At 67.0% G+C, this 461,373-nt stretch carries 368 protein-coding genes, 2 tRNA genes and 3 pseudogenes (2 of these 373 running past the window's edge); 218 read left to right on the top strand and 155 right to left on the bottom strand.

Annotated elements, in window-relative coordinates; genetic code table 11:
* Positions 1 to 801, bottom strand: partial view of a hypothetical protein gene (locus KME82_RS14935; RefSeq protein WP_215494755.1) — the 5' portion only. The gene continues 90 nt to the left of window position 1, outside the view; the window shows 801 of its 891 coding nt (coding positions 1-801); the start codon lies at positions 799 to 801; its stop codon lies beyond the left edge, outside the window.
* On the bottom strand, positions 798 to 2,582 hold the full coding sequence (locus KME82_RS14930; RefSeq protein ID WP_215494754.1) for a caspase family protein: 1,785 nt from the start codon (positions 2,580 to 2,582) through the stop codon (positions 798 to 800). The genes KME82_RS14935 and KME82_RS14930 overlap by 4 nt, the downstream gene beginning before the upstream one ends.
* A 134-nt stretch (positions 2,583 to 2,716) precedes the next feature.
* On the opposite strand from KME82_RS14930, the gene KME82_RS14925 reads away from it, so the two are divergent.
* Positions 2,717 to 3,637, top strand: a complete 921-nt coding sequence (locus tag KME82_RS14925; RefSeq protein WP_215494753.1) for a M14 family metallopeptidase — start codon at positions 2,717 to 2,719, stop codon at positions 3,635 to 3,637.
* 38 nt (positions 3,638 to 3,675) lie between these two features.
* Here the strand turns inward: KME82_RS14925 and KME82_RS14920 are convergent, their stop codons facing one another.
* Positions 3,676 to 4,455 (bottom strand): DUF4019 domain-containing protein, encoded by a 780-nt coding sequence (locus KME82_RS14920; protein WP_215494752.1) that lies wholly within the window; start codon positions 4,453 to 4,455, stop codon positions 3,676 to 3,678.
* A gap of 152 nt (positions 4,456 to 4,607) precedes the next feature.
* Positions 4,608 to 5,444, bottom strand: a complete 837-nt coding sequence (locus KME82_RS14915; protein WP_215494751.1) for an amidohydrolase family protein — start codon at positions 5,442 to 5,444, stop codon at positions 4,608 to 4,610.
* Positions 5,445 to 5,650: 206 nt separating this feature from the next.
* Between KME82_RS14915 and KME82_RS14910 the strand changes: the two genes are divergently transcribed.
* Positions 5,651 to 6,349: a hypothetical protein gene (locus tag KME82_RS14910; protein ID WP_215494750.1), complete on the top strand. Its 699-nt coding sequence runs from the start codon at positions 5,651 to 5,653 to the stop codon at positions 6,347 to 6,349.
* An 84-nt stretch (positions 6,350 to 6,433) separates the two neighbouring features.
* Here KME82_RS14910 and KME82_RS14905 read toward each other — a convergent pair whose 3' ends face one another.
* A complete protein-coding gene (locus KME82_RS14905; RefSeq protein WP_215494749.1) occupies positions 6,434 to 6,814 on the bottom strand; it encodes a hypothetical protein in 381 nt (126 codons plus the stop codon).
* A 5-nt stretch (positions 6,815 to 6,819) separates the two neighbouring features.
* The gene (locus KME82_RS14900; RefSeq protein WP_215494748.1) at positions 6,820 to 8,472 is read right to left on the bottom strand and encodes a tyrosinase family protein; all 1,653 of its coding nucleotides are present in this window, start codon (positions 8,470 to 8,472) and stop codon (positions 6,820 to 6,822) included.
* 383 nt (positions 8,473 to 8,855) lie between these two features.
* On the opposite strand from KME82_RS14900, the gene KME82_RS14895 reads away from it, so the two are divergent.
* Positions 8,856 to 11,447 (top strand): MAC/perforin domain-containing protein, encoded by a 2,592-nt coding sequence (locus KME82_RS14895; RefSeq protein WP_215494747.1) that lies wholly within the window; start codon positions 8,856 to 8,858, stop codon positions 11,445 to 11,447.
* Positions 11,448 to 11,809: 362 nt separating this feature from the next.
* On the top strand, positions 11,810 to 13,267 hold the full coding sequence (locus KME82_RS14890) for a hypothetical protein (protein ID WP_215494746.1): 1,458 nt from the start codon (positions 11,810 to 11,812) through the stop codon (positions 13,265 to 13,267).
* Positions 13,268 to 13,328: 61 nt separating this feature from the next.
* Here KME82_RS14890 and phaZ7 read toward each other — a convergent pair whose 3' ends face one another.
* The 3 genes from phaZ7 to KME82_RS14875 all read right to left on the bottom strand — a co-directional run bounded on the left by phaZ7 (position 13,329) and on the right by KME82_RS14875 (position 15,773).
* The gene (gene phaZ7, locus KME82_RS14885; RefSeq protein ID WP_215494745.1) at positions 13,329 to 14,516 is read right to left on the bottom strand and encodes an extracellular native short-chain-length polyhydroxyalkanoate depolymerase PhaZ7; all 1,188 of its coding nucleotides are present in this window, start codon (positions 14,514 to 14,516) and stop codon (positions 13,329 to 13,331) included.
* A gap of 129 nt (positions 14,517 to 14,645) precedes the next feature.
* Positions 14,646 to 15,050 carry a hypothetical protein gene (locus KME82_RS14880; RefSeq protein WP_215494744.1) on the bottom strand — a complete coding sequence of 135 codons (405 nt, stop codon included), beginning with the start codon at positions 15,048 to 15,050 and terminating at the stop codon, positions 14,646 to 14,648.
* A gap of 546 nt (positions 15,051 to 15,596) precedes the next feature.
* On the bottom strand, positions 15,597 to 15,773 hold the full coding sequence (locus KME82_RS14875; RefSeq protein WP_215494743.1) for a hypothetical protein: 177 nt from the start codon (positions 15,771 to 15,773) through the stop codon (positions 15,597 to 15,599).
* A gap of 49 nt (positions 15,774 to 15,822) precedes the next feature.
* On the opposite strand from KME82_RS14875, the gene KME82_RS14870 reads away from it, so the two are divergent.
* Together KME82_RS14870 and KME82_RS14865 are read left to right on the top strand one after the other, a co-directional pair.
* Positions 15,823 to 16,356, top strand: a complete 534-nt coding sequence (locus tag KME82_RS14870) for a hypothetical protein (RefSeq protein ID WP_215494742.1) — start codon at positions 15,823 to 15,825, stop codon at positions 16,354 to 16,356.
* 333 nt (positions 16,357 to 16,689) lie between these two features.
* Positions 16,690 to 17,208, top strand: a complete 519-nt coding sequence (locus tag KME82_RS14865) for a hypothetical protein (RefSeq protein ID WP_215494741.1) — start codon at positions 16,690 to 16,692, stop codon at positions 17,206 to 17,208.
* Positions 17,209 to 17,365: 157 nt separating this feature from the next.
* On the opposite strand, the gene KME82_RS14860 is transcribed toward KME82_RS14865, so the two are convergent.
* The 5 genes from KME82_RS14860 to KME82_RS14840 form a co-directional block, all read right to left on the bottom strand.
* Positions 17,366 to 17,845, bottom strand: coding sequence for a hypothetical protein (locus KME82_RS14860; protein ID WP_215494740.1), 480 nt, complete (start codon positions 17,843 to 17,845; stop codon positions 17,366 to 17,368).
* A 99-nt stretch (positions 17,846 to 17,944) separates the two neighbouring features.
* On the bottom strand, positions 17,945 to 18,550 hold the full coding sequence (locus tag KME82_RS14855) for a hypothetical protein (RefSeq protein WP_215494739.1): 606 nt from the start codon (positions 18,548 to 18,550) through the stop codon (positions 17,945 to 17,947).
* 77 nt (positions 18,551 to 18,627) lie between these two features.
* Positions 18,628 to 18,915 carry a response regulator transcription factor gene (locus KME82_RS14850; protein WP_215494738.1) on the bottom strand — a complete coding sequence of 96 codons (288 nt, stop codon included), beginning with the start codon at positions 18,913 to 18,915 and terminating at the stop codon, positions 18,628 to 18,630.
* A 317-nt stretch (positions 18,916 to 19,232) separates the two neighbouring features.
* On the bottom strand, positions 19,233 to 20,351 hold the full coding sequence (locus tag KME82_RS14845; RefSeq protein ID WP_252255336.1) for an alpha/beta fold hydrolase: 1,119 nt from the start codon (positions 20,349 to 20,351) through the stop codon (positions 19,233 to 19,235).
* 383 nt (positions 20,352 to 20,734) lie between these two features.
* Positions 20,735 to 21,241, bottom strand: coding sequence for a hypothetical protein (locus KME82_RS14840; RefSeq protein ID WP_215494737.1), 507 nt, complete (start codon positions 21,239 to 21,241; stop codon positions 20,735 to 20,737).
* Between the two features lie 441 nt (positions 21,242 to 21,682).
* On the opposite strand from KME82_RS14840, the gene KME82_RS14835 reads away from it, so the two are divergent.
* The 8 genes from KME82_RS14835 (at position 21,683) to KME82_RS14800 (ending at position 29,275) form a co-directional block, all read left to right on the top strand.
* On the top strand, positions 21,683 to 23,824 hold the full coding sequence (locus KME82_RS14835) for a right-handed parallel beta-helix repeat-containing protein (RefSeq protein ID WP_215494736.1): 2,142 nt from the start codon (positions 21,683 to 21,685) through the stop codon (positions 23,822 to 23,824).
* Between the two features lie 199 nt (positions 23,825 to 24,023).
* Complete coding sequence (locus tag KME82_RS14830; protein WP_215494735.1) at positions 24,024 to 24,965, top strand: hypothetical protein; 942 nt, start codon at positions 24,024 to 24,026, stop codon at positions 24,963 to 24,965.
* A 14-nt stretch (positions 24,966 to 24,979) separates the two neighbouring features.
* Positions 24,980 to 25,492 carry a hypothetical protein gene (locus KME82_RS14825; protein ID WP_215494734.1) on the top strand — a complete coding sequence of 171 codons (513 nt, stop codon included), beginning with the start codon at positions 24,980 to 24,982 and terminating at the stop codon, positions 25,490 to 25,492.
* 285 nt (positions 25,493 to 25,777) lie between these two features.
* Entirely contained in the window at positions 25,778 to 26,722 is a 945-nt protein-coding gene (locus tag KME82_RS14820) for a lipase family protein (RefSeq protein ID WP_215494733.1), read from the top strand.
* A gap of 240 nt (positions 26,723 to 26,962) precedes the next feature.
* Positions 26,963 to 27,424 (top strand): Rrf2 family transcriptional regulator, encoded by a 462-nt coding sequence (locus tag KME82_RS14815; protein WP_215494732.1) that lies wholly within the window; start codon positions 26,963 to 26,965, stop codon positions 27,422 to 27,424.
* Complete coding sequence (locus KME82_RS14810; RefSeq protein ID WP_215494731.1) at positions 27,414 to 28,313, top strand: NAD(P)/FAD-dependent oxidoreductase; 900 nt, start codon at positions 27,414 to 27,416, stop codon at positions 28,311 to 28,313. The genes KME82_RS14815 and KME82_RS14810 overlap by 11 nt, the downstream gene beginning before the upstream one ends.
* A 165-nt stretch (positions 28,314 to 28,478) precedes the next feature.
* Positions 28,479 to 28,811 (top strand): putative hemolysin, encoded by a 333-nt coding sequence (locus KME82_RS14805; protein ID WP_215494730.1) that lies wholly within the window; start codon positions 28,479 to 28,481, stop codon positions 28,809 to 28,811.
* Positions 28,812 to 28,906: 95 nt separating this feature from the next.
* Positions 28,907 to 29,275, top strand: a complete 369-nt coding sequence (locus KME82_RS14800; RefSeq protein ID WP_215494729.1) for a hypothetical protein — start codon at positions 28,907 to 28,909, stop codon at positions 29,273 to 29,275.
* 45 nt (positions 29,276 to 29,320) lie between these two features.
* Here KME82_RS14800 and KME82_RS14795 read toward each other — a convergent pair whose 3' ends face one another.
* On the bottom strand, positions 29,321 to 30,148 hold the full coding sequence (locus KME82_RS14795; RefSeq protein WP_215494728.1) for a plasmid replication/partition related protein: 828 nt from the start codon (positions 30,146 to 30,148) through the stop codon (positions 29,321 to 29,323).
* 163 nt (positions 30,149 to 30,311) lie between these two features.
* Entirely contained in the window at positions 30,312 to 30,941 is a 630-nt protein-coding gene (locus KME82_RS14790; RefSeq protein ID WP_252255333.1) for a hypothetical protein, read from the bottom strand.
* Positions 30,942 to 31,125: 184 nt separating this feature from the next.
* Between KME82_RS14790 and KME82_RS14785 the strand changes: the two genes are divergently transcribed.
* Together KME82_RS14785 and KME82_RS14780 are read left to right on the top strand one after the other, a co-directional pair.
* Entirely contained in the window at positions 31,126 to 32,082 is a 957-nt protein-coding gene (locus tag KME82_RS14785) for a DUF1570 domain-containing protein (RefSeq protein WP_215494727.1), read from the top strand.
* A 206-nt stretch (positions 32,083 to 32,288) separates the two neighbouring features.
* Positions 32,289 to 33,158 carry a LysR family transcriptional regulator gene (locus tag KME82_RS14780; RefSeq protein WP_215494726.1) on the top strand — a complete coding sequence of 290 codons (870 nt, stop codon included), beginning with the start codon at positions 32,289 to 32,291 and terminating at the stop codon, positions 33,156 to 33,158.
* Between the two features lie 56 nt (positions 33,159 to 33,214).
* On the opposite strand, the gene KME82_RS14775 is transcribed toward KME82_RS14780, so the two are convergent.
* On the bottom strand, positions 33,215 to 33,586 hold the full coding sequence (locus tag KME82_RS14775; protein ID WP_215494725.1) for a VOC family protein: 372 nt from the start codon (positions 33,584 to 33,586) through the stop codon (positions 33,215 to 33,217).
* Positions 33,587 to 33,770: 184 nt separating this feature from the next.
* Positions 33,771 to 34,382 (bottom strand): TetR/AcrR family transcriptional regulator, encoded by a 612-nt coding sequence (locus KME82_RS26835; protein ID WP_215494724.1) that lies wholly within the window; start codon positions 34,380 to 34,382, stop codon positions 33,771 to 33,773.
* Positions 34,383 to 34,450: 68 nt separating this feature from the next.
* Here KME82_RS26835 and KME82_RS14765 point away from each other — a divergent pair, with 68 nt between their 5' ends.
* Complete coding sequence (locus KME82_RS14765) at positions 34,451 to 34,876, top strand: VOC family protein (RefSeq protein ID WP_215494723.1); 426 nt, start codon at positions 34,451 to 34,453, stop codon at positions 34,874 to 34,876.
* A 331-nt stretch (positions 34,877 to 35,207) separates the two neighbouring features.
* Here KME82_RS14765 and KME82_RS14760 read toward each other — a convergent pair whose 3' ends face one another.
* Together KME82_RS14760 and KME82_RS14755 are read right to left on the bottom strand one after the other, a co-directional pair.
* Positions 35,208 to 36,071 (bottom strand): DUF1684 domain-containing protein, encoded by an 864-nt coding sequence (locus KME82_RS14760; RefSeq protein ID WP_215494722.1) that lies wholly within the window; start codon positions 36,069 to 36,071, stop codon positions 35,208 to 35,210.
* 217 nt (positions 36,072 to 36,288) lie between these two features.
* Entirely contained in the window at positions 36,289 to 36,600 is a 312-nt protein-coding gene (locus tag KME82_RS14755; RefSeq protein WP_215494721.1) for a cyclic-phosphate processing receiver domain-containing protein, read from the bottom strand.
* 182 nt (positions 36,601 to 36,782) lie between these two features.
* Here KME82_RS14755 and KME82_RS14750 point away from each other — a divergent pair, with 182 nt between their 5' ends.
* The 5 genes from KME82_RS14750 (at position 36,783) to KME82_RS14735 (ending at position 40,035) form a co-directional block, all read left to right on the top strand.
* The gene (locus KME82_RS14750) at positions 36,783 to 38,063 is read left to right on the top strand and encodes a serine hydrolase domain-containing protein (RefSeq protein ID WP_215494720.1); all 1,281 of its coding nucleotides are present in this window, start codon (positions 36,783 to 36,785) and stop codon (positions 38,061 to 38,063) included.
* A 177-nt stretch (positions 38,064 to 38,240) separates the two neighbouring features.
* Entirely contained in the window at positions 38,241 to 38,849 is a 609-nt protein-coding gene (locus KME82_RS14745; RefSeq protein ID WP_215494719.1) for a hypothetical protein, read from the top strand.
* A 177-nt stretch (positions 38,850 to 39,026) separates the two neighbouring features.
* Positions 39,027 to 39,344, top strand: a complete 318-nt coding sequence (locus tag KME82_RS14740; protein ID WP_215494718.1) for a PAAR domain-containing protein — start codon at positions 39,027 to 39,029, stop codon at positions 39,342 to 39,344.
* A 95-nt stretch (positions 39,345 to 39,439) separates the two neighbouring features.
* Positions 39,440 to 39,565, top strand: a complete 126-nt coding sequence (locus KME82_RS26830) for a hypothetical protein (protein ID WP_286673228.1) — start codon at positions 39,440 to 39,442, stop codon at positions 39,563 to 39,565.
* Positions 39,535 to 40,035 carry an HAD-IB family phosphatase gene (locus tag KME82_RS14735; protein WP_252255817.1) on the top strand — a complete coding sequence of 167 codons (501 nt, stop codon included), beginning with the start codon at positions 39,535 to 39,537 and terminating at the stop codon, positions 40,033 to 40,035. The genes KME82_RS26830 and KME82_RS14735 overlap by 31 nt, the downstream gene beginning before the upstream one ends.
* Before the next feature lie 534 nt (positions 40,036 to 40,569).
* Here the strand turns inward: KME82_RS14735 and KME82_RS14730 are convergent.
* On the bottom strand, positions 40,570 to 41,946 hold the full coding sequence (locus KME82_RS14730; protein ID WP_215494717.1) for a S41 family peptidase: 1,377 nt from the start codon (positions 41,944 to 41,946) through the stop codon (positions 40,570 to 40,572).
* A 177-nt stretch (positions 41,947 to 42,123) separates the two neighbouring features.
* A complete protein-coding gene (locus tag KME82_RS14725) occupies positions 42,124 to 43,284 on the bottom strand; it encodes a linear amide C-N hydrolase (protein WP_215494716.1) in 1,161 nt (386 codons plus the stop codon).
* Positions 43,285 to 43,592: 308 nt separating this feature from the next.
* Here KME82_RS14725 and KME82_RS14720 point away from each other — a divergent pair, with 308 nt between their 5' ends.
* Positions 43,593 to 44,207: a hypothetical protein gene (locus tag KME82_RS14720; RefSeq protein ID WP_215494715.1), complete on the top strand. Its 615-nt coding sequence runs from the start codon at positions 43,593 to 43,595 to the stop codon at positions 44,205 to 44,207.
* 483 nt (positions 44,208 to 44,690) lie between these two features.
* On the opposite strand, the gene KME82_RS14715 is transcribed toward KME82_RS14720, so the two are convergent.
* Positions 44,691 to 45,656, bottom strand: a complete 966-nt coding sequence (locus KME82_RS14715; RefSeq protein ID WP_215494714.1) for a chitinase — start codon at positions 45,654 to 45,656, stop codon at positions 44,691 to 44,693.
* A gap of 467 nt (positions 45,657 to 46,123) precedes the next feature.
* Between KME82_RS14715 and KME82_RS14710 the strand changes: the two genes are divergently transcribed.
* A complete protein-coding gene (locus tag KME82_RS14710; RefSeq protein ID WP_215494713.1) occupies positions 46,124 to 46,810 on the top strand; it encodes a hypothetical protein in 687 nt (228 codons plus the stop codon).
* Positions 46,811 to 46,956: 146 nt separating this feature from the next.
* Positions 46,957 to 47,301, top strand: a complete 345-nt coding sequence (locus tag KME82_RS14705; protein ID WP_215494712.1) for a RidA family protein — start codon at positions 46,957 to 46,959, stop codon at positions 47,299 to 47,301.
* A gap of 1,016 nt (positions 47,302 to 48,317) precedes the next feature.
* On the opposite strand, the gene KME82_RS14700 is transcribed toward KME82_RS14705, so the two are convergent.
* The gene (locus KME82_RS14700; RefSeq protein ID WP_215494711.1) at positions 48,318 to 49,244 is read right to left on the bottom strand and encodes a DUF4189 domain-containing protein; all 927 of its coding nucleotides are present in this window, start codon (positions 49,242 to 49,244) and stop codon (positions 48,318 to 48,320) included.
* Positions 49,245 to 49,442: 198 nt separating this feature from the next.
* Here KME82_RS14700 and KME82_RS14695 point away from each other — a divergent pair, with 198 nt between their 5' ends.
* Positions 49,443 to 51,530: a S8 family serine peptidase gene (locus KME82_RS14695; RefSeq protein WP_215494710.1), complete on the top strand. Its 2,088-nt coding sequence runs from the start codon at positions 49,443 to 49,445 to the stop codon at positions 51,528 to 51,530.
* 208 nt (positions 51,531 to 51,738) lie between these two features.
* Here KME82_RS14695 and KME82_RS14690 read toward each other — a convergent pair whose 3' ends face one another.
* The 3 genes from KME82_RS14690 to KME82_RS14680 form a co-directional block, all read right to left on the bottom strand.
* Positions 51,739 to 52,539, bottom strand: coding sequence for a gamma-glutamyl-gamma-aminobutyrate hydrolase family protein (locus KME82_RS14690; RefSeq protein WP_215494709.1), 801 nt, complete (start codon positions 52,537 to 52,539; stop codon positions 51,739 to 51,741).
* A 140-nt stretch (positions 52,540 to 52,679) separates the two neighbouring features.
* Entirely contained in the window at positions 52,680 to 53,810 is a 1,131-nt protein-coding gene (locus KME82_RS14685) for a carboxylate-amine ligase (RefSeq protein ID WP_215494708.1), read from the bottom strand.
* A gap of 169 nt (positions 53,811 to 53,979) precedes the next feature.
* Entirely contained in the window at positions 53,980 to 55,056 is a 1,077-nt protein-coding gene (locus tag KME82_RS14680) for an oxidoreductase (protein ID WP_215494707.1), read from the bottom strand.
* 151 nt (positions 55,057 to 55,207) lie between these two features.
* Between KME82_RS14680 and KME82_RS14675 the strand changes: the two genes are divergently transcribed.
* On the top strand, positions 55,208 to 56,491 hold the full coding sequence (locus KME82_RS14675; protein ID WP_215494706.1) for an MFS transporter: 1,284 nt from the start codon (positions 55,208 to 55,210) through the stop codon (positions 56,489 to 56,491).
* 188 nt (positions 56,492 to 56,679) lie between these two features.
* Here KME82_RS14675 and KME82_RS14670 read toward each other — a convergent pair whose 3' ends face one another.
* The 3 genes from KME82_RS14670 to KME82_RS14660 form a co-directional block, all read right to left on the bottom strand.
* Positions 56,680 to 57,297 carry a hypothetical protein gene (locus KME82_RS14670; RefSeq protein WP_215494705.1) on the bottom strand — a complete coding sequence of 206 codons (618 nt, stop codon included), beginning with the start codon at positions 57,295 to 57,297 and terminating at the stop codon, positions 56,680 to 56,682.
* Positions 57,294 to 57,833 (bottom strand): YgjP-like metallopeptidase domain-containing protein, encoded by a 540-nt coding sequence (locus tag KME82_RS14665; protein WP_345777945.1) that lies wholly within the window; start codon positions 57,831 to 57,833, stop codon positions 57,294 to 57,296. The genes KME82_RS14670 and KME82_RS14665 overlap by 4 nt, the downstream gene beginning before the upstream one ends.
* 133 nt (positions 57,834 to 57,966) lie before the next feature.
* Positions 57,967 to 59,775 (bottom strand): extracellular catalytic domain type 1 short-chain-length polyhydroxyalkanoate depolymerase, encoded by a 1,809-nt coding sequence (locus tag KME82_RS14660; protein WP_215494704.1) that lies wholly within the window; start codon positions 59,773 to 59,775, stop codon positions 57,967 to 57,969.
* Between the two features lie 188 nt (positions 59,776 to 59,963).
* Here KME82_RS14660 and KME82_RS14655 point away from each other — a divergent pair, with 188 nt between their 5' ends.
* Positions 59,964 to 60,638, top strand: coding sequence for a hypothetical protein (locus KME82_RS14655; protein ID WP_215494703.1), 675 nt, complete (start codon positions 59,964 to 59,966; stop codon positions 60,636 to 60,638).
* The gene (locus KME82_RS14650) at positions 60,635 to 60,943 is read left to right on the top strand and encodes a hypothetical protein (protein WP_215494702.1); all 309 of its coding nucleotides are present in this window, start codon (positions 60,635 to 60,637) and stop codon (positions 60,941 to 60,943) included. Before KME82_RS14655 ends, KME82_RS14650 begins: the two co-directional genes overlap by 4 nt.
* On the opposite strand, the gene KME82_RS14645 is transcribed toward KME82_RS14650, so the two are convergent.
* The gene (locus KME82_RS14645; RefSeq protein ID WP_215494701.1) at positions 60,940 to 62,430 is read right to left on the bottom strand and encodes a phospholipase D-like domain-containing protein; all 1,491 of its coding nucleotides are present in this window, start codon (positions 62,428 to 62,430) and stop codon (positions 60,940 to 60,942) included. The two genes, KME82_RS14650 and KME82_RS14645, sit on opposite strands and share 4 nt — an antisense overlap.
* Before the next feature lie 136 nt (positions 62,431 to 62,566).
* Here KME82_RS14645 and KME82_RS14640 point away from each other — a divergent pair, with 136 nt between their 5' ends.
* Positions 62,567 to 63,784, top strand: coding sequence for a glycosyltransferase (locus tag KME82_RS14640; protein ID WP_215494700.1), 1,218 nt, complete (start codon positions 62,567 to 62,569; stop codon positions 63,782 to 63,784).
* A gap of 930 nt (positions 63,785 to 64,714) precedes the next feature.
* On the opposite strand, the pseudogene KME82_RS14635 reads toward KME82_RS14640, so the two are convergent.
* Both KME82_RS14635 and KME82_RS14630 read right to left on the bottom strand, forming a co-directional pair.
* A pseudogene (locus tag KME82_RS14635) lies at positions 64,715 to 65,963 on the bottom strand (MFS transporter).
* A 540-nt stretch (positions 65,964 to 66,503) separates the two neighbouring features.
* Positions 66,504 to 67,550 carry an NADP-dependent oxidoreductase gene (locus KME82_RS14630; protein ID WP_215494699.1) on the bottom strand — a complete coding sequence of 349 codons (1,047 nt, stop codon included), beginning with the start codon at positions 67,548 to 67,550 and terminating at the stop codon, positions 66,504 to 66,506.
* 78 nt (positions 67,551 to 67,628) lie between these two features.
* Here KME82_RS14630 and soxR point away from each other — a divergent pair, with 78 nt between their 5' ends.
* Both soxR and KME82_RS14620 read left to right on the top strand, forming a co-directional pair.
* Positions 67,629 to 68,108, top strand: coding sequence for a redox-sensitive transcriptional activator SoxR (gene soxR / locus KME82_RS14625; protein WP_215494698.1), 480 nt, complete (start codon positions 67,629 to 67,631; stop codon positions 68,106 to 68,108).
* Between the two features lie 144 nt (positions 68,109 to 68,252).
* Positions 68,253 to 68,762 (top strand): DUF1993 domain-containing protein, encoded by a 510-nt coding sequence (locus KME82_RS14620; protein ID WP_215494697.1) that lies wholly within the window; start codon positions 68,253 to 68,255, stop codon positions 68,760 to 68,762.
* A gap of 103 nt (positions 68,763 to 68,865) precedes the next feature.
* On the opposite strand, the gene KME82_RS14615 is transcribed toward KME82_RS14620, so the two are convergent.
* Entirely contained in the window at positions 68,866 to 69,141 is a 276-nt protein-coding gene (locus tag KME82_RS14615) for a hypothetical protein (RefSeq protein ID WP_215494696.1), read from the bottom strand.
* Positions 69,142 to 69,734: 593 nt separating this feature from the next.
* Between KME82_RS14615 and KME82_RS14610 the strand changes: the two genes are divergently transcribed.
* Complete coding sequence (locus KME82_RS14610; RefSeq protein ID WP_215494695.1) at positions 69,735 to 70,286, top strand: Ig-like domain-containing protein; 552 nt, start codon at positions 69,735 to 69,737, stop codon at positions 70,284 to 70,286.
* Positions 70,287 to 70,987: 701 nt separating this feature from the next.
* Positions 70,988 to 71,281: a DUF6916 family protein gene (locus KME82_RS14605; RefSeq protein WP_215494694.1), complete on the top strand. Its 294-nt coding sequence runs from the start codon at positions 70,988 to 70,990 to the stop codon at positions 71,279 to 71,281.
* Positions 71,282 to 71,682: 401 nt separating this feature from the next.
* On the opposite strand, the gene KME82_RS14600 is transcribed toward KME82_RS14605, so the two are convergent.
* The 4 genes from KME82_RS14600 to KME82_RS14585 form a co-directional block, all read right to left on the bottom strand.
* Positions 71,683 to 72,243: a GNAT family N-acetyltransferase gene (locus KME82_RS14600; RefSeq protein ID WP_252255331.1), complete on the bottom strand. Its 561-nt coding sequence runs from the start codon at positions 72,241 to 72,243 to the stop codon at positions 71,683 to 71,685.
* A gap of 3 nt (positions 72,244 to 72,246) precedes the next feature.
* Positions 72,247 to 72,786: a phage tail protein gene (locus tag KME82_RS14595; protein WP_215494693.1), complete on the bottom strand. Its 540-nt coding sequence runs from the start codon at positions 72,784 to 72,786 to the stop codon at positions 72,247 to 72,249.
* A gap of 64 nt (positions 72,787 to 72,850) precedes the next feature.
* Positions 72,851 to 73,381 carry a phage tail protein gene (locus KME82_RS14590; protein ID WP_215494692.1) on the bottom strand — a complete coding sequence of 177 codons (531 nt, stop codon included), beginning with the start codon at positions 73,379 to 73,381 and terminating at the stop codon, positions 72,851 to 72,853.
* A 73-nt stretch (positions 73,382 to 73,454) separates the two neighbouring features.
* Positions 73,455 to 73,985, bottom strand: a complete 531-nt coding sequence (locus KME82_RS14585; protein WP_215494691.1) for a phage tail protein — start codon at positions 73,983 to 73,985, stop codon at positions 73,455 to 73,457.
* A gap of 317 nt (positions 73,986 to 74,302) precedes the next feature.
* Here KME82_RS14585 and KME82_RS14580 point away from each other — a divergent pair.
* Positions 74,303 to 80,962, top strand: a pseudogene (locus KME82_RS14580) (putative Ig domain-containing protein); the annotation flags it as partial.
* Between the two features lie 1,259 nt (positions 80,963 to 82,221).
* A complete protein-coding gene (locus KME82_RS14575; protein ID WP_215494689.1) occupies positions 82,222 to 82,878 on the top strand; it encodes an HD domain-containing protein in 657 nt (218 codons plus the stop codon).
* 571 nt (positions 82,879 to 83,449) lie between these two features.
* Here the strand turns inward: KME82_RS14575 and KME82_RS14570 are convergent.
* Complete coding sequence (locus tag KME82_RS14570) at positions 83,450 to 83,761, bottom strand: HPF/RaiA family ribosome-associated protein (protein WP_036108656.1); 312 nt, start codon at positions 83,759 to 83,761, stop codon at positions 83,450 to 83,452.
* 259 nt (positions 83,762 to 84,020) lie between these two features.
* On the opposite strand from KME82_RS14570, the gene KME82_RS14565 reads away from it, so the two are divergent.
* Complete coding sequence (locus KME82_RS14565; protein WP_215494688.1) at positions 84,021 to 84,761, top strand: sulfurtransferase; 741 nt, start codon at positions 84,021 to 84,023, stop codon at positions 84,759 to 84,761.
* Between the two features lie 200 nt (positions 84,762 to 84,961).
* A complete protein-coding gene (locus KME82_RS14560; protein WP_215494687.1) occupies positions 84,962 to 85,591 on the top strand; it encodes a hypothetical protein in 630 nt (209 codons plus the stop codon).
* Between the two features lie 660 nt (positions 85,592 to 86,251).
* On the opposite strand, the gene KME82_RS14555 is transcribed toward KME82_RS14560, so the two are convergent.
* On the bottom strand, positions 86,252 to 87,544 hold the full coding sequence (locus tag KME82_RS14555) for a TIGR03862 family flavoprotein (protein ID WP_215494686.1): 1,293 nt from the start codon (positions 87,542 to 87,544) through the stop codon (positions 86,252 to 86,254).
* Between the two features lie 127 nt (positions 87,545 to 87,671).
* Between KME82_RS14555 and KME82_RS14550 the strand changes: the two genes are divergently transcribed.
* A complete protein-coding gene (locus tag KME82_RS14550; protein WP_215494685.1) occupies positions 87,672 to 89,330 on the top strand; it encodes a serine hydrolase in 1,659 nt (552 codons plus the stop codon).
* Between the two features lie 477 nt (positions 89,331 to 89,807).
* Here the strand turns inward: KME82_RS14550 and KME82_RS14545 are convergent, their stop codons facing one another.
* Positions 89,808 to 90,719, bottom strand: a complete 912-nt coding sequence (locus KME82_RS14545; protein WP_215494684.1) for a LysR substrate-binding domain-containing protein — start codon at positions 90,717 to 90,719, stop codon at positions 89,808 to 89,810.
* Positions 90,720 to 90,822: 103 nt separating this feature from the next.
* On the opposite strand from KME82_RS14545, the gene KME82_RS26825 reads away from it, so the two are divergent.
* Positions 90,823 to 91,422 carry a cold shock domain-containing protein gene (locus tag KME82_RS26825; RefSeq protein ID WP_215494683.1) on the top strand — a complete coding sequence of 200 codons (600 nt, stop codon included), beginning with the start codon at positions 90,823 to 90,825 and terminating at the stop codon, positions 91,420 to 91,422.
* Positions 91,423 to 91,670: 248 nt separating this feature from the next.
* On the top strand, positions 91,671 to 92,987 hold the full coding sequence (locus tag KME82_RS14535) for a PQQ-dependent sugar dehydrogenase (protein ID WP_215494682.1): 1,317 nt from the start codon (positions 91,671 to 91,673) through the stop codon (positions 92,985 to 92,987).
* A gap of 36 nt (positions 92,988 to 93,023) precedes the next feature.
* Here the strand turns inward: KME82_RS14535 and KME82_RS14530 are convergent, their stop codons facing one another.
* The 3 genes from KME82_RS14530 to KME82_RS14520 form a co-directional block, all read right to left on the bottom strand.
* Positions 93,024 to 93,716 carry a hypothetical protein gene (locus KME82_RS14530; RefSeq protein ID WP_215494681.1) on the bottom strand — a complete coding sequence of 231 codons (693 nt, stop codon included), beginning with the start codon at positions 93,714 to 93,716 and terminating at the stop codon, positions 93,024 to 93,026.
* Between the two features lie 105 nt (positions 93,717 to 93,821).
* On the bottom strand, positions 93,822 to 96,200 hold the full coding sequence (gene pbpC, locus KME82_RS14525; protein WP_215494680.1) for a penicillin-binding protein 1C: 2,379 nt from the start codon (positions 96,198 to 96,200) through the stop codon (positions 93,822 to 93,824).
* A complete protein-coding gene (locus tag KME82_RS14520) occupies positions 96,197 to 102,127 on the bottom strand; it encodes an alpha-2-macroglobulin family protein (protein WP_215494679.1) in 5,931 nt (1,976 codons plus the stop codon). Before KME82_RS14520 ends, pbpC (KME82_RS14525) begins: the two co-directional genes overlap by 4 nt.
* Positions 102,128 to 102,603: 476 nt before the next feature.
* Here KME82_RS14520 and KME82_RS14515 point away from each other — a divergent pair, with 476 nt between their 5' ends.
* The 3 genes from KME82_RS14515 (at position 102,604) to KME82_RS14505 (ending at position 104,520) form a co-directional block, all read left to right on the top strand.
* Positions 102,604 to 102,756, top strand: coding sequence for a DUF4175 domain-containing protein (locus KME82_RS14515; RefSeq protein ID WP_148650397.1), 153 nt, complete (start codon positions 102,604 to 102,606; stop codon positions 102,754 to 102,756).
* A 67-nt stretch (positions 102,757 to 102,823) separates the two neighbouring features.
* Entirely contained in the window at positions 102,824 to 103,294 is a 471-nt protein-coding gene (locus KME82_RS14510) for a hypothetical protein (RefSeq protein WP_215494678.1), read from the top strand.
* Between the two features lie 236 nt (positions 103,295 to 103,530).
* Entirely contained in the window at positions 103,531 to 104,520 is a 990-nt protein-coding gene (locus tag KME82_RS14505; protein WP_215494677.1) for an LLM class flavin-dependent oxidoreductase, read from the top strand.
* A gap of 73 nt (positions 104,521 to 104,593) precedes the next feature.
* Here KME82_RS14505 and KME82_RS14500 read toward each other — a convergent pair whose 3' ends face one another.
* The 7 genes from KME82_RS14500 to KME82_RS14470 form a co-directional block, all read right to left on the bottom strand.
* Positions 104,594 to 105,121 (bottom strand): GTP-binding protein, encoded by a 528-nt coding sequence (locus tag KME82_RS14500; RefSeq protein ID WP_215499082.1) that lies wholly within the window; start codon positions 105,119 to 105,121, stop codon positions 104,594 to 104,596.
* A 28-nt stretch (positions 105,122 to 105,149) separates the two neighbouring features.
* Positions 105,150 to 106,112, bottom strand: a complete 963-nt coding sequence (locus tag KME82_RS14495; RefSeq protein WP_215494676.1) for a hypothetical protein — start codon at positions 106,110 to 106,112, stop codon at positions 105,150 to 105,152.
* A 52-nt stretch (positions 106,113 to 106,164) separates the two neighbouring features.
* On the bottom strand, positions 106,165 to 106,524 hold the full coding sequence (locus KME82_RS14490) for a roadblock/LC7 domain-containing protein (protein ID WP_056112451.1): 360 nt from the start codon (positions 106,522 to 106,524) through the stop codon (positions 106,165 to 106,167).
* A 116-nt stretch (positions 106,525 to 106,640) separates the two neighbouring features.
* A complete protein-coding gene (locus KME82_RS14485; protein WP_215494675.1) occupies positions 106,641 to 107,081 on the bottom strand; it encodes a roadblock/LC7 domain-containing protein in 441 nt (146 codons plus the stop codon).
* 974 nt (positions 107,082 to 108,055) lie between these two features.
* Positions 108,056 to 108,520: an FKBP-type peptidyl-prolyl cis-trans isomerase gene (locus tag KME82_RS14480; RefSeq protein ID WP_430538840.1), complete on the bottom strand. Its 465-nt coding sequence runs from the start codon at positions 108,518 to 108,520 to the stop codon at positions 108,056 to 108,058.
* A gap of 374 nt (positions 108,521 to 108,894) precedes the next feature.
* Positions 108,895 to 109,359, bottom strand: a complete 465-nt coding sequence (locus KME82_RS14475; RefSeq protein ID WP_215494674.1) for an SUKH-3 domain-containing protein — start codon at positions 109,357 to 109,359, stop codon at positions 108,895 to 108,897.
* A gap of 8 nt (positions 109,360 to 109,367) precedes the next feature.
* A complete protein-coding gene (locus tag KME82_RS14470) occupies positions 109,368 to 110,204 on the bottom strand; it encodes a helix-turn-helix domain-containing protein (RefSeq protein WP_215494673.1) in 837 nt (278 codons plus the stop codon).
* A gap of 132 nt (positions 110,205 to 110,336) precedes the next feature.
* Here KME82_RS14470 and KME82_RS14465 point away from each other — a divergent pair, with 132 nt between their 5' ends.
* A complete protein-coding gene (locus KME82_RS14465; protein ID WP_215494672.1) occupies positions 110,337 to 110,744 on the top strand; it encodes a hypothetical protein in 408 nt (135 codons plus the stop codon).
* Positions 110,745 to 111,151: 407 nt separating this feature from the next.
* Positions 111,152 to 112,372 (top strand): cytochrome P450, encoded by a 1,221-nt coding sequence (locus KME82_RS14460; protein ID WP_215494671.1) that lies wholly within the window; start codon positions 111,152 to 111,154, stop codon positions 112,370 to 112,372.
* Between the two features lie 39 nt (positions 112,373 to 112,411).
* Here the strand turns inward: KME82_RS14460 and greB are convergent, their stop codons facing one another.
* The 3 genes from greB to KME82_RS14445 all read right to left on the bottom strand — a co-directional run bounded on the left by greB (position 112,412) and on the right by KME82_RS14445 (position 115,056).
* A complete protein-coding gene (gene greB, locus KME82_RS14455) occupies positions 112,412 to 112,936 on the bottom strand; it encodes a transcription elongation factor GreB (RefSeq protein ID WP_036108586.1) in 525 nt (174 codons plus the stop codon).
* Between the two features lie 7 nt (positions 112,937 to 112,943).
* Positions 112,944 to 113,444: a copper resistance protein NlpE gene (locus KME82_RS14450; RefSeq protein ID WP_215494670.1), complete on the bottom strand. Its 501-nt coding sequence runs from the start codon at positions 113,442 to 113,444 to the stop codon at positions 112,944 to 112,946.
* A gap of 76 nt (positions 113,445 to 113,520) precedes the next feature.
* Positions 113,521 to 115,056, bottom strand: coding sequence for a helicase HerA-like domain-containing protein (locus KME82_RS14445; RefSeq protein ID WP_215494669.1), 1,536 nt, complete (start codon positions 115,054 to 115,056; stop codon positions 113,521 to 113,523).
* Between the two features lie 209 nt (positions 115,057 to 115,265).
* Here KME82_RS14445 and KME82_RS14440 point away from each other — a divergent pair, with 209 nt between their 5' ends.
* The 3 genes from KME82_RS14440 to KME82_RS14430 are packed head-to-tail and all read left to right on the top strand — an operon-like array spanning position 115,266 to position 118,864.
* Positions 115,266 to 116,858, top strand: a complete 1,593-nt coding sequence (locus tag KME82_RS14440; RefSeq protein WP_215494668.1) for a transglycosylase SLT domain-containing protein — start codon at positions 115,266 to 115,268, stop codon at positions 116,856 to 116,858.
* A 33-nt stretch (positions 116,859 to 116,891) separates the two neighbouring features.
* The gene (locus tag KME82_RS14435) at positions 116,892 to 118,172 is read left to right on the top strand and encodes a site-2 protease family protein (RefSeq protein WP_215494667.1); all 1,281 of its coding nucleotides are present in this window, start codon (positions 116,892 to 116,894) and stop codon (positions 118,170 to 118,172) included.
* Positions 118,169 to 118,864, top strand: coding sequence for a lysoplasmalogenase (locus KME82_RS14430; RefSeq protein WP_252255327.1), 696 nt, complete (start codon positions 118,169 to 118,171; stop codon positions 118,862 to 118,864). Before KME82_RS14435 ends, KME82_RS14430 begins: the two co-directional genes overlap by 4 nt.
* Before the next feature lie 107 nt (positions 118,865 to 118,971).
* On the opposite strand, the gene KME82_RS14425 is transcribed toward KME82_RS14430, so the two are convergent.
* The 3 genes from KME82_RS14425 to KME82_RS14415 are packed head-to-tail and all read right to left on the bottom strand — an operon-like array spanning position 118,972 to position 121,545.
* Entirely contained in the window at positions 118,972 to 120,024 is a 1,053-nt protein-coding gene (locus KME82_RS14425) for a hypothetical protein (RefSeq protein ID WP_215494666.1), read from the bottom strand.
* Positions 120,025 to 120,055: 31 nt separating this feature from the next.
* Entirely contained in the window at positions 120,056 to 120,904 is an 849-nt protein-coding gene (asd, locus tag KME82_RS14420) for an archaetidylserine decarboxylase (protein WP_215494665.1), read from the bottom strand.
* Positions 120,901 to 121,545, bottom strand: coding sequence for an SCO family protein (locus KME82_RS14415; protein WP_215494664.1), 645 nt, complete (start codon positions 121,543 to 121,545; stop codon positions 120,901 to 120,903). Before KME82_RS14415 ends, asd begins: the two co-directional genes overlap by 4 nt.
* A 395-nt stretch (positions 121,546 to 121,940) precedes the next feature.
* On the opposite strand from KME82_RS14415, the gene prmB reads away from it, so the two are divergent.
* From prmB to glmM, 11 genes are all read left to right on the top strand, one after another.
* Positions 121,941 to 122,870, top strand: coding sequence for a 50S ribosomal protein L3 N(5)-glutamine methyltransferase (prmB, locus tag KME82_RS14410; protein WP_215494663.1), 930 nt, complete (start codon positions 121,941 to 121,943; stop codon positions 122,868 to 122,870).
* Between the two features lie 685 nt (positions 122,871 to 123,555).
* Entirely contained in the window at positions 123,556 to 124,686 is a 1,131-nt protein-coding gene (aroC, locus tag KME82_RS14405; RefSeq protein WP_215494662.1) for a chorismate synthase, read from the top strand.
* Complete coding sequence (locus KME82_RS14400) at positions 124,679 to 125,671, top strand: 2-hydroxyacid dehydrogenase (RefSeq protein WP_215494661.1); 993 nt, start codon at positions 124,679 to 124,681, stop codon at positions 125,669 to 125,671. Before aroC ends, KME82_RS14400 begins: the two co-directional genes overlap by 8 nt.
* A 136-nt stretch (positions 125,672 to 125,807) precedes the next feature.
* Positions 125,808 to 126,830, top strand: a complete 1,023-nt coding sequence (locus tag KME82_RS14395; RefSeq protein WP_215494660.1) for an aspartate-semialdehyde dehydrogenase — start codon at positions 125,808 to 125,810, stop codon at positions 126,828 to 126,830.
* Positions 126,831 to 127,331: 501 nt separating this feature from the next.
* Positions 127,332 to 129,389: a FimV/HubP family polar landmark protein gene (locus KME82_RS14390; protein WP_215494659.1), complete on the top strand. Its 2,058-nt coding sequence runs from the start codon at positions 127,332 to 127,334 to the stop codon at positions 129,387 to 129,389.
* A gap of 37 nt (positions 129,390 to 129,426) precedes the next feature.
* The gene (gene truA, locus KME82_RS14385) at positions 129,427 to 130,269 is read left to right on the top strand and encodes a tRNA pseudouridine(38-40) synthase TruA (protein WP_215494658.1); all 843 of its coding nucleotides are present in this window, start codon (positions 129,427 to 129,429) and stop codon (positions 130,267 to 130,269) included.
* Entirely contained in the window at positions 130,266 to 130,928 is a 663-nt protein-coding gene (locus tag KME82_RS14380; RefSeq protein ID WP_056112517.1) for a phosphoribosylanthranilate isomerase, read from the top strand. The genes truA and KME82_RS14380 overlap by 4 nt, the downstream gene beginning before the upstream one ends.
* A gap of 401 nt (positions 130,929 to 131,329) precedes the next feature.
* On the top strand, positions 131,330 to 132,556 hold the full coding sequence (gene trpB, locus KME82_RS14375) for a tryptophan synthase subunit beta (RefSeq protein ID WP_215494657.1): 1,227 nt from the start codon (positions 131,330 to 131,332) through the stop codon (positions 132,554 to 132,556).
* A 195-nt stretch (positions 132,557 to 132,751) separates the two neighbouring features.
* The gene (trpA, locus tag KME82_RS14370) at positions 132,752 to 133,564 is read left to right on the top strand and encodes a tryptophan synthase subunit alpha (RefSeq protein ID WP_215494656.1); all 813 of its coding nucleotides are present in this window, start codon (positions 132,752 to 132,754) and stop codon (positions 133,562 to 133,564) included.
* A gap of 133 nt (positions 133,565 to 133,697) precedes the next feature.
* Positions 133,698 to 134,585: an acetyl-CoA carboxylase, carboxyltransferase subunit beta gene (gene accD, locus KME82_RS14365; protein WP_215494655.1), complete on the top strand. Its 888-nt coding sequence runs from the start codon at positions 133,698 to 133,700 to the stop codon at positions 134,583 to 134,585.
* Between the two features lie 288 nt (positions 134,586 to 134,873).
* Positions 134,874 to 136,214, top strand: coding sequence for a phosphoglucosamine mutase (gene glmM, locus KME82_RS14360; RefSeq protein WP_215494654.1), 1,341 nt, complete (start codon positions 134,874 to 134,876; stop codon positions 136,212 to 136,214).
* 620 nt (positions 136,215 to 136,834) lie between these two features.
* Here glmM and KME82_RS14355 read toward each other — a convergent pair.
* Positions 136,835 to 138,694, bottom strand: coding sequence for a DUF3413 domain-containing protein (locus KME82_RS14355; protein WP_215494653.1), 1,860 nt, complete (start codon positions 138,692 to 138,694; stop codon positions 136,835 to 136,837).
* A 278-nt stretch (positions 138,695 to 138,972) separates the two neighbouring features.
* Between KME82_RS14355 and KME82_RS14350 the strand changes: the two genes are divergently transcribed.
* The gene (locus tag KME82_RS14350) at positions 138,973 to 139,908 is read left to right on the top strand and encodes an isopenicillin N synthase family dioxygenase (protein ID WP_215494652.1); all 936 of its coding nucleotides are present in this window, start codon (positions 138,973 to 138,975) and stop codon (positions 139,906 to 139,908) included.
* 99 nt (positions 139,909 to 140,007) lie between these two features.
* Here the strand turns inward: KME82_RS14350 and KME82_RS14345 are convergent, their stop codons facing one another.
* Positions 140,008 to 140,685 carry a DUF6445 family protein gene (locus KME82_RS14345; protein WP_215494651.1) on the bottom strand — a complete coding sequence of 226 codons (678 nt, stop codon included), beginning with the start codon at positions 140,683 to 140,685 and terminating at the stop codon, positions 140,008 to 140,010.
* A gap of 412 nt (positions 140,686 to 141,097) precedes the next feature.
* Positions 141,098 to 142,261 carry a trypsin-like serine peptidase gene (locus KME82_RS14340; RefSeq protein ID WP_215494650.1) on the bottom strand — a complete coding sequence of 388 codons (1,164 nt, stop codon included), beginning with the start codon at positions 142,259 to 142,261 and terminating at the stop codon, positions 141,098 to 141,100.
* A 549-nt stretch (positions 142,262 to 142,810) separates the two neighbouring features.
* Here KME82_RS14340 and KME82_RS27125 point away from each other — a divergent pair.
* Positions 142,811 to 142,981, top strand: a pseudogene (locus tag KME82_RS27125) (DUF6053 domain-containing protein); the annotation flags it as partial.
* An 88-nt stretch (positions 142,982 to 143,069) separates the two neighbouring features.
* Here the strand turns inward: KME82_RS27125 and KME82_RS14335 are convergent.
* A complete protein-coding gene (locus KME82_RS14335; protein WP_215494649.1) occupies positions 143,070 to 143,612 on the bottom strand; it encodes a DNA-deoxyinosine glycosylase in 543 nt (180 codons plus the stop codon).
* 182 nt (positions 143,613 to 143,794) lie between these two features.
* On the opposite strand from KME82_RS14335, the gene tpiA reads away from it, so the two are divergent.
* The 28 genes from tpiA to KME82_RS14195 all read left to right on the top strand — a co-directional run bounded on the left by tpiA (position 143,795) and on the right by KME82_RS14195 (position 175,422).
* Positions 143,795 to 144,547, top strand: coding sequence for a triose-phosphate isomerase (gene tpiA / locus KME82_RS14330; RefSeq protein WP_036108560.1), 753 nt, complete (start codon positions 143,795 to 143,797; stop codon positions 144,545 to 144,547).
* Between the two features lie 73 nt (positions 144,548 to 144,620).
* Positions 144,621 to 145,121 (top strand): preprotein translocase subunit SecG, encoded by a 501-nt coding sequence (secG, locus tag KME82_RS14325; protein ID WP_215494648.1) that lies wholly within the window; start codon positions 144,621 to 144,623, stop codon positions 145,119 to 145,121.
* 123 nt (positions 145,122 to 145,244) lie between these two features.
* A tRNA-Leu gene (locus KME82_RS14320) sits at positions 145,245 to 145,329 on the top strand.
* 168 nt (positions 145,330 to 145,497) lie between these two features.
* Positions 145,498 to 145,854 (top strand): NADH-quinone oxidoreductase subunit A, encoded by a 357-nt coding sequence (locus KME82_RS14315; RefSeq protein ID WP_036108557.1) that lies wholly within the window; start codon positions 145,498 to 145,500, stop codon positions 145,852 to 145,854.
* Positions 145,845 to 146,432 (top strand): NuoB/complex I 20 kDa subunit family protein, encoded by a 588-nt coding sequence (locus KME82_RS14310; protein ID WP_036108556.1) that lies wholly within the window; start codon positions 145,845 to 145,847, stop codon positions 146,430 to 146,432. Before KME82_RS14315 ends, KME82_RS14310 begins: the two co-directional genes overlap by 10 nt.
* Positions 146,429 to 147,163: an NADH-quinone oxidoreductase subunit C gene (locus tag KME82_RS14305; RefSeq protein WP_215494647.1), complete on the top strand. Its 735-nt coding sequence runs from the start codon at positions 146,429 to 146,431 to the stop codon at positions 147,161 to 147,163. The genes KME82_RS14310 and KME82_RS14305 overlap by 4 nt, the downstream gene beginning before the upstream one ends.
* 20 nt (positions 147,164 to 147,183) lie before the next feature.
* Entirely contained in the window at positions 147,184 to 148,473 is a 1,290-nt protein-coding gene (locus KME82_RS14300; protein ID WP_215499079.1) for an NADH-quinone oxidoreductase subunit D, read from the top strand.
* A 151-nt stretch (positions 148,474 to 148,624) separates the two neighbouring features.
* Entirely contained in the window at positions 148,625 to 149,152 is a 528-nt protein-coding gene (gene nuoE, locus KME82_RS14295) for an NADH-quinone oxidoreductase subunit NuoE (protein WP_046656793.1), read from the top strand.
* Between the two features lie 11 nt (positions 149,153 to 149,163).
* A complete protein-coding gene (gene nuoF, locus KME82_RS14290; protein WP_215494646.1) occupies positions 149,164 to 150,534 on the top strand; it encodes an NADH-quinone oxidoreductase subunit NuoF in 1,371 nt (456 codons plus the stop codon).
* Positions 150,531 to 152,780 carry an NADH-quinone oxidoreductase subunit NuoG gene (nuoG, locus tag KME82_RS14285; RefSeq protein ID WP_215494645.1) on the top strand — a complete coding sequence of 750 codons (2,250 nt, stop codon included), beginning with the start codon at positions 150,531 to 150,533 and terminating at the stop codon, positions 152,778 to 152,780. The genes nuoF and nuoG overlap by 4 nt, the downstream gene beginning before the upstream one ends.
* Before the next feature lie 15 nt (positions 152,781 to 152,795).
* The gene (gene nuoH, locus KME82_RS14280) at positions 152,796 to 153,860 is read left to right on the top strand and encodes an NADH-quinone oxidoreductase subunit NuoH (RefSeq protein ID WP_215499078.1); all 1,065 of its coding nucleotides are present in this window, start codon (positions 152,796 to 152,798) and stop codon (positions 153,858 to 153,860) included.
* Positions 153,861 to 153,877: 17 nt separating this feature from the next.
* Positions 153,878 to 154,366, top strand: a complete 489-nt coding sequence (gene nuoI / locus KME82_RS14275; protein ID WP_036108548.1) for an NADH-quinone oxidoreductase subunit NuoI — start codon at positions 153,878 to 153,880, stop codon at positions 154,364 to 154,366.
* Positions 154,367 to 154,374: 8 nt separating this feature from the next.
* Positions 154,375 to 155,022, top strand: a complete 648-nt coding sequence (locus KME82_RS14270) for an NADH-quinone oxidoreductase subunit J (RefSeq protein WP_215494644.1) — start codon at positions 154,375 to 154,377, stop codon at positions 155,020 to 155,022.
* Positions 155,019 to 155,345 carry an NADH-quinone oxidoreductase subunit NuoK gene (gene nuoK, locus KME82_RS14265; RefSeq protein WP_036108545.1) on the top strand — a complete coding sequence of 109 codons (327 nt, stop codon included), beginning with the start codon at positions 155,019 to 155,021 and terminating at the stop codon, positions 155,343 to 155,345. Before KME82_RS14270 ends, nuoK begins: the two co-directional genes overlap by 4 nt.
* Positions 155,346 to 155,351: 6 nt before the next feature.
* Entirely contained in the window at positions 155,352 to 157,538 is a 2,187-nt protein-coding gene (nuoL, locus tag KME82_RS14260; RefSeq protein WP_215494643.1) for an NADH-quinone oxidoreductase subunit L, read from the top strand.
* Positions 157,539 to 157,557: 19 nt separating this feature from the next.
* Positions 157,558 to 159,075 (top strand): NADH-quinone oxidoreductase subunit M, encoded by a 1,518-nt coding sequence (locus KME82_RS14255; RefSeq protein WP_215494642.1) that lies wholly within the window; start codon positions 157,558 to 157,560, stop codon positions 159,073 to 159,075.
* A 147-nt stretch (positions 159,076 to 159,222) separates the two neighbouring features.
* The gene (gene nuoN / locus KME82_RS14250; protein WP_056112565.1) at positions 159,223 to 160,668 is read left to right on the top strand and encodes an NADH-quinone oxidoreductase subunit NuoN; all 1,446 of its coding nucleotides are present in this window, start codon (positions 159,223 to 159,225) and stop codon (positions 160,666 to 160,668) included.
* A 595-nt stretch (positions 160,669 to 161,263) separates the two neighbouring features.
* Positions 161,264 to 161,340, top strand: a tRNA-Met gene (locus KME82_RS14245).
* A 300-nt stretch (positions 161,341 to 161,640) separates the two neighbouring features.
* Positions 161,641 to 162,261 carry a ribosome maturation factor RimP gene (gene rimP / locus KME82_RS14240; RefSeq protein WP_215494641.1) on the top strand — a complete coding sequence of 207 codons (621 nt, stop codon included), beginning with the start codon at positions 161,641 to 161,643 and terminating at the stop codon, positions 162,259 to 162,261.
* A gap of 98 nt (positions 162,262 to 162,359) precedes the next feature.
* Positions 162,360 to 163,847: a transcription termination factor NusA gene (gene nusA, locus KME82_RS14235; protein ID WP_215494640.1), complete on the top strand. Its 1,488-nt coding sequence runs from the start codon at positions 162,360 to 162,362 to the stop codon at positions 163,845 to 163,847.
* A 212-nt stretch (positions 163,848 to 164,059) separates the two neighbouring features.
* Positions 164,060 to 166,702 (top strand): translation initiation factor IF-2, encoded by a 2,643-nt coding sequence (infB, locus tag KME82_RS14230; protein WP_215494639.1) that lies wholly within the window; start codon positions 164,060 to 164,062, stop codon positions 166,700 to 166,702.
* A gap of 134 nt (positions 166,703 to 166,836) precedes the next feature.
* On the top strand, positions 166,837 to 167,250 hold the full coding sequence (gene rbfA, locus KME82_RS14225; protein ID WP_215494638.1) for a 30S ribosome-binding factor RbfA: 414 nt from the start codon (positions 166,837 to 166,839) through the stop codon (positions 167,248 to 167,250).
* A gap of 414 nt (positions 167,251 to 167,664) precedes the next feature.
* Positions 167,665 to 168,099 carry a GlcG/HbpS family heme-binding protein gene (locus KME82_RS14220; protein WP_286673188.1) on the top strand — a complete coding sequence of 145 codons (435 nt, stop codon included), beginning with the start codon at positions 167,665 to 167,667 and terminating at the stop codon, positions 168,097 to 168,099.
* On the top strand, positions 168,083 to 169,015 hold the full coding sequence (gene truB, locus KME82_RS14215; RefSeq protein ID WP_215494636.1) for a tRNA pseudouridine(55) synthase TruB: 933 nt from the start codon (positions 168,083 to 168,085) through the stop codon (positions 169,013 to 169,015). Before KME82_RS14220 ends, truB begins: the two co-directional genes overlap by 17 nt.
* A 127-nt stretch (positions 169,016 to 169,142) precedes the next feature.
* Positions 169,143 to 169,886, top strand: a complete 744-nt coding sequence (locus KME82_RS14210; RefSeq protein ID WP_215494635.1) for a hypothetical protein — start codon at positions 169,143 to 169,145, stop codon at positions 169,884 to 169,886.
* Positions 169,887 to 170,146: 260 nt separating this feature from the next.
* A complete protein-coding gene (rpsO, locus tag KME82_RS14205) occupies positions 170,147 to 170,407 on the top strand; it encodes a 30S ribosomal protein S15 (RefSeq protein ID WP_036108532.1) in 261 nt (86 codons plus the stop codon).
* Between the two features lie 260 nt (positions 170,408 to 170,667).
* Positions 170,668 to 172,776: a polyribonucleotide nucleotidyltransferase gene (pnp, locus tag KME82_RS14200; RefSeq protein WP_215494634.1), complete on the top strand. Its 2,109-nt coding sequence runs from the start codon at positions 170,668 to 170,670 to the stop codon at positions 172,774 to 172,776.
* 420 nt (positions 172,777 to 173,196) lie between these two features.
* The gene (locus KME82_RS14195; protein WP_215494633.1) at positions 173,197 to 175,422 is read left to right on the top strand and encodes a prealbumin-like fold domain-containing protein; all 2,226 of its coding nucleotides are present in this window, start codon (positions 173,197 to 173,199) and stop codon (positions 175,420 to 175,422) included.
* Here the strand turns inward: KME82_RS14195 and KME82_RS14190 are convergent.
* Positions 175,383 to 175,799 (bottom strand): hypothetical protein, encoded by a 417-nt coding sequence (locus KME82_RS14190; protein WP_215494632.1) that lies wholly within the window; start codon positions 175,797 to 175,799, stop codon positions 175,383 to 175,385. The two genes, KME82_RS14195 and KME82_RS14190, sit on opposite strands and share 40 nt — an antisense overlap.
* A gap of 190 nt (positions 175,800 to 175,989) precedes the next feature.
* Here KME82_RS14190 and KME82_RS14185 point away from each other — a divergent pair, with 190 nt between their 5' ends.
* Both KME82_RS14185 and KME82_RS14180 read left to right on the top strand, forming a co-directional pair.
* Positions 175,990 to 176,577: a hypothetical protein gene (locus KME82_RS14185; RefSeq protein WP_215494631.1), complete on the top strand. Its 588-nt coding sequence runs from the start codon at positions 175,990 to 175,992 to the stop codon at positions 176,575 to 176,577.
* A gap of 100 nt (positions 176,578 to 176,677) precedes the next feature.
* On the top strand, positions 176,678 to 176,971 hold the full coding sequence (locus KME82_RS14180; RefSeq protein ID WP_215494630.1) for a hypothetical protein: 294 nt from the start codon (positions 176,678 to 176,680) through the stop codon (positions 176,969 to 176,971).
* Positions 176,972 to 177,064: 93 nt separating this feature from the next.
* Here the strand turns inward: KME82_RS14180 and KME82_RS14175 are convergent, their stop codons facing one another.
* Together KME82_RS14175 and KME82_RS14170 are read right to left on the bottom strand one after the other, a co-directional pair.
* On the bottom strand, positions 177,065 to 178,180 hold the full coding sequence (locus tag KME82_RS14175; RefSeq protein ID WP_215494629.1) for a DUF6973 domain-containing protein: 1,116 nt from the start codon (positions 178,178 to 178,180) through the stop codon (positions 177,065 to 177,067).
* Positions 178,181 to 178,236: 56 nt separating this feature from the next.
* Positions 178,237 to 178,758, bottom strand: a complete 522-nt coding sequence (locus tag KME82_RS14170; protein ID WP_215494628.1) for an outer membrane protein assembly factor BamE — start codon at positions 178,756 to 178,758, stop codon at positions 178,237 to 178,239.
* A 162-nt stretch (positions 178,759 to 178,920) separates the two neighbouring features.
* On the opposite strand from KME82_RS14170, the gene KME82_RS14165 reads away from it, so the two are divergent.
* The 3 genes from KME82_RS14165 to KME82_RS14155 all read left to right on the top strand — a co-directional run bounded on the left by KME82_RS14165 (position 178,921) and on the right by KME82_RS14155 (position 180,625).
* Positions 178,921 to 179,268, top strand: a complete 348-nt coding sequence (locus KME82_RS14165; RefSeq protein ID WP_215494627.1) for a hypothetical protein — start codon at positions 178,921 to 178,923, stop codon at positions 179,266 to 179,268.
* 269 nt (positions 179,269 to 179,537) lie between these two features.
* The gene (locus KME82_RS14160) at positions 179,538 to 180,188 is read left to right on the top strand and encodes a DUF5671 domain-containing protein (protein WP_215494626.1); all 651 of its coding nucleotides are present in this window, start codon (positions 179,538 to 179,540) and stop codon (positions 180,186 to 180,188) included.
* The gene (locus tag KME82_RS14155) at positions 180,185 to 180,625 is read left to right on the top strand and encodes a hypothetical protein (RefSeq protein ID WP_215494625.1); all 441 of its coding nucleotides are present in this window, start codon (positions 180,185 to 180,187) and stop codon (positions 180,623 to 180,625) included. The genes KME82_RS14160 and KME82_RS14155 overlap by 4 nt, the downstream gene beginning before the upstream one ends.
* A gap of 506 nt (positions 180,626 to 181,131) precedes the next feature.
* On the opposite strand, the gene KME82_RS14150 is transcribed toward KME82_RS14155, so the two are convergent.
* From KME82_RS14150 to KME82_RS14140, 3 genes are all read right to left on the bottom strand, one after another.
* Positions 181,132 to 182,301 carry a hypothetical protein gene (locus KME82_RS14150; protein ID WP_215494624.1) on the bottom strand — a complete coding sequence of 390 codons (1,170 nt, stop codon included), beginning with the start codon at positions 182,299 to 182,301 and terminating at the stop codon, positions 181,132 to 181,134.
* A gap of 832 nt (positions 182,302 to 183,133) precedes the next feature.
* Positions 183,134 to 184,066, bottom strand: coding sequence for an SDR family NAD(P)-dependent oxidoreductase (locus tag KME82_RS14145; protein WP_215494623.1), 933 nt, complete (start codon positions 184,064 to 184,066; stop codon positions 183,134 to 183,136).
* Positions 184,067 to 184,296: 230 nt separating this feature from the next.
* On the bottom strand, positions 184,297 to 185,058 hold the full coding sequence (locus KME82_RS14140) for an SDR family oxidoreductase (protein ID WP_215494622.1): 762 nt from the start codon (positions 185,056 to 185,058) through the stop codon (positions 184,297 to 184,299).
* A gap of 159 nt (positions 185,059 to 185,217) precedes the next feature.
* Between KME82_RS14140 and KME82_RS14135 the strand changes: the two genes are divergently transcribed.
* Positions 185,218 to 186,135 (top strand): LysR family transcriptional regulator, encoded by a 918-nt coding sequence (locus KME82_RS14135; protein ID WP_215494621.1) that lies wholly within the window; start codon positions 185,218 to 185,220, stop codon positions 186,133 to 186,135.
* 757 nt (positions 186,136 to 186,892) lie between these two features.
* Here the strand turns inward: KME82_RS14135 and KME82_RS14130 are convergent.
* Together KME82_RS14130 and KME82_RS14125 are read right to left on the bottom strand one after the other, a co-directional pair.
* On the bottom strand, positions 186,893 to 188,338 hold the full coding sequence (locus KME82_RS14130; protein ID WP_215494620.1) for a DUF1501 domain-containing protein: 1,446 nt from the start codon (positions 188,336 to 188,338) through the stop codon (positions 186,893 to 186,895).
* A gap of 24 nt (positions 188,339 to 188,362) precedes the next feature.
* A complete protein-coding gene (locus KME82_RS14125) occupies positions 188,363 to 190,132 on the bottom strand; it encodes a DUF1800 domain-containing protein (RefSeq protein WP_215494619.1) in 1,770 nt (589 codons plus the stop codon).
* 478 nt (positions 190,133 to 190,610) lie between these two features.
* On the opposite strand from KME82_RS14125, the gene KME82_RS14120 reads away from it, so the two are divergent.
* Positions 190,611 to 193,385 (top strand): TonB-dependent receptor plug domain-containing protein, encoded by a 2,775-nt coding sequence (locus tag KME82_RS14120; protein WP_215494618.1) that lies wholly within the window; start codon positions 190,611 to 190,613, stop codon positions 193,383 to 193,385.
* Between the two features lie 230 nt (positions 193,386 to 193,615).
* On the opposite strand, the gene KME82_RS14115 is transcribed toward KME82_RS14120, so the two are convergent.
* Both KME82_RS14115 and KME82_RS14110 read right to left on the bottom strand, forming a co-directional pair.
* Positions 193,616 to 194,020 (bottom strand): hypothetical protein, encoded by a 405-nt coding sequence (locus KME82_RS14115; protein ID WP_215494617.1) that lies wholly within the window; start codon positions 194,018 to 194,020, stop codon positions 193,616 to 193,618.
* A gap of 408 nt (positions 194,021 to 194,428) precedes the next feature.
* The gene (locus KME82_RS14110) at positions 194,429 to 194,866 is read right to left on the bottom strand and encodes a hypothetical protein (RefSeq protein ID WP_215494616.1); all 438 of its coding nucleotides are present in this window, start codon (positions 194,864 to 194,866) and stop codon (positions 194,429 to 194,431) included.
* 169 nt (positions 194,867 to 195,035) lie between these two features.
* Between KME82_RS14110 and KME82_RS14105 the strand changes: the two genes are divergently transcribed.
* The 14 genes from KME82_RS14105 (at position 195,036) to KME82_RS14040 (ending at position 210,147) form a co-directional block, all read left to right on the top strand.
* Complete coding sequence (locus KME82_RS14105) at positions 195,036 to 196,244, top strand: ATP-binding protein (protein ID WP_215494615.1); 1,209 nt, start codon at positions 195,036 to 195,038, stop codon at positions 196,242 to 196,244.
* Complete coding sequence (locus tag KME82_RS14100; RefSeq protein WP_215494614.1) at positions 196,241 to 196,786, top strand: response regulator transcription factor; 546 nt, start codon at positions 196,241 to 196,243, stop codon at positions 196,784 to 196,786. The genes KME82_RS14105 and KME82_RS14100 overlap by 4 nt, the downstream gene beginning before the upstream one ends.
* 361 nt (positions 196,787 to 197,147) lie before the next feature.
* Entirely contained in the window at positions 197,148 to 197,897 is a 750-nt protein-coding gene (locus KME82_RS14095; RefSeq protein ID WP_215494613.1) for a hypothetical protein, read from the top strand.
* A 78-nt stretch (positions 197,898 to 197,975) separates the two neighbouring features.
* On the top strand, positions 197,976 to 199,274 hold the full coding sequence (locus tag KME82_RS14090) for a peptidoglycan-binding domain-containing protein (protein ID WP_252255325.1): 1,299 nt from the start codon (positions 197,976 to 197,978) through the stop codon (positions 199,272 to 199,274).
* 286 nt (positions 199,275 to 199,560) lie between these two features.
* Positions 199,561 to 200,340 (top strand): hypothetical protein, encoded by a 780-nt coding sequence (locus tag KME82_RS14085; protein ID WP_215494612.1) that lies wholly within the window; start codon positions 199,561 to 199,563, stop codon positions 200,338 to 200,340.
* Positions 200,341 to 200,416: 76 nt separating this feature from the next.
* Positions 200,417 to 202,393: a peptidoglycan-binding protein gene (locus KME82_RS14080; protein WP_215494611.1), complete on the top strand. Its 1,977-nt coding sequence runs from the start codon at positions 200,417 to 200,419 to the stop codon at positions 202,391 to 202,393.
* Between the two features lie 194 nt (positions 202,394 to 202,587).
* Positions 202,588 to 203,262, top strand: coding sequence for a hypothetical protein (locus KME82_RS14075; RefSeq protein ID WP_215494610.1), 675 nt, complete (start codon positions 202,588 to 202,590; stop codon positions 203,260 to 203,262).
* A gap of 36 nt (positions 203,263 to 203,298) precedes the next feature.
* Entirely contained in the window at positions 203,299 to 203,802 is a 504-nt protein-coding gene (locus KME82_RS14070) for a hypothetical protein (RefSeq protein WP_215494609.1), read from the top strand.
* Between the two features lie 17 nt (positions 203,803 to 203,819).
* The gene (locus tag KME82_RS14065) at positions 203,820 to 204,950 is read left to right on the top strand and encodes an XVIPCD domain-containing protein (RefSeq protein WP_215494608.1); all 1,131 of its coding nucleotides are present in this window, start codon (positions 203,820 to 203,822) and stop codon (positions 204,948 to 204,950) included.
* A 1,014-nt stretch (positions 204,951 to 205,964) separates the two neighbouring features.
* On the top strand, positions 205,965 to 206,498 hold the full coding sequence (locus tag KME82_RS14060) for an XVIPCD domain-containing protein (RefSeq protein ID WP_215494607.1): 534 nt from the start codon (positions 205,965 to 205,967) through the stop codon (positions 206,496 to 206,498).
* A 46-nt stretch (positions 206,499 to 206,544) separates the two neighbouring features.
* On the top strand, positions 206,545 to 206,826 hold the full coding sequence (locus KME82_RS14055; RefSeq protein WP_215494606.1) for a hypothetical protein: 282 nt from the start codon (positions 206,545 to 206,547) through the stop codon (positions 206,824 to 206,826).
* Positions 206,827 to 206,863: 37 nt separating this feature from the next.
* Positions 206,864 to 208,540: a type IV secretory system conjugative DNA transfer family protein gene (locus KME82_RS14050; RefSeq protein ID WP_252255322.1), complete on the top strand. Its 1,677-nt coding sequence runs from the start codon at positions 206,864 to 206,866 to the stop codon at positions 208,538 to 208,540.
* Positions 208,541 to 208,668: 128 nt separating this feature from the next.
* Positions 208,669 to 209,250, top strand: a complete 582-nt coding sequence (locus KME82_RS14045; protein ID WP_215494605.1) for a hypothetical protein — start codon at positions 208,669 to 208,671, stop codon at positions 209,248 to 209,250.
* A gap of 99 nt (positions 209,251 to 209,349) precedes the next feature.
* Positions 209,350 to 210,147 carry an amidohydrolase gene (locus KME82_RS14040; protein WP_215494604.1) on the top strand — a complete coding sequence of 266 codons (798 nt, stop codon included), beginning with the start codon at positions 209,350 to 209,352 and terminating at the stop codon, positions 210,145 to 210,147.
* 247 nt (positions 210,148 to 210,394) lie between these two features.
* Here KME82_RS14040 and KME82_RS14035 read toward each other — a convergent pair whose 3' ends face one another.
* Positions 210,395 to 210,949 carry a hypothetical protein gene (locus KME82_RS14035; RefSeq protein WP_215494603.1) on the bottom strand — a complete coding sequence of 185 codons (555 nt, stop codon included), beginning with the start codon at positions 210,947 to 210,949 and terminating at the stop codon, positions 210,395 to 210,397.
* 202 nt (positions 210,950 to 211,151) lie between these two features.
* The gene (locus KME82_RS14030) at positions 211,152 to 212,300 is read right to left on the bottom strand and encodes an NAD(P)/FAD-dependent oxidoreductase (protein WP_215494602.1); all 1,149 of its coding nucleotides are present in this window, start codon (positions 212,298 to 212,300) and stop codon (positions 211,152 to 211,154) included.
* 196 nt (positions 212,301 to 212,496) lie between these two features.
* On the opposite strand from KME82_RS14030, the gene KME82_RS14025 reads away from it, so the two are divergent.
* Positions 212,497 to 213,024, top strand: coding sequence for a hypothetical protein (locus tag KME82_RS14025; protein ID WP_215494601.1), 528 nt, complete (start codon positions 212,497 to 212,499; stop codon positions 213,022 to 213,024).
* A gap of 160 nt (positions 213,025 to 213,184) precedes the next feature.
* On the opposite strand, the gene KME82_RS14020 is transcribed toward KME82_RS14025, so the two are convergent.
* Entirely contained in the window at positions 213,185 to 213,778 is a 594-nt protein-coding gene (locus tag KME82_RS14020) for a TetR/AcrR family transcriptional regulator (protein ID WP_215494600.1), read from the bottom strand.
* A gap of 109 nt (positions 213,779 to 213,887) precedes the next feature.
* Between KME82_RS14020 and KME82_RS14015 the strand changes: the two genes are divergently transcribed.
* Positions 213,888 to 214,355: a DUF1348 family protein gene (locus tag KME82_RS14015; protein WP_215494599.1), complete on the top strand. Its 468-nt coding sequence runs from the start codon at positions 213,888 to 213,890 to the stop codon at positions 214,353 to 214,355.
* Positions 214,356 to 214,664: 309 nt separating this feature from the next.
* Here KME82_RS14015 and KME82_RS14010 read toward each other — a convergent pair whose 3' ends face one another.
* The 4 genes from KME82_RS14010 to KME82_RS13995 form a co-directional block, all read right to left on the bottom strand.
* Positions 214,665 to 215,879: a serine hydrolase domain-containing protein gene (locus KME82_RS14010; protein WP_215494598.1), complete on the bottom strand. Its 1,215-nt coding sequence runs from the start codon at positions 215,877 to 215,879 to the stop codon at positions 214,665 to 214,667.
* A 509-nt stretch (positions 215,880 to 216,388) separates the two neighbouring features.
* Positions 216,389 to 218,086, bottom strand: a complete 1,698-nt coding sequence (locus KME82_RS14005) for a pseudouridine synthase (protein WP_215494597.1) — start codon at positions 218,084 to 218,086, stop codon at positions 216,389 to 216,391.
* Positions 218,083 to 219,186, bottom strand: coding sequence for an SMC-Scp complex subunit ScpB (scpB, locus tag KME82_RS14000; RefSeq protein ID WP_215494596.1), 1,104 nt, complete (start codon positions 219,184 to 219,186; stop codon positions 218,083 to 218,085). Before scpB ends, KME82_RS14005 begins: the two co-directional genes overlap by 4 nt.
* 177 nt (positions 219,187 to 219,363) lie before the next feature.
* Positions 219,364 to 220,332 (bottom strand): segregation and condensation protein A, encoded by a 969-nt coding sequence (locus KME82_RS13995; RefSeq protein ID WP_215494595.1) that lies wholly within the window; start codon positions 220,330 to 220,332, stop codon positions 219,364 to 219,366.
* A gap of 781 nt (positions 220,333 to 221,113) precedes the next feature.
* Here KME82_RS13995 and KME82_RS13990 point away from each other — a divergent pair.
* From KME82_RS13990 to KME82_RS13945, 10 genes are all read left to right on the top strand, one after another.
* Complete coding sequence (locus KME82_RS13990; protein ID WP_215494594.1) at positions 221,114 to 221,515, top strand: hypothetical protein; 402 nt, start codon at positions 221,114 to 221,116, stop codon at positions 221,513 to 221,515.
* 135 nt (positions 221,516 to 221,650) lie between these two features.
* The gene (locus tag KME82_RS13985) at positions 221,651 to 223,006 is read left to right on the top strand and encodes a peptidoglycan-binding domain-containing protein (protein WP_215494593.1); all 1,356 of its coding nucleotides are present in this window, start codon (positions 221,651 to 221,653) and stop codon (positions 223,004 to 223,006) included.
* A 285-nt stretch (positions 223,007 to 223,291) separates the two neighbouring features.
* Positions 223,292 to 223,591 carry a YciI family protein gene (locus KME82_RS13980; protein ID WP_056113735.1) on the top strand — a complete coding sequence of 100 codons (300 nt, stop codon included), beginning with the start codon at positions 223,292 to 223,294 and terminating at the stop codon, positions 223,589 to 223,591.
* A 2-nt stretch (positions 223,592 to 223,593) separates the two neighbouring features.
* Entirely contained in the window at positions 223,594 to 223,878 is a 285-nt protein-coding gene (locus KME82_RS13975; RefSeq protein WP_215499075.1) for a BolA family protein, read from the top strand.
* A gap of 309 nt (positions 223,879 to 224,187) precedes the next feature.
* The gene (locus KME82_RS13970; RefSeq protein ID WP_252255321.1) at positions 224,188 to 225,228 is read left to right on the top strand and encodes a LacI family DNA-binding transcriptional regulator; all 1,041 of its coding nucleotides are present in this window, start codon (positions 224,188 to 224,190) and stop codon (positions 225,226 to 225,228) included.
* 102 nt (positions 225,229 to 225,330) lie between these two features.
* Entirely contained in the window at positions 225,331 to 228,387 is a 3,057-nt protein-coding gene (locus tag KME82_RS13965) for a TonB-dependent receptor (RefSeq protein WP_215494591.1), read from the top strand.
* 123 nt (positions 228,388 to 228,510) lie between these two features.
* Entirely contained in the window at positions 228,511 to 230,181 is a 1,671-nt protein-coding gene (locus KME82_RS13960) for a glucoamylase family protein (RefSeq protein ID WP_215494590.1), read from the top strand.
* Between the two features lie 214 nt (positions 230,182 to 230,395).
* Positions 230,396 to 231,670, top strand: a complete 1,275-nt coding sequence (locus KME82_RS13955; protein WP_215494589.1) for a sugar ABC transporter substrate-binding protein — start codon at positions 230,396 to 230,398, stop codon at positions 231,668 to 231,670.
* Complete coding sequence (locus KME82_RS13950; RefSeq protein WP_215494588.1) at positions 231,667 to 232,545, top strand: carbohydrate ABC transporter permease; 879 nt, start codon at positions 231,667 to 231,669, stop codon at positions 232,543 to 232,545. Before KME82_RS13955 ends, KME82_RS13950 begins: the two co-directional genes overlap by 4 nt.
* A complete protein-coding gene (locus tag KME82_RS13945) occupies positions 232,542 to 233,378 on the top strand; it encodes a carbohydrate ABC transporter permease (protein WP_215494587.1) in 837 nt (278 codons plus the stop codon). The genes KME82_RS13950 and KME82_RS13945 overlap by 4 nt, the downstream gene beginning before the upstream one ends.
* On the opposite strand, the gene KME82_RS27120 is transcribed toward KME82_RS13945, so the two are convergent.
* Positions 233,368 to 233,628, bottom strand: a complete 261-nt coding sequence (locus KME82_RS27120; RefSeq protein WP_430538725.1) for a hypothetical protein — start codon at positions 233,626 to 233,628, stop codon at positions 233,368 to 233,370. The genes KME82_RS13945 and KME82_RS27120 overlap by 11 nt on opposite strands.
* A gap of 56 nt (positions 233,629 to 233,684) precedes the next feature.
* Between KME82_RS27120 and KME82_RS13940 the strand changes: the two genes are divergently transcribed.
* Positions 233,685 to 236,849: a discoidin domain-containing protein gene (locus tag KME82_RS13940; RefSeq protein WP_215499074.1), complete on the top strand. Its 3,165-nt coding sequence runs from the start codon at positions 233,685 to 233,687 to the stop codon at positions 236,847 to 236,849.
* A 179-nt stretch (positions 236,850 to 237,028) separates the two neighbouring features.
* Here the strand turns inward: KME82_RS13940 and pgl are convergent, their stop codons facing one another.
* The 4 genes from pgl to KME82_RS13920 all read right to left on the bottom strand — a co-directional run bounded on the left by pgl (position 237,029) and on the right by KME82_RS13920 (position 242,628).
* A complete protein-coding gene (gene pgl, locus KME82_RS13935) occupies positions 237,029 to 237,775 on the bottom strand; it encodes a 6-phosphogluconolactonase (RefSeq protein WP_215494586.1) in 747 nt (248 codons plus the stop codon).
* Positions 237,776 to 238,272: 497 nt separating this feature from the next.
* Positions 238,273 to 239,283 carry a glucokinase gene (gene glk / locus KME82_RS13930; RefSeq protein ID WP_215494585.1) on the bottom strand — a complete coding sequence of 337 codons (1,011 nt, stop codon included), beginning with the start codon at positions 239,281 to 239,283 and terminating at the stop codon, positions 238,273 to 238,275.
* Positions 239,280 to 240,707: a glucose-6-phosphate dehydrogenase gene (gene zwf / locus KME82_RS13925; RefSeq protein ID WP_215494584.1), complete on the bottom strand. Its 1,428-nt coding sequence runs from the start codon at positions 240,705 to 240,707 to the stop codon at positions 239,280 to 239,282. Before zwf ends, glk begins: the two co-directional genes overlap by 4 nt.
* A gap of 532 nt (positions 240,708 to 241,239) precedes the next feature.
* The gene (locus tag KME82_RS13920; RefSeq protein WP_215494583.1) at positions 241,240 to 242,628 is read right to left on the bottom strand and encodes a GH1 family beta-glucosidase; all 1,389 of its coding nucleotides are present in this window, start codon (positions 242,626 to 242,628) and stop codon (positions 241,240 to 241,242) included.
* A gap of 119 nt (positions 242,629 to 242,747) precedes the next feature.
* On the opposite strand from KME82_RS13920, the gene KME82_RS13915 reads away from it, so the two are divergent.
* From KME82_RS13915 to KME82_RS13895, 5 genes are all read left to right on the top strand, one after another.
* A complete protein-coding gene (locus KME82_RS13915) occupies positions 242,748 to 243,842 on the top strand; it encodes an ABC transporter ATP-binding protein (protein WP_215494582.1) in 1,095 nt (364 codons plus the stop codon).
* Positions 243,843 to 244,512: 670 nt separating this feature from the next.
* Entirely contained in the window at positions 244,513 to 245,052 is a 540-nt protein-coding gene (locus KME82_RS13910) for a hypothetical protein (protein WP_215494581.1), read from the top strand.
* A gap of 62 nt (positions 245,053 to 245,114) precedes the next feature.
* Positions 245,115 to 246,584, top strand: a complete 1,470-nt coding sequence (locus KME82_RS13905) for a T6SS phospholipase effector Tle1-like catalytic domain-containing protein (RefSeq protein ID WP_215494580.1) — start codon at positions 245,115 to 245,117, stop codon at positions 246,582 to 246,584.
* Positions 246,585 to 246,601: 17 nt separating this feature from the next.
* Positions 246,602 to 247,159, top strand: a complete 558-nt coding sequence (locus tag KME82_RS13900) for a hypothetical protein (RefSeq protein WP_215494579.1) — start codon at positions 246,602 to 246,604, stop codon at positions 247,157 to 247,159.
* A 179-nt stretch (positions 247,160 to 247,338) separates the two neighbouring features.
* Positions 247,339 to 248,361: an SDR family oxidoreductase gene (locus tag KME82_RS13895; RefSeq protein WP_215494578.1), complete on the top strand. Its 1,023-nt coding sequence runs from the start codon at positions 247,339 to 247,341 to the stop codon at positions 248,359 to 248,361.
* 244 nt (positions 248,362 to 248,605) lie between these two features.
* Here the strand turns inward: KME82_RS13895 and KME82_RS13890 are convergent, their stop codons facing one another.
* The 8 genes from KME82_RS13890 to KME82_RS13855 all read right to left on the bottom strand — a co-directional run bounded on the left by KME82_RS13890 (position 248,606) and on the right by KME82_RS13855 (position 263,971).
* Entirely contained in the window at positions 248,606 to 250,669 is a 2,064-nt protein-coding gene (locus KME82_RS13890) for a TerD family protein (protein ID WP_215494577.1), read from the bottom strand.
* A gap of 173 nt (positions 250,670 to 250,842) precedes the next feature.
* Positions 250,843 to 252,105 (bottom strand): MFS transporter, encoded by a 1,263-nt coding sequence (locus tag KME82_RS13885; protein ID WP_252255320.1) that lies wholly within the window; start codon positions 252,103 to 252,105, stop codon positions 250,843 to 250,845.
* A 291-nt stretch (positions 252,106 to 252,396) separates the two neighbouring features.
* The gene (locus tag KME82_RS13880; RefSeq protein ID WP_215499072.1) at positions 252,397 to 254,781 is read right to left on the bottom strand and encodes a TonB-dependent receptor; all 2,385 of its coding nucleotides are present in this window, start codon (positions 254,779 to 254,781) and stop codon (positions 252,397 to 252,399) included.
* A 108-nt stretch (positions 254,782 to 254,889) separates the two neighbouring features.
* Positions 254,890 to 257,955 carry a beta-phosphoglucomutase gene (pgmB, locus tag KME82_RS13875; protein WP_215494576.1) on the bottom strand — a complete coding sequence of 1,022 codons (3,066 nt, stop codon included), beginning with the start codon at positions 257,953 to 257,955 and terminating at the stop codon, positions 254,890 to 254,892.
* Between the two features lie 1,183 nt (positions 257,956 to 259,138).
* Complete coding sequence (locus KME82_RS13870) at positions 259,139 to 260,152, bottom strand: LacI family DNA-binding transcriptional regulator (RefSeq protein ID WP_252255317.1); 1,014 nt, start codon at positions 260,150 to 260,152, stop codon at positions 259,139 to 259,141.
* Positions 260,153 to 260,324: 172 nt separating this feature from the next.
* Positions 260,325 to 261,887 (bottom strand): serine hydrolase, encoded by a 1,563-nt coding sequence (locus KME82_RS13865; RefSeq protein ID WP_215494575.1) that lies wholly within the window; start codon positions 261,885 to 261,887, stop codon positions 260,325 to 260,327.
* A 144-nt stretch (positions 261,888 to 262,031) separates the two neighbouring features.
* Positions 262,032 to 263,579 carry a M56 family metallopeptidase gene (locus KME82_RS13860; protein ID WP_215494574.1) on the bottom strand — a complete coding sequence of 516 codons (1,548 nt, stop codon included), beginning with the start codon at positions 263,577 to 263,579 and terminating at the stop codon, positions 262,032 to 262,034.
* Positions 263,579 to 263,971, bottom strand: a complete 393-nt coding sequence (locus KME82_RS13855; protein WP_215494573.1) for a BlaI/MecI/CopY family transcriptional regulator — start codon at positions 263,969 to 263,971, stop codon at positions 263,579 to 263,581. Before KME82_RS13855 ends, KME82_RS13860 begins: the two co-directional genes overlap by 1 nt.
* A 327-nt stretch (positions 263,972 to 264,298) precedes the next feature.
* On the opposite strand from KME82_RS13855, the gene smc reads away from it, so the two are divergent.
* From smc to KME82_RS13800, 11 genes are all read left to right on the top strand, one after another.
* Positions 264,299 to 267,802: a chromosome segregation protein SMC gene (gene smc / locus KME82_RS13850; protein ID WP_215494572.1), complete on the top strand. Its 3,504-nt coding sequence runs from the start codon at positions 264,299 to 264,301 to the stop codon at positions 267,800 to 267,802.
* Between the two features lie 183 nt (positions 267,803 to 267,985).
* The gene (zipA, locus tag KME82_RS13845; RefSeq protein WP_215494571.1) at positions 267,986 to 268,756 is read left to right on the top strand and encodes a cell division protein ZipA; all 771 of its coding nucleotides are present in this window, start codon (positions 267,986 to 267,988) and stop codon (positions 268,754 to 268,756) included.
* A gap of 449 nt (positions 268,757 to 269,205) precedes the next feature.
* Entirely contained in the window at positions 269,206 to 271,569 is a 2,364-nt protein-coding gene (gene ligA / locus KME82_RS13840; protein WP_215494570.1) for an NAD-dependent DNA ligase LigA, read from the top strand.
* Positions 271,566 to 272,564 (top strand): EF-P lysine aminoacylase EpmA, encoded by a 999-nt coding sequence (gene epmA / locus KME82_RS13835; RefSeq protein WP_215494569.1) that lies wholly within the window; start codon positions 271,566 to 271,568, stop codon positions 272,562 to 272,564. The genes ligA and epmA overlap by 4 nt, the downstream gene beginning before the upstream one ends.
* Before the next feature lie 104 nt (positions 272,565 to 272,668).
* Complete coding sequence (locus tag KME82_RS13830) at positions 272,669 to 273,400, top strand: DUF3011 domain-containing protein (RefSeq protein ID WP_215494568.1); 732 nt, start codon at positions 272,669 to 272,671, stop codon at positions 273,398 to 273,400.
* 200 nt (positions 273,401 to 273,600) lie between these two features.
* Entirely contained in the window at positions 273,601 to 274,365 is a 765-nt protein-coding gene (locus KME82_RS13825) for a DUF3011 domain-containing protein (protein WP_215494567.1), read from the top strand.
* Between the two features lie 176 nt (positions 274,366 to 274,541).
* Positions 274,542 to 275,600 (top strand): S-methyl-5-thioribose-1-phosphate isomerase, encoded by a 1,059-nt coding sequence (mtnA, locus tag KME82_RS13820; protein WP_215494566.1) that lies wholly within the window; start codon positions 274,542 to 274,544, stop codon positions 275,598 to 275,600.
* Positions 275,601 to 276,364: 764 nt separating this feature from the next.
* Positions 276,365 to 279,127 carry a DNA gyrase subunit A gene (gene gyrA, locus KME82_RS13815; protein ID WP_215494565.1) on the top strand — a complete coding sequence of 921 codons (2,763 nt, stop codon included), beginning with the start codon at positions 276,365 to 276,367 and terminating at the stop codon, positions 279,125 to 279,127.
* Positions 279,128 to 279,937: 810 nt separating this feature from the next.
* Complete coding sequence (locus KME82_RS13810; RefSeq protein ID WP_215494564.1) at positions 279,938 to 280,519, top strand: YceI family protein; 582 nt, start codon at positions 279,938 to 279,940, stop codon at positions 280,517 to 280,519.
* 395 nt (positions 280,520 to 280,914) lie between these two features.
* Positions 280,915 to 282,378, top strand: a complete 1,464-nt coding sequence (locus tag KME82_RS13805; protein WP_215494563.1) for a DHA2 family efflux MFS transporter permease subunit — start codon at positions 280,915 to 280,917, stop codon at positions 282,376 to 282,378.
* Positions 282,379 to 282,445: 67 nt separating this feature from the next.
* Complete coding sequence (locus KME82_RS13800; RefSeq protein WP_215494562.1) at positions 282,446 to 282,799, top strand: DUF1428 domain-containing protein; 354 nt, start codon at positions 282,446 to 282,448, stop codon at positions 282,797 to 282,799.
* Between the two features lie 133 nt (positions 282,800 to 282,932).
* On the opposite strand, the gene KME82_RS13795 is transcribed toward KME82_RS13800, so the two are convergent.
* The 3 genes from KME82_RS13795 to KME82_RS13785 form a co-directional block, all read right to left on the bottom strand.
* The gene (locus KME82_RS13795) at positions 282,933 to 284,849 is read right to left on the bottom strand and encodes a M4 family metallopeptidase (protein ID WP_215494561.1); all 1,917 of its coding nucleotides are present in this window, start codon (positions 284,847 to 284,849) and stop codon (positions 282,933 to 282,935) included.
* A 766-nt stretch (positions 284,850 to 285,615) separates the two neighbouring features.
* The gene (locus tag KME82_RS13790; RefSeq protein WP_215494560.1) at positions 285,616 to 287,166 is read right to left on the bottom strand and encodes a M4 family metallopeptidase; all 1,551 of its coding nucleotides are present in this window, start codon (positions 287,164 to 287,166) and stop codon (positions 285,616 to 285,618) included.
* Positions 287,167 to 287,925: 759 nt separating this feature from the next.
* Entirely contained in the window at positions 287,926 to 289,848 is a 1,923-nt protein-coding gene (locus KME82_RS13785; RefSeq protein ID WP_215494559.1) for a M4 family metallopeptidase, read from the bottom strand.
* An 85-nt stretch (positions 289,849 to 289,933) separates the two neighbouring features.
* Between KME82_RS13785 and KME82_RS13780 the strand changes: the two genes are divergently transcribed.
* The 5 genes from KME82_RS13780 to pbpC (KME82_RS13760) all read left to right on the top strand — a co-directional run bounded on the left by KME82_RS13780 (position 289,934) and on the right by pbpC (KME82_RS13760) (position 300,599).
* Entirely contained in the window at positions 289,934 to 290,368 is a 435-nt protein-coding gene (locus KME82_RS13780) for a hypothetical protein (protein WP_215494558.1), read from the top strand.
* Between the two features lie 567 nt (positions 290,369 to 290,935).
* Complete coding sequence (locus KME82_RS13775) at positions 290,936 to 295,825, top strand: alpha-2-macroglobulin family protein (protein WP_215494557.1); 4,890 nt, start codon at positions 290,936 to 290,938, stop codon at positions 295,823 to 295,825.
* A 26-nt stretch (positions 295,826 to 295,851) separates the two neighbouring features.
* Positions 295,852 to 296,916, top strand: coding sequence for a hypothetical protein (locus KME82_RS13770; RefSeq protein WP_215494556.1), 1,065 nt, complete (start codon positions 295,852 to 295,854; stop codon positions 296,914 to 296,916).
* 109 nt (positions 296,917 to 297,025) lie between these two features.
* Positions 297,026 to 298,030, top strand: coding sequence for a hypothetical protein (locus tag KME82_RS13765; protein WP_215494555.1), 1,005 nt, complete (start codon positions 297,026 to 297,028; stop codon positions 298,028 to 298,030).
* Positions 298,031 to 298,175: 145 nt separating this feature from the next.
* Entirely contained in the window at positions 298,176 to 300,599 is a 2,424-nt protein-coding gene (gene pbpC / locus KME82_RS13760; RefSeq protein ID WP_215494554.1) for a penicillin-binding protein 1C, read from the top strand.
* A gap of 40 nt (positions 300,600 to 300,639) precedes the next feature.
* Here pbpC (KME82_RS13760) and KME82_RS13755 read toward each other — a convergent pair whose 3' ends face one another.
* Complete coding sequence (locus KME82_RS13755) at positions 300,640 to 301,308, bottom strand: site-2 protease family protein (protein WP_215494553.1); 669 nt, start codon at positions 301,306 to 301,308, stop codon at positions 300,640 to 300,642.
* 264 nt (positions 301,309 to 301,572) lie between these two features.
* Between KME82_RS13755 and KME82_RS13750 the strand changes: the two genes are divergently transcribed.
* Positions 301,573 to 302,625, top strand: a complete 1,053-nt coding sequence (locus KME82_RS13750) for an adenosine deaminase (RefSeq protein WP_252255315.1) — start codon at positions 301,573 to 301,575, stop codon at positions 302,623 to 302,625.
* A gap of 112 nt (positions 302,626 to 302,737) precedes the next feature.
* Here KME82_RS13750 and KME82_RS13745 read toward each other — a convergent pair whose 3' ends face one another.
* Entirely contained in the window at positions 302,738 to 303,214 is a 477-nt protein-coding gene (locus KME82_RS13745; RefSeq protein WP_215494551.1) for a peroxiredoxin, read from the bottom strand.
* A 161-nt stretch (positions 303,215 to 303,375) separates the two neighbouring features.
* On the opposite strand from KME82_RS13745, the gene KME82_RS13740 reads away from it, so the two are divergent.
* On the top strand, positions 303,376 to 304,284 hold the full coding sequence (locus KME82_RS13740; protein ID WP_215494550.1) for a DnaJ C-terminal domain-containing protein: 909 nt from the start codon (positions 303,376 to 303,378) through the stop codon (positions 304,282 to 304,284).
* A gap of 845 nt (positions 304,285 to 305,129) precedes the next feature.
* Here the strand turns inward: KME82_RS13740 and KME82_RS13735 are convergent.
* From KME82_RS13735 to KME82_RS13695, 9 genes are all read right to left on the bottom strand, one after another.
* The gene (locus KME82_RS13735; protein ID WP_036104242.1) at positions 305,130 to 305,501 is read right to left on the bottom strand and encodes a response regulator; all 372 of its coding nucleotides are present in this window, start codon (positions 305,499 to 305,501) and stop codon (positions 305,130 to 305,132) included.
* Between the two features lie 60 nt (positions 305,502 to 305,561).
* Positions 305,562 to 306,554 (bottom strand): YhdH/YhfP family quinone oxidoreductase, encoded by a 993-nt coding sequence (locus KME82_RS13730; RefSeq protein ID WP_215494549.1) that lies wholly within the window; start codon positions 306,552 to 306,554, stop codon positions 305,562 to 305,564.
* Between the two features lie 151 nt (positions 306,555 to 306,705).
* Positions 306,706 to 307,692, bottom strand: coding sequence for a hypothetical protein (locus KME82_RS13725; protein ID WP_215494548.1), 987 nt, complete (start codon positions 307,690 to 307,692; stop codon positions 306,706 to 306,708).
* A 155-nt stretch (positions 307,693 to 307,847) separates the two neighbouring features.
* Positions 307,848 to 308,441 carry a TIGR00730 family Rossman fold protein gene (locus KME82_RS13720; protein WP_215494547.1) on the bottom strand — a complete coding sequence of 198 codons (594 nt, stop codon included), beginning with the start codon at positions 308,439 to 308,441 and terminating at the stop codon, positions 307,848 to 307,850.
* Between the two features lie 165 nt (positions 308,442 to 308,606).
* Positions 308,607 to 310,037, bottom strand: a complete 1,431-nt coding sequence (lpdA, locus tag KME82_RS13715) for a dihydrolipoyl dehydrogenase (protein WP_215494546.1) — start codon at positions 310,035 to 310,037, stop codon at positions 308,607 to 308,609.
* 95 nt (positions 310,038 to 310,132) lie between these two features.
* On the bottom strand, positions 310,133 to 311,350 hold the full coding sequence (sucB, locus tag KME82_RS13710; protein ID WP_215494545.1) for a dihydrolipoyllysine-residue succinyltransferase: 1,218 nt from the start codon (positions 311,348 to 311,350) through the stop codon (positions 310,133 to 310,135).
* A gap of 66 nt (positions 311,351 to 311,416) precedes the next feature.
* Positions 311,417 to 314,251 carry a 2-oxoglutarate dehydrogenase E1 component gene (locus KME82_RS13705; protein ID WP_215494544.1) on the bottom strand — a complete coding sequence of 945 codons (2,835 nt, stop codon included), beginning with the start codon at positions 314,249 to 314,251 and terminating at the stop codon, positions 311,417 to 311,419.
* A gap of 488 nt (positions 314,252 to 314,739) precedes the next feature.
* Positions 314,740 to 315,642 (bottom strand): GNAT family N-acetyltransferase, encoded by a 903-nt coding sequence (locus KME82_RS13700; protein ID WP_252255313.1) that lies wholly within the window; start codon positions 315,640 to 315,642, stop codon positions 314,740 to 314,742.
* Positions 315,639 to 316,901: a cupin domain-containing protein gene (locus KME82_RS13695; protein ID WP_215494543.1), complete on the bottom strand. Its 1,263-nt coding sequence runs from the start codon at positions 316,899 to 316,901 to the stop codon at positions 315,639 to 315,641. The genes KME82_RS13700 and KME82_RS13695 overlap by 4 nt, the downstream gene beginning before the upstream one ends.
* A 296-nt stretch (positions 316,902 to 317,197) precedes the next feature.
* Here KME82_RS13695 and KME82_RS13690 point away from each other — a divergent pair, with 296 nt between their 5' ends.
* On the top strand, positions 317,198 to 317,878 hold the full coding sequence (locus KME82_RS13690; RefSeq protein WP_215494542.1) for a YoaK family protein: 681 nt from the start codon (positions 317,198 to 317,200) through the stop codon (positions 317,876 to 317,878).
* Between the two features lie 13 nt (positions 317,879 to 317,891).
* Here KME82_RS13690 and KME82_RS13685 read toward each other — a convergent pair whose 3' ends face one another.
* The 3 genes from KME82_RS13685 to purB all read right to left on the bottom strand — a co-directional run bounded on the left by KME82_RS13685 (position 317,892) and on the right by purB (position 321,195).
* The gene (locus tag KME82_RS13685) at positions 317,892 to 318,290 is read right to left on the bottom strand and encodes a VOC family protein (RefSeq protein WP_215494541.1); all 399 of its coding nucleotides are present in this window, start codon (positions 318,288 to 318,290) and stop codon (positions 317,892 to 317,894) included.
* A 68-nt stretch (positions 318,291 to 318,358) separates the two neighbouring features.
* A complete protein-coding gene (gene bla / locus KME82_RS13680) occupies positions 318,359 to 319,309 on the bottom strand; it encodes a subclass B3 metallo-beta-lactamase (RefSeq protein ID WP_215494540.1) in 951 nt (316 codons plus the stop codon).
* 509 nt (positions 319,310 to 319,818) lie between these two features.
* Entirely contained in the window at positions 319,819 to 321,195 is a 1,377-nt protein-coding gene (purB, locus tag KME82_RS13675) for an adenylosuccinate lyase (RefSeq protein ID WP_215494539.1), read from the bottom strand.
* 374 nt (positions 321,196 to 321,569) lie between these two features.
* Here purB and KME82_RS13670 point away from each other — a divergent pair, with 374 nt between their 5' ends.
* From KME82_RS13670 to KME82_RS13615, 12 genes are all read left to right on the top strand, one after another.
* On the top strand, positions 321,570 to 323,099 hold the full coding sequence (locus tag KME82_RS13670; RefSeq protein ID WP_215494538.1) for a class II fumarate hydratase: 1,530 nt from the start codon (positions 321,570 to 321,572) through the stop codon (positions 323,097 to 323,099).
* Positions 323,100 to 323,663: 564 nt separating this feature from the next.
* Entirely contained in the window at positions 323,664 to 323,843 is a 180-nt protein-coding gene (locus tag KME82_RS13665) for a hypothetical protein (protein ID WP_056113905.1), read from the top strand.
* Between the two features lie 1,011 nt (positions 323,844 to 324,854).
* A complete protein-coding gene (locus KME82_RS13660; protein ID WP_215494537.1) occupies positions 324,855 to 327,593 on the top strand; it encodes a TonB-dependent receptor in 2,739 nt (912 codons plus the stop codon).
* The gene (locus KME82_RS13655; protein ID WP_252255310.1) at positions 327,593 to 330,808 is read left to right on the top strand and encodes a glycoside hydrolase family 2 TIM barrel-domain containing protein; all 3,216 of its coding nucleotides are present in this window, start codon (positions 327,593 to 327,595) and stop codon (positions 330,806 to 330,808) included. The genes KME82_RS13660 and KME82_RS13655 overlap by 1 nt, the downstream gene beginning before the upstream one ends.
* Positions 330,805 to 331,593 (top strand): SDR family oxidoreductase, encoded by a 789-nt coding sequence (locus KME82_RS13650; RefSeq protein WP_215494536.1) that lies wholly within the window; start codon positions 330,805 to 330,807, stop codon positions 331,591 to 331,593. The genes KME82_RS13655 and KME82_RS13650 overlap by 4 nt, the downstream gene beginning before the upstream one ends.
* 11 nt (positions 331,594 to 331,604) lie before the next feature.
* The gene (locus KME82_RS13645) at positions 331,605 to 332,237 is read left to right on the top strand and encodes a 2-dehydro-3-deoxy-6-phosphogalactonate aldolase (RefSeq protein WP_215494535.1); all 633 of its coding nucleotides are present in this window, start codon (positions 331,605 to 331,607) and stop codon (positions 332,235 to 332,237) included.
* A complete protein-coding gene (gene dgoD / locus KME82_RS13640; RefSeq protein ID WP_215494534.1) occupies positions 332,234 to 333,382 on the top strand; it encodes a galactonate dehydratase in 1,149 nt (382 codons plus the stop codon). Before KME82_RS13645 ends, dgoD begins: the two co-directional genes overlap by 4 nt.
* Before the next feature lie 29 nt (positions 333,383 to 333,411).
* A complete protein-coding gene (locus KME82_RS13635) occupies positions 333,412 to 334,329 on the top strand; it encodes an SMP-30/gluconolactonase/LRE family protein (protein ID WP_215494533.1) in 918 nt (305 codons plus the stop codon).
* Positions 334,326 to 335,210 (top strand): 2-dehydro-3-deoxygalactonokinase, encoded by an 885-nt coding sequence (locus tag KME82_RS13630; protein ID WP_215494532.1) that lies wholly within the window; start codon positions 334,326 to 334,328, stop codon positions 335,208 to 335,210. Before KME82_RS13635 ends, KME82_RS13630 begins: the two co-directional genes overlap by 4 nt.
* Before the next feature lie 112 nt (positions 335,211 to 335,322).
* Positions 335,323 to 336,885, top strand: coding sequence for a sodium:solute symporter family transporter (locus KME82_RS13625; RefSeq protein WP_215494531.1), 1,563 nt, complete (start codon positions 335,323 to 335,325; stop codon positions 336,883 to 336,885).
* Positions 336,886 to 336,914: 29 nt separating this feature from the next.
* Positions 336,915 to 338,117, top strand: coding sequence for a glycoside hydrolase family 27 protein (locus KME82_RS13620; protein WP_215494530.1), 1,203 nt, complete (start codon positions 336,915 to 336,917; stop codon positions 338,115 to 338,117).
* Positions 338,118 to 338,137: 20 nt separating this feature from the next.
* Positions 338,138 to 339,037, top strand: a complete 900-nt coding sequence (locus tag KME82_RS13615; RefSeq protein ID WP_215494529.1) for an aldose 1-epimerase — start codon at positions 338,138 to 338,140, stop codon at positions 339,035 to 339,037.
* A 248-nt stretch (positions 339,038 to 339,285) separates the two neighbouring features.
* On the opposite strand, the gene KME82_RS13610 is transcribed toward KME82_RS13615, so the two are convergent.
* Complete coding sequence (locus tag KME82_RS13610; protein ID WP_215494528.1) at positions 339,286 to 341,502, bottom strand: alpha-galactosidase; 2,217 nt, start codon at positions 341,500 to 341,502, stop codon at positions 339,286 to 339,288.
* A 325-nt stretch (positions 341,503 to 341,827) separates the two neighbouring features.
* Between KME82_RS13610 and KME82_RS13605 the strand changes: the two genes are divergently transcribed.
* Positions 341,828 to 342,568, top strand: a complete 741-nt coding sequence (locus KME82_RS13605) for a FadR/GntR family transcriptional regulator (protein ID WP_252255308.1) — start codon at positions 341,828 to 341,830, stop codon at positions 342,566 to 342,568.
* 338 nt (positions 342,569 to 342,906) lie between these two features.
* Positions 342,907 to 343,317: an inner membrane protein YiaA gene (gene yiaA / locus KME82_RS13600; protein WP_215494526.1), complete on the top strand. Its 411-nt coding sequence runs from the start codon at positions 342,907 to 342,909 to the stop codon at positions 343,315 to 343,317.
* A gap of 98 nt (positions 343,318 to 343,415) precedes the next feature.
* Here the strand turns inward: yiaA and KME82_RS13595 are convergent, their stop codons facing one another.
* The 7 genes from KME82_RS13595 to KME82_RS13565 all read right to left on the bottom strand — a co-directional run bounded on the left by KME82_RS13595 (position 343,416) and on the right by KME82_RS13565 (position 348,737).
* On the bottom strand, positions 343,416 to 344,324 hold the full coding sequence (locus KME82_RS13595; RefSeq protein WP_215494525.1) for a DUF6708 domain-containing protein: 909 nt from the start codon (positions 344,322 to 344,324) through the stop codon (positions 343,416 to 343,418).
* A 91-nt stretch (positions 344,325 to 344,415) separates the two neighbouring features.
* On the bottom strand, positions 344,416 to 344,967 hold the full coding sequence (locus KME82_RS13590) for a YggN family protein (RefSeq protein WP_215494524.1): 552 nt from the start codon (positions 344,965 to 344,967) through the stop codon (positions 344,416 to 344,418).
* Between the two features lie 75 nt (positions 344,968 to 345,042).
* On the bottom strand, positions 345,043 to 345,816 hold the full coding sequence (locus KME82_RS13585) for a DUF4097 family beta strand repeat-containing protein (RefSeq protein ID WP_215494523.1): 774 nt from the start codon (positions 345,814 to 345,816) through the stop codon (positions 345,043 to 345,045).
* A gap of 105 nt (positions 345,817 to 345,921) precedes the next feature.
* Positions 345,922 to 346,968: an ABC transporter permease gene (locus tag KME82_RS13580; RefSeq protein WP_252255306.1), complete on the bottom strand. Its 1,047-nt coding sequence runs from the start codon at positions 346,966 to 346,968 to the stop codon at positions 345,922 to 345,924.
* Positions 346,965 to 347,849, bottom strand: a complete 885-nt coding sequence (locus KME82_RS13575) for an ABC transporter ATP-binding protein (RefSeq protein WP_036104174.1) — start codon at positions 347,847 to 347,849, stop codon at positions 346,965 to 346,967. Before KME82_RS13575 ends, KME82_RS13580 begins: the two co-directional genes overlap by 4 nt.
* Positions 347,846 to 348,238 carry a GntR family transcriptional regulator gene (locus KME82_RS13570; protein WP_215494522.1) on the bottom strand — a complete coding sequence of 131 codons (393 nt, stop codon included), beginning with the start codon at positions 348,236 to 348,238 and terminating at the stop codon, positions 347,846 to 347,848. Before KME82_RS13570 ends, KME82_RS13575 begins: the two co-directional genes overlap by 4 nt.
* A 4-nt stretch (positions 348,239 to 348,242) precedes the next feature.
* Positions 348,243 to 348,737 carry a hypothetical protein gene (locus KME82_RS13565; RefSeq protein ID WP_215494521.1) on the bottom strand — a complete coding sequence of 165 codons (495 nt, stop codon included), beginning with the start codon at positions 348,735 to 348,737 and terminating at the stop codon, positions 348,243 to 348,245.
* Between the two features lie 135 nt (positions 348,738 to 348,872).
* Between KME82_RS13565 and KME82_RS13560 the strand changes: the two genes are divergently transcribed.
* The 6 genes from KME82_RS13560 to KME82_RS13535 all read left to right on the top strand — a co-directional run bounded on the left by KME82_RS13560 (position 348,873) and on the right by KME82_RS13535 (position 354,287).
* The gene (locus KME82_RS13560; protein WP_215494520.1) at positions 348,873 to 349,514 is read left to right on the top strand and encodes a glutathione peroxidase; all 642 of its coding nucleotides are present in this window, start codon (positions 348,873 to 348,875) and stop codon (positions 349,512 to 349,514) included.
* Between the two features lie 259 nt (positions 349,515 to 349,773).
* Positions 349,774 to 350,718: an FKBP-type peptidyl-prolyl cis-trans isomerase gene (locus KME82_RS13555; RefSeq protein ID WP_215494519.1), complete on the top strand. Its 945-nt coding sequence runs from the start codon at positions 349,774 to 349,776 to the stop codon at positions 350,716 to 350,718.
* A 151-nt stretch (positions 350,719 to 350,869) separates the two neighbouring features.
* Entirely contained in the window at positions 350,870 to 351,718 is an 849-nt protein-coding gene (locus tag KME82_RS13550) for an FKBP-type peptidyl-prolyl cis-trans isomerase (protein WP_215494518.1), read from the top strand.
* 152 nt (positions 351,719 to 351,870) lie between these two features.
* Complete coding sequence (locus KME82_RS13545) at positions 351,871 to 353,217, top strand: UDP-glucose dehydrogenase family protein (protein WP_215494517.1); 1,347 nt, start codon at positions 351,871 to 351,873, stop codon at positions 353,215 to 353,217.
* A gap of 25 nt (positions 353,218 to 353,242) precedes the next feature.
* Complete coding sequence (locus tag KME82_RS13540; protein WP_215494516.1) at positions 353,243 to 353,479, top strand: SlyX family protein; 237 nt, start codon at positions 353,243 to 353,245, stop codon at positions 353,477 to 353,479.
* A 10-nt stretch (positions 353,480 to 353,489) separates the two neighbouring features.
* Positions 353,490 to 354,287: a DUF2058 family protein gene (locus KME82_RS13535; RefSeq protein WP_215494515.1), complete on the top strand. Its 798-nt coding sequence runs from the start codon at positions 353,490 to 353,492 to the stop codon at positions 354,285 to 354,287.
* 431 nt (positions 354,288 to 354,718) lie between these two features.
* Here KME82_RS13535 and KME82_RS13530 read toward each other — a convergent pair whose 3' ends face one another.
* Positions 354,719 to 355,597 carry an alpha/beta fold hydrolase gene (locus KME82_RS13530; protein ID WP_215494514.1) on the bottom strand — a complete coding sequence of 293 codons (879 nt, stop codon included), beginning with the start codon at positions 355,595 to 355,597 and terminating at the stop codon, positions 354,719 to 354,721.
* A 553-nt stretch (positions 355,598 to 356,150) separates the two neighbouring features.
* Positions 356,151 to 356,942 carry an SDR family NAD(P)-dependent oxidoreductase gene (locus KME82_RS13525; protein WP_252255304.1) on the bottom strand — a complete coding sequence of 264 codons (792 nt, stop codon included), beginning with the start codon at positions 356,940 to 356,942 and terminating at the stop codon, positions 356,151 to 356,153.
* A gap of 145 nt (positions 356,943 to 357,087) precedes the next feature.
* On the opposite strand from KME82_RS13525, the gene KME82_RS13520 reads away from it, so the two are divergent.
* The 3 genes from KME82_RS13520 (at position 357,088) to KME82_RS13510 (ending at position 359,765) form a co-directional block, all read left to right on the top strand.
* On the top strand, positions 357,088 to 357,645 hold the full coding sequence (locus KME82_RS13520) for a TetR/AcrR family transcriptional regulator (protein WP_215494513.1): 558 nt from the start codon (positions 357,088 to 357,090) through the stop codon (positions 357,643 to 357,645).
* Positions 357,646 to 357,863: 218 nt separating this feature from the next.
* Entirely contained in the window at positions 357,864 to 358,676 is an 813-nt protein-coding gene (locus KME82_RS13515; RefSeq protein ID WP_215494512.1) for a right-handed parallel beta-helix repeat-containing protein, read from the top strand.
* A gap of 252 nt (positions 358,677 to 358,928) precedes the next feature.
* Entirely contained in the window at positions 358,929 to 359,765 is an 837-nt protein-coding gene (locus KME82_RS13510; RefSeq protein WP_215494511.1) for a right-handed parallel beta-helix repeat-containing protein, read from the top strand.
* A 174-nt stretch (positions 359,766 to 359,939) separates the two neighbouring features.
* On the opposite strand, the gene KME82_RS13505 is transcribed toward KME82_RS13510, so the two are convergent.
* The 4 genes from KME82_RS13505 to KME82_RS13490 form a co-directional block, all read right to left on the bottom strand.
* Entirely contained in the window at positions 359,940 to 360,674 is a 735-nt protein-coding gene (locus KME82_RS13505) for a hypothetical protein (RefSeq protein WP_215494510.1), read from the bottom strand.
* A gap of 70 nt (positions 360,675 to 360,744) precedes the next feature.
* Positions 360,745 to 363,531, bottom strand: a complete 2,787-nt coding sequence (gene metH / locus KME82_RS13500; protein ID WP_215494509.1) for a methionine synthase — start codon at positions 363,529 to 363,531, stop codon at positions 360,745 to 360,747.
* A 142-nt stretch (positions 363,532 to 363,673) separates the two neighbouring features.
* Positions 363,674 to 364,798: a homocysteine S-methyltransferase family protein gene (locus KME82_RS13495; RefSeq protein ID WP_215494508.1), complete on the bottom strand. Its 1,125-nt coding sequence runs from the start codon at positions 364,796 to 364,798 to the stop codon at positions 363,674 to 363,676.
* Positions 364,799 to 364,808: 10 nt separating this feature from the next.
* Entirely contained in the window at positions 364,809 to 365,771 is a 963-nt protein-coding gene (locus tag KME82_RS13490) for an ArsR/SmtB family transcription factor (protein WP_215494507.1), read from the bottom strand.
* Positions 365,772 to 366,206: 435 nt separating this feature from the next.
* On the opposite strand from KME82_RS13490, the gene KME82_RS13485 reads away from it, so the two are divergent.
* From KME82_RS13485 to KME82_RS13455, 7 genes are all read left to right on the top strand, one after another.
* Positions 366,207 to 367,367, top strand: coding sequence for an acyl-CoA dehydrogenase family protein (locus KME82_RS13485; protein WP_215494506.1), 1,161 nt, complete (start codon positions 366,207 to 366,209; stop codon positions 367,365 to 367,367).
* Between the two features lie 521 nt (positions 367,368 to 367,888).
* A complete protein-coding gene (locus KME82_RS13480) occupies positions 367,889 to 372,763 on the top strand; it encodes an NAD-glutamate dehydrogenase (RefSeq protein WP_345777993.1) in 4,875 nt (1,624 codons plus the stop codon).
* A gap of 83 nt (positions 372,764 to 372,846) precedes the next feature.
* The gene (locus tag KME82_RS13475) at positions 372,847 to 373,443 is read left to right on the top strand and encodes a hypothetical protein (protein ID WP_215494504.1); all 597 of its coding nucleotides are present in this window, start codon (positions 372,847 to 372,849) and stop codon (positions 373,441 to 373,443) included.
* A 197-nt stretch (positions 373,444 to 373,640) separates the two neighbouring features.
* A complete protein-coding gene (locus tag KME82_RS13470; RefSeq protein WP_215494503.1) occupies positions 373,641 to 374,420 on the top strand; it encodes an NAD kinase in 780 nt (259 codons plus the stop codon).
* A 25-nt stretch (positions 374,421 to 374,445) separates the two neighbouring features.
* Positions 374,446 to 375,045, top strand: coding sequence for a hypothetical protein (locus KME82_RS13465; protein ID WP_215494502.1), 600 nt, complete (start codon positions 374,446 to 374,448; stop codon positions 375,043 to 375,045).
* The gene (locus tag KME82_RS13460) at positions 375,042 to 375,197 is read left to right on the top strand and encodes a hypothetical protein (RefSeq protein ID WP_215494501.1); all 156 of its coding nucleotides are present in this window, start codon (positions 375,042 to 375,044) and stop codon (positions 375,195 to 375,197) included. The genes KME82_RS13465 and KME82_RS13460 overlap by 4 nt, the downstream gene beginning before the upstream one ends.
* Positions 375,194 to 375,544, top strand: a complete 351-nt coding sequence (locus KME82_RS13455; protein ID WP_215494500.1) for a hypothetical protein — start codon at positions 375,194 to 375,196, stop codon at positions 375,542 to 375,544. Before KME82_RS13460 ends, KME82_RS13455 begins: the two co-directional genes overlap by 4 nt.
* Before the next feature lie 165 nt (positions 375,545 to 375,709).
* Here the strand turns inward: KME82_RS13455 and KME82_RS13450 are convergent, their stop codons facing one another.
* Positions 375,710 to 377,086: an amino acid permease gene (locus tag KME82_RS13450; protein WP_215494499.1), complete on the bottom strand. Its 1,377-nt coding sequence runs from the start codon at positions 377,084 to 377,086 to the stop codon at positions 375,710 to 375,712.
* A gap of 227 nt (positions 377,087 to 377,313) precedes the next feature.
* On the opposite strand from KME82_RS13450, the gene KME82_RS13445 reads away from it, so the two are divergent.
* Positions 377,314 to 378,234, top strand: a complete 921-nt coding sequence (locus KME82_RS13445) for a 5'-nucleotidase (RefSeq protein ID WP_215494498.1) — start codon at positions 377,314 to 377,316, stop codon at positions 378,232 to 378,234.
* A gap of 460 nt (positions 378,235 to 378,694) precedes the next feature.
* Here KME82_RS13445 and KME82_RS13440 read toward each other — a convergent pair whose 3' ends face one another.
* The 16 genes from KME82_RS13440 to KME82_RS13365 all read right to left on the bottom strand — a co-directional run bounded on the left by KME82_RS13440 (position 378,695) and on the right by KME82_RS13365 (position 394,351).
* A complete protein-coding gene (locus KME82_RS13440; protein ID WP_036104107.1) occupies positions 378,695 to 379,084 on the bottom strand; it encodes a lysozyme inhibitor LprI family protein in 390 nt (129 codons plus the stop codon).
* 200 nt (positions 379,085 to 379,284) lie between these two features.
* On the bottom strand, positions 379,285 to 379,836 hold the full coding sequence (locus KME82_RS13435) for a DUF2939 domain-containing protein (RefSeq protein WP_036104104.1): 552 nt from the start codon (positions 379,834 to 379,836) through the stop codon (positions 379,285 to 379,287).
* A gap of 265 nt (positions 379,837 to 380,101) precedes the next feature.
* The gene (locus KME82_RS13430) at positions 380,102 to 381,277 is read right to left on the bottom strand and encodes a DUF4785 domain-containing protein (protein WP_215494497.1); all 1,176 of its coding nucleotides are present in this window, start codon (positions 381,275 to 381,277) and stop codon (positions 380,102 to 380,104) included.
* A gap of 11 nt (positions 381,278 to 381,288) precedes the next feature.
* Positions 381,289 to 382,140 carry a hypothetical protein gene (locus tag KME82_RS13425; RefSeq protein ID WP_215499066.1) on the bottom strand — a complete coding sequence of 284 codons (852 nt, stop codon included), beginning with the start codon at positions 382,138 to 382,140 and terminating at the stop codon, positions 381,289 to 381,291.
* Positions 382,141 to 382,575: 435 nt separating this feature from the next.
* Positions 382,576 to 383,733, bottom strand: a complete 1,158-nt coding sequence (locus KME82_RS13420; RefSeq protein ID WP_215494496.1) for an MFS transporter — start codon at positions 383,731 to 383,733, stop codon at positions 382,576 to 382,578.
* Positions 383,734 to 384,207: 474 nt separating this feature from the next.
* Entirely contained in the window at positions 384,208 to 384,894 is a 687-nt protein-coding gene (locus KME82_RS13415) for a DUF2461 domain-containing protein (protein WP_215494495.1), read from the bottom strand.
* Between the two features lie 190 nt (positions 384,895 to 385,084).
* Positions 385,085 to 386,536 (bottom strand): exodeoxyribonuclease I, encoded by a 1,452-nt coding sequence (gene sbcB, locus KME82_RS13410; RefSeq protein ID WP_215494494.1) that lies wholly within the window; start codon positions 386,534 to 386,536, stop codon positions 385,085 to 385,087.
* Between the two features lie 13 nt (positions 386,537 to 386,549).
* Positions 386,550 to 387,920, bottom strand: coding sequence for an FAD-dependent oxidoreductase (locus KME82_RS13405; protein WP_215494493.1), 1,371 nt, complete (start codon positions 387,918 to 387,920; stop codon positions 386,550 to 386,552).
* Positions 387,921 to 388,029: 109 nt separating this feature from the next.
* Complete coding sequence (locus KME82_RS13400) at positions 388,030 to 388,329, bottom strand: GIY-YIG nuclease family protein (RefSeq protein ID WP_215494492.1); 300 nt, start codon at positions 388,327 to 388,329, stop codon at positions 388,030 to 388,032.
* 99 nt (positions 388,330 to 388,428) lie between these two features.
* Positions 388,429 to 389,715, bottom strand: a complete 1,287-nt coding sequence (gene kynU / locus KME82_RS13395) for a kynureninase (RefSeq protein ID WP_215494491.1) — start codon at positions 389,713 to 389,715, stop codon at positions 388,429 to 388,431.
* Between the two features lie 82 nt (positions 389,716 to 389,797).
* A complete protein-coding gene (locus KME82_RS13390; RefSeq protein ID WP_215494490.1) occupies positions 389,798 to 390,202 on the bottom strand; it encodes a hypothetical protein in 405 nt (134 codons plus the stop codon).
* A 25-nt stretch (positions 390,203 to 390,227) separates the two neighbouring features.
* Positions 390,228 to 391,238: an amidohydrolase family protein gene (locus KME82_RS13385; protein WP_215494489.1), complete on the bottom strand. Its 1,011-nt coding sequence runs from the start codon at positions 391,236 to 391,238 to the stop codon at positions 390,228 to 390,230.
* A 7-nt stretch (positions 391,239 to 391,245) separates the two neighbouring features.
* A complete protein-coding gene (locus tag KME82_RS13380) occupies positions 391,246 to 391,776 on the bottom strand; it encodes a 3-hydroxyanthranilate 3,4-dioxygenase (RefSeq protein WP_036104072.1) in 531 nt (176 codons plus the stop codon).
* A 4-nt stretch (positions 391,777 to 391,780) separates the two neighbouring features.
* Positions 391,781 to 392,233: a RidA family protein gene (locus KME82_RS13375; protein WP_215494488.1), complete on the bottom strand. Its 453-nt coding sequence runs from the start codon at positions 392,231 to 392,233 to the stop codon at positions 391,781 to 391,783.
* Complete coding sequence (gene can / locus KME82_RS13370; protein ID WP_215494487.1) at positions 392,230 to 392,916, bottom strand: carbonate dehydratase; 687 nt, start codon at positions 392,914 to 392,916, stop codon at positions 392,230 to 392,232. Before can ends, KME82_RS13375 begins: the two co-directional genes overlap by 4 nt.
* Positions 392,917 to 392,923: 7 nt before the next feature.
* The gene (locus tag KME82_RS13365; RefSeq protein ID WP_215494486.1) at positions 392,924 to 394,351 is read right to left on the bottom strand and encodes an aldehyde dehydrogenase; all 1,428 of its coding nucleotides are present in this window, start codon (positions 394,349 to 394,351) and stop codon (positions 392,924 to 392,926) included.
* Between the two features lie 635 nt (positions 394,352 to 394,986).
* Here KME82_RS13365 and KME82_RS13360 point away from each other — a divergent pair.
* The 10 genes from KME82_RS13360 (at position 394,987) to KME82_RS27115 (ending at position 408,346) form a co-directional block, all read left to right on the top strand.
* Positions 394,987 to 396,615 carry a TldD/PmbA family protein gene (locus KME82_RS13360; protein WP_215494485.1) on the top strand — a complete coding sequence of 543 codons (1,629 nt, stop codon included), beginning with the start codon at positions 394,987 to 394,989 and terminating at the stop codon, positions 396,613 to 396,615.
* Positions 396,616 to 396,635: 20 nt separating this feature from the next.
* Positions 396,636 to 397,970 carry a TldD/PmbA family protein gene (locus KME82_RS13355; RefSeq protein ID WP_215494484.1) on the top strand — a complete coding sequence of 445 codons (1,335 nt, stop codon included), beginning with the start codon at positions 396,636 to 396,638 and terminating at the stop codon, positions 397,968 to 397,970.
* Between the two features lie 107 nt (positions 397,971 to 398,077).
* A complete protein-coding gene (locus tag KME82_RS13350; protein WP_215494483.1) occupies positions 398,078 to 399,703 on the top strand; it encodes a TldD/PmbA family protein in 1,626 nt (541 codons plus the stop codon).
* Between the two features lie 89 nt (positions 399,704 to 399,792).
* A complete protein-coding gene (locus KME82_RS13345) occupies positions 399,793 to 400,467 on the top strand; it encodes a DUF4159 domain-containing protein (RefSeq protein ID WP_215499065.1) in 675 nt (224 codons plus the stop codon).
* A 321-nt stretch (positions 400,468 to 400,788) separates the two neighbouring features.
* Complete coding sequence (locus tag KME82_RS13340) at positions 400,789 to 401,799, top strand: AAA family ATPase (RefSeq protein WP_215494482.1); 1,011 nt, start codon at positions 400,789 to 400,791, stop codon at positions 401,797 to 401,799.
* 19 nt (positions 401,800 to 401,818) lie between these two features.
* The gene (locus KME82_RS13335) at positions 401,819 to 402,712 is read left to right on the top strand and encodes a DUF58 domain-containing protein (RefSeq protein WP_215494481.1); all 894 of its coding nucleotides are present in this window, start codon (positions 401,819 to 401,821) and stop codon (positions 402,710 to 402,712) included.
* On the top strand, positions 402,709 to 403,911 hold the full coding sequence (locus KME82_RS13330) for a BatA domain-containing protein (protein WP_215494480.1): 1,203 nt from the start codon (positions 402,709 to 402,711) through the stop codon (positions 403,909 to 403,911). Before KME82_RS13335 ends, KME82_RS13330 begins: the two co-directional genes overlap by 4 nt.
* Entirely contained in the window at positions 403,908 to 406,103 is a 2,196-nt protein-coding gene (locus tag KME82_RS13325; RefSeq protein ID WP_252255299.1) for a DUF4175 domain-containing protein, read from the top strand. Before KME82_RS13330 ends, KME82_RS13325 begins: the two co-directional genes overlap by 4 nt.
* 8 nt (positions 406,104 to 406,111) lie before the next feature.
* A complete protein-coding gene (locus KME82_RS13320; RefSeq protein WP_215494478.1) occupies positions 406,112 to 408,007 on the top strand; it encodes a carboxypeptidase regulatory-like domain-containing protein in 1,896 nt (631 codons plus the stop codon).
* 30 nt (positions 408,008 to 408,037) lie between these two features.
* Complete coding sequence (locus KME82_RS27115; RefSeq protein WP_430538724.1) at positions 408,038 to 408,346, top strand: DUF6053 domain-containing protein; 309 nt, start codon at positions 408,038 to 408,040, stop codon at positions 408,344 to 408,346.
* A 55-nt stretch (positions 408,347 to 408,401) separates the two neighbouring features.
* Here the strand turns inward: KME82_RS27115 and KME82_RS13315 are convergent, their stop codons facing one another.
* The 5 genes from KME82_RS13315 to asnS form a co-directional block, all read right to left on the bottom strand.
* The gene (locus KME82_RS13315; protein WP_215494477.1) at positions 408,402 to 409,187 is read right to left on the bottom strand and encodes an SDR family oxidoreductase; all 786 of its coding nucleotides are present in this window, start codon (positions 409,185 to 409,187) and stop codon (positions 408,402 to 408,404) included.
* A 55-nt stretch (positions 409,188 to 409,242) separates the two neighbouring features.
* Positions 409,243 to 409,878, bottom strand: a complete 636-nt coding sequence (locus KME82_RS13310) for an FMN-binding negative transcriptional regulator (RefSeq protein ID WP_215494476.1) — start codon at positions 409,876 to 409,878, stop codon at positions 409,243 to 409,245.
* A gap of 8 nt (positions 409,879 to 409,886) precedes the next feature.
* Positions 409,887 to 410,195, bottom strand: a complete 309-nt coding sequence (locus KME82_RS13305; protein WP_215494475.1) for a hypothetical protein — start codon at positions 410,193 to 410,195, stop codon at positions 409,887 to 409,889.
* Positions 410,195 to 410,500, bottom strand: coding sequence for a hypothetical protein (locus KME82_RS13300; protein ID WP_215494474.1), 306 nt, complete (start codon positions 410,498 to 410,500; stop codon positions 410,195 to 410,197). The genes KME82_RS13305 and KME82_RS13300 overlap by 1 nt, the downstream gene beginning before the upstream one ends.
* A 229-nt stretch (positions 410,501 to 410,729) precedes the next feature.
* Positions 410,730 to 412,130 carry an asparagine--tRNA ligase gene (asnS, locus tag KME82_RS13295; protein ID WP_036104022.1) on the bottom strand — a complete coding sequence of 467 codons (1,401 nt, stop codon included), beginning with the start codon at positions 412,128 to 412,130 and terminating at the stop codon, positions 410,730 to 410,732.
* A 196-nt stretch (positions 412,131 to 412,326) separates the two neighbouring features.
* On the opposite strand from asnS, the gene KME82_RS13290 reads away from it, so the two are divergent.
* The 7 genes from KME82_RS13290 (at position 412,327) to KME82_RS13260 (ending at position 419,875) form a co-directional block, all read left to right on the top strand.
* The gene (locus KME82_RS13290) at positions 412,327 to 413,469 is read left to right on the top strand and encodes a DUF2891 domain-containing protein (protein ID WP_215494473.1); all 1,143 of its coding nucleotides are present in this window, start codon (positions 412,327 to 412,329) and stop codon (positions 413,467 to 413,469) included.
* Positions 413,470 to 413,793: 324 nt separating this feature from the next.
* Positions 413,794 to 414,132: a HesB/IscA family protein gene (locus KME82_RS13285; RefSeq protein WP_215494472.1), complete on the top strand. Its 339-nt coding sequence runs from the start codon at positions 413,794 to 413,796 to the stop codon at positions 414,130 to 414,132.
* 423 nt (positions 414,133 to 414,555) lie between these two features.
* On the top strand, positions 414,556 to 416,361 hold the full coding sequence (locus tag KME82_RS13280; protein WP_215494471.1) for a DUF885 domain-containing protein: 1,806 nt from the start codon (positions 414,556 to 414,558) through the stop codon (positions 416,359 to 416,361).
* Positions 416,362 to 416,741: 380 nt separating this feature from the next.
* Positions 416,742 to 417,170, top strand: a complete 429-nt coding sequence (gene rpsF / locus KME82_RS13275; protein WP_215494470.1) for a 30S ribosomal protein S6 — start codon at positions 416,742 to 416,744, stop codon at positions 417,168 to 417,170.
* A gap of 11 nt (positions 417,171 to 417,181) precedes the next feature.
* Positions 417,182 to 417,412, top strand: a complete 231-nt coding sequence (gene rpsR / locus KME82_RS13270; RefSeq protein WP_031372470.1) for a 30S ribosomal protein S18 — start codon at positions 417,182 to 417,184, stop codon at positions 417,410 to 417,412.
* Between the two features lie 202 nt (positions 417,413 to 417,614).
* Positions 417,615 to 418,067, top strand: coding sequence for a 50S ribosomal protein L9 (gene rplI / locus KME82_RS13265; protein ID WP_215494469.1), 453 nt, complete (start codon positions 417,615 to 417,617; stop codon positions 418,065 to 418,067).
* A gap of 392 nt (positions 418,068 to 418,459) precedes the next feature.
* Complete coding sequence (locus KME82_RS13260; protein WP_036104007.1) at positions 418,460 to 419,875, top strand: replicative DNA helicase; 1,416 nt, start codon at positions 418,460 to 418,462, stop codon at positions 419,873 to 419,875.
* Between the two features lie 66 nt (positions 419,876 to 419,941).
* Here KME82_RS13260 and KME82_RS13255 read toward each other — a convergent pair whose 3' ends face one another.
* Complete coding sequence (locus KME82_RS13255; protein WP_215494468.1) at positions 419,942 to 420,805, bottom strand: rhodanese-like domain-containing protein; 864 nt, start codon at positions 420,803 to 420,805, stop codon at positions 419,942 to 419,944.
* A 150-nt stretch (positions 420,806 to 420,955) separates the two neighbouring features.
* Here KME82_RS13255 and KME82_RS13250 point away from each other — a divergent pair, with 150 nt between their 5' ends.
* The 6 genes from KME82_RS13250 to KME82_RS13225 all read left to right on the top strand — a co-directional run bounded on the left by KME82_RS13250 (position 420,956) and on the right by KME82_RS13225 (position 426,234).
* A complete protein-coding gene (locus KME82_RS13250) occupies positions 420,956 to 421,714 on the top strand; it encodes a hypothetical protein (protein WP_215494467.1) in 759 nt (252 codons plus the stop codon).
* A 417-nt stretch (positions 421,715 to 422,131) separates the two neighbouring features.
* The gene (locus KME82_RS13245; protein ID WP_215494466.1) at positions 422,132 to 423,652 is read left to right on the top strand and encodes a PqqD family protein; all 1,521 of its coding nucleotides are present in this window, start codon (positions 422,132 to 422,134) and stop codon (positions 423,650 to 423,652) included.
* Positions 423,649 to 424,812, top strand: coding sequence for an aKG-HExxH-type peptide beta-hydroxylase (locus tag KME82_RS13240; protein ID WP_215494465.1), 1,164 nt, complete (start codon positions 423,649 to 423,651; stop codon positions 424,810 to 424,812). Before KME82_RS13245 ends, KME82_RS13240 begins: the two co-directional genes overlap by 4 nt.
* Complete coding sequence (locus KME82_RS13235; RefSeq protein ID WP_215494464.1) at positions 424,797 to 425,084, top strand: hypothetical protein; 288 nt, start codon at positions 424,797 to 424,799, stop codon at positions 425,082 to 425,084. The genes KME82_RS13240 and KME82_RS13235 overlap by 16 nt, the downstream gene beginning before the upstream one ends.
* 93 nt (positions 425,085 to 425,177) lie before the next feature.
* A complete protein-coding gene (locus KME82_RS13230; protein WP_215494463.1) occupies positions 425,178 to 425,330 on the top strand; it encodes a hypothetical protein in 153 nt (50 codons plus the stop codon).
* Between the two features lie 67 nt (positions 425,331 to 425,397).
* On the top strand, positions 425,398 to 426,234 hold the full coding sequence (locus KME82_RS13225; RefSeq protein WP_215494462.1) for a class I SAM-dependent methyltransferase: 837 nt from the start codon (positions 425,398 to 425,400) through the stop codon (positions 426,232 to 426,234).
* Positions 426,235 to 426,244: 10 nt separating this feature from the next.
* Here KME82_RS13225 and KME82_RS13220 read toward each other — a convergent pair whose 3' ends face one another.
* Positions 426,245 to 427,699, bottom strand: a complete 1,455-nt coding sequence (locus KME82_RS13220) for an NAD(P)/FAD-dependent oxidoreductase (RefSeq protein WP_215494461.1) — start codon at positions 427,697 to 427,699, stop codon at positions 426,245 to 426,247.
* 868 nt (positions 427,700 to 428,567) lie between these two features.
* Here KME82_RS13220 and KME82_RS13215 point away from each other — a divergent pair.
* The 8 genes from KME82_RS13215 (at position 428,568) to KME82_RS13180 (ending at position 441,850) form a co-directional block, all read left to right on the top strand.
* On the top strand, positions 428,568 to 428,906 hold the full coding sequence (locus KME82_RS13215) for a glycine zipper 2TM domain-containing protein (RefSeq protein WP_215494460.1): 339 nt from the start codon (positions 428,568 to 428,570) through the stop codon (positions 428,904 to 428,906).
* Positions 428,907 to 429,089: 183 nt separating this feature from the next.
* Complete coding sequence (alr, locus tag KME82_RS13210; RefSeq protein WP_215494459.1) at positions 429,090 to 430,181, top strand: alanine racemase; 1,092 nt, start codon at positions 429,090 to 429,092, stop codon at positions 430,179 to 430,181.
* A 249-nt stretch (positions 430,182 to 430,430) separates the two neighbouring features.
* Positions 430,431 to 432,074, top strand: coding sequence for a S8 family serine peptidase (locus KME82_RS13205; protein ID WP_215494458.1), 1,644 nt, complete (start codon positions 430,431 to 430,433; stop codon positions 432,072 to 432,074).
* Between the two features lie 183 nt (positions 432,075 to 432,257).
* Positions 432,258 to 433,688, top strand: coding sequence for a cryptochrome/photolyase family protein (locus KME82_RS13200; RefSeq protein WP_215494457.1), 1,431 nt, complete (start codon positions 432,258 to 432,260; stop codon positions 433,686 to 433,688).
* 159 nt (positions 433,689 to 433,847) lie between these two features.
* Entirely contained in the window at positions 433,848 to 435,317 is a 1,470-nt protein-coding gene (locus KME82_RS13195; protein ID WP_215494456.1) for a WS/DGAT/MGAT family O-acyltransferase, read from the top strand.
* 292 nt (positions 435,318 to 435,609) lie between these two features.
* Positions 435,610 to 436,344 (top strand): OmpA family protein, encoded by a 735-nt coding sequence (locus KME82_RS13190; protein WP_215494455.1) that lies wholly within the window; start codon positions 435,610 to 435,612, stop codon positions 436,342 to 436,344.
* Positions 436,345 to 437,144: 800 nt separating this feature from the next.
* Positions 437,145 to 437,789, top strand: coding sequence for a response regulator (locus tag KME82_RS13185; protein WP_215494454.1), 645 nt, complete (start codon positions 437,145 to 437,147; stop codon positions 437,787 to 437,789).
* A gap of 8 nt (positions 437,790 to 437,797) precedes the next feature.
* Positions 437,798 to 441,850 carry an ATP-binding protein gene (locus KME82_RS13180; RefSeq protein WP_215494453.1) on the top strand — a complete coding sequence of 1,351 codons (4,053 nt, stop codon included), beginning with the start codon at positions 437,798 to 437,800 and terminating at the stop codon, positions 441,848 to 441,850.
* A gap of 51 nt (positions 441,851 to 441,901) precedes the next feature.
* On the opposite strand, the gene KME82_RS13175 is transcribed toward KME82_RS13180, so the two are convergent.
* From KME82_RS13175 to KME82_RS13150, 6 genes are all read right to left on the bottom strand, one after another.
* A complete protein-coding gene (locus KME82_RS13175) occupies positions 441,902 to 443,116 on the bottom strand; it encodes an NAD(P)/FAD-dependent oxidoreductase (RefSeq protein ID WP_215494452.1) in 1,215 nt (404 codons plus the stop codon).
* Between the two features lie 132 nt (positions 443,117 to 443,248).
* On the bottom strand, positions 443,249 to 443,677 hold the full coding sequence (locus KME82_RS13170; RefSeq protein WP_215494451.1) for a hypothetical protein: 429 nt from the start codon (positions 443,675 to 443,677) through the stop codon (positions 443,249 to 443,251).
* A 275-nt stretch (positions 443,678 to 443,952) separates the two neighbouring features.
* Entirely contained in the window at positions 443,953 to 444,981 is a 1,029-nt protein-coding gene (locus KME82_RS13165) for a copper resistance protein B (protein ID WP_215494450.1), read from the bottom strand.
* Between the two features lie 5 nt (positions 444,982 to 444,986).
* Positions 444,987 to 446,801, bottom strand: coding sequence for a copper resistance system multicopper oxidase (locus KME82_RS13160; protein WP_215494449.1), 1,815 nt, complete (start codon positions 446,799 to 446,801; stop codon positions 444,987 to 444,989).
* A 186-nt stretch (positions 446,802 to 446,987) separates the two neighbouring features.
* Entirely contained in the window at positions 446,988 to 447,464 is a 477-nt protein-coding gene (locus tag KME82_RS13155) for a CopL family metal-binding regulatory protein (RefSeq protein WP_215494448.1), read from the bottom strand.
* 177 nt (positions 447,465 to 447,641) lie between these two features.
* On the bottom strand, positions 447,642 to 449,135 hold the full coding sequence (locus tag KME82_RS13150) for an MBL fold metallo-hydrolase (RefSeq protein ID WP_215494447.1): 1,494 nt from the start codon (positions 449,133 to 449,135) through the stop codon (positions 447,642 to 447,644).
* Between the two features lie 302 nt (positions 449,136 to 449,437).
* Here KME82_RS13150 and KME82_RS13145 point away from each other — a divergent pair, with 302 nt between their 5' ends.
* The 7 genes from KME82_RS13145 (at position 449,438) to KME82_RS13115 (ending at position 458,016) form a co-directional block, all read left to right on the top strand.
* Positions 449,438 to 450,790, top strand: a complete 1,353-nt coding sequence (locus tag KME82_RS13145) for a glycoside hydrolase family 16 protein (RefSeq protein WP_215494446.1) — start codon at positions 449,438 to 449,440, stop codon at positions 450,788 to 450,790.
* A 415-nt stretch (positions 450,791 to 451,205) separates the two neighbouring features.
* A complete protein-coding gene (locus tag KME82_RS13140) occupies positions 451,206 to 452,471 on the top strand; it encodes an isochorismate synthase (protein WP_215494445.1) in 1,266 nt (421 codons plus the stop codon).
* Positions 452,468 to 454,177 (top strand): (2,3-dihydroxybenzoyl)adenylate synthase, encoded by a 1,710-nt coding sequence (locus tag KME82_RS13135; protein ID WP_215494444.1) that lies wholly within the window; start codon positions 452,468 to 452,470, stop codon positions 454,175 to 454,177. The genes KME82_RS13140 and KME82_RS13135 overlap by 4 nt, the downstream gene beginning before the upstream one ends.
* The gene (locus KME82_RS13130) at positions 454,174 to 455,052 is read left to right on the top strand and encodes an isochorismatase family protein (RefSeq protein WP_215494443.1); all 879 of its coding nucleotides are present in this window, start codon (positions 454,174 to 454,176) and stop codon (positions 455,050 to 455,052) included. The genes KME82_RS13135 and KME82_RS13130 overlap by 4 nt, the downstream gene beginning before the upstream one ends.
* Positions 455,052 to 456,389, top strand: a complete 1,338-nt coding sequence (locus KME82_RS13125) for a condensation domain-containing protein (RefSeq protein ID WP_215494442.1) — start codon at positions 455,052 to 455,054, stop codon at positions 456,387 to 456,389. The genes KME82_RS13130 and KME82_RS13125 overlap by 1 nt, the downstream gene beginning before the upstream one ends.
* On the top strand, positions 456,386 to 457,213 hold the full coding sequence (locus tag KME82_RS13120) for a siderophore-interacting protein (RefSeq protein WP_215494441.1): 828 nt from the start codon (positions 456,386 to 456,388) through the stop codon (positions 457,211 to 457,213). Before KME82_RS13125 ends, KME82_RS13120 begins: the two co-directional genes overlap by 4 nt.
* Positions 457,210 to 458,016: a 2,3-dihydro-2,3-dihydroxybenzoate dehydrogenase gene (locus tag KME82_RS13115; protein ID WP_215494440.1), complete on the top strand. Its 807-nt coding sequence runs from the start codon at positions 457,210 to 457,212 to the stop codon at positions 458,014 to 458,016. Before KME82_RS13120 ends, KME82_RS13115 begins: the two co-directional genes overlap by 4 nt.
* A 170-nt stretch (positions 458,017 to 458,186) precedes the next feature.
* Here the strand turns inward: KME82_RS13115 and KME82_RS13110 are convergent, their stop codons facing one another.
* The 3 genes from KME82_RS13110 to KME82_RS13100 all read right to left on the bottom strand — a co-directional run bounded on the left by KME82_RS13110 (position 458,187) and on the right by KME82_RS13100 (position 460,487).
* Positions 458,187 to 458,417 carry a hypothetical protein gene (locus KME82_RS13110; protein ID WP_215494439.1) on the bottom strand — a complete coding sequence of 77 codons (231 nt, stop codon included), beginning with the start codon at positions 458,415 to 458,417 and terminating at the stop codon, positions 458,187 to 458,189.
* 228 nt (positions 458,418 to 458,645) lie between these two features.
* Positions 458,646 to 458,903, bottom strand: a complete 258-nt coding sequence (locus tag KME82_RS13105; RefSeq protein ID WP_215494438.1) for a DUF3653 domain-containing protein — start codon at positions 458,901 to 458,903, stop codon at positions 458,646 to 458,648.
* A 183-nt stretch (positions 458,904 to 459,086) separates the two neighbouring features.
* Complete coding sequence (locus KME82_RS13100) at positions 459,087 to 460,487, bottom strand: trypsin-like serine peptidase (RefSeq protein WP_215498908.1); 1,401 nt, start codon at positions 460,485 to 460,487, stop codon at positions 459,087 to 459,089.
* Between the two features lie 675 nt (positions 460,488 to 461,162).
* Here KME82_RS13100 and KME82_RS13095 point away from each other — a divergent pair.
* Positions 461,163 to 461,373, top strand: the start of a protein-coding gene (locus KME82_RS13095; protein WP_215498907.1) for a polymorphic toxin type 46 domain-containing protein. Its footprint extends 4,034 nt past the window's final position; 211 of the gene's 4,245 nt are visible here — the first part of the coding sequence; it begins with the start codon at positions 461,163 to 461,165; its stop codon lies off the right edge, out of view.

Below are 461,373 nucleotides of genomic sequence, written 5' to 3'. Positions count from 1 at the left end.
GTCGCCCTTGCTCTCGATCGCCGGGGTGATCGCGAAGTTGTCCTTGTCGAGCGGATTGAGCGAGACCACGTCGTTGGGATCGTAGGCGTTGAACCACGTTGTCACGCAAGCCGGGTGGCCGATCGGGCGCAGCTTGGTGCGCAGGGCGCGGATGCCCAGCGGCGAGCCGACCGTGACCAGCAGCGGCACGCGCCAGGCCTGGCCTTCTTTCTCCAGCCGGCGCAGCAGGGTGTAGCCGACGACGGTGCCCAGCGAATGGGCGACGACGATGTTTTCCTGCGCCAGGTCCATGGCCTGCAGCACGCCGTCCTCGATATGTGCGCGCAGGTTCGCCTTGGTCAGGTATTGATGCACGTCGTTGGTCAGCAGGGCGATCATCGCGCTGCCGCCGTCGGTGCGCTTGTCGATCGCGCGCAGCACCGCCTGCACCCAGCGCCAGTTCTGCGGGCCGCGTTCGATCACCGCGGCTTCTGCGGGGTCGAGTTCCTGCTCGATCTGTTCGTCGCTGATCTTCGCCGCATCGATGTACTCCTGCAGCATCGCCGACAGGAAGGCCTGCGCGGCCGCGTCGTCCTGCGCGCCCTTGACGATGATCTTGGCCGCGTCTTCGGCGCTGGCGCCGTCGACCATCTGCTGCAGGGTGTCGCCGTAATACGGAAAGCGGATGCGCTCTTCCGGGATCGGCAACTCCAGGCCGCTCTTGGCCAGACCCTTCTTCCACGCATCGATCCAGGTCGCTTTCAGCGTGGCCGCGTCCTTGCCGGCTTGCGATCGTCCGTGAATGAACACCAGCTGTTTCATGACATGGCTCCGAGAGTGAGGTGAGAGGATTTTTCCGCGCTGTTGCGCATCCAGGCGCGGATGGACTGGACGCCTTCGGGCGTGTAGAGCGACCACAGCGACGGCCGCAGTTGCTGGCGCAGGCCGTCGAGTTCGGTGGGAATGCGTCCGCTCAATGCGCCGGTCAAGGCCCAGCCTTGCGACAGCATCGGCAGCGCGGGAACGACGTCGTGGGCGAGGCCGGCGTCCTTGAGCAGCTCACGCGAGAGCAGGGCGAGGTCGTACAGGCGCACGTCCATCCGGTAGCGAAGATAATTCTGCATATCCGCGATGCGGCGGAACTGGCCGATGTCGTGGTAAGCGTAGGCGGCATACACCGCCAGGGCCGGGTCCTGGAACTTCAGGTTCTGCATGCGCACGGCGAGCGCGTCGGCGTCGTCGGATTCGAGCGCGAAGACGCCGAGCGAGGAGGCCTTGATGATCGCCTGGCGCAGGTAGTCGAGTTCCTCGCGGCTCATCGATGCGTCGAATTCGTCGGCCGGTTCGTACCAGACTTCGTCCAGGCCGCGCTCGTGCAGGCGCAGCACGCCGACGAAACCGGCGATCACCGGCAGCAGCACGCCGTTGCCGTCGTCGAATTCGATCAGCGCCTGGCTCTGGCGTTCGTCGGTGTCCACGCTGACGGTGACGGCATCGCCTTGCTGGCCCAGAAGGGTGTCGCCGTCGGCGCAGGTCACCCGGGTCACGCCGCGGCCGTGGATCTGGAAGCCGGGTTTTTCCGGCAACGGTTGCGGACGTCGATCGTCCGGGCCACGGGCCATGCTCTTGAGCATCAAGGTGGCGTTCTTGGACACGCCGCGGCCGGTGAGGGTCTTGACCTCGACCGGCGTGGTCGCGGCGCGGCCGTAGCTGTCGTTGCGCAAGGCTTCTTCCATGACCAGTTGCGCGACTTCGCGGGTCGACAACGGCGCGGCCGCATCCGGCGGGGTCATGCCGATCACATCGATGTCCGGCGGCGTCGCGGTGGCGGGGACGGGCGGCGGCAGGCTGGCCAGCCAGGCTTCGTCTTCGGAGGTGATGCGCGCATCGGGCGTCTGCGAGGTCGACAGCGACAAGCCGCTGGCCTTCAACTTGTCCCAGACTTTTTTCGGCAGCGCCTTCTTGAGCGGGCGCGGCCGCACCCGGCCGTCGCGGATGGCTTCGGGCACCTTGCCGTTCAAGGCGTCGAGCAGGGCCTCGGTGAAGATCGCCTGGTACTTCTGGCCCTGTTCGGACTGCTGCACCTCCAGCGCGGGCGCGCCGAGCGAGGTGGCGAAAAAGATGTCGACCGATCGTTCCAGGTCGGCGTCTTCGATATTGGGGAAGATGTCGCTGCCGATGATGCGGCCGTACTGCACGCCCTGGGTCGGGGTCCTGCACGCGTCGGACAGGAACACCACGTGTTCGAACGCGCCGGCGCGCGCCAGCGACACGTTGCCCTCGATATTGACCGCCGCCGCCGCATTGACCGGCGCGTCCGACAGCAGCCAGTACTCCTGGCGGTTGTTGACCACGCCGTGGCCGGAGAAATACACGATCAACTGCTCGATCGTGTCGCGGTCGGCCAGGCTCTTGATGTCCTTGAACAGGTCGGCGACGGTCACCGCGACGCCGCCGGCGTCGGTGCGTCGGATCACCTGGTCGTCGGGAATGCCCTGGCTCTTGGCCCAGGCCGCCATCTTGTCGATCGACGACTCGACCGCCTTGAGCTTGCCCAAGCCGCCGGCCTGGCTTACGCCGATCAAAAGCAGTGCTCTGTTCATTGTCGCCCGTCCCTGCGAATGCGCGTCCGGCCTCAATCATGACGTAAGCCGGCCCGCATTTCGGCCAGGGTGCGGGCGGCCGTGGCGGCGATGGTAAAATCTCGGCCTTCCCGCCATCCAGCCAGAGCGACGCGATGACCGCCCAAGCCTTCTACCCGATCGGTACGCCCGGCCAGCCCTGGACCGCGGCCGAGGTCGCCCAGTGGCGTTCGACGCAAGTCCGCCAGCGCAGCTACGAGGCCGACGTGCTCAGCGTGATCGACACGCTGCGCCCGCATTTCGAGGTGGTGCAGTACGGTCGCCTGGACTACGCACCCGATAGCTACCCGCTGTTCGCGCTCAAGAGCCGCGACTGGCGCGACGACCTGCCGACCCTGCTGGTGACCGGCGGCGTGCATGGCTACGAAACCAGCGGTGTCCACGGCGCGCTGCTGTTCGCGCAGCGCCATGCCGCCGACTACGCCGGCCGCGCCAACGTGTTGATCGCGCCGTGCGTCAGTCCCTGGGCCTACGAGCGGATTCACCGCTGGAACGTCGACGCGATCGATCCGAACCGCTCGTTCCGCGACGACAGCCCGGCGCAGGAATCGGCCGCGCTGATGCAACTGATCGCGCCGCTGCGCGCCGGCGTGCGGGTGCATATCGACCTGCACGAGACCACCGACAGCGACGAGTCCGAATTCCGGCCGGCGCTGGCCGCGCGCGACGGCAAGCCGTACGAGCCGGGCGAGATCCCGGACGGGTTCTACCTGGTCGGCGACAGCGAGGACCCGCAGCCCGAGTTCCAGCAGGCGGTGGTCGCGGCGGTGGCGCTGGTCACCCATATCGCGCCGGCCGACGCCAACGGCGAGATCATCGGCGCCGCCGTGGTCGCGCCGGGCGTGATCAATTACCCGGTGCGCTCGCTGGGCCTGTGCGCCGGCATCACCGACGCGCGTTACCGCACCACCACCGAGGTCTACCCCGACAGCCCGCGCGCGACGCCGGAGCAGTGCAACGCGGCGCAGGCGGCGGCGGTGTGCGCGGCGATTGATTTTGCGTTGGCCAAGGACTGAGCGGAACGCATTCGATCCGATGAGGCGCGTGGCGCGCCTCAATCGCGGCAACCGACCTGTTTGCGCAACGCGGGCAGGTCGGCCGCCGCAATCTTGCCGGCGGTTTCGTTGGACACCTGACCCTCTTCCTCGCGCACCAGGCGGTAGCTGCCGTCGGCTTCCCGGTACCACATTGCGTAGCCGCAATAGAAGCCGGAGTGTCGGTAATCGCCGCGGTAGTCGGCTGCGACATAGCGGCCTTTGCGCGGCGCGCCCTGTGGATTGTCGTACCAGGTCAGGCGGACGACTTGGCGCGCGATCGGCAAGCCGGCTTGCTTGTTGAAGGCCGCACGGGGCTCGCTCCAGTCCGAGCGCATGTAAGGTTCGGCTTCTTCGGTCTGCATCGAACGGGCCTTGGCGAAATCGCCGGTGTCCTTGGCCAGGAGGTAAGCCAGCGTGGTTTCCTTCACTCGACGTTCGTCGTCCGCCGTGGCCGGGGCGTCGGGCGCCGCAACGGCCGTCAGGTCCGGCGTGGCGATTGCGCCGCAATCCACCTGTTGAGTAAAGGTCTGTTCGCCGGCCTGCGGTTCTCCGGGACCCAGTCGCGCTGTCGATTCGAATCGATGCGGGCCCCACTGCCATGCCCGGCCTTCGCAGACCTGGTCTGCGGCGGGGCGGAGCATCGATTGCACGCGAATGGCGTCAATGCCGGACGGCAACCGCACGATGAGATCGTATCGGTCTTGCGAGATTTGATGTGTCTCAACCCGCAGGTTGACGGCGGCGATGGCGGTCGGCGCCAGCACCGCGATCAGCAGTGCGCCTGGAATCGTTCGCATGATGATGTCCCCTTTTCGCTAGGGTACGAGAAAAGCGTGAGGTTGGTGCGGGTGATCGCGGCGGTTCATCAATGTCGCAACGGCCGTAATACGCGACATCGCGAACCGCTGCGCCCCCTGGCGCGGGGGCGCGGCGCGGTCGTTTACCAGCATCAGCGCTTGTCGCCGAACAGCCGGTTGGCGTTGTCCCAGCGGATCTTGCGTTTCTCCTCCGCGGTCAGATCGAGTTTCTCCAGCGCATCGACCGCCTGCTTGAGCGACAGCTGCGGATAGTCCGAGCCCAGCATCACGTTGTCGATGCCGACGTTGCGGATGGTCCAGACGAATTCGGCCTCCAGCGGCGAATCGGCCACCAGCACGGCGGTGGCCGAGATGTCGAAATGGATGTTGTCGAAGAAGAAATCCTTCGCCGTCCTGGCCATGAACAGCGAGTTCCAGAAACGGAAGTCCAGGCCGCCCATGTGGGCGAAGATGAAGTGGGTCTTGGGCAGTTGCACCGCCAGGTTGAACAGGTTCTGGCTGTCGCCCGGGACGATGTTGAAGTTGTCGAACAAGACCGCGACGCCCAGTTCGCCGGCCAGTTTGCACAGCGCGCGCACCCTGGGATCGGTGATGTCGAATTTCTGGGTGTGCGGGTGCAGCTTGATCGCTTTCACGCCCAGGCCGGCGAGCCGCTTCAATTCATCGGTCGCGGCCTGGTCGTCGAGCGGATGCACCGAGGCGATCGGCATAAGCTTCGGGTAGCGCTTGGACAGGGCGATCAGTTCGTCGTTCTTCGCCCGGGTCTGCGCCAGTTCGCCCTTGACCGCCATGTGGATGCCGCTGTGGCGGGTGACCGGTTGGTGGGTCGTGTCCAACTGGTCGTAGTACTCGCGCAGCGACTTTTCACCCTGCCAGACGTGGACGTGGACGTCGAAGACTTCCTCCTGGGCCAGTGCGAGTTGGGGTAGGCAGAGCAGCAGCAAGGCCAACGTGCGGTGCTTGAGCATGGCGGCGGGTCTCTGGGCGGGGCGGACAGATCGTCGGCCGGAAAGGCGAGGGCCATCTGCCGTATCGCACGTCTTTTCGCCCAAGGCAACATTTCTGCCGGCGATGAAAGGCAATTCGGCGCTCACGGATGTGTCGGCCGCCGCCTTTGATTAGTATTTGCACTCGGGATGCCGCTTACGGCGGCGACAGGGGTTGTGGGGACGCGATGTATACGAAGGAAGAATTCAAGCAGCGCTTTCGTGGCATGGACACGGAGGAGCTGATCCTCAACGCATCGCGCCCGTTGATCGATGAAGCGATGGCGGCGACGTCCGAGATACTGGCCGAGCGCGGATTGACTGGGGAGGCTGCGAGAGAAAAGGCCGATGATGTGATGCGCGCGCATCTGCAGGGGTCGGGAGCGACGCGGCAATGCGATTATTGCGGCGGGACAACCGCACTCGGGGCGGTCGTCACGGATAGCCAGAAATTTTGCAGTGAACGCTGTCGGAACCATTCGCAGCTGGCAGTGCTTGCGGTGGGCTTGGAGCCCAATGAGATTGCCGAGCACGCCAAGGTGATCCGGCGAGGCCCTTGCCCGAAGTGCAAGCGCCAAGGCGAGGTCATTGAAGTCAGACCGGTGCAGCGTATGGTGTCGGCGCTGGTGATCTGTCTGCACGAACGTTACGAATTTTTCGGTTGTCGGCGGTGCTATGAAAAGGAACTGCGATCTTCGCTTTTGATCAGCGGCCTTATGGGGTGGTGGTCGTTGAAGGGGCTGTTCCGCAACCCGGGTGTGCTTTGGCGCAATGTCGACGCAATGGGAAGTCGGGATCCCATCGAGCCGTCGCCTGCATTGTTGAAGTGCGCGAGCCTTGATCTGGCGCGACGATCACTGGCACCGGGGCAAGCGGTCGCGGTTTAGGGATGCGTTGGCCGGGCGGCATGCAGCGCGAACATAGGGCGCGATGGTTTGAATCCGTCGAAACACGGTGGCTCGGGTCTTCGCTTACTTGTTCACGATCAAACGCACCTCCCGTACCTCATCCGAATTCGCATCGCGCGCCGCTCCGCCGGCCGGCGTGGTGATCAAGCGAATACGCACGCGGCCGTCGCGAATCGCGTCGGCGGGCACGGGCACGGTGTAAGTCCCCGCGTCGCGACCGGGACGGATGCCGTGCGGCGAGATCGCGCCGAGATGGCGGCCGCTGTCGGTGCTCAGTTCGATCTCCTGGCCGCCGGCCAGCGCGCCCAGCCGCACTTGCAGATAAACGTTGTCGGCGGCGTCGAGCGCATGCGGGAGCGTAAGCGTTCGCAAGGGGCCGCCCGCCACGCACCCGCCCTGCGCGATGAGCAGGGCGAGTGCGAAGGCGACAGTGCCGCGTTGCATGAGGATCAACCCGCCGGCTTGATCGACACGCCGCGCACCGGCGCCGGATCGGCGGGTTGCTTGCCCGATGGCGCCAGGCGGATGTTGAACTGCGCGTTCGCGCCGAGCAGTTTGGCGTTGGAGAACGCGCGCAGGGTCTTGGGCAGGGGAACGGCGAAGGTCGCCGAATGCGACATCGCCATGTTCGGCATGGTCGGGCCGAAGAAGGCGAGGGTGCCGGCGTAGTACGGGCTGTTCGCATCCACTCGCTCGACATCGGCCGGCGCGTTGACCAACACGTCGAACTCGCGCGTGACCGCCAGGCCTTCCGGACGGTCGAGCGTGACTTCGGCGATCAACGAGGCCGGCTGCGCGCTGGCCAGATGCTGTTCGACCAGCGCGTTGGGCAGCAGCACCGAGGCCGCGCCGGCGTCGATGCCGCCCTTGATCACGCCGTATTTCGTCGCGCCCGATTTGCGCTTGGGCACGACCGGCAGGTCGCTGCCGAAGCCCGGGCCGTAGTCGTAGTCGAACACGCGGGTGCTGACGTAGTCGCCGGCCTTGGCGGGACCGACGAAGCCGCCGTCGCCGTCGACGTAGAACAGGAACGGCTCGGCCAGGAAGGTCGCCAGGTCGTCGCCGGTCGGCAGGATCGGCAGGCCGGCGGCGAGTTGTTTCCTGGTCCACAGGTCCCACAACCGATCCATGTTGGAGTGGTGCAGGTAGAAAATCGGATCGACCGGCGACAGGAAGTTGGTCATGTTGCCGTACGGGCCCGGGTCGATCGCGCCGACGCCGCCGATGTAGTTATGCACCTTGTTGTGCGGGAAGCCTTCGAGGATCGAGAAATTGGTCGAGCCGTCGGGCTGCACCAGGTGGGTGGCGGTCTTGGAACTGGCGAAGCTGTTGCTGATGCTCGGGTCGTAGAACAAGGTCGGAGTCAGCCCGGAGCTGACGATGGCGGGCGACACGTCGTACGCGGTCTTGTCGTCGAGCTTGGGATTGGAGCGCGACAGGTAGCGCGCGCCGCAGGTGATGGCGTAGCTCTGGTTGCCCGACAAGCCGGCTTTCTGCGCGAGGCTGTAGCCGGTGACGTCGTTCCAGGCGTCGTCGAAGGTCGGGTAGCCGCGCGAATTGAGTTGCGCGCGTTGCTCGCCGCTGAGGCTGTTCCAGTACTTGAGCAGCGAGGGTTTGACGAACTCGGTGAACTTGAGCAGGTTGCCGGTGAACGGCGAATACGCGCCGTCGGTGGGCGTGAGCACGCCGTCGAACATGGCGGCCGGGATTTCCGGGTGTCGGGTCCAGTCCCAGAACGGCATGGCGAAACTGGCGTCGCCGCTGAGCTTGCGGATGCTGCGTTCGAAATAGCCCACGTAACCGCGATGCCACACGTAGAACCACCAGTTGCCGTGCGGGCAATCCAGGAAGTGGGTGAAGGCGTTGCGGAACCAGTTGTGCGGATGCTCGGCCGGCAGCTTGAGCATGGCTTCGACGCCGCGCGCGTAGCTGATCAGCATGCGCTGGCCTTCGGGCGTGGCGACGTCGTGACGGCGATAGCGCGCGGTCGGGTCCGAGCCCTGCGTGCCGGGGCCGGCGGCTAGCAGCGAGCCGAGCGGCAGCATGCTGCCGGCCACGGCGGTGGCGGCGGTGGTCATGAAGTCGCGGCGTGTGTAGCGCATCGGTTTGTACTCCCCTGTGTGATGGCGATCGGCGATCCATCGCGCCGGCGCATCGCCGCTGTCGACGGTTGGCCGCACCGATCCGGATCGAGCGTTCTTTGTTCGAACGGTGCGGCGGCGGGGTAACGGACACCGATCGTGCGCACGCTTTCGATTTGCAATTGAAGTCACAAAAGCGAGCGGACGGCGCGGTGCCGGAGCGATCGCGAGTCGGGCCTGGGCGCCGCTGCGATGGCCCTCATGCCGCGCTTGCCGGCTCGGCGTTGCGATGCGCCGCTTCGCATCGATGGCTTCATATCGACGGCTTCACATGGACAAGTGATCGCCGTTATCAAGACGCAGCCTCCACGTCGTGTGGAGGCGCATTCACGGGGGGAAGAGGTATGCCGGTCGCAATCGCAGAAGAATCGCAAGTCATTCCGCTGGAGAATTTCCTGCGCGAGCTGGGCTTGCGCACCCCACAGATCAAGTTGGTGCGCGATGCTGGCATCGGTTCGCTGATGTCGTTGCAGCGCGCCTGCCACACGCCCGAGCGCAAGCTCGCGTTGCTCAAGAAGATCCGCGGCGACAAGCCCGATCTGGCTCACGAGCAGACCGCCGAGGCGATCGAGGACCTGGATGCGGCCACGGTGCAGGCGCGCATCGATCGCGCCAACGGCCGCAGCGCGGCGCAGGACAGCAAGGCCTTCGACGAAAAGAAGGCGCAGCTGACCAAGGCCATCGACGAGGTGGACGCGTTGCGCCAGGCCTGCCTGGCCGCGACCGGCGCCGAGCGCGATGCGATGGTCAAGCTCAGCCGCACGGAACTCGAGCGCATCCTCGCCCAATGCAAGGCCAAGGACTTGCTGGCGTCGGTCGATCTGTCGTTCGCCAGCCTGGACAAGCTCAGCGCCACCCTGGAGCAGATCGAACTCGGCCTGCACAACAAGATCGCCAAGAAGCTCGAGGAGTTTCTCGACAAGCGGCCGCGCAGCATCGCCGAGTTGCTGGACGAGAAGCAGATCCTGCGCGGCTTCTGCGTGACCGCCGCCAGCCTGGAGCAGGCCACCGGTTCGGACGTGCTCAACATGGGCGGCCGTCTGCTGCGCGCCTCGGCGCTGACCAATGTGCAACTGGACTATTCCAGCGAACAGGCCAGCAAGCAGGCGGCGCAGCGCTTCGAGACTTCGGCCTCCGCGTTCGCCGCCTCGGCCACGGCCAAGGGCGCGGCGTTCGTAGGGTCCGGCATCGGCGCCTTCAGCCTGATGGCGAACTACGCCGCGGCCCAGCAGAGCCAGCGCGACGAGAGCTCGACCACCGCGCGCCAGATCGCCACCCGCATCAAGACCCACTACCGCAAATCGCAACAGGCGGCGATGGACCTGCCGAGCGATCAATTGGCGTTCAGCGACGCGGCGCTGGCCGGGTTGCGCGCGATCGACGCGATTCCCGCCGCGCAGACGGCGCAACGCCGCGCCGCGGCCGAGTTCTTCCTGCGTTCCTTCGGCAGCCACGTGTTCTGCCGGGTGTTGCTCGGCGGCTGGTACAAGTACGAGGCCAAGGCCAGCAGCACATCGAGCGAAAATCAGCGCACCCTGGACGAAGCGGTCAGCCGCGCCACCGATTGGGCGATCTCGGCATCGGCCTCGTACCACGGTATGGGCGGCGGCGGTTCGGCGGCCGGGGCCGGGCGCGGCAGCGACAGTCAGGCGAGCGCCGGTTCCTCGGTCACGCATTACAAGTTCAACGAGCAGAGCGTCGCCCTGTCGGTGTCGGTGCTGGGCGGCATGGCCGAATTGCCCAGCGAGTTGTGGCTGGCGAGCCTCAAGCCCGATGCGCATTGGCAGGTGATCGATCGGTCCTACGACAAGGCGGTGTGGGACATCCTGCGCCTGCCGCAGACCGTGGCGCAGGTGAAGGAGGAGGCGAAGGGAAATGCGCCGATCGCCATCGCGGCGCTGGCCGAGTTGCTCGAGGACGTGTGGGTCAACGATGTCTTCATTCCGACGGTCGAACTGCCGGGCCTGCGCCAGCACCTGATCAACCGGGCGCTCAAGACCGCCGCCGCGCTGGCGCGCGAGATCCGCAGCATGACCCAGATGCCGAACATGCAACTGACCTTGTTCGAGAAATACTTCCGCCAGCCGAGCGAGCGGCTGGACACGAGCGTGCAGTTGCCGGCGGGCTACAAGATCCTCGGTGGCGGTGCGTCGGCGGTGAGGCAGAAGGCCGGCAATTTCCTGATCGCCAGCCATCCGTCGGTGGCCGGCACCGGCAACGGCCAGCGCTGGAGCTGGCATGTGCTGATGAAGAGCATCGACGACAGCTCCGCGGTCGAGCACGTCGTCCGGGTGATCGCCTTGTACGATCCGAACGACGAATGGGACGTGCGGATCTTCAGTCAGTCCAGCGATGCGCTCAAGGAGGATCATTACTTCAAGCTCGCGCCGAACGACGGCTATCTTTTCACCGGAGGCGGCGGCAGGGTGCATGAGACGGCCCTGGCCGATACCGCGGTGCTGGGCGGAATGAGCTATTGTCCCGTCGGCGCGAAGCCCGGTCCGCCGCAGGAGCGCTGCCACTACGCGGTCTACAGTCATCACGTGGTCAAAAAATGCCCACACAACCTGACCGCGTATGCGATCGGATTGCGTCCGCGCGGCAGCGCGAAGCTTGCCTGGGAATACCGCGTGCATGAATTCCGCGAAAGCGCCCATCACGATCACGTCATCCAGCATCTTGCCTCGGGCGATGGCGTCCTTCACTCGGTGATGATCGGTGGCGGCGTGATGATGTCCCCCAGGCCGACGCCCAACGGGCTGACCGGTTCGTGCCCGCTGCCGTATCCCGAATCGGGGCATCGCGCGCAGCCGCTGTACGCCTGGCACGGCACCAGCAAGGATCACCATACAAGCGCGCCGGCCATCATGAACTCGTTCACGCTGGCCTTGACCAACGTGGATATCGATTGGATCGAACCGGCCGCTCTTGGCTGATCGTACACATGCTCAGGTCCTGGCGAGCCCCCGCGACCGCGCAGCGATGCTGCGCGGTCCGTGGCGATGCCGCGACGCCGCGACGTTGAACGCGGGCGATGAACACGCCGCGCCGCCGTCGCGGCGAATGCCGTGTTTCAAGTCCGATGGCCGTAACCGGGCGGGTTTGCCGTGCTTATCGAGGTCTTGCGCGGCGACGCTGGCGCGTTGCGGCGAGATTGCGCCGGACAGGATCAAGCGGATGGGTGACGGCTTCGTCATGTTGGCTCGCCGGCGGTCGCCGCCGCGATGCCGCGATCCACGACGGCCACCCGCATGTTCATGCCCGGCCGTTCAATTCCCGACGCAACCAGGGGCACCTCATGAATACGACAGAACACGATCCGAGAGCGGCTGCGGACAACGATCACGCGCAGGCCCCGCAAGCCGATGCGTCGAGTTACCAATCCGAATGCGTGCGCCTGGTCAACGCGATCCTTCCGCTGTGGTCGAGCGCGCGCAACGTATGGCGCACCGCCTGGGCGATGGACACCCTCGTCGACTTCTTCGCGATCTCCGGCTTCGACAGTTCGGGTTGCGAAGTCGCCGCGATGGAGGGGCTCAATCCGATGAACAACGGCGGTTGGTGGGACGACTTCGGCTGGATCGGCATCGCCGCCTTGCGCGCTGCCGACCAGGGGTTCGTCCCTGGCCGTCGCGACGATTTCGTCCGCATCGCCATCAATTCCTGGGCTTATATGCATGGGCCGGGCTGGTCGCTCACGCCGACCAAGGCGGTCTACCCGTTCGCCACCTTGCCCGGTTGGGACAAGTTCGCCGCGGCGAACCCGAACAACACCGGTACGTCCAACGCGTGGAAGGTGATCGATCAGACCCGGCCCGATCCGCAGCCGCCGGCGCCGCCCAATGCCTGGATCGCGCCGCGCTTCAGCGGCGGCGCGTGGAATTCGCCGATCACCACCGACCAATACCCGTATCCGGTCAAATTCGTGCTGGACACTTGGTCGCCGCCGTATCTCAATCCGGCGCAGAACACGGTGACCAACGGCGGCTACACGCTGCTGAGCCTGCGGCTGCACCAGGCCTCGCTCAATCCGGCGTACGCGCAGATATTCCGCGACAGCGGCGTGGATGTGGCCGCCTGCCGGGCGGCCTGGATCAAACAGGTCGGGTGGTTCGACCAGTGGATGGCCGACACGATTCCGGCCGAGTCGTTGCTGTCGAAGCTGCAAAGCGGCGCGCTGATGCGCGAACGCGTTTCCACGTTCGCGCCGGTGGCGTCGAACCAGGGCCAATCGTACTGGGATGCGATGTTCCGCCAGGATTTGTTCTGGACCGGCGATCAAGGCTTGCTGCTCGGAGCGCTGCGCGAGTCGAAGGCGGCATGGACCGGCGCACCGCCCGCATCGTTGACGCTGTATCCGAAGATCGTCCAGGGCGTATTCGACAACGTGTACCAGCCGCGCAGCTACAGCGCGACGCCAGGCCGTTATCCGTTGCCGTGGCTGGACATCGGCGTCAGTGATCCTTACACCGCATCGCCGCCCGGAGACGATTACGCCAATTACGCGACCGGCGTGGCGGTGTTCATGCGCTATGCGCTGCAGGCGTACGACGCCGATCCGGCGCTGCTGGCGCCGTATCGCGCTCTGGTCGTCGGCACCGCGAACGGTGTGGTGCAAAGCGGCTTCGGCGCGAACGCCTATCCGGCCGGGGCCTGCGACGCCTTTGCCGCGGCCGGCGGTTCGCCGGAGGATCAGATGACCCCGTACGTCAACAGCCTGTCGATATTGCTGCTGGCCATCCGGATGACTCGCTGAGCGGCGATCGCGGCGCCGGCACGAACGAGCGTGCCGGCGCCGCGACGCGAGCGCGCAGATATCAGCGATTCACCGCCGGGCCGTTGACGCCGACGTAGCCGTTCGCGCAACCGGTGGTGCAGGTGGTGGCGAGCATGTTGTAGACGATGCGGCCGGCGTTGGTCTTGGAGCGGAAATGGCCGACGCCGTTGCTGGTGTCGCCGCCGCCGGCGTTGTACGGGCTGCCGTCGCTCCAGTTCCAGTCGTAGGCGTAGGCGCTGCTGCCCACGCCGATGTCGACCTGCGCCTTGACGTTGCTCGCCGCGTTGAACAGCGCGCCGCTGCTGCAGCCGGCCGAATAACTGGTGGTGAAGCACTGCACCTGATCGTAGAGGCCGGCGGTGATGGTGTAGAACGAGATCGAGCTGTACATCGTCGGCATCGCGCGCAGGCTGTTGCTGCCGCTGCCGGTCCAGCGGTTGTAGCCGTAATAGGCCACGCCGCTGCTCGGGTACAGGCCGAAGGTGTAGTAGTCGTACGGGAACACATAGGCTTCGGCGTTGCAGGTCGGCGCATACGGCGACTGGTAGCCGGTGCTCAGGCAGGTCTGCAGGCCGCGCAGGCCGCCGCCGATGTTGACGAAGCGGCGCACGCTGGCCTGGTAGCCGTGGTATTTCAGCATCGCCAGGGTCATCGACGAACCCAGCGAGTGGGTGACGATATCGACCTGGCTGCGGCCGGTGTAGGTCTTCACCTTGTCGATGAAGGTCTTGAGGGTCTGGTACTTGGCCGGCTGGTGGTAGTTGTTCTGCGGCGCGCCGCGTTCGTCGGCGTCGAGGTAGGTGATGCCGAACAGTTCGCAATCGTTGTAGCCGCGCGCCTTGAGTTCGTCGTAGACCGAATTGGCCGGCGTTGCGTAGCCGCTGACCGCGGCGGGCGGCATGTCGAAGCTGATCGCGCTGTCGCCGTTGCCGGCCACGAACACCACCGGCGTGCGGGTGGCGATGCAGTCGCCGCCGCCGAAGCCGCCGCTGCCCACGCCGGGGCTGAAGCCGCCGGCGTACTGGCTGGCCGTGCCCAGGCAGGTGTAGCCATTGTTGCTGCCGCAATCCAGGGCCTGCGCGCTGGTGGGCATCAACAGCGCGCCGCCACCCGCCATCGGCAGCAGCGCGGCGAGCGCGAGGCCGCAGACGGATGCGGACCGGCGACGAACATCGGCCAGACCGGACGATACGAGCGTGAGCGTGTCGGTAAGGGTGTTGCGGAACATGAGCGCCTCCCCAGAGACTGTTCGACGACAACGGAATGGATCGCGCCGATGGTGGGCCCGGGGAGGCGGGTTGGGTATTGCACCTATGGGCGAGGGCCAGTGCTTCGGGCCGTCGTTGTCGCCGACTCGTTACTTGCCGGCGTGCTTGAGCGAAGAGCAGCCGCACGCGGATTGCGCCGTCGCCGGAAACAGGTCGAGCAGGGCGCGGTGGATCTCGACGATGCATTGGAACGCGATCTGCGACGGCGGCGCCGCGCCGTCGGCATAGCAGTAGTCGATGTCGTCTTCGGTGCCGCATTCGGCCAGGTCGGCCATGCCGGTGTCGTACAGATGGTACGAGTCGCTGCCGCCCGAGCGCGTGCCGATCAACTCGGTCGCGCAGGTGAAGGGCGCCGGAAACGCCGGGATCGTGGCTTCGCAGTGTTCGCTCAGGCCGAGCACGACGGTCGCGCTGACCACCGTCTTCTGGTCGATCGTATCGACGGTGCAGACCGCGCCCACGGCGGTCGACGCAAGCGACGCGGCGAGCCACACGCCGGCGACGATGCATCGTCGCGGCGACCGACGGGCGGATGAAGTGTCGCGGATAAACGCAGGGTTGTGGGCCGTTGGACTTCGGCGGATCGGTTTCATCGCACGCTCCCGTTGGCGCTCGTACGAGCGCAGGACAATAGGTTGGGGCGGCGCGGGGGCTGTCGTGAAAGGCGGCTGTAATCCACGCCGGCCTGTTGTTGCAGTCAGCCTAGTCCTGGATGGTCCGGCGGACTGTGACGCGCGATCGCGCGATCGATCGCGCGCGCCATTCACTGACGAGCAGGCGACGGACGGCTGGAAACACCGGCGGATCGTGAGCAACGGTTAGCCACGGCCAGCCATTCGAAACCATCGCGTCGCCAGCGCGAACAGGCGGCGTGGCGCGGCCCTTGGGCCGATGCGGTGCTGCGGCATGGTGCGCTGGAGCTCATTGGTTACGGCGTGTGCATGACCGGATCGACCGTGTCGACCGCCGCCGCCGTGGATCGCCGCATTTGCCGAGTCGGCCGTGTCCGCGCCCGGATTTGGTCGCCGAACAGCCGCGGGTTACCATGCCTGGGCGATTTCATCGCCCTTGCGTTCGTTCCCGCGAATCCGCGCTTGCGGCTCGCGCACCGTTCCGCCGACATCGACGCCGCCGCGACTCACGGCGGCGCGAGGTTGCGCGCGATCGGTCGGGACGACCGCGTTCGTCATCGGCTTCGATACTCGCGGATCGCGCATGGGCGCGGTCCGGCATCGGAAGCATTCACCCCACTGAAAGGACATCGTCTTGAAGAAGTTTCGTTCCCTCGTATTGATCGGCCTGCTGTCGCTGTTCGTCGCCGCCTGCTCCAGCGGCGGCCGCAGCACCATGACCCCCGACGAGTACCTGCTGCACAACGTCTCGGCCTGGAACGGCGCGACCGAATACATCAACCGCTGGATGGCCGGCGAACAGGGCGAGGCGTTCACCCGCTCGCTGCAGGAACGCAAGGGCATGAAGCAGTACGCCAGCCCGCTGGGCCATGCGCGCGCCGAACTGGCGCAGGTGCTGGTGCAGGTGCAGACCTTCCCGCCGCCGGAGGATGCGGTCGCGCTGCGCGACAAGACCGTGGCCTACCTCAAGACCGCCGACAGCATCTACGAGACGATGCAGAAGGTCGCCGCGTTGCCGGACGGCTTCGGCGACGAGCAGTTCGCGCCGCTGGGCGCGCAGCTCGAGCGCCTGGGCAAGGAACTCGACAGCCAGATGAGCGGCTTGAACGACGCGCAGATGGCCTACGCCACGAAGCACAAGATCCAGCTGCAGCAGTCCAGCGGCTGAGCCTGGCGCGCGGGACGATCGAGGCCGGCCGCCGCGAGGCGCCGGCCTTTTTTATGCGGCGCGGCGTGCGCGCCGGCAATGCGGCGGACGCGGATCGTCCGCGTCGTCGTCTACGCCGGCAATCGCGATGCCGCCAAGACAACAGGCGCGTGGCGGGCCAAGAACGCGGCGCAGTCTGTAGAATGACGGCCCGATCCGGTTGATATTTTCGCGGCGGTAAGCGCGATGCCATCTTCCGGCTCACCGAAGCGGTGGCGCGGCCGCGCTCGCCGCACCGACACACCGTCCGGCGCCTGCGTGCCTGGACGCGATCTTCCAAGGCAGGAACCTCGCATGCAATCCAAAATCAAGGCAATCACCTGCGCCGCCCTGGCGCTGCTCGTCGTCACCGCGCCCCTCGCCAGCGCGCAGGACGCGAAGTCGATGGAAAGCGGATTGATCGACGCCTTGCGCTTCGACGCCAAGCGGCACGAGCGCGTGGCTCCGTCCGGCCCGGCGTTGCAGGCCTACATCCGCGCGGGCTATCTGGACGCCAGGCCGGGCGCACGCGCCGACTACACCGATTACCGGTTGATGAAGAAGCCGGCGACCCTGATGGGTCACACGCTGGTGGTGATCGAAGAGGAATACATGACTGCCTACGTCGGCTGCTGCGTCAGCGAAGGCGTCGGCGTGACGGTGAGGCTGAACGGCGCCGCCGACACGCTCAAGGCGTTCGCGAAGGACAACGCCTGCACCTACAGCGAACTCGACGACCCCGGCGCGGAGTTGAAGGGCTTCGACATCGCCAACGACCTGCCCAAGGGCAAGTACGCCAGCCTGAGCTGCCGCGAGCGCGACAGCCAGCGTTGAGGCAGATCGCGCGTGCCGGCTCGGCGGCGTGTTCGCGCGCGGCATCTTCCGCACTCATCGCAACGGACACCGGCTTGGCCTGATCGGCTAGCCGGCGTCCGCGGGTTTGCATCACAGCCAAGGCCGCGTGGCACTGCGCGCCGCCGGGCCACGAGGCTTACGAGTCGACCGAGAACGCGCCGAAAATCACTGCGTTGCCGTTGCCTGGAAGCGTACATACCATCGAGGTGAAGCTCCAGAAGCTGACGGTGGGCAGCGAGACCGGGTAGTCGTAGGTAGCGGCGCTGGTGCTGAAGCTGGACGAGCTGAGGAGCGCGCCGGTATAGCTGTAGGCATACACCGTGCAGGTGGTGGTTACGCCGCCGGAGTTGGAGCCGTCTACGTAGAAGCTGCGAGTCGGCCCGGTCACCGGATGGGTCGTGATGGGACAGATGACCGACCGCGCATCGGCGCTGATGTTGCGCACCCCGCGGTAGAAGTAGTCGATATCGAGCGCTTCGGCTGCGTTGTAGTTCCTGCATGCGGAGCCGTGGGTGCTGAGGTTCTGGGATGTGGCGGCGCGGGCGTCGATCGATGCGGCGCTGGTCAGCACTCCCGCCGCGAGCGCCGCGGCGGTGATCCATGCGTTGATTTTCATGCGATACCTCCTAGGGTTAGTGGACGAGTTCCATGTCGCGGATTCCCCCTTCCTGGAAACCACCCAGGCATTGCGCACATCGGTCGCGATGGTTCGGTATCAGCTTTTGGGTGCCGGCGATGAGGCCGGGTCCGGCCCCATCAGGTACAGCACCGTTTGGGTCTGCCCGTTCTGATTGACGACGGTTTGACCGACCATGCGCGGCAATACATCGACGAGTTGCTGCGACCACAGCGGCAGGCTCTTGTTGACCCGGCCCGAGCCGTCGTCGGCGAGTTCCATCCGGCAGGTGCTGGCGCGGCATTCGACATTGCGCGCCGCGCCGCGCATCGCATCGGCCTGGTTGATCGCATCCCACAGCCGCGAAGTCGTCTTGGTCGACCAGCGCGGATCGACTTTTTCCAGTTGGAACGAAGCCTGCAGGCCGGCGACATAGGCGGCGTGGCGTTGTTCGTCGGCGGCGATCTGGCGGCGCATGTCGGCCATCGAGGCGACGCCGCGTTGGGATGCGGGATCGCCGCGGCGTTCGATCGCGTTGATCTGCGATTGCAGCGACGCGACCTGCGCCTGCATGCGTTGCAGGTCGGCGTCGCTGTCGCCGCTGCGTTCGGCGGTGGGTTCGCCGATCGTCACCGCTTCGCGCGGCGCGGTGGTCGATTGCGGTGCGAAGACGTAGACCAGTGCCAGGCCGCTGAGGACGAGCACGGCTCCACCGATCCATGGCAGGTAAGGGGTTTTCATGGACGATGGTGTAACAGAATGCCGGGTGAAACTCATGTCGCTTAAAAAACGACACCGCCCAGGCTGCGCACGGTCTCGGTCCAGACCGCGGCGATCAGTTTGCGTCGCGAGGTCACGCCGGTCTTGTGGTATATGCGCTGCCACATCGTGCGCACGGTCGATATCGAGCAGCCCAGCAAGGCGGCGATCTGCTTGTCCTCGGCGCCGCGCACCGCCGCCAACAGCACTTGCTGTTCCATCGGACTGAGCTGCGCGTAACGGCCCGCGGCGACCGCGCGAAGCAGATCGTCCTGAGGGCTCGAGTCGTTGCGCACGGAAGCCGTAGACATCCGATGTCGGAAAAGCGCTGCGGGGACAACTATCCAACGCAGGCATCCGGTCGCGCAGGCCAGTGTGTTGTGATGCCGATCGACGTTTAATAAAACTGAATATCGTGTTTGCTTCGCGGCGGTTCGCGATCGGGCCGTATCGCGACGCGCATCACGCCGCGTCGCGGCGAGGCGTATTTCAGCTGCGGAAACTTATTCGCGCGCATCTCGGGTTGGTGAACATCCCGGGCGATACAAGAAACCGATGCGGGTGTTGTCGCTTTGCGCGCTGCGGCCGGCTTCGGGACAGGCACGAAACCGCGCCTGTCCCGCAACGTTCAACGCTTGCCCGCGTTCGCCTTCGCTTCGTCGGTCAGCGGCCGCACGTACTGCAGCAGGCTCACCAGGGTCTTGCCCGGCTCTTCCCACATGATCATGTGCGAGGCGTTTTCGAACCACACGCCCTGCTTGTACGGCGCCTTGGTCCGCGCCAGCCAGTCGGCGGTCGGCTGCGAAGGGGTCGTGTAGTCGTGGCGGCCCATGAACATCACCACCGGGATCGGAAATTCCTTGACCTTGGTGAAATCGACGTCGAGGAATTCGGGCAGGATCCGGCCCAGGCTGAATTCGTTGCCCTGGTCGATGCCGGCGCGGTCGCAATCGTTGTAGTCCGGCGACAGCAGCGGCGCGCGGAAGTAGTACGGCGATTCGTTGCGGTAGGCGGTCATGCCGCCGTAGTACTGCGCCCACTTGCGCGCGGTGATGATGCGTTCGCGGGTGATCGGCTGGTTGCCGGGGTAGGGCGCGATCGTCTCCATTTCCTTGACCGCTTCGGTGTTGCCGAGCGCCTTGGCCTGCTGCAGGCCGAATTCGAAGCTGATGCGCTCGTTCTCGCGCACGTTGATGACCTGGCCGATGCCGACGTAGGCGTAGAACAGGTCCGGCCGCTTCAGCGCCGCGGTCATCGCCACCACCGTGCCCCAGCTGTGGCCCATCAGGATGAGCTTGCGCTTGCCGTAGCGCTTGCGCACGTACTCGGCGATTTCGATCGCATCGTCGGCGTAGCGATCGATCTTCAGGGTGTCGGCATAGGCGGCGGGATCGTGCGAGGCGAAGGTCTTGCCGGCGCCGCGCTGGTCCCAGTTGACCACGGTGAAGTATTCCTCGAGCGGGCGCTGGTACTGCCACATTGCCGGGATCAACGGCGCCGCCGGGCCGCCGTGGGCGAACAGCACGATCGGGTTGGCCTTGTCCTGGCCGCGCACGTTGATCCATTGCTCGACGCCGCCGATGCGGGTGGCGTAGGCCTCCTGGATGCCGTTCGGCGCGACGATGCGGTTCAAGTCCTCGACGATCGCGCGGGCCTTGGCGTAGCTGGAGGTGTCCTTGCATTCGGCGGCCGGGGCCGCGGGCGCGAAGCACAGCAGCAGGGCGATCAGCAGATGCATCGTCTTCATGGGAGGTACTCCGGGTGCGGTTCAAGTGTGGCGGCGGGGCGGGTGGATCATCGCGACGATGGCGGCGATCGGGTTGTTCGCTTGCGTCGATGAAAGTGATGCGTCCAGGCCGGCAGAGGTTGCATGGCAGGAGCCGTTACTTTCGACATTGGCGCAGCGTGTCGTGTGTGATCGACGGCGATCGTTATGCGATGCACAAAGGAAAAAAGCGGCCGAAGCCGCCTTGCCACACACGGTATCCGAAAATCCGGGCGAGGCCATCTGATACCTGTCATGTGCGAAAGGCGGCCGAGGCCGCCGGATCCATGTCGGATAAGAAAAGGCGGCCGAGGCCGCCTTTTCGTCTATCCCTGCATCGACACTTGTGCGGTGTGCGGCCTGGTTCAGGGCAGTTTGGTGCCTTGATCGGCGATCGCCAGCCAACGCAGGCCGTTGTGGCTGTAGGTCACCCCGGTCAGCGCCTTCTGCTTGTAGCCGATGCGCGGAATCTCGTAAGTGGTTTCGTACAGGATGTAGGCCGAGCTGCAACCGTCGACGACGCGGTAGCGCTCGGTCCAGCTCCACTTGGCTTCGCGACCGGAGAAATGGCTGGCCAGCGTGGTCATGATCGCGTCGATGCCGATGCGGACCGCGCCGCTGTCGAATACGGTGATGGCGCGGTCGTCGTGGACGGCGCGGAAGGTTTCGGCGTCGTAGTCGCGGAACGATTCCATGTCGGTGCGCTGGGCGATTTCGAACTGGCGCGCGCAGATCCGGGTGAGGATGTTGTCGCCGCCCAGGCTCTGCGGCGCGGCGTTGCCCGGGCCGGCGGCGAACGCGCTGCCGCTCATGCACACGGTCAGTGCGGACAGGGCGAACGGAACCAGGGAGCGATTGATGCGATGGGTCATGGCCATTCCTTTGTGTGCTGCGGAGGGTGGGCGCACGTTAGCGAAGGCGCTCGGCGGGCGATGTGCCGACATCGCGAAGCCGCCTGCTCGGCGACGACAATTGACCCTGCTCGCGATCGCGGGCGATTGGAAACGCAATCGCGGCCAATCGCGAACGCATCGATGCGACCCGCTGGTCGATGCCAGGCCACTGCGAGCGACCCGGGCGAGGGAGTTGAGGCGACCGGGTTCGCCGAGATCGCGATGGAGTGCGATTTCGGTCACAGCATCGCCGCTATCACCCGCCAGACATGACAGCGACCACTATCGGCTGCGCGCATGCCGTGGGATATCGCGCTGGTCGGGCCCGCGCGGGCGGGCGCGTCGCCATCGAGGCGTCCACGCGCCATCGCGCCGCGGCCTTCCATCTTCGCAACGCTCGCCATCATGGGGATTCACGCAGTGGCCACCGAACGACCCGATCGCTTCTTTCATACCCGCCTTGCCTGGCTGAGCCTGCCGGCGTTGCTGCTGGGCTCGCTGATCGCCATGCCCGCCGCCGCGCAGGCGCGCGTGGGCGGCGAGGGCCAGGCGCACCTGGGCGCGCTGTGGCCGGCCGATCCGCCGGCGCAGATCTGCGGCAACACCGCGTTGCTGAGCAATCCCGATCCGATGCCCGCCAACGCGGTGCGGGTGCCGGCCGGCGACAACAGCGGCATCGACTTCCGCCGCGCCAACACCACGTTCTGGTTCGAACCCGGCGTCCATACCTTCAGCGACGACATTTACGGCCAGATCATCGCCCAGGACAACAACGTCTACCTCGGCGCGCCCGGCGCGATCCTCGACGGCCAGAACAAGAACCTGTACGCCTTCACCCGCGCCGCCAGCAACGTCACCATCCGGTACCTGACCATTCGCAATTTCGGCCGCGGCCGCGACAATTTCGACCAGGCGGTGGTCAACCACGACGCCGGCGACCACTGGACCATCGAATACAACACCATCATCGGCAACGACGGCGCCGGCGTGTTCCTCGGCAGCCACAACACGGTCCGCTTCAACTGCCTCAAGGACAACGGCCAGTACGGTTTCAGCATGTACAAGCCGCCGGTGCCCAGCACCGCGCCGCAGCCGGGCGAGCAAGTGCCGGGCCGGTCGGCGATCGTCGACATCGAGCTGAGCCATAACGAGATCACCGGCAACAACACCGACGACTGGGAAACCTCGACCCACTGCGGCTGCACCGGCGGCGGCAAGTTCTGGGACGTGGGCGGGGCCAAGGTCGTGGGCAACTACGTCCACGGCAATCACGGGACCGGCCTGTGGGCCGACACCAACAACATCGATTTCCTGTTCGAAGGCAATTACATCAAGGACAACGACGGCGTGGGGCTGTGGTACGAAATCAGCTACAACGCCACCATCCGCAGCAATACCTTCATCAACAACGCCTGGGCCTCGGGCAACCGCGACACCGGTTCGCCGGCGCCGGCGATCTACCTGTCCGAATCCGGCGGCGACAGCCGGCTGGCGAGCGCGGTGTCGGGTTCGACCCAACTGCGCGTGCAGGACAATTATTTCGAAAACAACTTCTCCGGCATCACCATCTACGAGAACGCCAACCGTTTCTGCAATTCCAACGGCAATACCAGTTCGACGTACTGCACGCCGTTCGTGCATCCCTCGGTGATCACCCGTCCCGATCCGGCGCATCCCAGCGTCTATCCCGACCCGGTCAGCAACCTGCACCCGTGCTACACGCAGATCGGCAGCGACGCCACCTTGAAGGCCAATTGCCGCTGGCGCGCGCAGAACATCGAGGTCAGCAACAACGAGTTCTACTTCGATCCCGCGGTGGTGCCGTGCGGAAGCTCGGGTTATTGCGGCGCGCAGGCGCTGTACGCGACCGGCACCGACAACATCGCCTGGTCGCCGTACACGGTGCAGCAGGTGCAGCAGGACGTGATGTTCAACAACAACAACCGCTTCGCCAACAACCACTACTACGGCCCGTGGCGCTTCGCCAAGCGCTACGGCGAGGCGATCAGCTTTCCGGTGTGGCAGGCCGCGCCGTATCTGCAGGATGCCGGCAGCACCACCGACGGCGCGTTGTTCAACGTGATCGATACCCCGACCGCGACCCTGGAAGCGTCGGCGGGCCTGTGGTCCCAGTGGTACGGCGCACAGATCGCCCGCGTCGGCGTCGCCCATGGCGGCGCTTACGGCTTGCAGGTGACCGCCGACGACAGCTACTGGGGCGTGCAGGTCGCCAATCATCCCGGCTATCGGTCCGACGGCGGCAGCAAGCGCCTGAGCTTCTGGGTCAAGCACGCCGCCGGCACGCCGCTGCCGACCGCCAACGCGCGGGTGCAGTTGCGCTGGGCGAAGGAAGACGGCAGCGCGGCGACCGGCGACCCGGATACCTCGGTCAGCAACGTCTATCTGCCGGCCTTGAGTGGCGACTGGCAGCAGGTCGTCGCCGACGTGGTACCGCCGCCGCTGACCGCCAGCGTGTGGATCGTGGTGGTGGGGTCGGGCTCGGCCGGGATCGGCGCTTCGTTCTATCTGGACGACGTGGTGCTGCAGGACACGCCGCTTTGAGGCCGGAATTCGGGCCTGGGGTTTAGGGGTTCGGGACCGGGAATCGCAGGCTGGCCTGCGACTCCCGATCCTCGGACTTTTGATAAGAATCTCAATTGCGGTATGACCGTGGTCATGAAATGATTTTCCCGCCGCCGCAAGGGCGGCCGCTCGGCCCCGACGACGGGCAGGGATGCTGACGCACTACTCAGGGGAAAACATGATCAAGCGTGTACTCGTGCTGGCCGCCTTCGCGTGCCTGCCGTTCCAAAGCCTAGCCGCCAAGATCGAGACGCTGCCGATGCCGATCGCGCCGGAATTGCCGGTCGAGATCGTGCTGCACCAGCAAGAAATCGGGGTCACCGTGCCGCCCAACGCCGGCGTGGCCTTCGGCCTGATCGGCGCGCTGGTCGGTTCGGCCATCAACAACGCCCAGGTCGCCAACGGCGAGAAGCGCGTGGCCGAAATCCGCAACCTGCTGGTCGACTACCGGTTCAACGAGCAGATGGAAAAGGCGCTGCGCGCCAAGCTCGTCAATGCCGGCATCTCGCCGCAGCCGGTGATCACCGTGCGCGAATCGCCGTGGGAGGCCGTGGCCGCGACCCAGGCGGCGACCACCGCCGCCGACGTGTTCGTGATCACGCCCAGCTATACCTTGTCCAACAATTTCGAAGCCATGTCGGTCAGCTTGAACGCGCAGATGGTGCATCGCGAGATCAAGGCCAACGGCAAGCCCAAGGTGCGTGCGCGCTTCGGCCGCAACTACGTGTTCAATATCCCGATGCAGAAGATCGACGGCAGCAACGCCGACGAGGACGCCAAGCGCTGGATCGCGCTGGGCAAGCCGGGATTGCAGACGCTGGTCGACCGCGGCATCGAGCAGGTCACCGACATGCTGGTCTACGATTTCTCCAGCGAAGGCCGCGCCGAATCGGCCAAGAAGGTCAGCGGCGGCGAAAAGTCCAGCCTCAACGGCCGCAGCTTTGCCGGGCGCCAGTTGCGCGCGGACAGCGAGTCGGTGTGGACCCGCGTGGGCAACAACTGGATGCAGTCGATCACCGCGTACAACCCGATCAGCGGCCAGCCGGTCGCGGCGATGCCGTCCGCGCCCGCCGTGGCTGCGCCTGCGCCCGCGGCGGCGGCCGGTCAGGGCTCGCCGTGAATCCGCGCCGCTGCGTGGCTGCCGTCGCGATCGCCGCGACGGCAGCGCTGACGGCCTGCAATACCAAGGTGCATCAGGTGCGGGTCGATCCGAGCCGGCTCGACAACACGCGCTCGATGCCGGCGTTGCGTTGCGGCTATCGCCTGGTCGAGGTCGCCGACGCGCGTCCCGGCGGCGGCGTGGGCGGCCTGGGCCGTCACCAGCTGATCCTCGACGACGCACCGGCGATGGTCGATGCCCAGTTGCGCAAGGCCGGGCTGAAGCCGGCCGACAGCGCCGGCTTGCCCGGCGTGAGCGTGCAGCTCAAGCAGTTGTACCTGACCCAGAACCAGACCACGAAGGTGCCGGTCGCGGTGTACCAGGCCAGCATCGACGGGCAGCCGCCGTTCCTGGTGCGCGCGTCGAAGTCCTCGATCAACTGGAACGGCACCGAGAACGAGGCTTACAGCGCGCTCGCCACGGCATTGCTCGATGCCAACGTGCAGCTGTTCACGGCCTTGAACACGCGCTGCCCCGCGGCAGGTTGAGCGCGCCGCGCCGGCGCGCGTCGGTGCCATGCCGGGCAAGCCCGGGCCGGACCAGGGCAGGCATGGCGGCATACACCGCCATGCCTTTTTTGCACGCCGCGCAGTGGCCTGAGGCCGAATTGTTTCGCGTTGTAAGGAAAGCTGCGCGCCGCGGCCCGACGGCATGTTCGCTGTCGCGACGCGGCGATGCGGCGATGCGACCGCAGCGCGCATGCCGTCGCGCGTAGCGCCGATGCGGCGCGCGCATGGTCGTGCATTGGTCTTCCCTTCGACGAGGAAAACTTCATGAGCCCCAATCCGATCGGCAACGCCCAGCCCGCACTCGATCCGGCCCTGACCATCGCCCTGGCGATCGCCTCCAAGGCCGCCTACGACTACTACCAGGGCCAGCCGTTCACCTCGCCCGACGGTTACCAGCAAGTCGGCGCGTGGACCGGTTGGGATTCGATCCTGTTCAGCGGTTCGGAAGAGCAGTACGGCCTGGTGTTCCAGGCGATCAACGATCCGGGCACGTACATCTTCGCGTTCCGCGGCACCGACTCGGACATGGACGCTTACGAGGACGTGCATTTCATTCCCACCGATTTCGTTCCGACCCACGGCAGCATCAGCCCCACGCCGCGGGTGTCGTCGGGCTTCTACGGCATCTACGACAGCGTCGGCGACGGCATGAGCCAGTCGATGCGGCAGCAGTTGTTCGCCTTGCTCGACCAGTACGCGCCCAATCAGGTGTACGTCACCGGCCACAGCCTCGGCGCGGCCCTGAGCCAGTTGTTCTCGCTCGATCTCGCGATCAGCCAGCCGCTGTCCTCGCTCAATCTCAATTTTTCCAGCCCGATGGTCGGCACGCAGGATTGGCAGACCGCCTACGCGCAGACCATCGCCGACAGCGCCAGCCTGCGCGTCTACAACTACTGGGACTACGTGCCGTCGCTGCCGCCGTCGCAGTTCGACTACCGCGCGGTCGGCACCGGGTTCCGCACCGCGTTCTATGTCGCCGGCGAGTGGTTCCCGCATCTGCTGTCGCGTCATTCCCTGGTCAACCTGACCACCGTGCTGACCCATGCCTTGCCGAACGACCCGCAACAGTGGGCCGGGCAGTTTCCCGATTACGTCGACGCCTCGCTGACCATGATCAGCACCTTCCCGCCGGCCTCGGCGGACGTGCAGTGGGCCGATCGCATGCAGCAGCACATGGCGCTGGAGACGTCGCTGAAGGCCGCGTCTTAAGCGGGCAGCGCGACCGTTTTGTCGAGCTTGCCAATACGCCGCGCGGCGCGAGCCGTGCGGCGTTGCCTTGTGTGGGGATGAGCGGGCTTCGTCCGCTTCATCGACATCGGTCCCGATCGCCAATCGCGTTCGTTCTTGGCTCGCTTGCGCGCGCTCATCGTTGCGGCGGGGCAGGCCCGCATGACGACGCCATGAGCGGCGCAGTTGACGCAGGTGTTTTCACGTAATACCGTAAGTTACATGAAAACACCCGAACGCCTGTCCGTCGCCCTGCACGTGCTGTTGCACATGGCCGAGCGGCCCGAGCAGCCGATGACCTCGGAAGAAATGGCCGCGTGCGTCGGCACCAACCCGGTGGTGATCCGCCGCAGCTTCGCCGGTCTGCGCGAGGCCGGCGTGGTCAGTTCGGTGAAAGGGCACGGCGGCGGCTGGCGGCTGGCGCGGGCGCCCGATCAGGTCAGCCTGGCGCAGATCCAGCAGGCGCTCGGCGAGCGCATGGTGCCGCTCGCGGCCAAGCACGATGCGCCGCAGTGCCTGATCGTGCGCGCCGTGGTCGACGTGCTCGACGAGGCGATGCGCGAAGCCGAGCAAGTGCTCGATCGTCGCCTCGCCACGCTTACCTTGGCCGATCTGGCCGCTCATGCCCAACGCCTGCACGGCAGGCGTCATATGAAAATCGGAGGTGGTGGTCATGCGTCATGACGTAGCCGTTGTCGGCGGCAGTTTCGCCGGCCTGAGCGCGGCCTTGCAGCTCGCGCGCGCGCGTCGGCGGGTGCTGGTGATCGATGCCGGCTTGCCGCGCAATCGCTATTCGGCGGCGGCGCACGGCATGCTCGGTCACGACGGCAAATCGCCCGCGCAGATTCTCGACGAAGGGCGGACGCAATTGCTCGCCTATCCGAGCGTCGAGTTCGTCAACGCCACCGCGACCGCCGCGCACCCGCACGAGGGCGGCTTTGCCGTCACCCTGGACGATGGCAGCGAGCGCAGCGCATCGCGCCTGATCCTGGCCACCGGCATCCGCGACGAATTGCCGGCGATCGCGGGGCTGCGCGAACGCTGGGGCGTGTCGGTGCTGCACTGTCCGTTCTGCCACGGCTTCGAATACGCCGACCGCGCCCTGGGCGTGCTGGCGAATCATCCCTTGTCGGCGCATCAGGCCGGGATGATTCCCGACTGGGGCCCGACCACGTATTTCACCCAGAACCGGTTTGAGCCCGATGACGCCGAAGCGGCGCATCTGGCCCATCGCGGGGTGGTGATCGAACGCGTGCCGGTGGTCGAACTGCTGGGCTCGGCGCCGCATCTGGACGGGGTGCGGCTCGCCGACGGCCGGGTGATCGAACTGGCCGCCTTGTTCACCGCGCCCACCAGCCGCATGGCCAGCCCGTTGGCCGAGCAACTGGGCTGCGAGTTCGAAGACGGGCCGCTGGGCCGCTACCTGCGCGTCGATCCGATGAAGGCGACCAGCGTCGGCGGCGTGTTCGCCGCCGGCGATGCGGCCGCGGCCATGCAGAGCGCGACCCTGGCGCTGGCGGCCGGGGCGATGGCGGGGTTCGGTGCGTATCAGTCGTTGTTGAAGGCCGCTTGATGCGGTGAAGGGTCGATCTTCGGCAGGAGCGAGGCAGTGGCAGGAGCGAGGTTTGATCGGCGCGCGCGAATTTGGCGATCGCGCCGACTGGCGGCGGATCGTGCGTCACCGCGCCATGACGCGGCTGGTATTTATAGTGATCGCCACTTCAACGGTGCCCGTGCCATGAATCGCCATCGCCTGACCAATCGCTGTGGTCTTCCGCTCCTGCTGATCGGCCTGACGCTGGGCCTGGCCGCATGCAATACCTCGAAAAAGGCGCAGGCGAGCGCGCCGTCGCCGACTCAGGCATCGCCCGCCGCCGAGGCCAAGCCGACCGAACCGCGCGTCGGCATGGCCAACCCGGCCTCGGTGCATTGCACATCGCTCGGCGGCAAGCTCGAAATCCGCACCGGCAAGGACGGCGGCCAGTACGGCCTGTGCAACCTGCCCGATGGACGCGTGTGCGAGGAATGGGCGCTGTTTCGCGATGGGAAGTGCGAAAAGCCGGCGGAGTAAGCTTCGCGACAAACCTGTTTCGATCGGGGCCGCCGTTGGCCGCCTCGATCGAATGCCGATAAGCTGCGGACGATCGATTCGATGGGCCGTCCTCCATGTTCCATCCCTTCCGCTTGATCCGCAGCTATGTCCATCAGGGCCGCATCGGCGTGCTGGTGGAGTTCGGCCTGGAAACGGATTTCGCTGCGAGAACCGCGTTGTTCGATGGGTTCGGCAACGACATGCTTTTGCATATCGCCGCGTCGGCGCCGCGTGACATCGAGGGATTGCTGGCGCAGCCGTTCGTGAAAAGGCCCGAAACACCGGTGGCCGACGTGCTGGCGGAGGTCGCCGCGCAGTTGCGCGAGCGCATCGGCATCGTCCGTTTCGTGCGATGGGACGTCGAAGAACCGCTCGAACGTAGACCGAATCCCTCGCCCGATCCGCCCGAGGCCCCGGCCGTTGCGCTGCGCATCGTCGGCTGAAGCGCTGCGCGTGCGGTCAATCCTGATGCGGACGCGCAGTCCGACTCAGGCCAGCGCCGCCTGCAACTGAGCGATCTCCTCGCGCAGGGCCTGATTCTCCGCGGTCAATTCGGCGACGCGCTCGCGCAGCGCGTGCAGTTCGTTATCGCCGACATCGTCGTGCGGCTGCGAGATCGCTTCTTTGGGCTCTTTGGGTTCGCGCGGCCTGCGCTTGGATTCGCGCGCGCGCTTGGCCGCTTCCTTGAGCTCGCTGCCGCCGGCCATCGCCGCGGCGCGCTGTTCTTCGGCCGGCAAGGTGGCGACCGCGGCGGCGGCATTGATCGAGATCGTGCCGGACTTGACCGCCGCCACGACTTCCGGCGTGGCCTGTTTCTGGATCTTCTCGATCAGGCCGACCTGGTTGCTGCTCAGGCGCGCGGCCTTGGCCAGGGCTTCGCGGCTGTCGAATGCGCTCGCATCGGTCGACCACGGCGGGCTGTCGTCGTGATCGTCGACGGCCGCCGGCGTTTCGCTTTCTTGTGCGGGTTGCGCCTCGGCCTCGGCGCGGCGCCGTTCGGCGAGGATCTCGCGCTTGCGCAGCGCCAAGATGCCGCGCTGGAAATCCGAGACGCTGCGCCGGCCCAGGTGCTGGTCGATCATCCACAGATGCACGTCTTCGATCGAACGAAAGCGGGTGTTCTGCACGGTCTGGAACGGCAGGCCGTGCTTGCGGCAGATGCCGTAGCGGTTGTGGCCGTCGACCAGCATCTCGCCCCACAGCACCAGCGCATCGCGACAGCCTTCGGCGAGGATGCTCTGCTCCAGCGATTGGTACTCGTCGGCGGTCAACGGGTCGATGTAAGCCTTGAGCGATTCGTTGATGACGATGTCCATGAAACCGGCCGCGTTGCTGCAATGGGGGCGGCATTGTAGGCAGATGCGCGCGCCGCGTCAGGCGTTGACAAGCGCGGTTTTCGGGCGCGGATCACCGAGCGGGCGCGGTGAGCGGTGCCTGGGGCGGGCTTTGCCGAATCGGTCGTCGTGCCGGCGATGCGGCTCAGCGCGACGAGCCATCGATCGGGCCGATCAACGTGTCGGTCGCCAGCCAGTTCAATTCCCAGGTCTTGCCCGCGTCGGCGGAAAACGCCTGCTCGAACCGGCACGACGCGCGGCGCTCGCATGCGATCACGAAGCGGACCTTGATCGGACGGCCGTCTAGGGTGTCGTCGCCGTAGAACTCGCCGCGGCCGTGCCTGAAGTCGCCGACGATCGGCGCGGTCAGCGCGCCGGCGGCGACATTGGCGTAGTGGATCGACCATTGCCGGCTCTGCGGGTCGTACAGGCGCAGCGACACGCCCTGGATGCGGCCCGAGGGGCCGGCGATATCCAGCTCGGCGATGTTGGCCTGACCGCCGACCAGCGCGCGCACCACCGTGGTTCCGCTCAGTTCGACCCAGTCGTGCGAACCGCTCAGCGGGCGCTTGAGGCGTTTGACCACGCTGTTCCAGCGGCCGATTTCGAAGTCGAAGCCGCGCGGGCCGTCGGGCAAGGTCAGTTGGCGTTCGTCGGCACCGGCCGATCCGGGCGCGGGTTGCGCGGCTGCGGGGAGGACGGACAAGGCGACGATCACGCCGCACAGTGCGGTTGCGACGCGAAGCGGTCCGGCGATGCGGGCGGTCATGGTCATGGCGGACCTCGATGGCTCGACTGAGCGGTATCGCGGCAATCTGCGCGGTGCGGCGTGCGCGGGCCAGGGCCAGTCTGGGCGCGCGGGGTAGGCCACTTGCGATTGAAGCTGGCCGCTTGCCGAGCCTCGGGGTTTCGAGCCAGCCCGCGGTGATGCAAGCTGGGTCATGGGACGGGGGAACGCGATGCGATGGAATCGTCTGACGGCGGCGTGTCTGGTGGTGGCGGCCTGTGTCGCCTGCGGCAAGGACCCTGAGCGCAAGAATGTGTCGGCGACACCCGCGCACAGACCCGCCGCGCGGCCGATCATTCCGCCCCACGCCAAGCCGTTCGAAACCGAGCACTACACGGTTTCCAGCACCGCGTCCGAGCCGGGCACGCAGGCGGTCGCCGCGGCGGCGGAAAGCCTGTACCGGGCGTATCACGGCTTCTTCCAATTGCCCGCCGACGCCGGGCGCGAGCACAAGCTCAAGCTGATCCTGTACCGCGACCGCCAGGAATTTTCCGCCTACAACACCAGCATGCCCTGGGCCGAGGCGTACTACCGCACGCCGTACTGCCATGCCTACTATAGCCACGGCGTCGCGAATCCGTACCACTGGATGCTGCACGAGGCGACCCATCAGTTGAACGCGGAAGTCGCCGGGATCGCCAAGGCCAAGTGGATGAACGAAGGCCTGGCGAGTTATTTCGGCGCCAGCCGCCTGCGTGACGGCGTGCTTGCGCCCGGCAGCATCGATGCGGACGCTTACCCGATCTGGTGGGTCGCCGACATGCCGCTCAGCGGCGTATTGCAGCGCGATCTCGATCGCGGCGCGCTGATTGCGCTGCGCGATCTGATCGCCAACACCGGCCCGCCGATTTCCGGCCGCTACTTGAACGTGCACTACATCGAGTACTGGAGCCTGTCGCACTTCCTGTTCCACTACGAGCGCGGCAAGTACGCGCGCGGCTATCGGCAGCTGCTGCGCGGCGATGGATCGGTGGCCGCCTTCGAAGCGGCGATCGGGCCGCTGGATCGGGTGCAGGCCGAGTGGTACGGGTATCTGCTGGAGAAAAAGGCCGAACTCGGCGGCGAGCCGGAGGTCGGATGGCGGGTGCCGGTGGCCGAGGGTGCGAACGCGGCGGGCCGCCGCGACTGAGGTGTCGTCGCCTGCGTCGATCGCGGCGATAATGCGGGCTCGCATTCGATACGCGAGACGATGCGCGACGCGGTGCGCCGCAGCGGACACCGCGTTGTCGCAGTGATTGCGCGTCGTCGACGCAGTCCGCCGCGGCGCCTTGCATCCCACCGCGATGGCGCGGCCGTCCGGCTGCATTCACCTTTTTGTTCGGCACTGGAGCGGCGATGGCGCACACACGGATCAACCTCGGAGCACTCAAGGCGTTCGAGGCCGCGGCGCGGGCCTTGAGCCTCACCCGCGCGGCCGACGAACTCAACGTGACCCAGGCCGCGGTCAGCCATCAGGTGCGCCTGCTCGAAAATCAGCTCGGGGTCGAACTGTTCCGGCGTCTGCCGCGCGGTCTGGCCCTGACCGACGAAGGCCTGAGCCTGCTGCCGGCGATCCAGGAAGCGTTCGGGCGCATCGATACCGCGCTGGATCGGGTCGGCGACGGCCTCGCGCGCGAAGTCGTGCACGTCGGCGCGGTCGGCACCTTCGCCAGCGGCTGGCTGTTGCCGCGGCTGGCCGAGTTCGCGCGCCTGCATCCGCAGGTCGACGTGCGTTTGAGCACGCACAACAATCGCGTCGATCCGGCCGCCGAAGGCCTGGATTTCGCGATCCGTTACGGTCGCGGCACCTGGCCCGGGATGCAGGCCGATTTCCTGATGCCCGCACCGATCTCGCCGCTGTGTACGCCGAAGCTGGCCGCGCAGTTGCGCGATGCCGCCGACCTGCCGCGTTTCCCGCTGCTGCGTTCGTACTTCGTCGACGACTGGCGGTTGTGGTTCGAAGCCGCCGACGCGGTGCCGGACGGGCCGATCAACGGCCCGATCTTCGATTCCTCGTTGACCATGGTGCAATGCGCGCTGCAGGGCCTGGGCATCGCGCTCGCGCCGCCGGCGATGTTCGAACGCGAGCTCGCCGAAGGACGGCTGGTGCAGCCGTTCGCGGTAGAGCTCGATGCGGGCGGTTATTGGCTGACGCGATTGGCGTTGAAGCCGGTCGGCGACGGCGCGACTGCGTTCGCCGCCTGGATCGCGCGCGCGGCGGGTTGAGCTTCGACGCGCGGCGCAGCGTCGGCGGCCGCGCATGGCGCGAGCCGACGGGCGCTTTACTCCGGCGCGCGCGAATACACGCGCAGACGATGGCCATCGGGATCGAGCGCGACGAAGCTGCGGCCGAAATCCAGATCGGTCGGCGCCTGCGCGATCGGCAGCCCGCGCGCGGACCAGTCGGCGTGAATCGCGTCGACCCGCGCGTAGTCGTCGACCTGGAACGCGAGTTCGGCGCCGCCGAACGCCGGCGGCGCGGCCGGTTCGACCGTGTGCCTGGACCACAGGCCGAGCTTCATGCCCGACGCGAGCACGAACAAGGCGAACGTGGGCGAGTTCTCGACCGGGGTTTTTTCGAGCAGGCCGGCGTAGAACTCGGCGCTGGCCTCGGGGCGGTCGACGTACAGCAGGACGAAGTTGGAATCGATCATGGCGAAGCTCCGGCGTGATGGAAGTGCGGGCAGGGGAGGTGCCCGGTTCCGGATCAGGCTAGGCGGCGGCGCTGACAGGGTTTGTCAGTAGAGATGCGACGGTGCGACGAGAGAACGCGAAGATGCTTGAGTATTGATGCTTGAGTAACTGCGCAACCGCACACGCGCAGTCGCTTCAGCTCGATCAATCGACGGCTTCGTCGTCGTCGCCCAACACCCGCCGCAACAGCCAAAGCATCGATTCGCTTATCGCCTGCGGCTCCGCGCCGGCGTCGATCTCCAGTGCGGCGCGGTCGAACGCGGCCGACAGCAGCTTGGCCAGGGCGTCGATTTCGGCGGGTGCGCGATCCAGCGCGGCGGCCAGGCCTTCGCGCAGGGTGTCGGCGGCGTTGTCGTCGTCGATCGCGGTGGCGTCGCCCAGGCCGAGCACGGCCGGGCCGTCGATCAGCATCAGCCGGGTGCGGCCGGGCACGGTCATCGCCTGCAGGTAGGCCTGCGCGCCGTCGATGAGCGCCTGGCGCGGGCTCGGGTCGTCGGCGCTGGCGGCGAGGATTTCGGCCTTGACCGCCTGCGCCTCGCGCAGCAGCAGGTGCCGGAACAGGTCGCGCTTGTCGACGAAGTGGTGATACAGCGCGCCGCGGGTGGTGCCGGCGGCGGCTGAGACTTCGGGCGTGGAGGTGTCGGCGTAGCCCTTGTCGACGAATAGGACGCGGGCCGCCTCGAGCAAGGCGTGGCGGGTGGCCTGGGTGCGTTCGAGGTTGCTGCGGGGCGGGTTGGGGCGATCCGGGCTTGGCATACATTCAGCCTGTATGTTAATTTCAATCTACATACAGACTGTATGTCACTCAACCGAGGCCCACAACCATGCAAGTGACCAGTTATTACCCGGTGATCATGACCTGCGACGTCGCCGGCACCGCCGCGTTCTACCAGGCCCATTTCGGCTTCGTCGCGCTGTTCACCGCCGACTGGTACGTGCATCTGCAATCGGCCGCCGATCCTTCGATCAATCTCGCCGTGCTCGACGGCGCGCATCACACCATCCCCGAGGCGGCGCGCGGCCGGGTCGGCGGCTTGCTGTTGAACTTCGAAGTGCAGGACGTGGACGCGGTGCATGCGCAGCTTCAGTCCGCCGGCCTGCCGATCCTGTTGAGCCTGCGCGACGAGGCTTTCGGCCAGCGCCACTTCATCACCGCCGATCCCAACGGTGTGTTGATCGACATCATCACGCCGATTGCGCCGAGCGGGGAGTTCGTCGAACAGTACGAGGCGAGTGCGTTGCCGGTTTGATGAAGCAGGCGAGGGAGGGCTCATGCTAACGCAGGGCGCAGTTGTCGCTTATCCCTTGGGCGGCCCGATCTGTTGGGTGTTGTCCGGTCGATCAACGTCGTGTCACGACTCACCGATCGCATCGTGTCCGAGTCTCGTATTCCGACGAATCCGCACTGGCCCGGGCTGTTCCCTCTTTGAAAAAGGGGGGCAGGGGGGATTTGCTTTTGCACTTGCTCTGCGCTGTCGTTGTTCAAAGGCAAGAGCCAAAGCAAATCCCCCTGCCCCCCCTTTTTTAAAGGGGCGGGAACCCATCGGCGACTTCGTCCTCGCGACTACTTCGACCCCAAGCCTACTTCCCCGACGGCGGATACTTCTCGCCGTACTTCAACTCCACCGGCACGAAGGTGGTCAGGTTGATCGGGCAGTTGTAGTACGGCGAATGCGCGCACAGGAAGCTGTACAGCGTGTTCAAGTTGAACGTCATCGACGACGGCGCGGCGCCGGCCGGGAAGTGGGTTTCGAGCGAACGGCCGCCGCCGTAGCTGGTTTTCTTCGAGGTCTTGTCGGTGAAGAACAGCAGCACGTGGTCGATCTGCTTCCAGTCCTTTTGCTTGTTGAACGCGCGCAGGGTGTAGGTCTTGCCCTGGATCGGCAGGGCGACGTCGCCGATCCAGTACATCACCCCGGTGTGGTTGCGCGAATCCAGGTGGCTCACTGCGACCGGCACGTCCTTGCGGGTGAAGCGGCCGGTGACCACGCCCTTGGGGTCGTAGGGGAAGAACGACAGGCCCTTGAAGCGCTGCGCGGTCAGCGCTGGGTTGTACAGCCAGGCCTTGAGCGAATCTTCGTATTGAGTGACCCGCACTGTCAGCCCGTTCGGCAATGCCTGCTGGCGATCCTCGGCCTTGAGCAGGTCGGTCGCGGCGAGGCCTTTGCCTTCGAGCATCGCCTTGCCGTCGCGATAACGGAGCACGATCGCGCGGTCATCGCCGCGCTGCGGGGTCCAGCGCAGATCGGCCGGACGCGCCGCGGCGGGCAGATACGCGGCCTGGTTCGGTGCGATCACCGCGACGTCCTGGATCGCGTACATGCCGGTCGGTCCGGCCGCCTGTTCGGTCAGGGCGGCGCGGAAACCGTCCCAGTCCTTGCGCGGATCGGCATGCAGCGCGACCCAGGGCAGGCACAGCAGCAGGCTACACAGCAGTCGACGCATGGCGAGGTCCGTTGAACGAAGTGCGCTGGCGCTTACTGTGGCAGCGGGCGTTGCGCCATGCAGCGGCCGGAAGTCCCGTTTTGCGCCGGTCGCGGCAACAGGTGGCATCTGTCATGGATGGCGGGTGACTGGATTGGAGACGCGATTTGTCGGTGGCGATCTTGGCGGCGGACAGGCGGAATCGACCACCTCGTGGCCGCGACCTTCGCGCCGGATTTCAACCGGCCCGATTGACCCGATCCGCCCAGGCCCGCGCGATCGCCTCGATCCCGGCCTGCATGCGCAGCCGCGCGGCCGGATTGGCCGAATGCACGGCGATCTGCGGCGGCCGGAAGCCATGTGCGATCACCGCTTCCTCGATCCACACGATCACGTCGTACCCGGTGCCGCGGGCGTCGTCGCCGAGGTCGTGGTCCAGGCTGATCCGGGTGACCTCGCCGGCCTGCAACAAGGCGATGGCCTGGTCGGGCCAGTAGACCCGCACCCAGCCCTCGGGCGTGGCGCGTTCGTCGTCGAGATAGACCTGCATGGGCGATGCCTCGGCTGCGTTGCAGGCCGCATCGTCGCATGCGCCGCTGGACTTGCGCGCGCCGCGCGATCGCGCCTGCAACCGGCCGCGCGCCGGTCGTATCCCTGCTTCGCAACGGGACTGCGCCGATGCCATTCGCTGGCGCAGCGTCCCGCGTGGCGAACTCCAGGGGAGACACAGGCATGCGGTGTTTACGGATCAAGACGATCACGGCCGCCGCCCTGGCGGCGATGCTCGCGAGCAGCACCGCGTTTGCGCAGGGTGCGGCCGCGCCGCGCGATCGCGCGCAGGCGGCCTGGAAACAAGCGGCTTCGAAGCAAGCCGCTTCGAAGCAAGCCGCCGCGAAGCAGTCGACGCCGGCACCGGCCGATCCAGCGCCGCTGACCGCCTTCGTCGACGACTACGCGCATCAGCACGATTTCAGCGGCTCGGTGCTGATCGTAGAACACGGCAAGCCCCTGCTTGCCCGCCAATACGGCCTGGCCAATCGCGCGTTCGCGATACGCAACGACGCGTCGACCAAGTACAAGATCGCCTCGATCACCAAGGCCTTCACCGCGGTGCTGATCCTGCAACTGCACGAACAGGGCCGGCTGGACCTGGACGCGCCGATGCGCCGCTATCTGCCCGACTACCGCGGCAGCGGCGGCGACTGGGTCACCCTGCGGCAATTGCTCAACCACACCTCGGGGCTGGTCAACTTCGATCAGGTCACCGACGCCGCGCAGGCGATCCGCAGCGGCCTGCCGAATTACCAGCTGCCGCATACCGCGCGGCAATTGGCCGACGATTACTGCAGCGGCGACCTGGTGCACGAGCCCGGCGCCAAGTTCGACTACAACAACTGCGACTACATCGCGCTGGGCCTGATCATCGAGCGCGCCTACGGCCAGCCCTACGAACAGGTGTTGCAGCAGCGCATTATCGATCCGCTGGGGTTGAAGGACACTGGCGTGCTGCATCAGCGCGACATCGTCGCCGGCCTGGCCGACACCTATTTCCGTCGCGACGACGGCAAGGCGCTGACGCCGGACCTGCCGGCGTATCCGGAAAACTGGTACGCGGCCGGCGCGATGTATTCCACGCCTCGCGATCTGGCGACCTTCGCCGACGGGTGGTTCGGCGGCCGTTTGGTCGGCGACAAGGCGCTCGCGGCGATGATCGCGCCGGGCCTGGACGATTACGGCTTCGGCGTGTGGTCCTACCCGGTGCGCATCGACGGCCGCCGCTACCACGCGGTCAAGCGGCCCGGCCGGATCATGGGCGCGCAGGCGCAGCTGTATCGCATCGTCGAAGCGGGGCTGACGGTGGTCGTGCTGGCCAATACCGACGCCACCGATCTGGACGAATTCGTGGCCCGGATCGGCAAGCACGCGCTCGGCAAGCAAGCGGCCGGCGAACACGCCGGCGACCAGCACGCCAGCGACAAGCCGGCGATCGACCGAGCACCGCCGCACGACTGATGCCGTCGCGCGGCCGGCGCCTCGCATCCGGCCACGCGGAGTGAGCGCTGGCGCACGGTTCGCAACATTGGTCGCCCCGGCCGTGTCCTCCCGTCGCTGCCTGCGTGCGTTGACCGAATGCGACGCCGTCCCGGCGTCGCGCCCGGCCCACGCCGTCCCCACGCAGCGAGTGTGTCCATGCCCTTGTTGTCTCCCGCCGAACTGGCCTGGTACGTCACCGGCCGCTTCTACCGCCGGCCCGATCAGTCCCTGGCCGATTACGGCTATTTCCTGCACCTGTCGGGCATCGACGCCCACCTGTTCGCCGGTGCGATCGGCGAAACCACCGCGCATTTCACCTTCGCCGCGCGGCCGTTCGTCGCCCGGGGCGTCAGCAACGGCGCGTTGAAACTGGGCCTGGACCCGGCCGGCGAATTCTCGGTGTACCTGCAACGCGAACCGGCCGGCGATTTCGACCGACCCGAATCGTTCGCCCAAGGCGAGTGCATCGCGACCTTTCGGCGCACCGGCCTGGTGGTCGGCACCACGCTGAGCGCGCAGGTCGGCAGCAGCACGGTGCCGGTGCTCGCCGACAACGTGTTCAGTGCCTTGTTGATCGACAGCCGGCCGTTCGAATTCGGCGGCCGTCGTTACGATCTGGCGCAACTGCTCGGCCGCGGCGTCACCCAGTTCGGCACCGCTTCCACGGTGCCCGTCGCATTTCGCGCGATTGCCCCGCATCCACCCACCTACGACCTCGTATTGCCCTTTACCGGGTCGGCGATCGCGCTCGGCGCCGGCCTATGACGCCGGGCACACAAAGCGTGAGGTTGCGTGAGGTGCAACTATTAATTGCTCTTGATCGCAACCGGAAAGACCGTTAGACATGATCCCGGTCGAACAACGCGGAAAGCTCGGTCACGCGCGCGGCGCGCCGACGTTTTCCCGCACGGGATCTGACGAAGCCGGTACTGGAGGTGGGTCATGATGCGGCAAAGGATCACGGTCGGCGATACGACCAGCGGCGGCGGCACGGTGTTGGGCGGGCCGCGCCCGGAGGCGGCGCCCGACGCCGGCGTCGATGCGCGATGCGCGCGCCTGGGCGATGCGGTGCAGTGCGGCGTGCATGGCCCGACCACGATCGTGACCGGCGATTCGGCGCATCTGCTCGACGGCAAGGCGGCGGCGCGGCACGGCGATTTCTGCGCCTGCGGCTGCATCCTGATTTCGTTGAGCCAGATTCGCGGCATCGTCGAGCACGGTCGCGGCTACGAGCCGGCGCGGGTCGCGGTGCGCAAGTGAGTCGCGCGGCGGTTGCGCGGCGGTGGCTGCGCCGGATCAGCGCGGCGGGCTAGACTCCGCGCGGGCCGCCGTGGCCCGCGATGGTTTCGTCGTGCATGGATCTGGCCCTGTTCGATTTCGACGGCACCATCACCGAGCGCGAAACTTTTCCCGGGTTCGTGCGCGCCAGCGTCGATCGCCGCCGCTTGCGCTGGGGCGGTGTGCTGCTGGCGCCGTACTGATCGGTTACAAGCTCGGCTGGGTGTCGGGCGAAGCGGTGCGCCGTCGCATCGTCGCGTTCGGTTATCGAGGCCGCCGTGAAAGCGAAGTGCGCGCGGCGGCCGAAAAGTATCTGCGCGATGTGGTCGCGCGGCAGGTTCGTCCCGAAGCGCTGGAGCGCATCGCCTGGCATCGCGAACGCGGCGATCGGGTGGTCGTGGTCACCGCGAATCTGGAGCTGTTCGTGTCGGCCTGGTGCGAACAAAACGGGCTGGAATGCATCTGCTCGCACCTGGAGGCGCGCGACGGCGTGCTGACCGGGCGTTACCTCGGCCGCGATTGCTGCGGCCCGGAGAAATCGCGGCGGGTGCGCGAGCGGATCGCCTTGCAGGATTACGCGAGCGTGCATGCCTACGGCGACACGGTCGAGGACCGCGAGTTGCTGGCGCTGGCGGATCGGCGGTTTTATCGCTGGCATGAAGTGGTGTCGTAGCCGTGATGGCGCGGTCGCGGCTTGCGCCGCTCCTACAGGGGGCTGTCGACGCAGCGAAGGGTTTGAATTTCAGTGGCGCCGGTTCGGCGCGGCACGCAGGCATGTATCCGACCGCTCGAGCGGCGCGAGCCGCGACCGCCGATTCCTGACTGCGTCGAAAGCTTGGTTGCTGCTGGGGTGTCGCAGTCGCGGCTTGCGCCGCTCCTACCCCAAGCTGTCGGCGCTGCGGCGAACGCGTCGATGCAATCGTGGCGACGAGGCGCGGGAGCGGCGCGATCGGGCTGGCTCCCGCGCGTGGGGTCCTGCTGCGCAACGGGATGAAGCAGAGCGTCGACGGCCATGACAACTGCGGTCGGACAGGGGGCAGACCACGGCCGCGACGCCCTGCACTCAGCAGAACGTCGAGACGGTGACGCTGTGAACCGCAGGCTCGACGCTACGATCCCGACGGCGACAGCCGCGATCGCGACGACCCCGACAGCGACCATCCCAGCAGCAACAACTTCGACAGAACCAACGTCAACGCTCATGACATCAAGGCGCGTTCTGCACCCGATAGCGATTGGACGAACCGTCCGAACGCAATACTTCCAGCGCCGCGACGCGGCCGTCGGAGGCGCGTTCGAACTTGATGCGCACGCTGGGATCGGCCGCGACAAAGAACACATCGCGTTGCAGCGCCGCCAGCGGCTGCGGCGGGCGTTGGCCGTTGCGCAGGATCACCCGGCCGCCGTCCTGGCCGATCTGGATGCGTTCGTACTGGCCCAGGTAGTCGCCCGCGTTCACCTCGACGGCCGGCGCTTGCAACGCGTCCAGCGCCCAGCGCGTGTCGACCGCGGCGGCGCCGCCCAGTCCTCGCTTGAGCACCGCTTCCAGCGCCAATCGCTGCGCGGTCGACAAGGCATCGGCCGGCGCCACCGCCACATCGGGGATGACGCCGGTGCCTTCCCAGTTGCCATGGGTGATTGGACTGACCGGCGAGCCGGTGGAGACGAACACGCTGAAACCGGCGGCGAGCGGAATCTCGCCGCCGGGATTGGCCGCGCCGACGCTGGCCTGTCCGACCACCACCGCGCGGCCGGCGTTCTTGAGCGTGTACGCCAGCGCTTCGGCGGCCGAACCGGTGCGCGCGCTGGTCAGCACGTACAGCGGCACTTGCAGGCGCGGGGTCGGATACCAGTCCGTAGGCGCTTCGGATTCCGACAGCATCTTGTCGCCGCGGCGCAGGCGGAAGCGGTTGTAGATGTCGGCGTTCTTGGGCGTGAAGGCGCTGGTCAGATAGCCGACCGCGGCCGGCGAGCCGCCGCCGTTGTCGCGCAGGTCGATGATCAGCGCGTCGGTCGCGACCACCAGTTGCAGCGCCGCTTCCAGCGCGCGCCGCGCCGGCGCGTTCGGCTCGCCGAATTCGAAGTGCGGCAATTCGCGCAGGTCGATGTAGCCCACATTGCCCGGCAGCACTTCGACCCGGCGCAAACCGTAATTGCGCCGGGGGCTGAAATCGACCGGCGCGGCGCCGCCCGGAGCGGGCGGCAACGCGCCGGGACCGGGACGCGGGCCGGGGCGAGGCGCCTGGCCGGCGGGGTCGGGTACGCGCCAGTTGACCCGGAAATGGCCGTCCAGCGGACGGATGCGTTCGCTCAACGCGGTGGCGAGGTCGCGTGGATCGACGTAGCGGTCGTAACGGCCCTGGGCGGCTTCGCCGCGCAAGTCCGCGGCGATCTGCTTGGCGCGGTCGATGTCGTAGTAATAGGTCTGGATCGCATCGGCGACCTCGCTCACCGTCGCGCGCGGCGACGGCGTGGCCGCCTGCGCCGCGGCGAACAGCAACGACATGCCCAGCAGCGCCGAGCACTTCAATACATCGCGCAGGGACTTACGCGGGAACAGGGAATACAGCCGGATGACGCGCATGAAACCTCCTCGGAAGAACCCGTCGCACCCAGGCGCGGGCACGACGGACGGTGCAAGCCCGTTCGTGCCCGGGCTTGCCGTTTGCGGTCCCGCGCATGCGGGTGCGTTGATTCCGAAGATGCGGTGAGGCGTCGTTGCGTTGCAGCCGGGCGCGCAATGGCGGTCGGCGTTGCGTGTTCAAGCGAAGCCGGCGCTCGCGTCGTTGTACCAGGCGCTGCCGGCCGGCATCACCTGGATCGACTTCAGCGCGCTGGCCGCGACGCTGCCGCCGCTGAAATCCACGGTGGTGAGGTCGACTTTCTGCACGATGCTGTTGAACGCGGTGCTGTAGTAGTAGACGAAGTTGGTGTGGTCGCGGGCGACCTGCCACATGGTCCAGTCGCCGACGCTCGGCGCGCGTGCCTTGAGGTGCGGGTGCGACGACGACGGCGAGGCGGTGGTCGGTTTCAGCAGCGCGGTGCCGTACGGCGTGGCCTGGATCATCTGCACCATCTGCAGGGCGACGTTGACGATGGTCTGGGTGCTGTCGGTGGCGCCGGCGGTCGCGGGCGTCGGCAACCAGCCCTCGCCGTCGCCGGGCAACAGGCCGAAGCCCTGGCGGAAGGTCGCGGCCTTGACGAAGCGCGAGGCGGACATGATGTCGCCGGGCAGGCCCAGCAGGCCGCTGCCGACCGGCGGGCCGGAATCGTTCGAGGTGCTGGTGCCGGCGCCTTCCACGCTCAAGTGCACGTAGCTGCTCAGGTTGGTGCGTTGCCAGTCGTAGGTCGGCGCGTTGGTGAGCACGCCGTCGCCGGTGGCGCCGTCGGCGTAGTCGGGCGGATAGACGTTCATCGCGCCGCCGACGAATTCGATCACCACGCTGGCGCCGGTCGCGTCGGTGGCGATGAAATGCAGCGGCAGATAACTCTGCGAACCGACCGCCGGGCCGATCACGTTGACGCCGGCCAGCGCGGCGACCACGTCGGGAACCGTGGCGAACTGGCTCATCGCCCACGCGGCGATGTCGCAGAACTCCAGCGCATTGCTGCTCGCGCTGCTCGGGTATTGGGTGCCGGGCAACCACAGCGCCGCGCAGGACAGCCCGACTTCGTTGATGCCGTCGACGAAACACGGGGTCTGCCCCATCGACTGCGGATCGCCGAGGCCGACGAAACCGTAGCTGCCGATCCAGCCTTGCGACTGGTTGGCGACGATGGGGAAGGTCTGCTGGGCGGGCACGAGGTACAGATTGGTCGCCAGTGCGCCGGTGAGTTCCATGCAGCGCGCGGAGATGAACTGGGTCGGATTGCCCTGGACGGCGGGAATGGTGGGCACTGCGAGCAAGAAGTTGGTGCACATGACGGGCTCCTTTGCTTGGGCGATGCGGGGCGTCGGAGTGACGGGCCGTCGCGGCCCGCCGCAGACGAAAGCGACGCGCTGGCGCGCCCTCGTGTGCTTGCTTGTACGCCCGGGCCGGTGAGTCGGTTGCGAGGGTCGATGCGGAAGTGTGGCGCGATGCTCGCTTTGCTCCGGTATCGGTTTGCGGGTCGGATCGCGCTGGGCTTGGCCCGGCCGAACCGCGCTGCGCCGGGCGCTGCACGCGGTAGCGACGCTGCGATGTATCGGCTTCGGTAGTAGGCTGGCGATCGGGCATCCGGGAGGCGGGCATGAACCATTCGATCGCGCGTTGGGCGCTGTGGCCGTTGGCGTTGGCGTTGGCGCTGTCGGCCTGCGGCGGGTCGGGCGATGAAGGCAAGGTCGCGGAGCGCGCAGTGGCGCGGACGACGTCCGACGCGACGGCGAATCCATCGGCGACGAGCGCATCTGCGGCAGCCGGTGGTTTCGACTTCGCGACCTGGGTCGCCGCCAATGCCGCGTGCAAGGGCGAGTATTTCGCCGATGTGCAGGACCCCGCGTTCGCGCACACCCTGAGCGCGGCCGGCATCGAGGTCAGCGCCGACAGCACCATCGGCGAGGTCGGACCCGGCGGCGGCAGCCTGACCCCGCGCGCACCGACCCGACTGCACGGCTTGCCGATCGTGCGCGTCGACTACGACTTCGGCAGCGGTTCGACCTTCGCCGTGGTGGTGCATGCCTCGGCCGAGCAGGCGCGCGCCGCGATCGGCGCGCAACCGCTGGCGGAGATCTATCGCGAGTATTACCGGCTCGGCGTGCCGACCGCGGCGCCGAGCGAGGACACGCCGATGCCGGATATCCAGTTCGTGCGCGATGGCGACAAGCCGGGTACGCAGGAGATCGGTTGCGCGGCGTTCGATATGTGAGTGTCGTTGCGCAGCAGTTTTGGGATTGCCCCGCAGGCCTCGCGATCCGACTGCAGGAGCGGCGTAAGCCGCGACCGCAGAATTCCGGATGACGACGACGGCCCCGTCGCAGCCGCGACCGTCAGTTGCGTAGAAACAGGAAGGTCTCGCCGTATCCGCGATGGCGCGGTCGCGACTCGCGTCGCTCCTACAGGGAGCCGTTGTCGCGACGATGCGATTGGGGCGGATCGCGAACGATCGGTGCAGCCGAGCCATGCCAATAAACCGCGCAATCCGACTGTAGGAGCGGCGTAAGCCGCGGCCGTGAATTCCGGATGACGACGACGGCGCCGTCGCAGCCGCGACCGTTAGTTGCGTAGGAACAGGAAGGTTTCGTCGCCGCCGCGATGGCGCGGTCGCGACTTACGTCGCTCCTACACAGGGCTGTCGTCGCTGCGCGAATGCCTCGCCCGGCCGCGTATCGCAGCCGGGCGCGCAGTGGGATCAACAGGTCTGGTTGTTGCCCGGCGCGACGCCGAGGATCGCGGCGAAGTTGCGGTAGTACGCGCCGCGGTTGAGCATCTGCTGATGGCCGATGCCGGTGGCGTTGCACTCGATGCCGCCGTTGATCGCGCGGATGGTTTCGCCGAACGCGCGCAGGTTGACCATCGCCTGATGCGGCGTGTTGCTGGCGCCGCCGCGCTGGGTCATCCAGTACCACAACGCCGTTTGCCAGGAGATCGCCGAATTGGTCGCGACCAGGTCGGGGTTGTTGAGCAGGTCCAGGCCCAGCGCGCTGCCGGCCGAGGCGTAGTTGTAGTTCCAGCTCAACTGGATCGGGCCGCGCCCGTAGTACTGCTTGCCGCCGCAGCTGCCGGCCGGTTGGCAGTAGTGGTCCCAGTTGGCCTGATTCAATTCGCGGATATGCACGAGCCCGCCGGTTTCCTGGTTGACGTTGGCCAGGAAGGCCGCCGCTTCCTGGCGCGCGATGGTGTCGCCGCCTTCCTTGGCGAAATTCGGGTACGAGCGGATCGCCGCGACCAGGCCGGCGTAGGTGTAGAACGAATTACGGTTCGGGAACATCTGGTTGAACTGCGCTTCGGTGACCACGAAACCGCCGGCCGGCGGGGTGGTGGTGTCGCAGTTGGTCGGCTGCCAGTACCAGGTGCTGATGGTCGGGTCGGTGCCGTCGCTGCCGTTGGTGCCGACGTTGACCAGCTTGTAGTACTGGTTGTTGGGCGGGTATTTGACGATCGTGCCGAGGGTGTAGTTGACCCCGCGCGTCCAGGTGACGAAGTTGCAGGTCGCCGCGGGCGCGACCACGGCGGTGGTGGCGTAACCGCTCGACGCCAGATCGGTCGGGGCTTGCGGCGCGGCGTAGGCAGCCGGAATGCAGAGCAGGCCGAACCAGCCGAGCAGGCCGTGTCCGGCCCAGGCGCGCGGGCCACGCATGTTGAAGCGTGCGTTCATTTCGTATCCTCAGGGTGTGGGCGCGAGTCCCCCCGGGCGACGCACGCCATGCAGCGATGACGGATGCGTGTGTTGCGATGGGTGTTTCTTGTGCTTATGAGTGCGACGGTGGCGATGGCGGCCCGTCGCCGCGACCGGGGCGATATCCGGGCGGTTCCGCGCCCGTTGCCGGCCGTTGCGGGCCATTGACGGACGATCGGCGGTGGCGACGGTCGCGAGCGACCTGCCGGCGACTGTAGCGGCGCGATTGCGGCTGAATCCGGGCGGCGGTCGCGAAAAGCGCGATGGCGGTGCGGTGGCGTAGGGCGGCGATGCGCAGTCGCGACCCCGGTCGCATTCGCGTTGCGATGCGGCAACCCTTTCGCGCTGCGTCGCGGTATAAAACCCGGGCGATGCAGGGCGCGACGCGCACGCCGGGTTTCGCCGGCGGGCTGTCCCGGGGCACGACCAAATCACGAGGTGTAGCGATGAACCACGCAAGCGCAATCGCAGCCGCCGCGCTGCTGGCTTCGACCCTGGCGCTGAGCGCCTGCGAGCGCGCGAGCGCGCCGCAGGCCGCCGCGCCACCCAAGCCCGAACGCGCCGGCGAACCGCTGGACGCGGCCAAGACCGCCGAACGCCTGGTCAAGATGCGCGCCCAGGCCTTCGCCGGCGATCAGCAGGGCCTGCAGAAGAATCTGGAAGGGCTCAATCACGATGTCAGCCGTTCGATCCGCCTGGCCGACCAGGCGCGCAAGGTCGATCGCGAGAACGCGCGCGTCGCCGCCAAGAGCGTGAAGGGCGTCAACTCGGTGGTGTGGATCGACGGCGAGAACCTGCTCGCGCTGGTCAACCAGAACACTCAGCGCAGTTACGACACCATCGATGCGATCTGCACCCGGCTCGAACCGCTCGGCGATACCCTCGGCGTGGTGGTCAATCTGCAAAGCCGCGCGGCGCGCACCGGCGACGAACTGGAAATCCTCAGCCGCAACTGCCAGCTGCCGCCGGGCGAACGCGCGATGATGCAGCGCAATCGCCAGATCGACGTGCTGCCGCCGGAAGTGCGCGCCCAGCACCGCGCCAATGCCGACGCGGCCTTGGCCGGCCCGGACCGCAGCGCCGAACGCGCCGAGAACGAACGGATCATCCGCTCCAGTACGCCGGAGTTGTAGCGGCGGGGATGGCGTGGAAAGCGGCGGGCCCGGTCGCGCATGGCGCACGCAGCCCAGGCGGCTTGCGTGATCGCATCGCTCGCATGCGAGGTGTGCGCGGCGCCGATCTGACCCACAATGGGCGCCCCACACGCATGAGGTGAAGCATGATCCAGCGATTCGACGTCGGCGCGCGCCTGTCGGAAATGGCGATCCACAACGGCACCGTGTACCTGGCCGGGCAAGTGCCCGACAGCGAGGACCTGGACATCGGCGGTCAGACCCGCGAGACCCTGGCGTCGATCGACGCCTTGCTCGAACGCGCCGGCACCGACAAGAGCCGCATCTTGATGGCGCAGATCTTCCTGGCGGACATGGCGGATTTCGCCGGCATGAACGCGGTGTGGGAAGCCTGGGTCGTCGCCGGCCACACGCCGCCGCGTGCGACCGTGCAGGCGTTGCTGGCCAATCCGAAGTTTCGGGTCGAGATCGTGGTGACGGCGGCGGTTTGATCTGACTGGGGTCGATCGCGACGGTGATGTGTCGCGGTCGGTGGGTGGTGGCGTGATTCGGTTTTCGGTTGATGTGACGTCGGTCGGTCGGCAGTCGTGCATGTCGTGATTCTTGTTGTTATGCGCGTTCCGGCACCTGCGGTCGTAAACCACGCAATCCGACTGTAGGAGCGGCGCGAGCCGCGACCGTGCCACCGCGGTAACCTCGCAACCATCGTCGCAATTGCGTTCCCGCGGTCGCGGCTTGCGCCGCTCCTACAGGTAGGCCATGTGGCTTTCGCCTGAAGTCTTGCAGTTCATCCAGCGCTGCGAGGCAAAGAACTCGCGTTAGCAACAGCACACCTGGAGGGCGGCGTGCAGGATGCACGCCGTGCGCCACCGGGACATGGATGTCCCGTGTGGCGCATGCCTGCGTTGGCACCGATCGTGCGGCTTTTGATTCGAAACAGGAACGCCTTTTTCTTTGGTGACTTTCTTTTGTGGCTCTGGACAAAAGAAAGTGACCCGCCGCTTTAGTGGCGGAAGCTTTTGATCCTGCTTGCAGCTCCTAAAGCTTTAGAGCTTTGAAGCGGCAGAGCCTTTGAAGCCAAAGGCAAGATCAACGGCTTTCGTCCGCAAGCGGCCGAGTTACTTTCTTTTGTCAAAAGCGACAAAAGAAAGGTAACCAAAGAAAAACGCTTTTCTTTGAATCAAGGGCCCGCAAGTGCGGAGTCTGCGCGGGCACGCGCCACACGGGACATCCATGTCCCGGTGGCGCGCGACGCGCATCCATGCGCGTCGCCCTCCGGGTGTGCTGTTGTTCTCGCGAGTTAGTCGCTTCGCAGCGCTGGATGAACTGCGCGGATTGGGGCAAAAGCCACATGGCCTACCTGTAGGAGCGGCGCGAGCCGCGACCGCGCCATGACGACAACGACGAAACGCTCGTCGTAGCCGCATTCCCGCGGTCGCGGCCCGCGCCGCTCCTACAGTCGGATTACGTGGGTTACGACCGCGGGGAAGCGCCGCTCGGCGAGCGGTCACTCGGCACGAGCCGGATAGCTGCATCCCGAATACGCCACCTGGCAGTCGTCTGCGGTCGCCGCGGATTTTTCGCAACGCTGCAAGCTCAGGCGCTCGGCGTCCTCGACGGTCGCCGCGCTCGCCGACGCCGTGCTCGCGTCGTCGCGCGCCACCGCGCCGCATTGGTTGGAATAACTCTGCGCGATCGCGCAGTCGCCGTCGGTCGCGCCGCGGCATTGCGCCAGCGCGGTCGTTTCGGCTTCGTGTTTGCTCAGCTTTTCGAAAGCGACGCCGAACGCGTTGCCGCGGCCGGTCGCGATCGCACCCCAGCGGTCGGACCATTCGATGCGCGCCTGCATGGCCCGCGCCTGCTCGGTCCGTTTGCGTTCGCGCGGTCGCGAAGGCGTGGCGCAGGCGGTTTTCGCGGCGTTCGCGCCGCGCGGCGTGGCGCGCTGGTCCGGCGGGCAACTGGCCGCGATCGCGGAGCCGCCGATCGCAAGCCACAGGCCGAGCGTGCATAGAGATCGATGGTTCATCGTGCTGATCCCCTGGTTCGGTGCGCGCATTCGTATGTCATGCAGCGACGCAACGCTGAGCGAATGTAAGGACACAAACGCGGCCGGATCAACCACCAAAATTTCAGATGCACGGTCGTTGTCGAGTATTCGCAGAAAAAAGATGCGGCATTTGATCCATTGGCGTGCCGTAAGCGTGCTGTCGGATCGCGGCCGACGATTCGGCGCGCAGTGCGAAGCGAATCGCGCGAATGTGATGCAGGCCCGCGATTGCGCCGCGATGCGTCGCCGCAACCGAAAATCGGCAAAAAACGCGATGTTCTCCGCAGGTCTCATGCCGGCGCGGTACGCATGCGCGATCGCGCGCCTTGCGCATGAATACGGCGCGAGCATCGCGCTGTGACGGCGCGTTCGGGATTCTGTGATCACTCTCTATGATCATTTCGAAGCGCCGTTCGGAATCGCATGGACGCCGCCTGCGCGCGGGCGCAGTGTCGATGGGCGTTCGACGACGCCAGCGGCACGCTCGCAGCTCGAACGCCGCGGTCCGGTGTTTTTCCCAGATCGCAGTTCACGCGTCGTCGCCCGTTCGGGCGGCGTTCCTTCGGCTTATCTCAGAGAACTCCCATGACCCGTCGTCGCCATCTGCACACCGCCGTCGCCCTGGCCATCGGCCTGGCGCCGCTGCTTTGCGCCGCGCAAGCCGCGCCGTCCGCCGCCGGCGGTTTCGAACTCGATCTGGGCGGATTGCGTTTCGATCCGCTCACCAGCAAACCAGTGCAGGCCGCCAGCGCCTGGGGCCGCACCCGCGCCGACGGCGACGACTGGCGCCTGGTCCAGTTCACCGGTCCGGTGCAGCAGGCGTGGCTGGATGAGCTGCGCCGCGCCGGATTGGAACCGGTGCAGTACGTGCATCCCTACACCTACATCGCCTGGGGCAAGCGCGACGCGCTCGCGCGCCTGGCCGGGCAGCGCGAAGTGCGCTGGAGCGGCGATTTCCTGCCGGGGTACCGGGTTCAGCCCGAACTGCGCGAAGCCGCGTTGAGCAAGGCCGCGACCGGACCGGTGCAGGTCAGCGTCATCAGCCATCGCGGCAGCGCGCTCGGCGCGAACCTCGCCAAGATCGGCGTCGCCGATACCGGTCTGGGCGCGAAGATCGTCGACCGTCATCTGCAAACCCAGACCGTGCAACTGCCCGCGAATCAACTCGCCGCGCTCGCGCAGACGCCGGGCGTGTACAGCGTGCAGAGCGTGCCTACCGACGGCGGCCTGCGCGGCGAGATGAGCAGCCAGATCAACGCCGGCAACGTCAATGCGAGCAATCTCGCGGTGCCGGGTTATCTGAGTTATCTCAGCACTGCCGGCGTCAACGGCACCGGCGTGATCATCGCCAACGTCGACGGCGGCATCTACCACACCCATCCGGATCTGGTCGCGCGCATGGCCGCCTGCACCGGCACCACCTGCGGCGGCAGCGCGAGCAGCGCGCACGGCACCCACACCGCCGCGATCATGGCCGGCGACGGCGCCTCGAACGTGCGCGCCACCGCGTCCACCGGCAGCTTTCTGCGCGGCCTGGGCGTCGCGCCCGGCGCCAAGCTGGTCGAACAGCGGTATTCGCCGTTCTACACCCGGGCCGGCGGCATGCTGTTGCTGATGACCCAGTCGGTGCGCAACCGCGCGGTGATTTCCGGCAACAGTTGGGGCCCGGCCGGTTCGCCGCGCGGCTACGACGGCGATACGCGCCAGGTCGATGTCGGCGTGCGCGATGCCGATCCCGATGCGCCCGGCGATCAGCCGCTGGCCTACGTGCTGTCGTTCATGAACGGCAACGGCGGCACCCAGAGCCAGGGCTCGCCCGACGAAGCCAAGAACACCTTCACCATCGGCTCGACCAAGGGCCAGACCTCGGCGACGGTGCAACTGGCGGCGATCAACGATCTGTCCAGCAACACCGCGCACGGCCCGGCGCTGGACGGCCGGCGTATTCCGGCGATGGTCGCGCCGGGCTGTTCGATCGATTCGGCCAACAGCGCGACCGGCCATGGCCTGATGTGCGGCACCAGCATGGCCTCGCCGCAGGTGGCCGGCGCCAGCGCCTTGTTCGTGCAGTACTACCGCAATCGTTTCAGCGTCGATCCCAGCCCGGCGTTGACCAAGGCCGCGTTCACCGCGGTCGCGCAGAACCTGGTCGGCAAACTCGACGCCGACGGCGGCACCCTGGCGACCGCGCCCGACAGCAAGCAGGGTTGGGGTCGGATGTTGATCGATCCGGTGCTGCGTCCGGCGCAGGCGGTGCAGTACGTCGACCAGACCCACGTGTTCGACAACACCGGCGAGAGCTGGACGCGCACCTTCACCGCCGCCGATCCGACCAAGCCGGTGCGGGTCATGCTGGTGTGGACCGACGCGCCCGGTCACGGCCTGGGCGGCACCACGCCGGCCTGGAACAACAACCTGGACCTGCGCGTGACCGCGGGCGGCAGCACCTATCTGGGCAATGTGTTCAATAGCGCCGGCTGGTCGGCCACCGGCGGTACCGCGGACGCGCGCAACAACGGCGAAGGCGTGTTCCTGCAGGCCGCTCAGCACGCCGGCAGCGTCAACGTCGTGGTGCGCGCGACCGACATCAATTCGAATGGATTGCCCAATGCCGGCGACGATACCGATCAGGATTTCGCGTTGGTCTGCTACAACTGCGCGGCGAGTTTGTAAGCCGGCGTATTGGTTGGGTGGTTGATGCGGTTGGCGACCCGGGTGGCTCAGGCTGCCCGGGTCGTTTCGATATTGCATTCACTTCGCAGGCTGCGTATCCGACTGTAGGAGCGGCGCGAGCCGCGACCGCGACATCACAGATGCGACGCGAGCGCGGTGTCGCGGTCGCGGCTTGCGCCGCTCCTACAGGGGCTATCGGGACGACCAATCAGGCCGCTAACGCCTGCTCACGTTTGCGCGCAGCTTCCATGAACGACATCAACAACGGCCGGCCGGGCAGCAATTCCGGAAAGCGATGGTCGTGGAACTCCGGATGCCATTGCACGCCGACCACGAAACTCTCGCCGCGGCCGCGGATGCATTCGGCAATGCCGTCTTCCGACCACGCCTCCACCTCCAGACCTTCGCCGAGGTGCTTGACGCCCTGGTGATGGATCGAATTCACCCGCGGGTCGGCGGCCTGCGGATACAGCGACGCCAGCCAGCCGTCCTCGCGCATGCGCAGTGAATGCGCGTGTTCGTCGTACTGCGCCGGGATGTAGTGCTGGGCGCGGGTCGCGCCGCCGCCGACCAGATCCTGGTACAGGCTGCCGCCGTGGGCGACGTTGATCAGCTGCATGCCGCGGCAGATGCCGAGCACCGGCTTGCCGGCGTCGACGAAGGCGCGCAGCAGGTTCAACTCGAAGCGGTCGCGGTCCGGGTCGGTGGTCATCAGCATTTCGCTGGGCCGCTCGCCGTAGGCTTGCGGATCGATGTCGGCGCCGCCTTGCAGGATCAGCCCGTCGAGCGAGCGCGCGTAGTCGCGCACGGCCAGATCGGTGGCCTGGACCGCGCCGGTGGCGTCGACGGTGGGAATCATCACCACCAGCGCGCCGCTGGCCATGACCCAGTGGGCCATGGATTGCTCCAGGTATTGCAGGGTCTTGTTGCGGAAGCCGTACTCGGGCGGCAGGTTGCGCATCAGGCGCGGCGACAGGCCGATCAGCAGTTTGCGGGCGGGGGCGGGCATGGCGGGGTCATCCGGAGCGAGGTCGGGTGGAGCGTGGGGATCGGAACGTGTCGGTCGAAGCGTGGTGCTGGGAGCAGGGGCGATTCGGAGTCAGATGATTCGCAAGCTGATCGGAGCAGGGCATGAACGAGGTGGCGACGTCATGCGCCGGGCACGGTGGTTTCCAGCAACCAGTCGACCACCCGCTTGAGCGCGTTGGTGCGGCTGAGGCCTTGCTGGCGTTGTTCGCGATAGACCTGCAACTGGGTGTGTGCGCTGCTGCCGCGTTCGACGATCGCGTCCAGAGTCTTGAGCGCGTCGAGGCAATCCAGGGCTTGCGCATCTTCGTGGCATAGCGCGCGCAGGCGCCGCAATTGGTCGATCGCCGGCTCGGTATTGCCTTGCGCATCGAGGAAGGTCGCCTGCAGGCCGAAGCGCTTGGCGCGCCAGCGGTTCTCGTCGATGATCCGGCGCGTGCTCGCATTGCACGGCGGCGCGTCGGCCGGACGCATCGAGATATGCCGCATCAGGCAACGGTACAACGCGGCGATCGCCACGCTGTCTTCGACCCGGGTGCAGGCGTCGGCGATGCGCAGTTCGACGGTGGGGAAATTCGGCGAAGGGCGGATCGCCCACCACAACGAACTGGCATCGTTGATCGCGCCGGCGCGCATGAGCACCGCGGCGAACGCGTCGTAGTCGGCCTGGTCCTCGAAGAAATCCGGGATGCCGGTGCGCGGCCATTCGTCGTACATGGCCTGGCGGTAGCTCATCAGCCCGGTGTCGAAGCGGTCCCAGAACGGCGAGGAGGTCGAAAGCGCCAGCAGCAGCGGCAGCCACGGCATCGCCCGGTTCATCGCCTGCACGCGGTCGACCTCGTCGGGCAATTGCACATGCACGTGCAGCCCGCACACCTGGCTGCGGCGGGCGACGATCTGGAAATCCTCGACCAAGCGGCGATAGCGCGGCTTGTCGGTATGGGTCTGTTCGCGCCATTGCCCCAGCGGATGCGTGCCCGCCGCCAGCAAGGCCAGCCCATGATCGTGCGCCAGCGACGACAAGCCGCGCCGCAGTTCGCTGAGCTGCCGCTGCGCCTGGGCGATGTCGCATTGCACCGGCGTGGCGATCTCGATCTGCGCCTGCAGCAGTTCGCTTTCGATCGACTCGCCCAGCTCGGCGCGCGCGCGCTTGAGCAGGCGGCTGGGCACCTGGGTCGCGAGCAGGCGCGAATGCGGGCGGACCAGGAAGAATTCTTCCTCGATGCCGAAGCTGTACTCGCATTGCGCGCTCATCGCCGCGCGCTCATGAAGGCGCGCTCGTCGGGAGCCGCGCCTGAAACTGCCGTCGGTTCATTGGATTCATGTACGCAAGGTAGCGTCATGAATGTAAGAACCAGTTGAAGGCGGCCCGGCCCGCTGCCGACGGCGGCGTTTCGCTCGACTACGCGAACGTTGCCGCGATTCAATCGCCGCCGTAGCCGAACGCCGCGCGTTCGTCCGCATCGAGCGCCGGCGCGGTCGCGCGGCCCGTGGCCGCCGATTCCACCGCAGCTTCCAGTATCGCCATCACCGCCAGCGCCTGGGTCGGCGTCACCGGGTTGTCGCCGCGCTCGCGGATCGCATCGAAGATCGCCATGTAGTAGCGGCGCTGATCGCCCGAGGGCGTGGTCAGGCGGCGCGAGCCTTCGCCGTCGTGGAAGATCAGGTCGTCGCCGTCCGCGCCCCAGCCCGGCGAACCGGGCACCACGCCGGCCAGCAACTGCGCTTCCTGCTGATCGGCGCGCGGTTTGACCAGGCTGCCGCGCTCGCCATGCACGGTGAAGCGCGCGCTGCCGCCGGCCGCCAGCATGCTCGCGTGCAGGATCACCCGGCGTTGCCCGTAATCGAGCAGGACATGCGCCCAGTCGCTGACCTGGCCGTCGCGGCGTTGCGTGGCCAGGCTGGCGAGGACGCGTTCGGGCAGGCCGAACAACTGCAGCGCCTGGTCGACCAGATGCGGCCCGAGGTCCCACCACACGCCGGTGCCGGGCCCGGCCTGTTCGCGCCATCGCTCGCGCACCTGCGGGCGGTAGCGGTCGATATGCGATTCGAAATGCACGACCGCGCCGAGCACGCCTTCCCCGATCGCCTGCTTGACCCCGAGGTAGTCACTGTCCCAGCGGCGATTGTGGAACACCGACAGCACGCGCCGATGCTGCCGCGCCAACGCGATCAACTCGCGCGCTTCGCCCATGTCGAGGGTGAACGGCTTGTCGACCACCACGTGCTTGCCGGCCGCGAGCGCGGCGCGCGCGAGCGGGGCATGGCTGTCGTTCGGCGTGGCGATCACCACCAGCTCCACGCGCGGATCGGTGGCGGCGGCGAACGGATCGTCGACCACGCTCATGTACTGGTAATCGGCGTGGACCTTGGCCGGGTCGCGCGAGCCGATCAGGCCGAGCGACAGGCCGGGCGTGGCCGCGATCAACGGTGCATGGAAGGTCTTGCCGGCGAAACCGTAGCCGATCAGGGCCACGCGGACGGGAGCGGGCGCGCTCATGCTGCGAACTCATGCGGGGGATGGCACACCTTGCCGGATCGCGGCGCGCGCGGCCAGCGCCGCATGCGGCCGTCACCGTTCATAAGGCCGCTTTGCCGAACCGGGTGCGGATCGGGTAACAATTCACCGATTCCCCCATTCGGACGTCTCGATGAGCGCAGCCGCACCGGCCTCGGCCCCGGCCCCGAGCAATTCCCCGGCCCGCGTGCTGTTCGCGAGCCTGATCGGCACCACCATCGAGTTCTTCGATTTCTACATCTACGCCACCGCCGCGGTGCTGGTGTTTCCGAAACTGTTCTTCACCAGCGCCGACCCGGGCACCGCGGTGTTGCAGTCGCTGGCGACCTTCGCCCTGGCCTTCATCGCCCGCCCGGTCGGCGCGGCGATCTTCGGCCATTACGGCGACCGCATCGGCCGCAAGGCGACCCTGGTCGCGGCCTTGCTGACCATGGGCCTGTCGACGGTCGCGATCGGCCTGCTGCCGACCTACGACAGCATCGGCATCCTCGCGCCGGCGCTGCTCGCGCTGTGCCGGTTCGGCCAGGGCCTGGGGCTGGGCGGCGAGTGGGGCGGCGCGGTGCTGCTGGCGACCGAGAACGCGCCGCCCGGCAAGCGCGCGTGGTACGGCATGTTTCCGCAGCTCGGCGCGCCGATCGGGTTCTTCCTGTCGACCGGCATCTTCCTGCTGCTGACCGACACCCTCGGCGACGAGGCGTTCTTCGCCTGGGGCTGGCGGATTCCGTTCGTGGCCAGCGCGGCGCTGGTGTTCGTCGGCCTGTGGGTGCGGCTGCGGATCAACGAGACCCCGGCGTTTCAGCGCGCGATCGATCAGCACGAGCGGGTCAGGCTGCCGATGCTGCAGGTGCTGAGCAATCACCCCGGCGCCCTGGTCGCCGGCACCTTCGGCGCCTTGGCCACCTTCGTATTGTTTTATCTGATGACGGTGTTCGCGTTGAGCTGGGGCACCTCGAAGCTCGGCTATACGCGCGAACAGTTCCTGCTGCTGCAGCTGGGCAGCGTGGTGTTCTTCGCCATCACCATTCCGTTGTCGGCGCTGTTCGCCGATCGCCGCGGCCGGCGTCTGGCGATGATCCTGTCGACGGTGGCGGTGATCGGCTTCGGCATCTTCTTCGCGCCGCTGTTTTCGACCGGCAGCGCCTGGGGCACTTTGCTGTTCCTCGGCCTGGGCCTGGGCATCATGGGCCTGACCTATGGCCCGCTCGGCACGATCCTGGCCGAGATGTTCCCGACCGCGGTGCGCTACACCGGCGCCTCGCTGGCGTTCAATCTCGCCGGCATCCTCGGCGCTTCGTTCGCGCCGTGGATCGCCACTCAGTTGGCGAATCGGTATGGGTTGGCTTATGTCGGCTACTACCTGGCCGCGGCGGGGGCGTTGACCTTGATTGCCTTGTTGATGGTGCGCGAGGAGGAATAACGCGCCCGCTCTCGTTCTCGCCGCGCAACGCCCTTGCTTTTCCCTCCTTTGCAAAAGGGGGAGCAGGGGGATTCGCTTTGGCCCTTGCCTTCAGCGCACAAGCCGAAGGGCGCTCATCATGACGCATGCGCATCCGGGCTTTGCGACCGTCGACGCCCTGCCGGGCGAGGAGAACGTCGCAGCGGTCGCTACGGACCCGCGCCGCGGGCGGCCTGGAGCTTGCGCAGCAAGTCCGGCCTGTCGGCCGCTTGCTCGGCATCGAGCGCGTGGTCGAGCGCTTGTCGGCCTTCGGATTCGAAATAACCGCGGCGATACATCGGCCTGTCGCCGCCGTCGACATAACCATTCTGGATGAGCGCGTAGTACAGCCGTTCGTCCGGATCGCGGGCCAGGCTCAAGTCGTAGAGCCGGAGCCGTTCGGTCTGGCCGGGGTAGATCAGCCAGATCTTTTCCGGCGTGTCGCAGTAGGCCCGGGTCACCGCTTGCTGCTGCGCATGAGTCATCACGATGCGGCCGTCCTCGTCGGTTTCTCCCCTCGCCAGTTCGATGCCGCCGTCCCTCTCGAATCCATACAGGGCAACCGGCGCCTGCGGGCTCAGCGCGAACACCCAGGGCGTGAAGGCCAGGGCGTGGCCCGCCGGCGTGGGCGTGTCGGCCAGGCGATAGGCGATCGCGGCGGGGCAGGCGTAGGGCGGCCGGGAACCCAGCGGCGCATGCGCGCAACCGGTGGCGAGCAGGATCGTCAGCAGCGCGCCGGTTCGCGTGCATAGGCGCGAAAAAACCCCGCCATGTACGCGTGCGATCACGGTGCGTCCTTGGCTTGTTTCGCCTGAAGTTCGATATGGGTCAAATACAGGCGCAGATCGAATTCGAGTTGATGATAGGCCGGGCTCATGTGGGCGCACAGCTGATAGAAGCTCTTGTCGTGATCGCGGTGCTTGAGATGGGCCAGTTCGTGGACCGCGATCATCTCCAGGAATTCGGCCGGCGCGTCGCGGAACAAAGTCGCGATGCGGATCTCGCGCGCGGCCTTGAGCTTTCCGCCGTGGTTGCGCGAAATCGCCGTATGCGTGCCCAGCGCATGCTTCACCACGTGCAGCTTGTTGTCGTAGATGACCTTGTTGAGCGGCTCGGCCTTGCGCATGTAGCGCTCCTTGATCGCGACCACGTACTCGAACAAGGCCTTGTCGTCGCGCACTTCGTGACCGGCGCTGTAGCGATCGCGCAGCACCTGCGCCAGCCGCCCGCTGTCGATCAGCGCGCGGACCTGATCCATCACGCGCTCGCCGTAGCCGCGCAGGTAGCGAAATTCGTCCATGCGCGAACGATACGGCATCGGCATAGCCAGGCGCGAGACTGGCTGTCGAGCCCCGACGAATATCTCGCCTCGCACCAAGTTTTCCGTGCTTTTTGGCTCCCTCTCCCGCTAGCGGGAGAGGGCTGGGGTGAGGGACCCCGCGCTCAGACGCGCAACCTCAAGGCAAATACTCCACCCGCAACTTCGCGCTCGCACCACGATCGATCCAAAGATAGTTCGCAGCCCCCGGCAACTGCTCGAACCGCAGCCGCAACTGAGTGCGCCCGCCGCGATTGATCGCCCCCAGGCCCGCCGCACTGAACACGCCGCTGCTCCGCGTCCCGCCGGTAAAGCGCGCCAGTTCGGCGACCGCCGACGCGTCCACCGCGGCCGCATAGTCGCCGGCCTCGATCGCGCAGCCGCCGAGGCACCCGTTACGCACGTCGATCAGCAGGCGATTGCCCGCCGGCTGGCTCCACGGATCGCCATACGCGCTGCGATACGCGACGCTGAGCGAGGCCGACACGATCGTCGCGCCGTCGGGCAGGGCCGAGGTATCGAACGACAGCACGCTGCGGTTGTACTTGCCGTCGGTGCCGCGCCCCAGGGCCAGGCCGAGGCTGGCTTCGAGAGTGCCGACCGCCGGCGCGCCGCCGTCGGCGTTGGCCTTGACGTAGCCGTCGTTGACGTCTTCGTTGTCGAAGGTCGCGACCAGCGGCGGGCCGCTGGTGCCGCCGCTGACGGTGACGCGGACCGCCGCCGAGGTCGCGGTGTTGCCGGCGATGTCCTTGGCGCGCGCCTGCAAGACGTGTGCGCCGTTGCTCGCGCTCGCGCTGTTCCAAGTGGCTGTGTACGGCGCTTGCGCATCGCTGGCGATCAACGCGCCGTCGAGCAGGAAGTCGACCCGTTCCACGCCCGCGTCGTCGGTCGCGTTCGCGCTGAGCGCGACCACGCCGCTGACCGCCGCGCCGTCGGCCGGCGCGGTCAGCGCGACCTGCGGCAGGCTCGAATCGAGATCGTCCAGGCCCCAGAAGCGGCCGATGTAGTAGCTCGAACAGATGTTGACGTCGAGCAGGTAGGCGCCGGCGGTGCCGCATTGGCTTTCGCCGCTACCCGGATCGACCGGAGTGCCGTGGCCCATGCCGGTGATGGTGTAGGTCTCGACCCGCGCGCGGCCCTGCGCGTCGCGATAGACCTTGTGCGGATAACCGGCGACGCTGTCCTCGACATCGGCGACCTGGTCGATGCCATGCACGTTGGTCCATTGCTGCAGGCTTTCGGCCGCGTTGGCCGGACGCACGAGATAATCGGCGTCGCCGTGCCAGATCGATACGATCGGCCACGGCCCGGTGTGACTGCTCGCGGCGCGGACCTTGTCGCCCCATTGCGCCGGGGTGAGGTCGCTGCCCGGCGACATGCAACTGAACGCCGCGTTCGAACTTGTCGCGCAGCGATACGGAATGCCGGCCACGATCGCGCCGCCGGCGAATACTTCCGGATAGGTCGCCAGCATCACCGCGGTCATCGCGCCGCCGGAGGACAGGCCGGTGACGTAGACGCGATCGGCGGCGCTGCCGTGATCGGCGCGCATCGTGTCGATCATCTGCTTGATCGACAGCGCCTCGCCCTGGCCGCGGGTGGTATCGCCGGTTTCGAACCAGTTGAAGCAGGCGCTGGAGTTGTTGGCGCTTTGCTGCTGCGGCAGGACCACGGCGAAATGCCAGCGCTGCGCCAGCAGTTCCCAACCGCTTTCGGCGTCGTAGCTCGCCGCGCTCTGCGAACAGCCGTGCATCGCGACCACCAGCGGCGCATTCGCCGGCAGGTCGGGCGGCACGTACTTGAACATGCGCAGATTGCCGGGGTTGCTGCCGAAGCCGGTGACTTCGGTCGAAGCCTGCGCCGCGCCGACACCGCACAGCGCGAACGTCAGTGCGATCAGCGATGGATACAGCGATACGGTACGAACCGTGCTCAGGCGAACGGACATGCGATCGACTCCCCAAGCCGGCAGCGATTCCGGCCTGGCCGCAGTGAGCCACCGCGCGACCCGGCGCGCCATCGTCCGATGGGGCACATTGCGCTGCAGCAAGCCGATGCGCGAATCGGTTGAATCTTGAATCCAGGATCGGCGGGCCCTAGTCTGGGGCGGCCTTCGATCGCAACGGACCTTGATGCATGCATTATCTGGCGCAGGACGCGTTATGGACGGTCCGTGGATTGCCTTATCACGAGTTGGGCACCGCCCAGTTTCTGGCTTCGATGGTGCGCAAGGGGCGCGAGCACGCCGAGCGGCTGGGCGAGTATCCGCAAGCGCAGTACGACGAGCTGGAAATCTACTACGTGAGTCTGCGCGGCATCGCCGTACTCGATGTCTGGCTGCTGCACGATCTGTTGTTCGAGCACGGCTACCGCGAGCGCGCCCACGCGGCATGGCTCGCGGCGCTGGCTCCGCATCCCCTGTATCGACCGCTTTTGTCGGATGCTGGCGCGCTGACCGAGCACCGCCGGTCGGCGATCGAGCTGGCCCTGGCGGTCGCCGATCTGGGCGATGGCGAGACCGGGAACACCGAATCGCTGATCGCGCTGGCGCAAATTCGATCCGCGCTGGAGCCCTTGCCCCGGTCACCATCGCAACTCCGGCTCGCTCCTTCGCCGGAGCAAGTACAGCGGATGGAAGAGGAGCGGCAACGTATCGGCGAACTGTATCGTCGCGGCGGCGCGCAGGCCGCGCGCGACAGCTTGCCGGGCACGATGACGGCTTACTTCCAGATGAGTTATCCCGACTGGCATCGGCAGGGCCGGCCGAGTCTGGAAACCTACTTGGCTTCGAGCCAGACGGGGCAGGCATGACGACTGACGGAACTGCCGACGATTATTCGGCGCTGCGCGACATGGTTCTGCAGTTTCTGGCCGGCAATACCAGTCGAGATCTGCGTTATCCGCTTGAGGGCGAACTTCTGCGTTTGTTCGGCGAGGACGACGACACCCCGGCTTCGCGCATGTTGGACCGTCTGGCGCAATACACGCCGGGCAATCTGGCTTACCTGTATTCCGATGAAGAAATGGTGGGGCACTTTCAGAGGTTTCTGTGCTGGCTGGATCGCCACATCGCCGAGCAGGCAGCAGTGATCGACCCTGCGCGCGCCGAGGACTAGAAACTCGACAGCCCGCTGGCCTCGCTGAACCGATACCACAGCTTGCGCCACTGCGATTCGTCGGCGTAGCGCGGGTAGTCGGCGCTGATGCCGCGGCCGTTACCGTTGCTCCAGCTTTGTTCGAAGTAGGCCGCGGCCTGGCGCGCCACGGGTGCGTCGTCGCGGGCGACCACGCGCGCGCTGCTTTCCAGGTTGTAGTCGTCGAGGTTGCGGCGGGTGTAGTTGGCCGAGCCGGCGATCAACTCGATGCCGCCGTCGCGATCGCTGCGCAGCAGCAGCTTGGCGTGGCATTGCTCGCCGTGAGTGTCGCACCAGCGCAGCGGCACGCCGGCCGCGTGCAGTTCGGAGGCGACCTGGCGATTGGGCACGCCGTTCTTCTTGCGCCCGAACGCGTCCTCGTTCGGATCGAGCAGCACGCGCACGCCGACCCCGCGCTTGTGCGCGGCGATCACCGCATCGATCAGGCGGCGATGGGAGAAATAGAACACCGCGATATCGATGCGGTCGCCGCCGTGGGCGCCGTCGATCGCCGCTTGCAGACCGTCGCGGATTTTGGCTTCGGTCAGCACCTGCACACGCGGCGCCGAGGTGGTGTCGACGATGCTGTCGGGCGGCACCGAGGTCGGCAGGCCCCGCGGCCACGACGCGCCGGACAGCGCGACCACCGCGCGTTCGCTGGCGAGCAGATCGAGCGCGGCCGCGCCGCTGAAGCGCAATGCGACATTGCCGTGCAGGCTGCTGGCGTCGTGCGGATTGGCCGAGGCGACCAACGCAGTCCAGGTGTCGCCCTGGTCGACCACCAGGGTCTTGCGATGATTGGCGTTGAGATTGAGCAAGCTCAGCCAGCTGCGCAGGGTGACCTTGCCCGGCCCCAGCGGATTGGCGACCCAGCCGTCGCGATCGTTGTTGCCGGCCCAACTGCAGCACAGGCGCCACAGCCCGGACCAGGCGGGATTGGGCGTGCGCAGGCGGCGCAGGTCGGTGATCACCACCTCGACCCCGGCCGCGCGCAAGGCGTCGAGCCGCGGCGACGGCAGGCCGCCGTAGACGGTGTTGATCGGATCGGTGATCAGCACCGCGTGCAACTGCGGCACCGCGCGTTTGCGCGCGATCAGCGCGTCGGTGAGTTGCTGGCTCAGCTTGCGGTACTCGACCTCGCTGCCCTGGCTGCCGAAGTCGTTGAACAGGAACTGGTCGGCGACGATCACCCGCTGGGCCTGGCCGATCAGGCGCAGGGTTTCGTCGAATACGTGCTGGTCGCTGTGGCGTTGCTGGCCCGCGTCGACCCAGGTGATGTCGGTCAGCAGGGCCACGTCGGTGGCGCTGCGTAGCGGGCCGGCCTGGCTGACCCCGGGCGGCAGCGGCTTGTAGACCTGGTAGGCGCCCATCGCGATCCAGGCCACCAGCAGCAGCGCAGTCGCGCGCTTGAGCCAGCGGCGCAGGCGGCGCGGCGGCGGGGAGTCGATGGCGGCAACGTCTGCTGACATGGGGCGATACGGCGACGGATGGGGTAGCGGCATTGTCGCAGCCGCGCGCCGTGCGCGCCTGTCCGGACTGAACCGCAACGGCGTTCGCCGCGATAACCGCCACAAATCGGTCATCTCGCCCGCCTAGGCTGGCCGGATGGACATCCTGATGCTGTCTGACGTGTATTTCCCGCGGGTCAACGGGGTGTCGACCTCGATCCGCACCTTCGCCCAATCGCTGGCGCGCATGGGTCACTCGGTGACTCTGGTGGCGCCCGACTACGGGCCGGGCAGCGGCCAGGAGCAGCACGACAGCGACGAGTTCGAGATCATCCGGCTGGGCTCGCGGGTGATCTTCTTCGATCCCGAGGACCGGCTGATCCGCGCGCCGGAGCTGCGCCGCATCCAGCCGCAACTCGCGCGGCGGCACTGGGACGTGATCCACATCCACACCCCGTTCCGCGCGCACGGCCTGGGCGTGCGCCTGGCCGCGCAGACCGGGCGGCCGACGGTGGAGACGTATCACACCTATTTCGAGGAATACATCGGCCACTACCTGCCGTGGGCGCCGGCGCCGCTGCTGCGGCTGGTCGCGCGCAAACTCTCGCGGGTGCTGTGCCACGGCGTCGATCACCTGATCGTGCCGACCGCGCAGATGGTCGAGGTGCTCGATCGCTACGGCATCCGCACGCCGTCGACGGTGTTGCCGACCGGGATCGACCTGAGCGAGTTCGCGCGCGGCGACGGCGCGCGCTTTCGCGCCGAGCACGGCATCGCCGCCGATCGGCCGACCGTGGTGACGGTCAGCCGGCTCGCGGTCGAGAAGAACATCGCGTTCCTGTTGCAGGTGGCCAAGCGGCTGGTCGGCGAGTTTCCCGAGCTGATGTTCATCATCGCCGGCGAGGGGCCGGATGCGGAACGGCTCAAGCGTCTGTCGAAGGAGCACGGCCTGGAACGCAACGTGCGGTTCTTCGGCAACCTCGACCGCCGCACCAGTCTGCTCGACGCCTACCGCGCCGGCGATGCGTTCGTGTTCGCCTCGCCGACCGAAACCCAGGGGCTGGTGCTGATCGAAGCGATGGCGCTGGGCGTGCCGATCGTGTCGACCGCGGTGATGGGCACCGCGACCGTGCTGCGCGGCGCGCGCAGCGCGGTGGTCAGCGAGGAAAACGTCGAGGCCTTCGCCGGCCACCTCGCCACGGTGCTGCGTTCGCCGCAGCTGCGCGCGCAGTTGTCCGCGGCCGGGCCGGTGGATGCGCGGGCGTGGAGCACCGAGGGTTTGATGGAGCAGGTGGTGGTGTTGTATCAGCGGTTGGCGCAGGCGAAGTCGTTGCCGCGGCCGGTGTCGGCGGACGAACCCGAGATTGCGGGCTGACTGAGCGGGCGAGGCGAGGGCGAAAAGTCCCGCATATCGAGGGCGCAGCGGCCGTTGGCGGGATCGCCTTTGGCCGAGTCGTTTGTGCGCGGGGCGGGCGTGGCCGCTTCGAACGTGGCGGGGAACGCCTTTCCGACACGACGAGCGCGCAGCCGCCCACACCTGCGCGGAGCAGCAGGCAGCAAATTACTTTCTATGGCTCTTAGCTTTTGGCATGAGCTTCAGCTCGAGCCAGAAGTCTCGCAGTTCATCCAGCGCTGCGAAGCATCGAACTTGCGTTAGTAACAGCACACCCGAAGGGCGGCGCACATGGATGTGCGCCGTGCGCCACCGGGACAGGATGTCCCGTGTGGCGCATGCCTGCGTCGGCACCGCACGCGCGGGCCTTTGATTCAAAGAAAAGCGTTTTTCTTTGGTTACCTTTCTTTTGTCGCTTTTGACAAAAGAAAGTAACTCGGCCGCTTGCGGACGAAAGCTGTTGATCTTGCCTTTGGCTTCAAGGCTCTAGAGCTGCAAAGCTTTGAAGCCTTTAAAGCTGCAAGCAGGATCAAAGGCTTCCGCCGCTGAAGCGGCGGGTCACTTTCTTTTGTCAAAAGCGACAAAAGTCCGTCTGGATTCCCTTCGGTCAAAAGGTAACCAAAGAAAAACGCTTTTTTGTGGATCAAGTGCCCGCAAGATCGATGCAGACGCGGGCACGCGCCACACGGGACATCCATGTCCCGATGGCGCGCGACGCGCATCCATGCGCGTCGCCCTCCGGGTGTGCTTTTGCTAACGCGAGCTACAAGCCTCGCAGCGCTTGTGGTGATGACTGAAATGAAGTCAAAGCGACATGACCTCACTGTAAGAGCGGCGTCCCACTGAATTTCCTCCGGTCAAGCCGCGCCCCCGGGAATACAGCCTCATCAACCTGGAGGCCCGCGGCAGACCTCAAGCCGCCGCGACCCGCACCCGCGCCGCCAGCACCAACCCAAGCAGCGCCAGCGCAAACGCGATCGCGAAGCCGCACAGATAAGCCAGCGTGTGCGATCGGCCCAGCAACGCGGCGAACAGCGAACCGCCGACCGCCAACGCGGTCGCGGTGTAGATCGCATCGCCCAGGTGCAGCGCCGAGGAGTTCACGCCCTGTTGCTCGGGCGGCGACAGTTCCAGCATCAGCACCGACAAGGTCGGATAGATCAGGCCCATGCCGAGCCCGGACAGCACCCAGCCGGCCACGCCGAGCGCGATCGGGGTGTGCGGCCAGATCAAGGCGGCGATCGCGATCACGCCGAGCGCGAGCATCGCCATGCCGGCCTGCAGGAAACGCTGCGGCGCGCGCGGATCGGTGCTGCGGCCGCGGTACCACGAGCCGGTCGACCAGCCGACCGCGCCGAGGGTGAGCACCAGCCCGGCCCAGGTCGGCGACAGGCCGCGTTCCTGCGACAGCAACAATGGAATGTAGGCTTCGCTGAGAAAAAAACCGCCCGCGGCGATGCCGCGCAGCGAGACCACCGCCGGCAGGCCGCGAGCGGCGCGCAGCGCGCCGGCCGGGAGCAGGCGCGACGCGGCCCAGCCGAGCAGCACGATCGCCGGCGCCAGCCACGCGAGCGCGAGCCAGCCGCGTTGCTGACCGCCGTAGTGCAGGGCGAGCAGGCTGGCGGTGGTCAGCAGCGCCCACAGCAAGCGGGTGCGTTGCTGGCCGGCGCTGTGCGTCGCCTGTGCCGCCGACGGGCCCAGCCCGCGCAGCGACGGCAGCACCATCCACGCCGCGACCACCGCCACCACCGGCACCGACAGGAATACCCAGCGCCAGCCGAAGTGTTCGACGATCGCGCCGCTGATCGCCGGGCCGACCACCGCCGGCACCGCCCAGGCCGCGGCGAACGCGACGAACACCTTGACCCGCAGCGCGACCGGATAGACCCGGCCGACCACCACGTACAGCGCGACCGAAATCAATCCGCCGCCGAAGCCCTGGACCACCCGGCCGGCGATCAGCGCGAGCATCGACGGCGCGAGTCCGGCGAGGATCAGGCCCAGCGCGAACCAGGCGATGCCGTGGCGCAACGGCGCGGCCGGGCCGCGCGCATCGGCCCAGCGCCCGGCGGCGACCATGCCGACCACGCTGGCGGCGAGGGTGCCGCCGAACGCGAGCGCGTACAGCGGCAGGCCGTCGAGCGCGCGCGACGGTCGGCATCGCGGTGGTCACGGCGAGCGCTTCGAACGCGACCAGCGCGACCAGGGCGACGGCGCCGAGGCTCAGGCCGCGGTAGCGCGGCGCGAACAGGCTGCCGGCGCCGTCGGGCGTGCCGGCGGCGGTGTTCGGGATTTCGCGGTCGTTTGCGTTTTCGGCGGAGTGTTTGATGGAGCGGGTTTCCTGCAAGGATGGATTGGCGGTCGCGGAATCCTGCACGCAGGAATCCTGCGCGAAATCCTGGATGGGCGACGGGTCAGCGCTGATGCGCCTGGATTCGGACGCGCGCGCGTCCGCATCGCCAGCTAGTGTCGGACGGTCCGCCATCATGGCCCGGGTGCTTCCCATGCCGGCGGCCTCAACCGTTACCGCCCGATCGGGCAAACGATGCTGTCGTCCGCATGCGCTCGACTGCGCAAGACGCTCCAGACCCGATGCGACCGCTCCGCCTAGCCAGCAGTTGTTCGTCGGACATCGGGACTGGAGCGCCTTGCGCAGGCGAGCGCGGCGGCGACGGGAGCAACGCGACAGCGGCCAGCGTCTTCATGCGCAGAACCTCAGCGCCAACGGCGCGTACACCATCAGCACGACCTTGCCGCGTCCCGGCCCGCGCTCGACCGCGCGATGCGCCTCGGCGGCGCGGGTCAACGGAAACATCTCGCGCACATGCACCAGCAAGCCATGGCGTTCGTGCATCGCGACCAGTTCGGCCAGGCGCGCGCGGCTGCGCTGGCTGCGCACGATCTGCAGGCCGAGCCGGCGCGCGCGCGGCGAATCGCACAGGGTCGCGATGCGGCCCGGGTCGCGGCACAGCGCGAGCCGATCGTCCAGGCGTTCATCGCCGCTCGGCGCGAGCCAGCCGTCGAAGCGATCGACGCCGAGCGCATCGAACACCGCGTCCACGCCGTCGGGCGCCAACGCGCGCGCCTGCGCGTTGCCGCGGTGATCGTCGTCGATCGGTAGCGCGCCGAGCGCGCGCAGGTAGTCGTGATCGGCCGCGGCCGCGCTGCCGATGACCGACAGGCCCCAGGCGCGCGCCAGTTGCACCGCGACGCTGCCGATGCCGCTGGCCGCGCCATGGATCAGCACGCGCTCGCCGCGTCGCAGGCGCAGATTGCGCAGCGCGGCGAGCGCGGTCTGCCCGGTCGAGGGCAGGGCGCCGGCCACCGCCCAGCTCATCGTGACCGGTTTGTGGACCACCTGTTCGGCGGGCACGGTCAACACTTCGGCGTAACTCATTGCCACCGCCCAGCCCATCACCTCGTCGCCGGGCGCGAACGCATCGACCCCGGCGCCGACTTGATCGACGATGCCGGCGAACTCATTGCCGAGCCGGCGCGGGAACGCCAGGGGATCGATATCGCACGATTCGCCGTCGCGGTTCAAGCCACTGCGCGCGGCGATGTCGCTGGGCCGCACCCCGGCCGCGCGCACCCGCACCCGGATCTCGCCGGGGCCGGCCTGCGGCATCGGCAATTCGATCGCGTGCAGCACCTCGGGCGCGCCGTAGCGATCGAATACCACCGCCTTGACCGGGGCGGTATGCGCGGAACTGTCGGCTGGACGTGGGTCGGCGTGCTGGGCGGCCATGGCTTGACGTCGAAAGAGGACCAGGCGCACGATAAAACCTCAACATTGGTTAAGGTCAAGCCCCGGGGGCGTATCCGGATGAACATGGAACTCACCGTCGGCCAGGTGGCCGAACGCTCCGGCGTGGCGGTATCGGCCTTGCATTTCTACGAGGCCAAGGGCCTGATCCACAGCCTGCGCACGGCCGGCAACCAGCGTCGCTACAGCCGCGACACCTTGCGCCGGATCGCGGTCATCCGCGTCGCCCAGCGCGTGGGCATGCCGCTGGCGACGATCCGCGAAGCGCTCGACACCCTGCCCGGATCGCGCGCGCCCACGCGCGCGGACTGGGTACGCCTGTCGGCGGCGTGGAAGGACGAACTCGAACAGCGCATCGCCAACCTGAGCCTGATGCGCGACACCCTGGACCAGTGCATCGGCTGCGGTTGCCTGTCGATCGACCGTTGCCGCCTGGCCAATCCCGACGACACCTGGGGCGAGCAGGGCTCCGGCGCGCAGCGTTGGGCGGCGGCATTGCAGCAGGCCAAGCCGCGGCGTGGGAGCAAGCGCGCGGAGTAGATGCCCTGCGCGTCGTGGTGACTGTGATCGCTTGCGCGATGCAGGGCCGGTTTGCCGCGCGCCTGGATGCCGGCGTCGCTGTCGTCGTTACGGCCAAGTCGCGTGGCGTACCATGGGCGCTTCCCTCCGCACGACGAAATCGCCATGACCCTTTCGATGTACTCCGCCAGCGTACCGGTGCTCAAGCAGTTGCTCGGCAGCCTCGGCGAGATCCTCGCCAAGACCGAAGCCCACGCCGCCGAACACAAGATCGACCCCGACGCCTACCTGCAGGCGCGCCTGTTCCCCGACATGTTTCCGCTGCTGCGCCAGGTCCAGATCGCCTGCGACTTCGCCAAGGGCATCAGCGCGCGCCTGGCCGATGTCGAAGTGCCGGTGTACGACGACAAAGAGCGCAGTTTCGCCGAACTGCAGGCGCTGATCGCCAAGACCATCGACTTCGTCGGCAGCCTGGAACCGGCGCTGTTCGAAGGCGCGCAGGACCGCGAGATCGTGCTGCGCCCGGGCACCCCGAAGGAACGCCGTTTCGGCGGCGCCGACTACCTGGTCCACTACGGCCTGCCGCAGTTCTTCTTCCACGTCACCACCACCTACGCGATCCTGCGCGGCAACGGCGTCAACATCGGCAAGCGCGATTTCATGGGCAAGTACTGAGTCGACAGGTACTGAGTCGAAGCAGTCGCGGCGCCGTTCCGGCGCCGCGGTTGCGATTGCTCGCCGGCGCCTCGACGCAGCTGCCTGCACGGGAGCCGCCTTCTTAGTTGCAACACGTTTCCTGCGGCTGCGGCTGCGATTCGCAAGCGAAGCCTTTGCGAATCTTCGCGATCCGGCCGGCGAAGCGCATCGCGCTGCTGCAGTGTGCGGCGATGCATCGCTGAAACGGCGGGGCGGCATCGTGCGGACCGCAGCCAGAACCAACAGCGCCAAAGGTCTTGCCCGAGTCCGACGGCCCGGTCGTCGCGACAAACACACCCGGCCGCACATGCCGATAGCGCGCGTGGCGCGCGGTCTGCGCGCAGTGAGTGCGATCCACCGCGACGATCGTTCGCAGCTTCGGCCTTGCGTCGTCCTTGAATCAAATCCCGTCGCTGCGCTGCGCCGCGGCCCGGACGCAGTTCAGATTCCTTGAACGGATCGGCGGCCGCACAATTTCAAAGCCGCATCCAGCGCTCGATGCGCGCATGCGGCGCGGCGCGCCGATGCTTGCCTGGCGCCGTCGCGGATGCCGTCGTCGCTCGGCGTAGCCCGCTCGCGCCCGTGCAAAAACGCATCGTGCCGCACGAGCCTTGCGAAACGGCGCTTGCTTCGTCAGCGCCGCTCCGCGGCGTTTGCAATGTCGATCCGCAGCCGCGTTTCGGCGTATGTCAATCGCGCCGACGACGACGCTGTGACGCGCATCGAAAACCGGTTTTCGAATGCGATTTTTCGGCTTGCCAAGCCGCCCAGTCTCGGCCTGTGCGACACCCGAATGGGATCATGTTTTCCCGGTGGCGACAGGACGTCGCAACGGGTCCGGAACCAGCCTGCAGCTCGCAATCAAGAGCTCGCTCGCATCGCGAAAACGATGCGGCGCAAGGACGCGCGGTCCGGAACATCCCCCATCGTTGCAACCCAGAAGGAGTTGGCATGCCGTACAAGAGTATCCAGGGGCCCCTCGTACTGAGTCTGGCGCTGATCGCGTCCGGCGTCGGTGCGTCCGGTGCCCCGAACGTGAGCCAGACTCGCACTGCGGCTTCGCAGCCGCTGCGATCTTCGATCCAGGTGGTTTCCCCGCACGACGAGGCGCGGCTGCGTTTCGAGCAGGCGGTCGCACCCGACCGCGAGCGCCAGGCGTTGGCGCGGTCGATCCAGGACGACATCCAGGGCCTGCGCCGTTACGAGCCGCTCGCCGCGGCCGATCTGGTCACCCACAGCCTGGACGGCGCCGCGTCGACGGTCGCCTTGCGCGGCTCGATCGGCAACGGCGCGGCCATGCACTACAGCCTGGCGCAGGCACCGCGGCACGGCGAAGTGCGGATCCGGGACGGTCGTGCGACCTACATCCCCGATCCGGGTTTCGAAGGCGTGGACACCTACACCTACCGCGTGCAGTCCGGCCAGGACAGCGCCGAAGCGGTGGTGGCGGTGACCGCGATCCGCGACCGCGCGCTGCCGGCGACCGCGGCCGCGGTTTTGTAACCCGCGCAACGCGGCCCCGCGCCGCAGGTTTCACCGTCGCCGCATGGATCGCGGCGACGCTACCGGTACCCCTCGAAAAGGGGTAGGGGACGGCCGCGCACAGGCGCGCGCCGATACGCAGTACCCGGATCGGACCGCGCGCATGGCGCGGCCGGTCCGCCGGCCATCTCGTCGTGGTGATGGCCTGGCCGATCGGACCGGCGCGACGTGCGCCGTTCGCGACGGGATTGCGCGATCCCCGGTGTCGACCGGTTCGCGGCGTTCGCCGGCTCACGCCAGGCGGACGCCGCGGCCGGCACGGACCGCCATGCGGGTCAGGTGACGCCTCATGGCGCCACCCAAGGTTTGGACGCCTTTCATCTCCGTCAGTGATGAAAGCCGAAGCGGGCAGGGAGGCCCGCGCTGTTGGCGGCTCCGGCCGTTGTCCCGCCGCAACTGGGCTTGCGGCGGGGCGGCCGGAGCCGGCGATGGTGTGTTGTATGGATGGGGCCGGTTTGCGCGGCGCCCGCGGTGTACGCCGCAGCGCTTGCGTCGGCGCGGTCCCGGATCGGTCGAACCGATCGGCTCGCTTCAATCCATCATCCCGTTCGAAGCCGGCGGATCGCCCATCTCCCATGCCTCCGGGCAAAAAGCCTCGTCTGGGGCTTGCATCGAAGGCCGCGCGCGACGACGATGCGTCCTCGGCTTGGGGAGGCCCCGCGATGGAACTGTTGACACTCGATCACTTCAGCTCGCACGTAAACGAGACCTACTCGGCCGTGCTCAACGACGGCGAAGTGCCGTTCGTGCTGGTCGAGGCGCGCGCGCTGAGCACGCGGCCGCAGCAGCAGGCGGCGCGGGCGCCGTTCTCGCTGTTGTTCCGCAATGCGTCGTCGTTCCTGTTCCCGCAGCAGATCTATCTGATGCGTCACGCCTCGATCGGCGAAGTCGGCATCTTCCTGGTTCCGGTCGCGCGCGAGCGCGAAGGGTTTTTGTATCAGGCGATCTTCAACTGATCGATCTGGGTTGCGCTGCGCGGACGATGCACTTTTCTTTGCTTGTAATTCCCGCGGCGGCGGGCTGTGTTTTACTTCGGCGGAATCGAGTGTCCAGGGCTTCGCCCAGGCATGGCGCTGAAGTCTCTGGATTCCCGCCTTCGCGGGAATGACGAGCAAAAAAAAGCGACGGCGGCGCGAGCGTGACTGCTCGCCCTCCGAAACGCGATCACGGCTGACGGCGCGACGCTCGTGCCAGATCAGGCCCGCCCCGATCAAGTTTGATCCAGTCAAACCCGATTCAATCGAGCCCGATTCAACCAAGTCCGATTCAACCAAGCCCGATTCAGCCAAGTCAGTCCGAATCAAGCCGGCTCAATCAAACCAACTCAATCAAACCAACTCAATCGAGCCGACTCGAATCAACCGAACTCCGGCCGCCAGCGCATCAGCGCGTGAGTCGGCATCGCTTCGACCACGCCGAAGCCCAGCCGGCGATACAGCCGCAGCGCATCCTGATTGCCGTGCTCGACATGCAGACGCATGCCGCAGCGCGCCGCCTGCGCCTGCTGCTGCGCCCATCCGATCAGCGCGGTGCCGATGCCCTGGCCGCGCGCGCCGTCGCCCAGGCTGATGTCGACCAGCAGATGGTCGGGCGGATTGGTCTGCAGATAGAAGCGTCCGATCGCTTCGCCGTTGCGTTCGATGATGAGGAAGTCGACGCCCTGGTAATGGCGCGTGTAGTGGATGTGTTGCAGCGCGAACTGTTGGTCGAGGAACGCATGCAGCGCCGGCTCGGGCCAGCCCATCGGCGCGAATTCGACGCCGCGCAGTTGCCGGTACAGCAGGCGCAGCCAGGCGATGTCCTGGCTGTGCGCCGCGCGCAGGCCGATCCCGCGTCGCCATAGCGACGCGGGAAGGTCGAACGTGACGCTGCGTTCCTCAGGGAACGACAGCGGCGCGGTGGTCGGCAAGACTTCCAATGCTTATCCGAACGACGGGAACACGCCTTCCAGGGCGATGCAGAAGTTCATCGCGAGATAGGGCTGGCGGTTTTCGTGCGGCTGGTTGCTGCCGGTGGGCAGGACCAGGGTCGGCGCGAATTGCGCGTTGGACTCGGTGGCGGTCACGAACGCATTCGCGTTGGGTGAGCCCAGTGCGTTGCCGGCGCTGGGGGAGGCGGCTCTATTGGCCGGGAGCTGCTGGTTGGAGATGTTCACCGCATGGGTGTGGGTCGGCATTTCCAGCAGGCTCAGGGTGACCGAGTTGCTGCCGAAGTTCTCGCCGATGGAACGCCGGGTCAGGCCGGGAGGGCTGGAAATCGGCGAGGCGTTGTTGGCCGTGCGATTGGTGAAGTTGGGCAACTGGAACGTGGTCTGGCCATTGCCGCCGTACTGGGTGCCGAGCAGCGAGAACAACGCGGTGTTCTGCTGGATCGGCAGGGTCGCGCCGCTGCAGCTGGCCCAGCCGCGTGGGGCGAAGTTGAAGCCGAAAATCTGGATCTGGCCGATGAAGGGTTCGGTCATGACGGTGTCCTCTTGAATCTGCCGTGCGCTCGCGCGACGCGAGGCAGGGCGTGGGCGAATGGGATCAGCTCTGCGAGGGGAATACACCGGCCCAGGCAATACAGAACTGCACCGTCAATGTCGGCATGAGGTTGTCGTGCGGCTGGTTGCCGCCGCTGGGCTTCAACGAGGCCTGATTCATCGGGATCATGTCCGAGCCGCTGGTATCGGTGATGTACATGGCATCGCCGTTGAGCGCGCCCAGTTCCACGCCGACGCCGATCTGGGTCGCGGCGGCGAGCTCGGTGGTCGCCAGCAGGGTATGGCCGTGGGCCGGCATCTGCTGCTGGATGAGGGTGACGCTCTCCGTGCCGGACGTCTGGCCCAGCACGTAGGTGCTCAGGCCGGCCCCAGTGCCCTGGTGGATCGGTAACCGGCTGCGCAGATCGGGTACGGCGAAGGTGCTCACGCCGTCGCCGCCGTAGGTCGTGCCGATCAGCATGAACAGGACTTCGTATTGAGCGATGGACTGCAACGAGCCATCGCAGGCAAACCACCCATTGGGGACGCGGCCGAAGCCGAACAGTCGGATTTCACCGACAAAGGGCTGACTCATGGTAATTACTCCGGAACCTTGAATTCTGAAAGGTGTGGCCGCCTCGCGCGACCTTCTGGTAACCGCCCGCCGCTCAGTTGCGCGACGGGTAGATGCCCTGAGTCGCGATGACGAAATTGAGCACGCAGTAGGGCTGCAGGTTCGGATGCGGCGAGGTGCTTCCAGTCTGACCGATGGTCGCCGGCGACAGCGCCACTTGCGTCTTCCCGGTGGCCGCGTAGATCGCGGGCGAGGTGGTTCCGTAGAAATTATTGGTCGGGTTGCGTCCGGCGGCGGCGGCGGTGACGCCGCACAGTTGGTGGTTGTGGGACGGCAACTGCGGCGTCAGCAGGGTGACGTTCTCGACGCCACCGGTTTCGCCGTACTGGTACGGCGTCGGGTTCCAGCCTCCATCGACCGACTGGCCGGCCCCTACCGGCGTGCGGCTTTGCATGTTCGGCAATGCGAAGTTCGTCGTGCCGTTGCCACCGTACATGGTGCCCAGCAACGAAAACAGCGCCTGATTTTGCGCGATGGGCAGTAACTGACCGTTACACAGGGCAAAGCCCTTGGGCGCGAAATTGAACCCGACGGTCATGATCTGTCCCAGGAATACTTCTGTCATCTCTTCCCCCAGAGGATTTTTCCGGGCGCCGTGCGCGCTTCCGGATGAATTACCGTGCCTCCGCCGCACGCCCCGTCCGCGCACGGCGGGAACGGGCCGGTCCGACCGGGCCAGGCATGGCGCGTGAGCGCCATGATCTTGCTTAACGCAGATCGGCGGCAAAGGCGGCCGGTTTTCCTGCCGAACTGCGTATCAGGTCATGGAAAGGGGCATGCCAGGGGCACACGGCATGCAGACCAGGGCCAGATCGATCATTGGGTACACGGTGGCGGGGCCGGGCACGACGCCCGGGACCGCGCCGTCAGGGGATGACCAACATGCAACAGCAGTCAGCGCGCCATGCGGGCGGTTCTTTCGTCTCGCGTCTGCACACCGTACTTCGCTCCGGCCTGTTCGTGCTATGCGGACTGGTGGCCCTATGGGCCGGATCGGCCGCGGCGGCGCCCTCGGCTTTCTGCCCGACGAAGACCATGGCGGTCGCCAACGGGGGAACCCAGACGATCGACGTGAGCACCTGTGACGGGCCGGCGAACTTCGGTCTGCCGCTGGTGACGATCCCGACCCCGCACGGCACCGCCTTCACCCAGACGGTCGCCCAGAACGTGCAGACGCTGACCTACACCCATAACGGCGACAGCGCGCTCACCGACACCTTCATCGTGCCCGACGGCAACGGCGGCGACATCACGGTCACCGTGACCATCGCGCCGGGCGTCAGCCCGCTGACGGTCAACCCGGGCAGCATCGCCCCCGCCCTGGGCGTCCCCTACAACCAGACGATGACGACCACCGGCGGCGTCGGGCCGTATACCTATGTCCAGACCAGCGGCACCCGGCCGACCGGTCTGAACTTCAGCAACGGCGTCTTCAGCGGCACGGTCAAGCAGCGCGGCAACTTCGCCATCGCGATCACCGTGACCGATTCGACCACGCCGACCCCGATCAGCGTGGTCAAGTCGTACCCGATCACCATCGCCAACGCCCAGGCGGTGATCGGCCCGGACCCGTTGCCGGCGATGACCCGCAACTACGCGTACTCGGCCGCCCTGACCAGCACCGGCGGTTTTGCCCCGTACACCTACAGCGTGATCTCCGGCGCCTTGCCGCCCGGGCTGACCCTCAACGCGGGAACCATCAGCGGCACCCCGACCACGGTCGGCAACTACAGTTTCACCATCCGCTCCGACGACAGCAGCGATCCGGGCCCGGGCGCGACCCCGGTCGCCTTCGGGGTCAAGCTCTATAACGTCACCGTCGCCCTCGAACCCACCATCGTGGTGAATCCGGCGACGATCCCCGGCGCCACCGTCGGCGTCGCCTACAACCAGACCTTCACCGGCGGCGGCGGCACCGCGCCGTACACCTTCGCCATCACCGCCGGCACGCTGCCGGCCGGCGTGACCCTCAACACCACCACCGGCGCCCTGACCGGCACCCCGACCGCGGCCGGCACCTTCAACTTCACCGTCCGCGCCACCGACGCCAACAGCTTCTTCGGCACCCGCGCCTACTCCTTGGTGGTAGCGCCGCCGGTCACGCTGATCGCCCCGGCCACCTTGCCCAACGGCACGGTCGCGACCGCCTACAGCCAGGCCATCACCGCCAGCGGCGGCATCGCGCCGTACACCTACGCGATCACCGCCGGTGCCTTGCCGGCCGGTCTGACCCTGAGCAGCGCGGGCGCCCTGAGCGGCACGCCGACCGCGGGCGGCACCTTCAACTTCACCGTGACCGCGACCGGCAGCAGCACCGGCGTCGGCGCACCGCACACCGGTGCGCGCGCCTATGCGCTGGTGATCGCGCCGCCGACCGTGGCCCTGCCGGCGACCACGCTGGCCAACGGCACTGTCGCCGTTGCCTACAGCGCCACGCTCAACCCGGCCAGCGGCGGCACCGCGCCGTACACTTATGCGGTCACCGCCGGCGCCTTGCCGGCCGGCATCACCCTGAGCAGCGCGGGCGCGCTGTCGGGTACGCCGACCGGCGCGGGCACCTTCAACTTCGCGGTCACCGCGACCGACAGCAGCACCGGCAGCGGGCCGTACAGTTCGGCGCCGCGCGGCTACACGCTGCAAATCGTCAACATCCCGCCGGTCGCCAATCCGGTCTCGGCCACCGTCGCCTACAACAGCACGGCCAATCCGATCACGCTGAACATCACTGGTGGCGTTCCGGCCTCGGTGGCGATCGCCACGGCGGCCGCGCACGGCACCGCGACGGCCACCGGCACCACGATCACCTATACCCCGACCGCCGGTTATGCCGGTCCCGACACCTTCACCTACACCGCGACCAATGCCGCCGGCACCTCGGCGCCGGCCACGGTCACGATCACGGTCGGTACGCCGACGATCACGGTGTCCGCGTCCGGCCCGCTGACCGCGCAGATCGGCACCGCCTACACCCAGACCTTCACCTGGACCGGCGGCACCTCGCCGTTCAGCGGCTTCGCGGTCACCGGCCTGCCGGCCGGGCTGTCGATCACCGGCACCACCGCCAACAGCGTGACCGTCAGCGGCACGCCTAGCGCGGCCGGCAGCTTCAGCCTCAACGCCAGCGCCACCGACAGCAGCACCGGCACCGGTCCGTTCACCACCGCGCAGCCGTTCACCCTGACGGTCAGCGCGCCGATCCTGACCTTGACGCCCGCGGCCGGCACGCTCAACGCCACCTACGGCGCCGCGTACAGCCAGACCTTCGTCGCCGGCGGCGGCACCGCGCCGTACAACTACACCGTGTCGGCGGGCGTATTGCCGGCCGGCCTGGCTCTGGATGCGAACACCGGCGTGCTGTCGGGCACCCCGTCGGTGACCGGCCTGTTCACCTTCTCGGTGCGGGCGCGCGACAGTTCCACCGGCACCGGCGCTCCGTTCGCACGCACCCAGAACTACGTCATGCAGGTGGCGGGGCCGACCATCGTGATCACGCCGGCGACCGTGCCGGCCGCGCAGGTCGCGACCGCCTACAGCCAGGCCTTGAGCGCCAGCGGCGGCATCGGTACGTACACCTTCGCGATCACCGCCGGCGCCTTGCCGCCGGGTGTGTCCCTGAGCCCGGCCGGCACCATCGCCGGCACGCCGACCGCGGGCGGCACCTTCAACTTCACCGTCACCGCGACCGACGGCAATACGCCCAATCAGCAGAGCGGTTCGCGCGCCTATTCGATCACCGTCGGCGCGCCGACCATCGTCGTCGCACCGACGACGTTGCCGGGCGGCGGCGTGGCCCAGGCCTACAGCCAGACCGTGACCGCGTCGGGCGGTACCGCGAGCTACACCTTCGCGCTCACCGCCGGCGCCTTGCCGACCGGCCTCACCCTGGCCAGCAACGGCACCGTCAGCGGCACGCCGACGGCGGGCGGCACCTTCAACTTCACCATCACCGCGACCGACAGCAGCACCGGCAGCGGCCCGTTCACCGGTTCGCGCGCCTACAGCGTGACCATCGCGGCCTCGACGGTGATCCTGCCGCCGACCACCCTGGCCGCGGCGACGGTGACCAACCCGTACAACGCCACCGTCAACGCCGCCACCGGCGGCACCGCGCCGTACACCTACGCGGTCAGTGCCGGCAGCTTGCCGCCGGGCATCAGCGTCAGCAGCGCCGGTGTGATCTCGGGCACGCCGACCGCGCCGGGCAGCTACAGCTTCAGCCTGCGCGCGACCGACAGCAGCACCGGCACCGGCCCGTACACCTCGGCGCCGCAGACCTATTCGTTGCAGGTCAACGACATCGTCCCGGTCGCCAACCCGGTCTCGGCCACGGTCGCCTTCAACAGCACCGCCAACCCGATCACCTTGAACATCACCGGCGGCATTCCGGCCTCGGTGGCGGTCGCCGCGGCGCCCGCGCATGGCACCGCGACGGCCAGCGGCACCACGATCAGCTACACCCCGACCGCCGGTTACGCCGGTCCGGACACCTTCACCTACACCGCGACCAACGTGGCCGGCACCTCGGCCCCGGCGACGGTCACGATCACGGTCGGCAACCCGACCATCACCGTGACCGCATCGGGTCCGCTGACCGCGCAGGTCGGCGCCGCGTACACCCAGACCTTCACCTGGGCCGGCGGCACCTCGCCGTACACCGGCTTCAACGTGGCCGGTCTGCCGACGGGCTTGAGCATCACCGGCACCACCGCCAACAGCGTCACCGTCAGCGGCACGCCGACCGCGGCCGGCAGCTTCAGCCTCAACGCCAGCGCGGCCGACAGCAGCACCGGCAACGGTCCGTTCACCCAGGGCCAGATCTTCACCCTGACGGTGAGCGCGCCGACCCTGGCGATGACCCCGGCGCCGGGCAACCTGCCGATGAACTACGGCGTCGCCTCGACCATCAACTTCGCCGCCAGCGGCGGCTCGGCGCCGTACAGCTTCAGCCTGGTCAGCGGCTCGTTGCCGGTGGGCGTGAGCTTCACCTCCGCCGGCGTGCTCAGCGGTACACCGACGGTGCCGGGCAACTACAACATCGCGGTGCGCGTGCTCGATTCGAGCACCGGCGCCGGCGCGCCGTTCGCCCTGCAGCAGAACTACACCATCGTGGTCGCCACCCCGGCCATCGCGATCGATCCGCCGACCCTGCCCAACGGCGCGGCCGCGGTCGCCTACAACGCCAGCCTCAGCAGCACCGGCGGCGTCGCGCCGTACAGCTACTCGCTGCTCAGCGGCGCGTTGCCGATCGGCATGAGCTTCAACTCGGCCGGCGTGTTCTCCGGCATCCCGCGCTCGGACGGCAACTTCAGCATCACCGTGCGCTCCACCGACAGCAACGGCCAGACCGGGTCGAAGGTCTACACCTTCACCATCGACCCGGCGACCGTGACCATCGCTCCGGCGACGTTGCCGGGCGGCACCGTCGGCACGGCCTACAACCAGAGCCTGAGCAGCAGCGGCGGCATCGCCCCGTACAGCTACGCGATCGTCTCGGGCAACCTGCCGATCGGTCTGAGCTTCAGCTCGGCCGGCGTGCTCAGCGGCACCCCGACCACCGCCGGCAGCTACACCGCCAACATCCGCTCGACCGACGACGCCGGCTACAACACCACCGTGCCGTACACGATCGTCATCGCCGACGCGGTGCCGGTCGCGGTCGACGACAGCGCGAGCACCTTGTCGAATGCGCCGGTGACGATCGATGTCACCGCCAACGACACCGGCATCATCACCTCGATCGCGCTGGGCACCGCGCCGAGCCACGGCACCGCCACGGTCAGCGGCACCGACGTGATCTACACGCCGGCCGCGAACTACTTCGGCAGCGACAGCTTCACCTACACCGCCAGCGGCCCCGGCGGCACCTCGGTGCCGGCCACGGTCACGATCACGGTCAACGCCTTGCCGGTTCCGCAGGGCCAGCCGCAGACCGCGACCACGCTGTCGACCCAGCCGGTCACCATCGACGCCGCCACCGGCGCCACCGGCTCGCCGTTCACCGGCGTGACCTTGCTCAATCCGCCGAGCTCGGGCACCGCGGTGGTGCAGGGCACCCAGATCGTCTACACGCCCGCGGCCACCACCGTCGGCGCGATCGCTCTGACCTACACCTTGAACAACGCCTTCGGCCCGTCCGCGCCGATCACCTCGACCATCACCGTCAACGCGGTGCCGGTCGCGCAGTCGCGGCGGGTGCGCACGGTCGCCGGCGCGACCATCACCGTCGACCTGGTCGCCGGCGCCACCGGCGGTCCGTTCACCGGCGCGAACCTGGTCTCGCTGACTCCGGCCTCGTCGGGCAGCGCGGCGGTCAGCGGCTCGGGCGGCAGTTATAAGCTGACCTACACCCCGGTGATCGGCTACTCCGGCATCGCGGTCGCCAGCTTCACCCTCAACAACGCCTTCGCCACCTCGGCGGTGGCGACGATCGAAGTCGAAGTCATGCCGCGCAGCGATCCGTCCAAGGACGCCGAAGTGCTCGGCGTGCTGTCGGCGCAGACCTCGGCCACGCGTCGCTTCGCCACCACCCAGATCGGCAACTTCCAGCAGCGTCTGGAAGGGCTGCATGGCGGCGGCGAAGAAGGCGCGCGCTTCGACAACGGCCTGAGCTTCTCGATCGACCCGCGTTGCCGCGACGATGCGCCGCGCACCCCGGGCAGCGACTGCCGTCAGCCGATGCTCGGCGACGAACGCGCCGCGTTCGACGCCAAGCCGCCGGTGCAGGGCACGGGCTCGCGTTACGGCCTGTGGACCGGCGGTACCTTGAACAGCGGCAACCGCGACGGCCGCAGCGGCGGTGCGAGCGGGATCGACTTCGAGACCACCGGCATCAGCGCCGGCGCCGACTACCGTCTGCGCGACGACTTCGCCCTGGGCGGCGGCGTCGGCTACGGCCGCGACGACACCGAAGTCGGCCAGCACGGCAGCCGCAGCAAGGCCAACGGCTACAGTGCGGTGTTGTACGCCAGCTACCACCCGGGCAAGGCGTTCTACCTCGACGGTCTGCTGGGTTACCAGTGGCTGTCGTTCGACTCGCGCCGCTTCGTCACCGACACCGGCGGCACCGTCACCGGTTCGCGCGACGGCACCCAGTGGTTCGCCTCGGTCTCGGCCGGCGCCGACTACCAGCGCGACCGCCTGCGGGTGTCCCCGTATGCCCGCCTGGACGTCGCCCGCGCGCGCCTGGACGGCTACACCGAACGCGGCGACGCGCAGTACGTGCTGAACTATCGCGACCAGGACATCGACACCACCACCACCAGCCTGGGTCTGCGCATGGACTACAGCTACCCGGTCAGTTGGGGCACGTTCGCGCCGCAGCTGCGCCTGGAATACCAGCACGACTTCCAGGACGACAGCTTCGCCACGATGAGCTATGCCGACATGGTCGGCGGCCCGTTCTACCGCGCCCGCATCGACGGCCTGGACCGCAACCGCTTCGTGTTCGGCCTCGGCGCGATCCTGCAGACCGAGCGCGACTGGGTGTTGCGCTTCGAATACCGCGGCCTGTTCGGCAGCGGCAACGACGACGACAACAGCTTCATGATCAATCTCGAGAAGAAGTACTGATCGGGGTGCCGGGCGCGGCCTTTGGGCCGCGCCCGGGAATCGGGAATCGGGAATCGGGAATCGGGAATCGGGAATCGGGAGTCGGGAATCGGGAGTCGGGAGTCGGGAGTCGGGAGTCGGGAGTCGGGAGTCGGGAATTGGGAATTGGGAATTGGGAATTGGGAATTGGGAATTGGGAATTGGGAGTCGGGAATTGGGAGTCGGGAATTGGGAGTAGGGAGTAGGGAGTAGGGAGTAGGGAGAGCGAAAGCGAGCGGAGCGGGAGTCGGCAAGGGCATCGACTCCATTACCATTCGCGCCCTCCAAGACCGTCACTCCCGCGAACGCGGGAATCCAAGGCTTCATCGCGACACAGCCGTAACCGTTCGTTTCGCCACAACGGCAACGACGCATCCATTGCCCATCCGCGCCCCTCCAAGACCGTCATTCCCGCGAAGGCGGGAATCCAGGGCTTCATCGCGACACAGCCGCAACCGTTCGTTTGGCCACAACGACAACGACGCATCCATTGTCCATCCGCGACCCTCCAAGACCGTCATCCTCGCGAAGGCGGGGATCCAGGGCTTCATCGCGACACAGTCGCAACCGTTCGTTTGGCCACAACGGCAACGACGCATCCCTTGCCCATCCGCGACCTTCCAAGACCGTCATTCCCGCGAACGCGGGAATCCAAGGCTTCATCGCGACACAGCCGTAACCGTTCGTTTCGCCACAACGGCAACGACGCATCCATTGCCCATCCGCGCCCCTCCAAGACCGTCATTCCCGCGAACGCGGGAATCCAGCGACTTTGCGCGCCGCCGCCAGTTCGTTGCGACCTCACCAGCCAGGTGCGCAACGCAGCCCAAAAGCGAATGCCGGCCGATGACTGCTGGCCCGTTCGGTGGCTTACACGTCTTCATTGAAACCCACATGGCCGTCATCCCCGCGAAGGCGGGGATCCAGGGCTTCATCCAGGCATGACTCTGAAGTCTCTGGATCCCCGCCTTCGCGGGGATGACGACTGCGAGTTTCGTCGCGATCTAGCGAACCCGCGATACCTACGACTTCAAGTCAACGGCATCAGCGAACTGGCGGAACCAACGTCAACGACAAAGCAGCACCAGCCGCCAAACCCAAACCTAAACCCAAACCTAAACCCAAACCTAAACCCAAACCGCAAGCCCCCAACCCAAAACCGCAAACCCCAAAAATGCCAAGATGCCCGCAACGTCCCACGCGTGCATGCCGCAATGTCCGACCCCGCCAGCGAACCCCAAGGCCGCCTGCCCGAGACTGCGCTGGCCGCGTTGCCGCTACCGCTGCCGGCGCAACAGCGCGCCGCGCTCGAAGCCGCCTACGCCACCCCGTCGCGCGCTTACCACAACATCGGCCACGTCGCCGAAGTGCTGCGCCACTATGCCGACGTCGCCGCCGGCCCGGGCTGGCGCCAGCCGCGCGAAGTCGCGCTGGCGGTGCTCTACCACGATGCGATCTACGACGCCGGCCGGCGCGACAACGAAGCCCGCTCGGCGGTGCTCGCGCGCGAACACATCGCGCGCTGGATGGCGGACGAGGGCATCGACGCCGACCGTGTCGCCGAGTTGATCGAGCTGACCGCGCGCCACGGCGCGATCGCGCGCGACGACGTCGACGAAGAAACGCGTTTGTTCCTCGACGGCGACATGGCCATCCTCGGCGCCGAACCGTCCGCGTTCGACGCCTACGACCGCGGCATCGCCGCCGAGTACCGCGGCCACGTGCCCGGCCCCTTGTTCCGGCTCAACCGCCGCCGTTTCCTGAAAGCACTGCTCAAGCGCGAACGGATCTTCCTCAGCGACCATTACCACCAACGCTTCGACGCCGCCGCGCGCAACAACCTGCGCCGGTCGATCACCACCAAGCGCTGAATCATGCGCTTGGACGACGATCTCAACGCCGGCCGCATGGCCCGCCTGTAGGAGCGGCGTAAGCCGCGACCGCCATCCATTCGATCCGGCGCGGCTACGGTAGCCCAGCACCCTCCATGCGCCGCGGCTTTCGCTGACGTATGCGTAGCGCGGTCGCGGCTTGCGCCGCTCCTACAGGGGGCGGCCGGTGCATCCGCGATGCAGTGTGGTTCTGCCAGAGAAGCCGAACTGAGCTTTGAACCGCGTACTCGCCTGATCTCAACGCCGCCCGCATCGCCTACCTGTAGGAGCGGCGCAAGCCGCGACCGCCATCCATCCGATCCGGCGTAACTCTGGTTGCCGAGCACTACTGACACGCCACGGCTTTCGAAGGCGTATGCCGTAGTGCGGTCGCGGCTCGCGCCGCTCCTACAGGAGGCGGTCGATGCATTCGCCAGGCGAAGCGGTGCAATGAAAACGGCCGTCGCTGAAGTGCGACGACCGTGGGGAGGAGCGGCATCGTGTCGAAAGCGACGCCGCCGCGTTGCGATGATGCGGCCAATCAAACCGAACGCATCCGATCAAACCTCACTCAGCTCGACAACCGACCCAGCGAACTGTCCAGCACCCGCTGCAGCTTGCGCGCCGCGCCGCTGATCGCCGCGCGCATGGTGTCGGCGTCCTGGGTCGCAGCCACCGGCGGGCGGCCTTCCAGCCGCGCCTCGATGGTGCAGTGCTTGTCGCCGCCGCCGGCCTTGGCGCCGTTGACGTCGCGCAGGTGCACTTCGACCCGGGTGACCTGGTCGCGGAAGCGCGCCAGGGAATGATCGACCACGCCCGCGACGTGCTGACTGAGCGACGCGTCGCCGCGCAGATGGTGATCGGTGTTGAGCTGTACCTTCATGCAAACGCCTCCTTTTGGCGTGAGATCAGGACGATGCCCGCAGATTCAGGCGTTTCGCCCTCGCTGCGGCACCTTGCGCGGCTCGCGTCTTCGCTGGCGGCCACGCAGAAATTGGGACAGCCGGGCCGTCGGAAGGTTCGCGGCACGGTTCAGGTCCGGCCCAGCCGGCTCGTGGCAGGCTCGCAAAGGCGCCGCCGGTCCGGCCCCAGGCCCGAGACCGCAAACCAGGCCGCGACCGCGCTGGCTTAGAATGGCGGCCATGATCGTCAACATCGCCGCCTACCACTTCACCGTCATCGACGATCCGCCGCAGCTCGCCGCGCACCTGCGCGAACAGACCCAAGCCCTGGAATTGCGCGGCACCGCGCTGGTCGCGGGCGAGGGCATCAACCTGTTCCTGGCCGGCGCCGCCGCCGCGATCGAGACCTTGCTCGACGGCCTGCGCGCGCAGCCGCGCTTCGCCGGGTTGAGCGTCAAGTACAGCCACAGCCGGACCCAGCCGTTCGCGCGGCTCAAGGTCAAGCTCAAGCAAGAGATCATCGCGTTCCGGCGCGAACACGCCTCGCCGCTGCGCGAACGCGCGCCAAGCGTGACGCCGAGCACACTCGAACGCTGGCTCGATCGCGGCAGCGACGACAACGGCCGGCCGGTGGTGCTGCTCGATACCCGCAACCGCGAGGAGGTCGGCTACGGCAGTTTCGACAACGCCCTGACCCTGCCGATCGACAACTTCACCGACCTGCCCGAAGCGCTGGCCCCGCACCGCGAGGCCTTGCGCGAGGCCACCGTGGTCAGTTTCTGCACCGGCGGAATTCGCTGCGAAAAAGCCGCGTTATGGCTGCGCGCGGACGGCATGGACAATGTGCTGCAGCTCGACGGCGGCATCCTGGGCTACTTCGAACAGGTCGGCGGCAAGCACTACCAGGGCCGCTGTTTCGTGTTCGACGAACGCACCGCGCTCGATCCGCAATTGCAGCCCTTGCACGACCGAGGCGCCTGAGCGGGCGGCGCGTTTTGGCATTTATTACAAACTATTAACCCGTCCAAACGGGTCCAGCGGTTAGGCTGCGCGTTCGCACCGCGCCGGCGCCCCCGCGTCGATCCCCCGCGCGCAGCGAATGCAGCCAGGCCTCGCGTTCCGGCGGCCACCGTCGTGGTGCCGTCGGCGCAGGCCCAGTCGATCAGCAACGAGGACCCCGAATGAACCGACGCCTGTTTCCCGCCCCGACCGTGCTCGCGCTCGCCGTATTGGCGCTCGCCGCATGCAGCCAGGGCGCGCCGGTCAACACTGCCGCCCCGCAGGAAACCACCGCCGCTCCGCCGCCGCCGCAACAGTCGGTGCCCGATCCGGACGCCGATCCGGTCGCGCGCGCGTCGCCGCCGACCCTGACGCCGGTCGCGCTGGGCATCTTCGAACCGGGCAATCCGGTCGCCCAGGCCACCACCGGCAAGCTGACCATCGACGATCTGGAGCTCAAGGGCGAAAACGGCTCGTTGTACAAGACCGAGCGCGTCGCGATCGTGCGCGGCGGCGATCAGTATTCGGCCGGCCAGACCTATGGCGCGACCATGCAGGTCGAAGCCAGCCAGACCGTCGAACTGCGCCGGGTGATCGAACAGGTCCCGCCGAAGGAAACCCCGGCCAACGCGTTCTGCGGCACCGTGCCGACCGGATTCATCGCCCTGGCCAAGGTCACCGAACCGACTGGTGATGTGGTCAAGCTGATCGCGTTGCAGGGCAGCGACTTGCCCGCGGCGACCGCGCAGGGCGTGGGCTTGTGCGCGTCGATGTTCTATATGGGCAAGGCGAGCGAGAAGGCGCCGGCTTGAGGCGACGGGGTGCGGTGGGGTAGCGCCGTTGTGGTTGTACGCACCGATTGAAGTGGTTCGCGAGTTGATGGACTCGCGAAACCGGCTGGGTGAGTTGTATCAGTCGTGCGGATCGCAATGATCCAAGCCCCACGTCGATGCGGCTCGCGTGAATGCGTCGCTTCCAAATCGCAACAACCCAAGCGCAGGTCAGGACGCCAGTTCTAAACCGCAACGACCCAAGCGCACGTCAATGTGCCCACTTTGAAAAAGAGGGCTGGCGCCTGCGCATCTATTTGATGTCGCTGGTGCGCGTGCGCCGGGGGATTTGCTTTTGCTTTCGAGCGCGCGTGCAAAGCAAAAGCAAATCCCCCCTCGCCCCCCTTTTTCAAAGGGGGGAATCGGTCTTGGGGATTCGTGGGGACTTGGATTTGCCCCGGGCTCGCAAACCGACAGCGTAAGTTGCCTCAAGCCCGCCAATCGGGACGATCCAAGCGCACGGCAGTACCACCACTTCAAAATCGCAACGACTCAAGCGCACGTCAATTAGCCCACTTTGAAAAAGGGGGCTGGCGCCCGGCGTACCTGTTTGATGTCGCTAGTGTGAGTGCGCCGGGGGATTTGCTTGTGCTTTCGAGTGCGCGAGTAAGGCAAAAGCAAATCCCCCCTGGCCCCCCTTTTTCAAAGGGCGGAATCGGCCTCGGGAAATCCAGGGCCAGCCAACACATGCCGCGCCGCCGCCTCGCCGGCGATCAATCCGCTGGCGAAACACGCGGTCAGCAGATAGCCACCGGTCGGCGCTTCCCAATCCAGCATCTCGCCGGCGCAGAACACCCCGCGCGGCGACGAGCGCAGTTCCAGGTCGGCGGTCATCGCTTCCAGGCGCACGCCGCCGGCGCTGCTGATCGCTTCGGCGATCGGGCGCGCGCGCAGCAGGCGCAGCGGCAGGCGCTTGATCGTCCGCGCGACCACGGCCGGATCGTTGAGGCCGTCCTTGCCGAGCACCTCGAACACCAACGCGGTCTTGACCGCGTCGAGCCCGGTCTGCCGGCGCAGATGTTCGCCGACGCTGCGGCCGCGGCGCGGCTGGGCGAAGTCGCGTTGCAGCCGGTCCAGCTCACGGCCCGGGGCCAGATCCAGTTGCAAGTCGGCGTGGCCCTGCGTCGCGATCGCCTCGCGCAATGTCGCCGACAAGGCATAAATCAAACTGCCCTCGATCCCATCCGCGCTGACCACGCATTCGCCCTGCAGCGCCTGCGCCTGGCCGCGTTCGTCGCGCCAATGCGCGATCACCGCCTTGAGCGGCGCGCCGGCATGGCGAGCGACGAAATGCGCGCTCCAGCCGATGTCGAAACCGCAGTTGGACGGCTGCAACGGCGCGATGTCGATGCCGCGTTCGCCCAGCCAATCGGTCCAGGCGCCGTCGGAGCCCAGTTCCGGCCAGCTGCCGCCGCCGAGCGCGAGCACGCAGGCGCGCGCACGAATCCGGGTTTCGCCGTGCGCGGTGTCGAACCGCAGCGCGCCGTCCTCGCTCCAGCCCAGGCAGCGGTGTTGCACGTGGAAACGCACGCCGTCCTCGCGCAAGCGCCGCACCCAGCCGCGCAGCAGCGGCGCGGCCTTGCGGTCCATCGGGAACACCCGGCCGGAACTGCCGACATAGGTGTCCACGCCGAAACTTTGCGCCCATTCGCGCAGCGCGTCGGCGTCGAAGCGGTCCAGCCACTGACCAACGGCATCGCTGCGCGCACCATAGCGTCGGTCGAACGCCGGCCGCGGTTCGCCATGGGTGAGGTTGAGCCCGCCCTTGCCGGCGATCAGGAACTTGCGCCCCACCGAGCCCTTGGCCTCGAACAGATCGACCTGCACGCCCAGCGCGCGCGCGACCTGCGCGGCCATCAGGCCGGCGGGGCCGCCGCCGATCACGGCCAGGCCGGGCAGGGCCATGTCGGTCAGGTGAGGCGTGGGAACGGACATGCTGGGACAGGCGGTCGTGCGGAACGGTCGGACATTATGCGGCCTGGACGCGCGGCGGGCCTCTGGCATCCGCCGCCGCGATCGCCGACAGTGATGCCTTGACGGTTTGACCAGGGATACAGACACGATGCGAGCCACCGACTGGAAGGCGCACGGCGCCGGCCTGCTGATCTGCATGAGCGCCGCCGGCGCGGCCGCGCAAGCGCCGGCCACGACCCAAGCGTCCGCCGCGCCGGAGCAGGCGTTGCCCGAACAATTGCAGGACTTCGACGCCTACGTCGACGCGGTGCGCAAGCAATTCGAGGTGCCCGGCATCGCGGTGGCGATCGTCAAGGACGGCCGCATCGTGCTCGAACGCGGCTACGGCCTGCGCGAACTCGGCAAGCCCGAGGCGGTCGATGCCCACACCTTGTTCGCGATCGCGTCCAACACCAAGGCCTTCACCTCGGCCTCGCTGTCGATGCTCGCCGACGAAGGCAAGCTGAGCCTGGACGACCGGGTGATCGATCAACTGCCGTGGTTCCGCATGTCCGATCCCTACGTCACCCGCGAAATGCGCGTGCGCGATCTGCTCGCGCATCGCAGCGGCCTGGGCCTGGGCGCGGGCGATCTGCTGTACTGGCCGGGCACCGATTACAGCAACGAGGAAGTCGCGCGGCGTCTGGCCGAAGTACCGCTCAGCGGCGGGTTTCGCGGCCAATACGCCTACGACAATATTCTCTACGGTGTCGCGCAACTGGTGATCGAAAAGGCCAGCGGCCAGAGCTATCGCGAGTTCCTGACCCAGCGCATCTTCAAGCCGCTGGGCATGGACGAAACCCGCTACAACTCCGATGCCTTGCGCGCCGGCGACAACGTCGCCAGCGGTCACGCCAAGGCCGATTTCAAGGACCTGCAGGCGGCGCCGCGGATGACCTGGTCGAACGTGGCCGGCGCGGGCGGGCTGTATTCCAGCGTCCACGACATGAGCAAGTGGATGCGGGTGCAACTCGACGGCGGTGTCTACGCGCGCGAGGGTGACAAGGAACAACGCTTGTTCAGCGCCAAGCGCCAGAAGGAGATGTGGTCGGTGGTCACGCCGATGCCGATCGCCGAACCGTCCGTGCCGGAACTCGCGCCGGTCAAGCCGAATTTCTCCGGTTACGGCGAAGGCTGGCAGCTCACCGACTATCGCGGCAGGAAGTTGGTCTGGCACACCGGCGGCTGGCCGGGCATGGTCTCGCGGGTGACCTTGGTGCCCGAGCACAAACTCGGCGTGGTGGTGCTGACCAACGCCGAACTCGGCGGCGCGTTCCAGGCGGTGACGATGCGCGCGCTCGACGCGTACCTGGGCGCGCCCAAGACCGACTGGAACGCCGCGTACGGCGCGGCGCTGGCCAAGAGCCGCGGCAAGGCCGACGAGGACTGGAACCAGCACCTCAAGGCGCGCGATGCGACGTCGAAACCCTCGCTGCCGTCGTCGGGCTACGCCGGCACTTATCGCGACCCGTGGTACGGCGAGGTCTACATCGAAGCGGCCGCGGGCGGCAAACTGCGCCTGCGTTTCGGCCGCACCAAGGACCTGGTCGGCGAACTCACCCCGTGGCAGCACGACACCTTCGTCGTGCGCTGGGACCAGCGCTGGCTCAACGCCGACGCCTTCGTCAATTTCTCCCTGACCCCGGACGGCAAGGTGCGCGAGGTGCGCATGGAGGCGATCTCGCCGCTGACCGATTTCAGTTTCGACTTCCAGGACCTGCGTCTGACGCCGGTGGTCGCGTCGGATGCGGGCAAGAAGGCGGGTTGAGGGGACTCGGGTTCGAGTGCGTGCAGTTGCGTAGTGTTTTTGTGCGAGCTTCGCTAACCGCTGTGATTGCGTGTCGGGGCTCAAGCCCCTCCCACAATAAACTTCGACGCTGCACGGTGTGTCGTGGGAGAAGTTTGAGCCTCGAGGTTGGAACTCGCCGGGCTTCGTCGTGTCCTAGGCAGGTGTTCGCGATACGACCTGCATTCGATTTCAGATCCGTAGGACCATTGGCTTGACCGATCCCGAGATCGTGGTCGGCGATGGGGTAGGGAGATGCCCGGCCCGCGTCGTTGTTGTCTAGGACGGGACTTCGGTCCGGTCCGTCCGCCGGCGTGGCTCCAGCACGTCGGCGGCCGCTTGTGGCCGAGCGGGACCGTGCCCGCTCGCCACTTCCGGCCCCGCACCGCGGCGCTACGCGGTGCGGGGCTTTCTCGTTGCGGGCCGGTCCTGGCGGACCGCGACCGAGCGAGCCCGCGCTCATTCCCAGGCCGCTTCGCCACCGCTCGGCGCCAGCCGCAGGGCGACGAAATCTAGGAAGCAGGCGATCCGCGAGGCCAGTTGGGTGTTGCGGTAATACACCGCGTTGATCGGCTGGCGCACGTCCAGAGTCTCGCGCGCGAACAACTGCACCAGCGCGCCGTCGTGACGGTCGCGGCGGGTCATGAAGTCCGAAAGACACACGATGCCTTCGCCGGCCAGCGCGAGCTGACGCAGGGTTTCGCCGCTGGAGGCGTGCAGGTTCGGGGCGATGTCGAGCTCGTTGCCATGCGCGTCGCGCAGCGGCCAGCGGTTGAGGGTCGCGGTCGGGGCGAAGCCGAGCAAGGTGTGCGCGCTCAGCTCGGCCACGTCGCGCGGCTTGCCGTGGGCTTTGAGATAGTCCGGACTGGCGAGCACGCGCAGGCGGCTGCTCGGCAGCGGCCGCGCGTGCAGGGTCGAATCGGCGAGCGCGCCGATCCGGATCGCGATGTCGGTGCGTTGTTCGAGCAGGTCGATGATCTGGTCGTTGGTGTTGAGCTCGAGTTCGATCTGCGGGTATTTGATCCGGAAGTCGCCGATCAGCGGCACGATCACGTGCAGCATGAACGGCGACGCCGCATTCACCCGCAGGCGTCCGGCCGGCTGCTGCTGGCGCAGCGCCATGTGTTCCTCGGCGTCCTCGACCGACGCCAGGATCGCGCGTGCGCGCGCCAGCATGCTCTGGCCTTCCTCGGTCAGCTCCAGCCGGCGCGTGGTCCGCCGCAGCAAGGTGGTGCCGAGCTTCTCCTCCAGCCGGCTCAGGGCGCGGCTGACCCCGGACACGGTCTGATCCAGCGATTCGGCCGCGGCCGTGATCGAACCGGTATCGACCACGGTGGCGAAGGCCAGCAATTCGTCCAGGGTGATTTTCATGCCTGCATTCTAGGCAGACCGCTAGCGCCGCGCTGCGGCGTGGAGCTTGTCTGGCGGTACGCCCAGGCGAATACTGGGGCGACCTCTCTGGCCTTGGCCGCATATGAGAACCCACGGAACCCTGGTCAAATGGAATGACGAGCGCGGCTTCGGTTTCATCGCCCCGGCGCAGGGCAGCGACGAGTTGTTCGTGCATGTGTCGGCGTTCCGGCGCGGTGGTGCCCGGCCGCAGGTGAACGAGCTGGTGTCGTTCGAGATACGCATCAAACCCGACGGCAAGAGAGAAGCGATCAACGTGATGCGCGCCGGCGAAGGCTCACGGCCGCCGGGGCATCGTCGATCGGCGCGCGATGCGGCCGCGCCGCGTTCGGGGCTGCTCGGCAGCGCGCTGAGCATCGCCGCCGTCGCTGCGATCGGCTGGGTGGGCTACGACCGTTATTTCGCCGGTCGCGGTGTCATGCCCGCGCCGATGGCTGAATCCGTTGGTGCCGATGGCGTATCCGACAGCCGTCGGGCATCGCCCGCGTCGTCCGCCGAATTTTCGCCTGCCGACTCGCGTAGTGGACCGACATTCGTCTGCGACGGTCGCATTCATTGTTCGCAAATGAACTCCTGCGAAGAAGCGCGGTTCTTTGTGCGCCATTGTCCCAATACCAAGATGGATGGCGACGGAGATGGTCAGCCTTGCGAGAGCGAGTGCTGAAAAGTCGGGTTGTCGTTGCACGCATTCGATTGGCATGCGGATCGGACGACCGCCGTCCAGCGTAAACCCGCAGGTCCTTTGTGAGAGGGGCTGAAGCCCCTCTCACAAAAAAACCTCGCGGCGCGCAGGCGGTCGTGCAAACCCGGCCGGTTTCACACTACGCGTGTCGATCCGCCGCGTTTCTCGCCGGCTTTACTTCGCGCACCGCATTCTCGCGGCAGGCATCGCCTGCCTCCAGGAGTCCGACCATGATCCGTTCGCCGCGCGTGACTGCGCTATCGATCACCGCCGCTCTGGCGCTCGCCGCCTGCGGCGAAAGCGCGACCCTGCAAGTGTCCGACGGCACCGGCGCGTCGCCAACGCTGCCGTCGCCGAATCCGACCACGCTGCCGACGGTCAACATCGCGCCCGCGATCGGTTGGCCGCAGGGCGCCAAGCCGACGCCGGCGGCGGGCCTGGCGGTCACTGCGTTCGCGGTCGGGCTGGATCATCCGCGCTGGCTGCAGGTGCTGCCCAACGGCGATGTGCTGGTCGCCGAAAGCAATGCGCCGTCCGACGGCGAGAAACCATCAGGCTTCAAGGCCTGGATGGCGGGCCGGGTGATGAAGAAGGCCGGCGCGACCGTGCCCAGCGCCGATCGCATCACGCTGTTGCGCGATGCCGACAACGACGGTGTCGCCGAACTGCGCACGGTCCTGCTCAAGGGCCTGCATTCGCCGTTCGGCATGGCCTTGGTCGGCAACGAGTTGTACGTCGCCAACGCCGATGCGGTGTGGCGTTTTGCGTACCGCGACGGAGACACCACGATCGTCGACAAGGGCAGCAAGGTCACCGACCTGCCGGCCGGGCTCAACCATCACTGGACCAAGAACCTGATCGCCAGCCGCGACGGCAGCAAGCTCTACATCACCGTCGGTTCCAACAGCAATGTCGGCGAGAACGGGCTGGACAAGGAAGAAGGCCGCGCGGCGATCTGGGAACTCGATCGCGCCAGCGGCGAAAAACGCCTGTTCGCGACCGGCCTGCGCAATCCCAACGGGCTGGCCTGGGAGCCGAGTACCGGCGCGCTGTGGACCGCGGTCAACGAACGCGACGAGATCGGCAGCGATCTGGTGCCCGACTACATCACTTCGGTCAAGGACGGCGGGTTTTACGGCTGGCCTTACAGTTACTACGGCCAGCACGTGGATGCACGGGTGAAACCGCAGAATCCGGAACTGGTCGCCAAAGCCCTGGTGCCCGATTACGCGCTCGGGCCGCATACCGCCTCGCTCGGCATCGCGTTCTCGCAGGGCACGAGTTTGCCGGCGGCGTTCGCGAACGGCTTGTTCGTGGGCCAGCACGGCTCGTGGAACCGCAAACCCAAGAGCGGCTACAAGGTGATCTACGTACCGTTCAAGAACGGCAAGCCCCACGGCGCGCCGGTCGATGTGCTGACCGGGTTCCTCAATGCCGAGGAAGACGCGCAAGGGCGGCCGGTGGACGTGCGCCTGGACAAGCACGGCGCCTTGTTGGTCAGCGACGATGTCGGCAATACGGTGTGGCGGGTAACGGCGGCGAAGTGAGCGAACCCAGTCGCGACGATCGAGGCGGACGCGCGATCAATCGCAGCCGTCGCGGCCACCGTCGAACAACACCGCTTGCTGCGCCTTCGCGTTTTGCGGCCGCAGACCCGCGGCGCTGACGCTGAGCTTGAGGTGTTCGGCCGAAACCTCGACCCGCAGGCGCTTGCCGCCGCCGCGTTCGAGGTACTCGATCACCCGCGTTCCCGCTGCGGCATTCTTGGCCGGGGCCACCGCCGTGGTCGAACGGACGTATTCGATTTGCGCGGTGGGATTGGCGATCAAGCTCGGCATCAGATCGGCGTTGGGCTTGCGTGCCTTCGCCGAGCGCAAGGTCTTGACCGGCGAGTCGGTGTGGCCGGTGGTTGGCGCCGACACGATCGGCGCGGTCGCCATCGCCGCGTGCTGGCCGTCGCGCGAGAACATCAGGCGCAGGCGTTTGTCCGGATCGTCGCCGTCGGCGCGCTGCAACTGGCCGGTGAGCCACTCGGAACGTTCGCGATCGGGCAGCAGGCGCAGCAGCACGGTGGCGCGGCCGTTGGGTTCGACTTTCTGGATCCAGCAGCCGCGCACCGCGTCGATATCGGCCGCTGTGTTGACAGCTGCGGCGGGCGGCGTGGGGGGCGTGGGCGGCGGCGTTCCCGCCGCGGCCGCGGCATCGAAGGCGGCGAACGCGAACAGCAGCGGCGCGGCGAAACGCAGCGAGCGGCGGACAGCGGATGAGCGGGCCATGCGGAAGTCTCGCGAAGGTGACCGGTCTCGATCTTAAGCGCCCGGGTCGCCGATCCCCGGCTTTCGGCGCCTCGCCGTGGCCGGCGGTTCAGCGACCGGCGCGCGTCACTGCACCACCGCCACCTCGATCTCGCGTTCGTCGCTGCGGCCATGGTCGTCGACCACCGACAGACGGAACTGGCCGGTGCGGTCCGGCGTCCACGCCAGCGCCTTGCCCGCATCGGCGCTGCCGATGAAGGTGGTGCCGACGAACCAGAACACCTTCGACACGTCGGCGTCGACGGTCGCGGCCAGGCTCAGGTTGACCTGGTCGGGATGCGACAGCCGCATCGTGTAACGGGTGGCGCGGTAGGGCGAGGTGATGCTCGGCGCCGAGCCCAGCCAGTCCTGCGCGCCGCCGCAGTCGTGGCCGGCCGGCGGCCGTCGTCGCGGGATGCCGGCCTGCACGAACACCTGGGCCAGATCCGACGGCCAGAATTCGAACACCTCGGTGCGCATCGTGCTCGGATCGAAGCGTCCGCAGGCCACGCGGCCGGTGGCGCGGTCGAGCGCGATCGCGCGATGCACGGTGCTGATGCGGATCGGCGACTTGCCTGGGATGAACCAGGTCATGCCGCGCTGCGGGCACCAGGCGTTGGGCAGGTCGCCGCTGGCGCGGCACACCTCGACCCGCTTGATGTTGAGCGGCCATTGCCGCACCGGTTCGCTCACGTCCACGCGCGCGGCCTGCAGGCCGTCGACGATGTCGAAGAACAGCGGCGCGGCGGCTTCCACCCCGATCAGCGCCGGATTGCTGGAGCCGTCGAAATTGCCCAGCCACACGACCAGCACGTAGGGCCCGACGATGCCGGCGCTCCAGGCATCGCGGAACGCCCACGAGGTGCCGGTCTTCCACGCCACCGGCAGGGGCCGCGAGGCCGGTTGCGAACCCGCGTCGGGGCGCGGATTCTGCCGCAGCATGTCGCGGGTGATGTAGGACGCCTCGGCGCTGAGCAGGCGCGCGCCTTCCTCCTGCGGATCGTCCTCGCGCCAGCGCAGCGGGCGCAGGCGGCCGTCGTTGCCGAGCATCGCGTACATGCGCGCGAGTTCCTCCATCGTCACTTCGCCGCCGCCGAGCACCAGCGCCAGGCCGTAGTGATCCTTGCTGGCCATGCGGCTGACCCCGGCCTGACGCAGGAAATCGTAGAACGTGGGCTGCTTGAGTTGCGCGGCGACGCTGACCGCGGGGATGTTGCGGCTGCGCACCAGCGCTTCGGTCGCGGTCACCGGGCCCATGAAGCGGCCGTCGAAATTCTCCGGCGTGTACGGCCCGAACGCGCTGGGCACGTCGCGCAGCACGGTCTGCGGATGCAGCACGCCCTGATCGAGGGCGAGGGCATAGATGAAGGGCTTGAGGGTGGAACCGGGCGAACGCTTGGCGTCGCTGCCGTTGACCTGGCCCTGGATCGAAGCGTCGAAGTAATCGGCCGAACCGACCAGCGCGCGCACGCCCATGTCGCGGGTGTCGATCAGGATCGCGCTGGCGTTGCGCAGGCCGCGGCTGCGTTCGCGTTGCAGATGATTGCGCACGCGTTCTTCGAGCAAGCGTTGCAGGCGCGCGTCGAGGGTGGTCTTGAGTTCCGGCCCGGCCTGCGGATGCCAGGCGCGTTCGGCCAGGACCCGGTCGACCAGATGCGGCGCGCGGAACGGCAGTTCGCGCGCGCTGTGCAGGCGCAGCGGCAGATTGAGCAGTGCGTCCTCGGCGAGGTCTTCGGGGTGGCGCTCGCGCCAGCGCGCATACAGGCGGGCGCGCGCGGCTTCCAGGCCGGTGCCGATGTAGAAGGCATCGTCGTCGCGCGCGGCGAGTTTGCCGCGGCGCGAGGGCGCTTGCGGCAACACCGCCAAGGCAAGCGATTCGGGAAGGGTCAGGCGATCGGGTGGTTTGCGGTAATAGATCAGGCTGGCCGCGCCGACGCCTTCGATGTTGCCGCCGTAGGGAGCGAAGTTGAGATAAGCCTCGAGGATCTCGTCTTTCGAATAGAACAGCTCCAGTTGCAGCGCGCGCGCGATCTGCACCAGCTTGCCGCGCACGTCGCGGGTCTGCAGGCGCCAGCGCAGACGCGCGAGCTGCATGGTCAGGGTCGAGCCCCCGATCCGCGCCTCGCCGCTGCCGTAGGTCGACCACGCGCCGCGCACCAGGCTGATCGGGTTGAAGCCCGGATGCCAACGGAACCAGGCGTCTTCCTGCAGCATCACCGCTTCGACCAGTTGCGGCGAGATGTCCTTGAGCGGCACCCACAGGCGGTAACGCTGGTCGCTGGCGAGGGTCAGCCGCAGCAGCCGGCCCTCGCGATCGCGCACGACGGTGGACAGCGGGATCGATTCGGACAACGACGGGTGGGGCCACCACCGCACGCCGATCAGCACCGCGGCGAGGACGGTGAGGCTCAGCAGCCACCACCGCCATCGCCGCAGGCCGCGGCGCAGGATTGCGCGCACGGTCATGGCGTCGGCACGGCCACCTGCAACTCACCGGCCGGGCCGCCCTGCGCGTACACCGAGCGCTCGTACATCGATTCGGCGTACACCGGCGGCACCACGAACTTGCCGCTGTTGTTGGCGCGCACCTTGTACTTGAACTCGGTGACCGCGCTGCCGACATCGCCGTACAGGACGATGCGGTCTTCGCGCTGCTCGACGTGCTCGGGCGTGAAGGTCGAACCGGGCAGGGCGAGGGTCTGCTGCGGCGCGGCGTTCGGGTCCGCGCCGTCGCGTGAGGGCTGGCCGTCTTCATCGCCGCCTTCGCTGTCGCCGCAGTCTTCCTCGCAGCCTTCCTGTTCCGAATCGCTGCTGCCGGCATCGCTGGCGGTCGGCGCGGCGGCGTACTGCATAACCGGTTCGAAACCGCCCGGCAGCAGGTCGACGACCGCGATGTTGCCGCGCGCCTGCGCGCCCAACGCACGCACCCGCAAACGCACGGTGACTTCCTGGCCCTGCTTGAGCGCGGCGATCGGCTTGCCGGCGTCGTCGAGGTAATCGCGGATCACTTCCAGACCCTTGTCCTGCACGGCCTTGGGCAGGGCGCGATCGAAGCCGCTCTGATTGACCAGGTACCAGGCCGGCGCCGGGCCGCCCGGTGCGACCCACAGGCGCAGATCGCCGCCGGCGAAACCGCCGCGCGCGATCGAACCCTGGGCGGCCCCGATGCGCCGCGACTTGCCGTCCTTGCCGGCCGCTTCCAGCACCGGCAGCGGTTGCTGCGGCTGCGCGCCGGCATAGGCATCCATCGCCAGCACGGTCAGCGCCGAGGACAAGGTGTTGTAGCTGTTGTTGCGCAGCGGATCGAGCAGGCGTTCCAGCGCCGCCGGCTTGAGCTGGTCCTTGGCCAGCGCGGCGAAGTGGCGATTGAGCAGGTACACCGTCCAGGCCTGGTCGATGCCGTTGTCGTAGTAATCCGCGTACGCACTGGCCGCGGCCGGCGCGTTGCGGTTGGCGCGGATCAACGCCTTGTTGGCGAGCGGCCGCGCGGCCTTGTCCTGCTGCAACAACTGGTAGCTCGACGCGATCAGCAGACCGGCCACGTCGTTTTCCCAGGTCGTGGGCTGGTCGCGCTTGATCTGCTCATGCACGCCGCTGAGCAGGTTGCTCGCGGTGCGGCCCTGGCGGACCAGCAGGTACACGGCCAGGGCGCGGCTGCGCAGCGAGGCCAGATCGTTGCCGGAACGGTCGGCGGCCATCTGTTCCAGATAGCTGTTGAGCGAACGCAGCAGGTCGTCGGGCACCGCCTGGCCGCGGTCGCGCGCTTCGAGCAGGTACAGCGCCGCGTAACCGGTGACGAAATCGTCGGCGTCCGGCGTCGCCGTCCACAGGCCGATGCCGCCTTCGCTGTTCTGGCGCGAGCGCAGCACGTCGATGATGCCGAGCTTGGGATTGCCCGCGCCCGGGCCGATCACCTTGCCCAACTCGGGATGCGATTGCAGCACCAGCGCCGGGAACGCGCCGCTGAGCAACTGCTCGCTGCACTGGTGCGGGTAATCGCCCAGGTAAGCGGTCAGCCCGTCCAGCGCCACCAGCGGCGACACCGAGGCCGAGACCTGGCGCGTGGCGTGCTGGTCGTACATCGAACGCAGCGGCTGGATGACCGTGCGCTTGTCGGCGCGGCCGGCGATCAGGTCCTGGCGTGCGACCAGCGCCGGTCGCAACGACAGTTCGATCCGTCGCTGCGCCTTGTACGCGCTGCCCGACGCGGCCTGGATGCCGATCGGCAGCGCGCCCAGCGCATTGCCGGCGCGCACCCGGAACCGCACCGTGGTTTCGCTGCGCGGCGCGATCGAGACCGCGGCCGGCGCCGCGCCGACCAGGGTCAGCGACGGCGGCAGTTGCAGGCTCACCGCGACTTGCGCCGCGCTCTTGGCGCCTTCGATGGTGTTGGCCACGCCGACCGGCAGGTCGAACTCGTCGCCGGGCGCGACATGGGTCGGCACGGTCGGCGTCAGCACGAAATCGCCGCGCACGATCGCATCGCGCTGGATCACGCCGATGCGTTCGGGCGTGACCGCCACCGCGACCACGCGGACCTTGCCGTTGAAGTGATCGGGCAGGGTGAACTTGAACTGGTGCGCGCCGTCGACATCGACGATGCCCGACCACCACACCGCCGGTTTTTCCGACTTGCGCTTGAACGGATTGAGGTGCTTGGACATGCCGCCTTCGCCGTCGCCGCCGGGCGCGGCCGAGGCGGCGATGCGGCTGAACTCGGGCAGCAGCAGGTCGAGGATCTGCGCGGTGTCGACCTGCAGTGCCTTCTTGCGGAAGAAATGATCCAGCGGTTCGCCGACGCGGTAACGCGCGACCTGCAGGATGCCTTCGTCGACCGCGAACAGGACCACGCGCGCCTTGCCGTCGGTGGTGACATCGGCGGTCATCGGCGTGCCGGGTTTGGTCACCTTGGGCAAATCCAGTGTCAGCGGCTGGGTGCGCGCGCTGCGATCGACCGCGAACGGCGCCACGCCGTACGACAGCGGGCTCATGTAGATCTCGTCGGAGTTCGGATCGCGCAGGAACTGCACGTTGATGTAGCCGTTGCCTTCGAAATCCGCCGGCACCGTGATCTTCTGCACGCTGGCGCTGCTGTCGGCGCGGAACCAGGCGTGGGCGTAGACCTTGTCGCGTTCCAGGGTGATCAAACCGCTGCCGGCATACGGCGCGCGGATGCTGATCTCGATGGTCTCGCCGGGCTTGTAGCTCGGCTTGGACAGGGTGAGGCTGAGTTCGGCGTTGCGTTCCAGCGAACGGCTCAGGTTGGCCGCGCCGGCGATGCGGTAGCCGATCTGGTTGAGCACCTTGCCGTCGCTGCCGCGCACTTCGAGCAGGAAGTCGCCGGGCTGGTCGGTCGGCAGCGTGACGGTCTGGCGGCCGCCGGCCATCGCGACCGGCTGATCGCGCAGGTCGTAGCGGCGTTCGTGCGAGACGTAGCGGTACAGGCCCGAATCCTGCTTGGTCAGCACCGAGACATAACGCTTTTCGACCACCACCGCATGCAGGCCGTCGATCGCCTTGGGCTTGCCGTCCTGGCCGATGCTGAGCAACTGCAGGGCGCGCTTGGCGCCGCGCTTGACGTAGTTGAGATCGTCGATGGGCTTGATGCCGACCAGGAAGTCGTTGTTCGACACCAGCGCGGTGGTCTGCGCGGCGACGCTGCGGCCGCTGCCGGGTTCGAACGCGCGCGCCAGGAAGCTCAGCTGGTAGGTCGCGCGCTCGTACTTGGTCAGGTCGAGCTTGAACTCGGCCTTGCCGTCGGCGTTGGTGGTCTGGTCGCTGAGCGCTTCGTCGTAACCTTCCTTGGCCCGCTGCGGATCGAAGAACTGATACCCCGGGTGCTGGGCGAAGCTCGGGAAGTACGGACGCAGCACCATCGTGCCTTCGACCCGGCGCTGCTGCGCCGGCGTGCCGAACAGGTTCTCGGCGTCGACCGTCGCCGACAACTGCTCGGGCTTGATCCAGCCGTTGGGGTTGTCCGACGACAGCTTCGCGCTGACCTTCATCGTGTCGGGCGCGAACTCGCGGACCTGCACGGAGGTCGAGCCGATCGTGGTGCGCTGGTCGTCGCGGCCGAGCAGGAACAACTGGATCTGCCAGGTGCCGCTGGGCGCGCTGTCGCTGGGCGCGAAGCTCGCGCTTTCGAAGCCTTGTTCGCTGAGCTTGAGCTTCTCGCGCTTGGCCACGTTGCCGCGCGGATCGGTGAACTCCCATTCCAGCGGCAGGCCGGTCAGCGGACGCTTCCAGTCGGCGGCGCGCACGATCATGCCGATGTTGATGGTGTCGCCCGGCCGGTACAGGCCGCGATCGGAGAACAGGAAGGCGTTGAGCGCGCCGGCTTCCAGATCGTTGGGTTCGCCGCCGATGTCGAAGCGCGAGTAGTCGAGCTTGCGCTGTTGGTCGTCGATCGGCAGGAACGAATAGTCCTCGCCCTGGCTGACGGTCAGCATCGCCGGTTGTTTTTCGCGCTTGAAACCGGTCAGCGAGGGCAGCTGCGCGCGGCCGCTGGCGTCGGTGTCGGTTTCGATCAGGGTCTCGCCGTTGCGGGCCACCGCGCGCACACGCGCGCCGGCCACGGGTGTGCCGTTCGCGAGCGACTGCACGAACACGTCGCGGCGTCCGTCCATCGCCTGCTTGACCACGATGCCCAGGTCGGTCAGCACGATCAGGCGGGTGTCTTCCTCGCTGCCGGCGTCGTCGGCCAGGGTTTCGGTGGCGCTGCGCTTGCGATCTTCATCGCTCATCGTGCGCAGGCTCAGCAGGAACACGCCGCGGCGGCTGGGCTTGAGGTACTGGCCCAGGTCGACGCCTTCGTAATGGGCCTTGGCCGGATTCTCGGCCGGCAGCACCAGGCGTTTTTCCTCGCGTTCGACCAGACTGTCGGCGCTGAGGTTGTAGAAGGTCGGCTTGTCGTAGCTGCCGTTGTTGTTGAACACCAGGTGCTGGATCTGATCCGGCAGGACGCGCGCAATCTCCAGGCGCGCGGCCGGCACGTTGCGCGAGACCACGCTGATCCGGCGTTCGCCGCGCAGCGACAGCAGCGCGCCGTCGCCGACAAAACGCAGCAGCTTGGGGTACTCGGGCACGGTCTGCACGGTGGCGTAGTTGGCGCCGAGCATGAAACCGCCGAAGGCCTTGAGGCCCTTGTTGACGCGCAGGTAGATGCGCCGGCCCGGCGGGGCCTGGAACTTGAAGCTGTGGCTTTCGATGTATTCGCGTTCGGTCGGCATCGCGCTCAGCGGCAGCACGGTGGCGGCCTTGAGCACGGCTTCGTCGACATCGCTCTGCGACCAGCTGTAGTTGCCGCTTTGCTGCGCGGCCGGACGGCGCGGGTCCTTGGTCGGCAGCAGCCAGGCATGCACGGCGCCGGCCACGTCGGTGTCGCGCATGGCGTTGTTGAAGGTCAGCGCCAGCACTTGCTCGGGTTCGAAGCGCTCGTTCTCGACCAGGGTCGCGGTCACGTCGCTGACGTTGACGCTGTACAGCGAGGGCAGGCGCACGCTGGCGCTGAGCTTGTCCGCGCTGCCGGTGCCGCCGCGCTTGGCGGGCACGCCGGCGGCGAGGTCGAGCACGACGGTGCCGCCGTTCTCGGGCAGGGTCAGCGGTTCGGAATGCACCCAGGCCTTGAGCCGGCGTTCGTCGTAGGTGACGGTGTACTTGGGCGCGGCCAGCGCGGTCGACGCGCCGTCGGCCAGCTTCAGCGCGATGCGCCGCTGCAGTTCGGTTTCATCGACCGGGTGCGAGAACTTGAGTTCGAACACGGCTTTCTTGAGCGCCGGGTCCTGCGGGTCCTGATAGAACTCGCTGTTGGCGATCTCGGCCTTGAACGGCGCGGTCTCGAATTCGAACGCATGCTCCTGCAGCACCACCTTGGGCGCGACGGTCTGCTTGGGATCGAGTTCGACCGAATACTGGGTCTTGACCGGCCAGTCTTCCGACGGGGTGAACACCAGGGTCTTGTCGTCTTCCCAGGTCCACGCGCCCTTGAGTTCCGGGCTCAGCGCGACGCCGACCGGCGCGGAACCGACCTGCTTGATCGGCGCAGCCGAGTCGGAAAAGCTCAGCCGCAGGCTGTCGACCTTGGGCGGGGTGCGGTCGTAGTCGGTGAGCTCGGGGCTGTGCAGTTCGACCGCGAGCGCGCCGGGGATGACCGGTTTGGGCCGGGTGATCAGCCAGTAGCTCAACGAGCCGACCACGATCAGCCCGAGCAGGCTGCCGAGGTAGAGGCCGGGTTTTTGCCGGATACGCGCGAGCAGCGCGGCGAGCCAGGACGGCGGCGACCAGGCGATGTCGCCGAGCACGGCGCGGCGCGCGCGCGTCCACGGTTTCGGACGGCCGGCGTCGCCGGCCTCCGCGGCGGGAGCCGGTTGCGGGGGCGGGGCAGAGGTTTGCATTGCGGAGATTCCGATCCGTGGTGCGGTGGCTAGTGCCGGGCCGGGCGATCCTGCCCGGCCGGTCCCCAAGAGTTTCGACTACGTTTCGATCGCGCGGGGTGTGCTTTGCGGCACATACGCGTATCGATCGATGCGGTAGACCCAAATGTTAGGAAATTGTTCCTGCCGTTCGTCGGCTTGTCGAGATTTTTTTATTGCTGGGTATCGGCGGCGGGTGGTGGCGGGTCGAAGACCGGGCTTCGAACGCGCTGACCGACCCGGTGGCGGGGCCGCTCTGGTCCGAGCCATGGCGCGATAGTGACAGCAAGTCGCGCGTTTTCGCGCCGCGACCTGACAAAGCTGGCAGGTGCATGACTGTCGTCGGCGCAACGCCTTGCCTCCGGCTCCGGCTCCGCGACGGCACCCCGTGCCTGCGGCACTTGGTCGGCCACCGCCGCACGTTCTAAGCTCGGGGCCGTTTTGTTGCTGGAGCCTGCATGGACATCGTCGCCATCCTCGTGGTCGTCGCCGGGTTGTACCTGGCGTTCAAACTGGTCGGCCTGCTGTTGAAGGGCGCGATGTGGCTGCTGGTGATCGGCGGCTTGTACTGGCTGATCGCGCCGCTGGCGGGCTGGCCGATGCCGGGCTGAGGTCGGGCAGGGCGTTCGCTTGGCCGTAGGTCCGGGTTTCGACCATCACCGAGGAGTGTGCCGCGTCATGAACGACTCGCATCAAGCCGTGCCCGCGCAATGGGTCGCCGACACCCAGGACATCGGTCGCCTGGTCCGCGCGATCTACGACTGCATTTCCGGCCCGGCCGGGGCGCCGCGCGACTGGGCGCGGTTCCGCTATCTGTATCACCCGCGCGGCCTGAGCCTGCGCACTGTGGTCGAGGCCGACGGCTCGACCCGCGCGGTGGTGTTCGACGTGGAAGGCTACATCGCCGACGTCGAGGCGTTCTTCGCCACCCAGGCCTTCTTTGAGGTCGAGACCGACCAGCGGATCGAACGCTTCGGCCAGATCGCGCATGTGTGGAGCAAGTACGACGCACGCCCGAGCGCCGATTCGGCGGTGCTGCTCAAGCGCGGCGCCAACAGCATCCAGCTGTGTCATGAGCACGGGCGCTGGTGGGTGTTCTGCACGATCTGGGACAACGAGCGCGAGGGCTTGAGTTTCGACCTGTTCTGAAGTCCGCGGCGGCCGCCGTCGCGCAAGCATCGACGCACGATCGCAGGCCCTCTCCCGCGCGCGGCGACCGAAGGAAGTGCAGAGCGGAGAGGGGTTGGGGTGAGGGCGCGCCAAAGCCGCATCCCTAGATAAGGGCCACCAAGGCAACACAGAAACGCCGATCCGGACCGAATACGCGGCTGGAATCGTCCGCCACGGCCCCCAGATCGTAAGCACTCTTTCCGGAACACCCCCGCATGCTGCCGTATTCCGTGCTCGACCTCGCCCCCGTCACCCAGGGCAGCGACGCCCGTCAGGCCTTCGCCAACAGCCTGGACCTGGCCCGTCACGCCGAAGCGCTGGGCTACAACCGCTACTGGCTGGCCGAACACCACAACATGCCGGGCATCGCCAGCGCCGCGACCGCGGTGCTGATCGGCCATATCGCCGGCGGCACCTCGACCATCCGGGTCGGCGCGGGCGGGATCATGCTGCCCAATCACGCGCCGCTGCAGGTCGCCGAGCAGTTCGGCACCCTGGCGTCGCTGTACCCGGACCGGATCGATCTGGGCCTGGGCCGCGCGCCCGGCACCGATCAGGCCACGGCGCGCGCGCTGCGTCGCTACTACGACGGCGCCGACAGCTTTCCGCAGGACGTCGCCGAACTGCTGCATTACTTCGGCCCGGTGCAGCCGGGCCAGACCGTGCAGGCCGTGCCCGGCGGCGGCCTGGAAGTACCGGTGTGGTTGCTCGGATCGAGTCTGTTCAGTGCGCGCCTGTCCGCGGCGATGGGCCTGCCGTTCGCGTTCGCCTCGCATTTCGCGCCCGACGCGATGGACGAAGCGCTGACCTTGTACCGGCGCGATTTCAAACCTTCCGCGCGCCTGCAGCGGCCGCACGCGATGCTGGCCTTGAACGTGGTCGCCGCCGACGACAGCGCGCAGGCCAGGCGTCTGTTCACCACCCAGCAGCAGTCCTTCGTCAATCTGCGCCGAGGCCGACCCGGCTTGATCCCGCCGCCGATCGACGACATCGAGACCTTCTGGACCCCGATCGAAAAAGCCGGCGTGGCCCAGGCGCTGGCCTGCGCGGTGGTCGGCGATGCGGTCGAAGTGCGCGAAGGCATCGCCGCCTTCATCGAGCGGCATCGGCCGGACGAACTGATGATCACCGCGAACGTGTTCGAGCACGGTGCGCGGCTGCGCTCGTTCGAACTCGCGGCGCAGGCGTTGCAGGCGATCGCCTAGTCGTTACCGCGCAACGGCGCAGGGCTCGCCGCGGCGAGCCTCGCTCCTTCGTTGTTTTGACGTCGGCGTCGGCTCAGGCCGACGTCGACGCGCGCTGGTTCACCACCGACTCGGCGTAGCGGTACGACAGCAGGATCCGGATCAAGGCCTCCACCTGCGACCCGTCGCGCGCGTCCAGCCGCACCACCGGCAGCTTGTGGCCGAGTTGGGTCAGCGCGTCGCGGAAATGCAGCAGGCCGAAATCGTTGCTCACGTCGGTATGGGTGACCCCGACCGCGAACGACGCCTGCGGCGCGATCTTGGCGAATTCGACCAGCAGCATGTCGGTCTGCGCGACCATGTCGCCGGCATCGGCCGCGACCAGCACGATGATGCCGACCGCGCCGTCGCACACCAACGGCCACATGAAGTTGAGGTAGCGCTGGCCCGGCACGCCGTACACGTGCAGCAGTTCGCCGCCGTCCAGCTCGATGGTGCTGTAGTCCAGCGCCACCGTGGTGTGGGTCTTCTCGCCCATCAGCGCATGGCTGATCGGCATTTCGGTGCTGACCGGTTCGACGTCGGAGATCGCCCGGATCGCGGTGGTCTTGCCGGCGCCCATGCCGCCGACGAAGGCGAGTTTGATCACGTCACTGGCCACTGCCGGCTCCCAGGAAATTCAGGCCGAACCGGCGCGCGAGGCGGCGGATCAAACCCAGTTCGGACGATCCGCCCTGACGATGCGCGGGCATCGCGGCGGGCGCGGCTTCGGCCAGTCCGGTGGCCAGGGCGACCGCGAACAGCCGCTTCAATTCGGCGCTCGGCGTGGCGGTGGCCTCGGCCAGCGCCGGCACCGACCACGCGCTGCGCAACAGACACCCCAGCGGCAACAGCCATTGCGTCGGCAACGCGGTCGAGGGCATCAGCGGCCAGCCGCGCAGTTGCAGCGGGCGCAGCGGATCGACCTGCGCCAGCGGCGCATCGTGGCCGATGGCGATGTCCCACAGCAACGATTCCAGCGAATAGCTCTGGGTCACGTCCTGCTGGTATTTCTCGACGTACTGCTTTTGCGTGATCGCGGTGATGAACCAGTTAGGGCTCATCGCTTCGGCGACCAGCGCCGGGTAGGGCATGCGCCGGATCATGTGCATGCGCGAAGCGCCCAGGTCGGCGACCAGGCGGAACAGACCCGATTCGAACAAATACAGCCCCTTGGGCGCGTTCAACAGATGCTGCACGAACGGCAACGCGCCGGCGACGGTCGCATCGTCGGCTTCGGATTCGTCGCGGCCGTGGCGCAGGCGTTCGCGCAGACTGCGGCCGAGTTCGCCGGCCTCGATATTGATATCGACCGAATGCACCGAATCGGGATCCCACGGCAGGCGACCGATGCGCAGCACCGGAATGCCGCGGCGCATCGCCTGCTCGACCGCATTGCGGCTCAGGCTGGTTTCGGTGCCGGTGATCAGCAGGTGCGCGGGGCGATCGCTCCACGCCTGCAGGTCGATCTCGATGCCTTGCTCGCGCAGCCCGACGCACGCGGCATGCACACGCGCATGCCGCGATTTGTCCAGATCGGCGCTGACGACGAGGTAGCGTTTGGGCAAGGGCATGCGCGTGTCTCGCATCAACCGGTGGCGGTCAGGGCGCGCGGCCGCGCGGCCCTCACTTGAAGTCGAGGGTCTTTTCGAACGACTTGAGTTCGTGACGGGCCATCGCCAGGTTGGCGCGCGCGCGGTCCAGCACCACGTACAGGAACAGGGTCGGGTTGCTTTCGAGCGGACGGATCAGGTGGTACTGCTTGCTCAGGCTGATCAGCACGTCTTCGATGGTGTCGTTGAGGCCGAGCTGCTCGGCGACGCGACGCTTGGCGCGCACCACTTCGGAGTTGCCGGCCGCGGCGACTTCCAGGTCGACGTTGCCGCCGCCGGAGGTGGCCAGGGCCATGCCGCTGTCGCTGTCGACCAGCGCGGCGCCGACGAAGCCGGCCAGGTTGTTGAGTTCGTCCAGTTGCAGTTTCGACATGTGCGGCTCCGTTGCGGTTCGATGGGAAGTGCGATGGGTCGGGCGTGTAGCGGGTGGTGAATGGCGCGCGCATTCGCCGTGCGCGCGCGAATGCGCGCACGAGGACGGAGGCGGGCTTAGCGGCGCGCGAGCAGGGCGCCGATGCGGCCGGCGCAGTCGCGGGTGGCGACCAGCAGCAAGGCCAGGTTGGTGTCGGCGCCGGCCATCGCCAGCAGGGTCAGCGGCTTGGGCGCGTCGATGCGGAACAGCACGATGTTGCCGCGCGAGGTGCATACCGTCGCGTAGTCGGCGCCGCTGAGCTTGAGCTCCCTGGCCAGGGTCTCGCCGAGGGTCAGGAAGGAATTGGCCATCGCCGCGATCCGGCGCGCGTCGGCCTCGCCGGACTCGAGTTCGGCCAGCGGCCGACCGTCGGCGGTGGACACGCAGATCGTGCGCAGGTCCGGCAGCCGCTGCTTGCAGCGAGCGAGTTCCTCGGTCAGCAGTACGCCGAGCGAGTTCTCGGTACGGTGGGACGATTCCAGTCGCCCCAACAACAACTCCACCGTGGTTTGCTGCATGTGTTTGCAATCCCCTGAGCACACTTGACGCAGATTGTGCTGTGACTAATTAGTGTAATAAATCACAAAAAAATATGCATTGCGTCACATTGTAGGGCAAGTGGCGGGCAGGAACTACTGCTGCCCTGTCAGTTCTTGCAGCCGTTGGGTGCCTTTGGATTCGGTGACGACCGAATGGGCAAAGTGGTGGTCGTGCGGGGGGCTGGTCGAGCCGCGACCGCGGCGGCGTATGTCGGAGTGGCCCCTGGAGGGGCGGCGCGAGCCGCGACCGCGGCACCACGCCTTCGGCGCAGGTATCGATGCAGAGGAAGTTTCGCGGTCGCGCCTTGCGCCGCTCCTACAGTCGCGAACGTTGCAGCCCGATCGCCTTGATTTAGCGGCCGCCCCCTGTAGGAGCGGCGCGAGCCGCGACCGCGGCACTACGCCTTCGGCGGAGGTATCGATGCAGACGAGGTTTCGCAGTCGCGGCTTGCGCCGCTCCTACAGTCGCGAACGTTGCAGCGCGATCGCCTTGATCTAGGGCCGCTCCCTGTAGGAGCGGCGCGAGCCGCGACCGCGGCACCACGCCTTCGGCGCCGGTATCGATGCAAATGAAGTTTCGCGGTCGCGGCTTGCGCCGCTCCTACAGTCGCGAACGTTGCAGCCCGATCGCCCTGATTTAGCGGCCGCCCACTGTAGGAGCGGCGCGAGCCGCGACCGCGGCACCACGCCTTCGGCGCAGGTATCGATGCAAATGAAGTTTCGCGGTCGCGGCTTGCGCCGCTCCTACAGTCGCGAACGTTGCGGCCCGATCGCTTTGATTCAGCGGCCGCCCTCTGTAGGAGCGGCGCGAGCCGCGACCGCGGCACCACGCCTTCGGCGCTGGTATCGATGCAGAGGAAGTTTCGCGGTCGTGGCTTACGCCGCTCCTACAGTCGCGAACCTTGCAACTGGGCGGCTTGATTTGCAGGCGGGCGGGTAGCCCGCGCGCCGACTCAGTGCGCCTGCACGCCCAGCAATTCGACCTCGAACACCAGCGAGGCATCGGGCGGGATCACGCCGCCGCCGGCGCCGTCGCGGCCGTAGGCCATGTCCGAGGGCACCATCAGCACGCGCTTGCCGCCGACCCGCATGCCGGCCACGCCGTCGTCCCAGCCGCGGATCACCCGGCCGGCGCCGAGCAGGAAGCTGAAAGGCTTGCCGTGATCGTAGGAGCTGTCGAACTTGCTGCCGCGCTTGTCCGCGGCCTTTTCGTCGTAGAACCAGCCGGTGTACTGCACGATCACGTCCTGGCCCGACTGCGCGACCGCGCCGGTGCCCGGGCGTTCGTCGATGGTCTGGAACTGGGCGATGCGGCCGCTGAACACCTTCGGTGCGGCGGCGGGTTCTTCCTGCGCGGCCGGGCGCTTGCAGGCGCTCAGGCTCACGGTCGCGGCGGCCAGCGCCAAGGCCAGCGGCAAGGCCGCGACGCCGCGTCGCAGCGCCGAGCGCACACGGCGGGCCGGCAGGTTTGCATCGACAGACAGATCAGGAACGAAGGACACGCGCGGCCTCGGTTTGGCGATGACGGGTTTACAGCTTAGCCGTTAAGCGCGCGGCGCGGTCTCGACAAGCGCTTCGGTGGTCGCGCTCTAGGCGCGGATGAGGGTTTGCTGCCTAGGGGCCGGAGAAGCGGACGACGGCTGTCGTTCGCCGTGATCGAGCCAATCGGATGCGCGTCGAGCGATTGCCCGCGAAGCAATCGCGCGATGCGCGCTCGCCCACGGCGGCGCGATGTCCTGCCTCGCGTGCGTCCAGCGACGCCGCGAACGATCGTCGCCGCGCCAGACCATGCTTAATCCAGTGCGATCGCGACGATGCGCTGATTGCGCCGCAGAAGAATATTGCCGAGCGCATCTTCGACGCTGTCGCCGAAACGGCGCAGGCTGTCGTCGTAGCCGCCGAAGATCGCGCCGTCGTCGCCGATCAGATAGGTCAGATGCGCGCTGTAGCCCTGGCCGATCGGCAGCAGGCGCTGCTTCGCCGCCGGTTGGTAGCGCTCGCTTGCCCAGGCGCGGTCGAAACGCGCGCTCGCGAGGATCGGATCGAAGACGGATTCATCGCCATCAGCGCCGGACCACGACGGATGGCGCAGGCGCAGCCCGGCGAAACTGCGCGCGAAACGCAGGCCGCCGGCGAACACGTCGTAGCCGTCGTCCTGCCAGGCGCGCTGGATCGCGTCGGTCGCGACGCTGCGTTCGCCGCGCCAGCCGTGCCGTTGCAACACGGCGCGGGTTTCGGCATCGAACGTCCACGGCATGCCCACGCTCAATGCCCGTCGCGCATGCGGCCTTGCGCCGGATCGTGCGGCGCCAGGCTGGCGCCGAACGCGCGCATCGCCTGCGCGGTGGCGGCGTCGGCGGGGAAGAACGATTCGATCGCCAGCTCCGACAAGGTCACGTCCATCGGCGTGCCGAACACGGTGGTGGTGCTGATGAACGACAGCTCGCCCAGTTCGGTGCGCAGCCGGAACGGCAAGGCGACCTGCACCGACGACGGCAGTTCGGTTTCGTCGTAGCCCTCGGGCGCGGGGTAGGCGGCCAGTTCGGCGTACAGCGCCTGCAGCACCGGGTCGCCGGTGGTGTCGATCTGATGCCGCAGCCGATGCAGGATGTGCGCGCGCCACTCGCCCGGATTGACGATGCGGGTGGCCAGGCCTTCGGGGTGCAGGCTCGCGCGCAACACGTTGGCCGGCGGCGCGAGCAGGAAATCGGGCAGGCCGGCGAGCAACGGCCCGACCGCGCGGTTGTGCGCGATCAGGTTCCAATGCCGGTCGATCGCCAGCGCCGGGTGCGGCTCGTGCCCGTACAGCACCAGTTCGATCGCGGCGAAGGCTTCATGCAGGGCCGGATGATCGAGGCTGCGTTCGGAATACATCGGCGCCAGGCCGGCCGCGGTCATCAGCTGATTGCGCTCGCGCAAGGGCACGTCGAGACGATCGGCCAGGCGCAGCAGCATCGCCCGGCTCGGCAAGGAGCGGCCGGTTTCGATGAAGCTGACATGGCGGGTCGAGATCTGCGCCAGATCGGCCAGATCGAGTTGGGTCAGGCGGCGACGCTGGCGCCAATCGCGCAACAGCTCGCCCACGGGGCGTTGATCGTTCATGCCGGCCACGATAGCCCAGCGGCGGTGCGCGTTGACATTACCTGGCACGTAATCGACCGGCCGCGGGCGCGGGTGTGTGATGTCGTCAGGCAAACACGAACGATCACGACGATCACCCACAGGAGAACGATCATGGCCATTACCTTCCAGCCCCAGGCTTCCACGTTGTTGCGCCGCGCATTGGTGCTCGATGCCGGTGTGTCCGGCGCCGCCGGCTTGTTGCAGCTCGCCGCGACCGCGCCGTTGTCGCGCTTGCTCGCGATCGATCCGGGCTGGTTGCGCGGCGGCGGCGCGGTGTTGCTCGCCTGGATGCTGTTCGTGGGCTGGGTGGCGACGCGCAAGCCGATCGCGCCGGCGCTGGCGTGGACGGTGATCGGGGTGAACCTCGCCTGGGTCGCCGGCTCGGTGCTGGTGCTGGTCGAAGGCGCGATCACGCCGAACGCGCTGGGGCTGAGCTTCGTGCTGGCGCAGGCGGCGGCGGTGGCGGTGTTCGCCGAGCTGCAGTTCTTCGGTCTGCGCCGTCAGCTCAAGGCCGCGTGAGGCGGGCGCGCAACACACGAAAATACGCATAGGCGACGGCGGTTTTCTGTGATGCGCTCGCAAATTCTTCGGGCTGTAATGTGCGGTTGCACGCGTATTTCTGACAGGTAGACCCTAGCGGAAACGCGGTGCTATAAGGCCAGTGCTGTGCGGTTTTGCGCCGCACAGTCCACCGTTGCGTACTGATACGTACTGATAAGGAGATGAGAGATGGCAAGGTTGCTTCGCGCTGCTCGTGTCGCTATGAACATCCATCCCAACGAAACCAGCAGCCTGTGGAAGACGTGGCCGCTGTGGGTGGAGTTCTGATCCTGTGCTCTATCCGCACGTCTGCCTGACTTGATCCAGATGGTGTGAACGGGAGGGCGGCCGTCGCAGGTCGCCCTCCTCTCAGATAGAGGCGCTCCTTGACCACCCAGCCCGATCCCACCGACGATCCCGCGGCGCGACTGCTCGAGCGCGTGCGTCGCGAAGGCCCGGTGCTTCCCTTGCCCGGAGGCGTCGTCGGCATTTTCAGCCCGGCCCTGGCCAACAAGGTCGACAAGATCAATTCCGACGACCTCAAGGTCATCGATTCGCTGGCCGACGTGCTCGGCATGCGCAAATCCGAACCGGTGACCTGGCGCGAAGTGCGCGCGCTGCTGACCGAGCGCAGCGGCGCGCTGGTCACGCCCGCACAGATGCGCGCGCTGCACCAGCGCATGCAGGCGTATCTGAGCGAACACGCCGGGCGCGAGGACGACCTGACCAAGCTGATGTGGCGCACGGTGTCGCGCGCGCTGATTCCGCTGGCGATCGACGGCATCGATGGCCGCGATCTGCGCACGCTGATCGCCGAACAGGAGCTGCGCTTTCGTATCCAGCTCGAACAGCATGTGCCGTTGTGGCGGCGCATTCCCGATTTCCTGCTGCACCGCGCGGCGACGCGGGCGATCACGCGGCAGATCAAGCAACGCGTGGCGGGTGGCGAGTCGCGCGAGGATTTCACTCAACCCTTGCTCGGGTTGGTGGATCGCATCGGGGTGGATCGCGTTACGTACTTGGTGACGGTGCAGATGATCGCGATCTCCGGCGTGCCCGGCATGATGGCGGCCTGTCTGGTGTATGCGATGTCGCAGTACCCGCAATGGCGCGAACACCTGCAAGAGGAAATGGACGCGCTGGAGTGGGAGGAGTTGTATACCTTGCCGATCCGCAAGCTGCCGCACACCCTGCGCTTCATCAAGGAAGCGATGCGGCTGTGGACGACGCCGTTCGTGACACGGCGCGTCGCCCAGCGCGACATCGAGCTGGACGGCGTGTCGGTCAAGAAAGACCAGATCTACGAATTGAGCTCGTACATCCTGCATCACTCCGAGGAGTACTGGGACGAGCCGGAAGTGTTCGATCCCGACCGCTGGCTGTCGTCGCGGCGGCAGGAGGCGAAGGGCGCCTACGTGCCGTTCGGTTTCGGCCCGCGCTCGTGCGTCGGCGCCTCGGTCGGGCATGCCCAACTGGTGTTGTTCTGCGCGATGATGGTCCGCGACTTCCGCTGCGACCTCAGCCCGGTGCATTCGCCGTGGATGCGCAAGGAAGGCTTCGCGGTGCCGACCGATTTCGTCGGGGTGATTTCGTCGCGCTCGCGTTGACCGATCGATGCGTCAAGTCCGCCGCGCCGCTCGCTGCGATCAGCCCGGCGCGTTCGGCCCCGCGCCGCTGTAATCGACCTGCACGATCGCGAACCGCGCCATGCCGCCGGGCAGCATCGCTTCGAATTCGTCGTCGACCCGGCGCTTGAGCATCGCCCGCGCCAGCGGCGAATCGATGCTGATGTGGCCCAGGCGCGCGTCGGTTTCATCGGGGCCGACGATGCGGTAACGCGCCAGTTCGCCGTCGGCGACTTTCTCGACCTCGACCCAGGCGCCGAAGAACACCGACTGCGGGTCGCTCGGCGTGGTCTCGATCACCCGCAGCAGCGGCAGGCGCTTGCTCAGATAACGCACGCGCCGGTCGATCTCGCCGAGTTGCTTCTTGCGATAGGTGTATTCGGCGTTTTCCGAACGATCGCCCTCGGCCGCCGCGGCGGCCAGGGCTTTGACGACTTCCGGGCGGCGGATCCGCCACAGGTCGTCGAGTTCGTGCTTGAGCCGTGCATGGCCCTCCCGCGTGATCAGGGCCGTGCCGTGTTCGGCGGGAGGACGCCAGCGACCCATGTCGGCCTTACTGCGCCGCGCTTGCGCGCTTGAGGCTGAGGTTGGCCTGCGATTCGATCGCCTTGCCTTCGGTGTCGAGCTGGCGGATTTCCTCGTGCGAGACCACTTCGAACAGGCGATCGGGATCGGTCTTGCTGTTCGGGTCCAGGCGCAGGCGCTTGCCGTCTTCCTCGGCGGTCCAGGTGCCGTCGCCCTTGAAGGCGCCGTCCTTCTTGCCCTGGTAGGTCTCGTCGACCGCGTAGCTGCCGTCGGCCTTGAATTCGATCTTGGTGTCGATGCCGCTGCAATCGGCGCAGGGCAGGGTGCCGCTGAAGCTGCCGGCGAAGGCGGCGACGTCGAAGCCGGCCTTGGGCGCTTCGGCGACCGGGGCCGGTTCGGGGGCAACAGCGGGGGCCGGTTCAGCGGCTTTGGCGGTTTCGGCAGGAGCGGACGTAGCTTCGGTTGGCTTGTTGCAGGCGCTCAATGCGAGCGCGGCGAGGCAGGCGAGAGCGAGCAGTTTCTGATTCATGTGCGGGTTCCTGTGCAATGAGTGGAAACGAACGGTGTTGGATCGAAACGATCGATGCGGCCGTGCGCCGGCGAGTTCAGCGCTTGCCGCCGAAGATGCCGCCGAGCAGGCCGCGCAGGATCTGCCGGCCGACCTGGTTGCCGACGGTGCGCGCGGTCTGCTTGGCCATGGCCTCGACCATGCCCTGGCGGCGCTTGGTGCCGAACACCGCGTCCTTGACCGCTTGGCCGAAACCGCCTTCTTCCTGGTCGTCCTGTTCGCGGGTCTTGGCCGGCGGCGCCTGCGCCTGTTCGGTCGCGGCCTGGGCGCGCTGCAGCAGCATTTCGGCGGCCGACTCGCGGTTGATCGCGGTGTCGTATTTCGGCCCGATCGGGCTGGTCGCGCGCACCTGGGCGCGTTCGGCCTCGGTGATCGCGCCCATGCGGCAGCGCGGCGGCGCGATCAGGGTGCGTTCGACCGGCATCGGCACGCCCTTGTCCTGCAGGGTCGAGACCAGTGCTTCGCCGGTGCCGAGCTGCGAGATCGCCTCGGCCACGTTCAAGGCCGGGTTCGGCACGAAGGTCTCGGCGGCGGTCTTGACCGCCTTCTGGTCGCGCGGGGTGAACGCGCGCAGCGCGTGCTGCACCCGGTTGCCGAGCTGGCCGAGGATGTTGTCGGGGATGTCGTCGGGGAACTGCGAGCAGAAGTACACGCCCACGCCCTTGGAACGGATGATCCGCACCACCTGTTCGACCCGCTGCTGCAGCGCGGCCGGCGCGTCGTCGAACAGCAGGTGCGCTTCGTCGAACACGAACACCAGCTTGGGCTTGTCGATATCGCCCACTTCGGGCAGCTGTTCGAACAGTTCCGACAGCAGCCACAGCAAAAAGCTGGAGTACAGGCGCGGCTTGAGGATCAGCGAATCGGCGGCGAGCACGTTGACCACGCCGCGGCCGTCGGTGTTGGTGCGCATCAGGTCGGCCAGCTGCAACGCCGGTTCGCCGAAGAAATGATCGCCGCCTTCCTGTTCCAGACGCAGCAGCGAGCGCTGGATCGCGCCGACCGACTGGGTGCTGACCAGGCCGTAGCTGGTCGAGATGTCCTTGCGCTCGTCGGCGACCAGGCCGAGCAGGGCGCGCAGGTCTTCCAGGTCGAGCAGCAGCAGGCCGCGGTCGTCGGCGAGCTTGAACACGATGTCGAGCACGCCGGACTGGGTGTCGTTGAGTTCGAGGATGCGCGCCAGCAGGGTCGGGCCCATTTCGCTGACGGTGGTGCGCACCGGATGGCCGAGCTTGCCGAACAGGTCCCAGAACACCACCGGGCTGGCGCTCGGCGCCCAGTCGGCGATGCCGATCTCGGTCAGCCGCGACTGCAGTTTGTCGTTGGCCGCGCCGGGCATCGCCAGCCCGGCCACGTCGCCTTTGACGTCGGCGAGGAACACCGGCACGCCCTGGCGCGAAAAACCTTCGGCCAGGGTCATCAGGGTGACGGTCTTGCCGGTGCCGGTGGCGCCGGCGACCAGGCCGTGGCGGTTGCCGAGCTTGGTGTGCAGGTAGACCAGGCCGCTATCGGGCGTGGTCACGGCCTTGCCGAGCAGGATGTCGTTCGGGCGTGCGTCGGGGGTCGGGGCCATGTCCGCGTCCGTGGTTCGAGTGGAGAGCAAGGGGCCGATTCTAGCGGCAGGCGTGGGTGGTTCGTGAACGCCGGCAGCGTGTTGATGGCCGTCAAGACCGCCTGACGACTCGCCACGCACGGAAAACCCGATCGCGTCGCAGTTCTTGCCGCGCGCGGACCCGCGCCGTTACCCTGGCCCCCCGCAACAAGGACCTGCCGCGCGCCCTCATGCCCGTTTCCTTTAGCTTCGCTTCGTTCAATGGCCGCGCCTTGTTCGCGCCGCTCGCCGCCGCACTGGCCCTGTGCAGTCTCGCTCCGCAAGCCGCCGCGTTGTCCAAGCGCGATCAGGCCGCGGTCGACGCGCTGACCCAGCGCATGCAATCGGCCGAGACCCGTTATCAGTCGGCCCTGGTCAAGATCCGCAACGCCGATCCCAGCGGCCGCCAGGACAGCGACGCCGCGCTGGAGGACATGGAGGACGTGATCGCGGTCTGCCTCAAGCAGAAGGGCTGCCAGGTCAACACCATGCTGGCCGGCTACAAGCGCCTGCTCAAGGCCAACGCCGATGCTTCGGCCGCGACCAACGAGGATAGCGACGACGCGACCGCGCTGGACAGCGACAACTTCGCCGCCGACGTGCCCGAGGCCGCGCGCGCGGCCGCGCTGCTCAGCGACGACGGCCAGCGCTTCGTCAAGATGGTCCAGTACAACCCGGCGGTGCAGGCCGGCATCCGCCGCTGGCTGACCGACATGCGCGGTCCGCTGATGCAGAGCTACGATAACTACCAGTACATGCGCCAGATGATGTGGCCCTCGTTCGAACGCGAAGGCCTGCCCGAGGCGTTGCTGTTCGGGATCATGGCCAAGGAATCCAACGGCCGCGTGCATTCGACCTCGCGCGCCGGCGCGGCCGGGCCGTTGCAGTTCATGTTCGCCACCGGCAAGCGCTTCGGCCTGGGCGACGACGGTAGCGGCTTCGACACCCGCTACGACCCGCGCGCGTCCTCGCAGGCGGCGGCGGAGTACTTGAACGAGCGCCTGGGCCAGCTCAACAACAGCATCGAGATGTCGCTGGCCGCCTACAACGGCGGCGAAGGCCGCGCGCTGCGCATCAACAACGCCAGCGGCGGGCGCAATTTCTGGGACGAGTCGGTCTATAACCAGTTCCCGGCCGAAACCCGCGACTACGTGCCGATGGTGATCGCCGCGGCCTGGCTGTTCCTGCATCCGCGCGAATACGGCCTGCAGTTCCCGAAGATCGACAACAAGGCCGCGACGATGCGCCTGGTCAAGCCGACCTCGATCTACGAACTGACCATCTGCATGGGCAGCAGCGGCAGCCGCGACGGCTACATGCGCGCGCTGCGCAACCTCAACCCGCGTTACAAGGGCGAAAGCTACCTGGCCGCGGGCACCACGCTCAACGCCACGCCGAAGATGGTCAGCCTGTACAACCGCTGGTGCGTGCAGGGCAAGCGCGCCGAACTCGCGCGCACCCTGGTGATGAGCGATGCGACCACCGCGATCGTGCGCACCGGCCCGCTGACCGTGTTGCCGGCCGAGGCCACGGGCGAAGACGGCACCGTGCCGGTCACCGTCGCCACCGGCGTGCCGACCACGGTGGCGACCGGCAAGCCGGCCCCGGCCAAGAAGCCCGCCGCGCCGCGCACCCACAAGGTGCAGCGCGGCCAGACCCTGACCGACGTCGCGCAGAAGTTCCAGTGCGACACCAAGCAGCTGGCCAAGGCCAACGGCATCAAGGGCCCGCGTTACATGGTCAAGCCGGGGCAGACGCTCAAGTTGAACGGCTGCGGGGGCTAGTCCGCACTGCGCGCAACGCAGTGACCTGGACGCATGGACGCGCATGGACCCAATGAAGAAGGCTGCGTCGCTGAAGCGAGGCAGCCTTCGGTTTCAAGTCCGGGCGAAGCCACTACATTCCGCGATCTGTCGCCGCGCTGGTCGCGGCTGTCGACATGGATCGCCAACGTCATCGGCGCGTTGATCCTGCCGATGATGTTCATCCTGGCGTATGCGCTCGCCCGCCAACACCATTACGGCCTGCCGTTCGTGCTCACCGCGATCTTGGTGCCGGGCTGGCTGTCGGTGTTGGTCGTGCATGAAGGCGGGCATTGGTGGGTGGCGCGCCGACGCGCGATGACCGTCACCCAGGTCGTGATCGGGCCGGTGGAAATCCAGCCGCGCCGACGCGGCGTGCGCATCCGCCTGCACCGCAACCGGCAACGTGGCGTCGGCGGCTATGTGATGGCGTATCCGGATCCGGGCCGCGATATGCGCCGCGATCTGATCGCTCTAGCGTTGGGCGGCCCGTTGGCGAATCTGGCGGCTGCGCTCGTCCTCGCCGTGCTGGCGTGGTGGCTGGGTCACTCGTTTGCCCAGGCCTGGTGTTTGCTGCTCGGTCTGCTGCATCTGTTGGCGGCGCTGTTCAATCTGCTGCCGCGCAGCTTGAACGGAGCCATGGTCAGCGACGGTCTGAATGTGCTGCGCGCGTATGTGAATCGAGTCGAGGATCTGCCCGGCGCGACCTTCATGGCGATCAATGGCCGTTTATTGCGTGGCGAGTCGGCAGGCGATCTGCCCGAGGCGTTGATCCGGCGTCTGGGTGAGGAGCCCGCGCCGATGCCCGCGCTGCACGATTGGCTGACGGTGTACCTTGCGTTGGGCGCGCACGAGCTGGACGCGGCGGAGGCGGCGCTGGAAACGCTGCATGCGCGCATCGACGCCTACGAGGAGCCGATCCGGCAAGCGCTCGGCGACCTGTTGATCATCACCCAGGCCGATTGCGTTTTCGCGCGGGCCCTGGACCGTCGTGGCGCCGAGGATCTCGCCGCGATCGCTGCCCTGGATCTGGATGCGCGCGGCTTTTGGCATGCACCGCAGCTGGCGCCTCGCGTGCGTGCGCTGGCCGCGGCACTGCGCGGCGACTCGATGGCTGCGCGCGAGCAGTTGCTGCGTTCCAGGCGCCATGCCGATAACTCGGCGTTCGCTTCGACCGTGGCGAGTGAGGCCGGTTTGCGCGAATGCATCGAGGCCATAATCGACGAAGCGGATATTGCGGACGGCACCGCGCCGGCCCGTGCCCCCGGTGCGATTACTCAGGATGCAAGCGCATGAACCAGATGGTCGACAATTCCATGGCCGCGCCGCGCGCATGGCTGACGGCAGTGGCGGTGGCGGCCCTGCTCGCGATCGCCGGCGCGTACGCTTCGCCGTGGCTGCACTACCTGTTCAAACCGCTGACCACGCTGCTGATCGTGGCGATGGTCTGGCGTCACGGCCGCGCGGCCGAACCCGGGTATCGACGCGCGATCGTGATCGGCCTGCTGCTATCGACCTGCGGCGACGTGTTCCTGATGCTGCCCGGCGACTGGTTCGTGTTCGGCCTGGGCTCGTTCCTGTGCGCGCACATCGCGTATCTGCTCGGCCTGGCGCGGCGCGCGCGCTGGTTCGCGCGGGGCTGGCCGTATCTGGGCTACGCGCTGCTGGCCGGCGCGGTGCTGAGCGTGCTGTGGGCGCATCTGCCGGGTGACTTGCGCGTCCCGGTGATCGTCTACGTGACGGTGCTCGCGGCGATGGCGGCGCAGGCGGCGGTGGCGTGGCGATGCGCGCGCTCGCAGTCGACCGCGCTGGCGGCCTTGGGCGGTGCGTTCTTTGTCGCTTCCGATGCGACGCTTGCGATCGACCGCTTCGCCGCGCCGTTCGGCGCGGCGCCGGCGGTGGTGCTGGCGACCTACTGGATCGCCCAGACCCTGATCGGTTTGTCGGTTTGCACGCCGCACCCTGGCAAAGCGCCGCACGCGGCGTAGAAACACCGATGTGGCATCGTTAGCAAGGGATCGAAACCGATCCGGGAAAGCACCCGCGACGCGACGACAACCGCGCAACCGCGTTCCGATTCCCCATTCCCTATTCCCTATTCCCGCTTCTCATCCGCAGGCGCCACCGCCTCGCGCGCCTTGTTCCACCATTGCGCCGCGGCGGCCGTGGCCTTGCCGGTGCCGTCCTTGACCGAGCCGCTCAGCGCCGCCCAATCGGCCTGCTGCTCGGCGAAACCGGTGGCGGTGCGCAGCAACTGCGGGCCTTCGGCGGCGATCATGTCCCAGGTCAAGGTCGCGACCAGGCGCGGCATGAAGATCGCCGAGTCGACATCGCCGCCCTTGGCTTCGACCTTCGCGATCAACGCGACCAGTTCCTTGCGCACTTCTTCCGGCGCGCTCGGATCGACGCTGAGCTTTTTCAATACGATCAGGCCGTCGCGGGTGCGGCCTTCCTTGAACGCGATACCGGCCTGCGGCAGCTGCGCGAACCACGGCTGTCCCATCAACTGGCCGAGCGCATCGAAATGCAACTGTGCGCGCTCCCATTCCTGCTCGCTGGCGGCGAAGTAGGCCAGCGCCGCGTGCAGCACCATCACGTGCTCGGCCGGCGGCAGGTCTTCGCCGGCCTGGGTCGGCAGCGCCCAGGCTTTCTCGCCTTCCAGCTTGGCCAGCCCGGGCCATTGCTCGCGCTGGAACACGACCGCGCGCAGCGAAGTCGCGGCGGCGCGGTCGAACGCGCCGCAGGACTGGGCCTGCACGATGTCGCTTTCGGCCAGGGCGATGGTGTTCTTGTTGGCGATCAACGCGCCGTAGGCGAGCAGCACATGCACCACGCACAGTTGCGCTTCGCTGTATTCGCCCTTGGGCAGGTCGGCAACCGGATTGTTCGAGATCCCGCTTCTGGAAGCCAGGTTGTTCGACGCCCAGTTCTCGCCGGTCCACTGCAGGCCTTTTTGATACGCGCTCAGGCCGCCGGGCAAGCCGTTTTCGGACAATCGGCGGTACTGGGTGTAGGTGATCCCGTCGCGCAGTTCGGCCAGTTGTTCGGTTTCGCTCTTGCTGCCGCACGCGGCCACGGCCAGCGTCAGTAACGCGATGGTCGCGGTCAGGCAGGCCCGGCGCAGGGCCGGGCGGTGGGTCGATGGCATGGTCCCTTCCTTAGGAAAGCGTTGATGAGGTTCAGTCGCTGCGCCGGGCCAAGGCCTGGCCCAGGCGTACCGCGGTTTCGGCGCCCAGGCCCGCGTCCAGCGCGGCCACGCCGGGCGGCAGCAGCACGATCACGGTCGAGCCGTAGTTGAAGCGGGCCATTTCGGCGAAGCGCTCCAGGGTGATGGTTTCGCCGCGATAGTCCTTGGTGGTGACGATGTCGCCGTAGCGCGGAATCTCCACGCCGCTCCAGACCGTTTCCACGCCCGAGACCAGCAGCGCGCCGACCATCACCATCGCCATCGGCCCGAACTCGGTGTCGAAGTGGCAGACCAGGCGCTCGTTGCGCGCGAACAAACGCGGCACGTTGCGCACCGCGTCGGGGCCGACGCTGAACAAACGGCCCGGCACATGCACGGTTTCGCGCAGGGTGCCGGTCCACGGCATGTGCACGCGGTGGTAGTCCTTCGGCGACAAGTACACGGTGGCGAACACGCCGTCGCGGAACGGCGCGGCCGCCGCTTCGTCGCCGCCGAGCAGTTCGGTCGCGGTGAACGACTGGCCCTTGGCCTGGAAGATCTCGCCGTCGCGGATCGGCCCACACTGGCTGATGCGGCCGTCGGCCGGCATCAGCAGCACGCGCGGATCGGGATCGGGTACGCGCGCGCCGGGCTTGAGCGCGCGGGTGAAGAAGGCATTGAAGGTCGGGTACGAGCGCGGGTCGGCGTTGGCCGCTTCGCCCAAGTCGACGCCGAACTTGCGCGTCACCGTGTCGATCAGCCAGCGGCTGACGCCCGGCCGGTCGGAATAAGCCAGCGCGCGCGCAAGCGACGACATCAGGCGATGCGGCAGGACGTAGGTCAGGGTGGTGACGAGGCTCAAGGCGCGGCCTCCGTCAGCACGGCCATGTCCTTGGCGATCACGTTCGGGTCGAACGGCGGACGCAGCAGCCCGGCCATGCGGCCCTGCGGGTCGAGCACGACCATGCTGGCGCTGTGATCGAGCGTGTACTGGTCGGCCTGGGCGCCGTCGGGCGCCGGCACCTTCGCGAACACCATGCTCAGCGACTTGGCGAAGCTCTCCAGCGCCGGGACATCGGCGGTGGCGGCCAGGGTGTCCTTATGGAAGCCGTGGGCGTACTCGCCGATCTTGTCGGGCGTGTCGCGCTCGGGGTCGACCGAGACGAACAGCACCCGCGGCCGGGTCGCTTCGGGAATCGACTCCCAGGCTTTCTGCGCGACCGACATCTGCGCCAGGGTGGTCGGGCACACGTCGGGGCAGTGGGTGAAGCCGAGGAAGACCAGGGTCCAGTGCCCCTTGAGTTCGCCGGGAATCAGCTGGGTGCCGTCGGACTGGCGCAGCGAGAACGCGGGCAGGGTGCGGCGCGGTTCGATCAGGCGGACCGCTTCGGTCTGCGGCAGCGAGGCGTGGCGCACGCTGCCGAAATACTTCTGCGAGGCCCACAGGCCGAGCGCGGCGGCGAGCGCGGCGATGAGGACGATGGCGGTGGTGCGATTGAACATGGCGGTTCCAGCGAATGAGCCGGGCCATGATACCGGCGATGGCCGGCGAGGCGGGTTTGCGTGTGTTCGAGGCGTCTTCAGCCCGCCAGCACGTGCTGATTCCCCTTTGACAGCCCGTGCTTTCCCCCCCTTTGAAAAAGGGGGGCAGGGGGGATTTGCTTTTCGCTTTGCAGAAACGACGTGCTCCGAGCCAAGAGCAAATCCCCCCCGGGCTCCCCTTTTTCAAAGGGGGGAACCCGTCGGGTGGGTGCGGCCGGGAACCGCGGGTTCGCGCCGCCACGGCCGCGCGACACGCATCGCAACCATGAGCCAAAACCTGCGAAAACCGCGCAACCGCCGCGATAACGCCCCCCGCCGCCGGTATACTGCGCGCCTTGTTTCGCCCTGGACTCACCGTGCCCGCTTCCGTCTCCTTCGAATCGCTGACCCTCGTCGACCTGATCCGCTACGGCGCCAGCCGCTTCAGCGCGGCCGGGCTGACCTTCGGCCACAGCTACGACAATGCCCTGGACGAGGCCACCCAGTTGGTCCTGCACGCGCTGCACCTGCCGCACGACCTGAGCCCGGTCTACGGCCAGGGCAAGGTCACCAGCGAGGAGAAGGACGCGGTGCTGGCGCTGTTCGAACGCCGCATCGCCGAGCGCATCCCGGCCGCCTACCTGACCGGCGAAGCCTGGTTCGCCGGCCTGAGCTTCAAGAGCGACCGCCGCGCCCTGGTGCCGCGTTCGCCGATCGCCGAACTGATCGAATCCGGCTTCGGGATCTGGCTCAACGGACTCGAGGTCGAGCGCGTGCTGGACCTGTGCACCGGTTCGGGCTGCATCGCCATCGCCACCGCGCATTACCACCCCGACTGGCAGGTGATCGGCGCCGACATCAACGACGCGGCGCTGGCGCTGGCGGCCGAGAACAAGGAACGCCTGCACGCCGGCAACGTCGAGCTGCGCAAGTCCGACCTGTTCCAGGGCCTGCAGGGCGAGGTCTTCGATCTGATCGTGACCAACCCGCCGTACGTGACCAACGAGGAAACCGACGCGCTGCCGCTGGAGTATTCGCACGAGCCCGAACTGGGCCTGCGCGCCGGCGACGACGGCCTGGACCTGGCGCTGAAGATCCTGCGCGACGCGCCCGATCACCTCAGCGAGCACGGCGTATTGATCTGCGAAGTCGGCGAAGCCGAGCGCGCCCTGGTCGAACTGCTGCCGCAGCTGCCGCTGGACTGGGTCGAGTTCAAGGTCGGCCAGATGGGCATCTTCGTGGCCCAGCGCCACGACTTGGTCGAACACCACGACGCCATCAAACGGCTCGCCGACGCGCGAGCCTGAGCCACGCGCGTCGGCGGCCGGTAGCGAAAGGCGGTTGACGCCTTTCGCAGCGCCGCGCGTTGCGCTGATTCCCAGCGTTGCGTCCCGGCGCCGAGCCGGTCGGAACTTGTCTGTTGTTGACGGGCCTGCTGTTGCTGGGTCCGTCGCGAGCGGGTGAGCGCCGGAAGTGACTTTTTCCGTCGAATGCCCGCGGGGTTCGCCCACCGTGGCGGATGCGCGTGGGCCTTCGTTACAGCGGAAACCGGCCATGTCGGCTATCGTGGCTTGGGCCGGTGGTGCGTTCGCGGCTGTGCTTTGCGGGTGTTGGCGGAAGGGTTCATGGCTTGAGCCTTCGGCCCTCACCCCGGCCCTCTCCCGCAAGCGGGAGAGGGAGCAGTTCATCGTCGCTTGGAGTGACGCGCCTATTCGGATTTCGCGCCTATTCGGGTTTGCCGCGCCTCAGGCTCCCTCTCCCGCTTGCGGGAGAGGGTTGGGGTGAGGGCCAGCGCCAGCCGCCGCGGCGGCATCAGCGATGGTTCTCAGTCCGCACCAATGCTCATTTCCGCTCACCAACCCCGCGTCATACCATCGAAGCGATACGCGCCACGCAAGCCGCGACCCACTTCATAAAAAGCACACGCGCAGCACCGAACATTCTCCTAGCCCCACACGCCGGCCGCGACCGGCACGCACCAGGAACCCCGTCGTGTCCAGCAACAGCTTCGGAAAGCTCTTCACCGTGACGACCTTCGGCGAAAGCCACGGTCCGGCGATCGGGTGCGTGGTCGACGGTTGCCCGCCCGGGCTGTCGATCGCGCCGGAAGATTTCCGTCACGACCTGGACCGCCGCGCCACCGGCAAGACCCGTCACACCTCGGCGCGGCGCGAGACCGACGACATCGAGATCCTCAGCGGCGTGTTCGAAGGCCGCACCACCGGCACCCCGATCGCGCTGCTGATCCGCAACACCGATGCGCGCAGCAAGGACTACGGCTCGATCGCCGAACAGTTCCGCCCCGGCCACGCCGACTACAGCTATTGGCAGAAATACGGCCTGCGCGATCCGCGCGGCGGCGGACGCTCCTCGGCGCGCGAAACCACCATGCGCGTGGCCGCCGGGGTGATCGCCAAGAAGTGGCTGGCCGAACGTTTCGGCGTGGTCGTGCGCGGTTTCATGTCGCAGATCGGCGAGGTCGTGCCGAACGGGTACGACCTGTCGGCGGTGGAAAGCAATCCGTTCTTCTGGCCCGACGCGGCCCAGGTCGCCGAGCTGGAAACCTACATGGACGCGCTGCGCAAGTCCGGCGATTCGGTCGGCGCGCGCGTCGACGTGATCGCCGACAACGTGCCGCCGGGTTGGGGCGAGCCGATCTACGGCAAGCTCGACGGCGAACTCGCCGCGGCGCTGATGAGCATCAACGCGGTCAAGGGCGTGGAGATCGGCGACGGCTTCGCCTCGGTCGCGTCGAAGGGCAGCGCGCACCGCGACGAGATTTCCCTGCAGGGCTTCGCCAGCAACCACGCCGGCGGCATCCTCGGCGGCATCAGCACCGGCCAGCAACTGCGCTGTTCGACCGCGTTCAAGCCGACCTCGAGCCTGCGCCTGCCGGGCCGTAGCGTCGACATCCACGGCAACGAAGTCGAGGTGATCACCACCGGTCGCCACGACCCGTGCGTCGGCATCCGCGCCACCCCGATCTGCGAGGCGATGGTCGCGCTGGTGTTGATCGACCAGGCCCTGCGCCATCGCGCCCAGTGTGGCGATGTCGGCACGATCACCCCGCGCATTCCGGCCAACCCCGGTTTCGACCGCCACGAGTCAGGCCACGATGACTGACCGTCCGCGCGTGTGGGTCTCGCAGCCGCTGTTCGACGACGTGATCGCGCGGCTGGACGAGTATTTCGAGGTATCGGCGACGACCGCGGTGACCCAGCACGCACCCGAGGCCGTCGCCGCCGCGCTGCGCGAGGCCGACGGCGCGCTGGTCACCCTCAACGATCCGATCGGCGCGGCGCAGATCGCCGGCGCCACGCGTCTGCGCGCGATCGCCAACGTCGGGGTCGGCTACAACAATCTCGACGTGCCGGCGCTGAGCGCGGCCGGCATTCTCGCCACCAACACGCCCGACGTGTTGACCGAGACCACCGCCGATTTCGGCTGGGCGCTGATGATGGCGGCCGCGCGGCGGATTTCCGAGGCCGAGCGCTGGCTGCGCGAGGGCCACTGGCAGCGCTGGAGTTTCGACAGCCTGCTCGGCGGCGACGTGCACGGTGCGACCCTGGGCATTCTCGGCATGGGCCGGATCGGCCAGGCGATCGCGCGTCGCGCGGCCGGGTTCGGCATGCGCACGCTGTATCACAACCGCAGCCGGTTGCCCGAGGCGGTCGAGCGCGAATGCGCCGCGGGCTACGTGAGTTTCGACGAACTGCTGGCCCGCGCCGATCACCTGATCCTGGTGCTGCCGTATTCGCCGCAGTCGCATCATCTGATCGATGTCGCGGCGCTGGCGAAGATGCAGGCGCATGCGACGCTGACCAATATCGCGCGCGGCGGCATCATCGACGAGAACGCGCTGTGCGACGCGCTCGAACAAGGGCGGCTGGCCGCGGCCGGACTGGATGTCTACGAAGGCGAGCCCAGGCTCAACCCGCGCCTGCTCGAACAGCGACGGGTCGTGCTGACTCCGCACATCGCCAGCGGCAGTCTGGCCACGCGCCGGGCGATGGTGAGTCTGGCGGTCGACAATCTTATCGCCGCGCTGGGCCATGGCCCGAACGCCGGCAAGCCGCCGTCGCTGTTGAATGCCGGGATTCGAGATTAGGGATTGGGGATTGGAAAACGGAATGCCGCGAAGTGACGCAGCGCTTTTACGACTCCCGATTCCCGATTCCCGCTCCATAGCAACACCCGCCGGAAATGGGTCCGGCGGTCCCCACAAGTCAGGTAACTCAGAACAGATGAACGCCAAGACGTCCTGCAATGTCGCCGTGGTCGGTGCTACCGGCGCGGTCGGTGAAACCATGCTCAAGGTGCTGGCCGAGCGCAAATTTCCGATCGGCAAGCTGCATGTGTTGGCGAGCGAACGCTCGGCGGGAGAGAAACTCGAGTACGAGGGCAAAACCATCGTGGTCGAGGATCTGGCGTTGTTCGATCCGAGCGGCGTGGACATCGCGCTGTTTTCGGCCGGCGGTTCGGTGTCGAAGGCGTACGCGCCCAAGTTCGCCGCGGCCGGCGCGGTGGTGATCGACAACTCCTCGGCGTTCCGCTACGACGACGACGTGCCGCTGGTGGTCAGCGAGGTCAATCCCGAAGCGGCCCGCAACCGTCCGCGCGGGATCATCGCCAATCCGAACTGCTCGACCATGCAGATGCTGGTCGCGCTGGCGCCGATCCACCGCCAGGCCAAGATCGAGCGCATCAACGTGGCGACCTACCAGTCGGTGTCGGGCACCGGCAAGCGCGCGATGGAAGAACTCGGCAAGCAGACCGCCGCGCTGCTGAGCTTCCAGCAGATCGATCCGCAGGTGTATCCGGTGCAGATCGCCTTCAACGTGATCCCGCACGGCGGCGATTTCACCGACAACGGCTACACCACCGAGGAAATGAAGCTGGTCTGGGAGACCCGCAAGATCCTCGGCGACGACAGCATCGGGGTCAACGCGACCGTGGTGCGGGTGCCGGTGTTCTACGGCCATTCCGAGGCGGTGCATATCGAAACCCGCGACAAGCTCTCGGCGGCCGATGCGCGCGCGCTGCTGGAAAAGGCGCCGGGCGTGGTGGTGGTCGACGAGCCGGTCAACGGCGGCTACCCGACCCCGGTCACCCATGCCTCCGGGCAGGACCCGGTGTTCGTCGGCCGCATCCGCGAGGACATCTCGCACCCGCGCGGGCTGTCGCTGTGGGTGGTGTCCGACAACATCCGCAAGGGCGCGGCGACCAATGCCGTGCAACTGGCCGAGTTGGTCTGGAACGAGCGCTGATCGCCGGGCTTGGTCCCCGCGGGGCTGGCGGTAGCCATTGAAGATCGGGCCCTGCGGGGCCCGATCTTGTTGGTGGCCGGTGGTTAGAGGTCGACCTTATGAGGTCGGCCTTATGTAGTGGCCGAGACGTTGGTGGCCAAAGATGCGGTGCTCATGGAAAGGGTGAATGCCCGCCGCGCTCAGGCAACAACCGGACGAGCGCGCGAGTCTTTTGTGGGAGGGGCTTCAGCCCCGACGCTCTTTTATCAGCCGCGGTGAAACTGCACTGAGCGCTGAGCGCTGATCGAAAAGCGTCGGGGCTGAAGCCCCTCCCACAAAAGACCTCGATGCTTCGCCGCCGCCGGTAGGTTCGCCGCGGCGCGATAGCGTGATCGCAAGCAACCAACCCGCCGTCCGACACCCGGATCGCCCCGCGTGCGCAACGAAATCTTCACTCCGCGTTGCGCATGACGCCCGCTGACCGCTAGAGTCGCCGCCTGACTTTGGGTAATGGGATCGTCCGTGAGATCAGGTTTCGCACGCACCGCCTTGGCTCTGGCGCTGGCTCTGGCCAGCGGGGCGGCCTGTGCGCTGGGTCTGGGCCAGATCGAGGTGAAGTCGCGCGCCGGCCAACCCTTGCTGGCGGAAATCCCGGTGATCTCCAGCGGCCCGGACGAACTGGCGCAGCTGCGCGCCGGCCTGGCTTCGCCGGAAACCTTCCGCCGCATCGGCCTGGACGCGCCGCAGGGCATCGTCACCGACCTGCGCTTCACCCTGGCGCTGGACGCCGCCGGCAAGCCGGTGATCCGCGTCACCAGCACCCAGCCGGTCAACCAGCCGGCGCTGACCTTCCTGATCGAAGTCGATTGGGGCCAGGGCCGCCTGACCCGCGAGTACTCGGCGCTGATCGACGCGCCGCGCACGGTGTCCGCGCCGATGCAGCCGCCGATCCAGGCCGCGACCGGCGCCAACCCCAACACCATCGAACGTCCGCTGGAAGCGCCGCTGCCGTTCGGCGCGCAGCCGCAGGCGACCGATCCGCTGGCGGTGGAAAACCAGCTCGACCGCTACGACCCCGGCAGCGTGATCGCGCCGGGCGACCCGCAGGCGCAGCCGCTGCCGGCCGAACCGATCGCGATCGCGGCCGACCCGGTTCCCGCTGCGCCGGCGCAGCAGTCGCCGCAGCGTCCCAACGCCGGCAAGATTGCGCGCGAGCCGCGCGAGCCGCGCGAGCCGCGCCCGGCCGCGGCCGCGCCGAAGCTCGCCGCCGAAGGCGACATCACCGTGCAGGGCGGGCAGACCCTGTCGGGCATCGCCGCCGGCCTGAGCGGGCCGCATACGCTCAACCAGACCATGATCGCCTTGCTGCGGGCCAACCCCGAGGCGTTCATCGGCAACAACATCAACCGGCTCAAGCAGGGCGCGGTGCTGCGCCTGCCGCCGACCAACCAATTGGCCACGCTCGATCCGCGCGAAGCCAGCGAGTTGGTGCGGGTCCAGGTGCAGCAGTGGCGCCAGGGCGTGGCCAGTGCGCCGGTGCCGCAGCCGATCAGCCTGGAGTCGGACGCAGTCGCCAAGGCGCCGGTCGCCCCCGCGGCCACCGCCGCCGGCAAGGCGCGCAGCGACGATGCACGTTTGGAAATCGTTCCGCCGGGCGCCAGCCGCGCGACCCAGGCCGGGGCACAATCCGGCATCAGCGCCGGAGGCGAGGGCGACATGGTCCGTCAGGACACCCAACAGACCACCGAGACCCTCGCCGCGCGCGAGCAGGAACTGGCCGAACTCAAGAGCAAGGTCGCCGACCTGGAGCAGTTGCAGAGCAAGCAGCAGAAGCTGATCGCGATGAAGGACAGCGAGCTGGCCGCGAGCCAGCAGCGCCTGGCCGAACAGCAGGCGCGCAACGACGGCGGTTCGCCGCTGCCGTGGATCTTCGGCGGCCTGGGCGTGCTGGCGTTGCTGCTCGGCGGCTGGGCGATGAGCCGGCGCGAACCGAAGAAGCCGGCGTTCCGCGCGCCGTTGCCGGTTTCCGACGCGGCGAGCGAGCGCTCCGGGCCGCTGGCCGATCCGGTCGATTCGCTGCGCCGCCGCACCGAGCCGGCCGCGCCGCTGGTCGATCCGGTCGCGCAATTGCTCGGCGAATCCGCGGCCGACAGCCCGGCCAGGCCGAACGAACCAGTCGAACCGGTCCCGGCCGTTGCCGCGGCGGCCGCCGAAGAACCGGCCAGCGCGCCGTTCTGGACCGCGCCGAAGGCCGAGCCGCAAAACAAAACCAAGGTGCCGACCTGGCATTCCAGCGAAGTCGGTACCAGCGCGTCGCGCAGCGGCGCGGCCCCGGCGCGGGTCGAACCGGCGCTTGCGCCCGCGGCGGCCGTCGCCGCGGCGGCTCAAGCCAATCAGGCCCCGGCCAGTCCGGCCCCGGCCAACCCCGGCCAGGAGCGGATCGAACTCGCCCGCGCCTACCTCGACCTGGGCGATCAAAGCAGCGCCCGCCAGTTGCTCGGCGAAGTGCTGATCAACGGCGATCACGCCGCCCGCCAGCAGGCCGCGCGCCTGCTGCGCGAAATCGAGGCGTCCAGCTGAAGCGCGCCAGCGCGGCGAGCGGGCAGGGCAACGACCGATGGCGGTAGAGCAACAGCAGTCTCCGATCAGCGACGGCGCCGCACCGGTGCGGCGCTACGCCCTGGGCGTGGAATACGACGGCAGCGAATACTCCGGCTGGCAGCGCCTGGTGCGTCCCGGCGAGCCGGACCTGCGCGGCGAAGCGACCGTGCAGACCACCCTGGAGCAGGCGCTGAGCTTCGTCGCCGGCACGCCGATCGAGGTGACCTGCGCCGGACGCACCGATTCGGGGGTCCACGCGGCCTGCCAGGTCGTGCATTTCGACAGCCCGGTCGAACGCGAGCCGCGCGGCTGGGTGCTGGGCACCACCTCGCGCCTGCCGCCGTCGGTGTGCGTGCGCTGGTGCGTGCCGGCCGCGCCCGGGTTCCATGCGCGCTTCTCGGCGCGCGCGCGCCGCTACCGCTACCGCATCCTCAACCGGCCGGTCCGGCCGGCGCTGCAGCGCCAGTACCTGACCTGGGAGCGGCGTGCGCTCGACGCCGACGCCATGGACCGCGCCGCCCAGGCCCTGCTGGGCGAACACGACTTCTCCGCGTTCCGCACCGTGCATTGCCAGGCACCGCATGCGCGCCGCGACCTGCAGTACATCCGCATCCGCCGGGACGGCGACGTCGTAGAAATGGAAGTCCAGGCGAATGCCTTTCTTCACCATATGGTGCGCAACATTGTTGGAAGCTTGCTGCTGGTCGGCCGCGGCGAACAACCTGAGACCTGGATCGCCGAGTTGCTGGCCGGTCGCGACCGCACGGTCGCCGGCCCGACGGCGCCCTCGTCGGGCTTGGTGTTCGTCGGGCCGCGCTACCCCGTCGAGTGTCAGTTGCCTGCCGAGGTCACCCTTTGAGCCAGCCCCGTACCCTGTTCCGCACCCGTATCAAATTCTGTGGTTTCACCCGTCCCGGCGATGTGCGCCTGGCCTGTGAGCTCGGCGCCGACGCGATCGGCTTCGTGTTCGCCGCCGGCAGCAAGCGCCGGGTCGCGCCCGAAGAGGCGCGCGCCATGCGCCAGGCGCTGGCGCCGCTGGTCGACGCGGTGGCCTTGTTCAGCGACAACCCGGTCGACGAGGTGCGCGAAGTCGTGCGCCAGGTCCGGCCGAGCCTGCTGCAGTTTCACGGCAACGAGGACGATGCGTTCTGCCGCGGCTTCGGCGTGCCGTATCTCAAGGCGATCCCGATGGGCGGCGAACTGGCCGATCAGCATCCCTCGGCGCTGCACATGCGCTACCCGGGCGCGGCCGGCTTCCTGTTCGACAGCCATGCCCGCGGCGGCAGCGGCGGCAGCGGCAAGACCTTCGACTGGAAGCGCATCCCGGTCGGCGTGCAGAAACCCTTCGTGCTGGCCGGCGGAATCACCCCGGACAACGTGTTCGAAGCGATCCTGGCGACCTTGCCCTGGGGCGTGGACGTGTCCAGCGGCATCGAGAGCGCGCCGGGCTTGAAGGACGGCGACAAGATGCGTCACTTCGTCGAACAAGTGCGCAAGGCCGATTGCCACGTCGATTGATCGAAGTTGCACAGTCTCGTCGCGGTGCTTTTCCCCCTTTGCAAAAGGGGGAAGGGGGATTCGCTTTTACCCTCGAGTGCGCCGGGTCGTGCGAATCAAAGCGAATCCCCCGCGCCCCGATTGTTCGCCTCGAAACATATCGACGCCGGGCGCTCGCCCCCTTTTCCAAAGTGGGCGATGGGGTTCGCGGACCGCCACGGTGGGCCAGCCGCGCTGTCTTTCCGGATACGTTCCCGATTTGAAAGAGGGGCGTGGGTAGGAATTCGCGCCTGCCCACCCGATCACAACCCAACCACGCAGCCCATTCCGACACGCCCGGATGCGTACGGTCACCGCCGCGATGCCCTAAACTGGCGCTTCCGCCGCGCGCCGCGTGGCGTCTGCCGAACGAACGCCAGCCGATGTCCGCCGATCCGATCGCCCCGCCAATCGACTTTCATGCCTATCCCGACGCCAACGGCCACTTCGGCCGCTACGGCGGACGCTTCGTCGCCGAGACCCTGATCGCGCCGATCGAGGAACTGGCCAAGGCCTACGATGCCGCCCGCGTCGATCCGGCCTTCATCCGCGAATTCGAAAACGACCTGGCCCATTACGTCGGCCGGCCGAGCCCGATCTACCACGCGCAGCGATTGAGCGACGAAGTCGGCGGCGCGCAGATCCTGCTCAAGCGCGAAGACCTCAACCACACCGGCGCGCACAAGATCAACAACACCATCGGCCAGGCCCTGCTGGCCAGCCGCATGGGCAAGACCCGGATCATCGCCGAGACCGGCGCCGGCCAGCACGGCGTCGCCAGCGCCACCGTGGCCGCGCGCCTGGGCCTGGAATGCGTGGTCTACATGGGCGCGACCGACATCGAGCGGCAGAAGATCAACGTCTACCGCATGAAGCTGCTCGGCGCGACCGTGGTGCCGGTGACCAGCGGGTCGCAGACGCTCAAGGACGCGCTCAACGAGGCGATGCGCGACTGGGTCACCAACGTGCGCGACACCTTTTACATCATCGGCACCGTCGCCGGCCCCGATCCGTACCCGCGCATGGTGCGCGACTTCAACGCCGTGGTCGGGCGCGAGGCGAGGGCGCAGATGCTGGCCGAATACGGCCGCCTGCCCGATGCGATCACCGCCTGCGTCGGCGGCGGCAGCAATGCGATCGGCCTGTTCCATGCGTTCTTGAACGATCCCGCGGTGCGCATCGTCGGCGCCGAAGCGGCCGGCGACGGCATCGACACCGGCCGTCACGCCGCCTCGCTCGCCGCCGGACGCCCAGGTGTGCTGCACGGCAACCGCACCTATGTGCTGTGCGACGACGACGGCCAGATCATCGAGACCCATTCGGTCTCCGCGGGCCTGGATTACCCCGGCGTCGGCCCCGAGCACGCGTTCCTGAAAGACACCGGCCGCGCCGAATACGTCGGCGTCACCGACGAGGAAGCGCTCGACGCGTTCCGTACCTTGGCGCGCACCGAAGGCATCCTCGCCGCGCTCGAGTCCAGCCATGCGATCGCGCAGGCGATCAAGCTCGCGCGCACGATGCCGAAAGACCAAGTGGTGCTGTGCAACCTGTCCGGTCGTGGCGACAAGGACGTGCATACCATCGCCGGGCGCGAAGGCTTGCACTTCTGATCGTCGGATTTTTCTTCTCCCGCTCGCGGGAGAAGATGCCCGCAGGGCAGATGAGGGCAACGCAGCTGCGATATACGCACGGCATTGTTGCTCCAATGTTCGAATTCTCGAACTCCACGCCCGCCGCCGGTCCCTCACCCCAACCCCTCTCCCGCACGCGGGAGAGGGGCTTAAAGCAGAAGCTTTGACCAACGCATGAATCGAATCGACGCCAAGTTCCAACAACTGCACGCCGCCGGCCGCAAGGCCCTGATCCCGTTCGTCACCGCCGGCGATCCGTCGCTGGAGGCGACCGTGCCGGTCATGCACGCGCTGGTCGCCGCCGGCGCCGACGTGATCGAACTCGGGGTGCCGTTCTCCGACCCGATGGCCGACGGCCCGACCATCCAGCGCAGCTCCGAGCGCGCGATCGCGCGCGGCGCCGGTTTGAGCTGGGTGCTCGACGCGGTGCGCGAGTTCCGCGGCCGCGACGCCGAGACGCCGGTGGTGCTGATGGGCTATCTCAATCCGATCGAGATCCGCGGCTCGACCCGCTTCGCCGACGACGCGGTCGCCGCCGGTGTCGACGGCGTGCTGCTGGTCGACCTGCCGCCGGAAGAAGCCGCCGAACTGCGCGCGGCCTTCGCCGCCGCCGGACTGGCGCTGATCCTGCTGGCCTCGCCGACCACCACCGAAGCACGCATCGCCTTGCTGTGCGACGACGCGCAGGGCTATCTGTACTACGTCAGTTTCGCCGGCGTGACCGGCGCGGCCGACCTGCTCGACACCGGCGCGGCCAACGACCGCCTGCACCGCATCCGCGCGCGCAGCAAGGTGCCGGTGGTGGCCGGTTTCGGGATCAAGGACGCCGCCAGCGCCGCGACCATGGCGCGCGAGGCCGACGGCGTGGTGGTCGGCAGCGCGTTGGTCGCGGTGCTGGCCGAAACCGCCGATGCCGCGGCCGCCGCGCAAGCGGCCGGCGCGTTCCTCGCGCCGCTGCGCCAGGCCCTGGACGGCGCCGCCGGCTGAACGCGGGCGCGGCGGGCGCTGCGGCCGGCTGCGTTAGACTGAACCCATCACGTGCCGGCGAGCATGGCTCGCGGCGCTCCGGTCCGCACCATCGGGACCGCCTGAACACGTTTGAATAGGAAACCCCCAACGCATGTCGTGGCTAAAGAAACTCATGCCGTCCGGCATCCGCACCGAAACGGTCGCGGCCAAGCGGCGCAGCGTGCCCGAGGGTCTGTGGGAGAAGTGCGACCGCTGCGGCGCCGTGCTGTATCGCCCCGAGCTCGAGGAAAACCTCGAGGTCTGCCCGAAATGCAGCTTCCACATGCCGATCCGCGGCCGGGTCCGGCTGAACGCGTTGTTCGACCCGGGCAGCACGATCGAGATCGGCGCCGAACTGGGCCCGGTCGACGTGCTCAAGTTCAAGGACCAGAAGAAATACTCCGAGCGGATCAAGGCCGCGCAGAAAGCCACCGGCGAGCGCGACGCGCTGATCGCGATGCGCGGCACGCTCAAGCAGCGGCCGCTGGTCGCCGCGTCGTTCGACTTCGCCTTCATGGGCGGCTCGATGGGTTCGGTGGTCGGCGAGCGCTTCACCCTGGGCGCCGAGACCGCGCTGCAGATCGGTAGCCCGTTCGTGTGCTTCTCCGCCAGCGGCGGCGCGCGCATGCAGGAAAGCCTGTTCTCGCTGATGCAGATGGCCAAGACCTCGGCCGCGCTCGGCCGCCTGCGCGCGGCGGGCCTGCCGTACATCTCGGTGATGACCCATCCGACCACCGGCGGCGTGTCGGCCTCGTTCGCGATGCTCGGCGACATCAACATGGCCGAGCCCGAAGCGCTGATCGGCTTCGCCGGCCCGCGCGTGATCGAGCAGACCGTGCGCGAGAAACTGCCCGAAGGCTTCCAGCGCAGCGAATTCCTGGTCGATCACGGCGCGGTCGACCAGATCTGCGACCGGCGCGAACTGCGCGATCGTCTCGCCCATCTGCTGGCGATGATGATGAAGCAGCCGCAGCCCGAGGACGACGTCGAAGCGGCCTGAGCGGCCGCTTCGACGGGAATCGGGAATGGGGAATGGGCAATCGGAAAAATCAAAGCCAAAGCCGCAGCGCGCGCTTTGGCTTTTTCGATTCCCCATTCCCGATTCCCCATTCCCGCGTTGGAACTGTGAACCCGGAGGCGCTACGCGGCCTCGTTCAGCTGCGCGGCACCGTAGCGCACGCGGCATGCGGCAAACTCGGGTTGCGGCGATCCCCCGACGGCACTGCGCCGTACCGCGCCGCCTGGCTTTGATTCCCCATTCCCGATTCCCCATTCCCGAACCGAATACATGACTCGCAAATACTTTGGTACCGACGGCATCCGCGGACGCGTGGGCGAAGGCGCGATTTCCGCCGATTTCGTCCTGCGCCTGGGCAACGCGTACGGCCACGCGCTGATCCGGCGCGGCTGGCGCAACCCGATGGTCATCATCGGCAAGGACACGCGCATCTCGAACTACATGTTCGAGGCCGCGCTCGAAGCCGGCCTGGTCGCCGCCGGCGTGGACGTGCAGTTGATGGGGCCGATGCCGACCCCGGCGGTCGCGCACCTGACCCGCTCGCTGCGCGCCGACGGCGGCATCGTGATCTCGGCTTCGCACAATCCGCATTACGACAACGGCATCAAGTTCTTCTCGGCCGAGGGCGAAAAGCTCGACGACGAAACCGAGCTGGCGATCGAGGCCGCGCTGGAAGAACCGTTCCGCACCGTCGACTCCGAACGCCTGGGCAAGGCCGTGCGCACGCGCGACGCGATCGGCCGCTATCTGGAAGCGTGCAAGAACTCGGTGCCGCGCGGTTTCGACCTCAGCGGCATGCGCATCGCGATGGATTGCGCCAATGGCGCGACCTACCAGACCGGCCCGCTGGTGCTGCGCGAACTCGGCGCGCGCGTGGATGCGATCGGTATCGATCCCAACGGCTTGAACATCAACGACGGCGTGGGCTCGACCCATCCGCAGACCCTGGTCGAACGCGTGCAGGCCACCGGCGCGGACCTGGGCATCGCGTTCGACGGCGACGGCGACCGGGTGCTGTTCGTCGACGGCGAAGGCCGCATCTGCGACGGCGACGATCTGCTGTACGTGCTGGCGACCGACTGGCAGCGCAGCGGACGCCTGCAGGGCCCGGTGGTCGGCACCTTGATGACCAATTACGGCCTGGAGCGCGCGTTCGAACAACGCGGCATCGGTTTCCTGCGCGCCAAGGTCGGCGACCGCTACGTGCATCAGCAATTGATCGCGCACGGCGGCACCCTCGGCGGCGAAGCCTCCGGCCATCTGCTGTGCCTGGACCGCACCAGCACCGGCGACGGCATCGTCAGCGCGCTGCAGGTGCTGGAAGTGCTGGGCCGCACCGGCCTGACCCTGCGCCAGGCGCTGGACGGACTGAGCCGGGTGCCGCAGAAGACCGTCAACGTGCGCTTCGAAGGGACGTCCAAACCAACCGAAGCGACGTCGGTGAAAGAGGCGTTGAAGCAAGCCGAAGTGGCCGTCGCCGGCCATGGCCGCGCGTTCCTGCGCCCGTCCGGTACTGAGCCCGTGGTCCGCGTCACCGTCGAAGCCGACGATGCGACGTTGATGCAGAACACTCTCGACAGCCTTGCGGCGGCGGTACGCGCGGTGGTTTGAGTCGCGCGGGTGGATTCCCCCCTTTGAAAAAGGGGGGCTAGGGGGGATTTGCTTTTACCTTCAATCGCACCGCGTCGTGCGGGAAAGCAAATTCCCCGCGCTCCAGTTCTTCGCGTCGAAACGCACCGACGCCGGGCGCTCGCCCCCTTTTTCAAAGTGGGCGATGGAGTTCGTTGGGGCTCCGATCACCAAGATGCATTCCCCTCTTTGGAAAAGGGGGGCTAGGGGGGATTTGCTTTTACCTTCAAGCGCACCGCGTCGTGCGGAAAAAGCGAATCCCCCGCGCTCCAGTTCTTCGCGTCGAAACGCACTGGCGCCGGGCGCTCGCCCCCTTTTTCAAAGTGGGCTATGAAGTTCGTTGGCGCTCCGATCACCAAGATGCATTCCCCCCTTTGAATAGGGGGTGCTAGGGGGATTTGCTTTTACCTTCAAGCGCACCGCGTCGTGTGGGAAAAGCAAATCCCCCGCGCTCCGATTCTTCGCATCGAAACGAACTTGCGCCGGGCGCTCGCCCCCTTTTCCAAAGTGGGCGATGGAGTTTGCGCGTCAGTGGGTGATCAAGTTCGCGGATCGCCGCCATAACCCGCACGCGCAACAGGGCAACACCCAAGCCCTTTGCCTCAACGCTGCTGAAACCGCGTCAACATCTCCCACGACTGACTCACCGCCGCCGGATCGACCTTCGCGTCCGGCAGCGGCCGGTAGTTGCGGTCCACCACCGTCGCCGCGCCGTAGTTGTCGAACAGATAGATCCGGTCGCCCTGGCGGATGCCGCGCTGCGACCAGCTTTCCACCAGCAGCGGACGCGCCGCCTGGGCCGGGCCGAACAGGTCGCGGCCGGTGCTGTAGTCGTTGGGATCGTTGCGGCAGCCCAGCGCGTGCTGCATCACGGTCGGCACGAAATCCTGATGCGAGGTGGTGTGGCTGAATTTGCGCGGCGGCTTGCCCGGCCAGTGCAGCACGAACGGCGTGCGCAGCTGGTAGTCGGAAAAATTGCCGTTGTGGCCCCAGTAGTTCTGCTTGAGGTCGTTGAACTCCTCGCCGTGATCGCCGGTGATCAGCACCACCGTGTCGTCGGCGAAGGGACTGGCCTGCAGGCTGGCCAGCAACTCGCCGATCAGCGAATCGCTGTAATGCACCGCGGTGCGGTAGCGGTTGAAGTCCGGGATCGGGTCGTGGTCCGGGCCGAATTCCAGCGGATTGATCGACTCGGCCATCGGCTTGAACAGCGGCGGGTAGCCCTCGGGCATGTAGTAGGGCTGGTGCGGCGAGTCCAGGAACACGAAGCCGAAGAAGCGTTGGTCGGGCCGGGTCGCGGCGAGGTCGCGGCGCAGGCTGTCGACGATCGCGCGGTCGCGTTGCGCGCTGTGGCGTTCGCGCGGGCCGTTGACGATGTGATCGCGCACCTCCGAGAACACGGTGCGGTCGAACTCGGGGTTGTACAGCGGCGCGCTGCCGTAGATGTGCATCGCGTAGCCGTCTTTCTTCATCTGGCCGATGAAGGCCGAACCGCGCTGCTCGGCCAGCATCGGATGCCAGTAACCGCCGGGCAGGCCGTACAGCAGGCCGAACAGGCCGAAGCGGGTCGCGTTGCCGGTGCTGTAGTGGTCGTCGAACCACTGCGATTGCTGGGCGTAGCGCCAGGTGTTCGGCATCACGGTCGGATCGAGCGCGTCGTGGCGCAGCGATTCGAGCAGGATCACCACCACGTTGAGCTTGGGCGCGGCCTCGCAGTCCAGCGGCTTGCGCGGATACGCCAGCAGGCCCGAGCCGACCCCGGGCAGGGCCGAGTTGGGATCGTTCTTGACCCCGAAGCGGTGCAGCGAATCCTTCAGCGTGATCGGCTGCGCCCACGGGATGTACGGCAACTGCGACAGCACCGCGCGATCGCCGCGCGCATCGTAGTAGGCGACCATGGCCTGCCCGAACAGCATCACCGCGATCGCGACCCACCAGGCATGCACGATCTTCACCGCGCCCGGACGCCGCGCGACCCAGCGCCAGCACAGCCAGGCGGCGGCGATTTCCAGCGCCAGCACCGTGCCGACCGCCAGCGCGATCAGGCCCCAGACCGTGCCGGAAAACACCACCTGGTCCTGCATCGCGCCGCCGAACACCATGTTGGCGACCATCGCGTTGAGGTGGAAGCGGTACAGCGCGAACACCTTGGCGTCGGCGACCAGCAGGCATAGCCAGGCCGCCTGCAGGATCACCGCGGCCACCGTCATCCAGCTCGCGCGCCGGCTCAGGCCGCCGAGCAGCAGCGGGATCAGCCCGAGCAGGGCGCCGAAGAACACGAAGTGGCCGGGCAGGGCCAGGGTCAGGAAGAACGCCGCCTTCCAGTGCTCGGCCAGATGGGCGAAGGGAATGTTCGAGGCGGCGATCGCGATCGCGACCGCCGCATTGCCCAGGGTGAAGCCGGTCAGCCAGGCCAGGGCACGGCGTGCCGGGGTGGCGGGGCGAACGGCGGGGTCTTGCATGCGGTGCGGGCCTCGGCGGGCGTCGTTGCAACCGGCGGGCAACGCCGGGTCGGGGCGCGACTTTATCGCGTAGCAAAGCGGTAAGACACCACCTTTGGGCGGGCCGGTCGATCCGGTCACGGCTTGTGTGCCAAGCGGTTCAGGCTGGGGCGGTTTCGTTCATCCCCGCGCCACCGCGCCGGGGCGTTCGGCGTGCCGCCAGGTCGGGCTTGCGCGCCGGTGGCGGCTTTGAGCGAAGATAGCGGCCTATTCGGACGAGACACCAACAGGACAACCACGTGAGTCAGATTCCCACCCTGGACATTCGCCGCTTCGACACCGACCGCGAGGCGTTCGTCGCCGAACTCGGCGCGGCCTACCGCGAATGGGGCTTCGCCGGCATCAACGGCCACGGCATCCCGGCCGAGCAGATCGATCAGTCCTACGACGTGTTCAAGCGCTTCTTCGCGCTGCCTGAAGACGTCAAGCGCAAGTACCACGTGCCCGGCGGCGGCGGCGCGCGCGGCTACACCCCGTTCGGCGTGGAGACCGCCAAGGGCGCCAAGCACTTCGACCTCAAGGAGTTCTGGCACGTCGGCCGCGAGATCCCGCGCGACTCCAAGTACGCCGCCGACATGCCGGCCAACCTGTGGCCCGACGAAATCCCCGAGTTCCGCGAGCAGGCCTACGGCCTGTACACCACCCTGGACCAGCTGGGTTCGCGCGTGCTCAGCGCGCTGGCCCTGCACATCGGCCTGCCGCAGACCTATTTCGCCGACAAGACCGATTTCGGCAATTCGATCCTGCGCCCGATCCACTACCCGCCGATCACCGCCGACGACATCCCCAACGAGCGCGCCGGCGCGCACGAGGACATCAACCTGATCACCCTGCTGGTCGGCGCCAGCGCCGCCGGCCTGGAAGTGAAGTCGCGCAAGGGCGAGTGGGTGCCGTTCACCGCCGACGCCGACACCATCGTGGTCAACATCGGCGACATGCTGCAGCGCCTGACCAACCACGTGTATCCCTCGACCACCCACCGCGTGGTCAACCCGCCCGGCGAGAAGGCGCGCCAGCCGCGCTATTCGACCCCGTTCTTCCTGCACCCGAATCCGGATTTCCTGATCGACGTGCTGCCCTCGACCATCAGCGCCGACAATCCCAGCCGCTATCCCGAGGCGATCACCGCCCAGGGCTATCTGGAAGAACGCCTGCGCGAGATCAAGCTGAAGTAAGCGTCCGCCGCGATGGCGTTCGTCGCGAAGCCGGCCTTGCGCCGGCTTCGTCGTGTCCGGCCCGGGGCGACGCCGCACGCGGCCGGTTCGGGCGATCCGTCAGACCATCCAGAAGAACACCGCGGCCATGCGCATGGTGTCCAGGGTCCGGCCCCAGTAACCGCTGGCGCTGTGGATCAGGTTGGCGCGGTACAGCAGCAGGCGGTTGTAGCGGTGAGGCACCACGACGTCCTCGACGAAGGCGTCGGGCGCGACGAAGCGGGTGCCCAGGGCCTCGACCAGATTGGCGTGCGGCGGCGACACGGTGTTGCCGCCGCGCTGACCGTTGCCCAGGCGCTGGCGGTAGAAACCGGTGCCGCAGTGGTCCGGCACCGTGGGGTTCAAATACAGCACCGCGGCGTAGCGGCACATCGTGCGCGAATCGGTGTGCGGGCGCGGCTCGCATTCGTCGATGCCGACCACCTGCACGCAGTTGTGATTGAGGGTCTGGCCGTCGGGCGCGGCGCCCACCCATAGGCGCGTCGCGCCGAGCGCATCGCGCACCCGGGTCTCGACGATCGCCAGTTCGTCCTCCTGCAGGCCCGGCATGGCGCGCTGCCCGGGCCAGCTTTCGGGTTTGTACGGATAGCCCTGGCTCCAGTCGGTCTTGGCCAGAAAGCGCGCGCGCACGCCGTCGGGGTCGGGCAGGATGTCGTCGACGACCCAGTAATCGCGGCCTGGCGTGGGTTTGCGATACGGCAGGATCGGCAGCAGCGGGCGGGGCGGGGTCGGTTTCATGGTGCTCACTCTAACCACGCCGATCGCCTGCGCCGGCTCGCGGGACAGGCGGTTTGCATCGATATTGCGACGTGATGCCGCATCGTGTGTACGCAACCTGGGCTGCGGACGTGTCCGGCGTGCGGATTGTCGGGAGGCCGGCTGCGCTCGCCCGTGTCCGCGCGCGGGGCCGCGACCTCCGGGTTTCATCGCTGCATTCGCTGCGGACATGACGAAGCCGGCCTGTGGCCGGCTTCGTCGTCGTACAAGCGGGCGTCCTTGCCCCAGCCCGCGACCGCGATAGTGGGCCGCGCGGCGAGCCCGCCTCCGGGGCCCCGATGGTTCGGCCGATCCTTCGGCCCGATGCGCGATCCCTGCGATGGCGGCGGACCCGATCCCTCGCGCCCGCCGCCACGGTGCGGTCAAGCCGCGATCAGCAACCGATCGCGGTGCACAGCGCGACGATGTTGTCGTCGTTGAAGCGCGCGCCCACCCAGGCGGTGCCGAAGGCGCCGATGTGCGGGCCGCTGACCACGCTGTTGACCTGGTTGCCGGCGCTGGAGTTGGGCGTGTAGTTGATCAACCACGCGCCGCCGCTGGCGCCGTAGGTCATGTCGCAGCCCTGGACCACCACGTTGGTGCCTTCCGACGGCGCGTCGTAGGTCTGGCCGGCGCAGATGTTGGTGTACTGCGTGCTCAGGTTGCTGGCATAGCCGTGCGAGTAGGTGAACAGCGAATACGGCTGGTTCCAGGCGCGGCCGAGCCAACCGACGTAGCTGGTCACCGGGATGCCGCTGACCTGTTCACCGGTCAGCTTGATCACCGCCACGTCCCAGCGGCGGGTGCCCTGGTTGATCCAGTTGGTCGGCACGCGCGCGGTGCTCCAGCCGAACTTGCCGTACGGCGCCTCGCCGTAACGCTCGGCCGGCACGAACAGGAAGTTCGAGTTGAAGCCCGCGCCGAAGGTGTAGACGCAATGCGCCGCGGTAGTCAGCACCGCGGTGCCGCTGGAGACCTGCGCGGTGCAGTAGGAACTGCCGCCGCTGGGCGTGGTGAAGTACAGCTTGCCGATCTTGTTCCACGGCGACGCCTTCCACTGGGTGGTGTAGTAGTTGCCGAGAGTGCGGGTGTAGCCGTAGTGCGCGCCGTCCTTCTCCTGCGAGATCGAGACGTCCGGGGCGGCGCCCTGGCGCGCATCCAGCGCGTCGAGCTTGTCCCAGGTGGCACGGAAATGGCTGCGGGCGAGGTAGTTGCCGAACGCCGGCGCGTCGCCGCCCGGCGCGCTGCCGGCGGTGCGGACCAGCTTGTCGGTCAGTTCGGCCGAAGCGGCGGGGCCGGCCTTGCTGTCGCGGTCGACCCAGACCGCCGGCTTGGCCGCGGCGCGCTGGCGCGCAGTCGCGAACGGATGGGCCTGGGCGGTCTTGGCGTTGAGCTGCTGCGACTTGGGCGCGTCGATCGAGGTGACGTCGCCGTAGGCGGTGCGGATCACTTTTTCGCCGGCCATCGCGAGGGCGGCGGAGGAGAGCAGCGCGATGCCGCTGAGCAAGGCGAGCTTGCGGGACAGGCGGCACGGGGGATTGATGCGATGCGACTTCATGATGGTGGAGCTCCTTGTGGTATCGCTTCCATTGGCGATTGACGGGTCGAGGACTGCGGAACCGGCGCGCTCGACCCGAACGGCGCGCCGGCGTTGAAACCCGGGTCACCGGGCGAGCGCGAAGCGGCGGGCAACAGCCCGGCGCCCCACGCCGCCAACACGGCGGCGCAAGCGATCGTTCGGCGGTGACGGCCCCCTTGTGGGCGGCTAACCCCAGGAAACGGCGGTGCAGGCGCCCGCAGGACAGGCCGGCAGCGAAAAGAAACCGCGATCGCGGCCGCGTCGAGCCGCGGCCGGGTACCGGTTCATCGGCCGCAAAGCCTGTGGCGGCAAGGGTTTGCGCCCAGCGGCCGAGGTGGTTGGGCGGAACTGGGATGTTTCAGCCATGTAACCTGATTTGGCCTGCGCGCCTTATGCCGAGTCCACGCTCATGGGGCGGCTACTTTTGTGGGAGGGGCTTCAGCCCCGACGCTTTCCGCTCAGCCGCCGCGCAACCCGGCTTCTGAAAGGAAAGCGTCGGGGCTGAAGCCCCTCCCACAAAAGACCTCGATGGGCCGAAGCGATCGGGCGATCTACGCAGCACCGCGCCAATCCGCGCCACGACCGACAGGCAAGATTGCGACAGCCCAACCAACGACATCGATGCAAGCAACGAAGTCTCTAGTGGGAGGGCCTTCAGGCCCGATGCTTTCTTCTCAGATCGCCGCGAATCGAGCTTCGTCGCAAACAGTCCGGCAAAAGGCGATGCGATCTCAGACAAGACCACAGGGGCTGAAGCTCCTCCCACAACAGACCTCGCCGCGGACGATCAGGCGTCCCGCACCGCGACCCCGGCCGCGCGCAAGGCCTCGCGCCAGGCCGACAGCTTCATGTCGTGGCGTTGCGAGGCATTGGCCGGGCTGGTCGAGGGCAGGCGCAGCAGGGTCAGGTCCGGACGCGCCAGCGACTTGTGTACGAACCGGCGGAAACTCGCCTCGGCCTTGGCGCCGTTGAACAGCACCGTGGCGACACGCGGATGGCCGGCAAAGAAGCCGGCGAAGTCGTTGGCCACCGCGGTGTCGTCGCGGATCGCCGAGTCCAGGCTGCCTTCGCGCTCGCACTGGGCGAGCACGTCCCACAGCGCGATCCCGGCCGCGCGCAGGGTCTCGATCCGCTGCGGGTACTCCAGCTCCGGCCCGGCGCCGATCAGCGCGCCCATGATCGGCCAGAACCTGTTCTGCGGATGCGCGTAATAGCGGCCGGCGGCGAGCGAGGCCGCGCCGGGCATGCTGCCGAGGATCAGCACCCGCGCCTGCGGCGACTGGATCGGGGCGAAGCTGTGCAGCACGGGCGGGTTCGAGGTCGGGACCATGGTGTATGCAATGGGGACGAAACCGCGCTCGCCAAAGGCGGGCTGGGGCCGTCGGCCGCGGGCGTGACGCCGGTCGCGGACTGCGCGCGCGGACTGCGTCGCAGTTCGCCGCGTCGCGGCCGGGTTCGCCCAAACGCCGCCCAGCCGCTAGACTGCGCCGTCTTCGCACCAAGGGAGTGGCCATGCGCCGCAGGATCGTCGCCGGAAACTGGAAGCTGCATGGCAGCCGCGAATTCGCATTCGCCCTGCTCGATGAAGTCGCGGCGCAGACGCCGCCGGCCGGGGTCGAACGGGTGATCCTGCCGCCGCTGCCGTACCTGGGCGAACTGGTCGAGCACTACGGCGAGCGCGGCCTGAACTTCGGCGCGCAGGACGTGAGCTGCAACGTCAAGGGCGCCTACACCGGCGAAGTCTCCGCGGCGATGCTCAAGGAAGTCGGCGCGGTCTACGGCCTGGTCGGCCATTCCGAGCGCCGTCAGTACCACGGCGAAAGCAGCGAACTGGTCGCGCGCAAGTTCGCCGCGGCCAAGGCGGCCGGGCTGGTGCCGATCCTGTGCGTGGGCGAGACCCTGAGCGAACGCGAGGACGGCAAGGCGCAGTGGCGGCTGCAGGAACAGCTCGCGCCGATCTTCGAACTGGTCGGCGTGCTCGGCCTGGACGGCGCGATCCTCGCCTACGAACCGGTCTGGGCGATCGGCACCGGCAAAACCGCCAGCCCCGAGCAGGCCCAGGAAATGCACGCATTCATCCGTAGCGAAATCGCGGCGCACGATGCTAGAATTGCTGGCTCGCTACCGATCCTTTATGGCGGTAGCGTGAAAGCCGACAATGCCGCCGCGCTGTTTTCCCAGCCCGACGTCGATGGCGGCCTGGTCGGCGGCGCCTCCTTGGTCGCAGCGGACTTCAACGCCATCGCGGCAGCGGCGGCACCCTGATCGCGACGTTCCGGCGAACCACTCCGGGCCGACGCGGTCGTAACGAGTTCCACCCAGCGAAGAATCCCTAACGATGCTGTTGTTCCTCAACGTCATCTATGTGTTGATCGCGATCGCCATGATCGCGCTGATCCTGATGCAACGCGGCGCGGGAGCGCAGGCGGGCTCGGGTTTCGGCGGCGGTGCCTCGGCGACCGTGTTCGGCGCCCGTGGCTCGTCCAACTTCCTGTCCAAGGCCACCAAGTGGCTGGCGATCGCGTTCTTTGTGATCAGCCTGTTCATGGCCTGGCAGGCGAGCCGCGTCCCGAGCGCCGCGCCGAGCAAGCTCGATCAGAGCGTGATGAATCAGCAGATCCCGGCGACCCAGCCCGCTCCGGCCGCCGGTACTCCGGCCGCGCCGGCGACTGGCGTCCCGGCCGCTCCGGCCAGCACCGCTCCGGCCGGCACGGCCCCGCAGGTTCCGTCGGGTCAGGCCGCTCCGGCAGGCACGGTTCCGTCCGCGCCGTCGGCGACACCCGCGCAGGCGCCGGCCCAGCAGGCAGTCCCGGCAAAGCAGCCGGCTACTGGCGGCTGAGATAAACAGGTTAAAATAGAGTTCCAGTATCCTGCTTCGGATGGCAGGGTCGGTCAGCGATGACCAGGCGGCTTCGCAAAGCGCTTACGAAGTCCAGGCCAGGATGGCTAGGTTGGTAGCAGTGCCCAGATGGCGGAATTGGTAGACGCACTACCTTGAGGTGGTAGCGACTTAGGTCGTGGGGGTTCGAGTCCCCCTTTGGGCACCACATCCAACTGTCAGCTTTATCGAGTTATTCGCAACTCGCACCACGGTACGCAGGTGCGGCACGCACGGCGGGCCGCGCCGCGTGTCCACACGACTGGGCGCTGTGGCGCCAAGCCAAGGTCGCGGAAACGCGCCCATGTAGCCGAACAAGTAGCCGAGAGAACACCGCGTGCTGGCCGAATACCTGCCGACTCTGCTGTTCCTGATCGTCGCCGGTGGTATCGGCGTCGCCCTGTTGGTGGTAGGCAATGTGCTCGGGCCCAAGCGCCCGACCGCGGAGAAATTGTCTCCCTACGAATGCGGCTTCGAAGCCTTCGAAGACGCGCGCATGCAATTCGACGTGCGCTATTACCTGATCGCCATCCAGTTCATCATCTTCGATCTGGAAATCATCTTCATCGTGCCCTGGGCCACCGTGTTCCGCGATCTCGGTCCGGTCGGGCTCATCGAGATGGGCATTTTCGCCAGCATGCTCCTGCTCGGCTTCGTTTACGTCTGGAAGAAGGGAGCGCTCGAATGGGAGTGATCCAAACCGTCAGCGACACCGTGTCGGGCCTGATGCACAACCCGATTCCGGAAGGACGCCTCGACGACATCCTGCGCCCGGAAGGCGAAAACCCGCTGCTGCAGCAGGGGTTCGTCACCACCAACCTGGACACGCTGTGGAATTGGGCGCGTACCGGGTCGATGTGGCCGATGACCTTCGGTCTGGCCTGCTGCGCGGTCGAGATGATGCACGCCGGCGCCTCGCGCCTGGACCTGGACCGTTACGGCGTGGTGTTCCGCCCGTCGCCGCGCCAGTCCGACGTGATGATCGTGGCCGGCACCCTGGTCAACAAGATGGCCCCGGCGTTGCGCAAGGTCTATGACCAGATGCCCGACCCGAAGTGGGTGATCTCGATGGGCAGCTGCGCCAACGGCGGCGGCTACTACCATTATTCCTACGCCGTGGTGCGCGGCTGCGACCGCGTGGTCCCAGTCGACGTCTACGTGCCGGGCTGCCCGCCGACCGCCGAAGCGCTGGTCTACGGCATCCTGCAGCTGCAGCGCAAGATCCGCCGCGGCACCAACTTCGGCGACAACAAGCAGGGCGTGCGCGAATGAGCGGCGTTGCTCCGAGCAGCGCGCAGCTCGCCCAGCGCTTGAACGAACGCTTCGCCGGCGCGTCGGTCGTCGTGGCGCAGCCGCGCGGCGAAATTACCCTTGAAGTGGCGCCGACCGAATGGCTCGCCGCAGCGCTCGCGCTGCGCGACGAATTCGGTTTCGAACAGTGCGTCGACGTCAGCGGCGTGGACTACCTGAGCTACGGCAGCGACGAATGGGACACCGACGTGTCCTCGGAAGGCTTCTCGCGCGGCGTGGAAGGCAAGAGCGCCGGCCGTTTCCGTTGGGGCGAGTCGCCCAACGGCGCCGCCGATTCGCTGCCGGCGCGTCGGTTCGCGGCGGTCGCGCATCTGCTGTCGTGTCAGCACAACCAGCGCGTGCGTCTGAAGACCTTCGCGGCCGACGACGACCTGCCCGTGGTTGGTTCGCTGTGCCACATCTGGCCGGGCGTGAATTGGTTCGAGCGCGAAGCGTTCGATCTTTACGGCATCGTGTTCGAAGGCCACCCGGACCTGCGCCGGATCCTCACCGACTACGGTTTCGTCGGCCATCCGTTCCGCAAGGATTTCCCGCTGATCGGCAACGTCGAAGTGCGTTACGACGCCGAAAAGCGCCGGGTGATCTATGAGCCCGTATCGATCGACCCGCGGGTCGGCGTGCCGCGGGTGATCCGCGACGACGCGCGCTACCAGACCGCGGTGGGCGAGATTGCCCAGCGCGAGGTGAAGTGATGAGCGAGCCCGCTACCAACATGCCGCTGGTCAACAGCGGCACCTCCGGCCTCAACAACGCCGAGATCCGCAACTACACCTTCAACTTCGGTCCCCAGCATCCGGCCGCGCACGGCGTGCTGCGCTTGATCCTGGAGATGGACGGCGAAGTGGTGCAGCGCGCCGATCCGCATATCGGCCTGCTGCATCGCGGCACCGAGAAGCTGGTCGAGTCCAAGCCGTTCAACCAGTCGATCGGCTACATGGATCGCCTGGACTACGTGTCGATGATGTGCAACGAGCACGCTTACGTGCGCGCGATCGAAACCCTGCTGGGGATCGAAGCGCCCGAACGCGCGCAGTACATCCGCACCTTGTTCGACGAAATCACCCGCATCCTCAACCACCTGATGTGGGTCGGTTCCAACGCGCTCGACCTGGGCGCGATGGCGGTGTTCCTGTACGCGTTCCGCGAGCGCGAAGAGCTGATGGACTGCTACGAAGCGGTCTCCGGCGCGCGCATGCACGCGGCGTATTACCGTCCCGGCGGCGTCTACCGCGACCTGCCCGAGCGCATGCCGCAGTACAAGGAATCGCCGTGGAAGAAGGGCGCCGGCCTCAAGCGCTTCAACGCCTGGCGCGAAGGCTCGATGCTCGATTACCTCGACGCCTTCGCGAATGACTTCCCCAAGCGCGTCGACGAATACGAAACCCTGCTGACCGATAACCGCATCTGGAAGCAGCGCACCGTCGGCATCGGCGTGATTCCGCCCGAGCAGGCCCTGGCCTGGGGCATGACCGGGCCGATGATCCGCGGTTCGGGCATCGCCTGGGATCTGCGCAAGAAGCAGCCCTACGCCAAGTACGCGGAAGTCGATTTCGACATCCCGGTCGGCGTCAACGGCGACTGCTACGACCGCTACCTGGTGCGCATCGCGGAAATGCGCGAATCCACCCGCATCATCAAGCAGTGCGTGAAGTGGCTGCGCGCCAACCCCGGCCCCGTGATCGTCGACAACTTCAAGGTCGCCCCGCCCAAGCGCGAGGAGATGAAGGACGACATGGAAGCCTTGATCCATCACTTCAAGCTGTTCTCGGAAGGCTATTGCGTGCCGGCCGGCGAGACCTACGCCGCGGTCGAAGCGCCCAAGGGCGAATTCGGCTGCTACCTGGTCTCCGACGGCGCCAACAAGCCGTTCCGCTGCAAGCTGCGTGCGCCGGGCTTCGCGCATCTGTCGTCGATGGACGAAGTCGTCAAGGGCCACATGCTGGCCGACGTCGTGGCGATGATCGGTACCTACGACATCGTGTTCGGCGAGATCGATCGGTGAAGACGGGAATCGGGAATAGGGAATCGGGAATCGAAAAAGCTGAGGCTGCGCGAGGTCGCGCCGAGCATCGATCGTTCCGGATTTTTCAATTCACCGCGTCCTGTTCCAACCGATTCCCGATTCCCAATTCCCGATTCCCGGCTTTACCCCTATGAAAGCGACAGGCAATTTCGAGGCCGCACAGCACGTCGATCCGATGGTGGCACTGTCGGACGGCACGCGCGCGCACATCGACCACTGGCTGGCCAAGTTTCCGCCGGACCGCAAGCGCTCGGCCGTGTTGCAGGGCCTGCATGCGGCGCAGGAACAGAACGGCGGCTGGTTGACCGATGAGCTGATCGCCGCGGTCGCCAAGTACCTGAGCCTGCCGCCGGTGTGGGCCTACGAGGTCGCGAGCTTCTACTCGATGTTCGAGACCGAAAAGGTCGGCCGCAACAACGTCGCGTTCTGCACCAATATCAGCTGCTGGCTCAACGGCGCGGAAGACCTGGTCCGCCACGCCGAGAAGAAGCTGGGCTGCAAGCTCGGCGAATCCACCGCCGATGGCCGCGTCTTCCTCAAGCGCGAGGAAGAATGCCTGGCCGCGTGCTGCGGCGCGCCGGTGGTCGTCGTCAACGGTCATTACCACGAGAAGCTCGACGCGACGAAAGTCGACGAGCTGCTCGATGGTTTGAAGTGAGGTCGGGCGAGATGGCTCACGGTCACCACGACTATTCCAAGGGCTACGGCCCGGTCGGCCCGGCTCCGCAGGAGCACCAGGTCGTCTATACGACGCTGCACTACGACACGCCGTGGTCGTACGAAAACTATCTGAAGACCGGCGGCTACAGCGCGCTGCGCAAGATCCTGACCGAGAAGACCCCGCAGGACGAGATCATCAACGCGGTCAAGGCCTCGGGCCTGCGCGGTCGCGGCGGCGCGGGTTTCCCGACCGGCCTGAAGTGGAGCTTCATGCCCAAGGGCAGCGGCACCCAGAAGTACATCCTGTGCAACTCGGACGAATCCGAGCCGGGCACCGCCAAGGACCGCGACATCCTGCGCTTCAATCCGCATTCGGTCGTCGAGGGCATGGCGATCGCCTGCTACGCGACCGGTTCGACGGTGGCCTACAACTACCTGCGCGGTGAATTCCATCACGAGCCGTTCGAGCATTTCGAGCAGGCGCTGAAGGAAGCCTACGAGAACGGCTGGCTGGGCAAGAACGTGCTCGGCAGCGGCGTGGACATCGACATCTACGGCGCGCTCGGTGCCGGCGCCTACATCTGCGGCGAAGAAACCGCGCTGATGGAATCGCTGGAAGGCAAGAAGGGGCAGCCGCGCTACAAGCCGCCGTTCCCGGCGAACTTCGGCCTGTTCGGCAAGCCGACCACGATCAACAACACTGAGACCTACGCCTCGGTGCCGGCGATCCTGCGCAACGGCGCGGAGTGGTTCTTGAACCTGGGCAAGCCCAACAACGGCGGCCCGAAGATCTTCTCGGTGTCCGGCCACGTCGCCAACCCGGGCAATTTCGAAATCCGCTTGGGCACTCCGTTCGCCGATCTGCTGCAGATGGCTGGCGGCGTGCGCAACGGCAACAAGCTCAAGGCCGTGATTCCCGGCGGTTCGTCGATGAAGGTGCTGCCGGCCGAACAGATGCTGGCCTGCACGATGGACTACGACTCGCTGCAGAAGGCCGGTTCCGGCCTGGGCTCGGGCGCGGTCATCGTGATGGACGAAACCGCCTGCATGGTGCGCGCGTGCCAGCGCATCGCGCGGTTCTATTTCAAGGAAAGCTGCGGCCAATGCACGCCGTGCCGCGAAGGCACCGGCTGGATGTACCGCATGCTGACCCGCATCGTCGACAAGCACGCGACCTTGGAAGACCTGCAGATGCTGCGCGCCGCCGCGGGCCAGATCGAAGGCCACACCATCTGCGCGTTCGGCGAAGCCGCCGCGTGGCCGGTGCAGGGCTTCCTGCATCACTTCTGGGACGAGTTCGAGTACGCGATCGTCAACAAGCGGTTCCTGGTGGACGATCAGGCCGCGGGCACCGTGGTCGAGAAGAAGGTGGCTGCATGAGCGCCCAGCCGGTAAACCCGAATCTTCCGCCCGACCACGTCACCGTCTTCATCGACGGCGTCGAGATGGCCGCGCCGAAGGGTTCGATGATCATCCAGGCCGCCGACAAGGCCGGCATCCCGATCCCGCGTTTTTGCTATCACGACAAGCTGGCGATCGCGGCGAATTGCCGCATGTGCCTGGTCGAAGTCGAGAAGATGCCCAAGCCGGCGCCGGCCTGCGCCACGCCGGTCATGGACGGCATGAAGGTCGTCACCCGCAGCGAAAAGGCGTTGAAGTCGCAGCGCAACGTGATGGAGTTCCTGCTGGTCAACCATCCGCTCGACTGCCCGATCTGCGATCAGGGCGGCGAGTGCGAGTTGCAGGACCTGTCGATGGGCTACGGCCGTTCGGTCAGCCGTTTCTCCGAGCGCAAGCGCGTGGTGCCCGACGAGGACATCGGTCCGCTGGTCGCGACCGAAATGACCCGCTGCATCCAGTGCACGCGCTGCGTCCGTTTCACCGCCGAAATCGCCGGCACGTATGAACTCGGCGGCATGTACCGCGGCGAGAACCTGCAGATCGGCACCTTCGACGGCAAGCCGTTGACCACCGAGCTGTCGGGCAACGTCATCGACGTGTGCCCGGTCGGCGCGCTGACCAACAAGGTGTTCCAGTTCAAGGCGCGTCCGTGGGAACTGACCGCGCGCGAGTCGCTCGGTTATCACGACGCGCTCGGCAGCAACCTGTTCCTGCATCTGCGCCGCGGCGACGTGCTGCGCACCGTGCCGCGCGACAACGAAGCGGTCAACGAGTGCTGGCTGTCGGACCGCGACCGTTATTCGCACCAGGGTCTGTACGCGGAAGATCGCGCGCAGCGGCCGTTGGTCAAGGAAAACGGCGAGTGGCGCGAGGCGTCGTGGGATGAGGCGCTGGCGCGCGCGGCGAAGATCCTGCGCGACAACGCCGGCGACAATCTCGGCGTGCTCGTGCATCCGGCGACGTCGAACGAAGAAGGCGCGCTGCTCGCGGGCCTAGCCGAAGCGCTCGCTACCGGCAATATCGATCACCGCATTTCGCAGCACGATCTGTCCGACGCTGCCGTGGCCGAAACCTTCGCCATGCCGGTCGCCGAGATCGACCAGGCCGATGTGGTGGTGATCGTCGGCAGCAACCTGCGTCACGAACTGCCGCTGGTGCATCAGCGCGTCCGCAAGGCGTTCACCCGCGGCGCCAAGATCCACGTGGTCAACCCGGTCGATTTCGACTTCACCTTCGACATCGCCAGCAAGCGCATCGTCGCGCCGTCGCAGCTCGCCGCCGCGCTCGGCGACAGCGCGCTGAGCGAGATCGTCAAGGCCGGTTCGCACGCCGCGATCATCGTCGGCGCGCTGGCCGAGAACGGCCCGTACGCCGCTTCGATCCGCGCCGCCGCGAAGTCGCTCGCCGATGCGACCGGCGCCAAGCTGTGCCGCATTCCGCAGGGCGCCAACGCCGTCGGTCTGGCCCAGTACGGCGTATTGCCGAGTTCGCGCGACGCTGTCGGCATGCTCAGCGATGCGCGCAGCGCTTACGTGATCTACGGCATCGAGCCGGGCCTGGATTTCGCCGATACCCAAAGCGCGCTGCGCGCGCTCGGCGCGGCCCAGGTCGTGGCCTTCAGCCATTACGCCTGCCGTTCGACCAAGGCCGTCGCCGACGTGATCCTGCCGATCGGCCTGCTGCCCGAGGTCGATGCGACCTTGACCAATCTCGACGGCATCGCCCAGAACGCGTCGGCCGGCGGCAAGCTGCCGGGCGAAGCGCGTCCGGGCTGGCGCGTGCTGCGCGCGCTCGGCGGCGAATTGAACGCCGATGGCTTCGCGTTCACCGATCTGGCCGGTCTGCGCGCCGGCATCGCGCCGCGCGCCGTCACGCCGGCCGCGGGCCGCGCGCCGACGGTGACGGTGACGGTGACGGTGACGGGCGAGGGGCTCGAAGTCGCCGTGTCGACCGCGATCTACCGCAGCGACGCCACCGTACGCCGCGCGCCGGCGCTGCAATCGCATCCGCTCAACCTGGAACCGCGCGCCGTGCTCAATCCCAACGATGCGGCCGCGCTCGGTTTCGGCGACGGCATGGTCGGCAAGTTCAGCGCCGAGGCCGGCACGGCGACGTTGCCGGTCGTGCTCAGCGCGCAGGTCGCGCCGGGCACGGTGTGGATCGAAAGCGGGCATGGCGCCACCGCACCGCTGGGTGCCGGCCGCGTGCAGGCGGGGAGGGCTTAAACCATGGCCGATGGAATGTTCTTCACCCAGGTCGTCGACCCGACGCGCGAATGGTTCCTGTCGTTCGGCATGGCCGGCGCGGTGGCCTGGATCGTGCTCAAGATCCTGCTGATCGCGATGCCGGTGATCATCACCGTCGCGTTCTACGTGGTCTGGGAACGCAAGCTGATCGGCTGGATGCACGTGCGCCGCGGTCCGATGTACGTCGGCATGGGCATCCTGCAAGCCTTCGCCGACGTGTTCAAACTGCTGTTCAAGGAAGTGATCCAGCCGACCAAGGCCGAGTCGTTCCTGTACAAGCTCGCGCCGCTGCTGACCCTGGCGCCGGCGTTCGCGGCCTGGGCGGTGGTGCCGTTCGATGCGAAAGCCGTGTTGTCGAACGCCAACGCAGGCTTGCTGTACTTGCTGGCGATGACCTCGCTGGGCGTGTACGGCATCATCCTCGCCGGTTGGGCGTCGAACTCGAAGTACGCCTTCCTCGGCGCGATGCGCGCCGCCGCGCAGGTCGTGTCCTACGAAATCGCCATGGGCTTCGCCATGGTCGGCGTGATGGTCGGCGCCGGCAGCCTGAATCTCACCGACATCGTGATGGCGCAGTCCGGCAACGCCGGCGCGCTGGAATGGTTCGCGCTGCCGATGCTGCCGCTGTTCGTGGTGTATTTCATTTCCGGCGTGGCCGAGACCAATCGCGCGCCGTTCGACGTGGTCGAGGGCGAGTCGGAAATCGTCGCCGGTCACATGGTCGAGTATTCGGGTTCGGCGTTCGCGCTGTTCTTCCTGGCCGAATACGCCAACATGATCCTGATCAGCTTCTTGACCGCGATCTTCTTCCTCGGCGGCTGGCTGAGCCCGTTCCAGGGCCTGGGCATTCCGCTGCTGTCGGTCGACGGCTGGTGGTGGCTGTTCGCCAAGGTGTTCTTCTTCGCCAGCTGTTTCATCTGGTTCCGTGCTTCGTTCCCGCGCTACCGCTATGACCAGATCATGCGGCTGGGCTGGAAGGTCTTCATCCCGCTGACCATCGCCTGGATCTGCGTAGTCGCCGTCATGGCGTACTACAAAGTGTTCCTGCCGAACGTGTAAGGACAGGCATCCTCGACATGAATCGCATCGTTTCCTATTTCAAGAGTCTGCTCCTGATCGAGCTGATGCAGGGCCTCGGGCTGACGCTCAAGTACCTGTTCAAGCCCAAGTACACGCTGATGTACCCGATGGAGAAGACCCCGCAGTCGCCGCGTTTCCGCGGCATCCACGCGCTGCGCCGTTATCCCAACGGCGAAGAGCGCTGCATCGCCTGCAAGTTGTGCGAGGCGGTGTGCCCGGCGCTGGCGATCACGATCGACTCGGAAAAACGCGCCGACGGCACCCGCCGCACCACGCGTTACGACATCGACCTGTTCAAGTGCATTTTCTGCGGGTTCTGCGAGGAGTCCTGCCCGGTCGACTCGATCGTGGAAACGCATATCCACGAATACCACTTCGAACAGCGCGGACAGAACATCGTCACCAAACCGCAGCTGCTGGCGATCGGCGACCGTCTCGAAACCGAGATCGCCGAGCGCCGCGCCGCCGACGCCGCCTTCCGCTGAGTACTGATATGGATCTCGCCCAGATCGCCTTCTTCGTCTTCGCCGCCGCGGCCACGCTTTCAGCCGTGGCCGTGATCAGCGTCAAGAACCCGGTCCATGCCGCGCTCAGCCTGGTGCTGACGTTCTTCTCGGTCGCCTGCGTGTGGATCATCGCCGGCGCCGAATTCCTCGGCGTGGCCCTGATCCTGGTCTACGTCGGCGCGGTGATGGTGCTGTTCCTGTTCGTGGTGATGATGCTCGACATCGACGTCGCGCCGCTGCGCGAAGGCTACGTCCGCTATCTGCCGGTCGGCCTGCTGGTCGCGGTGGTGATGCTGGTGGAGATGGTCACCCTGATCGGGGTCAAGGCCAGCATCGTCGCGCCGCTGACCGCCGACGCCTCGGGCGGCTCCAACACCAAGTGGCTGGCGATGGCCTTGTTCACCGACTTCCTGCTGCCGTTCGAGGTCGCCGCGGTGATCCTGACCGTGGCGGTGATCGCCGCGGTGATGCTGACCCTGCGCCGCCGTCCCGGCGCCAAGCACCAGAATCCGAGCGAGCAGTCGCGGGTCCGCGCCAGCGACCGCGTGCGCCTGATCAAGATGGACGCAACCAAGCCCGCGGTGGTCGAAGAACCCACGCCCACCGAGCCCGCCGCGCAGGAGGCCAAGCCATGAACGAATTCATCGGGTCGGGCCTGGCCCTGGGCCACTATCTCGCCCTCGGCGCGGTGCTGTTCTGCATCAGCGTCGCCGGCATCTTCCTCAATCGCAAGAACGTGATCGTGTTGCTGATGTCGATCGAGCTGATGCTGCTCGCGGTCAACATCAACTTCGTCGCGTTCTCGCGCCAGTTGGCCGATCCGGCCGGTCAGGTGTTCGTGTTCTTCATCCTCACCGTCGCCGCCGCCGAGGCCGCCATCGGCCTGGCGATCCTGGTCACGCTGTTCCGCAACCGGCGCACGATCAACGTCGCTGAAATCGACACGATGAAGGGCTGATCCGGCATGGAACCCGCAATCTCCAAGTCCATCCTGCTCGCGATCGTGCTGGCGCCGCTGATCGGCGCCATCGTCGCCGGCCTGTTCGGACGCAAAGTCGGCCGCGCCGGCTCGCACACCATCACCATCCTCGGCGTCGCGGCCAGCTGCGCGATGTCGATGTACGTGTTGTGGCAACTCGTGGGGCAGGGCGCCTCGCCGTTCAACGAGAACGTCTACACTTGGTTCCAGATCGGCGGCTACGAGGCCCACGTCGGCTTCATGGTCGACAAGCTGACCGCGATGATGATGGTGGTCGTCACCTTCGTCTCGCTGCTGGTCCACATCTACACCATCGGCTACATGGCCGAGGATCCGGGTTACCAGCGCTTCTTCAGCTACATCTCGCTGTTCACCTTCTCGATGCTCATGCTGGTCATGAGCAACAACTTCCTGCAGCTGTTCTTCGGCTGGGAAGCGGTGGGCCTGGTGTCGTACCTGCTGATCGGTTTCTGGTTCAAGAAGCCAACCGCGGTGTTCGCCAACATGAAGGCGTTCCTGGTCAACCGCGTCGGCGACTTCGGTTTCCTGCTCGGCATCGCCGGGGTGCTGTCGATCCTGGGTTCGCTCGACTACGGCACCGTGTTCGCCAACGCCGGCACCCTGGCCGACAAGACCATTCCGATCTGGAGCGGCAGCATCTCGCTGTTCGGCCACACCTGGACCTTGCTGGACCAGCCTGTCGCATGGTCGGCGCCGACCGCGATCTGCATCTGTCTGTTCATCGGTGCGATGGGCAAGTCGGCGCAGGTTCCGCTGCACGTGTGGCTGCCCGACTCGATGGAAGGCCCGACCCCGATCTCGGCGCTGATCCACGCCGCGACGATGGTGACCGCCGGCATCTTCATGGTCGCGCGCATGTCGCCGCTGTTCGAGATGTCGCAGACCGCGTTGAACTTCGTGCTGTTCATCGGCGCCACCACCGCGTTCTGGACCGGCCTGATCGGCATCGTGCAGAACGACATCAAGCGCGTGGTCGCGTACTCGACCCTGTCGCAGCTGGGCTACATGACCGTCGCGCTCGGCGTGTCGGCGTACTCGGCGGCGGTGTATCACCTGATGACCCACGCCTTCTTCAAGGCGCTGCTGTTCCTGGCCGCCGGCTCGGTCATCATCGGCATGCACCACGAGCAGGACATGCGCAAGATGGGCGGCCTGCGCAAGTACATGCCGATCACCTACTGGACCAGCCTGCTCGGCACGTTGGCGTTGGTGGGCACGCCGTTCTTCGCCGGTTTCTACTCGAAGGACACCATCATCGAAGCCGCCGCGCACGCCGCGCACGGCGAACACGCCAGCTGGATCTCGCAGTACGCCTACTGGGCGGTGCTGCTGGGCGCCTTCGTGACCGCGTTCTACAGCTTCCGCCTGCTGTACATGACCTTCCACGGCAAGGAGCGTTTCCGCGACGCGCATGCCGATCACGGTCATGACGCGCACCACGACGACGCACACGCGCATGACGATCACGCCGCGCATGCGCACGACGGCCATGGCAAGCACGACGATCACGCCCACGACGATCACGGCCACCATGGCCCGCACGAGCCGCACGAATCGCCGTGGGTGGTGACCCTGCCGCTGATCCTGCTGGCGATCCCGTCGGTGCTGATCGGTTTCTTCACCGCCGGCCCGATGCTGTTCGGCACCGACTGGCTCGGTCACGAGAAGCAGCTGCCGTTCTTCCTCGGCGCGATCGACCTGGCGGCCGCGCGCGACACCATCGCCCAGGTCGGCGAAGAAGCCTGGCACGGCCCGATCAAGTTCGCGCTGCACGGCTTCACCGCGCCGGCGTTCTGGCTCGCCTTCTCCGGCTTCGCGCTGGCCACGATCATGTACCTGTGGAAACCGGAACTTCCGGCCAAGGCCGCCAAGCTGTTCAAGCTGCCGATCCGCATCCTGGAAAACAAATACGGCATGGACAATCTCTGGATCGACGGCTTCGCCGGCGGCGGCGTGCAGATCGGCAAGGCTTCGCGCGCGATCGACAGCAAGCTGATCGACGGTGCGATCGTCAACGGCAGCGCCGGCTTGGTCGGCTTCATCGCCAACCTGACCCGCCGGGTCCAATCCGGTTACCTCTACCACTACGCCTTCGCGATGATTATCGGCCTGATTGTTCTGCTGGCCGTCGTCATCCGGTTCTGGCAATAACCACACAAGGACCCGAGACGTGAGCCCCGTGCCCTTGCTTAGCCTCCTGATCTGGCTGCCGATTCTCGGCGGCTTCGCCACCCTCGCGTTCGGCAACGAACGCGCCAACGCCGCGCGCTGGTTCGCGCTGATCGTGGCCATCGTCACCTTCGGCCTGAGCCTGACGATGTTCACCCACGGCGACTTCACCAGCGCCTCGATGCAACTGGTCGAGCAGCGCGCGTGGATTCCCAGCTACGACATCCGCTATCACCTCGGCGCGGACGGCATCTCGGCGGCGCTGATCGCGCTGACCACGCTGACCTCGACCCTGGTGCTGATCAGCGCCTGGACCTCGATCGACAAGCGCGTCAGCCAGTACTACGCCGCGTTCCTGATCCTCGAAGGCCTGATGGTCGGCGTGTTCTCGGCGCTGGACTCGCTGCTGTTCTATGTCTTCTTCGAAGGCATGCTGATCCCGATGTTCATCATCATCGGCGTGTGGGGCGGCCCGCGCCGCGTGTACGCGTCGGTGAAGTTCTTCCTGTACACCTTCCTCGGCTCGGTGTTCATGCTGGTCGGGTTGATCTACCTGTACCTCAAGGGCGGCAGCTGGCAGCTCGCGGACATGTACGCGCTGCAGCTCACCGCGACCGAGCAGATGTGGATCTTCTTCGGCTTCCTGATCGCGTTCGCGGTCAAGGTGCCGATGTTTCCGGTCCATACCTGGTTGCCGGACGCGCACGTGGAGGCGCCGACCGCCGGTTCGGTGATCCTGGCGGCGATCATGCTGAAGATCGGCGGCTACGGTTTCCTGCGCTTCGTCCTGCCGATCGTGCCCGATGCCGGCCACGAGTACGCCGGGCTGGTGATCGGCCTGAGCCTGATCGCGATCATCTACGTCGGCCTGGTCGCATTGGTCCAGGAAGACATGAAGAAGCTGATCGCGTACTCGTCGGTCTCGCACATGGGCTTCGTCACCCTGGGCACCTTCATCGCCTTCACCCTGGTCCACAACGGCGACGTGCATGGCAGCGATGCCGCGCGACTGGGCCTGCAGGGCGCGATGGTGCAGATGATCAGCCACGGCTTCGTGTCGGGCGCGATGTTCACCTGCGTCGGCGTGCTGTACGACCGCATGCACAGCCGCATGATCAAGGATTACGGCGGCGTGGCCAATGTCATGCCGTGGTTCGCCGCGTTCGTTGTGCTGTTCGCGATGGCCAACTCCGGTCTGCCGGGCACGTCAGGTTTCGTCGGCGAGTTCATGGTGATCCTGGCCTCGTTCCAGGCCCATCCGCTGATCGCCTTCGGCGCGGCGACCACGCTGATCGTCGGCGCGGGCTACACGCTGTGGCTGGTCAAGCGAGTGATCTGGGGCGAAGTGGGCAACGCGCACGTCGCCGAGCTGGAAGACATCAACCCGCGCGAAGCGCTGGTGCTGGGTGTATTCGCGGCCGGCGTGCTGGTGCTCGGCCTGTGGCCCAAGCCGCTGACCGACCTGATGGAGCCGGCGATCGCCAATCTCGCCACCCAGATCGTCGCCAGCAAGTTGTAAGGCGCGGGCGTTGCCCGCGCGCAAGTGAGTAGAAGCGAGCAGTGAGGAACGAGAGGCAAGCGCGGGCACCGCAGCTCGCTTCCCACTCCTCTCCACTCGTTCCTAGAGCAAGGCTCGCCAGGGCCTGATCCGCCAAGAGATTCACTAATGAACATGCCCGTACGGACCTTCGCCGACCTGATGCCCCTGCTGCCTGAACTGGTGGTGGTCATCGGCGCGTTCGCGCTGCTGATGCTCGATCTGTTCGTCGAGGAGCGCAATCGCATCGTCACCCACGTCGCCTCGATCGTCGTGGTCGCCATCGCGACCGCGCTGATCGCCTTCGACGTGGGCGGGCAGGGCACGGTGCTCAGCGGCATGTTCGTGCGCGACACCGCCGCCGACGGGTTGAAGCTCGGCATCGGCGTGGTCGGCATCCTGTCGCTGATCTACACCTGGCCCTACCTGCGCGCGCGCAACCTGTACAAGGGCGAGGTCGCGGTGCTGATGCTGTTCGCGATCGCCGGCATGATGTTCCTGGTCTCGGCCGGCAGCCTGGTGATGGTCTACGTCGGCCTGGAAATGCTGGCGCTGTGCTCGTACGCGCTGGTCGCGGTGGACCGCGACAGCCCGCTGGCCTCGGAAGCGGCGATCAAGTACTTCGTGCTCGGCGCGCTGGCCTCGGGCTTGCTGCTGTACGGCCTGTCGCTGATCTACGGCGCCACCGGCAGCCTGATGCTCGATCAGATCGCGGTCGCCGGCTCGGTCGGTCCGTCCTCGCTGATGATGGTCACCGGCGTGGTGTTCGTGGTCGCCGGCATCGCCTTCAAGTTCGGCGCCGCGCCGTTCCACATGTGGCTGCCCGACGTCTACCAGGGCGCGCCGACCCCGATCACCTTGTTCATCGGCGCCGCGCCGAAGCTGGCCGCGTTCGGCATGACCTACCGCCTGCTCGATGTCGGCGCCGCCGGCCTCGACGACCACTGGCGCCTGCTGCTGGCCGGGCTGGCGGTGATCTCGCTGGCGATCGGCAATCTCAGCGCGCTGGTCCAGACCAATATCAAGCGACTGCTCGCGTACTCGACCGTCTCGCACGTCGGCTTCCTGTTCATCGGCATGGCCGGCGGCGGCCCGCAGGGCTTCGCCGCGGCGATGTTCTACGTGATCAGCTATTCGCTGATGACCGCCGCGGCGTTCGGCGCGATCATCGTGATGTCGGGCCGCGGCTTCGAGGCCGACAAGATCGACGACTACAAGGGCCTCAACGCGCGCAACCCGTGGCTGGCGGCGATGATCCTGTGCGTGATGGCCTCGCTGGCCGGCCTGCCGCCGTTCCTGGGCTTCTGGGCCAAGCTGGCGGTGCTCAAGGCCGCGCTGCACGGCGACATGCTGTGGCTGGCGATCGTCGGCGTGGTGTTCGCGGTGGTCGGCGCGTTCTACTACCTACGCGTGATCAAGGCGATGTACTTCGACGAACCCGAGGGCAAGATGCCGGCGCCGAGCGAGGACCGCCCGCTGCGGGTGGTGTTCGCGGTCAACGCGCTCGCGCTGCTGACCCTGGGCCTGACCTGGAATCCGATCATGGAATGGTGCCTGCGTGCGTTCCAGGCCTGATCCGGGCCAAACGTATTGATTCGCCATCGGGCCGGCCTTATGCCGGCCCGATGCGTTTGGGCGGCGCGAACCTGCAGCGGCGTAAGCCGCGACGCGACCGCGATACCTCGCTCGCGGCGCAGGTCTCGGCTCGATCGGACAGCTCGCGGTCGCGGCTCACGCCGCTCTTACCCCAATGCTGCCGGCGCGTCGAAGCAATTTGGGCTCGCGAACCTACCCCTGTAGGAGCGGCGCAAGCCGCGACCACGACACCGCGCCCGCTGCGCAGTCTACGACGCGATCGGCCACCCCACGGTCGCGGCTCACGCCGCTCCTACCCAAGGCGGCCCGCGTGCCGATGCCATGCTCGTCGCGGCAACGATTACGCACGCGATTGTCGTGCCCGGCGCCTCGCTGTTCCTCGCGCGCGATGCCATTACCGAAAAAAGACTTGAAATATTTTGAACACGCTCTATTATTGCGGGCTCACGTAACGACATCGTTTCCACGCAGTTTCTCGCGGAAACAAACGGTCTCGAAGCGGCAGGCGCGAATCAAGTAAATCTGATTAAACGCTTGCAGGAAGTTCCGCCGGCCGTTATAGTGGTCGGCCTGATGCGGGGTGGAGCAGTCTGGCAGCTCGTCGGGCTCATAACCCGAAGGTCGTAGGTTCAAATCCTACCCCCGCTACCAGCTTCGGCTGATGGAAAGCCTCTCACGAGGCTTTCTTTTTTGGCCGCAAGCTTGGGCTTTGTGATCGCGCTCTGCTCGCGCGAACACACCGAAATCCAGTTGTACGGACAAGGGGCCCAATGGGCCCCTTGTTGTTTTTCGGTTTCCGCAATTCGCTACGTACCGCGCGGTCGCTTTTCCGATCGCGCCGGAGCACGCAACAATTGCCGGAAACCTCGCGTACGAAGATGGGCTGCACCAGTCGCACCCGGTCTGACAACGCTACATCCCTACCTACAAGCGCTAACGGAGAGCTGGCGAGTGACGGACAAGGCAACGCAAATCGCCGCATTGCTGGCCCCGACGGTCGAGTCGCTGGGCGTGGAATTGCTCGGCATCGAATATCTGCCGGCGGCGGGCAACGCGACCCTGCGCATCTACATCGACGTGCCGGCCGCGCATGTCGACGCCGAAGGCGAGCAGCCGCGCTCGGTCACCATCGAGGAATGCGAAGCGGTCAGTCGCGAAGTGTCGGCCCAGCTCGACGTCGAAGACCCGATCAGCAGCAACTACACCCTAGAAGTCTCCTCGCCCGGCATCGACCGTCCGCTGTTCACGCTCGAGCACTACCGCCGCTTCGTCGGCGAGACCGCCAAGGTCACGCTGAAGCTGCCGCACGAAAACCGCCGCCGCCTGCAGGGCGAGATCGTCGCGGTGGAAGGCGAGCAGGTGACGTTCGCGATCGAAGGCTCGCCGGACGGCAGCCATTTCACCGTGCCGTTCAGCAATATCGACAAGGGCCGCATCGTGCCGGACTGGGCCGCATTGGGTTTCGCGCCGAGCAAGGGCGAACCGCCGCCTGCTCGCGCCGACAAGCCCAAGCCGAAGGCCCGGCCGGGCAAGAACAAGCCCTCGAAGCCGGGAGCTTCGCGAAAGAAATAAGCATTGAGAAGTACGAGAATTTAGAGCGGTACCAAGCTTCAGCCTATTACCAACCCGAATAGCCGGCGGCCGCGAGCCGACCCGTGCGGAGTGACGAAATGAGCAAGGAACTGTTGCTGGTGGTGGATGCGGTCGCCAACGAAAAGGGCGTGCCGCGCGAGGTCATCTTCGAAGCCATCGAAGCGGCGCTGGCGTCGGCCGCGAAGAAGCGCTACCACGACGAAGACGTGCTGGTGCGCGTGAGCATCGACCAGAAGGACGGCAACTACGAAACCTTCCGCCGCATGGAAGTCGTCGCCGACGACGTGGTCATGGAATCGCCGGACCGGCAGATCCGCCTGATGGACGCGATCGACGAAGTCGAGGGCGTGGAAGTCGGCGACTACATCGAAGAGCAGATCGAAAACCCCGATTTCGGCCGTATCGCCGCGCAGGCCGCCAAGCAGGTGATCGTGCAGCGCGTACGCGAAGCCGAGCGCGCGCAGGTCGTCGACGGCTGGAAGGATCGCGTCGGCGAGCTGGTCACCGGTATCGTCAAGCGGGTGGAGCGCGGCAACATCTACGTCGACCTGGGCGGCAACGCCGAGGCGATCATCCCGAAGGACAAGGGCATTCCGCGCGACGTGCTGCGCGCCGGCGACCGCGTGCGCGGTTTCCTGTTCGACGTGCGCACCGAGCCGCGCGGCCCGCAGCTGTTCATCAGCCGCGCCGCCCCGGAATTCATGATGGAGCTGTTCAAGCTCGAAGTGCCGGAAGTCGGCCAGGGCCTGGTCTCGATCAAGGCCTGCGCGCGCGATCCGGGCGACCGCGCCAAGATCGCCGTGCTCGCGCACGACAACCGCACCGATCCGATCGGCGCCTGCATCGGCATGCGCGGTTCGCGCGTGCAGGCGGTGTCGAACGAACTCAACGGCGAGCGCGTCGATATCGTGCTGTGGTCGGACAATCCGGCCCAGTTCGTGATCAACGCGATGGCGCCGGCGGAAGTGCAGTCGATCATCGTCGATGAAGAAAAGCACTCGATGGACCTGGCCGTGGCCGAGGACCGTCTGGCCCAGGCGATCGGCAAGGGCGGGCAGAACGTGCGCCTGGCCAGCCGCCTGTCGGGCTGGCAGCTCAACGTGATGACCCAGGACCAGGTGACGGCGAAGTCGGAAGCCGAGCAGAATTCGGCCCGCCAGCTGTTCCAGGACAAGCTCGAGGTCGACGAGGAAATCGCCGGCATCCTGGTCTCGGAAGGCTTCAGCACGGTCGAGGAAATCGCCTACGTGCCGGTCGGCGAGCTGTTGGCGGTGGAGGGCTTCGACGAGGACATCGTCGAGGAACTGCGCGCCCGCGCCCGCGACGCCCTGCTCAACGAGGCGCTGGCCGCCGAGGAAGAGCTCGACGAGCACCAGCCGGCCGCCGACCTGTTGTCGCTGGACGGCATGGACGAGGCGCTGGCCTTCACCCTGGCGGCGCGCGGCGTGGTCACGCGCGACGACCTGGCCGATCTGGCGACCGACGAGTTGACCGATATCGAAGGCGTGGACGAGGAACGTGCCGCCGCCCTGATCATGGAAGCGCGCAAGCACTGGTTCGAATGAGGTGAGATGCGTCGCAAGAGGCCCGGCGAGGCGTCTTGCGGCAAACCGGGGGACGGTCTTGGGCCGGCCTCGGATTCGCAGGATCGGGCATCGGCCCGGTCCGCGGGCAGGCCGGAAGGCTTGCGCGAGCCGGTGCAAGGGCGCGCGCGGGGCTAGAATGGCGCCATCACGCGCGGGATGCGTCCCACGCCAAGAAGGACACGGAAAACCGAATGTCGCAGCAAACCACCATCCGCAAGCTGGCCGAACTGGTGAACACGCCGGTCGAGAAGTTGCTGGAACAGCTGGCCGAGGCCGGCATGAAGTTCAGCGGCCCCGATCAGGTCGTGACCAGTATCGAGAAAGTCAAGCTGCTCGGCTTCCTCAAGCGCTCGCACGGCAAGGCCGATAAACCGGCCGAAACCGACGAAGCGGCGAAGAAGATCACGCTCAATCGCAGCCGCAAGCAGGAAATCACCGTCGGTGGCGGCAAGAACCGCACCACCGTCGATGTGGTCGTGCGCAAGAAGGTGACGCTGGTCAAGCCGAACGACGGCCCCATGTCGCCGAGCGATGAGCGCGCCGACATCCTGCGCAAGCTCGAAGAGTCCAAGCAGCGCAACCTCGCCGAGCAGGAAAAATTGGCCGCCGACGACAAGCGTCGCGCCGATGCTGCCGCGGCGGTGCGACAGGCGGCCGAAGACGCCGCGCGCGCCAAGGCCGAGGAAGAGCTCAAGCTCAAGCTCGCCGACGCCAGCGCGGCCGCCCCGAGCGTCAGCGATGCGCCGACGGCGGCGACGCCGGCCGCGGTGCGCAAGCCCGCAGCGGCGCATGGTCACGGCCATCCCAAGCCGCCCGCACCGGCCACGCCGGCGCGCGTCGACCACAACGCGCCGCGCAACAAGACCCGCGGCTCGCACGCGATGGTCGCCGGGGTCGAGGACGACGATGCGGCCAACCGCTTCGCCGGCCAGTTGCACCTGAGCCCGTCGGACCGCGCGCGTCGCACCACCAATTCGCGCGGCAAGGGCGGCAACCGTCCGCAGCAGCGTCGTTCCAACGAGCAGGCGCGTTCCGGCGGCGGTCAGCACGGCTTCTCGCGTCCGACCGCGCCGATCGTGCGCGACGTCGCGATCGGCGACACCGTCACGGTCGCCGACCTCGCCCAGAAGCTCGCGCTCAAGGGCGGCGACGTGGTCAAGGCGCTGTTCAAGATGGGCGTCATGGCGACCATCAACCAGAGCATCGACTTCGACACCGCCGCGCTGGTCACCGAAGAGCTCGGCCACACCGTGGTGCGCACCAACGCCAACGCCGCCGAGGACGCGCTGATCGCGCACGCCGAGGAAGTGCAGGGCGAGAAGGTCGCGCGTCCGCCGGTGGTCACGATCATGGGTCACGTCGACCACGGCAAGACCTCGCTGCTGGATTACATCCGCCGCACCAAGGTCGCCTCCGGCGAAGCCGGCGGCATCACCCAGCACATCGGCGCGTACCACGTGGAAACGCCGAAGGGCGTGATCAGCTTCCTCGACACCCCGGGCCACTCGGCGTTCACCTCGATGCGCGCGCGCGGCGCCAAGCTGACCGACATCGTCGTGTTGGTGGTCGCCGCCGACGACGGCGTCATGCCGCAGACCAAGGAAGCCGTACAGCACGCGAAGGCCGCTGGCGTTCCCTTGATCGTGGCGATCAACAAGATCGACAAGTCCGGCGCCGATCCGCTGCGGGTCAAGAACGAACTGCTGGCCGAGGAAGTGGTCGCCGAAGATTTCGGCGGCGACACCCAGATGGTCGAGCTGTCGGCCAAGACCGGCGACGGCGTCGACGATCTGCTCGACGCGATCTCGCTGCAGGCCGAAGTGCTGGAACTGCGCGCGGTGCCGGTCGGCCGCGCCATCGGCACGGTGATCGAATCCTCGCTCGACAAGGGCCGCGGCCCGGTCGCCACCGTGCTGGTCCAGCAGGGCCAGCTCAAGAAGGGCGATTACCTCGTGTGCGGCGTGCAATACGGCCGCGTGCGCGCGCTGTTCGACGAAACCGGCAAGCAGGTCGAAGAGGCCGGTCCGTCGATTCCGGTGCAGGTGCTCGGTCTGTCGGGCGTGCCCGATGCGGGCGATGACTTCGTCGTGGTCGAGGACGAGCGCCTGGCCAAGGACGTGGCGCAGCAGCGCGACGCCAAGCGCCGCGAATCGCGTCTGGTCGCCGCCGCCGGCAACCGCATGGAAGACATCATGGCCCAGATGGGCAAGGGCGAGGGCCAGCTGAGCCTCAACCTGGTCATCAAGGCCGACGTGCAAGGTTCGGTCGAGGCGCTGCGTCAGGCCCTGATCGCGCTGTCCAACGACCAGATCCGCATCAACGTGATCAGCTCGGGTGTCGGCGGCATCACCGAGTCCGACGCCAACGCCGCGGCCACCGCCAAGGCCACGGTGATCGGCTTCAACGTCCGCGCCGACGCGTCCGCTCGCCGGATCATCGAAGGCAACGGCGTCGACCTGCGCTACTTCTCGATCATCTATGACGTGATCGACCAGGTGAAGCAGGTGGCGTCGGGCATCCTCGGCGTGGAAATCCGCGAAGAGATCATCGGCATCGCCGAGGTTCGCGACGTGTTCCGCAGCTCCAAGTTCGGCGCGGTCGCCGGCTGCATGGTGGTCGAGGGCGTGGTCAAGCGCTCCAAGCCGATCCGCGTGCTGCGCGACAACGCGGTCGTGTTCGAAGGCGAACTCGAATCGCTGCGCCGCTTCAAGGAAAACGTCGACGAAGTCCGCAATGGCACCGAATGCGGTATCGGCGTGAAGGCCTACAACGACGTCAAGCCGGGCGACCAGATCGAGTGCTTCGAGCGCATCGAGGTTCAGCGCACGCTGTAAAGCCGGGAATGGGGAATCGGGAGTCGGGAATCGTTGCTGACGATTCCTGCTTGCCCCGATTCCCCACCGGCTTTTGACTTTCCCGATTCCCGATTCCCGATTCCCGATTCCCGATTCCCGATTCCCGGACACCAATGCCAAGCAGCAAATCGTTCCACCGCACCGATCGCGTTTCCGCACAGCTGCGTCGCGAGCTGGGCAAGATCGTGCATGAAGCCGTGCGCGAGCACGGCCTGCCGTCGGTCAGCGTGTCCGACGTGGAAATCTCGCGCGACCTGGCCCATGCCAAGGTCTTCGTCACCGCGCTGCAGCCCGAGCGTTCGCTCGAGGCGGTCAAGGACCTCAAGGAACTCGCGCCGAACCTGCGCTACCAGCTCGGCAAGGCGATGAAGCTGCGGCACGTGCCGGAGCTGCATTTCCACTACGACGACTCGGTCGATCGCGGCGAAAGCATCGACAACTTGTTGCGCGATCATCCCGATCTGGTCGATCGCGAGGAAGGCAGCGAAGGCAGCGAAGGCGGTGAGGGTAGCGGCAAGCCGGAGTGACCGGCGCTTGCCGAGACTGGCTTGATGGGATTCGGCAGGTCCGTCGATAGACTTCGAGGCTGCGAGTCGGGGCTGAAGCTCCCTCCCACAAAAGACTTCGAGGTTGCGAGTGGACTAAAAGCTCCCTCCCACGCAGACCTCAAGGCTGCGAGTCGGACTGATGGCTTTGGCTGCATGAGAAAACTTCGGAACCTGACGCGCCACGGGTGAGCGCTGCCGCAGTTGGCTGCCGCCAATCGCCCGGCACGCTTCGAGCCCACGAAGTTTTTTGTGGGAGGGAGCTTCAGCCCCGACTGTAACCCGCTTGCGATTCCGGCCCGGCGCAGCAACGCCTTCCCACGACCGACACCCCCGTCCTCACCCGGACGGCCTGCCATTCGTGCAAGCCGCACCCCCCGTCCCAGGAGCCCTGGCATGTCGCAGCTGCCACCGCGTTACGGTCCACCGATAGCTCTGGAAACCGCCAGCCGGGTGATGCGCGCCGCGCAAGCCGCCGCCGAGCGGCAAGGCTGGCCGATGGTGATCGCCATCGTCGACAGCGGCGGCCACTTGGTGATGTTGCACAAGCTCGATCAGGCGCAATATGGGAGCATTCCCGTGGCGCAGGCCAAGGCCGAGACGGCGGTGAAGTTCCGCCGCCCGACCAAGGTGTTCGAGGATGCGGTCGCTGCCGGCGGGCTGGGCATGCGCTTGCTCGGCATGGACAATCTGCTGCCGTTGGACGGCGGGCTGCCCTTGATCCGGGGCGGCGAAATCATCGGCGCCATCGGTGTGTCCGGCATGCAATCGGTACAGGACGCGCAAATCGCACAGGCAGGGGCGGACGGGTTGCTTGAACACGACGCGTAAACGCAATTGGCGCAACGTCGACGGCATCTTGCTGCTCGACAAACCCCAGGGCCTGAGCTCCAACCAGGCCCTGCAACAGGCGCGCCACCTGTTCCGCGCCGAGAAGGGCGGCCACACCGGCAGTCTCGATCCGTTGGCCACCGGCCTGTTGCCGCTGTGCTTCGGCGAGGCGACCAAGATCGCCGGCCTGCTGCTGGGCGCGCGCAAGGCCTACACGGCCACCGCGGTGCTCGGCCTGACCACCGACAGCGACGACGCCGACGGCGCGCCGCTGCTCACGCGCCCGGTGCCCGACCTCGACGATGCCGCGGTCGAAGCCGCATTGGCGCCGCTGCGCGGCCCGATCCGCCAGCGCGCGCCGATCTACTCCGCGCTCAAGCAGGGCGGCGAACCGCTGTACGCCAAGGCCCGCCGCGGCGAAGCGATCGAGGCGCCCGAACGCGACGTGATCGTGCATGCGCTGAGCCTGACCGGCCGCGACGGCCCGCGCCTGGAACTGCACATCGAATGCGGCTCGGGCACCTACGTGCGCAGCCTGGTTCGCGACCTCGGCGAGACCCTCGGTTGCGGCGCCCATGTCAGCGTGCTGCGGCGGCTGTGGGTCGAGCCGTTCATGCAGCCGCGCATGATCACCCTGGAACAACTGCGCGCGCTGGCCGAGCAGGGCAGCGACGTGGCCCTCGACGCCCATCTGTTGCCGATCGAAGCCGGCCTGAGCGAATTCGCCCGGGTCTCGATCGATCTGGCGGCCGCGCACCGGCTCGGCCAGGGCCAGGCGGTGGCCTGCGAGGCCGGCGAACCGGGTCAGGTGGCGATCTTCGGCGAAGCCGGGCGCTGCCTCGGCCTGGGCCTGCGCCAGGCCGACGGGCGGCTGCAGCCGCAGCGCCTGTTCCGCTGGGCGGCGCAGGGCGGTTGATCGAGCGTTGGGCCGACTGTCGGATCGGCCTTCCGCAAACAATGGTTTCAAGTGCCGACGGCGTCGAACGCACGCAGCTGGAAGCCACAAGGCTTGAACGAACGCGGCAGAACGGAGCAAGGACGCAATGAACATCAAGCGCGTAGGCCCTCTGGCGCTGGCCGCAGCCATCGCCCTGGCCGGGACCACTTCGGTTTCAGCCGCTGCGGTGGATGCCGGCGGCCCGCAAGCCGTGGTCGAGGCCAGCGTCGAATGCAGCACGCGCCAGGACTGGCTGTGCATGGCCCGGCTGATGGACCCGGTCGCGCTCAAGGACGTGCGCAGCCTGTTCGCCGAGATCTTCCAGGGCGATACGCTCGATCCGCGCATCCAGGCGATGTTCGGCGGCAAGACCGGCGAACAGATCGCGCGGCTCAGCGATACGGAATTTCTGGCGGCCTTTCTGGGCGGCGTGATGCGTCAGGCCGGGGGAATCACGATCGAAAAGGTTCAAGTGCTGGGCGGCGTCGCCGAAGGTCAGGATCAGTATCATGCGGTCACCCGCTCGGTCGCCCGTCTGGAGCTGGCCGACACCGCGCTGACCACGGTGGACGTGATCAGCGTGCGCAAGGTCGACGGGCAGTGGCGTCTGCAGCTCAACGGCGATGTTCAGGCGGTGATGGCCGGCCTGCGGCGTCTGCGCGCGCAGCGCGAGCAAGCCGCCCCGCCGGGCGGATCGGCCGACGGCAGCGTGTTCAGGGTCCCGCAATTGGAGAAATTTCGGCGCGCCAGGGAGGCGGCGGCCAAGAACAGGGCGCAGGCCGAGGCGGCGCTTGAACAAGCTGCCGCGAAAGGCGCGCAAAAAACTGAACGGGCCAAGGCCGGAAACTGAGCCGCGGCCGGCGCGAACCATGGGGGTCTCGATCCAGCGCCGCAGCGGGGCACGCCCGATGTATATCCAGGTCGCAATCGTAGCCGCGGGCTGTTACAATTCCGCCGCTTTTCAAGCACTTCGCACCGGCCCTCGGTTCGAAGGCCCGCTTGGACGGCAATCCTCACCTAAAGCAAGCGGCGGGCCAGGCGGTGCGTCGGGGCGGTAACTCCGCAACCGATTCGCTTCTGCGGGCCCCGCATCTACAGAGAACATACGTCATGTCGATCGACACCAGCAAGGTTATTGAAGACAACAAGCGCGGCGCCAACGACACCGGTTCGCCGGAAGTCCAGGTCGCTCTGCTCACCGCTCGCATCGAGCAGCTCACCGGTCACTTCAAGCAGCACAAGCAGGATCACCACAGCCGTCGTGGCCTGCTGATGATGGTCAACCGCCGTCGCAGCCTGCTCGATTACCTCAAGCGTAAAGATGCCGAGCGTTACAAGGCCCTGATCGAGAAGCTCGGTCTGCGCCGTTAATCGGACACCCAACCGCGGCGCAGCGATGCGCCGCGGTTTGTTTTGGCGGGCATGAAAGTCCGCAGGCTCTGCAGGATGCAGCGCCGCCAGCGCCGGTACGCAAGCGCGACCGTCGAACTGGACCGGCCCCACGAGGCCACGTGCGACGCTGCGCACCGGAACGCGCGCGAGACACACCAACCCTAGGTCGCTGCGCCGGCGGCCGACCGGAGCGGGGCAAGGGCCCCGACCGGAACGCATAGATACCGAAGGAACCCAACGTGGCAAAAATTACCAAGACCTTCCAGTACGGCAACCATCAGGTAACCCTGGAGACCGGCGAAATCGCCCGTCAGGCCGGCGGTTCCGTGATCGTCAAGATGGACGACACCGTATTGCTGGTGGCAGCCGTCGCCGCCAAGAGCGCGCGCGAGGGCCAGGACTTCTTCCCGCTGACCGTGGATTACCAGGAGAAGTTCTACGCCGGCGGTCGCATCCCGGGCGGCTTCTTCAAGCGTGAAGGCCGTGCGACCGAGAAGGAAACGCTGATCTCGCGCCTGATCGACCGTCCGATCCGTCCGCTGTTCCCGGAAGACTACAAGAACGAAGTCCAGATCATCGCGACCGTCATGTCGATGAATCCGGAAGTCGACGGCGACATCCCGGCGCTGATCGGCGCGTCCGCCGCGCTGGCGCTGGCCGGCACCCCGTTCCAGGGCCCGATCGGTGCGGCCAAGGTCGGTTACAAGAACGGCCAGTACCTGCTCAACCCGACCGCGACCGAACTGCTCGACTCCGAGCTCGAACTCGTCGTCGCCGGCACCTCCAACGCGGTGCTGATGGTCGAATCCGAAGCCAAGATGCTGTCCGAAGAGGTCATGCTCGGCGCGGTGATGTTCGGCCATCGCGAAATGCAGAAGGTCATCAACATCATCAACGAGCTGGTCGTCGAAGCCGGCACCAAGCCGTCCTCGTGGGAAGCTCCGGCCAAGAACGACGCGCTGATCGGCGCGCTCAAGGAAGCCGTCGGCACCCAGCTCGACCAGGCCTTCCAGGTGCGCGACAAGCTGCAGCGCCGCGACGCCATCAGCGCGATCAAGAAGGACGTGCTGCAGGGCCTCGCCGGCCGCGCCGAAGCCGACGGTTGGCACGGCGCCGAGCTGTCGAAGGAATTCGGCGAGCTCGAGTACCAGACCATGCGCAACTCGGTGCTCAGCACCAAGGTCCGCATCGACGGCCGCGCGCTCGACACCGTGCGTCCGATCGCCTCGCGCGTCGGCGTGCTGCCGCGCACCCACGGCTCCTCGCTGTTCACCCGCGGCGAGACCCAGGCGATCGTGGTCGCCACCCTGGGCACCGCGCGCGACGGTCAGATCATCGACGCCGTCTCGGGCGAGTACAAAGAGCACTTCCTGTTCCACTACAACTTCCCGCCCTATTCGGTCGGTGAGTGCGGCCGCATGATGGGCCCGAAGCGTCGCGAAATCGGCCACGGCCGCCTCGCCAAGCGCGGCGTGCTCGCGGTGATGCCGACGATGGAAGAGTTCCCGTACACCATCCGCATCGTGTCGGAAATCACCGAGTCCAACGGCTCGTCCTCGATGGCCTCGGTCTGCGGCAGCTCGCTGGCGCTGATGGATGCCGGCGTGCCGATCAAGGCGCCGGTCGCGGGCATCGCGATGGGCCTGGTCAAGGAAGACGACAACTTCGTCGTCCTGTCCGACATCCTGGGCGACGAAGATCACCTCGGCGACATGGACTTCAAGGTCGCCGGCACCGCCACGGGCATCTCGGCGCTGCAGATGGACATCAAGATCCAGGGCATCACCGAAGAGATCATGAAGGTCGCGCTGGACCAGGCGAAGGCCGGCCGTCTGCACATCCTCGGCGAGATGGCGCATGCCCTCACCGAGTCGCGCACCGAGCTGTCCGAGTACGCGCCGCGCCTGCTGACCATGAAGATCCATCCGGACAAGATCCGCGAAGTGATCGGCAAGGGCGGCTCGACCATCCAGGCGATCACCAAGGAAACCGGCACCCAGATCGACATCCAGGACGACGGCACCATCGTCATCGCCTCGGTCAACGCCGCCGCCGCGCAGGCCGCGAAGGCGCGCATCGACCAGATCGTGTCCGACGTCGAGCCGGGCCGCATCTACGAAGGCAAGGTCGCCAAGATCATGGACTTCGGTGCGTTCGTGACGATCCTGCCGGGCAAGGACGGTCTGGTCCACGTGTCGCAGATCTCCAGCGAGCGCGTCGAGAAGGTCAGCGACAAGCTCAAGGAAGGCGACATCGTCAAGGTCAAGGTGCTGGAAGTCGACAAGCAGGGCCGCATCCGCCTGTCGATCAAGGCCGTGGAAGAAGGCGAGGGCGTCGCGGCCGAGTAATCGCCGCGCGTCATCATTGTCGGATTCGAAAAAACGGGCTTCGGCCCGTTTTTTCGTTTGTGGCGGTCCGTCTGGATTGTCCGAGGGTTTGCCGCTGCAGCGGCGCCCACCCCAATCGGTGTCTGCGTCCACAAGACCCGCTTGCCGATCCGTTCGACCGGCGGCGATGGACGCGATCGACCACGTCATGTCCGGGTCGCCGGGCTTTCGGCGATAGCAAGCAATAAGGCGGATTTCGCCACTGCAGTGCTAGGGGATGCAATGGGCAAGCGATCTGGAAACGTAAACGGGCGCGCGGGTTGCGCGACCTCAGCGGCAGGCTTGAACCGCGCGGCGGGGCGTCGCGAAGTGGCGCGGCAGGCGGCGGTATCCGGCACACGCCGAGGAACACTTGCACTGTTGCTTGCCTGCGGCCTGGGCGTGGCCTCTCCCGTCTATGCGCAGACAGCCATCTTCCAGGAGACGTTTACCGGGGGCACCGTCACCTCGAGCGGCACTCCAGTCACGCCTGCCGGCAATCCAGCGTCGATCACCAACTTCACCGGCGCCGCTCCCACCAACATGACCTACACGGCCAATAACCCGGTCTGGTCGGGGACCGCCAATAACTGCAACGGCCGGATATCGTCCTGGGCGATGGCCGACAACAACGCCACGGGCTCCACGGCCTGTGGCGGCCAGGTGAACTGGAACCGCGTGCAAGGCCTCGCGCTTAGCCTGGGCGCTTACCAGGCAAATCTTCCAGGCGGGCAAGATCCCACCAACGCGGGCGTCGCAGCGACCCAGAACCTGGCCCTGACCGCTTATACCGGCGGCGACCCGGGCGCCCCGAATACCGTGATCACCAACGCGGCGACGATCGCGCTGCCTGCCCGTCCGCCCGGTGGCAACAGCCGCTTCGTGACCTTCAGTTTCATCGCCGCCGCGCAGAGCTGCCAGGCGGCCCATCCGCTGATCACGTTTTCGCTCAACGGCACCCAGCTCGGTGCCGGCAATACCGATTTGTGCACCATGGGCTCGGATGTCAGAACCTACAACATCCCACCCAAGGGAGTGTCCGCCGCGATGCCCGGCCGGGTGGCCACTTACTTTCCGGCCGGCACCGGCGCCAGGCTGATCAACGGCCCGATGACCTTCAGCATCGCCAACCAGCAGGCCTCCGGCGCGGGCAACGACTGGGCCTGGGACAACTTCACCGCGGTGGACGTTTCGCCCACGTTGTCCAAGGCGGTGGATGGGATCGACTACGTCACCCAGACCAAGCGAATCACCTTCACCATCACCAATACCGCGGGCGACAACCTGCTCAAGAACGGCTGGGCCTTCACCGAGACCTTGCCGGCCGGGGTGACCATCGCCGCCACGCCGAACATCGCGGTCGGCGGCACGGCCGGTTGCACGGCCACCACCAGCGCCACCGCCGGCGGCACCACGCTCACCGTCACCAACGGCAATCTGCCGGCCGGCACCCCCAGCGGCAACGGCGGCACCGCCACCGCCTGCACGATCGCCGTGGACGTGGTCAGCAACACGGCCGGCGTGTTCAACAACGTGGTCAACAACGGCGACGGCGCGGTGGACAACATCACCACCTCGACCGGCCTCAACCTGGCCCTGCAGACCGTTGCGATGGAATGGGTGGTCAACCGCCTGACCGTCACCAAGATCTCGCAGGACACCACCGGCAGCTTCAGCTTCAGCGGCAACAACGGCGTCGCCAACCACACCATCGTCACCACCGCGGCCGGCGCGCCGGGCACGGCGGGCGCGGCGCAGACTTTGACGATCGCGAGCCTGACCGCGAACACCACGGTCACCGAAACCACGCTGCCGGCCGGTTGGGACGTGAGCGGCACGCCGTCATGCACCGGTCTGGCGGCCGGGCAGAGCGCGACCTACGCCGCCGCCACGCGCACTTTGACCTTGCCGTTCGCCGGCCTATCGGTGACCACGGGCGGGCGTCAGGTCCAGTGCACCTTCACCAACGCACCGCGCGCCGTGAACTTGACCCTGCGCAAGCAATGGGCCGCCGCGGTGGTGGGCGACGACGCGACAATCACGGCCTCGCGCGGCGGCACGGTCATCGACACCTTCGATTCCGACGCCGGCGCCGCGGGCGAACTCGATACCGACGCCACGCCGACGGTGAGCTTCGTCGGCGACAGCCTGACCCTGGCCGAGACCCTGGCGGCGGCGAACGGCGGTGTATACGACACCACCCTGGCCTGTACCGGCGCGGCCGATACCGATCCGGCCGACGGGTTGAGCGTCGGCGCGGCCGATACGGCGATCGTCTGCACCTACACCAACACCCACCGCAGCACCGATCTTGCGATCACCAAGACCAATACGCCGGCGGCCGGCCCGTTGGACCAGGCGGGCGACACGGTCAACGCGACGCAGACGACGACCTACACCCTGGTGGCGACCAACCACGGCGTGACGCCGATCACCGGCGCGGTGGTGCGCGACGCGCCCACCGCGGGCATCACCTGCGCGCCCGGCAATCCGGTGACCATCACCGGCAATGGCGTCCCGCCGGGCTCGTTCACCGTCGCGGATTTGACCGGCGCCACCGGCATCGTGCTGGCGACGCTGGCGGCGGGTCAGAGTGCGACCTTGAGCTTCGCCTGCCAGGTGAATTGATCGGGCGGTGCGGGCGGGGTGGCAGGGACGTGGCGGCGGTCGTCGCCACGTCTCGGCGGGCATGCGATGGCGGCCGAGTTGCCTTCGTTCTCCCAGGTTTGCGCCGATAGATACGCGCCGGTGTCGCCCGCCTGCCCGGAACGTCCTTCAGCACGTGAGCCGCGAAGCGATCGGCGGAACGGCGTGATCATCCCGGTACCGGTCGAATCGGCGCAGAGCTGCGCCCGTGAGTGCCGCCGGACCGCACGGGCGATCCGAGCGCGCGGCCTGTGTCGCCCGGTCGCATAGAGAACGCGACGAACCGCTTCGTTCGCGACGAGGCACTTTCCGATGAAGCCGGCGATGGTCGCGACGGAACCGGCGTCGCCGCGAAACATCCTGGACTAGACTGCGCTATGCACGCTTGGGCTGGAGTCGGCGTTCCTCGCGTACGCGGTCGCGATGGGCGCCGGAGCGGTCTAAGCTTGCGGCATCGTCGTGTCGTGTCGCGATGGTTCTTGCCCCGCCGCTTGTCGAAACCGATCGCCGATCGAACGGGCAGGGCGATCGCTCGGGCGATGACCGGCGATGAATCTGGCGGACCGAATCGATGCTGTCGGTCGTTGCCGCTTCGGCTCTCATGCAATCGGAATGCACCCCATGAAATCCGCACCGGGCAGCGCACCACCGAATCGACTGATCGCTCGCTTGCGCTTCGAATCGCCCGGTGCGGCCTCGATGCGCAAGCGCATGCCTTGGGCACTGCTTGCGATGCTCTCGGTTTCGGGCTGCGCCACCACGCCGGACTTCGATTCCAGCGGAACATGCAGCAAGGAAAACAGCGATTTCTGCGATGTCTACGACGTGGCCGCCGCTTCCGAACGCGACCTGCGATCCAACGACGCCGCGGTCGCCGTCGATTGCCCGATGCATTTCGACATGCCGCCGGCGGCGGCGATCATGCCCGAATGCGTTGCCCTGGTCGGCGCGGCGCTGGTTCTGCTGAACCATCGTTTCTCCGGGGATCTGCAGCCTGTCGAACCCTCGGCGGTGCGGTACAGCGATCGCGCGGCTTGTCTGGATACGTTTGTTTCCGGGCGCGAAGGGTCGGATTGTTTTACCGCCATCCGCGCCAGCCTTCCGTTGAAGTGGATCAGGCCGCCGCGCACGCGATGAATCATTGCGCGGGCAACCTGAAGGCGTTGCGCTGCTTGGCGGCGGCGTTCGCTCGCGAACGAATCTGCATCGGCCGCGTTCGGGATTCCATTGGATCGTCATGAGTGAAATCACCCACTACATCTTGAAGCGGCCACGCTGCCCGTGCTGCCGCGGCGAAGGCGCCTTGGTCCTCGCATGCTGTCCTCAGTGCCGTGAACTGTTCGGCGTGTGCGACGAAACCGGCGAGATGGTCGATCTGCGACGGCCCGAGGTCATCGCATTCGCCTGTCCCGGTTGCGCCCGGCCGATGGCGACCTTCGCCGATATGACGCCGGCTTCGTATGCGCAGTTGCGGGCGTCGGGCTACGCGGACAGCCAGATCAGTGCGTGCTCGGGCCGGGCGTTCAATTAGGTTCGGTGGCGGCAAGACTCGACGGCGGCGACGACGCGGCCACGGGGCTCGAAACACCCGGCCCCGCCACGCCATCGGACGTGGCCGAGCGACTCAGACGTTCATCGAAACCGGTTTGCGCTCTTGCTGCTGATCGGCCGCCGCTACCTGCTGGGTACGCGCTTGCTCGGCGTTGTTGGCGGCCACTTGCACCGAGGTGCCACGCGCTTCGTTCTCGCTGACGCGCGCATGCGCCGGGCCGAGCGGGCCGGCGCTGCCGCCTTCCATCACGAAGTAGTTGCGGTCGGGTTGGCCGCGGGCGTCGTTGACCGGCTTGCCGATCTCGATGCTCGCGACCGCCGTTAGGCCCTCGCGGGTCGCGCCGGCATAGAAGTTCGCGGCCAGGCCCTCGTCGCGCAGGCCCTTGGCCTCCATCGCCGCGACCACTTGCGCGTACATCGGGTCCTGACGCATCCGTTCGACGCTGCCGGACGGGTCGGCCGCGGCCAGGCGGGTTTCGGGCTGGCCGGGCGCGGCCGGCGCGGTGTTGGCGCTGATCGAGGTGTCGGTGGACACGACCCCGGGCGTGCGCAGATGCGGCCCGATCACTTCGTCCGGCGCGAGTCCGTGCTGGCCCTTGGCGACCCGGTCGCTCCATTCGAGCTGGCCGTTGCGATCGATCACCACCAGCTTGCCCTGGTTCAAGGATTGCTCGACCAGATCGGCGAGTTCCTTCGGCGTGGCATTGGGATGGCCGGCGCCGATCGAGCGTCCGATCTGGTTGTTGTACAGATCCATCGCTTCGCGATTGGCGGTGTTGCCCGGCACGCCTTCGTGCGCGGTGGCGAAGGCCTCGGACCATTGCGAACCGTACTTCTGCGCCATCTGCGCGTTCCAGAACGCATGGCGGAAGGCGTCGCGGTGGCCGTCGTTGCCTTGCCATTCGCGCGCGCGGTCCGGCGGGATGTTGGCCGGCAGCGGATTGTCGGGAAAACGCGCGACGCCTTCGCTGAAAGCCAGCTTGCGGATGCCGTCGAAATCCTTCAGCCCCATCAGGCCGTGATCCTGGGTGAGCTTATCGAGCAGGGCGCCTTCGGTCTTGGTGACCTTGACCGAATCGGTGAACGGGATATCGACCGCGCCGTACAAGCGCGGCCGGTAATCGATCATCTGATCGTCGGCGACTTGGTAGGTGGTGCGCACGTTCGCCAGATCGGGCCGGGTCGGCATGGCAGGCTCCCTGATTGTTCAGTCGTATGCGTCGGTCGTATGAGTGGCGGCGCGGCTCAGCGCCGGCCCCAGCGATGGGAGGCGACTTTCCCGTCCTGGTACTGGATTTGGTAGAACTCTTCGTCGACGCCGTACTGGGCCACGCCGAGTTCGTATATATCGGTCGAGGTGGCCGCATCGGTGGAGTCGGGTTCGCCGAGCAGGGCGAGCACCTGCTCGCGCGACATGCCGACCGCGATCGATTTTTCCAGCGCGGCGACCATGGTCCCGCGCCGGTTGTCCTGGGCGTCGGCGCCGCGTTGGGATTTCCAGCTGGCGGAATCGAATGAGCTAGTGGTTTGCATGGTGCAGGCCGATAGGAAAAAGGTAAGGAGCACGGCGCAGCGCAGCGCGCTTGCGCGCACGGATCGGAGTTGCAGGGACGGCAGTGCGCGGCGCGATCGCGCAGTGGGCGGCGCGGTCGTGGCGGCAGGGTGGAACAGGCGCGTGGTCAACGGGGTCCTTGTCACATTCGCGGCCGTCTCGATCCGGGTTAAGTGCGGCTGGGCGCGAACATAACACAGGTTTTCCGCGTTCATGATCAGCGCCGGGCGCGGCGCGCGGCCCGTCGACCCGGCTGGCCGGAGCAAGGCGAAGACCGCGTTTTTGCCGTTTTGCGATGGCCGGCATGGATCGGCCGCGCGGATTGGGGAATGCGCACCGCGGCGGCAGCGCCAAGGCGCGCGCCGGCTTCGTTCACAATGTTCGCCACACGCGCCCGAGATGCCGTCATCGAAGCCAATTTGACCGAGCAGGAATACCTCGATTACCTCGAAAGCGAGCGGCACATGTATGCGTGGTGCCTTGTCGCCTACGCAGGCCTGTTGCCGTCCGATGCGCGCGAGGCCGCGCGGTCGTTCTATCCCTGCGAGCCGGCCGGGAAACATTTACGCGGGCTGGTGTTCCACGACCCTGCATGGCACTGGGCGATGCTGCGCATCGTCGGCGAGTCGTACTGGCTGAAACGGCCGGACCTGCTGGAATGGTCGGCCGAATACCGGGCCGAATCGGATGCGTATGACGCTCGATTCGCCGCGCGCGAGCGCTGACGGCGGTGTTCGCCCTTTCGATACGTACTGGCGTACAGCGGCGCGTACGCGCGGCAGCCGGCGGCGGTCACGCCGGTGGATTGTGCCAGACGCCTGTTGCGATGAGGCGCAAGGCGCGCAACGCACTGGCCGATCCATGCGTTCGGCATCCCGCCAGAACGTAGTCCGCCTGTATCCGCCAGGTAGCGTTCCGCGCTACCTCGGCGACGCGCCGCGAACCGCGTCGGCTTGCTGTTAGATTCCGGGCGTCACTCAATGGAGTCGCCCGCATGGCCTCGGCAAGTCTGGAACTGGACGGCTTCGTACGCGAAGCCCTGTTACGTGGGCAATCGAAACAGGCGACCGCGCAGGCGCTGGCGGCGGCGGGCTGGAGTCCCGAGCAGACCCGCGGCGCGCTCGACGCTTACGCCGATGTCGATTTCGTGGTGCCGGTGCCGAAGCCGCGCGCTTCGCTGTCGGCGCGCGAGGCCTTCGCCTATCTGGTGATGTTCTCGACCCTGTACTTCGTCGCCTATCACCTGGGCAGCCTGCTGTTCGATCTGATCAACCTGGGTTGGCCGGACCCGGCCGACAGCAGCTACGGATTGTGGTATCGCAATGCCGCCGATTCGCTGCGCTGGTCGGTGTCGGCGCTGGTGATCGCGTTCCCGGTGTTCGCGTTCGTTTCGCACCGGGTCGCGCGCGATGTCGCCCGCTACCCGATCAAGCGCCTGTCGCCGGTGCGGCGATGGTTGACGTACCTGACCTTGTTCATCGCCGCGGCGGTGCTGATCGGCGACATGACCTCGCTGGTCTACAACCTGCTCGGCGGCGAATTGAGCGTGCGCTTCGTGCTGAAGGTGTTGGTGGTGGCGGTGATCGCCGGCACCGTGTTCGGCTATTACCTGTGGGATCTGCGTCGCGAGGAGAGTCAGGCATGAGCGCATCGGTCGGACGTGGGCTGCTGATCGCGGCCGCAGCGGTGATCATCGCGGCGATCGCGATGGCGGTGGTGAAGATGGGCGGGCCGGGCGCGCAGCGGCAGATGCGCCTGGATGAGCGACGGGTGCAGGATCTGAGCCGTATCGATCAGGAACTGCGCAGCTATTTCGACGCACACAAGGCCTTGCCGCCGGACCTGGCCAGACTGGCGGCGCAGCCGGGCCTGTCGCTGGCGATCAGCGACCCGGACACGACCGCGCCGTATGCCTATCAGCCGGGCCAGGACGGGCATTTCCGCCTGTGCGCGAGGTTCGCCACCGACACCGCGCAAGGACCGACACAGATGCGCGATCCGACACCGTGGCTGGGCACGCAGTGGCGTCATCCGGCCGGCGATCATTGCTACGAACTGGATGCGTCCGCGGCAAAGCCTTGAGCAGGCACGGGGACGGTTGGTACCGTTCCCGAGTCGATCGCAGCGTCAACGCAATCTGCCTAGGTTTGGTTTTGCTTGGCTTGAGTGGGAAGCCACGCCTACCTCCCAGTGCTGCGACGCTTGTAACTCGCGCTAGCAAAAGCACACCCGAAGGGCGACGCGCAGGGATGCGCGTCGCGCGCCACCGGGACATGAATGTCCCGTGTGGCGCGTGCCCGCGTAAGCACCGCATGCGCGGGCCTTTGATTCAAAGAAAAGCGTTTTTCTTTGGTTACCTTTTGACCGAAGCGAATCCAGACGGACTTTTGTTGCTTTAGACAAAAGAAAGTGACCCGCCGCTTCAGCGGCGGAAGCTGTTGATGTTGCTTCAAGCTTCGAGGCTCTCAAGGCTCTCAAGGCTCTCAAGGCTCTCAAGGCTCTCAAGGCTCTCAAGGCTTTCAAGGCTTTCAAGGCTAGAAAGCCCTGGACGCCCAGAGCTTTTGGCGACCGATATCAAGCATCGCGCTTCAGGTCGGCCCACATTCCTGCCGCTGCACATCCGGCACCGCCCCCTGAAACAGAAACATCGGCGAAGGCGGCGCCCCGGCGGCTGCCGGCGCAGTGGCCGCAGCCGGCGCAGTCCAGCTCTGCGCGCGCTCAGCCGCAGTCGCGCGCGCCTGACTGGCCTGTTCGGGCGACAGATCGCGGCTGAGCGCATTGATCTGCGCATCGATCGCCTCGCGCGGCGGCAGGCTGCCGAAGCCGCCGCCCCCACCGAACCCGCGCCGCCCGCCACCGCCGCGCCAGCCGCCGCCGGGCGCAACCGGTTCGGGCGTCGCCCCGGGTTGCGGCGCCGGCAGCGAATCGCGCAATTGCAGGAACAGGCTCAGCGATTCGACCGGATTGGGCTGCACCGCCTGGCTCAGCAGACTCCGACGGCCGCTGTCGCGGCCCGGCGAATACGCATAGGCCAGCGACGCGATCATGCGCGAGTCGCCGCGTTCGGCGGCTGCGCGCGCGACCGATTCGGCCTCGTTGCGGTACACCGCGAGCGCCGGCAGGTTGTCGAGCAGTTGCGGGAAACGGAAGGCGTTGCCGCTGGCGTAGTGGCGCATCGCCGCCGGATGGCCGGCGAGCGCGGCGCGGCGCCAATAGCCGGTGCGCTGTTCGGGGGTGATCGGCGGCACCTGCGCGCAGTGTTCGGATTGGCTCAGCAGTTTTTCGGTCATCGACTGGTAGCCGTCGGCCATGCGCTGGCGTTGCTCGCGCTGTTGCGCGGTGTCGTTGGGCATGCGTTCGAGCTGGCGTTCGAGGTTGTCGAGATTGTTCTCGGCCCCGGACAGGCGTTGGCGCAGACCGTCGCAATACTCCATTTCCGCGGCGAGGCGGCAGGCCGCGGCCGGCTCGTCGGCGGCGCGGCGTTGCAGTTCCGGCAGCACCAGCCGCAGCGGGGTGTCGAGCGAGGGCAGCGGCCGGGCCGCGGTGCCGGTGTAGCGGGGGATCGTCGCCGGGGCCGATCCGGCAGCGCCGGTCGGCGCGTTGCGACTGCCACCCTGCGCGGCGACTTCGGCGGCCGGCGCGCGCGCGCCGAGTTGCTGTTCGCCGCTGCGGCGTCCCCAGTAGTACATGCCGGCCGCGGTCGCGGCCAGGGCGAGCAGCCAGATCACAATGCGTCCGTGCCGGGTGGTGTCGCTCATGGTCGATATCGTTCCGTCGAGGTGATCGGCGGATCATAGAAGCGATTGGGGGTGTGTGCGTGTGCCGTCCGATTGCCGGTTGGGTCGGGTCAGGCTGACGGGGTTGCGTCGCGGGTAGGGATGCTGGGCGGGAGTCCATTAGTCGGCCACACCGATGTGAGGCTGGCTCTCGGCTCTAGCTCTGGCTCGAGTCTGAAGCAGAGGCTACCTTCCAGCGCTGCGAAGCCATTGACTCGCGAGAGAAAAGGGACACCCGAAGGGCGGCGCACATGGATGTGCGCCGTGCGCCACCGGGACAGGATGTCCCGTGTGGCGCATGCCTGCGTCGGCACCGCACGCGCGGGCCTTTGATTCAAAGAAAAGCGTTTTTCTTTGGTTACCTTTCTTTTGTCGCTTTTGACAAAAGAAAGTAACTCGGCCGCTTGCGGACGAAAGCTGTTGATCTTGCCTTTGGCTTGAAAGCTTGAAGCTTCAAAGCTTGAAGCAACATCAAAAGCTTCCGCCACTAAAGCGGCGGGTAACTTTCTTTTGTCCGGAGCCACAAAAGAAAGTCACCAAAGAAAAAGGCGTTCCTGTTTCGAATCAAGAGCCGCACGATCGGTGCCGACGCGGGCATGCGCCACACGAGACATCCTGTCCCGGTGGCGCACGGCGCACATCCATGTGCGCCGCCCTCCGGGTGTGCTTTTGTTCTCGCGAGTTGGAAGCGTCGCAGCACTGGATGAACTGCGCGGCTTCGGGCTCAAGCCAAAGCCACCAGCAAGGTCAGGGCCAATGTTTGAGGCAATCGTTATCGCGATGGGAAATACAAAAAATGCGATAACGAGTCACTTCACTTCGCGTCGGAATCGACGGATGCAGCTCGACCCATCCGCGGCGCAAGCAAGTCGCCCAGACCAACCCGACGCAGAAATTCCGCGCGAACCCGATCGCCCACCGCATTGACCACCTCCGCGCCATCGCTGGCCGGATCGATGTGGACACGGAACGGACGCCGGCCGTAAGGCGCGCCGACGATCGCGACGATCGCATCGGCCACGCTGGCCACGTCGGCGTCCTCGGGCACGCTGCCGGCGAGCTTGCGCAGGATTTCCTCGCCGAATCCGGCGGTCGGGCCGGTGTCGTAGTCGGCCAGTCGCGCGCCGTCGGCCGGGGTGCCGGCATGGGCGAAATGATTGGTGCCCGAGGTGAAGGCGCCAGGCACGACGATCGAGGTTTCGATGCCCCAGCGCGCGAGTTCGCCGGCGTAGCTGACCGCGAGCGAATCCATCGCCGCCTTGGCGGCGAAGTACGGCGCCAGGTACGGCGGCGTGCCGCCGCGGCTGCTGCTGCTCGACACCCACAGCAACAGGCCGCGACGCTGCGCGCGCAACTGCGGCAACGCGGCGCGGTTGACCCGCTGCGCACCGATCACGTTGCTGTCGTAGAGCTGGGCGAACTGCTCGGGCGTGAACGCTTCGGCCGGACCGAACACCATGTGGCCGGCGTTGTGGATCAACACGTCGAGACGGCCGTGGGCGGCGACGACCTGCGCGATCGCGGCGTCGGCGGAGGGTTGCGAGGCGATGTCGAGTTCGAGCGTGCGCAGGTCGACTCGATGATCGTCGGCATAACGATGCGCCGCCTCGACCTGGGCGGCATTGCGGCCGCCGGTTTCGCGCATGCTGGCGTAGACGGTGTGGCCGGCGTGGGCGAGGGCGCGCGCGGCGAGGGCGCCGAACCCGCTGGAGGCGCCGGTGATGAGGACGATCTGCGGCTGGTTCATGGCAAAGCTCCGCTGGCGGGCGCCGTGAGGGCGCCCGGGAGTGAGGGAAAGGGATCGATTCGCGACGAAAATTCAGTCGCGGCGAAGCGGACGCGGCCGCCTCGCGAGGTACTGCGGATTTTTTTGTGGGAGGGCCTTCAGGCCCGACGCTTTCGTCTCAGATCACCGCGGCCCGGTCGACCCGAAGCCCGTCCCACGGCGCGACATCCACGCGCGCCGCGCGCACGAAATCAGAACACGTAGCCGCCATTGACCCGCAGCACCTGCGAGTTGACCCAACTGCCGTCCGGACCGGTCAGGAACGCAACCGCCGAAGCGATTTCCTCGGGTTGGCCGAGGCGTTCGAGCGGCGCGAGGCTGACGAAATGGGCGATCTGCTCTTCGGTCTTGCCGTTGAAGAACAGCTCGGTGCCGACCGGTCCCGGCGCGACCGCGTTGACGGTGATGTTGCGGCCGCGCAGTTCGTTGGCGAGCACGTGGACCAGGCCTTCGACACCGGCCTTGGACGCGATGTACGGGCCGTAGTTCGGAAACGCCTTGCCGATCACGCTGGTCGACACCGCGACGATGCGGCCGCCGTCGCCCAGGTGCTGCGCGGCCAGGCCGAGCACGATGAAACTGCCGCGCAGGTTGGTGTGGATGACGCGGTCGAATTCGCCCAGATCGCCGCCGGCGATCGGCACGTACGGCATCACGCCGGCGCTGTTGATCACCGCGTCCAGACGGCCGTAGGTCTGCAGCGCGAGTTCGAACACGCGCTGCATGTCGGCCGGATCGGCGACGTCGCCCTGGGCGGCGATCGCCCGGCCGCCGTTGGCTTCGATCTGCGCGACCACCGCATCGGCCGAGGCCGCGTTGCCGGCGTAGTTGATCACCACCGCATAGCCGTCGGCGGCCAGGCGCAGGGCGATGGCGCGGCCGATGCCGCGCGAGGCGCCGGTGACCAAGGCGGCCTTCGTGGCTACGGTTTGAGTGGACGATTGAGTGGTCATGACGGCTCTCCGGGGTAGGGCGGGCTTGGCGGGATGCCATGGGGTTCCGCGATGGACACAGTCTGCTGGTTGCGCGTGTCTGGATAAATAAGGCGCGATTGGCAATACAATTCAACAATCGCCAACAATGGCCGCCCGCTGGGTAGCCCGGGAGCCGTCATGGACCGTTTCGAGGCCTTGCGCCTGTTCACCCGCATCGTCGAACTGGGCAGCTTCACCCGCGCCGCGGCGGTGCTGGACCTGCCGCGCGCCACCGCGACCCACGCGATCAAGGAACTGGAAGCCCGTCTGGGCGTGCGCCTGCTCGAACGCACCACCCGTCAGGTGCGCCCGACCCTGGACGGGCAGGCCTATTACGAGCGCTGCATGCACGTGTTGGCCGAACTCGACGACGCCGAGTCGGCGCTGCGTTCGCTCGCGAGCAACCCGCGCGGCAGCCTGCGCCTGGACCTCCACGGTACCCACGCGACCGGCATCATCCTGCCGCGCATCAACGAATTCCGCGCGCGCTATCCGCATATCGACCTGGTGATCAGCAGCGGCGACCGCCTGGTCGACCTGGTCCGCGAAGGTATCGACTGCGTGGTGCGTTCGGGCAATCCGCGCGATTCCTCGCTGATCGCCAAACGTCTGGCGACGATGCCCGAAGTGGTGTGCGCGAGCCCCGAGTACCTGCAGAACTTCGGCACGCCGCGGCATCCGGACGACTTGTCGGCGCATCAGGCGGTCGGTTTTTTCGCCAGCAACCGCGATCTGCGTTATCCGTTCGAACTGACCGTGGACGGGCAATTGCGCGAGTACCAGCTCAGTTCGTGGATCAGCGTCAACGACGCGGCCTGCTACACCGCCGCGGCGTTGCGCGGCTGCGGGTTGATCCAGTTGCCGCGGCATGGGGTCGAGACGTATCTGCGCGACGGGCGTCTGGTCGAGGTGTTGAGCGATTTCGCTAGCCCGGGGGTGCCGGTGTCGGTGTTGTATCCGCAGCATCGGCAGTTGTCGCCGCGGGTGAGGGTGTTTGTGGATTGGGTGTCGGGGGTGTTTGCGGACAGGTTTGGGAGTTCTGCGGCGTTGGTGTAGTCGTTGCCGATTGGTGGACGCGCATTGTTTCTTGTGCCGTCGCGATATCGTCCAATTGTCGCCATCGCCATCGCCATCGCCATCGCCATCGCCTTCGTCGTTGCCTTTGCTTCTAGTTTGGCTCGGGTCCCGATTTCCCAGATCACTTCCAGCACTGCGAGGCTTGTAACTCGCGTTAGCAAAAGCACACCCGGAGGGCGGCGCGCATGGATGCGCGCCGCGCGCCACCGGGACATGGATGTCCCGTGTGGCGCGTGCCTGCGTCGGCATCGCTCTTGCGGGCCTTTGATTCACAAAAAAAGCGTTTTTCTTTGGTTACCTTTCTTTTGTCGCTTTTGACAAAAGAAAGTAACTCGGCCGCTTGCGGACGAAAGCTGTTGATCTTGTCTTTGCTTCAAAGACTTTAAAGCTTCAAGAGCTGCCAGCAGGGTCAAAAGCTTCCGCCACTAAAGCGGCGGGTAACTTTCTTTTGTCCAGAGCCACAAAAGAAAGTCACCAAAGAAAAAGGCGTTCCTGTTTCGAATCAAGAGCCGCACGATCGGTGCTTGCGCAGGCATGCGCCACACGGGACATCCATGTCCCGGTGGCGCACGGCGTGCATCCTGCACGCCGCCCTCCGGGTGTGCTTTTGCTAACGCGAGTTCTTTGCGCCGCAGCGCTGGATGTACTGCGGGAAACGGGGCGCAAGCCAAAACCACAGCCACAGCTAGCTAGCTAGCGGCCCATCAAGACCAGAACGGAAGTATCGCGCCGGACCTCAGTCCACCAACTCGCGCACATACCGCATCAACCGATCCAGCAAATCCGGATCATCCACCCTCGGCTGCGCCGCCATCGCCGACCGCGCCCGAAGCTCCGTCGAAATGCCCGGCATCGGCTTGGCCACCGTGCCGAAATCGCGCACGATCCCCAACGGCGCATAGCCGCTGTATCCAGGAAACACCGTCGACAGATTCGCATTGCCCATGCGCTTGACGAGCAACTCCGACAACACCTGGCGATGATCGGTGGTGACCGGCACATCGCCGAAATGCGGCGACAGGATTTCCGGATCCAGGCCCGACCACGAACCGTAGAAACGCCGGCCGTTGACCGCGCCGCCCAACACCAACACCGGATTGCCGTAGCCATGGTCGGTGCCGCCGTTGGCGTTGGCGCGCACGCGCCGGCCGAATTCGGACTGCACCACCACGGTCACGCGTCCGGCATGGCCGCTGGCGTCGAGCGCGGCGTAGAACGCCGACAGCGCCTGCGACAGTTCGGCGATCTTGTTCTGGTAGTAGTGATAGCCGCTGCCGGCCGTGCCCTGGCCGTCGTGGGTATCCCAGCCGCCCAGGTCGAGCGTCGCGTAATGCAGGCCCAGGTTGAACTGGACCGATTGCGCGATCGTCCACATCTGCTGCGCGAACGCGCCGGTCGGCCAGCCGGTCGGCGGTGCGCTGTAAGTCTGCTGCGCGATCACCTTCAAGGCGCGATCGGCGCGTTGTCCGCCCAGTTCCAGCGCGGTGCTGCCGTTCCACAACGCGGCCAGGGTTTCGTTGAGTCCGGCGAATCCGGTCGGCGCGCCCGCGCGCACGGTCTGCCACGACCAGGCGCCTGCATTGAGCGCGAAGTCCGACGGACTGGCCATGGTCAGCGCCTGCACCGAGGCGAGCAGCCCGACCGGTTGACGCGCGCCGACGCCGAGCGCCGGCAGTTTTTCCGCGCCGTTCAAATTCGGCTGAGTGTTCATCGCCCGCGCGAGCCAGCCGCTGCCGATGCCCTGTTGCCCGGGCGTGCCCAGGTCGATGTACAACTGCGCGTCGAAGTGGCTGCGGGTGACGCTGGTCAACAGGCCGCAGGCATGCACGATGCCCAGGTGCCCGGCGTTCCACAGATCGCGCAGGCCGCTCGCGGACGGATGCAGGCCGAAGCCGGTGCCCGCGCCGCTGGCGAGGGTGAGCGGCAACGCGCCGTACGCGCCGGTCGCGGCGATCGCCAGGTTCGGCCGCGCCTGCTCGTAGAAACCGCGGTCGGCGCCGTCGATCGGCACCACCAGGTTGAGTCCGTCCAGGCCGCCGCGCAGGAACAGATGCACGACGGTGTCGTGGCCGTTGGGCGCGGCGATGGCGGAATCGGCGAACAGCAGGGCGGGTCCGCCCACCGCGCCTGCGGCGGCGGTGGCGCAAGTACCTTTGAGGAATTCGCGTCGGGTCAGGGTCATGTCGGCTTCCTGGCTGAGTTACGGCTAGCGGCTGAGGAATTCGGGCGACATCAGGATCAGCGAGACCATGCTGCGCAGACGTTCCTGGTTGTAGTGCCGCTTGAGATCGGTCGCGGCCCAGGTGTTGGTGTCGGTGATGACGTAGCTGGCCGGGTCGCCGTTCTGGGCCATGAACGCGATCAGGGTCTGGCGCCGCGCCGCGGTCGGCGCGTAGCCGAGAATGCGCAGGCACCAGAAGTCGACCAGCTTGGTCGCGGTCCACGACGGCACCTGCGCGCGCGTGGTCGCCAGGATCGGCGCCAGCGGCACGGCGTTGTCGCTGGTTTCGGTCAGCCAGTTGAGGATCTTCCAGGTCATCGCGTAACTGCTCGAACCCGACCACGCCTGTTGCGTGTCCGGATAGCCGTTCGGCGCCGGCCAGTCGTAGGGCGCGTGGCCGGTGAAGCCCATGCGCCAGGCGAATTCGTCGCTCTTGGCGGTGCCGACGTTGAGCGTCCAGTCGCTGCCGAGCGCGCGCATCGCCGCGGCCACCGCTTCGAACGGCCGCCGCGATTTCGCGCCCCAGGTCTGCGCGAACGCATTCGAGGTGAGGATATGCCGCAGGGTCAGTTCGATCTGGTTGGCCGCGCGCCAGTTCTGGCGGAAGATCGTCGCCGCGCTGGTGACCAGCGCCGGATCGGGCGTATCGCTGACGAAGCGGCGAATGATTTTCTTGCAGATGAAGCGGGCGACGCCCGGATGGCTGGCGAGGCGATCGAGCACGTCGCGGCCGTCCTTCAGCGCCGGCTGCTCGGGATAGAGCATGCGGCCGAGCAGGAACTTCGGACCGGCGTCGTGCCAGGCCTGGCGATAGACGAAGTTGCCGTCGTTCTCGGCCGGGTATTGCCAATGCCCGTTCTTGACCGACCAACCGGTGAAGGCCGATGCGGTTTCGTACACGTCGATGTCAGTGTAACCGGCCGGATAACTCGGGTCTTCCGCATCCGGCGGCACCTGGAACGGGTCCATGAAACCCAGGTAATGCTCGGCGCCGAGCGTGTGCAGTTCGAGCAGTTCGCGGGCGAAATTCTCGTTCGGGCCGGCACGGGTGTTCGATGCGTTGTCGAGGTAGTAGAGCATCGAGGTGCTCTTGGCGACTTCCTCGAGCATGACCCGGAAGTTGCCGAACGCCTGCGGCCGCAGCACGTCGCGCTGATAGCTCACGTACACCGGGCCGGCGTCGTAATCGCTGGCGGTGACGTTGAAATGGTCGTGCCAGAAATTGACCATGATCTCGCGCAGCTGGCGCTTGGAATGGACCGCGCGCACCAACGCGGCGCGCTGCGCTTCCCAGGCCGGACGCATGCGCACTTCGTAGGCGGGATCGGCCTTGACGTGATCGTTCCACAACTGGGTCAGCGATTTGCCCAGGGTGGTGTAGCCGGCGTTGGTCAGACGGGTTTCGACCGCGCTGTCGTCGATCGCGGCCCAGTCGAGCTGCCAATCGACGTAGTTGGCCAGGCGTTGCGCGTCGGTGCTGCCGAGCGCGTTGAACTGCGCGATCGATTGCGGGGTGGCGCCGTAGCTCAGATTGCCGAGCACGCGGATCGCCAGCGACGGACGCGGCAGGTCCAGCGGCAGCGGCATGACCGGCCAGGCCTGCGGATCGGGCGCGGTGACGCGCGCGCTGTCCATGGCGCTGTCGAGCTTGCTGCGCGCCGCCTTCGACGGCGTGGCGCGACCGAGCGCGCCATAGCGCTGCAACAGATGACTGCGGATCGCCGCTTGTTCGGACGCGGACATGGAGCGGGTCATGGCGCACTCCTTTGTTGTGGTGGCTCGGGGAGCGCGAGCTTATGCCGGCCCGCAAGCGGCAAAGCCCCGGCTGCGTCACAGATCGCCGCGCATCGGCATGCGCTGCGTCACTGTTCTCAACGCGATGGGCGCGGGTGAAACAGCTTCGCGGTCGCGCATAACGGGTCGTGCGTGCGCTCGATCACGCCGGCAGTGCGCGCGGGTCGAATCGCGCACTGTGTCGGTTTGCCGATTGTGTCGGCTTGGGCGCGCGCATCGCGTCCGCGTCCGCGCCGCGATTCGTGTCCGCGCGCACAGGCCCGCTGCGGCGTGTTCGGCAGACTGCAACGCGCAGCACAAATGCCCCGTCGCCATATGCAGATGCCGCGCCTTCATTTCTGCGTTTGCTGCGGGGCAACAAAGATGCGTGCAACGTCGCGACGGCGGGTGTGGGGATCACAACCCGCCGGCGCGAATTCTCCCTTTCGAAGGAATATCCATGCATGCCATTTCACGGCTGCGACGCCGTCCGCTGACCGTCTTCGTCGCATTGGCCCTGCCGGCCTTTTTCGCTTCCGCCGTCGCTCAGGCGCAGACGGCCAAAGAGCGCACGCCCACCCAGGCCGCGTCGGACAACGGCCAGCCGGCGACCTTGCTCGATCAGGTCGTGGTGACCGGTTCGCGCATCCCGCGCGCGACGTTGGAAGGGCCGTCGCCGGTCACCGTGATCACCAAGCAGGACATCGATGCGCAGGGTTATCGCAGCGCGTTCGACGCGATCAGCGCGTTGACCCAGAACACCGGCTCGGTGCAGGGCGAAGACTTCGGCAACACCTTCACGCCCGCGGCCAATACCATCAATCTGCGCGGATTCGGCCCCAATCACACCCTCGTGCTGGTCAACGGCCGGCGCCTGGCCGATTACCCGCTGGCCTACGAAGGCTCGGTCAACGTGGTCAACCTGGCGAACATCCCCAGCGCCTTGATCAAGCGTATCGAAGTGCTGGCCGGCGGCGCCTCGGCGGTGTACGGCTCCGATGCGGTGGCCGGCGTGGTCAACATCATCCTGCAGGACAAGTTCGACGGCACCGACATCAATCTGCGCGTCGGCGGCACCGAGGCCGGCGGCGGCCAGAACCAGCGCCTGCAAGTGGTCAGCGGTTATTCCAACGATCGCATCGATGCGGTGTACGGCATCGAGCTGTCGCATCGCGAAGCGATCTGGGGCGATCAACGCGACTTCATGGATTCGCTGCTCGACAAGCCGGCCGGCGATCCGCTGCCGCCGACCCAGGTCGGTTTCCGCCGCAACGCGCGCACCAACGGCTTCATCGATCCGGGCGCGAACTGCGCCAACCTCGGCGGGCTGTATCACGGCTCCACCGAGCGCGTGAACAACCCGCGCCAGGGCTGGTACTGCGGCAGCAACGAAGCCTCGCCGGCATTCTGGACGGTGCAGACGCAGAAGAAGAACGCCGACGCCTACGGCTCGCTGACCTGGCACGTGTCCGATCGCACCGAGGTGTTCGCCGATCTGCAACTGGGCATTTCCAGCATCGAGAACAACACCCGCGCGCCGAGCTGGACCTCGGACAACAACTATTTCCTCAACCAGGCCACCGGCCTCAACGAGATCTGGTACCGCCGCATCGCGCCGGAGGAAATCGGTTCGGCCCACGCCAACAACAACCGCTTCCTGGAGCGCTCGTGGTCGTTCAGCGCCGGCGTGCGCGGCGGTTTGGGCGAATCCGATTGGGATTACGAACTGGCCTACAACCGCGGCCGCTATCAGAACCTGACCAAGCGCCGCCAGTTCCTGTCGGGCATCAACGAGTTCTACCTCGGCCCGCGCCTGGGCACGACCTCGGCCGGCATCGGCATCTACAACCCCGATCCGGCGCGCCTGTACACGCCGCTGACCCCGGCCGACTACCAGCGCCTGACCGGTTTCTACGAAAGCGACAACGCCGCGTGGATCCAGAACCTGAGCTTCACCGTCAACGGCAACTTGTTCGACCTGCCGGCCGGTCCGGTCGGTTTCGCCGGGGTGATCGAGGCCGGCAACCAGGGCTATCGCAACTTGCCCGATCCGCGCCTGGGCGACGGCACGTTCTGGAACACCACCGCGGGCGTGAGCGCCTCGGGCGAACGCGATCGCTACGCGATCGGCGCGGAAATCAGCGTGCCGATCTTCAGCAAACTGACCGCGTCGGCCGCCGTGCGCTACGACGATTTCCGTTTCGCCGGCCGCAAGTCGGGCAAGGCGACCTGGAACGTCGGCCTGGAATTCCGCCCGATCGAAAGCCTGCTGCTGCGCGCGACCACCGCGACCAGTTTCCGCGCGCCGGACATGAATTACATCTTCGCCGCCGAAACCCGCGGCTATAACCCCGGCATGACCGATTACTGGCGCTGCCGCACCGCCGGCCAGGACTTCGACGATTGCGACTACTCGGGCCTGGCGATCGATTACACCAGCACCGGCAATCCCGACCTCAAGCCGGAAAACGGCAAGTCCTACGGCTTCGGCATCGTCTGGTCGCCGTCGGATCGTTTCGATGTGTCCGTGGATTACTACAGCATCCGCCTGGACGATCAGGTCACCAATCTGAGCAGCAGCCGCATCCTGCGCGAGGAAGCCGATTGCCGCCTGGGCCAGACCATCGGCGGCGAGCCGCGCGACATCAATTCGCCGAACTGCCGCGACGTGCTGAGCCGGGTGATCCGCAACCCGCCCGATGCGCCGGTGCAGCCCGACCAGGTGCGCCGGGTGCTGATCAACGCGATCAACGCCGCTGCCGAGCGCACCGACGGCATCGACCTGAAGAGCAATTTCCGCTGGAGCGCCGGCCGGTTCGGCGATTTCAACACGCGGGTGGGTTACACCCTGGTGCTCAAGCACGACTATCAGCAATTCTCCGACGATCCCAAGATCGACGTGCGCAATTCGCTCGATTACACCGACTGGCGCAGCAAGGTCAACGCGAGCCTGGGCTGGAACATCGGCCGCTGGAACAGCAACCTCACCGCGCTGCGTTACGGCAGCCTGCCCAACGGCGACGGCAGTGGCCGCATCGCGCCGTACACCCGTTACAACGGCAGCGTGTCGTATCGCCTGAGCGATCAGGCCAGTGTGTCGTTGATCGTCAACAACCTGCGCGATTCGCGGCCGCCGGCCGATCGCAGCGGCGGTGGTTGGCCGTTCTATCCGGTCGGTAATTACGATCCGTATGGGCGTCAGTTCTGGCTGGAGGCGAATTACAAGTTCAATTGACGGATGAGGTGGGTCGGCGTGGTGTTGGTCGCGCCGGTTCTTAGTCCGGGCGATGTCCCATGGGGCGCTGCGAGGTTTGCGCAGGTGCGTGGCTTTGTGCGGCCCTCACCCCAGCCCTCTCCCGCAAGCGGGAGAGGGAGTTTTTGTTTTTTGTTTTTCGCTTTGTGCGATACATGAAAAAAAGCGGGTGCGGTAGGCCCGCTTTTTTCCGTTGGGAGCGCCGTTACGGGTTACAGCGGCCCGTTGATCTGCACGCTGCGGCTGAGCGTGTTGGCCACGCCCGTGGCCTGGTTGGTGTAGGTCACGTTGACGATGTCGGAGACCGACATGTTGCCGCGGTAGGTCACGCTGCAGCGCGAGGTGGTGCAGGGCAGCACCATGCCCATCTCGGTAGTCCACGCATAGGTGTAGCTGCCGGCCGGCAGATTGCGGATTTCGAAGTCGGCGCGGTAGCTGCTGTGGCCGGGCGAGAACGATGCGCAGCGACCGAGGTTGCCCGGCGGCATCGGTTGATCGTTCGGACTGATGTAGCAGTGCAATACCGGCCCGCTCGGGAACGATTGCGCCGACGCGGGAGCGATGGCGCTGGAGCCGACCGCGGCGAGGGCGAGCGCGCCGCACAACAGCGTGTTCATGAGCGTCCATCCGTTTGTTTTCATGAGCTTCGATTTCATGAGATCCAATCCTGTGATCGCCAGAGGAACCTGGCCGGGCGAGGATAACGCCGGGCTGTCGCGTGGCACGCGAACTGTCGGGGTGACAGGCGCCACGATTGCGAAGAACGCAGTGGAACCGATCGTGCCCTGCGATGCCGTGCCGCGAAGATATGCGCATGAATAGCCGATCGCCGCGGTTAGATCGATGGCGATGTCGCAAGGCGAACGTCATTCGCGCCAAGAAAAAGCGGGCCTGAGCCCGCTTTTTTTAGCCACAAAAGGCCGGGTGGGCCATGCAGGAATGGCGCGGTACCGGAGCCGCAACGTCACGCTTCAACCGATTCCCGATTCCCGATTCCCGATTCCCAAATCCAAAATCCAAAATCCCTACAACGGCCCGCCGATCCTGACGCTTCGACTGACACTCTTCGCCACGCCGGTAGCCAGATCGGTATAGGTCACGGTGACGAAGTCGAACACCGCCATGTCGCCGCGATAGCGCTGGCTGCAGTACGCGGTGGAGCAGGGCAGCACCACGCCCAGGTCGGAGGTCCATACGAAGCTGTAGCTGCCGGCAGGAAGATTGCGGATTTCGAATTCGGCGACATAGCCCTGCGGGCTGGGATAGAACGAGGTGCAGCGGCCGATATTGCCCGGCGGCATCGGCTGATCGTTCGGGCTGACGTAGCAGTGCAGCACCGTGCCGGTGGGATTGGGTTGCGCCGGCGCGGGCGCGCTGGTGCCCAATGCAGCGAGGGCGAGCGCGGCGCAGGTCAAGGTATTCAAGAGCGTCCATCGCGTTGTTTTCATGAGCTTCGATTTCATGAGATCCGATCCTGTGATCGCCAGACGGCCCTGGCCGAACGAGAATACCGCCGCGAAAACCGCGGCTGCGTCCGAATGTCGCAGGCCGGCGTGATCGCCATCGCAACAATGGCGGGCCAGATGCGGCGCGGGTGCGATAATCCCGCCCTCACGCCCGACGGACCACCCCGTGCTGCAACTGCTGATCTACCTGCGATACCTGTTGGTGGCCGGGCAGATGCTCACGGTCGTATTCGTCCTGGAGCGGCTGAACCTGCCGGTGCCGGCGCGGCCGTTGCTGGCGATCTCGGGCGCGCTGCTGGTGTTCAACCTCGCCAGCCATCTGTGGTGGCTGCGCCACCGCGACGCCGGCACCCGCACGCTGGTCCTGCAACTGCTGGTCGACCTGCTCGCGCTGACCGCGTTGCTGTATTACTCCGGCGGACCGGCCAACCCGTTCGTGTCGCTGTACCTGCTGCCGGTGGCGGTCGCGGCGATCGGCCTGGAGATCGCGCCGATGCTCGGCCTGACCGTGTTGACCGCGGCGCTCTACACCTGGCTGCTGCGTCACCACATCCCGTTGCCGCACGTCCACGGCGGCGATTTCCAGCTGCACGTGACCGGCATGTGGGTCAATTTCCTGCTCTCGGCCGGAATCATGGTGGTGGTGCTGAGCCGGTTCATGACCATCGTGCGCGATCAGCGCAGGCGCCTGTCGGAAGCGCGCGAACGCGCGATCCGCGACGAATCGCTGTCGGCGCTCGGTTCGCTCGCGGCCGGCACCGCGCACGAACTCAACACGCCGCTGGCGACGATGAGCCTGCTGGTCGACGACTGGATCGGCAGCGAACAAACCCCGTCGCGCGAAGACATCGAACTGCTGCGTTCGCAACTGAGCCATTGCCGCGATCACGTGCGTGCCCTGGCCGACATGGCGCGCCGCGGCGCGGCCGGCGAGTCCACGGTAGAAGCCGCCGACAGCTTCGTGCATGCCTGCGTGGACCGCTGGCGCCTGTTGCGGCCTAACGCCAGCGCGATCTTCACCCCGGGCGCGGCCGATCGCGCGGTCCGCGTCGACGCCGCGTTGCCGCAGGCGCTGATCAATCTGATCAACAACGCCGCCGACGCCAATGCCGGACGCGGCCACGACGAACCGGTCGAGGTCGCGACCGAAGTCCGCGACGGTTGGCTGATCGTGTCGATTCTCGACCGCGGCGCGGGCCCGGCGCGCATCACCGCGCTGCCACGGCGCGACAGCCAGGGGCCGGGGCTCGGCATCGGCCTGATGATTTCCAAGGCCAGCATCGAACGCAGCCGCGGCCGGGTGCGCCAGGTCGAACGCGAGGGCGGCGGCTGCGTCACCCAGGTCGACTTGCCGCTGGTGGAGACGCCGGCATGAGCCTGCCCGGGACGATGCTGCTGATCGACGACGACCTGGCGTTTTGCCAGGTGCTGGCGCGGCTGTTGCAGCGGCGCGGCATCACCGTGCAGGCGCGTCACGACGCGGCCAGCGCCCTGGCTGCGCTGGAGGAGTTCGACGCCGAGGGCATCGTGCTGGACCTCAAGCTCGGCGCCGACAACGGCCTGCTGCTGATCCGCGATCTGCTCGCGCGCCGTCCGCGGGCGCGGATCGTGCTCGCGACCGGTTACGCGAGCATCGCCACCGCGGTCGATGCGATGCGTCGAGGCGCCTGGAACTATCTGCCCAAGCCGTTCGACATCGATGCGCTCACGCAGGCCTTCGAATCCGCGCCGGAAACGCCGCCGCCGGAGCCGCCGAGCGATCCGCCATCGCTGCGCCGGCAAGGTTGGGAGCACATGCAGCGCGTGCTGGCCGAATGCGGCGGCAACGTCTCGGCGGCGGCGCGGGTGCTCGGCGTGGACCGGCGCACCTTGCAGCGGCGCTTGGCCAAGCGGCCGGTGCGGGAGCGGCCGGGGTAGGGCGGCCGATGTAGGAGTGGCCGTTATAGGGAGTAGTTGGGTATCGATCGATGATCGTTTGACTGCTGGACGGCCGCCCACGCTTAAGCGATGTCCTCCCAAGCTTGAGAGCCCATCGCAGCGGGAGTCCGAAAGGGAACAACACCGGTTGCCGAGTGCTTCTTGCAATTCATGTGAAGAAATGAGGACCGATCCGAACCTGCTCGTTGGCGACGACCATCGGTGCGACGATCACGGCGAACGACATTTATCTTCACGTCTCGCGCATACCATCCAATCGGTCGGCCTCACCCAGCGCCACCGCGTCCGTCTATGCTATTGAGGCACGAGCAACGCAGTTCGATCCGCACACGAGGACCCCATGAAGTACTCAGCGCATTTCGCCTTGATGCTCGCCACGTCGCTGGTGGTAGGCTGTAGCCAAGCTCCGGACAAGGCACCGGACGCGGCTGTGGCCCCTTCTTCGGCCGCTCCGGCCCCGTCTCCCGCCGCTCCGGCAGCCGCAGATCAGCAAGGAAAGCAGCAGATGAGTCCGCTGGAAGGTGTACTGGATCTACTTCTCGCGAAAGACGGTGCGGCCTGGTCGAGGTTCGATCACGCCGCCGGCGTGCAGTGGCGCGATCCCGCGCCGCAGGACAATCCCGATTCCAATTCGCCCGACAACGCGCGCTATCGCAGCGGCAATCTGCTGCTCGCGGGCTTCGGCGTGGTCGAGGTGCCCGACGGCAAGCTCGGCGCCGAGGCCGGCACCAAGCAGGCCAATGAAGGCGAGGTCGGGGTGACCTTGAACGGCAGCGCCGACCAGGTCCGTTCCGTGACTTTGGTCAAGTTCTACGCCAACGAGGACTACCAGCAGGTGCTGCAGCGCCAGTTCGGGCCGGGCGCCACGGTCGAGCCGATCGCGGGCCAATGCGAGCTCGATTACGGCACCACGGCCGAAAACACCCAGGCCAACCAGTTCTTCAAGCTGGGTTTGACAAACGCAAAAATCGTGTATGCTGAAGGCTATGTGGACGACGGTGGCAATCAAGGCCCCGGCACCACGACCTTCGAATTCACCCCCAATCGCCCGACGCAGAAGATCGCCTCGATGCGGTGCAAGGAGTCATAAGACCCAAAGCGGTGCGACACGCGGTCTCCTGGAGACCCACACAACCCAATAACTTCGTCAATCCAAGAGGACAGCGTCATGGCTGATCGACGAGAGAAGGCAGTGGCCACTGCCAACGAGTACGACCAGGGCAATATCGCCGGCTTGGATGCCGCGATGACCCGACGATTGGTTGCTTCCACGGTTATGACCGAGAGCAACGGCGGTGATCTGGCCATCACCAACAAGCAAGGCTATGTAGGACGCTACCAGGCGGGAGCCGGTTGGCTGTCCGATGCCGGCTATGTCGACAAGCACAAGCTCGACGCTGCGATGAAACACGACGGCTTCGACCCCGAGAAAGTGCGCGGGGCGGAGTGGAAGTGGGCGAGCAGCGGCGGCATGTCGCGTTTTCTCCAGGATTCCCACAACTGGAAAGACGGCCTGAGCCTGGACAAGTACAAGGCCTCCGGCGATCTGCAGGACAAGGCCTTCAAGATCAACAGCGACAAGTCCTATCGCCAGGCGATCAAGGACGGCGTGCTGCATGAGGACGACAAGGCCGAAACCGTGGCCGGTTTCCTCAAGGCGCGCCACATCGCCGGCTACGGCGGCGCCAAGGCGGCCGTCACCGGCGGCCGCGCGATCCGCGACGCCAACGGCACCAGCAATTACGACTATCTGCACGACATCACGCGCAACCGCGATGGTCTGAACCAGTACATGACGCGCGATCCGAAGAGCCTCAACCAGGCCCCGGACGACGCCAAACCCACGCCGGCCCGCAGCAACGCGGCCGCCGACGGCGTGATCAAGCATGGCGAACGCGGACAGGACGTGCGCGCGCTGCAGGAAGGCCTCAACAAGCTCGGCTACCGTGATGCGCACGGACGTGCGTTGAGCGCGGACGCCGATTTTGGCGATCGCACCAAGGAAGCGGTGCAGGCGTTCCAGAAGGCCCATGGCTTGAAGGAAGACGGCATCGCCGGCCCGAAGACGCTCGATGCGTTGAAGCAGGCCGAGCGCACGCCGCTGTTGTCGAACCCGGCGCACCCGGATCACGGCATGTTCAAGGGCGCGGTCGAAGGGCTGGAGAAACTCGGCCCGCAGGCGTTCAAGAATCGCGAAGACCTCGAGCGTGCCGCGGGCACGTTGACGTACGAGGCCAAGGTGAGCGGTCTGAGCAAGATCGATCACGTGGTCCCGACCGCCAACGGCACCGGCTTGTTCGCGGTACAGGGCGCCTTGAACGATCCCGGCCATCTTCGTGTCCACGCCAATACGGCGCAGGCGGCGAGCCAGCCGATCGAACAGTCGACCTTCCAGGCCAAGCAGGACGCGCCGCAACAGGCTCAGGCCTCGCAAGAGCCCAAGCCCGGCAAGGTCATCGGCACGTAGCGCGGAACGCTCCGCTGCCTGCGCGCAGCCGATCGTGCCGCCTCGACGTTCGCGTCGCCGCGTGACCTGTCAGCCGTTCGAATCCGTCGTCCGCCTCTTCCCCTGAATCCATCGGGTTTCGATCGCCGCCGCTTACGCGTCGTCGCATGCCCGCACCGCTCGCTCACGTTGTGCCTGGCTTTGAGCTGTTCCGATCACCGTATCCGCGGCGTATGCCGAACCGGTCGAAGCCTCCTCAACCCGCGCGTGCGTCGTTCAAAAAACCGCATAAAACAGGATGTTCTTCATGTCTGAAATCGCCAACATGCTTTCCGCCGCGACGCCGCCGACACCGGGCGAGGTGATCAACGCCATCCACGACATCGCCGGCGACGGCTCGGCCTCCTACGAGATCGAAAACGGCAGCGTGGCCACGTTCTGGTTCGGCCATGCCTTCGAACTCGACGGCGTTGGCTACTACACCGGTTTCGTCGCCGAAACCCCGGAAAAATACAACGATGCGGAAAAGGACGCCGATCCCACGCCGGACACCCAGGTCACCCTGAGCCAGGCGACGTTCTCGTTGGCCGATCCCGGCGCGGCGCGGTCGTGGGCGTTCGAACTGGCCGAGTTCTCGATCGGCACCTTCGGCGCGTTCGAGCGCGGCAACGCGATCGACGAAAAGCGCAAGCCGCAGACCTACAAGACCCCGGACGGCAAGTTCGTGCTCGCGGTGCCGACCTGGTCGCTGAGCGGCGGCGTGCGCGTGGACGCGTACGACCTGTTCGCGTTCGATCCGGCCGACCTGCGCGATCCCAACACGACCCACTGGAGCTACCTGGGCAGCGTCGCCGCCGGCGAAGACAACGGCGCCAGTTGCGACGAAGACGACGACCAGCAGCCGTGCGCGCGCAGTTTCGGCGCGCTGAGTTTCGAACCGCATGGCGAGGACCTGCCGTTGATCCATGTCGCGATGAGCGGCACCCGGATCGTCGCGGCGGGCAAGGTGCGCACGCTCGGCCCGGCCGATGCGCTCGAGTACCGCTACGTGGCGACCGAAAACCAGTATCAGCCCAGCGCGCAGTAAACAAATTCACACCGGCGGGCCGATCCGATCACGGCGGCCCACAAAGACATAGCGGCACTCATAAGGAGATTGAGACATGGCACGCGACTATTCCCGCACCGAAGTCCTGGGCATCATCGAACGCGAAGCGGCCGAGCGGAACATCCCGCGCGACGACTTCATGCGCTTTGCCTACATCGAAACCGGCGGCAGCTTCAACGAACAGGCTTCGCGCGGCGCGGCCGGCGCCAAGGGCCTGTTCCAGTTCGTGCCCTCGACCGCCGACGCCTACGGCATCCGCGGCCGCGAGCTCGATGCGGTCGCCAACACCGACGCCGCCGCGCGCCTGTACCTGGACAACCGCAACACCCTGGTCAACCGCCACGAGCGCGATCATCGCCCGTACCTGTCGGGCAAGCCCGAACCCGATGGCCTGGACATGTACATGGCGCATCAGCAGGGCGGCGCGGGCTATCGCTCGATCCAGTCGGCGATCGCGACCGGTCATTTCTCGCGCGACGACACCCGCGCGAACATCCTCAACAACGTCAGCTCGCGCGATTTCGAGCGCGTGACCGGGCACAAGTACTCCGAGTTCTCGCGCATGTCCGATCGCGACATGGCGACCACCTTCACCCAGTACTGGGACACCAAGTTCGATCGCGTGGCGATTCCGGAAAAGGGCATCGCGCCGGTCACCGATAACCGTCAGCAGACCCCGACCGCGCCGACCCAGACTGCTCCGTCGCAGACGCAGACCACTCCGGCCCAGACGCAAACCCAGCCGCAGACGCAGGCCCAGACCGGCGCCGGCATCTCGCTGACCGCCGCGCACGACCTGAGCGTCAAGTACGACAACGTCAAGTACGCGATGAGCGGCAAGTACCCGGGCGTCGACGGCAAGCATCCCGACCAGGGCTATGTGGATTGCTCGGGCTGGGTCGCGACGATGCAGAACGCGACCATGAACGAGATCAACAAGAAGGCCGGCCGCGAAGTCTTCGGCAAGGAAGACAAGTTCAATCTCGGCAACGACGGCGCGGCGATGATCGTCGACAAGGCGCAGCAGCGTTCGGGCGTGATGATCGAAGGCAAGGCGATCACCCGCGACGTGCTCAAGGAAGGCATGATCATCGGCGAGGACAACGGTCCGAAGAGCTGGGACAAGGGCCGTTTCAAGGGCATCGACCACATCACCATGGTGGTGCGCGATCCCAAGACCAACGAGCTGATGATCAGCCAGTCGCGCGGCGGCGAAGGCGTGGAGCTGTCCTCGCTGGACACCTACCTCAGCCGCAAGCAGGCCAACGGCGTCAAGCTGTACGCCACCGACCCGCTGGCCGAAGCGCGCTCGCTGCTCAAGGACAACCAGCAGACCCAGAGCCAGGACCCGGCCGCCAAGACCGAAGTCAAGAAAGACCCGGCGCCGGCCCGCACCGCCGCGGCGGCGAACGCCGACGGCGTGCTCGAGCGCAACGAGAAGGGCACCGCGGTGCGCGAGTTGCAGGAGTCGTTGAACAAGCTCGGCTACCGCGACGCGCAGGGCAATGCGCTCAAGCCCGACGGCGATTTCGGCAAGCACACCGAGGAGTCGGTGCGTTCGTTCCAGAAGGCGCACGGCCTCACCGTCGACGGCGAAGCCGGCCCGAAGACCCTGGAAGCGCTCAAGAACGCGCAGAAACTGCCGCAGCTGTCCGATGCCAAGCACCCCGATCACGGCATGTACGAAGACGCGTTGAAGGGTCTGGAAAAGCTCGGCGCCAACAGCGGCCTGAAGAACGCCGACGAGCGCCAGCGCGCCGCGGCGAGCATCACCTACGAAGCGCGCCTGGGCGGTCTGGACAAGATCAACCACGTCGTGCCGAACGCCAGCGGCACCGGCTATTTCGCGGTGCAGGGCGAACTGGGCGATCCGGCCAGCAAGCGCGCGCTGGTCGACAAGGCCACCGCGGTGAGCCAGCCGGTGGAGCGTTCGACCCACCAGCTGGCGCAGGACGTGCCGGCGCACAAGCCGCAGGCCGCGCCGGCGCAGGACGCCGAACAGCGTCAGCCGGCCAAGCCGGTGCTGGTCTGATCGCGCTGTGATCAAGTCCCGCGCGTCGAGACCGGCGCGCGGGCACGGGTTGGGGATGGCGCGTCCGCCGGGCAATCCGGCGGGCGCGTCATCCCGACATCGGGATGGTTCCGCAACCTGCGTCGCAAAGGTTTTATGTTGTTTGGTTATTAATGTTCGATGGTCTGGATTTTCTGCCGTGATGAATTGCTCTGATGAATAAGCGCCACCGCATGTCCCTGATCGTCGTGTGCATGGCATCGCTGGCGCTGGCCGCCTGCGATTCGTCCTCGCACGGCGATGCCGCGCCGGTGGCGCCGGCAGCAACGGGCGCGACTACGGCGAGCCCGGCGGCGCCGGCGCCGAGCGCGAGCGCAGCGGCCACCGAAACGGTCATTCCGGCGGGTTTTTCCTCGTATGCCAGCGAATCGATCGGCGACGGCAGGCAGTGCGTGGTCGGCGCGGCGGTGGACGAGGACGGCATGAATCAAAAACCGGTCGTCTACATCGAACAGACCTCGGGCAAGCCGGTGTGGACGCGCGTTCTGGAATTGCCGAAAGACACGTACCAAAGCCGCGCGACCCATTGCCTGCACCAGGACAACGCCTTGTACGTGTTGCTGCAATCGGACACCCAGCCGCAGCAGTCGCTGTCGCAGACCTTGTTGCGGGTGGTCGAGCTGGATGCGGGCAACGGCGCGCTGCGCGGCGGCGCCGATGTGACGGTGCCGGGCGTGCAGGGCGCGTACTCGGCACTGGTCGGCGAAGGCGCGCAGCACCTGCGCTGGAGCGATGGTCAGCTGGTCGTGGCCGGGCAGTACTTCCTGCTCGACGCGCCGGACCAGCGCACCGATTTCCAGGCGCAGCTCAAGGCCGATCTTGGCCGGTAAGGCGAACGACTCATGATCCGACGGAAGCTCAAATCGATGAAGCGCAATCAGTTGCTGTTGTTGTCCGTGTTGTTCGGCTCGTTGGCGCTGGCCGGCTGCGATGTCGCGTCCAAGAGTTCGCAGGCGGCGCCGGCGACTGCGGCCGCCGCGCCCGTGGCGACGGCACCGGCAGCAGCGCCGGCGAAAGCCGCGATCGCCTGCCCGTCGCAGGACTTCGATGCCTTCCTCAAGGCCTTCGCCGACGACGTCGAGGTGCAGAAGGCGCATACCCAGCGGCCGCTGCAAAGCGACAGCGTCGATCCCAACGCCGATCCCGAGCCCAAGCAGGTGACCGCGATGCTCGACGGCGATGCGCTGCAATTCCCGGTCATGCCGAACAGCCAGACCCAGAAGAACGACGGCTTGGTCCTGAGTCAGACCGAAGTGAACGGCGACAAGCAAGTGATGCTGGCCAAGCCCGACACCGACTATCAGCTGTCGTTCTTCTTCCGCAAGGGCGAGTGCTGGACGCTGTACCGCAAGCGCGACGATTCGCTTTAAGCGCAGGAGACGCCGATATGTCGTACCAGGACATCATGAACGTGATTCTGCCGCCGCAGCAGGGGCGTTCGTCGCACATCACCGGCCACTACGGCGAGCGTCGCGACAGCGGCCCGCACGGCGGTTCGGATTTCAATTACGTCGGCGGCCAGGCCGAGGTCAATCTCGAACATCCCTCGATCCATTCGCCGGTCGCGGGCACGGTCGAATTCGTCGGTGGCCGTTACGGCACGATTTCGATCCGCGACGCCGAAGGCAATCGCCATCAACTGCTGCACACGCAGAGCCAGTCGGTGGTCGAAGGCCAGCGCATCGAGGCCGGCGCGGTGATCGGCACGATGGGCGGGCGCGGCCCGAACGGCGAGGCGCAATACGCCCAGCACGTGCATTACCAGATGAAGGACCCGCAAGGGCGCAACCTCAATCCGGAAGAGTTCTGGAACCAGCGCCAGACCACCGGCGCGCGTAGCGCGACTGCGGCCGGCGCCGAGCAGCACAAGCCCAACGACGGCGTCATGCATCCCGGCGAACGCGGCCAGGACGTGCGCGCGTTGCAGGAAGGCTTGAACCGGCTCGGTTATCGCGACGGCGAAGGCAAGGCGCTGAGCGCCGACGGCGATTTCGGCGAGCGCACGCGCCAGGCGGTGCAAGCGTTCCAGCGCGAACACGGGCTCAAGGACGACGGCGTGGCCGGTCCGAAGACGCTGGACGCGATGAAGCACGCGACCCCGCGCCAGGACGATCAGGGCAAGTTGCTGTCGAGCCCGAACCATCCCGATCACGCCCTGTACAAGCAGGCGGTCGACGGGCTGGAGAAGCTCGGGTCGCAGGCCGGATTCCGCGATCACGCGCAGCTCGAGCGCGCCGCCGGCACCTTGACCTACGAAGCGCGCATGAGCGGCCTGAACCGCATCGATCACGTCGTGCCGAGCGTCAACGGCAGCGGCCTGTTCGCGGTCCAGGGCGGCCTCAACGACCCGGCGCACCAGCGCGTGTTCGCCAACAAAGATCAGGCGATGAGCCAGTCGATCGAGCAGTCCTCGCAGAAATTGCAGCAGGACACGCCGAAGCTGGCCCAGTCGCAGCAACAGCAGCAGGAACAACAGCAGGCGCAGCAGCAGGCGTCGCCGAAGATGAGCCTGATTTGATGAGTTCGGTTTGACGAGTTCGTTCTGAGTTTGGAACCGGCGCGATCGAAGGATCGGGCCGGACGGCAGGGAGAGCGGCGCACGGATGCGTCGCGGCGACAGATTCTGGAGGCCTCGGCGCGGTCCGCTTCAACGTGACGCCCGATGTGGATGCACGCAGCAACGAGTTCGGTTTGGAACCGACTCCGATCGCAAGATCGGATCGGACGGCAAGGAACGCGGCGCACGGATGCGTCGCAGCACCCATTCAGCGGGCGGCGGCGCGGTACGCGCCGTTGCTTGATCGACAGCAGGATCGACCGGCATGGCGAGGGATGTCGCTGCCGGCGAGCCTGGTCGGAGTTGCAGGAACCGGCGCGATCGAAGGATCGCAGCGGACGGCAAGGAAAGCGGCGCACGGATGCGTCGCGGCACTAATTCAGCGGGCGGCAGCGCGGTACGCGCCGTTGCTTGATCGACAGCAGGTTCGAGCGGCATGGCGAGGGATGTCGCTGCCGGCGAGCCTGGACGGAGTTGCAGGAACCGGCGCGATCGAAGGATCGCGGCGGACGGCAAGGAAAGCGGCGCACGGATGCGTCGCGGCACTAATTCAGGAGGCGGCGGCGCACACGGCGCCGACGCTTCGACAGCTGGTCCGTGCCGGCGCCCGCAACCATCGGTGGAGGCGGTCGTCCGGTTCGGCTTGAGGGCTTCGCAGGCCAGGGACGGCTTGGCAGTCGCTGCGGAGTCCTGGACAGGGATGTCGCTGCTCCTCCCGCAAGGGCGGGGTGGGCACGGCAGGCTCGATCGCTAGGGAGATCGAGCCTGCCGCTGCCGCTTTGCCGTCGCTTCGGCGATGGCCGGCGGCGCCGGGCGTGGGTCGGGCCGGCTCGTATGGGCTCGGGTCGGCGCGCGTGCAATGGGACCGGCGGTAATGCGCCAGCGGATAAACGGATATATACAGGTCGATGAGACCGGCAGGCGTGGCGGACACGCGGCCGGCGTCGCCCACGAAACCAGCGGAGGGTCGCAGCGATGAACGCCAATCCACCCGATCAGCATCTGGGCATCGGCACCGGGGCCACCAGCCAGACACTGGACGACATGCGCCGCGGCGAGCAGCGCAATCTGCTCAGCAGCCCGAGCCACCCGCAGCACGATCTGTTTTCGCAAACGCGCGTGTGCCTGGACAAGCAGGAGATGGCGCGTCAGTACAGCAGCGGCGAACGCGACAACCTCGCCGCCGCGCTGGCGCTGGAAGCCGCGCGCGGCAATCACGGCGTGGACCATGTCGTATTCAGCAAGGACGGCGCGCGCGCGTTCGCGGTCGAGGGCGACCCCGATTCGCCGAGCCGGCGCATGAGCTATGTCGACGCCAATCAGGCGGCGAGCCAGTCGATGCAGCGCAGCAGCGAGCAGTTCGCCCAGCTCAATCGCGAGCAGGACCTGCTCGAACGCCAGCGCGAACAGCAACAGCGCCAGGGCGGGCCGCAGGCGCAGCAGCAGGGCGAGCGCAACGAACGCGAGCAATCCGCGCCGGCGCGCAGCCTGTTCAAGGACAAGGACTGACACCCGCCGCGTGCCCGCAGGCAGGCACACGGCCCAGGAGAGCGCAATGAACGAGTACCAGCACCACGTACTGACCCGCGGCCGCTACCAGATCGTGGCCCTGACCGACGACGCGTCCTTCGATCCCAACGACATCTACGCCTACGCGGTGATGTCGTCCTCGGGGGTCAAAATGCGCCAGGAACTGACCCTCAGCGACGCCCGGATCTGGCTCGACGACTGGATTGTCAGAGAAATGGCCTCCAGCGGCGGCGCTGGCCCGGATATGATGGCGCCATCGCGCCCGGCGGAGTCTTCCGGGCTCCGGGCAGGCCGGAAGCGACGCTGACCGACAGCGGGTTCGGGGACACAAGCAGGAAACAAACGTGAAAGGGAAAGCGATTTTCGCCCTGGTGGCGCTGGTATTGGTGGCTGTCGCGGGGACGTATCTGTCGGGATACCTGACGTTGATGTTGATGAAGATCGACACCGGGGCGTTGAAGTGGAACACCTACCTCGACTACCTCAAGGTGCTCGACGTTCCCCAGTACAAGCCCTATGCCGGCAAGATCAAGGCCGGCGGCTTCATCGGCTACGGCCTGCTGGTGGCGGCCTACCTCGGCCTGCTGTACCTGATGTTCAAACCGGCCAAGAAGTCGATCCACGGCGATGCGCGCTTCGCCAACGGCGGCGACCTGAGCAAGAAGGACATGTTCAAGTCGACCCCGACCAGCATCGTGGTCGGCAAGTACAACGGCCAGCTGGTCCAGCTCAGCGGCCAGCAGTTCGTGATCCTCGCCGCGCCGACCCGCTCGGGCAAGGGCGTGGGCATCGTGATCCCGAACCTGCTCAACTACCAAGGCTCGATGGTGGTGCTGGACATCAAGCAGGAAAACTTCGACCTGACCAGCGGCTGGCGTTCGCAGCAGGGCCAGGAGATCTTCCTGTTCAACCCCTTCGCCGAAGACCGCCGCACCCATCGCTGGAACCCGCTGACCTACGTCTCGGCCGATCCGGCGTTCCGCGTGTCGGACCTGATGAGCATCGCCGCGATGCTGTATCCGGACGGTTCGGACGATCAGAAGTTCTGGGTCAGCCAGGCCCGCAACGCCTTCATGGCGTTCACCTTGTACCTGTTCGAAGCCTACGACGACGCCAACAAGGTCGGCTTCCCGTTCGGCACGATCCCGACCCTCGGCGCGGTCTACCGCCTGTCCTCGGGCGACGGCAAGAGCGAACTCAAGCCCTTCCTCAAGGGCCTGTCGGAGCGTCCCTTCCTCAGCTCCAACGCGCGCTCGGCGTTCGCCAACATGCTGTCGCAGGCCGATGAAACCTTCGCCTCGATCCTGGGCACGTTCAAGGAACCGCTGAACCCCTGGATCAACCCGGTGCTGGACGCGGCCACCGCGACCGACGATTTCCTGCTGACCGACCTGCGCAAGAAGAAGATGACGATCTACGTCGGCATCCAGCCCAACAAGCTGGCCGAGAGCCGATTGATCATCAACCTGTTCTTCAGCCAGATCATCAACCTCAACACCCGCGAGCTGCCGCAGAACAACCCCGAGCTCAAGTTCCAGTGCCTGCTGCTGATGGACGAATTCACCTCCATCGGCAAGGTCGACATCATCGCCTCGGCGGTGTCGTACATGGCCGGCTACAACATCCGCCTGCTGCCGATCATCCAGAGCATGTCGCAGCTCGACGCGACCTACGGCAAGGACATCTCGCGCACCATCATCACCAACCACGCGCTGCAGATCATCTACGCGCCGCGCGAGCAGCAGGACGCCAACGACTACTCCGACATGCTCGGCTACACCACCGTGCGCAAGGAAAACATCACCCGCGGCAAGGACATCTCGCGCAGCGAGTCCGAGGAGCGCCGCGCGCTGATGCTGCCGCAGGAACTCAAGGCGATGGGCTTCGACACCGAAGTGTTCCTGTACGAAGGCATCCCGCACCCGGTCAAGTGCGACAAGATCAAGTACTACCAGGACAAGATGTTCACCCAGCGGCTGTTGCCGAAGGTGACGGTGCCGATGTTGGACCTGAAGGTCTGATCGGCGCGATGGTTTGACTCCACACGCCGCCGCGATGGCTCATCGCGGCGGCGTTTTGGTTTGGGGATCAAAGAAATGTTTTCGCCGGCGCCGGCGCTCGCGGCCGGACCGACGCACAGGCACGACCCATGACCCAGCAATGGCCCGACCAAGTCCTATTCGAAGGCGTGTCCTGCGACCTGGTCTGCCGGGCCGGCGGCGAGTTGTTCGATCCGCGCGCGCATGGCTTGAATCCCGGCGAGTGGTGCACCGCGCTCAATCGCGGATGGCGCGCGCACTATCGGGTCGAGCAGCGCCTGTTTCTCGATGAATTGCTGCTGCACCACGAAACGCCGGGCTTCACCGCGAAGCAGCACGACCGCATGCGCGGGCCACCGATCAATGGCGTGCAAGCGCAGGCCTATCCGCGCGGCGGCGGCAACAGTCATTACCTGGGGCTGGCCTTGCCGATCGCGTTCGGCGGCGGGCTGCTGATCGGCGATGGCGATGCGATCGAACGCTTCCAGCGCGGATCTCCGCCGGCCTGGGCGTATCTGCGCTTGCGCGAACTGGTGTTTGTCGACGGCGAGTTGATCGAAGCGGTCGACCATTCGGCGATCGCCGCCGGCTTGCGCGATCGCGACCGCCGATGCCGCGATGCCGACCGGGTGCTGGGCTATCCGGCGGGGCAGCAATGGCGCGAGGCGTTCTGTTATGACTACGGGTTCTGAGCACAGCACGACGACGCGCGTTTTTTGGACAGGCGACCTGATCCATCGCCTCGGCCGCGCGGCATAATGCAGACTGCACGTACGTCAGGCCGAACCGCCATGAAAGATCTGCGCATTTCCTTGGTCCAGGGCGCGACCCGCTGGCACGACCCGGCCGGCAATCGCGAGTATTACGGTCATCTGCTCGCCTCGCTGCGCGGCATCACCGACCTGGTGCTGCTGCCGGAAACCTTCACCAGCGGTTTCAGCAACGAGGCCATCGGCAACGCCGAAACCATGGACGGGCCGACCGTGGCCTGGATCCGCGAGCAGTCCGCCCAGCTCGGCGCCGCGGTGACCGGCAGCGTGCAACTGCGCACCGACGAGGGCGTGTTCAACCGGTTGCTGTTCGCCACGCCCGACGGCGGCCTGCAGACCTACGACAAGCGCCACCTGTTCCGCTACGCCAAGGAACACGAGCGCTATGCCGCCGGCCGCGATCGCCTGACCGTGGAATGGAAGGGCTGGCGGATCTGTCCGATGGTCTGCTACGACCTGCGGTTTCCGGTGTTTTCGCGCAACCGTTTCGATGTCGAGCGCCCCGGCGCGCTGGATTTCGACTTGCTGCTGTACGTGGCCAACTGGCCGTCGGCGCGCGCGTATCCGTGGAAGACCCTGCTGCGCGCGCGCGCGATCGAAAACCTGTGCTACGTCGCCGGCCTCAACCGCGTCGGCGACGACGGCAACGGTCTGCACTACGCCGGCGACAGCGCGGTGATCGATTTCCTCGGCCATCCGGTGAGCGAATGCACCGACGAGGAAGTCGTGGTCACCACCACCTTGCAGGCCGCCGAACTGGCCGCGCATCGCGAACGCTTCCCGGCGATGCTGGATGGGGATCGGTTCGAGCTGGCCTGAGCGTCGATTGGCTCGCACGCACGCGCGCCCGAGAGGTCTTTTGTGGGAGGGGCTTGAGCCCCGACGCTCTTGGCTCAATTCGCGAAATGCCTCATTGATCTCTTTTCGAGCCGCGCTTTCGCCACGAGCCGCATCTCGCCGAAGCCTGCTGTAGGAGCGCCGCAAGTCGCGACCGCGACATCACGGTTACGTCGTCAGCGCGATGTCGCGGTCGCGACTCGCGGCGCTCCTACAACCAGCCTCCCGATCAATTGACCCGATCGTGAACCTGCAACCCCTGCGCCGCATCGGCGGCGTCGTAGCGCACGGTGACGTTGCGGCTGGGTTCGCCGCCACGCGCCGGCCGCACCAGGGTGACGCGCACGGAGCCGTCGGGCTGGTCTTCGCGCTTCAACCCTTCCAGCAGTTCCAGGCAGGAGGCGATCCGGTAGGTGTCGTTCTTACGAACCTCCAGCTTGTCGTTCAACGCCAGCCAGATCAGGTCGGTTTCCACGCCCTTGCCGCAAGCACCGTCGGCCGGACCGGTGCCGCTGCGCGAGTCGACCGAGAGCAGGATGTAGCGCTCCTGACCCGGACCGGAATCGGCGATCAGCGACTGGCCCTGGATCGGTCCCTTGATCGAGGCGACCTTCCACAGCAGCAAAGGCTTGCGCTGCGAGCCGACAATCGCGACCACGTCGCGGTTGCGCGAGTCGGGTTGCAGGCTCAGGCCCTTGGCCGGTTCGGCGGCCTGGGCGATGGACAGGCCCGCGAACAGGCAGGCGGACAGGACGAAACAGCTGGGCGCGGTGAGAGTCTTCATCCGCCGAATGTACGCCGTCCCCGGGCCGCGCGCGCAGGCCACCGCCAGAACGACGCATCGCCGCCAAGTTTCGATTGCGGTTCGTGCCCGTGAAGGCTTGGGGCCGGATTTGTTCCGGTCCCCGCGAAGGCGACGAGGCGGATTTCACCGCCGCGGCGCGTCGATGCGAAACGTCGCGAATGCCAGGGCCGCGATACCCGCCTCAATACGTCTCCGACGAGCGTGGCGCACGCGCCGGCTCGTCGCCTTCGCGCGAGCCGCGCTTGTGGAAATACACCTGCTCGGCGGCCCAGCGCAGCGGCGCGGAGTGCAGCAGCAGGTCGAACGGCCAGTCGAACTGGAACCGGTCGAAGGCCCAGCGCAAGGCGCGCTTGCGGCGGAAACGCGGCGCGGTGTCGCGGGCGACGATTTCCGGCGCCGGCCCGTGGCCGAGCGCGTGCAGCGCGATCGCCTGGCCCAGGGTTTCGCCGTGCGCCCAGGCCGAGTGGATGCCGCCGGCGGTGACCGGCGAGACGATGCCGGCCGCGTCGCCGGTCAGCATCACCCCGTCGCGCGCGAGTGGAAACACCGGGCCACCGCAGGGGATCAGGCCGGCGCGGGTCGCGCTCGGACGCAGTTGCGGGTCCAGCCCGACCGCGGCGCCGACGCGCGCGAGGAAGCCGTCGATATCGGGCACCCGCGCGCGCTCGGGATCGTGGCGCAGCGCCAGGCCCGCCTGCACGCCGGTCGGGTTCTGCGCGATCCAGCCGATGTAGCCGGGCGCGTAGCGCTTGCTGACGAAGCAGTGCAGGGCGCCGGATTCGGGCAGCGATAGGCCGGGAAATTCGTACTCGATGCCGTAGAGGAATTCGCGCGTGCGGCCCAGCCCGGCGCGCTCGGCGACGCGCGACTTGGCGCCGTCGGCGCCGACCAGGAAGCGGCAGCGGCCGACGCCTTCGACCCGCCAGCCGTCGCCGTCGCGTTCGGCCTGATTGAACGACGCGCCCAGGCGCAGGTCGACGCCGTGGCGGACCAGTTCCTGCGCCAGCCAGCGCATCAGCCGCGGGGTGTCGGTGGTGAGGAAGTAATAGCCCGGCGCGCTTAGCGCCATGCTGCGCAGGTTCGGCGAGTACAGACGCACGCGTTCGACCCGATGCACGCAACCGGCCGGCGCGCGGCTCAGCCAGGTCTGCTCGGCGGCCTCCTTGACCACGATGCCGGTGGTGCGCAGCTTGTCGCCGGGATCGCGTTTGCGTTCGAGCACGACCACGCGCAGCCCCGCGCGCGCCGCGGCCAGGGCGCAGGCGGCACCGGCGAAACTGGCGCCGACGACGACCAGATCGCAATCGTAACGGCCGGTATCGGAGTTCATGGGCGCACCTTGTCGTGGGAGTTGCGACGCAGTGTGGGAGGGGAGTACGAAGCGCGTATGGGGGCTGTGTGAAGTGTATGGCGGGTGTATTTGATCCGGCGATGCGTGCCGGATTTTACGGTTGCTCTCTTTGGGTAAGGTGGCTTGGGCAGCTTCTGCGCGGCGCAGCGGTCTGCGACTTAATCGCCGGAAGCCTTTGAAACTTGAAGCAGGATCAAAAGCTTCCGCCACTAAAGCGGCGGGTTACTTTCTTTTGTCAAAAGCGACAAAAGTCCGTCTGGATTCCCTTCGGTCAAAAGGTAACCAAAGAAAAACGCTTTTTTTGAATCAAGTGACCGCAAGTGCAGAGCTTGCGCAGGCATGCGCCACACGGGACATCCATGTCCCGGTGGCGCACGGCGTGCATCCTGCACGCCGCCCTCCGGGTGTGCTGTTGTTCTCGCGAGTTAGGTGCTTCGCAGCGCTGGAAGTGATGAATGAAAAGGGGCTCAAGACCGAGCAGCTCGGCCTTTGCTTTTCCCCCCTTTGGAAAAGGGGGGCAGGGGGGATTTGCTCTTTGTCGCAAGCAAGAGCGAATCCCCCCGCGCTCCGATTAATGCATCGAAACGAAGTTGCGCAGGGCGCGTGCCCCTTTTTCACAGTGGGCAGTGGTTTGCGCGCCTGCTTCGGCTCTATTCCGGATCACGATTCGATGCTGCGCGCTCTTGCTGTTCCCCCCCTTTGAAAAAGGGGGGTAGGGGGGATTTGCTCTTTGTCGCAAGCAAGAGCGAATCCCCCGCGCTCCGATTAATGCATCGAAACGAAGTTGCGCCGGGCGCGTGCCCCTTTTTCAAAGTGGGCAATGGTTTTCGCGTGTTCGGTTGCGTTTTATCGAAGACGACGATTCACGCTGGGCCGCGATTACTGATGTATGCGAATGCCTCGATCGCCATCTTCAGCGAAGCCAACGCCGCATCCGGCGTCGCATCGCACGCCGCACGCACGATCGCGCCATCCACGGCGATCGCCAGCGCCTGCGCTCTTGCATCGCGATCCTCGCCGGCAGGCAGCAATTCGGCGATGCGGGCCTGCATCTGCCGTTTGTGTTCGCGCGCGCGTTGCACCGCTTCGGGCAGCACCGGGCCCAGTTCGGCGACGGTGTTGATGAAGGCGCAGCCGCGGTAGTGCGGATGGGCGAACCATTCGGCCATCGTCGGCAGCAGCGCCGTCGCGTCGGCGCCGAAGCGGTGCAGGGCACCGTCGAACCAGGTCATCCAGCGTTGATGGCGATAGTCCAGGAACGCCAGGATCAGGTCGTTCTTGCTCGGGTAGTGCCGGTACAAGGTCACCTTGGTCACGCCGGATTCGGCGATCACGCGGTCGATGCCGGTCGCGCGGATGCCGTCGAGGTAGAACAGATCGTGCGCGGTCTGCAGGATGCGCTCGCGCGCCGAAGGCGCGTCGGCGAGGCGGGTGGCGGAGGTCGGCTTTCGGCTCATGGCGCGATCGTAGACCGCTTCGTCTACCTTTGCCATGCCGGGTGGACAAACCTGTCCACATTGACTAGCGTTATGTAGACAAATCTGTCTACAGCTCCGAGGAGTCGCCATGGAAACCCGTCCTCCGTTGCCGCCGTTCACGCGCGACAGCGCGATCGAGAAAGTCCGCCTGGCCGAAGACGGCTGGAATTCGCGCGATCCCGAACGGGTCGGGCTGGCCTATTCTCTGGACACGCGCTGGCGCAACCGCGCCGAATTCGTCGATGGCCGCGACGCGGCGGTGGCGTTTCTGCGGCGCAAGTGGAACCGCGAGCTCGAGTACCGGCTGATCAAGGAGCTGTGGGCGTTCGAGGGCCGGCGCATCGCGGTGCGTTTCGCCTACGAGTGGCGCGACGATTCGGGGCAGTGGTATCGCAGCTATGGCAACGAGAACTGGGAATTCGGCGACGACGGGCTGATGCGGCTGCGTCTGGCGAGCATCAACGATCGGCCGATCGCCGAGAGCGAGCGTCGCTTCCATTGGCCGCAGGGGCGGCGGCCGGACGATCATCCGGGTCTGAGCGAGTTGGGTATGTAGTCGCTGCTGGGCGCAGCGACTGTAGGAGCGGTGTGAGCCACGACCGCGAATTCGCGACAACGTCGCATGCCACGAACTGGCGGCGTATTTGCAAATTCGCGGTCGCGGCTTGCGCCGCTCCTACAGGGGGCGGGCGGATTCACGCAATGAGCGTGGTGTCACTCTGCAGCCAGGCCGGCATTCACTGCACCGCGCAGAGCATTCGCGACAACGTCGCATGCTACGAACTGGCAACGTATTTGCAAATTCGCGGTCGCGGCTTGCGCCGCTCCTGCAGGGGGCGGGCGGATTCACGCAATGAGCGTGGCGTCACTCCGCGTCCAGACCCGCATACACCGCGTCGCGCAGATCGATCGTGAATTCGCCCTGCATGCCTTCGATGGTGGTGTTGGTCAGGGCGACCACGCTCAGCCGGCGCTGCGGATCGACGAACCACGAGTGGCCGTACACGCCGCCCCAGGCGATGGTGCCCGGCGACTGCGGCGTGTTCGTCGCGAGCGGATCGTTCAACACCGCCCAGCCGTAGCCGTAACCCCAGCCCGGGTCCAGGCCTTCGATCGGCGCCGGCACCTGCTCGCGCATCATCGCCGCGACCGAGTCGGGCCGCAGGATCGCGCCGCCGCCCTGGCGCAAGGTTTCCAGCAGGGTCAGCACGTCGCCGGCGGTACCGGCCATGCCGGCGCCACCGGACGGGTAGGACGCGGGGTTTTCCAGGCGGCTCGGCGCGTAGCGCAGCACCGTCTCGAACAAGGGCACGGTGGCGCCGTCGAGCATGCGCGCGGGCCGGTACGAGCCATCGGCGGCGACGCCGTCGGTGTACGGCGTGGCGGTGCGGCGGTGATCGGCGATGCCGAAGCCGGTGTCGTGCAGCGACAGCGGCGCGGTGATCAGTTCCTCGATCAGTTTGGGCAACGGCGTGCCGGTCGCGCGCGCCATCGCTTCGCCGAGCACGTCGAGCCCGATCGAATACTTGAAGCCCTGTCCGGGCGGAAAACGCAACTGCGCTTCGCCGATACGGCGCAGGTTTTCCTCGATGCCCAGGCCCGGCTGATCGAAACCGTCGGAAATATCCAGCGTGTCGTAGTCGCCGCCGGGTACTTCGCCGAAGCGATAGCTCAGGCCCGAGGTGTGGCTCAGCAACTGGCGCAGGCTGATCGCCGGCGCGGTGCCGTCGGCCAGGCGCGGACGGAACTGCGGCAGCCACTGGGTGACCGGTGCGTCGAGGTCGATGCGGCCTTGTTCGGCCAGTTTCATCGCCGCGGCGGCGACGAAGGGCTTGGTCACCGAGGACAGCAGGAAGATCGCGTCCTCGCGCATCAGCCGGTCGGATTCGCGATCGGCCAGGCCGGCCGCGCGGTGGTAGACCGGTACGCCGTCGCGGGCGATCAGCACGACCGCGCCGATCAACCGCCGCTCGGCGATGGCGCGGTCGATCGCATCGTCGACGCGGTCGCGCAGCACGGTGGGGGCGGCAGGCTCAAGCGTGGCGACCGACGCGATCGGGGCAGAAGCGGGGAGATTCATGGGGGATTGCCTATGCCATCGGAAAGACACTGCGAAGCTGGTTGCGGCTTCGCCGGGTGCAAGCGATGGCGATGAAACACTGCCATGCCGCGGGCGGGATTGCGGTTAAGCGTGGTGTGGCGCAGGTGATTGCACCTTAAGGCGCGCGGTTTACCGAATGCGGACAGTAGGTTTGCGGATGTGGCGCGCAGGGCATGCGTGGCAACCATGAGGATGCGATTGCGAAATGGGTTGCGTCGTTGCCGTGGTGGCGTGGTCGCGGCTTGCGCCGCTCCTGCAGTGGCTGCGGCGAACCCTCGCTGAGTTGCCGAAAGCCGCATGGGCCCCTGTAGGAGCGGCGCAAGCCGCGACCGCGTCACCTCAACTGCGGCGTTGGCCGAAGTCGCGCATACCTACAACGCAGGGCGACTTGAGCGCCGCGCCCAAAACAAAGGGCGCCGAAGCGCCCCTTGTTTCAAGTCACTGCGATCGCCGGCGAATCCGCGGGCCTCGCATCAGCCTTCGCGACCTCAGCCGCGCGGACCGCGACCGCCGCCGGGACGACCGCCGCCGCGCGGACCGCCCGGACGCGGGGCGCCGCCCGGCGGACGGTTGCCGCCGGGACGCGCATTGCCGGCCGGACGCGGGCCGCCCGGGCCGCCGGGACGACCGCCCGGCTTGCCGCCGGCCGGACGCGGGCCGTTGTTGTTGCGCGCGGGACGTTCGCTGCCATACGGGGTGAAGCCCGGATTGGCGTGGTCGGACGGAAAGCTCGGCGCGTTGCCGGGGTGACCGTAGGGGCGCGAGCTGCGCTGACCCTGGCCTTGTCCCTGGCCCTGACCGCCGCCGCCGCCGCCGCCGCCGCTGCGGCGCTCACCGTAAGGGCCGTTGCCGCCGCCGGTGGTGTTGCCGTTGCGATCGCCGCCGAAGCCGCCGCCTTGCGCACGGCCGCGACCGGCTCCCGCGCCGGCACCGGCCGGACCGCGACCGGCGCCGCCGCCGGGCTTGCCGGCGTAGGGCTTCTTGCCGCGACCATCGGGATTGCGGTGGCCGCTCGGGCCGGTCTCGACGCCTTCGGGCACGTACCAAGTGCGGAACGCCGCCGGGTTGCCGTCGGGCAGCGAGTTGGCGCCCTTGTCCTTGCGCTGCTTGAACGGCTTCTGCGACTGGCGCGCCGCGGCTTCGCCGCTGACCGTCAGGCCGCCGGGCTTGCGCGGACCGCCGCGGCCGCGGCCGTTGCGGTCTTCGCGCACGTGGTCGAAGCGGCGCAGTTCGCGGCCTTCGTCGGCGGTGTTGTGGCCGCCGACATAGCCGGCCGAACGCTCGTTGCCGGACAGATGCACGGTCGACTTGGCCGCCTTGCGCTGGCCGATCACCGGCTGCAGGGTCAGCGCCGACGGAGTGCCGTCTTCCAGGCCGAGGTTCGCGCGCAGCGCGTCGACCTTGTCGTTGACCAGTTCCTGCGAGTGGCCGCGCAGCAGTTCGCGCGGCAACGCCACGGTGCCGTAGCGGATGCGCTTGAGCCGGCTGACCTGGCAGCCCTGCGATTCCCACAGACGGCGCACTTCGCGGTTGCGGCCTTCCTTGACCACGACCCGGAACCAGTCGTGCGAGTCGCTGCCGCCGATGCGTTCGATTTCGTCGAACTTGGCCGGGCCGTCGTCGAGCGAGACGCCGCGGGCGAGCCGGTCGACGAGGTTGTCGGGCACGGTCTCCTGGCCTTCCGGAGCACGCACGCGGCAGACGTATTCGCGTTCGACCTCGAAGGACGGATGCATCAGCGCGTTGGCCAATTCGCCGTCGGTGGTCAGCAGCAGCAGGCCGGTGGTGTTGATGTCGAGGCGGCCGATCGCGATCCAGCGCGCGCCCTTGAGCGCGGGCAGCGAATCGAAGATGGTCGGCCGGCCTTCGGGGTCTTCGCGGGTGGTGACTTCGCCTTCGGGCTTGTTGTACATCAGCACGCGGGAAGGCTCAGTCAGCGCGCTGGCGACGAAGCTGCGGCCGTCGAGTTCGATCTTGTCGCCGCCCTTGATGCTCATGCCGACCTGCGCGGTCTCGCCGTTGACCTTGACCAGGCCGTCGGCGATGCGCTGTTCGAGCGCGCGGCGCGAGCCCAGGCCCGCTTGCGCGAGGACCTTGTGCAGGCGTTCTTCCAGGCGCGGCGCTTCGGGGGCCGCGCTGTCACCGCTGCGCTTCAAAGAGAGCTTGCGGGGTTTTTCGTCAGTCATTTCTGTTGCTCCGGCTGGTCGTCTTCGGACTCAGCCTCAAGTTCCGGAACGGTCGTCGTCTCGACGGCGTGTTGGTCTTGCTCGTGATCGTTCGCGTCCGCCGCGCGCTTGCCCGGCGCGGCTTCGGGGTCGTCCGACAGGACGGTGTGTTCGTTGGCATCTTCGGCGTCGGCGGGCGCTTGCCCGTCGGCGTCGTGGGATTGGGGGGGGTGCTGGTCGCCTGCGGGTTCGTCGGCGAGGGTTTCATCGGTGCCGGGATCGGAGGCGTCGTCGCTCGAATCGTCGGCGCCGCTGGGCGCATCGGAGGTTTCGGGTACTGCCGTTTCGTCCGCCTGGGCTTCATCGGCTTGTGCTTCGTCGGCGCCGGCCTGCGCGGCCGCGTCCGCATCGGCTTGCTCGGGTTGCGAGGAAGACTCATCGGCCTGGCCGGCCGCCTCGTCGACGGGCGCGGCGGCGATTTCGCCATCCTGCGACTCGCCCTCGGCCTGTGCGCTGTTGCCCGCGTCCTCGCCGTTGCCGATGCCGCCGGCCGCGATCGCTTCGCCGCCGAACTGCAGCTGCGGCTCGAGTTCGCCGATGTCCTTGAGCTCCGACAGCGCCGGTAGCTCGTCCAGGCGCTTGAGGCCGAAGTAGTCCAGGAAGGTCTTGGTGGTGCCGAACAGCGCCGGCTTGCCGGGCACGTCGCGGTGGCCGACCACGCGGATCCACTCGCGTTCTTCCAGCGCCTTGATGATGTTGCTGCTGACCGCCACGCCGCGGACCTGTTCGATCTCGCCGCGGGTGATCGGCTGGCGGTAGGCGATCAGCGCCAGGGTTTCCAGGGTGGCGCGGGTGTAGCGGGTCTGGCGCTCGGTCCACAGCCGCGCGACCCACGGGTGGACGTCGGCCTGGACCTGGAAGCGGAAGCCCGAGGCCAGTTCGACCAGTTCCACCCCGCGATCGGCGCAACCTTCGCGCAGGATCTGCAGCGCGGTCTCCACGCTGTCGGCCGGGGCCGGCTGGTCCTCGGGGAACAGCGCATGCAATTGCGCCAGCGTCAGCGGCTGGGTGGCCGCGAGCAGGGAGGCTTCGACGATGCGGGTAACGAGGTGTTGGTCCATGGAGCCGGGATTCGGGATTCGGGAGTAGGGATTGGTGCGGTGGTTCGCGGACGGCGGATCAGCGCCGGCCCGTCAGGCGTGAAGCGGACGTGCTGGATGCTGCGGGTGGCGATGGCGATGGCGATGGCGTGCCGGGCGCTGGCGAGGTCCGGGTCGCGGACGGTCGGGCGCAGGCGATCACGAGGCGCGGTCGTCGTCGTTGGCGGCGTCGTCGAACTCGCTGCTCAGTTCGATCTCGTCGGGGTCCTTCATCAGGGCCAGGGACTTGACGTAGATCGGCGCCGGCGGCTTGGTCGCGCCCGAATGGGCGTCGTCGGGCAGCTCCTGGACGATCTCGATCAGTTGTTCCTTGGCCAGGGTCAGCAGGCCCAGGAACGTCACCACCACCCCGAGCTTGCCTTCCTCGGCCGTGAACAGCGATTCGAAGCGGTGGAACACGCCGTCGCTCATGCGGGTGAGCAGCTCGCCCATGCGCTGGCGCACGCTCAGCGCATCGCGCTTGATCGCGTGCTGGGTGTACAGCTCGGCGCGCTTGAACACGTCGTGCAGGGCCAGCAGCATTTCCTTCAGGTCGACCGGCGGCGGCAGCTTGACCGAGGCCCGGTCCGGCACGAAGGCCTGCACCGGCACGGTATCGCGGTCCTGGCGGGGCAGGGCGTCGATGTCCTCGGCGGCCTGCTTGAAGCGCTCGTATTCCTGCAGGCGGCGGACCAGCTCGGCGCGCGGGTCTTCCTCGATGCCTTCTTCGTTGGGCGCACGCGGCAGCAGCATGCGCGATTTGATCTCGGCCAGGATCGCGGCCATGACCAGGTATTCGGCGGCCAGCTCGAAACGCATCTCGTGCATGGCCTGGATGTAGTTGACGTATTGCTTGGTGATCTCGGCGACCGGGATGTCGAGGATGTCCAGGTTCTGCCGGCGGATCAGGTACAGCAGCAGGTCGAGCGGGCCTTCGAAGGCTTCCAGGATGACTTCCAGCGCGTCCGGCGGGATGTACAGATCCTGCGGGATCTGCAGCACCGGCTGGCCATGCACCACCGCCAGCGGCATTTCCTGCTGCTGAGGCGCGGTCGCGCCGGGGCTTGGCCCCGCATTGGCGGGCTCCGCATTGGATTGGGTCGCGGCGAGCGCGGATTCGTTGGTCATTCGAGACCGGCCCCTCCGGGCCGTGGGCACTGCTGTTGCGACGATGCATGCGGCGCGCGGCCGCATCGGAACGCACGCGGTCCGGTCGTGCAAGACCGGATCGAAGCGTCCCTACGGGTGCTACGGACCACTCATAAAAGGCGGGTGCTTGGCCCGAACGGCCCCGGCCTGCCCGACACGCGGGGCGTGGCGGCGTAAGACTGAAGGGGGTTGCGGGCGCGGACCGGTGCTCTGCAGCGATGCACTGCGTACTGGCGCACCGATGATGTGCGGGGAAGTACGGGTGCGGACGTGGCGACGGTGTGGGGTTCCGGTCGCGACGGGGCTTGCTGCATCCGGCCTGACGGCAATTGAGGTTTAGGGTAAGGGCTGGGGGCGGCAGTGTCCAGCGCCGGCATGAAGGTCGCGGCCCGCGCGGCTGTCCGCAACAGGCGGGTGTTCAGCCCCGATCGGCCGGATTCGGCCCGTGGGGCGGGGCGATCGACCGTTCTTCGGCCAGCGCCGCCGGCCGCCGCGCCGACGGCGAATTCTGTCCGCAACCGCATTAGACTGACGTCTGGGGTAAATAAAGGACCGGGGACGCACGATGAAACCAGCAAGGACCGCCATCGCGGCCGCTATCGCCGTAATGGTTTTGGCACTGACGGCCTGTAAAGCGGCGGCGCCCGAGGCACCGGCCGCGCCGGCGCCGGCCACACCCGCCGCGGCGCCTGCGACGGCTGCAGCTGCCGCGCCCGCGCCCGCCGCCGCTACGCCGACCGCCGCGCCCGCGGCGCCGGCCGTGCAATTGCCCGCCGACGCCTGCGTCAAGAGCGAGGACGGCTTCGCCAGCTTCTTCGAGCAGTTCGTCTACGAAGCGCCGGTGCGCGCGGCCTACAGCGCGCCGACCGTGGAAGTGCGCGACATCAAGGACCCGGCCAAGTTGCTGGGCTCCGAACAAGCCGGGCCGTTCCGGATCGCGCTGGTCGACAACCAGTGGTCCTACAACGAGCCGGGCAAGGACGCCGGCCAGTTCGCCCGGGTCAAGATGGACCGCACGCTCAGCGGCGACCGCATGCGCGTGGATTTCGTCAAGGCCAAGTTCTCGCCCGACGAGGAAGTGACCAAGACCCTGGGCAAGCCCGAAGCCTACGTCTTCGAATTCAAGCAAGGCTGCTGGCAACTCACCCAGCAGCTGCGCTGATCGTCACCCGCCTGCTCGACCCAGGCGGGGCCGTACCGATCCCTGGATCACAACGCAGTTCGCAATAAGGCACGCCTCGAACACATCGCAGGCACGCACGCCCAAATCTGAAGTTCATCGACAAGGAGAAGTACGATGCCCAATTACAAGATCGTCGAATCGGTCGGCAGCGGCGTCCAGCACGTCCACGACTACGAAGACATCGAGCGTCACCACCCCAGCCGCGGCAACGAGCGCGGCCGCGTCTACGGCACGGTCAACGGCGAGCGCGAAGAGCTGCTCGGCAACTACGCCGGCACCCCGACCGTATCGCGCGACGGCGATTACTACGTGTCCAAGGACTTCGTGCTGCAGGCCGGCAATTCCTCGGCGGTGAAGGTGCCGGCGGTGGCCAACGGCTACATCGGCCGCATCGATCCCAGCGACGGCATCGTCCAGATCTACGACAAGCCGGCCAACGATCCCAGCCGCGAGATGATCGCGCAGTACCGCCACATGGACCTGCGCAATACCGAACTCAAGGTCGGGCAGCACGTCGAATACGGCCAGCCGCTCGGCATCCAGGGCGGCTTCAACAACGGCAACCCGAACGCGTTCGGCAAGCACGTCCACATCGACATCAACACCAGCTACCTGCCGCAGATGGAGCGCTACGTGCGCGACATGGACAGCGGCGCGATCACCACCGACAAGCGCCCGCCGCACCAGGAAAACGCCACCGGCCAGACCCAGGTCAGCAACGTGTCCGGCAACGGCCGCAACGTGCATACCCCGGGCGGCGCCGGTTCGACCACGGCCGCCGCGCCGATGGCCGACGGCGTGCTGCGCAAGGACGAGCACGGTCCGGAGGTGAAGGCGCTGCAGGAACGGCTCAACGCGCTGGGCTACAAGGACGCGCAGGGCCATGCGCTCGGCACCGACGGCAAGTTCGGCAAGCACACCAAGGAAGCGGTCGAAGCCTTCCAGCGCGACCACAAGCTCGACGTCGACGGCATCGCCGGTCCGGACACGCTCAAGGCGCTCAAGGCCGCGCAGCCGGCCCACGCCCAGCCGCACGCCGATCCGAAGACCGCCGACGCGAAGACCCCCGGCAACGTCGATCCGGCCGTGCGCGGCCCGCTGCTGTCGGACGCCGCGCATCCGAACAACGCGATGTACAAGCAGGCGGTCGAGGGCCTGGAGAAGCTCGGCCCGCAGGCCGGTTTCAAGGACCACGCCGCGCTCGAACGCGCCGCGGCCACCTTGACCTACGACGCGCGCGTGAGCGGCCTGAACAAGATCGACCACGTCGTCCCGAATGCCAACGGCACCGGCCTGTTCGCGGTGCAGGGCGAACTCGGCAACCCGGCCAGCCATCGCGCCTTCGTCAATAAAGAGCAGGCGACCCAGCAGACGATCGAGCAATCGACCCAGAAGCTGCAGCAGGACGTGCCGCAGCAGACCCAGCAGCCGGCGCAGCAGCCGCAGCAGGCGAAGTCGATGGTGGCGTAAGCCGCTGCCGCACTGTCGCGTTATCGACGGCCCGCATCGCGACGATGCGGGCCGTTTCTTTTTGCGCTCGACACGATTGCGACGTCGCGGGTGTCTGCATTCGTGGCGGGCGAACGCGCATGCGCCGCGCGCGTGGCCTGCACTGAGCGAGCCGACCGATCCGGGCCGGATCGACGCGCAAACGCGGATGTATCATGAGCGCGCCTGACGCAGGCGACGATGGCGTCCGCCATCGCTGGAATTCACAGGGACGCCGCCGCGTGCGACGTCTCGCGACGAGGGCTTATGTGGTATCTGATCGAAGGCTACGACTTCCCCGACGCGCTGCCCAAGCGCGGCCCTTCGCGCCCGGCGCATCTTGAACGGCTCACCGCGTTGCGCGATCAGGGCCGTCTGTTGCTCGCCGGCCCGTGCCCGGCGATCGATGCCGAAGACCCGGGTCCGGCCGGTTTCAGCGGCAGCCTGATCGTCGCCGAGTTCGAATCGCTGGAGGCCGCGCGCGCCTGGGCCGATGCCGATCCGTATGTCGCCGCGGGCGTGTACGAGCGGGTCGAGGTGCGTCCGTTCCGCAAGGTGTTGCCGTGACCTTGCCGCGCGATCAGCGCGTCGCCGCGATCCGCGCGGCGATCGAGGCCGCGCTGGCGCCGACCGCGCTGGAGATCGAAGACGAAAGCCATCGTCATGCCGGTCACGCCGGCGCGCAGGACGGGCGCGGGCATTTCCGCGTCGCCGTGGTCAGCGCGGCATTCGCCGGGCTCGCGCCGATCGCGCGCCATCGCGCCGTGTATGCGGCGGTCGGCGAGTTGATGACCACCGACATCCACGCGCTGTCGATCAGCGCGCATACGCCGCAGGAAGCGGCGCGGGCATAGCCTGCAGAACGGGCAGGGCGGTGCGCGGAATGCGACGTCGGTCGGATCCTGCGATCGCGGACGGTGACACCATCGCGTTCGCGTCGGCATGCGCATGCCGCTTACAGCTCGATGGGGCGCGCGGACCGATCCGTTGCATATCCGATGCATCGTCGTTGTTCTCGATGACGACGCCTCGTGCTGCATCGCAGCACGCCGCAGTCCGCCACGGACGCCCTAAGCGCTTTACATAACAAGCGCTTTACACTCGTTCTTGAAAACGTTTACAGTCGTCCCACTTTCCAACCGCGAGGGGCGGCCAGGACAGTGGTGAGCGTGACGATCAAAGATGTCGCCCGCGCGGCCCAAGTGTCGGTGGCGACCGTATCGCGGACCTTGAACGGCCACGGCAACGTGGCCGAGGACGTGCGTCGGCGCGTGCTCGCGGTCGCCAACGACCTGCGCTACACGCCGCATGCCGCGGCCCGCAGCCTCAGCAGCCGGCGTACCCACACTTTGGGTGTGGTGCTGCCCGATCTGCACGGCGAATTCTTTTCCGAACTGGTGCGCGGCGTCGATCTGGTCGCGCGCGAGCACCGTCTGCATCTGTTGGTGTCGAGCTATCACGGCCGACCGGACGAACAAGTCGCCGCCTTGCGCGCGATGCGCGGCCGGGTCGACGGCTTGCTGGTAATGTCGCCGTATGCCGCCGCGCAGGTGTCGATCGTGGAGGAACTGGCATCGGCGCTGCCGGTGGTGTTGATCAACACCCAGGACGCGTCGCCGGACGTGTTGTCGCTGAGCGTGGACAACTACGGCGGCGCGCAGGCCATGACCGAGCATCTGATCGCCTGCGGCCATCGCCGGATCGCCTTCATCGCCGGCCCCGAGGACAATTTCGACGCCCACGAGCGCCTGCGCGGCTACCGCGAAGCGCTCGCGCGCCTGCTGCCGGATGCGTCCGAATGGGTGCTGCCGGGGGCGTTCGACGAAGCCTCCGGCCATGCCGCCGGACAGGCGCTGCTCGCCGCTGGACAACGGCCCGATGCGGTGTTCGCGGCCAACGACATGATGGCCTTGGGCTGTCTGTTTTCGTTCGTGCAGGCGGGCGTCAACGTGCCCGGCGACATCGCCCTGGCCGGATTCGACGACATCCCGCTGGCCCGTTACGTCCACCCGACGCTCACGACCATGCGGGTCAATATCGCCCAGTTGGGTGCCCGCGCGGCGCGTCTGCTGCTGACGCGTCTGAGCGCGGATACCGCTGTGCAGGAAACGCAACACAACCAAGAACAACCGCGGCGTAGCGAGCCGTTGCGGCCGGAATTGATCGTGCGCGAGTCGGGAGTTCGCCGAGGGGGCGGTGCCTGATCGCGTCGAAAAAAATTTGGTCGCGCGTGTAAGCGATTACACCAGAACAGCCGCACCACCACGCAACCTTGTTGTACGTGCTCCTTGGAGGGAGGAACGCTCATGAATCAGACCAATCCGCAAACCCCGCACCGCCCCAGATCCGGCTTCCGCTTCGACACCGGCCGCAACCTGCTGGCCTGCGCGCTCGCCAGTTGCCTGGCGATGGCCGCGCCGGTCGCCCTGGCGCAGAGCACCGCCGCGACCATCCGTGGCACGATCAGCGGCAACGCCGGTCCCGCCGCCAATGCCAGCGTGACCGCCACCAACACCGCCAGCGGCCTGGTCCGCAAAGTGCAGACCACCGCCGATGGCAACTACACCCTGGCCGGCCTGCCGCCGGGTACCTACCGCATCGACGTCAATGCCGACGGGCAGAGCAATACCCGCAACGTGACCGTCGCGGTCGGCCAGTCGGCGACCTTGAACCTGTCGACCGGCGGCGTCGCCGAGACCGCGCCGGCGGGGGAGGCGACGGATCTGGACAAGGTCACGGTGACGTCCTCGGCGCTGGCCGAAGTGCGCACCTCTGAGAACGCCACCTACATATCGAACAAGCAGATCGAATCGCTGCCGCAGGGCACGCGCAACTTCCTCGCCTTCGCCGATACCGTGCCGGGCGTGCAGTTCGTGCAATCGGGCAACGGCTCGACCTCGATCCGTAGCGGCGCGCAGAGCTCCAACGGCGTCAACGTCTACATCGACGGCGTGGGCCAGAAGAACTATGTGCTGCCCGGCGGCGTCGGCGGTCAGGACGACACCCGCGGCAATCCGTTCCCGCAGTCGGCGATCGGCGAGTACAAGGTCATCACCTCGAACTACAAGGCCGAGTTCGACCAGCTCAGCAGCGCCGCGATCACCGCGGTGACCCGTTCGGGCACCAACGAATTCCATGGTGATTTCTTCTGGGATCACACCTCCGAGAAGTGGCGTTCGCCGACCCCGGCCGAAGACAAGGCCGGCAGGAAGACCGATTCGAAGGAAGAGCAGTACGGCATCTCCTTCGGCGGCCCGATCATCCAGGACAAGATGCATTTCTTCGTCGCCTATGAGGCGAAGGAATACAACACGCCGTTCACGATCAAGCCGGGCGAGGGCGTGACCGCCGCGCAGTTGCCGGCGCAGTTCCAGTCGCTGGTCGGCGGCGTCAACGCGCCGTTCAAGGAAGACCTGTATTTCGGCAAGGTCGACCTCACCCTCGGCGAAAACCATTATTTCGAATTGACCGGCAAGTACCGCGACGAAACCGAAATCACCGGCGTGGACGGCATCAGCACCGTTCCGTTCGGCACCGCTAAGGACAACAGCGACAAGCGTCTGGACCTGCGTTACCAGTACACCGGCAACGGCTGGCTCAACGATGCCCATATCACCTACGAAGACGGCAGCTACAACCCGCGCGCCAATTCGTTCGGTAACGGCTATGTGCTGACCCGTGCCGACATCAACTCGACCGGCGACAAGCGCGTGCTCAACGCCGGGCCCGGCGAGAATTTCCAGGACAAGGCGCAGAAGGGGTATTCGTTCCAGGACGACCTGACCTTCACCGATTTGCAGTGGCACGGCAGCCACACCATCAAGACCGGCATCAAGTACAAGTCGATCGACATCAGCGCGACCGAGCAGATTCCGTTCAACCCGCAGTTCTTCTACGACATCAACGGCGATCTGGCTTCGCCCTACCTGGTGCGCTTCGGCGCCGGTCTTCCGGGGATCGCCGACGGCAGCGTCAAGTCGAACAACAAGCAGTTCGGCATCTACATCCAGGACGACTGGGAGGTCAACGACAAGCTGACCTTGAACCTCGGCGTGCGTTGGGACTACGAGACCAGCGACACGTACACCGATTACCGCACCCCGAACGACGTGGTCAACGCGCTCAACAGCCAGGACCCGCGCGCACCGTCCGGACAGACCTATCGCCAGACCCTGGCCCGCGGCGGCATCGATCTGAACGATTACCTGAGCACGGGCCGCGAACGCAGCAACTTCAAGGACGCGTTCCAGCCGCGCCTGGGCTTCTCCTACGATCTCAACGCCGATCAGCGGCATGTGATCTATGGCGGCGCCGGTCGCGCCTACGACCGCAACATCTTCAACAATCTGCAGCTGGAAACCACCAAGGGCACGTTCCCGACCTATTCGTTCCGGTTCAATCAGCCCGGTCATGCCTGCACGCCGGGCGTCGGCGACTGCCTGGCCTTCAATCCCGGCCTGCTGAGCCGCGAGGCGCTGGAAGCCTTGGTCGCGGCCAATCCGAACACCGGCCGCGAAGTGTTCCTGCTCAACAACGATCTCAAGACGCCGTACTCCGATCAGTACAGCATCGGCATGCGCAACGCGGTGATGATCGGCGAGACCGAATGGCAGACCGACATCGGCGTGTCGCGCATCGTCAGCAAGGACGGTTTCGCGTTCCTGCTGGGAAATCGCAATCCGGACGGCTCGTTCTATCCGGCGCCCGATGCGGTGTGGGGCGCGCCATTCGGCGCCGGCATTCCCGGATTCGGCCGCGCGCTGATCCTGGGCGTCAACGGCATCGAAACCCGCGCCAACTCGTTGCTGGTCAAGATCGACAAGCCGTACACGCGCGAATCGGGCTGGGGCGTGACGCTCGCGTACACCTTCACCGATGCCGAGGAAAACCGCGAGAACGGCGAGTCGTTCTCGCTCGATCATCCGAATCTGTCCGGGTTCGGCTGGCACGATGCCAAGGGCGTGCCGCGTAATCGGCTGGTCGCAACCGGTATCTACGATGGTCCCTGGGGCCTGACTTTCTCCGGCAAGATGACCCTGGCAAGCCCGACCGGTTACTACTTCGTCAACTGCTCGCAGTCCGGGCCCAACGACAACTTCTGCTTCACCGATCAGTTCAAGCCCGACAAGACCATCGGCTTCAAGCAGCTCGATCTGGCGGTGACCAAGGAGTTCGATACCGGCGCCGGCATCAAGTTCCGCATCCGCGGCGACGTGCTCAACGTTACCAACGCGCGCAACTACAACCAGTACGACACCTTCGCCGGCCGTTTGAACGCGCCGAACGCCAATTTCGGCGATCACCAGGACGGCATCATCCTGCCGACCCGCATGTTCAAGCTGTCGATGGGCTTCAACTGGTAACCCGCATGCCGGCCATCCGCGCGCGGATGGCCGGCATCGGCAAAGAAACACCGGCGGCGTTGCTGGTCACATACAGCGTCACCCGCATTTCGTTCCACCCACAACACAGGGGTTTCGAGTTTCATGCAACGCGCCAAGCCGACAACACGTGCAGTCTCATTCGCTGTTCTGAGCACGTTGCTGCTCGCCTTGTCCGCATGCAAGAAACCCGAGACGCAATCGCAGACCCAGCCCATCGTCAGTCCGGAGCCGGTGGTGATCGAACCGCTCAAGCAGGAACGGCTGGAGCTGCCGCCGTTGTTCCGCGATATCGAAAAACGCACGTTCCAGTTTTTCTGGGACACCACCAACGAACAAAACGGCCTGACCCCCGACCGCTATCCGTCGCGTCCGTTCGCGAGCATCGCCTCGATCGGCTTCGCGCTGACCGCGTACCCGATCGGGATTGAGCGCGGCTGGGTCAATCGCACCCAGGCGGTCGACCGCACCTTGACCACCCTGAAGTTCCTGCGCGACCTGCCCAGCGGCCCGCAGCCGACCGGCAAGGGCGCGTACAAGGGCTTTTACTATCACTTCCTCGACATGCAGAAGGGCGAGCGCTTCAACAGCTGGGTCGAGCTGTCGAGCGTGGACACCGGCCTGTTGATGATGGGCGTGCTGTTCACCCAGTCGTATTACGACCGCGACGACCCGCGCGAGAAGGAAATCCGCGACATCGCCGACACGTTGTACAAGCGCGTGGATTGGACCTGGTTGCAGCAGAACAAGCCGCTGATCTCGATGGGCTGGTTCCCCGAGAGCGGTTTCATCAAGCACGACTGGATGGGTTACAACGAGGCCATGCTGCTGTACGTGCTGGCGCTGGGCTCGCCGTCGCATCCGGTCGAGCCGGAGGCGTGGACGGTGTGGACGCGTACCTACAACGACGTGTGGGGCGTGTACCAGGGCGAAGAATTCCTCGCCTTCGGTCCCTTGTTCGGCCATCAGTACAGCCATGTCTGGATCGATTTCCGCGGCATCCAGGACGAATACATCCGCGAACGCGGCATCGATTATTTCGAGAACAGCCGCCGCGCCGCATACGCGCAGCGCGCGTACGCGATCGCCAACCCGATGAAGTGGGAAGGCTACGGCCCGGAGCTGTGGGGCCTGACCGCGAGCGACGGGCCGCAGCAGACCTTGCAGACCTACCGCGGCGAGCAGCGCCAGTTCCGCCACTATTCGGCGCGCGGCGCCGGTCTGCGCGAGAATTTCGACGACGGCACCATCGCCCCGACCGCGGCGATCGCGTCCTTGCCGTTCGCGCCGGAAATCGTGATTCCGACGACCGTGGCGATGCACGAGCGCTACGGCGAGTACATCTATTCCAGCTACGGTTTCCTGGATTCGTTCAATCCCAGTTTCAACTACGACATTCCGTTGAAGACCGGACGCCTGGTGCCCGATCACGGCTGGGTCGCCAGCGACTACATCGGCATCGATCAGGGCCCGATCCTGGCGATGATCAGCAACTATCGCAACGAGTTCGTCTGGAACGTGATGAAGCGCAATCCCTATATCCGCAGCGGCCTGGAGCGCGCGGGATTCAAGGGCGGCTGGCTGACGCCGGTGGATGCGCAGGGCAAGGATGCAAAGGACGGCAAGGACAAGAAGGCGGGCGAGGGCGAGGCCAAGGCGGAGGTCAAGCCGGCCGGCACCATGGACCCGGCCACGGCGCGCGCGCTGGGCGAAGCCGAGTCGCGCTCCGGACGCACCAATGCGCCGGCGAAGCAGAATGCGCCGAAGCCGGAATGACGGCGTGAGCGTGGCGGCGGCTTATGCGTTCAAGCGGGTGCGGACGCTGTGGGAGTCGCTCAGGCGGCGTTTGACGGTGGCAGGTTCTCGCACGGTTGTTGCTAAAAGCAAATCCCCCCTGGCCCCCCTTTTGCAAAGGGGGGAACTGGTTCGCGGTGGGCGTGGTGGTGGCGCGGGTCGCGGGTGGTTACGTGGTTCGGTTGCGGTGTGCGCGATGGCGTTGCTCGGCAGTTGCTCGCATCGCGACGACGGGCGCGAACTGGTGCGGTTCTGGGCGATGGGCTACGAGGGCGAAGTCGTCACTCAGCTGATTCCGGAGTTCGAGCGGCGCAATCCCGGCATCCGGGTGGAAGTGCAGCAACTGCCGATCACCGCCGCGCACGAGAAGCTGCTGACCGCGTTCGCCGGCGATGCCTTGCCGGATGTGTGCGCGATCGGCAATACCTGGGTGTCCGAGTTCGCTTTGCTTGATGCCTTGATCCCGCTGGATGCGCGTCTGACCAAGACGCCGGGTTTGCAGAGTCGCGATTATTTCGCCGGCGCCTGGGACACCGGCGTGATCGGCGGCACCGTGTACGCGGTGCCGTGGTACGTGGAAACGCGCCTGCCGTTCTATCGCCAGGACCTGCTCAAGCAGGCCGGCATCGCCCGGCCGCCGCAGAGCTGGGACGAGTGGAAGGTCGCGATGGCGGCGATCAAGCGCGAAGTCGGTCCTGACCGCTATGCCGCGCTGCTGCCGCTCAACGAAGCCGAGCCGCTGTTGAACCTGGGCATCCAGTCGCCCGATCCGCTGCTGCGCGACGACGGACGCTACGGCAATTTCCGCAGCCCCGGGTTCAAGCGCGCGCTGACGTTCTATCGCGAAATCTTCGACAACCAGTGGGCGCCGCTGGCCAGCAACACCCAGATCGCCAATGTGTGGAACGAATTCGGCCGCGGCTATTTCAGCTTCTACGTCAACGGCCCCTGGAACATCGCCGAATTCAAGAAGCGCCTGCCGCCGGACCAGCAGGCCTCGTGGATGACCATGCCGCTGCCGGGCGAACATGGCCTGGGCGCCTCGGTCGCGGGCGGCGCGAGCTTCGTGCTGTTCCGCAGTTCCAAGCGCCAGGACGCGGCCTGGAAACTGATCTCGTATCTGTCCGAACCCGAGGTGCAGGTGCGTTTCCACGGCCTGACCGGCAACCTGCCGCCGCGGCGCGCGGCCTGGACCACGCCCGCCCTGGCCGACGACGTGTATGCGCGCGCGTTCCGCGATCAGCTCGAACGCGCGCGGCCGGCGCCGAAAGTGCCCGAGTGGGAGCGCATCGCGACCGAGATCAAACTGGTCGGCGAACAATTGGCCAACGGGCGGGTGAGCGTGGATCAGGCGGCCGAAGAGCTCGATCGCCGCGCCGACCGCATTCTCGAAAAGCGCCGCTGGATGCTCGATCACCAGACCCTCAAGCCGACGCAAGCGCCGGTCGCGGGCAACAAGGAGGGCGGATGAAACCGTCCACCGCCGGCTGGGTGTTCGCCGCGCCCGCATTGACCGTGATCGGTTTGTTCTTCGGCCTGCCAGTGCTGGCCGCGCTGGCGCTGAGCCTGACCGACTTCGACATCTACGCCTTGGCGCATATCGACAACCTGCGTTTCGTCGCCTTCGACAACTACATCAATCTGCTCAACAACCCGCTGTTCTGGCGCGCATTGGGCAACACGATGTATTTCGTCGTGGTCGGCGTGCCGCTGTCGATCGGCGTGTCGCTGGGCGCGGCCTTGCTGCTGCATTCCAAGCTCGGCTACTTCAAGCCGTTCTTCCGCACCGCGTTCTTCGCGCCGGTGGTGACCACGGTGGTCGCGGTCGCGGTGATCTGGCGCTATCTGTTCCATACCCGCTATGGACTGGTGAACTGGGCCTTGTCGTGGGCCGGGATCGATCCCATCGACTGGCTCGGCGACCCGCATTGGGCGATGCCGAGCATCATCCTGTTCGCGGTGTGGAAGAACTTCGGCTACAACATGATCATCTTCCTGGCCGGCTTGCAGGCGATCCCGGAAGACCTGTACGAAGCCGCGCGCATCGACGGCGCCAGTCATGGCAAGCAGTTCCGCTACATCACCTTGCCGATCCTCGGGCCGGTGCTGTTGATGGTCAGCATCCTGACCCTGGCCGGGTATTTCCAGCTGTTCGCCGAACCCTATGTCATCACCCAGGGCGGGCCGCTGCAGAGCACAGTCAGCGTGTTGTACCTGATGTACGAGGAAGGCTTCAAGTGGTGGAACCTCGGCAACGCCTCGGCGGTGGCGTTCCTGTTGTTCGTGTTGATGACCGTGGCGACCAGCGGCCTGATGTGGATCGCGCGCCGCAAGGGGGTCGAATGAATCGCGACGGGATGCCGGCGTGGCTGGCGAAGGCGATCGTCAACGGCCTGCTGGTCGGCCTGGCCGCGCTGAGCCTGGCGCCGCTGCTGTGGATGTTCGCGGTGTCGCTGATGCAGCCCGGCGAGGCCAGCGCGTTCCCGCCGCCGCTGTGGTCGTCCAGCCCGACCTTGCACAACTACCACGAGTTGTTCGCGCGCATGGGCATGGGGCGCTACCTGTTCAACAGCTTCCTGATCTCGACCCTGGTCACGATCATCGCGGTGCTGCTCAACACCCTGGCCGGTTACGCCTTCGCCAAGCTCGACTTCGGCGAGCGCGAGCGGGTGTTCCGGGTGTTGCTCGCGGCGCTGGTGATTCCGGCGCAGGTGTCGATGATGCCGCTGTTCCTGATGCTCAAGCAGATGGGCCTGATCAACAGCTATGCCGGCGCGGTGGTGCCGGGCATGGCCGGCATCTTCGGCATTTTCCTGGTGCGCCAGTACGCGCGTTCGATTCCCGACGAATTGCTGGAAGCGCCGCGCATCGACGGCGCGGGCGAGTTGCGCATCTTCTTCCAGATCGTGCTGCCGGCGTTGCGGCCGATCCTGGTGACCCTGGCGATCTTCAGTTTCCTCGGCGCCTGGAACGATTTCATGTGGCCGCTCATCGTGCTCAGCGACGAGAACCTGCAGACCTTGCCGGTCGCGTTGGCGTCGCTGTCGCGCGAGCACGTGCAGGACAACGAGATGATGATGGCCGGCTCGGTGGTCACCGTGGTGCCGGTGCTGTTGCTGTTCCTGGTGCTGCAACGCCACTACCTGCAGGGCCTGCTGGTCGGCAGCGTCAAGGGTTGAACCGTCTGCCGCGATGATGCGGCGCGAACAAGGTGAGTGAACTCGATGTCGGAACGCTACTCTTCGGTCGTGGCGCGGATGGTCGCGGTACTGGGTCAAGCCGCTGCGTTGGCTGGATTGGCGCAGCATGACGCTGCAAGGTCTTTTGTGGGAGGGGCTTCAGCCCCGACGCTCTTGTCTGGGATCGCATCGCCTTTTGCCGGGCTCTTTGCGACGAAGTTCGATCCGCGGCGATCTGAGAGGAGAGCATCGGGCCTGAAGGCCCTCCCACAAAAGACTTCGGCGCTAGCGTCGTTTGTGTTGCCGCTGCTTGCGCTTGGCAGTGCAAGTGCGTTCGCGCAGAAGCCTCGTGTGCTCGACGACTTCGAATCCGCCAAGCCCTGGACGGTGGTGACCTCCAACCAGGTCACCGCGAGCCTGCGCCCGGTCGACGGCAGCCAGGGCCGCGCGCTGTGCCTGGACTACGACTTCAACGGCGTGTCCGGTTACGCCGGCCTGCAGCGCGAATTGCCGCTGGAGTATCCGGACAATTACCAGTTCGCGTTCCAGTTGCGCGGCGATTCGCCGGCCAACGATCTGCAGTTCAAGCTGGTCGACGCCAGCGGCGACAATGTGTGGTGGGTGAATCGGCCCAAGTACGAATATCCGAAGCAATGGACGCCGGTGGTCTACAAGCAGCGGCATATCAGCCGCGCCTGGGGCCCGGCGCCCGATCCGGTGCTGCGCAAGAGCGCCAAGCTCGAGTTCACCGTCTACAACAGCGCCGGCGGCAAGGGCTCGGTGTGCTTCGATCAATTGACCTTCCAGCCGCTCGCCAAGGACGACGGCTCGCCGTTGACCGGAAAGGTCGTCGCCACCACCACCGCCGAAGGCAGCCGCGCGGACTACGCGATCGACGGCGATCCGGCCACCGCCTGGCGCGCGGGTTTCGAAACCGATCCGGAGCCGTCGCTGACGCTCGACCTCGGCCGTGTGCGCGAGTTCGGCGGTGTGGTGCTGCGATGGGCCGACGACGAGTTCGCGTCCGACTACCGCATCGATCTGTCCGACGACGGCAAGCGTTGGCGCGAGAACGCCGGGCATGTCGATCACGGCGATGGCGGCACCGATCTGATCGCCTTGCCCGAGGCGCAGGCGCGCTATCTGCGCGTGGTGCCGATCCGCGGCCTCGGCCTGGGTTTCGGCCTGGCTGAGTTGAGCGTGCAGCCGCTCGCGTTCGCGGCCACGCCCAACGATTTCGTCAAGGAACTGGCCAAGCGCGCGCCGCGCGGCGACTATCCGCGCGGTTTCAGCGGCGAGCAACCGTACTGGACCATCGTCGGCACCGACGGCGGCCTGCAACAGGGATTGATCGGCGAGGACGGCGCGATCGAGGTCTACAAGGCGGGTTTCAGCGTCGAGCCGTTGCTGTTGCTTGAAGACGCGTCCGGACGCGAACTCAAGACCTGGGCCGACGTGGCGATCACCCAGAGCTTGCAGGACGGCTATCTGCCGATCCCGAGCGTGCATTGGGATGCCGGGGATCTGCAGTTGACCGTCACCGCGTTCTCGCCCGAATTCGAAGGGCGCGAGCAGATCGTCGCGCGCTACCGCGTGCAGAACACCGGCAAGCAGGCGCGAGCGCTGACCTTGGCGCTGGCGGTGCGGCCGTTCCAGGTCAATCCGCCGACCCAGTTCCTGAGCGCCACCGGCGGGGTCAGCCGCATTCGTCAGTTGCGTATCGACGTCGCCGACCAGACCGGCGATGGCATCGGCAATGGCCTGGCCACCGTCAACGGCAATCCCGGCGTGCAGTCGCTGACGCCGGTGGCGGGCGCGTTGGTGTCGAGCTTGCAAAGCGGGGACGTGGTCGGGCGCCTGCGTTCGGGGCCGATCGCGTCCGCCGCGACCCAGGTGGTCGATCCCGATGGCCTGGCGTCGGGTGCGATGTTGTATCCGATGCGTCTGGCCGCGGGCGAAAGCCGCGAGGTGTTCATCTTCATGCCGCAGGACCCGGGCGCGTCGCTGCCGAGCTTCGAGCCGGAGGACGCGATCAAGTGGCAGGCGGCGACCGCGCAGATGTGGCGCGACAAACTCGACCGGGTGAAGCTGCGCGTGCCGGCGGCCGGCCAGCACGTGGTCGACACCTTGCGCACCGGGCTGGCGCATATGCTGATCAGCCGCGAAGGCCCGCGTCTGCAACCGGGCACGCGCTCGTATGCGCGCGCGTGGATCCGCGACGGCGCGATGATCGGCGAGGGCCTGCTGCGCATGGGCCGCGAGGACGTGGCCGAGGATTTCCTGCGCTGGTACGCGCCGTATCAGTTCGAAAACGGCAAGGTGCCGTGCTGCGTCGACGACCGCGGCAGCGACCCGGTGCCCGAGAACGACAGCCACGGCGAATTGATCTTCACCGTCGCCGAGGTCTATCGCTACACCCGCGATCGCGAACTGCTCAAGGCGATGTGGCCGCATGTGCAAGGCGCGGTGCGCTACATGGACGAACTGCGGCTGAGCGAGCGCACCGACGCCAATCGCGCCTTGAATCCGGCGTTCTACGGCATGATGCCGGCCTCGATCAGCCACGAAGGGTATTCGGCCAAGCCGATGCATTCGTACTGGGACAATTTCTGGGCTTTGCGCGGTTACAAGGACGCAGTCGAGATCGCAACGTGGTTGGGTGAGGACGAGGCGGCCGAGGCCTACACCGCCTCGCGCGATCAGTTCCGCGACGATCTGTACCGTTCGATCGCATCGGCGACGCAGCAGCACGGTATCGACTACATCCCCGGCGCGGCCGAGCTCGGCGATTTCGATGCGACCTCGACCACGATCGCGCTCGCGCCCGGCGGCGAGCAGGGCTTGCTGCCGCCGACCTTGTTGAACAACACCTTCGAGCGCTACTGGAAGGAATTCGTCGATCGCCGCGACGGGCGCCGTGAGTGGAAGGACTACACGCCGTACGAGTTGCGCACGATCGGCAGTTTCGTCCGCTTGGGCTGGCGCGATCGCGCCCACGAGGCGCTGGACTTCTTCTTCAAGGATCAGCAGCCGCGCGGCTGGAACCAGTGGGCCGAGGTGGTCTCGCGCACGCCGCGTAAGCCGTTCTTCGTCGGCGATCTGCCGCATGCCTGGGTCGAGTCGGACTATGTGCGCTCGGCGCTGGACATGTTCGCCTACACCCGCGATGTCGATCAGTCGCTGGTGATCGCGGCCGGCGTGCCGGCGGCGTGGCTGGACGGCGAGGGCGTGTCGGTCGAGGCCTTGCGCACGCCGTACGGCGCGCTGGGCTATCGATTCAAGCGCGAGGGCAAGCGCGTGTCGCTGGAGCTGTTGCCCGGTCTGCAACCGCCGCCGGGCGGGGTGATGGTGAAGTGGCCGTTCGATCGCGCACCGGGCAGGACCCGGGTCGATGGGGGCGAGCGTGCGTGGGTGGATGGCGAGTTGAAGATCGAGCGGGTGCCGGCGCGAGTGGTGGTGGAGATGGAGTAGGGCGGGCCCTCACCCCTTCCGCTCTCAGCTCTGCACTTCCTTCGGTCGCCGCAAGCGGGGGAGGGGGTATCGGCAAGCGGGAGGGGGTTTTGTTCGTCGTTATCGCCGCGAAAGCGGGGCTTCCTCGCGAAACACTGTGAAATTTCAGGGCGTCGGCCGACCCAGGCGGCCTTGTCGCATCACTCGCACCAATGCACATCCAGTCCGATGTCGCCGTCCATCCCGATCAACACCGGCCAGCGGCGTACGTCGCCGCCGGCGATGGCCTGACGGAACACCTCGCGCTTGGCCTTGCCCCGGATCAGCAGGAATCGTGACTGCGCATAGGCCAGGCCGGCGGGCGTCAGGCTGATGCGCTTGCTCCATTGCCGGGCGCCGGCCGCGGTGGTGGCGTCGACGGCGATGTAGGGCTGTTTCGACGCCAGCATGCGATCCAGGCCCGGCAGGCCGGGAAACAGCGACGCGGTGTGGCCGTCCTCGCCCATGCCCAGCACCGCCGCGCTGGCGCTCTGGCGCGCGTGCGCATTGGCGAAGGCGACCGCTTCCTCGAGGCTACGGCCCGGCGCGGTCAGGGATTCGAAACGCGCCGCGGCGGCGTTGTGGCGCAGCAGGTGCTGGCGGACCAGCCAGGCGTTGCTGTCGCGATCGTCGGGCAGCAGCCAGCGTTCGTCGACCAGGGCGATATCGACCCGCGCCCACTCCAGCGGCGCGCGCGACAGCGCGCGGTAGACCGGCGCCGGGGTGGTGCCGCCCGACAGCAGCAGGCGGGCGCGCGAACGCCGCGCGAGATCGCGCCGCAGTTCGGCCGCGATGGCCACCGCGCTGGCCCAGGTCCAGGTGTCGACGCTGCGATGCTCATGCCAGCGATACGGCGCGGCCTGCGGCTGGGCGGGATCGTGCGGGACGGGGGCGGAGTCGTCGAGCATCCGCGCATCGTCGCATGGCGTTGTTTAAGGCCGTGTCGTCGGGTTGGGGTGGTTGTCTGGCGATCTGAGCGGAAAGCGTCGGGGCTGAAGCCCCTCCCACAAAAGACCTCGCGGTGGTGCGGCGCCGTGTGCGGGAGATTTCATTCGACAACTCCAGGCGATTCATCCGACCCGACGGCGACGAGGCTGGAGGTCTTTTGTGGGAGGGGCTTCAGCCCCGATGCCTTTGTCTCAGACAAGGCAGTTGCTTCGCGACCTGAGCGAAGAGCATCGGGGCTCAAGCCCCCTCCCACAAAACACCTCGTGGCGACACGGCGCTGTGTGCGGGAGATCTCATTCGACAAACTCAGGCGATTTCGACAAGCCCAGTCGATACCTGCGGCCCGACGGCGACGAGGCTGGAGGTCTTTTGTGGGAGGGGCTTCAGCCCCGATGCCTTAGCGAAAAGCATCGGGGCTCAAGCCCCTCCCACAGAGACCTCGTGTTGGCGCGGCGCCTCAACCTGCGCTGATCTCGCGCGCAGGCGCCGCCACCGGCGCGCGCTGCGCCGCCAGCGCCGCCGCGCCGAGCAGGCCCGGTTGCGCATGGGTCACCGCCAGGGTCGGCACCCGCGCCATGGTCGGCGAGAACCGGCCCTTGTGTTCGAAACGCTGGCGGAAACCCGAATGCGCCAGCCACGGCATCAGCTTGGGCACCAGGCCGCCGGGCAGGAACACGCCGTCCCAGGCGCCCAGGGTCAGCACGAGATCGCCCGCGGCGGCGCCGAACACGGCGCAGAACACGTCGATCGCGCGCAGGCAGCGCACGTCGCCTTCGCGCGCCATCGCGGTGATGTCCTGCGGCTGCAAGGGGCCGGGGTCTTCGCCGGCGATCTGGCTCAGCGCGCGGTGCAGGTTGACCAGGCCGCTGCCGCTGAGCAGGCGCTCGTTGGAGACCCGGCCGAATTCGCCCGACAGGCGCTGCAGCACTTCGATTTCCTCCGGTGTGCCCGGAGCGAAGCTGACGTGGCCGCCTTCGGTCTGCAGCGGGTAATAGCGGCCGTCGCGGCGCAGCAGCGCGCCCACGCCCAGGCCGGTGCCGGCGCCGATGATCGCGTAGGTGCGATCGCCGTCGCCGCTCCAGCCGTTCCAGCGCACGCCGCCGATCGGCACCACGTCGGACGGTTGCAGCAGCGACACGGCCATCGCCTGCGCGGCGAAATCGTTGACCAAGCGAAGCTGCGTCAGCCCCAGAGCGATCCGGGTCCGTTCGGCCGAGATCACCCACGGGTGATTGGTGATTCGCGCCTCGTCGCCATCCACGCGCCCGGCCACCGCGAACACGCCATCGCTCGGACTCGCGCCGATGCGGTCGAGGTAATGCCGCGCGGCGTCGGCCAACGATGGAAAGTCGGCGACCGAAAAAACCTGCACGCTGTCGGGCAACAGCGCCGGCACGCTCGGATCGGACGAGGCGAGGGCGAAGCGGGCATTGGTGCCGCCGATGTCCGCCAGCAACGCGCCGCTCATGCCGAGCCTCCGCCGGACTTGTAGCCATTGGTCGGCGGCAGGAAGCGTTCGGCCTCGGCCGGGCCCCAGGAGCCGGCCGGATAATCCAGCGCGGGTTGTTCGGTCTGGCTCCAGGCGTTCTCGATGCTGTCGATCCACTGCCACGCCGCTTCGACTTCGTCGTCGCGCACGAACAGGGTCTGGTTGCCGCGCAGCGCATCCACCAGCAGACGTTCGTAAGCGATGCGCCGCTGCGGCGAGCCCGACATCGACAGGTCCAGCGACATCGGCTTGAGCTCCATCGCGCCCCATTCGGGCGCGGCGAGGCTGCCCATCAGGCCCAGTTCGATGGTTTCGTCGGGTTGCAGGCGCATGCGCAGGCGGTTGGGGCGTTCGCGGCCGCGGCGCGGGCGTTCGAACAGCCAGTGCGAGGTCGGACGGAACGAGACCACCACCTCGGTCGCGCGTTCGGCCAACCGTTTGCCGGTGACCAGGCGGAACGGAACACCCGCCCAGCGCCAGTTGTCGATATACGTCTCCACCGCGACGAAGGTCTCGACCGTGGATTCATGCACGAAGCCCTTGACCGCGCGGCCCTCGACCACGCCGGCGCCGTAGCGGCCGCGCACGGTGCGGGTGGCGACGTCGTCGCGGGTCATCGGCCGCAGCGCGCGCAGCACCTTGCGCTTCTCGTCGCGGATGCTGTCGGCGTCGAGCACGGCCGGCGGTTCCATCGCGATCAGCGCGAGCAGTTGCAGCATGTGGTTCTGGACCATGTCGCGCAGCGCGCCGTAGCCGGCGTAATAGCCTTCGCGGCCGTCGACGCCGGCGGTCTCGGCGACCAGGATGTCGACCGATTCGATCCAGCGGTGTTCCCACACCGCTTCCAGCAAGGTGTTGCCCAGGCGCAGCGCGAGCAGGTTCTGCACCGCCGCCTTGCCCAGGTAGTGATCGATGCGGAAGATCCGCGATTCGTCCAGGCAGGCGCGCAGCGCGGCGTTGATCTCGCGCGCCGAGGCCAGGTCGCGGCCGATCGGTTTTTCCAGCACCAGCCGCGATTCGCCCTCCAGCAGGCCGGCCGCCTTGAGGCCGTTGGCGCAATGCACGAACAGGTCCGGCGGCGTGGCCAGGTAGCTCACGCTCGGCCGGTCGGCGTACTTCGACAGCGCCGCGGCGATCGCCGCCTCGTCGCGCAGATCGACCGAGACGTAGGCGATCTTGGACAGCAAGTCTTCCACCAGCGCCGGATCGTCGGCGACCTCGCCGGCCATGTGCTCGCTCAGCCAGGCGCGGAACTCGTCGTCGGACAGCTCCTGACGGCCGACCGCGACGATGCGCAGCCCGGCCGGCAGCAGCCGATCGCGCCACAGATGGACCAGCGACGGAAACAGATAGCGCTGGGAGAGATCGCCGGTGGCGCCGAACAGCAGCAGGGTGTCGTGCATGGAACCGCGAGCTCTGAGAGTGGGGGAAACAGCGATCGAGCGCGGCAATTGCGTTCGGTCGTGCGCCGGGAAGGGCTCCCGGCTCGGGCCCCAAGCATATCGCCGCTCGGGGTCGGGGCGAGTATTCGTTGTTATGGATGTCGGTTGGTGCGGGGTTTGGGGTTGTCGGGGGTATCGGTCTTGCTGGGTTTGGGGCGAGGTAAGGGGCGGCAATGTGTAGTGGAGCGGTCGGGTTGACGTTATGGCGGCGAGGCCATCAGTGCTTCAGCCGCGAACCACCAGTTCGTCATTCCCGCGAACGCGGGCTCCGCTTTACTTCGGCGGAGCCGAATATCCAGTGTCTTTGTCGCGACCTGCACGAAAGTCGCTGGATCCCCGCGTTCGCGGGGATGACGTTCCTTGGGGTTGCGCTATCGAGCGTCGGATTCGCTATGTCCCGACTTCCGAACCTCGAACCAAGAATTCCGAACCTCGAACCTCGAACCTCGAAACCCAAATCCCGAATCCCAAATCCCAAATCCCAAATCCCAACTCAAGGCAACGGTTCTTCCAGGAACTTGCCGTTGCTGGCGATCACCTTCGAATACCAGCGCGCACTATCCTTCGGCGTGCGGTCCTGGGTGGCGTAGTTCACATGCACCACGCCGAAGCGCTTGGAGTAGCCCAGCGACCACTCCAGGTTGTCCAGCAGCGACCACACCATGTAGCCGCGGATGTCGCAGCCGGCCTGGATCGCGTCGTGGATCGCGCCGATGTGCTTTTGCAGGTAGTCCATGCGCAGCGGATCGCGCACCCGGCGCTCGCCGCTCGCATCGGGCTCGGCCACCGGCGGATCGAAGAACGCCGCGCCGTTCTCGGTGATGTACATCGGGATGTCGCCGTAGCGGTCCTTGACCCAGGTCAGGGTGTCGGTCAGGCCCTGCGGGAACACTTCCCAGCCGGTCTCGGTGTAGGTGCCCGACGGCTGCCGCACCACGCCGGTGTTGAGCGGGTAGCTGACCGCGTCCTTGGTGACGCTGCGGGTGTAGTAGTTGACGCCGATGAAGTCGAGCTTCTGCTTGATCAGGTCGAAATCGGCCTGCGGCCATTCCGGCCAGGCCTCGCCGAAGATCTCGCGCAGTTCCGGCGGATAGGTGCCGAGCAGGGCGGGGTCGAGGTATTGCTCGTTCATGTAGGCGTGCGCGCGCTTGACCGCGGCGGCGTCTTCGACCGAATCGGTGGCCGCGTACTTGGGCTCGATGTTCACCACCAGCCCGATCTCGTGCTTGCCTTGCGCGCGATAGGCCTGCACCGCCGCGCCGTGCGCGCGCATCAGGTTGTGCGAGGCGATCGGCGCTTCGAAACGGCTGCGGTGGCCCGGCGCGAGCGCGCCGTGCAGATAGCCGCCGTCGGTGATCACCCACGGCTCATTGAGCGTGACCCACTTCTTGACCCGGCCGTCGAGCGCGCGGTACATGACCTGGCCGTACTCGGCGAACCAGTCGGCGCAGTCGCGGTTGAGCCAGCCGCCGCGGTCGTCGAGCGCGGCCGGCATGTCCCAGTGGTACAAGGTCAGCAGCGGTTCGATGCCGTTGGCCAGCAGTTCGTCGACCAGGCGCGAGTAGAAATCCAGGCCGGCCTGATTCACCCGGCCGGTGCCCTCGGGCAGGATGCGCGACCACGAGACGCTGAAGCGATACGCCTGCAGGCCCAGCGACTTCATCAATGCGACGTCTTCCTTCCAGCGTCGATAGTGGTCGCAGGCCACATCGCCGGTGTCGCCGTTGAGGGTCATGCCCGGGGTGTGGGCGAAGCGGGTCCAGATGCTGGGACCGGCGCCGTCGGCCATCGGCGAGCCTTCGATCTGGTGCGCGGCGGTGGCGGCGCCCCAAAGAAAGCCGTTCGGGAAGGTGCGGTCGGCGGCAAAGCGTGAATCGGTCATTCGTCGTGGCCTCCGGAGCCAATCGAATTGGAAGCGGGCGTGCATGAAAACGGTTACATGGCAGAATAGCCCAGGGCGGGCACAAATGCATCGCCTCGATCGCATTGTCGGGAGAATTCATGGCGAAGGTCACTCTGCAGCAGCTGCGCAAGGTCTATCCGAACGGTTACGTCGGCGTCGCCGACGCCAGTTTCGAGATCGACGACGGCGAGTTGCTGGTGCTGGTCGGCCCGTCGGGCTGCGGCAAATCCACCTTGTTGCGCATGGTCGCGGGGCTGGAGTCGATCAGTTCGGGCGAGCTGCGCATCGGCGAGCGGGTGGTCAACGACATGCCGCCGAAGGACCGCGACATCGCCATGGTGTTCCAAAGCTATGCGCTGTATCCGCACATGACCGTGGCCGAGAATCTCGGCTTCGGCCTGAAACTGCGCGGCGCGGGCAAGGCCGAGATCGCCGAGCGGGTCAAGGCGGCGGCGGCGACGCTCGAACTGGAATCGCTGCTGGACCGCAAGCCGGCCGCGTTGTCGGGCGGGCAGCGCCAGCGCGTGGCGCTGGGGCGCGCCTTGGTGCGCAAGCCGCAGGTGTTCTTGCTCGATGAGCCGCTGTCCAACCTCGACGCCAAGCTGCGCATGACCATGCGGGTCGAGATCGCGCGCCTGCATCGGCAGCTCGAGACCACGATGATCTACGTCACCCACGATCAGGTCGAAGCGATGACCCTGGGCCATCGCATCGTGGTGATGAAGGACGGCAAGATCCAGCAGATCGACACGCCGATGGCGCTGTACAACCGGCCGGTCAATCTGTTCGTGGCGACCTTCCTAGGCAGCCCGAAGATGAACACCTTGTGGGGCCAGGTGGTCGAACGCGAGAACGCCTTGTACCTGCGCATCGCCGACGGCGTGGAACTGCGCCTGCGGCCGGAAGGCGAACTGCTGGAAAAAGTGCGCGGCTACCTGGGCCGCGAACTCATGATCGGCCTGCGCCCGGAAGACATGCATCCGGCCGACGCCGGCCCGGACACCTTGCCGGCCAAGGTCGAGGTGGTCGAACCGGTCGGCAACGAAGCGTTCTTGAACCTGGGCTGCGGCGGCTGCGACCTGGTCGTGCGCTTGCCGCCGTTCCATTTGCCGAAGGTCGGCGATACGGTGCATCTGGCGTATTCGGCCGAGCGGATGCATTTCTTCGATCGGGAGAGTGAGTTGCGGTTGTAGGGATGGCGGTCGATGTGTGAGCGGTGCGGTTCGGGTTTGCCGCGTCACTTCCAGTCGTCATTCCCGCGAACGCGGGCTCTGCTTCACTTCGGCGAAGCCGAATATCCAGGGCTTTTCATGCGAGAACGCCCGAAGTCGATTCGTTCCAGTAGGGGCGCGATTACAGCCCCAGACGCATTCCCGACTGAAAGCCCTCCACCCCGAAACAGTGCAATCGGTCGCAGATTCACCTGCTGCGAAGCACGCGCCACTTTGCCGACCCGGCCTGCTGCCGATCGCCACACCGCCGGGCCGGGACCGCCTGATCGCCGCTCCGCCGCCGGCGCAAACCCGGCATTCGAATGCGCACAAACATCTCAGCGCCAAGTCATGGAACGGCACACGAGTTGAGTCTTGTCGCCAATTGCGTGCAAACTCCGATCTCGTGTTCCGGCACATCGCAGCGCAGTACGGAAGGGGAGCTATCCGTACAGTGGGTTCACCCACGAGCCAATGCTAGTGTGCCGGAGCCAGCGAAGGGACCCAGATGGACAGTCAATCCGTGACCGGCCGCCGTCGCCGTCATGCCGTGCCGCGTTGCGAACCGCATCGTTGGCAGGCGCATGCCCGCCACGCGCGCGCCCTGGCCGCGATGCTTGCCCTATTTGCCGCAACAGGATGTCAAACCGCCATGTCTACGTCCGCCGCCTCCAGTCCATCCGCCGCCGCGCAAACCGGCGCGGACACCTCGGCCCAGTGGCCGCTGCGTTTCGAGCGTCACCGCTTCGGCGCCTACTGCTTCGATACCTACGGTTGCCGCATCGTCTATCACGGCTTTCCGCACGGTAAGCCCGACGAAAGCAAGCTCAGCGCCTCGACCGCGTCGTTCGGCGCCGATTACCAAAGCCTGATGAAGGCCGGCCACATCGACATCGTCAACTTCCCGCCGCCGGCCGAGGTCAGCTGGCGTTCGAAGGATCAAAGCGAGCACAGCGCGCGCATCGACATCGGCGAGATCTTCAAGGACCGGCTGGTGCGGCATGAGGCCGCGCGTGAGGACATCGCGCCGGGCATCAGCATCGGTGATCCGGAAATCATCCTGGAAGTCGACGACCGCACCATCAATGTCTACATGCGCAGCTTCATTCCGTTGAAAGCGCCGCGCGATCCGGGCAACGCCAACAGCGATTACCGCGCCGACCTGATCAAGGTTTTCAGCCAGACCTACTGAGCCGCAGCCCCGAGCCGCAGCACCCGGCAGTATCACAACCGCAGCGCTAAGGAGAGTTTGCGATGGGCGGCGAAAAGAATCCGGACGGCGTCAAGACCTATCCCGCCGACCAGCACGACCTCGACAGCTACGTGCAGGCCAGCGGCCAGTTGTCGCAACTGCGCGCGCCGGTGTTGCTCGATTCCAACGATCCGCATGCGCGCCTGTTCGTCGCCGCCTTCGACGGCACCGGCAACAGCATGTACAAGGACGACCCGAAGAACCACACCAACGTGGCCGGGGTCGTGCAGCAACTCGAAGCCGGTATGCACCGCAACATCGGCTACGGCTACGTGGAAGGCCCGGGCACCCAGGACGGCTGGCTCAAGAGCACGCGCGACCAGATGAGCGGGCGCACCTTCGAGCCGCGCGTGGAGCAGATGTACCGGCAGTTCACCGAGCAGTCCAAGCAGTGGCTCGACCAGGACCCGAAGGCGCAGATCAACGTGGCCGGGATCGGTTTCAGCCGCGGCGCCGAGCAGGAGGCCGCGTTCGCGCGGCTGGTCCACGAGCGCGGCATCCAGGACCCGAGCGGCGCGACCTACAGCAAGGACAAGGACGGCAACATCACCGGCGTGGAGTTCAGCAAGCCGCCGCTGGTGGCGCCGGGGCAGGTGCCGCAGGCGGTCGGCCTGTTCGATCCGGTCGGCACCGGCGAGCCGCGCAATCACGACCGGCGCCTGCCGCCGTCGGTGATGTCGGCGTTCCAGATCACCGCCGAGGACGAACGTCGCGACCTGTTCAAGTCGACCAGCATCCTGCGCGAAGGGTTCAGCGAGGACAAACGCTTCCTCAATGTCACCGTCGGCGGCGCGCACAGCAACATCGGCGGCAGCTACGAGCTCAACGGCCTGTCGATCCGCAGCGGCAACCTGATGACCGATTACCTCAACGGGCTCAGCGACAAGCCGTTCCTGGACAAGCGCGCCGAACCGCAGGACCCGTCGCTCAACGTCGTGCATCGCTCCGACAAACACCAGTTCTTCTACACCACCCGCGATTTCCGCGACGGCCAGCGCGACCACACCGACATCGTCGCGAGCAAGCAGCAGGTCAAGGATCACTCGGTCGCCGATCCGACCCGCAAGGAACCGATCGACGAGCGCATGGACGGCCGCTTCGAGCGCCGGCCGGTGCCGATCGGCGACACCCCGGGCAGACCGGCGTCGCCGCAAGCGGCCGTGCAGGAAGGCAGCGATATCGACCGCACTTTCGCCCGCCTGGCCGAGGCCGCGCGCAATCGCGACGACGGTGCGTTCCGCGCCGCGGCGCAGGACCACGCGCGTTCCGACGCCGGCCAGAGCTGGTTGCAGAACGGACGCGAGCAATACCAGCAGATGAAGGCCGAACAGGCGCAGGCGGCGCCGCAGCAACAACAGCAGGCCCAGCCGCAACAACAGCAACAGCAACAAGCGCAGCCGCCGCAACAGCAGCAACAACCGCCGCACCAGCAGCAACCGCCCAGCATGCAGCCGCGCATGCCGGGCCAGTAACCCTGACGGAGAACGAAGTGCAGGACGCGCAAGACCTGAAACGATTGGCCGCCGACCTGGCGGTATTCGCCCAGCACATGCAGGAACAAAGCGAGCGCGCGGTCCAGCATGTGGACCGCAGCGCCGACGAACTGCACCGCACCGCGCAGGGCATGGGCGCGGACGCGCAGGAACTGACCCATCAGCTGATCAACGCGGTGCAGAACCAGACCCGCGAGGCGATAGGCCGCGGCGTCGACCAGACCTTCGGTTCGATCGGCACCCAGTTGCGCGAAAGCGCCGAGCTCGCCGAACGCGCGGCCAAGGCGATCGAGGAACAGCACATCGGCCTGCTGCGTTCGCAGCAGGGGCTGATCTACAAGGGCGTGGCGGCCTTGCTGGTCGGCTCGATCCTGGCGGTCGGCAGCAGCTGGTATTTCATGCGCAAGTCGATGCGCGAGATCGAGCGCGCCCAGTTCGCCAAGGACATCCTGCACGCGACCCAGTCGGGCGCCTTGACCCGCTGCGGCGAAGCGTTGTGCGCGCGCGCCGGCAAGACCTACGGCGCCAAGGGCGAGTACGTGCTGCTTGAGTGACCGGGGCTTGAGCGATCGCGGCTCGAGTCACCGGCGCTTGCGTGATCGGGCTCGGATGATCGGGCGTCAGCGATCTTGCTTGGCCGATGTTGCTTGATTGATATTGCTTGATTGATCAGGGTGCGGCCGCGCCGCGTCAGCGCTGAACGATTGCCGCTTCAATCATCGAGACACCGCCGATGTATACAGTAGTCGTTACCGGCGGTTCGGGCTTTATCGCCGGCCATTGCATCGCCCAGTTGTTGCAGGCGGGCCATCGCGTGCGCACCAGCGTGCGCAGCCGCGACCGCGAGAGCGCAGTGCGCGCGATGCTGCGTCAGGCCGGAGTCGATCCGGGCGATCGCCTGTCCTTCGTCGTCGCCGATCTCGAACACGACGCCGGCTGGGCGCAGGCCATGACCGGTTGCGACTACGCACTGCACGTGGCTTCGCCGTTTCCGCCCGGACTGCCCAGGCACGAAGACGAACTGATCGTGCCGGCGCGCGACGGCGCCTTGCGGGTGCTGCGCGCCGCGCGCGACGCCGGGGTCAAGCGGGTGGTGCTGACCTCGTCGTTCGCGGCGATCGGTTACGGCCATCCACGGCGCACCGAACCGTTCGACGAAACCGTGTGGTCGGACCTGAGCGGCGAGGTGGCGGCGTATCCGAAATCCAAGACCCTGGCCGAACGCGCGGCCTGGGACTTCATCGAACGCGAGGGTGGGGCGCTGGAACTGTCGGTGATCAATCCGGTCGCCGTGTTCGGTCCGGTGCTGGGGCCGGATCATTCGACCTCGATCGGTCTGATCCAGCGCATGCTCGACGGCGGCTTGCCCGGCTGCCCGCAGTTGCACTTCGGCGCGGTCGACGTGCGCGACGTCGCCGACCTGCATCTGCGCGCGATGACCGATCCGGCCGCGAACGGCGAACGGTTCCTGGCCGTCGCCGGCGACTTCATGTCGGTGCTGCAGATCGCCCAGACCTTGCGCAGCCATCTCGGCGCCGCCGCGGCGAAGGTGCCCAAACGCGAGGTGCCGAACTGGATGGTGCGCCTGGCCGCGCTGCGTGACCCGGCGGTGCGGCAGGTGATCCCGGACCTGGGCAAGCGCAAGAATGCGAGCAGCGCCAAGGCCCAGCGTGTGCTGGATTGGGTGCCGCGTCCGCGCGAGGATGCATTGATCGCGACAGCGCAAAGCCTGCTCGCGTTGAGGCAAAGCGCCTGAGCCGCGGTTCGCGTCGGCTTGCTTCACTCAAACATCAAACGAGACGTAACTTGGACCGCCCCCTGTAGGAGCGGCGCAAGCCGCGACCGCGACCTGCGCCAGCCCGCGAGACCTGCATCGATCCCGTCACCCCACGTCGAGGTTCAAACGATCAATTCGCACGTGAGGTTTAGGCGCGATTCCCGCCGTTCGCCGCGATCGGATACGGCGCGGTCGCGGCTCGCGCCGCTCCTACATGGAGCGCTTACAAAAAATCGGCGCGAATCCGATCCACATCGAACGGCGTGATGCCTTCGCTCATCGAAAACACCGTGTCGGCCTGTTCCGGCGAATCCACCAGCTCGCCGCGCGCCTGCGCATGCAATTCGAACAAGGTCCGCAGGTCCGGCGTCGCCAGCGCGGTCATCGCGCGCAGGATCAGCGAGATGCCGGATAGATGGTTGGCGGCGTTGTTCCAGCGCGGAAAACCGCCCAGGCCGATGTCGGTCCACAGGATCTGATTGGTCTGCAGATCGAGCACGAACGGCAGGCAGCTTTGCTGGTTCGAGGCCAGGTCCAGGCGGTCTTCGACCGTGCGCGCTTCGAACGGCTCGCCCGAGTTCGCATCGCGGCGCGCCATCCAGCCGGCGAAGCACTCGGGCAGGTCGCAGTAAGGCTGGTTGGTGAAGCTGTGGATGCTGACCACGACGAAGCGCAGGCCGAGCTCGCGCAAGCGCACCAAGTCCAGATCGATGAATTCCGCCGCGCCGCGCGGCGCATCGACGATGTCGCCGCTGTGGTGGCCGCCGTACCCCTTGAGGTTGTAGTAGGCGACGACATCGCGGAACACGAAATCGCGATCGAAGAACGCCGCCGACAGGTCGATGTCGGTGCGATTGCGGCCGTTGGTCCACCACAGGAACAGGCGGATGAAGCGGGTGTCGGGCAGCGGCAGGCGGCTGCCGCGCACCAGCGTGCGCAGCGCGCGCGAGGCCGAGCGCTGGGCCAGCGGCACGCGCATGTCGGCCAGGGCCGGGTCGATGTAGCAGCGGCCCAGCGGCGCGCGCTGGACGAAGCGGGCGCGCAGGGCGTCGCGGCAGATCGCGATGACGCCGGCCAGCACCGTCGCATCGATCGGCGCGCGTCGATCGTGCATGGTCCAGGCGCGCGCGGCGTCGCCCTTCGGAAAGAAGGTGCGCAACGCCGATTCACCGCGATGCTCGAACTGGCTCAGGGCCTGCAGCAGCACCGGTGTGGAGACGCGTTCGGCCACATTGCGGAAGTGATCGAGCACGGCCTGCGCCGGCGCGTCGCCGCGCAGCAGGTGATCGAGCCGGCGCGCGAGTTCGCCCGGACGCGCGCGCAAGCGTTGCGCGACCGCGTCGGTGCGGCCTTGCTCCAAGTCGCGTTCGATCGCGCTGTTGAAACTCTCGAAGGAAAGATCCTCGCGCAGCACCTGGAACGCGCGCCAGGTGTTCGGGCAGCGTTCGCGGTAATCGCCCGGATGCAGCACTTCGCCCAGGCGCTTCCAGCGTTCGCGCCAGCGGCGCATGTCCTCGGTCGGATCGCCGCAGGCTTCCAACCCGTCCAGCAGCCGTCGCCGTTCGCTGCGCTTCATGGCCTTGAACCGGGTCGGTTCGGCCAGCGAAACATCGCCGTCGTTCAAGGCCACGGCCAGGCGCAGCAGGTCGGTCGCGGTCTTGAAGCGCGTGGCGACGAAGGTGTCGGTGGCCGCGCCCGGCGCATAGCGCAGCAGGCCGGCGCCGATCACCGCGAGGTTTTCCTTGAACGGGATCTGTTCCGGCAGCAAGCGGAACACCTGGGCCTGATACTGCTTGATGAACCACAGCAGGTCGGTCTTGTCCTGTTCCGACAGCGAGGTCGGCGCCTTGGCCAGCCGGGTGCAGATGGTTTCGAAATCCTCGGCGCTGCCCAGATCGATTTCGCGCGGCTCGCGGCCATGCAGCAGCGGCGTGGTTTCCATTGGCTCGTGCAGATGTACGCGGCGATGGGTCAGGTAGTGGTGGACCGCGCGCAGGTACAGCTCGGCCTCGCCCAGCGCCAGCGAGCCTTTCGGGAAGTCCGGAAACAAGGGCCTGTGCTTGCGGTGCGCGCCGGTCATCGGCGCCAGATGTTTGCGCAGTTCGCGCAACACCTGGGTGAGCTGTTCGATCGACAGCGTCCCCAGGCGTTCGACCACGGCCTCGGACAGGACATAGCCGAGCGCCTCGGTTTCCTTCTGCACCATCGCCACTTCGGCCGTGCCGGCGCCGCCTTCGCCGGGCTTGACGTACAGCTTGCCGCGTCGCCGCAGGTAGATTCCATTCATGCGCCGTGCCTCCGCGTGGTCCTCAATGAAAAGCCCGCCGGGAGGCGGGCTGTGTGGGAAGCGGGCACCCTAGTTTCAGATAGAAGGAAGGACGCCCATAGCCACGAGGTCGAGCATAGCCCAGCCCTGGGAGAAACAGAATGCCGATGGTCGGTCGCGAACGGCGCGCCCGCTCAGGCCGCCGCGATCGCGCGTTCGGCGCGGCCGGACTGGCGCTTGAGCATCGCGATCGCCAGCAGCAACAGCGCCATCGGCAGCAGCGACAGATAGAACGCGGTGCCGCCGCCGATGCGCGCGAACAGCTGGCCGGTGATGAACGAACCGGTGGTGCCGCCCAGCGCGGAGAACACCACGATCAGGCCGGTCATCGCCGCATGCCGCGACTTGGGCAGCGAGCTGAGCACGACCGAATTGATCGCCGGATAGATCGGCGCCATGAACAAGCCGATCAACGGGAACACATACGCCGCGAGCGGCGCGCGCGCCCAGTTCATGTCGGCATTGGGCCGCGCCTGGCCGGCCAGCGGCAGGGCCACGATCACCAGCAGCGCCATCGCCACCACGCAGGTGATCAGCAACCAGTGCCACGGCACCCGCCGCAGCGCGAGGCCGGCGGCGAGCCGTCCCAACGCCAGCGACACGGCGAAGATGCTCGCCGCCTGCACGCTCATGGTCGTGGGCAGGTGCAGAATTTCGCGATTGAAGGTCGGCAGCCAGGTGCCCACGCTTTGTTCGATCAGCACGTACAGGAACGCCGAGACCAGGAACGTGGCGACCAGCGGTTGAGCGATCAGGCGGAACATGTCGAGAAACGAATCGGCGGCGGCGTGACCGTCGCGCGCGGCCGATTCGTCCATGCGCGAACACGCGAGCAGCACCACGATCAGCGCGGCCATCGCGGCGAGCAGCCAGTACACGCGCAGCCAGACCGGGTCGGCCGGCGAATCGGGGTTGATGAACCAGGCGAAGATCCAGTAGCCGGCGAGCACGCCGACCATGAACCAGCCTTCGATGATGCTGGTCAGGCTGGCATGCGCCTGCTTGCCTTCGGTGAGCAGGCCGATCGAGGAATACACCGAGACCTTGGTCAGCGCGAACGACACGCCGGTGGCGATGAACAAGACCTTGGTCATCCAGAACGAGGACAGCAGCGGCATCAGCGCGCAGGCGACGCCGACGATGCCCAGGCCGAGCATCATCGCGCGGCGATAACCCAGCCGCGGCATCAGCGCGGCGGTGAGGAAGGAGACCACCGCGATCGGCAGGTCCTTGAAGGCTTCGAGAATGCTGGCGTCGCCCTTGCTGATGCCGAAGCCCTGGATCGACTGCAGGATCACCGTGCCCACGCTGTTGAGCAGGATCCCGAACATCATGTAGGTCAGGATCATCGCCACGATCATCAGGCGGCGACTGGAAGCGGTGGCGGTGGCGGTCATGCAGGCTCCGGCGAATCATCTACCGCGTATTGAATCCTTCTCCCGCACGCGGGAGAAGGTGCCCCGAAGGGGCGGATGAGGGCGCGTGGCGATCATCGGCCCTCACCCCAACCCCTCTCCCGCACAGCGAGAGAGGGGCTTTGAACGTATCGAGAGTGAATCCTTCTCCCGCGTGCGGGAGAAGGTGCCCCGAAGGGGCGGATGAGGGCACGCGGCGATCATCGGCCCTCACCCCAACCCCTCTCCCGCAAAGCGGGAGAGGGGCTTTGAGCACGTCGACTCAGCGCGCGATCACCACTTATACGCGGCCGAGAACAGATACGAACGCCCCGCGATCGGCCGGCCCATGAACACGCCGCCGGTCGCCGCGCCGGGCACGCGCACGTTGCCTTCGGTCAGGCCCAGCTCGTTGGTCACGTTGCTGCCGCTGAGCGCGAATTCCCAGTTGTCGCCGACGTGCATGTTCGCGCCGACGTCCACGGTTTCGTACGACGGCAGCTTCTGGGTGTTGGCTAGGTCGGCGAAGCGATCGCCGATGCGCGAATAGGTCGCGAAGATCTTCAGGTCGCCGAACGGCAAGGTCCAGAAATAGCTCGGGGTGAAGCGGAACTGCTGCTTGGGCTGGCGCATCACCTGATTGCCGGTGAACTCGCGGTAGTTCTCGTACTTCGCATCCAGCCAAACGCCGGTCAGGGCGAGCTCCAGGCCGCCGATCGGCCGCACCGCGCCTTCGACTTCGACACCGTAGGCGCGCGAATCGCCGGCGGTGGTGAAGTTGGTGCCGTCGTCGAGGAAGGCCTGGAACGGCGAGTTGGTGAAGCTGTTGTAGAACGCGGTCAGGTACAGGTCGTAGAACGAGTTGCCGGATTTGAAGCCCAGTTCGTACTGATCGATTTCCTGCACTTTGTTGTTGCCGTCGCGCAGGTTGTCGAACGCCGGCAGCTTGTAACCGGAGTTGGCGCGCGCGAACACGCTGGAGGTGTCGTTGAGCTTGTAGTTCAAGCCCAAGGTCCAGGAGAAATGCTTGTCGTCCTGGTCGATGCGGCGGGTGCTCGGCAGCGAGATCGAGGTGGCGTTGTCGTACAGCGTGTTCGGATTGCCGTCCAGGTCGACCGTGGCGGTGTCGTGCACGGTGCCGTCGACCTGCTGCCATTCGTAGCGCACGCCGCCGTCCAGACGCAGGCGATCGTTGATCTGCCATTCGTCGGCGACGAACACCGCGGTGTTCTGGCCGTCGTAGTCGCCGCGCAGCGAGAAGAACGAATTGCCGGTGAAACCGTCGCGGGTGACCTGGCGGCCGTCGGCGAGGGTCAGGTTGATCCGGCGCGCGTTGTTCTGCGCGGTCAGCAGCATGTTGTTGCCCAGGTACCAGGTGTCCTTGGACGAATACTTGGCGAAGTACACGCCGGCGGTCAGCGTGTTGCCTTCGAACAAGTCCTTGCTGAAACGCAGGTCGTTGGTGAACGATTCGATTTCCTTGTCGACCACCCAGAACCCGGCGGTCAGCACCTGCTGGTTCGGATCGACCGCGCCGCCGCCGTTGACGTAGGTCGCGGTGCCGGCGCTGCCGTAGCCGGCGATGAACGATCCGAGCGTCTGCGGGCTGGCGCCGGTGAACAGGCCGTTGGTCGGCGCGCTGCCGCTGACGTAGTTGACCCGGTCGCTGATGGTCCAGTCGCCGGCGTAGAAATCCATCGACGCACCGAACACGTCGAGGTTGATGCCGCGGCCGTCGGCGAGATCGCGGCTGATGGTCTGACCGTTCGGTCCGGTCGGAATCGTGACGTGGCGGAAATCGTTGCCGAGCAGGGTGCCGGTCTGCGCATCCAGGCCGGGGAAGCTCGACAGGCTGCTGCCGTTGTTGCGCGAGAGCAGCGGGATCGGGGTGAAGAACGCGTTCTTGTCGTTGGTGTGGCGCGCGTAGACGGTGATCTCGCCCTTGTCCCAGCTGTGGGTCAAGGTGGCGCTCAACTGGCCGCCTTTATCGGCCGGGAATTGGGTGTCGCGCACGCCGTCGGTGCTGCGGTAGAAGCCGCCGACGCTGTAGTACCAGCCTTCGCCGAGCTTGCCGCTGTTGAACAGGTCGACGCGGCGCAGATTGTCGCTGCCCACGCCCACGCGCACGCTGCCGGCGGGTTCTTCGCCGCCTTTCTTCTGGATGAAGTTGACCGTCGCGCCGGGCTGGCCGTTGGAGAAGATCGGGCTCGGACCGCCGCGCAGCACTTCCATGCGGTCGATGGTGTCGTCCATGCGGAACAGCGTGGAGTTTTCCAGGAACGACAGGGTCGGCGGCGGGAACAGCGGCGCGCCGTCCATCTGCACGGTCACGAACGGCGCGTCGCCTTCCGAGGGCATGCCGCGCACGAAGATGTTCGCGCCGGTGCTGCCGCCGGCCGATTCGGCCCAGATGCCGGGCACGACCTTGAGCGCGTCGGCGGTGCTCAGCGGCACGGCTTCCTGGATCTGCTCGAGCGAGGCGGTGGTGATCGAGAAACTGGCGTCGCGCTTGCGCAGGCCCTTGAAGCGCGCGGTGCCGCTGACCACGACCGCGTCGAGGGTGGTGGCGGAGGTTTCGGCCGGCGCGGTGTCCTGCGGCGCGGCGGCGGCCGCGTCCTGGGCCAGCGCATGGCCTGGCGCGAGCGCGGCGGCGATCGCCGCGGACAGCGCGTAACGCATCAGACGAGTTTGCTTGAAGGCTGCGTGGTGCATGGTGATCTCCCCACCCGGTTGTTATGGATTGTTGAACTGCAAGGCGGTCTGCCGCGGCGGTACGTGCCGACGCGGTCAGGGCGAAACGAAAGCGTTCAGATCGAAGGAGGCGATGTCGGGCAGGCAGGCGTCGGCGCGCGCGAGCGTGGCCGCATCGCCGATGCCGATCGCGGCCATGCCGGCGGTCTTGATCGAAACCACGCCGGCGGCGGCGTCTTCCAGGCCGATGCACCGCGACGGCGCGACGCCGAGCGCGGCGGCGACATCGAGGAAAATGTCCGGCGCCGGTTTGGCGCGGGCGATCCGCGCCGCGTCGGCGATGTAATCGAAACGATCGGCGATGCCGAGGCGGTCGAGCAGGGCGGCGGCGTTGCGGCTGGCCGAGGCGACGCCCAGCTTGAGGCCGCGCGCGCGCGCCTGTTGGAGCACGCGTTCGACTCCGGGAAACAGATCTTTCGGCGTGACCTGCGCGATGGCCTCGACGTAGTAGCCGTTCTTGCGTTCGGCCAGCGCGCGTTTCTGCTCGGCGCTCAGCACCTTGCCGGCATGGCGCAGGATGAGCTCCAGCGAACTCATGCGGTCGACGCCCTTGAGCTGCTCGTTGACGTGCTGGTCGAACGGCAGGCCTTCTTCGTCGGCCATGCGCTTCCAGGCGCGGTAGTGGGTCTGCGCGGTGTCGGTGAGCACGCCGTCGAGGTCGAAGATCAGCGCCTGCGCCGGACGCGGGAACGCGAGCTTGCCGTCGTCGCCGGGTTGGCCGCCGGGTTGCGCGAGCGCGACCCGCAACGGCGTACCGGCGCTGAGTTCGATCGCGCGGCCGGTGTGTTCGATGCGCAAGGCCGCGCCGTCGAGCAAGGTGTATTCGACGCCGTCGCGATCGACTCGCAGGCGCAGGCGCCGGCCTTGCCAACGCAGGCCGAAGCCGAAACCGCGCCACTGTTGCGGCAAGGTCGGTGCGAATTTCAGCACGCCGTCGCAGGTGCGCAAGCCGGCGAAGCCCGAGGCCAAGCCCAGCCACGTCCCCGCCAGCGCCGCCATATGCACGCCGTGATCGGTATTGCCGTGCAGATCGTCCAGGTCGACGCGCAGGTTGTCGTTGAAGAATTTCGCCGCTTGCTCGGCATGGCCGACTTCGCTGGCGAGGATGCCGAACACCGACGCCGACAAGGTCGAGTCGTGGGTGGTGACCGCTTCGTAGTAGTCGTAGCTGCGCCGCTTGATGTCGGTGCCGATACCGTCGCCGGCCAACACCAGGGCCATCACCACGTCGGCCTGCTTGCAGATCTGGTGGCGGTACAAGGTGATCGGGTGATAGTCGAGCAGCAGCGGCCGGTGTTCGCCCTCGTGCTTGGGGAAGGGCCAGCGCGGCTTGTCGAGGAAGGTGTCGTCCTGCGCGTAGATTCCCAGCGCTTCATCGTAATGCAGGAACATGCGCTCGCCGGCGCGGCGCCAGGTGTCGATCTCGTGCGGCTCCAGTTGCAGGCGTTGGGCCAGCGCCTGCAATTGCTCGGGACGTTCGCGTTGCAGTTGTTCCCACACGCGCACGGCGCGCAGCAGATGCTGCTGGGCCATGCGGTTGGTGTAGAAGTTGTTGTCGACCAGCGCGGTGTATTCGTCGGGGCCGGTGACTTCGTGGATGCAGAACGCGCCGCCGCGACGCGGGTTGAAGTGGCCGATCTGCGGCCAGATGCGCGCGGTTTCGAACAGGATTTCGGCGCCGCATTCGACCAGGAAATCCAGGTCGCCGGTCGCGTCCAGGTACAGACCCAGCCCATACGCGACCGCGGCATTGATGTGATACGCGGCCGAACCGGAGGGGTAATGCGCCGAGCATTCGCCGCCGGTGATCGTGCGCCACGGGAACAGCGCGCCGCGCGGATGGTTCATCTCGCGCGCGTGCTTGCGCGCCGGTTCCAGCGCGAGAAAGCGCGCATGCAGCATCGCGCGCGCGACGTCCGGCGCGGTGTAGGCCATCACCGGCAGCATGAAGGCCTCGGTGTCCCAGAAATAATGGCCTTCGTAGCCTTCGCCGGTCAGGCCCTTGGCGGCGGTGCCGTTGACGCCGTCGCGCCCGGCCGATTGCAGCAGATGGAACAGGTTGAAACGCAGCGCCTGTTCGGCGGCGGCATCGCCGTCGATGAACAATTCCGCGCCGTCCCAGAACTGCGCCAGCGACGCGGCCTGGCGCGCGGCGATCGCGTCGAAGCCGTCCGCCACCGCCTGATGCAAGGCCTGCGCGGCATGCGCGGGCAGATCGGTCGCGTGCGGGTTGGTGTCGGTGGCGTAGACGACGAACTTCTCGATCGTCGCCTCTTGTCCGGGCTGCAACTGCGCGAGGTAGCGCTGGGCGACGTGCTCGGCGCCGATCTGCGCATCGCCGAAACTCACGCCTTCGCCCAGACGATGCGCCTGGCTGCAGACCACGCGCACGCCGCTGCGGCGGGTCGCCTGGACCACGTCGGCGCTGCGCCGGTCGGCCTGGCGCGAAAGCAATTGCAGACCTTCGGCCGAGGCCACGCCGATGCGCGGGTCGTCGCCTTGTTCGGCGGCGGCGTGGCCGCATTCGATCGCCGAGGCCAGGGTGATCGGGCCGGTGTAATCGATCGACGCGATGGTGTAGCGGATTGCGAGCAGATCCACCCCGGCCGCGCCGCTGTCGAACGGCAATACGCGTTCGGCGCGGATTTCGACGGTATGGCCTTGCGCAGTCTTCAGGCGCAGGCGGCGGCTCAGCAAACCGCTGCGCAGATCGAGTTCGCGTTCGAACGCCAGCCACTGCGCGGCATCGATGTCCAGGCGCTGCGCGCCCAGCCACACCGCGATGCGTTGGCCGTCGGCGACCGGCAGGCGGGTGTCGGTGCTGCGGGCGAAACCGGGGAAGCGTTCGTGGTAGTGGATCGGGTGTTGTTCGAACACCGACGCCAGGAAGCTGCCGTCGCTGCCGCCGTCGGCTTCCTCGAATCCGCCGCGCACGCCGAGCGAGCCGTTGGCCAGGGCGAACAGGGTTTCGTCGCGGCGGCGCAGCGCGGGGTCGTGACGATCCTGGCGCAGGCGCCAGGCGTCGGTGTCGTCGGTTGGGACGGGCGTAGCGGCAGCGGGGGTCGGGGTCACGCGTAGGGCCTGGAAGCGGGTGGGCGGCATCGGCGATGCGGCGGGTTGCGAGGGTGTGTGGCGAGGTCTTGGAGGCGGACCGTAGGGATTGATTGTTATCGATGTCAAGTTACCGATAACAATTGAGGCTTGGCGTGGGGTGTGGGGGCTTGCGGGGAGGGGGTTGGCGGTCGGTGTTGATCCGCGATTTATTGCGTCGGATCAGATGGTTAAGAAATGTTGCGATGCGCAAGATCGGCGTTGATCGTGGTTGTCGGATGTCGGTTTTGTCGCTGCGTTGCAGCATGACCGAGTGCCGGTTTCGCGCGGGGTGAGGACGATTGTTTGGCCGGTTGTCGCGTCGGCGGTTGCGACGTTGATGAAGATTCGCGGTCGCGGCTTGTGACCGAAGGAAATCCAGTAGGACGCCGCTCCTACAGGGAGGCCATGTGGCTTTCGCCCGAATTCGCGCAGTTCATCCAGCGCTGCGAGGCTTGTAACTCGCGTTAGCAACAGCGCACCCGGAGGGCGGCGCACATGGATGTGCGCCGTGCGCCACCGAGACAGGATGTCTCGTGTGGCGCATGCCTGCGTCGGCAACGATCGTGCGGGCCCTTGATTCAAAGAAAAGCGTTTTTCTTTGGTTACCTTTCTTTTGTCGCTTTTGACAAAAGAAAGTAACTCGGCCGCTTGCGGACGAAAGCTTTAGATCTTGCCTTTAGCTTAAAAGGCACTAGAGCTTCAAAGCTTTTGAAGCTGCAAGCAGGATCAAAAGCTTCCGCCACTAAAGCGGCGGGTAACTTTCTTTTGTCCAGAGCCACAAAAGTCCGCCTGGATTCCCTTCGGTCAAAAGTCACCAAAGAAAAAGGCGCTCCTGTTTCGAATCAAAAGCCGCACGATCGATGCCGACGCAGGCATGCGCCACACGGGACATCCATGTCCCGGTGGCGCACGGCGTGCATCCTGCACGCCGCCCTCCGGGTGTGCTTTTGCTGACGCGAGTTCACGGCCTCGCAGCGCTGGATGCGACGATTGAAACGAGGCGAAAGCCGCATGGCCTACCTGCAGGAGCGACGTCCTACTGGATTTCCTTCGGTCACAAGCCGCGACCGCGAAACCGCATAGACGCCGCATCGAACCAGGCGCCCGATAAAACCGCCGCCGCATCATCAAACCGCCAAGCGCCAAGCGCCAAGCGCCAAGCGCCAAGCGCCAAGCGCCAAGCGCCAACCCCTCAGGTAACCCGCGCCACCAAATGCGTAGGCAAAATCTCCGACGTCGCCGGCTCCCCCTCGATCATCGCCAGAATCTTGCGCGCCAACGACACCCCCGCATCGACGAAGTTCTGATGGATCGAGGTCAACGGCGGCAGATACGTCGCGCCCAGCGGCGTGTCGTCGTAACCGATCACCGACACGTCGTCGGGCACGCGTCGGCCGCGTTCGATCAAGGCGCGGATCGCGCCGATCGCGAGCAAGTCGCTGGCCGCGAACAAGGCGTCGAACTGCGGGTGCTGATCGAGCAGGGCATGCACCGCCTGCGCGCCCGCGCTGACCGTGAAATTGGCCACGGTCGGGGTCAACGGCTCGATGCCGTGCGCGGCCAGGGTGCGCTGGAAACCTTCCAGGCGCTCGGCGAACTCGCCGTGCGCGCTGTCGCCCAGGAACACCGGCCGGCGCCGGCCCAGGGCCAAGAAACGTTCGGCGGCCAGGCGGCCGCCGAGGTGATTGTCGCTGCCGACCACGATCTGCGATTCGTGCCGGCTGACCGCGCCCCACACCACCATCGGCCGGCCCCAGCGCCGCACCTCGTGCATGGCGTCCTCGTGCGCGCCCTGGCCGAGCAGGATCACCCCGTCGGCGGCCTGCACGCTCGGCAGCGCGCCGCCCTGCAGCGAGGTCAGCAGCACGCTGTAGCCGGCCGAGGTCAGTTCCTGGCTGATGCCGCCGAGCAGGTCGAGCGGGTAGGGGCCGGACATCTGCCGCTCGATCGTGGGTTTCATTTCCACCACCACCGCCACGGTCATGCTGCGGCGCAGGCGCAGGTTGCGCGCGCTGATGTTGAATTGGTAACCCTCGCGCTCGGCCAGTTCCTTGATCTTGGCCCGGGTTTCCGGATTGACCAGCGGGCTGTCGCGCAGGGCGCGCGAGACGGTGATCGCCGAAACCCCGGCCAGTTCGGCCAGGTCGGCCATGGTCAGGTGTTCGCCGGCCTTGCGGGCCGGATTGGATGCGCGCGGTCGGCTCATACGGGGTGGATCGTTCCAGGATCGCGATCGAAGGCGGGTCGTGCCTTATGTACCACGTCGCGCGTCGCGGCTGCGAAAGCGCGCGTACTGCGGGCGCGAAACATGCACGCGGTCGCCGAATGCGCTGGCCGCGCGCAGCGAGATGGTCGCGTTCGCGCCGCGGCGCCCGTGCTCAAGGGCGATTGCGATCGGGCGGGGTGGCGGCGCCTGTCGGCTGCGCGTCTTGCCGGCGGTAGTAAGCGCGCGAGTTGCCGGCCACGACGCTGATCGCATGCACGACGCCGCGGGCGTCGCGATGGAATTCCAGTTCCGCGCCGACGCCCGAAGCGAAGAACCGGGTCGGGCTCAGCGGCAGCAACGGCGAGGCCGACGGACCGTCGGGCAGGTCCATGCGGATGGCGCCGTCGGCGGTTTTGACCGTGATCGAGTCGAAGTCGAACCAGTCGGCGAGCGCGCTGCGGATGTCCATGGGGATCGCCGGGTCGAGGCGATAGCGGCCGGCGTAATCGGCATAGACCGGCGCGCTCAGGTCCAGCGCGATCGTGCGGATCGGCGGTTTCATGCCATCGTTCAGGGCATCGGAGATCGCATTGCGGATCTCGCCGCGGATGCGGCCGCCGTTCTCGCCGTTGGTGAGGATGGCGAAGCCGTAGCCGGTTTCCGGATAGCCCTCGATCGCGGCGTGGTAGCTGTCGTTGTCGCCGTTGTGGAAGAACCGGCGCGCCTTGCCGGTGCCGCCCAGTTCCGGGCCCAGGCCGCGCACGCCCGGCGAGACCTCGCTCATCATCTGCAGCGCGATCGCCTGCGGCAGCAAGCCGTCCTGGCCGCGATAGCTGCGGATCAGCGCGCCGACGAAGGCGCCCAGATCGTTCGCGCTGGTCCACAGGCCCGAAGCGGCCTGCTCCGGGAAGGTCTGCCAACCGCGCGGCAGGGCGGTGAGCGCGCCGTTGCCGTCGTGGGCCTTGGCGATGTTGCCGCGCGCCGGCGACAGCGGGTTCTCGTAGGTGCTGCGGCGCATGCCTGCGCGTTCGAACACCTGCGCGCGCGCGACCGCGTCCAGGGGCTGGCCAGTGAGGTCTTCGATGATCTGCTGTTCGAGCATGATGCCGCCGCCGGAGTAATCGCTGCGCGTTCCCGGTTCGTATTTCAGGCGGACCGGATCGTTCTTGGCCGGCGGCGTGCCGTTCAAGGTCTGCACCAGCGTGGGCAGGGTTTCCTGCGGCAGATAGTCCTCGAAGCCATGCACGCCCAGGCCCGAGGTGTGCGACAGCAGCATGCGCATCGTCACCATCGGATTCTTGATCGCGGGCGCGGTCGGTATGCGCCAGGATTTCAGGTAAGCGTTGATGTCGCGATCGAGATCGATGCGTCCTTGCGCAACCAGTTGCAGCGTGGTCGCCGCGGCGATCATCTTGCTGACCGATCCCACCGAGAACAGCGTGTCGGCATCGACCGCGTCGTGGGTGCCGGCTTCGCGCACGCCGTAGCCGGCGGCGTACAGCAGCTTGCCGTCCTTGACGATGGCGATGGCGACGCCGGGGATCTTGTGATGCGCCATGCGCTCTTGCAGGGTCCAGGTCGGCATGGCCTCGCCGGCCTTGACGATGCTGGGCCGCAGCCCGCGTTCTATCGCCGCTTTCAACTGGGCGATGTCGCGATCGGCCGGCGCTTGCGCATGGGCGGTGGCGGCGAACAAACCGATCGCCAGCGTGCAGGCGAGCATCATGGATTTCATCGTGGTCCTACCCTGTGGTTGGAGGCGCGAAACGGGTGTGCGCGCGAATGCTGGCAAAGCGAGGCCGGGCGCGACCGGCCATGGCCCGCGCCGGAAGTATCCGAACGGATGCAGCAAGAATCGCAGCGACAGGAGCCGCGACGATCAGGGATGGCCGGCGACCGCTCCCCGACCGATCAGGTAACTGTGCACGGCCGGATCGCGGGCCTGATTGAGCGGCGAGCGCCAGCGCCCGAGCCAGCCATCGGCGACCATGCCCAGGTTGACGTCGGCGCCGCGCGCGACCAGGTACTCGACCGTCGCCAGATGCCCGGCGCGGGCGGCGTTGATCAACGGCGTTTCGTCGTAAGTCACCACCCGGTTGACGTCGGCGCCGGCGCGCACCAGGCGTTCGACGATCGGCTGCGCGCCGATCCGCGCGGCGACGATCAAGGGGTTGCCTTCGCCGAGCGCGGCGCGATTCGGGTCGGCGCCCAAGGCCAGCAAGGTGTCGACGGTGGTCAGGTTGCGCGCGGTCACGGCCTGGATCAGCGCGGTCCCGTCGCCGAGGACGCGCGCATCGATGTCCACGCCGCCGGCGGCGAGTTTGCGCACCGTGGCGGTATCGCCGGCCTTGGCCGCGGCGAGCAGGGCGACGACCCGGGCGTCGGGTTCGGCGACATGGCGCCCGGCGACGTCCAGGCGCGGCGTGCTCGCCAGCGACAGGCCGGCGAACGCGAGCAGCGCCGATACGCACACGGCGACCGCCGCATGCCGGCGTCGCGGTTCCTCGCCCGGGCCGGGTTCGATCAGTCCATCGATGCGCTGGGCGAGATGGCTGCGGCGTTCGAGCATGCCGACCGCCAGCCAGGCCGGCCGTTCGCCCAGGTCCAGCAAGGTCTCGGCGCTGCTGAGCAGGGAGCCGGCGTAGTCCACGCGCCCATCGCAGCCGCGGGCGGCGCGCGCATCGCAGGCCATCTCGCGCGCCAGGTCCAGGCGCGCATGGATCAGCCGCAGCAACGGGCTCCACCAGAACACCGCCAGCGCCGCGCGTACCGCCGCGGTCAGCCACAGATCGCCGCGGCGGATATGCGCGATCTCGTGGCGCAGGATGTCGCGCAGCGCGCCGGGTTCCAGGCTGTTCGCCAAGGCGCGTGGGATCAGGATCGTGGGGCGCAGCAGGCCGACCACCATCGGGCCGTCGATGGCGGTGGTCGCGATCCGTGCACGGCGCGGTAGTTCCTGCGCAAGCAACGTCTCCAGCGCCGGCGCAGGATGCGCGCAGCGACGCAGCCGGCGCGCCTGGCGCGCGCCTTCGACCAGCCGCATCCACTGCCACAGCGCGCCGAGCGCCCAGGCCAGCGCCAGCACCGTCGAAAACGATCGCGGTATTTCCAGGTACAGCACGTCGGTGCGTTGCCCGGCCTCGTAGATCGCTTCGTCGGGCGTCGGGCCTTCGTCCGGCAACGGCACCAGTTGCTCGGCCGGGGCGGCGAACGCAGGCGAGGGCGGGCCGGGCAGCAGCGCCGCCAGCGGCGACAGCGTCGCCAGCGCGAACACCGCCAGCAGCAGCCACGAGCGCAATTCGGCATCGAGCGCCCGCATACGCATGAACACCACCGCCAGCGCGAACAACAGCGCGCCTTGCAGCAGGTGCTGGGCCGCGAACGCCGGCGTGGCGTCGATCAGGCTTTCGATCACGTGGCTTTCCATCACGCGTTCCCCCGGGCCTTGGCCGCGCTGACTTTGTCGCGCAGCGTCTTGAGTTCGGCGCGGTCGACGTCGTGCCGGTCCAGCAGATGCTGCGCCAGCAGATTCGGCGAACCGTCGAAGAATTGCTGCAGCAGATGATCCAGGGCCTGCTTGCGGGCCTGCTCGCGGCTGATCGCGGCGCGGTAGATGAAGGCGCGGCCTTCCTGGCGATGGGTCACGAAGCCTTTCTTGGCCAGGACGTTGAACATCGTCAGCACCGTCGTATAGGCCGCCGGCTTGTGCCGGGACAGTTCGTCGGCGACCTCGCGCACCGAGGCCTCGTCCTTGTCCCACAGCACCTCGAGGATCGCTTGCTCGGACTGGGTGAGCGTGGGCGAGGCAGGTCGGGCCATGGGCGTCTACTGGTTTATTAGTTGACTGATGGGAGCATGGCCGGATCGGGTCTGTCAACTATCGAATTAGTAGTGATCGCGCGATCGCCGGAAAGCACTGAAGCGGCGGCCGAGGATGCGTTGACGACGCCACGGATCGCGCGCCGCCCGGGCCGGCCCCGGCGCCCCGACGGCGGGCTCGACGCCAGCCCGCTATACTCCCGGGTAGGCACGGCCAGGAGCCGCGCCCGGCCCAGCCGATTCAATCACTTGGCCGCACTACCTGATAACCCACTTAAGCCACCTATTCACGGCCGCGTCCGCCGCACCCAGAGGCCCCAACGCCGCATGCGTCTGTCCACGATCAAGCTGTCCGGTTTCAAGTCCTTCGTCGATCCGACCACGCTGCACCTGCCCACCAACATGACCGGCGTGGTCGGTCCGAACGGCTGCGGCAAGTCGAACATCATCGACGCGGTGCGCTGGGTGATGGGCGAGAGCTCGGCCAGCCGCCTGCGCGGCGACTCGCTGACCGACGTGATCTTCGCCGGCTCCTCGGCGCGCAAGCCGGTGTCGCAGGCGATGGTCGAGTTGATCTTCGACAACTCCGATCACACCATCACCGGCGAATTCGCCGCGTTCAACGAAATCTCGGTCAAGCGCACGGTCAGCCGCGACGGCACCAGCCAGTACTACCTCAACGGCGGCAAATGCCGTCGTCGCGACATCACCGACCTGTTCCTCGGCACCGGCCTGGGCCCGCGCAGCTACTCGATCATCGAGCAGGGCATGATCAGCCAGATCATCGAGGCCAAGCCCGAAGACCTGCGCGTGTACCTGGAAGAAGCCGCCGGCATTTCCAAGTACAAGGAACGGCGCAAGGAAACCGAAACCCGCATCCGCCACACCCGCGAAAATCTCGATCGTCTGAACGATCTGCGCGAGGAAGTCGGCAAGCAGCTCGAACACCTGCGCCGGCAGGCGCGCCAGGCCGAGCAGTACCAGGCGATCCAGGCCGAGCGCAAGATCAAGGACGTGGAGTGGAAGGCGCTGGAGTACCGCGCCCTCGACCAGAAACTGCAGGTCCAGCGCGAGAAGCTGTCGCAGCAGGAAACCCGCCTGCAGCAGTTGATCGCCGAACAGCGCGAGGCCGAGCGCGAACTGGAGACCGGCCGGGTCAGTCGCGAAGAAGCCGCGGCCAAGCTCAACAAGACCCAGGCCGCCAGCTACGAAGTCGGCGGCGCCTTGGCGCGCATCGAACAGCAGATCCAGCACCAGCGCGAGATGTCGAGCCGCCTGCTCAAGGCGCGCGACGAAGCGATGAATCAACTGGCCGAGATCGGCGAGCACATCGGCAGCGATCAGGCGCGCCTGGACGTGCTGCTGGCCGCGGTCGCCGACGCCGAGCCGCGCATCGAGGCGATGCGCGAGGACGACGAAGCGCGCCAGGACGCGCTGCGCGACGCCGAAAACCGGCTCAGCGACTGGCAGCAGCGCTGGGACGCGCACAGCCGCGAACAATCCGAAGCCGCGCGCGCGGCCGAGGTCGAACGCACCCGCATCGAGGGCCTGGACCGGCAGACGCTCGACGCCGACCGCCGCCGCGAATCGCTGGCGAGCGAACGTTCCGGCCTGGACCTGGGCGCGCTGTCGGAAGCCTTCGAACAACTGCAGGGCCAGCACGACCTGCAGAAAGAATCGCTGGAAAGCCTGACCGACGAACTGGAAATCCGTAAGACCGCGGTGTCGGACCTGCAGGAACAGCAGCGCGCGACCCAGAACCAGCTCGCCGAGGTGCGCAAGCAGGCGCAGACCTCGCGCGGCCGCTTGTCGTCGCTGGAAACCTTGCAGCACGCCGCGCTCGGACAGGAGCAGGGCGCCGCGCTCACGTGGCTCAAGGCGCGCGGCCTGGATTCGGCGCAGCGCGTCGGCGAAACCCTCACCGTCGATCCGGGCTGGGAAAACGCGGTCGAAAGCGCGCTGGGCCAGTTGATCGAAGGCGTGCTGGTCGAATCGCCCGAAACCCTGGTCGATGCGATCGGCGAACTCGGCGAAGGCCGCCTGACCCTGGTCTCGCCCGAGCGCGACGACGCCAGTTACGCCGCGACCTCGCTGGCCTCGAAGGTGCAGGGCCCGGCCGCGATCCGTCGCCTGCTCGCGCGCCTGCACGGCGCCGACGATCTGGCCGCGGCGCGCGCGCTGCAGCCCTCGCTCGGCGCGGAAGACACCATCATCACCCGTAACGGCGAGCGCCTGGGTGCCGGCTGGGTGCGGGTGCTGCGCTCCGGCGCGGCCAAGCAAGGCGCGCTGCTGCGCGAACGCGAGATCCAGACCCTGCGGGTCGAGATCGAGGAACTGCTGACCCGCGAGCGCGAACTCGAACAAACCCAGATCCAGTTGCGCGACCGCTCGCTGGCGGCCGAACAGCAGCGCGAAGACGCGCAGCGCGCCTTGTACATGGCCCACCGCAGCGTGTCCGAACTGGCCGGTCAGTTGCAAAGCCATCAGGGTCGTCTGGATTCGGCGCGCAACCGGATCGAGAAAATCGACGCGGACCTTGAGCAGTTGCTGATCGGCCTGGACGCCGGCCGCGAGCAGGCGCGCGAGGCGCGCATGCGCCAGGAAGCCGCGGTCGAGCGCATGGGTGAACTGGAAGACTCGCGGCTGCAGCTCGAATCCGAGCGCCGTTCCCTGTCGGAAGCGCGCGACGCCGCGCGCAACGCCGCGCGCGAATCGCGCGACGCCGCGCACGCCTTGACCTTGACCCTGGAAACCCAACGCGCGCAGATCGCCGGCCTCAGCCAGACCCTCGAGCGCATGGGCGGCCAGCGCGGCCAGCTCGATTCGCGCCTGAGCGAACTGTCGGCCCAGCTCAGCGACGGCGACGAACCGGTGGTCGCGCTGGAAGAACAGCGCCAGGTCGCGCTGGAACAGCGCGTGCTCGCCGAGCAGGACCTCACCGCCGCGCGCAGCGCGCTCGACGGCATCGACAACGACCTGCGCAAATTCGAACAGACCCGCCAGCAGCGCGACGAACAGGCGCTGCAGCAACGCGAAGCGATCGGCCAGCGCCGCCTGGAACAGCAGGCCCTGGTGCTCAAGGCCGAAACCCTGACCGAGGCCATCGCCGAAGCCGGCGCGGTGCTGCAGGACGTGGTCAACTCGCTCGACGAAAACGCCGAGCCGCAGACCTGGGAACGCAGCGTCATCGAACTCGACAACAAGCTGCGTCGGCTCGAGCCGGTCAACCTGGCCGCGATCGCCGAGCATGCCGAGGCCGCGCAGCGCAAGGATTACCTCGACGCGCAGTTCCTCGACCTCAACACCGCGCTGGAAACCCTGGAAGAAGCGATCCGCAAGATCGACCGCGAAACCCGCAGCCGCTTCAAGGACACCTTCGACCGGGTCAATTCCGGCGTGCAGGAGCTGTATCCGCGCCTGTTCGGCGGCGGCCATGCCTACCTGGAACTCACCGGCGAAGACCTGCTCGACACCGGCGTGGCGATCATGGCCCGGCCGCCCGGCAAGCGCGTGTCGAACATCTCGCTGCTGTCCGGCGGCGAGAAGGCGATGACCGCGGTGGCGCTGGTGTTCGCGATCTTCCGTCTCAATCCGGCGCCGTTCTGCCTGCTCGACGAGGTCGACGCGCCGCTCGACGAGGCCAACGTGGGTCGTTTCACCGCGATGGTCAGCGAGATGAGCGAGCAGGTACAGTTCCTGTTCGTGAGCCACAACAAGGCGACGATGGAAGCCGCGCAGCAATTGTCGGGCGTGACCATGCGCGAACCGGGCGTGAGCCGGCTGGTCTCGGTCGATCTGGCCGAGGCGACGCGGTTGGCGGGTGCGGCGTAGCCGCACGGGAATCGAGAATCGGGAGTCGGGAATGGGTAAAGCATTTCTGCCCGATCGTTCGACAACGTCTTAATTTGATCATTCGGAGTTTGGAGCAGGAGATAGAGAATCGATGGCCGACGTGGCGCTTTTAAACGATTCCCGATTCCCCATTCCCGATTCCCGCAACAAAAGGAGCAACGAATGTCCGACGTGACCATGATGAGGATCGGCATCCTGATCGCCGGCCTGATCCTGATCGGCGCGATCGTATTCTTCGGCCGCCCGCGCAAGCCGGGGCAGGGCAAGCGCGTCGCGCGCGAAGACGCCGCGCGCGGCGGCGAGCCGCGCAAGAGCGGGCCGCGCCAGGAGCCGACCCTGGGCGAGCAGATCCAGAGCGAACTCGACCAGGCCGGCGCGCCCGGCGAGGCGACCACCCAGGCCGAACTGGAACTGTTCGACAAGACGCTGGAAGGCAACGCGAACGCGGCCAACAGCGAGCTGGGCCGCCGGGTCAGCGAAGAATTCGACAAGATCGTCACCCTGTACCTGGCCGCGCGCGCCGGGCAGAAGCTGCACGGGCCCGACATCGTGGTCGCGGCGGAAAAGGCCGGTCTGGTCTACGGCCACATGGGCGTGTACCACCGCCTGGTCGAAGGCCATCCCGAGCGCGGCCCGGTGTTCAGCGTGGCCAACATCATGAAGCCCGGCAGTTTCGACATGGCGACGATCCAGTCGCTGGAAACCCCGGCGATCGCGTTCTTCCTGACCCTGCCCGCGCCGGTGGCGGCCCTGGATGCCTGGGAAACCATGCTGCCGACCGCCCAGCGCATGGCCGAACTGCTCGACGCGGTGGTGCTGGACGAACAGCGCAACGCACTCGGCCGCCAGCGCATCGCCCACCTGCGCGACGAACTGCGCGCCTACGACCGCCAGCGCGAAGCGCCGCCGTTGAGCAAGCCGACGCGTTGGTGAGTGGAGAAGCGTGGGTCGCACGCGGGATCCGAGTCTTGATCCTCGCCTGAAGCTGCGGCTTGGATCTGATCGACCCACCGAAGTCGTATCCCTCTTACCCAAGTTGCTTCCCCCCTTTGAAAAAGGGGGGCTAGGGGGGATTTGCTTTTGCTTTCAAGCGCCGCAGCTCCGGCAGCTATAAAGCAAATCCCCCGCGCGCCGGTCTTCAGTGTCGACTTCAAGCTACGCAACGCGCAGCCCCCTTTTTCAAAGTGGGCGTGATTCTCTGCCGGGCAACGGTAACGGCAGCAGCCACAGCCGCGGCCAGCAGCAACAACCGCCGCAACCGCAACAAAACGGCAGCCCATCCCACCGTCTTACCCAGCGACACGCCCAGCATCCACAATCACGGCCAATCCGTTCAAAATGCACCCGCCCTGGACGAACGGCAGCGCAAGGACAATCCGCCCGTGACGACCCCATCCAAACAAGACGCCGCCCACGCGGCCCAACGCGCCGCCGAACTGCGCGCTCAGCTCGACGACGCGAACTACCGCTACTACGTCCTCGACGACCCCACCCTGACCGACGCCGATTACGACCGGCTGCTGCGCGAGCTCGAAGCGCTGGAGGCCGCGCACCCCGAGCTGGCCAGCGCCGATTCGCCGACCCAGCGGGTCGGCAACACCCCGTCGGGCACCTTCGCGCAGGTCACCCACGTCGTGCCGATGCTGTCGCTGGGCAACGCCTTCAGCGACGAGGAAGTGGCCGACTTCGTGCGCAAGATCGTCGAGCGCCTGGACAACGCCAATCCCGAATTCTCGGTCGAACCCAAGCTCGACGGCCTGGCGATCAGCCTGCGCTACGAGAACGGCCAGTTCGTCCAGGGCGCGACCCGCGGCGACGGCGCGACCGGCGAGGATGTCACCCTCAACCTGCGCACGGTCAAGGCGATTCCGATGAAGCTGCGCGGCAAGGACTGGCCGCCGGTGCTGGAAGTGCGCGGCGAGGTCTATATGCCGCTGGCCGCGTTCAAGACCTACAACGAAAAAGCGCTCAAGGACGGCGGCAAGGTGCTGGCGAACCCGCGCAACGGCGCGGCCGGCTCGCTGCGTCAGCTCGATCCGCGCATCACCGCGCAACGGCCGCTGGCGTTCTACGCCTATGCGGTCGGCGTGGTCGAGGGCTACAGCTTGCCGGCGAGCCATTCGCAGACCTTGAAGAAATTGCGCGACTGGGGTTTCCCGGTCAGCGCCGAGAGCGGCGTGGTCGCCGGCGCCGAGGGGTTGCTGGGTTATTACCGGCAGATGGGCGCCAAGCGCGACTCGCTGCCGTTCGATATCGACGGCGTGGTCTACAAGCTCGACGACTACGCCGGCCAGCGCGAAATGGGTTTCGTCTCGCGCGCGCCGCGCTGGGCGATCGCGCACAAGTTCCCGGCGCAGGAACAATCCACCGTGCTCGAAGGCATCGACATCCAGATCGGCCGCACCGGCGCGGCCACGCCGGTCGCGCGGCTCAAGCCGGTGCAGGTCGCCGGCGTGGTGGTCACCAATGCGACCTTGCACAACGCCGACCAGATCGCGCGCCTGGACGTGCGCATCGGCGATACGGTGATCGTGCGCCGCGCCGGCGACGTGATCCCGGAAATCGTCCGGGTCGTCCCCGAATATCGCGCACCGGATGCGCCGCAGTGGCAGATGCCGACCGCATGCCCCGTGTGCGGTTCGGAAATCGTGCGCGAGGAAGGCGAGGCGGCGTGGCGCTGCTCGGGCGAACTGAGCTGCCCCGCGCAGCGCAAGGAAGCCATCCGTCATTTCGCTTCGCGCCGGGCGATGGACATCGAAGGCCTCGGCGATCGCTACATCGAAGACTTGTCCGACCTGGGCTATCTGCAATCGGTCGCCGACCTGTTCAAGCTTACGCTCGAGGATCTGCTCGAGATGAAGCGCCGCGCCGACGAGCGCGACGGCACCACGCCGGAGACGGTCAAGGCCGGCAAGGTCGCGACCAAGTGGGCCGACAACCTGATCGAAGCGATCGACCACAGCCGCAAGACCACGCTCGAACGTTTCCTGTTCGCGCTCGGCATCCAGCACGTCGGCGAAAGCACGGCCAAGGCCTTGTCGGGTTGGCTCGGCGATCTGCAGTTGATCCGCCGCCTGCCATGGCCGGTGTTCAAGCGCCTGCCCGATGTCGGCGGCGAAGTCGCGCGTTCGCTGGGGCATTTCTTCGATCAGCCCGGCAACCAGCAGGTCATCGACGATCTGCTCGAGCGCGGCGTGCTGATCGGCGACACCCATGCGCCGTCGCCGAAACTGCGCGAAGGATTGAACCTGGCGACCTTGCTGGTCGACATGGAAATTCCGAAAGTCACCAAGATCCGCGCCGAGCAACTCGCCACCGCGTTTGCTGATGCGGAGAAACTGCGCGACGCGCCCGAACACGCCTACATCACCGCCGGATTGCCGGCCGACAGCGCGCAGGCGTTGACGTCGTGGTTGAGCGTGGAGGAGAACGCGCAGTTGCTGTTGCGGGTGGGGGACGCGCTGAAGCGGCTTGATGCGTTGACACCCGTGGGCGCTGCGTCTTCGGTTGGCGTGCTCGACGGCAAGACCGCGGTGCTGACCGGCAGCCTGGCCGCATTGACCCGCGACGAAGCCAAGACCCGCCTGGAAGCGCTGGGCGCCAAGGTCGCCGGCAGCGTGTCGAAGAAGACCAGTTTCGTCGTCGCCGGCACCGAAGCCGGGTCCAAGCTCGACAAGGCGCAGGAACTCGGCATCGAGGTCTGGGACGAAGACCGGCTGCTGGCGTTCCTGGCGCAGAACGAATGAACCCTTCAGCCGCGCAGGCGCCGGACTGGCATCCGTCGGCGAGCTTCGAAACGCTGCGCCTGCGGGCGCGGCTCAACGCCACGGTTCGGGCTTACTTCGCCGAACGCGCGGTGATCGAAGTGGAAACCCCGCTGATGTCGATGGCCGGCAACACCGATCCGAACATCGCATCGTTCTCGTTGCAGTTCAGCGGCCGCACCGACGGCGCGCCGCGCACGCGCTGGCTGCGTACGTCGCCGGAATTCCCGCTCAAGCGCCTGCTCGCGGCAGGATTCGGCGATTGCTATGAACTCGGGCGGGTGTTCCGCGACGGCGAAGCCGGCGGCCGGCACAACCCCGAGTTCACCATGCTGGAGTGGTATCGGCTCGGCTGGGACCACCGCCGTCTGATCGAGGAAACCGCCGACCTGGTGCGCGCCGCACTGGCGCTGGTCGGGCGCGATGCGCGGTTGCACACGGTGGCGTATCGCGATCTGTACCGCGATCGCCTGGGGTTGGATCCGTTCGTTGCCGACGAGGCGCAGTTGCGCGCGGCGCTCGGCGAGGTGGTGATCGATCCACAGGGGCTGAACCGCGACGATTGGCTCGATCTGTTGATGACCCATCGCCTGCAGCCGCGGTTTTCGCGCGATGAGTTGCTGGCCGTTCACGGGTATCCGGCTTCGCAATGCGCGCTGGCCCGATTGGGCGAGGACGGCGACGGCGTCGCGGTCGCCGCACGCTTCGAGCTGTACCTGGGGCCGTTGGAATTGGCCAATGGCTATCACGAACTGGCCGATTCGGCCGAGCAGGGCGCGCGGTTCGATCGCGATCGCGAGCTGCGCCGCCAGCGCGGTGCGATCGCGCCGCCGCGAGACGAGGCCTTGCTGAACGCTTTGGCCGCTGGATTTCCCGATTGCGCCGGGGTCGCCCTGGGCATGGACCGGCTGCTGATGGCGATGCTCGACAGCCCGCGTATCGCCGACGTATTGGCCTTCGATTTCACGCGTGCTTGACCGCGATGAACCCCGCGCTTCACACGATCGGCTCACTGCGCGTTTTTGATTGCAAGTTCATGGATCACGGTTAGAGTGCTCGCATCGGGTGCTGGGGGCCATGCATGCGCAGTCTGAAAGCCGCGATCCATCTGTTCGCGTTCGCCGTTGCGGCGCACGCGATGGACGTGCGTGCGGAACCGGCCGGCGAACGACTGTTCGGCGGCGATGTGCTGCGTTGCGCATCGTCCGACGAGCAAACGGTGCGCTGTCCGGCCGATACCCGCGGCGGCGTGCGCCTGATCCGGCGCAACTCCGGCAAGCCCTGCGTCGAAGGCACCAGTTGGGGCGCTGATCGCGGCGGCGTGTGGGTATCGCAAGGTTGCTCGGCCGATTTCGTGCTCGGACGCGGCGGCAGCGGCGGCGACAGCAGCACCGGCGCGCGCGTGATCAAGTGTGAGTCGGTCGGTGGGCGCTGGAATCACTGCGCCGCCAAGACCGAAGCTGGCGTGGCCCTGGCCCAGCAATTGTCCAAACAACCTTGCCTGCGCAATCAATCCTGGGGCACCGACGACAGCGGCGTGTGGGTGTCCGGCGGCTGCCGCGGCGAGTTCCGCCTGCTCGGCGTGGAGCCCGCGCCGCAGGTGCAGGCCAAGCCGCTGCTGCTGTGCGAGTCGCGCGATCGCAAGGCCCGCCGTTGCGACGGCGACACCGGCACGGGCGTGCGCATGGTCAAGCAACTGTCCAAGACCGAATGCGTCGAAGGCCGCAGTTGGGGCTACGACGCGCACGGCGTGTGGGTCGAGGACGGCTGCCGCGCCGAATTCGAACTCGATTACCGGCGCGGCGGCGGTTGATCGCCGCGCACGACGATGCGGCCATGGGCCGGAAGTCATGCGACCAACGGCGGAGATCGGTCGCGAAACAGGGCGCAAACTAAGCGCCTCATGAACAAATCGGTTGCATCATCGTGGTGATTCGCACGCAAGGCGAAATCTTGAGCTGGCGTTAAGCGGGTTCAGCTAGAGTCCTCGACAAATCGACAAGGAGCACAAGCATGTCCGCACGCATTCTTTCCAGTCTGGGTCTGATGGTGGGCTTGGGGTTGTCCGCGAGCGCCGTCCAGGCGGCGCCGCAGTACAACGATTACGGTTCCGACAACGGCGTCATCCGCTGCGAATCCGACAACGGCCGTCAGCGCCGTTGCGATGCCGATACGCGCGGCGGCGTCCAGCTGAGCCGCCAGTTGTCCAGTTCCTCGTGCATCCAGGGCCGCAGTTGGGGTTACGACCGCAACGGCGTGTGGGTGTCGGAAGGTTGTCGCGCTGAGTTCGCGCTCGGCCGCGGTGGCGGCTGGAACGACGGTGGCGGCGGCTGGAACGGCGGCGGCAACGGCGACGTGGTGCGCTGCGAATCCGACAACGGCCGTCAGCGCAGCTGCAGCATCAGCGGCAACCGCGCGCGTCTGCAGCGTCAGCTGTCCAGCACGACCTGCGTCGAAGGCCAGAACTGGGGTTCGCGTCCGGGCCAGGTGTGGGTGTCCGGCGGTTGCCGCGGTGAGTTCATCGCCACCCGTGGCGGCGGCTGGAACGGCGGTGGCGGCAACAACGGCGGCGGTTGGGGCGGTGGCGGCCAGAGTCAGGAGATTTCCTGCGAGTCCAGCAACAAGCGCCAGAACCGTTGCAACATGACCGTGCGCCGCGACGTGCGCCTGTTGCGCCAGAACTCGGGCTCGCCGTGCATCGAAGGTCAGACCTGGGGTTGGGACCGCAACGGCGTGTGGGTCTCGAACGGTTGCCGCGGTCGCTTCCAGGTCAACTGATCGCGCTCGACCGTCGCGTCAGATAGAAAATCGCGCTCGGTACAAGCCGACGCGCGTATCCATCGCCCCGGCCGCAAGGTCGGGGCGATGTCGTTGGCGGCGGCGGGCCGCCGAATGCATCGGATCGTGGCGAGGATGTTTCGGGGCCGACTCCTGCATCCGTTAAACTCGGCGGCATGAACGACACCATCGATTTCGACCGTTACGACCGCATCCGCCCGATCCGCTGGACCGGCCGGGCCCTGGAACTGCTGGACCAGCGCAAGCTGCCGTTCGCGGTGGAATACGTGTCGTGCGAAGACAGCGACGCGGTCGCCGCCGCGATCCATGCGCTCACCGTGCGCGGCGCGCCCGCGATCGGCATCGCCGCGGCGTGGGGCGTGGTGCTGGCGGCCAGGACGGTCGAGGCCGACGACGGCGCCGCCGCGCTGGCGCGGATCGAACCGGCCATGCAGCGCCTCAACGCGGCCCGCCCGACCGCGGTCAACCTGGCCTGGGCGCTGGCGCGCATGCGCCGCGTGCTGGCCGCGGCCGGCGCCGATTGGCGCGAGGTGCTGGCGCGCGAAGCGCAGGCGATCGCCGACGAAGACCTGGCCGCGAACCGGCGCATGGGCGCGCTCGGCGCGGCCCTGATTGAGCCGGGCAACGGCGTGCTGACCCACTGCAATACCGGCTCGCTGGCCACCGCCGGTTTCGGCACCGCGCTCGGCGTGATTCGCGCCGGCGTCGCCCAGGGCCGCATCGCCCAGGTGTATGCCGGCGAGACCCGGCCGTGGCTGCAGGGCGCGCGCCTGACCGTGTGGGAACTCGAGCAGGACGGCATCGCGCCGATCCTGATCGCCGACTCGGCCGCCGCGCATCTGATGAAGACCGGCAAGGTCGGCTGGGTGATCGTCGGCGCCGACCGCATCTGCGCCAACGGCGACACCGCCAACAAGATCGGCACCTACCAGCTGGCGATCGCCGCGCGCCATCACGGCGTCAAGTTCATGGTCGCCGCGCCCTCGTCGACGGTCGACATGGCCACCGCGTCCGGCGATCTGATCGAGATCGAGGAACGCGACCCGGGCGAGCTGTTCGCGGTCGGCGGCACCCGCACCGCGGCCGAGCGGGTCGGCGCCTGGAACCCGGTGTTCGACGTGACCCCGCACGAACTGATCGACGCGATCGTCACCGAGCGCGGGGTGATCGAACGGCCGGATGCGGCGGCGATGAAGGCGGCGTTCGGGGGCTGAGGTTTTCGGTGTTGGCTGGCTGGCGTTTCGGCTCGCTCCGGCGCGATTGCGTTTGATCGTCGTTGTCTTGGCTCGCCGGGGTATTCAGCGCGGTAGTTCCAGTCCGTCTTCCCTCGAAGGCGGAGTCTGCTTTTCCTCAACGAAGCCGAACAGTCAGAAGCTTTAGCGCCATCCTCCCAGGACGTCATTCCCGCGAAGGCGGGAATTCAGGGTCTTTCGTGCGAGAACATTTGAAGTCACTGGATTCCCGCGTTCGCGGGAATGACGTTCTGGAGCATGACGCTGAAGTCTCTGGATTCCCGCCTTCGCGGGAATGACGACTTGTGGGTTCACCGCTCTCATGAACTGACACGGCACTAGCGGTCCCAGACAGCGCTTTTGAACGCGCAGCGCTCTCGCGCTTGCTCAAGCCTATGCGCCTGCGAAAGCTGCCCAACACGAGCGCAGAGCGACCGCCAAAGCCCATTTGGCGATCATCCCCAGCGCCCGCCAAAACCGCCAACTCGGCCCGCGCCAATCCAACCCCGCACCCAATGCTGCAATGCAGCTGAAAAACCCCGCCAAGTGCTTGTTTCTGCGTGAGAATCAGCCTCCCGTGAAACCGTGTTTCGTGCTATGATTTCCTGTCGTTTTGATGCCGCCCCGAGCGAGCTGCAGGACAGGCCCGCACGGACCCTGTTTTCAGCCATATCTGCGGCGTTCCGTGAGGGACGCCGACGCCGTTCGCCCGGGTTGTTCGACTCACCGCCCGCAACGGAACCCTGATGGCCGAACTCGCCAAGGAAATCATCCAGGTCAATCTCGAAGACGAGATGCGCCGCAGCTACCTCGACTACGCCATGAGCGTGATCGTCGGACGCGCGCTTCCCGACGTACGAGACGGCCTCAAGCCTGTGCATCGCCGCGTCCTGTACGCCATGAGCGAGCTGGGCGCCCACAGCAACAAGCCGCATTTCAAGTCGGCGCGTATCGTCGGCGACGTGATCGGTAAGTACCACCCGCACGGCGATCAGTCGGTCTACGACACGCTGGTGCGCATGGCGCAACCGTTCTCGCTGCGCTACATGCTGGTCGACGGCCAGGGCAACTTCGGTTCGGTCGACGGCGACTCCGCCGCGGCGATGCGTTACACCGAGTCGCGCATGGCCAAGCTCACCCACGAGCTGATGGCCGACATCGACAAGGAAACCGTCGATTTCCAGCCCAATTACGACGAAAAGGAACTCGAACCCACGGTCATGCCGACCCGGGTGCCGAACCTGCTCATCAACGGCTCGGCCGGTATCGCCGTGGGCATGGCGACCAACATCCCGCCGCACAATCTGTCGGAAGTGATCAACGCGACCATCGCCTTGATCAACGCGCCGGAGCTCGACGTCGATGCGCTGATGGAATACATCCCCGGTCCGGACTTCCCGACCGCGGGCATCATCAACGGCACCGCCGGCATCATCAACGCCTATCGCACCGGCCGCGGCCGGGTGCGCATGCGCGCGCGCGCCGAGATCGAGGTCAACCAGGACACCGGCCGCGAAGCGATCGCGGTCACCGAGATCCCGTACCAGGTCAACAAGGCGCGTCTGATCGAGAAGATCGCCGAGCTGGTCAAGGAAAAGCGCCTGGAAGGCATCAGCGAGCTGCGCGACGAGTCCGACAAGGACGGCATGCGCATCTTCATCGAGGTCAAGCGCGGCGAATCGGCCGAGGTGGTGCTCAACAACCTCTACCAGCAGACCCAGATGGAGTCGGTGTTCGGCATCAACATGGTGGCGCTGGTCGACGGCCGTCCGCAGTTGCTGAACCTCAAGCAGATCCTCGAAGCCTTCATCCGTCACCGCCGCGAAGTGGTGACCCGCCGCACCATCTTCGAACTGCGCAAGGCGCGCCAGCGCGCGCATATCTTGGAAGGTCTGACGGTCGCGCTCGCCAACATCGACGAGATGATCGAGCTGATCAAGACCTCGGCCAATCCGAACGAAGCGCGCGAGCGCATGTTGGAGAAGACCTGGGAACCGGGCCTGGTCGGCGCGCTGCTGGCCGCGGCCGGTTCCGAGGCCTCGCGTCCGGAAGACCTCGCGGCCGAGTTCGGCCTGCACGACGGCCGTTACCAGCTGACCGAGACGCAGGCGACCCAGATCCTGGAAATGCGCCTGCATCGCCTGACCGGCTTGGAGCAGGAAAAGCTCACCGACGAATACAAGGTGCTGCTGGAAGCCATCCGCGGCCTGATCGAGATCCTCGAGAATCCCGACGTGCTGCTCGAGGTGATCCGCACCGAGCTGCTTAATCTGAAGGAAGAATTCGGCGACGCGCGCCGCAGCGAAATCCGCGCGAGCGAAGAAGATCTCGACATCCTCGACCTGATCGCGCCGGAAGACGTGGTGGTGACCCTGTCGCATTCGGGTTACGCCAAGCGTCAGCCGGTCAGCGCCTACCGCGCGCAGAAACGCGGCGGCAAGGGCCGCAACGCGGCGATGACCAAGGACGAGGATTTCATCGACAAGCTGTGGCTGGTCAACACCCACGACACGCTGCTGACCTTCACCAGCACCGGCCGGGTGTTCTGGCTGCCGGTGCATCAGCTGCCCGACGCCGGCCCGAACGCGCGCGGCCGTCCGATCATCAACTGGCTGGCGCTGGAAGCCGGCGAGCAGGTGCAGGCGGTGCTGCCGGTGCGTGCGTACGACGACAGCCACTTCGTGTTCTTCGCCACCCGCAACGGCATGGTCAAGAAGACCCCGCTGACCGAGTTCGCCTATCGTCTGGCGCGTGGCAAGATCGCGATCAATCTCGACGACGGCGATGCCCTGGTCGACGTGGCGCTGACCAACGGCCAGCGTGAAGTGATGCTGTTCGCGAGCAACGGCAAGGCCGTGCGCTTCGCCGAGAGCGGCCGCGAGGACGATGCCGACGCGGTCGACGATGCGATCGACGGCGACGGCGCCGATGAGGGCGTCGAGGTCGAAGTCATCGGCGAGAGCATTGGCGAAAGCGTGGGCGAGGGCGCCGACAGGTCGCGTCGCGGCAAGGGCGGCGTGCGTTCCACCGGCCGCAACAGCCGTGGCGTGCGCGGCATCAAGCTGGCGAAGGGCGAGATCGTCGTGAGCATGATCGTGATCGACGGCGACGGCGACATCCTCACCGCCAGTCAGCGCGGTTACGGCAAGCGCACCCCGGTCGACGAGTACCCGTGCAAGGGCCGCGGCACCCAGGGCGTGATCGCGCTGAAGACCACCGAGCGCAACGGCGCGCTGGTCGGCGCGATCCAGCTCAGCGATCACCACGAAGTGCTGATGATTTCCGACGGCGGCACCCTGGTGCGGACGCGTGCGGCGGAAATCTCCCAGGTCGGCCGCAACACCCAGGGCGTGACCCTGATGCGTCTGGCCGAGGACGAGACCTTGCAGACCATCGAGCGCGTGGATGCCTCGCTGGACGAGGTCGAGGACGGCGTCGAAGGCGAAGTGTCGGTCGCTCCGGTGGCCGATGCCGGCGATGCGGTGGAGACGCCGGCGCCGGATGCCTGATCGTCGTGTGGATGTGCCTTGAGAAAACGCCGCCTTCGGGCGGCGTTTTCTTTTGGTGATGAGAGTGGATGGGTATGCGATACCGACTGTAGGAGCGGCGCGAGCCGCGACCGCGAAACTTCGTTCGTGACGAAGGCCGCGGTTGTGCGTCGATCTGTGCTTGCTCGACTGCGGCCTTCGAACAGCGTTTGGGCACGAACTGCAACTGCGACCTCATGCTTGCGACGCGATCTCTTGCATGGCGGTCGCGGCTTGCGCCGCTCCTACAGGTAGGCCATGTGGGCGGCGCGGGGGTCTTCGATTTGTTGTAGGAGCGGCGCGAGCCGCGACTGGGAGACCTCGCTTGCGACGAAGGCCACGGTGTGCGTCGATCTGTGCCTGCGTGGCTGCGGCTTTCGAACGGTGTCTGGTCGCGAACTGCAGCCGCGACCTCATGCTTGCGACGCGATCTGTTGCATGGCGGTCGCGGCTTGCGCCGCTCCTACAGGTAGGCCGTGTGGGCGGCGCGGGGGTCTTCGGCTTGTTGTAGGAGCGGCGCGAGCCGCGACCGCGAGACCTCGCTTGCGATGCGAGCTACGGCATCCGCAAGACCCCCAAGGCGCGGCCGCGGGGTCGACATGAAGACGCTGCGGTCGTGGGCTTGGTGGCCATCGGGCCACGACTGGTGATCGCCGGTGATCGCCGCATTTGCTGCACCGCAACATAAATTGCACTGGCGCCGGGCGTGGAACGGTCCTGCGCGCCGCTGCGATTGCGGGCCGCGAACCGGCGGTGGTAGCGTGCCTCGACTTTCGCCACCGGGATTGCACCATGAACAAGCGTTCGCTCTGCGCCTTGATCTCGCTCGTCGTATTCGCCGGCGCCGCCGTCGCCGCGCCGGTCACCTACAAGATCGACCCGTCCCACACCTATCCCAGCTTCGAGGCCGACCACATGGGCGGCCTGTCGACCTGGCGCGGCAAGTTCAACAAGTCCGAAGGCACGGTCACCCTCGACAAGAAGGCCGGCGCCGGTACGGTCGAGGTCACCGTCGACACCACCAGCATCGACTTCGGCCTGGACGCGATGAACGAGCACGCCAACAAGGCCGAGCTGTTCGATACCGCCAAGTTCCCGACCGCGACCTACAAGGGCAAGCTGGCCGGTTTCAAGGACGGCGCGCCGAGCAAGGTCGAGGGCGAACTGACCCTGCACGGGGTGACCAAGCCGCTGGAGCTGAAGATCAACAAGTTCAAGTGCATGCCGCATCCGATGCTCAAGCGCGAGGTCTGCGGCGCCGACGCCAGCGCGACCTTCCAGCGCGACCAGTTCGGCATCAGCGCCGGCAAGGATTGGGGCTTCAGCATGGACGTGAACCTGCGCATCCAGATCGAGGCGGTCGCGGCCGAATAAGCCTCGACGCGCGCATTGCGAGGTGGGACGACACGCCGCCTTCTCAGGCGGCGTGTCGCGTTTCGGGGCGTTGTTCGCGCTCGTGCCTGCGCGCAGGCGCGGCGTATGGCGAAGCGGTTCGATGACGCGATCGAAGCGCCCGGCGCGCCAGCAAGCATGCGCAATGCGCCGTGCTCACATGACAAATCACACTGGGGCGGCATGGCCCCGGCGCAGATAGTGCGTCGATGCGCGTTCCGACGCGCGGCGCGATGGCCTCGTCGCGCGGGCGCGCGATCCGGCGGATCGATGTCGCGACGCCAGCGCCGGCAAGCTCCATCAAATGCAGTGCGCGAGGTCGCTCGCATCATGCGCTCCTACGACTCGCGCCGTTTCGTTCCGCCACAGGACCCGCGATGACCTCCACGCCTGCTGCCGCCGATTCGCCACATCCTGCCCACGACCACCGCTGGGCCGCGCTGGCGGTGCTGTGCATGGGCGCGTTGATGATCGTGCTCGACTCGACCATCGTGAATGTCGCGCTGCCGTCGATCCGCACCGACCTGGGTTTCAGCGAAAGCTCGCTGGCCTGGGTGGTCAACGCCTATCTGCTGACCTTCGGCGGCTTCCTGCTGCTCGGCGGGCGGTTGGGCGATCTGTTCGGCCATCGCCGCGTGTTCCTGATCGGCATCGCGGTGTTCACCCTGGCCTCGCTGGCTTGCGGACTGGCCGGTAGCCAGACCTTCCTGGTGGCCGCGCGCGGCGTGCAGGGGCTCGGCGGCGCGGTCGTCACCGCGGTGGCGCTGTCGTTGATCATGAATCTGTTTACCGAGCCGGCCGATCGGGCCAAGGCGATGGGCGTGTACAGCTTCGTCTGCGCCGGCGGCGGCAGCGTCGGCGTGCTGCTCGGCGGACTGCTCACCGGCGGGCTGAGCTGGCACTGGATTTTCCTGGTCAATATTCCGATCGGCCTGATCGTGATCGCGGCGACGATGAAGCTGTTGCCGGCGTCGCGCGGACCCGGCGAGGGCCAACTGGACATCGCCGGTTCGATCACCGTGACCGCCTCGCTGATGCTCGCGGTGTACGCGATCGTCAACGGCAACGAGGCCGGCTGGACCTCGTTGCCCACGCTCGGCCTGCTCGGTGTCGCGGTTGTGTTGTTGCTCGCGTTCTTGTGGATCGAATCGCGGGTCGGCGCGCCGCTGATGCCGCTGAGTCTGTTTCGCCTGCGCAATGTCGCGGTGGCGAACGTGGTCGGCGTGCTGTGGGCGGCGGCGATGTTCGCCTGGTTCTTCCTGTCGGCGCTGTACATGCAGTTGGTGCTGAAGTATTCGCCGATGCAGGTCGGGCTGGCGTTCTTGCCGTCCAATCTGATCATGGCCGCGTTCTCGCTGGGCCTGTCGGCCAAGCTCGTGATGCGCTTCGGCATCCGCTGGCCGCTCGCGATCGGCCTGGGCCTGGCGACGATCGGCCTGCTGCTGTTCGCGCGCGCGCCGGTCGGCGGCGAGTTCGTCGCCGATGTATTGCCCGGCATGCTGCTGCTCGGGCTCGGCGCCGGCATCGCCTTCAATCCCTTGCTGCTGGCGGCGATGAGCGATGTCTCGCCGGCCGAATCGGGCCTGGCCTCGGGCGTGGTCAATACCGCTTTCATGATGGGCGGCGCGTTGGGGCTGGCGATCCTGGCCAGCCTGGCCGCGTCGCGCACTTCGTCGCAGATCGCCGCCGGCACCGATGTGATTGCGGCGCAGGCCGAGGGGTATCACCTCGCGTTTGCGGTCGGCGCGGTATTCGGTTTGACCGCGGCCTTGCTCGGCGGCCTGCTGCTGCGCACGCCGGCGACCCAGGCCAGCGAGGGCGCGCAGCCGGCGCTGCATTGAGCGCTGCGCGCGAAGACGTTCGAACCGCTTCACTTCCCAGCACCGGGCCCGGCCCGCAGGAGGACGCATGAGCTACGTGGATGGATTCGTACTGGCGGTACCGAAGCAGAACCTCGCGGCCTATCGCCGCCTGGCCCGCAAGGCCGGCAAGATCTGGATGGAGCACGGCGCGCTGGCCCTGGTCGAAACGGTCGAGGACGACGTCAAGCCGGGCAAGAGCACCTCGTTTCCGCAGGCGGTGAAACTCAAGCCCGGCGAAGTCGTGGTGTTCTCGTGGATCGTGTACAAGTCGCGCGCGGCGCGCGACCGGATCAACAAGAAGGTGATGAACGATCCGCGCATGAAGATGGACGGCGAGATCGTGCCGTTCGACGCCAAGCGCATGATCTTCGGCGGTTTCAAGCCGATCGTGACGCTCTGAGCCGCGGCCACGCGACAGCGGCGGCGAGGTTGCCTCGCCGCTCGATACGATCATCGGGCGACAAAAGAAAACCCCGGCCTGGGCCGGGGTTTTCAGGGCGATCATGCGCATCGCCTTGCTTGTTGCATACCGATTAGAACGTGATGCTCCAGGTATCGATGCGGCCGGTGTCGGCATTGGCGTTATCGTTCACGCGCAGCTTCCAGGTGCCGTTGAGCGGTTCGCTCGACAGGTTGAAAGTGAACGTGCCGGTGACGTTGTCGGCGCTGCCGCCCGAGCGGTTGCTGATGTTGTACAGCGAGCCATCCGGCGCCACCAGGTCGACCTTCAGGTCGCCGCGGTAGGTGTGGATGATGTTGACCGACACCGAGGCGTTGGTCGGGGCATTGCCGGTACGGCCGGACACGGTGATCGGGCTGTCGACGGTGGCGTTGTCGTTGATCGCGTAGTCGGTGCCGTTGGTGTACGTCGTGCCCGGACCCGGGCCCGGGCCGCCGGGGCAGGTGACGCCCACGACCGCGAACGCCGCGGTCACGTCGGCCTTGACGAAGCCCAGGTCGGTCGCCGCCGTCTCGACGCCGCAGGCGCCGTTGTTGAAGTCGGTGCTCGGGGTCCAGTAGTCCTTGTTCGCCTTGGCGAAGACCTTGAACGCCTTGACCGTGTCCCAACCGGCGGTCTTGGCCAGGGTGTAGAAGGCCTTGTTGTACACGCCGGACGAGTAGTGCACGTCCATGCCGTTGGTGTAGTTGCTGGCATGACCGATCGAACGGCCGTCCTGCGGCGGGTTGGCCATGTAACGCAGCGCGCCGCTGGCCTTGAAGATCTGCGCACCGACGAGGAAGTCGTTGGTGTTGTTCATGTAGTACTCGGCCGCTTCGCCGGCGATGTCCGAATAGGCTTCGTTGATGCCGCCGGACTGACCCGAATAGACCAGGCCCGACTGCTGCTCGGTGAAGCCGTGCGAGACTTCGTGCGCCGACACGTCGAGGCTGACCAGCGGATAGAACGTGGTCGCGCCGTCGCCGAAGGTCATCGCCGCGCCGTCCCAGAACGCGTTTTCGTAGCTGCTGCTGTAGTGGACCTTCATCGCCAACTGGAAGGTCAGCGGCGGGGTGCCGACGTAGCTGTTGTACATGTCGAACACGACGTGGCCGAAGTAGTGCGCGTCGTTCAGCGGCGAATACGCGCCGTTGATGGTCTTGACCGTGTTGCGCGGGCAGGTGTACGAGAACGCCGTCGAGCCGCTGGTGCCTCCGTTGAGGTTCACCGTCTTGACGTTGGTGTTGTTCATCGTGCAGGTGCTGCCACTCTGGGTGACATCGTTGAAGCCGAAGTTGGTGCCGTATTCGTACTGGCCGGTCTTGGCGTTGCCGCCCGGGCCGGTGCCGACCAGGGCATGGTTCAGGCCTTCCCACTGCTTGAGCACCTTGCCGCTGTTCGCATCGACGATGACGAACGGACGGGTCGGCTCGCCGCCCTTGGCCGAATCGGCGAAGTAGTTGACGACATAGGTCATGTGCGCGCGACCGGCGTCGTCGATGTAGATCATCTGCTTGCTGCTTTCGTTGCGCACCAGCAGCGCGCCGGCGCGCTTGCCGAGCGCCGCGCTCTTGGCCAGATCCAGCGCCTGTGCGCTGCTCAGCTTGGGCGCGGTGGCCGGCAGTTCGGCGGCCAGGCCGGCGACCGAGCGGCCGAACAAGGTCTTGACGTTGCCCTTGGCGTCTTCGCTGACCACCACGTGCTCGCCGAACACCGGCACGCCGCGGAAGGTCTGCTGATAACGATAGTTGCGGGTGCCGTTGGCGTCCTGGCTGCTCTTGAGCTGGGTCAGCGCCGAGTCGGCGTCGAGCGAGATCAGTTCGGCATGACGTACGTTGGCCTTGGCGGCGACGCCGGACTTGGCGACGGCGGACTGGTACTGCTGGTTGAGCTTGGCGACGTCCTGACCGTGCAGGTCGACGCGCTGCGCGGCGCCGGCGGCGCCGGAGACGAGGGCGAGCGACAGGGCGAAGGTCAGAGCGTGCAGGGACGGCGATGCGTTGCGATTCACTGGTATTACCCCCAAACGAGTGTGGATGGTGGCCGCGTTCGCGGCCGGCTCTCATTGCTCGTACATCCGCTCCCCCGTCGTTCGCGCGTTCGGCCCGGGGCATTCCGTGCCCAAGGGCGTTCGCGTGGTCGAACTCCGTGCGGATACCGTGCTGACGCGTAGCACGGCGGAGGCACGCTGGCCGCGCCCCAAAGTTGAGTCAACGCGACTGACGCCGGTCACACGTCGAATGCGACATGCGCGGATGGCGGGGACAAATGATTTCGTCTGAGATCGTTCTACGATCAGGCTTGAAACGTTTTCATGTTTGCGCGTCACGAAATTTCGGAGCGTAATAATGTTTCAGGATTATTGCTGCAATGCAGCAGATTCCTGCGTCATGAGGGTGGGGTAATCGGTCACATATTGCGTTACATATAACCGCGGACGGCGTCCGAAACGGCTCCGCCGGCACTTTTGCCGCTTGCCAGATGTCTGCTCGATTCGCGCATGAACCGCGGCGTTTCCGGTTTTTTAGCGCTTTATGGAAATGCCAGTCCTGCCTGTGACCCATGCACGCACGGTTCTGCGAGCGCACTCCCAAATGCGTATTTATTATGTTTTTGCATAAGCCATTCGGGCTGGCGAGGCGGTGTTCCGACCCCGAAAAGAAAACCCCGGCCTGGGCCGGGGTTTTCATGCTGCATACGCGCCGGCCGAACCTGCCGGCGATCGTGAGCGATCGATCGCCGGGCCGGCGCTGACGATATCCGTCGGCCATGCGGACTTATTGCGCGGTCACGCCCACCTGGGAGAACGCGTTGACCACGTCGGCGGTGCTGTAGCCCAGATCGGCCGCGGCCTGGCGCACGCCCGAGCCGCCTTGGTTGAAGTTGGTGCTCGGCGTCCAGTAGTCCTTGTTGGCCTTGGCGAAGGCCTTGAACGCCTTGACCGTGCCCCAGCCGGGCTTGTTGGCCAACAGGTAGAAGGCCTTGTTGAACACGCCCGAGGAGTAATGCACGTCCAGGCCGTTGGTGTAGTTGCTGGCGTGGCCGATCGAGCGTCCGTCCTGCGGCGGGTTGGCGAAGTAGCGCAACGCGCCGCTGCTGGCCTTGAAGATGTCGGCGCCGACCAGGAAGTCGTTGCGCCCGCGCGCGTAGAACTCGGCCGCTTCGCCGGCGATGTCGGAGAACGATTCGTTGATGCCGCCGGACTGGCCGGAGTAGATCAGGCCCGATTGCTGTTCGGTGAAGCCGTGCGAGGCTTCGTGCGCGACCACGTCGAGCGAGACCAGCGGATAGAAGGTGGTGCGGCCGTCGCCGAAGGTCAGCACGCGGCCGTCCCAGAACGCGTTCTCGTAGTTGTTGCTGTAATGCACGCGCAAGGTCAGCTGGAAAGTCAGCGGCGAGATGCCCAGATAGGCCTGGTAGGTGTCGAACACCACCTTGCCGAAGTAATGCGCATCGTTGAGCGGCGAGTAGGCGCCGTTGATGGTGCGGACGGTATTGCGCGGACCGGCGTACGAGTACGCGGTGCTGCCGCTGGTGCCGTTGTTGAGGTTGACGGTCTTCACGTTCGCGGTGTTGAAGGTGTAGGTGCTGCCGCTGCGGGTGACGTCGAGAAACGCGCGGCCGCCGCTGCCGTATTCGTACTGGCCGATCTTCTGGTTGCCGCCGGGGCCGGTGCCGACCTGCTCGTGGTTGAGGCCTTCCCACTGCTTGAGCACCTTGCCGGTGTTGGCATCGACGATCGCGAACGGCCGGCTCGGCTCGCCGCCGCCGGGCGCATCGGCGAAATAATCGACCGCGTAGGCCAGGTGGGCGCGGTCGGCGTCGTCGAGGTAGATCACCTTGCGGCTGTTCTCGTTGCGGACCTGCAGCGTGGCCGCGCGCTTGCCGAGCGTGGCGCCCTTGGCCAGGCTCAAGGCCTGGGTGGCGCTGAGCTTGGCGTCGAGCTTGGGCAGGTCGGCGGCGAGGCCGGCGACCGAGCGGCCGAACAGCGCGCGCACGTTGCCCTTGGCGTCTTCGCGCACGACCACGTGCTCGCCGAACACCGGCACGCCGCGGAAACTTTGCTGGTAGCGGTAGTTGAGCGAGCCGTCGGCATCCTGGCTGCTCTTGAGCTGGGCCAGGGTCGAGTCGGCGTCGAGCGCGATCAATTCGGCGTGGCGCACATTGGCCTTGGCGGCGACCCCGGACTTGGCGGTGGCGGCCTGGAACTGCTGGTTGAGTTTGGCGACGTCCACGCCGTGCAGATCCACGCGTTGGGCGGCGCCGGCGGCGCCGGCGGCGAGGGCGATCGAAACAGCGAAGGACAGTACCGATACGTTGCGCTTCATTTGTAACCCCAAAAGTGAGTGAGTAAATGAGGGCCGGTCGTGCGACCGGTTTGCGGCGTTTCGCATCCGCATCCGACGGGGGGAGGGATATAGGCGGATGCCGCGCGGATGGACCGTGCGGCGGAATCGACGCTAGGGATCGCCGGCGAGAACGGTCAAACCCGCGCACCGCGATCACACCCGGGATGAGACCGCTATTTCCGGGCGGTAACGGGGATTGGAGCGGGAAACCTTGCGCTGCCTGGATCGAGCTATTTCCCGGTTTTTCGCGGCTAAAACAGCGGTCGGTAATAATGTTTCAGTGCGCATGTTGCAGTGCAGCATGATTTGAGCGGGCGAGCCGAGCGCATCTGGGTGTGTGGCGGCCCGATACTGTGACGAAGACGACTTTGCGCCGCCGTCGCAAGCGCCGGCCGTGGTGCGTGCGATGGCGCTTGTCGAGCGAAACTCACCATCGCCGGGATTCGTCAATAGCGCTGCGTGACAATTATTGCGCAGGTTATGTGATGAGTCTTGGCAGTATCGAATCATTATGTCGAGGCATAACGTTTCGTCATGGCAGGGGTTATATGGCCGAAATCGGCGCGCCGGCACAAATCGGCGTTCGCGTGCCGCCCGTGGCGAAGGAGTCGCCGCTGGCGAGATGTTTCGCACGGCGCGGGCACATTGCGGCATCGTCGTCGGGCTAAAAGGAAAACCCCGGCCCAGGCCGGGGTTTCCAGGGCGATCATGCGCATCGCCTTGCTTGTTGCGTACCAATCAGAAGGTGATGCTCCAGGTGTCGATGCGGCCGACGTCGCCGCCGGCGTTGTCGTTGACCCGCAGCTTCCACGCGCCGTTGAGCGTTTCGCTGGACAGATTGAAGGTGAAGGTGCCGGTGACGTTGTCGGCGCTGCCGCCGGTGCGGTTGTGGATGTTGTAGAGCGAGCCGTCCGGCGCGACCAGGTCGACCTTGATGTCCTGCTTGTAGGTATGCAGGATGTTGACCGACACCGAGGCGTTGCTCGGCGCGTTGCCGGTGCGACCCGACACGTTGATCGTGCTTTCGACCGTGGCGTTGTCGGTGATCGCGACATCGGTGCCGTTGGTGTAGGTCTGGGTGCCCGGACCCGGGCCCGGGCCGGGGCCGCCGGGGCAATCCACGCCGACCGCGAGGAACGCGGCGGACACGTCGGCCACGGTGTAGCCCAGATCGGTGGCGGCCTGTTCGACGCCGCATGCGCCGCTGTTGAAGTCGGTGTTGGGGGTCCAGTAGTCGATGTTGGCCTTGGCGAAGGCCTTGAACGCCTTGACCGTATCCCAGCCGTTGGTCTTGGCCAGCAGCGAGAAGGCCTTGTTGTAGACGCCCGAGGAATGATGCACGTTCATGCCGCTGCGGTAGTTGCTGGCATGCCCGATCGAGACGCCGTCGCGGGTGGGGTCGTCCATATAGCGCAACGCGCCTGCCGCCTTGAAGATCTGCGCGCCGACCTGGAAGTCGTTGCTGCCGCGCATGAAGTATTCGGACGCTTCGCCGGCCATGTCGGAATAGGCTTCGTTGATGCCGCCGGACTGGCCGGAGTAGATCAGGCCCGATTGCTCCTGGGTGAAGCCGTGCGACACCTCGTGGCCGAGCACGTCGAGGCTGACCAGCGGGTGGAAGCGCGATGCGCCGTCGCCGAAGATCATGGTCTTGGTGGTGCCGTTCCAGCCCGCGTTCTCGTAGTTGGTCGAGTAATGCACGCCGAGGGTCAGCTGGACCGTCAGCGCCGGCATGTTGAGGTAGGCGGCGTACATGTCATAGACCACGCCGCCGAAGAAATGCGCGTCGTTGAGCGGCGAGAACGCGCCGTTGATCTGCTTGACGGTGTTGCGCGGGCAGGTGTACGCGTGCGCCGCCTGACCGCTCGGGTTGGTGCCGCCGTTGAGATTGATGGTCTTGACGTTGGCATTCTGCATGACGCAGTTGCTGCCGTTCTGGGTCACGTCCATGAAGCCGAAGTCGGTGCCGAATTCGTACTGGCCGGTCTTCTGGTTGCCGCCGGGGCCGGTACCGATCTTGACGTGCTGCAGATTGTCCAGGTTGCGCAGGACCTTGCCGTTGTCGGCGTCGATCACGAGCTGCGGCGCGGTGATGTCGCCGCCCTTGACGCTGTCGGCCGACAGCGTCACCAGATAGGCCAGGCGAGCGCGGTCGTTGCCGTCGATGTAAATCGTCGGTTCCACCTTCTGCGAATCGATCTTCATCTGCCCCAGGCGCTTGCCGAACGCGGCGCGCTTGGCGAGGTCCAGCGCCTTGGCCGAACTGAGCTTGGCAGTGGTGCTCGGTACCTCGGCGTCGAGCCCCTGGATCAGGTCGCCGAACATCGTGCGCAGATTGCCGTTCGCGTCTTCGCTGATCACCACGTGCTGATCCAGCACCGGCAATCCGCGATAGGTGAGCTGGTAGCGATGCTGGCGATGGCCGGACTCGTCGCTGCGGACCTTGAGCGGGGCGAGCGCCGACTTCGCGTCGAGCGCGATCATCTCGGCATGGCGCACCTGGGCGGCGGCCGTCGTCGCGATGCCGGCGACGGCGCGGTACTGCCGATTGAGCTGGGTCATGTCTTGCCGATGCAGATCGACGCGTTGCACCGCGCCGGCGGCGCCGGCGGCCGAAGCGAGCGAGATGGCGATCGCCAGGATGGACAGATTGCGATTCATTGGTGGGTTCCCCGAAGCATTGATAAGGCCGGGCAGACACGCAGCACGGGGCCAGGCGGCGTCGGGGGAGACGAAGCGTGGACGCATGCGGCCGGTGTCCGGCGCGAAAGCCGCGGCACGGGTTGCGGCGCGGCGCAGGGACCGTGGAAGCGCGATCGCTGAAGCGTCAACGCCGTCGATGCGTTTCACAAAGAAAATGCAAACTGGGTCGTTTTCGCCTGCCGGTCGCGGCGACGCCGAACCCTCTGGAAAAACGCGCTGCGGCATCGAAGCAATCGATGTCATTCGCTGCCGCCGTTTTGTAATACAGTTTCATCGAATTTGCTGCGCTGCGGAAATAATGCCGCAAGTCGTTGTGTTTAAAGGATATATTGAGCGTGCCATGGGGGTGTTTTATTTGCGCGCTTGGCCGCTGGCCGGGCCGCCGGCCGATCGATTTCGATTATTTACTGGTATTGATTCACGATTTTCCGATGCGCAAGCATATTTGCCCGCGGCCGGCCCGCCGCGATGTGATTGAGTTCTTTGTGGATATGCGATTGCGGTCGGGTGAACGGCATCGCGCTGCGCAAAAGATCGAATGAAGGTGCGCGGCCGCGATCGCGTCGCCTGACATTCGCCGATGGCTGCGGCGATAACGCAAAGCTGCGGCAGACTTCGGTATGCCGGACCTGCGAAACGGGCAGGCGCGAGCGCGAACGTGGGCGCACCACCGCGGCGGTGTCGTTCGCCGCGGCTATGGCGGTGGCGTCGAGCCAGCGCGGATCGGGGTGAGCATTCGGCCGCGGCGCTCAAGGATTGCGTTCGGCGATCGGGCCGATACGCCCGCTGCGCGCTCGTGCATTGCGCCCGGACGGGCAAGCTCGAAGCAAGCAAAAGTCGGTCGTGGATCACACAAGCTCGTTCTATACTCGTCGCAGTTTTCGGAGAGATACGCATGAAGCGCGCGCACCCCCTGGATGGAACTGCGATCTTGGATACCCCTGACTCGAGCCGGCCCGCCTTGGGCCAGGCGGCTGCGAACTCGCCTGTCGCGAAGCGGGCCGCTTCTACGCCGCGGTGGCTGGCGCGTGCGCTGGTAGCCGTGATGGTGGCGACCACCCTCGTGGTCGCCGGCTGCAAGCGCGACACCACCGGGCAGTTGCCCGAAGTCAGCGGCGAAGCGATCGTGGCCAAGCGCGAGGCGGTCAAGGGTTTCGCCCTGGTCGCGGCCTATCCCGACAGCAAGCGCGGCGACGAACTCGCCATCGCCCTGGAATTCAGCCAGCCGCTGGTCGGCACCCAGAGCTTCGACGAACTGCTCGCGGTGACCGACAAGAACGGCGCGGCGGTGCAGGGCAGCTGGGTGCTCGACGACGGCGGCAAGATCCTGCGTTTCCCGCATGTGGAAGCGAGCAAGGACTACACGGTCACGATCAAGCCCGGCCTGACCGCCGCGGCCGGCGACCGCATCGCACAGGCGATCACCAAGCAGGTCTATACCGGCCCGCTCGATCCGGTGGTCGGCTTCGCCTCGCAGGGCAGCGTGCTGCCGGCGCGCGACAGCCGCGGCCTACCGGTGGTGTCGATCAACGTGGCCGAGGTGGACGTCGAATTCCTGCGGGTCAAGGAAAAGGAACTGCCGAAGTTCTTCGCCGAGTACCAGCGCGGCGGACGCAAGGGCAGCTGGGACCTGGAACGCGACTGGGACGACAAGAAGCCGCTGTCGAAGCTGGCCGAACCGGTCTACGTCAACCGCTTCGTGCTCGGCGGCAAGCCCAACGAGCGCGTGCTGACCTATCTGCCGCTGCAGGACATCAAGGAACTGCAGGAGCCGGGCCTGTACTTCGCGGTGATGAAGCGCGCCGGCCAGTTCAAGGACGAGTTCGAGACCGCGTTCTTCACCGTCAGCGACCTGGGCCTGCATGCGCGCGCCTACAAGGACAAGCTGTTCGTGCATGTCGCCTCGCTGGAAAAGGGCGGCGCGGTCAGCGGGGTCGAGCTCAAGGTGCTCAACGCGCAAGGCGAACCGGTGCTCAAGGGCGAGACCGACGGCAACGGCAACGCGATGCTGCCGTACAAGCTCGACGCGGCGCAGGTACTGATCGCCAAGAAGGGCAGCGACGTCACCATGCTGCCGTTCAACCAGCCGGCGCTGGATCTGTCGGAGTTCGCCGTGGCCGGCCGCGAGCAGGCCTGGTTCGACGTGTTCGCCTGGTCGGGCCGCGACCTGTATCGCCCCGGCGAGACGGTGCGGCTGTCGGCGCTGCTGCGCGATCAGGACGGCAAGCCGATCGACACCAAGGGCAAGGCCTTGCAGCCGGTGTTCCTGCGTTATGTCCAGCCCGACGGCAAGACCTTCCTGGAAACCCGCCTGCAACCCGATGCGCAAGGCTATGTGCGCCATGCGCAGGTGATTCCGGCCGATGCCGCGACCGGCCGCTGGCGGGTCGAGTTCCGCACCGATCCGAGCAGCAAGGAAGCGGTGCAGGGCATGACCCTGCGGATCGAGGAATTCCTGCCCGAACGCCTGAAGCTGGAGTTGACCGCGCAACCGGTGCTCAAGCCCGGCCAGCCGTTCAAGCTCGGCGTCGACGCGGCCTATCTGTACGGCGCGCCCGCCGCGGGCAACCGTTTCACCGCCAAGCTCGCGGTGCTGGTCGAGCAGCATCCGCTGGAGCAGTTGCCGGGCTATTTCTTCGGCGACCCGACCCTGACCTTGCCGAAGGAAGCCAAGGACGTGGTCGACACCACCCTGGGCGAGGACGGCAAGCTGACCCAGGACATCGCGCTGCCCGACGAAGCCAAGCCGGTCAGCCCGATCGCCGCGATCGTCACCGGCAGCGTGTTCGAAACCGGCGGGCGCAGCGTCAACCGCAGCGTCAAGCGGGTGCTGTGGCCGGCCGATGCCTTGGTCGGCGTGCGTCCGTTGTTCGACGACAAGGACGGCAGCGACGCCGACAGCAATGCCGGCTTCGAGATCACCCGGGTCGGCAGCGACGGCAAGCCGCGCGCCGCGACCGGCCTGCGCGTGACCCTGGTGCGCGAACACCGCGACTACCACTGGAACTACGCCGACGACGGCGGCTGGGATTACGACTTCACCCGCCGCTTCGAAGACGTCGAAGTGCGCAACGTCGATGTCGGCGCATCCCCGGCCAAGATCAATTTCGCGGTCAAGTGGGGCGAGTACCGGGTCGACGTGTACGACCCGGCGACCAAGCTCACCAGCCGCTATCCGTTCCGCGCCGGCTGGAGCTGGGACGATCAGAACCGCGGCCTCGACGCGCGTCCCGACAAGGTCAAGCTCGCGCTCGACAAGACCGCGTACAAGGCCGGCGATACGCTGGAAGTGACGCTGACCCCGCCCCACGAAGGCTCCGGCCTGCTGATGGTCGAAGCCGACCGCATGCTGTACGTGCAGGCGATCGAGGTGAAGGCCGGCAGCAAGTTCAAGATTCCGGTCACCGCCGACTGGGAACGCCACGACGTCTACGTGACCGCGCTGGTGTTCCGCGGCGGCAGCGCGCCGAGCAAGATCACCCCGGCGCGCGCGGTCGGCGTGGCGCATGTGCCGATGGACCGGCGCGAACGCAAGATCGCGGTCGGCATCAACGTGCCCAAGCTGATGAAGCCCGAGCAGGATCTGCCGGTGACGGTCAGCGCGCCGCAACTGGCGGGCAAGGATGCGTACGTGACCGTGTCCGCGGTCGACGTCGGCATTCTCAACATCACCCGTTTCCCGGTGCCGGACGCGGCCGCGCATTTCTTCGCCCAGCGCCGGCTCGGGGTCGACGCCTTTGATGTGTACGGGCGGGTGATCGAAAGCTACGAAGGCGAGATCGCCAAGATCCGCTTCGGCGGCGACATGGCCTTGCAGGCGCTGCCGCAGGCGCGGCGTCCGACCGCGCGGGTGCAGACGGTGGATCTGTTCGCAGGTCCGGTGAAGCTCGACGCGCAGGGCATCGCCCGGATCAAGCTGGCGGTGCCGGATTTCAACGGCACCTTGCGAGTGTCGGCGCTGGTGTACGCCGGCGGCAGCTACGGCAACAAGGACGCCGAAACCATCGTGCGCGCGCCGGTGCTCGCCGAGGCCAGCACGCCGCGCGTGCTCGCGCCCGGCGACAAGAGCAACGTGACCCTGGACGTGCAGAACTTCACCGGCAAGCCCGGCGAGTTCGCGGTCAAGGTCGAGGGCATCGGGCCGCTGTCGCTGAGCGAGGGCGAGCACACGCTCACACTCGGGGTGGAAGCCAAGAAGACCCTGACCTTCCCGATCGTGGCGCGCGAGGGCTACACCACCGCGCAGGTGCGGGTGCGGGTCGACGGCAACGGCTACAAGGTCGATCGCCGCTACGACGTGCCGGTGCGGCCGGCCTGGCCGTCGGTGCTGCGTTCGCGCACGCGGGTGCTCGACGAACTCGGCGCGATCCAGCTCGGCACCGATTTCGCCGACGGCCTGATGCCCGATTCGGTCAACGCGCGCATGGTGGTCAGCGCCTTGCCGCCGATCCCGTTCGCCAGCGCGCTGCAAGGCGCGTTGGAATACCCGTACGGCTGCGCCGAGCAGACCACGAGCAAAGGCTATGCCGCGCTCGAACTCGACGAAGCCACGGCGAAGATGCTCGGCGTCAAGGGCATCGACGCCAAGCAGCGGCGCACCCGCATGGAAGGCGCGTTCGGGCGGCTGGCGGCGATGCAGATCGCCTCGGGCCACTTCTCGATGTGGGGCGGCGACAGCGACGGCGACTCGGTCAATCCGGCGCTGACGCCGTACGTGGTCGAGTTCCTGCTCGATGCGCGCGACGCCGGCTTCGCGGTGCCCGACGGCATGCTGCAGAAAGCGCTCAAGGTGCTCAACGAGGACCTGCTCTCGGGCAATGCCTCGTTCTACGGCTACGATCGCCGCGAACACCTCAAGTTCGCCTATCAGGCGCATGCCGGCTACGTGCTGGCACGGGTCAACCGCGCGCCGCTGGGTACCTTGCGCGCGCTGTACGACAACGACCGCAAGCAGAGCCTGACCGGCCTGCCGCTGGTGCATCTGGGCCTAGCGCTGTCGCTGCAGGGCGACAAGTCGCGCGGCGGCAAGGCGATCAAGGAAGGCTTCGCCCGCGACGCTTCGCAGCGTCCGCCGTACCTCGGCGATTACGGCAGCCGTCTGCGCGACGACGCGCTGATGATCGCGCTGGTGCACGAGCACAAGCTGTCGCAGCCCGAGTACGACGCGCGCGCCGTGTCGATGGGCCGCGACCTCGACGCGCGCCGCAACAGCGGCTGGCTGTACCTGAGCACCCAGGAGCAGGTCGCGCTGGCGCGTCTGGGCAAGGCGCTGATGGCCGACCAGGGCAAGCAGATCTCCGGCCGCTGGACCATCGCCGGCGCCTCGACCGATGCCGATCCGGCCAAGCTCATCGGCCGCGTGTTCGACTTCGCCGCGCTGTCGAGCGGGGTGAGCTTCACCCCGAACGGCCAGCCGCCGCTGTACGCGAGCCTGGAAGTCGCCGGCGTGCCGCGCACCGCGCCGGCCGCGGACGCTTCGCAGATCGAAGTGGGGCGCAAGTTCTACACGACCGAGGGCAAGGACTGGTCGGGCGGCAGCCTGGTCGAGGGCGAGGCGCTGATCGTGCAGGTCACGATCAAGGCGCACAGCGCGATGCCCGATGCCTTGTTGACCGACCTGTTGCCGGCCGGGCTGGAAATCGAGAACTTCAATCTCGGCGACGCCAAGCAGTGGGCCGGCGTGGTGGTCGACGGGATCGAACTGTCCGAGCGCTCCAGTGCCGCCGAGGTCAAGCACGAGGAGTTCCGCGACGACCGTTACGTGGCCGCGCTCAAGCTCGGGCAGAACCAGACCGCGCGCGTGTTCTACCTGGTCCGCGCGGTGACGCCCGGTACCTACACCGTGCCGCCGTCGCTGGTCGAGGACATGTACCGTCCGGAGATGCGCGGCGTCGGCAAGGCTTCGCCGGCGACCTTGTCGGTTCGCCAGCCGTGAGTTCGACGGGCAGGGCGGGAAGCTTCGTGCTTCCCGCCGCGCGCATTGGGTTGCTCGTGGCCGCGCTGCTGTCGGCGGCGGGCTGTGTCGACAAAGGCAAAAGCGGTGAAGGCGAGGGCGCCGGCAAGCAGCCTGCAACGGCCGCGACCGCGACCGGCAATGCCACCGATCCGGCCCTGAACTGGGGCGGCACCACGCCGCACGACACCCCGCCGATCGCCAACCCGTTGCTGGCGCAGGCCGAGGCGGTGATGCGCAAGGCCGATCCCGGTTTCGACCGTTTCGACGTCAATTACACCACCGGCGATCTCGACCGAGACGGCCGCGACGATGTCGTGATCGAGTACGGCGTCGGCGACGAAGGCGCGATGCGCCATGTCGCCAAGAGCATCTACGTGCTGCTCGCGCGCGACGGCGGATTGCAGTTGCAGCCCGAAGTCACCGACGCGTTCTCGGGCTGTCCGGTGGTGCGCGAGATCGTCGGCGGCCAGTTGCTGGCCGATGCGCTGGAGGCGTGCATCGTGCCGTTCCCGAAGACCATCGGCTATTACGCATTCGAATGGGACGCTCAGCGCAAGCGCCTGCGTCAGGTGTACGAGCAGGACACCGAGCAGCGCGTGGTCATGCGCCTGCAGCAACTGCGCGAAGCGCTGCTGGCCCAGCGCAAGGACGAGATCGATCTACATCTGCGCGCCGGTCCGCTCCCCGTCGCGCCGGCCGAGCGCGACAAACCCCGCGCCGCGCCCGAGCAGGTCTTCGCCGACGCCGCGCTGCGACGCGGCTTCAGCGACACCGTCGGCATGCTCAGCCATGTCGAATTCAAGGACGACGGTGAACACCAGCGCAAGGCGAGCCTGCCGGCACCGGCCAATGCCCAATCGGCCGAGCGCGCCTTGTACATCGACCTGCAGCCGCGCGCCGATGATTCCCTGTTCGAGTCCGACGGCTACACTTATGTCCTCGATGCGAGTGTGCTGGTGCGCTGGCCGGACCCGGGCAAGACCGGCGGCCACCAAGTCAGGTTCAATCTGATCGACGGCGACCTGTACCTGTCCGAACACGGCGCCTTCGACATGGACGAGGAAGGTTGAGGCCGCGCTTGCGCCCAATACCGCGCCACTGACGAATCCCGAATCTCCAATCTCGAATCACCGCATTAACCAGGGTCGCCCCCGCACCCGAACCCTTCAAGGAGTGAACATGCGCAAGACCCTGATGCCGTCCCTGCTGATGCTGGCCCTGGCGGCCTGCCAATCCGGCGACAAGGCCGCCGCCGCGGCGCAGACCGGCGCGACCGCCACGCCGCCGCCCGCCGCGGCCGCGCCGTCGGATCCGAAGCAGACCGCCGAGCGCGCCTTCGCCGCGCTGCGCAAGATCGACCCGCAATTCGAACGCCTGGGCTACAGCGAACTGGTCGGCGACATCGATCAAGACGGCCAGGACGACGTGGCCGTGCTGTACGGCACCGGCACCCCGGACGCGACCATGGCCGCGATGCAGAAACTGGTCGTGCTGATGACCCGTCCCGGCGGCCCGCAGGCGTTGCCGCAGTCCGACATGCCCGATTTCTGCCCGCAGCTCGACAAGATCGAAGCCGGCAAGCTGTACCTGCACCAGATCGACATCTGCTCGGCGGCGCGGCCCAAGGCCACCGACTATTACGTCTACCAGTGGAACGGCAAGACCATCGTCCAGGCCGAACACCAGACCATGCCGCAGCGCGTGCTCGCCGATCTCAAGCCGCTCGGCGTCGCGTTCCGCGCGCGCGACAAGAAGGTCGTGCTCGATGCGATGAGCTTCCCGTTGGAAGCGTCCAACTGGCCGGTCTACGACACCGAGCTGGAAAAGGCGGCCAAGGCCGCCGGCGGCAAGATCGACCGCGCGATGGCCGAGAAGTACTACACCGACCTGTTCCCGAACGACCGCGCCGATCTGTACGCCGATGCGATCGAGGACCTGCAGGGGCGGCCGCTCAAGACCGATTCCAGCGGTTCGACCTCGTCGAGCTCGCCGGGCAAGGGGGGCATCACCTACGGCCTGGTCGTGCAGCCCGATCCGGACGAAGACCGCGAGGAAAGCAACGACAACCGCATCATCGATGCGCGCGTCGATCTCGGCATGGCCGAGGGCGACGGCGGCCAGAACCTGGTGCTGCTGCTCAGCGAGGGCAAGTTGAAGATCGCCGCGATGAACACCGCCGGCTGATCGATGTCGGTTTGGATCGCCGTGGATGGACGCCTCACGCGGGCGGACATTCGCGATCGATCCGCTGACCTGTCATGCGATCGCATTCGCGCCCAGGCCCGCGAGGGCCTGAGGCGCGCGCATCGCGAAACCCAGCGAACGCCGCATGCCGTCCTCCTCATCGCCTGACGCCGCCACGGCCGCGCGCCATGCCGCGCCCGCGGCGGTGGCCGGACATCGTTGGCGCCGCCGCGGCCTGAAAGCGCTGCTCGCGCTGTTGCTGCTGGCAACCGCGGCGATGCTGCTCGATCTGGCATTCCCGTTGCCGTTGCCGAAACCGCGCGATGCCGGCGCGGTGGTGGTCGCGCGCGACGGCACGCCGCTGCGCGCGTTCGCCGATCGCGACGGCGTGTGGCGGTATCCGGTCGATGCGGCCAAGGTCTCGCCGCTGTATCTGCAAGCGCTGCTGAACTACGAAGACCGCTGGTTCTGGAAGCATCCGGGCATCAACCCGGTGGCGATGCTGCGCGCGGCCGGGCAGTGGCTGCGCAGCGGGCGGGTGGTGTCGGGCGGCTCGACCCTTACCATGCAGGTCGCGCGCATCCTCGACGCGGAGCCCGGGCAGAACCGGCGCAGCCTGTGGTCGAAATCGCGGCAGATGCTGCGCGCGCTGCAACTCGAAGTGCATCTGTCCAAGCCGCAGATCCTCGCTCTTTACCTCAACCGCGCGCCGTTCGGCGGCACCGTCGAAGGCGTCGAAGCGGCGAGCTGGGCCTACCTGGGCAAGCCGTCCTCGCGTCTGTCGCATGCCGAAGCGGCGTTGCTGACGGTGCTGCCGCAGTCGCCGAGCCGGTTGCGCCCGGACCGCGAACCCGAACGCGCGCGCGTCGCCCGCGACAAGGTGCTCGCGCGCATGGCCGCGCTGGGCGTGTGGTCGCGCGCGCAGGTCGAGGACGCGCGGGTCGAACCGGTGGTCGCGCGCTCGCTGCAACCGCCGCGCTACGCGCCCTTGCTCGCGCAGCGGCTGCGCTTCGCCAATCCCAAGGCGGCGCGGGTGCTGTCGACCATCGACCTGCCGTTGCAGCGCACCTTGGAAGACCGGGTCGCGGCGTATTTTTCCAGCTTGCCCGAACGCACCTCCGCGGCGCTGCTGGTGGTCGACAACGCCAGCCTGGAAGCGCGCGCCTATGTGGGTTCGGTGACCTTCGGCGACGCCGCGCGCCTGGGCCATGTCGACATGGTCCAGGCCTGGCGTTCGCCGGGTTCGACGCTCAAGCCGTTCTTGTACGGGCTCGCGCTCGACGACGGTTTGATCCATTCGGAAAGCCTGTTCGTCGATGCGCCGCAATCCTTCCACGGCTACCGGCCGGGCAATTTCGACGCCGCGTTCAACGGCCCGGTCGGCGCGGCGACCGCGTTGCGCCTGTCGCTCAACGTGCCCGCGGTGGATCTGCTCGACCGGGTCGGCCCGGTGCGGTTCTCGGCGCGGCTCGCGCATGCCGGCATCGACCTGCAATGGCCGCGCGGCGCGCAGCCGAACCTGGCGATGATCCTCGGCGGCACCGGCGCGCGGCTCGAAGACCTGGTCGGCGCGTATGCGGCGTTCAACCGCGACGGCGTCGCCGGACGCGTGCGCTATCAACCCGACGCGCCGGTGCTGGAGCGTCGGCTGTTGTCGCCGGGCGCGGCCTGGATCGTGCGCGAAATCCTCGAAGCCAATCCGCGCCCGGGCAGCGTCGAGCAGACGCTCGATGCGAGCGGTCGTCCGCGCGTGGCCTGGAAGACCGGCACCAGTTACGGTTTTCGCGATGCCTGGGCGTTGGGCAGCACGCGGCGTTACACGGTCGGGGTGTGGGTCGGCCGGCCCGACGGCACGCCGCTGCCGGGCCAGTACGGCGCGGTGACCGCGCTGCCGCTGTTGTTCGAAGTGATCGATAGCCTGCCGCGCCAGCGCGGCGATGCGACGCCGCGGCTGCAGCCGGCCAACGTCGAACAGATCGACGTGTGCTGGCCGCTGGGCCTGCCGCCGGACCCGAACGCGCCGCAGCTGTGCCATCGGCGCATGCAGGCCTGGACCCTGGACGGCTCGGTGCCGCCGACCCTGGCCGAGCGCGATGCGCGGCTGTGGAATGCGGGGATCGAGCGTTACGAGGTCGATGCGCGCAGCGGCTTGCGCGTGTCGGCCGATTGCGCCAAGCCGCATGAGCGCAAGGCCCTGGAACTGGCGCGCTGGCCGGCGTTGGCGTCTCCCTGGCTCGCCGCCGATACGCGCAAGGCCGCGCGCCTGCCGGCCTTGTCGCCCGACTGCATCGACGACGGCCGCGACGCGATCGAAGAACTGCGCATAGAAGGCATCGACGATCTGGCCACATTGGCGCGCGCGCCGGGCAATGCGACGCCGCTGCGGTTGTCGCTGCGCGCGCTCGGCAGCGACGCGCGGGTGCGCTGGCTGCTCGACGGCCGGCTGATCGGCGAATCGCAGGGACGCGCGCGCTTTGATCACGATTTCGGCGAAGTCGGCGATCACACCTTGACCGCGTTGGCCGATACCGGCGCGTGGTCGCGGATCAGGTTCCGGGTATTGCGGTGAGCGGCGATCGCCGTGGCGACTGCGCGCTATACGGCTCGACTCAGCGTTGTTTGCGTCGTTCGTCCAGCGACACGACTTTATCGCCGGAACCGCTGCTCGACGTTGGCTTGTTCGACGACGCATTTTTTGACGACGCGTTTGTCGATGGCGCGGGTTTCACCGAGGTCGCCGGCCGCTTGTGATCCGCGCGTTTGCGGCGCAACCGCTGCAAGGCCCACGGCACCACGCCCCAGGCGGTGCGACCATCCAGCGGCGCGATCGGCAACAGGTTGAGGATCGCGTTCAACAGATTCATCGGCCCCCACACCAGCACGATCGCGGCCAGCGGCGAGCGCAGCGGTTCGGGCAAGTTCGGGCTCAGCACCGACAAGGCGATCGCCAGCGCGAACAGCAGCATCTGCGCGCCGACGCCGCCCCAGGCGACCGCGATCTCCTGCCCGGGCGTGCGCGCGGTTTCGTAGTTGCACACGCCGTGCAGCGGAAAAATCCGCAGCGCATGCACCCGCAGGCGGTTGCGCCGCGCGACCCAGGCGTGGCCGGCCTCGTGGGCGACGATCAACGACAGGTAGGCCGCGATGCCGCTCATCACCGTGGCCGGATCGCGACTGAACAACAGCGCCAGCAGCACGATCAGCAACACCGACCAGTGAAAGCTCACCGGCGCGCCGAACAGGCGGAACAAGGTCGGTTCGCTACGGTCGGTCGGCATCGGCGTTCACAAACGAGGGGGACGGGTTCGACGCAGCATGGTAGCGCGCGCTTGCGGCCGGCGTCGCAGGCGCCACGGCGCTGCGCGCGGCGCCGACGATGCGTCGTTGCGGCGCGGACCGCACCGGGGATCGTGCGCGATGCCCTGCATCGCCGGCAAAAGAGCGCCGGGCCTGCGACAATAGGGCCGCAAACGGCCGCCGTGCCGGAACCGGGGTTTTTTCGTCCGATTCGCATGACATCAAGCGCCGACAGGGAGAATCCAGTGGCCACCAGCACCACCCACGACTTCGGCCGCATCGACGCACAGCGTCTGCCCGAGCTGCTGCGCCGCATGCCCAAGGCCGAGCTGCACATCCATATCGAAGGTTCGCTGGAGCCCGAGCTGATCTTCGCCCTGGCCCAGCGCAACGGCGTCAGCGTGCCGTACGCCGATGTCGAAGCGCTGCGCAAGGCCTACGCCTTCAGCAATCTGCAAAGTTTCCTCGACATCTACTACGCCGGCGCCAGCGTGCTGCTCACCGAGCAGGATTTCTACGACATGGCCTGGGCCTATCTGCAGCGCGCCGCCGCCGACAACGTCGTCCATACCGAGATGTTCTTCGATCCGCAGACCCATACTGCGCGCGGGGTTTCGATCGAGACGGTCATCAACGGCCTGCATCGCGCCTGCGTCGACGCACAGGCGCAGTTGGGCGTGAGCGCGCTGCTGATCCTGTGTTTCCTGCGCCACCTCAGCGAACGCGAGGCCTTCGAAACGCTGGAACAGGCGCTGCCGTTGCGCGACAAGTTCATCGGCGTGGGCCTGGATTCGAGCGAGCTGGGCCATCCGCCGGAGAAATTCGCGCGGGTGTTCGCGCGCTGCCGCGAACTGGGCCTGCGCCTGGTCGCGCACGCCGGCGAGGAAGGGCCGCCGGCCTATGTGTGGAGCGCGCTGGACGTGCTCAAGGTCGAGCGCATCGATCACGGCGTGCAGAGCGTCAAGGACCCGGCGCTGATGCAGCGGCTCGCGCAGGACCGCATTCCGCTGACGGTATGCCCGCTGTCGAACCTGAAACTGTGCGTGTTCCCGGACCTGCGCCAGCACAACCTGGGTGCGCTGCTAGACGCCGGGCTGGTCGCCACGGTCAACTCCGACGATCCGGCCTACTTCGGCGGTTACGTCAATCAGAACTTCACCGAGACCTTCGCCGCCACCGGACTGGGCGCGCGGCAGGCGTGGCAGCTCGCGGCCAACAGCTTCGAGGGCAGCTTCATCGATGCTTCGGCCAAGCGCGCTTACATGGACCGGCTCGATCAGGTGTTCGCCACGTTCTGATCCGCAAGCGCGTCTCGGACCGAGCGAGCCATTCGCGCAAACAAACAACCCCGCGTTCGGCGGGGTTGTCTTTGCCGGGCCCGGATGCGTTCCGGGCCCGCGGCGGCGGCGATCAGACCTGTTCGAGCATGTACTCGGCCGAAGACACGCGGTACTCGCCGGGTTCTTCGACGTGCAGTTGCTTGACCACGCCGTCGTCGAGGTACAGCGCGAAACGCTTGGCGCGGGTGCCCATGCCGTAGGCGCTGGCGTCGAGTTCCAGGCCGAGCGCGCGGGTCAGGTCGCCGTTGCCGTCGGACAGCATGATCATGCCGTCGGGCACGTGCTGGCTCTGCGCCCAGGCCTGCATCACGAACGGGTCGTTGACCGCCAGGCAGGCCACTTCGATGCCCTTGGCGCGGAAGTCCTCGAAATGCTGGACGAAACCGGGCAGGTGCTTTTCCGAACAGGTCGGGGTGAACGCGCCGGGCACCGCGAACAGCACGGCCTTGCGGCCGTCGAACAGGGCGCGGGTGTCGACCGCTTCGATGCCCTGGCTGATGCGCTTGAGTACGACTTCGGGCAGGCGGTCGCCGACCTGGATGCTCATGGGGTTCTCCTGATAGTGGGTGCGAGTCTAGGCAGGCGGGTCTAAACACCGCGTCAACGACTTGAAATCGCGGTCATAGTCGCCATGCTGTCGGGTTAATGATGCGTCAAGGCGGGCTGGGCGGACAGCGCCGCGGCCGCGCGACGCCGCCGGAGCGATCGATGCAGTTCAAGGATTACTACGAAACTTTGGGCCTGGAGCCCAGCGCGGGCGAAGCCGAGATCAAGACGGCGTATCGCCGGCTTGCGCGCAAGTACCATCCCGACGTCAGCAAGGAAGCCGGCGCGGAGGAAAAATTCAAGGCGGTCAACGAAGCCTATGAGGCCTTGCGCGATCCGCACAAGCGCACCGCCTACGATCAACTGCGTGCGCGCGGTTATCGCCCGGGCGATGAAGTGCAGGCGCCGCCGGGCGGCTTCGGCGGCGGCCAGGGCGGCGGCAATCCGGATTTCGAGGAAATCTTCGCCGGCGGCGGCGCGGGCGGCGGTTTCAGCGATTTCTTCGAGAATCTGTTCGGCCGCGGGCGCTCGGCCGGTGGCGGCTTCGGCGGTAACGCCGGCGCGCGTCCGGCGCCGCCGCGCGGCGACACCCGCGCCAAGCTGGCGATCTCGCTGGAGTTGGTCCACGAAGGCGGCAGCGTGCGCATTTCGGTCAACAACAAGACCCTGGACGTGCGCGTGCCCAAGGGCATCCGTCCGGGCCAGCTGATCCGGCTCGCGGGGCAGGGCACGCACGGCGATCTGTTGCTGGAAATCGAATACGCCGCGCATCCGCAGTTCGAAGTCGACGGCCGCAACGTGATCCACGTGCTGCCGCTGGCGCCGTGGGAAGCGGCGCTGGGCGCGACGATCAGCGTGCCGACCCTGGGCGGGCCGGTCGACCTGAAGATTCCCGCCAATTCCGAAGCCGGCCGCAAACTGCGGCTGCGCGGACGCGGCTTGCCGGGCACGCCGGCGGGCGACCAGATCGTCGAACTCGAAGTGCTGGCGCCGCGGCCGCAGACCGATGCGCAGCATGAGGCGTACGAGACGATGCGGGTGGCGTTTGGGGACGATTGGCGGCGGGAGTGAGGGGCGGGCTTCAGCGCGCGGATCAGCCAGTTGAGCGCGCAGGGCGGATACGCGGGTGAGGTGATGGTGCGCGGTGGCGTGGTGGCGCGGTGCGTGTGCGCGGTCGAGTCGGATTGATTGCTGTGGCTTCGCCGCAGGGCCGCGATGCTTCTGACCCGCGTGTCTGATTCCTGCGCGGTTTATTTCGTCAGTTAGTGTCGCAACTTCCGAACCGTCATTCGCGCGAACGCGGGAATCCAGCGACTTTGCCGCGGGCGCAGCTGAGATGTATCCGCGATTCGTCGCGATTCGCGTTGCATCGCGACGGGAGCGCAAGTCACTGGATTCCCGCGTTCGCGGGAATGACGGCTGGCAGGTGCGCTGCTTCACGGCTGGGAGATGTGCCGCTTCGATGAAGCCGAAAACTCCGCGGCCCGTGTTTGTCCGCGGCCCCGTTTTTGATCGTCATCCCCGCGAAGGCGGGGATCGAGGGCTTCACCGCGACAGGGCTCTGAAGTCTCTGGATCCCCGCCTTCGCGGGGATGACGGTAGGTGGGCGCGTCCTGGGCGTGGTAGCCGCGCGGAGGCTGCAGGCGCGTGCGACGCGAGCCGGACGATCTCGTGATGATGGCAAGGTAGGCGCTGCGGGCCGGACGGTCTCGTGATGATGGCAAGGTCGGCGCCGCGGGCCAGAAAGTCGCAGGTCGCGCAGGTGCATCGCGTCCCCGCACGCGCGCCCAGCGCCGCACGCAACCGGCCGACGCCAGCCAAATACTCTGGCTGAGCGCATGAGCGCGCAAAAATAATCCCGGCCGAAGCCGGGATCGTGTCTACCCGAAACCGCGCGGATCGCCCGCGCCGCCCGTTCAGCCCGCCGAAGGCAGCAGCTGGCCGATGATCTCGGACAGGTCGGTCTCGCTGAACGGCTTGGTGATGTAGGCCTTGGCGCCCTGGCGCATGCCCCAGACGCGGTCGGTGTCCTGGTCCTTGGTCGTGACCAGCACGATCGGGATGTGCTTGGTCGTCGCCTCGCGGCAGATCGAGCGGGTGGCCTGGAAGCCGTTGAGGTTCGGCATGACCACGTCCATCAGGATCATGTCGGGCAGCTCGCGCTTGGCCGCCTCGACGCCGGCGGCGCCGTCTTCCGCGGTCAGTGCTTCGTGCCCCAATTTCTCGACGATGCGACGGATGCCCATCAACTGGGACGGCGAATCGTCGACGATCAAAATACGCGCCATGTGTTTCCCCCAAGGATCTGCGGCCGATTGTAGCGACGCGGCGCGCGGCTGCAATGCCAACTAGATCACGACCAGGGTTCGGCCGACCGAACCGCCCACCAGCATGCCACCAAACACCTGCGGCAACTGTGCCAAACCGACCTCGCGGGTGCAGATCCGGTCCAAGTGCGCGGGTTTCCAGTCGCTGCCCAGGCGCTGCCAGACGCTGTCGCGGATGTCGCGCGCGGTGCCGGCCGAGGCGATCCCGAGCAGGGACACGCCGCGGATGATGAACGGCATGACCGTACTGTCCAGCGCGGCGCTCGCGGCCAGTCCGGCGGTGGCGACGTTGCCGTAGGGCGCGGTCTGCGCGAGCAGGCTGGCCAGCATCGGCCCGCCGACGTTGTCCAGGCCGCCGCCGAAGCGCACCGATTCCATCGGCCGCGCGGTGCTCAGCGCGTCGCGGTCGAGCACCTGGCTGGCGCCGATCGAGCGCAGGTAATCGGCCTGATCGGCCTTGCCGCTGATCGCATGCACGTCGAAACCGGCGCGGCTGAAGATGTCCAGCGCCAGCGAGCCCACGCCGCCGGTGGCGCCGGTGACCGCGAGCGGGCCGTGCTCGGGCGTCTGCCGGTTGTCGAGCAGGCGATGCAGCGCGAGCGCGGCGGTGAAGCCGGCGGTGCCCAGGATCATGCTTTCGCGCAGGCTCAGGCCGGACGGCAGCGGGATCACCCACTGCGCCTGTAGGCGCGCGTACTCGCTGTAGCCGCCGTCGCGGGTCTCGCTGAGGCCGCAACCGGTGACCAGGACCGGATCGCCCTCCTTGAAGCCCGCATCGCGCGAGGCGACTACATGCCCGGCGACGTCGATGCCGCCGACCAGCGGAAATTTGCGCAAGATCTTGCCTTCGCCGGTGCCGGCGAGCGCGTCCTTGAAGTTGACCGAGGAGAACGCGGTCTTGATCACCACCTCGCCCGGCGCGAGATCGTCCAGCGTCACCTGTTCGATGCCGCTGCGGTAGCCGCTGGCGTCGTTGTGGATGCGGAAGGCGTTGAAGCTGCTGGGAATGGTCATCGGCGCGGGCTCGTGGTGTACGGCGCGATGATAGCTGAGGGTTTGGGGCCGGGAATGGGGAATGGGGAATGGGGAATGGGGAATCGTAAAGAGCAAAGCATGCATCAAGGCTTTTACGATTCCCGACTCCCCATTCCCGATTCCCGCCGCCTCAACCGATATCGCTGGAAGTAGGCACCACCTCGCGCTCGGACTTGATCTTTTTCGACCATTTCCGGGCGCGCTTGTAATCCTTGTCGTCGCTGTCGAGCAACTGGATGCGGCCCAGTTCGACCTTCCACAGCAGCTGGTTCTGGGTGGTGAACACGATCAGCGGCTTGCGGTACTGCAGGCTCATGAACACGTGGAACATGGTCGGCGCGGCCGAGGTCAGGTGGCTGACGTAGAACGCTTCGGCCTTTTCCAGTTGCTTGCCGTCGTAGTTGAGGCAGCTGTGGGTCTGTTCGTAGCGATCGAGGATGCGCTCGCCGCTTTCGTCCATGCGGAACATGGTGTAGCCGCCCATCGGCACGTCGTCGTCCTGCCACGGCGGCATCATGAACACGAAGATCTGCGGCTTGTGGTCTTCTTCGACGTCGAACACGACGATGTTGGGCGGGGTGTCGCTGCAGTACAGCGGCTTCTGCGTGCGCGCCAGGGTCTGCGCGGCCATCAGTTTTTGTTCGCGCGGGTTGGCCGGGCGCGGCGGGTCCAGACGTTTGGTGTCGCGCACGCCGAACGGCTGCATGTGCAGGCTGGACTGGGCGAACGAAATCAGCTTGTCGTCGTCCTGGCTGAAGTAGTTGACGTCGACGCGGTCGCCGCGGTCGTCGGTCAGCCAACCCTTCGGCAAGCCGGGGAAATCCTTCAACGCGCCGATCTTGAGCAGTTCGTCGCTGGTCAGCCACGCGGCCATGTCGTGGCGGCGGATCAGGCTGCCGACGTTCTCGGCGATCAGCACGTCGCTCTGGTACTTGACCGGGATGTCGCAGGCGATGCGGCGGCTGCGCGCGTCGGCGTCGGCGGGCAGTTCCTTGGCCAGGTCGCAATCGCCGCTGCGCGCGGCCGATTGGGGCGCTTTGGCCGCGAGCGAAACGGTCGGCAACAACGCCAGGGCGAGGCAGGCGGCCAGCAATCCGCGGCGGGTGGTGAGGGCCATCCTCGAATCCTTTCTGGGGTTGGGCCGACTATACGGGGTCGCCCGGCGGCCTGCCGAGGCCGCTCATCGCAGATGCGCGGGTGTGCGCGCCGATGGATCGATCACTGCGGATCGAGCGCTTGCGCATCGGACGCGGCCGCCGATGCGCGCGTGCGTCAACGCAAGGCCTTGCGGCGCTTCTCGTCCAGCCACTTCGAGGCCGCGGCCGGGGTGTAGCCCTGCATCCAGCCGAGCATCGCGTCGATGTCGTCGCCGTGCCACAGGTCGTTGCGTTGATCGGCATGCACGAAGCGCTCGGCGACCATGCGATCGAGCATCGCCATCAACGGCGCATAGAAGCCGTCGATGTCGAGAAACGCGCACGGCTTGTTGCCGATGCCGAGCTGGCGCCAGGTCAGCATCTCGAACATTTCGTCGAGCGTGCCGAAGCCGCCGGGCAGGGCGACGAAGCCGTCGGCGAGGTCGAACATGCGCGCCTTGCGCTCGTGCATCGAGCCGACGATCTCGAGCTTGCTCAGGCCGCGATGGGCGACTTCCCAGTTGACCAGTTGCTCGGGAATCACCCCGATCACCTCGCCGCCGCCCTCGAGCACGGCGTCGGCGACCACGCCCATCAGGCCGACGTTGCCGCCGCCGTAGACCAGGGCGATGCCGTCCTGGGCCAGGCGATGGCCGAGCGCCATCGCGCGCTCGGTATAGATCGGCTTGGCGCCGGCGTTGGAGCCGCAGTAGATGCAGATGCTTTTCATGGGGGCGGGAATCGGGAATCGGGAATCGGGAATGGGGAATGGGGAATTGGGACGGCAAGAGCGAAAGCGGCGGCGTGGGTTTCGGGAAGCCCAAAAGCGAATCGGGAACCGGACGGGCGCGTTGCGCTCCTTCCGATTCCCGATTCTCCATTCCCGATTCCCGGCTTAATTCGCCTTGTGAATGGCGCGCTTGTCGACCGCCATCGCCGCGTCGTGGATCGCTTCCGACAGGGTCGGATGGGCGTGGCAGATGCGCGCGAGGTCGTCGGCGGAGCCGTTGAACTCCATGGTCAGCACGCCTTCGTGGACGAGTTCGGACACGCCGACGCCGACCAGGTGCAGGCCCAGCACGCGATCGGTCTCGGCGTGGGCGATGACCTTGACGAAGCCGGCCGGCTCGCCCATCGCCACCGCGCGGCCGATCGCCGCGAACGGGAAGCTGCCGGTCTTGTACGGGATGTTCTCGGCCTTGAGCTGCTGCTCGGTCTTGCCGACCCAGGCGATTTCCGGCTCGGTGTAGATCACCCACGGCACGGTGTCGAGGTTGACGTGGCCCGGCAGGCCGGCGATGAGTTCGGCGACCGCGATGCCTTCCTCGAAGCCCTTGTGCGCCAGCATCGGCCCGCGCACGCAGTCGCCGACCGCCCACACGCCGTCGACGCCGGTGTGGCAGTGCTCGTCGACTTCGATCTGGCCGCGCTCGTTGATCTTGACGCCGGTGCCTTCGGCGAGCAGGCCCTTCGACGCGGCGCGACGGCCGACCGCGACCAGCAGCTTGTCGACGACCAGTTCCTGGTCGGACTTGCCGTCGTTATAGGTCAGGTGCACGCCGTCCTTCTGGATGTCGGCCTTGCTGACCTTCGCACCGAGCTTGATCTCCAGGCCCTGCTTCTTGAATTCCTTGGCCGCGGTCTTGGCGACCTCGGCATCGGCGGCGGCGAGGAACTCGGGCAGGGCTTCCAGGATGGTGACTTCCGAACCCAGGCGCTTCCACACGCTGCCCAATTCCAGGCCGATCACGCCGGCGCCGATCACGCCCAGGCGCTTCGGAACCTCGGTGAAATCCAGCGCGCCGACGTTGTCGACGATCTTGTCGCCGTCGAACTTGGCGAACGGCAGTTCGATCGAATCCGAACCGGCGGCGATGATGACGTTGGTGCCCTTGAGCTCGACCTCGGAACCGTCGTGCTGCTTGACCTTGACAACATTGCCCGGGTGCAGCACGCCGAAGCCGTAGTACGGGGTGATCTTGTTCGCCTTGAACAGCATCGCGATGCCGCCGGTGAACTGCTTCACGATCTTGTCCTTGCGACCGACCATCGTGGCGACGTCGATCTTGGCGTTTTCGGCGCTGATGCCGTGCTCGCCGAACAGGTGTTGCAGGTTCCAGAACTGGCGCGAGCTGTCGAGCAGCGCCTTGGACGGAATGCAGCCCACGCGCAGGCAGGTGCCGCCGAGCGCGGGCTTGCCGTCCTTGCCGAGCGCCGCGTCGATGCAGGCGGTCTTGAGACCGAGCTGGGCGGCGCGGATGGCGGCGTGATAGCCGGCGGGGCCGGCGCCGATGACGACTACGTCGAATTGTTGTTGTTCGCTCATGCTTCGCTCACGGGAATAGGGAATGGGGAGTTGGGAATCGGAAGAGCGGGGTGGGGCTGCGGGCTTCTACGATTCCCCATTCCCGATTCCCGGCTTCACATACCCAACAGCATGCGATGCGGATTTTCCAGCTGGTTCTTGATGTCGACCAGGAACAGCACCGCGTCCTTGCCGTCGATGATGCGGTGGTCGTAGCTCAGCGCGATGTACATCATCGGCGCGGCGACCACGGCGCCGTTCTCGACGATCGCGCGTTCCTTGATCGCGTGCATGCCGAGGATGGCCGACTGCGGCGGGTTGACGATCGGGGTCGACATCAGCGAGCCGAAGGTGCCGCCGTTGGTGATGGTGAAGGTGCCGCCCTGCAGGTCTTCCAGCGCCAGCTTGCCGTCGCGGGCCTTCTTGGCGTAGTCGCCGATGGCCTTCTCGACGTCGGCGAAGCCCATGCGCTCGACATTGCGCAGCACCGGCGTGACCAAGCCCTTCTCGGTCGACACCGCGATCGAGATGTCGGCATAGCCGTGATAGACCACGTCGTTGCCGTCGACCGAGGCGTTGACCACCGGGTGACGCTGCAGCGCGTTGGCCGCGGCCTTGGCGAAGAAGCTCATGAAGCCCAGCTTGACGCCGTTGGCCTTCTCGAACGACTCGCCCAGCTCCTTGCGCATCGCCATGACCTTGCCGAGGTTGACTTCGTTGAACGAGGTCAGCATCGCGATCGAGTTCTTCGACTGCATCAGGCGCTCGGCGATGCGCGCGCGCATGCGGGTCATCGGCACGCGCTCTTCCGGACGCGCGCCGGCGGCGTTGCCGACGCCGCCGTTCTTGGCGTAATTGAGGATGTCTTCCTTGGTCACCGCGCCCTTGCGGCCGGTGCCTTCGACCTGCGAAGCGTCGATGCCTTCCTTGTTCGCGGTGAAACGCGCGCCCGGGGGCAGCTGGTCGTTGGAGGTCGGGGCGGCGGCGGCCTTGGGGGCTTCGGCCTTGGGCGTGATCGGCTGCGCGCCAGCGGCCGGGGTCGCGTCGACCTTGGCGGCGGCCGGAGCGGCTTCGGCGGCGGGCGCGCTGGCGGCGGCGCCGGCTTCGACGATCGCGATCAGCTGCGAGCTGGTCACGGTCGCGCCTTCCTCGAACTTGATTTCCTTGAGCACGCCGTCGACCGGCGAGGGCACTTCGAGCACGACCTTGTCGGTTTCCAGGTCGACCAGGTTCTCGTCGCGCTTGACCGCATCGCCGACTTTCTTGTGCCAGGTGGCAATGGTGGCGTCGGAGACCGACTCGGGCAGAACGGGGACTTTGATCTCGGTGCTCATGGGGCAGGCATCCTGGAGTGCTTGTAAGTGGGTATGCGTAATGAGGGTCGTCGAAGCACCAGCGCCTTATTCGGCGCTGGACTCTCCGTGCAGCGAATTGACCAGCGCGTCGGCGACCAGCTTGGTCTGCTCGGCGATGTGGTCGGCCAGGTGACCGGCGGCCGGCGACGGCGAACGCGCGCGTCCGGCGTAGTGCAGCGCTTGCTTCGCGCCCAGGCAGGCGGTCAGGTGGTGGCGGATCTGGTACCAGGCGCCCTGGTTCTGCGGCTCTTCCTGGCACCACACCACGTCGGTGGCCGCGCCGAAACGCTTGAGTTCGGCGGCGAGGGCTTCGCGCGGGAACGGGTACAGCTGTTCGATGCGCACGATCGCGACCTCGTCCAGCCCGTCCTTCTGCGCCTGCTCGTACAGGTCGTAGTAGACCTTGCCCGAGCACAGCGCCACGCGCTTGACCTTCTTGACGTTGGCCGCGGTGTCCGGGATCAGGTGCTGGAATTCGCCATTGGCCAGTTCGTCCAGGGTCGACACCGCGAGCTTGTGGCGCAGCAGCGACTTGGGCGTCATCACCACCAGCGGCTTGCGCGTGCTCATGCGCATCTGCCGGCGGATCATGTGGTAGGCCTGGGCCGGCGTGGTCGGCACGCAGACCAGCATGTTCTCCAGCGCGCACAGCTGCAGGAAGCGCTCCAGGCGCGCCGAGCTGTGCTCGGGGCCCTGACCTTCGTAGCCGTGAGGCAGCAGCAGCACCAGGCCGCACAGACGGCCCCACTTGGCTTCGCCGGAGGACAGGAACTGGTCGATGACGACCTGGGCGCCGTTGGCGAAGTCGCCGAACTGCGCTTCCCAGATGTCCAGGGTCATGGGATCGGCGGTCGAGTAGCCGTATTCGAACGCCATCACCGCTTCCTCGCTGAGCAGCGAGTCGATGATGGTGACGTCGGACGGGTTCTTGACCAGTTCGCGCAGCGGCAGGATGTACTCGTCGCTGGTCTGCTCGTGCTGGATCGCGTGACGGTGGAAGAAGGTGCCGCGGCCGCTGTCCTGGCCGACCAGGCGCAGCTTGTAGCCTTCGCTGATCAAGGTGGCGTAGGCCAGGTTCTCGGCGAAGCCCCAGTCGCCGGACAGCTCGCCGGCGGCCATCTTGCGGCGGTCTTCGTAGATCTTGGCCACGCGCGGATGCAGCTTGACGGTGTCGGCGACGGCGTTGATCTGGGTCGCGAGCGCGTCGAGCTTGCTGCGATCGAAGGTGGTGTCGACCGGATCGCTGAGCTTGCCCGACAGGTACTTGGACCAGTCGATGGTGAATTCGTCGGGCTTGACCTCGACCAGCTCGGTGGTGACCGCGCCGGCGTCGAGCTTGTCGCGGTACTGGTCGACCAGCGCCTGCGCGTCCTCGGCCTTGAGCGTGCCTTCGCCGACCAGCTGTTCGGCGTAGAGCTCGCGCGGGGTCTTGTGCTTGCGGATCACCTGGTACATCAGCGGCTGGGTTGCCGCCGGCTCGTCGGCCTCGTTGTGGCCGTGGCGGCGGTAGCAGACCAGGTCGATGACCACGTCGCGGCCGAAGCGCTGACGGAAGTCCAGCGCGAGTTCCGCACAGAACACCACCGCTTCGGGGTGGTCGGAGTTCACGTGCAGGATTGGCGCGCCGACCATCTTGGCCACGTCGGTGCAGTACAGCGTGGACCGGGCGTCCTGGCGCTCGCTGGTGGTGAAGCCGACCTGGTTGTTGATGACGATGTGGACCGTGCCGCCGACCGCGAACCCGCGCGCCTGCGACATCTGGAACAGCTCCATGCCCACGCCTTGACCTGCGAACGCGGCGTCGCCGTGCAGCAGCACCGGCAGCACCTGGGCGCGGCCCTTGTCGCCGCGGCGGGTCTGGCGCGAACGCACGCTGCCGGCGACCACCGGGTTGACGATCTCAAGATGCGAGGGATTGAACGCCAGCGCCAGGTGGACCGGGCCGCCGGGGGTGGCGACGTCGGCGCTGAAGCCCATGTGGTACTTCACGTCGCCGGTGTGGGCGTGCTCGTCGTGCTCGAACTTGCCTTCGAACTCGTCGAACAGCTTGCGCGGCGGCTTGCCCAGGGTGTTGACCAGGACGTTGAGGCGGCCGCGGTGGGCCATGCCGATGATCACGTCCTGCACGCCTTGCTCGCCGGCGCGGCGGATGGTCACGTCCATCAGCGGGATCAGCGCGTCGCCGCCTTCCAGCGAGAAGCGCTTCTGGCCGACGTACTTGGTGCCCAGGTAGCGCTCCAGGCCGTCGGCGGCGGTCAGCCGCTCGAGGATGCGCTTCTTGTCCTCGACGCTGCGGCCGTACTTGCCGGCCGCGGTTTCCAGGCGCTCGTACATCCAGCGGCGCTGTTCGGCGTCGGCGATGTGCATGAACTCCGCGCCGATCGGGCCGGTGTAGGTGGCCTTGAGCAGGGTCAGCAGGTCGCCGAGCTTCATCCGTTCCTGGCCGGCCACGCCGCCGGTCGAGAACTCGACCGACTGGTCGCTCTCGGACAGGCGATGGAAGCCCAGCGCCAGGTCCGGCGCGTCGGGCTTGACCAGCAGGCCCAGCGGGTCGATGTCGGCGGCCAGGTGGCCGCGCGAACGGTAGGCGGTGATGACCTTGCCGACGGCGCGTTCGCGCTCGTCGCTGCCGCTCGGTCCGCCGGCCGGGGAGGCGATCGCGCCGCGGGCGGCGGCTTTGCCGGCCTGGGCGATGCTCTCGATCGCGGCCGAATGCGGAACATCGCCGGCTTCGCGGCCCTTGAAGCCGTCGAAGTAGCTTTTCCACTTGGCCCCGACGCTGTCGGGATCGACCAGGTACTGCTCGTACAGGTCTTCGATGAAGGCGGCGTTGGCGCCGAGTTGCGAGGATTGCGAAAACTGCTTGAGGAGGCTGTCCACGATGGCTATCGGGAAACTCTTGGGGGCGGAAGTGGCGTCGCGCGGGCGCACTCAGGCGCTGGGCGCGGGCAAGGCTGAGAATTATAGCGGTAGTGTTAAGCCCAGCGGCATAACTACTTATGTCTAAGTGGCCGATTCGGTTCGATTTCGGTGCGGACGGGCCGTTGCGGAGGGGCCGGGACCTTCGATTGGACCGTTCCGGCAACGTGGCCTAGGTCTTGGGCCGGGCGCTGGCGTTTCAAGCGCGAAGGGTGCGCCGGGCAGGTCTGCGAGCCCCGGGGCATGTCGATGAAAACGATATCTCTCGATGAAGTCGCAGAGGTTTTCGGTAGATGGCGTTTCGTCGGCACGGACTGGTCCGCGACGCTGTGACCGAACGCTGGGCGACATGGCCCGTCGAGGTTGAGGTCGTTTTTGCCCAAGTGGCCCTGTCCGTTCCAAGCGGCCTTGTGCAGGCGCAGGGGCCGAGGTTCGCTGGCTTCGGTTGCTCAGATCCCCAGCGCTCGGTACTCGCTGCACGGCCGGGCGCGTTCCCAGACCGGGTCGAAGTGGGCGCGCAGCTGGCGCGCGCGCGGACCGCCGTCGAGCCGGGTCTCGCCGTCGAAGCGGTTGCCCAGGGTGCGGTAGTACCAGGCGTCGCGATCGTTGACGGTGTAGGCCGAGGCATAGGTCTGGTCGACCGGCTCCTCGATCGCGCGGAACAAGAACGCGCTGGGCAGGCGCTGGGCCAGGCCGATCAACGGCGCCAGGGCGCGCTGCGGCGCGGCCGGGTCGTGCAGCACGATGCGGGTCACCCCGCCGCCGGTGGCGAAGCGGCGCAGCGCGGTGGTGGCGTCGTTGCGGTCGAGCAGCCCCGGGTCGAGGTCGCGGCTGTAGATCGACAGGCCGCGGCGGGCGCCGGCGATGACCCCGAGCAAGGCCGCCAGGGCCGCGTCGCGGGTCTCGACCGGATTGACCGCGCCCAGCAACAGCCGCATCGATTGGTGTTCGATCCCGGCCTCGAAGAAACGCGCGCCGACCGGCAGGAAACCGTGACGTGCGTAGAGCCGCTGCGCCGGCAATTGCGCGTGCAGGGTAATTTCGCGCCAGCCCAGCTCGCCGGCGCGTTGCAGCAACGCCGCCAGCACGGCCTCGCCGACGCCGCGGCCGCGCCAGGCGGCGAGCACGGCCATGCGGCCGATGCGCCGGTCCGGGGTCAGCCGGCCGGTGCCGATCGGCGTGCCGTCGTCGGCGAACGCCAGCACGTGCTGGCACAGCGGGTCGTGGGCGTCGAGTTCGAGTTCGGCCGGGACATTCTGTTCCTGCACGAATACCGTCTCGCGCACCTGCCGCAGCGCCGGCAGGGCAGCGGCGTAATCGACCACCGAGGCCACCCGGAAGCCCGCGCTCACGCCTCGTCCCCCGCGTCCTCGCTGTCGTCGTCGTCCAGGCCCAGCCGGTAATGGCCGCCGGCGATCAGCTCCTGCACGCAGGCGCGGCCGGTCTCCGACAGCGCCGAATAGGCTTCGGCGTCGAGCTCGACCGCCGCGGCGATGGCCTGGGCGTCGCGCGCGGGCAGGGCGAATTCCTGGCCGCTGACGTACAGCCGCGCGGCCTGGCCCTTGGCGTGGGCCTTGCGCCAGGCCATCCGCGACCACGGGTGCCGCCACAGCGAGGCGCCGCGTTCCAGGTCCCATTCGATCTCGATGCGCGAGCGCGGCTCCTCGCCGCCCGCGGTGACCTCGCCGGCGGCGCGGTACACGGTGATGAAGCGGCCGAACCAGTCGCCGAGGCGGTCGGGGTCGTTCATGCGCATCGCGTTCAAGGCCTCGACCACCCGGCCCATCGCGGTCGCGTCGATTTCGTTGGGATCGCGCGGCGGGCTCAGGTCGGGATCGCGGTAGCGCAGGCTGTCGTCGGCCTCGCCGGCCAGGGTGTCGATGTAGTCGCCCATCAGCTCGGCGGCCGACGGCGCGCGCATGCCGACCGAGAAGGTCAGGCAGGCGTCCTGCGCGACGCCGTGGTGCGGCACGCCCGGCGGCAGGTACAGCATGTCGCCGGGACCGAGCACCCAATCGTGGCTGGGGTCGAATTCGCGCAGCAGTTTGAGGTCGGCGTCGGGGCGGAAGTCCTGCGGCGCATCGGGCCGCGCGTCGATCTGCCAGCGCCGGTGGCCCTGGGCCTGCAGCAGGAATACGTCGTACTGGTCGACATGCGCGCCGACCGAGCCGCCCGGCGCGGCGAACGAGACCATGATGTCGTCGATGCGCCAGCGCGGCAGGAAATCGAAGGCCGGCAGCAGCGCGGCGACGTCGGCGTCCCATTTGTCGACGTCCTGCACCAACAGCGTCCAGTCCTGCTGCGGCAAACCGGGGAAATAGGACTCCTCGAACGGCCCATGCCGCAATGCATACACATCGCGGTCGCGATCGTGCTCGATCACCCGCGCCAGCACGCCTTCTTCGCAGGCCAGGCCGGCCAGATCCTCGGGCTGGATCGGCGATTGCAGGCCGGGGAAGGCGTTGCGGATCAGCAGCGGGCGCTTTTGCCAGTAGTCGCGCAGGAACACGGCCGGGCTCATGCCCAGCGGCGGATGGGCGGCCGCGTCGACCTCGATCGCCGGAGCGGCGGTCTGGCGGCGGGCGGGGCTTGCGACGGATTTCTTGGCCATGGCTACAGGTTGGATCGCGCTCGGATCGCACGGATAACCGCATTGTCGCCGATGTGACCAGGCTTGGTGGCGCACGCGCGTCGCCGAACCGGGCCGTTCGGGCGTTTCGGATCGGCGTGCGCGATTGGCGCGATTCGTCGCCGTTGGATCTATGTGGATCGGCTTCGGCGTGTGTGGACGTGCTCGGACGGGTTTCGGCTGGCCTCGATTCGATTCGATTCAATCCGGGCGACGGCAGCGCCCGAGGTTCGAGTGCAGACCGTGGCGGCTAAACTGACGAAGACCAGGGGGACGCAATGGGAATCGTACTGCCGCGGTGGGTGTGGATCGGCACGGCCTGCCTGGCCGCGATCGCCGGCATGATCAATGCCATCGGCTATCTCGGCTATGAGCATCAGGCGGTCACGCATCTGACCGGCACCACGACCTTGCTCGGGGTCGCGCTGGCCCACGGCCAGGGCCGGGTGGCGCTCGATCTGGCTTTGGTGGCCTTGTCGTTCGTGTTCGGCGCGGTGCTCAGCGGCCTGATCATCCAGGACAGCACCTTGAAGCTAGGCCGTCGCTATGGCGTGGTGTTGGCGGTGGAAGCGGCCTGTCTGTTCGCGGCGGTGCCGTTGATGGAGCGCGACGTGCATGCGGGGGTGATGCTCGCCGCGGTCGCCTGCGGCCTGCAGAACGCGATGGCCACGACCTACAGCGGCGCGCTGATCCGGACCACCCATCTGACCGGTTTGTTCACCGACGTCGGCGTCGCGCTCGGCCATTGGCTGCGTGGGCTGCCGGTCGGCACGCGCCGGGTGTGGCTGTGCCTGGTGGTGATCTGCGGCTTCCTGGCCGGCGGGGCGATCGGCGCGGTGCTGTTTCAGGCGTGGAGCTACCGGGCCTTGTATGTCCCGGCGATGCTGACCGGCATCACCGGGGTGTCCTACGCGCTTTACCGGCACTGGGTCTTGCGCAGGCCCATGCAGGGCGGGTGAGGCCGGGCCGGTCTCAGTCGGCGATCTCGTCGTAACCGCCGCCAAGAAACTGCAGCAGGCACCAGCCATGCCCGAACGGATCGGCGATCTGCACGATCCGGCCCCAATTCGCCGTGCGGATGGCCCCTTCCTGGCGCGCGCCGGCCGCGAGCACGCTTTGCAAGGCCGCGTCGAGGTCGTCCACCACCACGTCCAGGTGCAGCGGTGACCAATGCCGCGCGTAGCGGCGGGTGTCCTCGCCCGCGGCGGCCGAGCCTTCAGGTTTGCGCAACAGATAGATCGGCGCCTGCCCACCGAGCAGTTCGACCACCTCCGCGCCGAGCCTGCGCCCGACGTGCAAACCGAAGGCGTGAGTGTAGAAACCCATCGCCGCATCGAGGTCGGGGACGTCGATATTGATCAGCTGTCGCATCGTCGCGCTCCGCAGGATCGAGGCTGGAGTGTCGCGCGGGCCGCGCTAAGGCGGCGTGGCGGCGCGCTTCAGGGGCCTGGCGTGGGCTGCTTCTGGCTCGGGACGTTGCCGGGCCGGTCGGCCCGTTCCTTGGACAGGCGCGTATCGAGTTTTTCGCTGCCGGTCGCGGCGTAGGCGCGGCAAGCGTGGGTGTCGACCAGGCCGATGCCGGAGGTCGGGTCCAGACGCTCCAGCAATTGGCTCGCGCTGGGATGCGGCGTCAGCAGGATGTCGCAGGGCAGCGCGGCGATGGTCGCCAGACTCTTGCGGAATGCCGCGACCATCTCGGCGTTTTCGCTGTAGCGATACACCTCGTCGGAGAACGGGGTGACGCTGTCGGCGTAGACCATGGCGCGGCAGGTCGCGCCCTCGCACGAGGACCAGGTCCAACTGGTGCCGCCGGCGGTATGGCCGGGCGTGGCGTGGGCGGTCAATGCGATCGGACCCAGGCGCAGGATTTCGCCGTCGCCGATGCGTCGCACCGAAGCGACCGGCGCAAACTTCGCCACGCTCAGGAACTGCGGATCGCTGCGATCGCTGTGGCCGCGTTCCAGCGCGCTCGCCGCCGGTTCGCGCGCGACCACGCTCGCGCCGGTATCGCGTTGCAGGCGGGCGATGCCGCCGACGTGATCGAGGTGTTCGTGCGAACTGACGATATAACGCACGTCCTCCGGCTCGAAACCGAGCGCGCGGATGTTGGCCTCGATCCGCGGCGCGGCCTTGTCGGTAACGCCGTCGATGAGGATGTGGCCGGCATCGGAGGTGATCAGGATCGCGCTGATCGCGCAGGTGCCTACGTACCAGGTGTTGGCGTAGATGTGGCGCGGCGCGGTCGGTTCGTCCCAGCTCGGATCGACGGGGCAGGGCGCGGGCGCGGCGGCCTTCGCGGTGCGGGTCCGGTCGGCGTGCGGCGCGCTCGCGCAGGCGGCGAGCAGCGATGAAATTAGCGAAGCGGCCAACACGCCGGTGCGAAAACGCATGTGCGAAACCCTTGCAGGACAGTGGCGATCACTATCTCCGATCCGGAGGTATCGCGAAGCAAAAAGAAATTGTGGCAACAGAAAGCTGGATTTTTGCTTCCGCGTCGCGGCGACTGTAGGAGCGGCGTGAGCCTTGATCGCGACAATGCGGCTACGGCGCAAGTTTCGACGCAATTGCGTATTCGCAGTCGCCGCTTGCGCCGCTCCTACAAGAGCGAACGTGGCCGCGTCGGAGCGACTGTAGGAGCCGCGCAAGCCGCGACCTCGACAATGCGGCCGCGGCGCAAGCTTCGTCGTAGTTGCGTATTCGCGGTCGCGGCTTACGCCGCTCCTACAATGAGCAGACGTGGCCGCGCCGGAGCGACTGTAGGAGCGGCGCGAGCCGCGACCGCGACAATGCGGCTACGGCGCAGGTTTCGGCGCAGTTGGGTATTCGCAGTGGCGGCTCGCGCCGCTCCTACAGGTAGGTACGTACCCGCGAAGCCAGCGAGTGGGATGCCTGCGCCGGATCAGATCTCGCGCGCCAGCCGCTCGGCCAGGCCGGTGTAGCTGCCCGGGGTCATCGCCAGCAGCCGCTGCTTGTCCTCGGCCGGCAGTTCCAGCGAAGCGATGAACTCGCGCATCGAGGCTTCGTTGATGCCCTGGCCGCGGGTCAGCGCCTTGAGCTGTTCGTACGGGTTCGGCAGGCCATGGCGGCGCATCACCGTCTGCACCGCTTCGGCCAGCACTTCCCACGACGCGTCGAGGTCGGCGGCCAGGCGCTCGGGATTGACGCTGAGCTTGCCCAGGCCGCGCATCAGCGCGTCGATGCCGATCAAGGCGTGGCCGAACGCGGTGCCGAGCGCGCGCAGCACGGTCGAGTCGGTCAGGTCGCGCTGCCAGCGGCTGATCGGCAGCTTGGCGGCGAAGTGTTCGAACAATGCGTTGGCGATACCGAAGTTGCCTTCGGCGTTCTCGAAATCGATCGGGTTGACCTTGTGCGGCATGGTCGAGCTGCCGATTTCGCCGGCCTTGACCGCCTGTTTGAAGTACCCCAGCGAGATGTAGCCCCACACGTCGCGGCACAGGTCGATGCAGATCGTGTCGATCCGGCGCTGCGCGTCGCACAGCTCGGCGATGCCGTCGTGCGGCTCGATCTGGGTGGTGTAGGGCTGCCAGTCCAGGCCGAGCGACGCGACGAAGCGCTCGCAGAACACCGGCCAGTCGATATCCGGATACGCCGAAACATGGGCGTTGTAGTTGCCGACCGCGCCGTTGATCTTGCCGGGCATCTGCGCGCCGGCCAGGGTCTCGCCCTGGCGCTGCAGGCGCGCGACCACGTTGGCCAGTTCCTTGCCGACCGTGGTCGGCGACGCGGTCTGGCCGTGGGTGCGCGAGAGCATCGGCAGCGCGGCGTGGGCGTGGGCCATCGCGCGCAGGGCCTGGATCAGTTCGTCCAGCCGCGGCAGCAGCACGTGCTGGCGGGCCTGGTTGAGCATCAGCGCATAGCTGAGGTTGTTGATGTCCTCGCTGGTGCAGGCGAAATGCACGAATTCCAGGGCCGGGCCGAGCTCGGCATCGTCCTTGAGCCGTTCCTTGATCAGGTACTCGACCGCCTTGACGTCGTGATTGGTGGTGCGCTCGATCTCCTTCACCCGCGCCGCGTCCTCGACCGACAGCCCATCGGCCAGCGCGCGCAGGCGCGCCGCGGCGGCCTCGGAGAACGGCTTGAGCTCGACGATGCCCGGCTCGTTGGCCAAGGCCAGCAGCCACTCCACTTCGACCTTGACGCGGGCCTTGATCAGGCCGAATTCGGAAAAGATCGGCCGCAGCGCATCGACCTTGCCGGCGTAGCGGCCATCGAGCGGGGACAGGGCGAGCAGGGCGGTCTGGGGGTCGACGGACATGGCACACGCAAGGCAGGAAACAGTCCGCCATTCTACCCCACGGTCCGCAGGATGCCGGGCGCCACGTGTAGCAGCGGCGTGAGCCGCGACCGCGGGGCCTCACGTTCGCGCCGCAAACTCGTGACCCCGCGGTCGCGGCTTACGCCGCTCCTACATGAAGCTCCGCGCGATTGCGACCTCGCCGGATCGGGCGAAATACCCGCGCGCACTCGACGCGCCTCGCGGTCGCGGCGATCATGACGCCCGCCAGCGCAGTCGTAATGCCAGCACGGCGCGGCCTTCGCTGTTGCGAAGCACCGCCGCGTCCCCGACCACTCGATGCGATGCACGGCCCATGGGCCATGCGTTACCCCCAAGACTCAATGGAGTTGGCAATGGCGACTAAATCCCCCCATTCGGCCCAGAAATCGGCCAAGAACTCGGCCAAGAACTCGGCCGGAAAACCGGCCAAGACCCGGACCAAGCCGGCGGCGGGCAAGCCCGCGCAAGCCGCGGCCGCCGACGGTTTCCGCCGCGAACACGACAGCATGGGCGAGCTCAGCGTCCCCATCGACGCCTTGTGGGGCGCGCAGACCCAGCGCGCGGTGCAGAACTTTCCGATCTCCGGCGTGCCGATGCCGCGCGAATTCATCCGCGCGCTGGCGCTGGTGAAAGCCGCCGCGGCCCAGGTCAACGGCGGGCTCGGCCTGCTCGACGCCGGCGTGGCCAAGGCCATCGGCGCCGCCGCGGCGCAGGTCGCCGACGGGCGCTTCGACGCGCATTTTCCGATCGACGTCTATCAGACCGGCTCGGGCACCTCGAGCAACATGAACGCCAACGAGGTCATCGCGACCCTGGCCTCGCGCGCGGGCAAGCACGCGATCCATCCGAACGATCACGTCAACCTGGGCCAAAGCTCGAACGACGTGATCCCGACCACGATCCGGGTGTCGGCGCAGTTGGCGGTGGTGGAATCTTTGCTGCCGGCGCTCGCGCATCTGCGCAAGACCATCGGGCGCCGCGCCAAGGAACTGGCCAAGACCACCAAGACCGGCCGCACCCATCTCATGGACGCCATGCCGCTGACGTTCGGCCAGGAGTTCGACACCTGGGCCGCGCAGCTCGATTCGGCGCAGCAGCGCATCGAGGACAGCCTCAAGCGCCTGCGCCGGCTGCCGATCGGCGGCACCGCGATCGGCACCGGCATCAACGCCGACCCGCGTTTCGGCAAGGCCATGGCCAAGGCGCTGTCGGCCGCGACTGGCACGCGCTTCGAATCGGCGGCGAACAAGTTCGAAGGCCTGGCCGCGCAGGACGACGCGGTCGAACTGTCCGGCCAGCTCAGCGCCCTGGCGGTGGCCCTGACCAAGATCGCCAACGATCTGCGCTGGATGAATTCCGGCCCGCTGGCCGGCCTGGGCGAGATCGAATTGCCGGCGTTGCAGCCGGGCAGCTCGATCATGCCCGGCAAGGTCAATCCGGTGATTCCCGAAGCGATGGCGATGGTCTGCGCGCAGGTGATCGGTCACCACGCGGCGATCACCGTGGCCGGGCAGAGCGGCAATTTCCAGCTCAACGTGATGCTGCCGCTGATCGCCTACGACCTGCTCGATTCGATCCGCCTGCTCGGCAACGCCATGCGCCTGCTCGCCGACAGCGCGATCGCCGGGCTGCGCGCGCGCGAGGCGCATGTGCGCGAGGCCCTGGACCGCAATCCGATCCTGGTCACCGCGCTCAACCCGCTGATCGGTTACGAGAAAGCCGCGGCGATCGCCAAGCAGGCCTATAAGGAAGGCCGGCCGGTGCTGGAGGTGGCGATGCAAGTCACCGGGCTGCCGGAAAAGCAACTGCGGCGCCTGCTCGATCCGACCCGGCTGACCCGCGGCGGCATCCAGGCCGGCGGCGCGGGCGGCGGGGGCGGTTGAGACTGCGTGAACCTCGCCCGCTTCAATTCATGTCAGAGTGTGATTAAAGTCGGATCATGGATGCCGTGGTTGCGGTGGTGCCTTGGGGAAGGCGGGGCCAGCGGCCACGGTGGATCGAATTGTTCCAGGATTTAGTTTCGCGACCGGGGTGGGGTTTTCAGGCGCTGGCGCTTGGATATGCTCGGTTCGTGTTCGGGGATATTCGCGCGCGATCGCGCGATAATCTCCCGCTGCGGCGGGAAGGCGGCGATGCGGCTTGCGAAAGCGGCGGCGCCTGACGGAAACCTCGGGTTCCCGATGCCTTTCCCGCGCGTGACGGATTTCGCGGCAAACCCGTGCTGCGCGGGTTTATCGCGAATCCGGCGGCTCAGGTCGCCGGGCAGGTCCGCGAACGCCGGGCAGCGATGGGCGGTTATTGAGCGGTAATCGGTCCGTAATGCCAGGGTTATGTTTGCGGTTTTATGTGCATCGTTGTGCGGGTCGCCGGATGCGTCCGCGGAACGTGTTTTCCCCCGAACCCCGGATCGCCCCGATCCGGTCAGCCATCACCATGGAGCCTCGCTCATGATGTCCAAGACTTTCTTTCGGTACGCCGCCGTCCTGTCGCTGTTCGCCTGTGCCGCCTGCGCGCCGCAGGACGTGCCGATCGGCGAAGACATAAAGGCCGATGTGGCCTCCCAGGTCGCTCCGGTCGCCGCCGACGCGGCCCAGGCCGCCGTCGCCAGCGTCAAGCCGGCGCACTGATCCACGGTCCCGGGTCCGGGGGCACGCCCGGTCCGGGGCCGAATCCGCCGTCCAGCGGATTCGGACCGCCCCGCCATCGCAGACTTCGGTCTGCGGTGTCGGTGCAGTGCAAGCCCAAGCAGGCCCGCATTGCGATGACGCGATCGTCGCGGCCGCCCAAGTCGCCCGTTGCGGGCGCATTCTCCGATGCCGACTTCGCCGTGCATATCGCGCGATGTTCCGCGCAGCCGTTCGTAACGCGCCGCGATTCGATCGATTGCGCAATGAGGCTCGTCGATTCGTCCGGTCAAGGCGAATCAGTGACAACTCCAGGCCGCCACTTGCTCGCCGTTCGTCATTTTCAGCACGCTTTTAGTGCCGGACGGGCAGGGCCGCGCGCAAACCATTCATGGCATCGGCGCAAGGTGGCGGCGCGAACCGGCAGCGATCGCAAGCCAGGCCGGCCGCGTCAGACATTCGATGGGCTGATCGAACGAGCCAGGCCTCTACGCGATAGGCTCGCCGAACCTGTCTCTATGCCGCGCTCGATGCGCTTGTGTCTGCATCTGGCGGCACGATCATGCGAAGAGTTACCCGATAGCGATGCTCGCGGCGAAAACCGAGCTGCACGCCGCGGCACAATCGTTGTGAGCCATGTCGCTTGGTGTGCCTGAGCATCGAATCGGTGGCTTGCGTCGCATCGGCGCCGGCTGCGTTGTTGCCCCAATCGCGAGGGCGGTCGGGCTTGAAGCCGTCCGCCGGCCGAACTTGGCGCATCGCCATGCTGCGGTGCAGCTTGCATCGGCATTGATCCCATAAATACTATTTATCCTACAAATAGGACGGCATGACCGCCCGGCCCAGCCGGAGCGGTCGCGCAGGGAGGGACCGAGCGGGGGCGAGGTCCGGTCGATCGTCAATCAACAGCCAATGTCGCTGTTCAGCCGGGGCAGGGTAATGCATCAATCAGCACTGACCGTTTCCGTTCGTAACGCACTTCGTGTCCGCAATGCGCTGATGGTCACGATGGCGATGTCCGCCGTCGTCGCCCACACCGCGCAAGCGCAACAATCCGCCGACGCGCCGACCGCACCTTCGGCCGAAAGCGCCGACAAAGACCCGACCACGCTCGGCGCGGTGGTGGTCAGCGGCACCCGCGCGAGCATCCAGAAATCGCAGGCGCTCAAGCAGGACGCCATCGGCACCGTCGATGCGGTGTCGGCCGAGGACGTGGGCAAGTTCCCCGACCAGAACGTCGCCGACTCGCTGCAACGCATCGCCGGCGTGTCGGTCGACCGCTCCGGCGGCGAATCGCGCTTCATCACCGTGCGCGGCTTCGGACCGGAGTTCAACACCGTGCTGCTCAATGGCCGGACCATGGCGACGGAGAACGCCGGCCGCGAATTCAGCTTCGACGTGCTGCCGTCGGAACTGATCAGCACCGCCGAAGTGTTCAAGACCTCGCAGGCCAACCTCAGCGAAGGCGGCATCGGCGCGACGGTCAACATCAAGACCCGGCGCCCGCTCGACGACAAGGGCTTCCACGTCGCCGGCAGCGTATCGGGCGTGCGCGACAGCCTGTCGGGCGACACCAAGCCGAAGTTCTCCGGCCTGATCAGCGACACCAACGCCGACGGCACCTTCGGCGCCTTGCTCGGCGTGGTGCGCTACCAGCGCGATCACACCAGCGAGGTGATCGACGACGAAGGCTGGCTGACCGGCAGCAACGGCATCAACGGCGTGAGCGGCTTGAACAACGTCGCCGTGCCGCGCACCCTGCAATACAAGGTCAATCAGGAACAGCGCACCCGCACCGGCGTCAACGCGGCGATCGACTGGTTGCCGAGCGAGAACCTGCGGGTGGGCGTGGACGCCATGTACTCCAAGTACGAGATCGACTCGAAGATCAATGCCTTCGGTCTGTTCACCGACCCTTCCGACGTGCAGCAGGCGAGCAGCGACGCCAACGGCACCGCCACCTCGTTCGTTCGCCGCAACACCGGCGGACTGGCCAACGATCACATCGTCTCGTCCAGCCCGCGCAATTCCACCAACCAGCAGCTCGGCGTCAACGTCGCCTGGCAGGTCGGCGAGCAGACCTCGCTGGACTTCGACGGTTCCTATTCCAAGGCCGAGGAGAACAGCGGCGGCAAGGGCTATTTCATGGTGATGGGCGCGCGCAATGTCGGCGTGAACCCGACCTGGAACCTCAATCCCGGCGCGTTCCCCAGCTATTCCAACCTGCTGCCGACGACCGACACCTCCGACCTGCGCGCGCATTTCGTCGACCGCGAGGGCGACAACCGCAGCGACGAACTGTACGAAGGCAAGGTCAGCCTGACCCGCAATTTCATCGAAGGCACCTTGTCGCAGTTGCAGTTCGGCATCTCCGGTTCCAAGCGGACCAAGGACAGCGTCACCGTGCGCACCTCCGACAGCGATCTGAACTGCGCGTACTGCGGCTACGCGGTGCGGCTGCCGAGCGAACTGGCCAGCGTGTTCAATGCCGGCTCGCTGGTGAACGGCGTCTCCACCGGCGCGCCGACCCAATGGCTGACTTTCGATCCGCAGCGCTACTTCGACTTCCTGTCGAGCCCGGCGGCGTACAACCAGTTCGCGCCCGGCGGCGAGTTCTACGACCCCAACGATCCCGGCCGCGCCCAGCGCATCGCCGATGCCTTGCAGAAATACGGCGGTTTCAAGGCGATGCCGGTGCCGCAAAGCCAATGGCTGGTGGAAGAGAAATCCTACGCCGCGTTCGCCCAGGCCACGTTCGAGAACACCTTCCATGACATGCCGTGGACGCTCAACCTCGGCGTGCGCTTCGTCAAGACCGATGCGGTGTCGCGCGCGGTGTCCTCGCAGGTGGAATCGATCACCGGCACGCCGGGCGATCCGACCAACGCCCAGGTGCATTTCACCCCGCCGATTCCGATCTCGCGCAGCGCCAGCTACAACGATTGGCTGCCGTCGCTGAACTTCCGCATCAATCTGCGCGAGAACCTGGTGCTGCGCGCGTCGGCGTCCGACACCCTGACCCGGCCGACCCTGACCAGCCTGCGCATCAGCGAAGACATCGGCGTGCGTCCGCCGGGCCCGGGTTCGATCAACACCGGCAACATCGATCTCAAGCCCTACAAGGCGCGCAACTACGATCTGGGCGCGGAGTGGTACTTCAACGACACCAGCTACCTCGGCCTGGCGGGTTTCTACAAGAAGGTCGAGAACTTCGTCACCAACGTGACCCGGCCGACCACGATCCAGGGCTATCCGTTCATGGAAACCCTGCCGGTCAACGCCAATACCGCCGTGGTCAAGGGCGCCGAGCTGTCGTTCCAGTACACCTTCGACCGCCTGCCGGCGCCGTTCGACGGCCTGGGCGTGCAGGCCAACTACACCTACGTCGACAGCAAGCAGAGCTTCGATCCGTCCATCGCCACCGGCCAGTTCGCGGTGGTGGGCCTGGCCAACTCGGGCAATCTGATCGTGTTCTACGAAAAGGGCCGGGTCGGTTTCCGCGCGGCCTACAACTGGCGCGACGAATACCTCTCGGCGGTGCGCGGAGCGCAGGGCGAACCGACCACGGTCAAGCCGTATGGGCAGATCGACCTGAGCGCCAACTTCAAGCTCAACGACAACGTCTCGCTGTTCGCCGAGGCCACCAACGTCAACGACGAGACCGAGGCGGCGTACTCGCGTTACGACAGCCGTCCTCAGTGGGTCGCCGCGAACGGCCGCGCGCTGTCCTTCGGTATCCGCGGATCATGGTGATGCGCGCGCCGATCCGCCGCGTCGGTCGCGGCCTGCTCGTACTGCTCGCGTTGTGCGTTCTGGCGGGCGCGCAGGCGGCGCCCGCGCCGCAAGCGTCCGCGCAGGTCGCCGAATGGGAGCGGCCGGAGGTCAACGCGATCGATCGCGAACCCATGCGCGCCACCTCGTTCCCGTTCGAGTCGGTGCAGCTCGCGCGCGCCGGACGCATCGCCGATTCGCGTTACTTCCTCGACCTCAACGGCGATTGGCGCTTCGCGTTCGCGCCGAGCGTCGACCGGCGGCCGCTGGATTTTTATCGCGACGAGTTCGACGTATCGGCCTGGAAAACCATCCCGGTGCCGTCGATGTGGCAGGCGCAGGGCTACGGCCAGCCGCTGTACAACAACATCGCCTATCCGTTTCCGGCCAACCAGCCGTTCATCCCGCACGAGATCAACTCGGTCGGCTCCTACCGGCGCGATTTCACCGTGCCTCAGGGCTGGGACGGGCGCCAGGTGCTGCTGCACATCGGCGCGGCCGGCGCGGCGTACTACGTGTGGGTCAACGGCAAGCAGGTTGGTTACAGCGAGGACTCCAAGCTGCCGGCCGAATTCGACATCAGCCGCCATCTGCGCGCCGGCGCCAACAACGTGTCGATCCAGGTGTATCGCTGGTCCGACGGCAGCTATCTGGAGGACCAGGATTTCTGGCGGGTCAGCGGGATCGAGCGCGATGTCTACCTGCTCGCCGCGCCCAAGACCTGGCTGCGCGATTTCTTCGCCCGCGCCACCTTGGACAAGAGCTATCGCAACGGCGAATTGAATCTGGACCTGAGCGTCACCGGCGCGGCCGCGGCGAGCCGGATCAAGGCCAGCGTGCTCGACGGCGACCGCGTGGTGTTGACGCGCGAGGCGGCGGTCGAGCCGTCGTCGAAAGCGCGCACGCTGAGCCTGGCCGGCACGATCGAAGGCGTGCGCCCGTGGACCGCGGAAACGCCGAATCTCTACACCTTGCTGCTGGAGTTGCGCGACGCCGGTGGACAACTGCTGCAGGCCAGCGCGGTCAAGATCGGTTTTCGCACGGTCGAGGTGTCCGGCGGCCTGGTGCGGGTCAACGGCAAGCCGATCAAGATCCGCGGGGTCAACCGGCACGAACACGACCCGGTCACCTTCCACGTGATGTCCGAAGCCTCGATGCGGCGCGACATCGAGCTGATGAAGCTCAACAACGTCAACGCGGTGCGTACCTCGCATTACCCCAACGCCGAACGCTGGTATGCGCTGGCCGACGAGTACGGCCTGTACGTGATGGACGAGGCCAATATCGAATCGCACGGCTACATGCAGAAGGGCGACGAGGGCATGCGGCCGCGCGACCAGGTCCAGCTGGGCTACGACCCGCGCTGGGAGCGCGCGCATCTGGAGCGGGTCCAGCGGATGATGGAGCGCGACAAGAACCATCCTTCGATCATTTTCTGGTCGCTGGGCAACGAAGCGGGCACCGGGCCGAACTTCGCCAACGCGGCGAACTGGCTGCACACCCACGACACGACGCGGCTGGTGAGTTACCTCGGCCACGGCACCCTGTATGCCCAGCACCTGCCCGAGCCGTACGTGGATTTCTACGCGCCGATGTACGACCCGGCCGACCGCATCGTCGATTACGCGACCCATCCGGAGTTCGCGGGCAAGCCGCTGATCCTGTGCGAGTACGCGCATGCGATGGGCAACAGCCTGGGCGGCCTCAAGCTGTACTGGGATGCGATCTACGCTCACGACCGGCTGCAGGGCGGTTTCATCTGGGATTGGGTCGACCAGAGCATGCTCAAGCACACCGACGACGGCCGCGCGTACTGGGCCTACGGCGCCGATTACGGCCCCAATCCGTCCGGCGCGGAGGCGATCGAATTCGGCGACGGCCTGCTGCAGTCCGATCGCACGCCCAACCCGCACCTGCACGAGCTGAGCAAGGTCTATGGACCGATCCAGTTCGAAGCCGTGGATGCCGCGGCCGGCCGTTTCACCGTGCGCAACCGGCATAACTTCATCGACCTGAGCGGGTTCGATTTCGACTGGCAGTTGCGCGAGAACGGCCGGATCGTGCGCGAAGGCAAGGGGCCGGCGTTGTCCACGCCCGCCGACGGCAGCCAGACGGTCGACTTCGCTGTGCCGCCGCTGACCCAGCGCCCGGGCGCCGAATACTTGCTGACATTGCGCGCACGCACCCGCGCCGACACCGTGCCGCTGGTGCCGGCCGGGCACGTGGTGGCGTGGGAACAGTTCGCCTTGTCGCCGCCGCCGTCGTTGCCGGCGGTCGCGCGCTCGGGCGCCGAAGTCGCGGTCAGCGATACGGCGCAGGCCGCGACCTTGCGCGCCGCCGGCGTCGAACTGCGCATCGATCGCGCCACCGGCCTGATCCAGCGCTACGCCTACAACGATCAAACCCTGCTGCAAGGCGGCGCGCCGAACTTCTGGCGCGCGCCCACCGACAACGACATCGGCACCGGCGTCTACGCCAGCCATCAGATCTGGAAACCGCTGTCGCAAACCCGTCGTGTCCGCGCCGTGCAGGTGCAGCGCGGCGACGACGGCGGCGCGCGGGTGCGGGTGGCGTTCGATATCGGCGGCGAGACCGCCACGCCGGACGTGCAGTACACCGTCGACTACGCGATGGCGCGCGACGGTTCGGTCGACGTCACCGGCGAATTCAAGCCCTTGTACGCCGGCTTGCCCGATCCCTTGCGCCTGGGGCTGATGTTCACCATGCCCAGCCGCATCACCGAGCTGAGCTGGTACGGCCGCGGCCCGCACGAGAGCTATGCCGATCGCTACACCGGCGCGGAGATCGGCGTGTACGCCGGCAAGATCGCCGCGCAGAACCACGACTACATCCGCCCGCAGGAAACCGGCAATAAGATCGACGTGCGCTGGCTCACGTTGAGCGCCGCCGACGGCGTCGGCATTCGGGTGACCGGGGCCAAGCCGCTGTCGGTCAATGCCCTGGCCTTCCCGTATGCCGATCTGGACCGCAAGCCGATCGGACAGGCGCACAGCAGCGACATCGTCGCGCGCGAGCACGTCTCGCTGATGATCGACGAACGCCAGATCGGCGTCGGCGGCGACGATTCGTGGAGCAAGGTCGGTCAGCCGCATTCGCAGTACCGTATTCCGGTGGCGCCTTCGCGCTACCAGTTCCGCATAACGCCGGCCCAGGCCGGCACCGAGGCGAATCGATGAGCGACCGCACTCCCTCCGCGCCTGCCGCGCCCGGGCAACGTCTGGCCGGCAAGACGGTCCTGGTCTCGGGATCGTCCAACGGCATCGGCGCGGCGATCGCGCGGTTGTTCGTCGAGCACGGCGCGCGCGTGGCCGGTTACGACCGCGCGCCGCCGTCAGCGGGGCAGGCGTCGGCCTGCGAACTGTTCGTCGCCGGCGATGTCGCCGACGCCGATGCGGTCGCGGCGTTCGTCGATCAGGCCGCGCAACGGTTCGGCACCATCGACGTAGTCGTCAACAACGCCGGCGTGGACGTGTTCAGCGATCCGCTGACCCTGGCGCCCGACGACTGGTGGCGCAATCTGGCGATCAACCTCGGCGGCGCCTGGAACTTCAGCCGCGCCGCGTTGCCGATCATGCTCGAACACGGGCGCGGGTCGGTGATCAATATCGCCTCGGTGCATGGGCACAAGATCATTCCAGGCGCGTTCCCGTATCCGGTCGCCAAGCACGCGCTGATCGGGCTGACCAAGGCCTTGGGACTGGAGTACGCGGCGCAGGGTCTGCGGTTCAACTCGATCTCGCCCGGACTGATCCTGACCGATCGCATCGAGCGCTGGCTCTCGTCGCAGCCCGATCCCGAGGCCGCGCGCCGCCGCCAGACCGAACTGCTGCCGCCGAGGCGGATCGGCGAACCCGACGAGGTGGCCTATGCCGCGTTGTTCCTCGCCAGCGACGAAGCGCGCTTCATCAACGCCACCGACATCGTCATCGATGGCGGGCGCACCCAGCTGTACCACGAATGATCACCTTGCCGATGACCGAAACGTCCGTGAACTGGAGCGCCCGACGCCCCTTGATCGCGATCCTGCGCGGCATCGCGCCCGCCGAGATCGAAGCGCATGTACTGGCGTTGATCGAGGCGGGGATCGGCCTGATCGAGATCCCGACCAATTCGCCCGATTGGTTGCGCAGCGTCGAACTTGCGCTCGCCATCGCCGGCGACCGCGCGGTGATCGGCGCGGGCACCGTGTTGAACACGGCCGACGTGGACGCGTTGGCCGCGACTGGCGCGCAGCTGATGGTCACGCCGAACACCGATGCCGCGGTGATCGGCCATGCGGTGCAGCGCGGCCTGACCTGCGCCGTCGGCTTCGCCACGCCCAGCGAAGCCTTCGCCGCGCTGGCCGCGGGCGCGCAGGCGCTCAAGCTATTTCCGGCCAATCACTTCGGCCCCGCTTACGTGCGTGCGATCAAGGCGGTGTTGCCGCCGCAGGTGCCGGTGTTCGCCGTCGGCGGCGTCACGCCCGACAACCTCGCCGGTTTCCTCCACGCCGGTTGCGCCGGCGCCGGACTGGGCAGCGATCTGTACACCCCCGGTCAATCGCCCGCGGTCACCCGCGAACGCGGCGGTCTTTTCGTCGATGCCTACCAGAGCGCGCGCCCTTGAAAATCACCCGACTCAGCACCTACCGCGTCGCCCCGCGCTGGATGTTCCTCAAGATCGAGACCGACGAAGGCCTCGTGGGTTGGGGCGAACCGGTGGTGGAAGGTCGCGCGCGCACCGTCGAAGCCGCCGTCGCCGAACTCGGCGAACAGCTGATCGGCCAGGACCCCGCGCGCATCAACGACCATTGGCAGACCATGTACCGCGGCGGTTTCTACCGCGGCGGCGCGGTGTTCATGAGCGCCATCGCCGGCATCGACCAAGCCTTGTGGGACATCAAGGGCAAGGCCCTCGGCGTGCCGGTGTATCAGCTGCTCGGCGGTCTGGTGCGCGATCGCATGAAGACGTATTGCTGGGTCGGCGGCGATCGTCCGGCCGACATCATCGCGCAGATCCACGATCGCGTCGCCCTGGGTTTCGACACCTTCAAGATGAACGCCTGCGAGGAACTCGGCCTGCTCGACAGCGGCCGCGCGATCGACGCGGCGGTGGCCAAGGTCGCCGAGATCCGCGCCGTGTTCGGCAACAGCATCGAATTCGGCCTGGACTTCCACGGCCGGGTCGGCTGGCCGATGGCGAAGACCCTGATCCGCGAACTCGAACCCTACCGGCCGTTGTTCATCGAGGAACCGGTGCTGGCCGAACAGGCCGAATACTATCCGCGCCTGGCCGCGCAGACCTCCATTCCGCTCGCGGCCGGCGAGCGCATGTACTCGCGCTTTGAATTCAAGAACGTGCTGCATGCCGGCGGCCTGGCGATCGTGCAACCCGATCTGTCGCATGCCGGCGGCATCAGCGAATGCATGAAGATCGCAGCGATGGCCGAAGCCTACGATGTCGCGCTGGCGCCGCATTGCCCGTTGGGGCCGATCGCGCTGGCTGCGTGCCTGCACGTGGACTTCGCCAGCTGGAACGCGGTGCTGCAGGAGCAGAGCATCGGCATCCACTACAACGCCGATGGCGAACTGCTCGATTACATCGTCAACAAGGACGCCTTCGCGATGGAGCAAGGCTCGGTGCGTCCGTTCGTGTTGCCCGGGTTGGGATTGGAGATCGACGAAGCGCGGGTGATCGAACGCAGCCGTGAGGTGTCGGACTGGCGCAACCCGCTGTGGCGTCACGCCGACGGCAGCGTGGCGGAGTGGTGAGGGCGATGGGCGCGCCGATGCACGAGTCGATGCATGAGTCCACGCACGAAGCCGTGGCGACCCTCGCCGTCGACAGCCGCTGCCGGCTCGGCGAATGCGTGCTGTGGTGCGAACGCGAGCAGGCGCTGTGGTGGACCGACATCCATGCCGCGCGTTTGTGGCGCTATCGGCCGCAGCTCGGACAGGTCCGGCATTGGCGTTCGCCGGATCGACTGGGATCGTTCGCTTTGTGCGAATCGGGCCGGTTGCTGCTCGGACTGGCGAAAGGCCTGTACTTCGCCGACCCGCGCCAGGCCGAGCACGCCGAGGAACTGCCGGTGCAGGCGCTGGTGCCGGTCGACGCGGACCGGCCGACGCTGCGCATCAACGACGGACGCGCCGACCGCAACGGCCGTTTCGTGTTCGGCACGCTCAACGAAGATCCGCAACGCCTGCCGATCGGCCGGTTCCATCAGTATTCGCTGAGCCACGGCTTGCGCGTGCTGGACTTGCCCGGCGTGGCGATTCCCAACAGTCTGTGTTTCGACCTGGACGGGCGCGGCCTGTACTACTGCGATTCGCGCAGCGGCCGGATCATGCGCGCGGTCTACGACAGCGAAACGGCGCGGGTGGGCGAACCGCGGCTGTTCGCACGAGTGGACGCATCGGCTTCTCCGGACGGCGCGGCGGTGGATCGCGACGGCCAGGTGTGGAGCGCGCATTGGGGCGCCGGGCGCGTGGTGCGCTACGCCCGCGACGGACATATCGATCGCAGCGTGCAAGTGCCGACCTCGAACGTCAGCTGCCTGAGTTTCGCCGGCCCCGCGCTGGACCAGATCTACATCAGCACCGCGCGCGAGGAACTCGACGATGCCGAATTGAGTCTGCAGCCCGAGGCCGGCGGCCTGTTCGTCGCCTCGATGCCGGGCGTGCGCGGGCTGGCCGAAGCGAGGTTCGACGACCGATGATCGCGATCGATTGGGGCACCAGCAGCCTGCGCGCGTTCCGGCTCGATCCGCAGGGGCGGGTGATCGACTCGCGTCGCTCCGATCAGGGCGTGCTCGCGTGCGCCGGCCGTTTCAAAGCGGTGCTCGAGCAAATCACCCAAGGGTGGGACGAACGCGTCGTGGCGATGGCCGGCATGGTCGGCAGTCGCCAAGGCTGGCACGAGGTCGCGTACGTGGCGTGTCCGGCGGGGCTGGACGAAATCGCCCAGGGCATGCACCGGGTCGAATCGTCGGCTCCGGGCGATCGCGAGCTGTGGATCGCGCCGGGGCTGAGCGCGGTTCACGCCGACGGCGTCCACGATGTGATGCGCGGCGAGGAAACCCAGATCTGCGGATTGCTCGACCGCCTCGGACCCGGTTCGCATCTGGCCTGCCTGGCCGGCACCCACTGCAAGCATCTGCGTATCGACGACGGCCGCATCGGCGATTTCTCCACCGCGATGACCGGCGAACTGTTCCAGGTATTGAGCGAACACAGCATCCTCGGCCGCCTGATGCAGCCCGGGCCGCACGATGCCGACGGCTTCGCGCGAGGGCTGGATCACGCCGCGCTGGACGGCGACCTGACCGAGCATCTGTTCGCGGTGCGCACGCACGGCTTGTTCGACGTGCTGCCGGCGTCGGCGCTGCGCTCGTTCCTGTCCGGCCTGTTGATCGGCCATGAGCTGCGCCGGCTGCCGGCGTCGGCCCAGACCGTGCATCTGATCGCGCCGCCGGCCTTGCTGGAGCCGTACACGACCGCACTGACCCGGCGCGGTCACCGCGTGCAGGTACACGACGAGCAGGTGTCCGCGCGCGGCCTGTATGCGCTGGCGCGACAGCGCGGCCTGCCGATGGCGTGACGATCCATTGCGTCGCGGCCGCGGCCGTGCGCGAATCGAGTTTTTCGTGGTTCCCGTGGTTTCGCAGTCAATCACCGGCAGGCCGCATCGCCGGACCCAGGAAGAGAGGCGAATGATGCTGTCCGCATTGGATGTCGTGATCGTGTTGGGCTATCTGGCCGGCATCTTTTTGCTGGCGCAGTGGGTGTCGCGCGAGAAACACGGGCACCGCAAGAACGCGCAGGATTATTTCCTGGCCAGCAAGTCCCTGCCGTGGTGGGCGATCGGCGCGTCGCTGATCGCGGCCAACATCTCCGCCGAGCAGATCATCGGCATGTCCGGCTCGGGCTATGCGCTGGGCCTGGCGATCGCGTCCTACGAATGGATGGCCGCGCTGACCTTGCTGATCGTCGGCAAGTTCTTCCTGCCGGTGTTCCTGCGCAACAACATCTACACCATGCCGCAGTTCCTGGAGAACCGTTACGGCCGCACCATCCGCATCGTCATGGCGGTGTTCTGGCTGATCCTGTACGTGTTCGTCAATCTCACCTCGATCCTGTGGCTTGGCTCGATCGCGGTGAGCCAGGTCACCGGCATGGACCAGCTCTACGCCTTGCTGCTGCTCGGCGGTTTCGCCCTGGCGTATCAGGTCTACGGTGGGCTCAAGGCGGTGGCGCTGACCGACATCGTGCAGGTGTCGCTGCTGGTGCTCGGCGGCTTGATGATCACCGCGCTGACCTTGAACCGGATCGGCGACGGGCAGGGCGTGATCGCCGGTTTCCGGCACCTGCTGGAGGTCCAGCCCGAGCGCTTCCACATGATCCTGAGCCGCGACAATCCCTACTACAAGGACCTGCCGGGCCTGGGCGTGTTGCTCGGCGGTCTGTGGATCATGAATTTCAGCTACTGGGGCTTCAATCAGTACATCATCCAGCGCGGCCTGGCGGCCAAGGACATCGCCGAGGCGCAGAAGGGCGTGCTGTTCGCCGCGTTCCTGAAGTTGCTGGTGCCGGTAATCGTGGTGATTCCGGGCATCGCCGCGGTGGTGCTGGCGCCGGGCTTGAGCAAGCCCGATCAAGCCTATCCGACGATGATGGGGCTGCTGCCGACCGGCGTGCTCGGCCTGGTGTTCGCGGCCTTGATCGCGGCGATCATGGCGTCGCTGGCGTCCAAGATCAATTCGGTGGCGACCATCTTCACCCTGGATTTCTACGCCAAGCTGCGTCCGGACCAGGACGAGGCGAAACTGGTCCGGGTCGGCCGCGTCGCCTCGCTGATCGCGGTCGCGCTGGGCATGCTCGCGGCCAAGCCCTTGCTGGGCAGTTTCGATCAGGCCTTCCAGTACATCCAGGATTTCACCGGTTACTTCACGCCGGGCATCACCGTGATCTTCCTGCTGGGCCTGTTCTGGAAACGCGCCAACGAAGCCGGCGCGCTGGCCGCGGCGATCGGTTCGGTATTGCTGTCGATCGCGGTGCGGGTGATGTGGCCGGAGTATGCGTTCATGAATCGCGTCGGCGTGGTGTTCCTGCTCGCGCTGGTGCTGGCGGTGGTGGTCTCGCTGTTGAGCAAGACGCGGACCGGCAGCGATCTGATCCGCACCGACGACGTGAGCTATCGCACCCCGACCAGTTTCAACCTCGGCGCGCTCGTCGTGGTGGTGGTGGTGGCCGTGCTGTACGCCGTGTTCTGGTGATGTCGGCCGATCCTTTCAGGAGAAATCGCATGCGATCCACGCGCTCGAGCAAGCTGTCCACGTTCGCTGTCGTCATGGCCCTGGCATCGAGCCAGTTGCCCGCCCGGGCTTCGGAGGCAGGCGCGCTGGCGGCCACGCCGCAGATGGGCTTCAACAACTGGAACTCCACCCACTGCCGGGCCGAGTTCAACGAGACCATGATCCGCGGCATCGTCGACAAGTTCGTCGAGCTGGGCCTGAAGGACGCCGGTTACCGCTACATCAACATCGACGATTGCTGGGCGTACTGGCAGCGCGACCAGGACGGCAATCTCAAGCCCAATCCCGAACGCTTCCCCGGCGGGATCAAGGCGATCGCCGACTACGTACACAGCAAGGGGCTCAAGTTCGGTATCTACACCAGCGCCGGCACCTTCACCTGCGAGCCGAAGCAGGAGAACCGCGGCTTCCCCGGCGGCCTTGGCCACGAGGCACGCGATGCGAAGCTGTTCGCGTCCTACGGCATCGATTATCTCAAGTACGACAACTGCAACAACGAGAAATTACCGGCCAGGCCGCGCTACGCGGCGATGGGCGAAGCCCTGCGCGCGACCGGCCGGCCGATCTTCTACAGCGTGTGCGAATGGGGCGAGAACAAGCCCTGGCTGTGGGCCGGCGAGCCGGCGGTCGGCGGAAACTCGTGGCGCACCACCGGCGATATCGAGGACACCTATGCCTCGATGCTGAAGATCTTCAAGCACAACGTGGTGCTCGATCAGTACGCCAAACCGGGGCACTGGAACGATCCGGACATGCTCGAAGTCGGCAACGGCGGCATGACCGATGTCGAATACCGCAGCCATTTCAGCCTGTGGTCGATCATGGCCGCGCCGCTGCTGATCGGCACCGACCTGCGCACGATCAAGCCCGCGGCGCTGGAGATCGTGCTCAACAAGGAAGTCATCGCGATCGACCAGGACCCGCTGGGCGTGCAGGGCAAGCGCATCCGCGAGCGCGACGGCGTGCATGTGATCGTCAAGCCGCTCGCCAACGGCGATCGCGCGGTGGCGATCTTCAACGAAACCGACGGCGCGCGCGAGGCCGCGGTCGGCGTCGCCGAGCTGGGCCTGGACAAGTCAAGGCAATACATCGTGCGCGATCTGTGGAGCCGCGATCAGCAAACAGGCGAGGGCTCCTTGAAGGTCGCCCTGGCGCCGCATGCGACCGCGATCTACCGGATCAGCGCACGCTGACCGGCACGGCAGTGCAGGCGATGATGCTAGCCAGCGCCGGTTTGCGCGCGCGGCTCGCTCCGCAGTGGGGCGGGGCGCTGCTCGGCCTGGACGCCGTGGTCGACGGCCGACTGACGCCGTTGATGCGCGCCAGCCCGTTCGCGCCGTCGCCGGCCGATGCCGTTCCCGACGCTGACCGGCCCGATCCCAATCAGTTGGCCTGCTATCCGCTGCTGCCGTGGTCGAACCGCATCTCCGGCGGCGGTTTCGAGTTCGACGGCCGCCGCATCGACTTGCCGCGCAACCGCGACGACGAACCCTGGCCGATTCACGGCAGCGGCTGGCAACGCGCCTGGCGCGTCGCCTACGCCGCCGCGGACGAGGCCTTGCTGACGCTGGATGAAACCGCTTCTTCCGACTATCGCTATCGCGCGAACCTGCGTTACCGGCTGCACGAGCGCGCGTTGCAGGTGTCGCTGAGCGTCGTCAACATCGGCCTGGCGAGCCTGCCGTTCGGACTGGGGCTGCACCCGTTCTTTCCGCGCGACACCGACACCCGCCTGCGCGCGCCGGCGGATCGGGTCTGGTTCAACGATGGCCACACGCCGCTGCCGACCGAGCTGACTGAGATTCCCGAACGCTGGCGATTCGACGACGCGCGAGTCCTGCCCGCCGATTGCGTCGATCACGGTTTCGTCGGTTGGTCGGGCCGGGCAAGTATCCGCTGGCCGCGGCGTCGGCTGGGTGTGGACATCGACAGCGATGTCGACCGCTTCGTGCTGTACACGCCGGTGGGCGCGGATTTTTTCTGCTTCGAGCCGGTGGATCACGCGATCGACGCGGTCCATCTGCCCGGCGGCGCGCTCGCGCACGGCATGACCGCGTTGGCGCCGGGCGCGCGACTGCAGCGGCGTTTTCGTTTCAGTGTCGTCGAGTGCTAGCCGGATCAGGAATGCGCAACCCCGCTTGAACTCCCTCTCCCGCAAGGCGGGAGAGGGCCGGGGTGAGGGCCTGAGCGCCAAAGGCGCGAATGCTGTTGCGTGACCTCGAACAGCCAGTGGCACGCTTACCTCAACCCGTATCCCGATCCAAACGAAGCGCGCTCGTGCGTCCCTGAGCACACGAGCCGTTGACTGACAAACGGCGCCCGCTCAACACGCGAAAGAACGGCTTGAAAACGATCCGCCCCTCACTTTGCCTCGAACACATACGCAACCGCCTGAAAATCGCCACGCAAACTCACCGGCACGCCATGCGCCATCCAATACGCGCCGCTGGCTTCAGCCGGCGCCGATTCGGGCCGCTCGCCGCCGCCCACGCGCGCAATGCGATAGCGTTTGCCCGGATCGAGTCCGTGCAGACGGATCGCCGGCTCCGGCAGCGCCTTGGTTGAGCTGTGCAGGAACGCAAACAGCACCGCCTGGCGTTGATCCGGCGAAACCGACAATGTGGCCGAACGACGCCCGCCATCCCACGGCGACAACAACCGGTACAGATCGCCTTGCTGTACGGTGCGGCGGATGCCCTTGTAGGCCTCGACCATGCGCTTGGCCGTGGCGAAATCGCCGTCCTTCCAATGATTGAGGTTGGCGCCGATGCCCAGGCCGCCCTGCATCGACGACAGGAAGCGATAGTCGAGCGAGGTTTCGCGCTTGTTGACCCAGTTCGGCGAGTCGGTCACCCACGCCATCATCACCGCCGGCGCGTAGGCATGGCTGAAACCGTCCTGCATGCTCAGCCGGTCGTAGGGATCGGTATTGTCCGACGGCCACACCTGATCGGTGAACGCCATGATCCCCATGTCGACGCGACCGCCGCCGCCGGAGCACGATTCGATCTCCAACCGCGGGTGCTTGCGGCGCAGTTCGGCCAGGATCCAGTACAGGTTGCGCACGTACTCGACGTACAGCTTGGGCTGGTCTTCCGGCGCCATCTGCGACCAGCCCGGCTCGGACCAGTTGCGGTTGTAGTCCCACTTCAGGAACTGGATGTCGTTGCGGGTGACCAACTCGTCGAGCACCTTGAACAGGTGATCGCGCACATCGCGCCGGGCGAGATTGAGCACCAGCTGATTGCGCGCCGGCGTCAGCGGACGACCGGGAAACTGGATCGCCCAGTCCGGATGCGCGCGGTACAGATCGCTGTCGGGGTTGACCATTTCCGGTTCGACCCACAGCCCGAACTCCATGCCCAGCCCATGCACCTTGTCGATCAGCGGCTTGAGCCCGTTGGGGAATTTGCTTGGATTGACGGTCCAATCGCCCAGACCGGCCTTGTCGCTGTTGCGCGCGCCGAACCAGCCGTCGTCCATGACGAAACGCTCCACGCCGATGCGCGCGGCTTTCTCGGCCAAGGCCATCTGGCCGGCTTCGTCGACCGCGAACTCGGTGGCTTCCCAACTGTTGTAGAGCACCGGACGCAGCCGCGGCTTGCCGTTGCCGGGCAGGATGCGTTCGCGCTGGAAACGATGCATCAGGCGCGAGGCGCCGCCCATGCCGCGTTCGGAATAGCCGGCGTAGAACACCGGCGTATCCAGGGTTTCGCCGGGTGCGAGTCGATAGGCGAAATCGTAGGGGTTGTAGCCGCCGACCACGCGCACCGCGCCGAGCTGATCCTTGTCGATGCTGATCCGCCACGATCCCGACCACGCCAGCGCGCCGAACCACACCGGCCCGCTTTCTTCGGTGGACACGCCGTCGCGGCCGATCGCGAACCACGGCGTGTTCTGCTGACCGGTGGAGCCGCGCCGGCTCTCCAGCACGGTCGCGCCTTCGGTGACCGGGCGCTGTTGCAAGGTCCATTCGCCGGCCCAGCGGCCGGTAAGGTGATGCAGGCGGTAGTCGCTCTCGGGCGCGAGGGTGTAGGAGGCCGACGCAGCCTGATCGATGCGCACCGGCGCGCTGCCCTGATTCTCGATCGAGGCCGAACGCCCGACCACGCCGGTGTCCGCGTCGATGGTATAGCGCAGGCTGACCTGCAGCGGCGCGGCGATGTCCTGCATGCGGATGACGAGGGCATCGCCGTCGATGCGATGCGAGACATAGCGCAACACGGTGTCGCGGTTGCCGTCGGCATACGCGACCTTGAGCGCGACCTCGCTGTAGATGCCGCCGCCCTGAGCCGGGAATTCCTGCGGCGTGACCGAGGCGGATAGATCGAAACTGGCGTGGCCGGGCAAGGCCTTGACCGGGCCGAGCGGGTCGCCGGCGGCGAGCCGTCCGCCCCAGTGCACGGCCTGCAACTGGCCGGCGTCGTTGATGCCGAAGGCGTAGGTGACCTGGCCACCGTCGAGGCGAAAGACCCGGGTTTGCGCGTCGAAACCGACCGACGCCCACGCCGGATCGGACAACGAGCACAACGCGATGAACGCCGCGCCGCCCGCGGCGCGAAGCAGGAACGAATGCATGCAGACCCCTCCGTCTGATCGTTGTCGTATTTATCATACAAATATAACGATGTCGACCGGGCCGCGGCGACCGCGCATGCCACGCTTGCGCCGCCGATCGCGCGAGCGGCGGTGTGGAAGCGAGAGAGGCGAGTCGGCGAGATGGGCCGCAACCCGCGCATCCGCGCATCTGCCGGCATCGGGCCGCGTGCTATCGTGTCGGCGAACAAGGCCTGGGTGCTTGCCGGAACGGTTCGGCGTCGCGAATATCGTACCCACCCCCCATCGAGCATTTCGGAAGATGCCTCCTATCGAGTCCGCCGGACGATCGCAGTTGAGCGGCCGCATGACGCTGACGGAACAGCTGCTCGATGCATTGGGCAGGGAAATCGTGCTGGGGCGTTTCGCCGAAAGCGGCTTTCCCACCGAGGCGGAAATTTCCGAGGCCTACTCGACCAGCCGCGGCGTCACCCGCGAAGCGATCAAGATGCTCACCTCCAAGGGCATGCTGTCGGCGCGTCCGCGCAGCGGCATCGTGGTCCAGCCCGAGCGCAGCTGGAGCCTGCTCGACGCCGACGTGCTGCGCTGGATGCTCGAGCGCAAGTTCTCCTACAAGTTGCTGCAGTCGTTCACCGAGATGCGGCTGGGCATCGAGCCCACCGCCGCGGCCCTGGCCGCGCGCCGCGCCGACGCCAAGGCCATCGAGGGCATCGAGCGCGGCCTGGAGCGCATGATCGCCGCCGAGCGCGGCGAGGACGATCATCTGACCTCCGATGTCGCCTTCCACGTCGCCATCCTCGATGCCACCGGCAACCCGTTCTACGTGCAATTGCACGAACTGGTGAACACCGCGCTGCGCATCTCGATCCAGTTGACCAATCGCATCAAGGGCCACACCGCGAGCATTCCCGCGCACCGGCGCGTGCTCGATGCGATCAAGGCCGGCGACTCGGCGGCCGCGCATGCGTCGATGTCGAGCATCATCAACGACGTGTTGGTGCTGATCGCCGATGCGCAGGCGCGCGAAGCCGCCCCGGGCAAGCCGCGCAAGTCGGCGGCCAAGGCGCCGGCGCGATCCGGCAAGTGAGTTCGCCGCGTTGCGCGGCCGAGCGCTGAGACGCGCCGCCGCGCCGCAGTTCGATCGAGCCGTCATCGCGGTGTATTCCGGCGTGCTTGGTCGATAGCGGCGGCGCGCCGGCAGCCCGGACCGAAACGGCAACACACCTGCGCCGGCATTCATTCGGCATCCGCCGTGTTCCGGGGCTTTTCAGCGCCGGACGGCGGCGCCGTGCATGGGTGACAGCGGTCACGGCAATCGGCATAGTGGCGGCGCGAGCTGGGAGCGCTCGCACGGTAAGCCGGCCGCGTCATGGGCCGGCGAAGACATGGCTCACGTCAGCCGATACTTTCGACAAGGAAGCAACAATGAATCGTGCCATCTCCCGCAAGCCCACCGCGGCTTTCGTCGGCGCTTCGTGGACCGCGCTCATGCTGGGCGCGCTGGCCTATCTGATCGGCCTGTGGAACGCACAGATGCTGCTCAACGAGAAGGGCTACTACCTGACCTTGCTGCTGTACGGCCTGTTCGCGGCCGTGTCGGTGCAGAAGGCGGTGCGCGACCGAATGGAAGGCATCCCGGTCACCAACATCTACTACGGCCTGGCCTGGACGTCGGTGATCAGCGCCCTGGTGCTGCTGTGCATCGGCCTGTGGAACGCCGGTATCAGCCTGAGCGAGAAAGGCTTCTACGGCATGGCCTATGCGTTGAGCCTGTTCGCGGCGATCGCGGTGCAGAAGAACACCCGCGACAGCGGCACGGCCGACGAGTACGAGTAAGCCGCGGCGGCCAGCCTGCGCCGCGATCCGGAGGGATCGCGGTGTCGCGGCGGCGCACGCCTGTCCGGCGCGCGTAAGGCAACGCGGAAGACAAACCGTTATGCGGCCGCCAACGGCGCGCCGCGCGATTGCGCGTCCAGTTCCGCCGGCCACCGCGGCCTGGGCGCCAGGCGCAGGGCGAGGTAGCGCATCAGGCCAAGCGGCAGCAGCAACCAGAACATCGGCAGCATGAACGCAAGGCTGGCGAGCCATTCGATGACGTGCATGCGCTGGCGATAGGCGGCGCCTTCCGCGCTCGGGTCGATGAAAGGCATGAAGAAGAAAAAGCTGCGACGGAAATTGACGTCGTCCAGCCGCGGCGTCTGCGCAGGCAGGTTCGCCGGGCCGTGCTCCATATACGCACGGCAGTAATCCCACAGGCGCCTCATGTCGGCTTCGTCGATCGTCTGGCCGCCCAGTTGGATGCGGTCGACCACTTCCAGCGTGCCTGGCTTGCAGTGACTGAGAAACAGCGCATAACGCACGCTCTTGCCGGCCTGGCGGGTGATTTCGGCGTGGGTGTCGGCCCAGTCGAACACCTTGATGCTGTGCGGCCAGCGCACGAAGGGATTGGCCTTCCAGGCGTATTCGTAAGCGTAGATCTTGCCGCGGGCGCGATTGAAGCGCACCGGCGTGTCGGAAGGCACGGTGATGTCGAGGCGAACGCAGAACACCGCAAGCGCGACCAGACCGAGCGAAGCGATCGACAGCGCGATGTCCCACACGGTCCATGCGTTCCACGAGCCGGGAAACAGGCCATACGTAAAAAAGGACAGGGCAAAACAACCGCCCAGAATCCCTACACCTCTGACCAGGGTTTCGGTGCGAGAGAGTTCCAGATAATTCGCGTCGATGTGCCTGAGATTGCCGTTGGCCGAGAGCGCGTCGCGCGGCGGTGCGTCACCGCGCGGTTGATCCTCGTACCAATATTCCACCGGCGGCAGCAGCCGTCCCTGATGTCGCGCCATCGCCGATCGATCCTTGTCCACCCCGAATGGCGTGCAGTATTCGGGTCGGCCGCGATCGCCGCAAGGAGCGCGGGTTCGTGCGGGTTCGCTATTACTTCTGGCAATCCGACGAATCGGTCGCGTCCAGACGCGCGAACGGCTGGAACGCCGGCAGACTGGCGGCGAGGGCCTGTTGTGTGCTGTGCAGCTCGACGACATGCATGCACATGGCCTGGGCCTTCTTCTCCAGCTCCGCGGTCTGGGCGTCGACGTCCTTGCCGACCTGATCGGGATCACCGCCCTTGAACGCGGCTTCGATCGCGCCGCTGACGGCCTTGCCGGCCAACTGTGCGCCGGCCTTGCCCATCGCCGCGCCTTCGGTACCGATCGCCGTCGCATGGGTGTAGTAGCTCTTGCTCAGCGCCTGCTGCGGGGCGGTCAGGGCGACCGCGCGGCCGTCGATGCTGAGCGCGCCATCGGCGGCGATCTGCGCCACCTTGTTGCCGTTGCGCAATTGCACGCGCTGGTCGTCGATCTTGAGAAAGCCCAGCGGCGAGCCTTTCACGTCGGCCGGCGCGGTCGGCGCCGGCGAACAACCGGTGGCGAGCGCCACGGCGAGCAGGCCCGGCAACAGCAGCGACATCGAAGCGTTCATGGCCTTCATGGCGGAATTCCGAGAGGTGGTGCGGAGGAAGAAAGCGCGCGGCACGACACCGCGCGCAAAGTCATGTCGATGTCTTTACTTGTCCACGTCGACGCGGCCGCTCACGCCGTGGTGGTTGACCGAGCCGCTGCCGACCTTGCGCACGGTCAGATCGCCGCGCACGTCGTCGACGACCAGATCGCCCGAACCCAGACGGTCGAGCTCGACCGAGCCGCCGACCTGGCCCAGTTCGACATCGCCCGAACCGATCGAACCGAGCTTGGCGTCGCCGCCGATGTGCTTGGCCTTGAGATCGCCCGATCCGACCGAGATCACCTGCAGCGAGCCGATGCGTTCGAGCTCGACATCGCCCGAACCGATGTCGGCGGTGGCGACGCCGCGCACGTTGCGCGCTTCGACATCGCCCGAGCCCAGGTCGATGCTCAGCCCGGCCACGTTGTCGATCTTGGCGTCGCCCGAACCGAGCTTGAGCTGGACCATGATGCTGTCGGGCACGCTGGCCTGCAGCTTCATGTAGCGATAGCCGTTGAAACCGAAGTTGATGCCGTAACGGTGTTCGGCGCGGACCACCAGTTTGTCGCCGACGCGTTGCTGGGTCAGGGTCATGCCGGCCAGGTCGGAGGCGTCCGAAGCGCAAGCCCGGCCGGTCACCGCGGCGCGGGCGCCGGGCGCGCCGGTGACGCTCAGATCGTCCGAGCCGATTTCGAACACCACCGCTTTGACGCCGGCCAGATCCAGTTGCAGGTTGCGCGGCTGCGAATGTTCGCAGCGTTCACCGGCCTGGGCGGCGAGCGGCAGCACGGCCGCGGCGAGCAGAAGAGTGGCCGGCAGAAGAAGGGCGTGTCGCATCGTGTGCTCCGAATGAGAGGGTCGAGGTCTTGATGCGGGCCGGACGGCGATGGTTGCAATCTGCGACCCGCCGCTCGTGCGAGAGCGGCGGGTGGACGATGCGGATCAGCCTTCGTCGCGCCAGCGGCGCAGGCGGATCGCGCCGTAGACCATCGCCGCGCCGATCGCCGCGCCGACCCACAGGTCGATGGTGGTGAGGGCGTGCAGGTTGGTGGTGAAGTCGATCGACGACTGGGTCAGCGCCTGCGGCCCGTCGACGGCGGCGCGCTGGGCGTCGCTGGCGATCTGCGGACTCAGCATCCAGCTGCCGGGGACCACGCTCAGCAGGCCGCGGTAACCGACGATGTAGGCCAGTCGCAGCGCCGGGAACCCGGTGTCGGGGGCGATGATCGCCAGGAACACGTTGACCAGGCCGATGAACACGCAGGCCAGCAGCGGAATCACCACCGCCCAGATGAACGGCACGCTGCGCGCCCAGGCCGAACACAACATCAGCCAGCCGACGGTCGGCAGCGCCCACAGTGCGTACACCGGCAGCGACAGCAGGACCTGCGCGACCACCCGCAGCGGATGCGCCTGCACGAAGATCGCCGAGGCGCCGTCGACGCCGTTGGCCACCGCCGTCAACCAGGCCAGCACCCACAGCACCAGTCCGACCAGCAGACCGATCGCGGCGGCCAGCACCGGCGCCAGCACCAGCGCCCACAACAGCTTGGACAGCACCGCCTGGGTGTCGGAAATCGGCAGCGATTTCCAGAACAGGATGCTGCGGTCCTTGCGTTCGTCGTAGATCGAGCCCAGGGCGTAGAAGAACACCACGAACACGAACACCATGAACACCATCGCCAGGCCGCCGCTCAGGGCGAGGTCGCCGATCTGGCCGGCCGAGTCGGCCTTGCTGGAGAAGTCCAGGTTGACGCCGTGGGCGTCGCCCTTGCCGAGGTAGTAGTGGAACGCCGCGGACAGGCCGATCGCGGTGATGAGCGCCAGCACGATCGCGATCGCGCCGGCAATCAGCGGGCCCCATACGAAGCCGCCGCGGTGCTCCCAGTATTCGCGCCGGAGCAGCATCTTGAAGGTCTGCATCGGCGTGATCGTGGTCATCGGGCGCGCCGCGGGAGGCGCCTGGAGGTCGTCGTGGGTGGCATTCATGCGTAGGTCCCCTTCATGGTGGCGACGAACAGGTCGGCCAGGCCCGGCGTGCGGGTTTCGCCCAGTCCGCTGAGTTGCGCGGCCGGCACGCCGTCGAACAGCATCACGGTCTTGCCGAAGGGCAGGGCGCGTTCGTCGAGCGGGCCGAGGATCTTCGCGTGGTCGGCCTTGTCGCGATCGACCAGCACTTCGACGAAGCGGTCGCTGAGCTGTTCCATCGGGCAATCGAGCACGATCTTGCCGTCGCGGATGAACATCACGTCGGTGAGGATGTGTTCGATCTCCTCGACCTGGTGGGTGGTGATGATGATGGTCTTGTTCTCGTCGAAGTAGTCTTCCAGCAGGCGCTGGTAGAACTGCTTGCGGTACAGGATGTCCAGGCCCAGGGTCGGTTCGTCGAGCACCAGCAGGCGCGCGTCGATCGCCATCACCAGCGCCAGGTGCAGTTGCACGATCATGCCCTTGGACATTTCGCGAACGCGCAGGTCCGGCTTGAGCTGGGTGCCGTGCAGGAAGCGCTCGCACTTGGCGCGGTCGAAGCGCGGATGCACGCCGGCGACGAAGTCGATCGCCTCGCGCACCCGCAGCCAGCGCGGCAGCACCGCGACGTCGGCGATGAAGCACACGTCGCGCATCAGTTCGTCGCGCTGGGTGCGCGGATCGCGGCCGAGCACCGACAGTTCGCCGTCGAACGCGATCAGCCCCAGCACCGCCTTGAGCGCGGTGGTCTTGCCGGCGCCGTTGGGGCCGATCAGGCCGACGATGCGGCCGGCCGGGATGTCGAAGCTGGTGTCGTCGAGCGCGAGCTTGTTGCGATACACCTTGCGCAGGCCGCGCGCGGTAATGATGTGGCCCGGATCGATGTGGATGGCATTGGTCATGGTGCGTCCGCCTTGTCGTTACCGTTGCCGTTGCTCGCGCCGCCGCCGAGCAGTTCCTCGGTGCGCAGGCCCAATCGCGCGATGCGCTCCAGGACCAGCGGCCATTCCTCTCGCAGGAAGCGTTCGCGCTCGTTCAAGAGCAGTTTCCTTGTGGCTTCTTCGGTCACGTACATGCCCAGTCCTCGGCGTTTTTCGACCAACGCCTCGTCGGCCAACTCCTGGTAGGCGCGCGAGACAGTGATGGGATTGAGTTGATATTCCGCGGCGACCTGCCGCACGGAGGGCAGGGCATCGCCGGGCTTGAGCACGCCGTCGAGCATCATCGCGACGACGCGTTCCTTGAGCTGGCGATAGATCGGAGCGCCGTCGCTCCATTGGATTGCGGTCATGGGTTCAGCCCCGCGACAAGAAGGAGAAATAAGGCATCACGAGATTCCGTCGGTTGCTACGCGCGGCGGTCCCGGCCTTGCGCTTGGTTTCGTTGCTTGCCGGCTCCGCGGCAGAGGTGGGTTCCAGGGTGTTGGCCATCGCGCTCAGGTCGGCGACTTCGCTGGCCAGGCCGCCGGCGAAGGCGGCGATCCCGGCCGCGCTGGTGCTGCTTTCGAGTTGCTGGGCGCGCGCCTCGATGCGGCGGGCGACCTGGGCGACGTCGCTGGAGCGCGCCTTGGCGCGTTCGACGAAGGCACGGTCGAAGCCGATCTGGGCCTTGACCACGCCCAGGTCGAGTTCCAGCGGGCGGGTGGCCGGGGCGTCGGCGGCGAGTACGGCCATGCCGGCCGGGGAGCCCAGCGCCGGATTCGGCACCGGCATCATCACCACCAGGCCCAGCACCAGGGCGCCGCCGGCGGCCATCAGGGCGGATATCGAGTTGTGGAGCTTGCGGTTCATCTTGAACGTCCTGCTCGTTAGTGGGCCGGTGTTGTATGCAACTATAACACCAGCTCACGCCATGTCAATCGCTCTTGACCCAACTGAAGTCATACTTGGCTCCCGCTGTCCCTCCGCCCCCTCCGAGCCCGCCCGATGACCTTCCCGTCGCTTTCCCGCCCGCGCCCGGCCCGTATCGCCGGCCTGTCCGTCCTGGTGTGCCTGGTCCTGACCGCCGGCACCGCCGCCGCGGCCGGCGGCGCCTTGCTCGATCGCAGCTTCCGTCCGCTGGCCGGCAAGGTGCCGGTCGACCTGGCCAAGGCCTACGGCGGCGACGTGGTGCTGGTGGTCAACACCGCCAGCAAGTGCGGCTTCACCCCGCAGTTCGAGGCCCTGGAAGGCCTGCAGTCCAAGTACAAGGCGAAGGGGTTCGCCGTGCTCGGTTTCCCGTCGGGCGATTTCCGCGCCCAGGAATTCGAGGACGAAAAGCAGATCCAGGAGTTCTGCACCCTGACCTACGGGGTCAAGTTCCCGATGTTCGAGAAGGTGCACGTGATCGGCGATCAGGCCACGCCGCTGTACAAGGACCTGGCCAAGGCCGCCGGCGAGGCGCCGAAGTGGAATTTCCACAAGTACCTGATCGGCCGCGACGGCAAGTTGATCGCGAGCTACGGCAGCAAGGTCACCCCGGACGATCCCAGCATCGTCGCGGCGATCGAGCGCGCGCTCGGCGCGCCGCGCGCGAAGGGCGGAGCGGCTTCGGCGTCGACTTCGGCGGCGGCGAAGAAGTCGCCCTGAGCATCGTGGATTCGCGCTCGCGCGCCGGCACGAGCACGTGCAGGCGCGCGAATCTGCGCACGCGGTCGGGTTTTCGCGACGCCCGCGCCTTTCGTCGCCAGGAACTTAGCGGCTTGTCCGCCGTCACACTGGAACATTGCCGGCATCGCGCCGGCCCGCGACAATGCCGGGCTGGCGCCCGGGCGCGGCGTATCGATCCATCGCTCCGGGTTCGCCCCTGGAACATTCAGAGATTTGCAACTTAAGGAGCTCTACCCCGATGAAGGCTTTCGTGCGCGGCGCAGCCGTGTTGATCACTACTGCAGCGCTCGTGAGCGGCGCCGCCTCTGCCCAGGACAAGTCCGTGCTCGCCAACGATCGTGAAAAAATCAGCTACGCCATCGGCCTGGACGTGGCGTCTTCGCTCAAGCCGGTCGGCCCGGACCTGGACACCGCCGCGTTCGAACGCGCGGTCAAGAACGTCTTCGACGGCGGCAAGCCGCTGATCACCCAGGACGAAGCGCGCACCGTCGACACCGCCCTGCGCGCGCGCATCGCCGCGCGCGACGGCAAGCCGGCCGCGGGCGCCGCGCCGGGCTCGCAGCCGCCGGCGGTGGACAAGGGCAAGGTCGGCCTGCTGATCGGCACCTTCATGGTCGGCCCGGCCCTGCAGCAGATCAAATCCGAAATCGAAGTGCCGGTGCTGGTGCAGGCCGTGCGCACCTCGCTGGGCGGCGGCAAGCCGCTGCTGGCCGAGGGCGAGGCGCGCACCTTGCTGACCAATTTCAGCGAGCGCATGCAGGCCAAGGCCAAGACCGAAGCGGCCGCGGCCGGCGAGAAGAACCTCAAGGACGGCAAGGCGTTCCTGGAGGAGAACAAGAAGGTCAAGGGCGTGTTCGTGACCGGCTCGGGCCTGCAGTACATGATCCTGCGTCAGGGCTCGGGCGAGCGCCCGAAGCCGACCGACAAGGTCAGCGTGAACTACAAGGGCACCTTGCTCGACGGCAAGACCTTCGACAGCTCCTACGATCGCGGCCAGCCGGCCGAATTCCCGGTCAACGGCGTGATCCAGGGCTGGCAGGAAGGCCTGGCGATGATGCCGGTCGGCAGCAAGTTCAAGTTCTGGATTCCGTCCGAACTGGCCTACGGCCCCAACGGCGCGCCGCCGAGCATCGGTCCGAATGCGACCTTGACCTTCGAAGTCGAGTTGCTCGACATCCTGTAATCCCCCCGCTGCGCGGGTCGCGGCCGGGAGCGGCGGCGGACGCGCGCAGACGCGTAGCGTTCAGTTGCCGGCCGGCAACGTGTGCAGCCGGCGCGGTTTCCCACCTTCGAGTTATTCAGTCTTTCAGGAGTGCAGTTTGATGAAGCCTTTCATGCGTAACACCGCCCTCGCGTTCGCGGTCGCCTCGATGGCGCTGTTCGCGTCGGGTTGCGACAAGGCCGGCAAGCCGGCCGGCGACAAGGCGGCCGAAGCCAAGCCCGGCGAGAAAACCGCCGACGGCAAGAGCGAGGTCAAGGTGCTCGGCGGCATGAAGACCGAGAAGGAACAAGACAGCTACCTGATCGGCATGGACATGGGCCGTTCGCTGGAACTGCTCAAGGACGATCTGGACCTGGCCGTGCTGCAGAAGGCCATGCAGGCCAACATCAAGGGCGACAAGGCCCTGCTGACCGACGAGGAAGCCCAGCAGATCCGTCAGCGCCTGCAGGAAAAGGTCCGCACCAAGCAGATGGAAAAGATGGTCGCGCTGGCCAAGTCCAACCTGGCCGACGGTGAGAAGTTCCTCGCCACCAACGGCAAGAAGCCGGGCGTGGTGACCACCGCGTCGGGCCTGCAGTACCAGATCCTCACCGAAGGCAAGGGCGTCAAGCCCAAGGTCAGCGACACCGTGCGCGTGCACTACAAGGGCACCTTGCTCGACGGCAAGACCTTTGACAGCTCCTACGATCGCAACGAACCGGCGGTGTTCCCGCTCGGCGCGGTGGTCCCGGGCTGGCAGGAAGGCATCGCGCTGATGCCGGTCGGCAGCAAGTTCAAGCTGTGGATCCCGAGCAAGCTCGGCTACGGCGAGCAGGGCACCCCGGGCGGCCCGATCGGCCCGAACGCGACCTTGGTGTTCGACGTGGAACTGCTCGACATCGTCAAGGGCGACGCCGGCGGTCCGGGCGCTCCGGGCGGCGGCGCCGAGTCGGCCGCGATGGGCGACGGCCACAAGCACTGAGGCAATGAAGCGGGACTAAGCCAAGGGAACTGATGGGAACGGGGAGTGGACGGTTCACGCGCTTGCGCGCGGGATCGTTCCATTCCCTGTTCCCTGTTTCGTTTCTGCCGTAGATTTCCGCTGTCTGTTCAAATCAGAAAGAGAACCAACGCATGCGCGTCACCATCTTCGGCACCGGTTATGTCGGCCTCGTCACCGGGACCTGCCTGGCCGATGTCGGCCACGACGTGGTCTGCGTCGACATCGACGCGGCCAAGGTCGAGGGCCTCACGCGCGGCGTGATCCCGATCTACGAGCCCGGCCTGGAGCCGATGGTCAAGGCGAACCATGCCGCCGGCCGTCTGCACTTCACCACCGACGCGGCCGCCGCGATCGCTCACGCCGACCTGATCTTCATCGCGGTCGGCACGCCGCCCGACGAAGACGGCAGCGCCGATCTCAAGTACGTGCTGGCGGTGGCCTCGACCATCGGCCGGCATATCGAACGCCCGGTCGTGGTCGTGAACAAGTCGACCGTGCCGGTCGGCACCGCCGACAAGGTCGAGGCGACCATCGCCCGCGAACTGGCCACACGCGGCGTCGATGTCGCCTTCGATGTCGCCTCCAACCCCGAATTCCTCAAGGAAGGCGATGCGGTCGCCGACTGCATGCGGCCCGACCGCATCGTGATCGGCGCGGCCAATCCGCTCGCGGTGGAAAAACTCAAGCGCCTGTACGCGCCGTTCAACCGCAATCACGAGCGCATCGTGGTCATGGACCTGCGCTCGGCCGAACTGACCAAGTACGCCGCCAACGCGATGCTGGCGACCAAGATCAGTTTCATGAACGAAATCGCCAACATCGCCGAGAAAGTCGGCGCCGATATCGAGATGGTGCGCCAGGGCATCGGCTCGGACCCGCGCATCGGCTGGCATTTCATCTACCCCGGCGCCGGTTACGGCGGCTCGTGTTTTCCCAAGGACGTGCAGGCGCTGGCGCGCACCGCGCAGCAGCACGGCTACGACGCGCACCTGCTCGACGCGGTGGAAACGGTCAACGACAACCAGAAGGGCCATTTGTTCGAATTGATCCAGCGCCACTACGGCGGGCCGATCGCGGGCAAGACCTTCGCGGTGTGGGGGTTGGCGTTCAAGCCCAACACCGACGACATGCGCGAAGCCTCCAGCCGTACCCTGCTGGCCCAGTTGTGGCAGGCCGGCGCGCGCGTGCGCGCCTACGATCCGGAAGCCAACGAGGAAGCGCATCGCATCTTCGGCGAGCGCGAGGACCTGGTCCTGTGCGACTCGGCCCGCGCCGCGCTCGCCGACGCCGACGCGCTGGTGGTGGTGACCGAGTGGAAGCAGTTCCGCAGCCCGGATTTCGCCCGCGTTCGCCAGGCCCTGGCCGACGGCGTGATCTTCGACGGACGCAACCTGTACCATCCCGACGAAGTCGAAGCGGCGGACCTGGCCTATTACGGCATCGGCCGCGGTCGCTCGATCCTGATCGACGGCGCGTGAGCCGTCTTCGCCGCCGATGGATGCAATGCCCGTGACGTCCGAACTTGAACAGCGTCTGGTCGACCTGGAAACGCGCGTCGCGTTCCAGGAGCATGCGCTGGGCGAACTGAGCGATGCGCTCGCCGCCGCGCGCAGCGAGGAAGCACGCAATACCTTGCTGCTGTTCCGTGCGCTGGAAGAGATCAAACACCTGCGCGCCGCGATGGCCGCCAGCCCGTTGACCGGCGATGTCGGCAGCGAACCACCTCCGCCGCACTACTGAACACCGAGCAATGAGCGACACACTTCGCGATCAACTGTTGGGCCTGGGCTTCAAGCCCGCGCCCAAGCCCGAGCGCAACGAGCGCAAGGGCGACGACCGCCGTGGCGGCGGCCCTGACCGGCCCGACGCCCGCGGCAATCACAAACCCGGCGCCGCGCGCGCCGACGGCAAGCCGGGGCAGCGTCACGACGGCGCGCGCACTGGTGCGCCGCGTCAGGACGCGCGCAAGCCCGGCGAGCAGCGTTCGGGCAAACCGCCCGGCGCGCGGCCCGACGGTGCGCGAGGCGATCAGGCGCGACCGGCGTCCAGGCCCGGCGAAGGCCGCAGGCCCGACAACCGCGGTCCGCGTCCGGGAGCGCAAGGCAACAAGCCGCGCACGCGCGAGGACATCGATCTGGCCAAGGCGTACGCGATCCGCGCCCAGCGCGAGAAAGACGAGCGCATCGCCGCCGAGCAGGCCAAGCAGGAAGAGGCGCGTTTGCGTCGCGAAGCGCGCGCCAAGCTCACCGAACTGGTCAAGGACCAGGGCCTGAATCAGGCCGATGCCGAAATTGCCCGGCATTTCCCCTATGGCGGCAAGATCAAGCGGGTCTACGTCAACGCCGAGCAACTCAAGCAGCTCAACGCCGGCGAACTGGGCGTGCTGCAGCTCGAAGGCCGCTACGTGCTGGTGACGGCGGCGTTGCTGGCGCAGGCCGAAGAGATTTTCCCGCAGGCGGTGGCGTTGAAGGTCGACCCGAACGCGCCGGCCGAGGACGATCCGTACGCCGATCCGCAGTATCAGGTGCCGGACGATCTGGTCTGGTGAGTCGGGCGGGGGAGGCGGTTGTTTTGTTGTGGCCGTAAACGCAACAGCAACAGCAACAGCAAATCCCCCGCGCTGAGGTTCGATCCGATAAGGGGGCTGCGCTGGGCGCCGCCCCCTCTACAAAGTGGGCGCCGGATATGCACGGCGCTGCTGATTTTCAAAAAAAGCCGAAAGCTAAAAGCTGAAAGGCGATGGCTAAGGGCCAAAAAAGCGAAATAGGGAAGGGCGAGAGGCGAAGGGCGGGAGACGAAAGGCGAAAGGGTCAACGGCCGACAATCACTAAGCCCTCGATGTTCCGTCGCTCACAGACCCGAAGCCGCCGCCACCCATTGCCCACTTTGTAAAGGGGGCAAGCGCCTTGCGTATTCGCCCGAAGCCGATGTGCCAGCGGCGCGGGGGATTTGCTCCACCCCGCGAACCAACGAAGAAGCCTAAGCGCCAACCGCCCGCGACCGCGACACAACCGCGACGTCCGCCGCCACATCTCCCTGCGCCGGCCCAATAATCCGATCGATCATCGCTGCGATCGCCTGCGCAGTCTCCAGCGGACGCTCCATCGGAAACAGATGGCTGCCCTCGATCCACGCCCAGCGCGAACCGACCAGGCGCCGGGTCGCGGCCGTGCCGGCATTGCGCAGTTCGCGCGAATGCGTGCCGGCGATGAAACCGACCGGAACCCGCAGCTTCGGGGTCAACCCGCTCAGTGAGGTGGTCGGCAGGCTGCGATAGATCTGGTATTCGATCTCGCGCTCGAACGCGAGTTCGCGCGCGCCATCGTCGGCGCGGCGGGTGCCGTGCTCGACGTAGGCGTCGAGCACGCGCGAATCCCAGCACGCGAACGCCGGCTTGGCCAGGAAGTGGCTGCGCACCGCGTCGGTGTCGGGCCAGTGCTTGCGCCGTTGCAAGGTCGCGCGCGTGGGCATCACCAGATTGTCCAGGCCGGTGCGGCGGCCGAGCGAGACCAGACGCGCGCGCCAGCCGGCGATCAGCGGCGAATCGAGCATGACCACGCCGGCCAGGCGCGAGGCCAGCGCCGAGCCCGACAGCCGGTGCGCGGCCAGCAGGCTCAGGTACCCGCCCAGGGAATGCCCGACCAGCCAGATCCGCCGCGCGTCGCCGCTGGCCGCTTCGACCCGCGCCGCCAGTTCCTCGACCAAGTGCGGCCAGTCGAGACTGACCGGGTAACGCGGGTCGTGGCCGATGCGCGCCGGCCGCTCGATCCGGAACCGCGACGCGAGCGCGTCCAGCATCACCCCGTACACGGGCGCCGGAAAGCCGTTGGCGTGGGAGAACAGCAGCAGATCGTGCATGCGGACGAGGGGCCGCAAGCGGCGGCTGGCGATGGGGTGGTCGAACCATACCATTGCGTACAGTTCTGCGGTAGGCGTTTGCGGGCGCTGGGTATCGCGGATAAACGCCTTCGCTGCAAGCGCGCAATCGGCCTTGCGATGCCCGATGCAGCAAGTGACGCCGCGATCGGTTGCCCCGCGGTCGCAGCTTGCGCAGCTCCTACAGTCGGACTTCGTGAGCCCGGTCGCCCCTTGTAGGAGCGGCGCAAGCCGCGACCGCGAACCATCCACCACGACGCGGGCCCGTCGGACCCGCGTCGCTCTCACATCAACACATGCCTCAAGCCGCTTCGCGAGCCCGGTCGCCCCTTGTAGGAGCGGCGCGAGCCGCGACCGCGAACCGCACGCGACGACGCGAGCCCATCGGACCCGCGTCGCGCTCGAATCAACAAAAGCCTCAAGCCGCTTCGCGAGCCCGGTCGCCCCTTGTAGGAGCGGCGCGAGCCGCGACCGCGAACCGCACGCGACGACGCGAGCCCATCGGACCCGCGTCGCGCTCGAATCAACAAAAGCCTCAAGCCGCTTCGCGATACCGCGGCGCCGGCTGCGACTGGCTGAAATGCGGAAGCAGCGCCTGCCGCGAGGTTTCCAGCGTGGTCCACAGCGCCGCGTCGTGCAGCGGCGGAATCGTCACCGTCTCGCGCCGGTCGTAACCGGCCAGGGCGGCGTCGACCAGATCGCCGACTTCCATGACCCCGGGAATCTGTTCCACGTCGCGGCCCGAACGCTCCCAGATCTCGGTGCGCGTGGCCGCCGGCAACACTGCCTGCACGTACACGCCCTTGGGTCCGAGTTCGATCTGCAGCGCCTGGCTCAGGTACTGCATGAAGGCCTTGGTCGCGCCGTACACGCTCATGCCGAATTCCGGCGCGAGCCCGACCACGGACGCGAGGTTCACGATCGCGCCGCGGCCGGCGGCGGCCAGGCGCGGCGCGATCGCCGCCGCCAGACGGGCCGGCGCGGTGACGTTGAGCGCGATCAGTTGCGCGACCTGGTCGGGCGACTGGGCCAGGAAGTTGCCGGGCAGGGTGGCGCCGGCGTTGTTGATCAGCACGCCGATGCTCGGGTCGTCGCGCAGCACGGCCTCGACCCGCGCCAACTGGACCGGGTCGGCGAGGTCGGCCTGCAGCACCTCGGCCTTGACGCCGTAATCGGCGCGCAGGCGCTGGGCGAGGGCGTCGAGGCGGGCCAGGTCGCGCGCCACCAGGATCAGATCGTGGCCGCGGCGGGCGAAGCGGTCGGCGTAGACGGCGCCGATGCCGGTGGAAGCGCCGGTAATGAGGACGGACGGAAGCGGGGTAGTCACGGTGAACCTCGTTGGGTGTGGGGTGGGTTTATTAATGATGGACATCATGTTTAATTTATCATGATGATCGTCATGTAAGATGTCAAGGACGATCCGGCGCCGTCCGTCGGCTCGGCGCAGCGGTCGCAATCAGCGGGAGAAGGCGATGAAGGTCAGTCGTGAACAGGTAGGCGAGAACCGGCGCAGGATCCTCGACGAGGCCGGCCGGCTGTTTCGTGCGCGCGGGTTCGAGGCGGTGACGGTGGCCGAAGTGATGAAGGCCGCCGGTCTGACCCACGGCGCGTTCTACGGCCACTTCCAGTCCAAGGACGATCTGATCGCGCAGACCCTCGGCCATGTGCTGGGTCAGGCCCAGGTCGGCGACGAACTGCAACCGTTCGTGGACTTCTATCTGTCGCCGCATCACTGCGACGATCTCGCCGGCGGCTGTCCCACCGCCGGACTCGGCGCCGACGCGATCCGCCAGTCGCCGCAGGCGCGCCAGGCCATGACCGAAGGCTTGCGCCGACATCTGCAGCACATGACCCGGATGGAATCCGCGGCGGACGAAGCCACGCGCCGGCGGCAGGCGATCGGTACCTGGTCGGCGATGGTCGGCGCGGTGATCCTGGCGCGGCTCAGCGACGACCCGGCGCTGTCCGAGGAAGTGCTGGCGCAAACGCGGGCGTGGATCGACGAAACCTCGGCGGCAAGCGCGAGTTAGGCATCGCGCTTTGGGCGTTCGTCGAGTCGTCGTCGAACTTGATGACAACCGCGTTACCGCAGGCGCGCGTCGTTGGCGAATCGGGCCGCTGCGGTCGCTGTACATGAGATCGATTGCCGCTAAAGTGCGTCGCGTGCCTAGCGGTTGGCCGCTCGGATTCGTCGATGCGGGCAAGCGGCGACGCACGTCACAGGGACATCCACTCAGAGAGGGAATTCATGCGCATTGTTCCGTTCGCAGGCCTGGCATTGGCCGGCCTGCTGCTCAGCCACACCGCCTACGCCGCCTGCGACACCGTGTTGTCGCCGCAGGTCCGCTCGATCGAGTCGGCGGGTAATTACTGCCTGGCCGCCAATCGCAGCGCGCCGATCGAAGTGCGCAGCGACAACGTCGAAATCGACTGCCGCGGCCGCACGCTCTCGCGTCCGCTCGATCCGTCCGGTTCCGGCACCGGCGTGCTGCTGCGCGGCAACAACCTCACCGTGCGCAATTGCCGCTTCGAGGGCTGGCAGTTCAGCGTGCTCGCCGAACAGTTCCTCAACGTGCAGATCCTCAACAACACCTTCATCCCCGAAGGGCCGGCGATCACCGTGTACGGCAGCGACCGTCCCGAAGGCGACGGCCTGCGCGTGGTCGGCAACCGAGTGCTGTTCTACGGCTCGCAAAACGGCGCCGAGCAGGCGATCGGCATCTGGCATTCGCCGCGTGCGGTGCTGACCAACAACGTGGTCGCCGGTTTCATGGGCCATGCCGCGCTGCAACTGGACCGCTCGCCGGACGCGCAGCTGACCGGCAATCAGTTGCTCGACTTGAACGAAGGCGGATCGGTCGGCGTCGACCTGATTTTCTCGCCGCGCGCGCGTCTGGTCCACAACACCTTGATGCTGCGTCGCGGCGTCAACGCCCACGGCCTGAACGGCGCGAGCGACGCCACCTGCATCGAGAACATCCTGATCAACGCCGTGCATTCGGGCCTGGATGGCTGCGTGGTGAAGCGTTACAACCTTGAGCAGATCAGCAACGGGGATTGATCGTTCGCCGCGATCGCGATTGGTTTGTTTGTACCGACATGCAAGTCCACGACGCCCCGCTCGAAACAGCGGGGCGTCGTCGTTTGCGGCGAACGCACCGGCGAGTCGAGCGGCGACGCGATCGGCACCGGTCGCGATGCCTGAGATGCGGCGCCGATACCATCGTCGGCGCAGTACGGCGCGGCGATCGATCTATTCAAGACGCTCGCCTACCGCGCCTATCCGCGACACTCCTCACCGAAAAGGAACTTCATGCGACTGATCCCGATTGCAGGCCTGGCACTGACCGGCCTGATGCTCAGCACCTCCGCGTTCGCCTGCGACACCATCGTCTCGCCGCAGCAAGTGTCGATCTACGGCCCGGGCAAGTACTGCCTCAGCGCCAATCGCAGCCTTCCGATCGAAATCAGCGGCCCGGACATCGAGCTCGATTGCCGTACCCGCACGATCACCAATCCCAGCCCCAACGGCGGCGGCCCGACCGGCATCAAGGTCAATCCCGGCGACAAGGTCATCGTGCGCAACTGCCGCGTCGATGGTTTTCCGATCGGCATCGACATGAACGTGCAGTCCAACGCGCAGCTGCTCAACAACACCGTGCTGCATGCGCGCGATGTCGCGATCATGGTCCACGGCAACAACGGCAACAACGATCCCTTGAGCGAACCCACCCGCATCGTCGGCAACCGGGTGATCGGCTACCCGAACGGCAACGATCCCTCGCCCAGCTGGGGCCAGGCGCTGCGCGCGATCGGCCTGGGCCGCGCGGTGATCAGCAACAACGTCGTCGTCGGCCACAACGGGCCGGTCGGCCTGGAACTGTTCGAATCGCCCGATGCGCAGCTGATCAGCAACCAGTTCCTGGATTCGTCCGCGGTCGATCGCATGATCCGCCTGGAACAGTCGCCGCGCGTGCGCGTGGTCCACAACACCATCATGTCGCGCCAGCCGAACGTGGCGTTCGGCATCAGCGGCGCGAGCGGGGCGACCTGCGTGGAGAACGTGTTCATCAACACGATCCACTCGGGTTTTTCCGAATGCGCGGTCACCCGTTACAACGTCGAACAGCCGCTGCCGCCGGGTCCGTAAGCCGGTCGCGAGGTTTGGCTTGATGTGTTGACGCTCCGCCGGCCATCGCGCCGGCGGAGTGTCGCGGCAGGCCGGGATGTCCGCGGCGACTGGTGCGCCGACGGAGCCGCCGGTCGGCGAGCGCTATCGCGCGCCGACGTCGTGGCGATGATCGATCAATTCACTCGCGCGGCGTCAATCGCCGCCGAACGACGCCGGCAACATCGCGCGCGCGCTATGCGCCAGTTCGCGCACCGTCGACACGCCCAGGTCGCGGATGATGCGGTGGGTGCGGTGCGGCAACGGCGATTCGTCGATGTCGTGCGGGGCGATGTTCTTGCCGGGCACGCCGGGCAGGAACTCGATGCCGGCCGCGGCGTAGCAGTGCTGGACCAGCGCCGAGCAGTACAGCGCGCCTTCCTTGGCCAGCAGGTTGCTGCGCTTGCGCAGGCGGCGGCTGTGCATCGCCATCAAGGTGCCGACCAGTTCGCTGATCGAATAACTCGACAGCCCCGACAGCAGGTCCAGCCCGGCGATCTGGACCTTGCGCAGTTGGTCCTCGTCCAGGCCGAAATCCAGGATCGCGATGTTCGGGAACGCTTCGGCATCGTAGTAACGCTCGACCCGGTTTTCCTGCACGCCCAGGCGGATCTGCTTGTAGCGCATGTCCAGGTCGGACTCGATCACCCACCAGCGCCCATCGATGCGGCGCTCGCTGAACATGAAGGCATGCGACCACAGGCTGCGATGGCCGTCCACGGTCAACGGCGACTGCGCCTTGCGGATCAGCTTGTTGATCCAGTCGCGGCCGCCGCACAGCCCGATACGGCCGGGGCCGGCGTGTTTTTCGATAAAGGCGGCATTGCCGAAGGCATCGGCCGATTCGGCCTGCTCTTCGACATCGGTGGACAACAGGATTTCCTCGCTCATCCTTGCGTACTCGTTCGGCTCGGTGCTGGGTCGGATGGAATCGGCGCGCCGGGGCAGGGCCCGGCCGCGCTCATTCGGGATCGTAATCCAGATTCGAGGCCAGCCACCGTTCGGCCTGGATCAGGCTCACGCCCTTGCGCCGGGCGTAGTCCTCGACCTGTTCCTTGTTGACCCGGCCGACCACGAAGTACTGGCTGCCCGGATGGCTGAAGTAATAGCCCGAGACCGCCGCGGCCGGGTACATCGCGAAGCTCTCGGTCAGTTCCAGGCTGGTGTGGCGGGTGGCGTCGAGCATCTCGAACAGCGTGGTCTTCTCGCTGTGTTCGGGGCAGGCCGGATAGCCCGGCGCGGGGCGGATGCCGCGGTAGCCTTCGTCGATCAGCGCATCGTTGTTGAGGATTTCGTCGTCGGCGTAACCCCAGAATTCCTTGCGCACGCGCTGGTGCAGGCGCTCGGCCAGCGCTTCGGCGAAGCGGTCGGCCAGGGCCTTGACCATGATCGAGTTGTAGTCGTCGTGATCGGCCTCGAAGCGCGCGACATGCGGCTCGATGCCGATGCCGGCGGTGACCGCGAAGCCGCCGATCCAGTCCTGCCGGCCCGAGTCCTTCGGCGCGATGAAGTCGGCCAGGCAGAAGTCGGGGCGGTCGGCGGGTTTGTCGGCTTGTTGTCTGAGGAAGTGCAGGCGCACCGCTTCGCTCCTTCCCCCGCTTGCGGGGGAAGGCTGGGATGGGGGCACGCCAGTCGCTGCGTGCTGGCCCTCACCCCGGTCCTCTCCCGCGAGCGGGAGAGGGAGGTTCATGTCGACTTCGACATCGTCGCCGATCGAGTTGGCGGGCCACAGCCCGAACACGGCCTTGGCCTTGATCCACTTCTCCTCGACCAGTTGCTTGAGCATCCTGCGCGCGTCGCGGTACAGCTCGGTCGCCTGCTTGCCGACGATTTCATCGCTCAGGATCGCCGGGTAACGGCCGGCCAGTTCCCAGGTGTTGAAGAACGGCGTCCAGTCGATGTACTCGACCAGTTCGTCCAGCGGGTAATCGTCGAACACGTGCAGGCCGGGTTGTTTCGGCGTGGGCGGGACGTACTCGTCCCAGCCGCCGTCGTAGCGTTGGCCGCGCGCCTTTTCCAGCGACACCAGCCGCTTGCCGTCGCCGCGGTTCTTGTGGCGTTCGCGGATCTCGGCATAGTCGGAGGCGTTGGCGGCGACGAAAGGCTCGCGCAATTCGATCGAAATCAACGACTGCGCCACGCCGACCGCGCGCGAGGCGTCCTTGACCCAGATCGTCGGCGATTTGTAATGCGGGTCGATCTTCAGCGCGGTGTGCGCGCGCGAAGTGGTCGCGCCGCCGATCAGCAGCGGCATGGTGAAGCCCTGGCGCTGCATCTCGCGGGCGACGTGGCTCATTTCTTCCAGCGAGGGCGTGATCAGGCCCGACAGGCCGATCAGGTCGGCATTTTCGGCCTTGGCCCGGTCGAGGATCGTCTGCGCCGGCACCATCACGCCCAGGTCGATCACGTCGAAGTTGTTGCAGGCCAGTACCACGCCGACGATGTTCTTGCCGATGTCGTGCACGTCGCCCTTGACCGTGGCCATGACGATCTTGCCGTTGGACTTGCCGACATCGCCGGTGCGCAGCTTCTCGGCTTCGATGTACGGCAGCAGGTAGGCGACCGCCTTCTTCATCACCCGCGCCGATTTCACCACCTGCGGCAGGAACATCTTGCCGGCGCCGAACAGGTCGCCGACCACGTTCATGCCCGACATCAGCGGGCCTTCGATCACGTCCAGCGGGCGCGTGGATTCGGCGCGCGCCGCTTCGGTGTCTTCCTCGATCCACTGGTCGATGCCGTAGACCAGCGCATGGCTCAGGCGATCGCGCACCGGCTTGTCGCGCCAGCGCAGGTCCTCGACCTTCTTCTCGCCTTTCTTGCCCTTGAAGCGGTCGGCGATGTCGAGCAGGCGCTCGGTGCCGTCGGGGCGGCGGTTGAGCACCACGTCTTCCACGCGTTCGCGCAGGTCCGGATCGAGATCGTCGTACAGCGGCAGGCCGCCGGCGTTGACGATGCCCATGTCCATGCCGGCCTTGATCGCGTGGTACAGGAACACCACGTGGATCGCCTGACGCACCAGCTCGTTGCCGCGGAACGAGAACGACACGTTCGATACGCCGCCGGAGATATGGCTGTACGGAAACCGCCGCTTGAGCTCGCGCGTGGCCTCGATGAAATCGACCGCGTAGTTGTTGTGCTCCTCGATGCCGGTGGCGATCGCGAACACGTTGGGGTCGAAGATGATGTCTTCGGGCGGGAATCCGATCTGTTCGGTCAGCAGCTTGTAGGCGCGCGAGCAGATCTCGACCTTGCGGTCGATGCTGTCGGCCTGGCCGACTTCGTCGAAGGCCATGACCACCACGGCCGCGCCGTAGCGCCGCACCAGCCGGGCCTGGCGCAGGAATTCGGCTTCGCCTTCCTTCATCGAGATCGAATTGACGATGCCCTTGCCCTGCAGGCACTTGAGCCCGGCCTCGATCACCGTCCACTTGGAGCTGTCGACCATCACCGGGATGCGGGCGATGTCGGGCTCGGCCGCGATCAGGTTGAGGTAGGTGACCATGGCCAGCTCGGAATCGAGCATGCCTTCGTCCATGTTGACGTCGAGCACCTGCGCGCCGTTCTCGACCTGCTGGCGCGCGACCACGATGGCCTCATCAAAGCGGCCTTCCAGGATCAGCTTCTTGAACTGCGCGCTGCCGGTGACGTTGGTGCGCTCGCCGACGTTGACGAAGTTGCTTTGCGGGGTGATCTGCAGCGGTTCGAGGCCGCTGAGCCGGGTCTGGCGGGGGAGGGTTGCGGTCATTGCGATGTATGGGTCTTTTGCTCTTGCTCGTCATTCCCGCGAAGGCGGGAATCCAGGGCTTTTCGTGCGAGAACGTTTGAAGTCTCTGGATTCCCGCCTGCGCGGGAATGACGGTAGGAAGGTGGCGAAGGCGAGGGGAAACTCACGCCGCCGCATCCACCAACTGCAACGGTTGCCTCGGCGCCACGCCCTCGACCGCTTCCACGATCGCGGCGATATGCGCCGGCGTCGTACCGCAGCACCCACCGACCAGATTCAACAAGCCGGCGCGGGCGAATTCGCCCAGCACCGCGGCCATGTCCTCGGGCGTTTCGTCGTAGCCGCCGAACGCGTTCGGCAGGCCGGCGTTGGGGTGGGTGCTGATGTAGGCGTCGGCGATCTGCGCCAGCACGTCGATGTGGACGCGCAGGTCCTTGGCGCCGAGCGCGCAGTTCAGGCCGATCGCGACCGGCTGGTTGTGGCGCACCGAGTACCAGAACGCCTCGGCGGTCTGGCCCGACAAGGTCCGGCCCGAGGCGTCGGTGATCGTGCCGGAGATCATCACCGGCAGCCGCGCGCCGCGCGCGTCGAAGGCTTCCTCGACCGCGAACAGCGCCGCCTTGGCGTTGAGCGTGTCGAAGATGGTCTCGACCATGATCACGTCCGCGCCGCCGTCGATCAGTCCGTCGGTGGCTTCGCGGTAGGCGATGCGCAGCTCGTCGAAGGTGATCGCGCGGTAGCCGGGGCGGTTCACGTCCGGGCTCAAGGACGCGGTGCGGCTGGTCGGGCCGAGCACGCCGATCACGTAGCGCGGCTTGTCCTTGCCTGCGGCCGCGTCGCGCGCCTCGGCCTCGTCGCAGGCCTGGCGGGCCAGTCGCGCGCCCTCGAGGTTGAGTTCGCGCGCCAGGTGTTCCAGGCCGTAGTCCGACAGCGAGATCGTGGTCGAGTTGAAGGTGTTGGTCTCGATCAGGTCGGCGCCGGCGGCCAGATAATCGGCGTGGATGCCGCGGATGATGTCGGGCCGGGTCAGGGTCAGCAGATCGTTGTTGCCGCGCTGGTCGCGCGAGCAGCCGCAGCCCTCGCCATGCACGTGCGCGCCGTGCTCGTCCTGCGGCGCATACAGCCGGTCGAAGCCTTCGGCGAAGCGTTCGCCGCGGTAGTCGGCCTCTTCCAGCGTGAACTGCTGGATCATCGTTCCCATCGCGCCGTCCATGACCAAGATACGTTGCGCCAACCCACGTTCCAGCGCATCCGCGCGCTCCGGGTTGATCCACGGTAACTGCTTCATATCGGTCTCCTCACTTCTTGCCGGGCTTGCGCACCGGCTCGCCGCCGGGCTTGCGCGCCATCAACGCGATCACTTCGAAATGCGGCGGCCGGCGTTCGCGGGTGACGGTCTCGCAGCTGACGATCTCGAACCCGGCCTTGCCGGCGAACTTCTGCAGGTCCTTCTCGGCGAACCCCAGATTGACGTGGCCGAAGGCTTCGACCGCGCCGCGGTGTTCGTGCTTGGCCAGGCTGGTCAGCAGCAGGCGGCCGCCCGGGCGCAGCACCCGCGCGGCTTCGACCACCGCCTGCGCCGGTTGTTCGGCATAGGTCAGCGCGTGCATCAGCACGACCAGGTCGAAAGTGTCGGCGGCGAACGGCAGCGCGTGCATGTCGCCCTCGCGCACTTCCACGTTCTTGAGCTTGCGCAGGCGCTCGGACGCGGCCGCGACCACCTTGGTGCTGGCGTCCAGGCACACATAACGGTTGGAATGCGGCGCCAGCAGTTCGGCCAGCACGCCGTCGCCGGAGGCGATGTCGAGCACGTCGCCGGGTTGCAGCAGCGGTACCGCCGAGCGGGCCAGCGCTTCCCAGGTGCGGCCGGGCGAATAGTGGCGCTCCATGTCGCCGGCCACCGAGTCGGCCCAGTTCTGGTCGGAGGCGCGCATCGCCAGCACTGCGGTCACGCGTTCGGCGTCCTGGCGCAGCAGCGGATCATCACTGCCGGTGCTCAGGGTCTGCCACAGCGCACGCTGGGCCTGATCGAGCGCGCCCTCGTCGAAGCGGTAATAGGCCGACACGCCGGCGCGGCGGTCGCGCACCAGCCCGGCTTCCTTGAGCTTGGACAGATGGGTGGACACGCGCGGCTGGGCCAGGCGGGTGATCGCCGACAGCTCGGCCACGGTCAGTTCCTCGCGCTCGAGCAGGGTCAGCAGACGCACGCGGGTGGCGTCGGCGAACACTTTGAGACGGGACGACCAGCCTTCGAGGTCCATGGGGTGCCTTAAACGGGAATCGGGAATGGGGAATCGGAAATGGGGAATCGGTGAACGGCATCGGCGACGGCGGCTTGCAGCCGATTCCCGATTCCCGATTCCCGCTCTTCCATCAACGTATCGCGATACAGAGATAAGTTTGGTATCCGTAGCCCCTCAGGTCAAGTCGTGACGCGTCGCAGCAAAGGCCGGGACGACTCGGACCGCGTCTGAAAGCCGACTGAAAGCGCGCCAGCCGAACGCCAGATCGGGGCAGGCCGATGGGTGGGGTTATTCGGCGCGCGCAGCTACAATTCGCGTTCGCGGTTCAACGAATGGACGCGCGGACCATGAGCCAGGGTCGGATCGGCCGCAACGCGCCAGTGAGGCGACGGCGCCGTTCGATCGGGCTGCGATGGCAATCACCACAGCAATCAAGACCCGAGAGGTGCCGACGTGGATTTTGGCTTTACCGAAGAGCAGTTGATGATCCAGGACGTGGCGCGCCGTATCGCCCAGGAAAAGATTGCTCCCAGCGCCGAGCACCACGATCAGACCGGCGAGTTCCCGCTCGAGAACATCCGCACCCTCGGCGAGAACGGCCTGATGGGCATCGAGGTGCCGGCCGAATACGGCGGCGCCGGCATGGACCCCATCTCCTACGTGCTGGCGATGGTCGAAATCGCCGCCGGCGACGCGGCTCACTCGACCATCGTGTCGGTCAATAATTCGCTGTTCTGCAACGGCATCCTCAAGTTCGGCACCGAAGCGCAGAAGCAGCTGTACGTGCGCGCGATCGCCGAAGGCCGCGAAATCGGCGCGTTCGCGCTGACCGAGCCGCAATCGGGCTCCGACGCCACCGCGATGCGCTGCAAGGCGGTCAAGCAGGCCGACGGCACGTTCGTGATCAACGGCAAGAAGAGCTGGATCACCTCCGGCCCGGTCGCCAAGTACATCGTGCTGTTCGCGATGACCGACCCGGACAAGGGTGCGCGCGGCATCACCGCGTTCATGATCGACACCGCCAAGCCCGGTTTCCACCGCGGCAAGACCGAGCCCAAGCTCGGCATCCGCGCCTCGGCCACCTGCGAGATCGAATTCGAAAACTACGTCGCCGCCGCCGAGGATGTGCTCGGCGAGGAAGGCCACGGCTTCAAGATCGCCATGGGCGTGCTCGACGCCGGCCGCATCGGCATCGCCTCGCAGGCCATCGGCATCGGTCGCGCGGCGTACGAGGCCACCTTGGTCTATGTGCGCGAGCGCAAGGCCTTCGGCCAGCCGATCGGCGCGTTCCAGATGACCCAGGCCAAGATCGCCGACATGAAGTGCAAGCTCGATGCGGCCCTGCTGCTGACCTTGCGCGCGGCCTGGCAGAAGGGCCAGACCGAGAAGCACGGCGGCCGTTTCAGCAACGAGGCGGCGATCGCCAAGCTGACCGCGTCGGAAGCGGCGATGTGGATCGCCCATCAGGCGGTGCAGATCCACGGCGGCATGGGCTATTCCAAGGAAATGCCGCTGGAGCGTTATTTCCGCGACGCCAAGATCACCGAAATCTACGAAGGCACCAGCGAGATCCAGCGTCTGGTCATCGCCCGCAACGAAACCGGTCTGCGCTGAAAACCACCGACGATGAAACGTTTCGGTTCGTCTAGGCCTACCGCCTGTCCTGAGGACGGCGGCAAGGGCTTGCGCGTTTCGATCCGCGCCACGCATGCCGGCCCGCGCGTGAGCGCGCGGGCCCGGGTGGGCGCGTCGCTCGATTACGGCGCCGGCGTCGTTGCCGCCTTGCACGGTTTGAACTCCAAGCAATAACCACTCTCTTGGCCCGCGCGAAAGCGTGGGCCTCATTCCATCCGGATCTCGACATCCCCATGAGCATTAAAAAAGCTTCCAAGCCCGAACCCGCCAAACGCGCCGCCGCCAAGCCGGCGTCGAAGTCGGCATCGGCCAAGCAAGCCACGGCCAAGAAGACCTCGGCCAAACCCGCTGCGGACAAGGCCGCTGCGACCAAGCCCGCGCCCGTCAGCAAGACGGCGAGCGTCAAGAAGGCCACGCCCGGCAAGGCCGCGCTCGACAGCGGCCAGTCCGCGCCGCCGGTCGACAGCCAGGCGGTCAGCCTCGAGCCGATCGTCGCGGCGATGCGCAAGCGCCTGCCCAAGGCGCGTCATGCCGAAGCCGAGGCGTTCGCGCATGCGTTCTACAAGCGCATGAGCGGGGATGAGCTGCCGCAGCATCAGCCCGATGGCTGGGCAGCGCTGGCGGTGGACTTTCTGGATTACGCGCGCGATCGCAAGCAAGGGTCGGCGCTGGTGCGCCTTTTCAACCCGACGCTGAAGTCTCATGGCTGGGAGTCGCCGCACACCGTGCTGCAGATCGCCAACGACGACATGCCGTTCCTGGTCGACTCGGTGACCATGGCGCTGGCCGATCAGGGCATCGGCGTGCACGTGCTCGGCCATCCGGTGGTGACCTTCCAGCGCGACAAGGCCGGCAAGCTGCTGGCGGTCGGGCAGGGCGTGGCCGAATCGCTGATGCACCTGGAAATCGACCGGCAGACCCCGGAATCGGCCGCCGCGGTCAAGCAGGCGCTGGAAACCGTGCTCGCCGACGTGCGCGCGATCGTGCGCGACTGGGCGCAGATGCGCGACAAGATGAATGAAGTCGCCGACGACCTGCCGGGCGAAAACCTGCCGATCGACGAAGACGGCAAGCGCGAGGCGCAGGCGTTCCTGCACTGGGCCGCCGACAACCACTTCACCTTCCTGGGCTACCGCGAATACGAAGTCGTCAAGCTCGGCGGCAACGACGTGCTGCGCGCGGTCAAGGACAGCGGCCTGGGCCTGCTGCGCGGCAAGGAAGTCGGCAAGCCGCGCCTGCTGACCTCGCTGGCGGCGCATTACATGCCGCAGTCCGGTTCGGTCGATGCGCTGATCCTGACCAAGACCAATGCGCGCTCCACCGTGCATCGTCCCGGCTACATGGACTACATCGGCGTGCTGAGCTTCGACGCCCAGGGCCGTCCGACCGGCGAGAAGCGCTTCCTCGGCCTGTACACCTCCAGCGCCTACAACCGCCGCCCGTGGGACATCCCGCTGGTGCGCCAGCGCCATGCCTACGTGATGCAGCAGTCCGGCCTCGGCCCCGACAGCCACAGCGGCAAGGCCCTGCGCCACGTGCTGGAAACCCTGCCGCGCGACGAGCTGTTCCAGTCCAGCGAAGAAGAACTGCTCAAGACCACCTCGGGCATCCTCGGCCTGCAGGAACGCGTGCGCAGCAAGCTGTTCCTGCGCCAGGACCGTTACGGCCGCTACTACTCCGGCCTGGTCTACATCCCGCGCGAGCGCTTCAACACCGACGTGCGCCTGCGCGTGGAAGCGATGTTGAAGGACAAGCTGCACGGCGAGCACATCGACACCACCGTGCATATCGGCGAATCGCCGCTGGCGCAGTTGCACCTGATCGTGCGGCCGAAGGCGGGCGATGCGGTCCAAAACGGCGGCCGCCAGATCGACAACGCCGCGATCGAATCCGAACTGGCCGAGATCGTGCGCAACCGCCAGGACGACCTGCGCGAAGCGCTGGTGCGCAACAACGGCGAGCAGCAGGGCCTAGCCCTGGCCAACCGCTACGGTCGCGCCTTGCCGGCCGGTTACATCGAAGAAGTCTCCGCCGCCGTCGCCGCGCAGGACATCGCCCACGTCGCCGCCCTGAGTGGCCCGGACGACCTGCGCCTGAGCCTGTGCCGCACGCGCAGCGGCGAAGGCGGATTGCGCTTCAAGTTCTACCGCCAGCTCGACGACATCCCGTTGTCGGACGCGCTGCCGATGATGGAGAACATGGGCCTGAGGGTGATCTCCGAGCACCCGTACCGGCTCAATGTCGACAACCAGCCGGTCTATATCCAGGACTTCGAGGTCGAGACCGCCAACAACGACATCGACGTCGATCGCCTGGACGAAAACTTCGAGGAAGCCTTCGCCCAGATCTGGCGCGGCAATGCCGAGAACGACGGCTTCAACCGCCTGATCCTCACCGCCAACCTGTCCTGGCGCCAGGTCGCGATGCTGCGCGCGTACTGCAAGTACCTGCTGCAGGTCGGCGTGCCGTTCTCGCAGAGCTACGTCGAAGAAACCTTCAGCCGCTATCCGCTGCTCGCGCGTTTGCTGGTGGAACTGTTCGAAGCTCGCTTCGACCCGTGCACCGGCAGCGAGAGCAAGGACGAGATCAAGGCCGGGCAAGAGCGCCTGGTCCAGCAGTTCGACACCCTCTCCGGCGGCGACGCCGCGGTCATGACCACGCTCAAGCCGGTCATCGATGCGCGCAGCGGCAAGCGCGACCAGCAGGCGCAGGCGACGGTCGAAGCGATCAAGGCGCTGCTCGACCGCGTCTCCAGCCTCGACGAGGACCGCATCCTGCGCAGCTTCATCGGCGTGATCAACGCCACCTTGCGCACCAGCTACTACCAGACCACCGCCGACTGTTCCGAGCGCGGCTATGTGAGCTACAAGTTCGATTCGGCCAACGTGCCGGACCTGCCCAAGCCGCGTCCGTACCGCGAAATCTTCGTCTACGGCCCGCGCGTCGAGGGCGTGCACCTGCGCTTCGGCCCGGTCGCCCGCGGCGGTCTGCGCTGGTCCGATCGCCGCGAGGACTTCCGCACCGAGGTGCTGGGTCTGGTCAAGGCGCAGATGGTCAAGAACACGGTGATCGTGCCGGTCGGCTCGAAGGGCGGCTTCTTCGCCAAGCGTCCGCCGATCGGCGGCGACCGCGACGCGGTCCTGGCCGAGGGCATCGCCTGCTACAAGATGTTCATCAATGGCTTGCTGGACATCACCGACAACATCGTCGGCGGCAAGATCGTCGCTCCGGCCAATGTCGTACGCCACGACAATGACGACCCTTACCTGGTCGTCGCCGCCGACAAGGGCACCGCGACCTTCTCCGACATCGCCAACGGCATCGCCGCCGAGCACAAGTTCTGGCTCGACGACGCGTTCGCCTCCGGCGGTTCGGTCGGTTACGACCACAAGGGCATGGGCATCACCGCCAAGGGCGCGTGGGAGTCGGTCAAGCGCCACTTCCGTTCGCTCGGCCGCGACAGCCAGACCCAGGATTTCACCACCGTCGGCATCGGCGACATGTCCGGCGACGTGTTCGGCAACGGCATGCTGCTGAGCGAGCACATCCGCCTGCTGGCCGCGTTCGACCACCGCCATATCTTCCTCGACCCGAACCCGGAAGCGGCCAGGACGTTCAAAGAGCGCGAACGCATGTTCAAGCTGCCGCGTTCGAGCTGGGACGACTACGACAAGGCGTTGATCAGCAAGGGCGGCGGCGTGTACCCGCGTTCGGCCAAGTCGATCCCGCTGTCGCCGGAGATCAAGGCCGCGCTCGGCATCGAAGGCAACGCCACGGCGATGAGCCCGGTCGAGCTGATGAGCGCGATCCTCAAGGCGCCGGTCGATCTGCTGTGGAACGGCGGCATCGGCACCTACGTCAAGGCCAGCAGTGAAACCAACAGCGATGTCGGCGACCGCGCCAACAATGCGCTGCGCGTCAACGGCGGCGACCTGCGCTGCAAGATGGTGGGCGAGGGCGGCAACCTGGGCCTGACCCAGCTCGGCCGCATCGAAGCCGCGCAGCACGGCGTGCTGCTCAACACCGACTTCATCGACAACTCGGCCGGCGTGGACACCTCGGATCACGAGGTCAACATCAAGATCCTGCTCAACGGCCAGGTCCAGGCGAAGAAGCTGACCCTGCCCGAGCGCAACAAGCTGCTGGCGTCGATGACCGACGAGGTCGCCGACCTCGTGCTCAACGACAATTACCGCCAGAACCAGGCGATCAGCCTGATGGAGCGGATGAGCCTGTCGCGCCTGGGTTCCAAGCAGCACTTCATCCGCACGTTGGAATCGCAGGGCCTGCTCGATCGCCAGATCGAATTCCTGCCGAGCGATGCCGAGATCGCCGAGCGCAAGGCGCGCGGCCAGGGCCTGACCCGTCCGGAACTGTCGGTGCTGCTGTCGTACTCCAAGCTGGTCGCGTTCCAGCAGATGCTGGACTCCGACGTGCCGGAAGACCCGTACCTGTCGAAGGAACTGGTGCGCTACTTCCCGCAGCCGCTGCAGGCCAAGTACGCCAAGGCGATGGAAAACCACCGCCTGAAGCGCGAAATCATCGCCACCGCGGTGACCAACTCGACCATCAACCGGATGGGCGCGACTTTCCTGCTGCGCATGCAGGAAGACAGCGGCCGTACCCCGGGTGAGGTCGCCAAGGCGTTCACGATCACCCGCGAAACCCTGGACGCGCGCGACCTGTGGACCCAGATCGACGCGCTCGACGGCAAGGTCGCCGAGTCGACCCAGATCGACGCCCTGCAGGTAATCTGGACGCTGCAGCGTTCGTTCACCCGCTGGCTGCTGTCGCGTCCGGGCGCGATCCCCGACATCACCACTGCGGTCGACCGCTACCACGACGGCTTCAAGAACATCCGCGCCGGCGTCGGCATCCTCGGCGACGGCGAACGCCCGGCCCACGATGCCGCGTTCGCCGACTGGAAGGCCAAGGGCGTGCCCGAATCGCTGGCCGCGCAGTTGGCGGCGTTGCCGTACCTGGAGCCGAGCTGCGACATCATCGAACTGGCGCGCGAGCGCAAGCTCAAGCCGGTCGACGTGGCCAAGGTTCACTTCCGCCTCGGCGAAGCGCTGCGTCTGCCGTGGCTGCAGGAGCAGATCGACGCGTTGACCGTCGACGGCCGCTGGCACGCGGTGGCGCGCGGCGTGCTGCGCGAGGAACTGTCGACCCAGCAGCGCATCCTGGTCGGCCAGGTGCTGAAGATGCCGGGCGCCCACGCCGACGCGAAGGTGCAGGCGTGGCTGGGACGCGACGACCAGTCGTTGCGTTTCACCCTGGCGATGCTGACCGAACTGGCGGCGCAGAAGACTCTGGACTATCCGACCGCCTCGGTCGCGGTGCAGCGTCTGTCGCAGTTGGCCGCGCGCGGCTAAGCCGTCCTGCGGGGGCGCCGCGTGGCGCTCCCGCAGTGGCTGGGTTTTTCATCACGGAATTCTTTCATCAAGGAACGATGAACATGGCTACATCCGACGATTCCGCGCCGATCGCATCGGCGCTGATCGCGCAAGCCGATACGCTGGCCCGCGCCAGCGTGCTGCTCAAACGCGATGGCGAGCAGTTCGCCGCATGGTGGGGCGGGCCGGGCGTGGTCACCGCGCCCGACGCGAATCACCGCCACTGGCTCAGCATCGACTGCCGGTTCCTGCCCGAGGGCCTCGGCCCGGACAGCGGCGTACTGAGCGTCTACACCGACGAAGAAGACGGCGAATCCGGATTCGCCATACACGATCCGCAGGCGCGCTTGCCGCGGGCCGATTCCTCGGCCGAAGGCGAGCCGCTGTATGCCCATCGATCGCGTTCGCTGCCGCCGCCGGATGCGTTCGACGACGGCCACGACGACGATACCTACCTCGTGCACTGGCAGGACCATTGCCCGATGTACGCCGACGACATCGTCGCCGTGCTCGGCGGCTGGCATTTCCCGTGGCCCGACGGCGACTGGGAGCAGAACCGCGAACGCGCGCTGCTGGCGTGGACGCTGGACGAATCCGAACCCTGGGTCGAAGTCTGGGGCGGCGGCGCGGCGTTTCAGGTGATGCAGCGCGTGAGCTGAAGCACGTTTGCTATTTAGCCCTCTCCCGCGTGCGGGAGAGGGTTGGGTGAGGGCGCGCCATGCTGCATATCTTGCGGCGTTGCTCAGTTTCGCACGCTCTCATCCGCCCTTCTCCCGCAGAGCGGGAGAAGGGAGCTTTGCAAGGGGTTCTTTTATGGCCCACGGGTTATGCTGAGCCCATCCTCCCGGAGCCGCCGATGACCGCGACGCCACGCATCGCCTTCCTCGCCAGTCACACCGACGAAGCGCAACGCGCCTTGACCGCGCTGACCGCCCAACACGACCAGCACGAGCCCAACGACGCCGACGTGCTGGTCGCGCTCGGCGGCGACGGCTTCATGCTGCAGACCCTGCATCGCCACGGCGCGCTCGGTAAACCGGTGTACGGCATGAAGCTGGGCACGGTCGGCTTCTTGATGAATCAATACGCCGACGGCGCCGTCGATCTGTTCGAACGCCTCGCCGCGGCCGAACCCGCGGTGCTGCGCCCGCTGGAAATGGTCGCCCAGACCGAATCGGGCGCGACCTTCGGCTCGCTGGCCTACAACGAGGTCTCGCTGCTGCGCCAGACCCGTCAGGCCGCGCATGTGCGCATCGATCTCAACGGCCAGACCCGGCTCGACGAGCTGATCTGCGACGGCGTGCTGGTCGCGACCGCGGCCGGCAGCACCGCCTACAACTTCTCCGCGCACGGCCCGATCCTGCCGCTGGGCTCGGCGGTGATCGCGCTGACCCCGATCGCCGCGTTCCGCCCGCGGCGCTGGCGCGGCGCCTTGCTCAAGGCCGACACCGAAGTGCGCTTTCGCGTGCTCGATCCCTACAAGCGCCCGGTCAGCGCCACCGCCGACTCGCACGAAGTGCGCGACGTGGTCGAAGTGATGATCCGCGAATCGCGCGACCGCACGGTCACCTTGCTGTTCGATCCGGAGCACAACCTGGAAGAGCGGATGCTGATCGAGCAGTTCACCAGCGGTTGAGCGCCGCCGCAGCCGGGACCGACGCATGTTCACCGCACAGTTTCTCGAAGGTCTGCCCGACGCCTGGGCGGAAGTGGATGCGATCGCCTGCGGCTGGTCGCCCGAGTCGCCACAGGCACGGTGGGTGGACGACCGGGTCGGCATCGCCGACGCCGCCGGTCGGCCATTGCTGCGCATCGACCTGGCCTACGAACACTCCTATACCTTTGCCCGCGAGGTTAGATCTTCAGCGAGCGTGGTGGTGATCGGTGCTGGCGGGAACTGCCTTGTGGTCAAGCCGCATACACGCGAGGTGCGTTCATTCGCCGATCGCCAAGAGGCTTTCATCGAATCGGTGGAGCGGCCGGAAGATCTGGGCGAGCCGGCGAACGCGTTCGGCTTCATCGTCAGCAGCGTCTTCGATCTGTGGCATCTGGACGAAGACGGCAACGAACTTTGGCACGTCGAAACGCTCGCCATCGGCGGCATGGTCCTCAACGGCGTGCATGCGGGCCTGTTGAACGGCTCCGCGCAATGGGACCAGCCCGATGGCTGGGCGAAGTTCTCGGTCGACCTGAAGACCGGACAGCTTGTGCAGGCTCCGGAACCTTACTGGTCGCAATGGCACAAGAGTATTTTCAGATGACGCTGAGCAAGATCAATGCCGCAATCAACGGCGCGGTTCACAAGCCTTCGCTCAACAAGGCTGGTGCGATCACCATTGCGAGGTTGGCCCGGCCCAGCCAAGTCATGCACGGGAATGGCCATAGCTTGAGCGGCAATCGGGTGTACCGATGAGCGGATACGCCGTCCTGATCGCCGCCGCCCACGCCGAACGCGTCCTGGCCGGATTGCCGGAACTGGGCTGGCGCCTGACCGACGCCGCCGGCCGGATCAGCGGCATCGACGGCGAGGGCGATGTGCAGGTGCTCGCCGGCGCCGAGCAGGCGCGGCCGTTTCTCGATGCCGGCGGCCTGTTGATCTTTCATGAGGGGCAGGGCGGGCAGACGCTGGGCGTGACGTTCTACTGGCGCCAGCCGGGCACGCTCAAGCTGCAGCTCGACGGCTTGAACTCGGCGCAGCGCGGGGCGTTGCTTGCGGGCCTGGATCGCCTGCAGGTCGGCAGCGGCTCGATGGGCGACTGAGGTCGGCTGCCGCAATCAGTCGGTGGCGGGTGCAGTGGTGCGGGCTTCGGGCGCCTGACTTAAGAACTTACATTAAATCTGTAAGCCATTTAAATACAGTTAGTTAAGCGACATATGTAAAGTCGTTTAAGCGATTCGGCTTGCCGTGATACAAGCCGCCCGACCTCAACCCCGTGCCCGCATCCGCCGCGCGATCTCACTGATCCCGGCAATGCACAGGGTCAGCGCCACGGTCGACAGCAACTGGGTCCGCGAACCCTCGGTGACCAGCGCCAGCACGAACACCATCGCGAGAATGGCCAGGCCCAGCCAGGTCACGTACGGGAACGCCCACATCTTGAACGGCAGCGTCACCCCGGCGCGATCGGCGCGGCGGCGCAGGATCAGCTGCGCGACCAGCGACAAGGTCCACACCAGCAGGCAGGTCGAGCCGACCACGTTGAGCAGCGCCGGCAGCACCTTGTCCGGGTACAGCAGCTCCAGGCCGGTGGCGACGAAGCCGAACGCCACGCTCGCCAGCACCGCGATCACCGGCACCCGGTTGCCGGTCAGGCGCGCGAGCCAGCGCGGCGCTTCGCCGCGTTCGGCCAGCGAATAGATCATCCGCGAGGCGCCGTACAGATTGGCGTTGAGCGCCGACAGCAGAGCGACCACCGCGACCAGGGTGATGGCCGTACCCGCCCCAGGAATCCGCGCGGCATCGAGCACCGCCGCGAACGGCGACTTCAGTGCCTGACTGGTCCACGGCACCACCGCGATGATCACCGCCAGCGAGCCGATGTAGAACACCAGGATGCGCCAGGCGACGGTACGGATCGCCTGGGTGATGCTGCGCTCGGGGTCCTGGGTTTCGGCCGCGGCGACCGCGACGATCTCGGTGCCGCCGAAAGCGAACACCACCAGCAGCAAGGCCGCGCCGATGCCGCCCCAGCCCTTGGGCGCGAAGCCGCCGTGTTCGGTGAAATTGCCCAGACCGGGCGAGGGCACGTCGGGCAGCAGACCCAGCAGCAGCGCCGCGCCGATCGCGATGAAGGCCAGGATCGCGACCACCTTGAGGATCGCGAACCAGAATTCAAACTCGCCGAAATGGCGCACGCCGAGCAGGTTGATCGCGGTGAACACGCTCATGAACACCAGCGAGGCGGCCGCCACCGACAACGACGGCCACACCGTCGCCAACAGCCCGGCGGCACCGACCGATTCGGCCGCGATCACGATCACCAGCTGCGCCCACCACAGCCAGCCCAGGGTGGCGCCGGCGGTCGGCCCCATCGCATCGGCGGCGTAGACCGAGAACGCGCCGCTGGTCGGCCGCAGCGCGGCCATCTCGCCGAGCGCGCGCATCACGATGATGACCAGCACGCCGGCGATCAGATACGACAGCAGCACCGCCGGCCCGGCGGTCTGCACGCCCAGCCCCGAGCCGAGGAACAAGCCGGCGCCGATCGCGCTGCCCAGGCCCATCATCACCAACTGGCGCGACTTCAGGGCGTGGCCGAGTTTCGAGGCGTCGGCGGAGGCGGGTGCGGGGCTGGGCGACATGGGCGGTTCCGGGCCAGGAGGCGGTGCGGAACGATAGCAGGAGGCGGAAAGCAGAAACGAGGGGAGAGGCGTGAGTAGGGCGGGCTCACTCGTTCCGCATTCCTGCCTTTACCGGCTGAGGTGGCTTCAGGCATGGCCGAGTTTCGAGGCGTCGGCGAAAAAGGCGCGCCAGCGCGCTCTTATTCGTTCCTCACTCCTGCCCACTCACTCCTGCCACAATACCCGTCATGCCCGACCGTGATGCCGACCCCCTTATCGTCGCGATCTCCTCGCGAACCCTGTTCGACATGGAAGAGAGCCATTCGCTGTTCGAACGCGAGGGCATCGACGCCTATGCCGACTTCCAGCGCGAGCACGAGGACGACGTGCTGCGCCCGGGCATCGCCTTTCCGCTGGTGCGCAAGCTGCTCGCGCTCAACGAAGGCGCGCCGCCGGAGGCGCCGCGGGTCGAGGTGATCCTGATTTCGCGCAATTCGGCCGACAGCGGCCTGCGCATCTTCAATTCGATCGCCCACCACGGCCTGTCGATCAAGCGCGCCGCCTTCAGCAACGGCGCACCGCCGTTTCCCTACATCCGCCCGTTCGGCGCCGACCTGTTCCTGTCGGCCAACGCCGAGGACGTCAGCGCCGCGCTCGCCGCCGGTGTCGCCGCGGCGACCCTGCTGCCGTCGACCCGCAGCTCCAAGCTGGCGCCGCATCTGCGTCCGGACCAACTGCGCATCGCCTTCGACGGCGACGCGGTGATCTTCGACGACGAAGGCGAGCGGGTCTCGCGCGAAGGCGGCCTGGCCGCATTCGCCGAACACGAGCGCAGCCACGCCGGCGAACCGCTGTCGGGCGGCCCGTTCCGTGGCTTCCTGGATGCCTTGCATCGCCTGCAGAAGGCCTTCCCGGTCGGCCAGGACGCGCCGATCCGCACCGCCCTGGTCACCGCGCGCTCGGTGCCGGCGCACGAGCGTGTGATCCGCACCCTGCGCGACTGGGGCGTCCGCCTGGACGAAGCGCTGTTCCTGGGCGGCCGTTCGAAAGGGCCGTTCCTGGAAGCGTTCGGCGCCGACATCTTCTTCGACGATTCCGAGCACAACATCCTGTCGGCGCGCGATCACGTCGCGGCGGGGCATGTGCCGCATGGGGTTGCGAATCGCTGAACTGCGCGGTCGGTTGCCTGAGCGCGATTGATAGTTGGCGGTTGCGTTAGAAGCAAAAGCAATCCCCCGCGGCCGCTGCGCGCTCGCCGCCCCCTTTTGCGAAGCGGGCAAAAGCGGGTTGTCGGCGCCATGCAGTTTGCGATTGCCTTAGCGGTGGTCGATGTGTCGCGGTCGCGGCTCGCGCCGCTCTTACAGGGCACGATCGAAAATTCGTTTCCACCTGTAGGAGCGGCGCGAGCCGCGACCGCGACACATCACCTGCCGGCGCAAGCCGTGGACGCGGACCGCTCCCAGGCCTGATCTACGAACGCGCAGCGTCGCTTCACGCAACGGCCCGCACAAAAAACGGCAGGCCGTTTCCGGCCCGCCGTTGTCTATTTTGTCGAACCGTCGAACCGTCGAACGCCCTCAATCCATCGCGTCGATCACCGCGAACCCGGACGAGGCGCCCGCGATCGGATCAGTTCCAGGACTTCTTGCCGATCATCTCGTCGCGGCAGGTGCCGGCCTTGCACTCGCGGGCGCGGTCGCGCAGGTACTCGGTGCGCTCGCGGTTGACCCGATAGTTGCAGTCGACGTTGATGCTGCCCGACGACTCGCAGGTGGCGTCGCGGTACTTGATCCAGTCCAGCTGGGTCGCCTTGAGCTTCTGGTTCGCGGCTTCCTTGGCCACCGCGCGCAGATCCTTGTAGGCGGTGTTGAGTTCCTTGTCCGATTCCAGGAACAGCTTGGCGAAGCAGTAGGTCTTGTCGTAACTGGTGCGGTACTTGTCGCACTCGCCCTGGGCGTTGGCGGCGAAAGAGGCGAGGCCGAGCAGGCCGAGCGCCGCGGCGCAGAAGATGGTTTTCATGGCGTTCCTGTCCAAAGGGGTACTGAGGTGGCGATCGATACGGGACTAGCCTGTCCCAGCCCGCCGCGGTTAACCGAAGCGGGCCCGCGCGAAGTATGCACGCTGTCGCAATACGCAGGCCAGCGCGAGCGCGTCCGGGACCACGGATCGGTGCGAGGCTTGGGCCTTCCTGGTCGGCCGTCCGATCGGGGGCGGCCGACTCAGGGCAGCAGCTTGTCCAGCGGCAGCCGCACGTCGGTGACCTGCCAGCTCAGGCCGTCGCGGGTCAGCACGAACACCACCGGATCGCCGTCGGCGTTGTTGACCGTGGCGGTGAAGCGCGATGGCGATTCGAACCGGTACTGCAGGTCCTTGAGCGGCTCGGCCGGCGCCACCGGTTCGTAGGCGTCGCGGCGGGCGGCGCTGCCGTCGAAGCGCTTGAACACCTTGCGGCCTTCGAGCACCGCGCCGATGCCCATCGGCGTGGCGATCGCGTCGACCGCGGTGCCGGCCAGACCGCTGGCCACGCTCAGGCCCAGCGCGCCGAACAGGCTGGACTGCACCTGCGGACCAGCGCGACGGACGATGTAGTCCTCGACCTGCGCCTTCAGGCTGAGCCGGATCGCGGCGAAGTCGACGTGCTTGGACAACTCGCCGGTATTGCCTTCCTTGACCGCGGTGCGGATCGCATGGACGGTGAGGAACGGGCCCGCGGCGACGTAGCCGAGCAGCAGGGCCAGGACGAGGACGAACAGGGCGATCCATTTCTTCATCGAAGGCAGTCCGGGTTGCGGATGGCCAGGGTAGCGCTGTTGGCGTTACCGGGGCTTAAGCAGGAAGAGCCGCAAGCGCGCGGCACCCTCGGCCTTGCGCGGGTGCCACGCCGGAGTCCTTCTCCGGCATGCGGGAGAAGGTGTCCGAAGGGCGGATGAGGGCTGCGCGAAAGCTCGATGCTTGGCGTTCGATCTCGCGTTCCCTCACCCCAACCCCTCTCCCGCAGAGCGGAAGAGGGGCTTTTGCCGCGACAGCACGATCGAATCAACGCGCGATCCGCGCCACCCGCTGACGACGCTCCACCGGCGCCAGTCGGCTCTGATCGTTGAGCTCGACATCGCGCAGCTCATATGGCGCGCCATAGCCCTTGGCCAGTTGTGCGCGATCGAAGGCGAGTTCGATCCGGCCGGCGCCGCCGTCCAGCCAGCGCGCGCTGTGCGCGATCGCGACCGGACGCAGTGCGCGGCCGGGACCGGTGGCGTACAAGGTGCCGCGCACTTCGTAGCGGCCCGGCGAGGCCGCGCGCAACGGCAGGTCGAAACTCAGCTTGGCCGCGTCGAAACGATAGCCGCCGTCGAGCCTGGCGGTCGGCTGCGCCACCGCGATCGCGGTGCGCGCATCGCGCTGGATTTCGCCGTCGCCGGCGAACACCTGCACCTCCCACAAGCCCGGTGGTTGCTCGCCGGCATCGGTCGGCAAGGTCACCGCCGCGCGCAGTCGACCGTCGCCGCCGTCCTTCAGGCTAAGCGGCCAGCTGCGACCCGACGGCGCAACCAGCAACGCACCGCCCTGGGCCTTGAGCCGGGTATCGCCGCGTTGCAGATCGACCACCACTTCGCGGCGGGTACCGGCCAGACCATGGTCGTGGCTCAGGGCCGCGAGCAGGCGTACCTCGCTGCGCGGTTCGAACACATGCACCACGTAGCGGCCACGCGCCTGCGCGACCTGCACTGCGTAATGCCCGGCGCCGGCGTCGTCGGCGAGCTGGACCGCAGCGGTGCCTTCGCCGACCGCCAGACCGGCGGACTGCAGTTGCGCCGCGTCGGTGCGCTTGGCCGCGCTGACCGCGCGTCCGGCGCGGCTGATCTGCACCGCGTCGGCCGAGACCTTGGCCGCGCCAGTGACCGGGCTGACCCGGATCAAGGCGCCCGGCGCGCTGGTGGCGATGTCCAGGCCGCGTTGCAACGCCGCGCCGTCGGTTTCCTGCCAGTACTCGCGGCTTTCGATCACCGCCGGTTTGGCGTCGCTGGTCAGCGCGGCGTCGGGATCGAGCGCCCAGGAAAACTGCACCGGCGCGCGTTCGGCCGCGCTCTTGGGCGCGGCCAGCACCGCCAGACGCTGCGGCACTTGATCGGAGGCCGTCGCCGGCAGCATCGGCGCATCGGCGGCGTGTGCGTTCGACAGCGCGGCGAGCAGGGCGAGAGTCAAAAGGGTTCGCATGGTCGTCGGCCTCATGGGGTCATGTCGCTGCGCAGGATGGTGTTGAGGTTGAAGCACGCGCGCCGGCTCTGGTTGTGGCTGAGCGGTTCGGCGCCGGCGGTGCGCTGCTTGTCCTGGAACCACACGCTGCCCGCGGCCGACTGGCTGGTGCAGTTGAGAAAACCGTCGGAACAGCTGTTCAACCAGTTCTGGGTGGTTTCCAGGCCGACGTTCTCGGGATAGCCGCCGCAGTAGCTGTCGCTGTCGAACGGCGAGGAATCCACGTCGGTGCCGACCACGCTGCGGAAGGTTTTCGGCAGCGCCGGACGGCCGGCGGTGCCGTACAGATTGTTGGCGTTGTAGGTCGCCATCCAGCTGACCTGCTGCATCTTCACCGCGTCGGACTTGTAGCCCAGCAACCAGCCCACCGCCTGTTCGAAACCGTTGCCGTTCATCGCCGCATCGGCCAGCGGCGTGCCGGCCGAGGACGGCGCGATCGCGTTGACCCGCACGATCTTGCTGATGATGTTGGGATAGCGGCTGTCGTAGGTCGGGTTCGACATGATCCAGCGCATCACGTTGCCGCCGTTGGAATGGGTGATCACGATCAGCTGGGTGATGCCCTTGGCGCTGATGAAACTGGTCAGCTGCTGGGCGAGGCAACCGGCGGCGCGGCTGTCCCACATGTACTGCTCGAAATCGCAGTTGATGACGACGTAATTGGACGGATTGGCCAGGCCGCCGCGCACGCTGTCGACCATCGCCGGCTGCCAGTAGTCCTGATACGCATTGCTCTGATTGCCGGTCCCGTGAACGAAGGCGACGCCGGTGGCGGCGGCGCTCGCGGCCACCGGCGCGGCCATCAACGACGCGGCCGCCAGCATCGCCGCGACCAAGGGCCGCGACGCGATTGAACACTTGTCCATGAATCCTCCACGATTGCCGAGAACGTCCTGCCGCCGGCGTCGTGCCCGCATGCCCCCGGTCGTTGGCCGCGGCGTCCCTGCGCGGCGGTCGACCGAGCATACGTAGCCGAATGTTGCTGTCATGCGGCAATGCGCCATGCAATGCAGGCAAAGCGTGATCGCGGGTCGATCGCGAAACGACGGCGCGCACAGTTGCGGTAAACGCCAGCGTAAGTGGGCGCCGGGGACCATCGCAACACGCCACGTCAGCGCGATGTCCGACAAAGGCGAGTGCGGCGCGTTTCATCCGGCCGCATCGACGGCGCAGGCGCGGGCCAGGAAGCCGCATCGAGCATGTGGAAACCGGTTGAACGATGATGCGGACTTAGCGTTCGCTGTAGCGCGGTGGTGATCTCAGGCGGGAACCGACCGCGCAAATCGCTGCGTGGCCAGGTGCACGCACAACGCGATCAGCGCGCAACCCGCACCGGCCACGAACGCCGCGGTACCGCCGCCGTGCTGCCAGGCGAATGCCGCCATGCCAGCGCCGAGCACGCCGCCGATGCCGCCGCTGAAGCCGTACAGCATCCCCTGCGCCGAGGCCATGTCGCGCCGCGCCGGGAACAACTCGGCCATGCGCCGCATACAGCCGGCGTGGAACGCGGCGAAGCTCAACGCATGCCCGGTCTGCGCCAATGCCATCCAGGCGAAGGAATCGGCGAACAAGGCCACCAGCGTCCAGCGCAGCGCGGTCGCGAGCAGACACGCCGACATCAGCTTGTGCGCGCCGAAGCGTTGCACCAGGCGCGGCGCCTGCCAGAACATCGCGATCTCGCAGATCACCCCGATCGCCCACAGCAGCCCGACCGCGAAACCGTCGTGGCCGTGCGCCTGCAGTTGCAGGGTGTAGAACACATAGAACGGGCCGAAGCCCAGTTGCATCAGCAACGCGGTACACAGCAGGCCGCGCGTGCCCGGGCGTCGCCACAGGCGTTCGCGCGCCACGCCCGGATCGATCGCGGGCGAGGGCGGATCGGCGCGGTGCAGCCACGCGGCCGCGGCGGTCAAGGCCAGCCACGGCAGGGTGAGCCAGACGAAAGCATCGTTGCCCAGCCGATCGAGCAGCCAGCCGTAGCTCGCCGCGACCAGCAGAAAACCGACCGATCCCCACATGCGGATCTTGCCGTAGTCGTGATTGCGCGTGCCCAGCGCGTTCAAGGTCATCGCCTCGAACTGCGGCATCACCGCGTTGAAGAACAGCGCGAACACGCCCATGACCACGAACAGCATGGGGCCGTGGTCGAAACGGGTGAAACCGGCGAACACCGCCAGCGCCAGGGCGCAGCCGGCGACCAGCCAGTGCCCCGGTGCGCGGCTGCGCGCGACCTGCCGCGCCCAGGTCGGCGGCGCCAGGATGCGGCCGCCGTACCACAGCGCCAGCATCGCGCCGACCGCATAGCCGCCGTGGCCGTTGGCGCTGACCCAGCGGCCGATGTACGGCGTGTAGGCGCCCAGCGCGCCGTAGTAGCCCAGGTAGAACAGCGCGTAGCGACGGAATTCGGCGGGGGACAAGCGCGGCTCGCGGCGGTGTGGGGCGGAGCGGTCACGATACCGGAAGCGTGGGGCGGTCTGGGTGCGGTTGCCTGCGTGTTCGCGTCGATTTTCGCAGGGCTGCTTACGGCGGACTGTCGTGCGCTAAGGAAGCAGGCTTGGCCGTTGGTGCGCCGGCGTCGCAAAAGCAAATCCCCCGCGCTGAGGGAGGTTCGAGGCTTCGTGCGTGCGCCGGGCGCTCGCCCCCTTTTTCAAAGTGGGCTATGTGATTCGCGAAGGGTATGGGATTCGTGATGAGCTACAGGATTTGCGGCGCGTACGGTGACTCGACGATTCGCGATGAGCTAAGTGATGCTCGCTGGAAACGGTGATTCGCGTTAGGCGATGTGACCAGTGGCAGCGGCCTTTGCTGTTCCCCCCCCCTTTGAAAAAGGGGGGCAGGAGGGATTTGCTTTTACGCGCCAGAACCGCAGCAATCCAAGCAACCGCCAGGTCTCAGAACTCCAGATCCAACGCCGCACACAAATAATCGGTAAACGGCGCCAATCCCGCCAGATCCTTCTCCAGCGTCTTGAGCAGCCGCGGCCCGGTCATCGTTTCGTCGTCGATCGATCGCAAGGCCACGAAGTTCTTGCGTCGCAAGTCCTCGGCGAATTCGAACTCGGCCGGGAAACCGCGCGGCGCGCGGGTCAGCATCTCGCTGTCGTCGAGGTCGTAGCGCTTGCGGAATTTTGGATCGTGCGCGGCCGCCTTCCAACTGCCCGGGTTGTCGAGCACGAAGTGGCGGATCTTGCGCAGCGAATCGGGTTCGGGATGCCACACGCCCGAGGCGATGAAGCATTCGCCGCCCTGCAGGTGGATATAGAACGACGGCGCTTCGACCTGGCGCTTGCGCTCATGGAACAGGCGCGCGCCCTGCCAGCTCTTGTACGGCGCCTTGTCGTTGGCGAAGCGGGTGTCGCGATGGATGCGGAACAGCGAGCCGCCGACGTTCTTGGGTTCGCTGCGGTAATGCGGGCTGATTTCCGCCAGGGCCGGCTGCAGATCGGTCAGCAGGCGCAGGAACGGGCCGCGCACATGGCTTTCGTAGGCGGCCTTGTGCTCGTGGAACCATTCGCGATTGTTGTTGCGCGCCAGCGAACGCAGGAACTTGAAGCTGGCATCGGAGAAGTATCGGCTCATGCGGCAGTCTCGAAAGCTCGGAGCGAAAGGTGGGGCGAACGATGCGGCGCGGCGTCCAGGCCGTTGGCCCGGGTCGCGGCGAGTCCGGGCCGGATTCGTTCGATCCCGACAAAATAGCGATGGATGCGCGAAATCCAAGAGACGCCGAGCTGGATTACTGGCTCGTGCGCCCGCCAGCAGATGCCGCGGTTCACCCTGAAGCGTTCAGATCGCGCTCGATCGTACCCGCCCAGTCCTGCAATCGGTCGAGCAGGGCCTGCTTGGCCCCGTCTTCGCCGACCATCGCGCGGGCTTGCTGCAGCTCGATCGCGAAGCGCTCGAAGTTGAATTCCGACAAGCCCGAGTCGTCGACCAGGCGATGACGACGGTAGGCGTCCCAACGCTCGCGCTCGGCCGCGGTCAGGGTCTGCGGCCAGTTGCGCGCACGGTAGCGGAACAGCAGTTCGGGCAGGCGCGCATCGCGGAATTCGAACGCGGCCTGGGCCAACGCTTCGGGCGCGGTGGTACGCACGTTGCGGAACAAGCGCTTGTCGCCGTCGCCGATGAAGGCGTCGTACAACGAGGCGTCGACGTCCGAGGGATCGCGCGCGCGATCGTTCGCATACACCCGCCGGACCTTTTCGACCAGTTCCGGCCCGGCCTCGCGAATCTGCGCGGCATGCCGTTCGACCTGGGCCGGATCGATCTGCAGACGTTCGAAATCGGCCGGCCGCAGATGATTCCAGGCGATCAAGGCCGGGCAGCGATTGAGATGCACCTCCTTGAGCGCGACGCGTTCCTCGCCTTCGGGCAGATCGGCGGTCGGCGTATACAGGCGGTCGGCGATTTCGTCGGGCGCCAGGCGCAGCAGCGCGGCCGGGTCCTGGGCCAGATCGAACACCAGCACGCGGTTGTCGATGCGCGGATGCCGGGCGAGCGGGATCACCGGCGCGGCGCATAGGCGCGCGGCGGGATAGCGCTGCGACACGTGTAGGGCCGGGGTCATCGCGATCACGTCGAGCAGCGAGCCGGCGAAGCGCTTGTCGCGCAGACGCAGGGCGTATTCCCACAGCTTGGGTTGGGCGGCCTTGAACTTGCGCGCGATGCCGATCAGCGCGCGCACGTCCGATAGCGCCTCGTGGGCGTCGCCTTCGCGCACGTCGTTGGCCTCGGCCAGGTGTTCGAGCTTGAACGAGGTCGCGCCGTCCTCGCGCCTGGGCCAGACGATGCCGTCGGGCCGCAGCGCATGCGCCAGCCGCAGCACGTCGAGCAGGTCCCAGCGCGAATTGCCGCCGCGCCACTCGCGCTCGTAGGGATCGTAGAAATTGCGGAACAGCCCGTAGCGCACGAACTCGTCGTCGAAGCGCAGCGAGTTGTAGCCGGCGCTGCAGGTTTCCGGGCGCGCCATTTCCTCGAAGATCAGCGCGAAGATTTCGGCTTCGCTGACCCCGTCGCGCAGCGCGTCCTGCGGCGCGATGCCGGTGATGACGGTGGCGATCGGCGAGGGCAGCAGGTCGTCGGCGGGTTTGACGAATACGCTGATCGGGGTATCGATCTGGTTGAGATCGGCGTCGGTGCGGATCGCCGCGAACTGGGCGATGCGGGTGGTGCGCGGATCGGAGCCGTAGGTCTCCAGATCGTAGAACAGGAAGCTGGCGGGCATGGTCAGTCGGCGCTCATTCGTCCGTGGGCAGGGGCGACAGGCGTTCGCGCACCAGCGCGTCGACGCGGTCCCAGTCGAGCGTGTCCAGGCGCTCGTGGCCGGCGGTCAGTTCGACCAGCAACTCGCGCTGACGCTGGCCGCGTTCGAACGCGACCTCGTACGGCATGCGGTGAAACGTCACCATCGCGTAACGCGGCATGAAACGCTCGGGATGGCGCTGCGCGAGTTCGTGCTCCAGGGCGCGCTGCAGCAGGTAGTCGTCGTTGTCGACGCGGTCGCGCATTTCCAGATAGTTTTCCAGCGCCATCGCCTGGATCGCGCGCGCGCTCGGCAGGCGCTGCGCCTGGAACGCGGCGAAGGCCGCGGCGCGATCGTCGTCGGCGAGCAGGCGTTCGGCCAGGGCGACGCAGTCCTCGAACGCGCAGTTCATGCCCTGGCCATGGAACGGCACCATCGCATGCGCGGCGTCGCCCAGCAGCACCGCGCGATCGTCCAGATGCCAGCGGTCCAGGTACAAGGTCGCCAGCAGCCCGGCCGGGTTGTGTTCGAAGTCGTGTTCGAGGTTCGGGATCAGCGGCAGCGCATCGGCGAAGTCGCGTTCGAACAACGCGCGCGCGTCGGCGCCGTCGCGCACGGTCTGGAAACTCGGATCGCCTTCGTTGGGCAGGAACAAGGTGACGGTGAAGGTGCGTTCGTCGTTCGGCAGGGCGATGCACATGTAGCGGCCGCGCGGCCAGATGTGCAGCGCGTTGGGTTCGATGCTGAAACCGCCGTCGGGCGAGGGCGGGATTTCCAGTTCCTTGTAGGAATGGCCGAGAAACTCGGTGCGCTCGCCCAGATCGGTGGCCTGCTTCATCGACGCGCGCAGCGCCGAACCCGCGCCGTCGGCGCCGACCAGGCTGTCGAATACGATTTCGTGCGAAGCGCCGTCGCGATCGTCGACGAAGCGGGCGAGGCGCCGGTCGAAATCGACCTCGCTCAGGCCGCGGTGGAAATGCAGCTTGGCCCCGGCGTCTTCGGCGATCTGCAGCAGGATCAGGTTCAACTCGCCGCGATGCACCGACCAGATGACTTCGCTGTCGTCGCGTCCGTAGCGCTGCAGATCGGTGCGCCCGTCGAGGAAATGCACCATGCGCCCGCGCATCATCACCGCCTGCGCCATCACCGCCTCGTCCGCGCCGGCCAAGCGCAGCGCATGCCGGCCGCGCTCGGCCAGGGCGAGATTGATCGAGCGCCCGCCCTGGTAACCCTGCAGGCGCGGATCGCCGCGTTTCTCGTAGACATCGACCTGCCAGCCGCGCCGCGCGAGCAGGGTGGCGAGCAGGGCGCCGGCGAGGCCTGCGCCGATGAGGGTGATGTGCTTGGGTTGGGTGGGTGCGTTCAAGGAGCGGAGTCTCTGGTTGCGACTATAAACTTGCTGCAAGAAATGATGGAACGAGTCGCAACGAAGCCTTCGAAATCGTCATTCCCGCGAAGGCGGGAATCCAGAGACTTCAGCGCACCGCCACGATGTCGTTCCACAGGTCCCGCCATTCCGGATTGGTCTGCTCGATCAGCCGAATCTTCCATTCACGATTCCATTTCTTCAGACGTTTCTCGCGCACAATCGCGCTTTCCATGTTCTCGTGCTGCTCGTACCAGACCAAGCGATCCACGTCGTAGTGTTCAGTAAAGCCTTTCGCCAAGTGTTCCCGATGTTGCCATATTCGCTGCACCAGATTGGAGGTGACGCCAATATATAAAGTGCCATTTTTTGCGCTGGCGAGGATGTAAACGGCAGGCGACCCGGACACATCGGCCTCACTCTGGATTCCCGCCTTCGCGGGAATGACGGTCTTGGAGTTACCTGGTTGTCAAATTTTCTATATTCATGGAGGTGACGTTATTAGGGATCACGCCCCTCTCCAACTCTCAACCGCCGCAACAAACCTCGAAACATCCCCATGCGTGTTATAGAGCGGCGCCGGCGAAATCCGGATCACGTCCGGTTCGCGCCAGTCGCCCAGCACGCCGTTGCGCGCCAGGTAGTCGAACAAATCGCGCCCCGCCTCGCGCCCGCTCAGGCCGCGGCCGCCGATCACCCGCAGCGACAATTGGCAACCGCGCTGGGCGGGGTCGGCCGGAGTGACGATGTCGAGGGTGTCGGCCAGCCGCGCGTGGATCAGCGATTCCAGGTAACCGGTCAGGCGCAGGGATTTTTCGCGCAGGGCGCGCATGCCGACGCGGTCGAACAGGTCCAGCGAGGCGCGCAGCGGGGCCAGACCGAGGATCGGCGGATTGCTCAGTTGCCAGCCTTCCGCGCCCGGCGTGGGTACGAACTGCGGGCCCATGCGGAAACGCGTCGTCGCTTCGTGTCCCCACCAGCCGGCGAAACGCGGCACCTCACTGCGCGCGTGACGCTCATGCACGAAGCAGCCGGCGACCGCGCCGGGGCCGGAATTGAGATATTTGTAGTGGCACCACACCGCGAAATCGACGCCGCTGTCGTGCAGGCCCAGTTCCAGATTGCCCACGCCATGCGCCAGATCGAACCCGCACACCGCGCCTTGCGCATGCGCCAGCCGTACGATCGCGTCGAGGTCGAACGCCTGACCGCTGCGGTACTGCACGCCCGGCCACAGCACCAGCGCCAGGCGTGGGCCGTGTTCGGCGATCGCGCGTTCGATGCTCGCCATCGAGATCAGGCCGCCGGGTTCATCGGGCTGAAGCTCGATCAGATCGGTATCGGGATCGAAGCCATGGAAGGCGATCTGCGAGGCCACCGCGTAACGGTCGGACGGAAACGAGCCGGCCTCGATCAGGATCGCCGGTCGCTCGCGGGTGGGGCGGTAGAAGCTGACCATCATCAGGTGCAGATTCGCGGTCAGCGAATTCATCGCGATCACTTCGCTCGGCAGGGCGCCGACCAGTCGCGCCAGCGGTTCGCGCACCAGTTCGTGGTACGGCATCCATTGCGCCTGGCCGGTGAAGTGGCCTTCGACCGCTTCCATCGCCCACTTGTCCAGCACTTCCTCGACATGCGCGCGCGCGCCGCGCGGTTGCAGGCCGAGCGAGTTGCCGACGAAATAGGCCTGCTCTTCATTCGCATGGCGCGGGATCAGGAATTCCCCGCGCAGCGTCGGCAAGGGATCGGCCGCATCGAGGGCGGCGGCGTGGGCGGATGAGTGCGGTTGGGTCATGAGTGAGTCGTTTCGCTGCGTGGGCGGGCGTGGCGCGATGGACGCGGGGACGGGCGGGCGAGGTCGAAGCAGGCGAGCGTGATCAAAGCAACGGTCCGAACGGCGCCGCGTGGCGTTCGTAGCGGCGCAGCAGCGCGGCGATCCAGGCCGAGTCGATGCCGAGCCGGTCGGCTTCGAATATCAGCCCGGCGTCGTCGGACAGGTAAGCGGCCAGTTCGTCGTGGTCGCTGACGCGCAACGCGCGCGCGAACGCGACCTGACGCACTTGTTTGGACTCGGCGTCGATCGCTTCGATGCGCTGGGCCGAGAGGCCGCGTTTGCGCGCTTGGACCAAGGCATCGGCGGCGGTCCAATCCGAATCGAACGGCGGCTGGTCGCGCCAATCGAGATACTGGGCGATGACGTCTTCGTCGACGTCGTGGTCGCGCTGGCGCAGATGCCAGGCCGTGGACTCGATCGCGGCGAGCAAGGTGTCGGTATCGATCATGAGCGGGCGGCGCGGCCGGGCGCGCCTAGTCGAACCGCGCTTTCGACAGGCCGAGCCATTCCAGCGCGGTGCCGTGGTACAGCCGCGCCTGATCGGCTTCGCCCAGATTCAACGAGGCGATGCCGGCGCCGGGCGATTGTTCGCCGAGCGGGAAGGGGTAGTCGGTGCCGAGCATCACCCGCGACACGCCGCAGGTGTCGAGCAGGTATTGCAGCGCGCGCGGGTCGGCGACCCACGAATCGAAATACAACTGCGACAGATAATCGCGCGGATTGCGCGGGTTGTCGGTGGCGACCAGGTCCGGGCGCATGTTGAAGCCGTGTTCGATCCGGCCGATGGTGTAGGGAAAGCTGCCGCCGCCATGGGCCAGGCAGATCTTCAACTTCGGCAGGCGTTCGAGCACGCCGCCGAACACCAGGCAGCAAGCCGCGCGCGATTGCTCGGCGGGCATGCCGACCAGCCACGGCAGCCAGTACTTGGGCATGCTCGGCGTCCCCATCATGTCCCAGGGATGGACCAGGATCGCCGCGCCCAGATCGGCCGCGGCTTCGAAGAATTCGAACAGCTCCGGCGCGTCGAGGTTCCAGTCGTTGACGTGGCTGCCGATCTGGCAGCCCTGCAGGCCGAGTTGATCCATGCAGCGTTCGAGTTCCTGCACGGCCAGACGCGGCGATTGCAGCGGTACCGTGCCGATGCCGGCGTAATGGCGCGGATGTTCGCGGCAAGTCGCGGCCATGTGGTCGTTGAGCGACTGATGCAGGTCCAGCGCCTGATTGGCCTTGGCCCAGTAGCTGAACATCACCGGCACGGTGCTGATCACCTGCACCTGCACGCCGAAGCGCGCGTAATCGTCGACGCGCTCCTGCGGGTCCCAGGTCTTGGACCAGATCTCGCGGAAGAACTTGCCGTCCTTGTAGATGCGATGACGGCCGTCGTCGGTGTGATGGATCACCGGAAAGCGGTCGTCGCCGTACTTGCGCGCCAGATCGGGCCAGTCGCGCGGCAGGTAGTGGGCGTGGGTGTCGATCTTGAGCATTTCGGTCTCAGGTGTCGGGCATCACGTAGCGGCCCGGCGCCGGGTTCAGATGGCCGCAGTTCGTGCAGGTCCGATGCTCGCGCGAGGAATAGAAGCGTTCGAACACCGGCGGGAAGTCGGTCTCGATGTTGTGCAGGTGGAAATACTCTTCATAGATCTTGTGGTTGCACTGTTCGCAGAACCACATCAGGCCGTCGTCTTCGTGCGCCAGGCGCTTGCGCTCGATCACCAGCCCGACCGAGTCGGGCATGCGCTGCGGCGAATGCGGCACGCGCGGCGGCAGCAGGAAGATTTCGCCGGCGCGGATCGGGATGTCGCGCACCGCGCCGTCTTCCTGGATGCGCAGCACCATCTCGCCTTCGAGCTGATAGAACCACTCCGGGCCTTCGTCCCAGTGGTAATCGGTGCGCTGGTTCGGCCCGCCGACCACCATGACGATGAAGTCGCCGGCGTAGATCACCTTGTTGCCGACCGGCGGCTTGAGCAGGTGGCGGTGTTCGTCGATCCACGCGGCGAGGTTGAGCGGTCCGGGCAGCATGCGGTTACTCCGTTGCCGCGCCACGCAGGCGCGCGATGCATTTGAGTTCGATCGCGATCGGCGTCGGCAGGGCGGTGATGCCGAGCGTGGTCCGGCACGGGGCGCGGTCGATATCGGGGAAATACTCCGCCCACACCGCGTTGTAGGCCGTGAAATCGCGGGCCATGTCGGTCAGGTACACGGTCACGTCGACCAGGTCGTCCCAGCCCGCGCCGCTGGCTTCAAGCACCGCGCGCACGTTGGCGAACACCGCCCGGCATTGCAGCTCGATGTCGTACGCGATCAGCCGGCCTTGCGCATCGTGGACATTGCCGACGATGGCGTTGCTGGCCGCGTCGCGCGGGCCGATCCCGGACAGGAACAACAGCTCGCCGACCCGGCGCGCATGCGGATACGAGCCGACCGGCTTGGGCGCGCCGTCGGCGCGGACGCTGCCGTTGCCGTGCGGATCGCTCATCGCGGCGACCCGCCGTGGGTGGCGTGGACGGTGGCGATCGCGCGGGCGTAGGCGGTCTGCAGGGTGTCGAACGAATCCACGTCCATGCCGGTGTTGTGGACCCGGCCGTTGCGCAGGCTGTAGACCCAGCCATGCACGCTGAGCGCCTGGCCGCGGCTCCAGGCGTCGCGCACGATCGTGGTCATGCATACGTTCTGCACCTGCTCGATCGCGTTGAGTTCGCACAGGCGGTCGTGACGCTCGCTTTCGTGGACGTGGGCGATGCAGCCGGCGTGCTTGTCGGCGACATCGCCGACATGACGGATCCAGTTGTCGGCCAAGCCGACGCGCAGACCGTGCAGGGCCGCATGCACGCCGCCGCAGCCGTAATGGCCGACCACGATGATGTGCTTGACCTTGAGCACGTCGACCGCGAACTGGATCACCGACAGGCAGTTGAGGTCGGTATGCACCACCACATTGGCGATATTGCGATGGACGAACACCTCGCCCGGGGCCATGTCGATGATCTGGTTGGCCGGCACGCGCGAATCCGAGCAGCCGATCCACAGGTATTCGGGCGCCTGCTGTTGCGAGAGCCTGTTGAAGAAATCCGGGTCTTCGGCGTTGACCCGTTCGGACCACTCTTTGTTGCGTTCGAGCAGGTCGTCGAGGGAGTTGGGTGGCAAGGTGTCGGAGCTCATGCAGCGGTCATCCCAGATGGAGGCCGACGTTCTTGGCGTCGGTGAAGAAACGCATCGCCTCGGCGCCGCCTTCGCGGCCGAGGCCGGACGCGCCGGTGCCGCCGAACGGCGTGCGCAGGTCGCGTTGCAGCCAGGTATTGATCCAGACCATGCCGACATTCAAGCGCGCGGCCAGGCGATGGGCGCGGTTGAGATCGCGGGTCCACAGCGACGCGCACAAGCCGTAGTCGCTGGCGTTGGCCAGGGCCAGCGCGTGTTCGTCGTCGTCGAAGGCCTGCAAGGTCGCCACCGGGCCGAAGATTTCCTCGCGATTGGTCGTACACCGCGGCCCCAGACCCTCGATCAGGGTCGGCGCGACGTACCAGCCGGGACGATCCAGCGCCGAGCCGCCGCACAGGATCCGACCGCCCTCGTGGCGGGCGCGGGCCAGGGCCGCCACGACTTTATCGAAGTGCGCCTGCGAGACCAGCGGGCCGAGCGAGGTGGTCTCATCCGACGGCTCGCCGATGTTGAGCGCGTTGACGCGTTCGACCAGGGCGTCGCGGACTTCCTCGTAGATCGAACGCTCGATCAGGATGCGCGAGCCGCACAGGCAGATCTGCCCGGAGTTCTGGAACGCCGAGCGCACCAGGGTGTCGAGGTTCGCGCGCCAGTCGCTGTCGGCGAAGATCAGGCTCGCGTTCTTGCCGCCCAATTCCAGCGAGACCTTGCGCAGCAGCGGCGCGGCGATGGCGGCGATGCGGCGGCCGACCGCGGTGCTGCCGGTGAACGAGACCGCGCGCACGCCGGGATGACCAATCAGCGGTTCGCCGACGTCCGGCCCCAGCCCGTGAACGATGTTGAGCACGCCGCGCGGAAAGCCGATCCGCGCGGCCAGTTCGCCGAGCATCGTGGCGGTGGCCGGGGTGATTTCAGACGGCTTGGCGACCACGGTGTTGCCGGCTGCGAGCGCGGGCGCGATCTTCCAGGTGAACAGGTAAAGCGGCAGGTTCCACGGCGAGATCGCCGCGACCACGCCCAGCGGCGCGCGCAGGGTGTAGTTGAGCCCGGCCTGGCCGTGGTGGGATTCGCTGGCGAACTGGGTCGCGGCCTGGGCGAAGAACCGCAGATTGGCCACGGCGCGCGGAATCTCGGCGCTGCGGGCCAGTGCGATCGGCTTGCCGCCGTCGCGCGATTCGGCCTGGGCGAAAGCGTCCAGGTTCGCTTCCACGGCGCTGGCTAGCCGTTCCAGCCAGTGCGCGCGTTCGCTGTTGGGCAGTCCCGACCAGGCGGGGAAGGCGGCCTGCGCGGCGGCTACCGCGGCCTCGACATCGGCCGCCTCGCCGCGGGCGACCTGGGCATACGCCTGCGCATTGGCCGGATCGTGGACGTCGAGCCAACGGCCGCCGGCCGCATCGCGCGCCTGACCGTCGATCCAGTGCCGGAATTTCTGCATGCGCCAAGCTTAACGCGTGGGCGCGGGGACGCCCATAGCGGCGGGTGGCGGTCGTGCCGGGCTAGAGCGGTCGCGGCGTTGCGTTTGATGAACGACTTCGCGGTTGGGAGTTGCGACGGCGGTTGAGGTTCGCAGGGCGTGATCGCCGTGAGGCCCGCAGGAGCCGATGACCTGCGAATGCGTGCTGACCCGCATCTGCATGAGGTCTTTTGTGGCAGGGGCTTCAGCCCCGGCGCTTTTCTGTCAGATCGCAGCGTCTGGGCGCAGAGCGTCGGGGCTGAAGCCCCTCCCACAAAAGACCTCGGGACTTGAGCCGTTCTCAGCAAAGATTTCGGGCTTCAGCCTTTTCATCGAATGCATCGAAGCATTCGAACAGCCCGACACCCGAGTTTGCCGATCATGGCCTGTGCGATGCCGTCTAGGTCGAAAGTCATGCCTGGATTGCATGAGTCGCGAAACAACGCGTAATTCATGCGCAGATGGATAAGGCGCGCACTGCGTGGTCATGGTCATGCGCGCCTCTCGGCACTTGACGCGCAAGTACGACGCTGCGCACATTCCGGCGGGGTTACTTTCATCCATGCCTGGCGATCGCCGATGCGCGCTTGCGGGGCTCACTACGGCGGAACCATCACGTGGATAGACGCAATTTCCTCAGCATGTCCGGGCTCGGCATCGCCGGGCTCATGATTCCCTTCGGCAACGTGATCGCCGCGGAGGCCTTGCTGGTGCCGTTGGACGTGGCCAGGAAGAAGACCCTGGCCGACATCGCGCTCAACGCGGCCAAGGCCGCCGGCGCGAGCTACTGCGACGCGCGCATCGGCCGCTATCTGCGCCAGTTCGTGATCACCCGCGAGGACAAGGTCCAGAACGTGGTGAACACCGAATCCACCGGCATCGGCATCCGTGTGCTGGTCGACGGCGCCTGGGGCTTCGCCGCCACCAACCAGCTCAACAACGACGCGGTCGCCAAGGCCGCGCAGCAGGCCGCGGCGATCGCGCGCGCCAACGCCAAGAGCCAGACCTCCAAGGTCGAACTGGCCAAGACGCCGGGCGTGGGCGAGGTCGCGTGGAAGACTCCGATCCGCAAGAACGCGATGGAAGTGGCGATCAAGGAAAAGGCCGACCTGCTGCTCGGGGTCAACGCCGCGGCGATCAACGCCGGCGCCAGCTTCGTCAACTCGATGCTGTTCCTGGTCAACGAACAAAAATACTTCGCCTCCACCGACGGCTCCTACATCGACCAGGACGTGCACCGCATCTGGGCGCCGATGACGATCACCGCCATCGACAAGGCCAGCGGCAAGTTCCGCACCCGCGACGGGCTGTCCGCGCCGATGGGCATGGGCTTCGAATACCTCGACGGCGACGCCTCGGGCAAGGTCGTGCTGCCCAACGGCGCGGTGTCCTACAACAAGTCCTACGACATGCTCGCCGACGCGGTCGCCGCGGCCAAGCAGGCGCAGCAGAAACTCACCGCGCCGTCGGTCAAGCCCGGCAAGTACGACCTGGTGCTCGATCCCTCGCACACCTGGCTCACCATCCACGAATCGATCGGCCATCCGCTCGAACTCGACCGCGTGCTCGGCTACGAAGCCAACTACGCCGGCACCAGCTTCGCCACGCTCGACAAGCTCAAGTCCGGCTTCAAGTACGGCAGCGACCAGGTCACCGTGTTCGCCGACAAGACCCAGGAAGGCAGCCTCGGCGCGGTCGGCTTCGACGACGAAGGCGTCAAGACCAAGCGCTGGAACCTGATCAAGGACGGCATCCTGGTCGACTACCAGACCATCCGCGATCAGGCCCACATCCTGGGCAAGACCGAATCCGACGGCTGCTGTTACGCCGACTCGTGGTCCTCGGTGCAGTTCCAGCGCATGGCCAACGTCTCGCTGGCGCCGGGCAAGAACAAGCTCAGCGTCGCCGACATGGTCAAGGACGTGGAGAACGGCATCTATATCGTCGGCGCCGGTTCGTTCTCGATCGACCAGCAGCGCTACAACGCCCAGTTCGGCGGCCAGCTGTTCTACGAGATCAAGAACGGCAAGATCACCGGCATGCTCGAGGACGTGGCCTACCAGATCCGCACTCCGGAGTTCTGGAATTCCTGCGTCGCGGTCTGCGACGACAGCGACTACCGCATGGGCGGTTCCTTCTTCGACGGCAAGGGCCAGCCGGGCCAGGTCTCGGCGGTTTCGCACGGTTCGAGCACGGCGCGTTTCAACGGCGTCAACGTCATCAACACCGCCCGCAAGCTCGGCTGACCGGCGCAGGAGAATCACTAATGAGCATTTTCACCGAAGCGCAATCCAAAGTTATCCTCGACAAGGTCATCGCCCTGTCCAAGGCCGATGAGTGCACCGCGACCCTGACCGGTTCGATCGACGGCAACATCCGGTTCGCCCTCAACAACGTGTCGACCAGCGGCATCGTCAGCAACGCCGACCTCGCCGTGCAGGTCGCGTTCGGCAACCGCACCGGCACCGCGACCATCAACGAGTTCGACGACGCCGCGCTCGAACGCGTGGTCCGCCGCGCCGAGGACCTGGCGCGACTGGCGCCGGAAAACCCCGAGTTCATGCCGGCGATCGACAAGCAAAGCTACAAGCCCAGCTCGACCTTCAGCGCCGCCACCGCCGCGATCACGCCCGAGTTCCGCGCCCAGGTCGCGGCCGACTCGATCGCGCCGTGCCGCGCCGACAAGCTTACCGCCGCGGGTTTCCTCGAGGACGGCCAGAGCTTCGTCGCCTTCGCCAACAGCAAGGGCAACTTCGGCTACCAGCAGGCGACCAACTTCAACTACACCTGCACCGTGCGCACCGAGGACGGCCGCGGTTCGGGTTGGGTCGGGCGCAACGTGCAGGACTCGGGCCAGTTCAAGACCGATGCCGACGTGCGCATCGCCATGCGCAAGGCCACCGAATCGGCCGAGGCCAAGGCGCTGGAGCCGGGCAAGTACACGGTGATCCTGGAACCGGCCGCGGCTGCCGGTCTGATCTCGTTCATGATGAATTTCTTCGGCGCGCGTCAGGCCGACGAAGGCCGCAGCTTCCTGTCCAAGAAGGGCGGCGGCAACAAGCTCGGCGAACTGGTCTACGACCCGCGCGTCAACATCAGCGCCGATCCCTGGGATCCGCGCGCCTCGGTGTTGCCGTGGGACAGCGAGGGCCTGCCGCGCGAGAAGATGGCGATCATCGAAAACGGCAAGGTCGCCGCGCTGGATTATTCGCGCTTCTGGGCGAAGAAGCAGGGCAAGAAAGCGATCGGCTCGCCGGGCAACCTGCTGATGGCCGGCGGCGACAAGTCCACCGCCGAGCTCATCAAGGGCACCCAGAAGGGCATCCTGGTCACCCGCACCTGGTACATCCGCATGGTCGATCCGCAGACCGTGCTGCTGACCGGCCTGACCCGCGACGGCACCTTCTACATCGAGAACGGCGTGATCAAGCATCCGGTGAAGAATTTCCGCTTCAACGAATCGCCGGTGATCATGCTCAACAACATCGAGGAACTCGGCCGTCCGGTGCGCGTGGCCGGCGACGAGTCGGGCTTCGTGATGATGATCCCGCCGATGAAGCTGCGCGATTTCACTTTCACCTCGCTGTCGGACGCGGTCTGACCGGCGCCGGGCGGGTGGCGTGGCCGCGTTGCGGTCCGTCACTCGCCATCGCCGCGTGAGTCGTGTGATTTTCCCGATGTGTTCGATCCAATGAGTGCGAGCCGCCTGTGCAACGACGCGATTTCCTGAGTTTCACCGGCCTTGGCCTGGCCGGCCTGGCGCTTCCCTACGGCCGCGCGATCGCGGCCGATGCGCTGCTGGAACCGGTCGACCAGGCCAAACGTCGGCATCTGGCCGACACCGCGTTGAGCGCGGCGCGCGAAGGCGGCGCGAGTTATTGCGACGTGCGCATCGGGCGTTATCTGCGCCAGTCGGTGATCACCCGCGAGGCGCAGGTGCGCAATATCGTCAACGGCGAATCCGCCGGCGTCGGCATCCGCGTGCTGTGCGACGGCGCCTGGGGCTTCGCCGCCACCGCCTCGTCGAGCGCCGACGCGGTGGCCGCCGCGACCCGCCAGGCCGTGGCGATCGCGCGCGCCAATGCGCGGGTGCTCACGCGCAAGGTCGAGCTGGCGCCAGTCACCGGCGTGGGCGAGGTCGCGTGGAAAACGCCGATCCGCAAGAACGCGATGGCGGTACCGATCAAGGAAAAAGTCGACCTGCTGCTGTCGGTCAACGACGCCGCGCTCAAGGCCGGCGCCGACTACGTCAACTCGACCTTGTTCGTGATCAACGAACAGAAATATTTTGCGTCCACCGACGGCAGCTACATCGACCAGGACGTGCATCGCATCTGGTTGCCGCTGACCGCGACCGCGGTCGACAAGGCCACCGGCAAGTTCCGCACCCGCGACGGCTTGTCGGCGCCGATGGGCATGGGCTACGAATACCTCGACGCCGATCCGGCGGGCCAGGTGTCGCTGCCCGGCGGCCTGATCGGTTACGGCCGCTCCTACGACGTGATGGCCGACGCGGTCGCCGCGGCCGGCCACGCCCGCGCCAAACTCAAGGCGCCTTCGGTGAAGCCGGGCAAGTACGATCTGGTGCTGGACCCGTCGAACCTGTTCCTGACCATCCACGAGAACGTCGGCCATCCGCTCGAACTCGATCGCGTGCTCGGCTACGAAGCCAATTACGCCGGCACCAGTTTCGCCACCCTGGACAAGCGCGACCAGGGCTATCGCTACGGCAGCGAAACGGTCAATTTCGTCGCCGACAAGACCCGCCCGGGCAGCCTGGGCGCGGTCGGCTTCGACGACGAAGGCGTCAAGACCCGCGAATGGGACCTGATCCGCGACGGCATCCTGGTCGACTACCAGGCCACCCGCGATGAAGCGCATATCCTTGGCCACAAGCAGTCGCACGGGTGCAGCTACGCCGATTCGTGGTCGAGCGTGCAGTTCCAGCGCATGGCCAATGTCTCGCTGAAGCCGGGCAAGACGCCGTTGAGCGTGGCGCAGATGATCAAGGGCGTGGAGCGCGGTCTGTACGTGCATGGCCGCGGTTCGTACTCGATCGATCAGCAGCGCTACAACGCCCAGTTCGGCGGCCAGTTGTTCTTCGAGATCAAGAACGGCGAAGTGGCCGGGATGATCGAGGACGCGGCCTACCAGATCCGCACGCCGGAATTCTGGAACGCCTGCGTGGCGGTGTGCGACGAACGCGATTTCCGCCTTGGCGGTTCGTTCTTCGACGGCAAGGGCCAGCCCAGCCAGGTCTCGGCGGTGTCGCACGGGTCGAGCACGACGCGTTTCAACGGCATCAACGTCATCAACACCGCGCGTGCGCTGTAGGCGATGAAGCCGATGGGCGAGGGCGCGCCATTGCCGATCGTCGCGCGCAAGGGCACGCGGCGGTGAACCGCGCGCAGTTCCTGCGCTTGATGCTGGGCGGCGCGGCCGGCGCCTGGCTCGCGCGTTCGCCGCTGGCGCAGGCCGCGGCCGATTACGACTTCTGGTTCACCCGGCTCAAGTACGACTCCGGCGACTGGGACGTCGACCAGCGCATGCCGGCCAACCTGATCACCTCGCTAATCGACTACACCAACCTGCGCGTGGACCCGAAGGAACACGTGCTGGCGCTGGCCGATCCGAAGATGCTGGCGGCGCCGTTCTGTTATCTGGCCGGGCACAAGCTGGTCGAGTTCAACCCCGACGAGCGGCGCAACTTCGAACGCTACGTGCGCAATGGCGGCTTCGTGTTCGTCGACGATTGCAATCACGACATCGACGGCTTGTTCGCCAAGTCGTTCGAGGCGCAGATGGGCAAGATCTTCGGCGCCAAGGCGCTCAAGCGATTGCCGAAGAACCACCCGATCTACCGCAGCTTCTTCGTGTTCGACGGCCCGCCGGCGACCGGGTTCGAATTGAACGGCTGGGGCGACGACCTGGTCCACGACTATCTGCAGGGCATCGAGATCGACGGTCGCCTGGGCATTTTGTACAGCAACAAGGATTACGGCTGCGAGTGGGATTACGACTGGCGCAACAAGCGGTTTCTGGCTGAGGACAATACGAAGTTCGGGGTCAATATCGTTATGTATGCGTTGGGGTCCTGAGAGCCGGGAATCGGGAATTGGGAGTTGGGAATCGGTAAGGCGGGTTGCGAAAGCTTGTGTCGTGGTGCGGGATATGCGGGCCGTGAGTGGTGAGGCGGGAATGGATGCCGGTGAAGTCGGATGTGTAGCGCAGCCGTTGCTGTTGCTCCCTTTGAAAAAAGGGGCGGCGACCGCGCAGCGGACGCGGGGGATTTGCTTTTGACTTTGCTTTGGCTTTGCTTGAACGCAAAAGCAAAAGCAAATCCCCCCTGGCCCCCTTTTTCAAAGGGGGGAACCTTAAACGTGGCGATTTGATGTGGCGTTGGCTTCCGGGACGATGAAATGACTACGAACACGGCAAACAACAACGGCGAAGCCGAACTCAAGGCGCAGCTCGAACGGCTCGGCGCGCTGCGCCAGGCGATCGCGCAGGCGATCGTCGGCCAGGACGAGGTGGTCGAGCAGTTGCTGATCGGCCTGCTCGCGGGCGGCCACTGCCTGCTCGAAGGCGTGCCCGGGCTCGGCAAGACCTTGCTGGTGCGCTCGCTCGGACAGGCGCTGGAACTGCAGTTCCGGCGCGTGCAGTTCACCCCCGATCTGATGCCCAGCGACATCCTCGGCACCGAACTGCTCGAAGAAGATCACGGCACCGGCCATCGTCATTTCCGTTTCCAGCCCGGGCCGATCTTCACCAATCTGCTGCTCGCCGACGAACTCAACCGCACTCCGCCCAAGACTCAGGCGGCGCTGCTCGAAGCGATGCAGGAACGCACCGTCAGCTATGCCGGCGTGACCCACACCTTGCCGTCGCCGTTCTTCGTGCTCGCCACTCAGAACCCGCTCGAACAGGCCGGCACCTATCCCTTGCCCGAAGCGCAGCTCGACCGCTTCCTGCTGCATATCCGCGTGGGCTATCCGAGCGAACGCGAAGAACACGACATCCTGCAGCAGACCACCGGCGCGCACAGCGCGCAGGTGCCTCGGGTGATGGGAGGCGAAGATGTGCTGGCCTTGCAGGCGCGGGTGCGCGAAGTGCATCTGGCCGAGGATCTGCTGTTGTGGATCACTCGGCTGGTGCGCGCGAGCCGTCCCGACGAAGGCGGGCTGGCGGAAGTGCGGCAGTGGGTGAAGTGGGGCGCCGGTCCGCGCGCCGGCCAATCGCTGGTGCTCGCGGCCAAGGCGCGTGCGTTGCTGCACGGCCGTTTCGCTGCGACCCGCGAGGACATCGCCGCGCTGGCCGCGCCGGTGATGCGCCATCGCCTGCTGCTGTCGTTCGCGGCCGAGGCCGAGAACAAGAGCGCCGACGACGTGATCGCCGCCTTGCTGCGCGGCGTGCCGCTGCCCGGCGGCTGAGCGCGGCACGGACGGCACGGTGAACGACCTGATTCCTCCCGAGGTGCGGGCGCGGCTGCGCAGCCTGCAGTTGCTGTCGCGGCGCGCGGTCGGCAACCACGGCATCGGCCTGCACAGCAGCCGCAGCCGTGGCGCCGGGCTGGAATTCGCCCAGTACCGCGCCTACGAGCCCGGCGACGAACTGCGCCAGGTCGATTGGAAGTTGTACGCACGCTCCGATCGCTTCTTCGTGCGCGAGGCCGAACGCGAGAGCCCGCTCGCGGTGTGGCTGTTGCTCGATGCGACCGCGTCGATGACCCAGGGCGACGCGGCGCGTCCGGGCTGGTCGCGCTTGCACGCAGGCAAGGCGCTGGCGGCCTGCGTGGCCGAACTGGCGCTGCGCCAGGGCGACCGGTTCGGGCTGATCGCATTGCGCGGCGATGGCCTGCGCCTGGTCGCGCCCGCGGCCGGCGTGCGTCAGCGCGATCGCTTGCTGCTGGAACTGCACGGCTTGTCGGCGCAGGGCGTATGGCCCGCGGCCGATGCCTTGCGGCCGCTGTGGGAACGCATCGGCGCCGGTGATCTGGTGATCATGATCGGCGACGGCTTCGACGAAGGCGCGCTCGAAGTTGCCGAACGCCTCGCCGCGGCGCGGCGCGAAGTGCTGAGCATCCGCATCCTGACCGCCGAGGAACGCGATTTCCCGTTCCGCGGCGGCTACCGCTTCCGCGATCAGGAGACCGGCGAGGAGTTGCTCGGCGACGGCGCGGCCTTGCGCGAGGACTTCCTCGGCCGCTTCGCCGCCGTGCGTTCGGCGCTGGATGCGCGCCTGGACGCGAGCGGCATACGCCATGCCGAGTACGTGCTCGATCAAGCGCTGGATCTGCCGCTGCGGCGATTGTTCGGCGCGCGCGACAGCGCGGGGGCGGCGTGAACCCGGTGCTGTTGCTGCCGCTCGGCCTGGCCGCGCTCGCCGCGTTGATCGTGCCGTTGCTGATCCATCTGGCCCGGCGCAGCGAACAGCGCCCGACCGATTTCGCCGCGCTGCGTTGGTTGCGGCAGCGACCCAAGCCGCGCCATCGCATCCGTTTCGACGAACGGCTGCTGCTGGCGGTGCGCCTGCTGTTGCTGGCGTTGCTGGCCTTGTTGCTGGCGCGGCCGGCGCTGTACGGCGCGCAGAGCGATGCGCCATGGGTCGCGGTGGTGCCGGGCGTGCAGGCGCAGGCGTTGGCGGCGCTGGATCGGCCCGCGGATGCGCGCATGCATTGGCTGACACCCGGGTTCCCGGTATTCGATCCGGCCGCGCCAGCGCCGTCGGCGTCTTCGGAGTTGCCGGTATCGAGCCTGCTGCGCGAACTCGATGCCGCGCTTCCGGCGTCGGTCGCGGTGACCGTGCTGGTGCCCGAGCAACTGCAAGGCGTCGATGCGCAACGGCCGCGCTTGTCGCGGCAGGTCGAATGGCGGGTGCTGCCGGGCGCAATGCCGGCGCGAACCGCGCCCGCGGTGGCCGTGCCCGATCCCTCGATCCGCTACGCCGCCGATCGCGCGGCCGCGTTGCCGTATCTGCGCGCGGCGATCGCGTCGTGGCGCGAACCCGGCGCGGTCGCGGCAGCGCGCCGCAACGGTTCGATCGCGCCGGACACACAGCCGCTGGACGCGTCGTCCAGACAATTGCTGTGGCTCAAGCCCGGCCCGTTGCCGAGCGCGGTGAGCGAATGGATCGCGGGCGGCGGCACGGTCCTGCTCGACAAGGCCAGTGCGTGGCCGAGCGGCGCGGGCGATAACAAGGCGATCGTACCGGCGCCGCTGTGGCGCAATGCCGACGGTGCGGTCCTGGTCGAAGGCGCGCGCTACGGCCGCGGCATTGTCATGCGCTGGACCCGCGCACTGACCCCGCAGGCGCTGCCGGAACTGCTCGAACCCGGGTTCGCCGGACAATTGCGCAATGTGTTCGAACCGCCGCGTGAGCCGCTGTCGCGGGTGATGGCGCGCGAGCATGCGCCGTCGACCGGCGCGGCCGCATTCGCGTTGCCGCCGCGCGATCTGCGGTTGTGGCTGGGGTTGTTGATCGCGCTGGTGTTCGGGTTCGAACGTTGGCTGGCGACGCGGCCGCGCCGTGGAGCGGCGCCATGAACGCGAGCGGGCAACTGCGTAGCCTGTTGCGCGGCGTGCGCGTCCGGCAAGGGCTCGATCTGGCGTTGAGCTGCACGCCGTGGGCCTTCGTCGTGGCGGGGTTGGTGTTGCGTTTCCATTGCATCGCCGCCGCGGTCATCGCGCTGATCGTCGTCCTCGCGCTGATCGCGGCGATGAGTGCGCACAGCGCCCGGCGCCTGGACACGCAGTGGCTGATTCGCCGCCTCAACACGCTGCGCGCGGACATGGACGACAGCGCCGATCTGCTGTTCGCATCGCCGCAAGGTCTCACTGGCTTGCAGACCCTGCAGCGGGCGCGCTTGCAGGATCGTCTCGCGCACGCAACACCGGTGGACCTGCGACCGGCGTGGTCGACGAAGCGATCGGTGCTCTCGCTGCTGATCGCCGCGCTGGTGTTTGCGGCCATCGTGCTGTGGCCGATGCCAAAGCCGGCTGCGCCGGCGTTGGACGCGCTGTCGCCCGCGCCGGCCGTCGCGGCGTTGCCAGGGCAGCCGCGATTGACCGAGCAGGCGCTGCGGGTCGATCCGCCTGGCTATACGCGTTTGGCGCCACGGGGCGAACCGACGCTCGAAGCGCGCGTGCCCCAAGGTTCGAACCTGCGCTGGACCCTGCGTTTCCAGCCGCAACCGGCGAGCGCCGCGCTGGTGTTCCACGATGGCCTGCGCCTGCCGCTGCGCCGGCAAGGCGAGGACTGGATCGCACAACGCGTCCTGCCCAAGTCGGCGCTGTACCGGATCGAAGCGGCCGGCGCCGCGCCGGCGCAGTCGAGACGTCTGTATCGACTCGACGTGACTCCCGATCGTGCGCCGCAGCTGCGCGTGCTCGAACCCGATCGCGGCCTGACCCTGATGGCGCAGGGGCAGCGCGCCTGGCCGCTGGTGTTCGAAGCCACCGACGATTACGGCCTCGCAGCCGCCGCGCAACTGCGCATCACCCTGGCCCAGGGCAGCGGCGAGAACATCACCTTCCGCGAGCAGCGCATCAGCCTGCACGGCACCGGCGCGGCCGCGCAGAAACGCTATGCGCATCGGCTGGACCTGGCCGCGCTGGGCTTCGCGGTCGGCGACGACCTGATCGTCCAGCTCAGTGTCGACGACAATCGCAGCCCGCAGCCGCAGAACGCGTTGAGTCCCAGCTTGATCCTGCGCTGGCCGGCTGACCTGGGCAGCGAAGCCACCGGCATCGAAGGCATGGTCAAGACCACGTTGCCGGCGTATTTCCGCAGCCAGCGCCAGATCATCATCGACGCGGAAGCCTTGATTGCGCAGCGGCGCAAGCTCAGCGCCGATGAGTTCCTCAAGCGCTCCGACGCGATCGGTGTCGACCAGCGCCTGTTGCGCCTGCGCTACGGCCAGTTCCTCGGCGAAGAAGCCGAAGGCGAGCCGCGCCTGCCGACCAACGACGAAGCGCCCGCGGCCGATGCCGATGGCGAGCACAAGGACGAGCACGACGATAAAGCCACCGCGACGGCGGCCGCGCCGCACGACGATCACGACCACGCGCCCAGCGCGGCGCCGGCGAAGTTCGGCGAGGAAGGCGCGGTGCTGGAGGAGTACGGCCACACCCACGATCACGCCGAGGCCGCGACCTTGCTCGATCCGGGAACGCGCAAGCTGCTCAAGGCCGCGCTCGACGAGATGTGGCAATCCGAGTTGCACCTGCGCCAGGGCGAACCGAAGCTGGCTCTGCCGTACGCGTACAAGGCGCTGGGTTTTATCAAACAGGTGCAGCAGGCCAGCCGCATCTATCTGGCGCGGGTCGGGCCGGAGCTGCCGCCGATCGACGAAAGCCGGCGCCTGGGCGGCGATCGCAAAGGCCTGGCGCGGCGCGAGGATGCCTTGATCGCGGCGAATGCGGCCGATCCGCTGCTGGGTTCCTTGTGGCTGCAATTGCAGGCCGCGCCGGGCAGCAGCGAGGCGGCGGCCATCGATTACGGCGCGCTGGAACGCTGGCTGAGCGCGCACGACGCGCGGGTCGCCGATCCGCTCGCGTTCGCGGCCGCGCTCGACAGCCTGCGCAATCAGCCCGAGTGCGCCTCGTGCCGCGCGCAACTGCGCAGCTTGTTGTGGCCGTTGCTGACCCGGCCGCCGGCCTCGGTCACGCCGCGCGATGCCGGCGATGCGACGGATCGGCGCTATTTCGAAGCGCTGCAAGGCGAGGGCGGCCGATGAACTCGCCAATGAACTGGCCCGTCAACCTGCCGATCCTGATTGCCGTCGTGCTCGCTCTGGCGGTGTTGATCGCGATGGCGAGCCTGATTCTGCGCCAGCGCCGCAGCGATCGCCCGACGCGTTCGCGCCGCTGGCGGCTGGCGCTGTTGCTCGCGGCGCAGCCGATCCTCGCGGTCTTGTTGTATCTGAGCTTGCTGCCGCCGCCGTTGCGCACCCAAGCCGGCACGATGGTGGTCGCGACCGCGGGCGCGGCGCAAAGCGGTATTGCGGCGGCGGGCGACGTGCAGATCGGCCTGTCCGAAGCGCCGCCTTCGCCCGAGCGTGAGCGGGCGCCGGATCTGGCCACGGCCTTGCGCCGTCATCCCGGCACGCAACGCTTGCAGGTGATCGGCGCGGGACTGGAAGCGCGCGATCGCGACGCCGCTCGCGGGCTGGCGATCGAATTCCAGCCGCCGGTGTTGCCGCGCGGATTGATCGGCGTGTGGGCGCCGTCGCGGGTCGGGATCGGCGCGACCTTCGCGGTGCATGGGCAGGTGCAAGGCCTGCCGGGTGGCACGGTCGAGTTGCTCGATCCGGGCCGGCAACGCGTGGATCGGGTCGCGCCCGATCGCGATGGAAGCTTCGCGCTCAGCGCGGTCGCACGCGGCGCCGGGCTGACCGGTTTCACTGTGCGGCTGCGCGATGCGCGCCAGAGCGTGATCGAAGACATCGAAGTGCCGGTTTCGGTATTGCCCGATGCGCAGCCCAAGGTACTGCTGCTGGCCGGCGCGCCCGGACCCGAACTCAAGTACCTGCGGCGCTGGGCCGCGGATGCGGGGCTGAAGCTGCATACCCAGATCAGCGTCGGTGCCGGCATGCAGCTCGGCGATGCGCCGGTTGCGTTGAATGCCGCCACTCTGGCCGGGTTCGATCTGGTCGTGCTAGACGAACGCGCCTGGGATGCGCTCGGCGCGCCGCAGCGCGAGGCATTGACCGCGGCAATGCGCGGCGGTCTGGGCGTGATGCTGCGTATCGCCGGCCCTTTGTCGCCGCGCACGCGCACGCAATTGCGCGAATTCGGATTCGAACTGGGCGTGGGCGCGGACTCGGTCGCGATGCGCCTGCCGGCGCCGTCGATCGACGAAGACGCGATCCGCGCGCGACTGGGACCGGGCAGCGAACAGGCGCCGCGTCCGCGCGATCAACCGGTCGCCGCGGCGCCGGCCCTGACCCGGCGCAATCTGTCGCTGGCCGGGCCCAACGTGCAAAGCCTGCTGCGCGACGCCGACGGCAATGCCTTCGCCGCCTGGCGCGCGAACGGGCAGGGCCGCATCGGCCTGTGGAGCCTGGGCGACAGTTTCGTGCTGGCCCTGGCCGGACGCGACGATCTGCATGCGCAGTTGTGGAGTCAGGCGTTCGCGACCCTGGCGCGGGCCAAGCCGCGCGATGTATTGCGAATCGAAGGCGTGGCGCGGCAGGGCGAGCGGATGGTGCTGTGCGGGCTCGCCGACGGCGCGCAGGTGTCCGATCCACGCAACACATCGCTGAGTTTGCTGATCGACCCGATGCGTGGCGCCGAGCGTTGCGCCGCGTTCTGGCCCGCGGCGGCCGGGTGGCATGCCTTGAAACAGGGCGAGCGTGCGATGGCATTCTTCGTTCGCGGTCGCGACGACGCGCCCGGATTGCGCGCGAACGAGTTGCGCGAGGCGACGTTGGCGCTGGTGTCTTCGCGCTCGCGCGGTGACGATGCCGACGCTGATGCGCTTGAGCGCGACCGCTGGGAAAATTTCTTCGCGAGCGATTTGCCGCGCGGTGCCGCGTGGCCGTGGTTCCTGGCCTGGCTGATTTGTGCCGCGGGACTGTGGTGGCTGGAGCGCTCGCGGTTTGGACGTTTTGGCGCGGGTGGGGATGTCGCGCAGGGTTGATCGCTGAGCGTTGGCGTCGACTGTGGGGCTATGTGCCGAGTGGTTTCGGTCGTTATCGTCCAAGCCAAGGGCTTGCGGGATCTGGCGATCTGGACGAAAAGCGTCGGGGCTGAAGCCCCTCCCACAAAAAACCTCGCAGCTGAAGTCCCTTCCACAAAAGACCTCGCGGCGCGAGGTGACCTTGGCGATGCGTGGGTAAAACGCCTGCGTTATCGCGAGGTCTTTTGTGGGAGGGGCTTCAGCCCCGACGGTCGAGGCGAAGCATCTGCACGATCGAGCACGGCAATCGGGACAAGACAGAGTACTTGCCGTCTCCGCCAAGAACATCGAAAAATTTAGCGATAACAAAGCTTCGATCGCAAGCCACCGCCGTCTTCAACCGATCGCGCACCCCTCAGATCGACTGCATCCGTCCGCCATCCACCGCCAGGCTCACGCCGTTGACGTAGCCCGCCGCCGGCGAACACAGGAACGCGATGCACGCCGCGATTTCGGACGCGTCGGCGAAGCGGTTGAGCGGCACGGTCTTGCGCATCGCCTCCATCACTGCTTCTTCGGACAGGCCGGTGCTGCGCGCGCGATCGCCGACGATCTGCTCAATGCGCGCGGTCCGGGTGTAACCGGGCAGCACGTTGTTGACGGTGATGCCGTCGCCGCCGAGTTCGCGCGACAAGGTCTTGGCCCAGCTCGCGACCGCGCCGCGAATCGTGTTGGACACGCCCAGGCCGACAATGGGTTCCTTGACCGAGGTCGAGATCACGTTGACCACGCGCCCCCACTGCGCCGAACGCATGCCCGGCAACACCGCACGCACCAGGGTCTGGTTGGCCAGCAGATGACGCGCGAAGGCATCGAGATAGGCCGTGTCGGTCGCCGAATGCGCCGGGCCGCCCGGCGGGCCGCCGGTGTTGTTGATCAGGATATGCACCGGCTTGCCGGCGGCGAGCGCTTCGACCTGCGCGCTCAGCGCGGCGGCATCGGCGACGTCGGCGGCGATCCAGCCGTGCGTTTGCGCGCCGCTGCGCGGCAAGGCCTCGGCGACCGCGGCCAGGGCGTCGGCGCGACGCGCCAGCACGGTCACGTCGCAGCCGAGCAGGGCCAGTTCGTGCGCCGCGGCGCGGCCGATGCCTTCGGACGCGCCGCAGACCAGCGCGTGTTTGCCGGTGAGGTTGAGGTCCATGTCGATCTCCGATGACGGCGACGCGACACGCGCCGCCAGTGAAAGTCCGGCGCGGTCAATCGTCCGCGACGGTGCGCTGCATGCGTTCGCGCATCAACGCCGCGACCGCGCGGCTGTCGTCGCGGTCCTGCGCCTGCAACTGCGCGGCGACGTTCTCGCGGTTGGCCAGCGGATGGTTCTGGCTGAGCTTGAACTTGAGTTCCATGCGTTCGACCCGGAAGCGGAAGCCGACGATGCCGCGCAATTGCCGGCGCAGTTCCTCGCGTTCGACTTCGAAACGCCAGTCGCTGCCGATGCGGGTTTCGTGGCGCACGCTCAGATCGTCGACGACCCGGGCCAGTCCAGCCTCGTCGTCGAAGGTTTCCAACTGACCGTGCAGATGCGCGATCGCGTAGTTCCAGGTCGGCACCCGCGCCGCGGTTTCCTTGTCGGGATACCAGCCCGGCGAGATATAGGCGTGCGGGCCCTGCAGGATCGCCAGCGCCGGGCCGGCGTGCCGCGCCTGCGGATTCGGCCGCGCCCAGTGGCCGCGCAGTTCGACCTGCTCGCCGTCGCGTCGATACAGCAGCGGCAAATGGCTCACCGTCGGCAGTTCGTCGCGCACGGTGATCAAAGTGCCGAAGTCGTAGTGCCGCGCGAGGTGATCGAGCGCGCCCAGGTCGGTTTCGGCGAAGGCGCGCGGCAGGTACATGGCCGCGCTCAGTGCGACCGCGGCAGTTTCTGGATCATCAACGGCGCCAGCGCGGCATCGTCGCCGGCCTGCGGTGGAGCCAGTTCGGCCAGGGCGAAACCGCGAGCCTGCGCATCGTCGTCGTCCAGGCCGCTGAGTTCGACGAACTCGGCGTCCATCAACGCCGCGCGCGCGGTGTCTTCGCTGTCGTAGGGCAGGATCTTGCCGTCGCTGTCGAAGACCTCGGCGGTGCCGGCCTCGCGCACGCGCAGCCGCGCCCACACCACGGTCCGGCCCAGGGTCGCCAGCCACCAGCTTTCATCGGAATATTCGCTCATCACGCCACCACCGCAGACAGGATCCACAACACGCCGGCGCAGGCCAGCGACACGAAAACGATCAACAACGAGACTCGCGCCGGCGTGGCCAGTCCGTCGAGATTGCGATCGCTGGCGGCGCGGTAACGCTGGCGCAGCAGCCAGTTCCAGGCGGCCGGATTGACGAAAGCCGCATCGCCTAGCGCATGCCGCAGCGGCGGGTGGCGATCGCGCAGATGCACCAGCGCCAGCGGCCAGAAGATCGCGAACGCGCAGAAGGCCGATACCGCGATGCCTACGAAGGTCAGGGCCAGGAACAGGATCACGCTGTGTTACCTCATGAGCGGGACAAGCGGCGACAAGACGCGCGTCGCTTTGCAACCGCCGCGTTTTTTCAGATCGTCATTCCCGCGAAGGCGGGAATCCAGAGACTTCAGAGTCATGCCTGGGTGAAGCCCTGGATTCCCGCCTTCGCGGGAATGACGAGCAAGAGCAAATGACGAGCCGAAGCAAAAGCAGGGCGCGCGACGAATCAACGTCGGCGCGCCCATGAAATCAAAACTCCGCATTCCCCGGCGCGCGCGGATACGCGATCGCGTCGCGGATATTGCTCAGCCCGCACACGTACACCACCAGCCGCTCGAAGCCCAGGCCGAAACCGGCGTGCGGGACCGTGCCGTAACGGCGGAAGTCGCGATACCAGCCGTAGTGGGTCGGGTCCAGGCCGAACTGGGCCATGCGCGCGTCGAGCACGTCCAGGCGCTCTTCGCGCTGGCTGCCGCCGATGATCTCGCCGATGCCCGGCGCGAGCACGTCCATCGCCGCGACGGTCTTGCCGTCGTCGTTCAGGCGCATGTAGAACGCCTTGAAATGCTCGGGGTAGTTGGTCACCACCACCGGGCGGCCGACGTGCTGCTCGGTCAGCCAGCGCTCGTGCTCGGTCTGCAGGTCCAGGCCCCATTCGACCGGGAACTCGAACTTCTGCCCGGACTTCTGCAGCAGCGCGATCGCGTCGGTGTAGTCGATGCGTTCGAACGGCGCGTTGACGAACGCTTCCAGGCGGGTGAGCGCGGTCGGTTCGACGCGCTCGGCGATGAAGGCCAGATCGTCGGCGCGCTCGGCGAGCACCGCGCGGAACAGGTACTTGAGGAAATCCTCGGCCAGCTGCGCGTTGGCGGCCAGGTCGTTGAACGCGACCTCCGGCTCGATCATCCAGAACTCGGCCAGGTGGCGCGTGGTGTTGCTGTTTTCGGCGCGGAAGGTCGGGCCGAAGGTGTAGACCTTGCTCATCGCCAGCGCATAGGCCTCGGCGTTGAGCTGGCCCGACACGGTCAGGAAGGTTTCCTTGCCGAAGAAGTCGCGCGAGAAATCCACCGCGCCGGCCTTGTCGCGCGGCAGGTTGGCCAGGTCCAGGGTCGACACGCGGAACATCTGTCCGGCGCCTTCGGCATCGGAGGTGGTGATGATCGGCGTGCTGATCCAGAAGTAACCGTTCTCGTGGAAGAACCGGTGCGTCGCCTGGGCCAGCGAGTTGCGGATGCGGGTGACCGCGCCGAACAGGTTGGTGCGCGGGCGCAGGTGGGCGACTTCGCGCAGGAATTCCAGCGAATGCGCCTTGGGCTGGATCGGGTAGGTTTCCGGGTCTTCGACCCAGCCGACCACCTCGAAGGTTTCGGCCTGGATTTCGAACGCCTGACCCTGGCCCTGCGAGGCCACCAGCTTGCCGGTGGCGACCACCGCGCAGCCGGCGGTGAGGTGCTTGATCTCGCTGTCGTAATTGGCCAGCGAATTGGGCGCGACCACCTGGATCGGCGCGAAGCAGGAGCCGTCGCTTACATTGACGAAGCTCAGTCCGGCCTTGGAATCGCGCCGGGTGCGTACCCAGCCGCGTACCGTGACCTCGCCGCCCGCCGGGATCTTGCCCGCGAGTGCCTGTTCGACGCTTACCACCGTCATGTCGTGCCGCCTTAGCGCGTTGCGTGTGAGGGACGGCGATCATAACGGATGATTCCGGCGAAGCGCGCCGGCGTGCGCGATCGTAGACTGCGCAGTCGATCACGGGCGGGGACGCGGCATGGGCAAGGGCGGGGCAGGTCGGGAACCAAGTAACCGATGGGGTGCGACCGCGCGAGGCAGCCTGATCGCTGCGTTCGTGCTGTGGACGGGCGCGGCCATCGCGCAGCAGCAAGAGGCCGTGCCCAAGGCGCTGCCGATCCCGGCACCGGCGCCGGACGTGGTGCTCGACGAAGCCCACGCGGCCCATTTCGCCGGGCTGGCGCTGAGCTGCATCGGGCGCGAATACCCGAACAAGATCGCCCACCGCCTGGAAAACGCGCGCGACGTGCAGGCGCCGAGCCAGCTGTATCCGGCGTTCTACGGCTGCTACGACTGGCATTCCTCGGTCCACGGCCACTGGCTGCTGGTGCGTCTGGTCCAGCGCTTTCCGCAGGCGGCGTTCGCGGCGCCCGCGCGCGAAGCGCTGGCGCACAACCTGACCGCGCAGAACATCGCCGGCGAGCTGGCCTACCTGCGCCGCGGCGACGACGACAGCTTCGAACGGCCCTACGGCCTGGCCTGGCTGCTGCAACTGGGCGCGCAGCTGCGCGGCTGGGACGACCCGCAGGCGCGGCAATGGGCCGCGGCGCTGGAACCGCTGGAACGCGAGGCCGCCGGCCGCCTGCTGCGCTGGCTGCCCAAGCTGACGCGCCCGATCCGGGTCGGCGAACACAGCCAGACCGCGTTCGCATTCGGGCTGGCGCTGGACTGGACCCGGGTCAGCGGCGATCAGGTCCTGCGCGATGCGCTGATCGCCCGTTCGCGCTACTACTACCTGGCCGACCGCAACTGCCCGCTGGCCTACGAGCCGTCCGGCCAGGACTTCCTGTCGCCGTGCCTGGCCGAGGCCGACCTGATGCGGCGGGTGCTGGCGCCGGAGGAGTTCTCGCGCTGGCTCAAGACCTTCCTGCCGCAGATCCCGCGCCGCGCCCGCGTCGATTGGCTGACCCCGGGGCTGGTCCTGGACCCGGCCGACGGCAAGCTGGCCCACCTCGACGGCCTCAATCTCAGCCGCGCCTGGATGCTGGAGGGGATCGCCCGCGGGTTGGCCCCGGGCGACCGGCGGATCCCGGCCCTGCGCGCGGCTGCGGTCGAACACCGCAAGCTCGGCCTGATCGCGGTCGGCGACACCCATTACGCCGGCGCGCACTGGCTGGGCAGCTTCGCGACTTATCTGCTGGCGCCGCCTGAGGTGCCACAGACGCCGGCAGCGGGCGCGGCGGCCGGTCGCGGGGACTGAACGGGGGTGCGACGCAATGGATCGGTCCTTCTGCGTCAGGACCGGGCCACAGGCGGAGCAGGGCAGGTATGGCGCCGGAGCGACGGCACACCCGCGCCCGATCTGACCGCGCCTTGAACCCGCGACCGATGCCGCCATATCGGGTACAGCCCATGGATGCCGGGCTGCTACCATGCCTGCATCGCCCGATTCACACGTTCACGCACGTTGCTGCACGAGGCCATCGCGGCCGATGCGATCGGATCGACCCTCGATCCGATCCGCCAGCCGCCCGGATCCGCCGGTCGTCGTGCATCACGCGCCAACCCCTCTACGAGTACCGCCATGTCCGTGACCCTCGCCCCCGCCGCACTTGCCCGCGTCCAGCACTTCCTGACGGAAACGCCGACCGCCCTGGGCCTGCGTTTCGGCGTGACCCGCACCGGCTGCTCGGGCTGGCAGCACACCGCCGACCTCGCCCGCGAACAGCGCGAGGGCGACACCGTGTTCGAACAGGAGGGTGTGCGCATCTACGTCGATCCGATCAGCCTGCCGCTGGTCGAAGGCACCCGCATCGATTTTCTCAAGCAGGGCCTGGGCGAGATGTTCGTGTTCCACAACCCCAACGCCACCGCCGAATGCGGCTGCGGCGAGAGCTTCACGACCCAGGCCGACGCGGCCTGATCGAGCCGCTGCGTCGCGTAATCGAGCCGCTGCGCGGCCTCGTCGGCTCCCTGTAGGAGCGACGCAAGTCGCGACCGCCATCCGACACGCCTGATCGAAACCCACGCCGGCCTGCGTAAATTCGCGGTCGCAGCTTGCGCAGCTCCTACAGTCGGCATCCGTAGCACCTCGCGAGCTGATCCAATCGCCGCGCAGCTCCGCCAGCCCCCTGTAGGAGCGACGCAAGTCGCGACCGCCATCCGACACGCCTGATCGAAACCCACGCCGGCCTGCGTAAATTCGCGGTCGCAGCTTACGCAGCTCCTACCGTCGCATACGGGGCGGACACGACCGGCGTGACGCGCACCCAGCCCAACTTTCGCCATGCGGCACCCCCACGGCGCCGGGCTAGACTCGAACGCTGACTCCGAGGGGAATTCGATCATGCTCCGTCCCGTCCTGCTCGCCATGGCGATCTGCGCCGTGGTGCTGGCCGCATCGCCCGCCGCCTTCGCCGCGCCCGCATCGACCACCATCGCCGGCCCGGTCGCACGCAAACCCAGCGCGCTGGCGCTGCATGCCTTGTTCGATGCGCAGTGGGAACGCGGCCTGCGCGAAAGCCCGGAAAATGCCAGCTACAACGGCGACAAACGCTTCAACGACCGTTGGTCCGATTACAGCCTGGCCGCGATCGAAGCAAGAAATCAGGCCGATCGCGACGCGCTGGCCAAGCTCAAGGCCATCGACCGCAGCGACCTGTCGGTCGCCGACCAGCTCAACTACGACGTGTTCGCCTGGGACCTGGAAAAAGGCATCGAGCGACAGAAATTCCGCGAGTACCTGTCGCCGGTAGGGCAGGCCGGCGGCGTGCAGAGCGCCGACGGCATGGTCGAGGTGCTGCAGTTCGACCAGGTCAAGGATTACCGCGACTGGCTCGCGCGCATGCGCGCCTTGCCCGCGGTGATCGAGCAGAACCAGGCGCTGATGCGCGAAGGCGTCAAGGCCGGCATCACCCCGCCGCGGGTGTTGATGCAGCGCGTGCCGGCACAGATCGCCAAGCAGGTCGTCGCCGATCCGACCCGCAGCCCGTTCTACAAACCGTTCAACCGCTTCCCCGACAGCATCAACGCGGCCGACCGCGCCGCCTTGCAGGCCGAGGCGAAAAAAGTCATCGCCGACACCCTGGTGCCCGCCTACCGCCGCTTCGGCGAGTTCTTCGACAAGGACTACCTGCCGCACACCGTCACCAGCATCGCGGTCAGCGATCTGCCCGACGGCAAGGCCTATTACGACTTCCTCGCCGCGTACTACACCACCACCGACCTGAGCGCCGATGCGATCCACCAGATCGGCCTGAAGGAAGTCGCGCGCATCCGCGCCGAGATGGAAAAGATCAAGACCGAAGTCGGGTTCAAGGGCAGCCTGGGCGAGTTCTTCACCTACCTGCGCACCGATCCCAAGTTCTTCCACAAGACCCCGGCCGAACTGCTGGAGGCCTACCAGGCCACCGCCAAGCGCATCGACCCGGAACTGGTGAAAGTGTCCAAGATCATCCCGCGCCAGCCCTACGGCGTGCGCGCGATCCCCGACAACGTCGCGCCCGACACCACCACCGCGTACTACCAGCCCGGCGCGGTAGACGGCAGCCGCGCGGGTTTCTACTACGTCAATCTGTACAAGCCCGAAGTGCGGCCGACCTGGGAAATGATCCCGCTGTCGCTGCACGAAGCGGTGCCCGGCCATCACTTCCAGTTCGCCCGCGGCCTGGAACTGCCGGACGCGCCGATGTTCCGCCGCACCGGTTATTTCGTCGCCTACGGCGAGGGCTGGGGCCTGTACGCCGAGCGCCTGGGCTACGACATGGGCCTGTACGACGATCCTTACGACCGCATGGGCCAGCTGGCCTACGACATGTGGCGCGCGGTGCGGCTGGTGGTCGACACCGGCATGCACGCCAAGGGCTGGAGCCGCGATAAAGCCATCGCGTATTTCACCGACAACGCGCCCAAGACCGAGCAGGACATCGTCAACGAGATCGACCGCTACATCGGCACCCCGGGCCAGGCGCTGGCCTACAAGATCGGCCAGCTCAAGATCTCCGAACTGCGCGAGCGTTCGAAGCAGGCACTGGGCGAGGGCTTCGACGTGCGCGACTTCAACGACGAAGTGCTCTCGACCGGCTCGGTGCCGTTGAGCGTGCTGGAAAAGCACATCGACGAATGGATCGCGAGCAAGAAGACCGCCCGCTGATCGAACCGCATCACACGAACGGCGGATCGCCTCCGCCGTTCGTGCGATGTCGCAACCGGTCTTGAGGCATTGGTTTCGGGCTGCCCGTCCGGTTCGATCGCGGCGCGGCCGTCAGTCGCATAGAATTGCGCGACTGGCCGGATGCCTCGCCCAAGCCGGCATCCCCGGCCCGCTGAGCAGCCACCTGCAGGGCTGGTCCGCGCCCGAATGGCGCCGCGATTTGCTCCCGGCCGCCAAACACCGCCATAATACGCGGCTCCCAAGAGGCGACTGGCCTTCAGGGACCTTGCTCCACCGCATCCGCTACGGACGTCGGGGGGCTGAACCGGGTTGCCGACGGGTTCGCCGTTGGCGATCCATCATCCACAAGGAATCACACCATGCGTCATTACGAAGTCGTGTTCCTGGTCCATCCGGACCAGAGCGAGCAGGTGCCGGCCATGATCGAGCGCTACAAGTCGCTGATCGAAACCGGTGAAGGCAAGATCCACCGTCTCGAAGACTGGGGCCGCCGTCAGCTGGCGTACCCGATCGAGAACCTGGTCAAGGCTCACTACGTCCTGCTGAACATCGAAGTCACCCAGACCGTGCTCAACGAGCTGGTCGACGGTTTCCGTTTCAACGATGCGATCCTGCGTCACCTGGTCATGAAGCGCGATGACGCCGACACCGAGCAGTCGCTGATCATGAAGTTCAAGGACGAGAAGGGCGACAAGCCCGAGCGCGGTGAGCGCCGTCGTCGTGACGACGACAGCGACAACGCAGTCGGCACCGCCGACAGCGCCGAAGACAACGCCGAAGCCGCCTGAGGATTGCCCCCATGTCCAAATTTTTCCGTCGCCGCAAGTTCTGCAAGTTCACCGCCGAAGGCGTCAAAGAGATCGACTACAAGGATCTCAACACCCTGCGCCAGTACCTGACCGAGACCGGCAAGATCGTGCCGAGCCGCGTCACCGGCACCAAGTCGAAGTACCAGCGCCAGCTGGCCACGGCGGTCAAGCGCGCGCGTTTCCTCGCGCTGATCCCGTACACCGACAACCACAACGCCTGAAAAAAGCAGTCGGTCCGTTCAGCGGACTGACTCCTTGTCCCCCTCTCCCGCCCGCGGGAGAGGGCAGGGGTGAGGGCCAAGATCGCGGTGCTCTGCGCCGCAATCCGCCGAACATCCCCAGTGCAACCCATCGATTCCAGCTCTTCGGACAGCGAATCCCGCTGCGGACCTACAGGCCCGCTAACGAATACGGAGCAAGACCATGCAACTGATCCTCCTGCAGAACGTCACCAACCTCGGCAAGCTCGGCGACAAGGTCAACGTCAAGCCGGGTTACGGCCGTAACTTCCTCGTGCCGCAGGGCAAGGCCGTGCCGGCCACCGCCTCGAACCTGGCCGATTTCGAAACCCGTCGCGCCGAGTACGAAGCCAAGGCCAAGTCGCAGCTCGATGGTGCCGAAGGCCGCAAGGCGCAGCTGGAAGGCGCGGCCGTCACGGTCCACGCCAACGCCGCGACCGAAGGCAAGCTGTACGGTTCGGTGACCCCGCGCGACATCGCCGAGGCGCTGAGCAAGGCCGGTTTCCCGGTCAACAAGTCGGAAGTGATCATGGGCGAAGGCCCGATCCGCCGCACCGGCGAATACGACGTGCTGATCCACCTGCACGCCGACGTCGAAGTCACCGTCAAGGTCACGGTCGCCGGCGAAGCCGCCTGATCGCAGCCTGACGGCGGTAATGACGAGAGGCGCCGCAAGGCGCCTTTCGTTTTTGTGGACGCGCAGTAACGGCGCAGTGGCCGCCGGGTGGAGCGCAAGCAAGGCGTGCTTTCGCCGCTGTTCGCCGAGAGTGAGCGCAGATCGCCCGATCTCAGCGCCTGCGACGGCGATGTGCGATAGAAGCACAGCTTATCCCGCCCTTATCCACAAGCTTATCTGCAACCAGAACGGCGCTTTCCCATCTACTATCGAAATCCGGTTCCGATTCGCCATCGCGCGGCGCTCGCCCTGAGCCCGCCCGGCGGAGCGGCCGGCACGCCAATGACCAGTTCCGGGCCCTCGCGGGCTCGATCGGCCGCGTTGCGGCCGAAACGACGAGGATCGTCTCCCCGATGAGCGCACGTGCCGGCGGATTCCGTGGCGAAAAACGTTTCGAGACCCGCGCCGAGCAGCGCATCGACCAGTTGCGCGTGCCGCCGCAGTCGATCGAGGCCGAGCAGGCCGTGCTCGGCGGGCTCATGCTCGCGCCCGATGCCTACGACCGGGTCGCCGACCAGATCGTCGAGGAAGATTTCTATCGCCGCGATCACCAGCTGATCTACCGCGCGATCCGCGAACTGGCCGAGAAGAGCCGGCCGTTCGATGCGGTGACCCTGGGCGAATGGTTCGAATCGCAGGGCCTGGTCGAAGAAGTCGCCGGCGGCGCTTACCTGATCGAACTGGCCAGCACCACGCCGTCGGCCGCCAACATCACCGCCTACGCCGAGATCGTTCGCGACAAGGCGGTGATGCGCAAGCTGATCGAAGTCGGCACCGAGATCGTCAACGACGGTTTTCAACCCGATGGCCGCGACAGCGGCGAGATCCTGGCCAAGGCCGAGCAGCAGGTGTTCGCGATCGCCGAAGCCGGCTCGCGCGGGCGCACCGACTTCACCCCGGTCACCAAGGCGCTGTCGGAAGCCTTCGACGTGCTGCAGACGCGCTACGCCAACGGCGGCTCGGTCACCGGCATTCCGACCGGCTACACCGAATTCGACGAGATGACCGCCGGCCTGCAGAACACCGACCTGCTGATCCTGGCCGCGCGTCCGGCGATGGGCAAGACCGCGTTCGCGCTGAACATCGCCGAGCACGCCGCGTTCCGGACCAAGAAAGCGGTCGCGGTGTTCTCGATGGAAATGTCGGCCAGCCAGCTCGCGCTGCGCCTGATTTCCTCGGTCGGCCGGGTCAACGCGCAGCGCTTGCGCTCGGGCCAGCTCGAGGACGAGGACTGGAGCCGCGTCACCGGCGCGATCCGGCAATTGCGCGAGGCCAAGATCTTCATCGACGACACCCCGGGCCTGTCGCCGGAAGTGCTGCGCGCCAAGTCGCGCCGGCTCAAGCGCGAGCACGACCTGGGCCTGATCGTGATCGACTACCTGCAGCTGATGTCGGTGCCGGGCAACAACGAAAACCGCGCGACCGAAATCTCTGAGATCTCGCGCTCGCTCAAGCATCTGGCCAAGGAACTCAACCTGCCGGTGATCGCGCTGTCGCAGCTCAACCGCTCGCTGGAACAGCGCGCCGACAAGCGCCCGGTGATGGCCGACCTGCGCGAATCGGGCGCTATCGAGCAGGACGCGGACGTGATCGTGTTCATTTACCGCGACGATTACTACAACAAGGAAACCTCGCCCGACAAAGGTCTGGCCGAGGTCATCATCGGCAAGCAGCGTTCCGGCCCGACCGGTTCGCTCAAGCTCAAGTTCTTCGGCGAATACACCCGCTTCGACAATCTGGCCCACGATTCGATCGGCAGTTTCGAATAGCGCCGGGCTGGCCCGAACCGCGCGCACAATCTCGCGCCGCGGTTTGCGGCCGGGCAGGGCCTGGCTTCAATAGCGCGCAATCGTCGTGTCGACGAGATCGGCCCAGGCCTGGATGCCGCCTTCGATGTAGTACACATCCCGATGGCCCAATCGGTGCAGGTGTTCGGCGGCATGGACGCTGCGATCGCCGCGGTGGCACAACACCGCCAGGGGCACGGCTGGCGCCAGATTGCGGATCTCGTGCCTGCTTTCGTCCAGCGACAGGAAGGGCAGGCTGAGTTGGGCCAGGGCGCGTTCTTGCGGATGGCGAATGTCGACGATGAGCAAGCGGCCCTCGCGCGCAGCGGCGTCGGCATCGGCCGGAGCTATCGGCCGTACCGGTTCGATGACCGGCGCCCCGGGAAAGCGCATCGTCCAACTGGGGCCGCGATCGACATCCTCCCAGTCGATCGACAGGCCGTCGCTGCGGCGCGCACTGCTCAGACCGAATTGCAGCGGCACGCCGTCCACCTGGGTCTGGATCATGCCCTTCCTGCGCGGAACAAGGCGCACGCAACTGGCCCACTTCGCATCGACCTCGATCTCGGCCACGGTGCCGGGCGCGCTGTTGCCGATGGCCGCGCGCAGGAAATCCGCGGCCGCCGCGCTCAGCGTCACCTCGGGCGGTCGACGGTCGGGCGCGGGCAGGCCCAGGGCGATGTGAAGTTTGCCGGCGTTGGCCATCTGTTCGATCAGGTCGCCGCTGGCGAGGTATTCGCCGTCGAGATACAACTGCGGGATCGCCAGCCATTCGCGTCGGCGTTCGCTGCCCCGACCACGCTGCAGTTCACCGGTCGCATCGATATGCGCATAGGCCAGGCCCATGTCGTCGAGCAGATCGAGCAGCCCTCTCGATAAACCGCAACGCAGCGTCGCGGGCGTCCCGTTCATGAGCAGCGCCAGGCGATGAGTGGGCCGCAGTGCATCGATGCGCTGGCGCGATGAGGAAGACAGCTTTGGATGAGGCACGGGCGCGTCCTTCGTTCGGCTCGCGCCGACTTTATCGCAAAGCGCGGTCGCGGCTGAGTCCCCGGCCTCGCCGTGGCCGTGGCCGGGGTTGGCGCTGAGCGCCGAAACATGGATCATTCGGCGCGAGCCCAGGGCCGGGCCGCCGCGGGTGCTGACCGCATGACGATCGTCGAGAACGCCGCTTACGAATGGCACGTGTACAACGCCAAGGCGGTTTACCGTCTTGAGAACGCGCGTGGCCGGACCGAATCTCTGATCAAGGGCCGCATCTTCGGCCTGCGCCGGGCCGGATCGAAGAAGGGCGTTTATCGCCTGATCGTGCGCGAGTTGGGCCCGCGCATGGTGTTTTCGCTGTCCGAGCACGACGTGCTCGGTTTGCTCAAGAAAAGCAGTCCGCTGACGGATGTTTCGGCGCACTCGCATCCGAGGGCGAAAACCCTGCTGTCGCGTCTGCAAAAGACCGATCCCAAGGATTTCTGGGCGGTGGTCGCGGCACTGAACTGGCCGAAATTCGCGTACGACGACGGCTACGCCGATACGGCCAGATCGGTGCTGCGCGAATGCTATCGATCGCAAGACCTGAGCCGACTGCTGCGCACCGCCGTTCGCAAGCGGCGCGAGCTGCAACGCGCCGTGGAGAAAGCGGAAAAAGCCGCGCGGCGCCAGTTGTTCCTCGGCGGCGACGACAGTTTCTACGATGCCTTGGCGTATGCGGTGTCCAGCGGGCAAACGCGCTTCGAAGCCTTCGTGCGCAAGCCCGAATCATTCGTGAAGAAATTCAACGCGCTGGCGATGGAACAGCAGAACTTCGAGTATTGCTTCGAGGCGTGACTTTCGCCGGGTAATGCCGATGCACGCGGCGATGACGCGGCGCCGGCGCCGGCGCGCATTCACTCAGGTCTCGTCGTCGCTCGTCGGCGATTGCATTCGTCACGAGCGCGAAATCACGACGACGAACTCGAATTCAACTCGGCCGAACACGCGACGAGCGCATGCGTCATTGTGTGATTGTGCGCGTTGCATCGCGTTTTTCTCGCCCGATCGCGCGCGTCGCTCGCGGGCATGCGTCGCACATCGGCGATGCGACGCACGACCTTGTTGCTTTGCGATCGGCGTCGCCTATGCGCGTGACGCGTTCTTGTTATAAGCGATGCAAGTAGATCAAGGCCGCGCGGCGATCCATCGGCATCCATCGCCGCACGGGCCATTCCGACTCGAACGCTGGATGCGCAAGGACGGGGTCTTGTGATGAAAGATCTGATCGAGCAAGTCGACGCCAATCTGCAAGCTCACGAAGAATTCGGCAATTCAGGGCGGATCATCGCGCTCAACATCGAACGCTACAAATTCGCCCTGGCCGTGCTCGCGCAGAACGACGCGGAACTGCAAGCCTTGTTGCCGGCGGTGGAGCGCCTGGACGAACCGCTCGCCAACAAGATCCTCGGCGATCTGCTGGTCCGAGCCGAACTCGAAGCGGCCATCGAACGCCTGGAAACGCCCGCTTCGCCGATCCAAGACACGCGGCGACTGACCTGGTGCCTGCAACGCAGCCTGGCCATCGCCGGCGAAACCAAAAGCCTGTCCGCCGCTGCGATGGAGCGCGATTTTCAGGTAGGACCTGACATCGAAGGCCGGCGCATTTGGGTCTGGGATCTTCCCGATGGATCCGAACCGGTAGCCGATGCGCTGCGCGAGGCGCTGCGCCTGGGCTTCATGCCCGGCGGGCATTGCGAAGCGCAGATCATCCGGCCGACCCCGCAGATGGTGCAGCAACTCGATCGCGCCTGCGCGTTGTTGCAGGCACTGGCGCCGCAGGTCGCGCACAGCGTGTTCTCGCATCTGCACTCGGTCGCGATCGCGCACATGCGCAACGAACGCGGGCCGATGCTCACCGCGTCCGGCGGCGATTCCACGCCGTGCATGATCTTCATCGCGCCGGAGGAACTGGCCAATCCCTGGGACACGGCCGTTCACATCATGCACGAAGCCGTGCATCTGAAATTGTCGGACATGGTGCGCACCAGCGCGGCGGTCGTCGAGGAAGCGATGGTGACCTTGCCGTGGGGCCGGGAAATCTCGGTCTCCAATTGCCTGTTCGCGTTTCATGCCTACGTGCATCTGCAGCTGTTCCGCACCGCGGTCGAACAACTGGGGCCGCAGTACCATGCGGCCTACGGCGCGCCGGAATCGTATCTGGCCAACACCCGGCCGCATGCGATGTCGGTGGTCAATACCGCCGCGACCACGCCGTTCTCGCGCGGCCATCAACGCATGATCTACCTGGGCGAGCAGTTCCGGACGACCTGGGCCTCGTACCTGACCCCGGCCGCGCGCCGGATGGTCGATTGGCTGTGCGAAGCGATCGGCCCGATGGTCGACATGCGGATCGAACGAGCCGACGACGCGCGGGCGACGCCAGTCGAGGCGCAGACCGCGACCGCGCCGGCACCGACGACGCGCTACGCCAAGAATCCGAAGCTGCACCTGCGCCCGCTCAAAGAGCACGGCATCCTGTTCGCGTCCGCGATCGAGCAGCCGCAGATCCGCAAGCTCAACACCGCCGCGTGGCTGATGTTCGAGTTGTGCGATGGCCGCAACGAGCGCGATCTCGCCCAGGCCTATGCGCAGATCACCGGCGTCGCCGAGGACCGCGCGTGGCAGAAGGTCGAGCCGATGCTCGGGCATCTGCTCGCCAGCGGCATGATCGTGCCGATCGACGAGGCCGCCATCGACGGCGCGGCGGTCGCCCGCGAAGGCAGGGCGGCATGAACACGACCGCCAAGGTCGTCGCCGCCGCCGACCGCATCCTGTCGCAGCATCCGAACTTCGGCGATTCCAATCGCATCCTGGCCAAGGTGTATGCGCGTTACCGGTTCGGCGCGGAGTTGTTCGCCGAACGCCTGCCCGGCGTCGCCGCGGCGCTCGAGCGCCTGGACACGATGCCGGACGCCGACGTGCGGCGCATCTTCTTCGATCCGCTGGTTCGCCTGGCCACCGAAGACGCGTTCACCGAACTGGAAACCGGACAGCTCAGATCGCCGCACCGGCTCGAAGAGTTGCTGCCCAAGGCGATCGCCGCGCTGCCGTCGGGCCTGTGCCAGTCGCATATGCTGGCGCGTTGGGACCTGGACTCGGACGAGCGCCACTGGATGTGGGCGATCGCCGGCAGTTCCGATCCGTATGCGGCGCAGTTGCAGACCGCGTTCGACGGCATTTTCTCCGCCAGCCCGGCCAACCGCGGCACCTTGCTGAATCCGGACGCGGCCGCGCAGACCAAGGTGCAGGACGCGATCGCGCTGTTGTCGATGCTGTTGCCGAACTCCGGCACCGCGGCGCTGCGCCACGTGGGCGCGATCGCGCTGCTGGATGCGCAGCTTGAGGGCGGCATCGTGCTGTCGGCGGCGGGCGGCGACCTGACTCCGTCGACCGTGTTCATTTCGCTCGAACAACTCGGCAACCCGTGGGACATCGCCGGATGCCTGCTGCACGAAGGGCTGCACATGAAGCTGTTCGACGCGGCGCGTTCGGTCTCGCTGGCGAAAGCGCCGGACGAAACCATCCAGGTGCCGTGGCGCAACGTGCGCTGGTCGATCGTGCGGGCGATCTTCGCCTATCACGTGTACGTGCATCTTTCCCTGTTCAAGGCCGCGGCGTTGTGCGCGGACCAGCGCAGTTTCGAACTGTTCGGCGACCCGTCGGCGTACGTGATCCGGCCGCATGCGATGTCGGTGGTCAACAACGACACCGCCGCGCAGTACGGCCGTTCCATCGATCGCGCGCGGTACCTGGGCCACATGCTGCAGACCCAATGGTCGCCGCTGCTGTCGGCGGGCGGCGTGGATTTCGTGGGTTGGCTCAAGCGCTCGCTCGATCCGGTCGACGAGGCGGTGTTCAGCGAAGCGCCGGAGGCCTTATGCGCGACGAATTGACGGTACGCAAGGCGAGCGGCCTGCGGTCGCGGCCGGTGCCGCAGGCCGATTGCCTGATGGTGTTCTCGCCGCAGTCGGGAAAGATCCACTGGCTCGGCCTGAACACCTGGCTGGTGCTCGAGCTGTGCGACGGCCGCACGGTCGAGCAGGTGGAACGCGGTTACGCCGAACTCGCCGGCGACAAGTTGAACGACGACGGCGCGCATCGCCAGGTGCAGCGCGGACTCGAATCGCTGTTGAGCAGCCGGCTGATCGAAGCCGCGCCTGCCTGACGGAGAGGTTGGAATGGAGCAGGGCAGTGAGCCGACACGGATGTCGCGACCGTAGTCAAGCAAGCAGTACTTCCACCACAGAGGAGATAGTTCATGAACAATGAATCAACTTGCCTGGAGACGCTCAAGAGCCTCCTGAGCAACAAGCAGACTCTGGAAGAATCGGAAGTGACCACCGGCTCGGCCGATGAACGTCGCTGGTGGCCTCCGTACAGCGTCGCGCCGACCCAGGCGGCGAGTTCCTAGGCAATGGGGATCTGCCGCGCTCGCAAGCGGGTGCGGCAGGTTTCCTGGATTTGAAAGGATTCGCAATTTGAGCGATCTGCCGATAGCGGGCGAGATATGGCGCTCCTTGCACGACGGCGACAAGGCGGTCGTCGTATTGCGATGCTCGGACGATACGATCGACTACGCCTGGCTCGATGGCGAGTCCGACACCGACGGCACCGCGCTGGCCGCGCATTGGCATTCGCAGTTCGCGATCGTGCTGGAGCAGTCGGATCATGCCCATGCCACGCCGGTGCGACGCCGGCATCTGATCGACGATTGCGCGGCGTGGTTTCGCGGCAAGTCGGTGCTGGAACTCGGCGCGCATACCGGCGGCCTGACCGAATCGATCCTCGACCACGCCGCCTCGGTCACGGCCATCGAAAACAATCCGCGCTGCGTCGCCCACCTGCGCGAACGGTTCGGCGATCGCCTGGCGATCATCGAAGGCGATATGCATCACGAGCTGTGGCGGATCGAACCGCACAGCTTCGATGTCGTGGTCTGCGCGGGCGTGCTGTATCACTCCGCACATCCGTTCGTGTTGCTGGAAGCGATGGCGTATCTCGCGCCGCAACGGATCCTGATCGACACCTTGAACCATGGGGTCGACGAGCTGCGGGTGGTGGTGCCGCACATGATCAACAGCTGCAATTACCGCTACAACCAACGTCCCGACTGCGGCTTCTCGCTGGTGCTCGGCGATCGGCTGATCGAACAGGCGATGGCAACGCTGGGCTATTCGCACAGGGTGCCGGTGCGCAAGCGATCAGCCACGATCGCGCCCGAACTCGACAGCGCCTATTTCCGCGAATGGAAAAACAGCTTCGCCGCCTGGTTCCATCGGCCGGGCTTCGCGCCCGCAGCGTCCGAGGCAGGATGACGACGCGCCGTCAGGCCCAGGCCTGGCGAACCTGCGCGTAGTAGTCGCGAAAGAACGGAACCATCCTCGCGCGATCGCTGGCGACGATGGCCAGCAACTCCGGCGGCAGCACGTATTCGTCCTCGCCCAGTTCGTCGTACAGGCCATTGAGCATCTGCTCGTAGAAACGCGGAAAGGCCTGGTGCCAGCCGACCCTGGGCAAGCGAATGCCGTGTTCCGAGCCCATCGCCAGGTAGTGTTTGAGCGCCTCGGCGCGGGCCTGTTCCTGGGTGTAGAGGCGGATCGGCTTGCGCTCGGGCCGGAAGGTTTCCTCGAACAATCCCGGCCCGCCGCAGATGCGATCGGCCATGTGCTGGGCGAGCAGCGGCGAGAGGAACAATCCATCGCGGTAGGTGCCGGTCAGCAGCCACAGGCCGTCGACCGAGGTCGGGCCGATCAGCGGGCAGGTGTCGACCGCGACTGGCCGATTGCCCGCCTGCCAGGTCACCAGCTGCGCCGCGCACAGATCCTGATCGAGCTGGTCCAGCGCGCATTCGAGCAGGAAGAACATATCGGCGGGCGAGGTGCTCAGCATCGGCTGCGCGAACAAGGTATTGGTCGCGCCGATGTAGAGCTGGCGGCCGCCGCGCGGCACCGCGTGCAGGCCGCAGGCGAAGGCGCGATTGGGCGTGCGCAGCACATGCTGCTGCGCGGACTCCGTCGCGGTTTCCAGCACCAGCGAGGTGCCGCCGCCGGAGAACAGGCGCGGGATGCGCCGCGCCAGCTCGGGGTGCGCATCGAGAATCGACTGGGTCCACACGCCGGCCGCCAGCACCACCTGCGGGGCCGCGATCATCCGGTCGTCGTGAAGCCGAACGCCCTTGATCTGTCCGCCCTGGATGTCGAGCGCCTTGACCGTGGCGTCGACGACACTCAAGGTCGCCGATCGCTCGATCAGCGTGGTCATCGCCTGCAACAGCCGGGCGGCGTCGATCGAACCCTCGCCGGGCAGGAACAAGGCGCGTGAGGGACGGCAATCTTCCGCCGGGTTCAAGCCCGCGATGCGGTTGGGATCGAGTTCTTCGAATGCCTCGCCGCTTTCGCGCAGGGCCTGCTGGATGGCGGCATAGTTTTCGTCTTCGATCGTGCCGGACTTGGCGTTGCTGAAGACCACCGTGCCGGGCGTCATCGACACTCGATCAGCCGCGTCCAGTTCGGCGTTGATGCCTTCGAGCCAGGCCGGCCAGTGTCGCGCCGCGAGCTTGCCTTTCGCCAGCTTGGCGCGGCCGGCATCGGTGCGCAGCAGTTGCGCGGTGACTTCGCCGTAGCAGCCCATCATCGCGCCCGCGGCCGCCGAGGCCGCGCCGCGTCGCGCGGCCGGGCCGACGACAGCCACGCGCAAGCGCGGGTCGCGCAATTGCAAGGCGCGTGCGGTCGCCAGGCCCAGCACGGCGTTGCCTACCACTACGACGTCATAAGTCGACATGAACTCTCCATCGGACTGGCCGCGAGCCGGCCGTGAGTTGACTGTTATCGGTGCGTCCATAATGCGGCGGCGCGCGCGCGGATGTGAGCGACCGATTGCGCAGAATGCGGACTGCGCCCGCAAGGCGAACGCGCGAGGCGATGCCGAGGGCGCGATGTGATCGCTACGCGCTTGGCGCCGATACTTGGCGCCGATAGAAGACAGGGTGCGGATGGAGGATCGAGTATCGAAGCAGGGCGCTGCGGCCGTGCATTGATGATGGTTGCAGCGATATCTTCAAAGATTGTCTGCCTGCAAGAAGCGCAGCCGCATGAATCTGGAGCGCCGCATAGACGGGGGAGAGCGGCACGGGTGAAGCGCAGCCGTGCCGCCGCTGCGCGAGTGGAAACCGCCGCGAGGTCCTTTGTGGGAGGGGATTGAGCCCCGACGCTTTTCTGTCAGCCGATGCAGATCCACGATGTCGGAACGAAAAGCGTCGGGGCTCAAGCCCCTCCCACAACAGGCTTCCAGCAAGAGACTTCAAGGCGATATCGATGATCGGCGCGGCAGCGGCATCACCGGCGCCGATCTCGCGCCTTCAACCACGAGTGCGGTTGCTTCGTGCAGACACCTCGCACAGCCCGCCTGCCGCCCTGCGAACCATCGCGACGCTATGACCAATCCACCGACAACAACCCCGCGATCCTTGACGCCGCGCACGCTCTGCATCACCGGTTTCGCGACCGCACGCGCAGACATGCGCCCGTTCAGCTGGCGCGGACTAGCCTGATCGCTCGGCAGTGCCCGCGGCGCCCGACACGGGTTTGACGTTTCCGTGACGAGCCGCGGCGCATGGTGGCCGTTGCCCATAACCCAATCGGTGAGCCCCATGAACACCCATTTCAAATCCATGATCGCCGCCGCGCTGATGTCCTGCGTCATGGTGACCGGCGCCGCGTCCGCGCAGAGCAAGTCGTCCAAGTCGAAGACGCCGCATTGCTACAACGTCGAAGTGCAGCGTCCCAAGCAGATCAAGGACCAGCACAAGATCGCCGGCACCGCGATCGGCGCGGTCGCGGGTGGTTTGCTCGGTAACCAGGTCGGTGGCGGCAAGGGCAAGAAGCTGGCCACCGCGGCCGGCGCGGTCGGCGGTGCGTTCGCCGGGCGCAAGATCCAGGAAAACCAGCAGAACAAGACCGAGACCGTGATCGAGCGCCGTTGCGATTAAAAGCCGGGATTCGGGATTCGAGAGTCGGGATTGGCGAAAGCCAGTCCCGATTTCTTTTTGGGGCCGTGATTTCGCATCGGCCATGGACCGCCGCTTTGCCGAATCCCAAATCTCGAATCCCCAATCCCCACACTTCACATTCGCCTCATCGGCGCGCGCAGCCGTCTCGCTAGAATGTGCGCCATGGCACGACCGACTTCCGCACTCATTCACACCGACGCCCTGCGTCACAACCTCGCCCAGGCCCGCGCACTCGCACCCCACAGCCGGGTGATGGCGGTGGTCAAGGCCGACGGCTACGGCCACGGGCTCGAACGCGTCGCGCGCGCGCTCGAAGGCGCCGACGCCTTCGGCGTGGCCGCGCTGTCCGATGCCGACCGCCTGCGCGCGGCCGGGCTGTCGCAGCCGATCGTGCTGCTGTCGGGCTTCGACGAAGCCGACGACCTGCCGCAACTGCGCCGGCTCGGGGTCGAAACCGTGGTCCACCACATCAGCCAGGTCGAGATGCTGGAACAGACCGGCGACGGCGATCCGATCCGCTGCTGGCTCAAGGTCGACACCGGCATGCACCGGCTCGGCTTCGCGCCCGAGCGGGTGCACGAGGCGCATGCGCGCCTGAGCGCGGCGGCCAGCGTCGCCGACGGCATCGTGCTGATGAATCACTTCGCCAGCTCCGACGAATTCGACGGCGACTCGCCCGGCAGCCGCCAGACCCGCGAACAACAGCGCGAATTCGCCGCCGCGATCGAGGGCCTGGCCGGCGCGCGTTCGCTGGCCAATTCGGCCGCGGTGCTCGGCTGGCCGGACGCGCATGCCGACTGGATTCGCCCGGGCGGCCTGCTGTACGGCATCAGCGCGGTCGAAGGCCGCAACGGCGAGGACTTCGGCCTGCGTCCGGCGATGACCCTGTCGACCCGCTTGATCGCGGTCAACGCGGTGCGCAAGGGCGAACGCATCGGTTACGCGGCGACTTGGCAATGCCCGGAAGACATGCTGATCGGCGTGGCCGCGATCGGCTACGGCGACGGCTACCCGCGCGCCGCGCCCTCGGGCACGCCGGTGCGCGTGGCCGGGCACGACACCCAGGTCATCGGCCGGGTCTCGATGGACCTGATGACCGTCGACCTGCGCGGCATCCCGCACGCCAAGGTCGGCGATCCGGTGGTGCTGTGGGGGCCGGAGCTGCCGGTCGAACGCATCGCCCAGGTCAGCGGCACGATCGGTTACGAGCTGACCTGCTCGATCACACGGCGGGTGCGCTTCGTCGAAAGCTGAGCCTGGAACGGCGCGCCGTCGCCGTGCGGCCCGCATCGAACCAGTCCCGGTCTGCGCCAGTACATCGGCTGCGTTTTCTGTGGATCACGTCCATTTTTTGTGTCTCGGCTTGCTCGGACTCGTCCGAAAAGCCGGTTTCCGGGTAGGGATGCTCAGTCGTCGACCCGTTTGCACCCATGTCGGGCGCGCATTGCGCGCCGGCGGCCGCTCCGCCCGGAGTCCGGCCCATGGTTGCAAGCAGGGGGATCGATGAAGCAGAGCAAGTTGGTATGCGCACTGGGCCTGGGTCTGGCCGCGATGGTGTCGTCGGCGGCCTCGATGGCGCAGGAACAGCCCAATCCGAACCGCGTGTGGGTCAAGTTCAAGCCCACCGCCGCCGCCGGCACGCCGGGCAAGAGCGCGGGCGCGGTGCCGCTGAGCCTGCAGCAGCGGGTCAGCGCATTGCGCGGCAAGCTGGCCGCGTTGAAGGCCGGCGATGCGACGGTGAACTTCCAGTTCGACAAGCTCAACGCCGCGGTGCTGACCCTGCCGTCGGCCGATGCGATCAAGGCCTTGCGCGCCAATCCCGAGGTCGAGTCGGTCGAGATCGACTACCCGCGCTACCCGATGGCGCAGAGCGTTCCCTACGGCATCGACCAGGTCCAGGCGCGCGATGCGTGGGACGCCAATCGCGACGGCACGATCGACGCCGGCGCGGCGACCGGCGCCGGCATCAAGGTCTGCGTGATCGACTCGGGCATCAACTCCACCCACGAGGATTTCGCCGGCGTCGCGCTGACCGGTTACCCGACCGGCTGGAACACCGACACCTGCGGCCACGGCACCCATGTCGCCGGCACCATCGCCGCGGCCAACAACACCACCGGCGTGGTCGGCGTCAGCCCGGGCAAGGTGTCGCTGCACATCATCAAGATCTTCGGCAGCAACGGCTTCAACGGCAGCGGCCACGGCCAGTGCTCGTGGACCTACAGCTCGACCCTGGTCGACGCGGCGCAGCGCTGCGCCAGCGCCGGCGCCAAGGTCATCAACATGAGCCTGGGCGGCGCGAACAGCTCCACCACCGAACGCAACGCGTTCCAGACCCTGGCCAACAACGGCGTGCTGAGCATCGCCGCGGCCGGCAACGACGGCAACGCGAGCTTGAGCTATCCGGCGTCCTACCCGAGCGTGGTGTCGGTGGCCGCGGTCGACCAGAACAACGTCAAGGCCAGCTTCTCGCAGTTCAATGCCGAGGTCGAACTGTCCGGCCCGGGCGTGGACACCTTCAGCACCACGCCGCTGGCCAACGATCCGCTGCTCATCGGCAACAGCCAGTTCGCCGCCAATCCGATCGCCGGTTCCAAGCAGACCACCGCCAGCGCCGGCTGGGTCAACGGCGGTCTGTGCACGGCTTCCTCGACGAGCTGGCGCAACAAGGTCGTGCTGTGCCAGCGCGGCACCAACACCTTCAACGACAAGGTCACCCGGGTCAAAAGCGGCGGCGGCCTGGCCATGGTCGTCTACAACAACGTCGACGGCCCCTTGCTGGCCGCGTTCTTCAACACCGCCACGCCGCCGCAGCCGGTGACCAGCACCTTGCCGGCGGTCGGCATCAGCAAGGCCGACGGCGAGACCATCATCGCCAGCCTGGCCGGACAGACCGCCACCGTCGACGCCACCCCGTCGGTCAGCAACGTCGCCTACGAGAACAAGAGCGGCACCTCGATGGCGACCCCGCACGTGGCCGGCGCGGCCGCGGTGGTATGGAGCAGCAAGCCGACCGCGACCGCGCAGCAGGTGCTCGAGGCGCTGGAAACCACCGCGCTCGACATCGACGCGGCCGGCCGCGACAACAACACCGGCTGGGGGCTGGTGCGGATCCCGGCCGCGATCGCCGAGCTGCAGTCGCAGTAAACCCAGGGTCGAAGCTTCAGGCCCCTCTCCCTTTCGCGGGGAGAGGGGTCGGCGGAGCGGGGTGGAGGAGGGCGACGGCATTCGTGGACGGCCCGGACGGCGCCGCAGGTCGCGGCAGCGCGATCCGACCATGCCCGCCGACGACACGGCATACTGCCGGTCTCTTCCGTCACGGTCGTCGCGATGCCCGATACCAACGCCATCGCCTTGGTCTGGTTCCGCAACGACCTGCGCCTGGCCGACAACCCGGCCCTGCGCGCCGCGCTCGACGCGGGCTACATCCCGGTCCCGATCTACATCCATGCGCCCGACGAACACGGCAGCTGGCGCCCCGGCGCGGCGTCCGACGCCTGGCGGCATCGCTCGCTCGACGCGCTCGATCGCGACCTGCGCAAACGCGGCTCGCACCTGCGCCGTTTCTTCGGCCCGAGCCTGGCCACGCTGCAATCGCTGGTGCTGGCGACCGATGCCAAGGCGGTGTTCTGGAATCGGCGCTACGAGCCCTACATCGAAAAACGCGACACCAGGATCAAGCAGGCGCTGCGACGCATGGACCTGGAGGTCGAAAGCTTCAACAGCGCGTTGATGTTCGAACCGTGGACCCTGCGCACCAAGCAGGGCGGACCGTTCAAGGTGTTCACCCCGTTCTGGCGCAGCGCACTGGCGAACTGGAAGGACGAACCGCTGTGGGAGCCACCGGCCTCGCTGCCGAACACCCGCGAAGGGCCCGAGGGCGTGCCGCTGACGGCGCTGCGCTTGTCGCCGCGGCGCGATTGGGCCGACGGCTTCTGGGACCACTGGACGCCCGGCGAAGACGGCGCGCACGCCGCGCTCGAGGTCTTCGTCGATGGCGCATTGCGCGGCTACGGCGAACAACGCGACCGGCCCGACCGGGTCGGCACCTCGCGCTTGTCGCCGCACCTGCACTTCGGCGAGATCGCGCCGTGGCGCGCGGCCGCGGTGCTGCGCCAGCACCGCACCGCGGCCAATGCCGGCGACGTCGACTCGGCGGTGCGCGAACTGGGCTGGCGCGAATTCGCCCACCACCTGCTGCACCATTTTCCGGACACGCCGGAACAGAACTTCAACCCGCGCTTCATCGATTTCGATTGGGCGAAGGTGTCCGAGCCGAAGCTCGAGGCCTGGCAGCAGGGCCGCACCGGCGTGCCGATCGTCGACGCCGGCCTGCGCGAGCTGTGGGCCACCGGCTGGATGCACAACCGCGTGCGCATGATCGTCGCCAGCTACCTGACCAAGCACCTGCGCTATCACTGGCGCCATGGCGCGCGCTGGTTCTGGGACACCCTGGTCGACGCCGACCTCGCCAGCAACACCCTGGGCTGGCAGTGGGTGGCCGGCACCGGCGCGGACGCCGCGCCGTACTTCCGCGTGTTCAACCCGGTGACCCAGGCCGAAAAGTTCGATCCCGACGGCGAGTACATCGCCCGCTGGGTGCCGGAACTGGCGCCGTTGCCCGCGCCGCTGCGACACGCGCCGTGGCGCGAACCGCGCACCTTGCAACGCGTGGCCCCCGACTACCCGCCGCAACCGCTGGTCGATCTGGCGGCGGGGCGCGATGGGGCGTTGGCGGCGTATCGCAAGATGCGCGAGTGAGGGAGCGGGAATCGGGAATGGGGAATCGGGAATCGGAACAACAAGAGCCAACGTCGCGCTTTGACCGATTCCCGATTCTCCATTCCCGATTCCCGGCTCCCCGCGTTGACGTCGCTCACAAGCGCGTGATTCACTCGCTGGACTCGCTTGGGAGGGCGCATGGCCACTGCAGAAAACGCCGGTTCGGAAGCACCATCGCGCAAGCGCGCGCGCCGCGAAGCGATGTCGCGGGTCGATACGGCCTGGCTGCGGATGGAACGTCCGACCAATCCGATGATGATCACCGGCGTGCTGATGTTCGCCGAGCCGTTGTCGCTCGATGCGCTCAAGCGCGTCGTCAAGCAGCGCTTCCTGGCCTATTCGCGGTTCCGCCAGAAGGCCGTGGACACCGCGGCCGGTGCGTACTGGCAGACCGACGAAGACCTGGACCTGGACTGGCATGTCCAGCACACCGCGCTGCCCGGCCGCGGCGGCAAGCGCGCGCTGGAACGTTTCGCCAGCCAGCTCGCGTCGAGCCCGCTCGACGGCAGCCGGCCGCTTTGGCAATTCCACCTGGTCGAACGCTACAACGGCGGTTCGGCGCTGGTCGCGCGCATCCACCACAGCTACGCCGACGGCATCGCCCTGGTCCAGGTGCTGCTGTCGCTGACCGATACCACCGCGCAGCCGGCCAAGGGCAGCGACCTGGCCCATGCCTGGCTCAAACAGGACGGCGCCGATGTGGCCCGCCGCGTCGGCGCGGTCGATCGCTACATGAAGCTCGGCAGCCGCGCGCTCGAAAAGGGCATGGAGATGTACCGCGACCCGACCCTGGCGACGATGCTGGCCAAGGAGGGCGGCGAGATCGCGCGCGAGTTGCTGCAGGCGCTGTCGTTGTCGGACGACCCGCCGTCGATGCTGCGCGGCAAGCTGGGCGTGTCCAAGCGCGTCGCCTGGGCCGAACCGCTCGACCTGGAAGAGGTCAAGGCGGTCGGGCGCGCCTGCGACTGCACGGTCAACGACGTGCTGATGGCGACCGCGGCGGGCGCGTTGCGCAGCTACATGATCGAGCGCGGCGACAACGTCGACGGCCTGACCTTGCGCGCCACCGTGCCGGTCAACCTGCGGCCGCTGGAGCACGCACGCAAACTCGGCAATCACTTCGGGCTGGTGTTCCTGGATCTGCCGGTGGGCGAGGCCAACCCGATCCGGCGCGTGGAACGCGTTGCCGAGTGCATGAATAATCTCAAGAATTCAAGACAAGCCATTGTTTCATTTGGACTTCTTGCGGCACTCGGCATGGCACCGGCGCAGGTCCAGGGGCTGGCGCTGGAATTGTTCAGCCGCAAGGCCACGGCCGTGGCGACCAACGTGCCCGGTCCGCAGCAGCCGCTGTATATGGCCGGCAGCCGTCTGGACGAGATGATGTTCTGGGTGCCGCAGACCGGCTCGATCGGCGTGGGCATCTCGATCCTGAGCTACAACGGCCGGGTCCACTTCGGCCTGATCGCCGACGGCAAGCTGATCCCGGATCCGGACGAAGTCATCAGCCGCTTCGGCGCCGAGTTCGACAAGCTGCTGTACCTGGCGCTGATGGGCAACTGGGACGTGACCCTCGACGCCGATGCCGCGGATGCGTTGATCGCCTGAGGCTTGCAGCGGCGTTCGCGGCAATCGGCGACGCCGGGGCGGCGTCGCCGGCCCGAGCTCGGCGAATGATCCGCCGCCGCGTCGCCGTGCGGGCAGGGCGTACTGAACGTGGCGACACACGACGCTGCCGATCCAGTCCGTCGCCAGCGCCCGCACACTGCCGGCGCCCTCCGCGACGACTGAAAACGATTTACGCCTGCCGTCGCCTGAACAGGCGACCGGCCTCGTCACTCGTCCCCCACGGCGACGTGATTAGCTTGTCTGCGATCCGCCACACAGACGAGGTTTCCCGATGAAGACCCAGATCAAGCTCGCGCTCGCGGCCGCCACCATGACCGCGCTGCTCGCCGGCTGCGCTACCGGCGGTGGCGGTTACTACGGCGGCCAGCAACAGCCTTATCCGAATAATCAGTACCCGCAGGGCCAGAACCAGCCGCAGCAGCAAGGCGGCATGAACCGCACCCAGAAGGGCGCCCTGATCGGCGCGCTCGCCGGTGTCGCGGCCGGCCTGCTCAGCGGCGACGATGCGACCGAACGCCGCCAGCGCGCCCTGATCGGCGCCGGCGTCGGCGGTCTCGCCGGCGGTGCGATCGGCAACTACCAGGACCGCCAGGAACGCGCGTTGCGCGATCGCATGGCCGGCACCGGCGTCGACGTGGTCCGCCAGGGCGACAACATCACCCTGAACATGCCCAGCAACATCACCTTCGCCTTCAACAGCGCCAACCTCGACCCGCAGTTCTACGGCGTGCTCGACAACGTCGCCAGCACCCTGACCGAGTACAACCAGACCATCGTCGAGGTCGCCGGCCACACCGACAGCATCGGCACGGACGCGGTCAATCAGCGTCTGTCCGAGCAGCGCGCGGCGAGCGTCGGCAACTATCTGATGTCCAAGGGCCTGGTGCGCGACCGTTTCATCCTGACCGGCGCCGGCAAGACCCGTCCGATCGCGAGCAACGACACCGACGCGGGCCGCGCGCAGAACCGCCGCGTCGAGATCACCCTGGTCCCGGTGCGCTCGTGATGTAATCGCGGCGTGGGCTGCGGCCACCACCGACGGCAGCTCCGTCGCGGTAAGCCGACATCGCCGAAGTAGAACGAAACGGGTCGCGCAGGCGGCCCGTTTTTTTTGCGCGACGCCGCGACTGCGCCGTCGGCCGACCTGACGGTAAAAGGCTGGACCGGCCCGCCTGAGCCGATCCCCGCGATCTCGCTAGCCGTCGTTTGCGCTCGGACACCACTGGCAGCACGTCGAATGCGGTCGCACTCAAGCCTGCAACCCGGGCGCACTCGTATCGCCGCGAGTTTCCTCGCTCCAGGCCGCAGGTCCGCAGCGGCCCTCGGATCGTGCGTTGCCACGGATGTCCGCATCCCGACGCTAGCTGCGATTAACCCCTTTGATCCGCCACCGCCCGGCGACTCCAGGACCCGGCCATACCCGCCCGATTCGCCGCTGTTTGCCGTTCCTATGCCTGCGGCTTATATGCGATGTGCCGCAATGGCCTGCGGATGGTGTCCTGATTGATGCGCCCACTGCGATGAGTCAGGTAAGTCCGCCAAGGTTGGGGCAGGCGGTAACGCAAGCCGCCACGGCCGCAACGCGCCAAGACTGCGCCGGTCCTTGCCGCGCCCGTCCAGGCCGTCGTGCAGGCGAAGCACCGCGAGAGCGGAACGTCGGACGCAGCATCGTGTCACCAGCGCCAACCGGATCAACGCCTGTCGCCGCGGAGTCGGCACTTCGAATGCCCGAATCGGGATTTCGAATTCAGAACCAGCCGATCCGGTGGGTGGTCACCCTCGAAGAGAATTCACTGTGAGCCTTGCATGAGTCTGCGCATCGCCCTATCCGACGATCATCCCGTGGTTCGCGCCGGCGTGCGCGCCCTGCTCGAAACCGCTTCGGGTCTCAACGAAGACTGGAAGGTGGTGGCCGAGGCGGCCAACGCCGACGAACTGTTGAACCTGTTGGCCGAAACCCCGCTGGATCTGTTGATCACCGACTTCTCGATGCCCGGCAGCCGCGCCGGCGACGGGCTCACCCTGATCGGCATGATCCGCCGCCGCTATCCCAATTTGCCGGTGATCGTGCTGACCATGATCAGCAACGTGCCGGTGCTGCGCGCGATCGCCGACGCCGGCGTGCGCGGCCTGCTCGACAAGGCCGCCGCGGCGACCGAACTGCCCAACGTGGTGCGCTCGGTGATGCAGGGCCGCGAGTACTACGGCGAAGCGCTGCGCGGCGCGCTGGAAAGCAACGGCGAACGCGAGGAACACCTGGCGCTGTCGCCGCGCGAAACCGAGGTCCTGCGCTTGTTCGTGGCCGGCAACTCGGTGTCGGAAATCGCCGCCAAACTGCATCGCAGCAAGCAGACCATCAGCCGGCAGAAGACCGATGCGATGAACAAGCTCGGCCTGAAGAACGATCTGGAGATCTACGACTACGCCCGCTCGATGGGCCTGGTGTCCTGAGTCGACGGATGCGTCGCAGGCCCGACATCGAAGCGGCTTCGGCGATGGCGCATCCGCCCGGTCTGCGGCTCGATGCCGCGCCGGATGCCGCCGCCTCATCGGCATGGCCGCGGCGCTGGGCGTGGGCGGTCGTCTGCATGCTGTGCCTGGGCCTGTCGCCGCTGGAAGCGCAGCACGCGCCGGATGCATCGGCGGCCCCGGCCGTCGAGAGCGCGGCCAGCGGATCCGTCGCCGACGCCGCTTCGCAGGCGCCCGCGCCGAGCCCGGCAGCCGCCGCTGCCGCCACCGTGCCGTCCGCCGCCAGCGCACAACGCGCGCCCGACGCGCCACGCATTCCAGTGTTGCCGAACGTCGTGCGCCTGGCCGTGCCGACCTACGGCGCGATGCCGCACGCGGACTACAACCAGGGGCATCCGCAGGGCATGAGCGTGGCGCTGATCCGCGAGATCCTCGGCGCCAAGGGCATCCGGGTGAAGTACGTGCCGTTGCCGAATGTCGAGGAAATCGCCAGGGCGATGTGCGAAGGCCGGGTCGACCTGGCCATGAGCGTGACCCTGACCACCGCGCGCACCCGCTGCATCGCCTACACCGATCCGTATTTGCAGTTGGGCGTGTACGCGGTGCGTCAAGCGGCCGATACCCGGGTGATCAACAGCGAAACCCTCAAGCGCATGCGCATCGCGGTGCTCAAGGGCTCGCAGATCCAGGTGCAGGCGCCGGACTGGTTTCCGAAGGCGCAGTTGATCGAGGTCGGCAGCGTCGGCGAGGCGCTGCGGCTGGTCGACGAAGGCAAGGCCGATCTGTACTTCGATACGCCGCCGATCATCCGCTGGCACCTGGAACACGAGCGCTACCCGCATCTGAACGTTCTGGCCACCGACCAGTTGCCGGCGGCGATCCGCGAGCCGGTGGTCTCGCTGCTGTTCACCGCGCCGCACGCGCAGCTGCCGCTGTTGCGCCTGGTCGACGCCGAACTCAAGCGCGATCCCGAACGCATCCAGCGCCTGCGCGTCCAGTGGCTGGGCGAACAGGCGCACGACGAGAACAGCACCGCGTCGCTGACCAACGCCCAGCGCGAATGGCTGGGCAAGCAACCCAGGCTGCGCATCGCGATCGCCGACAATTCCGCGCCGCTGAGCACGATCGACAGCGACGGCAAGGCCGAGGGCATCCTGCCGGACTACATCCACATGGTCGAGGAACACCTCGGGGTGCAGTTCGAGCCGGTCCTCGGCAACGGCTACAAGAGCGTGGCCAACGCGATGCTGACCGGCACCGCCGACATCGCGCTGGTCCCGATCGGCGGGCTGCCCGGCGAACATTGGGTCTACAGCCAGCCGGTCGATCGCATTCCCACGGTGATCGTGACCCGCCACGACAACCCGGCGGCGATCGGCATGGAAAGCCTCGCCGGCAAGCGGGTGTCGGTGAACCAGCTGCACCGCATCGGCGCGGCGGTGCTCAAGGCCGCGCCGGATGCGCGGGTGGTCGGCGTGACCACCCACGCCGAAGGCTTGCGGCTGGTCGCGGCCGGCAAGGTCGACGCGCACGTCGGCAATCTGGCGGTGATCGACCAGGTCATCAACACCCAGTTCGATCCGCGCTCGTTCCAGGTCGCGCCGGCGGACATGGAAGAAGACATCGCCTTCGTCGTCGACGAACGTCTGGCGCCGCTGATCCCGATCATCGACCGGCAACTGTCGGGCATGTCCGAAGCCGAGCACCAGCGCATCCACACGCACTGGATCAGCGCCGACTACAACTACGGCCTGGCCTGGTCCAACGTGATCGTGATCGTGGCCGGCTCGCTCCTGGCGATTGCCGCGATCAGCGCGTTCTACCTGCGGCTGCGCCAGGAATCGCGCCGTCGCGAACTGGCCGATCGCAAGCTGCGCGAAGTCGCCGGCAATCTGCCCGGCGTGGTGTTCAAGGCCCAGCGCAGCGTCAGCGGGCATATCCGCTTTCCGTATCTTACCGGCCGCTCGGAACTGTTGTTCGGGGTCGGCGCGGAGCGTCTGGTCGCCGAGGAACGGTTGATCTATTCGCGCGTTCACCCCGCCGACCGGCGTGGACTGGGCAGGGCGATCTGCGATGCCGCGTTGACGCGCGGCGAGATCAACGCCGATTTTCGCGTGCTCACCGACGACGGTTCGATCCGCTGGGTGCGGGTCAACGCGCTGCCGCAACGCCCGCAGCCGGACGACGAAGGGCAGGCCAGCTACGCCGGCTATTTCGTCGATGTCACCGACGCCCACGCCCAGGCCGAAGCGCTGGCCGCGGCGAAGGAACAGGCCGAAGCCGCGACCCGGGCGAAATCCAATTTCCTGGCGACGATGAGCCACGAGATCCGCACGCCGATGGGCGGCATGGTCGGCATGCTCGAACTGCTCGGCCAATCCGACTTGAACGAGGACCAGAACGTATTGCTCGGCCACATGCAGGATTCGGCGCACTCCTTGCAGGACATCCTCGACGACATTCTCGATGTGTCCAAGATCGAGGCCGGCCATCTGCGCCTGGAACACGCGCCGATGCAGCCGCGCGCGCTCGCCGATGCGGTCGCCATGCACACCGCATCGGCCTGCCGCAAGAAAGGCCTGCGCCTGGACGTGCAGGTGGACGCCGCGGTCGCGCGCTTCTACCTGGGCGATGCCATGCGCTTGCGCCAGGTGCTGCTGAATCTGCTCGGCAACGCGGTCAAGTTCACCGAGCGCGGCGGCGTGTGGCTGGACATCGGCCTGGATGAAGCCGCGCCGCCCGCAAGCGATGCGGACCCGGCGGCGCTCGCGCGCCTGCGCATCGAGATCGGCGACACCGGCATCGGCATGAACGCCGAGCAGGTCGCGCGCGTGTTCGAGCCGTTCCATCAGGCCGACGATTCGACCTCGCGCCGTTTCGGCGGCACCGGCCTGGGCCTGTCGATCTGCCGCAGCCTGGTCGAGCTGATGGGCGGCACGATCCGCATCGACAGCCGCGAAGGCGAGGGCACGCGGGTAATCGCTTCGCTGCCGCTGAGCCGCGCCGAAGTGCCCGTGACCGATCCGGCGCCGTTGCGTGTGGCCGTCGCGGTACGCGATCCGCGCCGCGCGCAGGCGCTGCGGCAGCAGTTGCTGGCGCTGGGCAACGAGATGGCAGAATCCGACGCCGCGGCCGAGCTGCTGTTCGTCGACGGCGAGGTGGCCGACACGGTGCGGGTATTACGGCGGCCGGACTCGCCGACTGACTACGTCATCGACGCCAATCCGCTGCTGCACCTGCAGGTGGTGCGCGCCTGCGCCTGGAGCCGCGATCCGTCCGGCGACGGCCATGGCGAGCGCTCGCCGCTCGCGGCGATCGAGGCGCCGCGCGCCGCGCGCATCCTGGTGGTCGAGGACAACGCGGTCAATCGCGAATTGATCCGGCGCCAGCTCGCGCAACTGGGCTACGGCTGCGACTTGTGCGACGACGGCAACGCCGCCCTGGCCACACTGTGCGGGCAACGCTACGACCTAGTGCTGACCGACTGCCAGATGCCGCTGGTCGACGGCTACACCCTGACCCGCGAGATTCGCGAGCGGGAACGCCGCAACGGCGAACCGCGTCTGCCGATCATCGCCATCACCGCCAGCGCCTTGCCCGAGCAGGTCGATCAGTGCATCGCCGCCGGCATGGACGCGTATCTGATCAAACCGGTGCATCTGCCGGAATTGCGCGAAACCCTGCAGCACTGGCTGCCGGCCGAGGCGGGCGATGGGCCAAACGAAGCGACGTTCGCCGACGCCGCGCCGTCGCTCGTGGTCGCACCGGCCTTGCAGCAAGTGGTGCCGGTGCTGCTGCGCGAACTGCCGCAGGATCTGGCCCGGATCGATCAGGCGATCGCTAGCGGCAGCGGACTGGACGCGGCCGCCGCGGTGCATCGCGCGGTCGGCAGCATTGCCTTGTTCGATCTCGGATTGGCCCGGATCGGGCAGCAGTTGGAACTGCAACTGCGAAGCGAAGCGGTGGCCGATCTCGACCATGCGGTGGCCGCCTTCACCCGCGGCGTGCGCGGCCTGCAAGGACGACTGTCCGCGACGCTTTGAGCGCGCTCGCAACGACGCCACGCGCCCGATCGGAACCGGACGCTCGCCGCCTCAGCGTTCGCTGCGTTCGAAGGAAAACAGCCGCGCCAGCGGATGCTTGCGGCGCTCGATCCGAGCACGCACCAGGCCGGCGCCGATCATGCTGTAGGTGATGCCGTTGCCGCCGTAGGCCATCGCGAACTGCACGCGCGGGCCGTGTTGCTCGTGCGGACCGAACCACGGCAGGCCGTCGGCGGTCTCGGCGAAGGTGCCGGCCCAGGCGAAGGCGGGCTTCAACTGCAGACGCGCGAAACGCTTGCCGACTTTCTTGACCAATTCTTGCGCCTTCGACTCCACTCGGCGATCGCGCCGCGCCGGCAGGTCGATCGCGTCGTCGCAGCCGCCGACTACCAGCCGGCCGTCACCGGTGCTGCGCATGTACAGATAAGGCCGCGCCGATTCCCACACCATGGTGGTGTCGAGCGCCTGCAGTTCGTCCTTGTGCAGCGGATCGGTGACGAAGGCGTAACTGCTGCGGTTGCGCGCCAGGCGCTGGTCGATCCACTTCTGCGCGGCGTAGCCGGCGCAGATTACCGCGTGATCGGCCTGAACGCGCAGGCCATCCTCGGTGCGCAGTTCCACTGAGCGCTGGGTCGCGCGCATGCTGTGCACCTTGGTGCGATCGAATACCTGGGCGCCGTTGCGTTGCAGCCGCGCGAGCAGGCGCTGCGCCATGCGGTAGGGATCGACTGAGGCCGCACATTCGCTGAGGATGCCGCCGGGCGCCTGCAGACCGTAATCGGATTCGAGCGCATCGGCGTCCAGCCAGCGCAACGCCAGGCCGTGCCGGCTGCGCAGCGCGGCTTCCTCGCGCAGCACCGGGATGTGGCCGGGCTTGCTGGCGTAGTACAGGCTCGCGCTGCGGCGGAAGTCGACATCGCGCAGGCCGCGGGCGACTTCGCCCAGATCGTCGATCGCTTGCGCGCAAGCTCGATACGCCAAGGCGCCGTCGGCCTCGCCGTACTGCTTGCACAAGTCGATCAGATGGGTGTCGATTTCGTACTGCAACAGCGCGGTGCTGGCGGCGGTGCTGCCCCAACCGATGTCGCGCTGCTCGATCACTGCGACATCGTGGCCGTGAGCGGCCAGTTCGTCGGCGATCAACGCGCCGCTGATGCCGCCGCCGATCACCACGATCTCGCAGCGTAGATCGCGCTCCAGGCGCGGGAACGCGTGCATCAGGCCATTGCGGATCGCCCAGAAGGGATAGCCGCTTTTCAGGTCCACGGAATCAAACGCATGAGAGAACGGGCTGGCAGGTCATGCCCCTAGCAGACCCGGCGCGGCGTAACGGCGGGGTGATTGCGCGGCGCCGATGGCGTATCGAATCGACGCGATGCGGCCGCTACGGTGAAGCGTTCAGTGACGCACTTCGCTCATCGGCTGCACCACGTGCAGGCCCGGCGAGGGATCGATCGCAAGTTCTTTTTCCAGTTCGAGCTGGAACTGTTCGAAGCTGATGCCGCGTTCGGCGACCTCGGTGTTCGCCGCGGTGCGCAGCGCGCTCGAGCAGCCCAGGCGGACCTCCAGGCCGTCGCGCCGGTGCAGGTCGGCCGCGCGCTCGAGCAGGGCCAGCACCCGCGCGGCGCTGTCGGAGCCGCCGACGATGCGGCCGCCCAGGCCGAGGGTCCATTCGCCTTCGCGGCGCACGATGCCGCCGAGCAAGCGCCCTTGGGCGTCGCGCAGTTCGGCATGCGGTTCGATGCTGGGGCCCGGCAACGGCGCGTTGCGGGCCTTGGCGATTTTGCGCTTCTTGGCGTCGCGGCGGGCCTTGGAGTTGATCGACATGGTGGCTCCTCGGTGAGGCCGGTTCGTCCTGGCCGAATCATAGCCTGTCGGCCGGTCCGGCTGAACCCGTGCGCGGTTTCGTTCAGCCAAAACGCCTGCATTTCATGGAGATACGAGCCTTTGCCGCGCCCGGGCGCGAACCCGGACGCGGCAAAGGCAACCCTCACGCAAGCATCAATATGCTCGCGTTCACGCTTTGCGCGAAGGCCTGCGCGCCGCGCCGATCCGCTTCGGCCGAACCGTCGCCAGGGCGCGGCCCGCGACCTCGCGAACCGTCAAAACCACACGCGTACGCCGGCCACCAACCGGGCATCGCCGTTGTCTTCGCCGGCGGCGCGGCGATAGTCGGCCGTGTCGCCGAACGCGCGTTCCCAGGTCACTCCGAGGTAGGGCGCGAACTGCCGGGTGATCTCGTAGCGCAGGCGCAGGCCGGCTTCGACCGTGCTCAGGCCCGCGCCGATCCCGCGTTGCGGATCGTCGCGGCCGTACACGTCGACTTCGATCAGCGGCTGCAGGATCAGCCGGTTGGTCAGCAGCAGTTCGTACTCGGCTTCGAAGTTCAATGCGGTGCGGCCCGCTTCGCCGATGTAAGCGGTCGCCGCGACTTCGAACTTGTACGGCGACATGCCCTGCACGCCGAACGCGGCCCAGGTCTGCCCGTGCTCGGGGCGCAGATCGTGCTTGGCGCCGACCACCACGTCCCACCACGGCGAGATCGCGCGGCCGTACAAGGCCTCCAGGTTGGCCGATTCGACGCGGCCGTCCTCACGCTCGCCTTCGCTGCGCAGCCACAATCGGTCGGTGTCGTTGCCGAACCAGGCCTGGCCTTCCCAGGCTTGGGCATTGCCGTGCTCGGCGTCGACTGCTTCCAGGCGATTGATCAGCACGTAATGATTGAACTGCGGCGCGTGCTGCATGTGCAGGTTGATCGGTGCGAACGCGGCGGCGCGATCGGCGTCGGTGGGCTGTGGGATCGGTTCGCGCGGTTCGCCGCTGGCGGCAGCGGGCTTGGCTTGATTCATCCGCGAATGGTCCATCCGGCTGTGATCCATCGGTGCTGGCTTGGCTTCGGGCGCGGCGGGCTTGGTATCGCCCATGCCGGAATGATCCATGCCCGCGTGATCCATCTTCGAATGATCCATCGTCGAGTGATCGACCGCGGCCGCAGGTTTCGCCGGCGTCTTTTGCGCCGTCTGATGAGCGGCGTGATCCATCTTCGAATGATCGTGGCCTTGCGCCTGCGCGGCGCCTGTCAAAGCCAGGCCCAGACTCAACGCGAGCGAGCAATAGCGGAGGGACGGCATCGTGTTCATTCCTCGACCCTCACTTCGCGCATCATCCCGGCTTCCATGTGGTACAGCAGGTGGCAGTGGTACGCCCAGCGGCCCAGCGCATCGGCGCGCACGCGATAACTGCGCCGGGTTCCCGGCGGCATGTCGATGGTGTGCTTGCGCACCTGGAACTCGCCGGCCTCGTTCTCCAGATCGCTCCACAGACCGTGCAGATGGATCGGGTGGGTCATCATGGTGTCGTTGACCAGGACGATGCGCATGCGCTCGCCGTAGGTCAGGCGGATCGGTTCGGCGCCCATGAATTTCTGGCCGTCGAACGACCAGGCGAATTTCTCCATGTGGCCGGTCAAGTGCAGTTCGATCTCTCGACTGGGTTCGCGTCCATCGGGATCGTCGAACAGGCTGCGCAGATCGCTGTAGGTCAGCACCTTGCGGCCGTTGTTGCGCAGGCCGATGCCCGGATCGTCGAGCTTGGGCGAGGTCGCCATCGCGCGCATGTCGATCAGGCGTTCGTCGCCCTTGGCGGGCGTGGTCGCGGCGCCGTGCCGCATCGCGCCGTGATCCATGCCGGCATTCGCGCCCATGCCCATGTTCGCGCCGCAGCCGCCTTCCATACCTTTCATCTTGCTCATGTCGTGACCGCCGCCGCCCGTCGCGCCGTGGTCCATGCCGCTCATGCCGCCATGACCCATGTCGTCCATGGTCAGCAACGGCCGCGGATCGTGAGGCGGCACCTCTGCCTGCAGGCCTTCGCGCACCGCCAGGGTGCCGCGCGCATGGCCGGTGCGACCGTTGTCCTGGGCGAAGATGGTGTAGGCGTCCTGGCCGGCGGGTTCGACCAGCACATCGAAGGTCTCGGCCACCGCGATGCGGAATTCGTCGACCGTGACCGGATGGATGTACTGGCCGTCGGCGGCGACCACGGTCATCTTCAAGCCGGGGATGCGCACGTCGAAATACGTCATCGCCGAGCCGTTGATGAAACGCAGCAACACCTTTTCGCCCGGACGGAACAGCCCGGTCCAGTTGCCGGCCGGCGCGGCGCCGTTGAGCAGGTAGGTGTAGGTATTGCCGTTGACGTCGGACAGATCGGTCGGGGTCATGCGCATGCGGCCCCATTCGCCGCGATCGCGCAGGGTCGCGGCGAGCCCGCGTTCGCGCGCGTCGCGCATGAAATCGCCGACCGTGCGCTTGGCGTAGTTGTCGTAACTCGACATCTTCTTGAGCCGACGGAACAGCGCCGCCGGGTCCATGTCGGTCCAGTCCGACAGCAGCAGCACGTGCTCGCGGTCGAAGTGGAACGGCGCCGGTTCGCGCGGATCGATCACGATCGCGCCGTACAGCCCGGCCTGCTCCTGGAACATCGAATGACTGTGATACCAGTACGTGCCCGATTGCCCGACCCGGAAGCGGTACACGTAGCTTTCGCCCGGATGGATGCCGTCGAAACTCAGCCCCGGCACGCCGTCCATGTTGGCCGGCAGGATCAGCCCGTGCCAATGGATCGAGCTCATGCCTTCGGCGAGCCGGTTGGCGACCCGCAAGGTCACCGTGTCGCCTTCGCGCCAGCGCAGGATCGGCGCGGGCAGGGTGCCGTTGACGGTGATCGCCGGGCGCGTCTTGCCGGTGAAGTTGGCCAGCGAGGAGCCGATCGAGAGATCGAATTCGGTGCCGCTCAATACCTGCGGCATGCCGGCCAGGGCGGGCGCGGCATAGGCCGAACGCCACAGGCCGCTGCCCGCGGCGAGGCCGCCGACCGCCAGGCCGGTGACGAAACGGCGACGGCCGGCATCGATCGATGCGCCGCCGTCGTCGGAGAAAAATCGGTTCATTGGGCTTCCTGTAGACGGAAGAGTCGCGAATGTCTCGCGATGCGCGCAGCCTGCGGTCCGGCCCGAACGGGCGGTGACGCGGGTGCGCGAGCGAACGACGCCGACGCGTGCAGGGTCGCGAGGACGCTCGCGAGGCTGCGTGAAATCTGCGCGGAGTCGTACCCGGGCGAGGCCCGGCCGCTCGTATCAGGCGATCGGAGGCCGGATCGGCAGGCTCGACACGCCGTTGGGCGCGGCCGCTTCCGGCGGCAGGGCGAGCGCGGGACCGGCCAGGGCCGGCGCCAGGCGCAGGGCGACGCGTACGATCGCGACCGCGTGGGTGCAGTCGCATTGGCAGCGGAAGGTGCCGCAGCAATCGTCGGGCTGGGCCGACAGCGAGGCGTCCGCGGGCTGCGCGATCGCCGCTTCGGCGCCGTGGTTCATGGCGGCGTGATTCATGCCGGCAGGAGCCACGCCGACTCGATCGGTGCCGGCCGCCATGCCTTCGTGGCATTCGGCCGTCATCGCCGTCTCGCTGGATGCGGCACCGCTCGACACCGCCACGGCCGCATGCGCCCGATGCATCGCCTGCGCGCCGCCGACGGTCATCGCCGCGGCGGCGTAACCGTTCAGGCTGATCGAGACGATCAGCACGATGCGCAGCAGGAGCGAGAAATAGGTCATGGGGCGCCGGATCGAGTGCGGCACAGGATGGTGCAGGTGGACGCGAGTTTCAACCGTTTCGCCGATGCGCGCGTTAATGGATCGTGAGTCTTTGGCCTGCAATCGACCTGTCCACAGTAGGAAGGTTGTCGCTCCACGCCAGTCGACTTGAGGCGTCGACGCCTCATTGCGTAGGCCTCATTGCGCCAGATCGCCGTACTCGGTGTAGATCACCCGTTCGACCCGGCCGCCGCCGATGCGATCGCCGCGCCGCAGCTCGCCGCGAGCGCGCGTCGGACGAGTGAGCGCTTGATCTTCGATTCGCGCCGCCGCGGCAGGCGCGGTCAGCTGCACGATCTGGTCCATGTCCGGCGCGCCTTCGATCCTGTGCGCCGCGAACCGCTGGCTGCCGCGGCCGAAACCGATCCAGCGCGAGGGCTGTGGCGTGCGGCCGGCTTCGAAACGACGAAAATGCACGATGTGTCGCACCGACACATCGATGTCGCGGGCGATCGCAGTGCCGCCGCGTTCGAAATGGCCGCGATACAGGTCGGCCTTGAAATGGGCGTCGGGTTTGATCGTATCGGGCAAGACCCAGCGCTGGGTCGGGGCGAGGGTGTAGTACGTGTCCGGATGCGCGGCCGCATCGTCGCGATAGGCGCGCAGCGCCTCGGCCGGCAGGTTCGCTTCGAAAATCAGCTGATAGTGATGCGGGTGATGGAACATCGGCAGATGCGACAGATAGACCGCATCGGTGCCGACCACCAGCATGCCGTGCGTGTTGGGCGGGTCGGCGAACTCGCCGGGCTGGGCGACGCGGCCGAGCACGAAGTCGTCGCTGACGTGCTCATGCACGAAATCGCCGGCCTCGGTCACCGCCGCCTGCCATTGCGCGATCTGTTTCGCATCGAGCGCCAGCGCGTGCTCATGCGGCTGATACGGCCCGCCGAGCGGATACAGCACGCCGGGTGTCGTGCTCATCTCGACATGGGCGCCGAGCACCCGCTCGATCCGATGCCGCCGCGCGAACGCAGTCAATCGCGCGGCGCTGGCCCGGTACGCGGCCAGATCGCGCACGGTCAGCAGGCCGGGATACAGCGTGTCGCCGCTGAACAAGCTGGCGGTCTTCGTATCGTAGATCGCGATATGCGCCGGCTCGTGCCCGGGCAGCGGCAGCACGATCAGTTCGCGATCGCCCAGGTCGAACGATGCCTCGCCGTCGGGCCAGCGATCCAGGCCGAAGACCATGGCGACCTGCTCGGGACGCAGGCCGACGATGCGGGTATCGGGACGATCGCCAAACTGCCTGTCGCCATGAACGTGATCGCGATGACTGTGGGTGTGGGCGACGATCAGCGGCAGCGAACTCAGACCTCGCTCGCGCTGCCATCGCGCCAGCAGATCGTCGACGATTTCGCGCAGCGGCAACGAGTTGTCGACCTCCGGTTCGGCGCCTGTGTCCAGCAACAAGGCGCGCTCGTTGCCGGCGATCAGGTACAGGAACGGCGCTTCGAAATTGCTGGCCCTGGATTGGCGCAGCACCCACAGGCCCGGCGCGGCGGGCTGCACCTGCAACGGGGGTTCGTCGCCGGCGCCGTGGATCCAGTGCGAGGGCAGGGCGACGGTGGCGGCCCAGGCCGGCGATGCCACGGCCAGCAGCATCCACAACAGCAAACGCGACAACACGGTCATAGCGGTTCGGCAAAGCGGCGAGGCCGGGATTATCAGCCATCGCGGACGCGTGTGGCCGATTTTGCGCATCGAGTCCGACGCGCGAACCGCTGCGCCGGACACGCGTGCTGTCGTGCAACACGCGCCGTCTCGGTCTCGCCGGGGACTACCAACCAGCCCACATCCGTAATGTGAACCCGCCCCGGCAAAAGCAAGTGCCGTAAAATAAGCCGTTGACAGCGCTGTCATAGAAACCCAGCGTCAGCCGCGAACCTGTCGCGGCGCTGTCGCGCGCGGGTTCGTCCCCTACACAGGAGCGCACCATGAACTTCGCACGCGCATACGCAGTGTCCGCCGCGGCCTTGATCGCCGCCGGCGCCTGGTTGTCGCCACAGACCGCGCAGGCCCAGACCCTGGTCTGGGAAGACAATTTCAACGGCCCGTCCATCGACGGCGACAAATGGATCTACGACGTCGGCGACGGTTGCCAGATCGGCCTGTGCGGCTGGGGCAACAATGAATTGCAGTACTACACCAGCCGCCCGGAGAACGCGCGCATCGAGAACGGCAGCCTGGTGATCGAAGCGCGGCGCGAGAATTTCGGCAGCCGCGGCTTCACCTCGGCGCGCCTGAAGACCGAAGGCCGCATGCATTTCAAGTACGGCACGCTGGAAGCGCGGATCAAGGTGCCCGACCTGCGCAACGGCTTGTGGCCGGCTTACTGGATGCTCGGCACCACCGGCAACTGGCCGGCGCGCGGCGAGATCGATCTGCTGGAAATGGGCTCGGCCGCGGCGATCGCCGCCAACATGACCAACCGCCGCGTCGGCGCGGCGGTGCATTGGGACTATCAGGGATCGCAGGCCGACTACGGCCAGGATTTCAATAGCGGCAGCGACCTCAACGGCGGCTTTCATACCTATCGCCTGACTTGGGACCCGCAGTTCGTGCGCGTGTCGATCGACGGCCAGCAATTCTTCGAGTTCGCCATCTCCAATATCGAAGGCGCCTCGCTGCATGAGTTCCACGCGCCGTACTTCCTGCTGCTCAACCTCGCGGTCGGCGGCAACTACACCGGCATTCCCACCGCCGGCGGCATCACCGCGCCCTTGCCCGGACGCATGGAGATCGACTACATCCGCCTCTACCAGAACCCAGGCAGCAGCCTGTACACCGGCGCCAATCCGCCAAGCGGCAAGTTCGGCGTGTTCACCGAACGCGGCGACATGAACGCACGCCTGAACTACAACGGCGACGCGAACCTGTACCTGTGGAACAACCTCACCCCGATCGCGGCGACGCCGTTCGAAGGCAGCCAGCTGATGGCGTTCCGCGCCAACGCCGGTGCCTGGTACGGCCTGGGCGTGGCCACCGATTACAAGAACATGAGCCGTTTCGCGCCCGGCAAATTGAAGTTCCATATGCGCACGACCACGCCGTCGATCTTCAAGATCGGCATCAGCACTTCGTTCGGCGACAGCTGGATCGACTTCGTCAACGGCGGCCAGCAATACGGGCTGGTGCGCGACGGCCAATGGCATGAGGTCAGCATTCCGTTCAGCGCATTCCACGATCTGGACCTGCATGCGGTGAAGCAGATGTTCATGCTGGTGTCCGATCCACCGGGCAGCAACGTCGATGTGTTCATCGACAACGTCTACTACCAGGACTTCTGACCGCGCCACGCGTCTGAGTGGGTTTTACCTCGTTTGAAGCGGTTTTCGATCCCGCGATCCGCGTCGCAGTGCGAATACCTCGCGCTGTGACGCGGTTCGCGCTTGGCCCGCTTGCGTGGCGGGCGAGCGCGGACTATTCGCGTGTGCGGCATCACAAGCCAAGCGCTTGCTGCATCGCAACACCTTGCCGACGCGGTGGGCTTGGCGTACTTTAAGCCGCATCCCGACGGGCCTGTCCCGTCCCTCCTGCCAGCCGGCGTTCGCGCCTGCAAGCTCGATCACACTCAGAGCTTGCAGGTGAATCAGTGAACGCATTCCGTCGCGCGGCTTGCGCGCAGAGCTGTGCTTATTTCGGCAGTGCCAATTTCGATCGCACCGTTTCGATGGCCGCGCAAGCGCGGTGCGGAGCCTGGCGATGATCGGCGAAGCGTATTGCCTGCATGGGGTCGAAGACCTCGCGCTGGCGCCTGCGCCGGCACTGTCGACGGTCGCGTCCGTGGCCAACGCGTCCTTGCTGTCGAACTATCAGCCGCGCGATTCGCTGTTCTCCTCGGCGTCGACCCAGTTGCACACGCGCGGCGTACTGCAGTCGCTGACGCATAGCATCGACGACGATCTGGCCGGCGCCAGCGAACGCTTGCTCGGCTATGTCGCCGCCGAAACCGGCCGCTTGCCGATGATCGGCGCGGTGCCGTTCGCCAGCGACGAACCCTCGCGCATGTGGGTGCCGTCGCAGGCGGTGTTCGCCGCCGGTCGCGCGCGCCATCGCGGCGCGGCGCTGGGCGCGTTGAACGCCGAGCAACGGCCGATGCCGCCGGTCGAACCGGTGCCGGCGCCGGCGCAGTTCATGCGCAATGTCGAGCGTTCGCTCGATCGCATCGTCGAAGGCGGCATCAGCAAGGTGGTGATGTCGCGCAGTCTTCGCATCGTCGCGCGCGTGGACGTGCCGCAGTTGCTCGGTCAATTGCTGGCGCGCGCGCCCGGCGCCTACACCTTCGCGATGGACCTGGCCGGGGCGGGCGGGCCGCAGGCGTGCCTGATCGGTTCCAGCCCGGAACTGCTGCTGTCCAAGCGCGGCGCGCGGATCGTCTCCAACCCGCTGGCCGGTTCGATTCCGCGTCACCCCGATCCGCAGGAAGACCAGCGCCGCGCGCGCGGCCTGCTGCAATCGGCCAAGGACCTGCACGAACACGCGCTGGTGATCGGCTCGGTCGCGGCGGCGTTGCGGCCGTATTGCCGCGAGCTGCAGGTGCCCGCATCGCCGTCACTGGTCGCCACGCCGACCATGTGGCATCTGTCGACCCGCGTCGATGGCGTGCTGGTCGATCCGTCGACCAGTTCGCTGCGACTCGCGCTGGCGCTGCATCCCACGCCGGCGGTGTGCGGTTATCCGACCGAGCGCGCGCGCGAAGTGATCCGCGAGTTCGAGGGCTACGAACGCGGCCTGTTCACCGGTCTGGTCGGCTGGTGCGACAACGAAGGCGACGGCGAATGGGCGGTGACGATCCGCTGCGCCGTGGTCGAAGAAGAATGCGCGACGGTGTTCGCCGGCGCCGGCATCGTCGCCGGTTCGCAACCGCGGGACGAACTGGCCGAAACCACGGCCAAGCTGGGCACCATGCTCGGCGCGATGGGGCTGGCGCACGCGGCGGAGGCCGGCGGCGCGCAGGGCAGGGCATGAGCGCGCAAGCGTTCGATACCGACGCGACGGCGCTGCCCGGATTCACGCCGTGGCCGCGGGAATTCGCAGCGCGTTATCGCGAGCTGGGCTACTGGAGCGGGGTCGGCCTGTACCAGCGACTGGCCCAGGTGGCTGCGCACTACCCCGATCGCACTGCGCTGGTGTGTGGCGAACGCCGTTGGAGTTATGCGCATTTCGACGAACAAGTGCGTCGGTTCGCCGCGGGTCTTGCGCGGATCGGCATCGGTCGCCGCGACCGGGTGCTGCTGCAACTGCCCAACCTCGCCGAGCACTACGTCGCCTGCCATGCCTTGTTCCGCCTGGGCGCGTTGCCGTTGTTCGCCTTGCCCGCGCATCGCCGCGCCGAGATCGGCTACTTCGTCGAACACGCGCAGATCCGCGCCTGCGTGATCGCCGACCGCGACGGCGGCTTCGATTTTCGCGAACTCATGCGCGAGGTTCGCGCGACCCAGCCGTGCCTGCGCGAGGTGATCGTGGTCGGCGAGGCGCAGGAGTTCATCGCCTTCGATTCGCTGCTCGACGAACCGATCCAGCAGGCCTTGCCGGATGCCTCGGAAGTCGCGTTCCTGCAACTGTCCGGCGGCAGCACCGGCGTGCCCAAGCTGATCCCGCGCACCCACGACGACTATTTCTACAGTGTCCGCGCCAGCGCCGAGCTCTGCGGGCTCGGCCCGGATTGCGTGTATCTGTGCGCCTTGCCGGCCGCGCATAATTTTCCGATGAGTTCGCCCGGCGCGCTCGGTGTGTTCCATGCCGGCGGCTGCGTAGTGCTGGCGCGGCAGGCCGATCCGGAGTCGTGCTTCGCCTTGATCACGCGCGAACGGGTGACCTGGACCGCGCTGGTGCCGTCGCTGGCGCTGGCATGGCTGGAGTCGCGGGCGCTCGCGCGCCATGACTTGTCTAGTCTGCAGACCATTCAGATCGGCGGCGCGCATCTCGCCGGCGAGGTCGCGCGACGCATTCCCGGAACATTCGGTTGCCGCTTGCAGCAGGTGTTCGGCATGGCCGAGGGCCTGGTCAACTACACCCGCGACGACGATCCCGATGAGGTGGTGTTGGGCACCCAGGGCCGGCCGATCAGCGCGCACGACGAGATCCGCGTGGTCGACGACGACGACAACGATCTGGCCGACGGCGAGGTCGGCCATCTGCTGACGCGCGGTCCGTACACGATCCGCGGCTATTACCGCGCCGACGCGCACAATGCGCGCGCGTTCACCGCCGATGGTTTCTATCGCACCGGCGACCGCGTGCGGCGCCTGGCCTCGGGGCATCTGGTCGTAGAAGGCCGGGCCAAGGACCAGATCAACCGCGGAGGCGAAAAGATCGCGGCCGAGGAGGTCGAAAGCCATCTGCTCGAACATCCATCGGTGTTCGACGTGGCGCTGGTGGCGATGCCGGATCGCTGGCTCGGCGAGAAGTCCTGCGCGTTCGTGGTGTTGCGGCCGCGAGCGGACGATGCACCGCCGGTGGCATCGCGCGAGTTGCAACGCTTCCTGCGCGAACGCGGCATCGCCGCCTACAAGATTCCCGACCGCGTCGAATTGATCGACGCCTTGCCGTACACCGCCGTCGGCAAGGCCGACAAGAAGGCGTTGCGTGCGAGGTTCGCACCGCCGCCGGTTTCACCCATTGCGTCCTCTCCGATGTCCTCCTCCCATCCTCTTACCGAAGCGCAGTCATGACGATTCCCACCATCGCCAGTTACCCCATGCCCGGCGCCGAGTCGTGGCCGGCCAATCGCGTCGACTGGCGTCCCGACCCGTCGCGGGCGGTGCTGTTGATCCACGACATGCAGGAGTATTTCCTCGCGTTCTACGATCGCGGCCAGGCGCCGGTGCCGGAGTTGATCGGCAACATCCGCGCCTTGCGCGACGCCTGCGACGATGCCGGCGTGCCGGTGGTCTACACCGCGCAGCCAACGCAGCAGAGCGCGGTCCAGCGCGGCCTGCTGCAACCGTGGTGGGGCCCGGGCATCACCGCCAGGCCTGAGCTCGCGCCGGTCGCGGCCGAACTTGCGCCGCGGCCGCAAGACACGGTGTTGACCAAGTGGCGTTACAGCGCGTTCGTGTCGAGCGACCTGCGCGAACGCATGCTTGCGCAGGGCCGCGATCAGCTGATCGTGTGCGGCATCTACGCCCATATCGGCTGCATGATGACCGTCGCCGATGCGTTCATGCACGACATCCAGCCGTTCCTGATCGCCGATGCGGTCGCCGATTTCTCGGCCGAGGAGCACGCGCTCGCGTTGAACTACGTTTCGCGTCGCTGCGGCGTGGTCAGCGATCGCGCCTCGTGTATCCAGGCGCTGACCGACGGTGTCGGCCTGCCGCGCAGCCTGATCGCGCTGCGCACCGAACTGGCGCTGATCATGGAGCTGCCGCTGGAGCAGATCGACGCGCAGGACAACCCGTTCGAAGCCGGACTGGATTCGATCCGGCTGATGACCTTGCTGGAACGCTGGTCGGCGCGCGGCGAGCGCATCGGTCTGGTCGAGCTGGCCGAACGCGGCAGTGTTTCGCAGTGGTGGGAACTGATCGAATCCAGGCGGGCGGCGTGATGGATCACGACGCACGCGACACGCTGGCGCTGCCACTGAGTGGCCCGCAACTGGGCATGTGGGCCGGCCAGCAACTCGATCCGGACAGCCCGTCGTTCTGGACCGCCGAAGCGATCGAATTGCACGGCGCGCTCGATCTCGTCGCGCTGGAAGATGCCGTGCGCGAAACCCTGAGCGCCTGCGATGCCTTGCACATGCGTTATGTCCGCCGCGGCGACGAGGTCGTGCAGACGTTGAACCTGCAGCGTCCGGTGGTGATCGGACACGAGGACTATTCGAACTGCGCCGATCCGTGGCGCAGCGCCCGCGAGTGGATGAGCGACGACCTGCTGCGCCAGGCCGATCTGGCGCGGCGTCCGTTGTTCGCCAGCGCCTTGATCCGGCTCGCCGCGGATCGCCATCTGTGGTATCTGCGCGTGCATCACATCGCCCTGGATGGCTTCGCCTATCTGCTGCTGATCCATCGCGTCGCCGAGTTGTATTCGGCGCGGGTCGCGGGTCGCGAACCGGCGCCCGCGCGCGACTGGTCGTTGGCGCCGGTGATCGCCGAAGAGGCGGATTATCGGCAATCACAACGTTTTATCGAGGATCGCCACTACTGGTCGCAACGCCTGAGCGGCCTGGGCGAACCGGTCACGCTCGGTCCGAAGTGCGCGCCCGATGACCGCTCGCATTCGCAGCGCGCCTTGCTGCCACCGGCGCAGTACGCGCAATGGCAGGCCGCCGCGCGCCGGCTCGGCGTGGATTGGTCGGCCTGGTTGATGGCGGCGATCTTCGCCTGGATGCATGCGCGCAGCGGCGAACGCGACATCAGCGTCGGCCTGTTGGTGATGAACCGGCTCGGCTCGGCCGCGCTCGGCGTACCGTGCATGGCGATGAACGTGGTGCCGCTGCGCTTGCGTATCGATCCGCACCTGGGCTTCGATGCGCTGGCGCGCACGGTCGCCGCGCAGTTGCGCGAGCAGCGCCCGCACCAGCGCTACAACTACGAATGGCTGCGCACCGATCTCGGTCTGGCCGACAGCCACGCGCAGTTGTACGGGCCGGTGGTCAACCTGATGCCGTTCGATCGCGGCTTCGTGTTCGAAGGGCTGTGCAGCCGCGCGCATCCGATTTCGGTCGGCTCGGTCGAAGATCTCGACATCACCGTATCGCCGATGACCGACGGCGTGCGCTTCGACATCGAAGCCAATCCGCAGGCCTACGACGTGGCCTGTCTCGCCGGGCATCACGCGGCCTTGCTGGCCTTGTTGCAGCGGATCATCGCCGAACCCGAGTGCCGCATCGATGTCCTGACCGGCCGCATCGACCCGCAACCGGCGGTGCGCGCCGCATGAGCACGCGTCCGCGGGCCCGATTGCTGCGAGTGCTGCGCATCGAACAGCGCACGCCGCAGATGCGACGCATCACCTTGGGCGGGATCGATCTGGCCGGTTTTCCCGGCGGCAGCGAAGGCGCGCACATCAAGCTGCTGTTTCCGGCGCTGGCCGGCGAAGCGCCGCGATTGCCGACCCTGGGCGAACACGGCCCGGTCTGGCCGGACGGCGCGACCCGGCCGCTGATACGCACCTACACCGTGGCGCGCATCGATCCGTCGTTGAACGAACTCGATGTCGACATCGTGCTGCACGGCGACGACGGCCCGGCGTCGCGCTGGGCCTGCGCGGCGCGGGTCGGCGATCCGCTCGGCCTGGCCGGACCGGGCGGGCCGGAGCTGTTTCGCGCCGACGCGCAACGGCACGTGCTGATCGGCGATCCGAGCAGCTATGCCTTGCTGTGCGCGGTGATCGCCAAGCTGCCGGTCAACGTCGCGGTCGATGCCTTGCTGGAAGTTCCCGATGCGACCGAGATACAAGCGTTGCCGCCGCATCCGCGGCTGCGTGCGCGCTGGTTGTGGCGCGACGGCCGGCCCGCGGGCGCGAGCCGGTTGCTGCTCGACGCGGTGCGCGCATTGCCGTGGCCACAGGGCGAATCGGTCTCGGTGACCCTGGCCGGCGAGAGCGCGCAGGTCGTGGCGATCCGCGATTTCCTCGCCGGCGAACGCGGCGTGCATCGATCGATGATGTACGCGGTGCCGTACTGGAAGGACCGCTGGGACGAAGACGCGTATCACGAGGAACGCCATCGCATCATGGATGCCTTCGACGAGGCGCAGGCATGAGCGGCGACGCTGCTGGGGCGGGCCCGGGGGAATTTGCCGGCCGGGTCGTCATGGTGACCGGCGCGGCGCAGGGCATCGGCGCGGCGACCGCGTCGCGGCTGGCGGGCGAGGGGGCCGCGCTGGCCTTGATCGATCGCGATGCGGATTCGCTAGAAAGCATCGTCGCGCAATTGCGCGCACACGGCACGAAGGTGTGGGCACGTGCACTGGATCTGTGTGACGCGGACGCGGTCGAGACCGCCGTGGCCGAGATGGAGCACGAACTCGGCGCGATCGAGCATCTGGCGCATGTCGCCGGCATCCTGCGGGTCGGCGATTGCCTGCAGCTCGATCCGGACGATTGGGACGCGTGCATGGCGGTCAACGCCCGAGCGGTGTTCACCACTACTCGCGCGGTCGCGCGGTCGATGCAGGCGCGCGGACGCGGCAGCATCGTCGCGGTCGGCTCCAACGCCGCCGCCACGCCGCGCGTGGGCATGGCGGCCTACGCTGCATCAAAGGCCGCGGCGAGCCAGTACCTGCGCTGCCTGGCGCTGGAACTGGCGCCGTTTGGCGTGCGTTGCAATCTTGTATCGCCCGGCTCGACCGACACCGCGATGCAGCGCGCCTTCGCCCACGACGAACAATCGTGGCGCGAGATCCTGATGGGCGTGGCCGAACGTTACCGGCTGGGGATTCCGCTGCAACGCATCGCCGATCCGGACGACATCGCCGAGGCGATCTGCTTCCTGCTGTCGGACCGTGCGCGCCACATCACCTTGCACGACCTGCGCGTGGATGGCGGCGCGACGTTGGATGCCTGAAGCCGCCATGCGACAGGCAGCGCGTATGTGTCTGCAATGAAACAGTGAGGCAAGCTGGGTCTGGGTGAGCGAAGTGGCCAGGCCACAGGCCGTGCCGGGCCGGCCCGGTTCCCCAGGCCGACCCGGCGTTGTACGAAGTCAGTTCAAGCGTGCGGCCGCGCCGCCGCGGATTACGGAAGGATGATGCCGCGGCTGTCGTCTTCGCCGACCACGCCGCTGGAGCTGCCGTTGTTGTTCCACACGATGTACAGGTACTTGCGCTCGCCCGGCGCCGGATCGCCGTAGTCGCCGTTGTTGGCGAAGAACTCGCGCTGCTTGTTGGCGTACTGCTGCGTGACCTTGCTGGTGACGTCGTTGGTGCTGTTCCAGACGCCGTATCCGGCGTAGCTGATGGTCGACATGATGCTGTCCTCGATCTGGATGATGAGACGACTCGTGCTCGCCGGCCTTGCGGTGCGAGCCGCACCGGCGTCGTCCTGGCCGGTGGTTGGGGCCAGCATCCACATCGAAGGGCCGCCGTACCTTTCGGGAACCTGACGGTTGCAAGGCCGGCGAAATCCACGAGCGACCTTGAGCACAAGCCCGCCCCGGCGACCTGACGGCGACCTGACGGCGCGCAATTCAAGCCGTCAGGAGGCGGCCAGGCCGTTGAGCCGGTACTCGGCCAGATCGATGACGATGACTTTGATCCTGGGTTGGCGCCCGGCGGCCAGCCTGGCCTGCTCGGCGTTTCGGCGCGAGGCATACCCGTCGCGGCGAAGCTCCATTTTTTCGCGCCACAACAGTCCGCGTAGCCGGGCAATGGGAATACGCAGGCCGTCGTCGGAAATCAGGTAACGCCCACGCAGGCGCCAGCCCGACCATTCTTCGTCCAGGTCGATATTCATGGGGGTTCTCCTTCGGTCAGAGATCTCGGTCGAGGCTCATGAAGGAAAGGCGGCTTGGTGTCGATGCCCGTGCTTCACGATCCCCGCCGGCATCGTGATTTTTCTTGAACTCGCCGAGCCGCTCCGGCAGGAGCGACTCGGCGACCCGATCGTCAGTGGGACATAAGCAACATCACCACCGGATCAGTTGATGCCGTTGATGAAGGTCGCGCCGGTCGCGCCCGGATCCAGCCAGTTGCTCAAGCGGGTGGCATTGGTGCCGCCGCCGGTCCACGAGGTGAACACGCGGCCGTACTGGTCGCTGCGGTTGGTGCCGGTGGCGCTGCAGCTCGACGGACCGCCATGCAACTGGCCGATGACGCGCTTGTCCGGGCTGTACAAGGGCGAGCCCGACGAGCCGGGCTCGGTCACGCCGCCGCTGGGCTGCCACTGCACGTTCAAGTGGGTGGTGCCGGCGCCGCCGCCCCAGGCCACGAACGAGGTCGAGCTGTTCGACAGGCTGATGCGCTTCTCGGCGACGTTCGGATGATGGATCGCGATGGCGCCCGGGAAGTTCTGGTTGCGGCGGTCCCAACCGGCCCAGTACAGGTTGAACGCCGGATTGGCCGCGGTGCTCAGTTCCAGCAGGGTGAAGTCGGAATTGGCCGAAGTCGCGCGCAAGGTCGAGCCCGACTGGTTCTGGGCCAGCGAGCCGTTGCCGTTGGCGCCGCTGGCCGGCGTGTTGGGCGCGCGGCAGGTCGAGTTCTGGTAATTCCAGTACACGACGATGCTGCCCGCCGCCGCCGCCGTGGTCATGCCGCAGTGATGCGCGGTGAGGAAGTACATCTTCTTGTTGTTGGCGGTGTTGTTGACCAGCGAGCCGGTGCAGGCCAGCGAACCGTTCTTCGAGTACACGCCGACCGAGCGGACGATGGTGCTGTTGGCGGTGCCGTCGGGGCAGGCCACGTCGACGTTGCACGAACCCGACACGCCTTTCTCGCCGCTGGCTTCGGCCATGCGCCGCGCGAGCGGACCGAAACCGACGTAGTCGTGATTGACCTTGGTCAGATGCAGTTTCAGCTGGCCGGCGCTGGCGCGCGGTACGACCACTTCGATCACCGCTTCCTGGCCCGGGACGATCGCCGTCCACAACTGGCCCAACTCATTGTTGTCGCGGTCGGTGTACTCGCGGATCAGATCGCGGTCGCCGCCTTTTTCCTGGGTCGCCGGGTAGATCAGCATGCGGCCGCCGGCCGGCATGTAGTACTGCGTGAAGCCGAAATTCAACGACATCGCCTTGTCCGAACGCACGCGCTGGCGCCAGACCACGTGCTCGGCGTCGAGGGTTTCCCACACGCCGGAATTCAGCGGGGTCATGTCGACCGTCATCGGAAAGGCGAAGCGCGGGATATCGCCGCGCTTGTCGCGCAACAGATCTTCGGCCTTCAACTTGTCGACATTGACCGCGGGCATCGTGCGCACGGCGACCTTGCTCAGCGGGGATACGTTGGGATGATCGAACGCGGCCGGCAGCGTGGCCGGCGCGGCGATCGCGGCGCCGATCGAAAGGGACAACAAAGCGAGGGAACCGTACAGTCGTTTCATGGCTCTTTCCTTCCTAGAAAATAGACGCAGGGATGAGGCCTTGTCCGCGACGCAGGCATGCGCATCCGGCAAACCAGGCCGAATGGGCGGCGAGGCCGGCGAGGGGAGTCGGTCAGTTGAAAGACGGTTGTTGAACGGCGATTACGAAAGCACTCGATTGCGCGAGGCGCCGATGGCCGGCGACCTCGAACGTGACCCGGCTCGGCGGCCACAGCGCACCGTATGCCTAGGCCGCGCTGCACAACAACGCGAAAAATATCCGTGCGCACGCGGCTTCCGGACTCGTATCACGCAAGCGGAAATAAAATCGTTCAGGTATTTAGACGCCGCGATGCCGCGGTCCGACGGCTGAGTTCGTCGTGAGCGAAGGTGAGGGTGCGGCGGCCATTGGCGGCGGCCATTGCAGGTGCGGCGACTCGGCCGGCCTTCGTTCAATTAGATAAACACGTGTATCGCAATGGGGACTTCCTAGGGTCGCCCCGTATTGAACGGGCATCGTCGGCAATGCAACTCTGCAGTCTGCGTGCAGGCACACGCGGCATCGCGGTTGCCTGCCTGCTACGCCCGCATGAATGCACGAACGCGAGGCACGACAGACGATTGCTTGAACGGCGGTGTAGCCCAAGAGCACCGCTGCAATGGCAAACCCGCAGGTGCGAGACGGAGAAAGCCCCGATGAGCGACGACAAAATCAAGCCACTTCCGCCGCCGCCACCGCCTCCTCCGCCGCCTCCGCCCGAGTCGGTCAAGCCGCCGGTCAAGCCTCCGGTCAAAATCGAGAAGCCCGAAGACGCGCTCGCGCAGGCCAATTTCGATAAAGGCGGCGCCCTGCAGGGGCCGACCCATCAGCAGACCCTCGCGAACCTGAGCGACAGCCGCCGCAGCG

The organism is Lysobacter capsici (assembly GCF_018732085.1).
Taxonomy (GTDB): Bacteria; Pseudomonadota; Gammaproteobacteria; order Xanthomonadales; family Xanthomonadaceae; genus Lysobacter; species Lysobacter capsici_A.
The sequence above is the reverse complement of the archived record's forward strand: the minus strand, read 5'-3'. Positions and strand labels throughout refer to the sequence as shown.

Bases quoted from the DNA above. Each gene is read 5' to 3' on its own strand.
- epmA (WP_215494569.1), top strand. From the start codon at position 271,566: ATGAACCCTTCAGCCGCGCAGGCGCCGGACTGGCATCCGTCGGCGAGC.
- KME82_RS14100 (WP_215494614.1), top strand. From the start codon at position 196,241: ATGAGCCTGCCCGGGACGATGCTGCTGATCGACGACGACCTGGCGTTT.
- KME82_RS14065 (WP_215494608.1), top strand. From the start codon at position 203,820: ATGTCGTACCAGGACATCATGAACGTGATTCTGCCGCCGCAGCAGGGG.
- KME82_RS13430 (WP_215494497.1), bottom strand. From the start codon at position 381,277: ATGCGAACCCTTTTGACTCTCGCCCTGCTCGCCGCGCTGTCGAACGCA.
- KME82_RS14875 (WP_215494743.1), bottom strand. From the start codon at position 15,773: ATGCGCGATCCGCGAGTATCGAAGCCGATGACGAACGCGGTCGTCCCG.
- KME82_RS13980 (WP_056113735.1), top strand. From the start codon at position 223,292: ATGTGGTATCTGATCGAAGGCTACGACTTCCCCGACGCGCTGCCCAAG.
- KME82_RS14190 (WP_215494632.1), bottom strand. From the start codon at position 175,799: ATGTTTCGCGGCGACGCCGGTTCCGTCGCGACCATCGCCGGCTTCATC.
- KME82_RS13160 (WP_215494449.1), bottom strand. From the start codon at position 446,801: ATGAACCGATTTTTCTCCGACGACGGCGGCGCATCGATCGATGCCGGC.
- KME82_RS14465 (WP_215494672.1), top strand. From the start codon at position 110,337: ATGGCCATTACCTTCCAGCCCCAGGCTTCCACGTTGTTGCGCCGCGCA.
- KME82_RS14785 (WP_215494727.1), top strand. From the start codon at position 31,126: ATGCGATGGAATCGTCTGACGGCGGCGTGTCTGGTGGTGGCGGCCTGT.
- KME82_RS14805 (WP_215494730.1), top strand. From the start codon at position 28,479: ATGAATCGCCATCGCCTGACCAATCGCTGTGGTCTTCCGCTCCTGCTG.
- KME82_RS27120 (WP_430538725.1), bottom strand. From the start codon at position 233,628: ATGCTCTCCTCTCAGATCGCCGCGGATCGAACTTCGTCGCAAAGAGCC.
- glmM (WP_215494654.1), top strand. From the start codon at position 134,874: ATGACTCGCAAATACTTTGGTACCGACGGCATCCGCGGACGCGTGGGC.
- KME82_RS14485 (WP_215494675.1), bottom strand. From the start codon at position 107,081: ATGCAGCAAACCACGGTGGAGTTGTTGTTGGGGCGACTGGAATCGTCC.
- KME82_RS13100 (WP_215498908.1), bottom strand. From the start codon at position 460,487: ATGAAACGACTGTACGGTTCCCTCGCTTTGTTGTCCCTTTCGATCGGC.
- KME82_RS13950 (WP_215494588.1), top strand. From the start codon at position 231,667: ATGAAACCGTCCACCGCCGGCTGGGTGTTCGCCGCGCCCGCATTGACC.
- KME82_RS13920 (WP_215494583.1), bottom strand. From the start codon at position 242,628: ATGACCGATTCACGCTTTGCCGCCGACCGCACCTTCCCGAACGGCTTT.
- KME82_RS14675 (WP_215494706.1), top strand. From the start codon at position 55,208: ATGAGCGCAGCCGCACCGGCCTCGGCCCCGGCCCCGAGCAATTCCCCG.
- rpsO (WP_036108532.1), top strand. From the start codon at position 170,147: ATGTCGATCGACACCAGCAAGGTTATTGAAGACAACAAGCGCGGCGCC.
- KME82_RS14005 (WP_215494597.1), bottom strand. From the start codon at position 218,086: ATGACTGACGAAAAACCCCGCAAGCTCTCTTTGAAGCGCAGCGGTGAC.
- KME82_RS14725 (WP_215494716.1), bottom strand. From the start codon at position 43,284: ATGTGCACCAACTTCTTGCTCGCAGTGCCCACCATTCCCGCCGTCCAG.
- scpB (WP_215494596.1), bottom strand. From the start codon at position 219,186: ATGGACCAACACCTCGTTACCCGCATCGTCGAAGCCTCCCTGCTCGCG.
- KME82_RS14440 (WP_215494668.1), top strand. From the start codon at position 115,266: ATGCCCGTTTCCTTTAGCTTCGCTTCGTTCAATGGCCGCGCCTTGTTC.
- truA (WP_215494658.1), top strand. From the start codon at position 129,427: ATGGCGGTAGAGCAACAGCAGTCTCCGATCAGCGACGGCGCCGCACCG.
- KME82_RS14705 (WP_215494712.1), top strand. From the start codon at position 46,957: ATGATCCAGCGATTCGACGTCGGCGCGCGCCTGTCGGAAATGGCGATC.
- KME82_RS14620 (WP_215494697.1), top strand. From the start codon at position 68,253: ATGACCCTTTCGATGTACTCCGCCAGCGTACCGGTGCTCAAGCAGTTG.
- KME82_RS13510 (WP_215494511.1), top strand. From the start codon at position 358,929: ATGCGACTGATCCCGATTGCAGGCCTGGCACTGACCGGCCTGATGCTC.
- KME82_RS14575 (WP_215494689.1), top strand. From the start codon at position 82,222: ATGTCCGACCCCGCCAGCGAACCCCAAGGCCGCCTGCCCGAGACTGCG.
- KME82_RS14070 (WP_215494609.1), top strand. From the start codon at position 203,299: ATGAAGCGCAATCAGTTGCTGTTGTTGTCCGTGTTGTTCGGCTCGTTG.
- kynU (WP_215494491.1), bottom strand. From the start codon at position 389,715: ATGACCCAACCGCACTCATCCGCCCACGCCGCCGCCCTCGATGCGGCC.
- glk (WP_215494585.1), bottom strand. From the start codon at position 239,283: ATGAGCGGCGCGTTGCTGGCGGACATCGGCGGCACCAATGCCCGCTTC.
- KME82_RS13415 (WP_215494495.1), bottom strand. From the start codon at position 384,894: ATGAGCCGATACTTCTCCGATGCCAGCTTCAAGTTCCTGCGTTCGCTG.
- KME82_RS14335 (WP_215494649.1), bottom strand. From the start codon at position 143,612: ATGGTCCCGACCTCGAACCCGCCCGTGCTGCACAGCTTCGCCCCGATC.
- rplI (WP_215494469.1), top strand. From the start codon at position 417,615: ATGCAACTGATCCTCCTGCAGAACGTCACCAACCTCGGCAAGCTCGGC.
- KME82_RS13190 (WP_215494455.1), top strand. From the start codon at position 435,610: ATGAAGACCCAGATCAAGCTCGCGCTCGCGGCCGCCACCATGACCGCG.
- KME82_RS14055 (WP_215494606.1), top strand. From the start codon at position 206,545: ATGAACGAGTACCAGCACCACGTACTGACCCGCGGCCGCTACCAGATC.
- KME82_RS14605 (WP_215494694.1), top strand. From the start codon at position 70,988: ATGGAACTGTTGACACTCGATCACTTCAGCTCGCACGTAAACGAGACC.
- nuoI (WP_036108548.1), top strand. From the start codon at position 153,878: ATGAATCGCATCGTTTCCTATTTCAAGAGTCTGCTCCTGATCGAGCTG.
- tpiA (WP_036108560.1), top strand. From the start codon at position 143,795: ATGCGCCGCAGGATCGTCGCCGGAAACTGGAAGCTGCATGGCAGCCGC.
- KME82_RS13115 (WP_215494440.1), top strand. From the start codon at position 457,210: ATGAGCGGCGACGCTGCTGGGGCGGGCCCGGGGGAATTTGCCGGCCGG.
- KME82_RS14450 (WP_215494670.1), bottom strand. From the start codon at position 113,444: ATGAATCAGAAACTGCTCGCTCTCGCCTGCCTCGCCGCGCTCGCATTG.
- KME82_RS13315 (WP_215494477.1), bottom strand. From the start codon at position 409,187: ATGGACCTCAACCTCACCGGCAAACACGCGCTGGTCTGCGGCGCGTCC.
- KME82_RS13320 (WP_215494478.1), top strand. From the start codon at position 406,112: ATGAACTGGCCCGTCAACCTGCCGATCCTGATTGCCGTCGTGCTCGCT.
- KME82_RS13530 (WP_215494514.1), bottom strand. From the start codon at position 355,597: ATGCACGATCTGCTGCTGTTCTCCCACGCCAACGGCTTTCCGGCGCCC.
- KME82_RS14895 (WP_215494747.1), top strand. From the start codon at position 8,856: ATGCCGGTCGCAATCGCAGAAGAATCGCAAGTCATTCCGCTGGAGAAT.
- KME82_RS14790 (WP_252255333.1), bottom strand. From the start codon at position 30,941: ATGACCATGACCGCCCGCATCGCCGGACCGCTTCGCGTCGCAACCGCA.
- KME82_RS14655 (WP_215494703.1), top strand. From the start codon at position 59,964: ATGCATTATCTGGCGCAGGACGCGTTATGGACGGTCCGTGGATTGCCT.
- KME82_RS14130 (WP_215494620.1), bottom strand. From the start codon at position 188,338: ATGACCCTGACCCGACGCGAATTCCTCAAAGGTACTTGCGCCACCGCC.
- nusA (WP_215494640.1), top strand. From the start codon at position 162,360: ATGAGCAAGGAACTGTTGCTGGTGGTGGATGCGGTCGCCAACGAAAAG.
- KME82_RS13260 (WP_036104007.1), top strand. From the start codon at position 418,460: ATGAGCGCACGTGCCGGCGGATTCCGTGGCGAAAAACGTTTCGAGACC.
- trpB (WP_215494657.1), top strand. From the start codon at position 131,330: ATGTCCGCCGATCCGATCGCCCCGCCAATCGACTTTCATGCCTATCCC.
- bla (WP_215494540.1), bottom strand. From the start codon at position 319,309: ATGCGTTTTCGCACCGGCGTGTTGGCCGCTTCGCTAATTTCATCGCTG.
- KME82_RS14495 (WP_215494676.1), bottom strand. From the start codon at position 106,112: ATGCCCTTGCCCAAACGCTACCTCGTCGTCAGCGCCGATCTGGACAAA.
- KME82_RS14090 (WP_252255325.1), top strand. From the start codon at position 197,976: ATGGCTGATCGACGAGAGAAGGCAGTGGCCACTGCCAACGAGTACGAC.
- alr (WP_215494459.1), top strand. From the start codon at position 429,090: ATGGCACGACCGACTTCCGCACTCATTCACACCGACGCCCTGCGTCAC.
- KME82_RS13910 (WP_215494581.1), top strand. From the start codon at position 244,513: ATGTCTACGTCCGCCGCCTCCAGTCCATCCGCCGCCGCGCAAACCGGC.
- zwf (WP_215494584.1), bottom strand. From the start codon at position 240,707: ATGCACGACACCCTGCTGCTGTTCGGCGCCACCGGCGATCTCTCCCAG.
- gyrA (WP_215494565.1), top strand. From the start codon at position 276,365: ATGGCCGAACTCGCCAAGGAAATCATCCAGGTCAATCTCGAAGACGAG.
- KME82_RS13605 (WP_252255308.1), top strand. From the start codon at position 341,828: ATGACGCTGACGGAACAGCTGCTCGATGCATTGGGCAGGGAAATCGTG.
- KME82_RS13695 (WP_215494543.1), bottom strand. From the start codon at position 316,901: ATGGCCAAGAAATCCGTCGCAAGCCCCGCCCGCCGCCAGACCGCCGCT.
- KME82_RS13810 (WP_215494564.1), top strand. From the start codon at position 279,938: ATGAACAAGCGTTCGCTCTGCGCCTTGATCTCGCTCGTCGTATTCGCC.
- KME82_RS13215 (WP_215494460.1), top strand. From the start codon at position 428,568: ATGAACACCCATTTCAAATCCATGATCGCCGCCGCGCTGATGTCCTGC.
- KME82_RS14150 (WP_215494624.1), bottom strand. From the start codon at position 182,301: ATGAGCGACACCACCCGGCACGGACGCATTGTGATCTGGCTGCTCGCC.
- KME82_RS13825 (WP_215494567.1), top strand. From the start codon at position 273,601: ATGTCCGCACGCATTCTTTCCAGTCTGGGTCTGATGGTGGGCTTGGGG.
- KME82_RS14765 (WP_215494723.1), top strand. From the start codon at position 34,451: ATGCAAGTGACCAGTTATTACCCGGTGATCATGACCTGCGACGTCGCC.
- trpA (WP_215494656.1), top strand. From the start codon at position 132,752: ATGAATCGAATCGACGCCAAGTTCCAACAACTGCACGCCGCCGGCCGC.
- KME82_RS14695 (WP_215494710.1), top strand. From the start codon at position 49,443: ATGACCCGTCGTCGCCATCTGCACACCGCCGTCGCCCTGGCCATCGGC.
- KME82_RS13135 (WP_215494444.1), top strand. From the start codon at position 452,468: ATGAGCGCGCAAGCGTTCGATACCGACGCGACGGCGCTGCCCGGATTC.
- KME82_RS14510 (WP_215494678.1), top strand. From the start codon at position 102,824: ATGAACGACTCGCATCAAGCCGTGCCCGCGCAATGGGTCGCCGACACC.
- KME82_RS14810 (WP_215494731.1), top strand. From the start codon at position 27,414: ATGCGTCATGACGTAGCCGTTGTCGGCGGCAGTTTCGCCGGCCTGAGC.
- KME82_RS14400 (WP_215494661.1), top strand. From the start codon at position 124,679: ATGACTGACCGTCCGCGCGTGTGGGTCTCGCAGCCGCTGTTCGACGAC.
- KME82_RS13560 (WP_215494520.1), top strand. From the start codon at position 348,873: ATGACCTTCCCGTCGCTTTCCCGCCCGCGCCCGGCCCGTATCGCCGGC.
- accD (WP_215494655.1), top strand. From the start codon at position 133,698: ATGTCGTGGCTAAAGAAACTCATGCCGTCCGGCATCCGCACCGAAACG.
- KME82_RS14630 (WP_215494699.1), bottom strand. From the start codon at position 67,550: ATGGCCGCCCAGCACGCCGACCCACGTCCAGCCGACAGTTCCGCGCAT.
- KME82_RS14140 (WP_215494622.1), bottom strand. From the start codon at position 185,058: ATGACCACTCAATCGTCCACTCAAACCGTAGCCACGAAGGCCGCCTTG.
- KME82_RS13665 (WP_056113905.1), top strand. From the start codon at position 323,664: ATGATGTCCAAGACTTTCTTTCGGTACGCCGCCGTCCTGTCGCTGTTC.
- KME82_RS13580 (WP_252255306.1), bottom strand. From the start codon at position 346,968: ATGAATGCCACCCACGACGACCTCCAGGCGCCTCCCGCGGCGCGCCCG.
- KME82_RS13165 (WP_215494450.1), bottom strand. From the start codon at position 444,981: ATGCCGTCCCTCCGCTATTGCTCGCTCGCGTTGAGTCTGGGCCTGGCT.
- KME82_RS13345 (WP_215499065.1), top strand. From the start codon at position 399,793: ATGCTGGGCGGCGCGGCCGGCGCCTGGCTCGCGCGTTCGCCGCTGGCG.
- KME82_RS13240 (WP_215494465.1), top strand. From the start codon at position 423,649: ATGAACACGACCGCCAAGGTCGTCGCCGCCGCCGACCGCATCCTGTCG.
- KME82_RS13880 (WP_215499072.1), bottom strand. From the start codon at position 254,781: ATGCGTTACGCGCTGTCCGCGGCGATCGCCGCCGCGCTCGCGCCAGGC.
- KME82_RS14135 (WP_215494621.1), top strand. From the start codon at position 185,218: ATGGACCGTTTCGAGGCCTTGCGCCTGTTCACCCGCATCGTCGAACTG.
- secG (WP_215494648.1), top strand. From the start codon at position 144,621: ATGCTGTTGTTCCTCAACGTCATCTATGTGTTGATCGCGATCGCCATG.
- pbpC (WP_215494554.1), top strand. From the start codon at position 298,176: ATGCCGTCCTCCTCATCGCCTGACGCCGCCACGGCCGCGCGCCATGCC.
- pgmB (WP_215494576.1), bottom strand. From the start codon at position 257,955: ATGCCGCCCACCCGCTTCCAGGCCCTACGCGTGACCCCGACCCCCGCT.
- KME82_RS13955 (WP_215494589.1), top strand. From the start codon at position 230,396: ATGGCGTTGCTCGGCAGTTGCTCGCATCGCGACGACGGGCGCGAACTG.
- sucB (WP_215494545.1), bottom strand. From the start codon at position 311,350: ATGAGCACCGAGATCAAAGTCCCCGTTCTGCCCGAGTCGGTCTCCGAC.
- sbcB (WP_215494494.1), bottom strand. From the start codon at position 386,536: ATGCCCGCCAGCTTCCTGTTCTACGATCTGGAGACCTACGGCTCCGAT.
- KME82_RS14080 (WP_215494611.1), top strand. From the start codon at position 200,417: ATGGCACGCGACTATTCCCGCACCGAAGTCCTGGGCATCATCGAACGC.
- yiaA (WP_215494526.1), top strand. From the start codon at position 342,907: ATGAATCGTGCCATCTCCCGCAAGCCCACCGCGGCTTTCGTCGGCGCT.
- KME82_RS14355 (WP_215494653.1), bottom strand. From the start codon at position 138,694: ATGCAAGACCCCGCCGTTCGCCCCGCCACCCCGGCACGCCGTGCCCTG.
- greB (WP_036108586.1), bottom strand. From the start codon at position 112,936: ATGGGTCGCTGGCGTCCTCCCGCCGAACACGGCACGGCCCTGATCACG.
- KME82_RS14595 (WP_215494693.1), bottom strand. From the start codon at position 72,786: ATGACCGAACCCTTCATCGGCCAGATCCAGATTTTCGGCTTCAACTTC.
- KME82_RS14900 (WP_215494748.1), bottom strand. From the start codon at position 8,472: ATGCGCTACACACGCCGCGACTTCATGACCACCGCCGCCACCGCCGTG.
- KME82_RS27115 (WP_430538724.1), top strand. From the start codon at position 408,038: ATGTGCCGAGTGGTTTCGGTCGTTATCGTCCAAGCCAAGGGCTTGCGG.
- KME82_RS13365 (WP_215494486.1), bottom strand. From the start codon at position 394,351: ATGCAGAAATTCCGGCACTGGATCGACGGTCAGGCGCGCGATGCGGCC.
- KME82_RS13140 (WP_215494445.1), top strand. From the start codon at position 451,206: ATGATCGGCGAAGCGTATTGCCTGCATGGGGTCGAAGACCTCGCGCTG.
- KME82_RS14075 (WP_215494610.1), top strand. From the start codon at position 202,588: ATGAATAAGCGCCACCGCATGTCCCTGATCGTCGTGTGCATGGCATCG.
- KME82_RS13120 (WP_215494441.1), top strand. From the start codon at position 456,386: ATGAGCACGCGTCCGCGGGCCCGATTGCTGCGAGTGCTGCGCATCGAA.
- KME82_RS13610 (WP_215494528.1), bottom strand. From the start codon at position 341,502: ATGCATTCGTTCCTGCTTCGCGCCGCGGGCGGCGCGGCGTTCATCGCG.
- nuoL (WP_215494643.1), top strand. From the start codon at position 155,352: ATGGAACCCGCAATCTCCAAGTCCATCCTGCTCGCGATCGTGCTGGCG.
- KME82_RS14310 (WP_036108556.1), top strand. From the start codon at position 145,845: ATGGGAGTGATCCAAACCGTCAGCGACACCGTGTCGGGCCTGATGCAC.
- KME82_RS13655 (WP_252255310.1), top strand. From the start codon at position 327,593: ATGCGCGCGCCGATCCGCCGCGTCGGTCGCGGCCTGCTCGTACTGCTC.
- KME82_RS14815 (WP_215494732.1), top strand. From the start codon at position 26,963: ATGAAAACACCCGAACGCCTGTCCGTCGCCCTGCACGTGCTGTTGCAC.
- KME82_RS14930 (WP_215494754.1), bottom strand. From the start codon at position 2,582: ATGAACAGAGCACTGCTTTTGATCGGCGTAAGCCAGGCCGGCGGCTTG.
- KME82_RS13475 (WP_215494504.1), top strand. From the start codon at position 372,847: ATGGCTACATCCGACGATTCCGCGCCGATCGCATCGGCGCTGATCGCG.
- KME82_RS14750 (WP_215494720.1), top strand. From the start codon at position 36,783: ATGCGGTGTTTACGGATCAAGACGATCACGGCCGCCGCCCTGGCGGCG.
- KME82_RS14665 (WP_345777945.1), bottom strand. From the start codon at position 57,833: ATGCCGATGCCGTATCGTTCGCGCATGGACGAATTTCGCTACCTGCGC.
- KME82_RS13470 (WP_215494503.1), top strand. From the start codon at position 373,641: ATGACCGCGACGCCACGCATCGCCTTCCTCGCCAGTCACACCGACGAA.
- KME82_RS13995 (WP_215494595.1), bottom strand. From the start codon at position 220,332: ATGACCAACGAATCCGCGCTCGCCGCGACCCAATCCAATGCGGAGCCC.
- KME82_RS13685 (WP_215494541.1), bottom strand. From the start codon at position 318,290: ATGCGACAGCTGATCAATATCGACGTCCCCGACCTCGATGCGGCGATG.
- KME82_RS14395 (WP_215494660.1), top strand. From the start codon at position 125,808: ATGAACGCCAAGACGTCCTGCAATGTCGCCGTGGTCGGTGCTACCGGC.
- KME82_RS13865 (WP_215494575.1), bottom strand. From the start codon at position 261,887: ATGAAATCCATGATGCTCGCCTGCACGCTGGCGATCGGTTTGTTCGCC.
- KME82_RS13385 (WP_215494489.1), bottom strand. From the start codon at position 391,238: ATGCTCAAGATCGACACCCACGCCCACTACCTGCCGCGCGACTGGCCC.
- KME82_RS14300 (WP_215499079.1), top strand. From the start codon at position 147,184: ATGCCGCTGGTCAACAGCGGCACCTCCGGCCTCAACAACGCCGAGATC.
- KME82_RS14640 (WP_215494700.1), top strand. From the start codon at position 62,567: ATGGACATCCTGATGCTGTCTGACGTGTATTTCCCGCGGGTCAACGGG.
- pgl (WP_215494586.1), bottom strand. From the start codon at position 237,775: ATGCTCGACGACTCCGCCCCCGTCCCGCACGATCCCGCCCAGCCGCAG.
- nuoH (WP_215499078.1), top strand. From the start codon at position 152,796: ATGTTCTTCACCCAGGTCGTCGACCCGACGCGCGAATGGTTCCTGTCG.
- phaZ7 (WP_215494745.1), bottom strand. From the start codon at position 14,516: ATGTTCCGCAACACCCTTACCGACACGCTCACGCTCGTATCGTCCGGT.
- asnS (WP_036104022.1), bottom strand. From the start codon at position 412,130: ATGACGGTGGTAAGCGTCGAACAGGCACTCGCGGGCAAGATCCCGGCG.
- KME82_RS13310 (WP_215494476.1), bottom strand. From the start codon at position 409,878: ATGTACCTGCCGCGCGCCTTCGCCGAAACCGACCTGGGCGCGCTCGAT.
- KME82_RS13155 (WP_215494448.1), bottom strand. From the start codon at position 447,464: ATGACCTATTTCTCGCTCCTGCTGCGCATCGTGCTGATCGTCTCGATC.
- KME82_RS13130 (WP_215494443.1), top strand. From the start codon at position 454,174: ATGACGATTCCCACCATCGCCAGTTACCCCATGCCCGGCGCCGAGTCG.
- KME82_RS13440 (WP_036104107.1), bottom strand. From the start codon at position 379,084: ATGAAAACCATCTTCTGCGCCGCGGCGCTCGGCCTGCTCGGCCTCGCC.
- KME82_RS13565 (WP_215494521.1), bottom strand. From the start codon at position 348,737: ATGAACCGCAAGCTCCACAACTCGATATCCGCCCTGATGGCCGCCGGC.
- KME82_RS14535 (WP_215494682.1), top strand. From the start codon at position 91,671: ATGATCCGTTCGCCGCGCGTGACTGCGCTATCGATCACCGCCGCTCTG.
- KME82_RS14800 (WP_215494729.1), top strand. From the start codon at position 28,907: ATGTTCCATCCCTTCCGCTTGATCCGCAGCTATGTCCATCAGGGCCGC.
- KME82_RS13915 (WP_215494582.1), top strand. From the start codon at position 242,748: ATGGCGAAGGTCACTCTGCAGCAGCTGCGCAAGGTCTATCCGAACGGT.
- KME82_RS14015 (WP_215494599.1), top strand. From the start codon at position 213,888: ATGGAAACCCGTCCTCCGTTGCCGCCGTTCACGCGCGACAGCGCGATC.
- KME82_RS13180 (WP_215494453.1), top strand. From the start codon at position 437,798: ATGCGTCGCAGGCCCGACATCGAAGCGGCTTCGGCGATGGCGCATCCG.
- infB (WP_215494639.1), top strand. From the start codon at position 164,060: ATGTCGCAGCAAACCACCATCCGCAAGCTGGCCGAACTGGTGAACACG.
- KME82_RS14435 (WP_215494667.1), top strand. From the start codon at position 116,892: ATGGACGCGCATGGACCCAATGAAGAAGGCTGCGTCGCTGAAGCGAGG.
- KME82_RS14775 (WP_215494725.1), bottom strand. From the start codon at position 33,586: ATGATCGATTCCAACTTCGTCCTGCTGTACGTCGACCGCCCCGAGGCC.
- KME82_RS14210 (WP_215494635.1), top strand. From the start codon at position 169,143: ATGAACATCAAGCGCGTAGGCCCTCTGGCGCTGGCCGCAGCCATCGCC.
- nuoN (WP_056112565.1), top strand. From the start codon at position 159,223: ATGAACATGCCCGTACGGACCTTCGCCGACCTGATGCCCCTGCTGCCT.
- KME82_RS13590 (WP_215494524.1), bottom strand. From the start codon at position 344,967: ATGAAGGCCATGAACGCTTCGATGTCGCTGCTGTTGCCGGGCCTGCTC.
- KME82_RS13740 (WP_215494550.1), top strand. From the start codon at position 303,376: ATGCAGTTCAAGGATTACTACGAAACTTTGGGCCTGGAGCCCAGCGCG.
- KME82_RS13520 (WP_215494513.1), top strand. From the start codon at position 357,088: ATGAAGGTCAGTCGTGAACAGGTAGGCGAGAACCGGCGCAGGATCCTC.
- KME82_RS13515 (WP_215494512.1), top strand. From the start codon at position 357,864: ATGCGCATTGTTCCGTTCGCAGGCCTGGCATTGGCCGGCCTGCTGCTC.
- KME82_RS14160 (WP_215494626.1), top strand. From the start codon at position 179,538: ATGGCCTCGGCAAGTCTGGAACTGGACGGCTTCGTACGCGAAGCCCTG.
- KME82_RS14830 (WP_215494735.1), top strand. From the start codon at position 24,024: ATGATCAAGCGTGTACTCGTGCTGGCCGCCTTCGCGTGCCTGCCGTTC.
- KME82_RS14185 (WP_215494631.1), top strand. From the start codon at position 175,990: ATGAATCTGGCGGACCGAATCGATGCTGTCGGTCGTTGCCGCTTCGGC.
- KME82_RS13775 (WP_215494557.1), top strand. From the start codon at position 290,936: ATGGTGGCGACCACCCTCGTGGTCGCCGGCTGCAAGCGCGACACCACC.
- KME82_RS14030 (WP_215494602.1), bottom strand. From the start codon at position 212,300: ATGAACTCCGATACCGGCCGTTACGATTGCGATCTGGTCGTCGTCGGC.
- KME82_RS13325 (WP_252255299.1), top strand. From the start codon at position 403,908: ATGAACGCGAGCGGGCAACTGCGTAGCCTGTTGCGCGGCGTGCGCGTC.
- KME82_RS13150 (WP_215494447.1), bottom strand. From the start codon at position 449,135: ATGACCGTGTTGTCGCGTTTGCTGTTGTGGATGCTGCTGGCCGTGGCA.
- KME82_RS13230 (WP_215494463.1), top strand. From the start codon at position 425,178: ATGAACAATGAATCAACTTGCCTGGAGACGCTCAAGAGCCTCCTGAGC.
- KME82_RS14840 (WP_215494737.1), bottom strand. From the start codon at position 21,241: ATGACCCATCGCATCAATCGCTCCCTGGTTCCGTTCGCCCTGTCCGCA.
- KME82_RS13355 (WP_215494484.1), top strand. From the start codon at position 396,636: ATGAGCATTTTCACCGAAGCGCAATCCAAAGTTATCCTCGACAAGGTC.
- KME82_RS13170 (WP_215494451.1), bottom strand. From the start codon at position 443,677: ATGTCGATCAACTCCAAGGCCCGCCGCGACGCCAAGAAGCGCAAAATC.
- KME82_RS13110 (WP_215494439.1), bottom strand. From the start codon at position 458,417: ATGTCGACCATCAGCTACGCCGGATACGGCGTCTGGAACAGCACCAAC.
- nuoE (WP_046656793.1), top strand. From the start codon at position 148,625: ATGAAAGCGACAGGCAATTTCGAGGCCGCACAGCACGTCGATCCGATG.
- KME82_RS13755 (WP_215494553.1), bottom strand. From the start codon at position 301,308: ATGCCGACCGACCGTAGCGAACCGACCTTGTTCCGCCTGTTCGGCGCG.
- KME82_RS14505 (WP_215494677.1), top strand. From the start codon at position 103,531: ATGCTGCCGTATTCCGTGCTCGACCTCGCCCCCGTCACCCAGGGCAGC.
- KME82_RS14920 (WP_215494752.1), bottom strand. From the start codon at position 4,455: ATGCGAACGATTCCAGGCGCACTGCTGATCGCGGTGCTGGCGCCGACC.
- KME82_RS14500 (WP_215499082.1), bottom strand. From the start codon at position 105,121: ATGGGCGCCGGCAAGACCACCGCGATCCGGGCGATCTCCGACGTCGAA.
- KME82_RS13105 (WP_215494438.1), bottom strand. From the start codon at position 458,903: ATGAATATCGACCTGGACGAAGAATGGTCGGGCTGGCGCCTGCGTGGG.
- KME82_RS14685 (WP_215494708.1), bottom strand. From the start codon at position 53,810: ATGAGCGCGCAATGCGAGTACAGCTTCGGCATCGAGGAAGAATTCTTC.
- KME82_RS14270 (WP_215494644.1), top strand. From the start codon at position 154,375: ATGGATCTCGCCCAGATCGCCTTCTTCGTCTTCGCCGCCGCGGCCACG.
- KME82_RS14520 (WP_215494679.1), bottom strand. From the start codon at position 102,127: ATGCAAACCTCTGCCCCGCCCCCGCAACCGGCTCCCGCCGCGGAGGCC.
- KME82_RS13615 (WP_215494529.1), top strand. From the start codon at position 338,138: ATGATGCTAGCCAGCGCCGGTTTGCGCGCGCGGCTCGCTCCGCAGTGG.
- KME82_RS14740 (WP_215494718.1), top strand. From the start codon at position 39,027: ATGATGCGGCAAAGGATCACGGTCGGCGATACGACCAGCGGCGGCGGC.
- KME82_RS14415 (WP_215494664.1), bottom strand. From the start codon at position 121,545: ATGTTCAATCGCACCACCGCCATCGTCCTCATCGCCGCGCTCGCCGCC.
- KME82_RS14585 (WP_215494691.1), bottom strand. From the start codon at position 73,985: ATGACAGAAGTATTCCTGGGACAGATCATGACCGTCGGGTTCAATTTC.
- KME82_RS13735 (WP_036104242.1), bottom strand. From the start codon at position 305,501: ATGGCGCGTATTTTGATCGTCGACGATTCGCCGTCCCAGTTGATGGGC.
- KME82_RS14565 (WP_215494688.1), top strand. From the start codon at position 84,021: ATGATCGTCAACATCGCCGCCTACCACTTCACCGTCATCGACGATCCG.
- KME82_RS13800 (WP_215494562.1), top strand. From the start codon at position 282,446: ATGAGCTACGTGGATGGATTCGTACTGGCGGTACCGAAGCAGAACCTC.
- KME82_RS13635 (WP_215494533.1), top strand. From the start codon at position 333,412: ATGCATGAGTCCACGCACGAAGCCGTGGCGACCCTCGCCGTCGACAGC.
- KME82_RS14650 (WP_215494702.1), top strand. From the start codon at position 60,635: ATGACGACTGACGGAACTGCCGACGATTATTCGGCGCTGCGCGACATG.
- KME82_RS26830 (WP_286673228.1), top strand. From the start codon at position 39,440: ATGGATCTGGCCCTGTTCGATTTCGACGGCACCATCACCGAGCGCGAA.
- KME82_RS14165 (WP_215494627.1), top strand. From the start codon at position 178,921: ATGTTCGCCACACGCGCCCGAGATGCCGTCATCGAAGCCAATTTGACC.
- KME82_RS13595 (WP_215494525.1), bottom strand. From the start codon at position 344,324: ATGGCGCGACATCAGGGACGGCTGCTGCCGCCGGTGGAATATTGGTAC.
- KME82_RS13690 (WP_215494542.1), top strand. From the start codon at position 317,198: ATGGGAATCGTACTGCCGCGGTGGGTGTGGATCGGCACGGCCTGCCTG.
- KME82_RS14865 (WP_215494741.1), top strand. From the start codon at position 16,690: ATGCAATCCAAAATCAAGGCAATCACCTGCGCCGCCCTGGCGCTGCTC.
- KME82_RS13465 (WP_215494502.1), top strand. From the start codon at position 374,446: ATGTTCACCGCACAGTTTCTCGAAGGTCTGCCCGACGCCTGGGCGGAA.
- KME82_RS14680 (WP_215494707.1), bottom strand. From the start codon at position 55,056: ATGAGCGCGCCCGCTCCCGTCCGCGTGGCCCTGATCGGCTACGGTTTC.
- KME82_RS13490 (WP_215494507.1), bottom strand. From the start codon at position 365,771: ATGGACCTCGAAGGCTGGTCGTCCCGTCTCAAAGTGTTCGCCGACGCC.
- KME82_RS14890 (WP_215494746.1), top strand. From the start codon at position 11,810: ATGAATACGACAGAACACGATCCGAGAGCGGCTGCGGACAACGATCAC.
- KME82_RS14060 (WP_215494607.1), top strand. From the start codon at position 205,965: ATGAACGCCAATCCACCCGATCAGCATCTGGGCATCGGCACCGGGGCC.
- KME82_RS13545 (WP_215494517.1), top strand. From the start codon at position 351,871: ATGCGCGTCACCATCTTCGGCACCGGTTATGTCGGCCTCGTCACCGGG.
- KME82_RS14430 (WP_252255327.1), top strand. From the start codon at position 118,169: ATGAACCAGATGGTCGACAATTCCATGGCCGCGCCGCGCGCATGGCTG.
- KME82_RS14545 (WP_215494684.1), bottom strand. From the start codon at position 90,719: ATGAAAATCACCCTGGACGAATTGCTGGCCTTCGCCACCGTGGTCGAT.
- rpsR (WP_031372470.1), top strand. From the start codon at position 417,182: ATGTCCAAATTTTTCCGTCGCCGCAAGTTCTGCAAGTTCACCGCCGAA.
- KME82_RS14860 (WP_215494740.1), bottom strand. From the start codon at position 17,845: ATGAAAATCAACGCATGGATCACCGCCGCGGCGCTCGCGGCGGGAGTG.
- KME82_RS13540 (WP_215494516.1), top strand. From the start codon at position 353,243: ATGCCCGTGACGTCCGAACTTGAACAGCGTCTGGTCGACCTGGAAACG.
- KME82_RS13860 (WP_215494574.1), bottom strand. From the start codon at position 263,579: ATGGAAAGCCACGTGATCGAAAGCCTGATCGACGCCACGCCGGCGTTC.
- soxR (WP_215494698.1), top strand. From the start codon at position 67,629: ATGAACATGGAACTCACCGTCGGCCAGGTGGCCGAACGCTCCGGCGTG.
- KME82_RS14010 (WP_215494598.1), bottom strand. From the start codon at position 215,879: ATGAATCTCCCCGCTTCTGCCCCGATCGCGTCGGTCGCCACGCTTGAG.
- KME82_RS13830 (WP_215494568.1), top strand. From the start codon at position 272,669: ATGCGCAGTCTGAAAGCCGCGATCCATCTGTTCGCGTTCGCCGTTGCG.
- KME82_RS14145 (WP_215494623.1), bottom strand. From the start codon at position 184,066: ATGAACCAGCCGCAGATCGTCCTCATCACCGGCGCCTCCAGCGGGTTC.
- mtnA (WP_215494566.1), top strand. From the start codon at position 274,542: ATGAACGACACCATCGATTTCGACCGTTACGACCGCATCCGCCCGATC.
- KME82_RS13730 (WP_215494549.1), bottom strand. From the start codon at position 306,554: ATGACCATTCCCAGCAGCTTCAACGCCTTCCGCATCCACAACGACGCC.
- KME82_RS14590 (WP_215494692.1), bottom strand. From the start codon at position 73,381: ATGAGTCAGCCCTTTGTCGGTGAAATCCGACTGTTCGGCTTCGGCCGC.
- KME82_RS14220 (WP_286673188.1), top strand. From the start codon at position 167,665: ATGTCGCAGCTGCCACCGCGTTACGGTCCACCGATAGCTCTGGAAACC.
- KME82_RS13960 (WP_215494590.1), top strand. From the start codon at position 228,511: ATGCAACGCGCCAAGCCGACAACACGTGCAGTCTCATTCGCTGTTCTG.
- KME82_RS13785 (WP_215494559.1), bottom strand. From the start codon at position 289,848: ATGAATCGCAATCTGTCCATCCTGGCGATCGCCATCTCGCTCGCTTCG.
- KME82_RS13550 (WP_215494518.1), top strand. From the start codon at position 350,870: ATGCGTAACACCGCCCTCGCGTTCGCGGTCGCCTCGATGGCGCTGTTC.
- KME82_RS13670 (WP_215494538.1), top strand. From the start codon at position 321,570: ATGGCGACTAAATCCCCCCATTCGGCCCAGAAATCGGCCAAGAACTCG.
- KME82_RS14745 (WP_215494719.1), top strand. From the start codon at position 38,241: ATGCCCTTGTTGTCTCCCGCCGAACTGGCCTGGTACGTCACCGGCCGC.
- KME82_RS13285 (WP_215494472.1), top strand. From the start codon at position 413,794: ATGTCCGTGACCCTCGCCCCCGCCGCACTTGCCCGCGTCCAGCACTTC.
- KME82_RS13890 (WP_215494577.1), bottom strand. From the start codon at position 250,669: ATGAATGGAATCTACCTGCGGCGACGCGGCAAGCTGTACGTCAAGCCC.
- KME82_RS14490 (WP_056112451.1), bottom strand. From the start codon at position 106,524: ATGTCGAAACTGCAACTGGACGAACTCAACAACCTGGCCGGCTTCGTC.
- KME82_RS13390 (WP_215494490.1), bottom strand. From the start codon at position 390,202: ATGATCGATACCGACACCTTGCTCGCCGCGATCGAGTCCACGGCCTGG.
- KME82_RS14530 (WP_215494681.1), bottom strand. From the start codon at position 93,716: ATGGCCCGCTCATCCGCTGTCCGCCGCTCGCTGCGTTTCGCCGCGCCG.
- KME82_RS13145 (WP_215494446.1), top strand. From the start codon at position 449,438: ATGAACTTCGCACGCGCATACGCAGTGTCCGCCGCGGCCTTGATCGCC.
- KME82_RS14515 (WP_148650397.1), top strand. From the start codon at position 102,604: ATGGACATCGTCGCCATCCTCGTGGTCGTCGCCGGGTTGTACCTGGCG.
- smc (WP_215494572.1), top strand. From the start codon at position 264,299: ATGCGTCTGTCCACGATCAAGCTGTCCGGTTTCAAGTCCTTCGTCGAT.
- KME82_RS13375 (WP_215494488.1), bottom strand. From the start codon at position 392,233: ATGAGCGATCCGCACGGCAACGGCAGCGTCCGCGCCGACGGCGCGCCC.
- KME82_RS14555 (WP_215494686.1), bottom strand. From the start codon at position 87,544: ATGTCCGTTCCCACGCCTCACCTGACCGACATGGCCCTGCCCGGCCTG.
- metH (WP_215494509.1), bottom strand. From the start codon at position 363,531: ATGACCGCAACCCTCCCCCGCCAGACCCGGCTCAGCGGCCTCGAACCG.
- KME82_RS14175 (WP_215494629.1), bottom strand. From the start codon at position 178,180: ATGCCGACCCGGCCCGATCTGGCGAACGTGCGCACCACCTACCAAGTC.
- KME82_RS13885 (WP_252255320.1), bottom strand. From the start codon at position 252,105: ATGACCGCCACCGCCACCGCTTCCAGTCGCCGCCTGATGATCGTGGCG.
- KME82_RS14730 (WP_215494717.1), bottom strand. From the start codon at position 41,946: ATGCGCGTCATCCGGCTGTATTCCCTGTTCCCGCGTAAGTCCCTGCGC.
- KME82_RS14610 (WP_215494695.1), top strand. From the start codon at position 69,735: ATGCCGTACAAGAGTATCCAGGGGCCCCTCGTACTGAGTCTGGCGCTG.
- KME82_RS13235 (WP_215494464.1), top strand. From the start codon at position 424,797: ATGCGCGACGAATTGACGGTACGCAAGGCGAGCGGCCTGCGGTCGCGG.
- KME82_RS26835 (WP_215494724.1), bottom strand. From the start codon at position 34,382: ATGCCAAGCCCGGATCGCCCCAACCCGCCCCGCAGCAACCTCGAACGC.
- KME82_RS13255 (WP_215494468.1), bottom strand. From the start codon at position 420,805: ATGAACGGGACGCCCGCGACGCTGCGTTGCGGTTTATCGAGAGGGCTG.
- KME82_RS13805 (WP_215494563.1), top strand. From the start codon at position 280,915: ATGACCTCCACGCCTGCTGCCGCCGATTCGCCACATCCTGCCCACGAC.
- KME82_RS13790 (WP_215494560.1), bottom strand. From the start codon at position 287,166: ATGAAGCGCAACGTATCGGTACTGTCCTTCGCTGTTTCGATCGCCCTC.
- KME82_RS13855 (WP_215494573.1), bottom strand. From the start codon at position 263,971: ATGGCCCGACCTGCCTCGCCCACGCTCACCCAGTCCGAGCAAGCGATC.
- KME82_RS13725 (WP_215494548.1), bottom strand. From the start codon at position 307,692: ATGGCCCTCACCACCCGCCGCGGATTGCTGGCCGCCTGCCTCGCCCTG.
- KME82_RS13620 (WP_215494530.1), top strand. From the start codon at position 336,915: ATGCGATCCACGCGCTCGAGCAAGCTGTCCACGTTCGCTGTCGTCATG.
- KME82_RS13575 (WP_036104174.1), bottom strand. From the start codon at position 347,849: ATGACCAATGCCATCCACATCGATCCGGGCCACATCATTACCGCGCGC.
- KME82_RS13480 (WP_345777993.1), top strand. From the start codon at position 367,889: ATGCGCAAGCGCCTGCCCAAGGCGCGTCATGCCGAAGCCGAGGCGTTC.
- KME82_RS13645 (WP_215494535.1), top strand. From the start codon at position 331,605: ATGACCGAAACGTCCGTGAACTGGAGCGCCCGACGCCCCTTGATCGCG.
- KME82_RS13195 (WP_215494456.1), top strand. From the start codon at position 433,848: ATGGCCACTGCAGAAAACGCCGGTTCGGAAGCACCATCGCGCAAGCGC.
- KME82_RS13340 (WP_215494482.1), top strand. From the start codon at position 400,789: ATGACTACGAACACGGCAAACAACAACGGCGAAGCCGAACTCAAGGCG.
- KME82_RS14690 (WP_215494709.1), bottom strand. From the start codon at position 52,539: ATGCCCGCCCCCGCCCGCAAACTGCTGATCGGCCTGTCGCCGCGCCTG.
- zipA (WP_215494571.1), top strand. From the start codon at position 267,986: ATGTCCGACGTGACCATGATGAGGATCGGCATCCTGATCGCCGGCCTG.
- KME82_RS14570 (WP_036108656.1), bottom strand. From the start codon at position 83,761: ATGAAGGTACAGCTCAACACCGATCACCATCTGCGCGGCGACGCGTCG.
- KME82_RS13505 (WP_215494510.1), bottom strand. From the start codon at position 360,674: ATGAGCGAGGAAATCCTGTTGTCCACCGATGTCGAAGAGCAGGCCGAA.
- KME82_RS14905 (WP_215494749.1), bottom strand. From the start codon at position 6,814: ATGCAACGCGGCACTGTCGCCTTCGCACTCGCCCTGCTCATCGCGCAG.
- KME82_RS14755 (WP_215494721.1), bottom strand. From the start codon at position 36,600: ATGCAGGTCTATCTCGACGACGAACGCGCCACGCCCGAGGGCTGGGTG.
- KME82_RS13905 (WP_215494580.1), top strand. From the start codon at position 245,115: ATGGGCGGCGAAAAGAATCCGGACGGCGTCAAGACCTATCCCGCCGAC.
- KME82_RS14045 (WP_215494605.1), top strand. From the start codon at position 208,669: ATGACCCAGCAATGGCCCGACCAAGTCCTATTCGAAGGCGTGTCCTGC.
- purB (WP_215494539.1), bottom strand. From the start codon at position 321,195: ATGTCCGTCGACCCCCAGACCGCCCTGCTCGCCCTGTCCCCGCTCGAT.
- KME82_RS14020 (WP_215494600.1), bottom strand. From the start codon at position 213,778: ATGAGCCGAAAGCCGACCTCCGCCACCCGCCTCGCCGACGCGCCTTCG.
- nuoG (WP_215494645.1), top strand. From the start codon at position 150,531: ATGAGCGCCCAGCCGGTAAACCCGAATCTTCCGCCCGACCACGTCACC.
- KME82_RS14445 (WP_215494669.1), bottom strand. From the start codon at position 115,056: ATGGCCCCGACCCCCGACGCACGCCCGAACGACATCCTGCTCGGCAAG.
- KME82_RS14115 (WP_215494617.1), bottom strand. From the start codon at position 194,020: ATGAACACGCTGTTGTGCGGCGCGCTCGCCCTCGCCGCGGTCGGCTCC.
- KME82_RS14760 (WP_215494722.1), bottom strand. From the start codon at position 36,071: ATGCGTCGACTGCTGTGTAGCCTGCTGCTGTGCCTGCCCTGGGTCGCG.
- nuoF (WP_215494646.1), top strand. From the start codon at position 149,164: ATGGCTCACGGTCACCACGACTATTCCAAGGGCTACGGCCCGGTCGGC.
- KME82_RS13895 (WP_215494578.1), top strand. From the start codon at position 247,339: ATGTATACAGTAGTCGTTACCGGCGGTTCGGGCTTTATCGCCGGCCAT.
- KME82_RS14710 (WP_215494713.1), top strand. From the start codon at position 46,124: ATGAACCACGCAAGCGCAATCGCAGCCGCCGCGCTGCTGGCTTCGACC.
- KME82_RS13220 (WP_215494461.1), bottom strand. From the start codon at position 427,699: ATGTCGACTTATGACGTCGTAGTGGTAGGCAACGCCGTGCTGGGCCTG.
- KME82_RS13445 (WP_215494498.1), top strand. From the start codon at position 377,314: ATGCCCGACCGTGATGCCGACCCCCTTATCGTCGCGATCTCCTCGCGA.
- KME82_RS14340 (WP_215494650.1), bottom strand. From the start codon at position 142,261: ATGAAGTCGCATCGCATCAATCCCCCGTGCCGCCTGTCCCGCAAGCTC.
- KME82_RS14550 (WP_215494685.1), top strand. From the start codon at position 87,672: ATGCGAGCCACCGACTGGAAGGCGCACGGCGCCGGCCTGCTGATCTGC.
- KME82_RS14915 (WP_215494751.1), bottom strand. From the start codon at position 5,444: ATGCTCAAGCACCGCACGTTGGCCTTGCTGCTGCTCTGCCTACCCCAA.
- KME82_RS13570 (WP_215494522.1), bottom strand. From the start codon at position 348,238: ATGACCGCAATCCAATGGAGCGACGGCGCTCCGATCTATCGCCAGCTC.
- KME82_RS13720 (WP_215494547.1), bottom strand. From the start codon at position 308,441: ATGAAAAGCATCTGCATCTACTGCGGCTCCAACGCCGGCGCCAAGCCG.
- KME82_RS13625 (WP_215494531.1), top strand. From the start codon at position 335,323: ATGATGCTGTCCGCATTGGATGTCGTGATCGTGTTGGGCTATCTGGCC.
- KME82_RS13660 (WP_215494537.1), top strand. From the start codon at position 324,855: ATGTCCGCCGTCGTCGCCCACACCGCGCAAGCGCAACAATCCGCCGAC.
- can (WP_215494487.1), bottom strand. From the start codon at position 392,916: ATGAGCTCCGACACCTTGCCACCCAACTCCCTCGACGACCTGCTCGAA.
- KME82_RS14925 (WP_215494753.1), top strand. From the start codon at position 2,717: ATGACCGCCCAAGCCTTCTACCCGATCGGTACGCCCGGCCAGCCCTGG.
- KME82_RS13245 (WP_215494466.1), top strand. From the start codon at position 422,132: ATGAAAGATCTGATCGAGCAAGTCGACGCCAATCTGCAAGCTCACGAA.
- KME82_RS13425 (WP_215499066.1), bottom strand. From the start codon at position 382,140: ATGCTGGCGGCCGCGTCGTTGATGGCCGCGCCGGTGGCCGCGAGCGCC.
- KME82_RS13435 (WP_036104104.1), bottom strand. From the start codon at position 379,836: ATGAAGAAATGGATCGCCCTGTTCGTCCTCGTCCTGGCCCTGCTGCTC.
- KME82_RS13280 (WP_215494471.1), top strand. From the start codon at position 414,556: ATGCTCCGTCCCGTCCTGCTCGCCATGGCGATCTGCGCCGTGGTGCTG.
- rbfA (WP_215494638.1), top strand. From the start codon at position 166,837: ATGCCAAGCAGCAAATCGTTCCACCGCACCGATCGCGTTTCCGCACAG.
- KME82_RS13965 (WP_215494591.1), top strand. From the start codon at position 225,331: ATGAATCAGACCAATCCGCAAACCCCGCACCGCCCCAGATCCGGCTTC.
- KME82_RS13200 (WP_215494457.1), top strand. From the start codon at position 432,258: ATGCCCGATACCAACGCCATCGCCTTGGTCTGGTTCCGCAACGACCTG.
- rpsF (WP_215494470.1), top strand. From the start codon at position 416,742: ATGCGTCATTACGAAGTCGTGTTCCTGGTCCATCCGGACCAGAGCGAG.
- KME82_RS13455 (WP_215494500.1), top strand. From the start codon at position 375,194: ATGAGCGGATACGCCGTCCTGATCGCCGCCGCCCACGCCGAACGCGTC.
- KME82_RS13985 (WP_215494593.1), top strand. From the start codon at position 221,651: ATGCCCAATTACAAGATCGTCGAATCGGTCGGCAGCGGCGTCCAGCAC.
- KME82_RS14845 (WP_252255336.1), bottom strand. From the start codon at position 20,351: ATGAAGACGATGCATCTGCTGATCGCCCTGCTGCTGTGCTTCGCGCCC.
- KME82_RS13450 (WP_215494499.1), bottom strand. From the start codon at position 377,086: ATGTCGCCCAGCCCCGCACCCGCCTCCGCCGACGCCTCGAAACTCGGC.
- KME82_RS14850 (WP_215494738.1), bottom strand. From the start codon at position 18,915: ATGTCTACGGCTTCCGTGCGCAACGACTCGAGCCCTCAGGACGATCTG.
- KME82_RS14125 (WP_215494619.1), bottom strand. From the start codon at position 190,132: ATGACCCGCTCCATGTCCGCGTCCGAACAAGCGGCGATCCGCAGTCAT.
- KME82_RS14910 (WP_215494750.1), top strand. From the start codon at position 5,651: ATGTATACGAAGGAAGAATTCAAGCAGCGCTTTCGTGGCATGGACACG.
- KME82_RS13305 (WP_215494475.1), bottom strand. From the start codon at position 410,195: ATGAGCGAATATTCCGATGAAAGCTGGTGGCTGGCGACCCTGGGCCGG.
- KME82_RS13765 (WP_215494555.1), top strand. From the start codon at position 297,026: ATGCGCAAGACCCTGATGCCGTCCCTGCTGATGCTGGCCCTGGCGGCC.
- KME82_RS13460 (WP_215494501.1), top strand. From the start codon at position 375,042: ATGACGCTGAGCAAGATCAATGCCGCAATCAACGGCGCGGTTCACAAG.
- KME82_RS14110 (WP_215494616.1), bottom strand. From the start codon at position 194,866: ATGAAATCGAAGCTCATGAAAACAACGCGATGGACGCTCTTGAATACC.
- KME82_RS14470 (WP_215494673.1), bottom strand. From the start codon at position 110,204: ATGAACGATCAACGCCCCGTGGGCGAGCTGTTGCGCGATTGGCGCCAG.
- KME82_RS13555 (WP_215494519.1), top strand. From the start codon at position 349,774: ATGAAGGCTTTCGTGCGCGGCGCAGCCGTGTTGATCACTACTGCAGCG.
- KME82_RS13205 (WP_215494458.1), top strand. From the start codon at position 430,431: ATGAAGCAGAGCAAGTTGGTATGCGCACTGGGCCTGGGTCTGGCCGCG.
- KME82_RS13745 (WP_215494551.1), bottom strand. From the start codon at position 303,214: ATGAGCATCCAGGTCGGCGACCGCCTGCCCGAAGTCGTACTCAAGCGC.
- KME82_RS13780 (WP_215494558.1), top strand. From the start codon at position 289,934: ATGCGGCCGGTGTCCGGCGCGAAAGCCGCGGCACGGGTTGCGGCGCGG.
- pbpC (WP_215494680.1), bottom strand. From the start codon at position 96,200: ATGACCGTGCGCGCAATCCTGCGCCGCGGCCTGCGGCGATGGCGGTGG.
- KME82_RS13380 (WP_036104072.1), bottom strand. From the start codon at position 391,776: ATGCTGCCCGGACCGCTCAACCTCGCCGCGTGGATCGACGAACACCGC.
- KME82_RS14180 (WP_215494630.1), top strand. From the start codon at position 176,678: ATGAGTGAAATCACCCACTACATCTTGAAGCGGCCACGCTGCCCGTGC.
- KME82_RS13495 (WP_215494508.1), bottom strand. From the start codon at position 364,798: ATGAAGCAGTTACCGTGGATCAACCCGGAGCGCGCGGATGCGCTGGAA.
- KME82_RS14170 (WP_215494628.1), bottom strand. From the start codon at position 178,758: ATGAACGCGGAAAACCTGTGTTATGTTCGCGCCCAGCCGCACTTAACC.
- KME82_RS13650 (WP_215494536.1), top strand. From the start codon at position 330,805: ATGAGCGACCGCACTCCCTCCGCGCCTGCCGCGCCCGGGCAACGTCTG.
- KME82_RS13125 (WP_215494442.1), top strand. From the start codon at position 455,052: ATGGATCACGACGCACGCGACACGCTGGCGCTGCCACTGAGTGGCCCG.
- KME82_RS14155 (WP_215494625.1), top strand. From the start codon at position 180,185: ATGAGCGCATCGGTCGGACGTGGGCTGCTGATCGCGGCCGCAGCGGTG.
- KME82_RS14120 (WP_215494618.1), top strand. From the start codon at position 190,611: ATGCATGCCATTTCACGGCTGCGACGCCGTCCGCTGACCGTCTTCGTC.
- KME82_RS14720 (WP_215494715.1), top strand. From the start codon at position 43,593: ATGAACCATTCGATCGCGCGTTGGGCGCTGTGGCCGTTGGCGTTGGCG.
- KME82_RS14035 (WP_215494603.1), bottom strand. From the start codon at position 210,949: ATGAAGACTCTCACCGCGCCCAGCTGTTTCGTCCTGTCCGCCTGCCTG.
- KME82_RS14425 (WP_215494666.1), bottom strand. From the start codon at position 120,024: ATGCCATCGACCCACCGCCCGGCCCTGCGCCGGGCCTGCCTGACCGCG.
- KME82_RS14780 (WP_215494726.1), top strand. From the start codon at position 32,289: ATGGCGCACACACGGATCAACCTCGGAGCACTCAAGGCGTTCGAGGCC.
- KME82_RS14345 (WP_215494651.1), bottom strand. From the start codon at position 140,685: ATGAAACCGACCCCGCCCCGCCCGCTGCTGCCGATCCTGCCGTATCGC.
- KME82_RS14040 (WP_215494604.1), top strand. From the start codon at position 209,350: ATGAAAGATCTGCGCATTTCCTTGGTCCAGGGCGCGACCCGCTGGCAC.
- nuoK (WP_036108545.1), top strand. From the start codon at position 155,019: ATGAACGAATTCATCGGGTCGGGCCTGGCCCTGGGCCACTATCTCGCC.
- KME82_RS14085 (WP_215494612.1), top strand. From the start codon at position 199,561: ATGTCTGAAATCGCCAACATGCTTTCCGCCGCGACGCCGCCGACACCG.
- KME82_RS13870 (WP_252255317.1), bottom strand. From the start codon at position 260,152: ATGAGCCGACCGCGCGCATCCAATCCGGCCCGCAAGGCCGGCGAACAC.
- KME82_RS14305 (WP_215494647.1), top strand. From the start codon at position 146,429: ATGAGCGGCGTTGCTCCGAGCAGCGCGCAGCTCGCCCAGCGCTTGAAC.
- KME82_RS13630 (WP_215494532.1), top strand. From the start codon at position 334,326: ATGATCGCGATCGATTGGGGCACCAGCAGCCTGCGCGCGTTCCGGCTC.
- KME82_RS14475 (WP_215494674.1), bottom strand. From the start codon at position 109,359: ATGCCGTGGACGTTCGATGCCGAAACCCGCGCCGTGTTGCAACGGCAC.
- lpdA (WP_215494546.1), bottom strand. From the start codon at position 310,037: ATGAGCGAACAACAACAATTCGACGTAGTCGTCATCGGCGCCGGCCCC.
- KME82_RS14795 (WP_215494728.1), bottom strand. From the start codon at position 30,148: ATGGACATCGTCATCAACGAATCGCTCAAGGCTTACATCGACCCGTTG.
- KME82_RS14095 (WP_215494613.1), top strand. From the start codon at position 197,148: ATGAAGTACTCAGCGCATTTCGCCTTGATGCTCGCCACGTCGCTGGTG.
- KME82_RS13535 (WP_215494515.1), top strand. From the start codon at position 353,490: ATGAGCGACACACTTCGCGATCAACTGTTGGGCCTGGGCTTCAAGCCC.
- KME82_RS13945 (WP_215494587.1), top strand. From the start codon at position 232,542: ATGAATCGCGACGGGATGCCGGCGTGGCTGGCGAAGGCGATCGTCAAC.
- KME82_RS13185 (WP_215494454.1), top strand. From the start codon at position 437,145: ATGAGTCTGCGCATCGCCCTATCCGACGATCATCCCGTGGTTCGCGCC.
- KME82_RS26825 (WP_215494683.1), top strand. From the start codon at position 90,823: ATGAGAACCCACGGAACCCTGGTCAAATGGAATGACGAGCGCGGCTTC.
- KME82_RS14715 (WP_215494714.1), bottom strand. From the start codon at position 45,656: ATGAACGCACGCTTCAACATGCGTGGCCCGCGCGCCTGGGCCGGACAC.
- KME82_RS14645 (WP_215494701.1), bottom strand. From the start codon at position 62,430: ATGTCAGCAGACGTTGCCGCCATCGACTCCCCGCCGCCGCGCCGCCTG.
- KME82_RS14660 (WP_215494704.1), bottom strand. From the start codon at position 59,775: ATGTCCGTTCGCCTGAGCACGGTTCGTACCGTATCGCTGTATCCATCG.
- KME82_RS14820 (WP_215494733.1), top strand. From the start codon at position 25,778: ATGAGCCCCAATCCGATCGGCAACGCCCAGCCCGCACTCGATCCGGCC.
- KME82_RS13585 (WP_215494523.1), bottom strand. From the start codon at position 345,816: ATGCGACACGCCCTTCTTCTGCCGGCCACTCTTCTGCTCGCCGCGGCC.
- KME82_RS14560 (WP_215494687.1), top strand. From the start codon at position 84,962: ATGAACCGACGCCTGTTTCCCGCCCCGACCGTGCTCGCGCTCGCCGTA.